The sequence below is a fragment of the Limosilactobacillus mucosae genome (assembly GCF_013423865.1).
Taxonomy (GTDB): domain Bacteria; phylum Bacillota; class Bacilli; order Lactobacillales; family Lactobacillaceae; genus Limosilactobacillus; species Limosilactobacillus mucosae.
In genome coordinates this window covers 115,343-576,715 of sequence record NZ_CP058954.1, presented here as the reverse complement: position 1 = coordinate 576,715, position 461,373 = coordinate 115,343, and the positions used below count along the sequence as shown (strand labels likewise).

At 47.2% G+C, this 461,373-nt stretch carries 407 protein-coding genes, 32 tRNA genes, 12 rRNA genes, 3 other RNA genes, 2 pseudogenes, 1 riboswitch and 5 other annotated features (2 of these 462 only partly in view); of the genes and pseudogenes, 62 read left to right on the top strand and 394 right to left on the bottom strand.

Annotation, left to right across the window (positions count from 1 at the left end):
* Positions 1–43 carry the 3' portion of a transposase gene (locus H0G69_RS02750; protein ID WP_080890516.1) on the top strand. 98 nt of this gene lie to the left of the window's left edge, so the window shows 43 of its 141 coding nt (coding positions 99–141); its start codon lies off the left edge, out of view; its stop codon occupies positions 41–43.
* Positions 44–181: 138 nt separating this feature from the next.
* On the opposite strand, the gene H0G69_RS02745 is transcribed toward H0G69_RS02750, so the two are convergent.
* The 25 genes from H0G69_RS02745 to H0G69_RS02625 all read right to left on the bottom strand — a co-directional run bounded on the left by H0G69_RS02745 (position 182) and on the right by H0G69_RS02625 (position 7,050).
* Positions 182–257, bottom strand: a tRNA-Asp gene (locus tag H0G69_RS02745).
* Between the two features lie 4 nt (positions 258–261).
* Positions 262–335: transfer RNA gene (locus tag H0G69_RS02740), tRNA-Met, on the bottom strand.
* Positions 336–348: 13 nt separating this feature from the next.
* Positions 349–420: transfer RNA gene (locus H0G69_RS02735), tRNA-Glu, on the bottom strand.
* 8 nt (positions 421–428) lie between these two features.
* Positions 429–500 (bottom strand) — tRNA-Glu (locus H0G69_RS02730).
* Between the two features lie 4 nt (positions 501–504).
* Positions 505–592, bottom strand: a tRNA-Ser gene (locus H0G69_RS02725).
* A 2-nt stretch (positions 593–594) separates the two neighbouring features.
* Positions 595–668: transfer RNA gene (locus tag H0G69_RS02720), tRNA-Ile, on the bottom strand.
* A 12-nt stretch (positions 669–680) separates the two neighbouring features.
* Positions 681–751 (bottom strand) — tRNA-Gly (locus H0G69_RS02715).
* A 26-nt stretch (positions 752–777) separates the two neighbouring features.
* Positions 778–850: transfer RNA gene (locus tag H0G69_RS02710), tRNA-Phe, on the bottom strand.
* 7 nt (positions 851–857) lie between these two features.
* Positions 858–933, bottom strand: a tRNA-Asp gene (locus tag H0G69_RS02705).
* A gap of 4 nt (positions 934–937) precedes the next feature.
* Positions 938–1,011 (bottom strand) — tRNA-Met (locus H0G69_RS02700).
* Between the two features lie 9 nt (positions 1,012–1,020).
* A tRNA-Ser gene (locus H0G69_RS02695) sits at positions 1,021–1,108 on the bottom strand.
* 35 nt (positions 1,109–1,143) lie between these two features.
* Positions 1,144–1,217: transfer RNA gene (locus H0G69_RS02690), tRNA-Ile, on the bottom strand.
* Between the two features lie 15 nt (positions 1,218–1,232).
* Positions 1,233–1,306 (bottom strand) — tRNA-Met (locus H0G69_RS02685).
* A 20-nt stretch (positions 1,307–1,326) separates the two neighbouring features.
* Positions 1,327–1,400: transfer RNA gene (locus tag H0G69_RS02680), tRNA-Pro, on the bottom strand.
* 5 nt (positions 1,401–1,405) lie between these two features.
* A tRNA-Arg gene (locus tag H0G69_RS02675) sits at positions 1,406–1,479 on the bottom strand.
* 6 nt (positions 1,480–1,485) lie between these two features.
* A tRNA-Leu gene (locus H0G69_RS02670) sits at positions 1,486–1,571 on the bottom strand.
* 16 nt (positions 1,572–1,587) lie between these two features.
* Positions 1,588–1,659 (bottom strand) — tRNA-Gly (locus H0G69_RS02665).
* Between the two features lie 13 nt (positions 1,660–1,672).
* A tRNA-Thr gene (locus tag H0G69_RS02660) sits at positions 1,673–1,745 on the bottom strand.
* Positions 1,746–1,789: 44 nt separating this feature from the next.
* Positions 1,790–1,862: transfer RNA gene (locus H0G69_RS02655), tRNA-Lys, on the bottom strand.
* A gap of 17 nt (positions 1,863–1,879) precedes the next feature.
* Positions 1,880–1,952, bottom strand: a tRNA-Val gene (locus tag H0G69_RS02650).
* Positions 1,953–1,957: 5 nt separating this feature from the next.
* A 5S ribosomal RNA gene (rrf, locus tag H0G69_RS02645) occupies positions 1,958–2,074 on the bottom strand.
* An 84-nt stretch (positions 2,075–2,158) separates the two neighbouring features.
* A 23S ribosomal RNA gene (locus H0G69_RS02640) occupies positions 2,159–5,080 on the bottom strand.
* 150 nt (positions 5,081–5,230) lie between these two features.
* Positions 5,231–5,303 (bottom strand) — tRNA-Ala (locus tag H0G69_RS02635).
* Between the two features lie 5 nt (positions 5,304–5,308).
* Positions 5,309–5,382 (bottom strand) — tRNA-Ile (locus H0G69_RS02630).
* A gap of 91 nt (positions 5,383–5,473) precedes the next feature.
* Positions 5,474–7,050 (bottom strand): 16S ribosomal RNA (locus tag H0G69_RS02625).
* Together the 16S, 23S and 5S rRNA genes with 22 tRNA genes alongside form the textbook arrangement of a ribosomal RNA operon.
* Before the next feature lie 638 nt (positions 7,051–7,688).
* On the opposite strand from H0G69_RS02625, the gene H0G69_RS02620 reads away from it, so the two are divergent.
* Complete coding sequence (locus H0G69_RS02620) at positions 7,689–8,387, top strand: VTT domain-containing protein (RefSeq protein ID WP_006500198.1); 699 nt, start codon at positions 7,689–7,691, stop codon at positions 8,385–8,387.
* Here H0G69_RS02620 and H0G69_RS02615 read toward each other — a convergent pair.
* The 4 genes and pseudogenes from H0G69_RS02615 to H0G69_RS02600 form a co-directional block, all read right to left on the bottom strand.
* Positions 8,319–8,966, bottom strand: a complete 648-nt coding sequence (locus tag H0G69_RS02615) for a TIGR01906 family membrane protein (protein WP_180305115.1) — start codon at positions 8,964–8,966, stop codon at positions 8,319–8,321. The two genes, H0G69_RS02620 and H0G69_RS02615, sit on opposite strands and share 69 nt — an antisense overlap.
* Positions 8,950–9,720, bottom strand: coding sequence for a 5' nucleotidase NucF (locus H0G69_RS02610; RefSeq protein ID WP_033934455.1), 771 nt, complete (start codon positions 9,718–9,720; stop codon positions 8,950–8,952). The genes H0G69_RS02615 and H0G69_RS02610 overlap by 17 nt, the downstream gene beginning before the upstream one ends.
* A complete protein-coding gene (locus tag H0G69_RS02605; RefSeq protein WP_034540108.1) occupies positions 9,717–10,307 on the bottom strand; it encodes a YutD family protein in 591 nt (196 codons plus the stop codon). Before H0G69_RS02605 ends, H0G69_RS02610 begins: the two co-directional genes overlap by 4 nt.
* Positions 10,308–10,366: 59 nt before the next feature.
* Positions 10,367–10,831 (bottom strand): annotated as a pseudogene (locus H0G69_RS02600) (metallophosphoesterase); the annotation flags it as partial.
* Between the two features lie 105 nt (positions 10,832–10,936).
* On the opposite strand from H0G69_RS02600, the gene H0G69_RS02595 reads away from it, so the two are divergent.
* Entirely contained in the window at positions 10,937–12,127 is a 1,191-nt protein-coding gene (locus tag H0G69_RS02595) for an IS256 family transposase (RefSeq protein ID WP_034539119.1), read from the top strand.
* Here H0G69_RS02595 and H0G69_RS02590 read toward each other — a convergent pair.
* From H0G69_RS02590 to ccpA, 12 genes are all read right to left on the bottom strand, one after another.
* Entirely contained in the window at positions 12,124–12,333 is a 210-nt protein-coding gene (locus H0G69_RS02590; protein ID WP_240164364.1) for a metallophosphoesterase family protein, read from the bottom strand. The genes H0G69_RS02595 and H0G69_RS02590 overlap by 4 nt on opposite strands.
* A gap of 64 nt (positions 12,334–12,397) precedes the next feature.
* On the bottom strand, positions 12,398–13,597 hold the full coding sequence (locus tag H0G69_RS02585; RefSeq protein WP_006500203.1) for an acetate/propionate family kinase: 1,200 nt from the start codon (positions 13,595–13,597) through the stop codon (positions 12,398–12,400).
* Positions 13,598–13,624: 27 nt separating this feature from the next.
* Entirely contained in the window at positions 13,625–14,632 is a 1,008-nt protein-coding gene (locus H0G69_RS02580; protein ID WP_333486990.1) for a class I SAM-dependent methyltransferase, read from the bottom strand.
* A gap of 219 nt (positions 14,633–14,851) precedes the next feature.
* A complete protein-coding gene (locus H0G69_RS02575; protein WP_034540095.1) occupies positions 14,852–15,388 on the bottom strand; it encodes a ComGF family competence protein in 537 nt (178 codons plus the stop codon).
* A 4-nt stretch (positions 15,389–15,392) separates the two neighbouring features.
* Positions 15,393–15,689 (bottom strand): hypothetical protein, encoded by a 297-nt coding sequence (locus tag H0G69_RS02570; protein WP_143113105.1) that lies wholly within the window; start codon positions 15,687–15,689, stop codon positions 15,393–15,395.
* Entirely contained in the window at positions 15,649–16,104 is a 456-nt protein-coding gene (locus H0G69_RS02565; protein WP_006500207.1) for a type II secretion system protein, read from the bottom strand. Before H0G69_RS02565 ends, H0G69_RS02570 begins: the two co-directional genes overlap by 41 nt.
* The gene (gene comGC, locus H0G69_RS02560) at positions 16,101–16,409 is read right to left on the bottom strand and encodes a competence type IV pilus major pilin ComGC (protein ID WP_006500208.1); all 309 of its coding nucleotides are present in this window, start codon (positions 16,407–16,409) and stop codon (positions 16,101–16,103) included. Before comGC ends, H0G69_RS02565 begins: the two co-directional genes overlap by 4 nt.
* A gap of 1 nt (position 16,410) precedes the next feature.
* Positions 16,411–17,442: a type II secretion system F family protein gene (locus H0G69_RS02555; protein ID WP_180305114.1), complete on the bottom strand. Its 1,032-nt coding sequence runs from the start codon at positions 17,440–17,442 to the stop codon at positions 16,411–16,413.
* Positions 17,402–18,376, bottom strand: a complete 975-nt coding sequence (comGA, locus tag H0G69_RS02550) for a competence type IV pilus ATPase ComGA (protein WP_052133567.1) — start codon at positions 18,374–18,376, stop codon at positions 17,402–17,404. Before comGA ends, H0G69_RS02555 begins: the two co-directional genes overlap by 41 nt.
* A 248-nt stretch (positions 18,377–18,624) precedes the next feature.
* Positions 18,625–19,368, bottom strand: coding sequence for a YebC/PmpR family DNA-binding transcriptional regulator (locus H0G69_RS02545; protein WP_006500211.1), 744 nt, complete (start codon positions 19,366–19,368; stop codon positions 18,625–18,627).
* Between the two features lie 82 nt (positions 19,369–19,450).
* Complete coding sequence (locus H0G69_RS02540; RefSeq protein WP_180305113.1) at positions 19,451–20,287, bottom strand: hypothetical protein; 837 nt, start codon at positions 20,285–20,287, stop codon at positions 19,451–19,453.
* Between the two features lie 14 nt (positions 20,288–20,301).
* Positions 20,302–21,318 carry a catabolite control protein A gene (gene ccpA, locus H0G69_RS02535; protein ID WP_180305112.1) on the bottom strand — a complete coding sequence of 339 codons (1,017 nt, stop codon included), beginning with the start codon at positions 21,316–21,318 and terminating at the stop codon, positions 20,302–20,304.
* 169 nt (positions 21,319–21,487) lie between these two features.
* Here ccpA and H0G69_RS02530 point away from each other — a divergent pair, with 169 nt between their 5' ends.
* Positions 21,488–22,588 (top strand): M24 family metallopeptidase, encoded by a 1,101-nt coding sequence (locus H0G69_RS02530; protein ID WP_180305111.1) that lies wholly within the window; start codon positions 21,488–21,490, stop codon positions 22,586–22,588.
* A gap of 61 nt (positions 22,589–22,649) precedes the next feature.
* On the opposite strand, the gene H0G69_RS02525 is transcribed toward H0G69_RS02530, so the two are convergent.
* The gene (locus tag H0G69_RS02525; protein WP_180305110.1) at positions 22,650–23,126 is read right to left on the bottom strand and encodes a hypothetical protein; all 477 of its coding nucleotides are present in this window, start codon (positions 23,124–23,126) and stop codon (positions 22,650–22,652) included.
* A 21-nt stretch (positions 23,127–23,147) separates the two neighbouring features.
* Positions 23,148–23,564 carry a DUF948 domain-containing protein gene (locus tag H0G69_RS02520; RefSeq protein ID WP_034540080.1) on the bottom strand — a complete coding sequence of 139 codons (417 nt, stop codon included), beginning with the start codon at positions 23,562–23,564 and terminating at the stop codon, positions 23,148–23,150.
* A gap of 119 nt (positions 23,565–23,683) precedes the next feature.
* On the opposite strand from H0G69_RS02520, the gene H0G69_RS02515 reads away from it, so the two are divergent.
* On the top strand, positions 23,684–24,526 hold the full coding sequence (locus H0G69_RS02515; RefSeq protein ID WP_033934447.1) for a mechanosensitive ion channel family protein: 843 nt from the start codon (positions 23,684–23,686) through the stop codon (positions 24,524–24,526).
* A 24-nt stretch (positions 24,527–24,550) separates the two neighbouring features.
* A complete protein-coding gene (locus tag H0G69_RS02510) occupies positions 24,551–25,387 on the top strand; it encodes an HAD-IIB family hydrolase (protein WP_048345508.1) in 837 nt (278 codons plus the stop codon).
* A gap of 33 nt (positions 25,388–25,420) precedes the next feature.
* Here the strand turns inward: H0G69_RS02510 and cbpB are convergent, their stop codons facing one another.
* The 4 genes from cbpB to murI form a co-directional block, all read right to left on the bottom strand.
* On the bottom strand, positions 25,421–25,903 hold the full coding sequence (cbpB, locus tag H0G69_RS02505; protein ID WP_006500219.1) for a cyclic-di-AMP-binding protein CbpB: 483 nt from the start codon (positions 25,901–25,903) through the stop codon (positions 25,421–25,423).
* 88 nt (positions 25,904–25,991) lie between these two features.
* On the bottom strand, positions 25,992–26,513 hold the full coding sequence (locus H0G69_RS02500; RefSeq protein ID WP_128513058.1) for a metallophosphoesterase: 522 nt from the start codon (positions 26,511–26,513) through the stop codon (positions 25,992–25,994).
* Between the two features lie 36 nt (positions 26,514–26,549).
* Positions 26,550–27,143, bottom strand: coding sequence for an XTP/dITP diphosphatase (locus tag H0G69_RS02495; protein WP_034540077.1), 594 nt, complete (start codon positions 27,141–27,143; stop codon positions 26,550–26,552).
* Positions 27,144–27,158: 15 nt separating this feature from the next.
* Positions 27,159–27,956 (bottom strand): glutamate racemase, encoded by a 798-nt coding sequence (gene murI, locus H0G69_RS02490; RefSeq protein WP_180305109.1) that lies wholly within the window; start codon positions 27,954–27,956, stop codon positions 27,159–27,161.
* Positions 27,957–28,208: 252 nt separating this feature from the next.
* Between murI and H0G69_RS02485 the strand changes: the two genes are divergently transcribed.
* Positions 28,209–28,766, top strand: a complete 558-nt coding sequence (locus H0G69_RS02485; protein ID WP_180305108.1) for a YslB family protein — start codon at positions 28,209–28,211, stop codon at positions 28,764–28,766.
* 43 nt (positions 28,767–28,809) lie between these two features.
* On the opposite strand, the gene trxA is transcribed toward H0G69_RS02485, so the two are convergent.
* The 35 genes from trxA to ezrA form a co-directional block, all read right to left on the bottom strand.
* A complete protein-coding gene (gene trxA / locus H0G69_RS02480; RefSeq protein WP_034540075.1) occupies positions 28,810–29,121 on the bottom strand; it encodes a thioredoxin in 312 nt (103 codons plus the stop codon).
* 104 nt (positions 29,122–29,225) lie between these two features.
* Positions 29,226–31,604, bottom strand: coding sequence for an endonuclease MutS2 (locus H0G69_RS02475; protein ID WP_180305107.1), 2,379 nt, complete (start codon positions 31,602–31,604; stop codon positions 29,226–29,228).
* Between the two features lie 58 nt (positions 31,605–31,662).
* Positions 31,663–32,196, bottom strand: a complete 534-nt coding sequence (locus H0G69_RS02470) for a CvpA family protein (RefSeq protein ID WP_180305106.1) — start codon at positions 32,194–32,196, stop codon at positions 31,663–31,665.
* 137 nt (positions 32,197–32,333) lie between these two features.
* Positions 32,334–32,651, bottom strand: coding sequence for a DUF1292 domain-containing protein (locus H0G69_RS02465; protein WP_006500227.1), 318 nt, complete (start codon positions 32,649–32,651; stop codon positions 32,334–32,336).
* 21 nt (positions 32,652–32,672) lie between these two features.
* Positions 32,673–33,110 carry a Holliday junction resolvase RuvX gene (gene ruvX / locus H0G69_RS02460; RefSeq protein ID WP_006500228.1) on the bottom strand — a complete coding sequence of 146 codons (438 nt, stop codon included), beginning with the start codon at positions 33,108–33,110 and terminating at the stop codon, positions 32,673–32,675.
* Positions 33,107–33,370 carry an IreB family regulatory phosphoprotein gene (locus H0G69_RS02455; RefSeq protein WP_180305105.1) on the bottom strand — a complete coding sequence of 88 codons (264 nt, stop codon included), beginning with the start codon at positions 33,368–33,370 and terminating at the stop codon, positions 33,107–33,109. Before H0G69_RS02455 ends, ruvX begins: the two co-directional genes overlap by 4 nt.
* 145 nt (positions 33,371–33,515) lie before the next feature.
* Positions 33,516–36,170, bottom strand: coding sequence for an alanine--tRNA ligase (gene alaS / locus H0G69_RS02450; RefSeq protein ID WP_180305104.1), 2,655 nt, complete (start codon positions 36,168–36,170; stop codon positions 33,516–33,518).
* Positions 36,171–36,432: 262 nt separating this feature from the next.
* On the bottom strand, positions 36,433–37,809 hold the full coding sequence (locus H0G69_RS02445) for a DEAD/DEAH box helicase (protein ID WP_180305103.1): 1,377 nt from the start codon (positions 37,807–37,809) through the stop codon (positions 36,433–36,435).
* A gap of 23 nt (positions 37,810–37,832) precedes the next feature.
* Positions 37,833–38,777 carry a DHH family phosphoesterase gene (locus H0G69_RS02440; RefSeq protein ID WP_006500232.1) on the bottom strand — a complete coding sequence of 315 codons (945 nt, stop codon included), beginning with the start codon at positions 38,775–38,777 and terminating at the stop codon, positions 37,833–37,835.
* 149 nt (positions 38,778–38,926) lie between these two features.
* A complete protein-coding gene (gene yajC / locus H0G69_RS02435; protein ID WP_180305376.1) occupies positions 38,927–39,349 on the bottom strand; it encodes a preprotein translocase subunit YajC in 423 nt (140 codons plus the stop codon).
* Between the two features lie 161 nt (positions 39,350–39,510).
* Positions 39,511–40,602: a tRNA-ribosyltransferase family protein gene (locus H0G69_RS02430; RefSeq protein ID WP_180305102.1), complete on the bottom strand. Its 1,092-nt coding sequence runs from the start codon at positions 40,600–40,602 to the stop codon at positions 39,511–39,513.
* A gap of 39 nt (positions 40,603–40,641) precedes the next feature.
* A complete protein-coding gene (gene ruvB, locus H0G69_RS02425) occupies positions 40,642–41,631 on the bottom strand; it encodes a Holliday junction branch migration DNA helicase RuvB (protein WP_412176174.1) in 990 nt (329 codons plus the stop codon).
* A 37-nt stretch (positions 41,632–41,668) separates the two neighbouring features.
* Positions 41,669–42,268: a Holliday junction branch migration protein RuvA gene (gene ruvA / locus H0G69_RS02420; RefSeq protein WP_180305101.1), complete on the bottom strand. Its 600-nt coding sequence runs from the start codon at positions 42,266–42,268 to the stop codon at positions 41,669–41,671.
* Between the two features lie 58 nt (positions 42,269–42,326).
* Positions 42,327–44,303, bottom strand: a complete 1,977-nt coding sequence (gene mutL, locus H0G69_RS02415) for a DNA mismatch repair endonuclease MutL (protein ID WP_180305100.1) — start codon at positions 44,301–44,303, stop codon at positions 42,327–42,329.
* 11 nt (positions 44,304–44,314) lie between these two features.
* Positions 44,315–46,963 carry a DNA mismatch repair protein MutS gene (gene mutS, locus H0G69_RS02410; RefSeq protein WP_006500239.1) on the bottom strand — a complete coding sequence of 883 codons (2,649 nt, stop codon included), beginning with the start codon at positions 46,961–46,963 and terminating at the stop codon, positions 44,315–44,317.
* Between the two features lie 105 nt (positions 46,964–47,068).
* On the bottom strand, positions 47,069–48,628 hold the full coding sequence (gene rny, locus H0G69_RS02405; RefSeq protein WP_039945921.1) for a ribonuclease Y: 1,560 nt from the start codon (positions 48,626–48,628) through the stop codon (positions 47,069–47,071).
* A 214-nt stretch (positions 48,629–48,842) separates the two neighbouring features.
* On the bottom strand, positions 48,843–49,937 hold the full coding sequence (recA, locus tag H0G69_RS02400; RefSeq protein WP_039945923.1) for a recombinase RecA: 1,095 nt from the start codon (positions 49,935–49,937) through the stop codon (positions 48,843–48,845).
* A gap of 81 nt (positions 49,938–50,018) precedes the next feature.
* On the bottom strand, positions 50,019–51,284 hold the full coding sequence (locus H0G69_RS02395; RefSeq protein ID WP_128513064.1) for a competence/damage-inducible protein A: 1,266 nt from the start codon (positions 51,282–51,284) through the stop codon (positions 50,019–50,021).
* Positions 51,285–51,398: 114 nt separating this feature from the next.
* Positions 51,399–51,983 carry a CDP-diacylglycerol--glycerol-3-phosphate 3-phosphatidyltransferase gene (gene pgsA, locus H0G69_RS02390; RefSeq protein ID WP_033934431.1) on the bottom strand — a complete coding sequence of 195 codons (585 nt, stop codon included), beginning with the start codon at positions 51,981–51,983 and terminating at the stop codon, positions 51,399–51,401.
* Between the two features lie 25 nt (positions 51,984–52,008).
* Positions 52,009–53,028, bottom strand: a complete 1,020-nt coding sequence (locus tag H0G69_RS02385; RefSeq protein ID WP_006500244.1) for a helix-turn-helix domain-containing protein — start codon at positions 53,026–53,028, stop codon at positions 52,009–52,011.
* Between the two features lie 88 nt (positions 53,029–53,116).
* Positions 53,117–54,415, bottom strand: coding sequence for an EF-P 5-aminopentanol modification-associated protein YfmH (yfmH, locus tag H0G69_RS02380; protein ID WP_006500245.1), 1,299 nt, complete (start codon positions 54,413–54,415; stop codon positions 53,117–53,119).
* Entirely contained in the window at positions 54,415–55,671 is a 1,257-nt protein-coding gene (gene yfmF, locus H0G69_RS02375; RefSeq protein ID WP_180305099.1) for an EF-P 5-aminopentanol modification-associated protein YfmF, read from the bottom strand. The genes yfmH and yfmF overlap by 1 nt, the downstream gene beginning before the upstream one ends.
* A 140-nt stretch (positions 55,672–55,811) precedes the next feature.
* The gene (locus H0G69_RS02370; RefSeq protein WP_033934429.1) at positions 55,812–56,654 is read right to left on the bottom strand and encodes an amino acid ABC transporter substrate-binding protein; all 843 of its coding nucleotides are present in this window, start codon (positions 56,652–56,654) and stop codon (positions 55,812–55,814) included.
* 17 nt (positions 56,655–56,671) lie between these two features.
* Positions 56,672–57,313: an amino acid ABC transporter ATP-binding protein gene (locus tag H0G69_RS02365; RefSeq protein WP_033934428.1), complete on the bottom strand. Its 642-nt coding sequence runs from the start codon at positions 57,311–57,313 to the stop codon at positions 56,672–56,674.
* Between the two features lie 15 nt (positions 57,314–57,328).
* Positions 57,329–57,970, bottom strand: a complete 642-nt coding sequence (locus H0G69_RS02360) for an amino acid ABC transporter permease (protein WP_147648968.1) — start codon at positions 57,968–57,970, stop codon at positions 57,329–57,331.
* Positions 57,971–58,145: 175 nt separating this feature from the next.
* Positions 58,146–58,376 (bottom strand) — a binding site (T-box leader).
* A gap of 68 nt (positions 58,377–58,444) precedes the next feature.
* Positions 58,445–58,981, bottom strand: a complete 537-nt coding sequence (mreD, locus tag H0G69_RS02355; protein ID WP_033934427.1) for a rod shape-determining protein MreD — start codon at positions 58,979–58,981, stop codon at positions 58,445–58,447.
* A 12-nt stretch (positions 58,982–58,993) separates the two neighbouring features.
* The gene (mreC, locus tag H0G69_RS02350) at positions 58,994–59,845 is read right to left on the bottom strand and encodes a rod shape-determining protein MreC (RefSeq protein ID WP_039945926.1); all 852 of its coding nucleotides are present in this window, start codon (positions 59,843–59,845) and stop codon (positions 58,994–58,996) included.
* A gap of 116 nt (positions 59,846–59,961) precedes the next feature.
* Positions 59,962–60,969 (bottom strand): rod shape-determining protein, encoded by a 1,008-nt coding sequence (locus H0G69_RS02345; RefSeq protein ID WP_006500252.1) that lies wholly within the window; start codon positions 60,967–60,969, stop codon positions 59,962–59,964.
* 170 nt (positions 60,970–61,139) lie between these two features.
* Positions 61,140–61,778 carry a JAB domain-containing protein gene (locus H0G69_RS02340; RefSeq protein ID WP_180305098.1) on the bottom strand — a complete coding sequence of 213 codons (639 nt, stop codon included), beginning with the start codon at positions 61,776–61,778 and terminating at the stop codon, positions 61,140–61,142.
* 51 nt (positions 61,779–61,829) lie between these two features.
* The gene (locus tag H0G69_RS02335) at positions 61,830–63,149 is read right to left on the bottom strand and encodes a bifunctional folylpolyglutamate synthase/dihydrofolate synthase (RefSeq protein WP_240164363.1); all 1,320 of its coding nucleotides are present in this window, start codon (positions 63,147–63,149) and stop codon (positions 61,830–61,832) included.
* Positions 63,150–63,267: 118 nt separating this feature from the next.
* Positions 63,268–65,925 (bottom strand): valine--tRNA ligase, encoded by a 2,658-nt coding sequence (locus tag H0G69_RS02330; protein WP_048345495.1) that lies wholly within the window; start codon positions 65,923–65,925, stop codon positions 63,268–63,270.
* A 75-nt stretch (positions 65,926–66,000) separates the two neighbouring features.
* Positions 66,001–66,220 (bottom strand) — a binding site (T-box leader).
* 57 nt (positions 66,221–66,277) lie between these two features.
* Positions 66,278–66,784, bottom strand: coding sequence for a thiol peroxidase (tpx, locus tag H0G69_RS02325; RefSeq protein WP_039945929.1), 507 nt, complete (start codon positions 66,782–66,784; stop codon positions 66,278–66,280).
* A 142-nt stretch (positions 66,785–66,926) separates the two neighbouring features.
* Positions 66,927–68,147 (bottom strand): tRNA uracil 4-sulfurtransferase ThiI, encoded by a 1,221-nt coding sequence (gene thiI, locus H0G69_RS02320; protein ID WP_074504723.1) that lies wholly within the window; start codon positions 68,145–68,147, stop codon positions 66,927–66,929.
* A gap of 27 nt (positions 68,148–68,174) precedes the next feature.
* Entirely contained in the window at positions 68,175–69,323 is a 1,149-nt protein-coding gene (locus tag H0G69_RS02315; protein ID WP_180305096.1) for a cysteine desulfurase family protein, read from the bottom strand.
* A gap of 189 nt (positions 69,324–69,512) precedes the next feature.
* On the bottom strand, positions 69,513–71,219 hold the full coding sequence (gene ezrA, locus H0G69_RS02310) for a septation ring formation regulator EzrA (RefSeq protein WP_033934419.1): 1,707 nt from the start codon (positions 71,217–71,219) through the stop codon (positions 69,513–69,515).
* Between the two features lie 129 nt (positions 71,220–71,348).
* Between ezrA and H0G69_RS02305 the strand changes: the two genes are divergently transcribed.
* Together H0G69_RS02305 and rpsD are read left to right on the top strand one after the other, a co-directional pair.
* Positions 71,349–71,804: a free L-methionine (R)-S-oxide reductase MsrC gene (locus tag H0G69_RS02305; protein WP_180305095.1), complete on the top strand. Its 456-nt coding sequence runs from the start codon at positions 71,349–71,351 to the stop codon at positions 71,802–71,804.
* 194 nt (positions 71,805–71,998) lie between these two features.
* Entirely contained in the window at positions 71,999–72,607 is a 609-nt protein-coding gene (rpsD, locus tag H0G69_RS02300; protein ID WP_033934417.1) for a 30S ribosomal protein S4, read from the top strand.
* Positions 72,608–72,801: 194 nt separating this feature from the next.
* Here rpsD and tkt read toward each other — a convergent pair whose 3' ends face one another.
* Complete coding sequence (gene tkt / locus H0G69_RS02295) at positions 72,802–74,817, bottom strand: transketolase (protein ID WP_180305094.1); 2,016 nt, start codon at positions 74,815–74,817, stop codon at positions 72,802–72,804.
* Positions 74,810–75,565, bottom strand: a complete 756-nt coding sequence (locus H0G69_RS02290; RefSeq protein ID WP_006500263.1) for a transaldolase family protein — start codon at positions 75,563–75,565, stop codon at positions 74,810–74,812. Before H0G69_RS02290 ends, tkt begins: the two co-directional genes overlap by 8 nt.
* Before the next feature lie 650 nt (positions 75,566–76,215).
* Here H0G69_RS02290 and H0G69_RS02285 point away from each other — a divergent pair.
* The 7 genes from H0G69_RS02285 to H0G69_RS02260 all read left to right on the top strand — a co-directional run bounded on the left by H0G69_RS02285 (position 76,216) and on the right by H0G69_RS02260 (position 80,394).
* Complete coding sequence (locus H0G69_RS02285) at positions 76,216–76,896, top strand: DUF6198 family protein (RefSeq protein ID WP_006500265.1); 681 nt, start codon at positions 76,216–76,218, stop codon at positions 76,894–76,896.
* A 46-nt stretch (positions 76,897–76,942) separates the two neighbouring features.
* Positions 76,943–77,353, top strand: a complete 411-nt coding sequence (locus H0G69_RS02280; protein ID WP_033934414.1) for a VOC family protein — start codon at positions 76,943–76,945, stop codon at positions 77,351–77,353.
* Between the two features lie 95 nt (positions 77,354–77,448).
* On the top strand, positions 77,449–77,919 hold the full coding sequence (locus tag H0G69_RS02275; RefSeq protein ID WP_180305093.1) for a YueI family protein: 471 nt from the start codon (positions 77,449–77,451) through the stop codon (positions 77,917–77,919).
* 41 nt (positions 77,920–77,960) lie between these two features.
* The gene (locus H0G69_RS02270; RefSeq protein ID WP_180305375.1) at positions 77,961–79,220 is read left to right on the top strand and encodes a replication-associated recombination protein A; all 1,260 of its coding nucleotides are present in this window, start codon (positions 77,961–77,963) and stop codon (positions 79,218–79,220) included.
* Between the two features lie 42 nt (positions 79,221–79,262).
* Positions 79,263–79,451, top strand: a non-coding RNA gene (ssrS, locus tag H0G69_RS11195) — 6S RNA.
* Positions 79,452–79,539: 88 nt separating this feature from the next.
* Positions 79,540–79,824: a hypothetical protein gene (locus tag H0G69_RS02265; protein WP_034540039.1), complete on the top strand. Its 285-nt coding sequence runs from the start codon at positions 79,540–79,542 to the stop codon at positions 79,822–79,824.
* 87 nt (positions 79,825–79,911) lie between these two features.
* Positions 79,912–80,394, top strand: coding sequence for a universal stress protein (locus H0G69_RS02260; protein ID WP_006500270.1), 483 nt, complete (start codon positions 79,912–79,914; stop codon positions 80,392–80,394).
* A 57-nt stretch (positions 80,395–80,451) separates the two neighbouring features.
* On the opposite strand, the gene H0G69_RS02255 is transcribed toward H0G69_RS02260, so the two are convergent.
* The 30 genes from H0G69_RS02255 to H0G69_RS02110 all read right to left on the bottom strand — a co-directional run bounded on the left by H0G69_RS02255 (position 80,452) and on the right by H0G69_RS02110 (position 107,394).
* Positions 80,452–81,291 carry a helix-turn-helix domain-containing protein gene (locus tag H0G69_RS02255; RefSeq protein ID WP_180305092.1) on the bottom strand — a complete coding sequence of 280 codons (840 nt, stop codon included), beginning with the start codon at positions 81,289–81,291 and terminating at the stop codon, positions 80,452–80,454.
* Between the two features lie 179 nt (positions 81,292–81,470).
* The gene (locus tag H0G69_RS02250; protein ID WP_033934410.1) at positions 81,471–82,604 is read right to left on the bottom strand and encodes a D-alanine--D-alanine ligase family protein; all 1,134 of its coding nucleotides are present in this window, start codon (positions 82,602–82,604) and stop codon (positions 81,471–81,473) included.
* Between the two features lie 86 nt (positions 82,605–82,690).
* Positions 82,691–83,650, bottom strand: coding sequence for a DUF2785 domain-containing protein (locus H0G69_RS02245; protein WP_180305091.1), 960 nt, complete (start codon positions 83,648–83,650; stop codon positions 82,691–82,693).
* 86 nt (positions 83,651–83,736) lie between these two features.
* Positions 83,737–84,879, bottom strand: coding sequence for an ArgE/DapE family deacylase (locus H0G69_RS02240; RefSeq protein WP_180305090.1), 1,143 nt, complete (start codon positions 84,877–84,879; stop codon positions 83,737–83,739).
* Positions 84,880–84,939: 60 nt separating this feature from the next.
* Positions 84,940–85,659 carry a methionine ABC transporter permease gene (locus H0G69_RS02235; protein WP_080744364.1) on the bottom strand — a complete coding sequence of 240 codons (720 nt, stop codon included), beginning with the start codon at positions 85,657–85,659 and terminating at the stop codon, positions 84,940–84,942.
* Positions 85,634–86,701, bottom strand: a complete 1,068-nt coding sequence (locus H0G69_RS02230; protein ID WP_180305089.1) for a methionine ABC transporter ATP-binding protein — start codon at positions 86,699–86,701, stop codon at positions 85,634–85,636. The genes H0G69_RS02235 and H0G69_RS02230 overlap by 26 nt, the downstream gene beginning before the upstream one ends.
* 28 nt (positions 86,702–86,729) lie before the next feature.
* Positions 86,730–87,578 (bottom strand): MetQ/NlpA family ABC transporter substrate-binding protein, encoded by an 849-nt coding sequence (locus tag H0G69_RS02225; RefSeq protein WP_033934406.1) that lies wholly within the window; start codon positions 87,576–87,578, stop codon positions 86,730–86,732.
* Between the two features lie 125 nt (positions 87,579–87,703).
* Positions 87,704–87,936: a binding site (T-box leader), on the bottom strand.
* Positions 87,937–88,072: 136 nt separating this feature from the next.
* Entirely contained in the window at positions 88,073–88,363 is a 291-nt protein-coding gene (locus H0G69_RS02220) for a glycine cleavage system H family protein (protein ID WP_034541223.1), read from the bottom strand.
* 12 nt (positions 88,364–88,375) lie between these two features.
* Entirely contained in the window at positions 88,376–89,569 is a 1,194-nt protein-coding gene (locus H0G69_RS02215) for an FtsW/RodA/SpoVE family cell cycle protein (protein ID WP_006500280.1), read from the bottom strand.
* A gap of 65 nt (positions 89,570–89,634) precedes the next feature.
* Positions 89,635–89,859, bottom strand: coding sequence for a DUF2969 domain-containing protein (locus H0G69_RS02210; protein WP_006500281.1), 225 nt, complete (start codon positions 89,857–89,859; stop codon positions 89,635–89,637).
* 4 nt (positions 89,860–89,863) lie between these two features.
* Positions 89,864–90,115, bottom strand: a complete 252-nt coding sequence (gene yidD, locus H0G69_RS02205; RefSeq protein WP_074504706.1) for a membrane protein insertion efficiency factor YidD — start codon at positions 90,113–90,115, stop codon at positions 89,864–89,866.
* Between the two features lie 10 nt (positions 90,116–90,125).
* Entirely contained in the window at positions 90,126–91,124 is a 999-nt protein-coding gene (mreB, locus tag H0G69_RS02200) for a rod shape-determining protein (protein WP_180305088.1), read from the bottom strand.
* Positions 91,125–91,208: 84 nt separating this feature from the next.
* Positions 91,209–92,456: a UDP-N-acetylglucosamine 1-carboxyvinyltransferase gene (locus tag H0G69_RS02195; protein ID WP_180305087.1), complete on the bottom strand. Its 1,248-nt coding sequence runs from the start codon at positions 92,454–92,456 to the stop codon at positions 91,209–91,211.
* A 22-nt stretch (positions 92,457–92,478) separates the two neighbouring features.
* Positions 92,479–92,709 carry a DUF1146 family protein gene (locus tag H0G69_RS02190; RefSeq protein ID WP_006500284.1) on the bottom strand — a complete coding sequence of 77 codons (231 nt, stop codon included), beginning with the start codon at positions 92,707–92,709 and terminating at the stop codon, positions 92,479–92,481.
* A gap of 133 nt (positions 92,710–92,842) precedes the next feature.
* Positions 92,843–93,265 carry a F0F1 ATP synthase subunit epsilon gene (locus H0G69_RS02185; protein ID WP_033934403.1) on the bottom strand — a complete coding sequence of 141 codons (423 nt, stop codon included), beginning with the start codon at positions 93,263–93,265 and terminating at the stop codon, positions 92,843–92,845.
* Positions 93,266–93,276: 11 nt separating this feature from the next.
* Positions 93,277–94,701 (bottom strand): F0F1 ATP synthase subunit beta, encoded by a 1,425-nt coding sequence (gene atpD, locus H0G69_RS02180; RefSeq protein ID WP_006500286.1) that lies wholly within the window; start codon positions 94,699–94,701, stop codon positions 93,277–93,279.
* A 27-nt stretch (positions 94,702–94,728) separates the two neighbouring features.
* The gene (locus tag H0G69_RS02175; protein ID WP_143113080.1) at positions 94,729–95,652 is read right to left on the bottom strand and encodes a F0F1 ATP synthase subunit gamma; all 924 of its coding nucleotides are present in this window, start codon (positions 95,650–95,652) and stop codon (positions 94,729–94,731) included.
* A 31-nt stretch (positions 95,653–95,683) separates the two neighbouring features.
* On the bottom strand, positions 95,684–97,216 hold the full coding sequence (atpA, locus tag H0G69_RS02170) for a F0F1 ATP synthase subunit alpha (protein WP_006500288.1): 1,533 nt from the start codon (positions 97,214–97,216) through the stop codon (positions 95,684–95,686).
* Positions 97,217–97,242: 26 nt separating this feature from the next.
* Positions 97,243–97,785, bottom strand: coding sequence for an ATP synthase F1 subunit delta (atpH, locus tag H0G69_RS02165; RefSeq protein WP_006500289.1), 543 nt, complete (start codon positions 97,783–97,785; stop codon positions 97,243–97,245).
* Entirely contained in the window at positions 97,775–98,290 is a 516-nt protein-coding gene (atpF, locus tag H0G69_RS02160) for a F0F1 ATP synthase subunit B (RefSeq protein WP_180305086.1), read from the bottom strand. Before atpF ends, atpH begins: the two co-directional genes overlap by 11 nt.
* 44 nt (positions 98,291–98,334) lie before the next feature.
* Entirely contained in the window at positions 98,335–98,547 is a 213-nt protein-coding gene (gene atpE, locus H0G69_RS02155) for a F0F1 ATP synthase subunit C (protein WP_006500291.1), read from the bottom strand.
* A 24-nt stretch (positions 98,548–98,571) separates the two neighbouring features.
* Positions 98,572–99,285: a F0F1 ATP synthase subunit A gene (gene atpB / locus H0G69_RS02150; RefSeq protein WP_033934401.1), complete on the bottom strand. Its 714-nt coding sequence runs from the start codon at positions 99,283–99,285 to the stop codon at positions 98,572–98,574.
* A gap of 312 nt (positions 99,286–99,597) precedes the next feature.
* Positions 99,598–100,875, bottom strand: coding sequence for a solute carrier family 23 protein (locus H0G69_RS02145; RefSeq protein ID WP_180305085.1), 1,278 nt, complete (start codon positions 100,873–100,875; stop codon positions 99,598–99,600).
* 158 nt (positions 100,876–101,033) lie between these two features.
* Entirely contained in the window at positions 101,034–101,807 is a 774-nt protein-coding gene (locus H0G69_RS02140; protein WP_006500294.1) for a YibE/F family protein, read from the bottom strand.
* Complete coding sequence (locus H0G69_RS02135) at positions 101,804–102,919, bottom strand: YibE/F family protein (RefSeq protein WP_180305084.1); 1,116 nt, start codon at positions 102,917–102,919, stop codon at positions 101,804–101,806. The genes H0G69_RS02140 and H0G69_RS02135 overlap by 4 nt, the downstream gene beginning before the upstream one ends.
* Positions 102,920–103,095: 176 nt before the next feature.
* Positions 103,096–103,731, bottom strand: coding sequence for a uracil phosphoribosyltransferase (gene upp, locus H0G69_RS02130; RefSeq protein WP_006500297.1), 636 nt, complete (start codon positions 103,729–103,731; stop codon positions 103,096–103,098).
* An 84-nt stretch (positions 103,732–103,815) separates the two neighbouring features.
* Positions 103,816–104,841 carry an L-threonylcarbamoyladenylate synthase gene (locus H0G69_RS02125; protein WP_180305083.1) on the bottom strand — a complete coding sequence of 342 codons (1,026 nt, stop codon included), beginning with the start codon at positions 104,839–104,841 and terminating at the stop codon, positions 103,816–103,818.
* Positions 104,842–104,862: 21 nt separating this feature from the next.
* On the bottom strand, positions 104,863–105,723 hold the full coding sequence (gene prmC / locus H0G69_RS02120) for a peptide chain release factor N(5)-glutamine methyltransferase (protein WP_180305082.1): 861 nt from the start codon (positions 105,721–105,723) through the stop codon (positions 104,863–104,865).
* Entirely contained in the window at positions 105,716–106,798 is a 1,083-nt protein-coding gene (prfA, locus tag H0G69_RS02115; protein ID WP_174435177.1) for a peptide chain release factor 1, read from the bottom strand. The genes prmC and prfA overlap by 8 nt, the downstream gene beginning before the upstream one ends.
* Positions 106,799–106,806: 8 nt before the next feature.
* Positions 106,807–107,394: a thymidine kinase gene (locus H0G69_RS02110; protein ID WP_034541238.1), complete on the bottom strand. Its 588-nt coding sequence runs from the start codon at positions 107,392–107,394 to the stop codon at positions 106,807–106,809.
* A 238-nt stretch (positions 107,395–107,632) separates the two neighbouring features.
* Here H0G69_RS02110 and H0G69_RS02105 point away from each other — a divergent pair, with 238 nt between their 5' ends.
* From H0G69_RS02105 to H0G69_RS02095, 3 genes are read left to right on the top strand one after another with little or no spacing between them, the layout of a single operon-like run.
* Positions 107,633–108,970 carry a Mur ligase family protein gene (locus tag H0G69_RS02105; protein WP_180305081.1) on the top strand — a complete coding sequence of 446 codons (1,338 nt, stop codon included), beginning with the start codon at positions 107,633–107,635 and terminating at the stop codon, positions 108,968–108,970.
* Entirely contained in the window at positions 108,970–109,677 is a 708-nt protein-coding gene (locus H0G69_RS02100; RefSeq protein ID WP_143113075.1) for a type 1 glutamine amidotransferase, read from the top strand. The genes H0G69_RS02105 and H0G69_RS02100 overlap by 1 nt, the downstream gene beginning before the upstream one ends.
* A 19-nt stretch (positions 109,678–109,696) precedes the next feature.
* Positions 109,697–110,005: a hypothetical protein gene (locus tag H0G69_RS02095; protein WP_006500304.1), complete on the top strand. Its 309-nt coding sequence runs from the start codon at positions 109,697–109,699 to the stop codon at positions 110,003–110,005.
* 31 nt (positions 110,006–110,036) lie between these two features.
* On the opposite strand, the gene H0G69_RS02090 is transcribed toward H0G69_RS02095, so the two are convergent.
* The 6 genes from H0G69_RS02090 to H0G69_RS02065 form a co-directional block, all read right to left on the bottom strand.
* On the bottom strand, positions 110,037–111,056 hold the full coding sequence (locus H0G69_RS02090; RefSeq protein ID WP_180305080.1) for a serine hydrolase domain-containing protein: 1,020 nt from the start codon (positions 111,054–111,056) through the stop codon (positions 110,037–110,039).
* 68 nt (positions 111,057–111,124) lie between these two features.
* Entirely contained in the window at positions 111,125–111,964 is an 840-nt protein-coding gene (locus H0G69_RS02085; protein WP_180305079.1) for a homoserine O-acetyltransferase/O-succinyltransferase family protein, read from the bottom strand.
* Between the two features lie 368 nt (positions 111,965–112,332).
* Positions 112,333–114,183, bottom strand: coding sequence for an ABC transporter ATP-binding protein (locus H0G69_RS02080; protein WP_180305078.1), 1,851 nt, complete (start codon positions 114,181–114,183; stop codon positions 112,333–112,335).
* Positions 114,167–115,909, bottom strand: a complete 1,743-nt coding sequence (locus H0G69_RS02075) for an ABC transporter ATP-binding protein (RefSeq protein ID WP_180305077.1) — start codon at positions 115,907–115,909, stop codon at positions 114,167–114,169. The genes H0G69_RS02080 and H0G69_RS02075 overlap by 17 nt, the downstream gene beginning before the upstream one ends.
* A complete protein-coding gene (locus H0G69_RS02070; protein WP_006500309.1) occupies positions 115,902–116,357 on the bottom strand; it encodes a MarR family winged helix-turn-helix transcriptional regulator in 456 nt (151 codons plus the stop codon). Before H0G69_RS02070 ends, H0G69_RS02075 begins: the two co-directional genes overlap by 8 nt.
* 192 nt (positions 116,358–116,549) lie before the next feature.
* Complete coding sequence (locus tag H0G69_RS02065; protein WP_180305076.1) at positions 116,550–117,149, bottom strand: hypothetical protein; 600 nt, start codon at positions 117,147–117,149, stop codon at positions 116,550–116,552.
* Positions 117,150–117,385: 236 nt separating this feature from the next.
* On the opposite strand from H0G69_RS02065, the gene H0G69_RS02060 reads away from it, so the two are divergent.
* Together H0G69_RS02060 and H0G69_RS02055 are read left to right on the top strand one after the other, a co-directional pair.
* Positions 117,386–118,516 carry a Y-family DNA polymerase gene (locus H0G69_RS02060; protein ID WP_180305075.1) on the top strand — a complete coding sequence of 377 codons (1,131 nt, stop codon included), beginning with the start codon at positions 117,386–117,388 and terminating at the stop codon, positions 118,514–118,516.
* 69 nt (positions 118,517–118,585) lie between these two features.
* Complete coding sequence (locus H0G69_RS02055; protein ID WP_180305074.1) at positions 118,586–119,401, top strand: hypothetical protein; 816 nt, start codon at positions 118,586–118,588, stop codon at positions 119,399–119,401.
* 423 nt (positions 119,402–119,824) lie between these two features.
* Here the strand turns inward: H0G69_RS02055 and H0G69_RS02050 are convergent.
* From H0G69_RS02050 to H0G69_RS02030, 5 genes are all read right to left on the bottom strand, one after another.
* Positions 119,825–119,896 (bottom strand) — tRNA-Gln (locus H0G69_RS02050).
* 1,101 nt (positions 119,897–120,997) lie between these two features.
* Positions 120,998–121,070 (bottom strand) — tRNA-Glu (locus tag H0G69_RS02045).
* A 62-nt stretch (positions 121,071–121,132) separates the two neighbouring features.
* Positions 121,133–121,462, bottom strand: coding sequence for a hypothetical protein (locus H0G69_RS02040; protein WP_006500314.1), 330 nt, complete (start codon positions 121,460–121,462; stop codon positions 121,133–121,135).
* 104 nt (positions 121,463–121,566) lie between these two features.
* Positions 121,567–121,935, bottom strand: a complete 369-nt coding sequence (locus H0G69_RS02035) for a hypothetical protein (protein WP_180305073.1) — start codon at positions 121,933–121,935, stop codon at positions 121,567–121,569.
* An 80-nt stretch (positions 121,936–122,015) separates the two neighbouring features.
* Positions 122,016–122,570, bottom strand: coding sequence for a folate family ECF transporter S component (locus H0G69_RS02030; protein WP_180305072.1), 555 nt, complete (start codon positions 122,568–122,570; stop codon positions 122,016–122,018).
* Between the two features lie 53 nt (positions 122,571–122,623).
* Positions 122,624–122,717: riboswitch (THF riboswitch) on the bottom strand.
* 173 nt (positions 122,718–122,890) lie between these two features.
* Between H0G69_RS02030 and H0G69_RS02025 the strand changes: the two genes are divergently transcribed.
* Together H0G69_RS02025 and H0G69_RS02020 are read left to right on the top strand one after the other, a co-directional pair.
* Positions 122,891–123,745 carry an aldo/keto reductase gene (locus H0G69_RS02025; RefSeq protein ID WP_180305071.1) on the top strand — a complete coding sequence of 285 codons (855 nt, stop codon included), beginning with the start codon at positions 122,891–122,893 and terminating at the stop codon, positions 123,743–123,745.
* Between the two features lie 154 nt (positions 123,746–123,899).
* A complete protein-coding gene (locus tag H0G69_RS02020; RefSeq protein ID WP_240164362.1) occupies positions 123,900–124,625 on the top strand; it encodes a M57 family metalloprotease in 726 nt (241 codons plus the stop codon).
* A 41-nt stretch (positions 124,626–124,666) separates the two neighbouring features.
* On the opposite strand, the gene H0G69_RS02015 is transcribed toward H0G69_RS02020, so the two are convergent.
* The 6 genes from H0G69_RS02015 to H0G69_RS01990 form a co-directional block, all read right to left on the bottom strand.
* The gene (locus tag H0G69_RS02015; protein WP_180305070.1) at positions 124,667–125,032 is read right to left on the bottom strand and encodes a DUF1304 domain-containing protein; all 366 of its coding nucleotides are present in this window, start codon (positions 125,030–125,032) and stop codon (positions 124,667–124,669) included.
* 112 nt (positions 125,033–125,144) lie between these two features.
* On the bottom strand, positions 125,145–125,351 hold the full coding sequence (locus H0G69_RS02010; protein WP_006500319.1) for a hypothetical protein: 207 nt from the start codon (positions 125,349–125,351) through the stop codon (positions 125,145–125,147).
* 3 nt (positions 125,352–125,354) lie between these two features.
* On the bottom strand, positions 125,355–126,053 hold the full coding sequence (locus H0G69_RS02005) for an MIP/aquaporin family protein (RefSeq protein ID WP_180305069.1): 699 nt from the start codon (positions 126,051–126,053) through the stop codon (positions 125,355–125,357).
* Positions 126,054–126,164: 111 nt separating this feature from the next.
* On the bottom strand, positions 126,165–127,526 hold the full coding sequence (locus tag H0G69_RS02000; protein WP_180305068.1) for a glucose-6-phosphate isomerase: 1,362 nt from the start codon (positions 127,524–127,526) through the stop codon (positions 126,165–126,167).
* A 246-nt stretch (positions 127,527–127,772) separates the two neighbouring features.
* Positions 127,773–129,056 carry an oligosaccharide MFS transporter gene (locus tag H0G69_RS01995; protein ID WP_180305067.1) on the bottom strand — a complete coding sequence of 428 codons (1,284 nt, stop codon included), beginning with the start codon at positions 129,054–129,056 and terminating at the stop codon, positions 127,773–127,775.
* A 17-nt stretch (positions 129,057–129,073) separates the two neighbouring features.
* Positions 129,074–130,051, bottom strand: a complete 978-nt coding sequence (locus H0G69_RS01990; RefSeq protein ID WP_180305066.1) for a glycoside hydrolase family 43 protein — start codon at positions 130,049–130,051, stop codon at positions 129,074–129,076.
* Positions 130,052–130,264: 213 nt separating this feature from the next.
* Here H0G69_RS01990 and H0G69_RS01985 point away from each other — a divergent pair, with 213 nt between their 5' ends.
* Positions 130,265–131,158, top strand: coding sequence for an ArsR/SmtB family transcription factor (locus H0G69_RS01985; protein WP_180305065.1), 894 nt, complete (start codon positions 130,265–130,267; stop codon positions 131,156–131,158).
* Positions 131,159–131,291: 133 nt separating this feature from the next.
* Here the strand turns inward: H0G69_RS01985 and araA are convergent, their stop codons facing one another.
* The 7 genes from araA to H0G69_RS01950 form a co-directional block, all read right to left on the bottom strand.
* A complete protein-coding gene (gene araA, locus H0G69_RS01980) occupies positions 131,292–132,716 on the bottom strand; it encodes an L-arabinose isomerase (protein ID WP_180305064.1) in 1,425 nt (474 codons plus the stop codon).
* A 143-nt stretch (positions 132,717–132,859) separates the two neighbouring features.
* Positions 132,860–134,227 carry a sugar porter family MFS transporter gene (locus tag H0G69_RS01975; protein WP_180305063.1) on the bottom strand — a complete coding sequence of 456 codons (1,368 nt, stop codon included), beginning with the start codon at positions 134,225–134,227 and terminating at the stop codon, positions 132,860–132,862.
* A gap of 222 nt (positions 134,228–134,449) precedes the next feature.
* On the bottom strand, positions 134,450–135,532 hold the full coding sequence (locus H0G69_RS01970; RefSeq protein WP_180305062.1) for a GntR family transcriptional regulator: 1,083 nt from the start codon (positions 135,530–135,532) through the stop codon (positions 134,450–134,452).
* Positions 135,533–135,692: 160 nt separating this feature from the next.
* Complete coding sequence (locus tag H0G69_RS01965) at positions 135,693–136,424, bottom strand: L-ribulose-5-phosphate 4-epimerase (protein WP_006500325.1); 732 nt, start codon at positions 136,422–136,424, stop codon at positions 135,693–135,695.
* A 16-nt stretch (positions 136,425–136,440) separates the two neighbouring features.
* Positions 136,441–138,045 (bottom strand): xylulokinase, encoded by a 1,605-nt coding sequence (locus tag H0G69_RS01960; RefSeq protein WP_180305061.1) that lies wholly within the window; start codon positions 138,043–138,045, stop codon positions 136,441–136,443.
* Positions 138,046–138,221: 176 nt separating this feature from the next.
* Positions 138,222–139,472: an MFS transporter gene (locus tag H0G69_RS01955; RefSeq protein WP_180305060.1), complete on the bottom strand. Its 1,251-nt coding sequence runs from the start codon at positions 139,470–139,472 to the stop codon at positions 138,222–138,224.
* Between the two features lie 5 nt (positions 139,473–139,477).
* Positions 139,478–141,484, bottom strand: coding sequence for a beta-galactosidase (locus H0G69_RS01950; RefSeq protein WP_180305059.1), 2,007 nt, complete (start codon positions 141,482–141,484; stop codon positions 139,478–139,480).
* Between the two features lie 166 nt (positions 141,485–141,650).
* Between H0G69_RS01950 and H0G69_RS01945 the strand changes: the two genes are divergently transcribed.
* Complete coding sequence (locus H0G69_RS01945; RefSeq protein WP_033934379.1) at positions 141,651–142,568, top strand: helix-turn-helix transcriptional regulator; 918 nt, start codon at positions 141,651–141,653, stop codon at positions 142,566–142,568.
* 47 nt (positions 142,569–142,615) lie between these two features.
* On the opposite strand, the gene H0G69_RS01940 is transcribed toward H0G69_RS01945, so the two are convergent.
* Positions 142,616–144,823, bottom strand: a complete 2,208-nt coding sequence (locus tag H0G69_RS01940) for a beta-glucosidase (RefSeq protein WP_180305058.1) — start codon at positions 144,821–144,823, stop codon at positions 142,616–142,618.
* 123 nt (positions 144,824–144,946) lie between these two features.
* On the opposite strand from H0G69_RS01940, the gene H0G69_RS01935 reads away from it, so the two are divergent.
* Positions 144,947–146,014: a helix-turn-helix domain-containing protein gene (locus tag H0G69_RS01935; protein WP_180305057.1), complete on the top strand. Its 1,068-nt coding sequence runs from the start codon at positions 144,947–144,949 to the stop codon at positions 146,012–146,014.
* A 41-nt stretch (positions 146,015–146,055) separates the two neighbouring features.
* On the opposite strand, the gene H0G69_RS01930 is transcribed toward H0G69_RS01935, so the two are convergent.
* Together H0G69_RS01930 and ahpC are read right to left on the bottom strand one after the other, a co-directional pair.
* Positions 146,056–147,717 (bottom strand): FAD-dependent oxidoreductase, encoded by a 1,662-nt coding sequence (locus H0G69_RS01930; protein WP_128513136.1) that lies wholly within the window; start codon positions 147,715–147,717, stop codon positions 146,056–146,058.
* Between the two features lie 18 nt (positions 147,718–147,735).
* Positions 147,736–148,299, bottom strand: a complete 564-nt coding sequence (gene ahpC / locus H0G69_RS01925; RefSeq protein WP_006500333.1) for an alkyl hydroperoxide reductase subunit C — start codon at positions 148,297–148,299, stop codon at positions 147,736–147,738.
* 243 nt (positions 148,300–148,542) lie between these two features.
* On the opposite strand from ahpC, the gene H0G69_RS01920 reads away from it, so the two are divergent.
* Positions 148,543–148,926, top strand: a complete 384-nt coding sequence (locus tag H0G69_RS01920) for a cupin domain-containing protein (RefSeq protein ID WP_180305056.1) — start codon at positions 148,543–148,545, stop codon at positions 148,924–148,926.
* Between the two features lie 298 nt (positions 148,927–149,224).
* Here H0G69_RS01920 and H0G69_RS01915 read toward each other — a convergent pair whose 3' ends face one another.
* From H0G69_RS01915 to xylA, 5 genes are all read right to left on the bottom strand, one after another.
* On the bottom strand, positions 149,225–151,264 hold the full coding sequence (locus tag H0G69_RS01915) for a right-handed parallel beta-helix repeat-containing protein (RefSeq protein WP_180305055.1): 2,040 nt from the start codon (positions 151,262–151,264) through the stop codon (positions 149,225–149,227).
* 38 nt (positions 151,265–151,302) lie between these two features.
* On the bottom strand, positions 151,303–152,766 hold the full coding sequence (locus H0G69_RS01910; RefSeq protein ID WP_180305054.1) for an MFS transporter: 1,464 nt from the start codon (positions 152,764–152,766) through the stop codon (positions 151,303–151,305).
* Positions 152,767–153,041: 275 nt separating this feature from the next.
* Positions 153,042–154,223: a helix-turn-helix domain-containing protein gene (locus H0G69_RS01905; protein WP_180305053.1), complete on the bottom strand. Its 1,182-nt coding sequence runs from the start codon at positions 154,221–154,223 to the stop codon at positions 153,042–153,044.
* A gap of 642 nt (positions 154,224–154,865) precedes the next feature.
* Positions 154,866–156,371 carry a xylulokinase gene (xylB, locus tag H0G69_RS01900; protein WP_180305052.1) on the bottom strand — a complete coding sequence of 502 codons (1,506 nt, stop codon included), beginning with the start codon at positions 156,369–156,371 and terminating at the stop codon, positions 154,866–154,868.
* Between the two features lie 83 nt (positions 156,372–156,454).
* Positions 156,455–157,804: a xylose isomerase gene (gene xylA / locus H0G69_RS01895; RefSeq protein ID WP_180305051.1), complete on the bottom strand. Its 1,350-nt coding sequence runs from the start codon at positions 157,802–157,804 to the stop codon at positions 156,455–156,457.
* A gap of 345 nt (positions 157,805–158,149) precedes the next feature.
* On the opposite strand from xylA, the gene H0G69_RS01890 reads away from it, so the two are divergent.
* The 3 genes from H0G69_RS01890 to aroB all read left to right on the top strand — a co-directional run bounded on the left by H0G69_RS01890 (position 158,150) and on the right by aroB (position 162,186).
* Entirely contained in the window at positions 158,150–159,502 is a 1,353-nt protein-coding gene (locus tag H0G69_RS01890; RefSeq protein ID WP_180305050.1) for a sugar porter family MFS transporter, read from the top strand.
* 600 nt (positions 159,503–160,102) lie between these two features.
* Positions 160,103–161,098: a 3-deoxy-7-phosphoheptulonate synthase gene (gene aroF / locus H0G69_RS01885; protein WP_180305049.1), complete on the top strand. Its 996-nt coding sequence runs from the start codon at positions 160,103–160,105 to the stop codon at positions 161,096–161,098.
* Positions 161,099–161,115: 17 nt separating this feature from the next.
* Complete coding sequence (gene aroB, locus H0G69_RS01880; RefSeq protein WP_180305048.1) at positions 161,116–162,186, top strand: 3-dehydroquinate synthase; 1,071 nt, start codon at positions 161,116–161,118, stop codon at positions 162,184–162,186.
* Between the two features lie 44 nt (positions 162,187–162,230).
* Here the strand turns inward: aroB and H0G69_RS01875 are convergent, their stop codons facing one another.
* The 4 genes from H0G69_RS01875 to H0G69_RS01860 all read right to left on the bottom strand — a co-directional run bounded on the left by H0G69_RS01875 (position 162,231) and on the right by H0G69_RS01860 (position 166,852).
* A complete protein-coding gene (locus tag H0G69_RS01875) occupies positions 162,231–163,403 on the bottom strand; it encodes an ROK family transcriptional regulator (protein ID WP_180305047.1) in 1,173 nt (390 codons plus the stop codon).
* Positions 163,404–163,537: 134 nt separating this feature from the next.
* Complete coding sequence (locus H0G69_RS01870; protein WP_034541340.1) at positions 163,538–164,398, bottom strand: GRP family sugar transporter; 861 nt, start codon at positions 164,396–164,398, stop codon at positions 163,538–163,540.
* Positions 164,399–164,627: 229 nt separating this feature from the next.
* The gene (locus tag H0G69_RS01865; protein ID WP_056967543.1) at positions 164,628–166,133 is read right to left on the bottom strand and encodes an ATP-binding protein; all 1,506 of its coding nucleotides are present in this window, start codon (positions 166,131–166,133) and stop codon (positions 164,628–164,630) included.
* Complete coding sequence (locus H0G69_RS01860; RefSeq protein ID WP_033934368.1) at positions 166,130–166,852, bottom strand: response regulator transcription factor; 723 nt, start codon at positions 166,850–166,852, stop codon at positions 166,130–166,132. Before H0G69_RS01860 ends, H0G69_RS01865 begins: the two co-directional genes overlap by 4 nt.
* Positions 166,853–167,045: 193 nt before the next feature.
* Here H0G69_RS01860 and ssrA point away from each other — a divergent pair.
* Positions 167,046–167,421: a transfer-messenger RNA gene (ssrA, locus tag H0G69_RS01855) on the top strand.
* A gap of 257 nt (positions 167,422–167,678) precedes the next feature.
* Here ssrA and H0G69_RS01850 read toward each other — a convergent pair.
* The 3 genes from H0G69_RS01850 to H0G69_RS01840 all read right to left on the bottom strand — a co-directional run bounded on the left by H0G69_RS01850 (position 167,679) and on the right by H0G69_RS01840 (position 169,582).
* Positions 167,679–168,125 (bottom strand): Rrf2 family transcriptional regulator, encoded by a 447-nt coding sequence (locus tag H0G69_RS01850; RefSeq protein ID WP_034541270.1) that lies wholly within the window; start codon positions 168,123–168,125, stop codon positions 167,679–167,681.
* A gap of 70 nt (positions 168,126–168,195) precedes the next feature.
* Positions 168,196–168,831 carry an NAD(P)-dependent oxidoreductase gene (locus H0G69_RS01845; protein WP_180305046.1) on the bottom strand — a complete coding sequence of 212 codons (636 nt, stop codon included), beginning with the start codon at positions 168,829–168,831 and terminating at the stop codon, positions 168,196–168,198.
* 166 nt (positions 168,832–168,997) lie between these two features.
* A complete protein-coding gene (locus H0G69_RS01840; protein ID WP_006500353.1) occupies positions 168,998–169,582 on the bottom strand; it encodes a L,D-transpeptidase in 585 nt (194 codons plus the stop codon).
* A gap of 230 nt (positions 169,583–169,812) precedes the next feature.
* Here H0G69_RS01840 and H0G69_RS01835 point away from each other — a divergent pair, with 230 nt between their 5' ends.
* From H0G69_RS01835 to yjeM, 3 genes are all read left to right on the top strand, one after another.
* Complete coding sequence (locus tag H0G69_RS01835) at positions 169,813–170,052, top strand: hypothetical protein (protein WP_074505127.1); 240 nt, start codon at positions 169,813–169,815, stop codon at positions 170,050–170,052.
* A 179-nt stretch (positions 170,053–170,231) separates the two neighbouring features.
* The gene (locus H0G69_RS01830) at positions 170,232–171,446 is read left to right on the top strand and encodes a D-alanyl-D-alanine carboxypeptidase family protein (protein ID WP_180305045.1); all 1,215 of its coding nucleotides are present in this window, start codon (positions 170,232–170,234) and stop codon (positions 171,444–171,446) included.
* Positions 171,447–171,617: 171 nt separating this feature from the next.
* The gene (gene yjeM, locus H0G69_RS01825) at positions 171,618–173,144 is read left to right on the top strand and encodes a glutamate/gamma-aminobutyrate family transporter YjeM (RefSeq protein WP_180305044.1); all 1,527 of its coding nucleotides are present in this window, start codon (positions 171,618–171,620) and stop codon (positions 173,142–173,144) included.
* A 64-nt stretch (positions 173,145–173,208) separates the two neighbouring features.
* On the opposite strand, the gene H0G69_RS01820 is transcribed toward yjeM, so the two are convergent.
* The 5 genes from H0G69_RS01820 to H0G69_RS01800 form a co-directional block, all read right to left on the bottom strand.
* Complete coding sequence (locus H0G69_RS01820) at positions 173,209–174,174, bottom strand: hypothetical protein (protein ID WP_240164361.1); 966 nt, start codon at positions 174,172–174,174, stop codon at positions 173,209–173,211.
* Positions 174,175–174,354: 180 nt separating this feature from the next.
* Complete coding sequence (locus H0G69_RS01815; protein WP_006500359.1) at positions 174,355–174,588, bottom strand: hypothetical protein; 234 nt, start codon at positions 174,586–174,588, stop codon at positions 174,355–174,357.
* A gap of 388 nt (positions 174,589–174,976) precedes the next feature.
* Positions 174,977–176,107, bottom strand: coding sequence for a PTS sugar transporter subunit IIC (locus tag H0G69_RS01810; RefSeq protein WP_412176171.1), 1,131 nt, complete (start codon positions 176,105–176,107; stop codon positions 174,977–174,979).
* Between the two features lie 459 nt (positions 176,108–176,566).
* The gene (locus tag H0G69_RS01805; protein ID WP_034541275.1) at positions 176,567–177,754 is read right to left on the bottom strand and encodes a cysteine desulfurase family protein; all 1,188 of its coding nucleotides are present in this window, start codon (positions 177,752–177,754) and stop codon (positions 176,567–176,569) included.
* A 326-nt stretch (positions 177,755–178,080) separates the two neighbouring features.
* A complete protein-coding gene (locus tag H0G69_RS01800; protein WP_180305043.1) occupies positions 178,081–178,956 on the bottom strand; it encodes a LysR family transcriptional regulator in 876 nt (291 codons plus the stop codon).
* 125 nt (positions 178,957–179,081) lie between these two features.
* Here H0G69_RS01800 and H0G69_RS01795 point away from each other — a divergent pair, with 125 nt between their 5' ends.
* On the top strand, positions 179,082–180,122 hold the full coding sequence (locus tag H0G69_RS01795) for a YeiH family protein (RefSeq protein WP_180305042.1): 1,041 nt from the start codon (positions 179,082–179,084) through the stop codon (positions 180,120–180,122).
* A 37-nt stretch (positions 180,123–180,159) separates the two neighbouring features.
* Here the strand turns inward: H0G69_RS01795 and H0G69_RS01790 are convergent, their stop codons facing one another.
* The 9 genes from H0G69_RS01790 to cdaA all read right to left on the bottom strand — a co-directional run bounded on the left by H0G69_RS01790 (position 180,160) and on the right by cdaA (position 190,943).
* On the bottom strand, positions 180,160–181,224 hold the full coding sequence (locus tag H0G69_RS01790; protein ID WP_006500364.1) for an LCP family protein: 1,065 nt from the start codon (positions 181,222–181,224) through the stop codon (positions 180,160–180,162).
* Positions 181,225–181,499: 275 nt separating this feature from the next.
* The gene (gene apf / locus H0G69_RS01785) at positions 181,500–182,075 is read right to left on the bottom strand and encodes an aggregation-promoting factor (RefSeq protein WP_370760761.1); all 576 of its coding nucleotides are present in this window, start codon (positions 182,073–182,075) and stop codon (positions 181,500–181,502) included.
* A 338-nt stretch (positions 182,076–182,413) separates the two neighbouring features.
* Complete coding sequence (locus H0G69_RS01780; protein WP_033934354.1) at positions 182,414–183,229, bottom strand: Cof-type HAD-IIB family hydrolase; 816 nt, start codon at positions 183,227–183,229, stop codon at positions 182,414–182,416.
* A 15-nt stretch (positions 183,230–183,244) separates the two neighbouring features.
* A complete protein-coding gene (locus H0G69_RS01775) occupies positions 183,245–185,077 on the bottom strand; it encodes an acyltransferase family protein (RefSeq protein ID WP_180305041.1) in 1,833 nt (610 codons plus the stop codon).
* 146 nt (positions 185,078–185,223) lie between these two features.
* A complete protein-coding gene (locus tag H0G69_RS01770; protein ID WP_006500368.1) occupies positions 185,224–185,535 on the bottom strand; it encodes a hypothetical protein in 312 nt (103 codons plus the stop codon).
* Between the two features lie 228 nt (positions 185,536–185,763).
* Entirely contained in the window at positions 185,764–187,584 is a 1,821-nt protein-coding gene (glmS, locus tag H0G69_RS01765; protein ID WP_048345442.1) for a glutamine--fructose-6-phosphate transaminase (isomerizing), read from the bottom strand.
* Positions 187,585–187,789: 205 nt separating this feature from the next.
* The gene (glmM, locus tag H0G69_RS01760; RefSeq protein ID WP_180305040.1) at positions 187,790–189,145 is read right to left on the bottom strand and encodes a phosphoglucosamine mutase; all 1,356 of its coding nucleotides are present in this window, start codon (positions 189,143–189,145) and stop codon (positions 187,790–187,792) included.
* Between the two features lie 57 nt (positions 189,146–189,202).
* Positions 189,203–190,099 carry a CdaR family protein gene (locus H0G69_RS01755; RefSeq protein WP_180305039.1) on the bottom strand — a complete coding sequence of 299 codons (897 nt, stop codon included), beginning with the start codon at positions 190,097–190,099 and terminating at the stop codon, positions 189,203–189,205.
* Positions 190,089–190,943 carry a diadenylate cyclase CdaA gene (gene cdaA / locus H0G69_RS01750; RefSeq protein WP_033934349.1) on the bottom strand — a complete coding sequence of 285 codons (855 nt, stop codon included), beginning with the start codon at positions 190,941–190,943 and terminating at the stop codon, positions 190,089–190,091. The genes H0G69_RS01755 and cdaA overlap by 11 nt, the downstream gene beginning before the upstream one ends.
* Positions 190,944–191,073: 130 nt before the next feature.
* Between cdaA and H0G69_RS01745 the strand changes: the two genes are divergently transcribed.
* Positions 191,074–191,730, top strand: coding sequence for a DUF1361 domain-containing protein (locus H0G69_RS01745; RefSeq protein ID WP_240164360.1), 657 nt, complete (start codon positions 191,074–191,076; stop codon positions 191,728–191,730).
* 95 nt (positions 191,731–191,825) lie between these two features.
* On the opposite strand, the gene murB is transcribed toward H0G69_RS01745, so the two are convergent.
* Positions 191,826–192,728, bottom strand: a complete 903-nt coding sequence (murB, locus tag H0G69_RS01740) for a UDP-N-acetylmuramate dehydrogenase (protein ID WP_006500376.1) — start codon at positions 192,726–192,728, stop codon at positions 191,826–191,828.
* A gap of 125 nt (positions 192,729–192,853) precedes the next feature.
* Here murB and H0G69_RS01735 point away from each other — a divergent pair, with 125 nt between their 5' ends.
* Positions 192,854–193,612 carry an exodeoxyribonuclease III gene (locus tag H0G69_RS01735; RefSeq protein WP_180305038.1) on the top strand — a complete coding sequence of 253 codons (759 nt, stop codon included), beginning with the start codon at positions 192,854–192,856 and terminating at the stop codon, positions 193,610–193,612.
* Positions 193,613–193,624: 12 nt separating this feature from the next.
* Positions 193,625–194,158, top strand: coding sequence for a 3'-5' exonuclease (locus tag H0G69_RS01730; protein ID WP_006500378.1), 534 nt, complete (start codon positions 193,625–193,627; stop codon positions 194,156–194,158).
* Positions 194,159–194,252: 94 nt separating this feature from the next.
* Here the strand turns inward: H0G69_RS01730 and H0G69_RS01725 are convergent, their stop codons facing one another.
* From H0G69_RS01725 to H0G69_RS01695, 7 genes are all read right to left on the bottom strand, one after another.
* Positions 194,253–196,286 (bottom strand): beta-galactosidase, encoded by a 2,034-nt coding sequence (locus H0G69_RS01725; RefSeq protein ID WP_180305037.1) that lies wholly within the window; start codon positions 196,284–196,286, stop codon positions 194,253–194,255.
* A gap of 18 nt (positions 196,287–196,304) precedes the next feature.
* A complete protein-coding gene (locus tag H0G69_RS01720; RefSeq protein ID WP_416338238.1) occupies positions 196,305–198,194 on the bottom strand; it encodes a sugar MFS transporter in 1,890 nt (629 codons plus the stop codon).
* A 264-nt stretch (positions 198,195–198,458) separates the two neighbouring features.
* Positions 198,459–199,508: a LacI family DNA-binding transcriptional regulator gene (locus H0G69_RS01715; RefSeq protein ID WP_270361801.1), complete on the bottom strand. Its 1,050-nt coding sequence runs from the start codon at positions 199,506–199,508 to the stop codon at positions 198,459–198,461.
* Positions 199,509–199,577: 69 nt separating this feature from the next.
* A complete protein-coding gene (locus tag H0G69_RS01710; RefSeq protein WP_180305035.1) occupies positions 199,578–200,096 on the bottom strand; it encodes a GNAT family N-acetyltransferase in 519 nt (172 codons plus the stop codon).
* Positions 200,089–200,556 (bottom strand): tRNA (adenosine(37)-N6)-threonylcarbamoyltransferase complex ATPase subunit type 1 TsaE, encoded by a 468-nt coding sequence (gene tsaE, locus H0G69_RS01705; protein WP_033934345.1) that lies wholly within the window; start codon positions 200,554–200,556, stop codon positions 200,089–200,091. The genes H0G69_RS01710 and tsaE overlap by 8 nt, the downstream gene beginning before the upstream one ends.
* A gap of 131 nt (positions 200,557–200,687) precedes the next feature.
* Entirely contained in the window at positions 200,688–201,662 is a 975-nt protein-coding gene (pta, locus tag H0G69_RS01700; RefSeq protein WP_180305034.1) for a phosphate acetyltransferase, read from the bottom strand.
* Positions 201,663–201,673: 11 nt separating this feature from the next.
* Positions 201,674–202,375: a uracil-DNA glycosylase gene (locus H0G69_RS01695; RefSeq protein WP_033934344.1), complete on the bottom strand. Its 702-nt coding sequence runs from the start codon at positions 202,373–202,375 to the stop codon at positions 201,674–201,676.
* Positions 202,376–202,511: 136 nt separating this feature from the next.
* Here H0G69_RS01695 and H0G69_RS01690 point away from each other — a divergent pair, with 136 nt between their 5' ends.
* A complete protein-coding gene (locus H0G69_RS01690) occupies positions 202,512–203,120 on the top strand; it encodes an LURP-one-related/scramblase family protein (protein WP_006500386.1) in 609 nt (202 codons plus the stop codon).
* 58 nt (positions 203,121–203,178) lie between these two features.
* Here H0G69_RS01690 and smpB read toward each other — a convergent pair whose 3' ends face one another.
* The 8 genes from smpB to gap all read right to left on the bottom strand — a co-directional run bounded on the left by smpB (position 203,179) and on the right by gap (position 212,667).
* Positions 203,179–203,652 carry an SsrA-binding protein SmpB gene (gene smpB, locus H0G69_RS01685; RefSeq protein WP_180305033.1) on the bottom strand — a complete coding sequence of 158 codons (474 nt, stop codon included), beginning with the start codon at positions 203,650–203,652 and terminating at the stop codon, positions 203,179–203,181.
* Positions 203,653–203,673: 21 nt separating this feature from the next.
* Positions 203,674–206,082 carry a ribonuclease R gene (gene rnr / locus H0G69_RS01680; protein WP_180305032.1) on the bottom strand — a complete coding sequence of 803 codons (2,409 nt, stop codon included), beginning with the start codon at positions 206,080–206,082 and terminating at the stop codon, positions 203,674–203,676.
* Positions 206,083–206,140: 58 nt separating this feature from the next.
* Complete coding sequence (gene secG / locus H0G69_RS01675) at positions 206,141–206,380, bottom strand: preprotein translocase subunit SecG (RefSeq protein WP_033934341.1); 240 nt, start codon at positions 206,378–206,380, stop codon at positions 206,141–206,143.
* Between the two features lie 63 nt (positions 206,381–206,443).
* The gene (locus tag H0G69_RS01670) at positions 206,444–207,994 is read right to left on the bottom strand and encodes a ClC family H(+)/Cl(-) exchange transporter (RefSeq protein WP_006500390.1); all 1,551 of its coding nucleotides are present in this window, start codon (positions 207,992–207,994) and stop codon (positions 206,444–206,446) included.
* Between the two features lie 112 nt (positions 207,995–208,106).
* Positions 208,107–209,429, bottom strand: a complete 1,323-nt coding sequence (gene eno, locus H0G69_RS01665) for a phosphopyruvate hydratase (protein WP_033934339.1) — start codon at positions 209,427–209,429, stop codon at positions 208,107–208,109.
* Between the two features lie 88 nt (positions 209,430–209,517).
* Positions 209,518–210,267 (bottom strand): triose-phosphate isomerase, encoded by a 750-nt coding sequence (gene tpiA, locus H0G69_RS01660; RefSeq protein WP_039945959.1) that lies wholly within the window; start codon positions 210,265–210,267, stop codon positions 209,518–209,520.
* A gap of 93 nt (positions 210,268–210,360) precedes the next feature.
* Positions 210,361–211,569 carry a phosphoglycerate kinase gene (locus H0G69_RS01655; protein ID WP_006500393.1) on the bottom strand — a complete coding sequence of 403 codons (1,209 nt, stop codon included), beginning with the start codon at positions 211,567–211,569 and terminating at the stop codon, positions 210,361–210,363.
* Positions 211,570–211,653: 84 nt separating this feature from the next.
* Positions 211,654–212,667, bottom strand: a complete 1,014-nt coding sequence (gene gap / locus H0G69_RS01650; RefSeq protein WP_006500394.1) for a type I glyceraldehyde-3-phosphate dehydrogenase — start codon at positions 212,665–212,667, stop codon at positions 211,654–211,656.
* 307 nt (positions 212,668–212,974) lie between these two features.
* Here gap and H0G69_RS01645 point away from each other — a divergent pair.
* Positions 212,975–213,046 (top strand) — tRNA-Arg (locus H0G69_RS01645).
* Between the two features lie 131 nt (positions 213,047–213,177).
* On the opposite strand, the gene H0G69_RS11040 is transcribed toward H0G69_RS01645, so the two are convergent.
* Positions 213,178–213,309 (bottom strand): hypothetical protein, encoded by a 132-nt coding sequence (locus tag H0G69_RS11040; protein WP_006500395.1) that lies wholly within the window; start codon positions 213,307–213,309, stop codon positions 213,178–213,180.
* A gap of 401 nt (positions 213,310–213,710) precedes the next feature.
* On the opposite strand from H0G69_RS11040, the gene H0G69_RS11035 reads away from it, so the two are divergent.
* Positions 213,711–213,836, top strand: coding sequence for a hypothetical protein (locus H0G69_RS11035; protein WP_006500397.1), 126 nt, complete (start codon positions 213,711–213,713; stop codon positions 213,834–213,836).
* A 173-nt stretch (positions 213,837–214,009) separates the two neighbouring features.
* Positions 214,010–214,603 (top strand): ATP-dependent Clp endopeptidase proteolytic subunit ClpP, encoded by a 594-nt coding sequence (gene clpP / locus H0G69_RS01640; protein ID WP_006500398.1) that lies wholly within the window; start codon positions 214,010–214,012, stop codon positions 214,601–214,603.
* A 53-nt stretch (positions 214,604–214,656) separates the two neighbouring features.
* Here clpP and whiA read toward each other — a convergent pair whose 3' ends face one another.
* The 9 genes from whiA to H0G69_RS01595 form a co-directional block, all read right to left on the bottom strand.
* Complete coding sequence (whiA, locus tag H0G69_RS01635; protein WP_143112572.1) at positions 214,657–215,595, bottom strand: DNA-binding protein WhiA; 939 nt, start codon at positions 215,593–215,595, stop codon at positions 214,657–214,659.
* 18 nt (positions 215,596–215,613) lie between these two features.
* Positions 215,614–216,603 (bottom strand): gluconeogenesis morphogenetic factor MgfK, encoded by a 990-nt coding sequence (locus tag H0G69_RS01630; RefSeq protein ID WP_006500400.1) that lies wholly within the window; start codon positions 216,601–216,603, stop codon positions 215,614–215,616.
* Between the two features lie 12 nt (positions 216,604–216,615).
* A complete protein-coding gene (rapZ, locus tag H0G69_RS01625) occupies positions 216,616–217,485 on the bottom strand; it encodes an RNase adapter RapZ (protein WP_034541291.1) in 870 nt (289 codons plus the stop codon).
* Between the two features lie 133 nt (positions 217,486–217,618).
* Positions 217,619–218,371, bottom strand: coding sequence for a type I 3-dehydroquinate dehydratase (aroD, locus tag H0G69_RS01620; RefSeq protein WP_180305031.1), 753 nt, complete (start codon positions 218,369–218,371; stop codon positions 217,619–217,621).
* A complete protein-coding gene (locus H0G69_RS01615) occupies positions 218,372–219,277 on the bottom strand; it encodes a shikimate dehydrogenase (protein WP_180305030.1) in 906 nt (301 codons plus the stop codon).
* Between the two features lie 149 nt (positions 219,278–219,426).
* The gene (uvrA, locus tag H0G69_RS01610) at positions 219,427–222,279 is read right to left on the bottom strand and encodes an excinuclease ABC subunit UvrA (protein ID WP_180305029.1); all 2,853 of its coding nucleotides are present in this window, start codon (positions 222,277–222,279) and stop codon (positions 219,427–219,429) included.
* An 18-nt stretch (positions 222,280–222,297) separates the two neighbouring features.
* Positions 222,298–224,337, bottom strand: a complete 2,040-nt coding sequence (uvrB, locus tag H0G69_RS01605) for an excinuclease ABC subunit UvrB (RefSeq protein WP_180305028.1) — start codon at positions 224,335–224,337, stop codon at positions 222,298–222,300.
* Between the two features lie 153 nt (positions 224,338–224,490).
* A complete protein-coding gene (locus H0G69_RS01600) occupies positions 224,491–225,186 on the bottom strand; it encodes an HAD family hydrolase (protein ID WP_006500406.1) in 696 nt (231 codons plus the stop codon).
* 50 nt (positions 225,187–225,236) lie between these two features.
* The gene (locus tag H0G69_RS01595) at positions 225,237–225,440 is read right to left on the bottom strand and encodes a hypothetical protein (RefSeq protein ID WP_006500407.1); all 204 of its coding nucleotides are present in this window, start codon (positions 225,438–225,440) and stop codon (positions 225,237–225,239) included.
* Between the two features lie 131 nt (positions 225,441–225,571).
* Between H0G69_RS01595 and H0G69_RS01590 the strand changes: the two genes are divergently transcribed.
* Both H0G69_RS01590 and H0G69_RS01585 read left to right on the top strand, forming a co-directional pair.
* On the top strand, positions 225,572–226,363 hold the full coding sequence (locus tag H0G69_RS01590; RefSeq protein ID WP_039945961.1) for a hypothetical protein: 792 nt from the start codon (positions 225,572–225,574) through the stop codon (positions 226,361–226,363).
* A gap of 14 nt (positions 226,364–226,377) precedes the next feature.
* Positions 226,378–227,151 carry a hypothetical protein gene (locus tag H0G69_RS01585; RefSeq protein ID WP_180305027.1) on the top strand — a complete coding sequence of 258 codons (774 nt, stop codon included), beginning with the start codon at positions 226,378–226,380 and terminating at the stop codon, positions 227,149–227,151.
* Positions 227,152–227,186: 35 nt separating this feature from the next.
* On the opposite strand, the gene H0G69_RS01580 is transcribed toward H0G69_RS01585, so the two are convergent.
* From H0G69_RS01580 to H0G69_RS01570, 3 genes are all read right to left on the bottom strand, one after another.
* The gene (locus H0G69_RS01580; protein ID WP_033934330.1) at positions 227,187–227,825 is read right to left on the bottom strand and encodes an HD domain-containing protein; all 639 of its coding nucleotides are present in this window, start codon (positions 227,823–227,825) and stop codon (positions 227,187–227,189) included.
* Positions 227,826–227,893: 68 nt separating this feature from the next.
* Positions 227,894–229,618 (bottom strand): phospho-sugar mutase, encoded by a 1,725-nt coding sequence (locus H0G69_RS01575; RefSeq protein ID WP_180305026.1) that lies wholly within the window; start codon positions 229,616–229,618, stop codon positions 227,894–227,896.
* Between the two features lie 57 nt (positions 229,619–229,675).
* Positions 229,676–230,503: an HAD family hydrolase gene (locus H0G69_RS01570; RefSeq protein ID WP_180305025.1), complete on the bottom strand. Its 828-nt coding sequence runs from the start codon at positions 230,501–230,503 to the stop codon at positions 229,676–229,678.
* A 150-nt stretch (positions 230,504–230,653) separates the two neighbouring features.
* On the opposite strand from H0G69_RS01570, the gene H0G69_RS01565 reads away from it, so the two are divergent.
* Entirely contained in the window at positions 230,654–231,595 is a 942-nt protein-coding gene (locus tag H0G69_RS01565) for an L-lactate dehydrogenase (protein WP_180305024.1), read from the top strand.
* Between the two features lie 34 nt (positions 231,596–231,629).
* Here the strand turns inward: H0G69_RS01565 and trxB are convergent, their stop codons facing one another.
* From trxB to H0G69_RS01505, 12 genes are all read right to left on the bottom strand, one after another.
* Positions 231,630–232,565, bottom strand: a complete 936-nt coding sequence (gene trxB, locus H0G69_RS01560) for a thioredoxin-disulfide reductase (RefSeq protein WP_006500414.1) — start codon at positions 232,563–232,565, stop codon at positions 231,630–231,632.
* 128 nt (positions 232,566–232,693) lie between these two features.
* Positions 232,694–233,599, bottom strand: a complete 906-nt coding sequence (gene galU, locus H0G69_RS01555) for a UTP--glucose-1-phosphate uridylyltransferase GalU (RefSeq protein WP_006500415.1) — start codon at positions 233,597–233,599, stop codon at positions 232,694–232,696.
* A gap of 73 nt (positions 233,600–233,672) precedes the next feature.
* On the bottom strand, positions 233,673–234,689 hold the full coding sequence (locus H0G69_RS01550) for an NAD(P)H-dependent glycerol-3-phosphate dehydrogenase (RefSeq protein WP_180305023.1): 1,017 nt from the start codon (positions 234,687–234,689) through the stop codon (positions 233,673–233,675).
* Complete coding sequence (gene lgt, locus H0G69_RS01545) at positions 234,690–235,517, bottom strand: prolipoprotein diacylglyceryl transferase (RefSeq protein WP_180305022.1); 828 nt, start codon at positions 235,515–235,517, stop codon at positions 234,690–234,692.
* Complete coding sequence (gene hprK, locus H0G69_RS01540) at positions 235,510–236,484, bottom strand: HPr(Ser) kinase/phosphatase (protein WP_033934325.1); 975 nt, start codon at positions 236,482–236,484, stop codon at positions 235,510–235,512. Before hprK ends, lgt begins: the two co-directional genes overlap by 8 nt.
* 20 nt (positions 236,485–236,504) lie before the next feature.
* Positions 236,505–236,861, bottom strand: a complete 357-nt coding sequence (locus H0G69_RS01535; RefSeq protein WP_006500419.1) for a phage holin family protein — start codon at positions 236,859–236,861, stop codon at positions 236,505–236,507.
* On the bottom strand, positions 236,861–237,193 hold the full coding sequence (locus H0G69_RS01530; protein WP_180305021.1) for a PspC domain-containing protein: 333 nt from the start codon (positions 237,191–237,193) through the stop codon (positions 236,861–236,863). Before H0G69_RS01530 ends, H0G69_RS01535 begins: the two co-directional genes overlap by 1 nt.
* 59 nt (positions 237,194–237,252) lie before the next feature.
* Positions 237,253–238,369 (bottom strand): peptide chain release factor 2 gene (prfB, locus tag H0G69_RS01525; RefSeq protein ID WP_143112583.1). Its coding sequence is split into 2 segments (ribosomal slippage): positions 237,253–238,308 and positions 238,310–238,369, totalling 1,116 coding nucleotides; the frame shifts between segments, so codons are not numbered across the junction.
* Positions 238,370–238,446: 77 nt separating this feature from the next.
* Positions 238,447–240,813, bottom strand: coding sequence for a preprotein translocase subunit SecA (secA, locus tag H0G69_RS01520; RefSeq protein ID WP_109588321.1), 2,367 nt, complete (start codon positions 240,811–240,813; stop codon positions 238,447–238,449).
* A gap of 211 nt (positions 240,814–241,024) precedes the next feature.
* Positions 241,025–241,567, bottom strand: coding sequence for a ribosome hibernation-promoting factor, HPF/YfiA family (gene hpf / locus H0G69_RS01515; RefSeq protein ID WP_006500424.1), 543 nt, complete (start codon positions 241,565–241,567; stop codon positions 241,025–241,027).
* Between the two features lie 359 nt (positions 241,568–241,926).
* Positions 241,927–242,607 carry a ComF family protein gene (locus tag H0G69_RS10900; RefSeq protein ID WP_240164359.1) on the bottom strand — a complete coding sequence of 227 codons (681 nt, stop codon included), beginning with the start codon at positions 242,605–242,607 and terminating at the stop codon, positions 241,927–241,929.
* Positions 242,573–243,922, bottom strand: coding sequence for an ATP-dependent helicase ComFA (locus tag H0G69_RS01505; RefSeq protein WP_180305020.1), 1,350 nt, complete (start codon positions 243,920–243,922; stop codon positions 242,573–242,575). The genes H0G69_RS10900 and H0G69_RS01505 overlap by 35 nt, the downstream gene beginning before the upstream one ends.
* Before the next feature lie 71 nt (positions 243,923–243,993).
* Between H0G69_RS01505 and H0G69_RS01500 the strand changes: the two genes are divergently transcribed.
* Positions 243,994–244,635: a YigZ family protein gene (locus H0G69_RS01500; RefSeq protein WP_180305019.1), complete on the top strand. Its 642-nt coding sequence runs from the start codon at positions 243,994–243,996 to the stop codon at positions 244,633–244,635.
* A 66-nt stretch (positions 244,636–244,701) separates the two neighbouring features.
* Here H0G69_RS01500 and H0G69_RS01495 read toward each other — a convergent pair whose 3' ends face one another.
* From H0G69_RS01495 to H0G69_RS01460, 8 genes are all read right to left on the bottom strand, one after another.
* Positions 244,702–246,096: an MFS transporter gene (locus H0G69_RS01495; protein ID WP_180305018.1), complete on the bottom strand. Its 1,395-nt coding sequence runs from the start codon at positions 246,094–246,096 to the stop codon at positions 244,702–244,704.
* Positions 246,065–246,508: a MarR family winged helix-turn-helix transcriptional regulator gene (locus H0G69_RS01490; RefSeq protein ID WP_048345417.1), complete on the bottom strand. Its 444-nt coding sequence runs from the start codon at positions 246,506–246,508 to the stop codon at positions 246,065–246,067. Before H0G69_RS01490 ends, H0G69_RS01495 begins: the two co-directional genes overlap by 32 nt.
* A gap of 132 nt (positions 246,509–246,640) precedes the next feature.
* Positions 246,641–246,913: a hypothetical protein gene (locus tag H0G69_RS01485; RefSeq protein ID WP_180305017.1), complete on the bottom strand. Its 273-nt coding sequence runs from the start codon at positions 246,911–246,913 to the stop codon at positions 246,641–246,643.
* A gap of 23 nt (positions 246,914–246,936) precedes the next feature.
* Positions 246,937–248,775 (bottom strand): potassium transporter KimA, encoded by a 1,839-nt coding sequence (locus H0G69_RS01480; RefSeq protein ID WP_180305016.1) that lies wholly within the window; start codon positions 248,773–248,775, stop codon positions 246,937–246,939.
* Positions 248,776–248,897: 122 nt separating this feature from the next.
* The gene (locus H0G69_RS01475; protein ID WP_240164358.1) at positions 248,898–250,499 is read right to left on the bottom strand and encodes an APC family permease; all 1,602 of its coding nucleotides are present in this window, start codon (positions 250,497–250,499) and stop codon (positions 248,898–248,900) included.
* A gap of 135 nt (positions 250,500–250,634) precedes the next feature.
* Positions 250,635–252,257, bottom strand: coding sequence for a chaperonin GroEL (groL, locus tag H0G69_RS01470; RefSeq protein WP_074504524.1), 1,623 nt, complete (start codon positions 252,255–252,257; stop codon positions 250,635–250,637).
* Positions 252,258–252,306: 49 nt separating this feature from the next.
* On the bottom strand, positions 252,307–252,591 hold the full coding sequence (gene groES, locus H0G69_RS01465) for a co-chaperone GroES (protein ID WP_034541305.1): 285 nt from the start codon (positions 252,589–252,591) through the stop codon (positions 252,307–252,309).
* A 232-nt stretch (positions 252,592–252,823) separates the two neighbouring features.
* Positions 252,824–253,471, bottom strand: a complete 648-nt coding sequence (locus H0G69_RS01460; RefSeq protein WP_033934316.1) for a redox-sensing transcriptional repressor Rex — start codon at positions 253,469–253,471, stop codon at positions 252,824–252,826.
* A gap of 335 nt (positions 253,472–253,806) precedes the next feature.
* Between H0G69_RS01460 and H0G69_RS01455 the strand changes: the two genes are divergently transcribed.
* Positions 253,807–255,735: an ABC-F family ATP-binding cassette domain-containing protein gene (locus H0G69_RS01455; protein ID WP_180305015.1), complete on the top strand. Its 1,929-nt coding sequence runs from the start codon at positions 253,807–253,809 to the stop codon at positions 255,733–255,735.
* Positions 255,736–255,797: 62 nt separating this feature from the next.
* Here H0G69_RS01455 and H0G69_RS01450 read toward each other — a convergent pair whose 3' ends face one another.
* The 38 genes from H0G69_RS01450 to tadA form a co-directional block, all read right to left on the bottom strand.
* Positions 255,798–256,760, bottom strand: a complete 963-nt coding sequence (locus tag H0G69_RS01450) for a ketopantoate reductase family protein (protein WP_180305014.1) — start codon at positions 256,758–256,760, stop codon at positions 255,798–255,800.
* A gap of 124 nt (positions 256,761–256,884) precedes the next feature.
* Positions 256,885–257,181: a CHY zinc finger protein gene (locus H0G69_RS01445; protein ID WP_180305013.1), complete on the bottom strand. Its 297-nt coding sequence runs from the start codon at positions 257,179–257,181 to the stop codon at positions 256,885–256,887.
* A complete protein-coding gene (locus H0G69_RS01440; protein ID WP_180305012.1) occupies positions 257,181–258,167 on the bottom strand; it encodes a biotin--[acetyl-CoA-carboxylase] ligase in 987 nt (328 codons plus the stop codon). The genes H0G69_RS01445 and H0G69_RS01440 overlap by 1 nt, the downstream gene beginning before the upstream one ends.
* A 15-nt stretch (positions 258,168–258,182) precedes the next feature.
* Positions 258,183–258,734, bottom strand: a complete 552-nt coding sequence (locus H0G69_RS01435) for a biotin transporter BioY (protein ID WP_034541308.1) — start codon at positions 258,732–258,734, stop codon at positions 258,183–258,185.
* Positions 258,735–258,842: 108 nt separating this feature from the next.
* Complete coding sequence (locus tag H0G69_RS01430) at positions 258,843–260,030, bottom strand: pyridoxal phosphate-dependent aminotransferase (RefSeq protein WP_180305011.1); 1,188 nt, start codon at positions 260,028–260,030, stop codon at positions 258,843–258,845.
* Between the two features lie 41 nt (positions 260,031–260,071).
* A complete protein-coding gene (locus tag H0G69_RS01425) occupies positions 260,072–263,515 on the bottom strand; it encodes a pyruvate carboxylase (RefSeq protein ID WP_180305010.1) in 3,444 nt (1,147 codons plus the stop codon).
* Between the two features lie 212 nt (positions 263,516–263,727).
* Positions 263,728–264,492, bottom strand: coding sequence for an enoyl-ACP reductase FabI (gene fabI, locus H0G69_RS01420; protein ID WP_180305009.1), 765 nt, complete (start codon positions 264,490–264,492; stop codon positions 263,728–263,730).
* Positions 264,493–264,504: 12 nt separating this feature from the next.
* Positions 264,505–265,278 (bottom strand): acetyl-CoA carboxylase carboxyltransferase subunit alpha, encoded by a 774-nt coding sequence (accA, locus tag H0G69_RS01415; protein WP_180305008.1) that lies wholly within the window; start codon positions 265,276–265,278, stop codon positions 264,505–264,507.
* Positions 265,271–266,122 (bottom strand): acetyl-CoA carboxylase carboxyltransferase subunit beta, encoded by an 852-nt coding sequence (locus tag H0G69_RS01410; RefSeq protein WP_180305007.1) that lies wholly within the window; start codon positions 266,120–266,122, stop codon positions 265,271–265,273. Before H0G69_RS01410 ends, accA begins: the two co-directional genes overlap by 8 nt.
* Entirely contained in the window at positions 266,119–267,489 is a 1,371-nt protein-coding gene (gene accC / locus H0G69_RS01405) for an acetyl-CoA carboxylase biotin carboxylase subunit (RefSeq protein ID WP_180305006.1), read from the bottom strand. The genes H0G69_RS01410 and accC overlap by 4 nt, the downstream gene beginning before the upstream one ends.
* Before the next feature lie 9 nt (positions 267,490–267,498).
* Positions 267,499–267,933 carry a 3-hydroxyacyl-ACP dehydratase FabZ gene (gene fabZ / locus H0G69_RS01400; RefSeq protein ID WP_180305005.1) on the bottom strand — a complete coding sequence of 145 codons (435 nt, stop codon included), beginning with the start codon at positions 267,931–267,933 and terminating at the stop codon, positions 267,499–267,501.
* Between the two features lie 3 nt (positions 267,934–267,936).
* Positions 267,937–268,359 (bottom strand): acetyl-CoA carboxylase biotin carboxyl carrier protein, encoded by a 423-nt coding sequence (locus tag H0G69_RS01395; RefSeq protein WP_034541310.1) that lies wholly within the window; start codon positions 268,357–268,359, stop codon positions 267,937–267,939.
* Between the two features lie 7 nt (positions 268,360–268,366).
* Positions 268,367–269,599 carry a beta-ketoacyl-ACP synthase II gene (gene fabF, locus H0G69_RS01390; RefSeq protein ID WP_033934307.1) on the bottom strand — a complete coding sequence of 411 codons (1,233 nt, stop codon included), beginning with the start codon at positions 269,597–269,599 and terminating at the stop codon, positions 268,367–268,369.
* Positions 269,600–269,608: 9 nt separating this feature from the next.
* Positions 269,609–270,340, bottom strand: coding sequence for a 3-oxoacyl-[acyl-carrier-protein] reductase (gene fabG, locus H0G69_RS01385; RefSeq protein ID WP_180305004.1), 732 nt, complete (start codon positions 270,338–270,340; stop codon positions 269,609–269,611).
* Positions 270,331–271,263 (bottom strand): ACP S-malonyltransferase, encoded by a 933-nt coding sequence (locus H0G69_RS01380; protein ID WP_180305003.1) that lies wholly within the window; start codon positions 271,261–271,263, stop codon positions 270,331–270,333. Before H0G69_RS01380 ends, fabG begins: the two co-directional genes overlap by 10 nt.
* A 1-nt stretch (position 271,264) precedes the next feature.
* Entirely contained in the window at positions 271,265–271,513 is a 249-nt protein-coding gene (locus H0G69_RS01375; RefSeq protein WP_006500453.1) for an acyl carrier protein, read from the bottom strand.
* A 34-nt stretch (positions 271,514–271,547) separates the two neighbouring features.
* Entirely contained in the window at positions 271,548–272,522 is a 975-nt protein-coding gene (locus H0G69_RS01370; RefSeq protein ID WP_180305002.1) for a beta-ketoacyl-ACP synthase III, read from the bottom strand.
* 16 nt (positions 272,523–272,538) lie between these two features.
* Positions 272,539–272,979: a MarR family winged helix-turn-helix transcriptional regulator gene (locus H0G69_RS01365; protein WP_180305001.1), complete on the bottom strand. Its 441-nt coding sequence runs from the start codon at positions 272,977–272,979 to the stop codon at positions 272,539–272,541.
* 71 nt (positions 272,980–273,050) lie between these two features.
* Positions 273,051–273,497: a 3-hydroxyacyl-ACP dehydratase FabZ gene (fabZ, locus tag H0G69_RS01360; RefSeq protein ID WP_033934303.1), complete on the bottom strand. Its 447-nt coding sequence runs from the start codon at positions 273,495–273,497 to the stop codon at positions 273,051–273,053.
* 305 nt (positions 273,498–273,802) lie between these two features.
* A complete protein-coding gene (tsaD, locus tag H0G69_RS01355; protein WP_128513103.1) occupies positions 273,803–274,852 on the bottom strand; it encodes a tRNA (adenosine(37)-N6)-threonylcarbamoyltransferase complex transferase subunit TsaD in 1,050 nt (349 codons plus the stop codon).
* 6 nt (positions 274,853–274,858) lie between these two features.
* Positions 274,859–275,419 carry a ribosomal protein S18-alanine N-acetyltransferase gene (gene rimI / locus H0G69_RS01350; protein ID WP_033934302.1) on the bottom strand — a complete coding sequence of 187 codons (561 nt, stop codon included), beginning with the start codon at positions 275,417–275,419 and terminating at the stop codon, positions 274,859–274,861.
* Complete coding sequence (gene tsaB, locus H0G69_RS01345) at positions 275,403–276,128, bottom strand: tRNA (adenosine(37)-N6)-threonylcarbamoyltransferase complex dimerization subunit type 1 TsaB (protein WP_180305000.1); 726 nt, start codon at positions 276,126–276,128, stop codon at positions 275,403–275,405. Before tsaB ends, rimI begins: the two co-directional genes overlap by 17 nt.
* A 115-nt stretch (positions 276,129–276,243) precedes the next feature.
* A complete protein-coding gene (galE, locus tag H0G69_RS01340) occupies positions 276,244–277,242 on the bottom strand; it encodes a UDP-glucose 4-epimerase GalE (protein ID WP_033934300.1) in 999 nt (332 codons plus the stop codon).
* Positions 277,243–277,349: 107 nt separating this feature from the next.
* Positions 277,350–278,309, bottom strand: coding sequence for a Ppx/GppA family phosphatase (locus tag H0G69_RS01335; protein WP_180304999.1), 960 nt, complete (start codon positions 278,307–278,309; stop codon positions 277,350–277,352).
* Positions 278,302–280,548 carry an RNA degradosome polyphosphate kinase gene (locus tag H0G69_RS01330; RefSeq protein WP_180305367.1) on the bottom strand — a complete coding sequence of 749 codons (2,247 nt, stop codon included), beginning with the start codon at positions 280,546–280,548 and terminating at the stop codon, positions 278,302–278,304. Before H0G69_RS01330 ends, H0G69_RS01335 begins: the two co-directional genes overlap by 8 nt.
* 4 nt (positions 280,549–280,552) lie before the next feature.
* A complete protein-coding gene (locus H0G69_RS01325; protein ID WP_180304998.1) occupies positions 280,553–282,052 on the bottom strand; it encodes an exopolyphosphatase in 1,500 nt (499 codons plus the stop codon).
* A gap of 204 nt (positions 282,053–282,256) precedes the next feature.
* On the bottom strand, positions 282,257–283,018 hold the full coding sequence (locus H0G69_RS01320; RefSeq protein ID WP_180304997.1) for an acyl-[acyl-carrier-protein] thioesterase: 762 nt from the start codon (positions 283,016–283,018) through the stop codon (positions 282,257–282,259).
* 14 nt (positions 283,019–283,032) lie between these two features.
* Complete coding sequence (gene rsmI, locus H0G69_RS01315) at positions 283,033–283,899, bottom strand: 16S rRNA (cytidine(1402)-2'-O)-methyltransferase (protein ID WP_180304996.1); 867 nt, start codon at positions 283,897–283,899, stop codon at positions 283,033–283,035.
* Positions 283,900–283,910: 11 nt separating this feature from the next.
* Positions 283,911–284,261: a DNA replication initiation control protein YabA gene (locus H0G69_RS01310; protein WP_006500467.1), complete on the bottom strand. Its 351-nt coding sequence runs from the start codon at positions 284,259–284,261 to the stop codon at positions 283,911–283,913.
* Between the two features lie 18 nt (positions 284,262–284,279).
* A complete protein-coding gene (gene holB, locus H0G69_RS01305; RefSeq protein ID WP_180304995.1) occupies positions 284,280–285,296 on the bottom strand; it encodes a DNA polymerase III subunit delta' in 1,017 nt (338 codons plus the stop codon).
* Between the two features lie 32 nt (positions 285,297–285,328).
* Positions 285,329–285,649 (bottom strand): cyclic di-AMP receptor DarA, encoded by a 321-nt coding sequence (locus H0G69_RS01300; RefSeq protein WP_006500469.1) that lies wholly within the window; start codon positions 285,647–285,649, stop codon positions 285,329–285,331.
* A 29-nt stretch (positions 285,650–285,678) separates the two neighbouring features.
* Positions 285,679–286,320, bottom strand: a complete 642-nt coding sequence (gene tmk / locus H0G69_RS01295; protein ID WP_033934295.1) for a dTMP kinase — start codon at positions 286,318–286,320, stop codon at positions 285,679–285,681.
* 13 nt (positions 286,321–286,333) lie between these two features.
* Positions 286,334–286,585: a YaaL family protein gene (locus tag H0G69_RS01290; protein ID WP_039946025.1), complete on the bottom strand. Its 252-nt coding sequence runs from the start codon at positions 286,583–286,585 to the stop codon at positions 286,334–286,336.
* A 9-nt stretch (positions 286,586–286,594) separates the two neighbouring features.
* Positions 286,595–287,194, bottom strand: coding sequence for a recombination mediator RecR (recR, locus tag H0G69_RS01285; protein WP_006500472.1), 600 nt, complete (start codon positions 287,192–287,194; stop codon positions 286,595–286,597).
* A 12-nt stretch (positions 287,195–287,206) separates the two neighbouring features.
* A complete protein-coding gene (locus H0G69_RS01280; protein WP_006500473.1) occupies positions 287,207–287,515 on the bottom strand; it encodes a YbaB/EbfC family nucleoid-associated protein in 309 nt (102 codons plus the stop codon).
* A 32-nt stretch (positions 287,516–287,547) separates the two neighbouring features.
* On the bottom strand, positions 287,548–289,284 hold the full coding sequence (gene dnaX, locus H0G69_RS01275; protein WP_180304994.1) for a DNA polymerase III subunit gamma/tau: 1,737 nt from the start codon (positions 289,282–289,284) through the stop codon (positions 287,548–287,550).
* Between the two features lie 131 nt (positions 289,285–289,415).
* An RNA gene (ffs, locus tag H0G69_RS01270) (signal recognition particle sRNA small type) lies at positions 289,416–289,512 on the bottom strand.
* Positions 289,513–289,559: 47 nt separating this feature from the next.
* Positions 289,560–290,048 (bottom strand): tRNA adenosine(34) deaminase TadA, encoded by a 489-nt coding sequence (gene tadA / locus H0G69_RS01265; RefSeq protein WP_225364256.1) that lies wholly within the window; start codon positions 290,046–290,048, stop codon positions 289,560–289,562.
* A 267-nt stretch (positions 290,049–290,315) separates the two neighbouring features.
* Between tadA and nrdH the strand changes: the two genes are divergently transcribed.
* The 3 genes from nrdH (at position 290,316) to nrdF (ending at position 293,858) form a co-directional block, all read left to right on the top strand.
* Complete coding sequence (nrdH, locus tag H0G69_RS01260) at positions 290,316–290,537, top strand: glutaredoxin-like protein NrdH (RefSeq protein ID WP_006500476.1); 222 nt, start codon at positions 290,316–290,318, stop codon at positions 290,535–290,537.
* 88 nt (positions 290,538–290,625) lie between these two features.
* Complete coding sequence (gene nrdE, locus H0G69_RS01255; RefSeq protein WP_033934292.1) at positions 290,626–292,797, top strand: class 1b ribonucleoside-diphosphate reductase subunit alpha; 2,172 nt, start codon at positions 290,626–290,628, stop codon at positions 292,795–292,797.
* A gap of 41 nt (positions 292,798–292,838) precedes the next feature.
* Positions 292,839–293,858, top strand: coding sequence for a class 1b ribonucleoside-diphosphate reductase subunit beta (gene nrdF / locus H0G69_RS01250; protein WP_074504492.1), 1,020 nt, complete (start codon positions 292,839–292,841; stop codon positions 293,856–293,858).
* 66 nt (positions 293,859–293,924) lie between these two features.
* On the opposite strand, the gene brnQ is transcribed toward nrdF, so the two are convergent.
* The 6 genes from brnQ to rplJ all read right to left on the bottom strand — a co-directional run bounded on the left by brnQ (position 293,925) and on the right by rplJ (position 301,964).
* Positions 293,925–295,295 (bottom strand): branched-chain amino acid transport system II carrier protein, encoded by a 1,371-nt coding sequence (gene brnQ / locus H0G69_RS01245; RefSeq protein WP_180304993.1) that lies wholly within the window; start codon positions 295,293–295,295, stop codon positions 293,925–293,927.
* 453 nt (positions 295,296–295,748) lie between these two features.
* Positions 295,749–296,672, bottom strand: coding sequence for an IS30 family transposase (locus H0G69_RS01240; RefSeq protein WP_180304602.1), 924 nt, complete (start codon positions 296,670–296,672; stop codon positions 295,749–295,751).
* Between the two features lie 196 nt (positions 296,673–296,868).
* Positions 296,869–299,508, bottom strand: a complete 2,640-nt coding sequence (gene adhE, locus H0G69_RS01235; protein WP_006500481.1) for a bifunctional acetaldehyde-CoA/alcohol dehydrogenase — start codon at positions 299,506–299,508, stop codon at positions 296,869–296,871.
* Between the two features lie 417 nt (positions 299,509–299,925).
* The gene (locus H0G69_RS01230; RefSeq protein ID WP_056967507.1) at positions 299,926–300,837 is read right to left on the bottom strand and encodes a phosphatase PAP2 family protein; all 912 of its coding nucleotides are present in this window, start codon (positions 300,835–300,837) and stop codon (positions 299,926–299,928) included.
* Between the two features lie 180 nt (positions 300,838–301,017).
* On the bottom strand, positions 301,018–301,383 hold the full coding sequence (gene rplL, locus H0G69_RS01225; protein WP_006500483.1) for a 50S ribosomal protein L7/L12: 366 nt from the start codon (positions 301,381–301,383) through the stop codon (positions 301,018–301,020).
* Between the two features lie 74 nt (positions 301,384–301,457).
* Positions 301,458–301,964, bottom strand: coding sequence for a 50S ribosomal protein L10 (gene rplJ, locus H0G69_RS01220; protein WP_006500484.1), 507 nt, complete (start codon positions 301,962–301,964; stop codon positions 301,458–301,460).
* A 28-nt stretch (positions 301,965–301,992) separates the two neighbouring features.
* Positions 301,993–302,112 (bottom strand) — a sequence feature (ribosomal protein L10 leader region).
* 320 nt (positions 302,113–302,432) lie between these two features.
* On the opposite strand from rplJ, the gene H0G69_RS01215 reads away from it, so the two are divergent.
* Complete coding sequence (locus H0G69_RS01215) at positions 302,433–303,764, top strand: APC family permease (protein ID WP_180304992.1); 1,332 nt, start codon at positions 302,433–302,435, stop codon at positions 303,762–303,764.
* Between the two features lie 781 nt (positions 303,765–304,545).
* On the opposite strand, the gene rplA is transcribed toward H0G69_RS01215, so the two are convergent.
* The 16 genes from rplA to H0G69_RS01135 all read right to left on the bottom strand — a co-directional run bounded on the left by rplA (position 304,546) and on the right by H0G69_RS01135 (position 318,788).
* Positions 304,546–305,238, bottom strand: coding sequence for a 50S ribosomal protein L1 (gene rplA / locus H0G69_RS01210; protein WP_006500486.1), 693 nt, complete (start codon positions 305,236–305,238; stop codon positions 304,546–304,548).
* A 94-nt stretch (positions 305,239–305,332) separates the two neighbouring features.
* A complete protein-coding gene (rplK, locus tag H0G69_RS01205) occupies positions 305,333–305,758 on the bottom strand; it encodes a 50S ribosomal protein L11 (RefSeq protein ID WP_033934284.1) in 426 nt (141 codons plus the stop codon).
* Between the two features lie 144 nt (positions 305,759–305,902).
* Positions 305,903–306,454 carry a transcription termination/antitermination protein NusG gene (gene nusG, locus H0G69_RS01200; protein ID WP_033934283.1) on the bottom strand — a complete coding sequence of 184 codons (552 nt, stop codon included), beginning with the start codon at positions 306,452–306,454 and terminating at the stop codon, positions 305,903–305,905.
* A 114-nt stretch (positions 306,455–306,568) separates the two neighbouring features.
* Positions 306,569–306,748, bottom strand: coding sequence for a preprotein translocase subunit SecE (gene secE / locus H0G69_RS01195; protein ID WP_006500489.1), 180 nt, complete (start codon positions 306,746–306,748; stop codon positions 306,569–306,571).
* A 12-nt stretch (positions 306,749–306,760) separates the two neighbouring features.
* Positions 306,761–306,910, bottom strand: a complete 150-nt coding sequence (gene rpmG / locus H0G69_RS01190) for a 50S ribosomal protein L33 (RefSeq protein WP_180304991.1) — start codon at positions 306,908–306,910, stop codon at positions 306,761–306,763.
* 60 nt (positions 306,911–306,970) lie between these two features.
* Positions 306,971–307,552, bottom strand: a complete 582-nt coding sequence (locus H0G69_RS01185; protein WP_180304990.1) for an RNA polymerase sigma factor — start codon at positions 307,550–307,552, stop codon at positions 306,971–306,973.
* Positions 307,553–307,779: 227 nt separating this feature from the next.
* Positions 307,780–309,018 carry an MFS transporter gene (locus tag H0G69_RS01180; RefSeq protein ID WP_180304989.1) on the bottom strand — a complete coding sequence of 413 codons (1,239 nt, stop codon included), beginning with the start codon at positions 309,016–309,018 and terminating at the stop codon, positions 307,780–307,782.
* The gene (locus H0G69_RS01175) at positions 309,008–310,318 is read right to left on the bottom strand and encodes an alkaline phosphatase family protein (protein WP_180304988.1); all 1,311 of its coding nucleotides are present in this window, start codon (positions 310,316–310,318) and stop codon (positions 309,008–309,010) included. The genes H0G69_RS01180 and H0G69_RS01175 overlap by 11 nt, the downstream gene beginning before the upstream one ends.
* A gap of 66 nt (positions 310,319–310,384) precedes the next feature.
* Positions 310,385–311,131 carry a 23S rRNA (guanosine(2251)-2'-O)-methyltransferase RlmB gene (rlmB, locus tag H0G69_RS01170; RefSeq protein WP_180304987.1) on the bottom strand — a complete coding sequence of 249 codons (747 nt, stop codon included), beginning with the start codon at positions 311,129–311,131 and terminating at the stop codon, positions 310,385–310,387.
* Positions 311,121–311,534: a Mini-ribonuclease 3 gene (locus H0G69_RS01165; RefSeq protein WP_033934278.1), complete on the bottom strand. Its 414-nt coding sequence runs from the start codon at positions 311,532–311,534 to the stop codon at positions 311,121–311,123. Before H0G69_RS01165 ends, rlmB begins: the two co-directional genes overlap by 11 nt.
* A gap of 1 nt (position 311,535) precedes the next feature.
* On the bottom strand, positions 311,536–312,948 hold the full coding sequence (cysS, locus tag H0G69_RS01160) for a cysteine--tRNA ligase (RefSeq protein WP_180304986.1): 1,413 nt from the start codon (positions 312,946–312,948) through the stop codon (positions 311,536–311,538).
* Positions 312,949–313,263: 315 nt separating this feature from the next.
* Positions 313,264–313,872 carry a phosphatase PAP2 family protein gene (locus H0G69_RS01155; RefSeq protein ID WP_180304985.1) on the bottom strand — a complete coding sequence of 203 codons (609 nt, stop codon included), beginning with the start codon at positions 313,870–313,872 and terminating at the stop codon, positions 313,264–313,266.
* 144 nt (positions 313,873–314,016) lie between these two features.
* Positions 314,017–315,516 carry a glutamate--tRNA ligase gene (gltX, locus tag H0G69_RS01150; protein WP_006500498.1) on the bottom strand — a complete coding sequence of 500 codons (1,500 nt, stop codon included), beginning with the start codon at positions 315,514–315,516 and terminating at the stop codon, positions 314,017–314,019.
* A 74-nt stretch (positions 315,517–315,590) separates the two neighbouring features.
* The gene (locus H0G69_RS01145) at positions 315,591–316,787 is read right to left on the bottom strand and encodes a PIN/TRAM domain-containing protein (protein WP_033934276.1); all 1,197 of its coding nucleotides are present in this window, start codon (positions 316,785–316,787) and stop codon (positions 315,591–315,593) included.
* Positions 316,788–316,833: 46 nt separating this feature from the next.
* Entirely contained in the window at positions 316,834–318,210 is a 1,377-nt protein-coding gene (gene radA, locus H0G69_RS01140) for a DNA repair protein RadA (protein ID WP_006500500.1), read from the bottom strand.
* A 38-nt stretch (positions 318,211–318,248) separates the two neighbouring features.
* On the bottom strand, positions 318,249–318,788 hold the full coding sequence (locus H0G69_RS01135; protein WP_180304984.1) for a dCTP deaminase/dUTPase family protein: 540 nt from the start codon (positions 318,786–318,788) through the stop codon (positions 318,249–318,251).
* A gap of 162 nt (positions 318,789–318,950) precedes the next feature.
* Here H0G69_RS01135 and H0G69_RS01130 point away from each other — a divergent pair, with 162 nt between their 5' ends.
* From H0G69_RS01130 to H0G69_RS01120, 3 genes are all read left to right on the top strand, one after another.
* Complete coding sequence (locus H0G69_RS01130; RefSeq protein WP_006500502.1) at positions 318,951–319,250, top strand: GNAT family N-acetyltransferase; 300 nt, start codon at positions 318,951–318,953, stop codon at positions 319,248–319,250.
* A 13-nt stretch (positions 319,251–319,263) separates the two neighbouring features.
* Positions 319,264–319,944 (top strand): ribose-5-phosphate isomerase RpiA, encoded by a 681-nt coding sequence (gene rpiA / locus H0G69_RS01125; protein ID WP_056967504.1) that lies wholly within the window; start codon positions 319,264–319,266, stop codon positions 319,942–319,944.
* Positions 319,945–320,055: 111 nt separating this feature from the next.
* The gene (locus H0G69_RS01120) at positions 320,056–321,393 is read left to right on the top strand and encodes a C1 family peptidase (protein ID WP_143112786.1); all 1,338 of its coding nucleotides are present in this window, start codon (positions 320,056–320,058) and stop codon (positions 321,391–321,393) included.
* Positions 321,394–321,453: 60 nt separating this feature from the next.
* Here H0G69_RS01120 and H0G69_RS01115 read toward each other — a convergent pair whose 3' ends face one another.
* The 38 genes from H0G69_RS01115 to pth form a co-directional block, all read right to left on the bottom strand.
* Entirely contained in the window at positions 321,454–322,317 is an 864-nt protein-coding gene (locus H0G69_RS01115; RefSeq protein WP_048345388.1) for an alpha/beta hydrolase, read from the bottom strand.
* Complete coding sequence (locus H0G69_RS01110) at positions 322,307–323,002, bottom strand: 2,3-bisphosphoglycerate-dependent phosphoglycerate mutase (protein WP_006500506.1); 696 nt, start codon at positions 323,000–323,002, stop codon at positions 322,307–322,309. Before H0G69_RS01110 ends, H0G69_RS01115 begins: the two co-directional genes overlap by 11 nt.
* Before the next feature lie 182 nt (positions 323,003–323,184).
* The gene (locus tag H0G69_RS01105; protein WP_180304983.1) at positions 323,185–324,138 is read right to left on the bottom strand and encodes an AEC family transporter; all 954 of its coding nucleotides are present in this window, start codon (positions 324,136–324,138) and stop codon (positions 323,185–323,187) included.
* A 107-nt stretch (positions 324,139–324,245) separates the two neighbouring features.
* Entirely contained in the window at positions 324,246–325,211 is a 966-nt protein-coding gene (locus tag H0G69_RS01100) for a beta-galactosidase small subunit (protein WP_180304982.1), read from the bottom strand.
* Positions 325,195–327,078 (bottom strand): glycoside hydrolase family 2 TIM barrel-domain containing protein, encoded by a 1,884-nt coding sequence (locus tag H0G69_RS01095; RefSeq protein ID WP_180304981.1) that lies wholly within the window; start codon positions 327,076–327,078, stop codon positions 325,195–325,197. Before H0G69_RS01095 ends, H0G69_RS01100 begins: the two co-directional genes overlap by 17 nt.
* Before the next feature lie 220 nt (positions 327,079–327,298).
* Positions 327,299–327,384: transfer RNA gene (locus H0G69_RS01090), tRNA-Leu, on the bottom strand.
* Positions 327,385–327,427: 43 nt separating this feature from the next.
* Entirely contained in the window at positions 327,428–327,877 is a 450-nt protein-coding gene (locus tag H0G69_RS01085) for a SprT family protein (RefSeq protein ID WP_180305366.1), read from the bottom strand.
* Positions 327,878–327,881: 4 nt separating this feature from the next.
* A complete protein-coding gene (locus tag H0G69_RS01080; RefSeq protein WP_180304980.1) occupies positions 327,882–330,044 on the bottom strand; it encodes a Tex family protein in 2,163 nt (720 codons plus the stop codon).
* A gap of 106 nt (positions 330,045–330,150) precedes the next feature.
* Positions 330,151–330,981, bottom strand: coding sequence for an NAD(+) synthase (gene nadE, locus H0G69_RS01075; protein ID WP_034541326.1), 831 nt, complete (start codon positions 330,979–330,981; stop codon positions 330,151–330,153).
* 25 nt (positions 330,982–331,006) lie between these two features.
* Positions 331,007–332,470: a nicotinate phosphoribosyltransferase gene (locus H0G69_RS01070; RefSeq protein WP_056967502.1), complete on the bottom strand. Its 1,464-nt coding sequence runs from the start codon at positions 332,468–332,470 to the stop codon at positions 331,007–331,009.
* 11 nt (positions 332,471–332,481) lie between these two features.
* The gene (locus H0G69_RS01065; RefSeq protein WP_033934264.1) at positions 332,482–333,183 is read right to left on the bottom strand and encodes a GntR family transcriptional regulator; all 702 of its coding nucleotides are present in this window, start codon (positions 333,181–333,183) and stop codon (positions 332,482–332,484) included.
* Positions 333,184–333,324: 141 nt separating this feature from the next.
* On the bottom strand, positions 333,325–334,041 hold the full coding sequence (locus H0G69_RS01060; RefSeq protein WP_006500515.1) for an aspartate/glutamate racemase family protein: 717 nt from the start codon (positions 334,039–334,041) through the stop codon (positions 333,325–333,327).
* 27 nt (positions 334,042–334,068) lie between these two features.
* The gene (locus H0G69_RS01055) at positions 334,069–335,721 is read right to left on the bottom strand and encodes an aspartate-alanine antiporter-like transporter (RefSeq protein WP_048345382.1); all 1,653 of its coding nucleotides are present in this window, start codon (positions 335,719–335,721) and stop codon (positions 334,069–334,071) included.
* A gap of 106 nt (positions 335,722–335,827) precedes the next feature.
* Positions 335,828–337,177: an MFS transporter gene (locus tag H0G69_RS01050; protein ID WP_180305365.1), complete on the bottom strand. Its 1,350-nt coding sequence runs from the start codon at positions 337,175–337,177 to the stop codon at positions 335,828–335,830.
* 180 nt (positions 337,178–337,357) lie between these two features.
* Complete coding sequence (locus H0G69_RS01045; protein WP_180304979.1) at positions 337,358–338,002, bottom strand: hypothetical protein; 645 nt, start codon at positions 338,000–338,002, stop codon at positions 337,358–337,360.
* Between the two features lie 69 nt (positions 338,003–338,071).
* Positions 338,072–338,143: transfer RNA gene (locus tag H0G69_RS01040), tRNA-Gln, on the bottom strand.
* Positions 338,144–338,150: 7 nt separating this feature from the next.
* Positions 338,151–338,231 (bottom strand) — tRNA-Tyr (locus H0G69_RS01035).
* An 87-nt stretch (positions 338,232–338,318) separates the two neighbouring features.
* Positions 338,319–339,167: a metallophosphoesterase gene (locus tag H0G69_RS01030; protein WP_180304978.1), complete on the bottom strand. Its 849-nt coding sequence runs from the start codon at positions 339,165–339,167 to the stop codon at positions 338,319–338,321.
* An 89-nt stretch (positions 339,168–339,256) separates the two neighbouring features.
* Positions 339,257–340,756 (bottom strand): peptide MFS transporter, encoded by a 1,500-nt coding sequence (locus H0G69_RS01025; protein WP_033934259.1) that lies wholly within the window; start codon positions 340,754–340,756, stop codon positions 339,257–339,259.
* 377 nt (positions 340,757–341,133) lie between these two features.
* Positions 341,134–341,706 (bottom strand): TIGR01440 family protein, encoded by a 573-nt coding sequence (locus H0G69_RS01020; protein WP_180304977.1) that lies wholly within the window; start codon positions 341,704–341,706, stop codon positions 341,134–341,136.
* A gap of 110 nt (positions 341,707–341,816) precedes the next feature.
* Positions 341,817–342,854 (bottom strand): alcohol dehydrogenase catalytic domain-containing protein, encoded by a 1,038-nt coding sequence (locus H0G69_RS01015; RefSeq protein ID WP_180304976.1) that lies wholly within the window; start codon positions 342,852–342,854, stop codon positions 341,817–341,819.
* A 314-nt stretch (positions 342,855–343,168) separates the two neighbouring features.
* Positions 343,169–343,241, bottom strand: a tRNA-Thr gene (locus H0G69_RS01010).
* A gap of 29 nt (positions 343,242–343,270) precedes the next feature.
* Positions 343,271–343,343 (bottom strand) — tRNA-Asn (locus H0G69_RS01005).
* A 5-nt stretch (positions 343,344–343,348) separates the two neighbouring features.
* A 5S ribosomal RNA gene (rrf, locus tag H0G69_RS01000) occupies positions 343,349–343,465 on the bottom strand.
* A gap of 84 nt (positions 343,466–343,549) precedes the next feature.
* Positions 343,550–346,471 (bottom strand): 23S ribosomal RNA (locus tag H0G69_RS00995).
* A 197-nt stretch (positions 346,472–346,668) separates the two neighbouring features.
* A 16S ribosomal RNA gene (locus H0G69_RS00990) occupies positions 346,669–348,245 on the bottom strand.
* 580 nt (positions 348,246–348,825) lie between these two features.
* The gene (gene lysS / locus H0G69_RS00985) at positions 348,826–350,328 is read right to left on the bottom strand and encodes a lysine--tRNA ligase (protein ID WP_180304975.1); all 1,503 of its coding nucleotides are present in this window, start codon (positions 350,326–350,328) and stop codon (positions 348,826–348,828) included.
* The gene (gene dusB, locus H0G69_RS00980; RefSeq protein ID WP_006499424.1) at positions 350,328–351,365 is read right to left on the bottom strand and encodes a tRNA dihydrouridine synthase DusB; all 1,038 of its coding nucleotides are present in this window, start codon (positions 351,363–351,365) and stop codon (positions 350,328–350,330) included. Before dusB ends, lysS begins: the two co-directional genes overlap by 1 nt.
* Positions 351,366–351,516: 151 nt before the next feature.
* A complete protein-coding gene (locus tag H0G69_RS00975) occupies positions 351,517–352,635 on the bottom strand; it encodes an MFS transporter (protein WP_180304974.1) in 1,119 nt (372 codons plus the stop codon).
* A gap of 144 nt (positions 352,636–352,779) precedes the next feature.
* Positions 352,780–353,685 (bottom strand): Hsp33 family molecular chaperone HslO, encoded by a 906-nt coding sequence (hslO, locus tag H0G69_RS00970; protein WP_128513194.1) that lies wholly within the window; start codon positions 353,683–353,685, stop codon positions 352,780–352,782.
* Between the two features lie 83 nt (positions 353,686–353,768).
* Positions 353,769–355,877, bottom strand: coding sequence for an ATP-dependent zinc metalloprotease FtsH (ftsH, locus tag H0G69_RS00965; protein ID WP_180304973.1), 2,109 nt, complete (start codon positions 355,875–355,877; stop codon positions 353,769–353,771).
* Between the two features lie 89 nt (positions 355,878–355,966).
* Complete coding sequence (hpt, locus tag H0G69_RS00960; protein ID WP_180304972.1) at positions 355,967–356,506, bottom strand: hypoxanthine phosphoribosyltransferase; 540 nt, start codon at positions 356,504–356,506, stop codon at positions 355,967–355,969.
* A 13-nt stretch (positions 356,507–356,519) separates the two neighbouring features.
* Positions 356,520–357,929 (bottom strand): tRNA lysidine(34) synthetase TilS, encoded by a 1,410-nt coding sequence (gene tilS / locus H0G69_RS00955; RefSeq protein ID WP_180304971.1) that lies wholly within the window; start codon positions 357,927–357,929, stop codon positions 356,520–356,522.
* Positions 357,892–358,422: a S1 domain-containing RNA-binding protein gene (locus H0G69_RS00950; protein WP_180304970.1), complete on the bottom strand. Its 531-nt coding sequence runs from the start codon at positions 358,420–358,422 to the stop codon at positions 357,892–357,894. The genes tilS and H0G69_RS00950 overlap by 38 nt, the downstream gene beginning before the upstream one ends.
* 174 nt (positions 358,423–358,596) lie before the next feature.
* Positions 358,597–358,959, bottom strand: a complete 363-nt coding sequence (locus H0G69_RS00945; RefSeq protein WP_006499416.1) for an FtsB family cell division protein — start codon at positions 358,957–358,959, stop codon at positions 358,597–358,599.
* Positions 358,960–359,096: 137 nt separating this feature from the next.
* Positions 359,097–359,378: an RNA-binding S4 domain-containing protein gene (locus H0G69_RS00940; RefSeq protein ID WP_006499415.1), complete on the bottom strand. Its 282-nt coding sequence runs from the start codon at positions 359,376–359,378 to the stop codon at positions 359,097–359,099.
* Between the two features lie 4 nt (positions 359,379–359,382).
* Positions 359,383–362,961 (bottom strand): transcription-repair coupling factor, encoded by a 3,579-nt coding sequence (mfd, locus tag H0G69_RS00935; RefSeq protein WP_180304969.1) that lies wholly within the window; start codon positions 362,959–362,961, stop codon positions 359,383–359,385.
* Between the two features lie 19 nt (positions 362,962–362,980).
* The gene (gene pth / locus H0G69_RS00930) at positions 362,981–363,541 is read right to left on the bottom strand and encodes an aminoacyl-tRNA hydrolase (protein ID WP_180304968.1); all 561 of its coding nucleotides are present in this window, start codon (positions 363,539–363,541) and stop codon (positions 362,981–362,983) included.
* Between the two features lie 196 nt (positions 363,542–363,737).
* Here pth and cbpA point away from each other — a divergent pair, with 196 nt between their 5' ends.
* Positions 363,738–364,382 carry a cyclic di-AMP binding protein CbpA gene (cbpA, locus tag H0G69_RS00925; protein WP_056968486.1) on the top strand — a complete coding sequence of 215 codons (645 nt, stop codon included), beginning with the start codon at positions 363,738–363,740 and terminating at the stop codon, positions 364,380–364,382.
* A 54-nt stretch (positions 364,383–364,436) separates the two neighbouring features.
* Here cbpA and H0G69_RS00920 read toward each other — a convergent pair whose 3' ends face one another.
* The 7 genes from H0G69_RS00920 to H0G69_RS00890 all read right to left on the bottom strand — a co-directional run bounded on the left by H0G69_RS00920 (position 364,437) and on the right by H0G69_RS00890 (position 370,912).
* Positions 364,437–364,790: a type II toxin-antitoxin system PemK/MazF family toxin gene (locus H0G69_RS00920; RefSeq protein ID WP_270360569.1), complete on the bottom strand. Its 354-nt coding sequence runs from the start codon at positions 364,788–364,790 to the stop codon at positions 364,437–364,439.
* A 14-nt stretch (positions 364,791–364,804) separates the two neighbouring features.
* Positions 364,805–365,923 (bottom strand): alanine racemase, encoded by a 1,119-nt coding sequence (gene alr / locus H0G69_RS00915; RefSeq protein WP_180304967.1) that lies wholly within the window; start codon positions 365,921–365,923, stop codon positions 364,805–364,807.
* A complete protein-coding gene (gene acpS / locus H0G69_RS00910) occupies positions 365,916–366,290 on the bottom strand; it encodes a holo-ACP synthase (RefSeq protein ID WP_006499409.1) in 375 nt (124 codons plus the stop codon). The genes alr and acpS overlap by 8 nt, the downstream gene beginning before the upstream one ends.
* A 3-nt stretch (positions 366,291–366,293) precedes the next feature.
* A complete protein-coding gene (gene cshA / locus H0G69_RS00905; protein WP_240164357.1) occupies positions 366,294–367,802 on the bottom strand; it encodes a degradosome RNA helicase CshA in 1,509 nt (502 codons plus the stop codon).
* Between the two features lie 48 nt (positions 367,803–367,850).
* Positions 367,851–369,239 (bottom strand): UDP-N-acetylmuramoyl-tripeptide--D-alanyl-D-alanine ligase, encoded by a 1,389-nt coding sequence (locus H0G69_RS00900; protein WP_180304966.1) that lies wholly within the window; start codon positions 369,237–369,239, stop codon positions 367,851–367,853.
* Between the two features lie 196 nt (positions 369,240–369,435).
* Positions 369,436–370,335 carry a zinc metalloprotease HtpX gene (htpX, locus tag H0G69_RS00895; protein WP_180304965.1) on the bottom strand — a complete coding sequence of 300 codons (900 nt, stop codon included), beginning with the start codon at positions 370,333–370,335 and terminating at the stop codon, positions 369,436–369,438.
* 19 nt (positions 370,336–370,354) lie between these two features.
* Positions 370,355–370,912 carry a LemA family protein gene (locus H0G69_RS00890; protein ID WP_180305362.1) on the bottom strand — a complete coding sequence of 186 codons (558 nt, stop codon included), beginning with the start codon at positions 370,910–370,912 and terminating at the stop codon, positions 370,355–370,357.
* A 141-nt stretch (positions 370,913–371,053) separates the two neighbouring features.
* Between H0G69_RS00890 and H0G69_RS00885 the strand changes: the two genes are divergently transcribed.
* Entirely contained in the window at positions 371,054–371,527 is a 474-nt protein-coding gene (locus tag H0G69_RS00885) for a low molecular weight protein-tyrosine-phosphatase (protein WP_180304964.1), read from the top strand.
* Positions 371,528–371,595: 68 nt separating this feature from the next.
* Here the strand turns inward: H0G69_RS00885 and H0G69_RS00880 are convergent, their stop codons facing one another.
* The 6 genes from H0G69_RS00880 to H0G69_RS00855 all read right to left on the bottom strand — a co-directional run bounded on the left by H0G69_RS00880 (position 371,596) and on the right by H0G69_RS00855 (position 377,046).
* Complete coding sequence (locus tag H0G69_RS00880; RefSeq protein WP_180304963.1) at positions 371,596–372,297, bottom strand: class A sortase; 702 nt, start codon at positions 372,295–372,297, stop codon at positions 371,596–371,598.
* Between the two features lie 87 nt (positions 372,298–372,384).
* On the bottom strand, positions 372,385–372,630 hold the full coding sequence (locus tag H0G69_RS00875) for a type B 50S ribosomal protein L31 (RefSeq protein WP_033935267.1): 246 nt from the start codon (positions 372,628–372,630) through the stop codon (positions 372,385–372,387).
* Between the two features lie 103 nt (positions 372,631–372,733).
* A complete protein-coding gene (locus H0G69_RS00870; protein WP_006499401.1) occupies positions 372,734–373,993 on the bottom strand; it encodes a UDP-N-acetylglucosamine 1-carboxyvinyltransferase in 1,260 nt (419 codons plus the stop codon).
* A gap of 198 nt (positions 373,994–374,191) precedes the next feature.
* On the bottom strand, positions 374,192–375,799 hold the full coding sequence (locus H0G69_RS00865; RefSeq protein WP_180304962.1) for a CTP synthase: 1,608 nt from the start codon (positions 375,797–375,799) through the stop codon (positions 374,192–374,194).
* A 163-nt stretch (positions 375,800–375,962) separates the two neighbouring features.
* A complete protein-coding gene (gene rpoE, locus H0G69_RS00860; RefSeq protein ID WP_180305361.1) occupies positions 375,963–376,544 on the bottom strand; it encodes a DNA-directed RNA polymerase subunit delta in 582 nt (193 codons plus the stop codon).
* 70 nt (positions 376,545–376,614) lie between these two features.
* Complete coding sequence (locus H0G69_RS00855) at positions 376,615–377,046, bottom strand: YwiB family protein (protein WP_180304961.1); 432 nt, start codon at positions 377,044–377,046, stop codon at positions 376,615–376,617.
* Positions 377,047–377,172: 126 nt separating this feature from the next.
* Between H0G69_RS00855 and H0G69_RS00850 the strand changes: the two genes are divergently transcribed.
* Entirely contained in the window at positions 377,173–378,525 is a 1,353-nt protein-coding gene (locus H0G69_RS00850; RefSeq protein ID WP_033935246.1) for an HD domain-containing protein, read from the top strand.
* A 19-nt stretch (positions 378,526–378,544) separates the two neighbouring features.
* Entirely contained in the window at positions 378,545–379,372 is an 828-nt protein-coding gene (gene yidA / locus H0G69_RS00845; RefSeq protein ID WP_180304960.1) for a sugar-phosphatase, read from the top strand.
* A gap of 100 nt (positions 379,373–379,472) precedes the next feature.
* Here yidA and H0G69_RS00840 read toward each other — a convergent pair whose 3' ends face one another.
* From H0G69_RS00840 to H0G69_RS00730, 23 genes are all read right to left on the bottom strand, one after another.
* Positions 379,473–380,918, bottom strand: coding sequence for a nicotinate phosphoribosyltransferase (locus tag H0G69_RS00840; RefSeq protein WP_180304959.1), 1,446 nt, complete (start codon positions 380,916–380,918; stop codon positions 379,473–379,475).
* Between the two features lie 22 nt (positions 380,919–380,940).
* Positions 380,941–381,495 carry a cysteine hydrolase family protein gene (locus tag H0G69_RS00835; protein WP_048344764.1) on the bottom strand — a complete coding sequence of 185 codons (555 nt, stop codon included), beginning with the start codon at positions 381,493–381,495 and terminating at the stop codon, positions 380,941–380,943.
* 66 nt (positions 381,496–381,561) lie between these two features.
* Positions 381,562–382,314 (bottom strand): NUDIX hydrolase, encoded by a 753-nt coding sequence (locus tag H0G69_RS00830; protein WP_033935242.1) that lies wholly within the window; start codon positions 382,312–382,314, stop codon positions 381,562–381,564.
* Between the two features lie 29 nt (positions 382,315–382,343).
* Positions 382,344–383,075 (bottom strand): hypothetical protein, encoded by a 732-nt coding sequence (locus tag H0G69_RS00825; RefSeq protein ID WP_033935241.1) that lies wholly within the window; start codon positions 383,073–383,075, stop codon positions 382,344–382,346.
* A 103-nt stretch (positions 383,076–383,178) separates the two neighbouring features.
* Positions 383,179–384,162, bottom strand: a complete 984-nt coding sequence (locus tag H0G69_RS00820; protein ID WP_180304958.1) for a ribose-phosphate diphosphokinase — start codon at positions 384,160–384,162, stop codon at positions 383,179–383,181.
* Positions 384,163–384,233: 71 nt separating this feature from the next.
* Positions 384,234–385,601 (bottom strand): bifunctional UDP-N-acetylglucosamine diphosphorylase/glucosamine-1-phosphate N-acetyltransferase GlmU, encoded by a 1,368-nt coding sequence (gene glmU / locus H0G69_RS00815; protein ID WP_180304957.1) that lies wholly within the window; start codon positions 385,599–385,601, stop codon positions 384,234–384,236.
* Between the two features lie 6 nt (positions 385,602–385,607).
* Positions 385,608–386,453: a pur operon repressor gene (purR, locus tag H0G69_RS00810; RefSeq protein WP_033935239.1), complete on the bottom strand. Its 846-nt coding sequence runs from the start codon at positions 386,451–386,453 to the stop codon at positions 385,608–385,610.
* A gap of 266 nt (positions 386,454–386,719) precedes the next feature.
* A complete protein-coding gene (locus H0G69_RS00805; RefSeq protein ID WP_006499388.1) occupies positions 386,720–387,514 on the bottom strand; it encodes a metal ABC transporter permease in 795 nt (264 codons plus the stop codon).
* Positions 387,507–388,172: a metal ABC transporter ATP-binding protein gene (locus tag H0G69_RS00800; RefSeq protein ID WP_034539073.1), complete on the bottom strand. Its 666-nt coding sequence runs from the start codon at positions 388,170–388,172 to the stop codon at positions 387,507–387,509. The genes H0G69_RS00805 and H0G69_RS00800 overlap by 8 nt, the downstream gene beginning before the upstream one ends.
* A 2-nt stretch (positions 388,173–388,174) precedes the next feature.
* Positions 388,175–389,083, bottom strand: a complete 909-nt coding sequence (locus tag H0G69_RS00795; protein WP_048344763.1) for a metal ABC transporter solute-binding protein, Zn/Mn family — start codon at positions 389,081–389,083, stop codon at positions 388,175–388,177.
* A 190-nt stretch (positions 389,084–389,273) separates the two neighbouring features.
* Positions 389,274–390,695: a basic amino acid/polyamine antiporter gene (locus tag H0G69_RS00790; protein WP_180304956.1), complete on the bottom strand. Its 1,422-nt coding sequence runs from the start codon at positions 390,693–390,695 to the stop codon at positions 389,274–389,276.
* 306 nt (positions 390,696–391,001) lie between these two features.
* Positions 391,002–392,225 carry an arginine deiminase gene (arcA, locus tag H0G69_RS00785; RefSeq protein ID WP_180304955.1) on the bottom strand — a complete coding sequence of 408 codons (1,224 nt, stop codon included), beginning with the start codon at positions 392,223–392,225 and terminating at the stop codon, positions 391,002–391,004.
* A 326-nt stretch (positions 392,226–392,551) separates the two neighbouring features.
* Positions 392,552–393,403 carry a 4-(cytidine 5'-diphospho)-2-C-methyl-D-erythritol kinase gene (gene ispE, locus H0G69_RS00780; protein WP_180304954.1) on the bottom strand — a complete coding sequence of 284 codons (852 nt, stop codon included), beginning with the start codon at positions 393,401–393,403 and terminating at the stop codon, positions 392,552–392,554.
* 153 nt (positions 393,404–393,556) lie between these two features.
* Positions 393,557–393,799: a Veg family protein gene (locus H0G69_RS00775; protein ID WP_006499382.1), complete on the bottom strand. Its 243-nt coding sequence runs from the start codon at positions 393,797–393,799 to the stop codon at positions 393,557–393,559.
* 90 nt (positions 393,800–393,889) lie between these two features.
* Positions 393,890–394,783 carry a 16S rRNA (adenine(1518)-N(6)/adenine(1519)-N(6))-dimethyltransferase RsmA gene (gene rsmA / locus H0G69_RS00770; RefSeq protein ID WP_180304953.1) on the bottom strand — a complete coding sequence of 298 codons (894 nt, stop codon included), beginning with the start codon at positions 394,781–394,783 and terminating at the stop codon, positions 393,890–393,892.
* Positions 394,773–395,345, bottom strand: a complete 573-nt coding sequence (gene rnmV, locus H0G69_RS00765; protein ID WP_180304952.1) for a ribonuclease M5 — start codon at positions 395,343–395,345, stop codon at positions 394,773–394,775. The genes rsmA and rnmV overlap by 11 nt, the downstream gene beginning before the upstream one ends.
* Positions 395,346–395,356: 11 nt before the next feature.
* Positions 395,357–396,151, bottom strand: a complete 795-nt coding sequence (locus H0G69_RS00760) for a TatD family hydrolase (protein ID WP_180304951.1) — start codon at positions 396,149–396,151, stop codon at positions 395,357–395,359.
* The gene (gene metG, locus H0G69_RS00755) at positions 396,151–398,175 is read right to left on the bottom strand and encodes a methionine--tRNA ligase (RefSeq protein WP_180304950.1); all 2,025 of its coding nucleotides are present in this window, start codon (positions 398,173–398,175) and stop codon (positions 396,151–396,153) included. Before metG ends, H0G69_RS00760 begins: the two co-directional genes overlap by 1 nt.
* Before the next feature lie 71 nt (positions 398,176–398,246).
* Positions 398,247–399,107 carry a DUF72 domain-containing protein gene (locus H0G69_RS00750; RefSeq protein ID WP_180304949.1) on the bottom strand — a complete coding sequence of 287 codons (861 nt, stop codon included), beginning with the start codon at positions 399,105–399,107 and terminating at the stop codon, positions 398,247–398,249.
* A gap of 84 nt (positions 399,108–399,191) precedes the next feature.
* Entirely contained in the window at positions 399,192–399,908 is a 717-nt protein-coding gene (locus H0G69_RS00745; protein WP_033935231.1) for an NAD-dependent protein deacylase, read from the bottom strand.
* Positions 399,909–399,924: 16 nt separating this feature from the next.
* The gene (locus tag H0G69_RS00740; protein ID WP_074504950.1) at positions 399,925–400,896 is read right to left on the bottom strand and encodes an IpaB/EvcA family protein; all 972 of its coding nucleotides are present in this window, start codon (positions 400,894–400,896) and stop codon (positions 399,925–399,927) included.
* Positions 400,893–402,167, bottom strand: coding sequence for a hydroxymethylglutaryl-CoA reductase, degradative (locus H0G69_RS00735; protein WP_180304948.1), 1,275 nt, complete (start codon positions 402,165–402,167; stop codon positions 400,893–400,895). Before H0G69_RS00735 ends, H0G69_RS00740 begins: the two co-directional genes overlap by 4 nt.
* Positions 402,154–403,101 carry a Ppx/GppA family phosphatase gene (locus H0G69_RS00730; RefSeq protein ID WP_006499373.1) on the bottom strand — a complete coding sequence of 316 codons (948 nt, stop codon included), beginning with the start codon at positions 403,099–403,101 and terminating at the stop codon, positions 402,154–402,156. Before H0G69_RS00730 ends, H0G69_RS00735 begins: the two co-directional genes overlap by 14 nt.
* 175 nt (positions 403,102–403,276) lie before the next feature.
* Here H0G69_RS00730 and helD point away from each other — a divergent pair, with 175 nt between their 5' ends.
* Positions 403,277–405,592 carry an RNA polymerase recycling motor HelD gene (helD, locus tag H0G69_RS00725; protein ID WP_180304947.1) on the top strand — a complete coding sequence of 772 codons (2,316 nt, stop codon included), beginning with the start codon at positions 403,277–403,279 and terminating at the stop codon, positions 405,590–405,592.
* Between the two features lie 43 nt (positions 405,593–405,635).
* Here helD and H0G69_RS00720 read toward each other — a convergent pair whose 3' ends face one another.
* From H0G69_RS00720 to H0G69_RS00690, 7 genes and pseudogenes are all read right to left on the bottom strand, one after another.
* On the bottom strand, positions 405,636–406,811 hold the full coding sequence (locus H0G69_RS00720) for a cation:proton antiporter (RefSeq protein WP_033935227.1): 1,176 nt from the start codon (positions 406,809–406,811) through the stop codon (positions 405,636–405,638).
* A 137-nt stretch (positions 406,812–406,948) separates the two neighbouring features.
* Positions 406,949–407,022 (bottom strand) — tRNA-Thr (locus H0G69_RS00715).
* 72 nt (positions 407,023–407,094) lie between these two features.
* Positions 407,095–408,353 (bottom strand): annotated as a pseudogene (locus H0G69_RS00710) (MFS transporter).
* Positions 408,354–408,519: 166 nt separating this feature from the next.
* Complete coding sequence (locus H0G69_RS00705) at positions 408,520–409,980, bottom strand: hypothetical protein (protein ID WP_180304946.1); 1,461 nt, start codon at positions 409,978–409,980, stop codon at positions 408,520–408,522.
* Positions 409,981–410,067: 87 nt separating this feature from the next.
* Entirely contained in the window at positions 410,068–410,853 is a 786-nt protein-coding gene (locus H0G69_RS00700) for a sulfite exporter TauE/SafE family protein (protein ID WP_180304945.1), read from the bottom strand.
* A 213-nt stretch (positions 410,854–411,066) separates the two neighbouring features.
* Positions 411,067–411,564, bottom strand: a complete 498-nt coding sequence (locus H0G69_RS00695; protein WP_033935224.1) for a phosphatidylglycerophosphatase A family protein — start codon at positions 411,562–411,564, stop codon at positions 411,067–411,069.
* A gap of 75 nt (positions 411,565–411,639) precedes the next feature.
* The gene (locus H0G69_RS00690; protein WP_006499365.1) at positions 411,640–411,813 is read right to left on the bottom strand and encodes a hypothetical protein; all 174 of its coding nucleotides are present in this window, start codon (positions 411,811–411,813) and stop codon (positions 411,640–411,642) included.
* A gap of 124 nt (positions 411,814–411,937) precedes the next feature.
* Between H0G69_RS00690 and H0G69_RS00685 the strand changes: the two genes are divergently transcribed.
* Positions 411,938–412,534 (top strand): alpha/beta fold hydrolase, encoded by a 597-nt coding sequence (locus H0G69_RS00685; protein ID WP_048344751.1) that lies wholly within the window; start codon positions 411,938–411,940, stop codon positions 412,532–412,534.
* A gap of 47 nt (positions 412,535–412,581) precedes the next feature.
* Here H0G69_RS00685 and bsh read toward each other — a convergent pair whose 3' ends face one another.
* Both bsh and H0G69_RS00675 read right to left on the bottom strand, forming a co-directional pair.
* A complete protein-coding gene (gene bsh / locus H0G69_RS00680) occupies positions 412,582–413,562 on the bottom strand; it encodes a choloylglycine hydrolase (RefSeq protein WP_006499363.1) in 981 nt (326 codons plus the stop codon).
* A gap of 248 nt (positions 413,563–413,810) precedes the next feature.
* Positions 413,811–414,617, bottom strand: coding sequence for a 2-keto-4-pentenoate hydratase (locus H0G69_RS00675; RefSeq protein ID WP_180304944.1), 807 nt, complete (start codon positions 414,615–414,617; stop codon positions 413,811–413,813).
* 219 nt (positions 414,618–414,836) lie between these two features.
* Positions 414,837–415,078 (bottom strand) — a binding site (T-box leader).
* A gap of 182 nt (positions 415,079–415,260) precedes the next feature.
* Between H0G69_RS00675 and H0G69_RS00670 the strand changes: the two genes are divergently transcribed.
* A complete protein-coding gene (locus tag H0G69_RS00670) occupies positions 415,261–415,710 on the top strand; it encodes a hypothetical protein (RefSeq protein ID WP_180304943.1) in 450 nt (149 codons plus the stop codon).
* A 191-nt stretch (positions 415,711–415,901) separates the two neighbouring features.
* Here the strand turns inward: H0G69_RS00670 and H0G69_RS00665 are convergent, their stop codons facing one another.
* The 32 genes from H0G69_RS00665 to H0G69_RS00510 form a co-directional block, all read right to left on the bottom strand.
* Positions 415,902–417,665 (bottom strand): glycoside hydrolase family 13 protein, encoded by a 1,764-nt coding sequence (locus H0G69_RS00665; RefSeq protein ID WP_180304942.1) that lies wholly within the window; start codon positions 417,663–417,665, stop codon positions 415,902–415,904.
* Between the two features lie 420 nt (positions 417,666–418,085).
* Positions 418,086–418,158: transfer RNA gene (locus H0G69_RS00660), tRNA-Thr, on the bottom strand.
* A 5-nt stretch (positions 418,159–418,163) separates the two neighbouring features.
* Positions 418,164–418,280 (bottom strand): 5S ribosomal RNA (rrf, locus tag H0G69_RS00655).
* 85 nt (positions 418,281–418,365) lie between these two features.
* Positions 418,366–421,287, bottom strand: a 23S ribosomal RNA gene (locus H0G69_RS00650).
* 197 nt (positions 421,288–421,484) lie between these two features.
* Positions 421,485–423,061, bottom strand: a 16S ribosomal RNA gene (locus H0G69_RS00645).
* Positions 423,062–423,772: 711 nt separating this feature from the next.
* Positions 423,773–425,185 carry an MATE family efflux transporter gene (locus H0G69_RS00640; protein ID WP_240164356.1) on the bottom strand — a complete coding sequence of 471 codons (1,413 nt, stop codon included), beginning with the start codon at positions 425,183–425,185 and terminating at the stop codon, positions 423,773–423,775.
* 943 nt (positions 425,186–426,128) lie between these two features.
* Positions 426,129–426,245 (bottom strand): 5S ribosomal RNA (gene rrf, locus H0G69_RS00635).
* Positions 426,246–426,329: 84 nt separating this feature from the next.
* A 23S ribosomal RNA gene (locus tag H0G69_RS00630) occupies positions 426,330–429,251 on the bottom strand.
* 197 nt (positions 429,252–429,448) lie between these two features.
* Positions 429,449–431,025, bottom strand: a 16S ribosomal RNA gene (locus H0G69_RS00625).
* A 550-nt stretch (positions 431,026–431,575) separates the two neighbouring features.
* Positions 431,576–432,565, bottom strand: coding sequence for a hypothetical protein (locus H0G69_RS00620; protein WP_180304941.1), 990 nt, complete (start codon positions 432,563–432,565; stop codon positions 431,576–431,578).
* 341 nt (positions 432,566–432,906) lie between these two features.
* On the bottom strand, positions 432,907–433,593 hold the full coding sequence (locus H0G69_RS00615; protein WP_006499355.1) for a 2,3-diphosphoglycerate-dependent phosphoglycerate mutase: 687 nt from the start codon (positions 433,591–433,593) through the stop codon (positions 432,907–432,909).
* 103 nt (positions 433,594–433,696) lie between these two features.
* Complete coding sequence (locus H0G69_RS00610; protein ID WP_034539047.1) at positions 433,697–434,122, bottom strand: phosphate-starvation-inducible PsiE family protein; 426 nt, start codon at positions 434,120–434,122, stop codon at positions 433,697–433,699.
* 291 nt (positions 434,123–434,413) lie between these two features.
* Positions 434,414–435,559, bottom strand: coding sequence for an ArgE/DapE family deacylase (locus H0G69_RS00605; protein WP_180305359.1), 1,146 nt, complete (start codon positions 435,557–435,559; stop codon positions 434,414–434,416).
* A gap of 373 nt (positions 435,560–435,932) precedes the next feature.
* Positions 435,933–437,189, bottom strand: a complete 1,257-nt coding sequence (purD, locus tag H0G69_RS00600) for a phosphoribosylamine--glycine ligase (protein WP_180304940.1) — start codon at positions 437,187–437,189, stop codon at positions 435,933–435,935.
* 62 nt (positions 437,190–437,251) lie between these two features.
* Positions 437,252–438,790: a bifunctional phosphoribosylaminoimidazolecarboxamide formyltransferase/IMP cyclohydrolase gene (purH, locus tag H0G69_RS00595; protein ID WP_180304939.1), complete on the bottom strand. Its 1,539-nt coding sequence runs from the start codon at positions 438,788–438,790 to the stop codon at positions 437,252–437,254.
* A complete protein-coding gene (gene purN, locus H0G69_RS00590) occupies positions 438,787–439,377 on the bottom strand; it encodes a phosphoribosylglycinamide formyltransferase (RefSeq protein ID WP_034539043.1) in 591 nt (196 codons plus the stop codon). Before purN ends, purH begins: the two co-directional genes overlap by 4 nt.
* Before the next feature lie 13 nt (positions 439,378–439,390).
* Positions 439,391–440,437: a phosphoribosylformylglycinamidine cyclo-ligase gene (gene purM / locus H0G69_RS00585; RefSeq protein WP_180304938.1), complete on the bottom strand. Its 1,047-nt coding sequence runs from the start codon at positions 440,435–440,437 to the stop codon at positions 439,391–439,393.
* Positions 440,434–441,903, bottom strand: coding sequence for an amidophosphoribosyltransferase (gene purF / locus H0G69_RS00580; RefSeq protein ID WP_180304937.1), 1,470 nt, complete (start codon positions 441,901–441,903; stop codon positions 440,434–440,436). Before purF ends, purM begins: the two co-directional genes overlap by 4 nt.
* Complete coding sequence (gene purL, locus H0G69_RS00575) at positions 441,879–444,107, bottom strand: phosphoribosylformylglycinamidine synthase subunit PurL (protein ID WP_180304936.1); 2,229 nt, start codon at positions 444,105–444,107, stop codon at positions 441,879–441,881. Before purL ends, purF begins: the two co-directional genes overlap by 25 nt.
* A gap of 5 nt (positions 444,108–444,112) precedes the next feature.
* Positions 444,113–444,793 carry a phosphoribosylformylglycinamidine synthase subunit PurQ gene (gene purQ, locus H0G69_RS00570; protein WP_048345595.1) on the bottom strand — a complete coding sequence of 227 codons (681 nt, stop codon included), beginning with the start codon at positions 444,791–444,793 and terminating at the stop codon, positions 444,113–444,115.
* Positions 444,794–445,042 carry a phosphoribosylformylglycinamidine synthase subunit PurS gene (gene purS, locus H0G69_RS00565; protein ID WP_006499343.1) on the bottom strand — a complete coding sequence of 83 codons (249 nt, stop codon included), beginning with the start codon at positions 445,040–445,042 and terminating at the stop codon, positions 444,794–444,796. It abuts the gene before it with no gap.
* A gap of 4 nt (positions 445,043–445,046) precedes the next feature.
* The gene (purC, locus tag H0G69_RS00560; protein ID WP_033934858.1) at positions 445,047–445,763 is read right to left on the bottom strand and encodes a phosphoribosylaminoimidazolesuccinocarboxamide synthase; all 717 of its coding nucleotides are present in this window, start codon (positions 445,761–445,763) and stop codon (positions 445,047–445,049) included.
* A gap of 272 nt (positions 445,764–446,035) precedes the next feature.
* A complete protein-coding gene (purB, locus tag H0G69_RS00555; protein WP_180304935.1) occupies positions 446,036–447,334 on the bottom strand; it encodes an adenylosuccinate lyase in 1,299 nt (432 codons plus the stop codon).
* Positions 447,335–447,346: 12 nt separating this feature from the next.
* Positions 447,347–448,501, bottom strand: coding sequence for a 5-(carboxyamino)imidazole ribonucleotide synthase (gene purK, locus H0G69_RS00550; RefSeq protein WP_034539038.1), 1,155 nt, complete (start codon positions 448,499–448,501; stop codon positions 447,347–447,349).
* Positions 448,485–448,949 carry a 5-(carboxyamino)imidazole ribonucleotide mutase gene (gene purE / locus H0G69_RS00545; RefSeq protein WP_033934896.1) on the bottom strand — a complete coding sequence of 155 codons (465 nt, stop codon included), beginning with the start codon at positions 448,947–448,949 and terminating at the stop codon, positions 448,485–448,487. Before purE ends, purK begins: the two co-directional genes overlap by 17 nt.
* 184 nt (positions 448,950–449,133) lie before the next feature.
* Positions 449,134–450,795, bottom strand: a complete 1,662-nt coding sequence (locus H0G69_RS00540; protein ID WP_180304934.1) for a formate--tetrahydrofolate ligase — start codon at positions 450,793–450,795, stop codon at positions 449,134–449,136.
* A 195-nt stretch (positions 450,796–450,990) separates the two neighbouring features.
* A complete protein-coding gene (locus tag H0G69_RS00535) occupies positions 450,991–451,701 on the bottom strand; it encodes an ABC transporter ATP-binding protein (protein WP_180304933.1) in 711 nt (236 codons plus the stop codon).
* A complete protein-coding gene (locus tag H0G69_RS00530; RefSeq protein WP_180304932.1) occupies positions 451,688–452,482 on the bottom strand; it encodes an ABC transporter ATP-binding protein in 795 nt (264 codons plus the stop codon). Before H0G69_RS00530 ends, H0G69_RS00535 begins: the two co-directional genes overlap by 14 nt.
* Before the next feature lie 12 nt (positions 452,483–452,494).
* Entirely contained in the window at positions 452,495–453,460 is a 966-nt protein-coding gene (locus H0G69_RS00525; protein WP_180304931.1) for a branched-chain amino acid ABC transporter permease, read from the bottom strand.
* 12 nt (positions 453,461–453,472) lie between these two features.
* Entirely contained in the window at positions 453,473–454,351 is an 879-nt protein-coding gene (locus H0G69_RS00520) for a branched-chain amino acid ABC transporter permease (protein WP_180304930.1), read from the bottom strand.
* A 22-nt stretch (positions 454,352–454,373) separates the two neighbouring features.
* Positions 454,374–455,564, bottom strand: coding sequence for an ABC transporter substrate-binding protein (locus tag H0G69_RS00515; RefSeq protein WP_180304929.1), 1,191 nt, complete (start codon positions 455,562–455,564; stop codon positions 454,374–454,376).
* 541 nt (positions 455,565–456,105) lie between these two features.
* Positions 456,106–457,134, bottom strand: coding sequence for an AI-2E family transporter (locus tag H0G69_RS00510; protein ID WP_056968637.1), 1,029 nt, complete (start codon positions 457,132–457,134; stop codon positions 456,106–456,108).
* Positions 457,135–457,255: 121 nt separating this feature from the next.
* Here H0G69_RS00510 and H0G69_RS00505 point away from each other — a divergent pair, with 121 nt between their 5' ends.
* The gene (locus H0G69_RS00505; protein WP_006499331.1) at positions 457,256–458,437 is read left to right on the top strand and encodes an SAM-dependent methyltransferase; all 1,182 of its coding nucleotides are present in this window, start codon (positions 457,256–457,258) and stop codon (positions 458,435–458,437) included.
* 217 nt (positions 458,438–458,654) lie between these two features.
* On the opposite strand, the gene H0G69_RS00500 is transcribed toward H0G69_RS00505, so the two are convergent.
* From H0G69_RS00500 to tnpA, 3 genes are all read right to left on the bottom strand, one after another.
* Positions 458,655–459,203, bottom strand: coding sequence for an RBBP9/YdeN family alpha/beta hydrolase (locus H0G69_RS00500; protein WP_180304928.1), 549 nt, complete (start codon positions 459,201–459,203; stop codon positions 458,655–458,657).
* 383 nt (positions 459,204–459,586) lie between these two features.
* Positions 459,587–461,041, bottom strand: a complete 1,455-nt coding sequence (locus tag H0G69_RS00495) for a zinc ribbon domain-containing protein (RefSeq protein WP_240164355.1) — start codon at positions 461,039–461,041, stop codon at positions 459,587–459,589.
* Positions 461,042–461,043: 2 nt separating this feature from the next.
* Positions 461,044–461,373 carry the 3' portion of an IS200/IS605 family transposase gene (gene tnpA, locus H0G69_RS00490; protein WP_180304927.1) on the bottom strand. 99 nt of this gene lie beyond the right edge of the window, so only the last 330 of its 429 coding nucleotides appear in the window; the start codon falls outside the window, past its right edge — the gene reads right to left on this strand; its stop codon occupies positions 461,044–461,046.

The following is a 461,373-nucleotide window of genomic DNA, read 5'->3' as shown; positions in this document are numbered from 1 at the left end:
TTTTGAAAATCTATTGCGACGCATTGACTGTATCCATGCCTAAAAAAATTCCCCACTTCATTTTTGAAGCAGGGAATTGATCTTCACCAATACGATTTGACAAAGACTTAAAGTACCAAGTTTTCTCACGAGCTTTGTCAACAAAAAACATGTTGCTGTTTCGGCAACATGTTCAATCATACGGTCCGTACGAGACTCGAACTCGTGATCTCATCCGTGACAGGGATGCGTCCTAACCAAAACTAGACCAACGGACCAAAATTGCGGGGGCTGGATTTGAACCAACGACCTCCGGGTTATGAGCCCGACGAGCTACCAGGCTGCTCTACCCCGCGATAATAAATTAAGTGACCCATGCGGGATTCGAACCCACGATACCAGCGTGAAAGGCTGGTGTCTTAACCGCTTGACTAATGGGTCATGACAAGTGACCCGTGCGGGATTCGAACCCACGATACCAGCGTGAAAGGCTGGTGTCTTAACCACTTGACTAACGGGTCATAACGGAGAATGAGAGATTCGAACTCTCGCGCCGCTTTCGCGACCTACACCCTTAGCAGGGGCGCCTCTTCAGCCACTTGAGTAATTCTCCAATGGGTCTAAGTGGACTCGAACCACCGACCTCACGCTTATCAGGCGTGCGCTCTAACCAGCTGAGCTATAGACCCATATATTATTAAAGCGGGTAACGAGAATCGAACTCGCGACAACAGCTTGGAAGGCTGTGGTTTTACCACTAAACTATACCCGCATTAAGCAGAAACTTAATTATCTTAATGGCGCGGGACGGAATCGAACCGCCGACACACGGAGCTTCAATCCGTTGCTCTACCAACTGAGCTACCGAGCCATATAAACGGTCCGTACGAGACTCGAACTCGTGATCTCATCCGTGACAGGGATGCGTCCTAACCAAAACTAGACCAACGGACCAAAATTGCGGGGGCTGGATTTGAACCAACGACCTCCGGGTTATGAGCCCGACGAGCTACCAGGCTGCTCTACCCCGCGATAATGAAAAGGAGGATAAGAGATTCGAACTCTTGCGCCGCTCTCACGACCTAGCGGTTTTCAAGACCGCCCCCTTCAGCCACTTGGGTAATCCTCCATAAATGAAAAGCTGTCGAGTGTTATGAGGCCCAATGGACCTTGTAGGACTCGAACCTACGACCGGGCGGTTATGAGCCGCTTGCTCTAACCAACTGAGCTAAAGGTCCCTAACAGCCAGTCAATCGCGGCGGGGGGGATCGAACCCTCGACCTCCCGGGTATGAACCGGACGCTCTAGCCAGCTGAGCTACACCGCGATAACAATTTTCATTGTTAATCGGGAAAACAGGATTCGAACCTGCGACCCCCTGGTCCCAAACCAGGTGCTCTACCAAGCTGAGCTATTTCCCGAAAAGTGCACCCAGAAGGAGTCGAACCTTCAACCTTCTGATTCGTAGTCAGACACTCTATCCAATTGCGCTATGGGTGCAAAAGATGCCGAGGACCGGGATCGAACCGGTACGGTTATCACTAACCGCAGGATTTTAAGTCCTGTGCGTCTGCCAATTCCGCCACCCCGGCATTATGGAATTGACAAAGCGGAAGACGGGATTCGAACCCGCGACCCCCACCATGGCAAGGTGATGTTCTACCACTGAACTACTTCCGCATAATATTCAAGATGCCGACTAGAGGGCTCGAACCTCCGACCCCCTGTTTACAAGACAGGTGCTCTGCCAACTGAGCTAAGTCGGCGTAAAAATTACGGTATTCCGCATCTCAAAGCCTCTCTATGGCAATGAGCCGTGACGGGTTCGAACCGTCGACCCTCTGATTAAAAGTCAGATGCTCTACCGACTGAGCTAACGGCTCATGAGCATAATGCTCAATGGAGGATACAGGGCTCGAACCTGTGACCCTCTGCTTGTAAGGCAGATGCTCTCCCAACTGAGCTAATCCTCCATAATGCATGGCAATGCCCTATCCTCGCAGGGAGCGATCCCCCAACTACTTTCGGCGCGTTGAAGCTTAACTTCTGTGTTCGGTATGGGAACAGGTGTATCCTTCAAGCCATCATCACCACACTAATCCTTTTCAGGATTGAGAGCTTGCACTCTCAAAACTAAACAATATCTATTCTTCTCACGTTCAATCGAAACACCCTAAACTTGGTTAAGTCCTCGACCGATTAGTAATGGTCCGCTCCATGCCTCGCGGCACTTCCACTTCCATCCTATCTACCTCATCATCTCTGAGGGGTCTTACTTCCATAAGGAATGGGAAATCTCATCTTGAGGCGAGTTTCACGCTTAGATGCTTTCAGCGTTTATCTCATCCATACATAGCTACCCAGCGATGCTCCTGGCGGAACAACTGGTACACCAGCGGTATGTCCATCCCGGTCCTCTCGTACTAAGGACAGGTCCTCTCAAATTTCCTACGCCCGCGACGGATAGGGACCGAACTGTCTCACGACGTTCTGAACCCAGCTCGCGTACCGCTTTAATGGGCGAACAGCCCAACCCTTGGGACCGACTACAGCCCCAGGATGCGATGAGCCGACATCGAGGTGCCAAACCTCCCCGTCGATGTGGACTCTTGGGGGAGATAAGCCTGTTATCCCCAGGGTAGCTTTTATCCGTTGAGCGATGGCCCTTCCATGCGGAACCACCGGATCACTAAGCCCGACTTTCGTCCCTGCTCGACCTGTCTGTCTCGCAGTCAAGCTCGCTTGTGCCTTTACACTCTGCGAATGATTTCCAACCATTCTGAGCGAACCTTTGGGCGCCTCCGTTATCTTTTGGGAGGCGACCGCCCCAGTCAAACTGCCCACCTGACACTGTCTCCCACCACGATCAGTGGTGCGGGTTAGAGTGATCATAATGCAAGGGTAGTATCCCACCAACGCCTCTGCCAAAACTAGCGTCCTGGCTTCTATGGCTCCTACCTATCCTGTACAAGCAGTACAAGCACTCAATATCAAGCTACAGTAAAGCTCCATGGGGTCTTTCCGTCCTGTCGCGGGTAGCCTGCATCTTCACAGGCAATTCAATTTCACCGAGTCTCTCGTTGAGACAGTGCCCAGATCGTTACGCCTTTCGTGCGGGTCGGAACTTACCCGACAAGGAATTTCGCTACCTTAGGACCGTTATAGTTACGGCCGCCGTTTACTGGGGCTTCAATTCAGGGCTTCGCCGAAGCTAACTCTTCCTTTTAACCTTCCAGCACCGGGCAGGCGTCAGCCCCTATACTTCATCTTACGATTTTGCAGAAACCTGTGTTTTTGATAAACAGTCGCCTGGGCCTTTTCACTGCGGCTGATCTTGCGATCAGCACCCCTTCTCCCGAAGTTACGGGGTCATTTTGCCGAGTTCCTTAACGAGAGTTCGCTCGCTCACCTTAGGATACTCTCCTCGACTACCTGTGTCGGTTTGCGGTACGGGCAGTTGATTATTCGCTAGAAGCTTTTCTCGGCAGCGTGACATCAACGACTTCGCTACTATAATTTCGCTCCCCATCACAGCTTGTCAACCCGCTGATAAGCATTTGACTCATCAACTGACTTGCTGCTTGGCCGGACACTTCCAATCGTCCGGATCGTTTAGCCTTCTGCGTCACTCCATCACTCAAGCACAATCAACTGGTACAGGAATATCAACCTGTTGTCCATCGTCTACGCCTCTCGGCCTCGACTTAGGTCCCGACTAACCCTGGGAGGACGAGCCTTCCCCAGGAAACCTTAGTCATTCGGTGGACAGGATTCTCACCTGTCTTTCGCTACTCATACCGGCATTCTCACTTCCAAGCGCTCCACCAGTCCTTACGGTCTGACTTCATCGCCCTTGGAACGCTCTCCTACCACGCATCCTGATGGATGCATCCATAGCTTCGGTAATATGCTTAGCCCCGGTACATTTTCGGCGCAGAGTCACTCGACTAGTGAGCTATTACGCACTCTTTAAATGATGGCTGCTTCTGAGCCAACATCCTAGTTGTCTGTGCAATTCCACATCCTTTTCCACTTAGCATATATTTAGGGACCTTAGCTGATGATCTGGGCTGTTCCCCTTTCCACGATGGATCTTATCACTCACCGTGTGACTCCCGAGTAAAAATCAATGGCATTCGGAGTTTATCTGAAGTCAGTAACCCATGACGGGCCCCTAGTCCAAACAGTGCTCTACCTCCATGATTCTAAACCTCGAGGCTCCCCCTAAAGAGATTTCGGAGAGAACCAGCTATCTCCAAGTTCGTTTGGAATTTCACCGCTACCCACACCTCATCCCAACCATTTTCAACTGATACGGGTTCGGTCCTCCAGTGCGTTTTACCGCACCTTCAACCTGGACATGGGTAGGTCACCTGGTTTCGGGTACATAACTGCGTACTTCGTACGCCCATTTCAGACTCGCTTTCGCTGCGGCTCCGGTTTTTCCACCTTAACCTTGCACGCAATCATGACTCGCCGGTTCATTCTGCAAGAGGCACGCCGTCACACGTAAATGTGCTCCGACAGCTTGTAGGCACATGGTTTCAGGAACTGTTTCACTCCCCTCCCGGGGTGCTTTTCACCTTTCCCTCACGGTACTGGTTCACTATCGGTCACTAGGGAGTATTTAGCCTTGCGAGATGGTCCTCGCGGATTCCGACGGGGTTTCACGTGTCCCGCCGTACTCAGGATCCTGAACTGAGAGTGTGACGTTTCATTTACTGGGCTATCACCATCTTTGGCGTCGCTTCCCAACGACTTCAACTACGTCGCACTTTGGTAACTCAAATGTTCAGTCCTACAACCCCAACAAGCAAGCTCGTTGGTTTGGGCTCTTCCCGTTTCGCTCGCCGCTACTCAGGGAATCGAATTTTCTTTCTCTTCCTGCAGCTACTTAGATGTTTCAGTTCACTGCGTCTACCGCCTGACAGCTATGTATTCACTGCTCAGGCAATCATCGACTAAGATGATTGGGTTTCCCCATTCGGAAATCTCCGGATCAAAGCGTACTTACCGCTCCCCGAAGCATATCGGTGTTAGTCCCGTCCTTCATCGGCTCCTAGTACCAAGGCATTCACCATGCGCCCTTCATAACTTAACCTTGATGATCTTACGATCACCTCAGTTATTGAGTATGCGATTAATTTCGTTAATAAAACTCAAATAACGCGGTGTTCTCGGTTTAATTGTGAATAAAGAAATAAATATTATTTAGTTTTCAAAGTACAAGCACCAGTCAAACGACTGGCAATGGAGAATAACGGGATCGAACCGATGACCTCCTGCTTGCAAAGCAGGTGCTCTCCCAGCTGAGCTAATTCCCCATATATGGGTCTAAGTGGACTCGAACCACCGACCTCACGCTTATCAGGCGTGCGCTCTAACCAACTGAGCTATAGACCCAACAAGCGAACGATTATTGAGATGAGGTGGTAAACCCCTCAAAACTGAACGCAGTTTCAACGAATGTGCAGGTTTCCGATTAATTCCTTAGAAAGGAGGTGATCCAGCCGCAGGTTCTCCTACGGCTACCTTGTTACGACTTCACCCTAATCATCTGCCCCACCTTAGGCGGCTAGCTCCCCGAAGGGTTACCCCACCGACTTTGGGTGTTGCAAACTCTCATGGTGTGACGGGCGGTGTGTACAAGGCCCGGGAACGTATTCACCGCGGCATGCTGATCCGCGATTACTAGCGATTCCGACTTCGTGCAGGCGAGTTGCAGCCTGCAGTCCGAACTGAGAACGGTTTTAAGAGATTAGCTTGCCCTCGCGAGTTCGCGACTCGTTGTACCGTCCATTGTAGCACGTGTGTAGCCCAGGTCATAAGGGGCATGATGATCTGACGTCGTCCCCACCTTCCTCCGGTTTGCCACCGGCAGTCTCACTAGAGTGCCCAACTGAATGCTGGCAACTAGTAACAAGGGTTGCGCTCGTTGCGGGACTTAACCCAACATCTCACGACACGAGCTGACGACGACCATGCACCACCTGTCATTGCGTTCCCGAAGGAAACGCCCTATCTCTAGGGTTAGCGCAAGATGTCAAGACCTGGTAAGGTTCTTCGCGTAGCTTCGAATTAAACCACATGCTCCACCGCTTGTGCGGGCCCCCGTCAATTCCTTTGAGTTTCAACCTTGCGGTCGTACTCCCCAGGCGGAGTGCTTAATGCGTTAGCTGCGGCACTGAAGGGCGGAAACCCTCCAACACCTAGCACTCATCGTTTACGGCATGGACTACCAGGGTATCTAATCCTGTTCGCTACCCATGCTTTCGAGCCTCAGCGTCAGTTGCAGACCAGACAGCCGCCTTCGCCACTGGTGTTCTTCCATATATCTACGCATTCCACCGCTACACATGGAGTTCCACTGTCCTCTTCTGCACTCAAGTCTGACAGTTTCCGATGCACTTCTTTGGTTAAGCCAAAGGCTTTCACATCAGACTTATCAAACCGCCTGCGCTCGCTTTACGCCCAATAAATCCGGATAACGCTTGCCACCTACGTATTACCGCGGCTGCTGGCACGTAGTTAGCCGTGACTTTCTGGTTAGATACCGTCACTGCGTGAACAGTTGCTCTCACGCACGTTCTTCTCTAACAACAGAGCTTTATGAGCCGAAACCCTTCTTCACTCACGCGGTGTTGCTCCATCAGGCTTGCGCCCATTGTGGAAGATTCCCTACTGCTGCCTCCCGTAGGAGTATGGACCGTGTCTCAGTTCCATTGTGGCCGATCAGTCTCTCAACTCGGCTACGCATCACAGCCTTGGTAGGCCGTTACCCTACCAACAAGCTAATGCGCCGCAGGTCCATCCCAAAGTGATAGCCGAAGCCATCTTTTAAATTTGAATCATGCGATTCAAATTGTTATGCGGTATTAGCATCTGTTTCCAAATGTTATCCCCCGCTTTGGGGCAGGTTACCTACGTGTTACTCACCCGTCCGCCACTCGCTGGTAAACCAACGTCAAGTCCGTGCAAGCACGTCCAATCAGTTGGGCCAACGCGTTCGACTTGCATGTATTAGGCACACCGCCGGCGTTCATCCTGAGCCAGGATCAAACTCTCATATAAAATATAAGAACTTGAAAAGCTCAAATTTAAATTAAGCGAATTGACTTCGCAAATGTTTTTGCATCAATCGTAATGATTGATGACCCTGCACATTTGTGTTCGTCGAAACTGTATTCAGTTTTCAAAGGTCTACCATGTAACCGATTTAATTGATCAGTTACAACATTTATTATTTTAACACTTGTTAGTTATTTGTCAAGAACTTTTTCAATTCTTTTTTCAAACGTTTTAAACAAGCGACTAGAATAATATATCATGAAGTCATGTAGCTGTCAACAACATTTTTAAAGTCGTTAATAACTGTTAGAAGCAAATCCGATTGTCATCAGCGTCTGCCTCATCGACAACAATAACTACTATACCGATATTCTGAGCTTTCGTCAACGCTATTTCCATATTTTTTAAACGTTTTTTCAAAACACAAACTTTAAAGCTCCAATACTATAAAATAATTCTCAAATTACGATCGATACGATCCAAAATAAGTACTATTGTCTATGTTATAAAAAGGGACTTTACTGAATGATTTAAAATTGTTTACGTTTTTGTTTAATTTGACGATTATTCTTCAAAAAGGCCCTAATTGCTGTTAAAATCTTAGCGATAATTGAATATAAGAAAAATAAAAGGAGTTTTATATGTCGACTTTAATCGATTTTATCCTTCACATTGACACCCATCTGATTCAGATTGTTAATCAATTTGGCGATGCCAGCTACCTAATCCTGTTTCTGATTATTTTTATTGAAACCGGTGCGGTAATTTTGCCATTTCTGCCTGGTGACTCGCTACTATTTGCCGCCAGTGCACTAGCTGCCAACGCAAGCTACCACTTAAATATCTGGATTTTTGCATTTGGCTTCTTAATTTCATGTCTTTTAGGCGATTCAATTAACTTCCTGATCGGTCAAAAAATCGGCAAGAGCCTATCAAATCACTCATGGTTCGGAAAATTGATCGATAAACAGAGTCTTGAAAAAGCAGAAGCATTCTTTGAAAAACATGGTGCTCCTGCGATCATCCTGGCTCGATATATGCCAATCATTCGTACTTTTGCTCCTTTTGCTGCAGCTGGATCCGGTTTCCCATATCGGCGTTTTATCCGCTACAGTATCGTTGGATGTGTAAGCTGGGTTGCCATCTGTTGCTCGTGCGGCTATTTCTTTGGTAATCTGCCTTTTGTCCAGGCCCATTTCTCGGCAATCATTCTGGCAATCATCGTGGTTACCCTGATGCCTGCCGTAATCAGCTTTATTAAATCAAAGCTCTCAAATAAGTCTGCTCAAGTAACGGTTGATTCGCCATTGAATCAAACTCAAGAGCAGGATGGTGAATAGCCACCAGATTCCAAACAGCATCGCGAAAAAATCATCGGGAAACAAATTAATAATTGGATTGCTGGTCGGTGAAAACACCCAATTCATATTAGAAAAAGTTAGATAATGGAATTTGATAAAAAAGTCATCAAAATCTACGATAATCATCATCCCGACGACTATCAACAATGCCAATAGATTCTTCAATGGACCTGACAGTTTCCAAAGCTGCCAGGTCTTTTTTTCATACTGTATGATTCCATATGCGCCAAACAATGCCAATCCAGTTATAGCAAGTGCCGTTATGATCAAGTGTCTGACATCGCTAAAATGCTCAACGGCACCTTCAGTCATTGGAATCCCGGCTAAGTGCAAAGGCGGCTGTGGCCAAGGCTGAACAAGATACATTAATAAATGACGATAATCTTTTAAAACCACTGCATTTGAAAGATTCAAAAAGTGCGATGGAATCCTTAAAATCAACGGCGAGATCATCAAGACTAAAAAAAGGGCAAGCCCAGCCGCCGCGACAGTTATCAACAGCAACGCAAGGATTGTCCCAATGGCTTCAACTATTTGTTTTCTAAACGTTCCATTCATCAAGCGTCTTCACCGTATAAGTTGGTTTAATTTCCACATGTTCAATATCGGCTGGCTTTGAAAGACCGGTATAGACAAGGAGCGTGTCAACTCCAGTATTAATACCGGCTTGGACATCGGTCTGATAGTTATCACCGACCATCAGCACCTCTGATTTTTTCAGTCCACTAGCCTTTAAAGCCATCTCAACAATGGTTTTTTGCGGCTTGCCGATCATGATTGGTTCTTGCTGTGTAGCATAGCGAACCAGTTCAACCAAAGCACCAGCACTCGGAATCATCCCTTCTTCGCTTGGCAGATTGGTATCGCCATTCGTACCGATAAAAACAGCACCAGCTCGAATACAAAGCGTTGCAATCTTAAACTGCTCATAAGTCACGTTACGATCCAAGCCAACAACGACATAGTCAGGATCTTGATCAGTCAATTGCATGCCCTTATTTAACAAAGCATCTTTTAGTCCTCGTTCCCCGATTACGTACACTCGGCGCTTTTGGCCAGCATGCTGTACCAAATAATCAGCGGTTGCCATTGCAGAGGTATATACATTAGCCGCCGTTACGTTAATATCATGATTTGTTCTTAGATTGGCAGCAACTTCTTTTGGACTGCGAGTACTATTGTTGGTAACAAACAGAATCTCTCGCTGATGCTCCTGCAAGCGCTTGATAAAACGTGCAGCAGCTGGGATTCTTTCCTTACCGCGATAGACCGTACCATCTAAATCGATAAAATAGCCTTGATATTGTTTCATGCTTTCTCTCGCTTATTATTCTTATTTTTTACTATCAGTTTTTGACGATGCTTACCGGTTTTTACGCGACGCACTTCCTGGTTCTTACGTTCTTTTAAAGGCGGCTGCTTGAGCGATTGTCGAACCTCTTTGACAGCTGCGCCCGACTGATGTTTTTTACTGTTCCCAGAAACTTTGCGCCGATTTGAAAACCGTCTGCCAGACCGCCGATTCTTTCTTGGCAGCTGCACCTCTTGATTATGGATGATGAAATAGGCACAGCCAAAGTTGCAGTCTTCATACAGATAGTCTTGAATCGTCTGCATCCCCTGCTCAGGATTATACTGTGGATTATCAGGGCCATAGAAGCCACGCAACCGCAGCTGTCCATATCCCCAATCACCAACTATATAGTCATACTTACCCAGAATGGAACTAAAACGATCAGCAAGTGCCTCAGAATTAAAAGCGTTTTTGTAGTCAGCAACCAGCGTGTAAGGATGATTATTGATCAAAAAATGCTGCTGATCTTGCTGCAGAACCCGAAAAACGCCTTGCCTCTGCATCTGGCGACGTTCAATGTATTCTTCAACTTTACTGCGATTGATATCAGCCACTCCTTTCTTGTTTTAATAAATATCCAAACCATTATACGCACTGCTATGATCTAATGTCGAGTCAGCTTTTCTGCCTTTATCCGGGCAATCGTCTCAACTTCTGCCAGTGTCAAGGGCTCGCCAAATGCCGGCCGTTTTTTTAGATATTCCAGTTCTGGGGAATCAATCCCGACATTAACGTTTTCTTTTACTGGAACGGCATAGTGATGAATATGACCATGCAGATTTATAATCCGAGGTGCAATCCCTAGCATCATTGGATAATGCGTCAGATAGTACTGACAATGATTATACTTAATCAAAGCCCCAACATCATGAAAACTGAATTTAGGCTGACCATTTAAGTCATAATTATGAGCAGCCAGATATTTAAACAGTTCTCTGCGATCATGGTTGCCTTTGATCAGCACCAGGTGACCATGCAGCGCATTTAAAATCTCAAAAATCGCTTCATCGGCTCGCTTGGCTGGCTTGGCAAAATATACGGCAATATCGCCTAAATGATATACAATGTCGGGAGTGTAAAATATTTTGTGTAAATTTTCAAATTAAATTGAAAAAGGGAAAGCCTTCCCCGTATGATTAAATCGCTAAACACAATCAAAACGGAGGCTTTCCCTATGAACCAGTTTAACAAAGAAATTCTTGACGCGCTATCTTCTGACTCTAAAACATCATTAAAAGATGTCTTTCGCAATCAGTTGGAACAAACCGTCAATACATTACTTCAAGAAGAATTGTCGGCAGTCTTAGGCTACCAACCCTATGAGCGTAACGACAGTTCCGCTCATGGGGACAACGCCAGAAACGGATCGTATCAGCGAACCATCGATACTGAATTTGGACCAATCAATATTACGGTTCCGCGCGATCGTAAGAATAAATTTCGTAACGCTTTATTCGAACCATATTCACGGCGGACAGATACTCTGGAATCGATGATTATTAAAATGTATTCCAAAGGCATCACAACTCGTGAAATCGCTGATTTAGTTGAGCGCATGTATGGCGACTACTATTCACCAACTACCGTTTCAAATATTACTAAGCAAGTTGGCAACTTGGTTGAAGAGTTTCATGACAGGACCTTTAAGCACTCACAGTATGTTTGCGTGTTCTTAGACGCCACTTATATTCCGCTCAAGCGCGGAACTGTTGAGCGCGAAGCGGTTAATATCGCGATTGGAATTCGTAGTGACGGCGGTAAAGAAGTCTTAGACTTCTCGGTAGCACCAAACGAAAATGGTGAAGCATGGCGTGAACTACTTGAAAGTTTACGCAATCGAGGAATTGAACAGGTTCAGTTATTCATCGCCGATGGTTTTATTGGGCTCGAAAATGTGATTGCAGAAATTTATCCAAATGCTAAGTTTCAGCGCTGCTTAGTCCATGTGCTTCGTAATCTCACATCACATGTGCGAAAAAGCGATATGCGAGATTTGATGAGCGAATTTAAAGAAATTCGCCAATCTGAATCAATTGAAGAAGCAAAACAAGCTTTAGATAACTTCATTTTGAAATGGAAAAGCAAATATAGCAACCAGATGCGAAAATTGGGTAAGTTAAGTAACTTATTCACCTTCTACGAATTTCCGCCAAGCATTCGGGCATCAATTTACTCAACAAATTTGATTGAAGCTTTCAACAAAAAGTTGAAGAAGAAAATTCGCCAGAAGGAGCAGTTTCCAAATGAGGATGCCCTTCAACGATTCGTGACAACTCAAATTCTAGAATACAATGACAAGTTCGAAGAACGAGCACATCGTGGATTTCGAGGAAGCAAGGATACCTTGGATTCCATGTTTATTTAAGTAAGCATTTCATACAGAGAAGGATTTTCAAAAGTACACAAAATTATTGACACTCTCACAATGTCATTTTCGGCAACCTTAGCATTCCAGTGTTCAATAATCTGCTCATCCATCTGTTCGGTATCAGCAAAAGGCCGTGGCGCAAAATCGTCAACTCCTAACAGATGCTGATCCAAAAAGTGAGTATCAGAAGTCACAAAACGCATCATTATCACTCCTAAACACAAAAATGGGACGCTCGCCAGCGTCCCATTTTGATTTTAACAGCAACTACTTGCTGGCTTTTTTAAGTCGTTCGATATCATGAACGATCATTAATTCTTCGTTAGTTGGAATCAGCAGCGTCTTAATCTTAGCATCATCAGTCGACAGATCACGCTCTACGCCACGAATGTTGTTCTTTTCTGGGTCAATTGCAATACCAAAGTAGCCCAGCTTGTCAGCTACGGCCTGACGAACGGTGATGCTGTTTTCACCAACGCCCGCAGTAAAGACAATGGCATCTGCTCCACCCAGTTCAGCAATGTAGGCGCCGATATAGCGAACGATCCGGTTGACATAGATGTCCCAAGCCAACTGTGCGCGCTCGTTGCCTTCGTTTTTGGCCTTTTCAACATCGCGCATGTCGCTGGAAACTCCAGAAATCCCCAGCAGACCGGATTTGTGGTTAAGCATGTCAACCATTTCATCGCTAGAAACGCCCAGCTTCTTTTGGACGAAAGCAACCAGCGATGGATCAACATCCCCAGAGCGAGTGGCCATCGTAACCCCGGCTAATGGCGAAAAGCCCATTGAAGTGTCAAAGGACTTGCCACCCTTAATAGCAGTAATCGAAGCCCCAGCACCAATGTGGCAGGTAATCAGCTTTAGTTCTTCCAATGGTCGACCAAGCATTTCAGCTGCCCGGGCCGCTACGTAACGGTGACTGGTACCATGAGCACCATACTTGCGGGCACCGTACTTCTCGTACCATTCATAAGGAACACTATAAAGGGCATTCATTTTTGGCATATTGGCATGAAAAGCAGTGTCAAAAACGGCAACTGCAAATGCATCCGGCAAGACTTCCTTAAAAGCCTTAATACCTTGTAATTCAGCTGGGTCATGCAATGGTGCATATTCAGCCAGCGCATCGATCTTATTCATAACGTCTTCATCGATGACAACCGAATCCTTAAAGTATTCACCACCAGCAACAATCCGGTGACCAACAGCCGTAATTTCATCATAGCTGGCAACGATCTTCAAATCCAGCAGCTGCTTGAGCAGATATTGAACTGCGGCTTCGTGGTCAGCAAATGGCTTATCTTCTTTCAGCTTTTGACCGTCACCATACTTGATTTCGGCATGGCCAACTTCCAGACCGATACGTTCAATCTGACCTTCTGCTACTACTTCTTCGCTTGGCATGTCAAACAGCTTGAACTTGACGGTCGAACTGCCGGCATTAACAGCAATCGTTTTTGACATTGGCGTAATCTCTCCTTTTACTAACTCTCAACTTTTAAGATTTGCAGCTACCCATGCATCAATCTGATTCATAAAGGCTACAAATTCAGCACGCTTCTTGACTGACGGAAAACTGCCCAACAAAACCTGTTTGGCTTGATGACTGCCACCACCTTGACGCTGCAAAAGAAGAATCGATTTTTGAGCAGCTTGATTCTTAAAAAGATCAGCTGGCAGATTGATTAATCCTTGGAAATGCGCTACCGAGTGGATCCACTTAACAAAGCCCATCGTCTCTTCAGTCTGGAAGAGATTCGACGGTACCAAAAATACGCCAAAGCCGCCTGGTTTAAGGTAATTCATTGATTGTTCGATCAACAGATGATGAACGTATGAATGTCCTTTTTCAGCACGGGTCTGATAATTTTTTGTATTTTCATCAAGCGGGTAGTATCCAACTGGCAGATCTGAAACCGCCAAATCACTTTGCGGAATCGTCAAAGGCTCAATGGCATCTTGGTGAAACAGCTCAACCGGCTCTCTTTGTAATGAGACGCTGACGCTGGCAACTGCCAGCAGCTCATCATCATTATCGATCCCGTATCCCTGTACTGGCTGATCAATGGCCTCTTGCAGGTGGTTCATGACCGTTGTTAGCAGATTAGCCGTGCCTACTGCCGGATCAAAAATCGTATATGGATGATTGCGATCAATGATTTTTTCAATCAAATAGGCCATCATGATTCCCAAAGTATCGGGCGTCATTTGATGATTGGCTTGAATCGCATCCTTACGAATCACTTTTAACAGATCCAGCTGTAGAAGACGTCGTACTGTCTCGCGGTCGGTATGCAAAAGATCCAGCTGCTGATATAGCTTGTTTAACTCAGCAACCGTCTCTGGCTTAGGCAAACCATCCTCGACACGAACCTTGCCATTATCAACCAGATTTTCAGCATTTTCGAGAAATGCATCAAGATAAGAGCTGTTCAAATCTGCCTGTAACAGTTCCGTTGCGCGATCAAATGGTACAAATAGTTGTTCTGGTGTTGCCAGTTTTGGTCACTCCCATCCTCATTCGTCGTACGAAATTAGTTTACCTATTTTTACCGATAAATTCAAGGAAGCGCCTCGTCTTCTTGAAACTTAAAAGATGATCCGTCATTGAGACAGACGATTGTCAGCCTGTCCTCGTGCTTGACGATTCCTTTATTAAAGTCCGCATTATCTTTGCCATCAGTCAAATTTAGCATTGTCTGTGCAATGAATTGGTCGCTAAGACGATGAATCAGTTTTGCTTGGCCAGCCTGATATCGATACTGAGCCAAAACGGCTGCTGTCGTAATACTCAGCATGATCATCGCCGCCAGCAGCGTACTGCTTTTGCGACGGTGCCAGACAGATAACCGCTGTTTGCCGATATCCATTGCTTCTTTTCACCTCAATTTCTAACCGCTGCCTGCCAAGCTGTTTAAATGTTGCCGCTTGAACCTGATAAAGCATTGGCAAATAACCACCACCATGCTGCAGCCGTAGGAATATTCGACCATTTTCAGCCGTCAGCTCATAATACTTCTTGGTGGCAGCTCCATACAGCACCGCATGCTGTTCATCCTGACATCGATAAAGACTGAAATGCCGATCCGATAATTCCAGCTCGGTTACGAATAAATACCAATCCGTCGGCATATCCAAAGCACGCTGATTGACTTGATCAACAATCTTGATAGTCTGCCCCAACGCCAAAACTGTCACCATACTGATCAGTAGCGCCATCATGCTTTCTGCCAGCGTAAATGCTGATCGTCTCAAGCCATTACCGCCTTTCCAGTTTTAGAATGCACTTTCCCGATCGTTCAACGACTACCCTACTATGATCAGCGGTTGCCACTAGCTGAGCTCGAATGATCCTGACGCGGCCTTGGTGGCTTTTGAGAGCATCACTGGCCTCTTTAGCCAGTCGACTTGCTGCCAGCTGTTCATCAGCCAGTTTTCTTTGATGATTCAATTCATTTAGGCCAGTCATTAAACAAACGATACTGAGCGCGGCAATCGCCAATGCCGTTACACTCTCACCCAGCATGACTGCCCGATGCCTTTTTTTGCGTTGCATGTACATGATAACTCCCCCATGCCAACTGAATTCTGATTTGATAATCCGTATTGTCCAAGGTTGAAACAAACTCCTCTGTCTGTGGACTGACATAGCCCGTTTTTTTCATCTCGATATCATTGAACCGTCTGACCGACAACGTACTTGGCACATTTATATGCTCGGTGCCGCTTGCCCAGGAAAAGACAACCTGACTGTGGCTTTTTAGGTAAAAAACATGGGTTGACTCGTTACTGGTCTTTGATCGTACCTGAGCTGCCTGCCATGCTTGACGAAAGGTCTGCCAAAACTGACGCTCTTCGTTTTTCTGAATGGTTCGCTGCATTGAGGGCCAGCCAATCAGCATCGTCAACGCAGCAATTCCCAAGACAATTATCATTTCCAACAGAGTAAAGGCTGGCCGGCGAATTTTCATTTTCGCTCAGCCTTTCCATTGACGACTTTAATGTGCTCACTAGCTGCTTTTTGTGCCTGAGCTGAGGTTAGATATTGATTTTCAACCAGCTGATCTATGCTTTGGGCTTTTTGTCCGGTATCATTTTCATACAGATCAAGCTGGGTCTGGACGACATTGGTCATGGCATTTTCATGAATCTTGGTTGCATGTTCACGCTGTGTGCTAAGATTTGGCAAAATAATCAGCACCAACAGACTGATAATAAATAAGACGATGGCCATCTCCAATAGCGTAAACGCGTGCCGTTTCTGCTTCTTTAACATCTTAGTAAACCTCCTGCAGTGAGTGATAGATTGGCAAAAGAATACTGAGATACATTAAAAAAATCCCAGCAGCAATCAAAATAAAAAGCGCTGGCTGCACCAATACCAGAATATGCATCGTTGACTGCCGAAATTTTTTAAACTTGAGCTTGGAAAATAAAGTCAGTTCCTGGCCTAATTGTTCATTGGTCAAGCCACGATTGATAAAAATAGCCAGTTCATCCGGTAAGAAAGGTGCTTTCAAGATTAGGTCGGTCAACTGTCTTCCCTGCGAGCTGAGCTCAAATGCTGCCTGACCAACCTGATGCAATAACGAATCATCATCAAATTTATTCGTCAGTTGGCATATTTCATGCAAAGAGAAACCATGCTGCAGCAAAATAGCTAAATTGGACGTCAGATAATAACCATAGTATTCACGAAAGATTTTGCCAAACAGCGGCCAGCGACACTGATGTCTTACTTTTTTTAGCGTTGACATATGCCGCCAGTGAATTGCCACCAATCCTCCATAGCTAAAAAAAACACCGCCTGTAATTATCAGTGTTTCACCAATTGGCCATTGCTCGCCGATTGGCAGCTGATTCTGCTGCTGCCAGCTTTGCAGCTCGGGAAAAACAAAAATCAGCAAAGCCGCCAAAATCGTCCCCAGCATCACCAATAAAATCAGCGGATATTCCAAAAGCGTCTTTAGCTGACGATGCTGCTGCTTTTGGACCTGTAAATACTGACCAATCTCTTTTAGCGTTATCGAAAGACTGCCATGCTGCTCAGCCAGCAAAAGCTGATAGTAAAGCTCAATTCTTAAATATGGCTTTAACGCATCTGCCAGCAGACGACCGGCCCTAAGCTGCTGATCAATTTTTGAAAAAAAAGCAGCCTGCTGCGGATAGGCTCGCTGTGAGAATTGAACTGCATGCTGCAGCGAGAAGCCAACCGCTAACAAATCATGCATCAGTAAAAACCAATCAGCCTGTTGACCGGCTTTAAAATTAACCGGCTTGGTATGACTGGGCCACGCTCTTTTCCACACAGCCCTTGGCCACGCAATTTTTAAGCTGCTGCTGCCAAGCATCGGTCATCCCCACCTTTCGCTTTGTAAAACTTTCCTGCAATGCATCATCAGCCAATAGATCAAAGAGTACCGCCAATTGTTTTTTTACAGTCGGCAAGAGTCGTTGATAGCAGACACAGCTGACCGCCTGCTGCAGATAAAAGTCATCGACGTTCAGCTGTTCTAGACGAGTCAACGCTCCGTAGACATTTCTGGCATGCACGGTTGCCATGACCAGATGACCGCTTAAGGCTGCTTGAACTGCCATCTGTGCCGTTTGTGGATCACGAATCTCGCCAATGATAAAGATCTGTGGTCGATGCCGCAAGCCAACCTTAAGCAGCTGCTGATAGCCCATCTCAGCCAATTCGTTGACCTGCAGCTGAATAAACATTGGCTCGGTAATCTCAACCGGATCCTCTATCGTCATAACAACACACTGGTCAACGAACTGACGCGCCAGATGATACATCGTCGTTGTCTTTCCTGATCCCATTGGTCCGGCAAACAGCATCAACCCCCGTTTTTTAGCAGTCTGCTGCAGTTTTTGCCATTGCGGCGGTACCAGCATCCGATAATCATTGCATAAACGATAGATAAAACGTACCACCAGTGACTCCTGTCCACGACAGTCACCAACCGACGATAATCTTAAGTCTACCTTTCCCCTAGGCGCGTGCCAGCAAAGCGATCCTGACTGTGGGCGACGATGCTCACTGACTGACATATCAGCACGATACTTTAAATATGCAATCAAACGCTTGCCAAGTGGTAATGGCCATTGCTGATAAAGCTGCAGCTGGCCCTCATGCATGATTAAAAGTCGATAGTAGCTGCGATATGGCAGAACATAGAGATCCGACACCCGGTAGCGAATTAAAACCGCAATGTCTCTTGAGAACTCGCTTTTCAAAATTATCCCTCCTCTAACAATGCTATATGCCAAAAGAAGCAGGATGATATTTTTTTAATGCCGATTATTCGCTTGCAAAAGTTTTCTAATAAAAAAATCACGCCACTCTCGACTGTAAGCGTCGCTGTTGGCGTGATCTTCTAAAGATTAGCATTAAAATACCGAAATGCATTACCTGACATTGTTAAATATTGAATGCTTTGGAGAAAAAAAGACGCAGGCATTATTGCCCGCGCCTAAAAACGAAACTATTCAGCATCGTCATCGTCTTCGATAACCCCAGCTTCATAAATGTCGGCAACATCGTCGTTGTCAGTCAGTTCGTCAATCAAGTGCTTGTATTGACTGACCTTGTCGCTAGGAACAACCGTCGTGTTTTGAGGGATCATCGTTACTTCAGCCGTGTCCAGTTCGTAGCCTTGTTCTTGCAAAGCATCACGAACGCTGGTCATGTCGCTTGGTGCCGTGAAGATCTGGAACTTGTCGTCAGTAGCCTTCATGTCTTCAGCACCGGCATCCAGAGCATCCATCAGCATGTCGTCTTCGCTCTTGTCGAGACCGTCACGCAGAATTTCAATCAAGCCCTTGCGATCAAACATGTAGGAAACAGAGCCACTGGCACCCAGCGAACCGCCGGAATGAGTAAATGCAGAACGTACTGCAGCGGCCGTCCGGTTCTTGTTGTCAGTCAAGGCAAAGACCATCACTGCAACCCCACCTGGGCCATAGCCTTCGTAAGTAACTTCTTCAAACTTGGCACCACCAGCACCAGTAGCCTTTTCAATTGCCCGTTGAATGTTCTTCTTAGGCATGTTGGCTGCATGAGCCTTGTCGATTACCAGACGCAGTTGAGGGTTGTTTGCTGGATCAGGATCACCTGTTTTAGCGGCTTGGTACAAGTCACGAGAAATCTTTTGGAAAATCTTGCCACGCTTGGCATCCTGAGCGTTTTTACGCCCTTGAATGTTATGCCATTTTGAATGTCCTGACATTACTAACTCCTCTTTTCTTATATAGATTTAGATAACAAACATTGAAATTTTACCAAATTAAGCTGGCAAATTCAAGACTTTATCAATGACGACGAACAATTCGCAGCCCACCGCGCAAAAGCCAGCCAACCAAAGCCAGCACCAACAGCAGCCAGGCAATTCTCCATCCCCTGGTTAAAACGTCATTGCCAATGGTTGCAATCGTTGAAGCATAGTCTGGTTGTTCTTGAGCAGCCTGATTGATTCCCAGCTTGATCAGCCAGACAAAGCCAAAGTACAGTCCTGCTGACCAGGCAGTCGACCAGCTGAAAACGGCCAGAAAACAGTGTTTAAATAAGCTCCAGACAATTAAGACTGCCAGCGCCAATCCACTGATTGCCAACAGAACGTTAACGACTGTTTTAACGGTCGTAATCGTTTTGGCAGCCGTCTGTACCTCATCGGTGTTCAGTTTTTGGTTGACCTGGTTCGTCAGCTGCTGATTGAACTCACTGGTTGCCGAAGAAGGGAGCAGTGATGTTGAAAGACCATATGATCCCAGCTCATCATCAACCTTTGACTGCAGTCTTTTTTCAACATTGGTAAGATCAAGCTTAATACTCTTGCCAGCATAGACTTGTTTAACTGCCTGCCTTACCAAGCGGTGCGTTTCCTTGGTTGTTAGCAGTGAGCCAGAAACGCCATATTCGCTTAAACTGCCATTGACTTCTTCTTGAAGCTGCGTGCTGATTGGCGAATCGGCCAGCTCATCAGCCGCAAAATCGGCATCCAAGACCGTTGCATTTAGCAAAACCGCGATTGCTATCACCATCGTCAGCAAGATCCCCAAAAAGGTCGCCCCAAAATGATGATGACGCGGCTGTTTAACGGAAGCATCGGCCTGTTGTTTTTGACGATGCATCTCTTCTCGAGACATCAAAGATCAATCACCTTCTAGCGCGTTGACTGACGCTTTTCAAAACCATGTTCCAAAATAACGTCTTTGGATTCATCATCTTCTTTGTCTTCATCCTTGCTGTTCATCAACTTGGTCAATAGACGCATTGATACGGCCCCTAAATCATAAAGCGGCTGCGTAATCGTAGTCAGCTTAGGGCGTGTAATCTCAGTGGTCTTAGTGTTGTTTGAGGCAACAATCTGGAACTCATCAGGAACCTTGACGCCGTGATCAGTCAAACCGTTCAGCAAGCCCGCTGCTACGCCATCATCGCTGACAAAAGCTGCCTTGGCGCCACTGTCAGCAATAGCTTGAGATTGCTTGTAGCCTTCAGCATAAGAATCATGCGTCTCAAAGATCAGCTTTTCGTCAAAATCCTTGCCAGCTTCCTGCAAAGCCTGCTTGTAGCCTTCAATGCGGTAACGCTTGTTGATGGTACTATCCTTTGAGCCTACTACCAGTGCCACCGGACCATCAACACGTTCAATCAGGTACTTAATGGCTTGTTTGGCAGCTTCTTGATAATCAATCCGGACCGTTGGCAGCTCGTCATCATTAGTAACGGAACCAGCCACAACGACCGGTACATTAGATGAGCTGAATTCCTGCCGCAGCTCTTCTGAAATGTCATGCCCCATAAAGATAATACCATCAACCTGCTTGGCCATCAGCCCACGAACGACTTGCAGCGCCTTTCGATCATCAGCATCTGAGTTGGTCAGAATCATGTTGTATTTGTACATTGAAGCAATATCGTCAATCCCCAATGCCAATTCTGCAAAATATGCATTCGTAACATCTGGGATCACAACACCAACCGTCGTCGTTTTTTTGCTGGCCAGTCCACGAGCAACGGCATTCGGGCGGTAGTTTAACTGCTTGATAACGTCGAGCACTTTTTTGCGCGTTTCTGGTTTAACGTTGGGATTACCGTTAACCACACGCGAAACGGTCGCCATGGAAACACGCGCTTCACGTGCCACGGTGTAAATGGTAACTGATTGTTTTTCCATAATTTATAAGCCCTTTCTTTGTTGATTTTAGTTGCTTTCATCGGTTTTTCATAACCGCAATCAATATAACAAAATTAACGGTTTTGCGCAAACGTAATGATAAACAAATATGCTATAATATTAACAATTGCTTAAAAAAATCTCATCTTATGCATAAGGAGCAAGACAAATGAACAAATTATCACAATTGCGTCAAGCTGTCAATGAAGCACAGCTCGATGTTGCCTATCTCAGTGATCCAATGACCATTAAATATCTGACTGGTTTTGGCAGCGATCCGATTGAACGGGTTTTGGCGCTGCTGGTCTTTGCTGATCACGATCCTTTCCTGTTTGCACCAGCACTTGAAGTAGAAGCCATCAAGGATACTGGCTGGCCTTATGACGTTTACGGCTACCTCGATCATGAGCAGCCTTATGCGATGATTGCCGAACAAGTCAAGAAACGCGTTGCCGCTCCAAGCAGATTCGGGATTGAACAAGGCTTTTTGACCGTTGCTCGACTGCGGGCCTTACAAGAGCAGTTTCCTAAAGCCAGCTTTGACTATGATATGACGCCAACGATTCAGCATATGCGTTTGATCAAGTCGCCAGACGAGATTGCTATTCTGGAAGAAAATGGCAAGTGGGCTGATTTCGCCTTTAAGGTCGGTTTTGATGCCGTCAAGATCGGCGCAACCGAAAACCAGATTGCCGCTGAAATCCACTATGCTCTGCAAAAACACGGCGTTATGCATATGAGTTTTGATACCTTGATTCAAGCCGGTGCCCATGCAGCTGAACCACATGGCGCTACCAATGACACCAAGATTCAAGACAACGAGCTGGTATTGTTTGATTTGGGAACCAACGTTGACGGCTACACCAGCGATGCCTCTCGAACAGTGGCAGTCGGAACGCTTAATGATAAACAAAAAGACATCTATCAAGTCTGCCTTGAGGCTCAGCTGGCTGCCCAAGAAGCTGCCAAGCCTGGCATGACCGCCGCGGAACTGGATAAGATTGCCCGCGACATTATCGACCAGGCCGGCTATGGCGAATACTTCATTCATCGTCTGGGCCACGGAATGGGAATGACCGACCATGAGTTTCCTTCAATCATGGAAGGAAACGACATGCTGCTTGAGCCTGGCATGTGCTTCTCAATTGAACCAGGAATCTACATCCCAGGTTTTGCCGGTGTCCGAATCGAAGACTGCATCCATATTACAAAAGATGGCAATGAGCCATTTACTCATACGACAAAGGAACTGCAATACGTTGGCAGATAAATTGCAAATCAAAAGCACTTCACCAGCAAAAGTGAAGTGCTTTTTTGTCGATTCATAATTTTTAATCTTGGTTGCTTGATGATGAATGATCATCCTGACTAGCAGCGTCATTATCTTCATCAGATGCATCCGCAGTTTTGTCGATTACGATGTCATCTTGGCTTGAGGTGTCGGATTGGGCTTTGGCAAGTTCTTCTCTAATCTGAGCGGTCTGTTCGTCAAAGTCATCGTTGGTAAAATGATTGACCGCTTGATCAGCACTTTTTTTAACCGTATCAGCGCCTTTTTTTACTGAGCCGGCCAAGTCGCTAAATTTATCGCCAAACTTATCAACAGCCTGTTCCTTAACATCCTGCACCATTCCATCGGCAAGATCCAAGGCATTGATTGCATAGTCGGTTGCATAATCAACGGCATCATGCGTCTTATCAGCCACAGCCTGCTTAATCTGCTTTTTCTTATCGGCACTCAGCGATTGCCAGGCTCCAAATGCGGCCGCGCCACCAACCAAAAAACCAGCTAAAACTTTTTTCGTCATGTGCTTATCCTCCAATCAAAACTAGTTTTCCTTGGAACGATGCAGCTTGCTAAACAGGTTTAGTGCTGCTTTTTTACCGGCATTTGCCAACAGCTGGCGTCCCTGCTTGGCACTTTCATGCTGCGCGTTCAGCTTGTCAGTAAACTGGCGTGCCGCTGCGTTAACGTCGCTGGCACTCTGCCCAAGATCGGCAATGGCTTTTACCGCCGGATCCAGTTCTGACGACTTTTTGTTCAAGTCTTCCAATAATTCGTTGGTATTTCCTAAAACGTTTTCTAATTCATGAGTAAGTGCATCAACGTCTTTGCTTAATCCATCAATACTTTTAGTCGTTTCTTCCAGTGTCTTGCCCAAACGAGACAAAAACATTCCAATAAAACAAACCAGCACTACAAACGCGATCGCCGCGATCAGGCCGGCAATTTGTCCAGCAGTCATTTAAAAGCTCCTCCTTTGTAGTTACACCAAGTTTAACATATCGCATAATTTTTTGTTAATTATTATTAGCGGTTGACTTATGATATAGTTGTCTGGAATCTATATAAGGAGCGATTTCAATGAACAAGCAGATCCAACAGCTGACTAAATCTTTTGCCAACGTCGATCTGGACCAGATTGCCCAAAATATCGTCAATCGTCTATTTTCGATTTTACTGACGATCGTTATTTTTTTCGTGATTCTTTGGGCGGGCAAACTCATCATCAACTACGCCTTTAGTCATACCAAACGTTTTAACATGCTTGGCGCTCATCGCATGGCAACCTTTCACACCCTGACGCTCAATATTTATCGGTATACCTGCTTTTTCTTTCTGCTGTATGCCCTGCTTTCTTTGATTGGCGTACCGGTGGGAACCCTCGTCGCCAGTGCCGGAATCTTTAGTATTGCTTTGGGACTTGGCGCACAGGGATTCGTCAGCGACATGGTCAACGGTTTTTTTATTTTGCTGGAAAAACAGCTTGACGTTGGCGATGTCGTGGTGATCGGTACGGTTAAGGGCACAGTTTCTGGCATTGGACTGCGAACTACCCGCGTCACCAGCGCGGATGGCACGCTTAACTACATTCCCAATCGCAATATTACTACCGTCAGCAATCTTTCCCGCTCAACCTGGCATGCCAGCGTCGACATTCCTATTGGTCCCAATGCGCCATTGGATGAGATCAAAAAAGTCATTGCAGCGGTCAACCAAAAACTAATCACACAGGGCAAGTTCGGCAAGCATCCCGCTCCTAAAATCGTTGGTCCCGTTACGATTCCAGCAACTGCTTCTGCCAAGGCCTCATTGGTTTACCGCGTGGCTTTGACGACAACTTATGATGCCGAATATCAATTGACCAGTGACTGTCTGGCAGCTTATCTGACGGCTTTAAACAATGCCCATGTTTCGCTTGACTAACTTCACCAAGAAAGGTTTATGACTATGTCTATTCGTTTAATTGCTACCGATATGGATGGCACTTTTTTAAATAATGAGCACGACTACGACCATCACCGCTTTAAAAAAGTCTTTGACAAACTGACTAAAAATGGCGTTCAGCTGGTGGCAGCCAGTGGTTCCTCATACCCTCGTCTGCGTCGAGAATTTGCCGCAGTTGCCGACCAGATGATTTTTATCTCGCAAAATGGTTCGGTAATTCATTATGGCGATGAGCTGATTGATTGCTTTCCGCTGCATCATGATGACTTAAGGGCCGTTTTGGTCGCGTTGACCAGACTGTATGGTGATGACGACATCAATCAGCTGGTTATTTCAGGACCAACGACCTCATTTGTTGATCAATCCATGGATGAGAAAAATTTTGCCATCGTCAAGCTTTTTTATGAAAACGTTAAACGCGTCCCCAACCTGCAAGACATTTTTAAATATCCGCTTGACGAGCCGCTTACTAAGATTTCGGTAAATTTTGCCGATCATATTGATATTACCGATGTTACCAGTGAATTGGACAATCTGCTGCCAGCCAATCTGATCATGGAAAACTCAGGCTTCAATACTGAATTAATTGGTGATGCTCATGCTACTAAACGCAATGCTTTAATGGCAATCGCCAGTCAATTCAATCTGCGTCAAAACGAAATCATGACCTTTGGCGATAATGAAAACGATCTGGGCATGCTTACGCTGACTTCTCACAGTTATGCTATGAAAAATGCTGCTTTGCCGATTCGCTTGGCCGCATCCAACGTAACGCGTCTGACTAATCAAGAGAGCGGCGTTTTGGATACGATCGAACATTATTTTGATTTTTCCCACTAAAAAAAGAGCAGCCTAAGTCAGGCTGCTCTTTTTTTAGACATTTTCAGTTTCTGGCAGATCAAGCACCTCAAAATGCCGATCAAACGTGTGAGCCGCATAGTTAACGGCCTTCAACAATTCGCGACGCGTAACGATGCCGGTAAATTCACCGTGTTCAGACACGACCGTCAAAAATGACTGATCAATCAGCAGATGCAGATTTTCTTCCACGTCATAAGGATCAGTAATCACTGGGGCATCAGTCTGCATAACGTCTCTGACCTTCATCGTCTGCAGCTTATCCAGATTGATTCGGTCAGTTTCTAACAGTTCATCGGTAATCATTGAAAGCGACAGTAATCCGCGATAGTGACTTTCATTATCGACGACAACGATCTTGGCATAATGATCCTTAGTCAGTACCAAGAATGCATGATACAGTGAATTGTCTTCATTGACCGTAGCAACCAGGCTGGCTGGAATCATGAATTTTTCACGGCGATCCATCATTAATTGGCGAATCTGTTGGTTAATCATTCTTAAAAATCATCCCTTCATCAACCTGCTTTTATTGTAATGCTTATGGACGTCAAATGCGACTGTTATTCCAAATCAAGATGATCGTCTATTGACGTAAAAAGACAAAGTGCAGATCATTAATCGGCTGCATCCTGCGATCATAGTACTGAACATCAAGCTTATTTGAGTCAGCCGTCACAATCGCCAAGGTTCCGCCAATATTTTGATACTGTCCACGCGGCTGACTGATGCTGCCCGGATTTAAATAAAGCGTTCCTTGATTAAACTCAACGGCTAATTGATGAGTATGACCATAGGCTGCAATCGTCGCTCTTTGCTCTTTAGCCAGCAGCATTAGTGGCGTCAAGGTAAAATTGACTTGATAAAGATGACCATGCACGACCAAAATTCGTTCTTGATCCGCGACTGCCAACTGAGACTGCGGATAGTCCAATCCCCAGTCGGTATTGCCAATCACGGTCTTAAATGGCTGCATGACCGGATCGCTTGGCTCAAGGTTTGAATCACCGCAATGCAGCATTATGTCGACTTCATTGCTAAATCGAGCAGCTATTTTTTGTAAAATCGCGCGATCGCCGTGATTGTCACTGACAAATAATGCTTTCATTAAATCAACTCCCCTAAACTGTCATCGTCGATCAGGCTATGCCTGCCACCACTCATTAAAATGCTTCATAAAATCCGCTAAGGCGCGACCCCGGTGACTGATGGCGTTTTTTTGCTCGCTGTTCAGCTCTGCCATGGCACAATGCAGCTCATCGACATAAAAAAGCGGATCGTAGCCAAAGCCATTGCTGCCGGTTAATTCATGCAGAATATGTCCATCAACGCGCCCATCAGCCGTCAGTTGGGCCCCATTTGGCTTTAAACCTACAATGGTCGTGTGGAAGTGCGCCGTTCTTTTTTCGTCAGCTACCCCAGCCATCTTTTCCAATAGCTTGGCATTATTGGCAGCATCATCATGGTCTTTGGCATAACGCGCCGAATGAACTCCCGGCTCGCCGTTTAAAGCGTCAACCACCAATCCTGAATCGTCCGCCAAAACTGGTAAGTTTAGTTTTTCAACAGCTGTCTGGGCTTTGATCAGCGCATTTTCTTCAAATGTCTGACCGTCCTCATCAATTGCAAAAGCGGGAAAATCTGCCAGCGTCTTGACCTCAATTCCTTTTGGCGCCAACATTTCAGCATATTCACGCGCCTTACCCGGGTTTTTGGTAGCAACTACAATGGTTTCCATAACTGCTTTCCTTTCTTAAAGTTCCAAATGTGCACACGTATAGTTCGAATTGCTCAGCCACTGATTGGCCCCTGATTCTAAGACCTTGACGTCGCCAGTTGAGTAAAGCTGGCTCTGTGGAAGCAGCGCAGCATCATTGCAGGCATCGTGACTAATCAGCCACTTTTCGGCACTGTTGACTGCTTCTTTAGCGGGATCAACCAATGTTACCTTCTTACCGAGCTTTTGTTGAATCTCAGCTGCCAAGAACGGAAAATGCGTACAGCCTAAAATCAAGGTCTCAACCGGCTGTTGATCAAAAACTGCCAGCTGTTCATCAACCGTCTGTTTGGCAAGACTGGTTCCGGTCTGACCATGTTCAACGATTGAAACCAATGGCTGCGCGGCTTTTTCAACTACTAAGACATCAGGATCTAGTTGATGCAGTGCTTTTTCATAGGCATGATTTTTAATTGTCGACGCCGTTCCGATCACGCCTACTGAACCATGGTGCTCCTGCTGCAGTGCTCCCTTGGCTCCAGGAGCGATCATACCGATTACCGGAAACGGCATCTTCTGCTGCAGAGTTGACAAGGCGGCTGCTGTTGCCGTGTTGCAGGCAATGATCATCATCTTGACGTTTTGACGCTTGAAAAACTCACCAATGTTTAAGGCTAGTTGACAAACGTCCTGTTGCGTGCGCGTACCATATGGAAAATGTCCCTGATCGCCCACAAAAATCAATTTTTCGTGGGGCAGCTGCTGGTTCATGATCCGGATGACTGATAAGCCGCCAAGGCCGGAATCCATAATCCCAATCGGCCGTTTATCCATAATTGCAACACCTTTCTTCCAAATACTTGAAACTCCATTATCTATTTATTTGTCGTTATTTTCAAGTTTTGCGGCAAACCCGATCTTAAAATCATCAATTGATGAATTACTAATCAGCAGTCAAACTCGTTTTAATCGTAAAAAAGCATCAGTATCAAATTAAAATAAGTTTTTAACGATATTTAAGGAACTAATGTCTGACTTTCTATTATAATGAATTATGATTTGCGAAAAGGAAGGATCGTATTTCTGATGAGTCAAAAAACCTACGACCGTTTGATACACAGTCATCGCGGCTTAATTGCCGGCACCATGCGCGATGTGATTTTGCCAGCAATTCTCGGCAAAGAAACTGACGGCATTCTTTATTGGATTGGCAAGGACCTGGCCCGTGAGTATCCGGTAGCATCGCTTGAGGACTTGATCGTTTTAACCGAGCAGCTGGGGATGGGAAAACTCGAACTGCGTCAAAAAAACTCAATTCAGCATGTTTGGCGTTTGAGTGGTCCCATCGTTGAGGAGCGACTGGCAGTTGATAAAGAGGAAACCTCTTTTTCTCTAGAGGCCGGTTTTCTCGCCCAAGAACTGGAATTTCAGCTTAGTGCCGTTACTGAAGCCGAGGTAATCGAGCACAAACGCAGCTACGTCGAAATTCTTGCTCAAAATGATCCTCAGTCCGATGCTGAATCGGAAAGGACGGAACTGGCTGAATTTATTGAAATCGAAAAGCCCGTCTCTGAACAAGCTTCTGAAGCTGATTCTCAAAAGGGCCGCCGCTTTCGTCATAAAAAGCAGGCTCCCCAAAAATAAAAGCATCACTCATCATCAAATTGATTGAGCGATGCTTTTTATTTTAAAGGTATTGATTCAAAACCTGCTTGAGCTGGTCGGCAGAATGATAGCCAATCAGCTGATCGACCACCTGACCATCCTTTTTGATCATCAAGGTTGGAATACTCATAATCCGAAACTGCTGAGGCGTTGCCGGATTTTCATCAACGTCCATCTTGTAAAAGGCAACGTCAGGCATCTGTTCTGATAAGGCATCTACGACTGGCGACTGCATGCGGCAGGGACCACACCACGTTGCCCAAAAGTCGATCAAGACAACGCCTTGCTGGGTGTCCTGTTCAAAAGTCTGATCGGTTGTAGTTTTAACTGCCATGATAAAGGCTCCCTTCATTGATTGATGATCTTATCATACCAAAACTGCTGATTTTCGTCACTTATTTTGCTTACTTTTTATAAGTCGCGCTTAATAAACTTATTCTACTGTAAATAGACGATCGTTGCCCCATCGCCACCAGCATTAGGTGCCGCGTAGGCAAACGACTTAACGCGCGGATTGCTGCGCAGGTATTCCCATGTTCCTTTTCGCAGCGCACCAGTTCCCTTACCATGAATTACGGTAACCGGTGAAAGATTATTAAGCAGTGCATGATCGATAAACTGAGCCAATTCGCTCATCGCCTGTTCATAGCGGTGACCGCGCAGATCCAGGCGGGCTGACGTATGCCGCGTTTGAACCGTACGCACTGGACGACGCTTGGGTTCGCGCTCTTTTTCGGCGTTGGCGAGCTGCTGTTTGGATATTTTCTCCAGGTCGTTTTCGTCAATTTCCATCCGCAAGATTCCCAGTTGTACTTCCCATTTGTGGTTGCCGCGTTTCTCCAAAAGCTCGCCTCTTTGACCGTAAGATTTGACCAAGACGGCATCCCCCTTATGCAGGTCGCGCTTTTGCTTGGCTTTTTTCAAGACTGAGTTGTGCTTTAGGCGTGGATTTTGGTGTAACGCATTTAAAGCTCCCTGTGCATCGATCAATTCATTTTCCTTAACGCTGCCGCCTTGGGTAATCTCCAGTTGGCGCAAATGATGGATAATCTGATCAGCTTTTTTCTTAGCCTGCGAGACTTGATGGTTAGCCTTGGAACGAGCATCTTCATATAGCTTCTCGCGCTGTTCCTCAAACCGCGTCAGCTTGTCGTTAAGCTCTTGTTCCGTTGCCTTATTTTTGGTCAAAAGCACCTCAAGCTTCTCGCTGCGTTCCCGGGCCTGTTTGCGCTGCTCAACCAGTTCGCCGATCATCTTGTTTAGATCCTGGCTGTCATCACTGACCAACGATTTGGCCTCGGCAATTACATCTTGACCGATTCCCAGCCGTTTGGCAATGGCAATCCCATTTGACTGTCCAGGAATCCCCAGCAGCAGTCGATATGTCGGCCGCAGCGTTTTTTGGTCAAACTCCATGCTGGCATTAATGGTTTCTGGTCGATCATAGGCAAAGGCTTTTAGCTCGGGATAATGAGTCGTAACTACAACGTCACTGCCTAACGCACCAATCTTGTCTAAAATCGCCATTGCCAGAGCCGCCCCTTCTTTAGGATCAGTTCCGGCTCCCAGCTCATCAAGCAGCACTAGGCTGTGAGCCGTAGTCTGATCTAGAATTGCCTTCACATTTTCCATATGACCAGAAAACGTACTCAGATTCTGCTCCAGTGACTGCTCATCGCCAATATCGGCAAAAATCTCGTCATAAACTGCAATCGTGCTGCCCTCAGCTGCCGGAATAAACATGCCAGACTGTCCCATCAGCTGAATCAGCCCCAGCGTCTTTAAGGTGATGGTTTTCCCACCCGTGTTTGGACCAGTGATCACGATGGCATGGTAGTCCTGTCCCAGCTTGATATCGTTGGCAACGGCTTTTTTAGGATCAATCAATGGATGCCGTGCTTTTTTCAGCACTACCTGACCGGCTTGGCTGAGCAAAGGCAGTGTTGCCTTGGTGTCATGGGCCATTTTAGCCTTGGCATTGACAAAATCCAGATGTCCCAGAATCTTGGCATTATTCTGAATATCCAGCCGATAAGGAGCCAGCATCGTTGAAAGAGCTGCCAAGACTCTTCTGACCTCTTGCCGTTCCTCGATTTGCGATTGACGCAGACGATTATTCAGATCAACTGTACTGGCTGGCTCAATATACAGCGTTTGACCACTGGCACTTTGATCATGAACTACCCCGCCAAAACGGCTTCGCTCACGACTCAGCACTGGCAGCACATAACGTTCATTGCGGACCGTAATAATCGGCTCGCTTAGATACTTGGCCATTTTGCCATGCGTATATTTTTCCATCTGTTGGCGAATCTCAGCCTCAGTTTTAGCAATCAGTTGCCGAATCCCATGCAGCTTGCTGGAAGCCTCATCCAAAACAGCACCGGTATCCTGATCGATTGACTGTAAAAGCCGCTTGGTAATGGAAGGAATCGTCACCAATTCATCAACTTCTTTAGGCAGTACCTGCAGCATGATTTTTTCGGCATGCAGTCTTTCAAAAAAATGCTGGACGCTCATGCTGGCCCGCAAGACCTTGGCAATCTGCGCTAGTTCGGCACCATTTAAGCTGGCCTTGATCTTTAATCGCTTCATCTGCGGCCGAACATCTGCCAGTTTGGGAATCGGCATACCGCCTTTTAAGCGCAGAATGTCTGCTCCATCCATCGTTTCTTTCTGCCAGGAAAGTACCGTTTCATAATCAGACTGCGGCATCAGCTCAGCAAGTTCCTGCTTGCCGGTTGCCGATGCCAGATACTTTGCCAGCTGATCTTTAATTCGCTGAAATTCTAATGTTTCTAAAATTTTTTCGTTCATTTAAAACTCCTTTCAGTCCGTATCAAGCACCTATTAAGCTTTAAAGACTGATGCCGATCTATCCCAATAGCTGAAGAGCTGCCTTGGCCATCCCCGGCGTATCCCTGATCATCAGCTGAGCAATTCCCGATTGAGCAAGCTGCTCTTGCCACCATTCGCTAGGAAACAGCTGAAAAACCATCAAAAACATAAAAATAATCAAATAGCCGACCAAGACGTCCAGTGCCCCGCCAGCCCAACGATTAGCCGAGCCAAGTACAGGAAGACGATTCAGCCAGTTGGTTCTTTTCAGCAGCCAATGTCCAAAAAAAGAAATCGTGCTGAAGATGATCATAAAGGCCAAGCCATTATAGAAAAAAGAAGTTGGATCAATACTGCTCAAGAGACTGCCACTAACCGAGCCGGTAGTATTGCTGCCAATCTGGGGCAGAAATTCAGCCAATGCACCGCCCAAAAAGCGCGCCCCTACTTTAGCGGCCAGCCAGCTGATCAAATAGGTACAAGTCGAGATCAGCATGCCTAATAGGCCACGGTTGGTGCCATTAACCCAGCAGCCAATCAAGAGAACTAAAATTACTGTCGTTAAAATCATTTTCTGGCCTCATTAATCTACAGTATCAATTCAATCAATAATAAATAAGACCCAGCATCCGGATAAACCGCACGCCAGGTCCCGATATCTTAACCTGAGCTGGCTAAAAAAGTCTCTTTTAGCCTCTCTGGTCGGACTTAGGCATTGAAATTGCCTTCATCATCAATAAACGTATTAAGCACTTCTTGAACCATTGCCCATTCTTCATCACTTTCAATTGGCATCAGCTGAATGTCGCCACTGTCAACGCCATCCATGTCGCTGGCTGGTTCAAATGAAAAGGCCTCAATATCAACTTCATCGGCATTTTCTTCATCCAATGGGTAAAGACAGATATACCATTTGCCGTTTTGATCGGACTTAAAGCGCATTGCTTCTTTGTAGAGCTCTTCATTGCCCTTTTCGTCGACCAGCGTAAAAATCTCTTCATTGTCGCGTGGTTGATTTTCGCTCATAAGTAACTCCTTTATCGCTCTTTATAGCTTTTGAACCAACTTGCCATGCCGATCGAGATAGTTTTGCAGGATCAGCGTTGCAGCCAGCTCGTCAATTACTTTCTTTTGCTTGCGTCTTGAAATATCAGCCTGTTCGACCAACATTCGATGAGCCTCAACCGTAGTCAGACGCTCATCTTGAAAATCAATTGGCAGGCCAAATTTTTCTACCAGCAGCTCGCCATAATGATGTGATGCCTCAACACGTGGTCCCTCGGTATTATTCATGTTCTTCGGCAGGCCGATCACAAAACCAGCAATCTGCCGGCTTTTAACCAGTTCTGCCACCCGATCAAGACCAAACTCGCCGGCTTCCTCATCAATCGGAATGATCTCTACTGCCTGTGCCGTCCAGCCTAGTGGATCGCTTTCAGCAACGCCAACTGTCTTAGAGCCGACATCCAGTCCTAAGAGTCTCATTTGGCGTCTCCATTATGCTGCAGATAGAAGCGCACGAGTTCTTCAATGATTTCATCACGCTCATGTTCACGAATCAAGTTACGGGCATCATTCAAGCGTGGAATATAGGCTGGATCGCCAGAAAGCAGATAACCAACGATTTGGTTGATTGGATTGTAGCCTTTTTCTTCTAAGGCTCGGTATACAGTATTTAAGGTTTCTTTGACGTCTTTTGGCTTTTCTTTGCCAAAGTCAAAAAACATGGTCTTGTCACTTGCCATCTTTTCACCCCCGACCTTTCTTTATCAGTATTTAATTCTACTATACCACTTAATAAATCACAATCAGCAAGCTTTTCCTTAACCAACCTTTAATGAAAAAAGACGCAGTGCCGTTTTGACACTCCGTCTTCTAAATTGCATGCAGCTATTTATTCAGATATTCGGCGGCCTGCTTTAGTGCAGTTGGAATTCCCGCCGGATTTTTGCCACCGGCTTGTGCCAGGTTAGGACGGCCGCCACCGCCACCGTTGATCGCTGGGGCAATCGCCTTAATAACATCGCCAGCCTTGATATCTTTAGTCTTGTCATCGCTAACGGCTACCAGCATGTTGGCCTTGCCTTCACTGCCGGTTGCCAAAACCAAGACATCAGACAGCTGCTTGGCCCGCCAGCTATCAGCCAACTGCCGCAATTGTCCCATACCGGCAACGTTGACTTGCGCTGCAATCAGCGTTCCCTGCTTAGTATCTTGAACGTTGTCAAAGACCGCGTTAGCTTGTTGAGCAGCTAGTTTGGCCTCCAAAGCCTCATTTTGCTTTTGAGCTTCTTTCAGCTGACTTTGCAGTTCTTCAACTCGATGCGGTACTTCTTTCAGCTGAGCAACCTTCAATTCACCAGCGGTTTGTGTCAGCAGATCGTCATGTTCCTGCATGAACTTGAAGGCATCGCTTGAGGTAACGGCTTCGATCCGCCGTACGCCGGCACCAACCCCACCTTCAGAAACAATCTTAAACAATCCGATCTCATTAGTGTTCTTAACGTGATCGCCGCCACAGAATTCAGTGTTGTAATCACCGATCTTAACGACCCGTACCTTGTCACCGTACTTGTCAGAGAACAGGGCAATGGCATCCATCTTCTTGGCAGCTTCCAGATCGGTTTCAACCGTCGTTACCGGGATTTCTTTCCAGATCTGTTCGTTGACCATATCTTCAACAGCTTTCAGATCTTGGTCCGTTACCTGGCCAAAATGGTTGAAATCAAAGCGTAAGTAGTGCTGTTCAACCAGAGAACCGGCCTGCTGCGTGTGTCCGCCTAAAACGTTGCGCAGAGCCTGATCAAGCAGGTGCGTAGCGGTATGGTTCTTTTCAATCTTCAAATGACGCAGCCGATCAACCTTCAGTGCATAGCGGGCACCTTTTTTCAATGGCGACTGCAGCTCCACCCGATGCAGGTTTTGCTGGTTTGGCGCGTGCTGAACGTCAACAACGCGGCCAACCAGATTACCGAAGTTGTCGATAATGTCCCCCGTGTCGGCAACTTGGCCACCCATCTCGGCATAAAATGGCGTGACGTCAAAAATAACCTCGACATCCTTGTCGCCTGGCAATGCCTCTTCAACGTGCTGACCAGCTTGAGCCAAACCGATTACCTTGGCATTTTGAACTTCCAGATCGGTATAGCCAACATACTTGCTTGGCTCCTTGAATTCAGTCCAAACATCCGTCTGAACGCCCATCCCGTTGTCAATATCACGAGCTTTGCGGGCCCGATTCTGCTGCTCGGTCATGGCAGCTTCAAAACCAGCTTCATCAACGCTAAGACCTTCATCAGCCGCATATTCCTTGGTCAGTTCAATTGGGAAGCCATAGGTATCATACAGCTTAAAGGCCGTCTTGCCATCGATCTTATTGCTGCCATCTGCCTTGGCTTTTTCAATCACGTCGTTTAACAGACTCAAGCCGCCGTTTAACGTCGTGTTGAAGCGTTCTTCTTCAGACTTGATAACTGAGGCAATGTAGTCGGCATTTTTTAAGACGTCTGGATAGTATGATTCCATAATCTTGCCAACCGTTGGCACCAGCTTGTACAAGAATGGCTTGTCAATCCCCAGCTTCTTGCCGGCAACGACCGCGCGCCGCAGCAGACGACGAATTACATAGCCACGCCCAACATTGGATGGCAAGGCACCATCACTGATTGCAAACGTGATCGTCCGGATATGATCAGCAATGATCTTAAAGAAGACGTCATCATCCTTGTCAACACCATACTTCTTAACACCGCTGAATTCTTCAGTCTGTTTGATCAGCGGCATAAAGAGGTCGGTTTCAAAGTTGGTTGGCGCATTTTCAAAAATGGAGACAACCCGTTCCAGCCCCATCCCAGTATCGATATTCTTATGTGGCAGCGGCTCATAGGTATCCTCTGGCGTGTGATTGAATTGGGAGAAGACGATGTTCCAGATTTCCAGATAACGTTCGTTTTCACCACCAGGGTAGTTTTCTGGATCATCTTCAGGTACATTGTTCATTTCCTGGCCACGGTCATAAAAGATTTCCGTATCAGGACCAGATGGACCTTGACCAATATCCCAGAAGTTGTCTTGGTTGGCCAGCAGGTGATCTTCGGCAACCCCGGCTTCCAGCCAGCAGCGGTGAGCATCGTTGTCTTTTGGGTAATAAGTAACGTACAGCTTTTCAGGATCAAAGCCGAACCATTCGTCACTGGTCAGCAGCTCCCAAGCCCAAGGAATGACTTCTTTTTTAAAGTAGTCGCCAACCGAAAAATTACCCAGCATTTCAAACATCGTATGATGACGCGCCGTTTTACCAACGTTTTCAATATCATTGGTCCGAATACTCTTTTGCGAGCTGGTCATCCGCGGGTTTTTAGGTACGACCTCCCCATCAAAGTACTTTTTCATCGTAGCAACCCCAGAGTTGATCCAGAGCAGCGTTGGGTCATCAACCGGCACCAAAGAGGCACTTGGCATTTCGGTATGACCGTGTTGAATAAAGAAATCCAGGTACATGCGGCGTACTTGGGCACTATTGAGGTGCTTTAATTCCTTGCTCATGTTATCTTCCTTTCCTGGTAAAAACAAAAACCCATCCTTGCGAATCAGAGACGCCTTTTGACGCGGTACCACTCTGCTTGCAACGATGGATTTCGTTTACCTCTTTAAATTTCCGAATTTCGGAAGCTGATTGTTGAATTGTGAATCTGGGGAGCACCTAATGATGATCGTCGTTTTTCACAGCAGCCAAAACGTTTCTGAAAGCTCACATCAAAAAGCATATCCCAAACAGTCCATATTATAAGCGAGCTGACCTTAAAAATCAACGACCATTATTTTCCCGCTCGCGGCGATGCTGACGCTGACGCTGGCGTTTTGCCTTACGCATTTCATGACGCTTGGCGAGCTTGCGTTTTTCCTGCTCATCTTCTTTGATCGCACGCTGGATCCGTTTCTTGTAGCCAGGCTTAACCTTCTTTTTGGTTTTCTTGACGAAGCCACGCAGCGTCGTATCAAGACTTTCTTTGCGACGATGATAGTTTTTCCGCCGATTGCGGTCATAGGTCGTCACAATCTGCCCATTCTTAAACGTCTTTGGAGTAAATTTAATGCCGCGCTCTTCCAATTTGGCAATCATCTCATCTTCTGCCGGGGCATACAGCGTAATCGCCGTCCCCTTCATATTGGCACGCCCCGTCCGACCAACGCGGTGAACAAAATATTCCAGATCACTTGGGATATCGTCATTGATTACCAGCGATACGCCATCAATATCAATTCCCCGTGCAGCCAGATCAGTCGCAACGACATATTGATAGTCAAGGTTGTGAATCTGGCGCATGATTCGTTTCCGTGCTCTTGGCTCAAGGCCGCCATGAATCAAGGCAACCTTTAAGCCTTGCTGCTGCAGGTAGTTGGTGATTTCCTCAGCTCGTTGGCGCGTATTAGCAAAAACTAGTGCCAAGTATGGATCCCCCAGCGTCAAAAGCTGATAGAGCATCTCATTTTTATCGCGACCTTTAGTCGACATCAGCCAGTTATCGACATTGGGATTGATTACCGTTTCAGTAGGAATCTCTTCAACAACGGGATTTTCCATATATTTCTTCAAAAATGGCCGCAGCCCTTGAGGAATCGTTGCTGAAAAGACCATCATCTGCAAGTCTTCTGGAAAATGGCTGGCAATGCCGTCAACCTGTTCCAAAAAGCCCATGTCAAGCGTCATATCAGCTTCATCAACGACAAAGCGGTGAGCAGTATGAATATCCAAAGCCTGCGAATTGATCAGATCCAGAATGCGCCCCGGCGTACCGATTACCAGCTGAGGCTGTTTGCGCTGCAGTTGCTCAATCTGATGCTGCTTGTCGGTACCCCCAACGTAATTGTGAATCGTAAATTTTTGCGGTGCAAACCGATTCAGCTGCTTGGCTGCGTTATAGATCTGGTAAGCCAGTTCACGACTGGGCGTGGTAATTACAACCTGCACGTTTTGATTTTCAGCGTCCAGCTGTTCAAAAATCGGCAGCAAAAAAGCATGCGTCTTACCGCTCCCGGTCTGGGACTGACCAACCACGCTCTTATTGGCAAGCACGATTGGAATTACTTTTTCTTGAACCGGTGTCGGCTTAACGAAATGAAGATCTTTTAAGGCCTCCATTAAAAAAGGTTGAAAATGAAAATCAGCAAATGTTTCAGTCATTGAGGTTGGATTTCCTTTCTTGGTTAGGCATTGGCAGCCAACTCATCCAGCTGACTGACCACTTCTTTGATTTCTTGTTCATCACGAGCCTTGGCACCACTGGCTAATGGATGACCGCCGCCTTGATGCTTTTTGGCCAGCTCATTGATAAAAGGACCTTTAGAGCGCAGACGAATCCGATAATGGCCATCCTCTTGTTCAACAAAGATTGCCCATGCCTTGACTCCTTGAATCTTGCCCAGCAAAGGCACGACAGCCGAAGTCCCAGCTTCAGTCAAGCCATAGCGCTTCAAGATTGCATCGGTCAAGACTACATAGGCTGCTCCGCTTTCCAATAGAGTCATGTTTTCATAGACGTATGCCGATAAGCGAGCCATGGGCAGCGTAATCGTATCCTCACGCTGACAGATTGTTGCCGCATCCGCACCGGCAGCCATCAGCTCACCCGCAATCCGCATCGTGTTGGGCGTCGTTGCCGGATACAAAAAACGACCCGTATCGCCAACGATTCCAGCATACAGAGCATGAGCAGCCTTTTGCGGCAGCTTCAGTTCGTTTGTGAAACGTTCATAAAACTCATAAATCATTTCCGAGCAGCTGGAAGCATCGTCTCTAACCCACATCAAATCACCATAAGGCTCGTCATTAGGATGATGGTCGATCTTGATCAGCTCATCGCCATTGTTGAACCGCCGATCATCAATGCGGGGAGCGTTGGCCGTATCAGTCACGATCACCAAAGCATCGTCATAGACGTCGCTTTCAATTTCATCCATCGTACCGATCCAATCAAATCCTGGGATGTGTTTGCCAACGACGTAGACCTGCTTGTAGGGAAACGAAGCCTTTAAAATCTCAGCCAAGCCAACTTGCGAGCCGATTGCATCGGGATCAGGACGCTGGTGGCGATGAATGATGATTTTGTTGTACTTTTTTATCTGTTCAAGAATTGACGTTAACTCGTCCATTTAACAAAATCCTCCTTGCATATTAAATAAATTGCTATTTTAAAACCATTCACCAGTATATCAGCAATTAGCGTTTTTTGCTTGTTCCTTAAACGTAAAAATCCCGATGAGCTGTTTGCCCATCAGGATTTTTAGCGTTGAGTTACGGATTACTTGTCCGCGTCAGCACTGTCGCTTTCAGCCGGCTTTTGATCATCAGCAGCTTCAGCCGATTCACTGGCTGGTGCGGCTTCGCTGGCCGGAGCCTCACTAGCTTCACTGGCTGGTTCTTCGCTGGCCGCAGCCTGACTGGCAGGTTGGGCTTCAGCAGCTTGGGTCTTGCTTGGAATTACCCGTGCAATTGCGGAAAGGTCAAAAGTCAAGTAGACGCCTTCACAATCAATCGTTACCGTTTGATCGGTAGTATTGATTTCATCAATCACCCCATGCAGACGGCTGATCATTACGACCTGATCACCCTTCTTCAAGTGATTTACCATTGATTGATGCTCTTTACGTTGCTTTTGTTGTGGCCGAATCATAAAGAAATACATGAAGGCAATCATCAAAACGATAATGATGATGCTAGACATTCCAGATCCGGTACTGCTTGCAGCTAAAATTTCCACTGCCGTTCATCCTCTCTTAGTAAATTATAATTATATGCTCAATAAACAACTTTACCAAAAAAACGACACAAATACCACTGGTTCAATCAAAAAGACCGTCAGCTGACTGAATGAAACGTTTTTTTCTAAATCAGGTTCTCAAAAATCGCCGTGATGGGTTGATCATGCATGATCGCTAAACGAGCCTGACTTACCAGCTGCCGCAGATACCAAAGATTATGCTGACTAATCAAGCGCGGACCAACGGAATTATCCATATGCAGCAGATGTCTCAGATAGGCTCTTGAATATTGCTCACAGACTGGACAATGGCAGTCTTCAGCGAGTGGTTGTGGGTCAGCAGCAAAACGCGCCTTTTTAATCGGCAGCAGTCCTTGAGCGGTTAAAGCCTTGCCATAGCGTCCCCAATGAGTCGGTAAAGAGGTTTCAATCAGATCGATGCCGTTTTTAAGCGCGCTGACCAGCTGTGCTGACGATTGAATGTCAACCACCATCCGTGCCTTATCGGCAGGCAGCAGATCGACGCTTAGCTTCAAGACGCGATCAAATTCCTTGTCATTGTCAATATCGCTTAAGCCACCGATTACATAGCCGGAAAAATCCATTTTAGCTAAAGCCTCAATACTCTGTTTTCTTAACTGGGCAAACCCAGCGCCTTGCATCACGCCAAACAACGCCGGCGAATCAGCAGTCAGTTTCTGAATGGCTGCAGCTGCCCAGGCAGAATTGATTGCCACGGCTTTTTCAACATAGTCATACGGTGCATAATAAGATGGCGTCTGGCTCAGCATCAGCATGATATCCGGCTGCAGTTCGGTTTGTGATTCAATTACCGTTTGCGGCGTCATCAAGCGAACTGCACCCGTCTTGACGTCATGAAAACGCACGCCGTCTTTAGTCAGATGATTCTTCTTGACCAATGGCAAATGCCGAAAATCACCTGGCTTGGCAATCACCAGACCATCCCAAGCCATGAAACGATGCAGGCCGCCCAAATCACGGACTGTTTCGGTTCCAGGATTTTGCGAGACGATGCTTTCATCGACGCTAAGTCCCTTGATCTGGGATCGTTTGACTTCCGCTAACGCTAGATCATGAACCGTTAAGGCCGGTGCAGGCATGATCAGACTTGGCGTCTCAAGCGTCTGGCGACCGATTGCCAGCTGGGCTGCTCGGGCTGTTTCAGCATGATGCTGCAGTTTAAAATCAAACTTCAAAACGGTTATCCTTTCCTTTTTACCTAGTGTACCTAAGTTCTAATCACTGGGCAAAGCGACCCCTAAATGACGGTAGGCGGCTGGCGTTGCAACCCGTCCTCTTGGCGTGCGGGCAATGAAGCCGATCTGCAGCAGATATGGCTCATACATCTCCTCAATCGTCCCCATCTCTTCGCCAACGTTGGCCGCAATCGTTTTTAAGCCTACTGGGCCGCCATGATAGTAGTCAATCATCGTATGCAGAATGCGGCGGTCAATCTCGTCTAAGCCACGCTCATCAACCTGTAGCAGCTTGAGTGCCTTGTTAACGGTGACTGCATCAATGGCATCGCAGCCTGCAACCTGGGCAAAGTCACGCACCCGTTTCAAAAGTCGGTTGGCAATCCGTGGCGTACCTCTTGAACGCATTGCCAACTCACGGGCACCAGTTGGTTCAATCGGCATGGCAAAAATCTTGGCCGATCGAAAAATAATCTTTTCCAATTCTGCCTGACTGTAATATGCCATATGCTCAATAATGCCGAAACGATCTCGCAAAGGCGCCGATAAGACTCCTGCTCGTGTCGTTGCGCCAATCAGAGTAAACGGCGGCAGCGGAAAATGAATCGGATGCGCGGTTGGTCCTTCACCAACGACAATATCGATAAAATAGTCTTCCATTGCTGAGTAGAGCATTTCCTCAACCGTTTTCGGCAGCCGATGGATCTCATCGATAAACAAGACATCGCCTGGATGAAGCTCATTTAGCATTGCAACCAGATCACCCGGCTTTTCAATAGCTGGTCCGCTGGTCGTCTTGATGCCAACGTTCATCTCATGAGCAATCACCATTGCCAGCGTGGTTTTCCCTAATCCCGGCGGTCCATATAACAGCACGTGGTCCAGCGCTTCTTCACGACTGCGGGCAGCTTGAATATAAACAGAAAGCTTTCTTTTGATCTGTTCCTGGCCAATATAGTCAGCCAGCCATTGCGGCCGCAGACTGGTTTCACCGGCACTTTCAGCTTCGTTTTCAACCTGTGCCGACATCAAGTGCTGATCATCGTCCAAAAAGGTTCCTCCTCTCTTAGCTCAGCAAGCGCAGTCCCTGCCGCAGATAATCATCAGTCGACATTGCCGATTCTTTGCTAAGCGCTTTTTGTACTTTTTTCACCGACCGTTCCGGATAGCCCAGTGCCGTTAAAGCAGCCAAGGCATCCCTTAATTCAGTCGTCATCTCGATATCGCTGGCTGGCACGTTGAAATCCAGCGGCTCATTGGCACGCAGCTGATCAATCTTGTCATGCAGATCCAAGACGATTTGGCCAGCCGTTTTCTTGCCAATCCCAGGAAACTTGGTCAAGTAGCCGACGTTGTCATTGGCAATCGCGTCAATCAAGCCCTGGTGATCCGGATTGGCCAGAATTGCCAAGGCGCTTTTGGGACCGATTCCCGATACGTTGATCAGCTGCATAAAAAGCTGCTTTTCTTCTGCACTGACAAAGCCATACAGAGTAATCGCATCCTCTCTAACGGCTTGATATACATAAACCTTGACCTTATCGCTGGGATTGACCTGCCAACGAAACGGATTGGCACAGGCCAGCCGATAGCCTACGCCATTGACGTCGATTACGATGTAGGTTGGCGCTGTATCAACAATTGCCCCAGTAAGATATTCAAACAATTTTTATTCCTCACTTTTTAACTGTTGTTTTTCATTATACCACACAAACGTTCGCCATCTAGAATGAATGGGCATCAAAATCGCGCGAATAGGCTTGGTGATGATCCTGAATCCGTTTAAAAAGCTTCTCTAGATCAGTATCAGTAAAGCGAATCGTAACTGGGCGGCCATGTGGACAATTAAACGGATTTTGACACTGGGCCAGCCTTTCCAACAGCGCCTTAGCCTGCTGATTATCCAAATGATGATTAGCCTTGATCGCACGCTTGCAGCTCATCATCATTGCCGTTTTCAAACGAAAATGCGCCACGCTCAGTTCTGTGTCGCTCAATACCCAATCAATCATTTCTTTGGCCGTTGCCTCTTCTTGTCCTTCAACAAACCAAGTGGGATGCTCAGAAAGGACAAAACTGTTCTGTCCAAACGGCTCCAGATGCAAGCCCACCCCTTTAAGAATATCGAGATGCTCACTGATCTTTAATGCCTCGGCTGTCGAAAAGCTTAAGACCAAGGGCGTCAAAAAAGCCTGCTGATCATGACCAACCTCGCCGATTTCATGCCGAAAGCGCTCAAAGTTGATTCGTTCTTGGGCAGCATGCTGATCAACCAGATAAAGACCATCTGAAGCCTGAGCCAGCAAAAAGGTGCCATGATACTGCGCTAGATACTGCAGATCAGGGAAGCGCTGGTTTTCCTGATCGCCTGCATCGTCAATATCCAGCGCCATTTCTTCAGTCTTTACGTCTGCTTTTGTTGGCTGACTGATCGAAATCGGCTGCTCAAATGGTGGTACCTGCGACTCATTTTGATAGCGCTGGTCAAAAGCAGCCATTGCAGGCCGGGTCAGATCCTCACGCTCTTTGATGACAACCGGTGCAGCAGCCTGATGCTCATCATCTTCAGCTGCGGTAACCGTCGGCGGCGTAGCTTGAGTTGGTGCTTTTTCATCAGCCGTCTGGTAGGCAGGTACGGCTTCAGCAAAATGCGCTGCTTGAGCTTTTTGCTTATCTTTTAGCTGCCGTGCCTGTGAGCCAGCGTCCGGAATCAGATTCTGATTAGCCAGACTATGATAGACAGCCTGTTCCAAAAGACTGGCCAACTGATCTTCCTTGCTTAGGCGAACCTCACGCTTGGCTGGATGCACATTGACATCAACCAAGACCGGATCCAGATCGATATTAATAACGGCAAGCGGAAACCGTCCGACCATCAGCTTTGACTGATAGCCGGCAATAATCGCCTTAGTCAATGCATAGCTGCGCACATAGCGATGATTGATCGTCAGCGTGATATGGCTTCTTTGGGCACGCGTCAGTTCTGGTCGCGAGATATAGCCAGAAATTCTAAAATCTGGATTTTCCCCTTGGACTGGAATCATCCCGCGCCCAACGTTAACGCCATCGATAGCGGCAATGACCTGCTGCAATCTGCCATTGCCTGCTGAGCGAAACATTTCTCGCCCGTCATGAGTAAACGAGATTGCAACATCAGGATTAGCCAAAGCCAAACGATTGACGATATCAACCAGATGACTCAGCTCGGTTTTAGGTGACTTCAAATACTTTAGCCGCGCCGGGGTATTATAAAACAGCTCCGTCACTAAAATATCCGTTCCTTGCCGCGCAATTGCCGGTTTAAGCGACTTCTCCACGCCACCGCGAATATGATAGGCCGTCCCTTCTTGTCCTTTTGTTGCCGTTGTCATGATTACATCAGCAACTGAGGCAATACTAGGCAGCGCTTCCCCACGAAACCCCATCGTCTGGACGCGAAACAGATCGCGCGCTGATTCGATCTTGCTGGTTGCGTGCCGCTTAAAGGCCATTGGAACGTCGCTTCTGGCAATTCCGTCACCGTCATCGATCACGCGAATACTGCCTAACCCAGCTTCAGTTACCACGACGTCAATTCGATGACTGTGCGCGTCCAAAGCGTTTTCTACCAGTTCCTTTACGATTGATGAGGGACGTTCAATTACCTCACCAGCCGCAATCTGATTGGCCAAAACGCTGCTTAGTTGATGAATTTTTCCCATGAATGCTCAGCTCACTTTTGTTTTGCCAGTTTTGTCTGCCATTCGTAGACCTGGTTCATGATTTCCATTGGCGTCATTCCCATTAAATTTAGATTCTTAAGCTGACTGATCACTTTTGCTTCTGGACCTGATGCAGACTTGACAGTTTTTGGTACTGGAGCAAACAGTTCCAGCTGCCCATCTGGTTCGGCGGCAAGTGGCGTTGGCTCATCAGCATCTGGTACCGCAACTGATGATGAAGCAGCCGGCGCAGCGATTTTTTCAGCTGGTGCGGTCAATTTGATCTCATCTTGACTTTCCAACTGATTGAGAATTTGAGCAGCCCGTTTCAACAGATCTGCCGGCATTCCCGCCAGTTTGGCAACATGAATCCCATAAGACTTATCAGCCGGACCATCCTCAATTTTATGCAAAAAGACAAGCTCGCCGTTTTCTTCAGTTGCGCCGACATGAACGTTATGCAGGTGCTTAAGCGTCTGCTCCAGATCGGTCAGTTCATGATAGTGCGTGGAAAACAGTGTCTTAGCGCCGACATGATCATGAACGTACTCAATAATTGCCTGTGCCAGTGCCATGCCGTCATAGGTTGCCGTGCCTCGTCCGATCTCGTCAAACAAAATCAGACTGTTAGCCGTAGCATGCTGCAGTGCATTGTTAGCTTCCATCATTTCGACCATAAACGTACTTTCACCAGCAATCAAGTCATCAGCAGCGCCAATTCGCGTAAAAATCTGATCAAAAATCGGCAGGTTCGCCTGATCAGCTGGTACAAAGCAGCCCATCTGCGCCATAACTGCTGTTAGAGCCAGTTGCCGCATATAGGTACTTTTACCTGACATGTTGGGACCTGTGATCAAAAGAATCGATGTCTGCGGATCCATCAAAACGTCATTTGGCACGTACTTCTGGTAGCCCATTACCTTTTCAACCACTGGATGCCGGCCGTTTTTGATTTCCAGACGGTGCGCTTGGTTCATCTGTGGCCGTACAAAATGATAGTCTTCGCTGACCACTGCAAAACTCTGCAAGACATCCAGCTCTGACAAGGCCTTCGCCAGTGACTGCAACCGATTGATTGCCTGCTTGACGGTTTCGCGCACGCCTACAAACAGATCGTACTCCAAAGCAGTTGATTTCTCCTGCGCGCCTAAAATCAAGGCTTCCTTGGCTTTTAGTTCTGGCGTGCTGAAGCGCTCGGCATTCGTCAGTGTCTGCTTGCGTTCGTAACGTTCAGTCGGCAGCTTGCTTAAATTGGCCTTAGTAACTTCAATATAGTAGCCAAAAACATGATTATAGCCAATCTTAAGGTTGCTGATGCCGGTTGCTTCGCGTTCTTTGGCCTGCAGCTGTGCAATCCACTGCTTGCCATTATTCATCGCGTCACGGTACTGATCAAGCTGGTCGTTGTACCCTGTCTTGATCACGCCGCCGTCAGTAACCGAGATTGGCGGTTCTTCAGCAATCGAGCGTTCAATCAAGTCGGCAATATCAGACAAGGGATCCAGTTTGGCTGCCAGATCATCAAAAACCGGCGCGTCAAGCGTTTCTAAAATATACTTGATTTTTGGCACCTGCAGAAGCGATGTCTTTAACTGAATCAAGTCGCGGCCATTTACGCTGCCATATGCAACCCGGCCAGCCAGGCGCTCCAGATCGTATACTTGGGTCAGTTCCTGCTGCAGATTGCTTCTTTCAAAATAGTTGTCCAACAGTACCTGAACCTTATCCTGCCGCTGCTCAATCTGTTCAGCATCAATCAAAGGGCGATCCAGCCAGCGTTTTAGCAGCCGACTGCCCATTGCCGTTTTCGTTTCATCCAAGAGCCATACCAACGTTCCCTGGCGCTTGCCGCTGCGCATATTGGTCGTTAATTCCAGATTGGTCTTGGAATAATGATCGATTTTCATATAGGAGCTCGGCTGATAAGAGATCGCCTTTTGCAGATGGTCAAGCGAGCGTTTCTGCGTTGTCAGCAGATATGAGACAAGCTGCGCAACCACCTGTTTTTCGCCAGGTCGTTCGAGGTCTTGCGTCAGGTAGCTGACTTCGGCATTTTTTAAAATTTCAGACTGTTTGGATAGTAAAATGTTGCGTTTGGTCAGCTGCTGTTCTATTTCAGAAGACAGCGAGTCATCAGCGACGATTTCTTTGGTCTGCAGGTTGATCAGCTCGTTTAAAGCCGCGTTTTTTCCTTTCAGCGTGGTAGTCTTTAATTCACCGGTTGCCAGATCTGCATAGGCCAGCTCAAACGTTGAGCCCTGCTGATTCAAAGCAGCTAAATAGTTGTTATTGCGGGCCGCATCACCGCTTTGATCCATCTGCGTTCCTGGGGTAATCAAGCGCGTAACGGCACGCTTAACCATTCCCTTGGCTTTTTTAGGATCTTCCATCTGTTCGCAGATAGCAACCTTGTATCCCTTATCGATCAGAATGTCAACATAGCCATCAACAGCCTTATGCGGAACGCCGCACATTGGAATTGGGTTGGCAGCACTGTGATTGCGTGTCGTCAGCGTCAATTCGAGGATCTGGGCACCCTTGACGGCATCATCATTAAACAGCTCATAAAAATCACCCAATCGATAGAACAAAAAAGCATCTGGATATTGATCTTTAACTTGTTGATATTGTGCCATCATTGGCGTAAGCTTTTTAGCCAAAAATTTTCACCTGCTCCATTTATATTAATTTCTTTATTTTACATGAATTTGAATCAAAAACGCAAAACAGGGACTGAAGAACCGCTTCTCCAATCCCTATTTTTACTATTTAGCATAATCGACGGCGCGTACTTCACGAATAACCGTAACCTTGATATGGCCAGGATATTCCAGCTGTCCTTCGATCTCCCGCTTAATATCATGTGCCAAAGCCGTGGCCTGCAAGTCCGTAATCTTGTCTGGCTTGACAATAACGCGAACCTCCCGCCCGGCTTGAATAGCATAGCTGTGATCAACGCCCGGATTGCGGTTGGCAATCTCTTCTAATTTTTTGAGTCGTTGAATGTATTGCTCAAGCGACTCGCTTCTAGCACCTGGACGCGCACCTGAAACTGCATCAGCCGCCTGAACCAATACGGCAATGACTGATTCGGCCGGTACGTCGCCGTGGTGAGAGGCAATCGTATTAATCACAACTGGATTTTCTTTGTACTTGCGAGTCAGCTCGACCCCCAATTCGACATGTGAGCCATCAACCTCATGATCGACGGCCTTGCCGATATCATGTAATAAACCAGCGCGTTTCGCTAGGGTAACGTCTTCACCAAGCTCGGCAGCCATAATACCTGCCAGCTTGGCAACCTCAATTGAATGGTCCAAAACATTTTGGCCATAGCTGGTCCGATATTTCATCCGACCAATCGTTTTGATCAGATCAGGATGCATCGCATGCAGTCCCAGATCAAATACGGTCTGTTCGCCAGTCTCACGCAGCTGAGCATCCATATCTCGGCGAGCTTTTTCAACTGCTTCTTCGATCTTGGCAGGATGAATTCGACCATCTTGGATTAAGCGTTCCAAAGCCATTTTAGCAATTTCACGCCGCACCGGATCAAAACCACTCAAAACGACCGCTTGTGGCGTGTCGTCGATAATCAGATCAATCCCGGTTAAAGTTTCCAAAGTTCGAATGTTACGTCCTTCACGCCCAATAATTCGACCTTTCATATCGTCATTAGGCAGGGCGACAACGGAAACGGTCGCTTCTGAAACCGTGTCAGCAGCACTGCGTTGAATTGCTTCAACAATCAGCTGCTTAGCCTTTCTGTCAGCTGCCAGTTCAGCAGTCTGCTCACTTTCGCGGATCATAACCTCGCGTTCCGTCTTCAACTCATTCTGGAGCTGTTTTAACAACAGTTCTTTGGCATCTTCATGCGACATCTGAGCTACTTTTTCCAGTTCAGCCTGACGCTGTTCAATCAATTGCGTTACTTGTTGTTGACTTTTTTGAATCTGCTCGTTCCTTTGATCCAGTTTATGTTCGCGGGAACTGACTGCATTTTCTCTTTTTTCAAGGGCATTATCCTTGCGATCAAGGGTGGTTTCGCGCTGCAGCATCCGGTCTTCTTGACGCTGAACCTCATCGCGACGCTTTTTAAGCTCTTGCTCCACACTTTCCCGATATCTGTGACTTTCTTCTTTGGCCTCTAAAATAGCCTCTTTTTTGGCCGTCGCAGCATCTTTTTTCGCAGCAGCGATAATTCCCTCGGCGCTATTGTGCGCCTGTGCAATTTGTTTCTCATAAGAGACTTTTCGAATTACATAGCCGACAATAATACCGACAACCATAGCGAGCGCGGCGATAAACAAGCCGAAAGCACTCATCGTTTCACCTCCGCATCAACTATTTTATGTTGTTGGTTGAATTAACAATTAATTAATAGTGAACAAATGAAAATCTGCACACAAAGTAATTTTAATCGTGCTTATGAATAGTGTCAATAATTCAAGTTAAACAAATCTCAATGTAGCTTCTGTGACATTAAGATAACTAAATAAAAACTCAAATCCAGCTGCGGCCGAATTTGAGTTTTATTGCTTACTTATCGTCAGTTTCCGTTGCCACGTCAAGACTTTCCTGCTGTGGTTTTTTGTTTTTGGCAGTCTCATTTTCGCCATCAGCTGCTGTTGTCAATGAAGCATCCGGCTCCATACCATAGGCAACTCGAACTTTGTTAGTCAGCTCGGCCATTGCTTCAGGATGTTCATCCAGCCACTTCTTGGCATTTTCACGTCCCTGACCAATTCGTTCGTTGCCATATGAATACCAGGCACCACTCTTTTTAACCAAGTCTTTTTCAACAGCCATATCCAGGACTTCACCAGTCTTAGAAATCCCTTGACCATACATGATATCGACTTCTGCTTTTCTGAATGGCGGTGCAACCTTGTTCTTAACGACTTTGATTTTGGCACGGTTACCAATAACCTCAGTCCCGTCTTTCAACTGTTCACCACGACGGATTTCCATTCGAATCGTGGAATAGAATTTCAGTGCTCGGCCACCTGGCGTCGTTTCCGGATTACCAAACATAACCCCGACCTTTTCCCGAATCTGGTTGATAAAAATGGCAATCGTCTTAGTTTTATTGATTTCACCAGAAAGCTTGCGCAGTGCCTGCGACATCAGACGTGCCTGCAGACCAACGTGAGTATCACCCATCTCACCCTCAATTTCAGCACGCGGAACCAATGCCGCTACTGAGTCAACGATCACGATATCAACCGCGCCGCTAGCAATCAAGGCATCAGCAATTTCCAAGCCTTCTTCACCGGTATCTGGCTGAGAGAGCAACAGGTCCTTGACATTAACCCCTAATGCCTGTGCGTATTGTGGGTCTAATGCATTTTCAGCATCAATATAGGCTGCCGTCCCGCCACGCTTCTGAACTTCAGCAACAGCATGCAGGGCCACCGTTGTTTTACCGGAACTTTCTGGTCCATACATTTCAATAATTCGGCCACGCGGATAACCGCCTACCCCCAGTGCTTCATCAATTGCCAGCGAGCCACTGGAAACCGTCGCAATCTTGGTATCAGCTGCGTCACCCATTCGCATGATGGAGCCTTTGCCGAAGTTTTTTTCGATTTTACGCAGTGCATTTTCCAGCGCTGCCTGTCGTTGATCAGCCAAAATGTTTTCCTCCTTATTTCCGAAGTTGTCTGTAACTATCTTATCAGTAATCATGGGTAAAAGACAAGCAAAAAGTGAACGTTAGTTCGTTTTATTTTGCAAAGCCCAATAGGTAAACAACAGTCCCATCTGAACGCTGCGTTGGCGAATCCATTGGCGCGTTGCCATTTTTTGCGAGAGATGCAGCTGGCTGGTCTGAGTTGGCTGCCCCTTGATTGCAATCCCGATCCAAACCGTTCCAGCAGGCTGACCTTCTAAATCATCTGGGCCGGCGACCCCAGTAAATGAGACGCCAACATCGGCATTCAGTTTCTTTTGACATCCCTCGGCCATTGCTTTGGCAGTTTGAGCACTGACGACGCCATATTGGTCGATTACGGCTTTAGGAACGCCCAACAGCTGTTCTTTTGTCTGCGCGGCATACGTTACAAACCCACCATTAAAGACTTTCGATGCGCCTGGAACGCTGCAGATCGTACTTTGAAACATACCGCCCGTCAGACTTTCCGCACCAGTAATCGTCCATTGATGCTCTCGCAGCAGCTTAACGACTTGTTCAGCCAAGGTGACGTGTTCGCCAATTCCAAAACAATATCGGCCAACACGCTTGAAAATGGCTTGTTCAGCAGCAGCCAGCTTTTTTTCTGCTTGAGCCTGCATTGCGTCATGAATGGTTAGACGAACTTGAATCTCACCAGGCTGAACGTATGAGGTTGCCAAGACGTCATCAAGTTTGGCTTCATCTAATACCTGCTCAATCTCATCCATCAGCTGCGATTCTGGGAGTCCTAAAAAATGCAGATTATGACTGAAAATGGCTTTATCATTGCCAAACTGCTGTTTTAAAAGCGGCAAGAGGCTCTGGGTTACCATCGGCTTGAATTCACGCGGTGGCCCGGGCAAAACGACATAGGTGTGCCCTTGATGGTTCAAGTAGGCACCATCAGCCATTCCGGTAGGATTAGCCAAGATCTGACCGCCTTTTAGATAATAGGCCATTTTAATGTTTTCTGGCGTCATTTTGGTTTTTCTGATCACAAAATCGGCTTGAATCTTTTGCCACTGCTCATCATCCAAAGCCAATTCAACGCCAATTGCCGCAGCCGTGCTTGCCATGGTCTGATCATCCAGCGTTGGTCCCAAGCCGCCACAGACAAAGATCAGCTGAGCACGTGTCTGTGCCTGACTGATGGCTGCCTGAATCCGCGTTGGATCATCATCAGTCGTTGTCTGCCAGTGAGCATCAATATCCAGCCGCCGCAGCTGATCAGCTAAGAAACGGGCATTGGTATTGACAATCTGTCCTAAAACGATTTCAGTTCCAATTGAGATAATTTCTGCTTCCATAAGCATCCCCCTCAACTTAATATATGCCGATTATCGGCTTATGCATTAAAAAAAGCAAAAAAAGCAAGTTCTAAAGCGCAGTGGCTCTAAGAACTTACTTTAATTTAGCCAATTTTATTTAAATCCATCCGCAAAAACGCCACGACCCTTAACAAAGTAGTCGATTCCTGAGTAGACCGTAAAGAACAGGCAAATGTACAGCATAATCTGACCAAATGGAATATTCCAGATTGCAAAAATCACATTGTGCAAAAGCAAGAAAATAATGGCGATAAATTGAGTCGTCGTCTTAATCTTGCCCGGCATCTTGGCAGCCAGCACCGTTCCATTTTGTTCTACCAGCAATAGACGCAGGCCCGTTACCGAAAGCTCACGCCAAATAATAATAGCAGTCACCCAGGAAGGTACGACCCCTTGACCCGTCAAGACGATAAAAGCCGTCATTACCAACAGCTTATCAGCCAATGGATCGGCAAACTTACCGAAATTGGTTACTAAATGGTCACGACGCGCAATTCGACCATCCAGATTATCAGTAATCGTGGCCGCAATAAACAGGATCGCCGCAATCAGTTCGGCAACTGGAATCGTAGCACCCCAAAACGTAACGCTGCCCCAATCAAATGGCACTACCATTAAGATCAGGAAAAATGGAATAATGATCAGCCTAACGATGGTTAATTTATTTGGTAAATTCAACGAAACTTCCCCCTATTTCACTAAATTAACGCGTACTGGATACGCTCGTCTGCGTTGATGAGGTTGACGCAACCCCAGACGTCGTACCTGACCCAGCAGTTGAAGACGTGCTTTGCGAAGTACTGGTCGTCACGGCAGATGAAGAAGTTGAAGAAGCTGAAGACGATTGCGTAGTATTGCCAAGCTTAATCGTAACCGTCCGCGTGTTTGGATAAGTGTTGTTCTGCGTCAGATCAACCGTGGTGTTGCCAAGCTTGACTGTAGTAGCGCTGGCATTGCCAAGCGTCAAGACGATCGTTTGGGCGTTCTTGGCAATATTGATTTTTTCCGTTTGGTTGGCGCTCATCGTCTTGCTTAAACGCTGTGAGTTATCAACCGTTACTGCATTCCAGGCTTGTCCAGAAGTCTTGATCGTCAAGGTCGTGTCCTTGGTTAAGGCATCACCGGTAAACGTAACCGCACTGCTGGTCCGCGTTGAAGCCGTCAGTTTGATGCTGTCAGACGTCTTCTTTGAGCTGGACGATGACTTCTTTTTGCTTGAGCTGGAAGACTTCTTGCTTGATTCACCTGAAACCTTGACTGAGCTGTTGTCAATCTTGGTCGAAGAATCACGATGACCTCTAACGATTGCCGTCAGCCAAATTGCCGCCAGAACAATAACGACGATGACAATCGCAATCACCGTTGGCAGATACTTTCTGGCATCGTTAACCTTGGTAAGCTTGCGTTTGGAAGTTGCCCGCGTCTCAACGGCTTGAGCAATATGTTCCGAATATTCATCAGTCTTGGCTTTAGGCAGATCGTCATCGTATTCCTTTAACAGATCCTCGCCGTCCAGACCAACCGTATCAGCATACTGTTTGACAAATGCCCGAACATAAAAATCGCCAGGCAGCTCATCAAACTTTTCGTCTTCGATGGCAATCAAATAGCGTTTTTGAATCTTGGTCGCCTGCTGCAGGTCATCTAAGGTATATCCCTTGGCTACCCGAGCATCATGAAGCTTTTTACCAACTTCTGGTCGTTTTTCTTCGTTTTCACTCATACCTAATCCTCGTTCTTTTAAATTTTAAATTAGTCCATAACCTAAAATAGTATAGCATACTATCGCGACGGCAAATTTTAAGAAACGCTTATTTCGTTGGCGGTACGATTTGATAGACCGAGAGCCGCTCTGGTTTGACGAATTGATCAATGGCAATTGCCAGCTCATCATAATCAATACTGCGCAAAATCTCAATTTCATCCAGCAGCGTTGCATGATCAAAATAGCTGCCACCGTACAGCATTGCAATGTTTTCCGGTGAGTCCAGCTGATTGATCAAGCGGCCCAGCATCGCGTGCTTTACGTCTTCAAACTGATTTTTCACTGTTGCCAGCTGTTCAGGCGCCTCTTTTAGAATCTGAATCATGGCATCGGCAAACTGCTCCATTTGATCAGTATCCGTGCTGAAGGTTGCCAAATGAAAGCCGCGCTGAATCTCAAAATTATAATTAAAAGAATCGTCTATAACACCAGTATCATACAAACGTAAAAAGTTGGCTGACGTCTCATCAAACAGCATTGCCAGCAAAAGATTGATCCGCCATTTATAAAGCAGCCGTTCCTTACCGTTTTCAAAACTTTGAATGCCGCGCAGTCCGACCATTACCTTAGGCCGCTCAACTGCCATCGTCAATGTACGAAACGGAATGACGTCGTTGGCGGTCGGATCGCTGATTACCGCGGTTCGCTTAGGCAGCTTAGGCGCATCAAAATGCTTGACTGCCTGATTTTGCTCAACCCACGCTAGAACCTGCTCAACATCAAGTCGTCCAGCAACAAACAGATTCATATTGGCTGGTTGATAAAAGGTACGATAGGCATCGTAAAGAATTGGTGCCGTAATCTTTTGAATCGATTCCTGGGTGCCGGCAATGTCAATATGCATCGGGTCATTAGGATACAGGTTGCCCAGCATCCCAAGATATAAACGCCAACTGGGATCATCATTATACATGGTGATTTCTTGACCAATGATTCCCTTTTCCTTAGCGACGGTTTGTTCAGTAAAGTATGGATCCTGAACAAAATCCAGCAGTACATCTAGGTTTTCGTGGAGGTGAGAAGTCGTTGAAAACAGATAGCGCGTCTGCGTAAAGCTGGTAAAAGCATTGGCATCGGCTCCCAGCTTGCCAAATAGGTCAAACGCGTCATGATCGGCCTTTTCAAACATTTTATGCTCTAAAAAGTGCGCCACGCCATCCGGAACCGTCAACAGCTCATTTTTTTGATCAGGCACGAATGTATTATCAATTGAGCCAAATTCAGTTGACAAAACAGCATAGGTCTTATGAAAGCCTTCCATTGGCAGCATCGTTACCAAAAGACCATTATCCAGCTGCTTTTGGTACACGTTTTGATTGAATTCCGAATATTTGAATTGCTGCATTATTTCTCACCATCCAAAAAATAGACTGCCTGCAGCTGAAGCTTTTTAGCCAAATTGGCAACCTGCTCTTTAGTCACCTGCTGCAGTGATTCAATAACGTTTTCTGCTGGCAGCCGATTACTCATACAGTCAACCAGCCAATGCTCAACAATGCCGCCAGGAGCATCCAGACCAGTCTGATACTGGTTGATCAAGGCATCTTTGACTTCCTGCATGACCGTTTCGCTAAAATCACCCTGCTGAACTGCCTTGACCTGAGCCTCTATTAATTGTCGCGCCTGGTGATAGTTTTTGGCATCGATCCCCGTCTGAATTGCCAGATGACTGCTGAACAAACGCAGCTGACTGGATGCATAGTAAGCTAGGCTGGCTTTTTCCCGCACGTTGGCAAATAACTTGGAATATGGCGTGCCGCCTAAGATTCCATTCATGACCAAAGCAGCATAGTAGTTTTCATCACGATAGAAAACCGGAAAGTGATAAGCCAGGTTCAGTTTGGCCTGATTAACGTCTTGGCGCTCACTCAGCTCACGAACGCGATGATGAAACGGCTGACGATAATAGATGTCGTTAGGCAGTGGCGACTGACGCGGTGATAACGGCCACTGTCTGAAAAGATCAAGTACCGCCTGCGGATCCACATTGCCATAGACAAAAATGTCAATCTGGTCATGAGCCAGCATATCATAATAGGTCTCAACCAAAGATGCCGGCGTTAGCTTGTCCAGATCCTCCAGCCGACCATAGCTGGGAATCCGCATCAAAGAGCTTTGGTCATAATAAAGACGGTCCAATTGCCAGGCAGCGTAGTACTGTTTGTTTTCTTTAATGGAAGCCAGCTCATTGGCAACGTTTTGCCGCTGGGTCTTAAAGGTTGCTGCATCAAAAGCGCCATCCGTTATTAAAGGACGAAAGATCATCTGATACAAGATATCCACCAGACTGGCAAAAATACCTGGCTGAGCAAAGCGATCGTCAACTGCCTCAGCCCGTACCCGCAGCGTATGTGCATAGCCAATGCGACTGACGCTGGCACTGGCATCGGCGCCGTATAGATGATTCAAGGCCTTGGCAAATGCTGTCTGCGTTGGATATGCTGCCGTACTGGTTTCCAAAAGATTGGCCAACAGATTGCGTGCTGCCGAATTATCTGCCGTCTGTGGCGTTGCAAAGTTGATCAGAATTCGATTAACGTGAAACCGCGACGTTGGCTCAACATGCAGTCTAACGCCCTGCTGCAGATTAAAATCCACCATATTACCCTCATTTCCAAAATCGATTAATGTTTTTGATTGTCATAGTTCATTCTTACTGATAGATACAATATTCCATATTACTTGATTCGCCCATAAATTACAAACGAGGGCCCGTTAAGTCGCGCCCTCGTTGGTTAATTTTATTTTTTTACTGGTCCCAGATAATTGCTGCTGACGCCAAACCACTTCTTATTGATTTGCCGCAGCTCGCCGTTTTTCTGGAGTCTAGCCAAACCTTCGTTAACCTTCTTTTGCAAGGTCTTGTCACCCTTGCGCATCCCAACGGCAAAATAGTCTTGCGGCATCTGCGGATCTGAGTAGACTCGATAGGCCGAGCTGTCTTTTTGGTGCTTAATGTAGTAGTCCGCATAGACCTCATCCATTAAAATGCCTTGAATCCGCCCCGCATTCAAATCGATAAATGCATCAGGGAAGGTATCATAAAGCACGGCCTTGTGATTCTTGATCTTATCTTTTAACAGTTTAGGATACTCGTCTAAAGCCATTGCTCCCGTTGAGCCATTTTGGACGCCTAAACTCTTCCCCGCCATATCGTTGAAATTATTGATGTGATCTTTTTTCTTGGTAACCAGCACTTGTTTGTTAAGCAGGTAAACACGACTGAAAGCAACTTTTTTAGCTCGTTGCGAAGTTACTGAATATCCGTTCCATAACAAATCAATAGTACCATTTTTTAATTCGGTTTCTTTCATTGACCAATCGATCGTTTGAAAATCAACCTTAATGCCATATTGTTTAAAGACTGCTTTAGCCAGATCAATATCATAGCCAACCAGCTTGCCATTTTTTTCCCGAAAGCCCATTGGCACGAAACTGTCATCCAGACCAATCACAACCTTGCCCCGCCGCTGAATCTGTTTCCAGGTGTCTTGCGTATCAGCACGCTGGGTAACGTTTTGACAGCCACTCAACAGCATAACCGGCAAAATCAACAGCAGCAACCAATATTTGAACTTCTTCAATTTTCCGGCCCCCATTACTATTGCTGATCCAAAGCTTTAACCTGCAGAATATCGTCAGCGACTTTTTGAGCAAACTCCATATCATGCGTAACCACCAGCTGCGTCATACCGTCTTTTTTTAAGCCCAAAATCAGCTTGGCAACCTCATCACGCAGATTAGGATCAAGAGCAGAGGTTGGCTCATCGTAGCAAAGGATCTTAGGCTTCATCGCCAGTGCCCGCGCAATTGCCACACGCTGTTTTTGACCACCAGAAAGCTGATATGGATACAAATCGCCTTTACCATCCAAACCCAGTTCCTTTAAGAGATTTTCGGCATCCTGCTGGGCGGCGGCTTTTGCTTTTTTCAAGACCAGCGTTGGTGCCAGCGTAACGTTTTCAAGAACCGTCAGATTAGGGAAAAGGTTAAAGTCTTGGAAAACAACTCCGATCACACTGTCAGAGCGATCCGTTCCCTGTGGATCAAAAGGACGACCATCAATCAAAAACTTACCGCTGTCGGCTGCCTCTAAACCAGTAATGCAGCGCAAAAGCGTTGTTTTACCTGCACCGGATGGACCAACGATGCACAAAATCTCACCATCTTTAACCGTTAAGTCAACGCCGTCTAAAATCTGACGCCCACCAAAGCTCTTTTTAAGTTCTTGCACTTCCAGCATCTTCATGGCCTCCTTTTACTTAAAGTACGAATAGCGCTTTTCAACCTTGTTCAGGATAAACGTACAGATCCCGATTAAGATTAGGTAGATCAAGCCAACCAAAAGCAATGGTACCAAAGTTACGTCCCGTGCCGTAGCAACATTGCCAGCCCGCAACAGATCGCCCAGACCAATTACGTATACCAAAGATGAGTCCTTGACCAGATTGATGACCTCGTTGCCGATCGAAGGAATTACGATCTTAACGACCTGTGGAATCACGATCTTGCGCAGCGTCTGACCATAGCTTAAGCGCAGAACCCGCGCTGCCTCATATTGGCCTTGATCAATTGACTGAAAGCCGCCCCGAAAGATTTCGGCAAAATAGGCACCATAGTTGAGAATAAATGCAAACAGCGCGGCATCGTAACGCTGAAAAACAATCCCAATAATTGGCAAGCCATAAAAAACAAAAATTAATTGCAGCAGCAGCGGCGTACCCCGCATCAGCCAGACATAAAGCTCAAGCAGCCATTGCAGCGGCCGAAACTTGGAAGTCAATCCTAAACTAACTAAGATCCCCAAAGGCAGTGAACCAAGCAGCGTCCAGAAAAACAGCTTTAATGTCATGCCAGCGCCTTGAAACAGCGATGGCAGAATTTCCATAACATAGTGCATTGACATGATAAAACCTCCCTCAAATGCTTCGATAACAAAAAACGTCCTCAACAGTCATAACAACTGTCGAGGACGCCGCAGCGTGATCCCACCTCGGATTTGCAACGGCTTCACAGCCATTGCCTCATTAAGTTCAAATTTTCCAGAAAAGCAAAAACGCCCCCGAGCACATGGCTCAGAGGGCGTTGCCGCGGTTCCACCTCATCATTGCAGTCAGCTCACGCTAAACTGCCTCAGCGAGTTCAAATTTAAACTCTGTGCTGTAACGGGCTTCCCCGGAGCGACTTACTAAATTCGATCGCCCAACTCGCAGATGTGATTCACTGTTGCCTTCTGGTCGCTTCCCATCAACCGCGACTCGCTAAGCAGACGGCTAAACAGCTACTAGTCTGTTCTTTGTTTTTGTTATCGTTTTTTAATAATTGTCAGTATCTTACTATCATCCAACAGCCTTGTCAAGACCTCACCGTAAATTTAGCGGCGTTCGATATCAGCAGCCCAAGTAATCAGCTTTTGCAATGGAAAATACAAAAACAGCAGATATACCAGATTCAAAAGCAACGTTGGCAACAGCGTATCCAACAAAAAACCGCCCAGGCCAACCTTGGCAATTCCCACTGCAGCATAGGCCCAATAGTTAAAAAGCTCAAATACCGTCAGATCGATCAAAAAGACCAGGACAATCATCGGAAACGATGACGTGATATATTTAGCCAGCAATTTCGTCAGACCAACAACCATTGGATAAAGGAACATGAACAGTCCCAGGATCCCTGAATAATAGAGATCACAAAAAATCCCCGCGACGACCGAAAATCCAATCAACGGAATCTGAATGTCGCCTTCAAAAAAATACGAGCAGACCAGCCAGACAATGACCAATTGACTGACCATTGCATAGGGATAATGAAAGAAAAAGCCTGCAAATATCTTGCTTAAAGAACCATCTAAAAAGAGGGCAGCGAACAGACCCAAAGGAAACACATATCTCAACCGGGATAATCTATACATGTCACACCGCCTCTAATCGTTTAATTCCGCTACCGTAACGATATTGATCTCGTTAAAGTTCGTAGCCGGTTTGATGTAGACTTTCTTAGCCAGTCCATAATCATCCTTGCCGATACGTGAGACTTTGCCGACATAGAGTCCTTTTGGCGTAATACCGCCCATTCCGTTGGTTACGACCTTAGCGCCTTTTTTAATCTTAGCCGTTGAGGTTACCTGCCCCATAATCAGCTCATTGGTTCTGGCATTATAGCCCGTAATGATCCCGTTGACGCTCTTACCATCAGTGCCATTAATCACAATTGAAAAACGATTGGATGACTCGCTGGTATCACTGAGCAGTTCAACTTTACTGTTGGTCTTGTTAACTTCCGCCACTCGGCCAATCAAGCCGCCGCCAGAAAGTACCGGCATGTTCTTTTTAATACCGCTGGTCTGCCCCTTGTTGATCACTAATTGCTGCTGCCATGAAGAAGGCGTCCTGGACATTACAGCTGCACTAACGGTTGAATAGTCGGTCAGCGAGTTCTTGAGCTTCAATTCTGCTTTTAGCTGCTTGTTTTCCTTAGCCAGCGTTTGGTCACGAACCTTAACCTGGGCCAGCTCAGATACTTTCTGCTTCAGCTCGCGATTTTCCGTGTAGGCATTCATCAATCCGGAAACTGAATCAGCGACGCCCTGTACGGCATTGACCGGATATGCCACAATGCCATCGGCAAAGCCGGCGATGTCATTGCCAAACTGCTGAATCAGTGGTGGGGTCGAACGACGGTTGCGCATCGCAATCGAGCCGCCCATTAAGCCAAAGCAGACTACTAGAATTACCACTGTAATTACCAAGCGGCGATTCGAAAAAAACTTCTGCATTTTTATCCTCCAATGCACCCAGATACATTTAACGGGACTGGGCAAAACAAATCGTTTTGCGACCAGCCCCGCCCTGTTAACTGTGTATCAGTTATTCTCTTTACTCGATTGCGTGACTACTTGCTTTTTTTCATCACATCAATGCTCTTCAGTGACTCACCAGTCCCGATAGCAACACAGTCCAATGGATCATTGGCGATAAATACAGGCACCTTGGTAGCATCGGCAATAACTTCTGGCAAGTGCTTAAGCAAGGCACCGCCACCAGTCAGCACGATCCCATGGTCAATTACGTCAGCCGCAATTTCCGGTGAGGTTTCTTCCAACGTTCCCTTGATGGCTTCGATAATCGCTTCGACAACATCTTGCAACGCGTTGGAAACATCAACTGCCGAAACTTCTTTAGTCTGTGGCAGACCAGTTACCAAATCACGACCACGGACTTCGGTAGTTCCCATTTCCTTAGCTGCCTCAACAGAAGCTGAGCCGATATCCCACTTGAGCTTTTCAGCCGTACGTTCACCAATCAGCAGATTCTTGTTTTGACGAACGAACTGTGCGATCGCATCATTCATCTTGTCACCAGCCATGCGAATCGAACGACTTGAAACGATGCCACCAAGTGAAATCGTAGCAACATCCGTCGTACCGCCACCAATGTCAACAACCATACTTCCAGTTGGATCCATAACCGGCAGACCAGCACCAATTGCAGCTGCAAAAGGTTCTTCGATCACATAGGCATCACGTGCGCCAGCCACCCGCGTTGCATCAATTACGGCACGTTTTTCAACTTCCGTAACGCCACTAGGTACGCAGACCATTACGTATGGTTTGCCGCCATTTTTGCCGAGTGCCTTTTCCATATAGTGCTTCATCATAGCAACCGTCGTATCATAATCGGCAATCACGCCGTCTTTCATTGGGCGAATCGCCACAATGCTTGCAGGCGTGCGTCCAATCATATCACGTGCTTCTTCACCAACCGCGATGACCTCGCCGCTCTTTTTGTTGCGGGCAACTACGGATGGTTCACGCAAAACGATGCCTTTGCCTTCAATGTAAACAATAGTATTGGCAGTACCAAGATCAATGCCAATATTTTTTGCTCCAATTCCTAGCAATCTGTTTCTTCCCTTCGTATACAAAAGTAGTCGTTCATTTTCATAATACAATAGCGTTGATATTATACCATAGCCGAACGTTAAATTAACAGACATTACTATACACCAAACGCCAGAGAAAAACAGCATTGCTATTCAGCATTCAGGTTTCCTTAACCGAATTTTAAAATTCAATTCGCAATTTGATCATTAAATGCCGCATGAGCCTCTTGACTTTCACGCCAGCTGTAATAGTCCTGGCTGCCAATCACAAGACAGTCCAACAGATGCAGTCCCAGCAGCTGACAGCCCCGTTCCAGCCGTCGCATAAAGCTCAGATCCTGTCTGGATGGCTCGGGATCGCCTGAAGGATGATTGTGAACCATGATCAGGCCAAATGAATTCCAGTGCAGCACGTAGCGAAAAATTTGATCCGGATAAAGCATACATTCCGCTTGACCGCCTTTAAACAGACAGCGTCGTGCTATGATCTCGTTATGCACATCCGTACAAAGCACTTCGACTGACTCTTGCATCTGTCCAGCCATCTCATCCATTAAAAACTGGCCAACCTCATTACTGGAATAGGCGTGACCTAAGATATCATGCGGACAGGTTAAAATCAGATTTCCCAGCTCAATTGCTGCCAAAATCGGTTTAAGACGTTTGCGATCATATCCCAAAAAAGCATCCTGTTCTTCCATCGTCATATTGCGAAAAACAGCTGGCGTGGGAAAAAGTTCTAAAAAATGATTGGCAAGGTCTCCTTCTTGATCAAAAACCATGTTAACTAATGCCACATAGCGCTGCTGGCAAGTTTTTTCAGTCATTTGATTACCTCCTCTGCCATTACTATATGCAAGACAGAGCAGATTTTATTTTTAATCAGCAAAAAAACGCCGAACCTCTGAGATAAAGTATAACGAGCCGGTAATCAAGATTGCATCATCGGCTGAAACTTCCCTTGATAATCTCAGCAATCCCTCTTGCCAGCTGGGTGCCGTCTCAATTGGCCAATGTGTTTTGATGTCTTTAGCTGCCTTTTCTAAATCAGCGCTCGGCCGCTTGGGACCCGGACCGGCAAAATTGGTCAGCATCAAATGAACATTGGGCAGACTGGCAATCTCTCCCAACATTAACTGATATTGTTTATCAGCCAAAATTGCTACCAAAACATAGATTTCCATTTCTTTAAAGTCATTTTGCAGCGTTGTCGTCAAAGCTTGCATTCCGGGCAGATTATGAGCACCGTCTAAAACAACCAACGGCGAGTCATTGACGATTTCTAACCGCCCCGGCCAGCGTGTATTGGCCAAGCCGTTTTGAAAAGCCTGGACGTCAATCGGCACGCCCAGTCGTTTCAAATAAAGCTGCGCCATGGTGAGTGCAACGGCTGCATTATCAACTTGATACTCGCCAAGCAGGCTTAACTGAAATTTTTGCCGATGAAGCATTAGTCCATCATATTCGATTTCATTTCTTAACTGATGATTGTTCAGTTTTTTAGCCGTAAACTGTCGCCCGTTTTCATATAATGGTGCCTGTTTTTCTTGTGCATCTGCTATGATTGTCTGCCGCGCAGTCTGAGGCAACCGGCCAATCACTACCGGTACATTTGGTTTGATGATACCCGCTTTTTGGCATGCAATCTCAGCCAGCGTATCACCCAAAACATGCATATGATCGTAGCCAACCGTAACAATCCCACTGACAGCTGGCACAATCACATTAGTTGAGTCATAAAGGCCACCAATTCCCACCTCGAGAATTACAACATCTGGCTTTTTTTGTGCAAACCAGGTAAACATGATTGCTGTATCAATCTCAAATTCAGTGGGACCACCCTCAGGCAATACTTGATCTAGATAATCAACAACGGGGGCCACCTTTTGGGCAGCCTTTACCAGCTCGCCATCCGAAATCGGTTGGCCATTCAGTGAGATTCGCTCATTAAAGCGGACAATAAACGGCGAGGTAAAAGTCCCTACCGTCAAGCCACTTGCCATTAAGAGCGATCGCAGCATTGCTACGGTTGATCCCTTGCCATTGGTGCCGGTAACGTGCAGATAGCTGAGCTTTTCTTGTGGATTGCCAAGTTCTTTTAAAAATCGCCGCATCCGTTTCAGAGTTGGAATCTTTTTAAACTTGGTCCGGCCATGAATAAATGCCAGGGCATCATCATAGTTCTGAATATTTGTCATGATAAATCCTTTCATTTTTACGCCTAATTATAGAACGATTGTTCGCAAAAATCGACTTAATTTGCAAAAAAACATCCCCAAAGCTCTGATGAACTCTGGGGATGTCCTGCTTACCTAATTAAGCATTCTGCAGCGAAGCAAGACGTGCTTGGGCTGCTTCCAGCTTTTGCTTCCATTCGACTGCCTTAGCGCGTTCTTCGGCTACGACGGCTTCAGGAGCATTATTGACAAATTTTTCGTTGCCAAGCTTCTTTTCGGAACGTTGAACTTCCTTTTCCAGCTTAGCAATCTCTTTTTCCATCCGTGCCTGTTCCTCTTTTAGGTCAACCAGTTCAGCCATTGGAATGTAGACTTCAGCACCGGTAACGATACCGCTCATGGCCAATTTTGGCGCCTGCGTATCGGTAGCAATCTGCAAATCAGCAGGATGGCAGAATCGCTTGATGTAGTCTGCATTGGCCAAAAGCATGTCAGCAGCAGCCTGATCATCTGTCTTGATCAGCAGATCGACTGGCTTGGACATTGGCGCATTGGCTTCATTGCGAATGTTGCGCACGGCCGTAATCAGTTCGATCAGACGCTTCATCTGTTCTTCTGATTTTTCATCTGCAAATTCATCATGAACCACTGGATAGTCAGCAATCATGATTGACTTGCCTTCATGCGGCATATCTTGCCACAGCGCCTCAGTAACGAATGGCATGATCGGATGCATCAGTTTAAGCGTTTGGTCGAGCACGTAGCCTAAAATGTTCTTGGTGTCGGCTTTTTCTGCTTCTGTACCATTGTTGAGCTTTTCTTTGGTCATTTCAATGTACCAGTCACAGAAATCGTTCCAGATAAAGTTGTACAGACAGCGACAAGCTTCACCAAAGTCAAATGACTCAAATTGATCGGTAACCTGCTTGATCGTTGCGTTCAAACGACTCAAAATCCAACGGTCTGCCAGATCCCACTTGTCTTTAGCCGGCAGTTTTGGTGCATTCTGCATGTCACCAAGATTCATGATTACATAACGGCTGGCATTCCAGATCTTGTTGATAAAGTTCCAGGCTGCATCCATCTTCTTGTAGGAGAAACGAATGTCTTGACCTGGCGTAGAACCCGTAACCAGGAACCAGCGCAAAGCATCCGTACCATACTTTTCGATGACGTCCATTGGATCAATCCCGTTACCCAAAGACTTACTCATCTTACGGCCCTGCTCATCACGAATCAAGCCGTGCAGCAAGACATTGCGGAATGGTGCCTTGCCGGTAAATTCCAGTGATTGGAAGATCATCCGGGCAACCCAGAAGAAGATGATGTCGTAACCGCTGACCAGCGTGTTGGTTGGGAAATAACGCTTAAAGTCAGCAGAATCAGTGTCTGGCCAGCCCATCGTTGAAAATGGCCACAATGCCGAGCTAAACCAGGTATCAAGCACATCTTTGTCCTGCTCCCAGTTTTCGGCGTCTTTTGGTGCCTCCATGCCAACGTACATTTCACCGGTTTGTTTGTTGTACCAAGCCGGAATTCGGTGACCCCACCATAATTGACGTGAGATAACCCAGTCATGCACGTTTTCCATCCACTGATTAAAGGTGTGCTCAAAACGTTCTGGGACAAAGTTGACCCGATCAGCTGTCTTTTGGTTGGCCAATGCTTTTTCTGCCAATGGCTTCATCTTAACGAACCACTGCGTTGAAAGCCGAGATTCAACCTGTACGCCGGTCCGTTCAGAGTGACCAACAGAGTGTACGATTGGATCAATCTTCAGCATATAGCCGCCATCTTCCAGATCCTTGACGATTGCCTTGCGCGCCTCGAAACGATCCATCCCGCAGTACTTGCCGGCATTTTCATTCAGCGAGGCGTCCTCGTTCATCGTGTTGAGTTCAGGCAGGTTGTGACGCTTGCCAACCAAGAAGTCGTTTGGATCATGAGCCGGCGTAATCTTAACCATCCCAGTACCAAATTCAGGCGTTACGTAGTCATCAGCAATGATTTCGATCTCACGGTTGACCAGCGGCACCATAACATGCTTGCCGACCAGTTCCTTGTAGCGTTCATCATTTGGGTTTACGGCAACGGCCTCATCGCCAAACATGGTTTCAGGACGCGTCGTAGCAACTTCAATGTAGTCTTTGCCATTAAACGTCGTGCCGTCGGTAAATGGATATTTAACGTGGTAGAAGGCACCCTTGTCATCTTTGTGGATAACCTCCATGTCGGAAAGCGCCGTCCGTGCCTGTGGGTCCCAGTTGATAATGTAGGTTGCCCGGTAGATCAGTCCCTTATTGTACAAATCAACGAAAACCTTGCGAACCGCTTTGTTTAGGCCCTCGTCAAGGGTAAAGCGTTCACGATCGTAGTCAACTGAGATTCCCATCTTAGCCCACTGTTTGTGGATGATGTCGGCATATTCGTCTTTCCAGTCCCATACTTGTTGAATAAACTTTTCGCGACCCAGGTCATAGCGTGAAATGCCTTGTTCGCGCAGCCGTGCTTCAACCTTAGCCTGCGTTGCAATGCCGGCGTGGTCCATCCCTGGCAGCCACAAAACGTCATAGCCCTGCATCCGCTTTTGCCGAATAATCATATCCTGCAGCGTGGTATCCCAGGCATGACCCAAGTGCAGCTTGCCAGTAACGTTAGGAGGTGGAATAACGATTGAATATGGCTTGGCTTTCTTATCACCACTTGGCTTAAAGAACCCTTCATCGATCCACCACTGGTAGCGCCCTTCTTCAATCGAAGCCGGGTTGAACTTGGTGGACATGTTCTTTTCTGACATGGCAAGTTCCCCTTTCAGATTTACAGTTATTGGTTAATTTAATTGGCATCAAACAAAAAAAGACTCGCCCTAATAAATTAGGACGAGTCTGCTCGCGGTACCACCTAAATTGAAACCCATCCAAAGACAGGCTTCCACTCAAACATGGGATATCGGCCATGAACCGGAACTGCCTACTTGCTTTCAGCAATTCTGCTCGCGAGCTACCTTCAATCTGGCAAACCGAACCTTTTTTCAGCAACAAGGTCTCTCTAAACGGCTTTACCAGATCTACTCTCTCGTTCAATGCTTGAATAGCGTAATAATAAAAGAAATTTTTGACAACGTCAAGTCGATTCAAATAATTTCTTAATTATTCAGCAGCCGTGCCCAACTTTTCTACTGCATTCAAGGCAGCCAGATAGTCAGGCTCATGCGTCATTTCAGGAACGATCTGTCGATAGACGATCTGGCCATCAGCATCAATGAGGAAGATTGACCGTGCCAAGACGCCTTCATCAGGGATCAAAAGCTTCATTGCATAGCCAAATGACTGTTCATAATCAGATAAAAGCTCAGCATTTGGGATATCATTGGCCGCGCACCAGCCCTTCTGTTCGTTAATTGGATTGGTGGAGACCGTAATCAAGCGGACGTCAGGATATTCAGCCATTGCCTTGTTGAATTTGCGTGACTGCAGCGAGCAGACCGACGTATTGATGTCTGGTACGACTGAGAATAAAGTTGGCTTGCCCAGCAGCTCACGAGTCTTAACCCGTTGATTCTGAGCATCAAACAGCTTAAAGTGAGGAATTTCCGTACCTACTTCTGGCGGATTGCCGACCAGCTGCATCTTCTCACCATTGACAGTAACTTCCACGATGAACGCTCCTTTCAGTTTCACAGCGTTTTTTAATTTTGTGTGGGAACAGTATACCAAATTTAGCACCATTCGAATAGCCAAATCCGGTGTTTGAAATAAAAAAGCTGATGCATTAAAAAGTCTTGCATCAGCTTAAATTTTACAGCAATTCGGCGAATACGTCTTGATTCTGATTCAAGAATTCGTCACCAGCATGAATCTCAGTAATCTTAATGTTTTCCAAAGCCCGCTGCATCAATCCTTCAACATCCAGCCGTGCTTCATAGGCCCGTGCCCGTTTCAGGTTTGGCTTGGTTTTTGGCGATGGCGGCGTAAAGACCGTACAGCAGTCTTCATATGGCAGAATCGACAATTCATAGGTATCGATTTCTTCAGCGATCTTGATGATTTCAGTCTTATCAAACGACAGAACCGGACGCAGCACCGGCCAGGTAGTCACATCATTAATAGCGACCATGCTTTCCATCGTCTGTGAGGCTACCTGTCCAAGGCTTTCACCGTTAAAGATGGCCAGGCCATGGCGTTTCATGGCCAAAGCCGCGGCCAGTCTAAGCATTAAGCGGCGCTGGACGGTCATCAGATAGCCCTCGGGAATCTTTTCCTTAACCGTTTCTTGAATTTCGGTAAACGGTACTTGAATGAACTTGATGCTACCACAATATTTTGCCAGTTTGCTGGTCAGTTCCTTTGATTTAGCTAATGCCTGTTCACTGGTATATGGCGGACTGTAGAAGTGCACCATCTCCAAAGAAACCCCACGCTTCATGGCCAGGTAGGCAGCAACCGGTGAATCGATTCCGCCTGAAAGCATCATCATACCTTTACCAGCCGTTCCAACTGGTAGACCACCTGCGCCCTTGATCTTTTCACTGGTCAGATAAATTCCGCTTTTCCGAATCTCAACCATCAGATCAATATCTGGATGGTGAACGTCAACTGTTAAAAGATCAGGAAATTCCTTTAGCAGATAGGCTCCCAGCTCACGATTCATCTCAAACGTCCCCATTGGAAAGCCATGGTCGGCATGCCGAGTACTGATCTTAAAGGTGGCCGGTTCTTTTACCTGTTCTCTGATCATCTTAGCCGCTGCCTGCTTAACTGCTTCAAAGTCGCTTTCAACTCGTAAAGAAGGAGAGAAGGTCTGGATGCCAAACACCTGCTTTAAGCGATCCATGACCTGACTACTGTCGGCACCGTTTAAGTCAATATGCATCCGGTCTCTTTGCGGATGAATCTTAACCTGATCAAAGCCATGCAACGCTTTGGTAACATTGGCTCCCAAACGGTCAATAAAGTTCTTTTGGTTGCGCCCTTTAGTCGAAAGCTCGCCATAGCGCACCATAATTTCATCATATTGCATTTTGGAACTAGATTTTCCTTTCAAAAACTAATCGATAATCTTCTTAAAGCCGGCATACAGCTCATCAAAGACGCGATTGAACTCATCAGCCTCAGCCAAGGTGTTTTGATCGCCCAGGCTGATCCGTACGGCACTGGTTGCAATTTCATCGGGAACCTTCATAGCCGCCAAAGTCCCGGCTTCAACGTGCTTCTTTGAGGAGCAGGCACTGGTCGTTGAAATATAGATATCGTGATCTTCAAAAGCGTGCACGATCGTTTCACCACGGACGCCAACAATTGCAAACGTCAGAATATGAGGAGCAAACGAATCATCATTTTGCGAGATAACCTCAACGTGTTCAAAATTCTTGATATGATCGTAAATTCGCGTCTTGACTGCTTTTTCGCGTTCAACGGCCTGCTTTTCGTTTTGTTTTACCAACCGTAATGCCTTGGCCATCGCAACAAAACCAGCCGTATTTTCGGTCCCATTGCGGCGGCCGCGCTCCTGACCGCCACCATCAATCAGTGGAGCCAGCTTGCGGCCGGCTTTGGCACATACAAAGCCGGTTCCGCGCGGTGCATGGAACTTATGACCAGAAAAGACCGCAAAATCGACCCGATCTGAAAAGACAAGGTCATCGATTCCCTTACCGATTGCCTGCACCGCATCAACCATAAAGTGAACTTTAGGATAGTCCTTTAAGATTTCACCAATTTCCTTGATTGGCTGAATCGTACCAATCTCATTGTTGACAACCATTGATTCAACCAGAATCGTATCTGGGCGCAGTGCTTTTCTAACGTCTTCTGGATCAATGCGTCCCTGATCATCGACCGGCAGATAGGTAATCTCAAAACCAAGGTCAGCTAAGCGCTCCATCGAATTACGCACCGCAGCATGCTCAACGCTGGTCGTAATAATATGTTTGCCATATTGACGCTTTTCAATTGCCGTTCCTTTGATGACCCAGTTGTCGCCCTCTGAACCACCACTGGTAAAAACAATCTCACTTGGCAAAACGTCAAACAGGTCCGCAATCTGTTTACGTGCCTGCTCTTGAAGATTCCAAGCCGTCTCACCAACCTTATGCAGACTGGAGGGATTCCCCCAAATCTTTTGGCAGACTTGATTATACGTATCCAAAACTTCCGGCCAGATCTGCGTCGTGGCACTATTGTCAAAATAAATCATACTGTGCTTACTCCTTTAATGCACGCGGGAAAACAGATTTTCCTCGCAAGATATTGCCGCCGATGGATCACATCCGCGACGAAGGTTCGGCTCCTAAAACAACGCTACATTATAACAGATCCCGTTTCTTTTAACCATGATTGACACTTGAAAATAAAAAAACGCGTCATTGGCGACACGTTTTTGGTTTTAAGAATTGCGCTTAAGCTCGGTATAGTAACGCTGCTCCATTCGCTTATAGGAACCCGGCTCGACTTTTTCAACGGCCTTTTCCAAGATTTCCAGACTACCTGGATAATTATAGCGATTGAATTCATTTTGTGCTTTGGCAATCGCATCATTAATCTCTTCATGGTCAATACTGAGCCGGTTGGCATATTGAATCAGCCGTTCGGTCAGTTCGGCACTGTCTCTTAAGTCATCAGTTTTTTCCTGCAGCGTTTCCAGATCGTCTTGCACGATTAAAAGCTGCTTGGTGATGTCTTCCATATCAATCTTAACCTGGCTGATTGCATCGGCTAGTTTACCAATTTCATCGCTGACCAGGAAGAAATAATCCATGTAGTCTTGGGGAATTCCTGGCAGATTCAGTGACTCCACACGCCGTTTGATTGTACGAATCTCAACTGAGAATCGCTGCAGCGTTTTTTTTGCTCGCGCCTCATCAGACTGAAGATCAGCAACACTATCATTGATCTGTTTTTGCTGTTCTTCGATTGCCGTCAATGACTTTTCATTATCGGTCTGACGAGCAACAACCTGGCTGTCAATAGCTTCTTCGACTGCCAGTGCTTCTTGATCTTGGTCATATGATGCCTGCAGCTGCCGCAGCTGTTCGTCAAGGCCGCGTGCGTTGGCCAGTTCGTCATTGTTAAGCGTGTAGTTAAGACTTAAACGTTCCAGTTCATCAATCAGCTCACGATTCTGCTGTTTGGCATGACTCAAATGCCGACCTACATCGCGCATCAATGGTGCAACTTTTGGCCGAGCATCAAGTTCGCGCTGCATAACATCGTAAAGCTGCTCAATATGCTGCGTCAGCTGATCATTTGCCGTTGCCGCCTCATCCAGTCGCAAGGCATTCAAATCAGCATCTGCTTGTTCGCAAAGCTGACCAAGCCGCTTAATTTCTTGATCGATCTGGCCATCAGCAAAGTTATAGTGGTGTCGTTTCAGCTGCTCATAGCCATTTTTTAGTTCCTGCAGTTGGGTGGGAAATTCAGTCAGCAGCGGCTTATAGATATCTGGAATCTTTTGCATCAGTCGGGCCAGTTCCTCGGTATCCTGCTGCAGCTCGTTAAGGACGTCTTGAGCCGCTTCATAGTCGCCTTTGGCCGTAAGCGTGGTGAACTTGGCAAAACGAGCTTCCAGATCCGTCAGGCGCTGGCGCAGAGCCGTACTGCTTTTGCCATAGCGATAGCTGTTTTCTTCCAGTTCATTATGAAACTGCTGGTATTGCTTTTTTAGCTCGCCAATTGCTTTTTGATGTTCTGCCTTGGCATCGTCAATTTTTTTCAAACCTTCTTCAAGATTTGTCTGTTCACTCAGCAGCTTAGCAGTCGCATCCTGCAGCTTACGCAGATCCGGCTTGACTTTCAATAGATTAAATCCATGCAGATCTTGCGCTATTTGATCGGCCAAGTCATCGACCCGACTGGCAGCCGTTAGGAATTCATCTTGATATTCATCCTTGAGCTGATTAAAATCCTTTAGCGAGTCGCCGCTCAGCTCTGGATTTGCGTTTTTGGCAAACCGTTCGTCCAAATGAGTTGTCAGTGCGGCAGCTTTTTGATTCAGCAGGGCGTCTACCGCATTGAGGGTGCGCTTTTGATAGACGTATACGCCAATAATTACCAATGCAGCAATAACTAAAATTCCGATCAACACTTGAAACATCTATATCCCACCTATATTTTGCACGGTTTATGCTTTGCGTTTTTCACCGTTTAATCTTAAAATTCCACTAATTAAAATTATATCATATCTGCTCTTGACAACTTATTATTTATCGGAGGGATTTTTATTTTGCCAAACTTTAAGCTTATCAACACCCAGCTGGCTGCCTTATTGGAAAATGAAACCAACTTAATTGCTAATCTGGCTAATGCCTCAGCACTGTTAAACGACAGCGTTGATCAATTGAACTGGACCGGCTTTTATCTTTATGACCCTAAAGAAAACGAACTGGTGCTGGGACCATTTCAAGGGCATCCAGCCTGTATGCACATTGCAATGAACAAAGGCGTCTGTGGTCAGTCAGCTACTCAGCGGCAGGCATTGGCAGTTGATGACGTCACTAAGTTTCCTGGTTATATCTCATGTGATGCTGCCGCCCGTTCTGAGCTTGTAATTCCCTTGATTAAAGATCAGCAATTGCTTGGTGTCTTGGATTTGGATGCCCCAGTTGAAAAAAGATTTGATGCAAAACTGCAGGCCGGCATTCAATCTTTTGTCGATGAACTGATCAAACATCTTGACTAGGCATGTTTTTCGCGTTAAAGTACTCTTTGTGTAAAATAATGCAGCAGTGAGGGGCAAGCTCGTCAACAGACCAATGCCGCATGGTGTTTCCAGTAACCCAGCTGCAAGGGTGAACGATCCAATTGGCCTGCACGAATGTCAAGCTCACAATCGGATTATTTTACTCCAAATAATTTTATTGGAGGAATTCTAATATGTCTCGTTACACTGGCCCTAGCTGGCGTGTATCTCGCCGTCTCGGCATGTCTCTGTCCGGTACCGGTAAGGAACTGGCTCGTCGCAACTACGCACCTGGTGATCACGGTAATGACCGTCGTGGCCGCCTGTCTGAATACGGTATGCAACTGCGCGAAAAGCAAAAGCTGCGTTACATGTACGGTATGACTGAACGTCAATTCCGTAACCTGTTCAAGCGTGCCGGTAAGATCAAGGAAGGTACTCACGGTACCAACTTCATGATCCTGTTGGAACGTCGTCTGGACAACATGGTTTACCGTCTGGGTCTGGCTACTACTCGTCGTCAAGCTCGTCAACTGGTTAACCACGGTCACATCACCGTAGATGGCAAGCGCGTTGACATTCCTTCCTTCGAAGTTAAGGTTGGTCAAGTCATCTCCGTTCGCGACAAGTCCAAGAACCTGGACGTTATCAAGAACGCTGTTGAAGCCGTTGTTGCACGTCCTTCATACGTTGAATTCGATGCTGACAAGCTCGAAGGTAAGCTGGTTCGTCTGCCAGAACGTGAAGACATGAACGCCGACATCGACGAAGCGCTGATTGTCGAATTCTACAACAAGCTGTAATATCTAATTACGGTTTATTTCTTAAAAAGCTCTGTGATTTAAAATCACGGAGCTTTTTTATATACCAATTCAAATCAAAAAGGCCATGAGCGACTGGGATAGTGGATCGCTCATGGCCTTTGGGGATTTTTGGAGTATTTTGAGATTTAGAGATTAAGATTTATGTGTGATACGTAGTTTTTAGAAAACAGCAGCTAGCCATTAGCAGCCATTTGAGTTGATTTTTCATTTTCAAGCCCGGCTGTCTGCTTAAAGGCTGCAGCAACGCGTTCTGGCGTGAAGCCAAACTTTTCAATAACCTGTTCACCTGGAGCGCTGGTACCGAATTCATCAACGCCCATTACCATGCCATTCAAGCCGACAAAACGGTGCCAGCACATTGAACTGCCCATTTCGAGTGCCAAGCGCTTATCCAGGCGTGGCGGCAGCACCATTTCTTGATACTGCTTTGACTGCCGCAAGAAACGTTCCTGACATGGCATCGAAACAACCTGCACGTCAATGTCTTCTTTGGCCAATCGTTCTCTAGCCTGCAATGCCAAAGAGACCTCAGAGCCGCTGGCAATCAGGATTCCAGATGGATGATTGGTTTGAGCCGGTGCTAGGATATAAGCTCCTCGTTCTACTGGTGCATGTTTAGCTGCTGCCAAAACCGGCAGTCCCTGACGCGAAGTAACGATTACGCTCGGACGATCAGTAGTTTTGCCAATGACTTGCCAGGAAGCAATCGTTTCATTGGCATCAGCTGGACGATAGACATCGACACCCGGCATTGAGCGCAGCGCTGCCAATTGCTCAACTGGTTCATGCGTTGGACCATCTTCACCAACAGCCAAAGAATCATGAGAAAAGACAAAGGCAGTCGGGATCTTCATTAAAGCAGCCAGACGAACGGCACCCTTAAGATAGTCGCTAAAGACCAAGAACGTGCTGCCAAAGGCTCGGGTACCACCATGCAGCGTAATTCCATTCAAGGCTGCTGCCATGCCAAATTCACGTACGCCAAACCGCAGATTGCGGCCTAATGGATTATCCGCAGCAAAATTGTCATCTTTTTTCAGCAGCGTTTTGTTAGAGCTGGCCAGGTCCGCAGCCCCGCCCCAAAACATCGGATTCTGCCGGGCGATTTCCTGCAGTGCGTCATCACATACCAGCCGCGTGGCAATTTTTTCACCTGGTTGATAGTTTAAGGCATCATCACTCAACTTAAACTCATCATTCATCAATTGAGCAGCCAGTTGCGGATACTGCTGCTGATAGGAAGCCCATATTTCCAACCAGCGCTGGTATTGCTTTTCTTTGGCAGCCACCAGCTCTTGGAAGTGATCATAAACAGCCTGCGGTACGGTGAAAGATGGCTCATGCCAGTCAAATTTTTCTTTGAGGACAGCCAGGCCATCCTGACCAACCGGCGTACCATGAACTTTGTTGGTTCCCTGTTTAGGCGCACCGTAGCCAATTACCGTCTTAACCTCAATCAAGGTTGGCTTATCGGAACGTTTAGCCCGCCACAAAGCTGCATCGATCTGAGCCAGATCATTGCCATCCTCAACGCGTTCATAATTCCATGAAGCCGCCTTGACTCGCTGTTCAACATTGTCATGCGTACTCATTGACAATGGCCCATCCAGTGAAACATCATTTGAGTCATAAAGCACGATCAGTTTATTAAGCTGCAGATTGCCTGCAATATCCAAGGCTTCTTGACTGATGCCCTCCATCAAATCACCATCACCCGCCAAGGCGTAAGTGTAATGATCAATTACTGGCATCCCCGGTCGGTTGCACTGTGCAGCTAGATGCTTTTCTGCAATCGCCATACCAACTGCCATACCAAGTCCTTGACCCAAGGGACCAGTCGAGGCATCAACACCAGGCGTCCAGCCATATTCAGGATGGCCTGGTGTTTTGGAACCCATTTGGCGAAACGCCTTCAAGTCATCAACAGTGAGATCAAAACCGTTTAGATGCAGCAGACTGTAGAGCAGCGCTGAGCCATGGCCTGCTGACAAGACAAAGCGATCGCGGTTGATCCACTTAGGCTGCTTAGGGTTAAAACGCATATGATATTCAAACAGCGTGTAAGCCATTGGCGCGGCATCCAAAACGATCCCAGGATGGCCGCTGTGCGAGGCTTCAATCATTTCTACGCCCAGCATTCGAGCAGCCGTAACTGATTTTTGATCTAGAGTTGCTTGCTGATTACTCATTGACCGCCGCCTCCTCTGCAACTTCATCTAAAATGCTGAATCCCAGCGTACTAATATCTTGGTCAAAGCCACGAACCGTATCCAGAGCAACATCTTCTGGCGTAAACTCGCGCCGTGCCAGCCATTTTTGCAGAATTGCCGGTGGTACTGTAATAATATCGATACCAGCCTGCTGAGCTTGACGAATGTTGTCGACTTCACGCGTCGAGGCCCACAGCAAGTCAACGTTTGGATGCAAATGCGACATCGCTACGCTGGCATTGACAAAGGAAGTTGGATCCGCACCCGTATCAGCAACTCGTCCCACAAATAGTGAAATAATCGCCGGCGTCTGTTCGTCCAAAGCTTCCAATGCCAAGCGCACCTGTTCGCTGGTCGTTACTGCGGTAATGTTCAGCTTGATGCCGGCATGTGCCAGTTGATGAATCAGCTCCGTATTAGGCTGTCCATTCAAGTTTAAAATCGGAATCTTAACATAGACATGTTTGCCTAATGAACTTAAGATTTCTGCTTCCTGCTGCATTTTCTGAGGATCTTGTGAAAAAACCTCAAAAGACAGGGAAGCTTCCGGAAACTCACCGACTACTTGCTTGGCAAACGTCAAGTAATTAGTAACTCCTGCTCGCTTCATCAGTGAGGGGTTGGTCGTAAAGCCCGTTACTTCAGGCAGCTTAGCCATTTGACGCATGTCATCAATGACAGCCCCGTCAGCATAGATGGCAATCGTTTTTTGCTCAGTTGATTGCATTTCTCTTGCTCCTTTGTTAAATATACCAATTTTTAGTTAACAATTAATTCATGACTCGTATCATGACCGAATTTACCAACGCCGTCAATTGGATTTTGAAATTATTTTTGCTAATCGATTAGCAATACCAATTCAAGCTTGTGCACTGATTATCAGTCAATTTTTGAATTAATTGCCGTCATATCAACGATAATTCACATCTGGACCACTAGACGACAGTAACTTTATATTGTTAAGCAATCGATTGCGCAAAACTTTATCTTTTTTAGTTATATATGATTTTATTTTCATTTATATCCCTGAGATAAGCATATACCAATTTTAAAGTGAGCAAGTCAGGACTGTCAAAAGCCTGTGAATCAAACAACAAATTCACGAAAAAAATTAAAAAAACAGCTGCCAAACCGATTAATTCCCACTATCTGATTACAGCAACAAAGAAATCGCTTTCGTAAACTGATTTTGAGACAGTTTTTATCATTCTAAATTCTGTCAACCGGTTGACATCGATAGTTACTGGGGGTATCTTTATCGTGGCAAGTGAAGTCTATCACCAATTTTTAAGACGTGATCTTGTCAGGAAGAAGGGAATTAATTTGGAACAAGCAAGCTCAAAAAATGTCACCGCGGTACCAAAGCGCACTATTTCAATGCCAGTCAGCATCGCCTACTTCGCCCTGTCGATCGTTATCAACTCGATGGGAAACGTTTTGACGCTGGTTACCAGTTCACATATTCATCCACAGTTTTTAGGATCCGCTTATTGGACGGCGGCTGAAAACAACCTTGGCATTGCCGTCCTGGGGAATAATTCAATGACACTGTTTTGGGCATTCATGGTTCTGGGAATGCTAACCGCAGCCTTAAACGCAATTCTGATGCATAAATGGGAATGGAAACGAATTTTTGGCAATTTCATGTTTATGCTGCCGTTTTCAATCTTTATTCAATGGTTTTCCGATATTTTCAACCGGATTATGCCCGATGCTCATTCTTTGCCAATGGTAGTTCTGTATGTTCTGATCAATTTCTTGGGCGTTACTTTAATTGGAGTGGCCATTTCAATCTATCAGCGAGTAAATCTGGTCCTGCACCCGGCCGATGATTTATTCCAGATTCTGCGTTTTCGTTATTTCAAAGGCAATGCAACCTTATCAATGTGGGCATCCTATATTCCGCCAACGATTATGGCTCTGCTGGCTCTACCTAGGATGGGGCTAGCAAACTTTGGTCTTGGAACGATTTTTGCGCTGCTCTTCCAAGGCGGCATTACTGGACTTGCCGATCGAATTATCTTCCCTAAGCTCAAGCATCAAGCCTTAGATGTTTAGACTCTTCACTTTTATTAACAGCAGTCTTAGTTAAAGGAGAAAAATTATGGCATTCAACAAAAGTTTAGCTGGCTACTTCGATGATCTGCAGCACATTGGCATTCCAACCGACGATCTGCAAAAAACGGTTGCCTTTTGGGAAAAGCTCGGGTTTAAGATGCTGGGCAATTTTGATACTGACGACCAAGGCAATGAGGTTGTCTTTATGCAATACGCTCACCTGACTCTGGAAATCTGGACTGGTGATGGTGCCGTTCGCCAAACCGGTGCGATCAACCATATCTCTTTAAATACTTCTGATGCCGATGCCGCCTTTAAAGCAGCCAAGGCAGCCGGCTTTAAGATGAAAGAAGATGAAGTTCAGCACCTCGACTTTTGGCAGCATGGCATCAAGTTCTTCAATATTGAAGGACCAAATGCTGAGACTATTGAATTCTGTGAAATCGTCAAGGACTAGGATGATCTTCGCCATTGCTTAATGCAGTGGCGTTTTTTTATTATTCAGGATTAATCAATGATACAATAGGAGAAACTACTTACGGAGGGTTATGCATGGCTAACGAAGAAAAAAGTGCAGTTGATCAGCGGCTGCAAAATGCAGTCTATGGTACGCCTAAAATCAATCCCGATGAGCAAAGACGCTATCTGGGAACTTTTCGTGAGCGAGTCTGCCTGACGATCAGCGTGGCTCAGCTTGGCGAGCGTGACTGGTCTGATGCCCTACGATTGGAGTTAAAAAAAGGGATCGGCAATCTGGTCTTTTTAAATGGCAATCTAGATGATGAGCAGCTGCGTCCGTATATGCGAGCAGCCGTTCAAGAACATGCCAGCTTCACTTTAAAAACGGATCCGGAATTTTCAACGGCTCCTGAAAAGCTGGCGGTCGTAGTAGCGGCTAAAACTGCAGTCTATCAGTCGCCAGTTGATGTTGCGAAACGCTATCCAAATCTGTCAAATCCAGTTTCTCAAGTCAAGTCGCCAGCTAAACAAGGCTTTTGGCAGCGGCTGTTTCATTCTAGATAAAACAAAGGAGGCCTTGTTTTTTGCAGCCATTAGCCTATCGTATGCGGCCGCGCAATCTAAACGAAGTCGTTGGTCAGCAGCATCTGGTTGGTCCTGGCAAGATCATCAATCGCATGGTTAAGGCCAAAATGCTCAGCTCAATGATTCTGTACGGTCCACCTGGCACTGGCAAAACGAGTATCGCCAGTGCTATCGCCGGATCAACCAAGTATGCCTTTCGCATGTTAAATGCCGCCACCGATTCTAAAAAAGACCTGCAGATTGTCGCCGAAGAAGCCAAAATGAGCGGAACCGTGATTCTGCTGCTTGATGAAATTCACCGCCTTGATAAAACCAAACAGGATTTTTTGCTGCCTCATTTAGAAAACGGTCACATTATCTTAATCGGTGCCACGACTGAGAATCCATATCTGTCGATTAATCCAGCTATTCGCAGTCGTACTCAGATTTTTCCAGTCTACCCCTTAACCGAAAAAGACATCAGCCTGGCTATTGACCGCGCCCTTGCCGACCAGGAGCGGGGCCTGGGGAAAATACCGCTGGAGCTTGCCGACAATGCTCGTCAGCAGCTGATTCGCGCAGTCAACGGCGATCTGCGCAGTGCGCTAAACGGATTGGAGCTGGCCGCCAAGTCAACCGATCCAGCTCAAGACGGTAAGATTCATCTAACCCTGCCGATTATTGAGGAATGCGTCCAGAAAAAAGCACTGGCTGCCGATAAGGATGGCGATGCCCACTATGACGTCATCTCTGCTTTTCAAAAATCGATTCGCGGCAGCGATGTTGACGCCGCACTTCATTATTTGGCACGGCTGATTGCCGCTGGTGATCTGCCAAGCATTGCCCGTCGCTTGACCGTAATTGCCTATGAGGATATTGGTCTGGCAAACCCGCCAGCCGTTCAGCGAGCCATCACGGCAATTCAGGCAGCTGAAAAAATTGGTCTGCCTGAAGCTCGCATTCCCTTGGCCGATACCGTAATTGAACTGGCGCTGTCGCCCAAGTCAAATTCTGGTATTCAAGCCATTGATGCTGCTTTAGAGCGTATTGATCAAGGCAGCTTCGGCGAGATCCCTAATTGGCTAAAAGACGCCCACTACCAAGGTGCAAAAAAACTTGGCCATGGCGTCGACTACCAATATCCGCATGATTTTCCACAAGACTGGGTTCGCCAGCAGTATCTGCCAGATAAAATCAAAAATGATGAGTATTATCATCCAAAGCCAAACGGTGAATTTGAAAAAGCCCTGGGAATTCAGTATCGGCGGCTATTGAAGGCCCAACGCCATCCAAGAAGTTGAAAACGATTGCACCTATTTAAAAAAAATGCTAACATACTAATAGAGGTTCTGTAGTGTGCGTGTTGTCTAATTCGCAGTCTTGCCTTACAGTTTCGTTACTTTGGGACTAGTGCCACGACACTGTAACGACATGCCTTCTCACTTGGTAGTCGAAGCTTTGTCGGCCATGGCCCACCTGTCTTATCCACAGGTCAACACTGAAAGACAATTAACGGCATGAACGGAGCCGATACATATCATAATAAAGCGGGATTGAAAGCATTACTGGTTTCAGTCCCGCTTTTATGGTACCTTGGCAGAGAAAGGAGTTTTGATTTTTTTGATTACTGTTTTGATGATTGTTTTTGCCGCGATCATGCTGATTGAAAGCTGGTATCTATTAAGTCACCGCAAGACCGGTATCTTTGGCCAGGCCGCTACTGAGCGCAGTTTTCGCCACTGCAGCATCTGGGGCTGGCTGCTGCTGATCTGGGGTATCGTAAGTTTGATTGCTGCATTCTTCTCTGATCATATTGGTTTGGTAGCAACCGTATTGGTAATTGGCTGCCTGGCTGACATGGCAATGGCACTGGCAACCAGCTCGTTAGTGTTCAGAAAACACTAATTTCATAAACATTTTTTTGCGAAAGCCTTTACAATGTTGTAAAATATAAATAAACAAAGAAGCTTAAGCATTAAGGGGGTACTTGATATGACTCAACAATACCAACACATTTTGGTTCCTGTAGATGGATCAAAGGAAGCTGAACTGGCTTTTAAGAAAGCTGTTGCTGTTGCTAAACGGAATGGTGCTGATACGGAATTGCGCCTGTTGCACGTTGTTGATACTCGTGCTTTCCAAAACATCTCCAGTTTCGACAGCTCAATGGTTGAACAAGTAACCACGACTGCCAAGAAGACGCTGGATCAATACGTTGACTACGCTAAAAAACAAGGCGTTGCCAATGTCAGCTACACGATTGAATACGGCGCACCTAAGACGATCATTGCCCGCGAAGTGCCAAAGGAAATGCACGCTGACCTGATCATGATCGGTGCCACTGGTTTAAATGCCGTTGAACGGATCTTGATTGGCTCGGTTACTGAATTTGTTACTCGGACTGCAATCTGTGATGTCTTAGTCGTTCGTACCGATTTAGACAACCAACCAATTCCAGTTCCAAAAAAGCGCTAAAGCATAATTAAAAGCGTTGACTGAAATTTCAGTCAACGCTTTTTTGTATGTATATTTTTAAGCCATTGCTAAGGCCTTCATTGATTCCTTAACCAGTTCAGGATGCTGACCAACCAGCGCCAAACTGTGAGCAATCTCTAAATCCTGTTTGCCCACCGCCTGATTGGCCAGTGCCAGCTGCGCCTTGCCGGCATGCAGATAATAGCGATCAAGCAGAAACATCGAGCGCATCCGCCGACAGATTTCAATACCGCGCTGCGCCGCATTGAGTGACAACTGCGGCTGACCCAGTGCCAGATACAAGCCAGATATGTATTCATAGACTACGATCCACTGCAGCTGGTCGCCAGTCAGCTTTTTTTCATCAATCAAGAGCATTGCCCTTTCAACCAACCGCAGCGCTCGACTTTGACTGCCGATCTTTTCATAGGCCATCGCCATGCCAATCGTGGTCATCGCCAGATAAATATTGGCACTAGCGGTCGAAAATTGAGTCAGAACCAATTCAAAGTTAAAGATTGCCTCATCAAATTGATGATTTTGTACCTGCAGCATCCCTAGCAAATAATAGTAGCGCTGCTTATCAAATTCATTTTGCAGATTTTTAACCTTGATCATCTGCAAGGCAGTCTGGGCATCTTCAAACTGCCTTTCTGCCAACAGACGGCCAATCTGATCAAAAGTTGCCGTCATTGAAACGTCATCATTTTCAATAATCTCATTTGCCGAAATATCCAACCGCGAACAAAGTGCGGTCAAAATATTCATTTTAGGAATTCGATTTTGTTTTTCCATCAGGCTGATCGTTGCCTGCGTACAGATTCCTTCCGCTAATGCCGTCTGTGATAGTCCCCGTTTGCGCCGAATCTGCTTAAAGATATCCCCACGAAGCTTCATCTAATGTTCCTTCTTAATATATGTATAGTAAAACCAATTAACCAATATAAATATGTGTATGATTATTTTATCATAAATTTATCAATAATTAGATAATTATAAACAGTTTGCCAAATATAAAACCTCCAAAACTGGCTGGCAGCTCTGGAGGTTGTTATTAATCATCTTAATTGCTTATTTTAGTGGTATTCTTTTTTACCGACTTTTTCTTCACCAAGCGACTGGAAATCGTACTTGATCTGTTCTTGCCGTTCAAATTCTTCCAGGCCCAGCTTAATCAGGCGATCGATCAAATCTGAGTACTTAATGCCAGAAACTTCCCACATCTGCGGATAAAGACTGATGTTGGTGAAACCTGGCAGCGTATTCGGCTCACTCAAGTATGGAACGTTGTTTTGGTCAACCAGGAAGTCAATCCGGCAAAGTCCCTTCATGCCAAGTGCCTTGTAAGCTTTCAGTGCCATATCGGTAATTTCCTGCGTCAGGTCGTCTGGCAGGATTACCGGCAGATCAAAGACCACGCCACTGGCATCGACAAATTTATTTTCATAGTCGTAGAATGGGTCATCGCTTGGTACGCGGATACCGCCAAGCTTAGAAGCGATTGGATGCTCATTACCAAGAATTGAGATTTCAATTTCACGAGGGTGATCAATCCCCTGCTCAACCAAGACCTTAAAGTCATACTTAAAGGCATCATCAAGAGCAGCCTTTAATTCAGCCTCGTTTTCGACTTTATGAATTCCGACTGAAGAACCTTGCTTGGCTGGCTTAACGAATACCAGATCGCCAAGTTCTTCTTGGATGGCATGCCAGTCGTACTGATCGCGATTTTCTGGCGTCAACAGAATGTATGGCGTATTGCGGATTCCCGCTTGCGTAATGATCTTCTTGGTAAGATCCTTGTCAAACGACATGGCACTGGCAGCAATTCCTGAACCAATATATGGCTTCTTCAACAGACGGAACAGCCCCTGGACCGTACCATCCTCACCTAAGTTACCGTGAATAACCGGAATGAAGAAATCAATCTGCTTAACCGTGCTCAATGCTTGAATTGGTGCGAGTGGCGCATCAAGATCCATATTGGCATAAGCTTCCTTGACTACGGCGTCTTCTGGTTCGCCGTCAAAGATCCGCTGTGAGTATTCATTGTTCAGCAGAATTCCATCTTTGGTGAACATAAACAGGCTGACGTCATATTTGTTCTTGTCCATCGCGTCAAATACATTGTGAGCGCTCCGTTTAGAGACATCGTGTTCCGAAGAATTGCCCCCGAACAGCAATGCTACGTGCAGCTTTTTGTTCGTCATGTAAAATACCACCTATCTAATTTTAAATGTACTTAAACCGTTTTTATTAGAAACTACAGTATAACACTATCTGTAAACGTTGACAACTAAATCTCCTGTTCAATGATCTCAGCCATAACCTTAGGCGGCAGATCTTTGTCAACCAGCAGGGCCGTCATCAAGCGCTGATAGTTGAAAAACAGATGCCAATCTCCTTCGTTATCAACGTCTGACTGCTGCTTCAGCCAAGCGCGCCAATCTTTTAATTCCATCAAAAAATAGTCCTGGTACAGACGATGACGCTTGATCAGACAGACTAAATACTCCGCAATCTCATTTTGCTCGCCCATTTCCAGCGGCGTGCGCAACCGACGATAGCGTTCCACTAAAACGGTCATCATAAAAATATGATCCCCTCTTAAAAGATCCGTACGCTCTGTCATTTCCTTAAAAATATTGGTCAGTTCAAAAAACATATGTGCCCAACCGCGTCTGCCGATAAAGCCTCTGGTATCTTTTTCCAACAAGACTAAGAGTGCAATCTTATCAATTACCTCCTGCAGCTTTTCTTCAGTCAGAAAAAAATAGCCGAATCGATCAGCCATTAAAAAAGAATGCAGCATGTTGACGGCTGAAGCGCGCATAAAAACTGCCTGATTTTTAGGCTCCAAGACATGTGCGTATAAGATGTTGTCTTGCAATACATAGTCTGTCCAACGCACAATCTCATCAGCACTGACCATCTCATGTCCCAATAAATCATTGATTGCCTGCCTTGAGCCTTCTCTGGTCACTCGATCAACCGAAGCCAGATGATAAAATAAACTGTTTTTCTGTGCCTGGTCAAGCGGCTCTTTTTCAAGTATCTGCAGCTCAATTGCAGACATTTCGTTTTTTAGATAGCGTCGGTCGTCAGCAGGCGGTTCATAGCTGGTTCGCTTTTGGCTGGGAACCTTTTCGATCAGTTCGCCAACTCGCTGATACAGTGATTGAAAGATCTCGGCATTATCAACGCGCTGATGCAGCTCAATCAGTTGTTCTTTTAGACTGGCAATTGATTCAGTCATAGGCATCCCCCTTTTTGGTAATCATTTAATTTTATCACAATAAAAAGACCTTCATGATCCAACATGAAGGTCTTCCAGTCTTTTAGCTAGCCAAAGAAATCATGCATGATGGTACGGTAGGCATTAATCGTGGCAAAATAGCTCGACCAGGTCGTATACTCATCAACCTGATGCGCCCGCGACCATTCATCAGCACCCAACACGACAACCGGCAGATCAGCACGATGCTTGACAAACACGCTGGCATCGGTAGCTCCATTGATGATCGTCAGCTCTGGTTGATTGGCATAGCTGTCGCTAGCTGCCTTTAAGGCCAGTTTTACCAAATCGCTTTGTGGATCAGTTGCAATCGGCCACCAATCATTTAAGATATTGAGCGTCAATTCATAATCCGTAGTCTGATTTAGATAGTCAATCGCCTGCCCAAGCCGGTGCGTAACCCTTTCATTATCAAACGCACGCGTTGGTCGAAGATTGCCGCGCAGTTCGGCACGATCAGGAATCGTATTGACCTGATCGCCTGCTTTTAAAATCGTAATTGAATGCTTAACGCTGCCTAGGTACTGATCCAGCGGCACGTTGTCAAATAAGCTAGCCTCCAGTTCGATAAAACGAGCCAGACCGCTGACGGCATTGATCCCGCGTTCAGGCATGGAGCTGTGTGCTGAGCGGCCCTTACAGATTACTTGATAGTTATAGCTTCCCGACGTGGCATAAACGATATTGCCACCCGTTGGCTCACCTACGATCAAGGCACTCAGATCTTTAGCAACGCCTTTCTCCTCCAAACGATTGGCGCCTGGGGTTCCATATTCCTCGCCAGCCGTTGCAATCAAACGGATCTTGCCATCAGGCTGCCAGCCGCTTTCCTTAAGCTCAATCAAAGCAATTGCCTGCGCAGCCAATCCGCTTTTCATGTCCGCGGCGCCACGGCCAAAGAGTCGATCTCCCTGGGTTTCAGCACCAAATGGATCATGATGCCAGTTAGCACGATTACCCACGGCGACCGTATCCATATGACCAGTAATTCCCAAGACTTGATCAGTATTGCCCGGCCCAAACTCGACGATCAGATTGGCCCGCCGCTCGCCAAACGCATCCACCTTAGCATCCATGCCATACTGAGCAAACAGTCGTGCTAAGTAGTCGGCAACGTCAAGCTCATTGCCGTTTACCGAATTGATATGAATCAGATCTTTTAAAATTTTTGTTTGCTTTTCCTTATCCATTATTCAACACCTCGAAAAAAAGAAACGGCCCCCAAAAGCCGTTTCCATAATCTAATCAAATTAACGATTTTGGTGGTTAACGGCCTTTGCCAAAACGTCACCAACCAGTTGAATGATAATCACCAGCAGCAATACCAGCAAGGTCGCCACGATTGTAATGTCGTTGCAGAAACGATCATATCCATAGGCAATGGCCGTATTACCAAGACCACCAGCACCAACCGCACCAGCCATGGCCGTGAGACCAACCAGACTGATCAGTGAAACCGTAGTCACCCGCACCAATTCAGAACGTGCTTCACGCAAGTAGACTTCGAAGATGATATCAGTATTAGTAGCACCGATCGCCTGCGCAGCCTCGATTTTACCATAGTTTACGCTTTCTAACGCAACCTGCACTTGACGCGCATAAAATGGGAAGAATCCCAAGGACAATGGTACCAAAGCTGCCGTCGTCCCAATCTGCGTACCAACGATCAATTGCGTAAACGGAGCAATGAAGGCCAATAAAATGATAAATGGAATGGCCCGGAACAATGAAACGATCTTGTCAGAAATACTGAACAGCGTCTTATTCTCCATAATGCCGCCAGGTTTTGCAACTACTAGAATCACGCCGAACAACACACCGAGGATCCCACCAAAGACAGCTGGCCAAAACGTCATATAGAGCGTTTGACCAATTGAGGTACCCCAGCCACTGTCGCCGCTCCAGCCGAGTTGGACGACATTAGGAAAATATTTTGCAAAAAACTCAGTCATGCCAAATCCCCCGATCATCAATCTTGGTTACTTCAACGTCTTGATCCTTAAAGAACTTTACAGCTGCCTCTCTTTGATCAGGCGTTCCCTTTACGATCACAAACAGCATCCCGATCGGTACGTTGCCTAATACCTCAACGTTGCCATAGATCATGCTGGCTTCGACGCCGGTTGCCCGGTAAAGCCCGATAATCAGCGGCTCAGCAACTGAATCGCCGCTGTAGACCAGCTGATATAACTCTTCATCATCACTAAGCGTTCCCAGGTTCATTGAGCGCAGCGTATCCATGGCTGCCAGTGAACCGCCGACAAACTGACGCGTCAGTTCCTGCTGTGGCCGCAAGAAGACTTGCCGCAGCTCGCCTTTTTCAATGATCACCCCATGCTGCATTACCGCAATCTTGTTGGCAACACGCTTAACGGCATCCATTTCGTGAGTAATCAAGATGATCGTAAGACCAAGCTTTTCATTTAGATCCTTGAGCAGGTCTAAAATCTGGTTGGTATTGCGAGGGTCCAGCGCCGAGGTTGCCTCGTCAGAAATCAAAATTTCTGGATCATTGGCCAATGCCCGGGCAATGGCAACCCGCTGCTGCTCGCCACCGGAAAGCTGAACTGGATAGGCATCGGCCTTATCCTTTAAGCCGACCAGATCCAAGAGTTTCAATGACTTTTGTTCGACCTCGTCATCACTGAGCTTGCTGTGCTTGAGGGCAAACATGACATTGTCGAGCACCGTCGTTTCGTTCAGCAGATTGAAATGCTGAAAGATCATTCCGATGTTGCGTCGCTTTTCCTGCAGTTTTGCGTTGCTGATCTGCTGCTTGTGATCAGCAAACAGCACTTCGCCTTCAACCGTGATCTTGCCTGCAGTTGGCTTTTGCAGCAGGTTGATCGTGCGAACCAGCGTTGACTTGCCGGCACCCGAGTAGCCAACTACCCCATAGATGTCGCCTTTTTCGACTTGCAGGGTGACATCCTTAACGGCTTGAACAGTTTCGTTTTTGCCAGTCTGGAACGTAACGTCGATGTGTTCCAAATCAATAATGTTTGTCCCCATATATCTCTTCTCCTTCTATCTGGTGGAATTACTTCAGCTTAATATCCCAAGCTGGCTTTTCCAAACCTTTGTATTGTTCGTTGATGATCTTCTTAACCTTTTCCGTTTGGTATGCCTTTACAACATCCTTGTAGGCTTCCTTGTTGCGGTCCTTCTTACGAGCAGCAATCAGATTGATCCATTGTGCAGAATCCTTGTTGACTGGTTCAGTAAAGATGGACTTCTTCGTTGAAAGCTTAGCAGCCACAGCGTAGTTGGTGTTAACGACTGCGGCATCAACACTGTCCAGCGTCCGCGCTGCTTGGTCGGCAGCAACTTCTTTAATCTTCAGGTTCTTTGGATTCTTAGCAATTGAATTGATCGTTGCCAAAGAGTTCGTGTTCTTCTTTAAGGTAATCAGTCCTGCACTCTGCAAAACGTACAGTGCCCGGCTTTCGTTTGATGCATCGTTTGGAACGGCAATCGTAGCGCCATCTGGCAGACTCTTAACACTCTTATAGTTGTTGGAGTAGAGGTGAATTGGCGTGATGAAAGTCTTGCCAATTGAAACCAAGGAGCCTTTGTTAGCCTTGTTCCATGCATCCAGGAAAGCTTTGTGCTGGAAAGCGTTCAGATCGATGCTGCCGCTTTGCAGAGCCTTGTTTGGCTGGTTGTAGTCAGTAAACGTCTTAAGCTTAATATCAACATTGTATTTGCTCTTGGCCGTCTTTTTAACCTGATTCCAAACGGCCTCATCCTGCTTAGATGGTGAAACGACCCCGACCGTTACGGTTTGTTCCTTTTGCTTGCCAAAATTGCCAAAGCTGAAGATCCCAGCAATAACGACTACCAATGCAACAACGACCCAGATTAATGTCTTTTTCTTACGCTTGTTCATAATGATGTCTCCTCTCAATCCTCAATTAAATAATCCCTTTTAATAATAGCTTTTTAAAACAACAGCCTGCCGGCAGCCAATTGTCTGATTATTAATCAAAACAAACAAAAAACACTCATCCTTATAAAAAGGACGAGTGTTTCGCGGTACCACCTTTTTTTGCCTAATTCTCGCAAATTAAGCCTCAGTAGGTGACTTAAAAATCACCTTGCATTGATAACGGCTGCAACCCCGTTACCGGCTAAATATCGCCAGTACCATTCCAAGCCCATCTTCGACTGCTTAACGAATTTCCTCGCACCAACCGGAAACTCTCTGAGCACGCGCCACAATCTACTCTGCTTTTCGATATGTTTGAATTTGTTCGTTCGATTAATTGATTATGTAGTTATTATAATGCAATTTTAATTTACGTCAACACTTTTTTCATAAATTTCATAAAAAAAAGCTGAGACCGGCTTTCAATGCCGGTCTCAGCAATCAGAGAAATTTACTCAGCTAAATGGCTGAACCTTAATCAGCCACTGACCATCGTCACTGTCAGCAGCCACCCAGCCTTCCAACGCTGGATTAACGGCAACGATCACACCGTCAAGCGGACTTTTTAAATCGACGATCATTTTCTGTCCTTCGATCGTAGCCAGACTGTCATTGGTTTTAAGCTGGGTTCCCACCAATGCTACATCAATAAAATTCAGTTGGCCTAATTCCTGCAGTGCTGATTTGTTTAAGCCAACTGCAACCAGATCACGGGCTTGATGATCAATCCACCATGGCTGTTCCATCTTACATCACCCCTAATGAAATTCTTGATTGTTGCTGAACATGTAGGAATGATGATGATACCTCATCGACATGACCATCCCAATCCCAATCAGATTTCCGATCAAAGAAGAGCCACCAGCACTGATAAACGGCAAAGGAATCCCCGTCAATGGCAAAAGGCCGATGTTCATCCCAATATTTTCAAAGACGTGGAAAAGGATCATCATAATGACCCCGGTTGAAATATAGGCATAGAACTCATTTTTGGTATCAAACGTTACCCGAATCATCAGATAGATCAGCAGCAGATAAAGCAAAATCAGCAGGACGCCGCCAATAAAGCCAAAGTTTTCACCGATGACCGAAAAAATCATATCAGATTCACGCACCGGTACATAAACATGCGTGTGGTTAAAGCCCGTCCCGGTAATTCCACCGCTGCCGACCGCCTTAATGCTTTGCCAGAGCTGGTAGCCTTGGTTGGTCGTATCAGCTTGAGGATTCAGCCAGGTATCAACCCGTTCAAACTGGTATGCCTGAAAGCCGATATGCTCTAAAATTCGTCGACCAGTCGTACTGGTAACCATTGCCAGCGCTGAACCGCCAACAACAATCAAAACCGTAGCAACTGGGGCAATAATCCGCCAAGTTACGCCACCTACCAAGACCATACCACAGAAAATAGCAAAGAAGACCAGCGAAGTCCCAAAGTCGTTTTGAAAGTGCAGCGAGATCATAATCGGCATCAGCCACAGCAGCATCTTGCCAATCAAGCGCCAATCCGATTCAACGGTATGGGTACTGTATTGACTGTTATGAGTCGTGATCACGCGGCCCATCATTAATATATAGGCCGGTTTCATGACTTCTGAAGGCTGAAAAGTGAACGGACCAATGGCAAACCAGCTCTTGGCACCTGTACTGGCGTAGTACGATCGACTATAAAAGACCAGGATGGCAAACATCAAGAAGATTCCGAGCCAATAGACGATTGGCGCGATTTTCCAGAGCTGTTCGGCGTCAAACTGCATGATAACGATAATCATGATCGTCCCAATGATATACCAAATCAATTGCGATACTACTTGACGCGTGATGCTGGTCGGGGTCTTATCATTGCTGGCCGCAACATAGATTGAAGCCAGTCCAATCAACGCCAACAAAAGCACACAGAAGATAATGCCCCAGTCAATCCGCGATTCATTATCATTTTGCGATCGTTGCATTAAAATTTCTCCTTATTAAAACTAAAAAGGGCTCGGGCTTTTCCCCAACCCCTTTTATCCACCAATCAACCTTGGTGAAGATGATACTGCTGAAGAATCGTTTCCAGCCCTTCTTCTTGTGAGCGAACGTAAAATGCCTGTTCGCCTTTGAGGAGAATTGCCTTGAAGCGTTCCTTATCAGCCACGACCTCACCGATCAGTCGCTTTCCAACAAAAATCTGTTCTACCGGCTGGCCATTGCGTTCAATATCTTTGACGCTAACGGCAACCGTCTTTTCTTTTTTTGACACGTTTTCACCCTTGTCTATGATGTGTTCGTCGGATTGTAAAGTGATCCGGCACTGGATCGAAACCACCGTGGGCCCAAGGATGGCAGCGTAAAATCCTGGCACTGCCCATTAAAACTCCTTTAAGTCCAAACCGCTGAACGGCCTCCAGCATATACTGCGAGCAGGTTGGCTCATAGCGACACACACGATAGGGACGACGTGAAGAAATGCCGCGCTGATAACCTTTAATCAGCATGATCACTATTTTCCTAAACATTGCTTAATATCTATTTACGATTTTTACCGCTATCAGACTGCATGCGTTCCAGCAGCTCACCAGCACCCTTGGCAACATTGTCCAGTGGGTCTTGTGAAACGACTACTGGTACCTTTAAGCGATCACTAAACAGCTTGTCAATACCGTGAAGCATCGCCGTTCCCCCCGTCAGCATGATGCCGCGATCGATAATATCGCTGGCAAGCTCTGGTGGTACGGTTTCAAGTACGGCAACTGATGCTCGAACGATCTGCTCTAAAGTGTCATGCAATGCATCCGCGATTTCATTTTCATTGGTTTCAATCTGCTTTGGCATCCCGCTGGCAACATCACGACCACGTACTTCCATTGTCTGTGGATCGTCGACCTTTTGTGCTGTTCCCAGTTCGATCTTGATGCGTTCGGCAGTATGCTCACCAATAATTAAGCCATGATGCTCTTTGATGTATTCAGCAATGTCACTGTTTAACTGGTCACCAGCCAAGCGAACCGACTCGCTGGCTACGATATCACCCAAAGAAAGCACGGCAATATCACTGGTACCGCCACCCATATCGATTACCATATTGCCACAGGGCTTGAAGATATCAAGTCCAGCACCAATTGCAGCTACCTTTGGCTCATATTCCAGGTAAACCTTGCCGCCACCCGACTGTTCAGCAGCTTGAATGATGGCCTTGCGCTCAATTTCCGTAATATTGGTTGGCGCACAGATCATAATATCAGGTTTTGACATAAAGCCCTTGACGCTAAGCTTGCTGATAAAGTAAGAAAGCATTTCCTGGGTCATATCAAAGTCGGAAATTACCCCGTTTTTCAGTGGACGAATCGCGCGAATGTTGCTTGGCGTCCGTCCTACCATGCGATAGGCTTCCGAACCGACTGCCAGAACCTTATTAGTGCGTGTATCAATCGCCACTACGGATGGTTCGTTTAATACGATACCCTTTCCTTGTACGTAAATCAGAACATTGGCTGTTCCAAGGTCAATTCCGATATCCTTAGCCATGTTTTTCTCCTTCCGATTTTTACTCAATTCGAACGATATTATACCACAACCAGTCTTCAACCGCTGAATTGATAATAATCTGCTTTACTTAAATTTTGTTAATGATTTTGAAGCCGATTCAAAGTCCTTTAACTGCAGACTGGCCCCCAGACTTTGCAGCTTGGCAGGTAAGTCCTCAAACTCATCACCAAGATAAGCGCCGTTTTCTACGATCGTTAGTCCTTTAGCCGCCAAGCCAGCCAGGGTCAGCGTCAGTGCACTGCTGGCATCAAAAGCCTTAACCTTGATGCCGCTGAGCTTGGCCGGACCATTTAAAATCAATTCACCGGCAGTTTCTTGAACACCAGCCTGCATTTTCTGCAATTGATCAAGCAGTCTTCGATCCATGACTGCATTGCTGCTTTTACCATTAGCCAACAGCTGTAGAATTGCAAGCTCAGGGTACATGGTGCTGGGAAAAAGACTTTGTAGATCAGCTGGCAGCAAGACTGCCGTTCCTAAAACTCGAACGCCATTTTGCTGGACGACTACGGTACATCCCATCCGTTCAAGCTGATTAATCACGCCTTGAACGCTTTGCAGATGAACATTTTCTACAATCACATCGCCATTAGTTATTGCGGCAACCAGCATCAGTGCCGTTGCTTCCAGATAGTCGCCGGCAATCTCATAGTCACAGCCATGCAGAAACGTCACGCCTTGTACCCTTACGATTTTCGTTCCTGCGCCATGCACCCGCGCCCCCATCTTGTTTAAAAGATTGGCCAGGGCAATGACCTCAAAATCACAGGCTGCATTTTCAATTACCGTAATTCCATCAGCAAGGACCGCAGCCATGATCAGACTCTGAGTACTCAGGCAGTTGCTATCTGCCAGCTTTAAATGACTTCCCTTTAAGCGGCCTGCTTTGATCGCTAAAGCTTCATCATTTAACGAGACATCAGCTCCCAAGCATCTTAGATCGGCAATAATCTCATCTGGCACCTGATCTTTGTTTAATCTGACACTGCCAGTGCGGGCCAGCAGCGGACCAATCATCAATGAGGCAACCTTTGCGGAAGTAATTGCCGTTAGGTCGTCAGCCGTAAGTTTTGCTTGAGATTGGATAATGAGCTGATGAGTCGGCTTATTGACAGTGACAGCCAAGTCCAGCTTTCGTAAGCGTTCATTCATCGTATCGACAGTCATCGTATCAGCAACGTTAGCCAGCTTAAGCTCACCAGTTGATGCCAAAAGCGCCGCAATCTGTGCCGTCAGTGCCAGGGCAGTTGACCCCGCAACAGCAACGCTCCCACGTAGACGCTGCCCTCCTTGAATCAGGATTTTTTTCATTTGGTTTTCCTCCAACATTGATTTATTGTGCCAAATAAATCAGATTACGAATTGCTTTTAGAACCGTCAATAAAAAGCTGGCATTCAAGTAGCCAAGCGCGGTTGCCAAAAGCACCATCAGCAATGGCAGCGTTTTAGGCGGACGCCGAAACCAACGTTCCATATGAAGTCCCTGTAGTGCATAAAAGGCAATCCAAATAAAGCCCAATTGTATTACGATCGTAATCAAAGCCTGCAGACCTGTCAGTTCCATTAAACTCCCCCCAATAAGCAATCATTAATCATATTAACATATTCTATGCTAAGCCTTCTAACTGCTGGTCAATGTTTACAAGAAATTAAAAAACGCCATGCCTGTAATCGGCATGACGTTTTGGCCAACCAAATCAACGCATCTGTGAAACGTTGAGTCGGTTGATTGCTCGGCGCAGGTGAACTTCAGCACGCGCAAGCTCATTTTTACTGTGCTTTTGCTTAGCTTCTTCAACCCACTTTTCAGAGCGTTCTTTGGCTTTTTCAGCCCGGGCTACGTCAATCGTCGTTGGCAGTTCAGCACTGTCAGCAACCACTGTCGCAGCATTTTCATTGAATTCCATGAAACCACCGTTAACGGCGATCACATCGTCTTTAGCGGAGTTGTGCTTGACGCGCAAGGCACTGATCTGCAGCGCTGCAACCAGGGGCACGTGGTTCGCCATGATCCCCATTTGACCGCCACGCGTATCCATAACCAGCATCGTAGCGTCTTTGTTCTCATAGACGGTGCCATCAGGAGTGATAATGGTGACCTTAAAAGTACTATCAGCCATGATCATCCCTCCTAGTTTTCAGCTTTTTCGGCATCAGCTTTCATCTGCTTAGCTTTTTCAACAACATCCTCGATTGGACCGACCAGACGGAAAGCATCTTCCGGCAGATCATCGTACTTACCATCAAGGATTTCCTTGAAGCCTTTGATCGTGTCTTTCAATGGAACATAACGACCTGGCATCCCCGTAAATTGTGAAGCAACGTTGAAGCTTTGTGACAGGAAGAATTGAATCCGCCGTGCCCGAGCAACAATCGTCTTTTCTTCATCTGAAAGTTCATCCATCCCCAAGATGGCGATGATGTCTTGTAATTCACGGTAACGCTGCAGGACATGCTGTACCCGCGTAGCTACTTCATAGTGTTCCTTACCAACGACTTCAGGCGTCAATGCGGTTGACGTTGAAGCCAATGGATCAACGGCTGGGTAGATACCCATTTGCGTCAGCCGACGTTCCAGGTTGGTCGTGGCATCCAAGTGGGCAAAAGTCGTTGCTGGAGCAGGGTCGGTGTAGTCATCGGCAGGAACATAAACGGCTTGAATCGACGTAATGGAACCCTTCTTAGTCGAAGTAATCCGTTCCTGCAGCTGACCCATTTCAGTAGCCAGCGTTGGCTGATAACCAACGGCAGATGGAATCCGTCCCAGCAGGGCTGAAACTTCTGAACCGGCTTGAGTAAACCGGAAGATGTTGTCGATAAACAGCAGCACGTCTTGGCCCTTTACGTCACGGAAGTATTCCGCGATCGTCAAACCAGTCAAGGCAACCCGCATCCGGGCACCAGGTGGTTCGTTCATTTGACCATAGACCATGGCCGTCTTGCTCAGAACCCCAGAAGCCTTCATTTCGAAGTACATGTCATTACCTTCACGGGTCCGTTCACCAACACCGGTAAATACGGAAATCCCATTGTGGCCTTGAGCAATGTTGTGGATCAGTTCTTGAATCAAGACGGTCTTGCCGACACCGGCACCACCGAAAAGACCAATCTTACCACCACGAACGTATGGAGCAAGCAGATCGATAACCTTGATCCCCGTTTCCAAAATTTCCGTAGTGTTGTTCAAATCTTCGTACTTAGGTGCTTCACGGTGAATTGGCATCCGCTTGGCATCTGGGCCGAATTCTGGACCATTGTCGATTGGTTCACCAAGGACATTGAAAACTCGACCCAGAGTATCGTCACCAACTGGAACGCTGATTGAAGCGCCCGTGTTTTCGACCTTCATGCCACGTTGCAGACCATCGGTACCGTCCATGGCAACCGTCCGTACCACACCGTCACCCAGTTCAAGGGAAACTTCAGTAGTCAGCGTCGTGCCATCGCCTTTATCGATCTTCAGCGCGTCATTGATTTCTGGCAGCTTGTCGTCCAAGGGGAATTCAACATCGACAACTGGACCGATAACCTGTACAACTTTACCAGTAGCACTCATGCTGTTTCCTCCTACTTACTAGAATGATTATTCTTGGGCCGTCATACCACCGGTAATTTCAGTAATTTCCGTGGTAATGGCAGCTTGCCGTGCCCGGTTGTATTGAAGCTCCAAATCCGAAATGATCTCATCAGCATTGTCGGAAGCAGAGCTCATTGCATTGGCACTTGAGGAGTGTTCAGACGTCTTGGCATCCAAAATCGCTCCATAAACCAAACTTTCCGCGTATTGCGAAACGATTACCGAAACGATATCGTTGGCGGAAGGTTCGAATTCGAATTCAGGCGAAATCCGCGTCTTGTCAGTAGATTCCTCACTTACGGCCGGCTGATCGTCGGTCATTGAATCTTCTGACACTGGCATCATCTTTTGAACCCGAACATGTGACGTAATCCGGTTGACGTAGTGATTATATGACAGGAAAAGTTCGTCAAATACTCCGTCATTGTACATTTGTACCGTGGTCTTAACGATCCCGCGGACTTCTTTGTACGTTGGCACGTCACTAACACCAGTGTACTCATAAACAACGTTCATACCGCGTTTCTTAAAGAACTCGGTCCCGGTTCGTCCAATCGTCAGGAAAACCGTGTTGTCTTTATTCAAATGGTGTTTTTTCATCGTTTCCAGGGTTTCTTTGATAACGTTGCTGTTGTAGCTTCCTACCAATCCCCGGTCAGATGTGATAACTAAGATGCCAGTCTGCTGTACTGGTCGTTTGTCAAACAGCGACGTGAACTGATCTTTACTATCAGCATCCGTCGTACTGTGAGATTTGACCATGCTGGACAGGACTTCACGAACCGTAGCAGCATAGGCCTCATAAGCCTTAGTATGGTGCTGAATCTGGTTAAGCTTAGCCGTAGAAACCATTTGCATGGCAGAGGTAATCTGACGCGTGCTCTTGGTTGACTGAATCTTGCGTTTAACAGTAGCAAGTGAAGCTGGCACTAAATCTCACCGTCCTTTCGACTAGTCATGCTTAGTTTTTGGCAGCTTTGTCGCTGTCGCTGGTTTGAAATGACGTTTCCTTAAAGTCCTTGATTGCCTGGTCGATAACATCGCCTTCTGGCAGCTTGCCAGTTTCTGCAATCTGGTCATAAACGTCTTGATGGTTTGCACGCATGTAGGCAGCCAGTTCCTGTTCAAAGCGACGAACGTCTTGAACAGGAATGTTGTCAACATATCCATGTGACAGAGCAAAAAGCGTTACAACCTGTTGAGCGACTGGTTGTGGCTCGTGCAGGCCCTGCTTTAAGATTTCCATCGTCCGTTCACCACGGCCCAGACGACGCTGCGTGTTTTCATCCAGATCAGAACCGAATTGCGCAAAGGCAGCCAGTTCGTTGTAGGCAGAAATATCCAGACGCAGCGTACCAGCAACCTTCTTCATGGCTTTGATCTGAGCGTCACCACCGACACGAGAAACCGAAGTCCCGGCGTTGATGGCTGGACGTTGACCAGCATAGAAGGAGTCAGAATCCAAGAAGATCTGACCGTCAGTAATGGAGATAACGTTGGTTGGAATGTAGGCTGAAACGTCACCAGCTTGGGTCTGAATAACTGGCAGAGCAGTCATTGAACCGCCGCCCATGTCGTCTGAAAGCCGTGCAGCACGTTCAAGCAGACGTGAGTGCGTGTAGAAAATGTCACCTGGGTAGGCTTCACGACCTGGTGGCCGCCGCAGAATCAGTGACAGTTCACGGTAGGCATCGGCTTGTTTCGTCAAGTCATCGTAAACGATCAAGACATCTTGGCCATTGTACATAAACTCTTCACCCATTGCAGCTCCGGCATATGGTGCCAGGTAAAGCATTGGTGCAGGGTTGGAGGCACTGGCTGAAACGACGATCGTGTAGTCCAAGGCGCCATATTGACGCAGCGTTTCAACTTGAGCCCGTACCGTTGATTCCTTTTGACCAATTGCAACATAGATACAAATCATGTCTTGGTCTTTTTGGTTGATGATCGTGTCAATGGCAAGTGAAGTCTTACCAGTCTTACGGTCACCAATGATCAATTCACGTTGGCCACGACCAATTGGTACCAAGGCATCAATAACCTTGATCCCAGTCTGCAGTGGCACGCTAACGCTCTTCCGCTGCATAACGCCAGGGGCCTTCTTTTCCACGGGACGCGTCTTGTTGGTCTTGATTTCGCCAAGACCGTCAATTGGCCGTCCCAGTGGGTCAACGACCCGACCTAACAGTTCTTTGCCGACGGGAACTTCCATAATCCGGCCCGTCCGCTTAACAGTATCGCCTTCACGGATTCCCGTGTAGTCCCCTAAAATAACGATACCAACATCGTTACTTTCGAGGTTTTGGGCCATCCCGTAGACACCGTTGCTAAATTCGAGCAACTCACCAGCCATGGCATTTTCCAAGCCATCGGCACGAGCAACCCCGTCACCAACATAGGTAACCGTCCCAGTTTCTTCAACGGAAATTTGGTCCTGATAGTTGGCGAGCTGCTTCTTGATGAGTGAACTGATTTCCTCAGTTTTAATGCTCATAAAGGTCTCACCTCTTTGACAATTGATTATTTAACAAGTAAACGACGAATTTGTTCAATCTTTGAACTGAGACTACCATCCAGAGTTTCATTGTTTGCTCGGATGATGACTCCGCCTAAAATTGACGGATCAACCGTTTCGTGCAATACGATTTCGTTGGCTGACAGACGCTTAGCCAGACCAGCCTTCAGTTGATCGCGTTGCTTCGTATCGAGTTGCACCGCTGTGATTACTTCGGCGTGGATGCGTTTGTTAAATGCATCGTAACGCCGTTCAAACTCATCAATAATTGCGACCAAATCATCCATGCGGCCGTAATCAAAAACCATTTGAATCAGATTGGAAACGAATGGCGAAGCATCCTTTTTCAATGCATCAATCAAAGATTTTTTCTCAGCGAGTGACAGATCGACACCGCTCAACAGCGCTGCCAAACTGTCATTTTCTTCGAAGACTTGACGCAAAGCAGATAATTCTTGATAAGTCTGATCGAGTTGACCGTTTTCTTCAGCCAGCTCAAAAATTGCTTTCGCATAGCGGTTAGCAACCGTCTTCTTATCAAGACTCATGTTTTACCAACCCTTCGATGTACGAATCGATCAGTGCTTTTTGATCGTCCGCGTTTAATTCCTTGTGGATGAGCTTGGAAGCAATCTCAATAGATAAGTTGGCAACATCGTTTTGCGCCCCTTTCAGAGCATCACGACGTGCCTGCTCAGCATCCTTTTGGGCTTGCTCTTTTACGACCTGCGCATCTTTTTGCGCATCCGTAACGATCTGGTCCCGTTGAGCTTCACCAGTCTTTTTGGCCGTGCTGATAATCTTGGCGGCTTCTTGGTGAGAGTTCTGCAATTCAGTTTGACGCTGTGCAGCCAGCTTTTCTGCTTCGGCACGCGACTTTTCTGCATTGTCGATGTCATCGGAAATCTTGGTTGCCCGCTTGTTCATCATATCCGTAACTGGTTTCCAAGCATAATGCTTAACCAACAGCATCAGGATAATAAATGAAACAATGTAAAACAGCATGTCTCCGATGTATAAGCTATTGGATTGAGCCAGAACACCTTGCAACATCTATTGACACCTCCTTGTAAATTGATAGCTTTAGTTATTTTGAACTACTTGTTCATTACAAGGAAGCCAATAACGATGGCCAGGATAGGCATGGCTTCGATCAAACCAACACCAATGAACATCGTACCACGCAGTGCACCAGACATTTCTGGTTGACGAGCCATCCCATCGATCGTGTGGCTAATGACAAAACCGTTACCAATACCGGCACCCAGTGCCGCACCAAAAGCAGCGATACCTGCAGCAATTGCACCCATTTTTATATCCTCCTTAAGATATACTTATTCCTCAGCAGAAACCTTCTGAGAAATATAAACCGTAGTTAATGTTACAAAGACATAAGCCTGAATAGCCCCAATGAAGACTGAGAAGCCTTGCCAAACAATTTCAAGTGGCAGACTGACCAGGATCGTTGGAACACCGTGTGAAAAGGCCATCTGTCCAAGCAACTTCAGCAGCAGTTCCCCGGCAAAAATGTTACCAAAGAGCCGCAGACCAAGCGTCAAGAAGTTGGCAAATTCCTCAACCAAGTTAATTGGCAGCATAACAGCATATGGCTTGAGGTAAGAGCCAAAGTAGTGCTTCAAACCGTTTTTGCTGATCCCGGCAAAGTGTGCCAGCATGATCATGCTCAACGAGAAAGTCAGCGTTACGACTGGATCGGCAGTGGGACTTCTCACAATCTCGTTTCCGTTCCATCCGATTTGGAAAATCAGACCCAGCTGGTTTGAGAAGAAGATAAAGGCAAACAGTACGAAGGCCAAGAAGCTGTAGTTGCCAACTTCTGATGCAGGCATTTGTTCCCGCACGATACCGTTTGTAAATTCAATCAACCACTCAATTACGTTTTGGCCGCCTTTAGGCTTCATTTGCAAATGCCGTGAAAGACCAAATAAAACAAAGAAGACCAAGACAAAAATAATGGTGCCTGAAATCACGTTAGTCGCATTGAACGTAAGGCCGAATAGCTTAAAAGTATAAGCTTCACCGCCCATTTATATTCCACCTCTTTTCTTTATAACAATAATTTGGTTTGTAAATTGGATTCCATCTCGTTGAAACAACCACGAACTGTCCCAAGTTACGATCATTAATATAGCATTATTTCATTAAAATTTCAAAAAAATATCAGAGCCAAAGAAAACGCCAACATCAGCTCGATCCGTTACACAGCAGGCACTTCGAGTTAACATAACATATAAACCAACCTAATAAATTGTTTATAATTTATATCTATTCATTGACATAAATAAAAAAATGATGACATTTGAGATAAAACGTCATCATTTGTTTCTTTTTTAATTGGTCTAGTTGTTTTTCTTACGTTCGCTGGCAGCCTCATCAGGCAGGATCAGATTTAAAACAATCCCCAAGACCGCTGCTACCGCCAATCCCGAAAACTGATATTGGCCTAACTTTAAGTAGGCATTACCGATCCCGATCACCAGAATTACCGAGCTGATCATCAAATTACGCTTCTTGTTAAAGTCGATTTGGTCTTCGATCATAACCCGCAGACCGCTAGAGGCAATCACACCAAATAATAGGAAGGAAATCCCACCAATAACGGGGCCTGGGATTGATTCAATCAATGCGCTCAGCTTGCCGACAAAACTGAAGAAGACGGCAAACAAGGCAGCCCCTGCCAGAACGTAGACGCTATGAACGCGGGTAATTGCCAGGACGCCAATGTTTTCGCCATAAGACGTCACTGGCGGCCCGCCAACAAAGCCGGCAATAATCGAAGCCGTCCCATCCCCAGCCAAAGTGTGATTCAACCCGGGATCCTTAAAGTAGTTGCGTTCGGTCAGCTCGTTAAGAACCATGATATGCCCCATGTGCTCAGTCATGGTAACAAACGCAATCGGTGCCATGCTTAAAATCGCGCCCCAATAAAAATGCGGCTGATAGTTCACGAACGGAACCTGAAAATCGGGCAGACTGAACCAATGTGCCGCAGCTACTGGCGCCAGGTCAACAATACCAAACAGGCAAGCAATCACATAGCCGCAAACGATCCCCAGCAGAATCGGAATCAAACCCAAAAAGCCTTTGCAAAACATGTTAAAAGCAATCGTAACCAACAATGTCAGCATGGCAACGGCAAAATAGCGCAGGTCATAATGCGTACCGTTCATCGTAGCATCTTTAGCCGCCGTGCTGGCCAAAGAAAGTCCGATCACCATCACGATTGGGCCGACCACGATTGGCGGCAGCACGTGATCAATCCAGTCCGAGCCAATCATCGTAACGATCAGCGATACCAATAAGTACACACAGCCAACCGCGATCGTACCTTGAGCAATCCCTGGGTAGCCCGTTGATTTCATCAATGCCATCATTGGGACGATAAAACTAAAGCTCGAACCCATATAAGCCGGAATCTTGTGACGCGTGATCAGCAGATACATCAAGGTTCCAACCCCTGAACTGAACAAAGCGATTCCTGGATTCAATCCAACCAGAATCGGCACCAGCACGGTTGAACCAAACATTGAGAACATATGCTGCAATGACAATCCAACCCACTGACCAAACTCTGGCCTTTCATCAACGTCTAAAACGACACCATCACGATGTGCCATTCAAAAACACCCCTATGCAGATAAAAATAATAGCCCTTGAGCTCCGGCCCAAAGACTACCTTAAAACAACCCGCAAGATGGATGATTATTTTAACGCGTCCTTGGAAACCTCTCTGGATTTCATTAAAGGACCGATATTCAAGTTACTAGACTATAGCTTACTTGTTTTCAGAAAAACTGTCAACTATCGTCTTTTTGCGCAGCCCCATTATCCAAGCCGTAATCGGAACCGTTAACAGAACTCCAATAAAAGAAGTCAATACCATTATCATCTCGGCAACAAAAATCTTATTATTCATAATCGTTCCAAATGAGTAATGTAATCCAGCAAACCAGATAAAAAGCGTTAAAAAACCGCCAAAAAAGCCAAAGAACAACGTATTAAAAGTCGTTCCAATAATCTGTCCGCCAATTGCCATGCCGCTTTTCATAATCTGAGCAGTCGAGATATCAGGATGCGCATTTAAAACCTCAGTCAGTCCCGCAGCTACCGCCATCGCTGCTTCAGCAATCGCCCCCAGCGTACTTAGAATCGTCGTTGTAACGGCCACTTTCAGATAGCTGATACCAATTAAAATCGACATGCCCTCCAGATCCTCACTGTCTTCGGGACCAAAGCCCTGTACCATTGCCCAGTGCTCAACGCCAATAATCAGCAGCAGGAGAATTCCCATTACGATCAGCGATGCGTAAAAAGCCGTCACGGTCGTTTTTAGATCATCCTCACCCATAAAAATCGTTACTGCCAAAATAATAGTTCCAGTCGTCAGCGTTACAAACAACGGCGGAACGTGGAAGGCAATCAGTACGATCGCAAAATATAAAAAGCCAAAGTTTAGCAACAGGCTTAAAAATGATGTCCATCCCTGCTTACCGCCAACTAAAATCATCAGAATCATCAAGACCAGTCCCAATGCCGTAATCGTACTCATGCTTTTGCCTTCTTTCCTAATAAAAGCGCTGCTAATGCACTGGCAATCGGAATCGCCAAAACGATGCCGATTCCGCTGATCAAGCTTTGAACGGTGCCCAGACACATATTCATTGAAAACGTGTAGCCCCAGGAATTGCCATTTTTCAAATACAGCAAAGATGAGGTAAAGGTATCGGCCATAAAAATCAGAAACAAGACGTTAACCAACGGTCCCATAATGGATTGACCGACGCTGCGTCCGGCTAAGAACAGCTGACGCTTGGTTGCAGCTGGATCAAGCTGTTTGAGCTCAAAGATCGTCGCCACGATGTCACTTGACTCATCCATTACGGCACCCAGCGAGCCCAGCAGCGTCTCGGCCAAAAAGAGCGGTCGCGGAACCTGAGTGACATACTGCATCGATTCATAATAAATTCCGCGTTCCTGTGTCAGATTAAAAACCAGCAGACTGATCAGCATTGCGGCAATCGTGCCAAAAACCGTTGCCCCCAAGGTAGCCAGCATTCGCCTGGTAAAACCTAGAATCATGACCAGACTGATGACCGTAAAAATCAATGCCAGCACGCCAAAAATCAGCAGCACGTGCGCGGCCTGCATTTTCAGATCCAGCTCAATAGCCAGCATAAACAGAATCGTATTGACGATCACACTAAGCAGAGCTAAGCTGCCTTGTCTTCTCATCATCAACAGCAGCATCAAAATTACCAGCCAGACTAAAAAGACAATGACGGTATCGCGCTTATAGCCGGCAATGGTAGCATGCAGCTCGCCATTTTTTTCATGAACGCGCGTCAAAAAAATCTCGTTGCCGGCTCGATACCTCTGATCCATTGCCCCGGAATAAGAATAGGTATTGGTAACCGTAAGTACATGACCGCGATATTTACCATTCAGCATTTTAATTCTAAGGTGCTGCTTAGTCTGCCAATCAACGTTTTTAAACTCATCAGTCTGCTTAACGGCTTTTTCGTTATGTACCTGTTCAACTTTTGCCAATGGTCGCTGATAAAAAGCCTCATTATGAAAGGTAAACAGCAGCGCACCCAGCCCAATAACCAGCAAGATCAAAAACTGCCTTGCAAAACCGGCCGAACCTTTTAATTTCTGCATTTTCTCAGATCCTTTATTGGATTTAATTTTAACAATCAGCTACCATTTTACTATTTTTGGCGAGTTTGGCTTCGTTTACCGACAGTTGTTAAAAAATGTTAAGACTTTTATCTGGCAAAATAAAAAAGCCCAGCTCGTGAACAGGTCACAGACTGAACCTTTAATGTTAGATCAGACTACTTGGTGCCAAAAAGACGATCACCGGCATCGCCTAGTCCTGGGACGATGTAGCCTTGTTCGTTTAAGCGTTCATCCAAGGCTGCCGTGTAGATGTCAACATCCGGATAAGCGGCTTGGATTGCCTTAACGCCTTCTGGAGCAGCAACCAGGCAGGCAAACTTGATGTTCTTTTCTTCACAGCCCCGCTTCTTTAAGGCGCCAATTGCATCAACTGCCGAACCACCCGTTGCCAGCATTGGGTCGACAACGAATAATTGACGTTCCGAAACATCGCTTGGCAGCTTGACGAAATATTCATGTGGCTTAAGCGTTTCTTCATCACGGTACATGCCGATAAAGCCGATCTTGGCTGCCGGAATCAAATCGGTGAATCCTTCAACCATTCCCAGACCAGCCCGCAAGATTGGCACAATAGCAACCTTCTTGCCGGCCAGTTCCTTTTGCGTCGTCTTGCAGATTGGCGTTTCGATTTCAACTTCTTTGAGCGGCATGTTCTTGGAAACCTCGTAAGCAATCAGCGTTGAAATTTCCTTGACCGTTTCGCGGAAAAACTTAGTCCCAACGTTTTTATCGCGAATCATCGTTAATTTGTGTTGAACCAGTGGATGTTCAATAACTTCAAACTTGCCCATGAATATATAACTCTCCTTAAATGTTTCTCAACTATTGTACCAAAAACGGACCTGGTTGCTTAGGCAAAAAGCAAATTTTATCAATTATTTGACCGGTACCTCAAAATGCCTGCCGCCAGCCGATTTATTCAGACGGTTCATGTAGGCTGCGCCCAGACCGGTTGCATCCAACCCCTGTACCAGAATGGAGGCAACGTCTTTTTGATCGTCAAAGAATCGCAGGCCGGCAAACAAATGTGAGCTGGCATCACTGACGTCTTCGCCAAGCGAGTAGATGACAGCATTATCCGACCAGCTGAATGCATCCAGGATCTGTTTTTCAGCCATTACCCCAACCTTAGACGGCTGCTCTTCAATCCAGGAGTTAACGCTTTGCCAATTCGTCTGCGGATCAACGATGGCTACTGGAACGCCCGGTGCATAATGGCGATACTTCATTCCTGGAGCTTTAGGCGTTTCATTGGTCCCAACATGGTGCTGATCCAAGTCGATTGAACCGATCACAGATTCAATCTGAGCTTTGGTAACGGCACCTGGACGCAGAATTGCCGGCTGCGGCGTCGACAGATCCAGTACCGTTGACTCAACTCCTACCCGGGTCGGACCATTATCAAGAATCCCGAAAATCTTGCCATTCAAATCATGAAAGACGTGCTGAGCCGTTGTCGGACTAGGCTTTCCTGACGTATTAGCGGATGGACCAACAATTGGAACGCCGGCTTTTAAGATCAGGTCCAGCGTTGGCTGACAGTCAGGGTAGCGAAAGGCCACTGTTGCCAGTCCCCCCGTAACCGTTTTTGAAAGTGAGCCTGGCTTGATCTTTAAAATAATCGTCAATGAACCGGGCCAAAATGCCTTCATCAGCTGACGCGCGCTGTTCGGAATCTCAGCCGCGTACCGTTCAACCATTTCAATCGATGCGACATGGACGATCAAGGGGTTGTCGCTGGGCCGTCCTTTGGCAAGATAGACATTTTTGACCGCAGCCTCATTAGTAGCATCGGCACCCAAACCGTAGACCGTCTCAGTTGGGAAAGCCACTAACTGTCCATCTTTAATGGCTTGAGCTGCTTGATCAATTTCATTCAGCTTAAAAATTCTTGTTTCCAAAATCGTGCTTCCTTCCCAAACTTAAAAGTTCCATGCATGAATCATCCGCATGCGATCGGCCATATCATGACGAGTTTCGATCTGAGCATATGGCGCAACTTGATGACAAAGGTCTTGAATGCTTTGCTCCTGGTCAAATCCGGTTTCACCAAACAGCTGACCATGCGGCGCTAAGTGATCACCAATGCTTTCAAACAGCCGATGATAAAAGCCAAGCCCATGCTCATCGGCAAACAGAGCAACCGGTGGCTCATAGTCTAAAACGGCCTTATCCATTAAAGAGATTTCTGACGTTGCAATATATGGTGGATTAGTAACGATCAAATCAAACTTTTGATCTGCCAGTCTGGCAAACATATCGCTTTCGATTTCTGGCAGATTAGTTCCATGCAGACGCTGATTGGCAGTCGCTACCCGCAAGGCGCCAGCTGAGATATCACTAAGCGTCACCTGCCAAAGCGGTCTTTCAAGCTTTAGCGTAATCCCAATCACGCCACTGCCAGTTCCCAAATCCAGCATACGCAGCGGCTTATCTTTTGGCATCGTGTCCAGTACCCACTCAACCAGTTCCTCAGTCTCGCTTTCTGGGATCAAGACGTCGCGACTGACGATAAACATTCGCCCGTAAAACGGCGCCTTGCCAACGACATACTGCGGCGGTTCATGATCGGCCACCCGCTCGATTGCCCGCCGAAACCGCACTGCTTCTTCGGATGGCATGCGATCACGATTATGCATTAAAAGCGTTGTCGTGTTCCAGTCATGAATCATTTTCAAAATAAATTCAGGTGTCTGTGGATCCAATCCGCGTTCTTTCAAATATTCGGCTGCCCAGCGCTGAGCTTGAAAATAGTTCCAAGACTCACTGGTTGGTCTATTCATTGCGCAGCTGCTCCAATTTCTTGGTTTGATCGGCAATAATCAAGGCCTCGATAATCTCATCCAAGTCACCAGCCATGATCTTATCCAGCTTGTTAAGCGTCAAGCCAATCCGGTGGTCGGTAACCCGGTTTTGCGGATAGTTGTAGGTCCGGATTCGTTCGGAACGATCCCCAGTCCCAATCGCATCCTTACGCTTTTGATCATAGGCATTCTGTTCTTTTTGCTGGTAGTAATCGTAAACCCGCGCTTTTAAGATCCGCATGGCTTTAGCCCGGTTCTGCTGTTGGGAACGCTCGTCTTGCATCGCTACTACGATACCAGTTGGCAGGTGCGTCATCCGAACGGCAGAGGAAGTCTTGTTAATGTGCTGACCACCGGCACCAGATGAGCGATAAACATCGGTACGAATATCTTTAGGATCGATGTCAATTTCCACGTCCTCAGCTTCAGGCATTACACCGACCGTCGCCGTTGACGTGTGCACACGACCAGCCGATTCCGTTACCGGTACCCGCTGAACTCGGTGCGCGCCGTTTTCAAACTTCAGCTTGGAGTAGACCTTATCGCCAGTGATCAGCAAAGAGATTTCCTTAAAGCCGCCGACTTCAGTTTCATTTTTGTCAACGACTTCAACTTTCCAGCCTTGTTTTTCGGCATAGCGCAGATACATGTCGTACAGATCGGCTGCAAACAAGCTGGCTTCATCCCCGCCAGCAGCCCCACGAATTTCCATGATGATGTTTTTGTCATCATTCGGGTCTTTAGGAATCAAAAGCACTTCCAATTCCTTTTCCAGCGTGGCCTGCCGTTCCTTAGACGAGGCAATCTCATCTTTGGTCATTGCCGTTAGATCAGGATCATCAATTTCACGAAGCATTTCTTCGTCATCTTTAATGGTTTGCGTTACCTGTTTATATTCGTTGTACTTTTCAACGGTTTCACGCAGGCTTCCCTCTTCCTTGGACAATTTCATAAACCGTGCCGTGTCGGCAATCACTTCTGGATCACTGATCAGTTCATTGAGCTCATCATAGCGATCGGCAACCGCTTGAAGCTTGTCAAAGATTTCTTCCATTTCCATGATTATTTCTCCTGTTTCTTATTCAGCAGCGGGTGAAAGTAGTGCTTGCGGCAAACCGGGTAGTACGACTCGTTGCCGCCGATTTGAACCTGTTCTCCTTCATAAACGGGATGACCATCAAGCATGCGCAGATTCATAGTTGCCTTATGAGGGCAGAACCAGCAGATAGTCTTCATTTCTTCGATCTTGTCCGCATAGATCAAAAGATATTTGGAGCCCTCAAACAGTTCATTGCGAAAATCATTCTTCAAGCCAAACGTCATGACGGGAATGTTCAATTCATCAACGATCTGCGTCAGCTGTAAGACATGCTCTTTGGACAGAAACTGAGCCTCATCGATCAAGACGCAGTAGATGCGCTGATCAATGTTTTTGACGTATTCATAGACATTGGTGTCTTTCATGATTGGATGAACTTTTCTTTCCAGACCAATTCGACTGGCAATCGTCCCCCGCCCTGACCGCGTATCCACGCCACTGGTCAGTAAAACAACTGGTTTGCCTTGTTCTTCGTAGTTATGAGCTACTTTTAAGACATCGATCGACTTGCCGGAATTCATCGCGCCATACTTGAAGAATAACTGTGCCACGCTCTTTCACCTTTTCTTTGCAATAGTAACTAAATTATACCGAAAATCAGACTTATTTTAAACCGTCTGACTCAAGGCTGCAATTCAGTCGACACAAGTATAAAATTTTATCACAAATTATCGCTGCTGTGGACCTTTTAGACGATTTGAGCATGATGACTTTCTTTTTTTGGATGCAAAGTTTAAAATTGATCGGTACTATAATAAGTTAAAAATTATTTTGCGGAAGGATTTTTTTATGTCACTGAAAAGCTCATTTGCCGAATTTGCTGGTCGCTCCAGCTATTGGTTTTTGCATACCTTCATGCACGGCGGCAGCTCATTGCCAGGCAAGATCACTTTAAAGCTGGATCCCGACATTCTCCAGTCGTTTGCTAAAAAATATGACCTGGTTATTGTCACTGGGACTAATGGTAAAACCTTAACAACTGCACTAAGCGTCCGCGTCCTGCGCGAAAAATACAGCGATGTCTTGACCAATCCCACCGGCTCAAACATGAAGCAAGGAATCGTTACGACGTTTATCACCGCACCCAAGCCAAAGCAAAAAGGGCTGGCCGTTTTGGAAGTTGACGAGGCCAACGTAGCCATCGTCACCTCCTATATCACGCCAGTTGCCTTTGTCTTTACCAACATTTTCCGTGATCAAATGGACCGCTATGGCGAAATCTACACAACCTATGAAAAGATTCTCAAAGGCGTGCGGATGGCACCAAAAGCCACGATCATTGCCAACGGTGACGAGCAGCTCTTCAACACGCAGAACCTGCCAAACCCCGTTATCTATTACGGCTTTAACCACGAGCATCACGATGACTTGAGAGCTCCAGCCAATACTGACGGTCTGCTTTGTCCTAAGTGTCAGCACATTCTGCACTACCACCTGATCACCTATGCCGGCTTAGGCGACTACTTCTGCCCACATTGCGGCTTTAAGCGTCCTAAGCTTGACTACGCCGTTACCAAACTGGGAAAACTGACGCCAACCAGCTCAACGTTTGAACTTGACGGCCAGGAATATCGGATTGAAATCGGTGGTCTCTACAACATCTACAATGCGCTGGCGGCCTATGCGCTGGGTCGTTTCCTAGGCGTCAGTCAATCGCAGATCAAGCATGCCTTTGAATCCGACGAACGAGTCTTTGGACGCCAAGAAGAGATCAATATCGATGGTAAAAAAACAACGCTGATTTTGGTCAAGAACCCCGTTGGCCTCAATCAGGTTCTTGATATGATCGAGACTGATCCCGAACCATTCAGCTTTGTCTTTTTGTTAAACGCCAACTACGCCGATGGGATCGACACCAGCTGGATCTGGGACGGCGACTTTGAAAAGCTGACTCAGCATGATATCAAGCAGTATATGACTGGCGGCGAGCGCTACAAAGATATCACCACGCGACTGACGATGGCCGGAGTCGACAATATATGGAAAGAACCGGAACTTGCCAGCGTACTGACCAAAATCAAGGATCTGCCAACTGATCACGTTTATGTCTTAGCCAGCTATACGGCCGTTTTACAGCTCCGCAAGCTGCTGGCCGAAAAAGGATACATTAAAGGAGGGATGGACTAATGACCAAGTACCATCTGAATCTGGCCCATCTTTATGGTGATCTGCTAAATACCTACAGCGACGTTGGCAACATCATCGCCTTGCGCTATTATGCCAAACAGATGGACGCCGACATTGCCGTTAAGGTTATCAGCATTGATGAGGAATTTAATCCTGACGAGTTTGACATGGCACTGTTTGGCGGTGGCCAGGACTATGAGCAGCTGGTTGTCTCAAAAGACCTGCCCAACAAAAAAGCCGGAATCGAAAAATTTATCAACGATGGCAAGCCGCTATTGGCGATCTGCGGCGGCTACCAGCTCCTGGGGCACTACTATGTTGGCGCAAACGGTGAAAAGATTCCTGGTCTGGGCGTTTTGGATCACTACACGCTGAGTCAGGACCATAACCGTTTCATTGGTGACATTACCATTAAAAATGAAGAAACCGGGCAGGAATACCATGGCTTTGAAAATCACAATGGCAAGACTTATCTAGGCAAGGGTGAGCGTCCATTGGGCAAGGTCGTTTCCGGTCATGGCAATAATGGCGAGGATGGCAGTGAAGGCGCAATCTACAAAAACGTCTACTGTTCTTACTTCCACGGACCAATTTTGACGCGCAACGGTGAGATCGCCAAAAAGATCCTGTTGGCTGCCCTGCACCACAAATATCCCGCTGCCGATCTCAGTCAGGCAGAGGCCCTGGAAATCAAGCCGACCTTCTAGTCAAAGGAATGGTGAATGAATGATTAATACTGATCTCTATGCTACTTTGATCACGATTATCTTTATTGTTGAAAGCTTTTGGGAATTTCGCTTATATGCCTGGCTACGCGGCAACCAGGATCTGGCCCGTGACCCTCAGCTAAAGCAGCGGCTGGCCAGCACCATGCGCGTTGAAAGCAAATGGAACTGGGGCTCTTGGCTTTTGATCATTCTCTTGCTGATTGCTCCCGACAACTGGGTACTGCCTTTTGGATGCCTGCTGGTTTTATTTGAAACACTGGTCATCAAACGAATGGACAATCTTAAAAGCTCAATGCAAAACCAATAAAAAAACGTCATGCAGCGCTGCGTGACGTTTTTTACTGATCCTTTTCATTTAGATACGTCGCAAACAAGTGATCCCTGGCATCCAAGAAGGCTTGATTATCGGCACTTGGATGAACGCGATTGGACAAGACGATCATCCCTTGATCAGTCTGTTTGTCCAAAACCATCCACGTTCCCGTATAGCCAGTATGCGAAATAACAAAATGATGATCACAGCTGCGCGAATGGAACAGTTTCCAGCCAAAGCTGCGCAAATGTTCACCATTCATCGGCGTCTGATCATAAAACAGACTATTGATCGTTGTCGGTTCGACCAGTCCGTCCAGATTCGTTTCAAGCAAGGCATGACTGAATTTTAACAGATCATCCAACGTGGAAAACATCCCCGCGCTGCCGCAGTGCTCACCTAAGACATAGCCTTTGGGATCATGCGTCTGACCGCGAATCAATCCCCGTTCTTTTTTAATCTCGGTTGGCACGCACTTGGCCGGATCCGGGAAAAACGTCGTATCATTCATCTGCAGCGGTTTTAAGATCCGTTCCGTAATTGCTTTTTGAATCGGCTCACCCAGGATTTTTTCAGCAATCCAGCCAACATAGATCAGACCAACGTCAGCATAGCGGATCTGCTTATTTAAATTAGGACCAACGCGCAGAGTATTGAGCATTTCTTTAGTCAGCTCAGCGGCCGGCAGCTCATCGCGATGCGGAATATAGCCTTCGATGCTGGAAGTGTGCGTAAGCAGATTGCGAATCGTAGCTCGATCATCATTCAGTTCTGGCAGCCAGTTGACGACCGGATCATCCCAGTCCAAAAGTCCCGCATCCTTTAGCTGCATGATCACGGGAATGGTGCCCACGACTTTGGTCAGTGATGCCACATCATAGAGCATGCCATCGATCAGTGGTTCTTTGTTTGGCTGCAGCTGAGCCAGACCGGCCACGTTTTTTAAGGTTGTCTTGCCTTCAAAGATTGCCCAGCTGATTCCAGGAACGATGCCATCATCGACCATGGCATTCAAGGATTGGATCGTATTTTGATATTCGCGCATGTTTTGACCTCTTTATTTAGACTCGGTCTTTATTCTAACACATCCGCTGTCAGATCGATGTCTGATCGCTAACCAGCTAAGCTATTGAGCCAGTTGCGATAAAGCTGAATTCCAGGTTGCCGCCATGAATAGTCGATATCCAGATGATTTTGATCAACATAATAGTTTTTCGGCGGCAGAATAGCCAGGCCCTTTTGCTGATCACGCTGATATTCATTGTCGAGCGTATCGGCGCTGTATTCAGGATGTCCGGTAATATAGATCGAATGCCCTTCATCAGCTTGATAGATTAAAGGATCAATCGTCTGGTTGGCGACCAGTATCTTTAGCCCTGCTGGCAATTGCTTGGGCAGCTTAACTTTGGTATGCCGAGACTGCGGAATCTTGATCGTATTGAGATCTTTTAACAGCGCTGAATCACAGCTTGCGGTTCCTTGATAAACGCCAAATAGCTTATGGCTCATTTTCTGCTTGGGCAAGCCGAAATCGTTCCAAAGTCCTGCTTGAGCTGCCCAGCATTCATAAATGATCGATTTAACGTGATCGTGAGCCCATTCAACGATCTGCTTAAACTCATCCCAGTAGTCAACGGCTTCAAACGGCAGACATTCGACTGGCGCTCCCGTAATGATCAAGCCGTCAAAACATCGCTGACGAATCTGGTCCAGACAGACATAGTGCTGCTTGATTCTTTCACCACCGGAATGACGAAAACGATGGGTAGCCGGATACAGGAACGTCACCGTGCAGTCGATGCCAGTCTCGTGCAGACGCTGCAGAAACTGCCATTCCGTCGCTTCCTTGGTTGGCATCAGATTTAAAATTAAAATCTCTTTTGGATTGAGAACTGCCTCGTTGTTCCAGCGTGACGTTAACTTCAATAAACCGTTGCGTGCATTGACTGCCATGATGATTCCTCCATAAAAACAAAAAACGTCTTCATCCTGATTTCCCGATCAGTTTAGGAAATCATGGGACGAAGGCGTTTCGTGGTACCACCCATTTTCACTGCCATCTCACAATGACAGCCTCATTCAGTACGGACATACTGGGCGAGATATCGGTCGCTTGCCGGCTCAGGTAGCCTATTGACCCCTGAACGAACTCCGAGCTCATCTTCAATCATTATTGGTCGGTCCGCTTTCACCTGATCGGACTCTCTTTAACGACCCGTTGTGATCTACTCTTCTCATCACTGTTCTCATTTTTATGCTTTATTTTTAACTGATTATTAATCTAACATCTTTTTTTTAAATGTCAAGCACTGAATGATCAGCTAAATCTGATTACCCAAGAACTGACTGTTGTAAAGATCAGCATAAAAGCCCTGCTTAGCCATCAAGGTTTGGTGATTGCCCGTTTCAATAATGCGCCCATGATTCATGACAATGATCTGCTCAGCATTGCGAATCGTCGACAAACGATGGGCCACGACAAAACTGGTCCGATTCTGCTGAATATCGTTCATGGCATTTTGAATCAAAGACTCGGTTCGGGTATCGACTGAGCTGGTCGCCTCGTCTAGAATCAGAATTTCTGGATTAGCCAAAAATGCTCGGGCAATCGTCAGCAGTTGCCGCTGACCCTGGGAAATATTGGACGCGGATTCATCCAGCACCGTCTGATAGCCAGCTGGCAGCTCGCGAATAAAACTGTCGGCATAGGCTAATCTGGCTGCTTGATAGACCTCTTCTTCAGTTGCATCCTCACGACCATACTTGATGTTGTCAAAGATCGTGCCTTTAAACAGCCAGGTATCCTGCAGCACCATTGCAATATGCGTTCTTAATTGGCTGCGGGTCATCGTCCGCGTATCGTGACCATCAAGATAGATATGACCGCCCTTGACGTCGTAGAAACGCTCCAAAAGATTGATGATCGTTGACTTGCCGGCCCCAGTCGGCCCAACGATTGCGACCATATGATTGGTTGGCGCTTTGAGATTAAAGTCTTGAATCAGCGGCTCGTCATTATAGCTGAACTGAACGTCTTTAAATTCAATCTTAGGCTGATCATGACCGGGCAATGGCTGGTCTTTTAAAATTCGCTCATCCATTTCCGGCGCGTCCAGCACTTCAAAGATTCGCTCAGCTGAGGCAATCGTCTGCTGAATCGTACTGCTCAGATTGGCAACCTGAGTCAAAGGCTGCGAGAATTGATTGGTATACTGCAAGAACGCCTGGACGTTCCCCAGCGTAATCTGACCATGAATGATCTGCACCGCCCCAATCACGGCAACCAGCAGATAGCCAACGTTTTTGATGCAGTTCATAAACGGGAAGATCAGAATCGAAAAGAACTGTGCCAGCCAGGCAGAATGATAGTACTTCTCGTTTTTCTGCGCGAACTTGGCTTCTTCATCTTCTTCATGATTAAACGTCCGCACGATCGTCTGCCCAGCAAAGGTTTCCTCGACTTGTGCGTTGATCTTGCCGAGCTCCTCTTGCTGCGTACTGAACAGTTTCTGCGCGCGGGGAGCAATCATGCCAACGACACCAAGACTCAAAGGCACGATGATCAGCGCAACCAGCGTCAGTTTCCAGCTGATGGACAGCATCAACGCCAGCACTCCGACAAACGTAATCACACTGGTAATCATTTGAATCAGGCTCTGCTGCAGCGTGGTGGCAATGTTATCCATATCGTTGACCATTCGACTCATCAGATCCCCGTTGCTGTGCGTATCATAGAACTTAACCGGAACGACCTTCATCTTCGCTTTAACGTCACGTCGCAGGTTATAGACCACCTTTTGCGAAATATTGGTCATAATAACCTGCTGTGCCAGACTGAAAAGGCCTGAGAACAAATAAAGCAAAACGACGATGATGGCGATGTGCTTGATCTTGTCAAAATCAATCGGCAATGCGGTCAGATGCTGCCCAGCCTTCATCTGAGCATAGCCCTTCATTATTCCTTGATAAATCGTCGTCGTGGCCTGTCCTAAGATCTTAGGCGAGACGATCGATAGAATTACGGAAATGATGGCCAGCACGATCGAGAAAATCATTCCCCAAGCCCATGGCCGCAGATAGGAAAACAAGCGACCAGTCGTGCTCCAGAAATCCTGTGCCTTGGCTCCCTTGCCGCGTGGTCCGCCATGTGGTCCTCTACGCATGTGCTTCATCTCCTTCCTGAATCTGTGAATGCAGAATCTGCTGATAGGTTGGATTGTCAGCCTTCAACTGAGCATGCGTTCCTTGTCCAACCACGCGTCCTTCATCCAGTACCAAAATCAAATCGGCATCGGCAACCGTTGAGATCCGCTGCGCCACGATCACCGTCACGGCCTGCTTGATCTGCGGGTCGGCTTTTAAGGCCATTCGTAGCTGGGCATCGGTTTTAAAGTCTAACGCTGAAAACGAATCGTCAAAAACATAAACGGATGCTTTTTTAATGATCGTCCGCGCAATTGCCAACCGCTGCCGCTGTCCACCCGAGAAGTTGCTCCCGTTTTGCTCAACGACCGCATCCAGGCCACCAGCTTCCTTGACGAAATCAGCTGCCCGGGCTACTTCTAAGGCATGCCACATCTGTTCATCATCAGCCTGATCATTGCCAAACTGCAGATTGCTGCGAACCGTCCCCGTAAACAGCACGGCTTTTTGCTGCGTTATCGAGATCAAGCTGTGCAGATCATGCTGGCTCAGGCGATTGATTGGCTGATCGTTGACTCGAATCTCGCCTTTTTCAATCTCTAAAAGCCGTGGAATCAGATTCACCAAAGTTGACTTGCCTGATCCCGTTCCGCCAATGATTGCCAGCGTCTGACCAGCCTTAACCTTAAAATTCAGATCGGCTAGCGCCAGTCGTTCAGCGCCATGATAGCGAAAATCGACATGATCAAAGCTTAATGAGGCTGGTTTGCTCAAATCGAGCTTTAGCTGCTGATCCTTTGGCGCATCGTGAATGCTGATCGGCTTTTCCAAGACCTCATTGACTCGAACTGCCGATGCCTGCGCCCGTGGAACAAAGACAAAGATCATCGAAAGCATCATGAAGCTGATCAAGATCATTACGGCATAACTTAAAAACGCGATCAGATCACCAACTTCCATCGTCATGTTCGCAATTAGATGACTGCCCATCCAGATGATGCTGACGTTGGTTAGACTCAAAATCAGGGTCATTACCGGAAACATCAACGAGACCAGCGTAAAGGCCTTGATTCCAGTATCCGTATAGTCGCGATTAGCCTTTTTAAAGCGTTCCTGCTCAAAGTCGTCTTGATTAAAGGCCCGAATTACCCGCACGCCAGTCAAGCCTTCTCTAAAAATCAGATTGATGCGGTCAGTCTTTTTCTGGATACTCTTAAACAAAGGCGTGGCCATCGACATGATAATAATAATGACTACTGCCAAGATCGGCAGACTGATCAGAAAAATCTTGGTCAGTCTTGGTTCACGCTGATAAGCCAAAAAACAGGCCGCCACCAACATGATTGGAGATTGAATCATCATCCGCAGCATCTGGACGATCACGTTTTGAATCTGCACCACATCATTGGTTGAGCGCGTAATCAGAGATGAGGTTCCCAACTCTGACATCTCACGCTCCGAAAACCGAAAAACACGGTGATAGATCTGAGCCCGCAGATTTTTGCCGACCTTCATCGCCTGTGTGGCTGCAAAATAAATATTGCCAATTGCCATTAACAGTCCAATCAGCGCGACTCCCATCATGATCCATCCTTCATGAGTAATAAACGACAGATCCTGCTTGACTACCCCACGATTGATAATTTCCGAGGTCAGCGTTGGAATCGTCAAGTCACAAATGACCTGACCAACCATAAATAAAACCGCCAAGACAACGGCCCACCATTGCAGATTACGTTTGGCAATCTTAAGCATGACTATTCTCACCTTCTTTATTTTTTAAACATTCATTTTTGATGTTTTGATCAATTTTTAAAATCAATCGATTAAGTTCTGCTTTTTCCTCATCACTCAGCGTTCCGAATAGAGTTTTGCAGAACCATTGATGACGCTGATGATTTTCTTTTGCCAGTTCAGTACCTGCTTTGGTCAGCCGCACATGAATGACGCGCTTGTCGCTGACATCGCGCTGCCTTGTAATCAGACCGTCTCTTTCCATTCTGGTCAGAATCTCAGTCATTGAACCCGGCTTGATCTGTGCCAGACTGGCCAATTCACGCTGCGAGATATTCTCATGTTTCGACAATAGGAACAAGACGCGTCCCTGACCATGAAAGCCACGCTGTTTAGGCTTGGATACCATTCGAATGTCCATGCCCAACAAAAACAGATGACCAAACAGCATTTCATCGCTAATCGACATTTTATTTCCTCCAATTAAAATCGTTAGGTACATAACAGTTATGTACCTAACGATTTTTTAGTTTACTCTCTTTCCCATAATCGTCAAGCTTTTTTTGAGAATAGAAAAAGCACCCGTTTTAACGGATGCTTTCACTGAGCAAAAAACCATTGCCAACCGTCCAGCGTTCATGACCATTGGCAATGTTGATATTTAGTTGAACTCACCAGTCATTGGATCCATCTGTTGGTATTGACCGGTTGCTGGATTGTATTTGTAGATTCCTTTTAAATGCGAGACATTCGGATCCTGCCCTGCACCGTTGCTGGTCCGTACGTCAACCTGCCAGCTGCCATCACTGGTTGGTGAGGTCATGTATTGGTCGCCATTTTCCGGCTGTAGACCAGCGGCTTGGTTAAGTCCATCAACCACCTGATCGTTAACCGTTGCAGCCGCCTGCGCTGACTCATTTGAAGCAGCTGCCTGACTGACTGCCGTTTGAGCTGCTGATGTCGCTGGCTCGGCTTTCTGAACCGCTGCGTCTGATGATTGAATAGCCGCACTATCAAGACTGCTGGAAGTTGCGGCTGCAACTGATGAACTGATACTTTGCGACGTTTGGCTGGCCTTACTGGTTTTGGCAGCCGCATGCTTCTTTTGAGCCCGCTGATGCGAAACTGCTGTCGCTGAGCTACTGGAATCGGCTGACTGATTGTTGCCGGTTGGAGCGCTGACTGATGCACAGCCAGTTAAGCTCAGCACCATTGCTGCCATCAACAATCCCGTTAGCCAATGCTTCGACTGCTTAATCATGTCAACCGCCCCTTTCCGGATTCAATTTTTCATTACCATTGTAACTCATTTGCAACAATAATGTAACATTTTTTCGAACCGGTATTTATGATATCCGCTGCTGATTTGGCAAGCCATCAGCCAACCTGCTGCTTTCGTGTTTCGGATCAGACCAGCTGCTTAATGGTTTAATTTGCATTTTGAAACACACGTTCGTATAATTGATTAAAAGTTACCTGAAAGGATGCCATTTTGAGATGCTTGACTACCATAATGAACCACATGGCGTTTATTTGATGATTGACAATAAGTCTTTTTTCGCCAGTATTGAAAGCGTTCAGCGCGGAATTGACCCATTGGATTCCGTTCTGCTGGTCATGGCTGAACATGAAAATAATGGCAGCGGTCTGGTCGTCGCCACCTCGCCACTGGCCAAAAAGCACTTTGGCATTCGCAACGTTGACCGCGGCTACAAGGTTCCCAGTGATGCCAGACTTTTAACCGTTCCGCCGCGACTGGCGCTTTATCGGCAAAAAAACCGGCAGATCAATCAGATTTTCCGTCGCTATGCCGATGCTGATCACTGGTGGCCATACTCAATCGATGAAAGCATCCTTGATCTAAGCGACACCTGGCCATTTTTTGGCGCAACTCCTGAAAAAGCAGCGGCGGTAATTCAGCGGGCTGTTTTTGAAGAACTTGGCTTGCGGACTACGGTTGGGATTGGTGAAAATCCATTGCAGGCAAAACTGGCCTTAGATCTGTTCGCCAAGCACGCGCCTAATTTTCAGGGACGGCTTTCATATCATGATTTTGCCGCTCGTATCTGGCCGCGACATGATTTGACCAATATTTGGAGCATTGGTAAAAAAACAGCTGCGAAACTAAATCTTTTAGGCATTAATTCCGTTGGCGATCTAGCTCATACCGATCCTCATTGGCTTAAGCATGAATTTGGCGTTGCCGGTACTCATCTTTACGCGTTGGCTTGGGGTATTGACCGCACTGATCTTTCCGTACGGCTGACCCCTAAAAATCCCAGCTGGAGCAGTTCACAAGTCATGCCTAAAGATCTCAGCCGTCAAAAAGACATTGAGCAGGGTATCATCAAGGTTGCCAACGACGTAATCGATCGACTCAGCAGGCATCATCAAAAAGCCGGTCGCATTCGCCTGGGAATTGGCTATGCCAATGGCGTTACCGATAAGAATGGCCGCACCAGCTATAGTCATGAGATTACCATTGAGCCAACTGCTGAACGAAAACTGTTGACCGATCATCTGCTTGGCATTTTTCATCAGGCTTGGTCGGGGGCTGCCGTCCGCAATATTTCCATTGCATTGAGCCGGCTCAGCGATGCCAATACACAGCAGATCTCGCTGTTTTGATTGATTGTTGATATTCAGCATGACCTCGCTGCCAACTGCGGGGCGATTAAAAATTTAATGAGGTAAACCATGGATGATTCACTTGCCAGCGCTGCTCATCAAATTGCTGAACAGGTCTGGCCATTATTTAAAAGACTGCCTAAAACCATCTATCATATTCTGGTAGTCAATGATCATTATGACGATCAGTTTAACTTTTTTTTTGAGATCTACCGGCCACATTTTAGAACGCATTCCTATCCTCTTTATTCAATGTCCAACCAGCAGCTGGATCAGTTAGAAACACTGCTACGTCTGCTGCGCGAACAAGAGGGTCTGCAGATCAACATTGATTTTCGTGGTTTTGGTAATCAACGCTGGCCAGAAAGTCAGCGCCGCATTGTCTCCCACCCTTATCAAGCACCGACATTTAAACAGGAACCGATTATCAAGAATTCAGCAGTTTCGCCCACCATGTCAGCCCCGGTTCGCCTACCTAAGTATCATGACGAAGAAGCGGTCAAGATTGCCAGTGCCTTTTTTAAAAATGAATACATTGACTACGGCATGGGTAAGTGGCATGGCTTTCGGATTGCTGAGCTTAATGAGGTTGAAAACGAATTTGCCACCCTGCCAATTGAAGTTCCCCAAAATCATCAGAGCCAATTTGCGATTCGATCATTATTGAAACTCAGCATCGATCAAGACCAGCCCGTACATCTGCAGCTGCAGTTTGGCGGCCGCTGCCATGGCATCAGCGGCATGATTTTAGGCACCACCGAGCAGACCGCTTTTATCAAGCCAGCGCATCAGCACCAATTGGCCTTGCCATTAAAATTAATTTGCCATGGCGAGTTGCTGGTCAACAATGACAATGATCGTGATCAGCAATCCGAGTCGCTATAATATCTTTTTCAATTAAATCTTTTGCAGAGTTTTCCACGCCCTGCATCATCCCCAAAAGCCCCCGCCTTATTTTGACGGGGGTTAGATTTTTTTATGTTCTTGAACGCGCATCGACCTTTTCAAACGGTAAATTCCAAAAATTTTGCGTTTGAGCGCCACCGAAGAATCGTTTTGCCTACTGCTGATCAGTTGACGAGGGCTAAAAAGCGAAATGTTAACCCAAAATAAGAAAAAGCGGCCTAATCAAAAGACCGCTTAAATATTGTTATATCAGTAATTCACTTGCTATTGTTCGCCTCATTAAGTCAACCCAAATATCAACCCAATTTCTCTGTTTTTGAGAGTATCTGTTTGTGAAATGAAATAAAAAAGTGCATCATATCAACGATTGAAGACGTTGACAGATGCACAATGTTGTTAGGATTGGGTATACAGGGATCGAACCTGTAAATTATGGATTCAGAGTCCACTGCCTTACCATTTGGCTAATACCCAATAAGTTGAGTTGATTGCTTTTAACAACGATTATTAGTATACATAATAACCTATATTGAGTCAACACTTTTTCCAAAATTATTTTTAAAACTATTTATCGTCCAGTTTGTCACTTGAATTTGACTCACGAATTATGGTTGAGATTAGGTTTCGAATGCATAATCCATCCAGACAATCCACGCAAGCGGCAAAATGCTAAAATCAGTGCTGCTATCCGTAAAATCATTTAATAGCCAGTACCAGTTCACCTTCATCATAATACTCAGTATAATCTAAGCAGACAGTATCCAGTTCAAAATTATAAAAGGACCTTTGATTAATATTTTTCATTTCAATAGGAAAATAGCTGCCTTTGTGAATAAAATCAAGTCCTAAACAATCAGGATCCTTAAATTACCTACTATATCTTAATTTTTAACCGATTGTAGGTAACTGTATACTCAACTCACCTAGCTTTACCTACTTTAGGCCTTTTTTCCTTAGATAGTAGGTAAAAATGTATATTTTGGGTTTGTTTGAGCTAGACCGACTTTGTGAACTACCTACTATTGGGGGATTTTTCCCAAATAGTAGGTAATGTTAGGAGGGGCCTAACTCAATATACAATAATTTTTACCTACTTATACATCGCTTTTTTCGAAAATTAGGTAATGATATTTCCGTCATATGTTATGATGCAAAATTTTTGAATAACCTTTGCCATCAAATCAATAGTCACTTTATAATCCCTGCTGAATCAAACCCAGCCAAAGCCTAATTAATCACACTGCCATAAAAGACCGCGCTGCTCGTCATTAACATTACTGCTCGCTGTCGCAGCTGCTTTAAGATATCTATCATCCCATCGAAACCATTCAAAGTTTATGACTGCATCATTTAACCACGGTGCTGTCAATTTTACCGATCAGCACCGAGCAATCGCGTAATAGCGGGTATTTATCGAAATCGCCATCAACTTGGACTGTTCTGGAACGACTATCAGCCACTTATTTGCCATCGTTCTTTAGTTGCATCAATCATGCCTAGTTTAGTAAGTAAAAAAAGGTCAACGTACGAAAATCGCACATTGACCTTTTAAAATTATTAAGTTTTAATTTTGTATCACCCACACGGGGATCGAACCCGTAACTCCGCCTTGAGAGGGCGACGTCTTAACCAATTTGACCAGTGGGCAATAGTAACGTACATGTATTAGTTTACGTTACTATGATGGATTTTGTCAATCAATATTTTGAATTATTCATAAGAAAGTTCAATTAAATATACCGATTCGCGTGGAATATGCGACGTCGTAACCCAGACATCATGATATCCCGGAATATCACCACGCGTCTGCTGGTAGAAATAATCTAACAGCTCGCCATTTTTGGCAACGAATTCCGGCGCCAACCGATTAACCATTAATTTACTGTCTGGAAAATAAAAATCAGAATCAGCGATCTTCAAATTATCGGGAATCGTAATCGAAATCGCATTTGAATAGAGTGGCATCCGCGTTTTGATCAACTCGGGATGATGATTGATCTTGGACAAAACGTAGTACAAAGTATCAGAATTACTGGCCATCTTATCGCTTCCTTATTCTCTCTTCTCTTAATTTCACCACTGCATTTCATTTTAGCAGAAAGGGCTAAAAAAAGTTAAGTCATTCCTCCAACCGTCTGTCATAATTATTTAACGAAATGTCGAATCAGCCAATTAACCAGCCATAAAAATAGGCCATAAGCTGCAGTCCCCAGTATGATCAGTCCCAGCCAGATCACAGTCTCTTTTTTCAGCTGACCTGAAGCAGCAATCATTGCCGCTGCGCTCATACCACCAAGCAATGCGTATGTTCCCACCGTCATCAAAAGGCTTTTTTTAGAGTTGATCCTCTCTAGCAGCCAGTCAAGATAATACCATTGAATCAAGGCAACCAAGCTAATAACAGCTATTATTTTCCAAAAACCAAGCGGCGGTGGAAAATCTGCTCCCAGCATCGCTATTCCGAGACTGCCAATAATAAAGACAGCCGTTTCACTGATTTTAATTTTTTTCATAACCAAATTCTCCAATATAATCAAAGGCAATCAAAAAGCATGATTCTGACCATCATCAAAATCATGCTCCTACTGCTATTTTAATCAAAAGTCGTCTTGAGACCAGCCCGTTCAACCGCCTTTAAAAGCGTTAAGACGATCAATGCCTCAATTGGCCAGGAGATAACCTCTTTGGGTAGTCGTACCATCAATAGTGCCATAAAAGACATCGCACTGCTGCTCTGCCCTATTCCCATCAAATAGAGCCAAAGTGTCGTAAAAAAGACATTAGTAATCAGAATCTGGCAAAATTCATAAATCAGGATTCGCCGCCAGTTGATCTGCTGCTGATATAAGAACATCCCGGCAATTATTCCTGAAATCGCGGCTGATAGAGTGAAACCAGGAAAAAACATGGCCCCAGAGCTCAACAGCGTATTACTGATCAGGTCGTTGATAATCATTGACAGCGCGCCAATCCATGGTCCCAGTAAAAAGCCAATCAGTGCCGTGGCAATAAAGCCTAAACCAATCTTTAAGACTGCCGGATCACCAATCGACAGCTTCTCCAAAATAATCTGCAGCGCGATCAGCATTGCTGCCAGCGCCATTCTCTTAGTATCAAACTTGGGACCGTGCAGTGACAATATTTTCATAATCAACATCTCCCTAAATTTTTTGTTAGGGATCAACATTGACCATGGTCTCCGGTGGTGAATGCGGAAAATACAAGCAGCCGCAGCTTCCTTCCGGTTTCCACATTCCGCTCCACCGGACAATAACTCATATTTTCCTACCCCAACGCTTGATATTGTACGACTTAAAGCTTTATTTTTCAACATTTGATCTAATATCATTCGTATTTTAATCCAGATGATAATTTAGACATTCGAGATTGGATTTACTCATAAATTACCTGACAACTTAGCGTATAATTTAGTTAGCTTATTTTTACAGCAAAGAAAGGATTTTAAAAATGGCCACTCAAATCAGCAATCAATTTTTAACCCTGGCAGATGGCAACCGAATGCCACAAGAAGGTTTTGGATTATACAAAATCACGGATGAAAAGGAAGCCGTCAACGCCATTAAGTGGGCATACGAAACCGGTTACCGTTTATTTGATACGGCGCAGATGTATGAAAATGAAGAATTCGTCGGTGAGGGTCTGCGGCAGCTGTCCGCACCACGTGAAAGCTATTTTGTTACGACCAAGGTTTCAGAAGCCAACCAAGGCTACGACCAAACCAAACAGTCGGTTGTCAGCTCATTAAAAAAGCTTGGCCTAGATTACGTTGACCTACTTTTGATCCACTGGCCGGTTCACCAACACTTCTTTGAAACCTGGCGAGCCTTTGAAGACTTGAAGGCAGAAGGATTGGTACGTTCGATTGGCGTTTCCAACTACGGCATGGTGCATTTGGAATATCTGGCAACCAAAGCGCGCGAAATGCCGGTTTTAGATCAATTGGAGGTTCATCCCTGGCTAACGGAAAAACCAATGCTTAAGTTCAATGCCGAACACAACATCATTACGCAGGCCTGGAGCCCACTTGGCCGCGGTAAGCGTCTGGATGATCCAGTGCTGCTTAAATTAGCTGCGGCACACGGAAAAACGCCTGCTCAGATTATCCTGCGCTGGCATCTGCAAAACGGCATTGCCATCATTCCAAAATCCGTTCATCAAGACCGCATCGAAGCCAATGCCGATATTTTTGACTTTAAGCTATCACCAGCCGAAATGCAGCAGATTGACGCTTTGAACACCAATCACCGCATCAGTAAGGAACCAGAAATGGTCTACGAATTTGGCTACCAATATCCATATTAATCTTTAATCGTCATTAGACAGCGTGGTGCAGAGTTTTTCTGCACCATGCTGTTTTAAGATCTCTTAAATTTCGTGTTAGGCTGTCTTCAAATTAGACGTCACTGAGGCAAAAAGGTAAAATAACCTTACAACTGCCGTAAAGGAGGGAATCGCCATGCGACGCTTTTTTAGCACCATCATGCTTTATGCCGTTATCCTGATTGGCTTTAGCTGGGTCTATCATAATAACGACAATGCACGGGCTGCAGTAAATCGAATCGCCTATGTCGCGCAGGCCAACTTTCAGCAGCTAAAGAGTCGCGTGACTGGTCAAAAAGCAACCACTACCGCTTCAGCCAAGACGCAGCAGACCAGCAGCGATTCAGATTCGGTCAGTGGTCGCTGGAAGAAAACAACGGCCACCGTCTATGTCAGCTATGAAAACCAGACGCTGCAGCAGGCCGCCTTGGATGCAATCGCCAAATGGAACGCTACCGGAAGCTTTAAGTTCACGCAGACCAGCAGCAGAAAAAATGCCGATATCGTAATGACAACCATGAGCAAAGACAACGATGCCGCTGGAATGACTCAGATGAGCGTTGATTCATTAACCGGCTATTTCGTTCATGGCACGGTCTACCTAAATACCGCCTACCTGCTTGATCCTTCCTATGGCTATACCATGGAACGAATCGTCAACACGGCTGAGCACGAATTGGGACATGCTATTGGGCTGCAGCATACCAATGACATCTCAGTCATGCAGCCAGCCGGATCGCTCTATACCATCCAGCAGCGTGACATTGATGCCGTCAACGAGCTTTACAGCAGCCAGGCCAGCTCCAGCAGCGCAACCAGTTCTAGCATCAAAACCTCAACTCAAAACGTCGCTGCCAATTAAAAAATCGCTAAGATTGATCAACCAATCTTAGCGATTTTATTTTATGCCAGCACACAGCAGACCGCAGCCAGAACTGCCGGCAGCATCTGCATTGCCCAAACCTTTTTGCCAACCGTCAGACCGCCATAAAAAGCAACGACAATAACAAAGCTCAACAGCAACAGCCACACTTTAATCAAAACGGTGCCGCTAAAAAGCCAATAGCTGATGATTAAAGACAGACCCAGCATACCGTTATAGATGCCTTGATTGGCAAATGACACCCGTGCTTCTTTTTGACTAACGTATTCTTCTGACAGTCCAAATGCCTTGGCCTGTTTAGCGGGACTGGCAAACATTTCCAATCCCATAATCCCCAGATGCTCAATTCCAACCAGCATCGTTAGCACCATTGCTAAAATTTCCATGAATATCCCCCATTGATTAAATGTCTAGCTAATTATTGCAAGAAACCTGGATAAGCGCAAGCAATTAAGAATGCAAAACGCGCCTGCTGCCAGTGGCAAACGAGCGCGTTTTTTATTTAAGATGTCGATAGATGTGAAACAGCCAAAGCCAGGTGCCAAGCAAAAAAACACAGTAGCCGGCACTAAGCCAGGCCAGCCAATGAATGAACGGCAAGACTCGCAAAGCCGCGATGACATAAAAGCAGATTGTCAATACGCACCAGATCGCCAGCCTGTTTTGCACCCGTTCCAGTTCAGCCTGCAGCTTTTCTTTTTTCATGATTTATTTCACCGTCATTTGCAAAAGCGTTGCCAATAAAGCCCCGGCTAACGGTCCCAGCATCGGTACCCAGGCATAGTCCCACATTGCCCTTGATTTGTTCGGTACTGGAATGATCGTATAGGCCAAACGCGGTCCCCAGTCACGAGCCGGATTCAGCGCAAAGCCAGTCGTCGTCCCCAAGCCGGCCCCAATTACAAAGATCACCAGCCCAACAACGACCGGTTTTAACCCAGTCGTAAAATCCCCTAGATTATAAAGCACCAGCATAAAGACAAACGTCGCAATCAACTCGCTCAAAAAGTTGAACAGATTGCTGCGAATCCCAGGAACGGTTGAAAAAATACCGATATTGTTGTGCTTAGGATCCTTGGTCGCCTTAAAATGCGGCCAAAATTGGATCATGACTAAAACAGCACCCAAAAACGCTCCTAAGAACTGCCCAACCAGATAAGGCGCCACCTGCGACCAGGGAAAGGTTCCAGCTACGGCAAAAGCAATAGTGACCGCGGGATTTAGATGTCCCTGCGCACCAAACGAAGCCGCCACGTAGACTCCCATAGTTACGGCAATCCCCCAGGCAAACGTTACATAGAACCAGTCGCTTTGACCATGCGCCATCGTCTTATTTAGATTCAGGCCTGCACCAACACCGCATCCCAAAACGATCAGTGTCAGCGTACCCAAAAATTCTCCCAGCATTTAAAATTCTCCTTAATTAAATGGTTTTAATAATTTAATATTTAGTTTTCAAAACTATATCTATTAAATTAAAAAACGCCATTCGCCAGTCCCAGCGAATGACGCGAAAAATTATTTTTCGTTTTCCTTCATTTGTGCGCGCAATTGATCGCCAACTGCCTCAAAACCAGGCTTGCCCAACAGACCAAACATGTTCGTCTTGTAGGCCTCAACGCCCGGCTGGTTGAATGGGTTGATCCCGTTTAAGTAGCCGGAAATGCCCATGGCAACCTCAAAGAAGTAGATCAAACTGCCCAGCGTGTATTCATCTTCACGTGGAATGTGTACCGTCATAACTGGTACGCCACCGGCATTGTGCGCAGCAACCACGGCTTGGTAGGCCTTGGTGTTGACCCAGTCCATGTTCTTGCCTTGCAGGTAGGCCAAACCATCCAGATCGTTTTCAGCTGCTGGAATCGTAACGTCATGGTTTGGCGTATCCAGCTTAACAACCGTTTCCATCAGGTTGCGCATACCTTCTTGAATGTATTGACCAAGCGAGTGCAGATCAGTCGTGAAGTTGGCACTGGATGGGTAAATACCTTTTTGGTCCTTACCTTCAGATTCACCAGCCAATTGCTTCCACCATTCGGCAAACATCGTCATGTTTGGCTCGTAGTTTTCCAGCAGTTCGGTCGTGTAGCCCTTGCGATACAAAATGTTACGGTAGGCTGCGTATTGGTAGGCCTCGTTTTGCGTCAGGTCTGGGTTGGTGTATGACTTTTCAGCATCAGCAGCCCCAGCCATCAGTTGGTCGATGTCGGCACCAGAAACGGCAATCGGCAGCAAGCCAACAGCACTCAAAACTGAGTAGCGGCCACCAACGCCATCTGGAATTACAAAGGTTTCCCAACCGGCATCGTCAGCTTCAGTCTTTAAAGCGCCGCGCTTGGCATCGGTCGTAGCATAGATGCGCTTGTTGGCACCGGCTTCACCATACTTCTTGACCAGCAGCTCACGGAAAATCCGGAAGGCAATGGCTGGCTCCGTGGTCGTACCAGACTTGGAGACCACGTTAACCGAAAAGTCGCGGTCGCCGATCAGCTTAACCAGATCATGCAAATAAGATGAACTCAGTGAGTTACCGGCAAACAGAACCAGTGGGAACTTGCGATCAGCTGGCTTTTGTGAGTAGTAGAACGAGTCGTGCAGAAAATCAATGGCCATCCGCGTACCCAGGTATGAGCCGCCGATCCCGATTACGACCAGGACTTCTGAATCTGATTGAATCTTTTGCGCCGCCTTTTTGATGCGATCAAATTCTTCATGATCATATTCCGTTGGCAGATGCAGCCAGTCGCGGAAGTCGGCACCGGCCCCCGTCCCGTTGCGCAGCTCGCTGTCGGCCGCGTTGACCATCGCCTGCATTTCGCCCAGTTCGTTTTCGTGCACGAACTTCTTCAGTGCACTGGCGTCAAATGAAATTTGCGTCATTAAAAAAACACTTCTTTCCTTAAATCTATCCAACATATGATTTCACAATAAAATAATAGCCGATTGTGGAGCCGGTTTCAATGCTGATCTGGGACTTGTCACTATTAATGAAATCGTTAATAAGCATTATGCTTGTAAAACACACGGTTGCGCAAATAAATATAAAAAAACTAATCTCAAAAAGCGCCACCCTTCAAATGGCGACGCTTTAAGCAATCAGAGTGTTGATTCAGTTAAGCGGATTGATTATTTTGACGTGCCTGCATTAGCTGGAGCACTGATTTCACCGGCTTGAACTTTATCTTCTTTCTTTAAGCCAAATGCACAGATGATCGTAACGACTAAAACGATTGCCCCCAAAATATAGTAGGTGTGCTGGAAGCCAAATGCATCGTACCACTTACCTGCTAAAGTCGAAAAGACAAAGACCGAAATTTGCTTGGCAAAATTAGACGCTAGCGCATAAACTGTCGCATACAGTCGCAAATCAAATGAACCGGAGATGTACTTCATGATTGAAACCAAAACCAGTGGCATTTCAAAACCAGCCAACAGCCGTAAAACAATGACCCAGACAACCGATGGCGACATTGCAGAACCAATAATCCGCACACCTAGGATCAAGCCATAGATAATCAGGCCGTTTTTTGAACCAATCTTATTGATAATGTAAGGCATTGGAATCATCAACAGAAATTCAAGTGCCGTCTGCGTACTGGTCATGTAGCTGTATGCCAGTGTCCCTTGAGCCGCAGTATGGAAAAAGCTCTTGAAAAAGATAATAAATTGCTGATCAAAAACATCATAGATTGCTGAAGTTCCAATATAAAACAGCGAAAGGTACCAGAAATTCTTTAACTTAAAAATCGAACCCAGCTGCTTCATATTTAATTGTGAGGAAGTCTTGTCAACACCAACGGCAGCCAGATTATCAAGGTGAATCTTATCACTAAAGACCAAGCAACATGTCAGGATCACTGCTGAAACCGTGCAGGCCCAAAAGATTGAGTTGGGGCTCCACAAAAACAGCCGACCACCAATCAGAGAAGCAATTGCACCGGCCAGCGAGCCACCCATTCTGGAGTGACCATATTCAAATTTATTAGTCAGACTGGCCCGCTGAACGTATTGCTCAATTACCGAAACCCCACCATTTAAGATAAAGCTAAGATAGATCCCGGTTACAAAACCAACCAGTGCCGTATTCACCTTTAATAATGGATGAAAGACCCATTGGAAATATGGACCGACTAAAATCATCCCGATTGCAATCGTGATTACCAGGTTCTTTTTCATTACCAAACGGTCGGAGATAACCCCAAAGATTGGTTGGAAGATTAAAGAAACCCCTGACATCATCGAAAAGACGAACCCAGCTTGAACACCATTGAAATGGGCTTCTTGTTCAAGCCAAAGCGTCAAATAGCCAAAAACGATTGCCCAAGTAAAGAAGTAGGTAAAGTGCGTAATTGGAAAGCCCCAAAAATCCTTGGTTGCATGCTTTTTAGGCGTTGTTTGTTCATTATTCATGATAATTCCACCTCAATCTAATCGTAGTTATATGGAACTGGTTTGCCAAAGTTTGGCGTACCATCGTCATTCCAATCAAAAGGCTTGACCAACGTATGGCGATTTGGATCATACAGAGGGTCGCCCTTGATTTCGGTATAGTCGCGGCAGTGATATACCATCAGATCAGTTTTACCGTCTTCGGCAACCGTAAATGAATTGTGTCCCGGTCCATACTGGTGTGTCGTCAGGTCACTTTGAAAGACTGGTTCTTTAGACTTGCTCCAGTTGTCTGCATTTAAAAGATCAGCCTCATCAGAGCAGGTCAGCATCCCCATTGCATAGTTTTCATCGGTTGCACTGGCAGAATAGGTCATAAAGAAGCGGCCGTTGCGGTGAATAACGGCTGGTCCCTCGTTAACCCAAAAGCCACGGATCTCCCAATCATATTCTGGTTTTGAAATCATGACCGGTTTAGTAGCCAGCGTCCAGGGATTTTTCATTTTAGCGATATAGAGATTAGAATTGCCGCGAATGGCTGGATCTTTTTGTGCCCAGACATAGTAGTGGTCACCTTGCCAATCAAATTCGGTAGCATCTAAAGAGAAGGTGTCCTTATCCGTCTTGATCTGCCCTTTTTCAATCCATTTTTCTTCGGCACAGACAGGATCTTCCTGATCGCATTCGATGCAAAACATACGATGTTGGAACATGCCATTATTATCAAATTCTTTGGTATGTGAAGCCGCGAAGTAGATGTACCATTTGCCATCAATAAAATGAATCTCTGGTGCCCAAATCAACTGGCTCATTGGACCACTGCCGTCAGGGTGCTTGCGCCAAACCGTTCTTGGTGCAGCATGCGCAAGTCCTTCCAAAGTTCTTGCTCGTCGAATCTCAATCCGATCATATGATGGTACGGAAGCCGTAAAGTAGTAATAGCCATCAGTGTGCTTATAGATATATGGATCCGCACGCTGAATGATTAGTGGTGCCGTATAGGCCAATTTACTCATTGATAATTCCTCCTAAAACATTTGTCCGGTTAACCTTCTATAATGTAACCGATTTCCATAAAACTTCATATAATATTTTTAATATTTATCCGCATAAATTATTGATAAACAATATTTTAATTGGCTATAATCAATATCGCAGGCAATATGCAGCGTTTGCACAACCTTTTCATTGATTGTTTTTAAGGATTAATCATCTAAGGAGTTTTTTGTATGGAAACATCCATTTCAAACGACTGGCTACCAGTCTATAAAGCATTGGCAAACCCTATTAGACTTCAGATTATTCAACTGCTGGCGAGAAAGGCCCAAAGCATTTCCGCGCTAGCTGCTCAGCTGGGCGTCAGTGAAACGATTACTGCTAAACACCTTAATCAGCTAGCTGCAACCGGAATCGTCTCATTCTCGCATCAAGGACACTTTAAGATCGCCAAGCTGCAGGTTGACCAGATCAATATTAAGTTTCCCAATATCATCTACCCTTCTTATAATGCCTATACGGTTAAGATTCCCGTTGGTCACTATACCAATTTCTCAGTTGCTCCCTCATGCGGTTTGGCAGGAAGAGACGGCTATATTGGCCGCGTTGATCATCCATCATATTTCATGGATCCGCAGCGCATCTTTGCCGGCATGATCTGGTGGAACAATGGTTTTGTTGAATACCAGTTTCCTAACCATCTGAACAGTCATGATCAGCTGCGAATGATTGACATTACAGCCGAACTGGGCTCAGAATTTCCGTTTTCCAACAATAACTGGCCTTCTGACATCACTGTTTCGCTTAATAGCGTTCCATTAGGCTACTGGACCAGCCCAGGCGACTTTTCAGACGTCCATGGCAAATACACGCCAGCCTGGGTTCCAAGCAATGTCAATCAGTATGGCTTGCAAAAAGTCTTTCGTATTACCGATCATGGCTCCTATCTTGACGGTGAGCCATGGTCCAAGGTTTCGCTAAGTGATCTCCCTTATCAAAATGATCGTTTCACTCTGCGCTTTGAGATTCAGAATTTTGCAACGCATAAAGGCGGCTGTACGATTTTTGGCAAGGGTTTTGGAAACTATAATCAAGACATTGAGGTGAAGGTCTATTCAGCCGACTGATCAAACAACGTCTAAAAAGCCGCCCAGCAGATAAGCTGAGCGGCTCTTTAGTTTTAGATACACAGTAATTAAGATTTTGATTTTGAGTGGCTAGGATTGTTCAGAGCAGAGGATAAGCAAAGAGTTATAAGAATTATTCGGCATATTCAACATTGCATTCAAGCATCTTGAACAAGTCCTTGATCTGCTGTGGCTTAATGGTAAAGCTCAAGATCGTGTGGTGACCGCCACCGGCATGCATCCAGAATTCGGCCCCATCACGCAGACCAGTCGTTGGCGTCCATAATTGCTTGGCAACTGGCAGATGTGGCGTTTCCTTTTCTGGCTTGTGGCAGTCAACGCTGTAACCGATGATCTTGTAACCATCACGGAAGTCAGAGAGCGTAACGTCAATGGCCTTGCCTTCTGAACCGGTAAATACCAGCCGTGCCGGATCATCCTTGCCGCCAATGTCGAGTGGGTGTACCTCAACGCGTGGCTTATCAGAGGCAATGGTTGGATCAACTTCCAGCATGTGCGAGCCAAGGATAGCTTCGTGACCATGACGCAGATCCAGCGTGTAGTCTTCCATAAAGGCCGTCTTTTCATTGTTGGACAGAATCTTCAGCAGCCGATCCATTCCGGCCGTCTTCCAGTCACCTTCTGCCCCAAAGCCATAGCCATCCCGCATCAGCATTTGCGAAGCCAGACCTGGCAATTGCTTTAAGCCGTGCAGATCTTCAAAGTTGGTGGTAAAGGCCGTGTAACCCTTGTCATCCATGAACTTCTTGATGGCAAGATATTCACGCAGCTGGTAGCGAACCGATTCAACGTACTTTTCATGATCGTTGTCGCCTTCTACCATTTCGTATTGTTCTTCAAGTTTCTTGTATTCAGCATCGATGTCTTTTTCATCAACGGCATCAACATATTCAACCAAGTCGCCAACTGGCCAGTAGTCAACGGTCCAGCCCAGACGGATCTCGGCTTCAACCTTGTCGCCTTCCGTAACGGCAACATTACGCATCGTATCGCCAAAACGAACGATCTTGAGCTTAAAGCTTTCATTGTAGGCAACGGCAACCATTTGCCAATCAGCGATCTCTTGTTGAACGTCTTCATCGCCCCAGTAGCCGTAAACGATCTTGTTGCCCTTGTTAAGGCGCGCGTTGATGTAGGCATATTCACGATCACCATGAGCCGATTGATTCAGGTTCATGTAGTCAAAGTCGATCGTATCATATGGAATATTGTTCAGATATTGCGTAGCCAGGTGCAGCAGCGGCTTTTGCAGCAGGCGCGTACCGCGAATCCAGTTTTTGGCTGGCGAGAAAGTGTGCATCCAGGTAACTACCCCGGCAACCTTGTCGTTGTAGTTGGCATCCTTCATAAATTGCGTAATGCCTTCTGCCGTGGTCATAACGCCCTTAAAGACGATTGGGTAGGGGAGCTTGCCCGAAGCATTTAATTTATCGACAATGTCTTGAGCATCTTTGGCAACTGACTTTAATTGTTCTTCACCGTACAGGAATTGTGAGCCGGCAACGAACCAAAATTCATAGTCTGAAATCTTTAACATAAGTTTGATCTCCTTTTACAAGAAGTTTTAGTCTGCTAAGCTGCTGAAAACGGTTTAAGCAGCTTGTGTGATAAGAATAGCTTATTTGTCCGTACAATTCAATTACTTTTATCAAAAATCATCTGATGAATTACCGAATGCCGCTAGTGAGCTTTCTTAGCTTCCGATTTAGCCAGATGTTCCCGCAAGCCTGCTTCGATTTCTTCCAGCGACTTACCACGCGTTTCAATAAAGTACTTGTGCGTGAACCAGACACAGATGAAACAGATGATCCCATAAGTAATAAAGGTATTTGACAAGCCCATGGCACTAAGCATGGATGGGAAGGTCAGCGAGACCAGCATGTCGGCAATCCAGTTGGTAGCCGATGCCAAAGAAGTCCCCAACCCACGAATATTCAATGGGAAGACTTCACCGATCAGAACCCAGGTGATTGGAGCCCAAGTACATGCGTAAAAGGCAACGTAAACGGTCAAGCAGATGGCACTGACATAAGCAGCCGCCTTGCCGCCAGCATTGAAGTGCAGGATCCCTGCCATGATAAACAGTGACAGTCCCATACCGGTAGCACCGACACACAGCATCTTCTTACGGTCAACGTGGTCCATCATCAGCATAGCGACAACCGTTACGATAACGTTGATCGTCCCGATACCAATGTGGGCAAGCAGAGCAGCTGCAACACCCCAGCCAACCTTGGTAAAGATAGTTGGTGCATAAAAGACGACTGAGTTAGAACCAATGATCTGTTGAAAGATTGCCGCGCCCAGACCAGTAATCAGAGCGGGACGAACCAGTGGACTGAACAGTTCCTTCCAGCCACCAGCTTTTTGCTTGGCCTGTTCATGAATTTCTTTTAATGAGTTGTCAACGGCAGCCTTGTCGCCTTTGTTGGTGTTCATCAAGACGGCCCGTGCTTCATCTTCCTTACCGATCTTAACTAAGAAACGAGGCGATTCTGGCAGGAAGAATGAACCAATAAACAGAATAAATGCAGGTAAGGCAGCAAAGCCAAGCATCCAGCGCCAGCCAGTGTACATGCCTTCAAACGTGTAGTTCAAAATGTAGGCCAGCAGAATCCCAATCATGACCATCAGCTGGAACATCGTCGCTACGGCACCATGAATCTTTTTAGGTGCCAATTCGTGCAGATAAGCTGGAATCAAGGCTGAGGTGATCCCAACCCCGATCCCTAAGATGATCCGCGTCACTAGTAAAGTCCAATACTCTGGTGCAAAGCCAGATCCTAAAGCCCCAATCGCAAAGATAATCGAAGCCCAGATCAGCAGTTTGCGCCGGCCATACTTGTCCAAAAACTTAGACGTACCTAAAGCACCCAGCGTCGCACCGATCAAAACTGAACTGACGACCCAGCCCTGCTGCCAAGAGTTAAGATGCAGCTGCTTTTGAATGAATAGGATCGCCCCAGAAACCGAGGCAATGTCATACCCAAACAACAGTCCACCCAACGCCCCAAACGTATAGATGAAGCCGTTTGATACTTTCTTCATAATAAATCCATCTCCCAATAATGGTTGTTGTCCCATTACGACTATCAGCTTTTTGAAACCGTTTCCCGGAAAACGCTTACGATTACTATTATATGTTTTTGTCCGTATAAGTCAATACAGATTTCATTTTTTATACGCAATATTTTTATAGATAAATAATAAATGCCGAACAAAAAGCTGTCTGCAGTATTTTGCAGACAGCCGCAATCAATTCAGCCATTATTAGTTTAATTTACGTACTGAATCATTAAAAATCAGTTTGGCATCATATTCAATCGGCTTAACCTCTTCACCATCGATCAGACTCATGATCATCCGGCCGGCATCCAGTCCCATTTTTTCTTTAGGGTGTTCGATCGTAGTTAAACGTGGTGAGAAGTAGCGTCCTAAAACATAGTCGTCAAAGCCAACGATGCTGACGTCTTCTGGAATCTTCAAACCAGCCGAGCGTACCACGTCCATGACTTGAATTGCCAAGGCATCATTGTAGCAGACGATTGCCGTTGGATGATCAGGCCGTTCCATAATTTGCGTCACGCGCTGAAAAATCCGATTCATATCCTGCCCTGATTGATACATAACCGTTTCACTCAAATACGAGATGTCAGGATATTCCATATAGGCATTGATAAAACCCTCCATCCGCCGCGTTCCCTGCAGATCATCAACCTGAAAAATACCCAAAATTCGCTTGTGGCCTTGTTTGATCAAATACTTAGTCATCTCGTATTCAGCTTTTTTATCCTTGATTTCCAAATAAGGCGCCTGCAGCTGCGGGTAGTGGGCGTTGATAAAGACCATTGGCAAATGACTCTGGGCGATTTTTTGATAAAGATCCATATTGGTATTGGCCAGTGCACTTTGCGTCGGTTCCACGATCAGTCCAGCAATCTGCGTATCAAGCAGCCGCTCCAGACTGCGCCGTTCATTTTCTCTTTGGTTGTGCGTATTGCCGACAATCAAAGAATACCCATGCGCGGAAATGATTCGGTCAATCCCGCTGATGATGTTGGGAAAGATATAGTCAACCATATGCGTCGTCACCAACCCGATCATTTTATTGTTGGCTTTAGGCGGCTGTTGGCTGTCCTGCCAATCATCAACATACATGCCGCCACCTTGGATTCGGTAGACGTAATGCGCGTTCTGCAGCTCGCTGATTGCCCGTCTGACCGTATAGCGGCTGACGCCAAACGTTTCCATCAGGTTTGATTCCGTGGGCAGCTTGTCGCCGACTTGATACTTGCCGGACTCGATCTCTTTTTGAATTGCTTTTCTGATAATTTCATATTTAATCTCTGCCATTGAACCAGCCTCTTATGTCTTTCATTGTAATGATGATTAATTCTTATTTTACGATAGTTTTAGTAATTTTATATTATTTTTAAGCAATAAAAATCCCGCCAATTCGCATTCACGGCGTAATCTTGGCGGGAATTCGTTCAATGTCTAGCGTCAGGCGTAATTAGTTTTCACGCTTGGCATGATCCTTAGAGTGCGCGTTGTTTTGACCGTAGTAGGCATTGGCGCCGTGCTTGCGGTAATAATGCTTGTCCAATAGATACTGCGGCAATTCCAGATTTTGACGCGTCAATTGCATGGCGTGATAGTCTTCTTCAGCTACGACTTCCAGCACCTTGGCATTGTAGACGGCCTTGTCTGGCGTTGGTCCCCAGGCAAATGGCCCGTGCTGGGAAACCAATGCGGCCGGTGTTGCTTCATAGTCCAAGCCGCGTTCTTTAAACGTCCGCACGATCGTCTTGCCCGTGTTGCCTTCGTAGTCTTCTTCGATTTCTTCTTTGGTCAGAGCATCGGCGGCTGGCACGTCGGTATAGAAGGTGTCCGCGTGTGTCGTGTTTAAGGCTGGAACATCCATATTAGCTGCCGCAAACGAAACAGCCCATGGTGAATGGGTGTGGACGATTCCACCAATCTTTGGAAAATGATTGTACAGATAAGTGTGCGTCGGCGTGTCAGAAGATGGGTTCATGTCCCCTTCTACGACTTCGCCTTTCAAGTTGACGACAACCATGTCTTCTGGCTTCAGTTCGTCGTATGGCACTCCAGATGGCTTGATGACGTACAGACCCTTTTCACGATCGATTCCTGAAACGTTGCCCCACGTAAACGAAACCAGTCCCAGCTTAGGCAGCTGCATGTTGGCTTCATAGACTTCTTGTTTTAATTCTTCAAGCATATTGTATTCCTCCCGATTAATCCAGCTTCATTGACTCACCAGCTGCTTTTTCAGCCGGCATTGCCTGCTTATAGTTGTCGATAAACTTTTCGTAGCCCTTAACGCTTTCCGGCTCTGGCGACAGCGTAGCGATTTCCTGATCGGCAAAGACCTCGTCATCAAGAAAATCAGCCAGGTCTTTACCATGATTGTCAGCAGCATATAAGGCCAACACTGCCATGCCCCATGGTCCGCCTTCACCAGCATTGCTCATGACGCTGATTGGCGTGTTTAAGGCATCAGCTAAGACTTGCTGAGCTACGACTGGTGTCTTGAACAAACCACCTTGTGCAATCAAAACATCGGTGCGAATATGTTCTTCACGCAGCAGAATGTCCATGCCGATTTTTAATGGCGCAAAAGCAGAATAGAGTTGTACCTTAAACAAGTTGGCCAGGTTAAACCGACTGTCTGGCTTGCGAACCAGCATCGGCCGACCTTCATCGACCCGCGTAATATTTTCACCAGACAGATAGCTGAAGTTGACCAGGCCACCACCATCCTGTTCACCGCGCAGCGAGGCATCAAACAGTTTTTCGTACAGCTCGTTTGGTGACAGCGTAACGCCAAGCAGCCGCGCAAATTGATTGAAAACTGCTGCCCAGGCGTTGATATCAGACGAGCAGTTATTGGTGTGAACCATGGCAACCGGAGCCCCATCCGGCGTGGTAACCAGATCGATATCACGGTGAACCTGGCTGAGTTTTTGATCCAGGACAACCATCGAAAAGGCGGAAGTCCCAGCCGAAATATTACCAGTACGCTTGCGAACGGCATTCGTAGCAACCATGCCAGTCCCAGCATCACCTTCGCTTGGCGCCAAAAGCGAGCCTGGCTGCAACAAGCCGCTTGGGTCCAGTTTTTTAGCCCCAGCTGCCGTCAAATGACCAGCCGTTTCGCCTGCTACCAAGACCTTAGGCAGGATGTCCTTGATGTCCCAGCCATATTGCTTAACTTCCGGCAGATTGGCAAACTTATCCAGCATCACGGCATCGTAGTCATGCGTGGCTTCGTCAATTGGGAACATTCCCGAGGCGTCGCCAATTCCCGTCGTTTTTTCTCCCGTCAGCTGCCAGGTTACATAGCCATCCAAAGTCGTGATAAAATCAATGTCTTTAACATGTTCTTCATGATTTAAAATGGCTTGATAAAGATGTGCGATGCTCCAGCGTTCTGGAATATTGAAATCAAACAGTTCAGTCAGCTTGGCGGCTGCTTGACCGGTGATGTTGTTGCGCCAGGTTCTAAACGGGACCAGCAGTTGATTTTCCTTATTAAATGGCATATAACCGTGCATCATGGCACTGATGCCGATCGCGCCGATTCTGGTCAGCTTTAGATCATATTTTTCGCTGATTTCAGCAGCCATCTTGGCATAGCTGGTCTGAATACCTTCCCAGACCTTTTCTATTGGATAGGTCCAGATATGATGATCCAATTCGTTTTCCCATACGTAATCGCCACTGGCAATCGTCTGAAAATCATTCGTAACCAAGACCGCTTTGATACGAGTCGATCCTAATTCAATTCCTAGTGCCGTTTGGGCATTTTCGATCTTTGATTTAATTTGTTCTTGATCCATAAGGCAGGCTCCTCCTGACTGAATAATTTGTTATGGATTGATCTTAGATAACGATTACATTTTAATATTTTTGTCCGTATAAATCAACCGGACAATTCATAAATAAAAGAGCCGTCATTGGGAGATGAATCATGACGGCCCTTTTGAGAGAGTGTGTAAACGTCTGGAGAAAGCGATTATTTAACAGAACGGATCATTTGAATGAAGATGCAGGCCAAAACAGCAAAGGCAATCGCCACTGGGAAGACCAGGTTGTAGCCGGCCATGCCGACCAAAGCACTGGTAACGATCGGGCCAGCCGTCTGACCAAGCGTCGTAGCGATGTTCAAGATCCCGAGGTCCTTGCCGGCTTCTTCCTTATTTGGCAAGACGTCAACGTTTAAGGCCTGGTCAACGGCACCATAAACGGCATAGCCCAGCCCGGCAAAACCGGCAAACAGAATCATAGAAAATGAAGTCTTCATGACCCATGGCAGCAGATAGCCGATTGCCAACAGCAGCGAGGCAATGTTGACCGGAATCTTGCGCCGGCCCAATTTGTCTGAGATCGCGCCTGAAGTCAAAGAGCCAATCAAGGCAACGACCATCGTGACTACCGACATGATGGAGATCGTCGCCGCCGCGGCCGTCTTGCTTTGGCCAATGTAGCTTTCCAGAATGTAGAGCTGGTAGTTTAAGATCATGTAGTAGCTGAAGATCAGCAGCGTCCGTCCGGTGAAGGCCAGCCAAAAGTCACGCGCGTTGTGCATTGGAGGACGGAATGAGGCCAAGAATTCCTTAAAGCCGCCCTCGACTGGTGGCAGGTCTTTGGAAGACTGTTCCCGCGGCCAGACAACGATTGTGGCAATTCCGGCCAGGCCCATCAGAATGCCGGCCGTCGCAAAACCGGGAATCTGAATCGTAATGAACTTGGCCCCAATCAGCGTCCCTAATGAAGAGCCGACCGTCGTCCCGGCCGAGTTGAACGCCGACATCGTAGCCCGCATGTCGTCTGGCACCCGGTCAGACAGGGTGGCGATGACTGGTGCCAGCATCATGTTCAAGCCGAACATGCAAACACAGTAGATGATCCCAATCAGCCAGGCGTTGTCGACGACCCCGATCAAAAATAGGGTTACGCCGGCTAGGATGGCACCCCAAAAGATCCAGGGCGTCCGACGGCCAAAGCGAGAACGCGTCCGGTCAGACAGATTCCCAAACAATAAGTTGGCGACCAATGAGGCAATGGCCGTGGCGGCGTTGACATAGCCAAAGATGGTCGTTGAGGCAGCCTCGCCGGCAATGTCGCGCAGGTGTTGGGGCAGTAAAACGGCCGAAACGATCGCCAGCCCAGTCATCCAAAGAATGGCACAGACAAAGAAGCCGGCCGTAAAGCGGATGCGCCCGCTTTTGCTTAATTTGATTTCAGGCTTTTTAGCAGTATCCATAGTTGTCATCCTCTTTTCATGATCTTAACTTCCCATGGTGCCATTTCGACTTTTTGATCAGCTTGAACCGAAGCATCAGACAACAGTTCAGTGGCCGCAAATGGCATGATGAATGCTTGATTTTCATCTGAATAATTAAAAATAAAATCAATCTTTTCTGCCTGTTCATTGATGCCGCTCTTAATGATCAATGGGAATTGAGTCTGATAGCTGCCAGCCAAGCCTAATACGGCAACGATATGCTCAACTAAGCGCGCAACGACCTCTTCATTTGGCCAGCAGCCCAGATACCAGGTCATCCCTTTGCCAAAATTGTTTTCAGTAATTGCCGCATATGACTTCCAATGGTGATCATAAGTAGCTAAAACCTTCGCGCCATCAGTTTCCAAAAGTTCAGCCCAATTGCTGATCTGACCATCGACATCCTTAAAGACGCCAGAACTGTCAGCTAAGCCTTCGCCATTCGGGTCGACAAACATTTCATAATGCGCGCCCACAGCTTGGCTGATGATGCCCGGCTGCCGAGTCGTTCTAACCTTGACGTGTTCGTTGGCAACACCATCTTTAAACGTGTAGAGGACATGGCCACCATTTTCAACGTAGTCATTCAGTTTCTGTAAGAACTCATCAGTTGCCGTGTAGAGCATCGGCACGACCAGTAGATCATACTTAGCCGGATCAATCAGCTTGGGATCCAAGACGTCAGTAGCGATGTTTTGACGATAGAATGCATCATACAAGCGACGGAAAACATCATTATATTTAGTGTCCTCGCCAATGCCAAATTCCATCCATGGTCCAGAAGTTGCCGTCAGACTGGCATTATCAACGACAAAAGCAACCTTAGCCGTGTGTTTGAGGTTGATCAGATCAGCCGACAGCTTTTTAAAGGCTGCTCCAACTTTTTTGGCTTCGTTATAAACCGGGTTCGGCTGGAAATCATGACTCAAAAGGCCTTTCCAATAAGTCTCAAACGAATTATGAATTGAATGCCAGTGCCAGTATTCAACCATATTGGCACCACTGGCAACATGTGAAAAGGCCAATTGGAAAAGCTGTCCCGGATATGGCGTCCAGGTCTTAAATGCCTGAGCCTGCGTTTCTAAGACCAGATAGTTCTGCTGCTTGATTGAACGAGCAATGTCGCCAGCAAACGAGATTTCGGCGCCTGTCAATTGGCGTTGGGAAGGATGGTAGACGTCAATCCCTACTACGTCTAAAGGCTTGGCAGTCGCGAAATGATCAACATCAGGCTGGACACCGTATGAATAGCCACGCCATTCAAAATCAAAGTTATGAGTAATGAATTGGTCATCATGCGTGTATTCACGGACAATTGCCGTCTGCCATGCCAGATAATCGGTCACCAGCTGGCGTTGATACTTGGCAAATTCGCCAGCCAGACTGCCATTGATTGTTCCATTAACGTTTGGAAAGTCTTCCCAGGCATTGATGCGATTTGACCAGTAATCCAAGCCAAATTCAACGTTCAAGGCATCCAGGTCACCATTAAATTCTTGCTTTAGATAATCGACAAAGCCGGCCTGCACGTTACGGCTGGAAGTCCCATAATGCTTGGTCTCATTATCGACTTGATAACCGATCACGTTGTCGTATTCACGCGTCACCAGCATCATTTGACGAATGATTCGCTCAGCATAAAAACGGAAAGTCGGATTGGTAATGTCCATAATCTGACGAGCACCATATGGCAGACGATTTCCCTGCCGTTCAACCAATACATCCGGATATTCTTTGGCCAGCCAGGTTGGAAAAGCATAAGTTGGTGTCCCAACTATTACTTTCATACCATTTTTATCCATTTTATCCAGAGTATAAATCAATTTACTAAAATCAAATTCACCATCATGCGGCTCATAGGTGCTCCAAGTACTTTCACCAATCCGAACCACATTGATCCCAGCTGCCTTCATCATTTCAATGTCTTGATCAATGCGATCGTACGGGAGATATTCGAAATAGTAGGCAACTCCGTATAACAACTGTTTCATTTTTGCATCCCTTTCTGCTACAATTTAGTAAGCGATTTCTTAAAGCTGATGCCTATATTATGAAAGCGCTAACTGAAATAACGAAGGGCTTTTACCATGAAAAAATGTCCCTTTTCCACGAAAGATCATTTATACGGATAAACTGTTCATTTTCGAGGTATAACCAATGCAAAAATATCAATCAAAAATTCTGCAAAATGCAATCCGCCTGCCGGCCATCAATTGGAATCTTTCTTTTTTCGGCGGCCACTTTCAACACGTCAATACTGGCTGGCATGTTGGCATTGAACAGCATCTGGCTTTTGAGGTGATTCAGATTCTCTCAGGCCAAGAACGCGTCAACCTGCATCGCAAGTCCTATCTGCTGACAGCTGGCGATATTCTGATTATTCCGCCCAACTTGGCCCACGATATTACCTGTGTCGAAGAGATGGACTATTTCAACTTTCACTTTGACCTGGATGACGCCGGCTTCATTCGACTGTTGATTGAAAACGGTTTGATCTATTATCCCAACGCTACTCAGCAAAACATGGCCCTGCAGCCAAGTCTGCACGCACTAAATCAGTTGGTTGACCCAGCTATGGACTATTCGTTTGAAAGCAAGCTCTTGATCCAGCGCTACCTCACCGACTTTTTGCTGGCCTTGATTCATCAGACCAACACGCATTCATCAGCCTATAACCTAAATCAGCTGTCCTATGCCTCATCAATTGCCAGTGAGGTTAAAGAACAGCTCGAACTGCAGATCCACGTTTACCTGACTGAGGGGATTGATCCGCGCGAGGTTGGCAGATTGACGATTGAGCAAATCATCAGCACGCTGCAGATCAGTCCTAGCTATGGCTTTGAATTATTTAAAAGCGTCTATGGCGAGTCGCCACGAGCCTATCTTTCTAAGCTCAAACTGCAAAAAGCCCAACAGCTGCTGTTGATGCCCAAGCTCTCAATCGGCGAGATCAGTACCGCGCTGGGTTACCAGGAAGCCTCCCATTTTTCCCGTCAGTTCAAGCGCTGGTGTGGTCAAACGCCAATGCAGTATCGCCAGACTGCCAAGAAGCATTCCCAAGAACAAGCCAAATAAAAAAGGATCGCGAATTTTGCGATCCTTTTTTATTGATGTTTGATTAACTAATCCAGCTCATTTAGTTTCTGCAGCAGCTCATGAACCGTTTCGGCATCAATATCCGCCATCGTCAATGAACGCAGGGGGATATTGGCAAAAACTGGTGCCAGTTCAGGTGACATCAACTTGTCAAAAGTAGCTGTCAGACCCATTTCAGCAATAATCTGCTTGATTCGTTCATCAGCATTTTCCAGTAATTCGCCAACGTAGGTCTCATCGGTAATCTTACCAAGCGGATTCGTCCCAATCGTCAGCTCAAATTTTTGCCGCAGCCGAATGTCACGTGACGAGCTGCCGACCAAGATCTCATATTGACCGTTATCGGCTTCCCAAGTTTCATTTTCTGGGTTGTACCAGGCAAACGCGCGCCGCGACAGCTTAACGGTCAGATGCTTGGTCTCGCCGGGCTGCAGCTCAACTTTAACGAAGTCGCGCAGTTCATCAACCGGCACAATCGTCTGACTGGCGTGGTTGGCCACATAGATCTGAACGACTTCCTTACCTGCCTGACTGCCCGTATTTTCCAGATCAAAGCTGACTGCCACGTCATCGCGATTTTCATTGATCGTCAGGTTTTGATAGGCAAACGTCGTATAGCTTAGGCCATGACCAAATGGGAAGCGCACAGCCAGCTGCTTGGCATCATAGTAGCGATATCCCATTAAGATGCCTTCTCGATAGACCTCATGCCGCCGATCCTTGCCAAAGGTTGGATAGGTTGGATTGTCGGCTAGTTGCTTAGGGAAGGTTTCCGAAAGCTTGCCAGAAGGATTGACCTTGCCAGATAAAATATCCCAGGTAGCCTCACCGACTGCCTCACCGGCCAGATAAGTCTCAACAATCGCTGGCGTCTTTGGTTCCCAAGGCATCTCAACTGCCGAACCGTTTTGAAGAACCACGATCACGTGCGGGTTGACCGTCAGCAGCTGTTCAATCAATTCATTCTGGTTGGCTGGCAAACTGATGGACTGTTTGTCAAAGCCTTCTGATTCCATCGCTTCAGGGAAACCAGCAAAAAAGACCACTTGATCGCTGTTTTTGGCCAGCTCCATTGCCGCTTTAGTCAGCTGTTCATCCGCTTGATCGCTGTCTAAACGATAGCCCTGTGCATAAACGGCATGAGCAGGCATTGCTTCTTTTGGCGTTACAACGCGATGAGCATTGACATGCGAGCTGCCGCCACCTTCAAAACGCGGCTTTTGGGCCAGCTCGCCGATTACTGCCAGTTTGGCGGAATCACTCAATGGCAGCTCCTGATTTTCATTTTTCAGCAAGACGATACTGTCATCAGCCAGCTGGCGGGCAAACTCATGCTGAGCTTCCATATCATATGCTGGCGCTGGCGTCTTTGGATGACCATAACGCTCAGCCATTTCTAAAACGCGCAGTGCAGAACGGTTCAGCGTTGACTCTTGAAGACGGCCCTCTTTAACGGCTTGAATGATTTCTTCTTTTGAGGCATCCCCCTTGCCCGGCATTTCCAGATCTAAGCCAGCCTTGATCGCGGCCGTATGATCAACCACGGCACCCCAGTCTGACATGACCAGACCTTGATAACCCCATTCGTCACGCAGAATGTTAGTCAAAAGGCGCTGGTTTTGCGATACCTGAACGCCATTAAGCTTATTATAAGAGCACATGATCGTGGCTGGGTGCGCTTGCTTCACGATGCGCTCAAACTGTGCCAGATAGATCTCACGCAGCGTTCGTTCATCAACATCTGATGAATTGGTAAAGCGCTGATCTTCACGGTTGTTGGTGGCAAAATGCTTAACGCTGACGCCAACCCCAGTGCTCTGAACCCCCTTGACGTAGGCAGTTCCCATCCGGCCGGCCAGCAGCGGATCTTCAGAGAAATATTCGAAATTACGGCCGGCTAATGGACTGCGCTTGATGTTGACCCCAGGCCCCAGCAGCACGCCGATTTTTTCAGCACGGGCAGCCGTTCCCAACTGTTCGCCCAGTTTTTCCAGCATCTGATCATCAAATGAGCTGGCGGTCAATGCCGAACAAGGAAAACATACGGCTTCGATACTTTGATCCATAGCACTGTGCACGTTGACCTGTTTGCGCAAGCCAGAAGGACCATCCGTCATCAGCATAGGATCCATTCCTGAAACCTTGGCCGTAAACCAAAAATCCGTTCCTGAAACCAGGTCGGCGCGTTCTTCCAGCGTCAGGCCCTCAACAAAATTCAAGTCTACTTTTGTCATACTGCTACCTCATTTTCAAAAATATTTGCAACCGCTTTCTGATGCCATTATAATGTTTTTCAAAATCTTCGCCTATCTAATCTTGCTAATCATTATCCTAAATTGCGTTTATTGAGGTGGATCATGACCGAATCATTAAAATTTCTCCAAAACATGCAGGAAATCACTCAACTGGAAATCGATCAGCTGGATGCAGCCGGTCAGCTTACCGATGTCTGGAACCGGCCGGCAATTGTCAAGCTTCCTGAGTCATATCTAAAAAAACTAGCTGCTGCTTCATTTACACCTGGAATTTTTTTGCTGGCGCCCAATTCCGTGATTAGAGGCGCCTTACTGGTTGATTCAAAACATCGGCTTTTGATCTGGCAAAACCTGCGCAGCTGCACTCAGCATCATTTGGAGCAGGCCGGCAGCGCCATCTGGTTCGGGCTCAACCAGCATTGGCCAAAAATTCATAAAACATTTGAAAACGAGCTGCCATTACCAGAACATATTTTAGAAAACCATAACAGCTATGAACTGGAAAAACGAATGCTGAGCGCGGTTCGTAACGGCGATGACTCAAGCTATCAGCATTATTTCCGTCTTTTAACCAGTTCAGGGGCTTTTGGTCAGGTTGCCAAGGATCGGCTGCGCAATCAAAAAAATCTTTTGATCTGCCACATCACTTTGCTGACCAGACAGGCAATTGAAGGCGGTCTTGCCCCCAACGAAGCGTTTGCTCTTTCTGATCAGCTCTGCCAGCAGGTTGAGAGCCTGCAGACGATTGAGCAGCTAAACGCGCGGCTGCAGGCAATTGGTCAGATCTTCATTCAGCGCATTCAAACAACTCGGCAGGCTCAGAATAACAAAAAGGGCCTGCTGACGCAAAAAATTGAGGCTGCCCTTCGTGATCACTGCGGCCAAAACTATTCTTTGGATGACCTGGCTCATGATCTGCAGCGCGACAAATATTATCTGGCCCATCTTTACAAGCAGGAAACCGGCCAAACGATCAATCAATACGAGAACTCATATCGAATCAGCCGTTTTAAATCCATGCTGCTCTGGACCGATCAGCCAATTACCGAAATTGCTGCCGTCCTTGGCTTTGCAACCCTCAACTATGCCTCGCGCTGCTTTAAAAAAATCGTCGGTATTGCACCGCAGCAGTATCGCCAGCGCCACCAGCTGAAGCTTTTACAGCAATAAAAAATACCTTGGGCTAATATTTTGGCTCAAGGCATTTTGATTTATTCAGTTGCTTTTTCCGCTGCCGCAACCAGTTCTTCAAGCGATTGACTGCCGAAGATCACTGGCCCGTCATTGATAATCGTAGCCGGTACGCTCATAATCTGCCGTTCTTTTCTTAAAGCTGGGAAATGCTGCAGATCAATCATCGTAGCCGTGATCCGCGGATTAAGCGAAGCCATCCGCTGACAGGCTGCCACGACATCCGGGCAGAAGTGACACGTTAAGGAGACCCCAATCTTAATGTCAGTCGACGGCAGCTTTTTGATTCGTTCAGCCAGTGCCGGCTCAACGCTTTGACCCGGACCGCCCACATTGTAGATCCCTAAAATCAGTGACGTCAATTCATGACCAGTTGGTACGCCGGCATAGTGCAGACCTGTATCGGTATCATCAACGACCAGACGCAGCTGCGGCGTGTAGACCAGGCTGTCTGGTGCGGTGGTCTTTTGAATCTTGAGGTGATCATTAAGCTTTACCAGTTCACCAATAAAGCTGTCCATTTCTTGGCTCAATGCCGTATCGTCTTCCAAAAGCTGCAGCGTAACGTCTTTGGTCAGCCGACTAAAGACACCCTGCATCTGAGCAACCAGGTCTGGTGTAAACCAGTCGCCAGTATGATGGGCAACCGGCTGTTCGCTTTCAACCTGTGAAGTCTGACCAACCGTAGCCGCTTTAGGAACTTCCTTTTTAACATGGATTGGGATCCCTAAACGCTGCTTTTGTTCCGTCACGTATTTTTCTGCACTGGTAGCTGCTACTGCTCCATCAGCCGCGGCAGTGATAATCTGACGCAGCTGCTTGACGATGACGTCGCCCGCTGCATAGACGCCAGGCAGATCGGTTGCTCCGTTTTGATCAACGTGAATATAACCGTGCTCATCCAGGTCAACGATGCCCTTTAGCTGTTCAGTAGCTGGCTGGGTACCAACATAGATAAAGACGCCAAAGGTTTGATCGCCATCATCGACATGGTAGACCGTTTCCTCGCCAGTTTGGTTGTTGACCATCGTCAGCGATTTCAAGTACTGATCACCATCAACGCGCTTGACCTCAGTATGGTACAAAACGCTGACTTTTGGATTGTCGAGGGCCCGCGAAGCCGTTAGCGGCGCGCACTTAAAATGATCACCCCGTACGAGGACCGTCACGTGCTTGGCAAACCGCGTCAGATAATCGGCTTCTTCAGCGGCTGAGTAGCCACCGCCAACGACAAATACCTGCAGCCCGCTAAACAGCTCGCCATCGCAGGTTGAGCAGTAGGCCACGCCGCGTCCGCGAAACTCTTCTTCGCCTGGGAAGCCAACCTTGCGTGGACTGGCGCCCATTGCCAAAATGACGCTGCGGGTCTGATAGATGCTGCCACTTTTGCTCGTCAGCTTTTTAACGTCGCCATCAAGCTCAAACTTAACGATATCGTCTTTTTGAATCTTGACGCCAAAATCAGCGGTCTGCTGCTGCATCTGATTCATCAGCTTGGTGCCGTCAATGGCCGCATTGCCGGGATAGTTGTAGACCGTTGAAGTCGTGGTCACCTGACCGCCGACCGTGTCCGCCTCTAAAATCAAGGTATCCAGCGTTGCCCGACCAGCATAGATGCCAGCAGTCAACCCCGCAGGCCCAGCGCCCACGATAATCAGATCATAAATATGTTCTGCTGCCATTTCAATCACCTGCAATCATTAAAGCTTGCCGACCAGATCCAGACTTGGCTTAATGGTATCTTGACCTGGCTTCCAGTTGGCTGGGCAGACCTGATCGCCATGCTCGCGAACGAACTGAGCAGCCTGCAGCGTCCGCAGAATCTCTTCGGCGGAACGACCAATCCCCATGTTATTAATCGTGTATGATTGAATCTTGCCATCGGGATCAACGATGAACACGCCACGGTAAGCCTGTCCTTCGTCTTCATTCAAAACGTCAAACATCCGCGCCAGTTTACCGGCTGGGTCGGCCAGCATATGATACTTGATCTTGCCGATTTTTTCAGATGCTTCCGCCCATGCCTTGTGAACGAATTCAGTGTCTTCTGAAACAGAGTAGATTTCCGCGTTGGCCTGCTTAAAGGCTTCATAGTTGTCCTGCAGTGCTTCCAGTTCAGTTGGGCAGACAAATGAGAAGTCAGCTGGGTAGAAGAAGAAAATGCTCCACTTGCCAAGAACGTCCTGCTTGGTTACATCCATCGTTTCGCCATCTTGATAGGCACGCACCTTAAAGTCTGCGATTTCTTGACCGATAAAGTTCATTATAATCCTCTCCTTTAGTTTAGAATGATTATCAACTACAACTATAATTTAACACTTTTACCGCCCAATGTAAATCAAATCACTTTTAATTTTGCAATTGCTTTACTTTTTTTAGATTTGTTTTTGAAATCGATAACCAAAACGTGCTCTGCCCATTAAAATGCTATCAAGTTTATTTTAACAAGTTTTATTTTCTTTGGAAAGCGGATACAATATCATAAGCTAAAAGCAGGAGGAATAAGCATGCAGTTTTTTGAGGACGGCTATCTGCCAACGATCAACACCACTTTTTCATTTTTTGGCGGCCATGCCGAAACCGTCGAGCCCGGCTGGCGCTGGCCAACTGAACACCACCCAGCCTTTGAAATCATGTATATCATGGATGGCGCGCAAAGAACCGTTACCGAATCAGCAGAAAAAATCATTAAAGCCGGCGAAATGATGATCATTCCCATTGGCATGGAACATACCAACTACTGCTGGGGCAATGAACCAATGACCTTTTTTACCATGCATTTCAACCTTGACGACCCGGCAATCAAATATCTGCTGGTGAAAAACTTTACCAACCAAATTATTAATCAGACCGCGCCTTACTATGACGAACTGCGCAAATCGCTTGACTAGGCTTTTTGTTGTTTCTGGTGCTTTACGGCCGGCTTCTTTATCTGTGCCAGTCTTTGGATGACCGGGATGGCGATCGTTTTGACCTGCCTCTTCATTCAGATGATTCACTCCGTTAAATAATTTTTACGCTTGATCGTTGGTTTATCATCTCAACTCTTTTAAACAAAACTCCTACTGTAAAATCGCTAAAATTCATTAAAATCAACGACCAAGCAACCAATAAAAGCGTTTCGCCATTTCAAAATGACGAAGCGCTTTTTAATTAATCCGTAAGATTAGCTAATTTTGAATTAAGCTTTTAGAACACACGCTGCTCGGCTTTGAACTTAACCAAAGGACCAGCCGTTACTTTAGCACCGTCACGATGGTTGCCAAAGAAATCAGCATCAAAGACGATTGGCGTGCCATCAGGGTTTTCATAGCGTTCTTCTGGTTCAAATGCCATCCCCAGCGTAGCGGTTGCAATCTTGGCATCGTTGTTTTGAGGGAGGAAGTCAGCCAGATTGGTCTTAAGATACAGGCCATCAGCTCGTTCTTCCAATTCCAGGACGACTTGATCCTTTTCATCAACGAATCGGTTCTGATCTTTGCTGCATGACTGGGCACCGTTAAAGTAGGCATTGCCCGCGCTCCATACTGGCAGGTGGTTGTAGTAGTGATCGCTGTTTGGCGCGTAGATTCCGCAATAGCCATCAAACTGGCGATTCCATTCCTCAAACGTTGGATATTCTTCAAATGGCCGAGTACCGACTTTAAAGTTATAGGTATCCCAGGCATCTGGCTTGTCATGCATCAGTTCAGCCAGTTTTTGCATTTCCGGCCGCAGCTCTTGCTGAACGAAGATGTTGTTGTAGAAACGATTGTCACCATGCTGGAATGTCATAAAGCCCATTACCTTGGTACCGTGATGTTCATGATATGGCGTAAAGCGATTGGATGGCAGGTTGACAGAATTATTGTCCGTACCAACACCAACCGCGGTAAAGCTGCCAGCAATCAAGTTATGCACCATGGCAATTCCCTGCGCAGCAAAACGAATTGAACGCTCAGAAAGGAACAGGTTGTTATCAATCAGCGTTGGACCATGGGAAACCTCTACCCACATGTCTTCACCAAGGCCCTGCAGCACATCGCCTACATTTTCTTCGCCGACTTCAAAATGCTCAGGTAAGGAGTTGTGATCAAAGATGTTTTGTGTGACCCGTGTTCCTTGTGCCTGCCAGTCAAGCCATAAGCCGCGCGTACAGTGGTGAATGTGGTTGTGACGGTAGATCACGTCAATGGCAGCATGCATCTTGATTCCGCCAATTTCGGCCCCCACCAGATTTTGACGAATATTGATGTTGTAGATGTCGTTTTCTTCAATTAAGGAGAAGACGCCGCCTAAATGACCAACAATCCCGGTTTGACCACAATCATGAATACGATTGCGACGAACAATATGCGAGCCGATATGTTCTTTATCCCAGCCTTCATAAGATGCCTGACAGATCACGTCACGCTCAGTCTGAGTACCATCTTTATATTTCCACTTGGACCATTTGTTGTCATTGTTTGGCTGCAGATACTTGCCAAGCGAGATACCAGAACATTTGGAATGCGAAATCTCACATTCTTCAATGATCCATCCTTTTGACCAGTGTGGACCAACCATCCCTTCTTGGTAAGCCGTTGGTGGCGCCCATTGCGTCGCCGCTTTGGTAACGCCAAATCCTTTTAAGGTAATGTAGCCGATTCCTTCAGCCTGTGGGTAAAAACAGCTTTGACGCACGTTGATCTCCACGTTTTCCTGGTTGGGATCGAAATCATGGAAGTTGGCATAGATAATCGTTTCATCCGTATCAGCATCTTGTTCCGTATACCAGGTATAGATCGTAAAATCTGGGTCCCATGATTTTTCATTGCGAACGGGCTGCTTTACCTCAGCCAACGTGTTGACTTCATACAAGGCCTTATCGTTTAGATAGACCTCACCGGTATGAGCCAGGATTCGTGCATCGAACCAGTCACCAAAAATCTTGGTTGTGTATGGATTGCGCTCACTAAACATACTGTTGGGGATTTTTACCTGCCAAATGCCATCTGCAGTTTTTTCCCAGCCTTTAACGACTTCCGCCCCAGTAATAATGGCCTTTAACGGCTCAACCGCCTCGTAGGCGATGCGCTGATCTGCCGTGCCCGCATGCTTAGGATTAACGTTTTCACGATAAATGCCTGGAAAAACGCGCACCTTATCGCCTGGCATTGCGATATCTGCGGCTGCTTGAATCGTTTTAAATGGACGATGCTTGCTTCCATCACCATCAAATGGCGCCTGCGCATCAACATAGATTTTCATAAATTTTCATCCTTTCCGTCATTTCTGCCTTAAGACAGCTACTTTTCTTCAGTTTGGCGACGATCTTCAATTTCGTGATTAATCTTGTCGACTTCAGCATCAGACAATGAATACTTGCTGATAACCCACATGCCAACAACTGCCAAAACAATTGGCAGCCAGATCATTGAAATCGTAATCCCATTCAAGGCTGTTGCTGATTGGGTAGCCTTTGTGCCGTCAAAATGACAGGCCGCGTTGATGTAGCCCGGAATGATCCCGCCAAGTGCCAGACCAATCTTGAAGAACAGTCCCATCAAGGCATTGATAATCCCAGCAACCCGCTTCTTTGAGTTCCATTCACCATAGGAAACGACTTCTGGAACCAGTGACCACATGTAGCCAGTAGCGGCCGTAATTCCCCACTGCATGATAAAGCGACCAATGTAGCCCAGGGCAATGCTGTTCTTAAACTGTGGCCATGACCATACCCAAAGAAGCAGCGTCCCAACGATAAACATTCCCAAGAACAGTTGGAAGAATCCCTTTTTGCCGATCTTGCGCCGAACGATTGGCCATAAGAAAACTAAGAAGATCCCTGGAATCGAACCAATCAGATTGATTGAAGCCATCCATTCCGAGTGGCCAATGTTGTATTGAACAAAGAATGGCCAAACCGTATTGCCAAAGAACATGAAGGTAAAGCCAACCAGGAAAAAGCAGCCTAGTACCCGCAGCGGCTTGTTGCGGCGCAGCTCATTCCAAAGGTCAGAAAACTTAACGGAAGCCGTTTCTTCTTCAGTCGGCAGCACTCGTTCATGAACGCCAAAGTAGGTGCAGAGCAGCAGAATAAAACCAATCAGCATATAGATTGACATAACGTGGAAGTAGGCACCAGCAGCGTGTGGCGAGGCATAGTTACCTAAATTAAGCTTGATGCCAAACATCCCGATGTCTTTTAAATGCTTGGCAGGGGATGCCATTTGAACGAACAATGGCAGGAACGTGTAGACCAAAAGATTACCGATATTGGCTTCCGTCATCCGAACCGTCGTTAAAGTAGAGATCTCATCGTTGTCCCGCGTCAGCGAAGCATTCAGCGAGCCGTAAGGAATATTAACGAATGAGTAGATCAGCGCCGTTGCCAGGTACATCAAGAATGCATAGGCAACATTGCCGCGGACGGCTGGAATTGGCAAGAACAGCATGGCACAGCAGATCGTGAGCGGAATTCCAAAATAAATCAAAAATGGCTTGTATTTGCCGCCGTGCTTAAAGTGACTTTTATCGACAACCGTTCCAACCCAAGGATCCCAAAAAACATTGACCCAGCGAACAATCAGAAAAATCGTGGCCCCAACAGCTGCTGAGATTCCAAAAACCGTTGTCAGATAAAACAGCAACATTGAGCCAATCGTCCCAAAAATCAGATTTTGTGCCAAGTCACCGGCACCATATGCAATTCGCTCGCCCCAGGACAGTTTGGCGAACTCATCGACTTGCTTGTTTTGTGGCTTGTCCATAGTTTTTACACCTCTTGTAGATTTGATTCAAACAGGTGCAGCGCTGCACGTTAGTTTGTGTTTTCAACCAACGACCAAAATCTAACATAGCCTTTTTGAAAACGCTACCCTAAAAATCAATTTTTTTTATCATTCCTGAGTTAGAATTTTTAATTTCGCTAAAATAATCGAGCTCTTTTCTTCATATAGCGTCAACAAAAAATGACCGCTGACAAAAACGCGGTCACTTAGTAATAAAATTTAAAAATACATATGATTTATTTTTCATACTATTTTTAAAATAGATAGTCGTAAAGATTCCAATCGGCAATTTTAGCGGCATCAGTACGGGCTTCTTTAGGCGTTATCCCGGTTAAGGCATGAAAAACGCGTGAGAAATGGGCCTGATCAGAAAAATCATAGCGTTCAGCGAGTTCAGCCATTGACAGATTGGTACCGATCAGATCCTCAATTGCATGATTGATCTGAACCAGGCGTTTAAATTGGCTGATGCTGACCCCGACCTGTTTTTTAAACTGGCTGCCAAGATAGCGACTGGACAATCCTACCGCTATTGCCAACTCATCGATACTTTGGTCCGTAATCGGATCACTCATCAGCTGCCAAAAGACTTTGCTGACGGCTGCAGTCATCTTGGCATCAACCATCTCACGGCAGCGTGTGGCCATATCCACATCTGCTGCCTCAATTGCCGCCAGCACTTCATTGTAGGACGTCAACGATTCGATATGTCGTACGTATTGATCATTCAGCGAATATACCAGTTCATAATCCAGCCCAACTTGAAACAGCGCGCGCAGATTTACGGAAACCGAGATAATACCCCAGTTTTTAACGTTGCGCAGTGCGTCTTGATTGTCTGCTAAAATGCCGATCCGCCCCGAATTGATGTTTTTAGAGAATATAATCGGCAAGGCAGCCAGATTTCCCTGCGCAATTGCTTTTTTGACTTCTCGCTCATACAGATAGCTAACGTGACCTCCCTCACTGCTCATCCGCAGCTTCAGTAATTGGGCATCAAGGTCTCTTGAAATACGTGCTTGATGAAATTCGTCACTAATGGTTTCAAAATCGATCGGCAGTTCTAATAACCGTCCCAACACCAAAATCTGCTGCAAAAACTGTTTTTCTTCCAGATAAACCGTCTTCAGCAGCTTTGGCATATACATAACGGCATGACTGCTGATCGCATTGTTATTTTGATAGCGCTGACTGACGTTGACAATCACTGGGCCAAAAAAGACAACTGTTTGATCATGCCACATTAGGCAGCTGTAAAGATTTTGACTGTGCCGCAAAAACTGCAGCGTTTTATGTGGGCAGCGGCGCAGGATTTTTAGATAGTCCATCAATAATAGCTTACCTTGGCGAAACTGCAAGCTATACTGGCCACGATCGTACTCCCAGATTGTAGCCGGTACCCCTAGTGACTCTAGATACTCAGTTACCATTTCCATTCTAATCCGTCCTTTATTCAAAAAATGATTCTAATCTTCAAGTTACTGTGTTAGCGATTACATAAAATAATAGCATGAGCTAGGGAAAATCAATATACTGCTGATTTTAATTCATATCGAATCAGTCTGTCTTTAGGCTGTCAGGCTGACTATTTCCTTAGCTCTCTTTATTAAAATCAGCCATTGACTATAAAACACCCCAATTCTGTTTTTCCCTGCTCATACTCATTGATAAATAGAATATTGGTTATTATCGTTTTGCCGATTGTTTTTAACAATGGGCAAAACTCATTTCACAAATTTTGCTGTTAACTCGGCTTAGACAAGTCCGTTAACCTGTCTACGAATTCGGTTTAATTATGATCATCTTATAAGGATAAATAGCTTGATCGATTGGTCGCTGTTTGTCTGCTTTTTCATCCACTATATTAATTATGATCATCTTATAAAGACAAATGGCTTGATTCGCTGATCGCTGTTTGTCTGCTTTTTTGATCCTATATAATAGTAGAAAAAATCAAATACCATAAAAGCGTCATACAGAATTGCCCTAATGGCAGTCTGCATGGCGCTTTTTAATGATGCAAATGAGTTTTTAAGCTGTTAATTGATGAAATAAGTTTTAAGGATTGGACCAACCAGCTAGTCTTCACGACGGAAGTTCAATAAAGCATGGCACAGGTCTTTGGTCTGATCATAGACTTGGTGGTAGATTGCATACAGTTCATCGTACTTGGCGACATTGGCCGGCTTTGGCAGGTACTCCTTGCCAAAGTGAACGAACTCCTTGGCACATTCCTGCAAAGACTCAAACCAACCCAGGCCAACTGCTGCAATCATGGCGGCCCCCAAACCAGGCCCTTGTTCATTGGTTAAGGCAACGACCTTCTTATTGAAGATATCGGCCTGCATCTGAAGCCAAAAGTCGCTCTTGGCCCCACCGCCGATTGCTACAACCGTGTCAAACTCTTGACCGTTTTGATCATAGATGTTCAAGATATCCCGGAAACTAAAGGTAATTCCTTCCATAACGGCTCGGCAGAAGTCATAGCGATCCTGCATGCTGTCAACGCCAATGAAGCTGCCGCGAATATCAGCATCAGCATATGGCGTCCGCTCACCAACTACGTAAGGCGTAAAGATCAGACCATTAGCACCCAGTGGCCGCTTGGAGGCTTTTTCAACCATCGTCGAGAAGTCCTCGTCTGGATCAAACTTATGCTTAAACCAGTTTAGCGAGTGACCGGCTGCCAACGTAACACCCATTGAGTAGTAGGTGTCTGGAATTGCATGGCATTCATATTGAATCTGGCCATGGTAATTAACGTTGGCATTTTCTTCATATTTAAGCACAACGCCCGAAGTCCCAATTGAAGACATAACCATGTTTGGATGCAAGATGCCGGCACCAACCGCACCACAGGCATTATCACCGCCACCACCATAGATCTTGGTAGCAGTCGAAAGGCCCGAAAACATTGCATAGCTGGCGGAAACATTGCCAGCATAGTCAACTGATTTCATTAATGGTGGACACATGCTCATTGGAATATCAAAGGCCTCACAGATTTCCTGGCTCCATTGACCTTCCTTGATGTCTAACAGCACCGTCCCCGTGGCATCCGAATAATCCATCCCCAGGTTACCCGTCATGCAGAAGCGAACATAGTCTTTTGGCAGCAAAAACGTCTTCGCCTTCGCCCAGATTTCCGGCTCATTTTCTTTAACCCACAGCAGCTTAGGCAGCGTGAAACCTTCCAGTGGCTTATTGCCGGTGATGTCAACAAAACGATCACCCAGCTTATCCATGATTTCTTGGCACTGCTTGGTCGTGCGCGTGTCGTTCCATAAAATAGCCGGCCGCAGAACTTGATTGTCCGCATCCAAAAGTACCAGCCCATGCATTTGACCAGAGAATGATATGCCCTTGATCTCTTCTTTTTTAATGCCATCTTTTAAGATCATCCGGTCAATGCCAATTGTTGTCCCATACAGCCAGTCTTGTGGGTTCTGCTCACTGTAGCCTGGCTTAGGCTGACTCAGTGGATAGTCGTAGCTTTGCTGAGCGGCGATCTTGCCTGAGCGATCCATTGCCGAAACCTTAACGGCACTGGTCCCCAAGTCGACCCCAATTACGTATTCATTCATAGTCTTTCCTCCAAGAAAAAAGGATCCGCAGCCATCTGCGGCGATGCGAATCCTTTCTATTATATTGTTAGAGTTTCAAGTGATTACTTAGCCAGCGTTTCGATCATGAAGTGGTTGATCGTGTCCTTAACCTGTTCAAGGTGGTCAGATTGCGTAGCAGCCCGCAGTTCGCTTTGTGGCGTGTCCAGAACGGTTGGTTCGATCGACTTGAAGTCTTCCTTGCCTTCTTCGATGGACTTGCCCAGACCTTCGTCCCATGATGCGTAACGATCCTTGAGTACCTTGTCCAGGTAGCCGTCTTCCTTTAGGGCAGCGGCAACGCGCAGACCGGCAGCAAACGTGTCCATACCAACAATGTGGCTGTAGAACAGATCTTCTGGCTTCCAGGAAGTACGACGTGGCTTGGAGTCGAAGTTCAGACCACCGTGAGGGCCAATTTGACCTTCTTCAACGACTTCGTACATTGCAGCCGTTGCTTCGTACAGATTGGATGGGAATTCGTCGATGTCCCAACCGATCAGCTTGTCACCTTGGTTGGCGTCCAGTGAACCCAGCATGCCGGCTTCACGTGCAACGCGAATTTCGTGTTGGTAAGTGTGACCAGCCAGGTTAGCGTGGTTGCCTTCCAGGTTCAGCTTGAAGTCCTTGTCCAGGCCGTATTCCTTCATAAAGTTCAGCGTCGTAGCAGCGTCGAAGTCGTATTGGTGCGTCGTTGGTTCCTTTGGCTTAGGTTCCAGCAGCATTTGAGCATCAAAGCCGATTTCGTTTGCGTAGTCCTTAGCCATGTGGAAGAACTTGGCAATGTGCGATTGTTCACGCTTCATTTCAGTGTTCCAGAGTGATTCGTAACCTTCACGGCCACCCCAGAAGACGTAGTTCTCAGCGCCAACCCGCTTGCCGACTTCCAGACTGTGCTTCAGTTGAGCACAAGCATAAGCGTAGATCTTAGCAGATGGAGCAGTACCGGCACCAGCCAAGAAACGAGGATTGGTAAACAGGTTGGACGTGTTCCACAATACCTTCATGCCAGTCGTCTTTTGGTATTCAACGATCTTGTCGATGACCTTGTCCAGATTCTGATTGGTTTCACGCAACGTGTCGCCTTCTGGAGCCAAGTCGCGGTCGTGGAAACAGAAGTAGTCAACACCCAGCTTGTCATAGAATTCAAAAGCATAGTCAACTTTTGCCAAAGCATTGTCCATTGGGTCAGTGTACTTGTCATATGGACGAACCGCCGTGCCATCACCAAATGGGTCAACCAGCCGCTGGTCAAACGTGTGCCAGTAGGCAACTGAGAACCGCAGCCAATCCTTCATCTTCTTGCCCAGAATTTCTTCTTCTGGGTTGTAGTATTGGAATGCCAGACGTGAGTTCAGGCCTTTGTGTGGACCTTCATACTTAACTTTATCAATACCTTGCCATAAATCACTCATAATATGGGCCTCCTGAAATTTATTAGTTTGAATAAACAACTAACTTACGACTTTTAATATAGACCATGCCTGCTGTTTTGTAAACCCTTTCTAGCAAAAAAGTTCAGAATCAGCTGATCCTAAACAACGACTTTTAAAATATATAATGAAGAAAAAAGGTCCCATCGTCAGCAGTAATTTTCTAAAAAGCTGTTTCCAGGTTTTTCACTAAAAATTCACGTGACTATTTTGCAAATTTTGCTTGCTTTTATTTTTGAAAGCGGTTATATTATATTCGCAGGTTGGTTTTAGTTTTAAACCAACCAAAGCAATAGGAGTGTTTTATAGTTAAGGAGTTGTGTAATCATGCGCAAAGTATCTGCGGGCTTTATTTACTTTTTCGGGGCCCTCGGCGGCTTGCTCTTCGGTTACGATACTGGTGTTATTTCTGGGGCCATTCTGTTTATTCAAAAACAGATGCACCTGGGAACTTGGGAACAAGGCTGGATCGTTTCCGCGGTACTGCTGGGTGCCATCTTAGGTTCATTATTTATCGGGCCATCGTCTGATAAGTACGGTCGTCGCAAGCTGCTATTATTGTCATCAGTTATCTTTTTTATTGGCGCACTGGGCTCTGGATTCTCACAAGGATTCTGGTCGCTGCTCTGCTTTCGGATCGTGTTAGGTCTGGCCGTTGGGGCATCATCTTCAATGGTTCCTACCTACTTAGCCGAGCTTTCGCCAGCCGACAAGCGGGGCATGGTTTCTAGTATGTTCCAATTAATGGTTATGACTGGTATTCTGGTTGCCTACATCACCAACTGGTCGTTTGAAAACATGTACACTGGTTGGCGCTGGATGCTTGGCTTTGCCGCTATCCCTGCTGCCATCATGTTCTTTGGTGCCCTTTACTTGCCAGAATCCCCTCGTTATCTGGTTAAGATTGGTCGTGAAGACGACGCACGGGCTGTTTTGATGAACATGAACCAAAATAACAGAGGCATTGTCGACAAAGATATGACGCAGATCGAACAGCAGGTCCACATGAAAAATGGTGGCTTAAAAGAACTGTTTGGTCCAATGGTTCGGCCAGCCTTAATCGCTGCAATCGGCCTAGCCGTTTTCCAACAAGTCATGGGCTGCAACACCGTGCTCTACTACGCACCAACGATCTTCACTGATGTTGGTTTCGGTGTTAACGCTGCGCTGCTGGCTCACATTGGGATTGGGACCTTTAACGTACTGGTCACCGCTTTTGCTCTTTCCATCATGGATAAGGTTGATCGGAAGAAGATGCTGATCTATGGTGGTCTTGGCATGGGGATCTCATTGTTTGTCATGAGTGCCGGGATGAAATTCTCTGGCGGTTCAAAGGCTGCGGCGGTCATCTGTGTCGTTGCCATGACGATTTACATTGCCTTCTTCTCTGGTACTTGGGGTCCTGTTATGTGGGTCATGTTTGGTGAAATGTTCCCACTTAATATTCGTGGCCTGGGCAACTCATTTGGTTCCGTGGTCAACTGGACTGCCAACCTGATTGTTTCATTAACCTTCCCAACCTTGCTGGACTTCTTCGGTACGGGTAGTCTGTTTATCGGCTATGGCGTCCTTTGCTTCTTCGGTATTTGGTTCGTCCATGCCAAAGTCTTTGAAACCCGTGGCAAGTCTTTGGAAGATATTGAACAGACGCTGCGTGACCACGCTGGTTCCAAGAACTAATCTCAGTCATTATTCAAAATCCCACTCAAATCTTAAATCTAAATTTAATCTTACTTGCTGAATCCTAAACCCTCTCAATATATCGATAGTAAGTATTTTGCCTGGCAGTTTTATTGTCGGGCTTTTTTATTGCGCTTAACAGCATGGTGCTGATTCTGGCATCATCCAGTTTCTTAAAAAAATAAAGTGAGTTTTCTTATTACCATTCTATTTTCAAGGCACTTATTTATTTCATTGATTAAACAACGATGATTATAGATTAAAATAAAATTAGAGTTGACTTTGCTTTTCTCATAATATATACTCGATTCAACCTTTAGGAAATACTTAAATTAAGGAGCAGCATTATGAAAATTACAAACGCACGATTTAGCTATTATTATCAATCATATTAACGCTGACACGACATAGGTTGTTGGCGTTGGTCTAACAGTCTATGTGATTGATAATAGTTTGTAATTACCGATTACATGGCAGATGTTTTGTTAAAGCACTATGTAATCGGCTCCGCTCCAACCAGCATATAAATGCAAGCGCGAACCCTCATGGTGTTTTAACATCATGAGGGTTTTTGAATTGATTAACAAGGGAGCGTTTATTATGATTATCGTATTAAAAAATGATCAAGCAAAAGCAGCAATTGAAGAATTAAAGCAGCATTTCGGCAGTCAGCATGAAATTTTTGTCCATAACAATCGTGTTGCCATTCAAAATGCCGATCCAAGCGACCTTACCCCAGCCGAACAAACCGCTGCTCAAGAAATTATTACCGATGTTCCAGCCGCCGTTCAAGCATCCCGCTTGTTCCATCCCGAAGATACGATCATTAAAACGCCACACTCAACTATTGGCGGAAAGAACTTTACCTTAATGGCTGGACCTTGCTCAGTAGAATCTGCCGAACATATTTTAAAAATGGCGCAAGTCGTTAAAAATGCTGGTGCAACCGTTCTGCGCGGTGGCGCCTTCAAGCCTCGCACCTCACCATACTCATTCCAGGGATTAGGCAAAGAAGGTCTGATTGCCTTGAGAAATGCAGCCGATCGACTAGAATTGGATGTGGTAACAGAAGTCATGGATGTTGAGCAGGTGCCGCTGGTTGAAGCCTACACTGATATTTTTCAGATTGGTGCCCGCAACATGCAAAACTTTTCTCTTCTAAAGGCGGTTGGAAAAACCCGTAAACCGGTAATGTTAAAGCGTGGAATGTCAGCAACGGTTGATGACGTCTTGAACGCAACCGAATACATTGCTGCTGGTGGAAATCACCAAATTATGATCGTTGAACGTGGGATTCGAACGTTTGACAACAAATACACGCGCAATACTTTTGATGTTGGTGTCATCCCGGTTTTACAAAAGTTGACCCACTACCCCGTAATTGCTGACCCAAGCCATGCTGCTGGTCATACTGAATTTGTAACGCCGCTTGCCTTGGCAGGTGTTGCTGCTGGTACCAACGGATTGATTGTTGAAATTCATGATGACCCAGCCCATGCATTTTCTGATGGCGCGCAAGCCTTAAAACCAAATGAATTTAACGAAATGGTAGTCAAAACGAGTGCGGTCCGCCAAGCTTTGCAGTCGATTGAATAATCAAAGAAGGAATTATCATGGAAAAAATCACGGTATCTTTAGCCAATCAACAATATCAAGTCTTAATTGAACCGGGTTTGTTAAAAACGGCCGGGGAGCGAATCGCCAAAATCTGGTCTGCGCGAAAAGTAGCGCTGATCAGCGATGACAACGTTGCGCCACTCTATCAGGCTGACTTGGCTGCCCAACTGACCGCACACGGCTTTGAGGTCCACTGCTATGATTTTCCAGCCGGTGAAGCTTCAAAATCGCTGTCACAGCTCCAAAGACTAAGCGAAAAATTGGTGGCGGCTAATTTTAATCGTGATGATGCGGTAATTGCGCTTGGCGGTGGCGTAACAGGTGATTTAGCAGGCTTTTTGGCAGCTACTTACATGCGGGGGATTTCCCTGATTCAAATTCCAACATCGCTGCTGGCTCAGGTTGACAGTTCAGTTGGTGGCAAGACTGCCGTTGATTTAGGAACGACCAAAAATATTGTTGGTGCCTTTTACGAACCTGATCTGGTGCTGATTGATCCGGAAACCTTAAAAACACTGCCGCCCCGCGATCTAGTGGAAGGCTATGGCGAGATCGTCAAAGCCGCCGCAATGGTTGGTGGTGATTTTTGGCAATTAATTGAACAAATTGACACTCCTGAAGCAATCTTGGAACATGCATTAGGACTAATCAAATATTCCATCCAATTTAAAGCTGAAGTCGTCATGAGCGATGAAAAAGAAAGTGGTCAGCGACAGTTGCTCAATTTTGGCCATACAATCGGTCACGCGGTTGAAGCTTTATCTGCCGGTGAGTTACGCCATGGTGAAGCGGTCAGCATTGGCACGGTTGCGATTTGTCAAGCCTTTGAAAACGAAGGCAAAACAGCACCTGGCGTAACCAAAAAAATTAAAGACCGATTGGCAGCAGTTGGTCTGCCAACAACTTCACCATGGCTGGCCTCTGATAAGGTCTTGGATCTAATCAAACACGATAAGAAAAATCATAATGGCTACTTAAACTTAGTCTACGTCAAAACAATCGGCGCGCCTGCCATCCTAAAGGCACCTGCTGATCAGATTGCGGCAGTCCTACAGCTTCCTCGCTGATAAAAAACACGTCTCACTGAGCTGTCATGCTCGGAGACGTGTTTTTACTTAATATTGGAAACTGATTTAGGCCATTTCAGCGTCAACGAATAGCGATCCATATCTAAAAAACGATGGATGGCCATTGAGCTGGCGCCTAAAAGCGATGCCATTTCAGAACCTTTGATCATCTGCAGCGGAACATCGATCTGATGAGCCTGCAGCCAGTCGCGCAAATGCTGGTATAATTCAGGCATCTCATCAAACAGTGGTGAATCAAAGTAGACCGCCTGCGGGCCAAAACTGACGATCGCATCGTAAACCAACTTTTGCAGATTTCCCATTGCCTGGGCAATCACGCGAATGACAGTTTCATCATGCTGCCGATACAGCTCGTATAGCTGTGCTGGCCGCAGATTATCTAATCCTTTTGCCTGGGCAATCTGAGTCAGAATCGCATCTTCAGAGCAGAGCGCCTCAACTTTGACCAGCTGTCCATCCTGACCAACGACCAGACTGCGGCCGATTTCGCCAGCTCGACCATGAAAGCCGCGATACAGCTGCTGATTGGCAATGATTCCGGCACCGACGCCACGATGAATGCTGATCGCCAACAAGTCGCGGTATGATTCCCGATCGCCAAAATCACGCTCAAAAATCGCGGCCAGGTTGGCTTCATTCTCTAAAATCGTCGGGACGTGAAATTCATTTTCAAAATAGGCGGCCAGGTCAATGCCATTCGTACTGATAAATGGCGCGTCAACGATCTGATTATGGTCAACGATACCATGAACGGAAAAGCCGATTGCCAACAAGCCATGGATCGTATCATCGTTTTGTTCCATCTTCTGCAGCACTTCTTTGATTGTCTGCATGATTAAAAGCATATCGCGTTTTTCCAATGCAATCTGCTCATAGCTGATGATCTCGCCATTAATATAGCTGAACATAACCCGCAGATGACCAGTACCGATTTCAAAGCTGGCCACAAAGCCATATCGCTTGTTCAAACAGACCAGATTCGGCTTGCGTCCACCACGATTGGTCGACTCACCCTGTCCCAGTTCCTCAATGAAGCCTTCATCATTTAGTTCATTATAAATTGCTGAAACGGTTGATTTATTGATTTTTAATTCACGAGCGATGTCAACCCGAGTCGTGGCAGGATGATTGAACAGCTGCTGTAGTACCAGCTGCCGATTCGCTACTCGGACCAGGCTGCGACTATCGTTTTTCATGTCAGAGTCCCCTTTCTAGGTTAGTATGTATTTTAAACTATCTCTAGTTTACCCGTTTTTAAATGAATTATAAACTAATTATTGTATAAAAAAAGAGAAAAGCAAGCCTGCTTCTCTCTTATCTTTATTTTTGTTTAGGCAAATGCGGTTGCAATGCTGCCGATTACGATCAAAACGATTCCCCAGAAGGTAAATTTTGATTCACGTGGACTCTTGTGCTCATGCAGGATCAAGATTCCGCCAAACGTTGCGATAATCACGTTCAACTGGGTGAAGACAAAGGCAACCGTAACCCCAATCATCCGAGCCGCGAAGATGTAGGCAAATGCCGCAATCCCCCATGAGATACCAGCCAGAATATTGGTGTACTGTTCTTTTTGCGTAAAGGCCTTTGCATTGCCTGAAGCCAGATCATAGATGATGGCTCCTAATAAGATCCCCAGTACTTCTGGCAAGAAGATGCCGACTGAGTCTTCATGCGCCAGGATCGGCATCTTAGGGAACGATGAGTAGATCCAGTAACCAATCGTCGTTGCCAGCAGGAACAAAACATCCTTGGTCGTAACGTTTTGACCATTGGAACGATCGGTAAACGAGGTCATCATTGCCCCAATAATCACGATTGCCAATGCGATAAAGCCAATCGTCAGTGCCCGTGCCGAGTGCCATTCGCCGAAAATCAGCACCCCGATGATTGAGTTACCAACCAATTGGAAGACAGTTGACAGCGGCACCGTATTGGATACCCCGATTCGCTTAAATGAAACGAACTGACCAACCTGAGCCGTTGACCACAGTGCCCCGCAAAGCAATGAGAACAAAAATGCCTTCATGCTTACTTGCGGATGCATGATCAAAAAGGCAACCAAACCAACCAATGAAGCGCCAGCGCCAATCCCAAAAATCTGGTTGGCTTCTGATCCACCAACCTTACCAGTAATCAGTGGCATAAAACCCCAGCCCAACGCTGGAATTAAAGCAATAAGATAAGCCATAATCAAAATCTCTCTCTCTTAAAAATTTCGATAAAAGTAGTTAAAAACTTTACGAAAAATAACTATACCTTAATGCAATCGTTTTCACAAGTATTTACATTCAAAAAGTTAGTAAAACTATTGGTGGTATCGATATCCTAAAAGCGTTTACCATCGGCCTTGCAAGCGATTACTCAAAAAGTTGGTCTAAAATTGAAAAGGTTTGCAATTATATTTTCCAAAACGCAATTTAATCATCTTCACTGTGCGGTGTAATGGCATGCGGGGCATATTCGCGATCAGGGAAAAAGAGCGTAAAAGTCGTTCCCTTGCCTAATTCGCTGGCAACCTTGATTGTTCCCCCATGCAGCTCAACTAAATGATGGACGATCGCCAAACCAAGTCCTGATTCACCATACTGCGTGTTCATTCGTGAGCGATCAGCTTTATAGAAGCGTTCCCAGATCTGTTCCGTCTGCTCTTTAGTCATCCCAATCCCGTTGTCCTTAATCGCAAACTCAGCTCCTTTTGGCAGTCGCCGACCGGAAATCTCAATTTTGCCATTTTTCGTAAACTGAATGGCATTTTGGATGATGTTAAACATAATCTGGACAAACCGGTCATAATCGGCATAGACCCGCAGAACCTTAGGCAGATCCACAGCCAGCTCATCATTTTGCACCTTGGCCTTTTTTCGCAGCTGAGCCTGGAGATTGTTGATCACTGCCGTTGCATCAAAGACTTTGCGATCCATTGAAATCTGATTAGTCCGGATCTTTTCATAGTCCAGCGTGTCGTTGACCAGACGAATCAAGCGCCGCGTGTCATTTTGCATCAATTGAATACTATGCTTTTTATCCTCTTCTGGAATCGCATCGTAGGCTAGGCCTTCCAGTAAGCCATTGATCGTGGTCAAAGGCGTCCGCATTTCATGAGCTGCATCAGCCATAAAGCGCCGCCGCCGTTCTTCTTGTTGACGAATCTCTTCTTGTGATGCCTGCAGTGCATCTGCCATCTGATTGAAGTCGCGGCCCAGGTCATCAAGTTCATCATTAGATTGAGTATCAATATGCACTTTATAGTTGCCGCGTGCGATCTGGTGCGTTGCTCGGCGCATTTTACTGATCCGCTGCGTGGTTGAGCGGGCCAAGAGATAACTGACCACCAGTGCCACCAGCATTGCAATTACAAACGTTGCCAGCAGATTGTTAAGGATCTGGTGCCGGCTTTGCTCAACCGTTGATACAAAAGTCCCAATTGATACTACCGCGACCAGCTTTCCCTGATAAAAATACGGTCTTAAAATATCGGTCATGCTTGGATGCGGACCTGGCTTTGACTTTTCTTTTGTTCTGTTTTTATCGGAAACGTCCAAACGGGGATGGTCGATTTTCTTTTGAATCGTCTTCCCCTGCTTTAGGGCCTGCCATTCTTTTTTGGTCAGTGTCGCCGTATAGCCGTTGCTGGCAAAAATTTTCTGCTGGTCGGCATCATAAATCGCAAAGTGCACGTTTTGCCGTGCTAAAAGATTCGCATTGCTTTTCAGCGATGACGTCTTTAATCCCTTAAACTGGCGCGTTGTCTGATCATATTTAATGGAGTCTTGAATCAGACTATCGGCGTCCTGCTGCAATTCTCGCCAGGTATTAGTATACAAGGTTCGATTAGTAACGTTGATAAATGAGATGGTTACAATGATCAGCAGTGTGCAGATGACGGCAAAAAAGCTCAGCATCTGCCGGTAGATCAGCTTCATTGATCTTCAACCTCGCTGTCATCAAATTTATAGCCAACGCCCCATACCGTTTGAATAACTTGGGGACCAGCCTTTTCAATCTTTTGACGCAGCTTTTTGATGTGTGCGTCAACCGTTCGTTCATCACCATAGTATTCATAGTTCCAGACCAGCTGCAGCAGCTGTTCTCTGGTAAATACCTGTTTCGGTTTGGAAGCCAGCGTCTTTAGCAGGTCAAATTCTTTAGGCGTCAGGTTTTCGATCTGCTGGTCATCCAAAAATGCCTCGCGCGTCTTGGAATTCAGCTTGAAATGCGGCGTCTGCACGTCAAAGTCACTGGCAATCTGCTGCGTGCTGCTGCTGAGTTGATTAAGCTGGGTGCGGCGATACAGAGCTTTAATCCGGGCAATCAGCGCGATCGTACTAAATGGCTTGGTAACGTATTCGTCAGCACCCATTTCAAGCCCCAGCACCTGATCACTTTCCGAGTCACGTGCCGTCAGCATGATGATCGGTACGGTTGGCGAAATTTTGCGCATTTCAGCTGCCACCTGCATCCCATCCATCTTGGGCAGATTGAGGTCCAGCAAGACAATATCCCAGCCCGTTGGATCCTTTTTAAACATTTCCACGGCTTTAACGCCATCTTGCGCGTAGCCAGCCTCCCATTTTTCTTTTTTGAAGAACATTGCCATCATTTCGCATAAGGTTTGATTGTCCTCCACCATTAAGATTTTCATTTTCTTCACCCCGTCAGTAATTCTTGATTGATTCTAAAAGTCATTATACGGCATTGATCTACTACAATAGGAATATTTTGTGACCAAAGTGCGAAACTTTAATAAATTCAGCACCGTTGTCAAATTAATCAGGACCTTGAAATTCTTGTCGCGTGCATTCAGAAATCAAATATGTTAAGATTTATTCTGTAACGGGGATGTTTATGGATTCGACGGGTATAGTTCGAATTCCGGCTGCGTTTCGAAGGTTGCGGCTTCGTAAAAACGCTCAGTTTCAAATTATAACTGCAAACAATAATTCAAACTCTTACGCATACGCTGCCTAACAAGTAAGCATGCGTAAATCCGGCTGGGCTCGTCCATGGTGCAGTACCGGGTTTTATCTAACAGTGGACTTACGCTTGCTGCTCCGGCTTGAAGCAACAAGAAGAGACCAATCAAGCTAGTTGTGTGGGTTAGCCCTGATCAGCGGCGTTCCAGACAATGAACCTTAAATAGCTGAGATATGAACGTAGACGCCGAAATGGCGATGTATTCGGACGCGGGTTCAAATCCCGCCATCTCCATTTATAACTTGGTCAAGAGTGTTGATAGGTGTTTAAAGTACCAATATATCAACACTTTTTTATTTCTGCCAGCCGCTGTCAGACGGTATCAAAAAAGAAACTGCGGACAATCTATCCAGCAAGCATTCTCAATCGGGGATGCTTGTTTTATTTATATCAAAAAACTCTAAGCAGCTGGCTGTTTTCCAGCTGCTTAGAGTTTTGCTAAGCTTGCGATAACGCTATTCAATTCGCATAATCAGCTAATCTTAATCAACGTTTTATTGACCAGCAGATTCGCTGGCAATGGCTTTGATGACATCAGCCTCAACGTCACCGACATTTTGCCGCTTTAGATCATCCTCAAAATCCCGTTGAATCTTAAACAGTTTATCGCTTAAAGCGTGATGAATGTTGCGGCCAACCGGACAATCCAGATTGACGTGTTCGTGGAAGTTAAACAGCTCATCTTTGTTTTTCTCCACTGCTACATAGACGTCATAAAACGTAATCTGATCCAGCGGCTTTAAGAGCTTGATGCTGCCAGGTCCTCGTTTGGTATCAATTAGTCCCGCCCGTTTGAGATCTGACATTAAAGTCCGGATGATTACCGGATTGCTGCCAATACTGTCGGCCAACATGCTGCTGTTGACCGTTTCTTTATCGCTAAAGTAGTCAATTGCCACCAACATGTGAATTGCAATCGTAAATTTAGTTGAAATCTGCATTTAAACACTTCTTTATTATAAATCTGCTTAAAAGTATTTTATTACAGAGATTCAAGAATTGCTAATCAGCTTAAGCCTCAACGACTGAGATCCGCTGTTGAACGTGGTTGCCCTTTTCAATCTCGTCAATCATGGCAACAGCATAATCAGCATATGAGATCACGCTTTGCTGGCGATCGTTAAGCATGAATTCTTCGCCGCCCAGCAGATACTTGCTGGTCTTTTGACCATCAGCCTGAAAATCAGCAGCTGGTGAAACATAGGTCCATTTAACGTCTTTAGCAGCGCGCAGAATTGCCAAAGCCGAGCCATGCGTTGCACTGACTGGCTTGTATGCATCTGGAAAATCAGGCTGCAGTTCCAAAGTTGAGGTATGTTCAGGATTTACGTACAGTGAGCCCGCACCGCCCACCACCAGCAGCCGCGTATCGGTTCCCTTCAGCAGATCAGCCAGGTAGGCAGCTGCCTTGGGAATTACGTAAAGATTCGTCAATTCCCAGGCCCCGACTGCATCTACGACCGCGTCAAAGCCCTGCAGATCAGTCTTCGTCAGGTCAAAAACGTCTTTTTGAACATAGCTGGCAGCCTGCGTATTGTTTTCATGACGGCCAAATGCAGTCACGTCTAAGCCACGTTCAACGGCTTCACTGATAATTTTTTGCGCAGCCCGACCATTAGCAGCAACAACGGCAATCTTCTTACTCATTTTAAATCACTCCATTTTGTAATATAATAAGTTACAATTAATCGTTGTTTATAATATATTATGTTACAAACTGTTTGTCAATAATTTAATTACAAAAAATCAGTCTCCACACCGGGAAACTGATTTTAATTTCTTATTCTTATAATTCTATGGCATCCGCTGAAAGCTAGTTATCGGCAATCACGACTTTGGTACCCTCAGGCAGGTTTTGCTCCATCCACTTAGCGTCTGGAACCGACAGCCGAATACAGCCATGTGAACCTGTTGACTTGCCCAGCTTGGCAGCTTCCTTTAGATTATATGAGCCGTCTGCTTTGGTAGGAACCGAGTGGAAAAGATATTCGCCATGATTGAGCCAGGAAACATAGTAATTGGCGCCTTCGCCCAGCTCCTGATTATAAAAGCTGTCGCCGCGCTCAGCTTGGACGTAAAAAGTACCAGTTGGCGTAGTGCTCTTCATCTTGCCGGTCTTAGCATCTTTTTGATAGACTCCGCCTGAACTGTACATGGTGTAGATCAGCTTAGAGCCATCATAAAGATAGGTCCGGTTGCCTTTTAAGCTGACCTTGACCCAAAGATTTTTAACCTTGCTCAAGTCTGGGTACGGAACGGTTTCAGATGATTTCTGCCAGTCAATCGGTGTCCGCATATTGCTTTGAGACTTGGAACTAGAACTGGTTGCCTTGGATTTGGCAGTCGTAGCGACCGTCTTGTTGGTGGCAGCCGGCTGCTTAAGATGATTATTATACATATAGAAGCCGCCTAAAATAATTACAACCAAACAAAGCAGCCAGTAAATCGTATGTCTTGATTTCAATTTTCTTTCTTCCTATTTCTGTAGTAAAATTGTAGCAAATTCGAGCGATGGGAGAGTCTGAATTGCGCACCAATTTAAAAATTGCCTATCTTTCGGCAATCGGATTTGCTACTGCAGCTATTATTTTATCAAATTGGCACTAATAATGCTCGGGGGAAGTAATATTGACCGATTTTTTAAAGAAATTATGGCGATTGATCAACACCCACAAATGGCTCAAAGATCTGCTGCGGGCCGATTGTCTGTACTGTTTGATAGTCGGCAGCTATAATCTTTTTTGCCTGTTTGTTCCTCAATTGCTGCATTCAGTTTCACTTTACGTTTTCGGGGGATACTTTCTGCTGCTTAATCTTTGCCTGCTGGGGCGGACCATCTTTTTGAAGGCCGCAGCTCATCATTATTAATTCACAGCTTTCTAAACCGCATCGTCTTGCTTATCAGCAGGCGATTTTTTATTGCTGTCAATACTAAACCAAACGCTAAATTTTAGTTTTGATCAACGAATCTTCAATCTTGTTGCTTAATGTTATGATAAAATGACGCTGATGTAATTGTTTATTATCTATTAGGAGCTTTTCGTTCAATGAAAAAATTTATCGCTATTTTTCTAACCTGCTGGCTGGCCTTACTGAGCTGGCTGCCAAGCGTTCATGCCGAAACGTTTATAAACGCCAATCAGCTGGATGCAGCAGCAGCTTTGGCAATCGATGCTAAGACTGGTCAGATTCTGTATTCGCAAAACATCAATCAAAAGCTGCCAATTGCTTCAATCAGCAAACTATTAACGGTAATGGTCATTGAAGATGAGATCAGCCAGCATCAATTAAGCTGGAACACTAAAGTCAAGATCAACCAAAAAGTGGCCGCCATTGCCGATGACCCTGAATACTCAAATGTCAGTCTGACGCAAGGCCAGTCTTACACCGTCTCCGATCTGGTCAAAGCCGCACTGATCAAGTCAGCTGACGGTGCAACGGTTGCTCTGGCCGGCGCTTTAGGCGACAGTACCGCGCAGTTCAACCAAAAGCTGCAGAAAAAGGCGCGGCAGATCGGGATTAAAGATGCTATCATCGTTAACAGCGTCGGTCTGACCAACAGCCAGCTAAAGGATCTGGCCGTTAAAAACATTGATGACAACGCCGAAAACAAGATGTCAGCCAAAGACGTCGGTAAAATGGCTGCCTATCTGGTCAATCATTATCCCGATCTGTTAAAGATTGCCGGTCAGACCTCATTTCAACTGGATGGATCGACCGTCAACAATATCAACAAAATGCTGACGGATTCCCAGTATCAGACCAGCGGCGTAACGATTGACGGCTTAAAGACCGGGACTTCAGATGCTGCCGGTGCCTGTCTGGTCAGCACGGCAACTTTCCAAAATCGGCGCATTGTAACGGTGGTGCTGCATGCCAATGGCGATAGCACGGATGCCCGTTTTACGGCAACGCAAAAGCTGTATCAGCTGATTGCCAATAGCAGTCTGACTCCGCAAAAAACAGCTCTGCCCAAATCGTTTTATCAAAGAAGCGTTGTCAAGTTTCTGTTTTTCAAGCATCAGATCAAGCTGCGCCCCCGTTCAATCACGATCTGGGAAAACGCCAGTGATGCCAACCAGTCATCCCGCTTGACCATCTATGACCATTTAACGGCTAAAACCAACCGAAGCGGACAGTTAAAAGCACCGATCAAAAAGGGCCAGTCGCTAGGATATTCCTACGTAAAGGTAAAAGGCGTTCAATTTATCAATAATCACGGCTTAAGGCTGCCATTGATCAGTCAGACGACCGTGCAATAGATTATAAGTCAGTGACTGCCACTGGCTTTTTTATTTTCTGCCATTCAGATTCGATTAAAATCAGCTTTGATAAATTAAGTTTTTAATGAACTTTTTTATCCTTCATCAACAAAAAACAGGCGTATAATTTATCCCAATGTATAAATATTTATTGAGAGAAGGAATTCAGCTATGGATTCACAGTCATCCAACACCAAGATTAAGCTTGGTGCATTGGTCTTGATGATTTTTTCATCAATTTTTGGCTTTAGCAACTCTTTGACTGCCTTTTATCAAATGGGCTATGCCAGCATCATCTGGTATATCGTGACCGCAGTGCTGTTCTTTTTACCTTCTGCATTGATGTTTGCCGAATATGGCGCTTCATTTAAGGCTGCTCGTGGCGGCATCTTCTCATGGCTGCGCGGCTCGATCGGTGAAAAGCCAGCCTTTATCGGAACTTTTATCTGGCTGGCAGCTTGGGTCATCTGGCTGGTATCGTCAACCCAGTTCTTCTTGGTTTCGGTATCAACCATGATCTCGGGGCATGATCAAACGCAGACTTGGCATTTGTTCGGCCTCAGCGCCAATCAGACATTAGGTATTTTGGAAATCGTCTTTTTATGCATCGTTACTTTAATTGCCTCTCAAGGAATCGATAAAATTGCCAAGATTTCCTCGTTTTGCGGCATTTTTACGCTGGGCATCTCAATCATCTTTATCCTGGCCAGTCTGCTGGTATGGATATTGGGACATGGTCAGCTGGCTGAGCCAATGACGGCCACCAGTCTGATTCACTCGCCAAATACCGCGTTCGTCTCACCAATTGCCGTCATCTCATTTATCGTCTACGCGTTGTTTGCCTATGGCGGTCTGGAGACGATGGCCGGCGTGATTGACTCGGTTGATCAGCCAGAGCGGACTTTCCCCCGCGCCATGATCATTGCCATGTTTTTGATGACTTTCATCTACATTGCCGTAATTTTTCTTTGCGGAGTCTGCACCAACTGGCAGGCCGTTTTAAGTGGCAAAAAAGTCGATCTGGCCAACGTTGAATACGTTTTGATCAACAATATGGGACTGGTAACGGCACAAAAGCTGGGGCTCTCTCATGCAGTCGGCGTCATGCTGGGCAAGGCCTTTGCTCGCTTTACGGCACTGACTGACGTCTTGGGCGGATTGGGAGCAGCTTTTGTCATGACCTACTCGCCAATCAAGTCGTTTATTGAAGGATGCGATCCGCGCCTTTTGCCAAAAAAGCTGACCGCTATGAATAAGTACCAGATGCCTTCATTTGCCATGTGGATTCAAGTCATCATCGTTTCGGTCATTATTTTGTTTGTTTCGTTTGGCGGCAATGCTGCGGGACGCTTCTATACCATTCTCACCGATATGATGAACGTTTCATCATCGGCGCCATATCTGTTTTTGGTAGGGGCCTTTCCATTCTTTAAGATGAAAAAGAATCTGGAGCGCCCATTCGTGTTCTACAAGAATATGACGGTTACCTGGATCGTCTCGATGATCGTCTGGCTGGTACTGGCCGTGGGAATCATCTTCACCTGCATTGAACCGATTCTTGAACACGACTACGCCACCGCTTTTTGGACGGCAATCGGACCATTGGCATTCGGTGTTGTAGCCTGGATCTATTATTCATGGGCTGAGCATAAGCATGTTCTAGATGATAAGCCCGCTGCAGAATCAAATAATGATTAGCCAAAACCGATTAAATAAAAATCGCACTGCCACTGGACAGTGCGATTTTTATTATCTAGAGACACTACTTAAGACTGGCCGCCATTTGAACCAAGGTGTCGATGCTGTGGGCTTCCATTGTATAAACCACGTTGCCACGCATCCAGGTCAAAACCTGAGGCCGCTGACCATCGCCTACGCTGACCTCAAAAGTCCCCGTCCCACGATCGTCTGGTGCTGGCAGATAAAATTGTTCCAATAATTCAACAATATGGCGTGCAGTCGGCACTGGATCTTCACCATTCACTGCTGCGGCATGAACCGTCAGCTGCCAATGTCCTTCTTTCCACGTCAGATAGCGCTGACCAGCCCCCGCGTCAATCGTCCCCGTTAAGCCATGACCAAGATCAACGGTTGGCAGGCCAGCAGTGCTGCTGTCATCATAGTGTCTGATTGCCTGGGCAGCCGCAGCCTTGCTGGCATAAGTCTTTTTACTTAAGATCAGGTAAGGCGTCTGTGAGCTTAAAGTTGGATCATTCAAGCGCTTGGCCGTGTAGCCGACACTGTAATAGATCGTGTAGCTATTGGCATTTCCAGAATAGCGAACGTTTAGATGACCATTAGTCGTAGCAAGTCCTGGCGTGGTAGGCAAAAGAACGTTCCCCAGCTGCGCGCGGATCGATTGATTAAAAGCTGCCAGACGCTGTGCATCGCTGCCGGCTGGATTGACTGCACTGGTCTTGGTTTGACCGGCAGCTGAATTATCTGTCGTTGATTTTGCCGCAGCTGATGAAGAGCTGGCAACTGACGATGTTGAGCCATTACTGGTACTTGATTGACTGGCTGATGATTGCGCGGCTTGTGATGATTGGCCAGCTGCTGTCGACTGGGCTTTTTTGCTTGTCTTTTTGGCCGACGAATGCTGCTTGGCCGTCTTAGTACTGCTGGAACTGGATGAAGCCTTTTGACTCGATGTCGTTGTAGAACCGCATCCAGTTAGCAGCATGGCTAAAACCACTGCACTGGCCATTAGATTGAATTTCCGTTTCATATTCTTTCCTCCCATTAACAGACTTAAGAAAGCGTTTTCGGTTAACTACATTATCCATCAAGTCCGCATCAAAAACAAATTCAATTCGACAAGCACAATCAGCCGCTGTTTCAAGAACCTGCGCGGCCAATAAAAAAGCCACTGGGATTCTTCATCCCAGCGGCAATTAATCAGGTTTGGCTAAAATACCAAGCGAGCACCTAATACCAAAACGGAAATGGCAATTACGATGCCCACGCATTCAACGAAAAGGCAGCTGATGTTGATTGTCGTTGCTACCCAGGGGGCCGTTTGCGGCAGGTTATCCTGCACATCCTTTAATACGACAAACAAACTGCCTAGACCCATGACGGCAAAAACAATTAATGCGCCGAAAAGAGCGGCCTGGTTGAGAGCAGCAACAGCAACAAACATAGTAAAACTTCCCTTCTTCAACTTATTTGCAAGGCTTATTCTAACACAAGCAACTTTTAAATCCACCCCACTACCCTTGACAACCGATCACGTTTATGATCAAAAATGTTTGAAAAATGAATAAATTCGTTTTTAACCCATAAATGTCGTTTAAACCTTGATTAAATCGGAATTTATGCATATTTAATTTTTAAAATATTTTTTTAAAAATTTTTTGTCATTTTTCGAAGATACCGCTTTCACAATTGATTTAGTTAATTTCAAGCGTTTTATCATTGATTTTGTCAATCTTTGTTCACAATCTCATATGTTATTTTTATCATATTTAAACAAAAAATAACTCCTCGCCCTGCTTTCCAGACGAGGAGTTATTACAATTAATTAAAGCTTAAAGAACCGTCAAATGCATCTCGCCATCTCGTACCAGCTTCATCTTTTTCATGATCTGGAAGCCAACGACTGAGATCAATGCTGGCAGTGCCATTCCGCAGACAACGTAGGTTACAAATGAGCCAGTACTCTGCCCCCAGAAGTAGATCGGCGCGATAAACGAGTTAAGGCCCAAGCCGCCAACCGTGTAAGTGGCACGGAAATTAAACAGAACCGTTGCCAATGGAGCACAGACCGCGGCGGCAACAACCGGTGGAATCAGCTGCAGTGGATTAACAATCAAATTAGGAAACTGCAGCTTAGGCGTAACTACAAATTGAGCAATATTGGCACCAACCGTGTTCTGCTTCCAAGACATTGCCGTAAAGCCAACGAATTGAGCCGTCGTGCCAATAGCAGCCGCTGCTGAAGAGACCGGATCCAGCATCAGTGCTACCGCCAATGCCGCTGAAGAAGCCGGCGTCATTAAGAACAAGGCCCAGACTACCGAGATGCAGACCGAACCAAGCACTGGGTTGACTGCCATCGACTTGGCAATAAATCCACTGACGGCAATCAAAGCTGGCGTTACAACCGCAGCCAGGCCCAGACCAGCCAGCGTCCCGACCATGGTTGCCGCAAATGGAACCAATACCATATCCAAAGGCGTCTTACCAGAAAGGTACTTGCCCAGCAGTGCCGCAATCAATGCTGCACAGACGGCCGAAACCGGCTGTCCCGTGCTAAAAACACCAGTCCCCGCAGCTTGAACGGCGGTCTGACCCGTTGCCGTTACAGCTGCAACCCCTTTGGTCGCCGTAACAAAGTGCACCGCGTTGGAACCAACCGTCGCTGCAATCATTGAGCTGAACATTACCAGCGTCGTCGTTCTTAATTCGACGGCCACGGCAATTCCCAGGGCTGGGGCTAAAAGATCCTGTGCCAGCGTTCCGGCCATATACAGCGGCTGGAAGTGAACAAAACCGGCAATCGTCTGCATCAACAGTCCCATCCCCAGTGTGACCAGAATGGCGTTGGCAACCGCGGCAGAAATATTGTAGGCGTATTCCTTAACGGTTGTTTTGTGTACGGCCCTTTCACGAGCACTCATGCTAAAGTTCGCTTGTTTGGTATTGGCTGCTTGCTCCATATGCATTACCTCTTTCTTCTCATCTATTTTTAATAAAAACATCCACTGCCGATTCAACAAGCAGTGGATGTCAAGCGAGGATCTAAATTCATGCTTGTCCACTACCGCGTTTTCGGTTTTAGGCGCGCGTCGTGGACAGAAATCTCAATGCTAAAAAGCTGGGATTCTTGATCGCACGGCCCGCACGATAATAATGACCAGGACTAGGATAATAATGGTTAGGACAATTGCTGATGGTGCCATTGCTATCAAGCTCCTTTCTTAAAATAAAATGAGATTTCTTAATGCATTTATAATATCAAATCAAAGCGATTATGCAAGACGTTTTTTATAGTTTGTCTATTATTAAGTTGGTTTATGTTAAAGCTACAAAAAAAGAGCCGTTGCAAGCGACTCCATTCACAACTCATATTATTTTCTTAATGAACATAACGTTAATTATCTTAACATAGTGTCAGCTTAACGCTGTCCCCGATCGCCATTGTCTTTAAGCCGTGGCACGTATTTAATCAACGCAGCCAACAGGCAATCAACATCTTCAATCGTATTGTAGATACCAAAACTAAATCTTAACGTCTCCCAGACACGAGGACTGTCTTGACCATACATGGCTACCAAGACATGCGAAGGGTCCAACGAGCCAGACGTGCAGGCCGATCCCGCCGCGCCGACAATGCCATCCAGATCCAGATTCGTCAAAAGAGCATCGTTGGGGACACCTTTAAACCAGATACTGATGACTTGCGGCGCCATTCCCTCGTTTAAGCGACCATTGACCGCAAAGTCGATTCCATTGGCTTCTAGTCCATCAACCAGATGCTTTTTCAAATCCAGATAGCGCGCGGCCTGCTTTTCTAAATCAGCCAGGTGCAGCTCAATTGCTTTGGCAAAACCAGCCGCTGCCGGTACGTTTTCAGTCCCTGCCCGCCGTTTAAGCTCTTGGTCGCCACCACGGACGAACGATGGGAAATTAATGCCCCGCCGTCGATATAAAAAGCCAATCATCTTAGGACCGTTCAGCTTATGACCAGAAACCGAGAGCAGATCAATCTTGTCTTTTTGGACGTCGATTGGCACGGTTCCATAAGCCTGAACCGCATCTGTGTGGAACCAGGCATTGGTTGGTGCCACGATCTCACCGATTTCATGAATTGGCAGATGACTGCCGACTTCATTATTGACCGTCATGATCGAGACCAGAATCGTATCAGGACGAAGCGCCCGTTTCAGCTCTGCCAGATCAATCTGACCGTTCTCATCAACATCAAGGTAGGTAACCTCATACCCTTGCCGTTCCAGATCTTCTAAAGGCCGTAGAATCGCCTCGTGCTCAAACCGCGTCGTAATGATATGGCGTCCTTCACTGGCGCGGGCCAATGCCGTCTGCTTGATGGCGGTATTGTCACTTTCCGTTCCACCACTGGTAATCACGATCTCATCATCATAAGCAGCGTTGATTGACTTGGCCATCACATGACGGCTGTCTTCCAATACCTGTTTGGCAATCCGGCCATAATAGTTGGTCGTTGAGGCATTGCCAAAGACATTGCTCATCTTATCGGTCATTTCAGCAACGACCTCTGGAGCCATTGGCGTGGTGCCGGCATTATCAATATATACTCGCTTGTCCAAAATATTCGCTCCCATTTTTTGATTTGGTCAAGGTTCTTGTTCTAGCGCATTTCCTAGTATAAACCTTTGCCGTCCAGACGCAAAATAAAGCCGCTCAGCTTGGGGGAACTGAGCGGCTTTGTTAGTGCTTTATTCAATAATTGGGAGTATTTTTGAGAAAAAGTAGGGGATCATCAAATCAATCACCGTTGCTTGATTAATTTGATTGTCATTATCTTACCGATTAAATGCAATTAAGCTGTGGCAGATTTGTGAAGTAATTGCGAATATTGCTTAAGAAAGCTTAATCATAACAGCATCTCAGTCAAAATCACCTGCTGATTTTTGCCCGTCATCCAGATTCAATCCGTCCACCAACAGATCCGTGCCAGCTGGTGGCGCCGATTTTTAAAGAAGCTGTTTTGCGCCGTTACCAGATAAAGCGCGTGCTCAATTGCCAGTCCGTTCAACTTCCATTCAAAAAGCTGTCCGGCTGCCAGTTCGTCTTCAACCAGCGCCTGGTACATAAAGCTGATGCCCACGCCGTCTTTAAGTAGCTCAATAATGGCATTGGGACTGCCAATCTCGATTACCTGTTTAAAATCTGTCAAGGAACTGCCATGCCCCTGCAGCCATTTTTCCAGAATCTGTCGTGTCCCGGATCCCGGTTCGCGAACTAAAAGCGGATAGTCAAACAAATTTTCTAGATTGACCGCTGCCTTAAGCTGGCGGCTGCCAAACAGGGCAAATTTTTCCTGGCCAATGGTTTCCCAGACAAAATGCCGATGATCAAAATCTCCCTCAACTAGTGCCGCATCCAGTTCTCCTCTTTGAATCTGGCTGAGCAGTGTCTGCGTATTGCCAATCTGTGTCGTAACTGGCCAGTCCTGCTCGATCATTTTAGCCAGCACCTGGGGCAGTAGAAAACTGCCAATTGAAAGTGTTGACCCCAGTCTTAACGGTGCGGTTTCCTTTTTCAGCTTCGCCAGCATTTTTTGGTTCTCATTCCTTAGAAACGTCAAATAATCAACCAAGCGCTTGGCACCAGGAGTCAAGGCTACTTTCTTTCCCTGATGATCAAGCAGCTTGAATCCCAGCTCTTTTTCCCAGGCGTTCAGCTGCTGTGAAACGGCCGGCTGCGTAACAAACAGCAATTTGGCGGCTGCCGTCAGCGATCCCGTTTTTGAAACGGCCAGCAACGTTTCGCTGCGATGATCGAGCAGCGGATCTGGTTGCATAAGCGTCACCTCAATTTTTAATAAGTAAAACTTTGAATATCTAAAAAATACTAATTTTTATTTATTAATATAACATGATAGGCTTAAATCATCATCAATCCGAGTTAAGAGAAAGGGGTTTGGATATGATTAAAACATTATTCTCACGGCAGTTTGTCGTAGCATTTTTGCTTACGCTGCTGTGCTCTCTGGCAGGCTCTTTTTTAGGCGGTCTGCCTTACCTGTCCGTAATTGGTGCTTTGGTAATTGCCTTGATTCTAGGGATGCTGATGCAGTTTGCTCAGCCCGCCGTTGCTTACAGTCAGCCTGGAATCGGTTTGATCTCCAATAAATTTTTACGGCTGGGCATTATTCTTTTAGGATTTAAGCTGAATCTGATTGCCTTGGCACAAGCCGGCATCAAAACGATCCTGCTGGCAGTCGTGATCGTTTCGGGGACGATTCTGCTGGTTTATTCCTTGGCGCGGCGCTTCGGTGTTGATCGTCACCTGGCAATTCTGGTCGCCAGCGGAACTGGGATCTGCGGTGCGGCAGCCGTAATGGGAATCTCATCACAATTTGACAATGCCGCCAGCGAAACCGAAGCTGAGCGTCAGCGTGAAAACAAGGTCGTTGCCGTTGCTATCGTTGCGATTCTGGGAACTTTATTCACGCTTTTGGAAATTGGCATCAAGCCGCTTTTACACATGTCTGCCGTTCAGTTTGGCGTTATGACGGGCGGCTCGCTGCATGAGATCGCCCATGCCGTAGCTGCCGGCAGTGCTGGTGGTCCGGTCAGTTTGGACACTGCGATCATTACCAAGCTTTCACGAGTCCTGATGCTGGCACCGGCTGCGATGATTATTGGCTGGTGGTACCAAAAACAAGGGATTAAAGATGGCTCAATCGTTTTAACGAACGACCAAAAACGCGTCCCGATTCCTTGGTTTATGGTCGGCTTTATTCTGGCCAGCGTGATTGGAACCTTTATGCCATTAGGCGTTGCAGTTATTGCTGGTCTGGTTAAGCTGGCCTACCTGGTCTTGGGAATGGCAATGGCTGCCCTTGGTATGAGCGTTAACTTTAAGGTCTTGCTGACGCGCGGCCGCAACGCGCTGCTGGCTGCCATTTTAGGCTCGGTGGTATTATTGACCTTCGTGGCTGTTATGAGCAAATTATTCTTCTAAATGCCAAAAAAGAGCTGAGGAATTCCTCAGCTCTTTTTTAATTGCTCACAACCGTATTATATTCGGCACCGTTTGGCAGCGTGAACTCAAGATTGTTGATTCCATCATAGCCATTTTGAACGGCATAGTTGTAAAGCCTGGTTTCCGTGTTGGTAACATGTTTTGGCTTTTCGCCGATCGATTTGCGAATTGCCTTGGAGACCCGGTTGATCTCAGTTGGCGTGACTGCCTGGAAGGATACGCCATCAATCGTGGCACTGATTCCCTGCAGATGATCGATCTTGACGTTGCTCAGTGCCGGACTGTATTTGGTATAAAGCGTCGTAACGGCTTTAACCGGCAAATCAGTCCGCACGCCATCGCCAGCCGCCTGCAAAAGCTTGTTGGCAACCGTGATCGAGCCATTTTCCTTAAACTTGTTGATAACGGCCTCTAAAATCTGCTGTTGACGGTATTGACGGCCATAATCGCCTCTTGGATCATCATAGCGCATCCGGGAATATTTAAGCGCTTGACTGCCGTTTAAATGCTGCTTGCCCTTTTTAAAGTGGTGTCCTTCATAGGTAAAGGCAAACGAGTTGTTGACCGTTACTCCGCCAACTGCATCCACGACTTTTTCCAAGACGCCCATATTGACGGACGCGTAGTAGTCGATCTTAATACCAAGCAGATCCTCAACCTGTTTCTTCGTTTCCTTGACGCCGCCCAGCGAGTAGGCCGCGTTCAGCTTAACGTAGGTATAGCCGCCCTTGACTTTGACCTTGATTGGAATGTCACGGGAAATAGCAGTCATCCGTACTGTTTTCTTTTTAGGATTGACGGTAATGACTTCAATCGAGTCTGTGTTGCCGGCTCCCCAATTCTTGCGCCCTAAAGCACCAGAATCGAGCCCCAGCGTTAGAATCGTGATCGGCTTGCCCTGCCGCAGTTTCTTATCGACTTTTTCGCTGTTGCTGAATACTTTTGAGGCTGCCTGATGAACTTGATAGTACTCATAGCCGCCACCTGCTGCCAAAGCGATTACGATCAGCGCCAGCAGCCATTTAAGCCAACGCCATTTCTTCTTTTTGGGCGTTTTGGCTGGTTGTGTTTTTTCTTCCATTCTTCCGTTCGCATCAATAATTAAGAACCCTGCAAAATCAACTTTTGGCGATTCTCAATCAATAACGCGATCCTTCCCGTCATTGATTTGGCAGTCACATAAATAATTGCCACGTTTAGCCTGACTAATTCAATTTAGCAGAAAAAAACAGTGATAATCTGATTTCACCGAAAAATTTAACAATCAATAACTTTTTTAAAAAAAATTTATAAATTATTTTAAAATAAAAAGCACCGTTTCGGTAAAACGATGCTTCGAATTATTAAAGTCTGATTTTAGTACCAGCCATTGCTCAGCCAGTGCTGCTTAGCATTCGTCCAAGAACCGTAACGACCAGCAACATACTGATCAGCAACGCGTTCTTGGTTGGCAGGTGAGTAGTCGCCATTCAGGTAGGCCGCGCTCAATTGGTACTTACCGATGTATTGACCATTGCGGGCGCCATAGTTGTTGCCAGATTCATGAGCGGCGATCCAAGCCTTGGCATCTGCTTCAGAGCCGTAAGCCGTGGAAGTGTAGTTGGAAGTGGTTTGTGAAGTTTGAGCAGCAGCTGATTGCGTAGTTGCTTGAGCGGCTGGCTGAGCAGTCGTTTGAACATCAGTTGCCTGGCCATCAGTCTTAACAACCAATTGTTGACCAACGTAGATCTTGTTGATGTCTTGAATGTTGTTTTGCTGAGCCAGCGTTTGAACCAAGCTGTTGTCATTAGCGAACTTTTGAGAAATGCTGGACAGCGTGTCGCCGGATTGAACCGTGTACAGCGTGTCAGCGTTGGCAACCGTAGCCGTAGCAGCAACGCCAAAGGCAACGGCACCCAAAGCAGCGGTAATCTTCTTAAAGTTCTTCTTCATAAAAATCAAAACCATCCTTTATCAATTATCAATTCGTTTTATCATTTCCTTATCAACGTCCCTTATCATACACGCTTAATATTACTAATTGATAACAAGGCAATTGCGTTTTAAGAGTTTTTTATGGCTATTTTGTAATATTCTGTAATAAAATCATAATCACCCAAACGGCCTTTTGATTATAAATGTTGTTAGATCAATATTTTTCGGTTTGGCTAACTTTTTTATATTGACGTTTGAAATGTTGCAAAAAAAATCGTAAAAAGTCACACAAAAACCATTTTTATGATTTCAGCGGCTTTTTACGACCAGATTTTAAGACTGAATTACGCCTTATATTACATTAATGTTGCAAAAAAATTCTCCAGGTAAACGGCAACGCCATCCTCATTATTAGATTTGGTCAGATGATCGGCAGCTTTTTTGACGCTATCCAAACCATTTGCCATTACTACGCCATCGCCAGCATCGCGAATCATCTCATAATCATTATCGGCATCGCCAAACGTCATCAGGTTGGCAAAATCCCAGCCATAGTGCTCCAACAGTGCCTGCAGACCCACGCTCTTGTTGACCCCGTTTGGTAAAAATTCCAATACCATTGGCTGCGATTGGACAACATTGACCCGCTGCCGTAATTCATCAGGAACGGCTGGCAGAACCTCTTGACTCATCTTTGCAGCCGGAATCGCCATAATCGCCTTGGCATAGACATGGTCGCCACCCGGTAAGTCATTGAAGTGTGCGTCTTTAAATTCAATGTTTTTTAAAATCGTTTTATAGATGGAACGCGGCATGTCCATGATTTCATAGACGCGATCGAAGTCTAAGACATCTAGCGAAAAATCGTGCTGCTTGGCAAAATCAAAGACTGCCTGCAGCTTGTCTTTTGAGATCCCATGTTCTGACAAAGCAGCCCGCGTTTGATTATTGACGACCAGCCCGCCATTAAAAGTAATCGTGTAGTCGTCAGCCGTAGTCAGACCTAATTGTTCAATATAAGGCCAGATTGCGTTGATTGGCCGACCCGTACAGAGCACGATTTTGATGCCTTGTTCATGCAGCCGTTTCAAGACCGCCTCGTTTCGGGGACTGATCTCTTTTTGGCTGTTGAGCAGCGTGTTATCCATATCTAATGCAATCATTTTAATCATAAGCGTTTCTCTTTTCTATTTGTTTTTCAAGATCGTTTTAACAATCAGCCGCGTAAAGTACGCATTCCCCTGCTCATTCATATGAACCTTGTCCTGCGCAAACCACTCGGCATGACCATTGGCAGCCTGATTCCAGTCAATCACGTGTACATTGGCATTTTGCTTGGCGGCCTGCTTGATCTGATCGCAAACCGTCTGTTCCCAGTCACGCGTTGGCACGTGCGGCGTGATCCAATAAACCTGATGATCCTTGCCGATTGCCGTTAAGATATCATTAATCGTCTGCGAATCCATCGCGCCGTTGGTTCCAAGATTTAAAATCACGTTTTTTTGCAGCTGCCCCTTGGCTTTAAGATCTTTAATAACGGCTGGCGTAGCGCTCCCCTGACGCCCGACTTCAGCATCAACATAAGCATGCGGCATGATTTCTTGAATATCCTGAGATGCATCGGCCATTACCGAATCACCGATTGCCGTGACTTTTAGCTCTGAGGCTGCCTTAAGCTGGTTCGAGGTCAGACCATATTTTTTCTGCAGCGACTTGCTGTTGACGTTAACTTTAGCCGTCTTTCCCTTTGCAATCTGCTTGTTTTTAGCAGCCGTGGCCTGGCGACTCTTTTCAATGCGGGTCTGAACCGCACTTTTTTTAGCCGGCTTGCTTGGCAGCATCAGACCGCACAGCGCGATAAAGCAGATGATGACGACTGGGCCAACTTTCAGCCATTGGTGCCAATCATGCATTTTAAAGTCGATCCAATGACGAATGCTGGCCGGCAGATACCGCCACTGATAATGAGCAAGCGGCTGTTCAACCAATCGATAGGAGAACTCGCTGATCGCTAAAATCAACAGACATTCAACCAAAGCATTGATTACTGGGTGCCGGCCAATCTCAACGACTCGTTCATAAAAGACCATAACCGGCAGCTGGTAGACGTAAATGCCGTATGAGCGCTGACCGATCCAGGTAAAGAAAGGGTTGGTCAGCCAGCGATTCATATGACTGCCTGGATGAACTACCGTCGCAATCAAAATCATTCCGATCAGGCTGTAAAAAAACATGCCGCCGCGATAGGTCCAGCTGCTTTGGCCTGGCAGCGTAAAAAAGCCCAGCAGCGTGATCAGCAGTGCCCCAATCCCGACTCCATCCAAGATTCTGGCAGCATGTGCCGTCAAGCTGGCGTTAAGGCGATCAATCGGCCAGCATAAGGCCAGCCAGGAACCCAAAAGCAGCGAAAAGGCTCGGGTATCGGTTCCATAGTAGACTCGGTTGATATTTTGCGGATCAAACAGCAGCGCCATTTCAACTGCTGAAGCAACCGCCAGGATAAAGACGGTCCACTTGATTTTGGAACGTTTGCGCAAAATCAAAAACAGCATGAACAAAATCAGTGGCCACAAGAAGTAAAACTGGGCTTCAACGCCTAACGTCCACAAATGCGTAAACGGCGACTCGCCATTGAAACGATCAAAATAAGACTGGCCATGGCCGATTTCCCACCAGTTGTAGACCCATAGCAGATTAGTAGCGATGGTACTTTTGATATTATGCAGCAGATCGCGAGCAAACAATGTAATATAGGCCGTCGTGATCGTCAGCATAACGATCAGCACCGGATACAGCCGCCGCAGACGCTTAAGGTAAAACTTCGTCAGCTGAATACCGCCCGTCTGATCCATTTGCCGCACCAGCTGTAAGGTAACGAAATACCCAGAGATCAATAAGAACAGCGGCACGCCCAAATAACCGCCTGGCAACGTTGTCGGCAACAGGTGATAGATGATCACGCCAAGCACGGCCAACGTTCGGACGCCATCAATTCCTGTCACGTATTGCTTGGACCGCATAGATTTCCCCCCAAATAAAAAAATAACAACTTTTATTATAATCACAGTTGACCAACAAGTCCCATTAAAATGATTTTTTTATAAAACAACGGTCGTGACAGCCTTTTTCTGCCCCGACCGTTATTAGAAATATCAGAATTACTTAATCAGCCGACTCGGTTTTCACGCAGAATCGCCTTGACCAGCTGATCGGCTTCTGGGGTTCGTTTCCATTCCTCCCAGTGATCCATCGACTCATCTTGCATCTGATAGTGCGTGTTGATGAAATGCTCATAATTGATCACGTTTTGTGAATGTGGGATATTCAGCTTTAAAATACGAACTTCCTTAATATAGCCACGCTCAGCAGCCAGCTCGGCACGGCCGTTATGCACCATATTGCCGATTTCATAATATTTGGTGCCATCATTACGCGTAATTTCTTCTATTAGGGTAAAGACTTCATGCTGTTCTTCCATTAAATAAATCCCCTTTCGCATCTATTGTATCAGAAAACAAAAATCATCGCCGTGGACCGACGATGATTGGCATAAGAGAGAAAGAGAATTGATTAGAAGGTAAATACTTAATACCTTGTGACTATATATTACAAAACTTTGTAAGCGCTGTCAATAGTTATTCAGATTTTTTCAGCTGTTAACATAAAATAAAAAGAAGAAACGGCCAACCGCTTCTTCTTTTTATAATTACTGTACCGTAACCGACTTAGCCAGGTTACGCGGCTTGTCAACGTCCAAGCCCTTGCCCAGACTCGTGTAGTAGGCAAGCAGCTGTGCAGGAACGACACTCAAAAGCGGCGTCAGCAGTTCGTCAACGTCTGGAATGATGATATTGTCGTCTTCATGTGCCAGATGACGTGAAACAATCGTTAAGACAGCAGCACCCCGTGACTGCGTTTCTTCCAGATTGCTGCGCGTAAGGCCCGCTGTCCGATCCTGAGTAATAATAGCAATTACCGGCGTTTGGTTTTCAATCAGCGCGATCGTACCATGCTTAAGCTCACCGGATGCAAAACCTTCCGCTTGAACATAGGAGATTTCCTTAAGCTTCAAGGCTGCCTCCAAAGAAACCGACCAGTCAATGCCCCGGCCAATGTAAAAGGCGTTGCGTGGCTTAGAGAGGTAGCGAGAGGCCAGTGCTTCAATGTCTTCTTTTGAGTCGGTAATTGACTGCATCCCGTTGGCAATCGTTCCCAGCTGGTGCTTTAAGTCGAAGTTTTGAGCAGCATCGCGACTCAGGTATTCACCCAATGCCTTGGCTAAAATAGCTTCAACCGCGATCTGAGCCGTGTAGGCCTTAGTGGAGGCAACGGCAATCTCTGGGCCAGCGTACAGCAGCAGGGTAAAGGTAGCCTCACGAGAAAGCGTTGACTTATCAACATTAGTAATCGTCAGGCTTGGCCAGTTGTGCTCATTGACGTGTACCAGTACTTCGCGACTGTCTGCCGTTTCACCACTCTGCGACAGGAACAGGAAGAACGGCTTTTGACTAAGCAGCGGCTGCTCATAGGCAAATTCTGATGAGATATGAACCGTAGTTGGCACGCCACAAAGCTTCTCAAACATCCGGGCCCCAATCAGACCGGCATGATAGCTGGTCCCGGCACCAATGATGTAGATGTGATCGGATTCAGCCATTGCCTGCAAAAGCTTTTCGCTGATCTGCGGCTGATCGTCACTGTCAAAGTATTCCTGAACGAGCTTGCGCATTACGGCAGGCTGCTCATCAATTTCCTTTAGCATATAGAATGGGTAGGTACCCTTGTCGGCAGCGCTTGGATCCATGTCAACCTTAAAGGAATCGCGCTTCTTTTCCGTGCCATCGAATTCTTCAATCGTTACATTGTCTGGCTTGACGATTACCAACTCATGGTCGTTGATTTCCATAAATTCGTTGGTTTCATCAATCATCGACATGGCATCAGAACCTACCATGTTATAGCCTTGGCACAAACCAACCAGCAATGGGCTCTTATTCTTAGCCACAAACAGCGTATCTGGCTGCTCGCGATCCATCAAGGCAAAGGCATATGAAGAATCAGGACTGATCAAGCGCAGAACCTTAAGCAGCGCGTCCTTGGTATCCATCTTGTAGTCAACTACGAACTTGTCAACCAACTGAACGATAACTTCCGTGTCGGTTTGACTCTTGAATTCAACACCCTTAAGATATTCTTCTTTCAGCTGCTGATAGTTTTCAATGACCCCGTTGTGAACCAGGTAGAATCGTTCATCATTGGAGTAGTGCGGGTGCGCGTTGGTTTCATTTGGAACACCGTGCGTCGCCCAGCGCGTGTGGCCAATCCCAGCCAACCCTTTAACTTCTGGCGTTAAGGCAGCTTCCAGGTTGCTGATGCGGCCGGAACGCTTAACCAGGTAGTCATGTCCTTTTTCGTCGTTGACGTAGATGCCGGCGGAGTCGTAACCGCGGTATTCCAGACGCTTCAACCCGTCGATCAAAATGGAAACGCTGCGATCGTTTCCTGTAACACCAACAATTCCACACATAATATTTCCCATCCTTCAATAAAATTGGTATAGATAACTTTAAAATCAAGCTATTATTTAATAACACTATTGTATATTAATAATTGCCGGCCCCAATGTCAATCGATTAACCTCGATTGGTATAGAGTCGGCAATTTTTTAATAGTTTTAAAGGCGTCACGGCAACGATTCAGCCACTCGCTGCCAGCCTAAATATTATCTAAGATTATTTAACTTCAAGCTCGCGGCGGGCAACTTCCGCGATTTTTTCAACATAGGCATGGACCAGTTCTTTGGTTGGCGCTTCAGCCATGATTCGCAAAAGCGGTTCAGTACCAGAAGGACGAACCAAGACGCGCCCATCACCGTTCATTTCTTTTTCAACATCGGCAATGACGGCCTTCAAAGCTGGATTGTCCATTGCAGCTTGCTTGTCAGCCACGGTGATATTGACCAGCTCTTGTGGATAGGTCTTGACATCAGATGCCAGTTCCTTAAGGCTCTTGCCACTGGATTTAACGACCTGCAGCAGCTGCAGTGCCGTCAGCATCCCATCACCAGTCGTATTGTGGTCAAGGAAGATAATGTGGCCTGACTGCTCGCCGCCCAGATTGTAGCCTGACTTCAGCATTTCTTCAACGACATAACGATCGCCAACCTTGGTCTGCACGCTCTTCATGCCATGAGTCTCCATTGCCTTGTACATTCCCAGGTTGCTCATCACCGTGGTAACGATCGTATCTTTTTTCAAGCGGCCGTTTTCATTCAGGTACTTGCCGCAGATGTACATGATCTTGTCGCCGTCAACCAGATTACCCTCGTTGTCAACGGCAATGCAGCGATCGCCATCACCATCAAATGCCAGACCTAGATCGGCATGGTTGGCAACTACGGCTTCCTGCAGACTTTCCGGATGCGTTGACCCACAGTCAAGGTTGGTGTTGAGACCATTAGGATTGGCATGAATTGGCGTAAAATCAACATTTAAGTCTGCCAACAGATTGGAGACAAAGCCGCTGGTAGCACCATTGGCAGCATCAACAACTACCTTTAGGCCAGACAGATCCGTTGAAATCGTCTGTTCCAAAAATGACGTGTATTTGAGCGCGCCTTCGTGGTAGTCCTCAACCGTTCCCAAACCAGCATCAGATGGCCGTGGCAAAGTATCCGTTTCGGCATCCAACAGCTGTTCGATCTCATATTCCAGCTCATCGGAAAGCTTGAAGCCATCGCTGCCAAAATACTTGATTCCATTATATTGGATTGGATTATGACTGGCCGTGATCATTACACCAGCATCGGCTCCCTGCGCCCTAACCAGGTAGGCAACGCCAGGCGTAGTGACGACGCCTAAGCGCAGTACCTCGATGCCGACCGAAAGCAGACCAGCAACTAAGGCATTTTCCAGCATTTGACCGGAAATTCGCGTATCACGGGAAACCAAGACTTGGGGCTGCTTGCGTTCTGAGTGCCGAGTCAAGACATAGCCCCCGGCACGGCCAACCTTAAAAGCCAGTTCTGGACTCAGGTCGCGATTGGCCACGCCACGAACGCCATCAGTTCCAAAATATTTTAACTTCATGTTTCTCCTCGTTTCTGGGCTAAAAAGCTCCGTTAAAATTCACTATGTTTGATTATACTACTTTGTATCATTTTCGCTTGCCGAAACCGACGAATTATTTGACTGACCGCCAGATGCCGAGCTGGCTGAACTGTGCTTGGCTGAAGAAGCGCTCGCAGACTCCGCTGAACTGTCAGAATTGGACTGCGTTATCGCCGAGCTGGTCGTCGAAGATGAACTGGAATTCTTGTCGCCGCTGTCAGTCTGACTGATTGGTACGGTTACGGAGACCGTATTTGGCATGATCACCACGTTCATTGTCTGACCGCTTTCATTGATTGCCTGCAGCGTTACCGTCCGATGCAGCGTACTTTGCGCGTTTTTAGGCACGTTGACATAAGCAATTACTTTGGCAACCTGTTGAACCTCACTTTTGGCCCCGGTAATCTGGACCTTTTCCAATGCGGCTTTGGGTGTTCCAATCTGATAGCTGCCATTTAAGGTTTTAGAGCTTAAGCGCACTTCTACCGGCACCGTCGCGGTATTGCGCGATTGAATGTTGACCTTGATCTTGGCCGGCGTGATCGTATAACTCAATTCCTTATTCAATCCCGATGCCTTCAGACGCACCTCATGCTTGCCGGTTCCCAGCTTGGTCAGATCCGCATAGACCTTAAAATTTTGCGTATTAGCCGTGGTCGTTACCAAGGCAGAGGGTCCGGTAATCTTAATTTTGACGTATTGCGGAAAGCCGGTGACAACGTATTTTTCCGAATTCGACTCAACCTCTAGCGGTATTTTGAGCGTCTGTGTCTTATTGGCCATCAGCGCAGTATTTTGACCGTTTTGTGATGACTGACGCGTATCGCTGCTTTTGCTGCCAGTAACGTATATAAACAATAGGATTGCCAATACCAAGGAAACGATTCGCAACACCCAGACATGGTCGAACAGGCCCATCTTGTCATTTTTCATGCTGATCGCCTCCCTGCTTACGAAAACGCCGCATTAAATTGGTAAGAAAATTCTCGGGACTTGGATGCTGAGGAGTTTCAGTATAAAGCTGCGCTCGCAAAAACTTCAGATAGTCTTTGCGTGACATGCCACGCATTAGCTCGTTGTTTTTGGTGATCGAGACTTCACCCGTTTCTTCTGAGACTACAATCGTCAGCGCATCGGTAACCTCGCTGATCCCGACTGCCGCGCGGTGCCGCGTGCCAAGATCTTTAGGAATCAGCTTCGAGTCAGAAAGCGGCAGATAAGCAGCAGCGACAGCGATGCGATTATTTTTGATGATCACGGCTCCATCATGTAGCGGCGTATTTGGAATAAACGTATTGATCAAAAGGGCACCAGTAACTTCGGCATCCAATGGTATCCCCGTTTCAATATATTCTTCCAGGCCGGTTTCCATCTCAATACAGATCAAGGCCCCAATCCGTCGTTTAGAAAGATATTGAATCGCCTGGTCCAATTGCCGAATCAAGTCCTCTTCTTCTTCGTTGGCTTTAGGCGTCCGGGCAAACAGCGCGCCACGGCCTAAATGCTCCAGCCCCCGCCGAATCTCTGGCTGAAAAATCACAACAATGGCGATGACCCCCCAGTTGATGACCTGATCCATCACCCAAGAAACCGTGCTGAGTCCGATATACCAACTGATCAGCTTAACCAGGATGATAATCAGAATCCCTTTGAACAGCTGCACGGCCTTAGTCCCGCGAACCAGCATCAACAACTCATAGATCAAAAACCAGATGACTAAAATGTCAATTAGATTGACCAGATTATGCCAGTTGAGGAGTGATGCAAGAAACTGCAATATATATCTCTCCCTTCTGCCTTAAAATAAAATTCTTAAATATGATTATATCATTAAAAATGTTCGTTATTTAACCAGTCAAGCCGATTGTCTGTTATGCTAGGCATAAGTTTTTTAAAGAGGTGGTTTTTTGCCTAAACTGTCTTATCAATGGAAATTAAGACTTTATTTTTTGATTCTGCTGGCGACGCTGCAGCTGCTGTTAAAGTCGCCGTTTAATTTTATGGTTCTGAATGTTTTTCTAGCCTATCTGCCAATCGAGTTTAGTTTTTGGGTCCAGCATTTTGCCGATCGACGCTCATTGGCTTTTTGGTCGCTGCTGTTTTTATGGCTGATTTTTTATCCCAATGCTCCCTACGTCATGACTGATCTCTTCCATCTTTCATGGCTGCATCCCCATACCAGTACTACTGGCATCCTGCGTACTGATCCTAAGATGTGGCTGATTTTTGCGCTGATGGTTCTGTCGGCATTCAGCTGTGCAATTTTTGGCACGATTGAGATGGCCCGCCTCAGTCGACTGTTAGAAAAGATGCTGACGCCTAAATTTTCCCATAGTCATTTAATCTGGGTTGGCTGCTTCTCTTTTCTAGCCGGTATTGGCATCTATATTGGCCGTTTTTTGCGTCTGCATTCAATCTATCTTTTTATAACGCCATCATGGTTTTTTAATCAGCTTTTAAGCATCTGGAGCTGGCCAATGCTTGAATTCATCTTGATCATGACCATATTGCAGCTGCTGCTTTACTGGTGTTTACGCTTGATCAAACAGGCCGATTTGATGTAATTGAGGATTCTCGTCGCTAACTGAGACGAGGATTTTTTATACCAAAATAAAAACCAGGATCGTCAGTGACAATCCCAGTTAAATTCATGAAACTTTTATTCAGTTTCCCGGCCGATAATACGGACCTCAGTTTCCAAGCTGACGCCGAATTTTTCTTTAACGGTTGCTTGAACATGATGAATTACGTTTAGATAATCCGTTGCCGTACCATGGTCAACATTAACGATAAAACCGGCATGCTTGGTTGAAACCTGCGCGCCGCCTGAGGTATATCCCTGCAGACCGGCATCATGGATCAGCTTGCCGGCAAAGTAGCCTTCTGGACGCTTAAAGACTGAACCGCAAGATGGCAGTTCCAACGGCTGCTTAGCGGCTCGCCGGGCGTTAAGATCATCCATCAATGCGGTAATCTCAGCTTGATCACCTGGCTTCAGATCAAACACGGCTTCCAGAACGATGCCGTGATTATCCTGAACCGCGCTGTGCCGATAGCCAAAATCAAGCTCTTCATTGTCATAATGCTTGATCGTTCCATCTGGCAGCATTGCAGTGACTTCACTGGCAACGTTTTTAGTTTCACCGCCATAGGCACCGGCATTCATAAAAATTGCGCCGCCAACGCTGCCGGGAATGCCAGCAGCAAACTCAAGGCCAGTAAGCGAATGATCGCGAGCTGCCTTGGTTGTTTCAATGTATGAGGCCCCAGCCTGAGCAATGACGCGGTTGCCTTCAACTTGAATCCCATTCATCTGAGTCAGGATCATGGTCAGACCTTCAATACCGCCATCACGCACGATCAGATTGCTGGCGTTGCCGATTACCGTCAGTGGCATGGCATTGGCATCAGCAAACTGAACCAGCTTTTGAACTTCCGCAACGTCTTTAGGGAATGCCAACCAGTCTGCCGGACCGCCAGTTTTAGTATTGGTATACTTTGAAAGTGGCTCGTCCTTTAAGATTTGAATATCAGGAAATTCTTGCATCAGATTATTTGCCATAAATTCGTTCTCTCGCTTTCTCAACAAAAATTCGTCAATCTTTTCTTATTGTAGCATTCTTTTGGAAATTGACGATCCGAACCTCTACAATAGTACCAGATAATTTATTTGCGAGGTTGACTGCAATGACCAAATTTATTTCTTGGAACGTCAATGGATTAAGGGCCGCAATCAAGCATGGCTTTTTACAGATTTTCAATGAAATGGACGCGGATTTTTTCTGCATCCAAGAAACCAAACTAGCGCCCGGCCAATTGGATCTTGATTTGCCCGACTATCATCAATACTGGAACTATGCCGAAAAGAAAGGCTATTCGGGTACGGCCATCTTTGCCAAACAGCCACCGCTTAGCGTTCAATATGGCATCAATGTACCGGAGTTTGATCATGAAGGCCGTGTCATCACTTTAGAGTATCCTGATTTCTATCTGATCAATACCTATGTGCCCAACTCCGGTGCTGAACTGAAGCGCTTGGATTTTCGACATGGCTTTAATGAGGCTTTTTATGAATACGTTAATCAGCTTAGTCAGCAAAAAAGCATCGTTTGGTGTGGCGATCTCAACGTGGCTCACCAAGAAATCGACTTGAAAAATCCGCAGAGCAATCATCATCATCCGGGATTTACCGATGAAGAGCGCTTTGACTTCTCTAAGCTGCTAAAAAGCGGGTTTACTGATACGTTCCGTTATTTTTATCCTGACCAAGAGCACAGCTATTCTTGGTGGAGCTATCGTTTCCACGCTCGGCAGCGCAATGCTGGCTGGCGGATTGATTATTTCGTTGCCTCAGCCGATCTTGACTCACAGCTGGTTGATGCCAAGATTCATGATCAGATTCTTGGCAGTGATCACTGTCCCGTCGAATTAGACATTCAGTTATAGGAGGAAATTAACATGAACTTTGTTGCGATGGACTTTGAAACTGCCAGTGGCAAACGCTGGTCGGCCTGCTCGCTTTCTTTGGTCGTCGTTCGGCAAAATCAAATCGTTGATGAGTTCTACACCTTGATCAATCCACAGACGCCTTTTTTCTGGCGCAACGTTCAGATCCATGGCATTCATGAAAAAGACGTTGCCAATGCCCCAGTCTTTCCTGAAGTCTGGGAGCATATTCAGCCATTTTTTGATGCCAACAAGCTGGTGATTGCCCATAACGCCTCCTTTGACAACAGCGTTCTCAAAAATACGCTGACTCATTATGAATTATCGGTTCCCAATTTCTTATCATTGGACACGTTAAAGACCAGTCGCCAGTTCTGGCCGCAGCTGCCTAATCACAAGCTCAATACGATCTGCGATGCATTGAATATTCAGCTGCATCATCATCATAACGCGCTTGATGATGCTCAAGCCTGCGCCAATATCCTGCTGACGCAAAATCGCCAGTTCGGTCCGGAAATGATCAAGCCGTTTATCGTTAATGTCTAGTTATCGATTCAGCAAAAAAGCACCGTCAAAACTGACGGTGCTTTTTTGGACCGGCTGACTGCCGATCAAGAGAGTTTTAATATTTTGAGAAAGTCTATTGAGTCAGGCCACGTTTTAAAATCTCAACGTCCCATGGCTCCAGTTTGGCTTTCGGAGCGGCTCCGGTCAAGATATCCACGAAGCCGGCCTGCTGTAGATCGGTTGGCAGCAGGCGCGACTCATTGCGCAGATTAAGCACAAAGTAGAGTTCCTGCCCATCCTTAACACGCCGCGTGATTTCCAGATCGGTTGTTTGGCTGGTTAGGCCGGCAAGCCCAGTCTGATCAATGACGCGCTCAATTACTTTGCCAAGTCCCTGATCATCTAAACGCGTGCCAACGTACCACGCCAGCCCCTTGCCAAATATGTTTTCAACTACGGCTGGCGTGCCGGCATAAAATTCACTGGCATAATGAGCCAATGCCCGAGTTTTTGATCCCGTCAGATGAATCTGATCACACAACAGCCGCCCTTCATATTGCTGCGCTGACTGATCAAAAGCTACTTTGACGGTTTGTCCTGGTACCGTCGCATCAGTTTCTTCAACCCAGATGCCCAATACCCTGCTTAAAGGACCTGGATAGCCGCCCAGGTAGACGTTGTCGGATTCATCAACCATCCCCGATGCATAGGTGGTCAGCAGATGCCCGCCATTTTGCACGTAAGCACTGATTTTTTCGCCCAGTCCCTTTTTAACCATGTACAATACTGGCGCGACGATCAGATCATATTGTGAAAAGTCATCGTCAACGCCAATCACGTCAACTGGGATCTGGTGCTGATAAAACTGGCGGTAGTAGTCCAAGATCAGTGGCACATACTGCAGATCCTGCGTAATCCCGGCCACGTACTCAAAGGCCCAGAAGTTGCTCCAGTCAAAAACAATGGCTGCCTTAGCTGGAGTCGCGGCATCTTTAAAATCTGCGCCCGTTTTTTTCAGATCGTGTCCCAGACGTGCTACTTCTTGAAATGCGCGCGTATCAGTCTGCTGCGAATGACTGATTACGGCACCATGAAATTTTTCGGATCCTCCTACGGCCTGCTTCAACTGAAAATACTGAACGGTGTTCGCGCCATGAGCCACCGCCTGCAGTTCCGTGGCCCGCATTTGATTAGGGCGCTTCAACGGACTGTATGGCTGCCAGTTGACCTGCGAAGGCGTTGATTCCATCAGCATGAACGGCTGGTGTTTCAGTCCCCGCATTAAGTCATAGCGAAACGCGGCTACATAGGCTGGATCGTCATAGGCTGGGTAGCTGTCATAGGCAATGATATCTTGATCCTTGGCCCAGGCATGATAGTCAATCCACTTATTAGGCGTGCCATGGAAATTGGTCAGAATCGGTGTCTGCTTGTCATATTTTTCAATCGTCTGTTTTTCAAGATTGTATAACGAAAGCATTGCATCCGACTGAAAACGCAGATAGTCAACCGACAGCCCAGCCACGATCGTATGCGTGCCTTCTGCTCCCCAGGCATCACCCAGCTCGTTGGGAACTTGAATCTCATCCCAGTCATAGATCGTATGACTCCAGACATTGTTGTCCCAAGCCTGATTTAGATTATCCAGCGTTTGATAGCGCTGCTTGAGCCATTCTTGAAAAGCCCGGCGACAGTTTTCACAATAGCAGTTGCCGCCATACTCATTATTAACATGCCAAGCAACGATATGCGAATTGCCAGCATAGCGCCGGGCCAATTGATCAACCAATCGACCTGCTAATCGGCGATAGTTGGGTGAACTCGGGCAGAAATTATGTCGTTGACCAAAGACGTGCCGCCGCCCTTGATAATCAACTCTGGCGACATCCGGATATTTTTTAAACATCCAGGCAGGCATCGCGGCCGTGGAAGTTGCCATAACAATCTTAAAGTCAGCTTGACTCAGCTTTGCAACGATATGATCCAGTTTTTCAAAATCATATTCGCCTTCACGCGGTTCTAAAAGGGCCCATGAAAAGACGTTGATCGTTGCCGAATTGATATCGGCCTGCTTAAAGACCTTGATATCGTCATCCCAATCTGTTTCTGGCCATTGATCTGGATTATAGTCGCCGCCATATAGAACGGTCGGCAGTCCTTGCTTCATATTTCTCCCTCCAAGCCTTTATTTTTTATATTCTGCTTTGGCAATTGGCTGACCATGCTCAACCTTGTCCCCAAGCCGAAGCTCTTGCAACTGAACTTTTTGCGGCTGTGTTAAAAAGTCTACAACGATATCATCATAACCGCTTTGTAAAATCAGATCACGGTTGAATTCCATCAACAGGTCACCGGCATGCACGGTCTGTCCTTCTTGGAAATGAATATTAAAGCCGGCGCCACGCATATTGACCGTACCGATACCAACATGAACTACCAGGCCAATCCCGGCAGCTGATTCAATCTCAAAGGCATGCTGCGTTGAGAAGGCAAATTTGATCGTGCCGTCAAATGGTGCATAGATGCGACCATCAGCTGGCTTAATCGCAAAGCCCTTGCCTGGGAATCCTTTTGTGCCGTCTTCATTGGTTACGGAAGCAAGATCAACGACTTTTCCATCGACTGGAGCCAAAAGCGTTAATGTCGTTTGAGCGGCAGAGACATCCTCAACCGTTTCCGCACCATTGCCGGCAGCCAATTCATTCTTTAATTCTTCAACGACTTGAGCATGCTTCTTTTCGCTCAGCGTAACCTTGCTTAAGAAAATGACGATTGACAGCAGCGCCAAAACCATTGGAATGTAAAAGGCCATGCCATCAAACGTACGAATGCTCTTGGCAGTCATGTCAGTTGCCGTAGCACTGCCGGTCATGCCACAGGCTAAGGCAATCCAGCCAACCAAACCATTTGAGATTGCACCCGTCAGCTTATCGATCATCGGCCGCACTGCTAAAACAACGGCTTCGTTTCTCTGACCAGACTTAAGCTGCCCATATTCAATCGCATCCGTCAGCGTCAAAACCGTTACCAGCTGAGCACAGTTGACGTTGAACAAAACCAACCCCAGATCCATTACATAGATGTTGCTGCGGCCAAAGATAAAAATCAAGTAGGCCGCTACCATACAGCATTGACCAATCGTAAACAGCCATTTCCGTGGTACGTATTTGTTGAAAATCGGGAACAATGGGCTGACAAAGAAACCAACGATCGTCGCAATTACCCCAACGACCCAGAAATGACCGGGATCGCCGATAACAAACTTGTACAGGTAGAACAAAACCCCATTGGTAACAACATAGGCACAAGAATACATCAGGTATGCCAGTGCCGGCCACATGATCTGGTCGTTATGGAAAATTGCTGAAAAGACGTCCTTGATCGATGTCTTTTGCTTGGCTGACTGCCGAATGATGTTGTCGTTTTCCTTAGTTCCCAAACAAACCGCCAAGGCACTCAGCAACGCCAGCAGCGTAACGATTGCCGCAAAAGCAAACCAACCGGCTGGACCCTCAGTACGATGGCCGGTTGCCAGATAGGTAAACGTTGTAACGATTGGAACCACGATAATCGTCAAACCGTTCCAGCCAATCGTACCGGCAAAGGCCCCTAGTGAGGTATAGATGCTGCGTTCATGCGAGTCTTCACTCAACGCTGGTACCATGCCCCAATAGGAAACATCAGAAAAAGAATAGAAAATATCAAACGTAATGAAGATCACGACAAACAAAATCGCAAACAGGACCCAGTTGACCTTTGCCAAGCCAAAAATTCCAGTAAACAGGACTAAAAGCAGGGCACCGCTGACGATATTGCCCCATAAGATCCAAGGCTTAAACTTCCCCCAACGCGTGTGCGTATTGTCGACGATATTGCCCAGCAGCGGATCGATAACCAGCTCAATAATCCGTACCCCAACAATCAAGCCAGTAATCAGTCCGATTAAACGGTTGGCAACTGATTTGCTTAATCCAGCAAACATGCCGCTGGTAACAAAAATAATAAAATAATTGCTCATAACGCCATAAAAAGCGGAGTGGCCAACATTCCCAAAACAGAATGCCGAACGAGAAATCCACTGCTGCTTGCTTAAATGCTGCCGTGGCGCTGCAGTTTTGGTGGTAGTATCCACGATAATGCCTCCCTTAATTTACCCTCACTCAAATCCATCTCGTAATCGATCGTTTCGTTCTAAATGCATTTATCTGAAATCGCTTACAGCTAATATTGTACGCATTTAACGAGTAAAGTAAATAATTTATCATAAAAAATAAATCATTTACCATATTTAGTAAATGATTTATTCAATCCAGCCATTATCACAGATATATCTTTCATTTTATTTCAGTTTAAAACTTTCACGCATAATTAAATTGGTATCAACCAATGCATGAACGTGCGGCCGCTCCGGATTAGCGATTGCATCCCGCAGAATATTCAGCGCCATGCGGGAAATCACCTTTTGATTGATGTTATACGTTGAAAGCGGCGGCGATACGTATTCGGCAATATCGCTGTTGTTAATGCTGATGATGCTGGTATCACGCGGCACGATCACCCCAGCATCGTTAAACGCCTGGAGTACCCCAACGCTTAAGGTATCCGAGGCAATCAAAAAGCCTTCCGGCAGCTGATCGCCGTATTGCTTGATGGCTGCTTCTCCCAGCTGACGACCGTTTAAAACACTGAACGAGCCGCTGGAAAAAACATCCGCCTGCTTGAATTCCAGTTCCTCAGCCACGACTCTAAAGGCCGTTTCCCGTGAGTCTCTTTGTCTTGGCCGCTTCCCGATCTGCGGACCAATACCGCCAATAAAGGCAATCCGCTGGTAGCCAGCATCAGCAAACTGTTCCAGGGCATCTCGCACCGTCATCGACAGATTGGGCTGCACTGAATCAAACAGATGCGGCAATGGATCAGTGTCAACAAACACCCCCGCTGGCAACAGCCGATGCAACCGCTTAAAAACGTTCAGCTCAACGTTATCGTCACCAACGCATAAAAAGCCTTGAAATTCCTCTGCCTGATCAATCAGCTCCTCGGCATATTGAAAGACCTTGACTTGCATGCCGGCATCTTCAATCGTTTTCAGCAGAGCATCCTTAAGACTGGCAAAATACGAGTCCTGCAGCTGTTCTTGGTTGTTCATCCGAAACAGCAGCGCGATCGTGGGTGCAACTGCTGGTTTCTTGCGGTCTTTCCAATACCCCAGCTGGTTGGCAACCTTTAAAATCTTGTTGCGCGTCGTTTGGGTAACCGAAAGCGTCTGATCGTTATTGAGCAGGCGCGAAACCGTGGCTGGCGAATAGCCAGAGCGCTGGGCAATCTCTTTGATGGTAACCATTTGCTCACCTCTTCTGCTTAGTTGCGTGGTTTTATTATACCTTATTTAGTAAATCTAAATAAATAATAAGTAAAAAAAGCGCGAAACAGCAGGCTGCCATTCCGCGTTACTTGATTAGTCATGATCAGCTGCAGCGGGCTGAAACTCCATTAGAACTGCTGCGCGCTGCTGGCCTTGTTGATCAGTCACCTTAGCCTCACCGGTCTTGACAAAGCCATATTTTTGATAAAGCTTGATGGCTGGCACGTTATCATCAAAAACGTCTAATACCAGCTTTTGCAGGGTACTGTAGTTTGCAAACCAGTACGTAGCCTCATCAACTAAAAGACTGCCAATCCCGTTTCGCCAAAAGTCCTTTAAGACAGCCACGCCCAACTCGCCTATCTGTGGCCGATCAGCCAGTTCCATGATCGTAACGATACCAATGGGATGATTTCGATACTGAGCCAGTAAGATCAATGAATCAGTACTGTCGTTAATATCATAGAGACTGTACGCTTCTTGTTCGACCGTCAGCGTGTCCAGATGCGGCACCAAGATGGCCGAGCTCTCTTGAGAAAGCTGTTTGAGCAGATTCAGGATTGCCTGTGCATCATCTGGCGTGGCCAGCTTGATTCCAACCGTTTCAGTCATGATCTGCCACCAATCGTTTTACCAATGACTCAAAGTGCCGTCCATGCGGTTCAAAACTCAGCTCACGGGTCTGTTCATCATCAGTCCGCTTAAAATTGATTGCCAAAAATTCGGTCGGCAATTCATCTTCAATAAATTCTGCCCATTCAACCACGCTGATGCCATCGCCATCAAAATATTCTTCCAGTCCTAAGTCTTCGGCCCCGCCATTCTCAAGTCGATAGATATCCATATGGTAAAGCGGCAGGCGTCCTGATTGATATTCACGAATAATCGTAAAAGTTGGGCTCTTGATCACGTCTGAAATACCCAGACCAGCTGCCAGTCCTTTGGTAAAAGTGGTCTTGCCAGCTCCCAGATCGCCATTTAATACGATTACGTCGCCAGCCTGCAAAAACGGGGCCATTTTCTTTCCTACCGCCATCGTTGCTTCTCGATTGTGTAAAGTTAGTTGAGTCATTATCATTATCCTTTGCTGGAATTGACCATTTTGATCAAATTAACGATCATGGTCTTCGATAGTTCCTATTTTATCGTATCCTGACCGTAAATCAAAAAGGTCGCTTGACTTTTGCCAAACGACCTTTGAGTTTACAGTGCCTGAGCCGCCGTAATCAGCGCAACCTTATAAACGTCTTCTTCATTGCATCCCCGTGACAGATCGGCAATTGGTGCATTCAATCCCTGCAGAACCGGACCGATAGCTTCAAATCCACCTAAGCGCTGAGCAATCTTGTAGCCAATGTTGCCGGCTTCCAGACTTGGGAAGACAAAGACATTGGCATGACCGGCAACCTTGGATCCAGGAGCCTTCAATTCTGCAACGGCTGGAACGATTGCCGCGTCAAACTGCAGCTCGCCATCGACAGCCAGTTCTGGATCAGCTGCCTGGGCCAGTTTAGTCGCTTCGGCAACCTTGGTAACCATTTCGCCTTTTGCTGATCCCTTGGTTGAAAAGCTCAGCATGGCAACGCGGGGATCAATCCCAAACAGTTTGGCCGTCTTGGCGCTTTCAACGGCAACCTCAGCCATTGTTGGCGCATCCAGTTCAATGTTGATCGCACAGTCAGCAAAGATATAGCGCTGATCGCCTTTTTGCATCAAGAATGCCCCACTGATCCGCTTGATGCCAGGCTTGGTCTTAACGATCTGCAACGCTGGCCGGACCGTATCGCCGGTTGAGTGAATCGCGCCAGAAACCATTCCGTCAACCTTGCCCATGTAAACCAGCATCGTAGCAAAATAGCTGACGTCTTTTAACATCGCGTCGACCTGTTCTGGTGTATTCTTACCGTGACGCCGTTCTAAAAGTGCGGCATGCATTGCTTGATAGTCGGCTGCCGGATAGGCCTGCGGGTCCATGATTTCAACCCCTGTCAGATCAATGCCATCCTGCTTGGCAGCTGCTTTGATCTTGGCTTCATTTCCCAGCAGAATCGGCGTCAGCAGACCATCATGCGCTAACCGAGCTGCTGCGCCAAAGATCCGTTCATCCTCACCCTCTGGAAAAACGATCCGCTTGTCTTGTGATGAAAGCTGTGACTTTAAGTGTTCAAATACATCCATTATTCATAACCTCATTTCCATTGTGCGTCAATATCAACATGTTCGGGCAGACGCCAGTCAATCGGTGTCTCACCCATTGCCACCAGAGCCTCATTGGTTTTAGAAAAAGGCTTTGAGCCAAAGAAGCCACGGTTGGCAGAAAAAGGACTGGGGTGCGGTGATTGCAGAACAATGTTGGTCTGCGTGTTGATCAAAGGAATTTTTGATTGGGCTGCCTTGCCCCAAAGAATAAACACCACTGGTCGCGGCCGTTCAGACAACGCATGAATCGCTGCATCCGTAAGCTGCTCCCAACCATGACCGCGGTGCGAGAACGCCTGACCAGCCCGGACGGTGAGCACGGAATTTAACAACAGCACGCCTTGATCGGCCCACTTCTTTAAATAGCCATGCTCAACGGGCGGATAGCCAAGATCGTCTTGCAGCTCTTTATAGATGTTTTGCAAAGAAGGCGGAATCTTGACGCCTGGCAAAACTGAAAAACTGCAGCCGTGTGCCTGGTGCGGTCCATGATAAGGATCCTGTCCTAAGATTACCACTTTTACCTTTGAAAAGGGAGTCCATTCAAAGGCTTCAAAAATATGATGCATCTCTGGATAGATCGTCTGATGGGCATACTCATCAGCTAAAAAAGCGTGCAGCTGAGCATAATAGGCAGATTCAAACTGGGGTTCAAGCACGCCCCACCAATCGTTATGGATAAGTTGTTTCAAAGTCAGCACCTCGTGAATATTTTAACATGATTATTATAAATACGATACCTATTTTGATCGCGTTAATTGACTGTTTTTATTGCCGACAGCTGTTAAAATGGTAGTTAGATATTTAGGAAAAGTGGTGATTTCTGTCATGCGGCAATTGTACATCCGCGACCGTTCGACCGACTTGAACAGCGCTACCGTCATTCACGACGCAAGCGGCCATTCATGCTACCTGTTAGCCGGTAAATGGGGGATTCGCTATGATGCACTTTCATTATATACGATGAGCGGTGAATTGTTAGCTGAAGCCAAGCAATTAACGCTCGGTCTTACGCCAAAATTCGCTCTTTATTTAAATCGGCGTCAAGTTGGCACGATCGGCAAATCACTGGGACTTTTTCATGAACTGATCTATATCCACGGTCTCAACTGGATTGTCGTCGGCTCATTGGTAAGTGGACGCTTCAAGGTCTTTTGCGGCAGCCGCTTGATCTTTGCAGTTGAGCCGGTACCGAATACTGGTGGCTTTTGCAGCTGTTTAAGCGTCACCAATCAAGCCGATGAGCCATTGGCAATCTTAACGGCCACCATCATCAACCGCTGGGCCAGACATCATGATCGCCAGCCGCTGCGAGAACGATTGCGTCAGCTGAATCCGATGTCATCAACTGACCAGGGCGATCTAAGCATGGGATTCGTACCTAAAACAGTGCTTAATGATCAAAGCCTCAGCAGACACGTTCATCAGCCAGAATAAAAACGGGGTGCATTTTTTTAGAATGCACGCCCGTTTTATTTTGCACGAAATCTGATTTTTAGTAATGTTTCAAAACACGTTCGATCTGGCGCTCCTGCTCACGCTTCTTGATCGACTCGCGCTTATCGTATTCATGCTTTCCCTTAGCCAGGCCCAGCAGTACTTTGGCATAGCCATGCTTGATATACATTTTCAGCGGAATCAGCGTAATCCCCTTGGTCGACAGATCACCGGCAATCTTTTTAATCTCTTTTTTATGCAGCAGCAGCTTACGATTGCGCAGGGGATCATGATTAAAGAAGGTGCCGTTGTCATATTGACTGATATGCACGTTCATCAGCCATAATTCACCGTTATGAAGCTGAGCAAAGCCATCTTTAAGATTGACGCGCCGAGCTCGGACGGATTTGATCTCAGTCCCAGTCAAAGCAATCCCAGCTTCATAAGTCTCTAAAACTGAATAATCGTGACGCGCTTTTTTGTTCTGCGCGATTAGATTATCATCTTTTTCGTGATGGGATTTTTTTGCCATCTTTTTCCCTCCCGTCATAGCTTAACGCGAGCGGCGATCACCATTGTTGCGGCCGCGCTGGGAACGCTTGCCGCCATCATGCCGACGTGAAGGCCCGCGATCAAACAGATGATTGCTGCGCCGACCATTACCGTTGCCATTGCTGCGGTAGGAACGCTTACCATCTTTTTTGTCCCGCTCGCCATGGCCGAATCTGCTGTGCTTGTCGTCACGACTGCCACGTCCTCGACCATTAAAGCGACCATCGTTTTTACGCGGCACCCGCAGCTTGGTTGTTGGGGCTTCCTCAGGGTTAACCAGTTCAAAGTCAACCTCGCGCTGATCCTTGTCTACTCGAATCAGTTTAACCTTGACTGGCTGACCGATTTGGAAGATATGATGATGGCGGCGGCCAACCAATGCCATGTTGGATTCCAGATACTCGTAGAAGTCATCGTTCATGACACTGATATGGATCAGGCCTTCAACGGTATTTTCCAAGGCTACGAACAAGCCAAACTTCATGACGGAACTAACAACGGCATCAAAGGTCTCGCCAACATGATCTTCCATGTATTCTGCCTTCTTCATGCTGTCAACGTCACGTTCCGTATCAATACCCCGCCGTTCGGTAACCGAGGTGTGCTCAGCTACTTCTGGCAGCCAGTCGCGATATTTAGCCTTGGCTTTTTCTGTCGTGCCGTTTTCAGCATACCAGCTAATCAAGCGGTGCACCATTTCATCAGGATAACGACGAATTGGCGAGGTAAAGTGCGTATAGTATTGGGCACCCAAACCAAAGTGACCGACTTCTTCATCAGCATACTTAGCCTGCTGCATACTGCGCAGCATCATCACCTGGACCATCTGTTCTTCTGGCTTGCCAGCCACGCTCTTTAAGACGTCTTGGAGCATCTTGGGCTTAACGTTTTTCAAGTCACCCTTCATTTCAATGCCAAAGACGCTGAGCAGCTCAGCAAAGCTCTTGATTCGATCGGCATCCGGCGTTTCATGAATCCGGTATAAAAACGGTACGTGCAGCTTATAGTAGTGTTCCGCCACGGTTTCATTGGCTGCCAGCATAAAGGATTCAATCATTCGTTCAGAAGTCCCCCGCTCGCGCAGCTGAATGTCGGTTGGGTGACCCTCCTCATCAACAATGATCTTGGCTTCTGGCGCATCAAAGTCAATGGCGCCGCGATCATGCCGATGCTTTAAAAGAATCTGGTGCAGCTCGCCCATCGTCTCAAACATTGGCACCAGTTCTTCGTATTCTTTGATAACCTGTGGATCATGATCTTCTAAAATTGCGTTGACGGCTTTATAGGTCATCCGAGCATGAGAACGCATTACACTAGGAAAGATCTCGTGCTTGACAATGTTGCCCTGGGGATCAATCTCCATCTCACAGCTCATTGCCAACCGTTCTTCATTCGGATTCAAGGAACAGATGCCGTTTGAAAGTCGCTTTGGCAGCATTGGAATCACACGATCCGTTAAGTAGACTGAAGTTCCTCGTTTAAAGGCCTCTTTGTCCAGTGCCGAGCCCGGCTTAACATAGTGCGTAACGTCAGCAATATGAACCCCCAGATGATAGTTGCCGTTGTCAAGCTTCCAAGCCACGACGGCATCATCAAGGTCTTTGGACTCAATACTGTCGATCGTAACCAGTGGCTGAGCGGTAATGTCTTTACGACCCTTCTTTTCTTCTGGCAGCACGTGATCAGGAATGGCGTTGGCCTCATCCATGACCGCTTGTGGGAAAACATGCGGAACGTCATGGGCATAGACAACGGAGAGAATATCAATCCCCGGCTGATCCTTGTCGCCAATAACCTCAGTGACCATCCCTGTCATGATCTGCGGTGAATCATCGCTTGGATATGATGCAATCGTGGCGTTGACGATTTCGTTGTCTTCTGGGTGCAAACCATCATCAGTGACAAAAAAGCGGAAATTGCTGAGCTTTTTGTCTTTTAAAATGATCTCACCAATAAAGCTGCCCATCGTAATGTTTTTAAACTCGCCAACCACATGCTCATAATGACGCGTGAGAATTTCCGTTACCTGTCCTTCTGGTCCCTGGTCGCTGCCGGGTTCAGGAGCACGCAGGATCTTGACTTCAACCTCGTCACCGCTCATTGCATGCATGGTGTGATCAGGGTTGACATAAACGTCTGGCTGCTCCGGATCATAAGCTACAAAGCCAAAGCCCTTTGCATTGCCACGAAAGATCCCGCTGATCGTTTTAGGCTTGATAACCGCCTTAAATTCACCCTGATCGGTTACCATGACTTTTTTATCCCGTTCCAATTGTGCCAGTGCCTGAACGATCGGCGTAAATTGATCTGCTCTGTTCATTCCCAGCTGCTGGGCGATTTTTTCAGCCGAAAAGCTGAGTTCTTGATGATCGAGTAAACGCTTGAGTATTTCAAGTTGTAATTGTGTCATCCATATACCTCTTTAAAATAAATAAAAAGCCCCCTGATATTGGCAGGAGGCACTTAAACTAGTGTGAAGAAACATAGACCAGCGCCAGTGCCAGGATAAAAAACAGGGCACCAAAGATGGTCGTAGCGATCTGCATAACCGCTTCAAAACCGCGAGCCTTGCGCCGACTGAACAGGTCGCCAGCTCCCCCGGTCAAAGCGGACATGGCATCGTTGTCATTCTTGGCTGGCTGCATCATTACGCAAGCAATCAAAATGACGCAGACAATCAAGAAGAGGGTCATAATCGTATTATACAAAAAAATTTCCTCCTATTTCACCCGCTATATCCGTTAAATAATACCATATTTCCAGTCATTTGGCTAATCATGCGCTGATTGTCGGGCTGCCAGATTGATCCGCGCCTGGTTGGCAATGTGATTTTTGCCGCGCAGCTGGATGACCAGCGTATCGCCCGCTTTCAGTCGCGTATCACCATGCGGAATCAGCTGATTTTCGCCACGATAGATACAGGTGATCAGAGCACCGACTGGCCAAGCAAAATCCTTGATCAGACAGCCATCCAGCCTGGAGCCGACAAAAATTGGCGTAGTCATCTGTGTCAGCCCCAGCAGTTCTTTTTGCGGCTGTTTATGCATCATATTGGCAAACATAGCCGCGTATACCGGTGTCCCGCCCATCAGATCAACGACCAGCCAAGCTACGATTGAAACGATTGCCAGCGGCATAAGATGCGTCATCGTGCCGACCATTTCGGTAATCAAAAGAATAGCAGTAAACGGCGCCTTGCTGATGCAGGCAAAGTAGCCGGCCATGGCATAGATCACGTAATTAGGCAGATATCTGGCTGGAATTAATCCCCAATGCATCATGATTACGCAATATAGAGCACCAATAATGCCACCCAGCGTCAGAATCGGTAAAAAGATCCCCCCTGGCAGCTCAGTCGCGTAGCTGATCATCGAAAAGACAAAGCGCAAAACCAATAAGCCCAGCATTACCTTAAGCTCAGCCGGCATCTTAGGCAGCGCAACGACCAGATTGTTTCCTCCACCCAGCGTTACCGGCCACCACCAGGCGATTGGAATGACCAGCAGAAATGGGATGATTGGATAACAGACTGGTTTGAGAAATTTTATCTGGCGCATCCATTTAGGCAGCCGTAAGATAACGACCTGATATAGCCTGCCCAGCAAGCCCAGTAAAATCCCCAACAAGATCAGATGCCAATACTGTGAAGCTGGAAACAGCACCTCATGCGGCACGTTCAGATCAGGTTCCAGGCCAAAGAACGCCATCGAAACCAGATTAGCCGACAGTGAGCTGATAAATACCGATAGCCAGACCAGTGGCGAGAAATTATGATAAACCTCTTCCAAAATAAACATCGTGCTGGCAATTGGCGCGTTAAAGGCTGCCGAAAGCCCGGCTGCCGCGCCGCTGGCAATGCCAACTCGTCTTTCAATTTCAGTTCTGGCATTTTTTTCGGCAATTCCCTGACCAACAGCAGCTCCTAGCTGGATCGAGGGTCCTTCACGGCCTAAAAACAGCCCCGAACCAATGCTGATAATGCCACCAAAGAATTTACGCCAAAGAACCGGCCACCATTCTTCATCAAACTGTCCCGTCAGCTGACCTTCAACTTGTGGAATCCCTGAGCCTTTAATATCCGGATTTTTTTGAACCAGATTGCCTAAAAGCAGTGCAATGAAAATACTCATGCCAATCCAAGGCAGCAGCCAGACCGGATGCCCATGAAAATAGGCAAATGCTTTGATAACCACACCCAATAGATTTTGAATTGCCCAGCGAAAGAGACTGACAACCAAGCCTGCCGCCAAGCCAATTAAAACGGCGCGGCCTGCCTGGCGCAGATTTGAATAACTGAGTCCTGCAATTCTAGTTGTTTTCACTTTCTTCTCACACCTAAAAAATTTTGTTACCTAATCAGTCTAGCACAAATCAAAGCAATCAAAAAAAGCGTTTGGAAAAATCCAAACGCTTTTAAAATCATTAATTTAGATATTAACGGTTTTCGATGTCTTGACGAGCTTGTTCGCTCAAGTTGTAGAAGGAGTGAATCCCCTTGTATTGAGCAACGTCGCCCAGGTTGTCTTCGATCCGCATCAGCTGGTTGTACTTAGCAAGACGGTCAGTCCGGCTCATGGAACCAGTCTTGATTTGGCCGGCGTTGGTAGCAACAACCAGGTCAGCAATCGTCGTGTCTTCAGTTTCACCAGAACGGTGAGAAACGATTGCCGTGTAGCCAGCTTCCTTAGCCATTTCGATCGCTTCAACCGTTTCCGTCAAGGTACCGATTTGGTTCAGCTTGATCAGGATCGAGTTGGCAGCACCCATCTTGATACCCTTGCGCAGGTAGTCAGTGTTCGTAACGAAGAAGTCGTCACCAACAAGTTGAACCTTCTTGCCCAGCTTGTTGGTAATCGTTACCCAGTCATCCCAGTTGTTTTCGTCGATTGGGTCTTCTACGGATACGATTGGGTACTTTTCAATGATGCCCGTCAGGTATTCGATCCATTCTTCAGTAGTGTATTCTTCACCAGTGGACCAACGCAGCTTGTACTTCTTGTCTTCGTCGTTCCAAAGTTCAGAAGCAGCAACGTCGCAGGCAATAGCAATGTCCTTACCTGGCTTGTAGCCGGCATCCTCAATTGCCTTGATCAGGTATTGGAATGGTTCTTCATTGTTGGCAAAGTCAGGAGCAAAACCACCTTCGTCACCAACTGAGGTAACCTTACCAGCAGCTTCCAGTTCCTTCTTCAGGGCGTGGAAAGTTTCGGCACCCCAACGAATTGCTTCACGAACAGTTGGTGCACCAACTGGCATGATCATGAATTCTTGGAAGTCAACCTTGTTGTCGGAGTGGGCACCACCATTGATGACGTTCATCATTGGCGTTGGCAGCAGATGAGCATTGAAACCGCCAAGGTAGTTGTACAGTGGCACTTGCAGCTCATCAGCAGCAGCCCGTGCAGCAGCCAAGGAAACGGCCAGGATAGCGTTGGCACCCAGCTTGCCCTTGTTAGGCGTACCGTCAAGCTTGATCATAGCCTTGTCGATGGCAACTTGGTCAGTAACTTCCATGCCAACGATTTCCTTAGCGATTACGTTGTTAACGTTGGCAACGGCCTTCAAAACACCCTTGCCGCCGAAACGGTTCTTGTCGCCATCGCGAAGTTCAACTGCTTCGTGTTCACCAGTAGAAGCACCAGATGGCACGATACCGCGGCCAACGCCACCGGCTTCAGTGTAGACTTCTGCTTCAACAGTTGGGTTACCACGTGAGTCCAAGACTTCACGAGCATAAATATCAGTAATGAGTGACATTGATGAATCTCTCCTCTGTCATTTTAAAATTGGAAAGTTCTTCCGCTTTCCATTGTATTATTCAGAACAATTTAAAACAAGCTTTATCTTAAGAGTTTACAAGCTTTAAGAAACGATCAGGATCCAGGCTGGCACCGCCAACCAAAACACCATCGATATCATCATAGGCCATCAAAGCTTTGATATTGGTTTCATTGACGCTGCCGCCGTAAAGAATTCGGACGGCGTTGCCAATGTCTTCACCATACATATCACGAATCGTCTGGCGAATCAGATAGCAGCCTTCAGCAGCCTGTTCAGGATCAGCACTTTGGCCAGTACCGATTGCCCAGCTTGGCTCAAAGGCCATCGTAACCTTGGTAACATCAGCTGGTGACAGTCCCTTAAGATCTGCCAGAATGCGGCTGACTACCCAACGAACCTTTTTACCGGCAATTCGTCGTCCCATCGTATCATCACAGCAGACGATCGGACACAAGCCATTGCGCAAGGCAACCTGGACTTTTTGATTGATCAGCTCATCAGTTTCATTAAATAAACGACGCCGTTCAGAATGTCCCAGAATGACATGATGAATGCCAGCCAAAGACAATGAGCGTGGACTGGTTTCGCCGGTGTACGCACCTGCAATCCGGCAATAGCAGTTTTCAGCAGCGATTTTTAACGGCGTATCTTTCGCGGCTTGTACCATCGACGTCAATGAAAGCGTCGGTGCAGCCAGGACGATTTCTCGTTCACTGGGGTCTGGCAATTCATTTTTAATATAGTTGACAAACTCAACTGCTTCAGAAACCGTTTTGTTCATCTTCCAATTGCCGGCGATGATTGGTACTCGCATGCAAAAGCCCCCCTTTTTAATTTTTCCGCTGCTTTAATTTTAGCAAAAAAAGCGACTGAATCGCTACTATGCTAATCAATCGCTTATCTAGCTTTACTTTTCAGAAATTGCTGCGATCCCTGGCAGTTCTTTACCTTCCAAGTAAGTCAATGAGGCACCGCCACCAGTTGAGATGTGGCTCAAACGGTCAGCAATTCCCAATTGCTTGGCTGCAGCCGTGGAGTCCCCGCCACCAACAATCGTCGTAGCACCAGTCAACGTGCCCAGGAACTTGCCGATTTCCAGCGTACCCTTGGCAAAGTTGCTCATTTCAAAGACACCCATTGGGCCGTTCCATACAACCGTCTTGGCATCAGCCAAAACGCTCTTGTACAGTTCAATCGTCTTAGGACCAATGTCCAAAGCCATCCAGCCATCATCAATGTCGCCTTCAACTACTTTAGTGTTGGCGTCATTCTTAAAGGCATCAGCAACTACATTGTCAATTGGCAGAACCAGCTTGTCGCCGGCTTTGTCCATAATTTGCTTGGCAACATCGATCTTGTCTTTTTCAACCAGTGAGTTACCAGTCTTAATGCCCTTGGCGGCGTAGAACGTGTAGGCCATCCCACCACCGATGATGATCTTGTCGGCCTTGTCCAGCAGGTGGTCGATAACGCCAATCTTGTCAGATACCTTGGCACCACCCAAGATGGCAACAAAAGGACGAACTGGATTGTCAACAGCGTCACCCAAGAACTTGATTTCTTTTTCCATCAAGAAGCCAACGCCTGACTTGCCAGCGCCGATTGCTTGGGCAATACCAACGTTGGAAGCATGGGCACGGTGTGCAGTACCAAAGGCGTCGTTTACAAAAACATCGCCCAATGATGCCCAGTACTTGCCCAATTCAGGGTCATTGCCTGATTCACGCTTAACGTATTCACCGTCTTTAACGTCTTCGTAACGCGTGTTTTGAACCAGCAGCACGTCACCATTGTTCATTTGGCTGATGGCGTCTTCCAACTGCTTGCCTTCAGTTACCGGAACAAAAGTAACTGGCTTGTTCAGCAGGTTGGAGAGACGTTCAGCAACTGGACGCAGCGACAGACCTGGCTTGTCTTCTTCTTTCTTGATCCGACCCAGGTGAGAGAACAGGATTGCCCGACCACCATGATCGATAACGTAGTTGATCGTTGGCAGAGCAGCCACGATTCGGTTGTCGTCGCCAACGACGCCATCCTTGATTGGCACGTTAAAGTCAACGCGCATCAAAACTTTTTTGCCTTCCAATGGAAGATCTTCAACAGTCATTTTAGCCATAATTGACCAATTCCTCCTTAATCTGCAAAGAAGGCGGGCGGAGTTTCCTCCTCCCGCCTTTCAATTGATACTATTCAGTTCGCCTTACAGGGTAGCGAAGTGAAGCAGCGTACGGATCATGTTGCAAGTGAAGCCGTATTCGTTGTCGTACCAAGCAACCGTCTTAACCAGTTGTGCGCCATCTTCGCCTTCCATGATTTCAGTTTGGGATGGGTCAAAGACGGAACCAAAAGTAGAGCCGATAATGTCGGAAGATACGATTGGGTCTTCAGTGTAACCAAAGGCTTCGTTGCCTTCAGTTGCCTTCTTCATAGCATTGTTTACGTCGTCAACCGTAACCTTCTTGTCCAGAATGGAAACAAGTTCAGTCAGGGAGCCATCAACAACACCAACACGTTGTGCGTGACCGGACAGCTTACCGTTCAGTTCTGGAATAACCAGGCCGATAGCCTTGGCAGCACCAGAAGAGTGAGGAATCGTGTTCGTGCTTGCAGTACGGTTGTTACGCATCTTCTTGCCACGAGGGCCATCCAGGATGGCTTGCGTAGAAGTAAATGCGTGGATCGTAGTCATGGTACCAACCTTAACGCCGAATTCCTTGTTCAGGAAGTAAGCCATTGGAGCCAGGCAGCTGGTCGTGCAGGAACCAGCAGAAACGATCTTGTCGTCAGCCTTCAGCGTGTCCAGGTTAACGCCTGGAACAACAGTTGGGATGTTACCAGCAGGTGCAGAAATCAGCACACGCTTTGCGCCAGCGTCCAGGTGTGCTTGTGACTTTTCTGCAGAAGTGTAGAAACCAGTACATTCCAGAACGAAGTCAACACCATCGTTCTTAACCCAAGGAATGTCCCGTGCATCGCGTTCAGCGTATACAGGGTATTCCTTACCGTCTACAACGATGCCCTTGTCAGTAGAAGAAACTTCGCCAGGGAACTTGCCGTGAGTAGAGTCGTACTTCAGCAGGTAAGCCAGCATTGAAGGAGTAGTCAAGTCGTTGATTGCTACCACTTCGATGTCCTTGGAGCCCAGTTCGTGGATCCGACGGAATGCCAAACGACCAATACGGCCAAAGCCATTAATACCAATTTTTACAGTCATACTGCAATTTCCTCCTTTAGGAAAATAATTCAATGTTCTTGTTTAGTTTAACATACATTTTTATCCAAAATTGACATTTTTAAGGAAAAAATTCGGAATTTTGGCTGTTAGCTAAACAATCGCACTAACCTACGTTTTTTATAATACTCAAAACCGACTAACTTGTCCATGGAAATGTGTTCAGTTTTAGATAAACCAGCTTCATCCAATTTTTTTGTAAAAATATTCATTTTTTGCTTGCATTTTATCGTCACTGGGGATATTATAATAAACGTTCGTGTTAATTCAGCGAGCTTAAAATTATTTCGCGCCCTTAGTGTAATGGATCGCACGTGAGATTCCGGTTCTCGAGATCCGGGTTCGACTCCCGGGGGGCGCACTTAAATATAAAAAAGCACTGATCAATCTGATCAGTGCTTTTTTATTACCACGAAGTCAAAACTACATCACAACATATTAAAAGACCTCATCCATAATCCTGGATGAGGTCTTCTTAAACGGAAAAGCAAATTACTTTTCTTCAGCTGGCTTTTGCTTAGCCCACTTGCGAATTGCTTCGATTTTCTTTTCCTTCTTAGCCCGCGTGTAACGGTCTGCGACTGGGCGACGGCCTTGTACGCCGTATGGATGTGCTTTACGCATTGCAATATGCCTCCTTTATATCTAACGTAAATAATCAACATTCCAATTATAAAGGTCAGGTTATTAAAAATCAACAACTATTATTGCAACCAACTGATCAGCAATAAATTTAAAAAAATTTTTGGACGGTCGAATTGAATTTTGGACATCTTGCTCACTTTTTATCTTTTTCAACACAAAGGCTATTCAGCATCAAATTTGGAAACGGTAGCACTATTTTCACAAATGAAAATTGATAAACGTTTTCCGTCAATTTGAACTATACCAATTTGATTATTAAAACACTAAATCGCCTTAAACTGGCACTTGTCAATAATACCAATTTGGTGTATAGTCTTAGACATCACAGAGGTTAACAATTAATTCATTCACAATTTCAACTAAACGGGGAGATGAGACTTATGTTTAAAAAGAACATGCACGAACTAAACGAACTTAAAAAAATGATCGAAAACGATGATCGCGCAATGCTGGATGCCGAAATCGCCAACCAAGAACTGAGCATGATCTCAGCTGACTTAAAATAATTCTACCTATTTTATCAACCAGTATTAAGGCACTGCTGCTAACGATATCAGCATCGTTAGCAGCAGTGTTTTTTTCTGACAAAACATTTGACCTTTTCTGACCTATCGAGTATAGTATTCACATAAGTTAGCAATCGATGCTGACTACTGCTAATTAAGAGGGAGGCCAAAGCATGAACCTAGTTCCAACGGTCATTGAACAGTCATCGCGTGGCGAACGCGCTTATGACATCTACTCACGTCTGTTGAAGGACCGCATCATTATGCTGTCCGGTCCAATTGAAGACGACATGGCAAACTCAATCGTTGCGCAACTGTTATTCTTAGATGCGCAAGATTCTACCAAAGATATTTACCTTTACATTAACTCACCTGGTGGCGTCGTAACCTCAGGGATGGCCATCTACGATACGATGAACTTCATCAAGGCTGATGTCCAGACGATCGTAATCGGCATGGCCGCATCAATGGCCAGCGTGCTGGTATCATCCGGTGCCAAGGGCAAGCGTTTCGGTTTGCCACACTCAACGGTTATGATTCACCAGCCTTCTGGCGGCGCACAAGGTCAGCAAACTGAAATTCAGATTGCGGCCGAAGAAATCTTGAAGACGCGCAAGATGATCAATGGTATTCTGGCTGAAAATTCTGGCCAGCCAATTGAGCAAATCGAACGTGATACGGAACGCGATCACTACTTAACGGCCCAAGAAGCCGTTGATTATGGTCTGCTTGACGGAATCATGGAAAACAGCGCCAAACTAAAGTAATTGTTTGACCTAAATAGCTAAAAAAACCACGACTGCCATCCAGTCGTGGTTTTTTAGTTGCTCTTAGCCTGTCGCAGTTCTTCGGCATAAGCATTTAGCTTGCGCAGCCGATGATTAACCCCTGATTTTGAGATCGGGCCGCCTGGTACCAAAACGCCAAGCTCCTTTAAGCTGACCTCTTGATGTGCGAGCCTGGTTTCAGCAATTGCCCGCAGTTTTTCTGGCAAGCTGTCCAAACCGACCATTGAATCGATCAAACGAATATTTTCAATCTGACGATTAGAGGCATTGGCTACCTTATCCATATTGGCATTTTCACAGTTAACCAAGCGATTGACGGAATTACGCATATCTCGAACGATTCGGATATTTTCAAACTTGAGCATGCCGTTAGTGGCACCGATCAGCTGAAGAAACTCCGCAATTTTTTCCGCTTCCTTTAAGTAGACGATATAGCCGCTGCGACGAGCCGTAGTTCTGGCATTCAAGCGGTAGCGATTGATCATCTGAGCAATCATCTCATTATGTTCTTCATATAATGAATAGATTTCCAGGTGATAGCGCGAGGTTTCTGGATTATTGACCGAGCCCCCCGCCAAGAAAGCCCCGCGCAGGTATGAACGAATCATTAAATCATCTTTAAGCAGCGCCATCGGGACCTTTTCTTTGATCTGAAACCCCTCTAAAATCCCCAGATCGCTGAGAATCTCTTGCGCATGGTAGCGAAGCCTTACAACGTATTGATTGTTCTTTTTCAGCTTCATTTTTCGCCGGACGACGATCTCACTTTCGACTTGATAAAACTGCTTTAAAAGCGAATAGATTCTTCTGGCAATGGCGGGACTTTCTGTTTGGACGTTAAGAATCATGTTGCGATTAGCAATTCCTAAAGATCCATTCATCCGAATCAGCGCCATCAGTTCGGCCTTGGCATTATCCAAGTGCACCTGCAGCCCCGTCAGCTCTTTTTTTACTTCGCTGGCATATGACATGCGCGATCCTCCTCTTATTTAATAATGTACGCCATGCAGACGATTCAGCAGTTCGGCTACCACCTTGTCGCGATCATGAAAGGCACCGTTATCTCTTAAGCGCAGGAAATTACTGGAGATTACCCGACACCCCATATCCCGCAATCCTTGAAAATCATGCTTGACTGGCTGGGAAATCTCATTCCATTCCTTAAAATCAATGTAGTCTTTAGGTACCGGCTGGATATTTACCAAAACGGTATCAATAAAGTTCTGTTTCAAATGCGAATTAAGCACGCGTACATGATCGGCATCAGAGAAATTGTCGGTTTCACCCTTTTGAGTCATGATGTTGCAGATATAGACGACTTCTGCTTTGGTTTCACAAACGGCCTTGCCGACGTTTTCAATCATCAGGTTGGGCAAGATACTGGTAAACAGACTCCCAGGTCCCAAGACAATCTGATCGGCATCCATAATGGCATCAATAACCTGCTTAACGGCCGCCGCTTGATGATGGTCATTGTTATTGGACGGCGTAATCCAGACACGCTGAATTCGTTTATGAGCGGCCGTAATCTCTGACTCGCCGCTTAGAGTCGAGCCATCTGTAAATTCAGCGTTTAAGGTTAATGGCTCGTCGGTAACGGGGTAGATATGTCCTCTGATTTTCATCAGCGATGACAGTTCCTGGACCGCCGCAAAAATATCACCGCCTTTCATCTCAGCCAGCGCCGAAATGATCAGGTTGCCAATTGCATGGCCAGCTAAAAACTGGTCGGTACTGTTAAAACGATACTGAAAAATCTCTAGTTCCAGTTCAGAAAGCTCTGATAAAGCAACCAATGCATTACGGATATCACCAGGTGGCACCACGTTGACATAGTTGCGCAAAATTCCCGAGGAGCCGCCATCATCAGCTACCGTCACGATTGCCGTTACATCAACGTCTTTATCCCTAAGGCCATGCAGAATCTCAGGAAGTCCCGTCCCGCCGCCAATCATTACGATTTTAGGTTTATGGATCATTCAAATACCTCCTTATTTTGCCTTATCAACATCGCGATGATGCAGATTGACCGTATAACCGTCTTTGCGCAGATCTTGATTTAATCGGTTGGCAATCGTCACCGAACGATGCTGCCCACCCGTACAGCCAATCGCGATCGTCAAGCTGCTCTTGCCCTCTTGGATATAGCCTGGCAAAGCAACCTTCAGCAAAGCCTTTAAGTGTGAGTAGAAATCTTTAGCCAGCTGACTCTGCATGACATAATCCTGTACTGGTTGATCATTGCCGGTTAGATGCTTAAGCTCGGGCAAGTAGAACGGGTTGGGCAGAAAGCGGGCATCCATAACGATATCAGCATCCAATGGTAAGCCATATTTAAAGCCAAATGACATCACCTCAACAAAAAAACTGCTGGTCTGGCCATCGCCAAAGTAATCATCAATTCTTACACGCAGATTGCGCGGCGTCAGTTCGGTTGTATCAATCACGACATCGGCCTGACTCTTTAAATCACTCAATAGCGCTCGTTCTTTTTGGATTCCTTCTAAAACGCCGCCTTGCCGCGATAATGGATGTAAGCGGCGCGTCTCTTTGTAGCGCGAAACCAGCTCAACATCGCTGGCATCCAAAAATAAAATCTCAACCTGCAGATCAGTACGACTCTTTAAGCGCTGAATGCAGGGCAGAATCTGATCATAAAATTCCTGTGAGCGCGAATCCATTACCATTGCCATTTTGTCAAATTCAGCAGCGTTTTGGATCACGTCGGCAAATTTTTCCGCCAGATTCGGCAGCATGTTATCAATTACAAAGTAGCCAAGATCCTCAAAGCTTTGAACGGCAACCGTCTTACCGGCACCGCTCATCCCAGTAATGATCACGACTTGCAGTGGTTTTGCCACGGAGCTGTCACCTCTATTCAAAATACGCTTTCCATTGTATCATACCCGGGCGTGTCTTTTAATTTTGAAGTCTTTTTCATCTAAATAAAAGGCACTCTTGAAGCGACCAATGGCTTCCAGAATGCCTAATGAATTAAATTCTTAGATTGGCTAAGGCCTGCCTTAAATCAGCAATGCTCAGCTGACCAGGCGCTGAAGCCGTACCAACCGTGCCAAATGTCAACGCCGATCCAAAAACCGCACCGGCAATCCGCGTTACCTTGCCCAAATCTCCCATTGCCATGGTAATTAAAGGCAGGCCCAGTTTTTCATTGGCCTGGTGAGTGGCCGACAGCAGCGTCAAAACATCAGCAGGATTTTGAGGCATCACAGCAATCTTGGCGACATCAGCTCCCAGATCAGCCATTTTATGAAGTCGATAGTAGATTTCACAGTCAGTTGGCGTCCGCTTAAAGTCATGACTGCTCATGATTACCTTGATGCCATGATCATGAGCCAACTTAATGATTCGCATAACGCCTTCTTTTGGATGAAATAACTCAACATCAATGGCCGTCGTCAGTTCATTTTCAACTACCAGGCGTACAATTTGAAAATACGTCTCATCATCAACGGCTAGATTGCCGCCTTCCTTAGCCGTGCGAAACGTAGTCAAAAGCGGCGTCTCACCCAACGTTTGTCTTAGGTCGAGAGCAGCCGTCTTTAGTTTTTCTGGATCTAAAACACTAGCCAAAAAATCAATCCGCCATTCGATGACATCCGGCTGAGCGGCTAAAACCGTTTTTGCCTGCTCAATGATTGCCGCTTGTTCCGTGGCCACAATCGGAACGGCAATCTTGGGACTTCCATCGCCCAAAACAACGTTATTCAGCTTTACTTTTTTCATCTAGTCTTCCTCTTTAAAAAGCAGATTGCGAATGTATTCAACCGGCATATCTTGGCCAGTCCAAAGCTTAAAGGCTGCTGCCCCCTGTTCCAGCATCATTCCCAGCCCATTAAAGACGTGATCGACGCCGGCCTGCTTGGCAACCTGCATTAATTTGGTCTCACGCGGCGCATAGACCGTATCATAAACGATCATATCTTGGTGGAACCACGTTGGATCCTCAACCAAAGTCATGTCTTCCAGCGGCTTCATCCCTACGCCGGTTGCATCGACATAGATATCACAGCTGGCCAGTTCTTTTTTAAAGTCGGCCTGGTCTTCGAGATGATGCAGCGTGGCATGCGCACCCGTTTTTTCGTTGATGATCTTAACATTGCGAACGGCATTTTCCCATTTGTCGTCATCAATGTTGAATAAGGCGATTTCTTTAACTCCCTCAATAGCTGCCTGCATGGCAATCGGCGTTCCGGCCCCGCCAGCACCCGTCAGCACCATCTTTTGACCGGTAATGTCCAATCCTTCATCCTTTAATGACTGCATAAAGCCGATCCCATCCGTCGTGTACCCGGTTAAAATGCCGTGATCATTGACAATGGTATTAACGGCTTGGCAGAGTTCAGCTGACTCATCCAAGCGATCAAGGTAAGGGATTACTTTTTGTTTATTGGGCATTGAGATGTTTGAGCCGCGCATATCCAGCGTTCTGATAGCATCAATGGCTTTAGGCAGCTTTTGATTGTCGATTTCAAAACAGAGGTAGGCATAATTAAGCCCCAGCTTGGCAAAAGCATTATTGTGCATGGTTGGCGACATTGAATGACGAATCGGGTCCGCCATTAAGCCAATCAAAATCGTATGACCATTCAGTGAGATATTTTTTCCTGTATGAATGTTGTTCAGATCCATCTGCAAGACCTCCGCTTTAACTTCCCTTTAATGAAATTATAATGTTTTAATCTTAATATAATGGCATTGCAATTTCAATCATAAACATAGAAAAAGCTTAGCGCACCTTTATGCAGCTAAGCTTAATCCCTTTATATTTTAAAGTTCATTTATTTTTCCTGCTGAGCCTTTCTTTGTCGATCCCGCTCGAGCATTGGCTTCAAGTACTGTCCTGTGTAGCTTTCAGGTACTGCAGCAATCGTTTCTGGCGTTCCGGCTGCTACGACAAAACCGCCAGCCTCGCCACCCTCTGGACCCAGATCAATCAGCCAATCCGCTGATTTCACTACGTCTAGATCATGCTCAATCACCAAAACCGTATTCCCGGCATCAACCAAGCGCTGCAAGACGCCCAACAGCCGCTTGATATCTGCCATATGCAGACCAGTTGTCGGCTCATCAAGGATATAGAAACTCTTGCCATTCGATTGGCGATGCAGCTCACTGGCCAGTTTCATCCGCTGGGCTTCCCCACCAGAAAGCGTTGTTGCCGGCTGCCCCAGCTGTACGTAGCCCAGACCAACGTCCTCAATCGTCTGCAGCTTGCGCCGAATCTTAGGAATTGCACTGAAAAATTCCAAAGCTTCTGAAACCGTCATTTTCAAAACTTCAGCAATGTTTTTGCCCTTATACTCAACTTCCAGCGTTTCAGAATTATAGCGCGTACCGTGACAGACCTCGCATGGTACATAAACATCCGGCAAGAAGTTCATTTCAATCTTTAAAATCCCGTCGCCTCGGCAGGCCTCACAGCGACCGCCCTTAACGTTAAAGCTAAAGCGTCCCTTGGTGTAGCCGCGCAGTTTAGCCTCATTGGTCTGAGCAAACAGGTCACGAATATCATCAAAAACACCGGTATAGGTTGCCGGATTGCTGCGTGGCGTTCTACCAATTGGCGATTGATCAATATCGATTACCTTTTCAACGTTTTCCAGACCGCTGATTGACTGATAGCTTCCCGGCTTTGCCGATGCACCATTGAGTTTTTGTGCCAGGATTCGTTTTAAGATCAGGTTGACCAGTGTCGACTTGCCGGAGCCAGAAACCCCGGTAACGCATATAAATTCGCCCAATGGAAACTTAACGTCGATGTTTTTGAGATTATTGGCGCGCGCACCCTTAAGCTCAATAAAATTGCCATTACCCGTTCGCCGCTTTTCTGGTACCGGAATCTGCTGTTTGCCAGAAAGATACTGTCCAGTCAGTGATTTACGTGAGCGCATAATCTGCTTAGGCGTTCCCGCTGCCATGACCTGACCGCCGTTTTCACCCGCGCCAGGACCAATATCAATAATATAGTCGGCAGCCCGCATCGTGTCCTCATCATGCTCAACGACAATCAGCGTATTGCCAAGATCTCGCATTTTTTTGAGCGAGGCAATCAATCGATCGTTATCGCGCTGATGAAGCCCGATTGACGGCTCGTCCAAGACATACATTACCCCAGAAAGATTCGAACCGATCTGGGTAGCCAGCCGAATCCGCTGCGCCTCGCCACCGGAAAGCGTCCGTGCGGCTCGACTCAGGGTCAGATATTCAACGCCAACATTGGCCATAAAAGTCAGCCGATCCAGAATTTCTTTTAAGATCGGCTGAGCAATCTTGGCCTTGGCTGGTGAAAGCTCAACCGATTCAAAAAACGGAATTGCCTTGCTGATTGGCAGCTCTGAGACCTCACCAATGTTTTGGCCCATGATCTTAACCGCCAGTGCCTTTTGATTTAAGCGATAGCCATGGCAGGCCGGACAAGGAAGCTCAGTCATGTATTTGCGCATCTGTTCGCGCGTAAAGTCAGAATTGGTTTCCTGATAGCGACGCTTAACGTTATTAATCACGCCTTCAAATGGAACGTCAACATCCCGCACGCCGCCAAAGTCGTTTTCATAATGGAAATGGAAAGTGGTTTCGCCATTGCCATAAAGCACTTGTTTTTGCTGTTTGGCAGACAGTTTCTCAAATGGAACATCCATGTCAATCCCTGCTGAGTCACAAAACTGTTCCAGCATTTTGGGATAATACTGTGAAGAAATGGGATTCCAAGGCAGCATCGCCCCTTCACGCAGCGTTTTTTTCCGATCCGGCACGACCAGCTCCTCATCGACCTCCAATTTGCTGCCCAGCCCCTCGCATTCCGGACAGGCCCCCAGTGGCGCGTTAAATGAAAACAACCGCGGTTCCAGCTCGCCAACCGTAAAGCCACAGATTGGACAGGCATACTGTTCAGAAAACATCAACGGTTCGCCGCCAATCACATCGGCCGTGGCATAGCCGTCACTCAAGCGCAGGGCGGCTTCAAATGAATCAAATAGGCGTGAACGGATGCCTTGTTTGATAATGATCCGGTCAATCACGACGTTAACGGTGTGCTTCTTATTTTTGTCCAGTGCTGGAACCTCTTCTAGATCATAGGTTTGACCATCAACCTGCACCCGTACGAACCCAGCTTTTTTGATTTTTTCAAAAACGCTTTTTTGAGTTCCTTTCTTATCACGGACAATCGGCGCCAACACTTGCAGTCGCGTCCGCTCTGGCAGTTCCATGACCCGATCAACCATCTGATCAACGGACTGGCTGGCAATCACGCTGCCATCATTAGGACAGATTGGCGTTCCTACACGAGCCCATAACAGCCGTAAAAAGTCATTGATTTCGGTCACCGTCCCAACCGTTGAGCGCGGATTATGAGAAGTCGTTTTTTGATCGATCGAGATCGCCGGTGACAGTCCATCAATTGAATCAACATCCGGCTTATCCATCTGTCCTAAGAACTGCCGCGCATAGGCCGACAAGCTCTCCACATAGCGCCGCTGCCCCTCTGCATACAGGGTATCAAAGGCCAGCGAGCTTTTTCCAGATCCGGAAAGCCCGGTAATTACGACCAGCTTATTTTTAGGAATCGTCACGTCAATGTTTTTTAGGTTGTGGGCACGTGCGCCATGCACCACAATTTTATCGTTGGCCATTGCCAAATCCCCCTAGCTTCATTGTTTAGCTTGTTTGGTTTTTTTATTCTTGACTGCCGCATTAAGCTCCATAATTGTGTCGCGCAGCGTGGCGGCCTGTTCAAAGTCAAGTCGTTTAGCGGCTGAACGCATCTGCTCAGTCAGCTCAGCCAGCAGATTCTGCTGCTCGTCTTTTGCCAAAGCCTTGAAATCTTTAACCGTAAACTCAGTATCATGCTCGATCTCACCAGCATCCTCAGCCGGCTTAACTGCAGTAATTGCTTCTTGAATCGGCTTGATTATAGTCTTAGGTACGATATGGTGGGCTTGATTATAGGCTTCTTGAATCTCACGCCGCCGTTTCGTCTCATCAATAGCGGCCTGCATCGAGGCAGTAATCGTATCGGCATACATGATGACCTGACCGTTGGCATTACGGGCAGCCCGCCCAATGGTTTGAATCAAGGAGCGTTCATTACGCAAGAAGCCTTCCTTATCCGCATCCAAAATTGCGACCAGCGAAACTTCCGGAATGTCCAGACCTTCCCGCAGCAGGTTGATTCCGACCAACACATCGAATTTGCCCAACCGAAGTTCACGAATGATCTGCGTTCTTTCCAAGGTCTTGATGTCACTATGCAGATACTTGACTTTTAAGCCGAGATCTTTTAGATAATCCGTTAAGTCTTCTGACATTTTCTTGGTCAGAGTAGTAATCAAGACCCGCTCATTTTTTTCGATCCGCTGATTGATTTCGCCAACCAAATCATCAATCTGTCCCATAACCGGGCGAACCTCAACTTTAGGATCCAAAAGTCCAGTTGGCCGAATGATCTGCTGAACAACGTGATCAGTCTGTTCCTGCTCATATGGTCCAGGCGTGGCTGACATGTAGATAACCTGATTGACCCGTTCCTCAAACTCGCTCAGCTTAAGCGGCCGGTTGTCCAATGCACTCGGCAGTCGGAACCCATAGTCGATCAGCTGCTGCTTGCGGGCCCGATCGCCATTATACATCCCCCGCACCTGTGGCATGGTCTGGTGTGATTCGTCAACGACCAGCAGAAAATCCTTAGGGAAGAAATCCAAAAGCGTAAACGGCGGCTCGCCTGGCTTGCGGCCGTCCATGTAACGCGAGTAGTTTTCAATGCCGTTGGTGTAGCCCATTTCACGCATCATTTCAATGTCATAGGTCGTTCGCTGCTGAATTCGCTCGGCTTCCAGCGGTTTTCCTTCCTGGGTAAACTTTGCGACCTGTTCTTTCATTTCAGCCTCGATTTGCGGCAAAGCGGTATCCATAATGTCATCACTGGTTAAAAAGTGTGTAGCTGGGAAGATTGAGACCTGTTCACGATCGCCGATAATCTCGCCAGTCAAGGCATCAACCTCACGAATCCGGTCAATCTCATCGCCAAAAAACTCGACGCGCAGTGCCCGCTCATCGCGTGAAGCCGGGAAAATCTCAACGACATCGCCATGCACGCGAAAACGGCCCCGCTGAAAATCAATATCATTGCGATCAAACTGAATCTCGACCAGATCTCTTAACAGCTGATTACGCTCAATTTCTTGGCCGACATGCAGCGACAGAACGTGATCGCGATATTCGCGCGGATCACCCAAGCCAAAGATACTAGAAACCGAGGCAACGACAATTACGTCATTGCGTTCCAAAAGCGCACTGGTTGCCGCGTGTCGCAGCTTGTCGATCTCATCGTTGATTGAGGCATCCTTTTCAATATAAGTATCACTGGATGGTACATAGGCTTCGGGCTGATAGTAGTCGTAATATGAAACGAAATACTCAACTGCATTATTAGGGAAAAATTTTTTCATTTCACCATACAACTGACCAGCCAGCGTTTTGTTATGCGACAAAATCAGCGTCGGCTTATTGGCTTTGGCAATAACGTTTGAAATCGTAAACGTCTTGCCTGTTCCCGTGGCTCCCAGCAAAATCTGAGCGTGCTCGCCTTTTTTTAGCCCTTGCGTCAGTTGCGCGATGGCTTCGGGCTGATCGCCGGTTGGCTGGTAGTCAGAAATCAATTCAAATGGTCGATCTGGCTGACGATAAATCAAAATTTTTCCCCCTTGCAGACGGTTGATGGCTGTTACCTTAATAAAATCGGTACAAGTCTATCACACGAACGTTTATTCGTCTAATGATTTGCACTATCATTTTCAGATCATTTCAAAATAAAAAGCTGCCTTTGTTCTGGCAGCTTATCTTGCTTAGTTTGACTGGCGTCCAGCACGTTCTTCCATATCTGGCGCCACGCGTGCGATATAGTCTGGTAATTTCTCCAGAGTTGGCAAAGCCTTGTTATGCTTGTACATCCGCGAGTTGGCCATCGCCTGACGATTGATCCAGACATTATGCCAAGAACGATCCGCAGCTGGCTTAATGTCTTGCCAATAGTCGCTGCCAATGTGAGCATGCGCTTGATGGTCAAAATCAAGTTTTTCAGCAACTCGCTCAAACAAGGCAGCTTGCGGCTGGTAGGACTGTGCCTGTTCAGCCGTTAAAATACCATCCAGCCATTCATCAAGCGCCTGCAGCTGAGCCTGCGCAATATCATTGTCAGTGTTGGCAACTGCATATAGCTTATTGTGGCGCTTGAGCAGCGGCAGCGCTTTTAACGCATCATCAAATGGCGATAGTTCTTTTTGGGCAGCCAGCAGTTCTTCATAGTGACGAGCAAACCAACCCCGATCATTAAACTGAACATCCATCAGCATCAAAGTCTGTTTTAAAATCGTCTTGGCATCTTGATAGGCCTGGCCATACTGCAGACGGGCCTGATAAAAACGATAGGCAAAAGCCACCTGTTCTGCATCCAGTTTTGGTTCTTCAGCAAGTGCTTTTAATTTTTCAAAAAATGGCGTTTCATCCAATAGCGTGCCATTGACGGCAAAAGTCAAAATCATTGGCAAAGGGCTCCTTTTTAAATTATTCTTTCATCCAGTATAGCGCACTTTCAATCATCGTGACGCTGTTCAACGGCTAATTTACCCATTAGATAAAACTGCAGTCCGGTAGCTGCTAAATAGATCAGCAGCATAACCGCCATCCAGCCCATATGCTTGCCGGCCAGACAAAAACCGCCGACAAACATGGCAAAATTAGCCAGCCCTGATAATAAGATCTGGCCATCAATCCGACGACGCGTTGGCTTATCCATTCCAATTCCTCCTTGAGGTAGCGTTTTCTTAAATTATAGGTGATTGACGCGCAAATTGCATTTATTTGTCAAACCGCGAAAAACGTGAAAGAATTAGTTATCTTATCAGTCTATCGGAAAGGATGTTTGGCATGTTTGTTACGCCAGCTATGTGTAAAGGACTAGAACGTGAATATCTTACCTATCGCTTCAATCAGCATACCAATTATCTGACGGGATTTTTTCGCTCACCGCTTTTAGAACCGGGGCGGACCGAATTTATTTTTCGCCCCACTAAAGCAACGATTACTGCCTATGATCGTGCGCGGCTGGAATTGAATGAGCGTTCCCGATTGGCACAGCAAAAAGCCGGCATTCCCGAAAATCTTCAGCAGCTGGCATTTTCCCAAAGCTTTAGCCAGGATTTCAATGAAAACGACTATCGCTACTCAACGGTTCAGGCCACGCGCTGGATGGAGGAGCTGACTGGTCAGCCGATTCATATCTGGCGAGTCAGTGCCCAGCTGCTGGATCATGTAGGCACGACTTCATTGGATCATGCCCTGCTGTGCTTTTTTGGCACCGATCCAATGCATCATGACTACCAGATGTTTACTGCTGGTTTTGCACCACTGTACCACTTAGCACATTCAATGGAGACGGCTTTCAACTTTTCTGCCAACGATCTTTTTTCAACCAACTACCATCAGTTTGATCAATGGGTCTTTACTCTGTTCCATGCCTTGGCGCTGGAAATGACCGAACAGCCCGATCAAGGCGAGGCAGCTGCCAGTGATACCTTGTTTTTACAGCCAGATCGCCATTTTGAACGGTGGACGCTTCAAGACGACTTTCCGACCCGTGCCGACTATTGGAATCTGCACGGCCGAGTTATCATGGCAATGTCGCTGGATGCTGATCTAGCCGGCGAAGATCCAGATTAGAAAGGATGGCGCGTATGATTCCAGATGAATTGTTTGAACAGCTGTTGCAGGAATTCTCCAGCGATCCAGTTCATGACTACATTTTAAAAACTTTTTCATCTTCACAGCTCAAACCAGGCGAGACCGAATTTTTTTACTCACCCCTGGGACTTGATACCTTCACTGCTTTTGACGAACAGCGCAGTCGCATTGCGGCTCAAAGGATTCATCATTCGATCCCTTCATTTACCGAAGAATTCATGACTGATCCTAAAAGATTCGCTGGCTCAACCAGATTTGCCAATCAATTGCTGACCAGCTATGCCAATTCGACGCGTGATCGGTCTGATCAAACCGCAGTTCAGACAAAAGCAGTCGTGGCCGCGCTGCTTGACGTTATTGGCACTCAGCAGCCCTGGCAGACGCTGCAGCTTTATTATGGTCAATCACATGACGAGCAGGACTATTTTCTGCTGCAGACGGGAATCGTTCCATTGATTGCCCTGGCTCGCGATCTGGCGCATAATCATGAAATTCTGAACCAAGACGCTGATCTGGCTCATATCAATGACGTCCAGAACTTCGCCGCTGCCCTAAACGATATCGCATTTGCCCTGGCTCATCGCTGGTTTAGCGAGATCGTTTCATCATCGCCAGTTATAACAAGTTTGCAGGCAGCCTGGCCTTATCTGCTGATCCCAGCTCAAAAAAGTCTTTTTAATGCGTTGTTATCCGTAGATTCATTCAGCTCTTTAACGACCAGTCAGCGACACGTCCAATTGCTGGTACCATTCAGATTAATCCACTAAAAAAGATTCTGCCTGCTCAGCAGAATCTTTTTTGATCAGCGCTGAATTATCTGCGTAGTAATCACAGCCAATTGGGTTTGGCTTTGTGTCCCGGCATTGTCTTTTAAAAGCTCTGGCAGAATCTTTTTTAAGAAGTACTTTACGCTGGCCATCTCATGGAACTCCATGATCGACTCCAGACTAGAGCGATAGATATCCATGTAGACCGGCTCAGGATTGCCCTTTTGAATCTCGCCAAACGATTCATACATCAGATCAATCTTGTCGGCTACCGACAGAATCCGCCCTTCCAAGCTGTCATCCTTGCCTTCACTGAACCGACGACGATAAGCCTGGCGAAACTCTGGCGGAATCTCGGTTTCGATAAAGTTGTCCGTCAAAGAGTCGTCAACCTTGGCCAGCATTTCGCGCAGCTCAGGCGTGGCATACTTCACTGGCGTCTTGATGTCGCCGATAAAACGTTCCGTATAATCATGGTTCAAGGCCTTTTCATAAAGCGAGCGCCAATCAACCTCATTGCCGGATTGTTCTTCAATATCGCCCAGCATCTGTGCTGCCTGCGTAACCTTAAATGAATGCGCTGCTACGTTATGCTGCTCAAACTTAAAGTATCCCGGCGCACGATTGATCATCTCAAGATCGCTTAAACTTTTTAAATACTCGTGCATTCCCATCTGATCACCTGCTTTCATATTAATAGAAAAAACGGCTTGTGGTTTCCCGCAAGTCGTTTTCAGCTTAGCTAGGCTTCAGCAAATTCTTGCAGTGCCTTTTCAAAGTCAGCCAGTTTCTGCTTGGCGCCCGCCAGCGTATCAGCACTCGTACCAATGTAGTACTTGAGTTTTGGTTCCGTACCAGAAGGACGAATGGCAATCCAGGTACCATCAGCCAAAACGTAGCGCAATACGTTCGATTCAGGAATTCCCAGCTCTTCAACCGTACCGTCAGCCAGCGTCTTGGTATTGTTGGAAAAGTCTTCCGTTACTACAACCTGTTGACCAGCAAAATGCGTTGGCGCTTCTTCACGGAACTTCTTCATCAGATTCTTGATCTTGGCTGGACCTTCAACACCGGCATAGGTATTGGCAATCGTCTTTTCTTGGAAGTAGCCGTACTTTTGGAACAATTCCTGCAGACCGTCGTACAGCGTCATGTTGCGGCTCCGGTAGTAGGCAGCCACTTCTGCCAGCAGCGTCAGAGTTTGGATGGCATCCTTGTCGCGAACGAATGGCTTGATCAGGTAGCCGAAACTTTCTTCAAAACCGAACATAAACGTGTGGTTGTGCTTGGTTTCATATTGGTGAATCTGATCGGCAATCCACTTAAAGCCAGTTAGAACGTTAATCATCTCAACGCCATAGTCAGCAGCAATCTTAGTGGCAAATTCAGTCGAAACGATTGACTTAACCGCAGCGGCATTGGCTGGCAGCGTACCCGCTTGTTTGTGTGCTTCCAAGATATAGTGCAGCATGATCGAAGCAATCTGATTACCAGTCAAGAGCAGGTATTCGCCATCTGGCTGCCGAATTGCGCATCCCAACCGGTCGGCATCCGGATCAGTGGCAATCAAAATGTCGGCATTGACCTGCTTGCCCAGTTTTTCTGAACGAACGAATGCTTCAGGGAATTCTGGGTTAGGATGTTCCAAACCAGGAAAGTCTCCGTTTGGCTGACCTTCAAACGGCTCAACCTCATAGTTGGTAAAGCCGGCTTGACGCAGGGCCCGTTCGCCAAGCATCCGTCCCGTACCGCACAATGGCGTAAAGACAAACTTCATTTCCTTGCCATACTTTTTAGCCAGCTCATGGTTGATCGTGACCGTTTTGGCATTTTCCAGATAGGCAGCGTCAACATCTTCGCCCATGATGGTTTCCAGACCACTGTTGAGCATTGCTTGTTCATCTGCCAACTTGATGTCGAAAATATCATCAATCTTGCGGATGTAGCTGGTCATTAAATCAGATTCCTTAGGTGGCATCTGACCGCCATCTTCGCCATAGATCTTGTAACCATTGTATTCCTTAGGGTTGTGGCTGGCCGTAATCATAATGCCGGCATAAGTATGCTGGTAGCGAACGGCAAATGACAGCTCAGGGGTCGGCCGCAGATTGTCATAGATGTAGACCTTGATATTGTGGGCTCCCAAGACACGAGCAGCATCATGGGCAAACAAGCGTGAATTATGACGGGAATCGTAGCTGATGGCGACCCCGCGCTGCTTGATTTCATCGCCCAGCGTATCCATGAATTGAGCCAGGCCTTCCGTAGCTTGACGAACCGTGTAGACGTTCATCCGATTGATACCAGGGCCCATCAATCCCCGCATGCCGGCTGTACCGAACGAAAGCGGACCATAAAAGGCATCCTCGATTTCTTTTTCGTCCTTCATTGCTGCCAATTGACGCTTCAAGCTTGGTTCCAGGTCTTTGCGATCAAGCCAAGTCTGGTAGGTATCTTTCCAACTCACAATGACATCTCCTTAAATTATAATCACCTGTATCACAGTAACTTAAGTATACCGCACTTAGAACTTGTTTGGTGCAATTCGTTCAATAATTTGGGCTATACCATCCTCTTCATTGCTTAAAGCAATTATTTCAGCGCTTTCTTTGACACTTTGACTGGCATTTGCCATGGCAACTGGATGGGCAACGCTTTTGAGCATGGGCAGGTCGTTTTCATCATCACCAAATGCGACCAACTGATCATAGTCCGCCAATTCATGCTCAATCAGATAGCGAGCAGCGCACCCTTTATTGACAGCTGCGGCGTTGATCGTTAAATAACCATCGCCCGCCTCATGAATTGCAATTTCATTTGAATAGTTCGCAATAAGCCGTTTTTTGACCTCTTTGAGCCGTTTTGAATCTTCAATAATCAACAAAATCTGCAGCACGTTTTTTAGCGGCCGCTGATTGGCATCAAAAACTGGCTGAATGCCCGTATAAAAAATCTCAGTTTCAATCTGTTGGTCAAGCTTTGAAACATGCCAGCTTTCGGCATCCATCCAGGTAAAATTCAGCTCAGGAAATTCGGTTTTAACCAAGTTCTGCAGCTTTTGTGCCGTCTGATCCGGAATTGCATGCTGCTCTAAAACCCTAAATTCATGAACAGCCGGCTGAAAAATAACCGCGCCATTCAAAGCCGTCTGTGGTCCAGTCAGCTGCAGCTGGTTGATCAGGTCAAGCATTTGAATCGGCATCCGCGCTGAAGCCATCATTAGCGGCAGCTGGCTTTTAACAACCGTAAGAATCGTTCTTGAGCTCAGCCTTCCCTGTTCATCAAGCAGGGTATGATCTAAGTCGCTGATTAGATAGTATCCCAAGGCAAACCATCCTTTCGTATCAATCATTTCATCTGTTTTTCTAATCTTAGCATGGTCAAATCAAGAAATCTTTGCTATTTTCAGCAAAATTTTCATAGACATTTATAAAAAACAGCGTTAATATTAGAAAAACATTAAAAAATAAGTTTTGATTCTAATTTAAAGGGAGATGTCCGTATGAGTCGAAAAGTTGCTGTTATCGGAATGGGAAACGTTGGTGCCGCAGTTGCTCATTATATTGTTGCCTGTGGCTTTGTTGACGACCTGGTACTGATTGACAAAAACGAAGCTAAAGTCAAAGCCGACGCATTGGACTTCTACGACGCAATGCCAAACCTGAAGAACCACACCAACATCTTCGTTAACGACTATTCGCAATTGAAAGATGCCGATGTTGTGGTTTCAGCACTTGGTAATATCAAGCTGCAGGACAACAAAGACGATGACCGCTTTGCCGAACTGCCATTTACGCGCGTTCAAGTCCGTGAAGTCGCTCAAAAGATTAAAGAATCTGGCTTCCATGGCAAGATGGTCGTAATTACCAATCCAGTTGACGTGATTACTTCAATTTATCAAGAAGTTACCGGCCTGCCAAAGAATCATGTCATCGGTACGGGAACGCTGCTTGACTCGGCACGAATGAAGCGGGCCGTTGCTCAGCGTCTGCATCTGGATCCTCGTTCCGTGACCGGCTACAACCTGGGTGAACACGGGAACTCTCAATTTACTGCCTGGTCAACGGTTCGCGTATTGGATCAGCCAATCAGTGAACTGGCTAAGGATCGCGGCTTGGACCTGGATAGTCTGGATCATGAGGCCCGAGTTGGCGGCTTTACCGTTTTCCGTGGCAAGAAGTACACCAACTACGGGGTTGCAACGGCTGCCGTTCGTCTGGTCAACACGATTCTTTCCGATGCCCACACTGAACTGCCAGTATCCAACTATCGTGAGGAATACGGCACTTATCTTTCCTACCCTGCCGTAGTTGGCCGCGATGGTATTTTAGAACAGGTTCAACTGGATCTGACTGACGAAGAGCTGGAAAAACTGCAGACTTCAGCCAACTACATCAAGCAAAAGTACGCTGAAAGTCAAGAAGCTGCCAAGGAAGGCAAGTAACATAAAAAGGATGGGTTAAACCCCATCCTTTTTTTTAATGATTCATCAAGTATTGATAGATCTGCTGACCGGCAATCGCGCCATCGCCAACTGCAGTCGCAATTTGCCGCAGCGGCGTTTCACGAACGTCACCAATGGCAAAAACACCTGGCAGACTGGTTGCCATCAGATCATTGGTCTTAACATAGCCCTGCTCGTTTAAGATACCCAAATCCTTAAATGGAGCAGTCATCGGCACGCTGCCAACATAGATAAAGACCCCATCGGCTTGTATTTCCGCATCCTTGCCAGTCTTGGAGTCATGCGTCTTAACGCCCACAACCTTATTATCATCGCCAAGTACTTCGGTAACCTGAGTATTGAAGATAAATTCCATCTTGTCGTTTTGCTTAGCCTGTTCTTGAATCAGCGGCTGAGCTCGCAGCTGGTCACGCCGAACTACTACCGTTACCTTTTTTGCCAGCTGAGTCAGATACATCCCCTCTTCAACTGCTGAGTCGCCCCCGCCAACGACGACTACGTGCTTGTTCTTAAAAAAGGCGCCGTCGCATACCGCGCAGTAGGATACGCCGCGGCCGCCATATTCTTCTTCACCAGGAACTCCCATATGCCGCTGCTGAGTTCCCGTTGCAATTACCAATACTTTAGCAGTAAAGACGTCGCCCATGTCGGTCGTCAGCTGCTTCAAATCGCCTGCAAGCTCAACTTTTTCAACCGTACCATAAGCATATTGGGCACCAAACTGCGTCGCCCCTTGATACATATCCTGTGCCAGTTCAGGTCCCTGAACCGTCTTAAAGCCGGGGTAGTTTTCAATTGCTGCCGTGTTATTCAGATTACCGCCATAAATCCCGCGATCCAGCATCAAAACGGATAAGTTGGCTCTTGAGGCATACAGAGCCGCGGTCATCCCAGCAGGACCGGCGCCAACCACGATTACGTCATAATTGGTTTGTTTTTCTTCTGCCATGTTGTTCCTCCGTATAAATAATGATTAATGATATCTTACTTGGTTTAAGATTATTTGTCTATTGTTTTGCTTACTTTTTGTTAGTTAATAAAAAATGGGATGCTTTTTATCAGCATCCCATTTTTTAATTACTTCTTGGCCTTGTCTTCAGCAGACATCTTGGCCCCAAGCTCTTTAATGTATTCACGCAGCTCGTCTTTAACTTCTGGGTGGTTCAGACCATATTCGATGTTGGTCTCGATCCAGCCAAACTTGTTGCCGACATCATAGCGATCACCCTTGTATTCATGGGCGAATACCCGCTGCGTCTTGTTCAGCGTGTTGATGGCATCCGTCAATTGAATCTCGTTACCCTTGCCTGGCTTGGTCTTAGCCAAAACGTCAAAAATTTCTGGCGTAAAGACGTAACGGCCAATGATTGCCAGATCACTTGGCGCGTCTTTTGGATCTGGCTTTTCCACAAAGCTCGTGACGTTGAAAAGCCCCGGCTTGACTTCCTTGCTAGGGTTGATCACACCATACTTAGAGGTATCTTCATGAGGCACGCGCATTACGGCCAGAGTTGAAGCACCAGTTTCGTGATAGCTGTCGATCAGCTCTTTAGTCAATGGCGTACCGTTGTTGTTGATGTTGTTCAAATCATCGCCAAGCATTACGACGAATGGTTCGTCACCGATAAAGTCGCGTGCTGTCAAAACAGCATCCCCCAAGCCACGTGGGTGAGATTGACGAATAAAGTAAATGTTAATATCAGTGGTTTCTTGAACCAGCTTCAGCATCTCATCCTTGTGCTTGTCGCGCAGATTGTCTTCCAGCTCTGGGTTGGAGTCAAAATGATCTTCAATCGAGCGCTTGTTCTTGCCATCAACGACAACAATATCTTGAATGCCTGACTTGCGGGCTTCTTCAACAATAAATTGAATCGTTGGCTTATCAACGATTGGCAGCATTTCCTTGGCTAAGGCCTTGGTAGCTGGTAAAAACCGCGTTCCCAGACCAGCTGCAGGAATAATTGCTTTACGAACTTGTTTCATTATCAAAAAATCCTTTCAGCTTCATAGCAGAATAGTTACACGCTTACATTTTACCATACTTATGGCAAATTATTTATTCCATTTCTGAAGTAGCCTTCCGACTCATCAGATTGGTAATGGCCGTTTCAATGTCTTCGCCTTCATAAAGCACCCGGTAAAGTGCCTCAGTAATCGGCATCTTGACATTGCGTTTTTGAGCCAGCTCATAGGCAGCCTTGGCCGTGTAGATTCCCTCAATCACCATTCCCATGTTGCTGATGACATCTTCCAGCTGGCGGCCCTGCCCCAGTTGATAGCCAGCGCGCCAGTTGCGTGAGTTCTTGCTGGTTGCCGTAACCACTAAGTCGCCGACCCCAGAAAGGCCGATAAACGTGAACGGATTAGCGCCAAATGCCACGCCCAGCCGCCGAATCTCAGCCAGGCCACGCGTAATTAAGGCAGCCCGTGCGTTGTCCTTGTAGCCCAGCCCTTGCAGCGCACCGGCACCGATTGCGATAATATTCTTTAAAGCTCCGCCAAATTCGGCACCAATTACGTCATCGTTGGTGTAGACCCGGAAAAAGTTGTTGGAGAACAGTTTTTGGACACGCTCGGCAGCCGCCAGATTGGCACAGGCAGCCGTAACTGCTGTCATATCCTGAATGGCAACGTCTTCTGCATGGCTTGGACCTGAAAGGACGACAATGTCTTGCCGATGATCCTCATCAATCTCTTCAGCCAGCATTTGAGAAGGCCGCTTGTAGGTTTCTTGTTCCAGACCTTTAGTGGCATGAATCAAAAGTGGCTTTTGATCCAGCTTAACCAGAATCTTATTAAGATTGCCGGCAACCTCACGCAGTCCCTTGGTTGGAATTACCATCAGGATGTACTCAGCATCCCGAACGGCTTCTTCCATATCGTCGGTTGCCTTTAGATCAGGTGAGTACTTAAAGTCTTTCATGTATTGAGGGTTAATGTGCCAACGGTTCATCGTGACTACCTGTTCTGAGTCGCGTGACCAAAGCATGACCTCTTCATTATTGCCGACTAAAAGATTGGCCAGCACACTGCCCCAAGATCCAGCACCTAAAACAGCAATTTTGTTACTCATTTATTTTTCTCCTTTCAACGATGCGGCATACCATGGTAATTGTTTTGAATGGCGCCGCGCTATCCAAACCGTTAATGCGCCGATAAAAAGGACTGCCGATAAGACCTGCGAGATTCGCAAAGGTCCCAGCATCAAGCTGTCCGTACGCATTCCTTCAATAAAGAATCTGCCAAATGCATACCACATAACGTAGGTCAAAAAGATTTCGCCCTGCTTGAACAGATGCGGACGATGACGCAGACTTACCAATAGCAAAAAGCCTGCCAGATCCCATAGCGATTCATATAAAAACGTTGGCACGCGATAATGCCCGCCAATATACATCTGATTAATGATAAAGGCTGGCAGATGCTGAGCTTTTAATGCCGCCAGAGTCGTAACCTTCCCAAATGCCTCTTGATTGAAAAAGTTTCCCCAGCGTCCCATTGCCTGGGCCATGATAACGGTTGGTGCAATGATATCCAGCATCGTCCAAGCGGATATTTTCTTGGCACGACAAAAGAAATACAGCGTCAAAAAGCCACCTAGGATTGCACCATAGATGGCAATCCCTCCATCCCAGATGGCAATAATCTCGCCTGGAAACTTAGAATAATACGGCCATTGAAATGCAACATAGTAGATGCGGGCACAGATCACAGCAATTGGCAGCGCCCATAAAAGATAGTCGTAAAAATATTCTTCATCGATTCCCTTGCAATTGCCTTCCCGAATTGAAAGCCACAGCGCAAGAACGACACCGGTTGCAATAATGATACCATACCAGTGAACCTTAATTGCCCCCAACTGAAAGGCAATTGGATCTAAGCTTAAGAGCGTATTAATCATGCTCATTTTCCTGCTTTTGTTCCTTTACCTGCGTATCGTGGGCCGAATTTTGCTGAATCAAGCGATTTAAATTGTCATCAAAGGTCTTGGTAGCGTCGTATCCCATCGTTTCAGCCCGGTAGTTCATTGCTGCCGATTCGATAATGATGGCCAGATTCCGCCCTGTCTTAACCGGAATTGAGACTTTAGGAATGATGACGCCTTGAATCGTCTGCGTATCACCGCGATCGCCCAATCGATCAAACTGAGCATCCGGCGTCCAGGTCTCCAGGTGAACGATAAAATTGATGATGTCGCTTTCCATAATGGCTCCGGCACCATACAGATTCATCACGTCAATGATCCCGATCCCGCGAATTTCCATTAAGTGATCAAGAATGGCCGGTGCTGAGCCAACCAGCGTCTGTTCGTCTCTGGCATAGACTTCAACCCGATCATCGGCAACCAGACGATGACCACGCCGAACCAGTTCCAAGGCCGTTTCTGATTTGCCGACCCCAGAATCACCGGTAATCAAGACCCCGATCCCATTGATATCAACCAAGACCCCATGCAGCGACTGACGCTTGGCTAAACAGCCCACCAGATAGGAGGTCATATTGCTTAGAATCCGTGATGACGTCAAATGCGTACCTAAAATCGGAATATGGGCCGCTTCGGCAGCTTTTGACAGTTCAATTGGAATCGGCAGGTCCGTTGAGATTACGAAACATGGCGTCTGCGGCATACACATTTTTGTCATGTATTCAGTCCGATGCGCCTGCGTCATATCTTTGGCAAATGAGGTTTCCGTAATTCCCAGCAGCTGAATGCGCTCAGCTGGATAGTGGGTAAAATAGCCGGCAAACTCCAATGCAGGCCGGCAGATGTCGCTGGTGACGATTGGGCGCTGCAGATAGTCTTCCCCTTGCAGCACTTTAAGTCGGACGTTTTTGACCAACTCTTCAACAGTTACGCTTTCTGGCATTTTTATTCACTTCCCGATAATTAACTTTCTACAAAGTGGTTGGCAATAATCGTATTGCATACTGACATAATCAAGGCAATCAGCATGGCCGACCCCAGCGATGAAAAGTAAAAGACGCTCTTGCCAACAACGCTTGAGGTCAAAATCAGCATAAAGCCATTGATCACAATACTAAAAAGGCCCAGCGTCAAAACGTTGATTGGTAAAGAAATCAGCAGCAAAAATGGCTTTACCAGTGCATTCAAGACTGCTAAAACCAAGCTGGCCAACAATGCCACGCCAACGCTGGAAACGTAAAACATACCGGTCTGAGCAAAGAGTCCGGCCAAGGCAATAAACAAAACGGCATCAATCAAAACGCTCTTGAAAAAGCCCATTAATCTTTCCTTCCCGATTTAACGTCATGTTCTTCAACATCATGCAGTACTCGCCGCGGCTCCTGCTTGTGTTCAGGAGTCTTGGCCCGATTCAGCCAATCAAAGAAATTGAAAGGTCGTGGATCTGCTGGCATGATGACTGCCATCAGCAGATAGATCAAAACTCCGGGAACAATTGAGGTCAGAACCGTCAAAACCGCATAGCCGATTCGCAGCCATTTTGGATTGATCTTAAAATACTGGCCCAAGCCGCCAAAGACGCCGGCAAGATAGCGATCGCTTGCCGAACGAGTCAGCCGCCGCTTTTGTTTGTAACGCTGTTCTCTGGTCAAGATTTTTCCTTCCTTTCTTTATCTATCTTACTTTGTTTTCGCTTTCATCACAATCTGCTTTAATGCGGATTCTTTTTGCTCAATCTCCATTGCAGGTAGGCATTGATAAATGGATCCAGATTGCCATCCATTACCCCCTGCACGTCATGAGTCTCATAGCCGCTGCGGTTGTCTTTGACCATCGTGTAAGGCTGAAAGACATAGGAGCGAATCTGAGAGCCCCAGCCAATATCCAGCTGAACGCCCTCAATCTCAGCACGCTGCTTAGCCTGCTTTTCTTCTTCCAATTCATAAAGCTTGGACTTCAGCATGCTCATGGCCGTCTGCCGGTTTTGCAGCTGCGAGCGCTCAGCCTGCGAGGCCACCACGATCCCAGTGGGCAAGTGAGTAATCCGGACGGCTGACTCGGTCTTGTTGATATGCTGACCACCGGCACCCGATGAACGGAAAGTGTCGACCCGCAGATCGGATGGATCAATATCGATCTGCACGCTGTCGTCCAGTTCCGGCATAACGTCAACACTGGCAAATGAGGTGTGGCGGCGCTTGGCTGCATCAAACGGCGAGATTCTTACCAGTCGATGCACGCCTTTTTCACTGCGCAGCATTCCATAGGCATTGCGCCCTTTGATCAGCAGACTGACGCTTTTAATCCCGGCTTCTTCGCCAGCTTCATAGTTGGCCGTCTCTACGACAAAGCCATGCCGCTCCGCCCAGCGGACATACATTCTAAGCAGCATTGCACCCCAGTCTTGGGCCTCGGTACCACCAGCACCGGGATGAATTTCCAGGATTGCGTTCTTGTCATCATATGGTCCATCCAGCAGCTGCGTCAGCCGATACTCCTGCAGCTCTTTTTGCGTTGCCGCATAATCAAGCTCAAACTCTGACTGTAGCTCATCATCAGTATCTTCGCTCAGCAGCTCAATCGTCGTCTGCAGATTTTCCAGCTGTTCTTTTAAATGGACGTAGGTGTCGCGTTTGGCCTTTAAATCGTTGTTCTCGTTGATAACTTTTTGAGCGGTTTCGTTGTCGTTCCAAAAATTCGGATCCGTCATCCGGTGCTCGTTTTCGGCGATGCGCTCGTTTAAGGCATCCAGGTCAAAGAGACCTCCCGAAGCGTGCAACCTCAGCCTGCATTGCTTCTAAATTTTTCTTGGCTTCACTTAGTTCCAAAGTGATTCATCCTTTCAATAAGCAAAAATACGACAGCGGTACCGTGCCTGGCGCCCTGCTGCCGTACCTGTTTGGTTTTATCGTTCAACGTTGTGTCTGATTTCCGACTTCATGAAAAGACGCGTCGTTTCATATTCAATATCGGCAATCATCTGTTCAAACATGTGGTAGCCAGCCGTCTGGTATTCGACCAGCGGATTAAGCTGACCATAGCCCCGCAGCCCGACCGACTGACGGAACTGATCCATCACGTCAATATGATCGGTCCAATGAGAGTCCACGACCCGCAAAATAACGACCTTTTCAAATTCAAGCATCTGCGCTGGATCATAAAGCTGACGCTGCTTGTCTTTGTAAACGCCATTGGCCAGACTCATCAAGTACTTGACGATCTCTGATTGCGACTTGCCCTGCAGATCCTTGATGCTGATCTGATCCGGCTTTACCAGCGTTTCAACGGCAAAGTCGACGATTTCCTGCAGTTTCCAGTCTTTTTGATCGCCAAGCGTATGCTGATCAACCTCTCGCTGAATCGTCCGCTCAACCATCGGCATCAAGACCCACTTCAAGGATTTTTCCTCAGTAATGACCTGCTGACGCTCCTTATAGATGATCTCACGCTGCTCTCTCATGACGTCATCATATTGCAGAACGTTCTTTCGTGAGTCGTAGTTGTTACCTTCAACCCGCTTTTGAGCTGATTCAACCTGCCGCGTCAAGAAACGACTCTTGATCACGGCATCTTCGTCTTCAACCTTCATCCGTTCCAAGAAGGCCTTGATGCGATCGCCACCAAAGCGACGCATCAAGTCGTCTTCCAGTGACAGATAGAACTGAGAGATTCCCGGATCACCCTGACGTCCCGAGCGTCCCCGCAGCTGGTTGTCGATTCGGCGACTTTCATGACGCTCAGTCCCGATAACCGCCAAACCGCCCAGTTCACGTACGCCTGGCCCCAGCTTGATGTCGGTTCCTCGACCGGCCATGTTGGTAGCGATGGTAACCGCTCCAACCTGACCGGCATTTTTAATAATGTCAGCTTCCTTGGCGTGATTTTTAGCGTTTAAGACCACGTGCGGGATATTTTCTTTGTCCAGCATTGCTGACAGATATTCCGAAGTTTCCACCGCAACCGTCCCGACCAAGACTGGCTGGCCTTTTTCATGCAGCGCCTTGATTCGCTTGACGACCGCCCTAAACTTGCTTTCCAACGTTGGATAGAGCAGATCTGGCTCATCAATCCGCGCAACGGGACGGTTGGTTGGGATCGAGATGGTTTCCATGTTGTAGATCTCACGGAACTCTTCTTGCTCGGTCTTGGCCGTCCCCGTCATCCCGGCAAGCTTTTTGTACATCCGGAACAGGTTTTGGTAAGTGATATTAGCCATCGTCTTGTTTTCTTCTTGAATCGGCACGTGCTCTTTGGCTTCAATGGCCTGGTGCAGACCGTCTGAAAAGCGCCGACCCTGCATGATCCGTCCAGTAAACGAGTCAACGATCAGGACTTCTTTATCCTTAGAGACCACGTAATCCTTGTCGCGCAGCATGATGTAGTTGGCCCGCAAAGCTTGATCCAGGTGGTGCGTCAAAGCCGTGTTCTCTGGGTTGTAGAGGTTATCCAGATTAAAGTACTTATCAGCTTTCTTGATCCCTTCATCAGTCAGCGAAACCGTCTTTGATTCCAAATCAATCTTGTAGTCAACGTCTTTTTTCAGCTTTTTGACGAAACGGTCGGTCTGCTGATAAAGCTTCGACGTCCCCGTACCTGGCCCGGAAATAATCAATGGCGTCCGTGCCTCGTCGATCAAAATTGAATCAACCTCATCGACAATGGCAAAGTTCAAGCCACGCTGCACTTGATCTTCTTTATAGACAGCCATGTTGTCACGCAGGTAGTCGAAACCAATCTCACTGTTGGTTGAGTACATGATGTCGCATTGGTAGGCTTTGCGCTTTTCATCAGGGTCCATCTCAGAGTTGTTGACGCCAACTGAGCAGCCCAGCCAGTTATACAGCTGTCCCATTTCCGTCGCGTCACGCTTGGAAAGATATTCATTAACGGTGATAACGTGTACCCCTTCGCCAGAGATTGCGTTGAGGTAGACCGGCATCGTAGCGGTCAGGGTTTTACCTTCACCAGTCTTCATTTCTGCAATATTGCCTTCGTGAAGAACGATTCCCCCCATAATCTGGACGTGAAAAGGGTACAGTCCCAAAACTCGTTTGGCAGCCTCACGAGCAACCGCAAAGGCTTCGGGCAGCATGTCGTCGAGTGATTCGCCTTTTTGATAGCGTTCCCGGAATTCCGGCGTCTTGGCCTGCAGCTGTTCATCCGTCAGCTTGCTCATTTGATCGGCGTAGCTTTCCACCCGATTGGCAATCTTATCAATCCGGCGCAGTTCTCGTCGATCGCTTTCAATCCACTTTTTCAGTACGTTCGCCATTAAGCGTCATTTCCTCCATTACAATGATTCTAAAAGGTTAAATCATTAAGTGCGATCTAACCCATTATCATTTTATTTTCGTATTTCCCATTTTAACATGGAACAAGCGACATGAACATGAAACTGTTCAACCAAGCCCTATCTAATGAAGATCTCAAAGCAATCAAAAAAGGAATGGCTAAAAATGCCATTCCTTTCCGCTGTTTACGGACTAGTTGATTTCAATCAGACCGTAGCGACCATCCTTACGACGGTATACAACGCTGGTACCATTAGTTTCAGCGTCTTCAAAGACAAAGAAGTCATGTCCCAGCATGTCCATTTGTAAGACAGCTTCTTCTGGGTCCATTGGCTTCAAGGAGATTTGCTTGGTCCGCACGATCTTTAAATCGTCACTGACTGGTTCGTCTTCAACATCAGGTACAAAGTCCATGTTCTTGTAGCCCTTTTCACGGGACTTGCGGTTAACCTTGGTCTTGTACTTACGGATTTGACGTTCCAGTTTGTCGGTAACCAAGTCAATGCTGCCGTACATGTCACTGGAGGTTTCTTCCGCCCGCAACGTTAAGTATGGGAGCGGAATCGTTACTTCAACTTTGAAGGTCTTGTTAGGGTAGACCTTTAGATTAACGTGCGCATTTGCCTCAACGTTATCTTCGAAGAACTTTTCCAGTTTGCTGATCCGCTTGATGACATAGTCGCGAATCGATTCGGTAACTTCGACGTTTTCACCACGAATATTGAATTTTAGCATTGCACTTCTCTGTTATCCAAATACTGACGCTTAACGCGATTCACTCACGTTCACTGCGTTTACCACTGACGGGTGATTCTGCCTGTCAATGGCTCCTAAGACGACTGCTCTTGCCTCAAGCAGCTGTCTACGGCGATAGCCTCTGCCGCAGCTATTTCAAAATGGCTTGGTTGCTTGCGCCATTTATCTGCTATTACGCAATGTTCGCCAGATTTGCCAACAGATATTCATCTCCTTCCAGTCCAAGCAAAAAGCTTGTTCTGATTGATATCAGAAGGACCACTCTTCTCATATCCTATTTCTATTATAGATGAATTTGCTCTAATAGACAAATTCAATTTGTAATCGTTTACAGAATCTTAACTGGCTAGCGTCACGCTGCTAACGGTCTGACAGCCAGCCTGTCGACACAGTACGGCCGCATGATACAGCGTGCGACCAGTGGTATACACGTCATCAACCAGTAAAACCCGCTGATGAGCAATTTTCTGCGGATTCATTAATTCAAAAATCTGTGGTGTTTTTAGACGTTCTTCCCGTGTTTTGGCTGATTGTGTTTGCTTATTATCCGCAATCGTTTTTAAGGCCTCGGTATAAGGCAGCGTCAGCAGTGCCGTCGTCTGATTAAAACCGCGCGTTTTCCAGGTATGCGGCGAGATTGGAATCGGCACTAAGACATCATATGCAAATTCCTGCAGAAAAAGATTGAACGTCTCTTGAAAAACAAAACGCAGGCCATAGTCGCCTTGAAACTTAAATTTTTTCATAAATTCCCGCATCAGACCGTTATAGACATACAGACTGTGATTATTCAGCAGCCAGCCATATTGACGCTGCCATTGCCGGCATTCCCAACAGATCGATTCTTTCGGCGCCAGCATTCGTCCACAACCAGGACAGGGATGCGCGTTTGATCGCAACAAGAGATGACTGCGGCACTGTGGACAGATACGCGGCTCAGGCAGCTTTCCCGGCAGCAGCAGCTGTTTTAAAGTCGGCCGGCTTTCAATCGTCGCTCCGCAAAGCAGGCATTTTAGCAAGCAGCCGCGCCCCCTTTTGATTCATATAGGCAATCTGACGCAATGCTTCACGGACGCGTCGACTCATTGCACCCACGAAAAAGCAGATGGTGCCAGTGGGGCGTTCTTTGGCGCGGCCAGCTCGGCCAGCCATCTGAACCAGTGCCGATGCGGAAAACACTTCATCATCAGCCCCTAGAATCATCACATCGATTCCTGGAAACGTAACGCCCCGCTCCAAAATCGAGGTAGTCACCAAAAAAAGATATTTTTGCTCACGCATCGCCTGAACCTTTTCTTGACGCAGCGGATCACTGGCATGAACGGTCACAAACTCACTCGTTGCCAAGTCGTTTTGCAGAGCCGTTTTAACTATCGGCAGATCCTTGACATGCGGTACAAAGAGCAAAAAACGCTGATGAGCTTTAACCTCATGCAAAAGCATCTGTTTGACTCTGATCGGCAGATGCCCCGCCTGCAGCTGACGGCGCCAGTTTATAACCAGACTGACCTTAGGCATTGGCAGCAGATGTCCATGATAGCGTAAAGGCAGATAGCTGACCGCCAATCGCCCCCTGCTGACCGCATTTAGCAATTCTCGTCCAGGCGTGGCCGTTAAAAAGATCATGCCGCCATTTGGCTTGACGGCATTATGCGCTGCTAAAAACAGCCGTGGATTGGCAGCAAACGGAAATGCATCGACCTCATCAATGATCAGGTTGTCAAATGCATGATAAAAGCGCAGCAGCTGGTGGGTGGTACAAACAGTCAGCTGCCGATAGCAATAGGCTTCTTTGGCGTGGCCGTATAACAGTGCAATCTTACAGTTTTGAAAAGCCTTGTTCAAACGGGGATAAATCTCCAGACAAACGTCAACTCGCGGCGAGGCCCAAGCAATTCGCTCACCTGCCTGCAAACGATCAGCCAGACCTTTAAACATCATTTCCGTCTTACCGGCTCCCGTTACCGCCCATATCAAACGCTTTTCGTGCTGCCGCATGCTCGCCGTTACCGTTTCAGCAACTTCAGACTGCAGCGGCGACAGTTTTCCCTGCCAAATCAGCTGCGGATATGGCGCACTAAATTGATTTGGCTCGGCAACATGGTAAAATTTACTCAATGTATCAACTCGTCCCAGATTCAAACAAACTGGACAATAATACTCATGCTTTGGCAATGCGGCATCTGTCAACCTGCTTTTGGCGCCACATCGCTGACAGACAGCCACGTTTTTTACAATCTTGATCGTTGGTAAGATCTCAATTTTAGCTGATGACTTACTTGGCATGTCAACGATTGGCACCAGGACCCGCCGGCCAAAATAGTCTTCAATCATTTTAAAGCCCCCTTAAGATACCATATGCCAAATTGCATGGATTCAAATCAAATTAACAAAGAGGAATTTTTATGACCACGCCATTTTTAACCATTGCCCAAGATACTACCAATGAGATTATCATCAAAAAATCTCGCTTTATCTGCAGCCTGTTTCGCGTTGAATCAGAAGAACAGGCCCAAGCAGCAATTACCAAGATCAATAAGCTGCATCGTAAGGCGACCCACAACTGCTTTGCCTACCTGATCGGCGACCATGATCAGATTCAGCGAGAAAGCGATAATGGCGAGCCAAGCGGAACTGCCGGTGTGCCAATGTTGGAGGCGCTCAAGGCCAATCAGCTGCATAACGTCTTAGCAGTAGTAACACGCTACTTTGGCGGCATTAAGCTGGGAGCTGGCGGCTTGATCCGGGCTTATAGCAATTCAGTCTCCCAGGCAATCGAACAGGCTGGTTTGGTTGAGCGCGTTGAGCAGGCAATTTTAAAGATTGATGTCGCCTATTCACTGCATGACTCGCTGCTTTATTATTTGAAACAGGCAAACCTGGAAATTGCCGAAGAAGAATACGGCGCCAGCGTAATCGTCAGTGTCTATGTTGACGAATCCCAGATTGAGGAACGACTGAATCAGCTTACTGAGCGTTTTAACGACCAATTGACGATCAAAAAGGGGCCAACTCGGATTCATGAACTGCCCTATCAAAAACAATAATTGCAAAACAGCCCTGCCAGCATGGAATTTCCCACTGACAAGGCTGTTTTGGTTTGGATGGCTGGCTTAGTTTGCTTTAGGAACTGATTCAAAGTAGCTCAGCCATACAATCAGTCCAAAAATTAACAGCATAACAAACGCATGCTGGGTTCCAATTGCCGTAGCGTTGGCAGTTCCAATCCGCAGGTGATTCTGACTTTGAGCCACCACCGTCGCCGAAAGCGAAGTCCCCATTGCACCAGCAAACTGCTGCAGCGTGTTCATAATGGCATTGCCCTGTGTTCGTTCATCAAATGGCAGTGTGTTCAACGCACTGGTCATGACGCAGCCCATGCAGAGCCCCATACCGCCCATATAAAAAATATAGATCAGCATAATGAATGAATTATCCAAATGACGACTAAAGACTGTAAACAGCGTCAATGAGAGTACACAGCTGGCAAAACCGGCCAGAATCGGCTTGCGCGGTCCATACTTATCCAGCATGCGACCGCCAAATGGACCAAAAAACGCGCCGACGAATCCAGCTGGCAAGACCAGCATTCCAGCCAGCAGCGCTGAATTGTCATTGACCAATTGAATATAGTTAGGCAATAAAAAGGCAAAGCCCAGCGAAATGATCTGCGTTAAGAAAAAGCCCAGCACATGACCAGAAAAAGCATGGTTCTTAAACAGGTTCAGATTCAAGATTGGCGTCTCAATTCTAAGCGAACGGACAATCAAGATCATCATGCCAAGCAGGCCAAACAATAGCGAACCGCCAACCTGCCAACTGAACAGCTTACCACTGCTAAGGTTGCTGAAGCCAAAAACCAAGCCGGTAAACATCATGGCAATGCCAGCAAAACTGATGCCATCAATTTTTTGACGCTGAATCGCTGATTTTTGCTGAATGCCCCAGATTCCCAGCCCCAATGAGACCAGCAGCAACGGCAGCAAAAAGTAAAAGACCCAGCGCCAGCCCAGACTGCTGACGACAATCCCGCCAAAAGTTGGCCCGATTGCTGGTGCGATTCCGGTAATCATATTGGCCAGTCCCATCATAAAGCCAATCCTGCTTTGCGGTACCTGCTCCAATATGATATTAAACATCAACGGCAAGGCAATCCCGGTCCCAATCCCTTGAATTGCCCGCCCCATCAGCAGAAAAGCAAAATTTCCTACTAAGGCATCAATCAAGGCCCCAATGATAAACAAAAGGTTGGCGCATAAAAACAGGCTTTTGGTTGTAAAAGACTGCTTCAAGACTGCCGATAGCGGTACGATGATTGCCACGATTAAAAGATAGATCGAGGTCATCCATTGAACCGTATTCGTCGCAATATCAAATTCGCGCATTAAAGTAGGAAAGGTTATGTTCATAGCCGTTTCCACGATCACGCCGCTAAACGACATCAATCCTGTTGCCAGGATCGCCGCATAGACCTGTTTATTGATTTTTTCCGTTTGTTTCACCAACATCACTCTTTTCCTGCAGATATGCCAAAATTTGTTCAAAGATTGCCAGCTCCTGAGGCGAGAACCGTTTTTCCAAGCGCTGCTGGCGCATTATTAAATATTGGCGCGCTGTCTTAGCCAATTGCTTGGCATGCGGCGTCAAGGCAACGATTTTACTGCGGTGATCCTGATTGGCCGTCTTTCTGACAATCAGTCCCGCTTTTTCCATCCGCTGCAGCATTTTAGTCGTCGTTGAACGCTTAATATTGAATTCTACTTCGATGGCATGCTGCGTACTTTGCCACTGCGGCTGATTAGCCAAAAAGTCAATCGTTGAAAGCTGCTGTCCCGTTAAATCATACTCAGCAGCAAATTGATCAAACTTCCAACCCAAATGATTGGCAGTCTGATGCAATTGTTTTTCTAAATAGTGCATTTGCCTCTTGTCTCCTTTTGTTAGCCAGCTAACATTTTTATACTAGAATCTGATTGATCAAATGTCAAAATAAAATCATAAACTCAACGTAAAAAGAACTGGCATTGACGCTTCAATGCCAGTTCTTTCAAATTAACCCAGCAGCTGCTGCACTGCTTCTAACACAATTAAAATTGCGACCAGGACTAAGATCAGTTTCATGGAAGCAATGGTTTTCACATCGTGCTGCTTGATCTTTGGCCAGTTGAACCCCAGATAGGCACCAACCAGTAACAGACAGCCTAAAAAGCCGCCCAGATCAGAGACAAAATGCTGATGGCGAATCGAAAAACTCGAAATCAGAAAGATGCCGATTGCTCCCATCGCTGCCCATAGCCATTGCCGATTTTTAAAAAATTTTTCCATTGGCTTAAAACCATCCCGCTCATCTATTCATGCAGGTGATAGTTGTAGCTTGAAACCACGATATTTTCGCGTGAATTCAAAGCGGCCCGCAATCTGACGCTGGTCTGGTTATGCAGTGCCATCTGCCAAGGCTTGTTTGGAATAAACTGCGGTACCAGAACCGTTGTTGAATAGTTCTTGGCAGCGGCCCTTTTAGCAACGACATCGACGAAACGCAGCGTCGGTTTGGCAATTGAACGGTATGAGGAATGAATGTCGACAAAACGCACGTCAGGATATTCGGCCTTAAACTCATTGGCCGTCTTGTGTTCTTTACCAGGGTTCTCATCAAACGAGACGTGCATGGCAATCACGTAATCACCAATCGACCGGGCGTAGTTGATGGCGCCTTTGGTAACCCGCGTAACGTTACCAATCAGAACAATCACCGTCGAGCCATCATAATCGTGCAGCTGAACTTTGGTTTTTTCCGCAATTCGCAGCTGCATGCCAACTTTAATATAGTGATTATGGATCTTGTAGAACATAAACAGCAAAGCCGGCATGATGATCAGGTATGGCCAAACATTGCCGAAATGCTGCCAGAACAAGAAGACCACCAAACATGCCGAGATCAGCGCCCCAACCAGGTTGATCGTCGACTTGCCCAGCCAGTGTCCCTGCCGGTGTCGGAACCAGTGAATGATCATCCCAGACTGCGAAAGCGTAAACGGAACGAAAACGCCAACTGCATACAGCGGAATCAGCATATTGGTCTTACCATGGAAGATCAAAATCATTACAATCGCACCAATGGCCAAGGCAATGATTCCATTAGAGTAACCTAAACGATCCCCACGGTCCATAAAGGCATGTGGCAGATACTTGTCTTTGGCCATATTAAAAGCCAGGATCGGAAAGGCCGAAAAACCGGTATTGGCAGCTACGGCCAGAATCATCGCCGTAGAAAGCTGCAGCAGATAAAATCCGATCCCATGACCATTAAAGATTACGGAACCAATCTGCGAAAGCACGGTAGCATGGGAATTTGGCACGATACCGAAGTAGTAGCTAAAGAACGTAATCCCACCAAAGAATGCCGCCAGAATCAGACTCATAATTGCTAAAGTATTAGCAGCATTCTTCTTTTTGGGTTCATTAAAGTTAGGTACGGCATTACTAATAGCTTCAACCCCGGTCAATGAGGAAGAACCGGCTGAAAAAGCCCGAATAAACAGGACAGCCGACATTCCGGCAACCGGCGTTCCAAACGAGGCCGTTGCATGATAGGTCAGATGACCAGTGGCAATATTGAAAAAGCCCCAGATGATCATCGCGGTAATCATAATAATAAAGAAGTATACCGGAACCGTTAAGAAATTGGCACTGTCGCTCAATCCCCGCAGATTCAGAATCATAATCGCGAGGACGATAATCACCGAGATCGGCACTGAATACTTATAAAGCTGCGGAACCGCAGAAACAATCGCTTCCGTACCAGAAGTCGTCGAAACCGCAACCGTCAGCATATAGTCAACCAGCAGCGACCCGCCGGCAACCAAGCCACCTGTGCGGCCCCAGTTTTCGGTGGCTACGACATAGGCACCACCACCACTGGGATAGGCATTGATAATCTGCCGATAGGAAAGGGTAATTGCCACCAACAGAATCAAAACCAGTGCTGCAATTGGCAATGAGTACCAGATTGCCGCCGCCGACAGTGTTACCAAAACGGTCGTAATCTGTTCAGTACCATAAGCAACGGATGATAAAGCATCCGACGATAACAAGGCCAAAGCTTTAAACTTTGTCAAATGGGCCTGGCCTTCATCCAACGTCTTCAAGGGCTTACCGATGAGGACGCGTTTTAAATACCGCCACATATTCTTTTTCTCCTTCACTCTATTCTATTATAAAATATAAAGTCAACAGTTATTCTACACCACGTAAATGGTTAATACCACCCAGGGCAGATTGATCACGCAATAGTTTTAGAAAATTATTTTTACTGATCAACATGAGCATTGACGCGTCGTCCCAATTCAAGATCTTCACCTTCAACGCTGCTGTTGACTCCCCACCAGTAAAATACCAGCGAGCACAAAATGATCACGACAAAATCAAATGGATACCGAATCCAATTCTGACCGCCAAAACCATCGCTGCCCAGATAAGACATCACCGAGATAAACAACAGGTAGCCCAGCAGCCAACCGCAGCCTTTCATTTGAGTCTTCCATGAAGCATGATGATAGCGAATCTCATAATAGGCGTAGATTGGCAGACCCAAACAGATCACAAAAATCACCTCAATCGTCGTTGGCCACATTGCCCAATAGATCGCCAGACTGGTCAAAACAAATGACAAAGGCGCCATCCACTTTAAAGATCGAGGCTCAAACGGCCGCTTAAGATCGGGTGCAATCCTTCTAAGCGCGACCGCAGCTACCGGTCCAGTCAGATAGGCAATCAGAGTCGAGGCCGAGATGACGCTGGCAAGCGCGCTCCAATTACGAAAAATGCAGACCAAAACCGCTGCCAGAATCAGATTAACGATCATGGCAAAACGAGGTACCATATAGCGTCGCTCAAGCCGCCCCAGCCAGGCTGGCAAATGATCGCCGCGCGCCATTGCCGCCAGCGTTCTGGAAGCATTGGTAACAAAAGCAACCCCGGTTCCAAACGGCGAGACGAACGCATCAATATACAACAGAATCGTCAGCCAATTGATTCCCATTAAGATTGCCAGATCTGCAAATGGCGAGGCAAAATCAATGCCATGCCAGCCGTGCGCCGTTAGCAGTGATGGCTTAACCGCCCCTACAAAGGTAATCTGCAGCAGAATATACAATACTGCCGTAATCGTCAATGAGATTACAACGCCACGATAGATGTTTTTTTGTGGATCTTTCATCTCACCACCTAGATTGACAACCGTCTGAAAGGCATCATAGGAAAAAATAATTCCGGCTACCGTAGTTGCTTCAAAAATCGAGCGGCTGCCATAAGGCATAAACTCATGGATGCCTTGCCCGAAATTACTGGTGTGAAAGCCGCTCAGCATCAACACAATGATCGTCAAGGTTGGCATCAGCAGCTTAAAAATCGAGATCAAACCAGTAAAATGCGTCAAGATCTTAACTGACCAGAAATTAATCAGCGTAAAAACGATCATAAACGCAAAGACCACCAGCAGCCCTTGATTAGTAATGCTGCCATGACTGACGAAGCTGCGCGTCCAATTAGCCCAGCTCCATGGCCATGAGCTCATATACTGTACTGAAGCCACCGCTTCGATGGGAATCAGTGTAATCAAGGAGACCCAGTTGGCCCAAGCCGCTACGAAACCTAAAAGCGGGCCATGACTGTACTGAGCGTAGCGACTCATTCCGCCGCTTTCAGGAAACATCGCCCCCAGTTCAACGTAATTAAAAGCAATCACCATAATGATGATCGCCCCTAAAATCCAAGAGATGACCGCTGCTGGTCCGGCAATCTTCGCCGCCTCGCCAGCACCAAACAGCCATCCGGATCCGATCAATGAATTCAGAGCCAGTAAAATGACAGATGTTAAAGACATTTTCTGGTTAGGCATTTTTGATGACATAAAAATACTCCACTAAATAAGATAGCGTCCATTGGTTTGAATGGACATACCTAACAGAATACCACTAAGCAAGCATTAAACGCAAAAAAGCACCGCGACTTTTGTCGCGGTGCTTTGATTCATTATTATTAATGATTACATCATGCCGGCACCAGGTTGAGGAGCGGCTGGTTGATCATTCTTTGGTTCTGGCTTATCAGCAACAACGGCTTCAGTAGTCAAAAGCATTGCTGATACCGAAGCAGCGTTTTGCAGTGCCGAACGCGTAACCTTGGTAGGGTCAACGATTCCGGCTGCAACCATGTCTTCAAATTTGTCAACGGCAGCGTTGTAACCGATGCCTGGCTTTTCGCTCTTCAAACGGTTAACGATGATTGAGCCTTCAACGCCAGCATTTTCAGCGATTTGACGAACTGGGGCTTCCAACGCCTTCTTAACGATGTTGACACCAGTTGCTTCGTCGTCGCTTTCAGTTTCAACGTTTTCCAAAGCAGGGATTACATTGATCAAAGCAGTACCACCACCAGGTACGAATCCTTCTTGAACGGCAGCCCGCGTAGCGTTCAGAGCGTCTTCAACACGGTACTTCTTTTCCTTGAGTTCCGTTTCCGTAGCAGCGCCGACCTTGATTACGGCAACCCCACCAGACAGCTTGGCCAGACGTTCTTGCAGCTTTTCTTTGTCGAATTCAGAAGTCGTGTTGGCAATTGCCTGCTTGATCTGTTCAACTCGTTCAGCAATCGCATCCTTTGCACCATTGCCGTCAACGATCGTCGTGTTGTCCTTAGTTACGGTAACCTTGTTGGCAGAGCCAAGTTGAGCAATCGTAGCATCCTTTAAGCTCATGCCCAGATCATCAGAGATTACGGTACCACCAGTCAAAATGGCGATATCCTGCAATTGAGCCTTACGACGATCGCCAAAGCCTGGCGCCTTAACCGCGCAAACGTTGAACGTCCCGCGAATCTTGTTCAATACCAAGGTTGGCAGAGCTTCACCGGTAATGTCGTCAGCAATGATCAAAAGCGAACGGCCTTCTTGAACCACGGCCTGCAGCAAAGGCAAAATGTCTTGAATGTTGCCAATCTTCTTGTCAGTGATCAGAATGTATGGATTGTCCAGATCAGATTCCATCTTGTCCGTGTCGGTTACCATGTATTGAGACATATAGCCGCGGTCAAAGCTCATCCCTTCAACCACGTCAACCGTCGTGTCAACGCCACGGCTGTCTTCAATCGTGATTACGCCATCATTGCCGACCTTTTCCATGGCATCGGCAATCAGTTCACCAACTTCAGGGTTAGCAGCAGAGATGGAGGCAATTTGTGCAATGTCGTCCTTGCTTTGCACTTCATGACTCATCTTGTGCAGTTCTTCAACGGCAGCCTTGGTAGCCTTGTCGATACCGCGACGAATGCCAACTGGGTTAGCACCGGCAGCAACGTTCTTCATCCCGGCGTTAACGATGGCTTGCGTCAAAACGGTTGCCGTCGTCGTACCGTCACCGGCGTTGTCATTGGTCTTGGAAGCAACTTCAGAAACAAGCTTGGCACCCATGTTCTCAAAGTGATCTTCCAATTCAATGTTCTTGGCGATCGTAACCCCATCGTTAGTAATCGTAGGTGCGCCATAGCTTTGTTCCAAAACAACGTTGCGACCCTTAGGACCGATCGTCGTCTTAACCGTATTGGCCAGCTTGTCTACCCCACGCAGCATTGCCTTGCGTGCATCTTCAGAAAACTTAATTTCTTTTGCCATTTTAGATTTTCACCTCATTAATATTGATCGAATGCGAAAACAAGTCTACTTAGTCAACGATGGCAACCAGGTCTTTTTCACGAACGACCAGGTACTTTTCACCATTGTATTCGACTTCATTGCCTGCGTACTTGTCAAACAGGACGCGGTCGCCTTCCTTAACGGCTGGAGCAACTTTTTGACCATTGTCCAGGTAACGGCCTTCGCCAACTGCTACAACCGTACCCGTCGTTGGCTTATCCTTGGCATTGTTAGCCAGGACAATTCCGCCAACCGTCTTTTCTTCAGCTTGTTCCGCTTTAAGAACAACGCGATCTCCTAATGGTTTTAACACGTTAATCCCTCCATCAATCATCATTAATAATTCAGATATTTTTTAGCACTCTTATCACCCAAGTGCTAATTACATGATCTACTATATCATGATCTTGCTAAAATGCAACAATTATTTTGACCAATTTTGACTATTATTTTATAGAAAACGCTTTAGTTACCATTCTAACGGCATTTTAACTTTTTTGACTTTTTATCAAAAAACGCATGACGATTGCTCGCCATGCGTTGAGTTATTTTTGACTGTCTTTAGTATTGTTATTTTCAATAAAGTAGATCAGCGTCTGCAGTTCATTGGTCAGGTCAATATTTTGTACCTGAACGTCTTTTGGCACTGACAGACGAACCGGTGTAAAGTTCAAGATACCATGAACCCCTGCTTCGACCAACTCATCAGTAACGGCCTGCGATTTTTCGCCAGGTACCGTTAAAATAACGACATCAATCTGCTGTTCTTGCAGCTGCTTTTTCATCTCGCCAACCGGGTAGACAGGAATCCCACTCTTAACGGTATTGGCTAAGGCTGGTTTAGGATCAAAAGCTGCACTGATCCGCAGATTCGTGCTTTGGTGGAAATTATAGTTCATCAAGGCGCTGCCCAGACTGCCGACCCCGACCAAAGCCACACTGGTCAGCTTATCTTGATTCAAGATCCCCTTGAAAAAGTTCAAAAGCTTTTCCACATCATAGCCATAGCCGCGCTTGCCCAATTCGCCAAAATAGGAAAAGTCGCGTCGAATCGTTGCCGAATCAACTTTAACCGCCTCTGATAATTCAGTCGATGAGACGCGTCGTTTATTGGCGTTAAGCAAAACGTTCAGATACCGATAGTAGACCGGCAACCGCTTAGCCGTGGCACGGGGAATTTTACGCGTTGCCATTAATAGATTCCTCCAATTCAGATTCTAGTTTGTGAAAATTATTCCTTAATCATTTTAACAACTCCGCTAAAGTTTGTGAACTATTTTCCAAGAAAAGAATCGTTTTTATTTAAACATGTTTTCTATTATGCTACAGGCTTCACTGCATGTCCATTAATGATTTGTGAAATTTAGGCCATCCGCTGATCATGAATGTGCTGGTAATGACGATCATTTTTTAAACGTTAATTCAAAATTTAACATTATTGATCGGTCCTATCCTCAAGCTCGCGACCTAGTCTGATCTTGTGCTACAATCTTAACTGACTATCTACTTTAAAAAATGAGGTTAAATTATGCTGCTACTGCAAACCAATAATGTTGAACGTCGCTTTGGCAGCGATGTTTTGTTTCATAATATGAATATGCAGATTCAAGAACATGGCCGAACTGCATTGGTCGGACGCAACGGTGCCGGCAAAACGACCTTCTTGAAAATCATTGCCGGTTTAACCGAACCTGATGAAGGCACGGTTACTCACGCCCGCGACCTGACGATTGGCTACCTGGCTCAGAATCAAGGACTCGACAGCCAAAATTCAATCTGGGCCGAATTAGACAGCGTCTTTGCTCCTTTACACGAACTGGAAAAACAGCTGCATGAGCTAGAGAATCAATTGGGAACACTGACGCCCAAAGCAGCGGACTACCAAGACGTTTTAGCAAGCTATGACCGTTTATCCGAGCAGTTCAAAAAACAGGGCGGCTATGAATACGCGTCCCGGATGCGTGGCGTACTGCATGGTTTCGGCTTTGATGAAGGTATGTATGATACTTCAGTCAATGCGCTTTCTGGCGGTCAAAAAACCAAGCTGGCCCTAGCTAAGATTCTGCTGCAGTCGCCCAACCTTTTGATTCTAGACGAACCGACCAATCACTTGGACATGGGCGTCTTAAGCTGGCTGGAAGACTACCTTAAAAGCTATCAAGGTGCGCTTTTGATCGTTTCTCACGACCGCTACTTCTTAGATCGCGTGGTTACTGACGTTTACGATCTTGACAATAAAACGCTGATTCACTATACCGGCAACTATACGCAATTCGTAGCCCACAAGCGCGAACGACTGCAGGCTGAATGGAAGCATTACGAGCAGCAGCAAAAAGAAATCGCCAAGCTGGAGGATTTTGTCAATCGCAACATTGTCCGAGCCTCAACCACCAAACGCGCCCAGGCTCGCCGCAAACAGCTTGAGAAAATGGATCGCTTGGAGCGGCCGACTACCGATGATTCCTCGATTCATTTTCAATTCCACAGTGACCATGCTTCGGGTAACGAGGTCTTAGACGTCGATGAACTCAATATCGGCTATCAAGATCAAAAGCTGGCTGGGCCATTATCATTTAAGGTTCGCAAAGGTCAGCGCGTCGGTATTATCGGTCCAAATGGGATTGGCAAATCAACGCTTTTAAAGACGCTTTTGAAAAAGATTCCCAAGCTCAGCGGGACGATCAAATTCGGCGCTAATCTAGAAATCGGCTACTACGACCAGGAACAGCAGCAACTGCATCCTGAAAAGACCGTTTTAGAAGAAGTCTGGGACGATCATCCTGAAGTTTCCGAAAAAGACATTCGCTCGCTTCTGGGCAGTTTTCTGTTTGTTGGCGATGACGTCTATAAACCAGTCAGCGCGCTTTCGGGTGGCGAAAAGGCACGTCTGGAGCTGACTAAGCTTTCATTTATGCCAATCAACTTTTTGATCCTGGATGAACCAACCAACCACTTGGACATCGACAGCCGCGAAGTCTTGGAAACAGCCATTAACGAATTTGATGGGACGGTTCTGTTTATCTCGCACGACCGTTATTTCTTAAACCAGGTTGCTACTGATATCCTATATATGACGGCTCATGGCATGACGCATTATGAAGGAAACTACGATGACTACCTGACCCAACAGGCAAAACTGGAGCATCAAACACAGCCAGAAACCAAAGTCAAACAGTCAACCGGTCAGCTTTCCTATCAGCAAAGCAAAGAAACTCAGCGTGCCCGACGCAAGCTGCAGCGGCAGGTCGATCAATTAGAAAATCAGATGGGTGAACTGGAGGGCAAGCAGGCCGCGATCGAAGCTGAGATGGCCAAGCCCGAAATTGCCGTCGACATCGCCCAGCTGACCGATCTGCAAAAAAAGCTGGATGCCTTAAAAGCCCAAAGCGAAGACGTTGAGCTGCAATGGACTGAAGCCGCCGAAGCCCTGGAGACATTTGATCAAGAAAATCAATAGCATATACGCTGCAGATCAACATAAATAAAGACCGCTGGACCAGATTTGATCCAGCGGTCTTTTTATTGACGGAACTTACGCGTATTTTCCGCCAAATGAACCAAGCCGCGCAGAAAGTCATGCGTCGTAGCTTCATAGTCGTACTTTTTGCCTAATTCGTAAATATAGCCATTGATGTAGTCGACTTCGGTATTTCGACCATTATGCATATCTTGATACATTGAAGGATAGTGCAGTGGGTTGCCGACGCGGCTGACGTATTCAACCGTCTTCCATTCGGTCTCGCGATCATTGAGCAGCTTGATGCCAGCTCGTTCAGTCACATCATAGGCCTCATTGATCAATTGTTTGCTCAGCCGTTCAGCCCCTGGATAGTCAATAAACTGACCCATTTGAATCTCAAACAGCGTGCAGATCGTGTTGACAACTGAGTTAAAGACAACCTTGGTCATCAAAGTTCCCAAGAAGTTGGTCGTCAAAGTTGGATTCAGGTTGGCAGCCTTAAAGTCGGCAATAATTTCATGCGTGCGCTCATCTGGCTTTTCCGTTTCATTGGCAACATTGATTGATCCAGCACCAGGCTTGCCAATAAAGTCAACGTCGCCAGCCTTGTTTAGCACGGTCCCGATCAGGCAGGTCCCAGCTAAAACATGCTCTTTGGGAAAATACTTGTTCAGTTTTTCAACGTGACCCATCCCATTCATGCCTGAAAAAACGTATTGCTTTTCTGGCTTAAAGAAATGAGCCGAGCGTTCCAAAAGATCCTGCAGCGTCATCTGCTTGGCAAAAACGATAAAAACGTCTGGCTCGCCCTGATACTCTTCTGGCGAATAGATATTGACCGGAACCAGATGCCGATTTTCATGGTCACGAGAAACATAGACCCCACCTTGTTTTTTGATGGTTTCAACTTCGGGTGCCCAGTTGTCGACAAAATCAACCTGCGCCCCCGCATTTTCCTGCAGCAGCACCCCAAAGCGCAATCCCATCGCACCTGAACCTAAAACCGTATATCGCAGCGTCATCTTAATCACTGATCCTTTCCTAAAACTTAATTAAAACATGTCATTGGGCCTGATTTATTTTTCTTCTTAATCAACGCCTTATATTCTAATCTCGTTTTAATTAAAAATCAATGAGAAAAGAAAGTTATTTAAAATAAATCCGACAGTGACGACGACAGCCGGGATTAAAGTCGTGCCCACAGCGCGGACAGCTTCCCTGCTGGTATTGTGCAAACTGCATCAAACAGCCGCAGACACCGCATAGGACTGGCCAGTTTTCCCGCTCACAAGCCATAAAATGATGGTTTTCCAAAGCATCATGACATCGATAGCAGGCATAGTATTTTGGGCAACGACTGCATTTCAAGGCCGCAACATCAACTGCCAAGTGATAGTGCCGACAGCGGCCAGCCTGATCTAAATCTAAACCGTGAATTTCCATTATGACGTCATCCCTGGCAGATCAACCTTGGTCACCTCGCCGCTGATAAACGACTTTTTCGTGCCATCCGCAAATTCCAATACCAAGCCGCCTTGATCGTCAATGTCGACAGCCTTGCCAACTGCTTTATCATTGCCGATTTTCAAGACGACTGGCCGCTTCAAGACCAATGAATGAGCTCGGTACTCTGGCAGGAATTTTCCCGAATCGTACTCACTATAAACGTTCATGATTGCAACCAAAAGCCTGGCAGCCAGCTGATTTCGATCAATGGTCTGCTCAGGGGCAATACTGCCGGCTTTTTGAGCTACGGCTGCTGGAAAATCAACGGTCGACAGATTAATGCCGATTCCTACAATCAATGCTGCCGATGATGCTGATTCCAGTTCCAGCGTTGCCTCAGTCAAAATACCGCAGACTTTGTGACCATTCATATAGATATCATTGACCCATTTATATGAAAAATCATGATCAGGAAAGGTTTGCTTCAGTACTCGGCCAACTGCAACGGCGACTCCGGTTGTTAAAAGGCCAATTTTAGGCAGCGCGCTCATCGGATTATGCGGCAAAACCAAGCTAAAATACAAACCTGTCTTTTGCGGCGAATAGAACTGGCGGCCGCGTCTGCCATAGCCGGCCGTCTGCTGATCAGCTAAAAACGCGACTGGCTGGCTGGGCTGATGACTGCTGAGATACTGCTTAGCCCAGTTTTGCGTTGAATCAATACTTGATGCCGTATGAATCTCGCCATTAAACTCATCGCGAGTCTGCATCTTGATTACCGCTGCATCCAAATGATCCGTTCCTAAATATCGATAGCCAAGCGCTCGCTGACTCTCAATCTGATGTCCTTGTCTGCGCAGGGCAGCGACGCCTTTCCAGATGCTTTCGCGACTGACCTTTAAGCGCTCCGCCAGCTGACTGCCTGAAATCCATTGCTGCTCATTAAGCAAGAAAATTTTAAGCAGCTCATCTTTAGTACCCATTGCGATTCCTCTTTTCTAGCCAAGATTCAATGCTGGTACGCGCCGCAGCTGACGAGCAACGGCTACTGCCACGCCGGCTTTGATCAGGTCGCCAGGAATAAATGCCAGATTGGACATCAATGCCGCCGTCAGCTTGATGTGCGACTGCCAGCTGAGCCAAAGCGATCCCGTAATATCAATAAACAGCACGCCCGCCAGCACAATCATCAAAAATTCCTGCCACCAGCTCCAGCGACTGCCAAAATGCTGCCGCAGACTGCCGATCAAAAGCGGCGCAAACAGCCAGGCTAAAAGGTAGCCTCCAGTTGGGCCGGCAAAAACGGCAATTCCCCCACTGCCGCCAGTCAAGAAAGGAAAGCCAACCGCAACTAACAGCAGGAGCAAGGCCACTGAGGTCGTTCCTTCTTTAGGCCCCAGAATCTCACCGGCCATCATGACCCCCATATTCTGCAGTACGATTGGGACCGGAATAAACCCTAGCGGAATGCCTGGGATCATGCCTAAGACGATTAAGATTGCCGTCATCAAGGCGGTCTGCGTTAAATGAACTATATTTTGACGTTTCATTTTATTCCTTCTTTCAACTTGTAACCCTTATCTGAAATTTAGGGTTACAAGGATTTTAAAATAAGAGCCCAGCTCAAACCAGAACTGAGCTCATTGATTATTGATCGATTATTTTTGGTGGTCTGCCATAAAGGCTTGAATTCGTCGAACTGCTTCTTTTAAGACATCCATGCTGGTTGCATAGCTGATCCGTACATGGTCGTCCATTCCAAAGGCCGCGCCTGGAACAACCGCCACGTGAGCCTCATCGAGCAGCGCGCTGACAAACTCATCAGTCGAGGCAAAACCAGCCAGCTTAACGGCTTCGCTGACGTCAGGGAAGGCATAGAAAGCTCCGGCCGGCTTTACATCCAGCTTAAAGCCCGGAATCTCGTTTAATAACGGATACAGCGTATTGATGCGTTCCTCATAGGTAGCGCGCATTTCTTCAACACAGGTCTGATCACCGGTAATGGCTGCCAAAGCGGCATATTGACTGACGGCTGCCATGTTGCCGGCTGCATGACTCAAGAACGTCTTCAGGCCCTTGACTACCTGCTCGTCAGCAATGGCATAGCCAACGCGCCAGCCAGTCATTGAGTAGGTCTTAGACATCCCATTAACCAAAATCGTCTGTTTGCGGATTTCTGGTGACAAATCAAGTAATGAGACAAATTCGGTTCCATTGTATACCAACTCACCATAGATATCGTCGGCAATCACGATAACGTCATGCTCAACGGCCCAGTCGCCAATCGCCTGCAATTGTTCGCGCGTGTAGACGGCACCAGATGGATTGTTGGGCGTGTTTAAGATCATGGCCTTCGTCTTAGGCGTTCGCGCGGCTTCCAATTCTTCAGGAACAACGGTCAGGCGACCAGCTGCTGGCTTGACGAAGACTGGCTTGGCACCGGCCAGCTTAACCTGTTCGCCATAGGTTACCCAGTATGGCAAAGGAATCAAAACCTCGTCGCCTTCATCAAACAGTGCTTGTCCCAGAGCGTACAGCGTCATTTTAGCACCATTCATTACTACCACGTTATCCGCCGTGAAATCTGTGCCATGATCGGCGTTTTCTTTATCGGCGATTGCTTTTCTTAACGGCTCAATGCCAACTGCCGCGGTGTAAAAATCAACCTTGCCAGACTCAATTGCCTTAATAGCAGCCTGTCCAATGTGCTTAGGCGTATTGAAGTCTGGCTGACCGATTGAAAGGTTCAAGACGTCAATGCCTTGCGCCTTCATTGCCTTGGCCTTGCCAGACAAAGCCAGCGTTGCTGAGGGTTGAATGTTGCTTACGCGTTCTGAAATTTCCACTGTTTTAACCTCGCTTTATAAATTAATACTGTCAAGCTGTATTAGCTTAAAGGACTCATTTGAATCAGCAGGTCTTGGCTTTCCATCGTCGAGCCGGCCTTGGCATAGACTTTATCAATCTTACCGTCAAACGAGGCCTTGATCGTCGTTTCCATCTTCATGGCCTCGGTTACGACCAGTGTCTGGCCCTTCTTGACTTCTTGACCGTTTTCGACCATCACGTCAACGACCGTCCCATTAAGCGGCATCCCGATCTGACCTGGATCGTGCGGATCGGCTTTTGGCACGCTGACCTTGGCCGTGGCTGCGTGTGTCTGATCCTTGACCGTCAAGACCAACTGCTGACCGTTTTCGGAGAACAGCAGGTGGCGGTTGCCGTCAACGTCCATGTCAGAAACCGTATTGAGCTCAAGAATCTCCGTGCGACCCGGCCGCAGATTGACGTAGATCTTTTCGCCTGGGCGCATTCCTTGATAGAACGTATTCGTGTCCAGGACGCCGATCTTGCCATATTGACGATTGCGCTTGACATAATCAAGATAAACGTCTGGATACAGGACATAGCTGATGACTTCTTCAGCAGTTGGCTGGCGTTTCAGCTGTGCAGCCAGTTCCTTGGTCATCTGATCAAAGTCAACTGGCTGGGCCAGACTGCCGGGACGAACCGTAATCGCTGGGTGATCCTTTAAGACGACTTTTTGCAGTTGCTTTGGAAAGCCGCCATATGGCTGACCAAGATCACCTGCAAAGAAGTTGACTACGGATTCTGGGAAGTCGAGCGTTTCGCCGCGTTCGATAATGTTTTCGGCATTCAAGCCGTTTTGAATCATAAAGATGGCCAGATCGCCGACTACCTTAGAACTTGGCGTAACCTTAACGATATCGCCAAGCAGGGCGTTAACCTCACGATACTTGGCCTTGACCTCGTCAAAGTCATCCAGTCCCAGCGACTTAGCCTGCTGCTGCAGGTTGGAGTATTGGCCACCAGGCATCTCAGTTTGATAGATGTCAGTCTGTGGTGACGTAATGCCGTTCATGAAGTCTTGGTATAATGGCTTGACCTGTGCCCAGTAGTCATTGATCTTTTCAACCGTTTCAATATCCAGTTCTGGCTGCCGCTCATTACCTGCCAAAGCATAGTAGAAACTGCTCATGCTTGGCTGACTCGTCGTTCCCGAAAGCGCACTGGAAGCCACATCAACCACGTCAACGCCGGCTTTGGTAGCCTGAACGTAGGTTGCAACCCCATTGCCAGTCGTGTCATGCGTATGCAGGTGAACCGGTACGTCATACTTGCTCTTCAGTTCGCCAATCAGTTCATAGGCGGCCTGTGGCTTGAGCAGTCCAGCCATATCCTTGATACCGATGATCTGAGCCCCAGCATCAACCAGCTGACCAGCCAGCGTCTTGTAGTAGTCCAGCGTGTATTTATGCTCGTCTGGGCTGAGCAGGTCACCCGTATAACACATCGTCCCTTCAGCAATCTTGCCAGTCTGCCGAACGTATTCAATGCTCTTTTGCATTTGTTCGATCCAGTTCAGACTGTCAAAGATCCGAAAGACGTCAACGCCATCTTCAGCACTCTTATCGATGAATTTCTTTAAGACGTTGTCAGGATAGTTCTTGTAGCCAACGGCGTTCGATCCTCGCAATAACATCTGCAGCATGGTATGCGGCATCTTTTCACGCAGAATCTTCAGCCGCTGCCATGGATCCTCACCTAAGAAACGATAGGCCACGTCAAAGGTTGCCCCGCCCCATACTTCAGCTGAGAAGACGTTTGGCATGGCGTGATCGTAAAGGTCCGCAATCGGCAGCATGTCTTTGGTTCGCATCCGCGTGGCAAACAGACTCTGGTGAGCGTCCCGCATCGTCGTATCAGTGATCAGAACCCTCTTTTGGGCGCTGACCCACTTCATTGCCGCCTCAGCTCCGTCACGATCCAGGATATCCTTGGCATTGACGATTGGCAGTCCATTATGACGCTCAAGATTGATCTTTGGCGCCTTTAACTCAGCAGCATGAACCTGTTCGCGTGCCTTGACGCCATTAAAGCCGTTAACGGTAACGTCACCAACATAGGTCAGCAGCTGCTTGGCGGCATCCGGCTTTTCATGCTTGAAGTCGAACAGCTCTGGCGTCTGATCAATAAACGTCGTATGCGCCTGACCAGCCGCAAAGACTGGATGATGCAAGACGTTGAGCATGAACGGAATGTTGGTCTTAATGCCGCGAATCTGGAACTCATGCAGCACCCGAATCATACGCCGGACCGCTGATTTGAAAGTTCGACCATGAACGCAGGCCTTAACCAGCAAGGAATCAAAGTATGGCGTGATTACAGCCCCAGCATAGGCATTGCCCCCATCAAGCCGTACGCCCATCCCACCAGGTGAACGATAGGTTTCGATGCGGCCAGTATCCGGCATAAAGTTGTTTTCTGGATCTTCAGTCGTAACTCGGCATTGAATCCCATAGCCGTTGTACTTCAGCTGATCCTGGGCCGGCAGCTCAAGATCCTGATACAGATCGGCACCATCGGCAATCAGAATCTGCGACTGTACGATGTCGACGTCGGTAATCAATTCTGTAACGGTATGCTCAACTTGAATCCGCGGGTTGACCTCAATAAAGTAAAAGTCCTCATCCGTGACCAGGAATTCAACCGTACCGGCATTTTGATAGTGCACGCTTTCCATCAGCTTAACGGCTGCCTGGCAGATTGCCTGACGTCGTTCTTCGCTTAAGGCCAGACTAGGCGCAAACTCGATCACTTTTTGATTCCGTCGCTGAACCGAGCAGTCACGCTCAAACAAATGCATGACGTGCCCACGCTGATCAGCTAGAATCTGCACTTCAATATGCTTAGGGTTCTTCAGATACTTTTCAACGTAAAGCTCATCATCGCCAAATGACTGCTTGGCTTCGCTGCGGGCTCGATCGTAGGCGCCATCAAGCTCATCATCATCGTGAACGATTCGCATCCCGCGACCGCCGCCACCCATGGCTGCCTTGATCATGATCGGATAGCCATGCGTATGCGCGAATTCACGAACTTCATCAATTGACTGAACCGGCTCATCCGTACCTGGAATCGTCTTTAAGCCAGCCTTGACCGCAACTTCCTTGGCCGCAACCTTGTCGCCAAACAGCTGCAGCTGACGGACGGTTGGCCCGATAAAGATAATGCCGTTGTCTGCACATTTTTGCGCAAACTCTTCATTTTCCGCTAAAAAACCGTAGCCAGGATGGACTGCATCGGCACCAGTCTGCTTAGCGACTCGAATAATATCATCCATATCCAGATAGGCCTCAATTGGCTTTTTGCCTGCACCAATCTGATAGGCTTCATCTGCTCGGAAACGATGGACGCCGTATTCATCTTCTTTAGCGTAAACAGCAACCGTCTTCAAGCCCAGCTCATGACAGGCACGAATGATCCGAACTGCTATTTCGCCACGATTGGCAATTAAAACTTTCTTCACGAAATACACCACCTTGATCAATCGTCAACAGTAACGAACTTTCTCCCTACCTCAAGGCAAAATTATATCATAAATTTTTAGGTTGATTGACTAAAAAATGAGAAATCGCTAAGATCAATCAATAAAAGCCGAACTATTTTTTAATTTTTTAAATAACTTTCCTGTTTTTAGCAAAAATTAAAAGGATTCAGAGTTCTGAATCCTTTTACAAGTTAGATTAAATGAACGCCTTTATCGACATAAATAACGTCGCCAGCAATTCCTTTTGACAGGTCACTCATCAAAAAGGCGCAGGTCCCACCGATTTCTTCTAAGGTAACGGACTGCCCATCAGTCGTCCGCTCCTGTGACATCTTCAAAAGATCGCTGTGGTTGTCAATTCCGGTAACCGCCAGAGTCTTCATCGCCCCAGCCGAGATGGCATTTACCCGCACGCCCAGCGAGCCCATGTCACGCGCCAGATAGCGAACGCTGGCTTCTAAGGCTGCCTTGGCAATTCCCATGACGTTGTAGTTAGGAATTGCCCGCTCTGAGCCAAAATAGGTCAAAGTAGCAATGCTGGCAGGATCGTTGAGCAGGTCAAGCTCATGAGCTGCCTTGGCAACAGCAATCAAAGAATACGCCGAAATGTTTTGAGCCAGCGCATAGCCCTCACGACTGACGTTTAGAATCGAGCCGCTCAATTCTTCTTTTTTGGCATAGGCAATGGCATGAACCAGTCCATCTACTTTGCCGAATCGCTGCTTAATTGCCGTAAAAGCCGTCTGGATGCTGTCGTCGTTGGCAACGTCGCATTCGACCAAACGTTTTTCATCCCCAACCAACCGACTGACGCTTTTTTTCATACGTTCGTTTTGGTAGGTGTAGATCACGGTTGCTCCCTGTTTTTCCATCGCCTGAGCACATCCCCACGCAATCGAGTGCTTGTTGGCCACGCCCATGACGACGATTTGCTTATTGCTTAAAATTCCTTCCATTGTTTTCCCTCACTAAAACTTTCTAAAACGTTGCTGACGATGCTGAAGCAGTTCAGCTGGCGTTAGTTTCTGCAGCGCAGCCAGCTCGCGGGTCAAAACCGCATCCAGATTGGCAATGACGGCTTGATGATCGGCTGGCTCGGCAATGATCCCCTCAATGACGCCCTGCTTTTTCAAGGCTTGCGGCGTCAACTGCATGATCTCAGCTGCCTCAGCCGCGCGTGAGCTGTCTTTCCACAAGATCGAGGCGAATCCTTCTGGCGAAAGAATTGAATAAGTACTGTTTTCAAGCATCCAGACCTCATCGCCACAAGCCAGCGCCAATGCACCGCCACTGCCGCCTTCGCCAAAGACCACCGTGATGATTGGAATCGCCAGCTTGCTGATTTCCAGTAGATTCTGAGCAATTGCCGATCCTTGACCATTTTCTTCTGCCGATTGGCCAGGATAGGCACCCGGTGTATTGACAAAGCAAAAGACCGGGCGACCAAACTTTTGCGCCTGTTTGATCAAGCGCAGCGATTTGCGATAGCCACCCGGTTCCGGACAGCCAAAATGACAGGCCATGCGTTCTTCAATACTTTGACCGCGATCAGTCGTGATCACTGTCACTGCTTGCCCGTGAAAGTCTGCAATGCCGCCTTTAATAGCCGGATCATCAGTTCCACTGCGATCACCGTGCAATTCAATAAAATCAGAAAATAATTGCGTTAAAATTTCAGCACTGGTGATCTTTTCTTCACTGCGCGCGGCCTTAACGATTTCAACAGCCGTTTTTTCAGACACGCATGGCACCTCCCAGCTTAAGCAAGCGTTCCAGCATTGCCTTTTCATCTGTTCGTTTAACGATTGCATCTATAAAACCGTGTCTCAGCAGATTTTCAGCAGCCTGCAGATCATTAGGAATCTTTTGGTGCATTGTCTGCTCAATTACACGTCGGCCGGCAAAGCCTACCAATGCGTGCGGCTCAGCCAGGGTAATATCGCCCTGCATGGCAAAACTAGCCGTAACTCCACCCGTCGTTGGTCCGGTTAAGACGACTGCATAAAGCAGCCCAGCCTGATCATGTGCGGCAACCGCATTGCTGATCTTAGCCATCTGCATCAAAGAATGAATTCCTTCCTGCATTCGGGCCCCGCCAGATGCCGTAACCATGATGACCGGCAGCCGGTACTGCGTTGCATGTTCAAACAGCCGCGTAATCTTTTCACCAGCAACCGTTCCTAAAGACCCCATGATAAAGCCTGGATCCATGATGCCTAAAGCCGCCTGCTGGTCGCCAATCCTAGCCACGCCAGTCAAAACGGCATCGTTGAGCTGAGTCTTGTTCTGAGCAGTCTTCAACTTATCTTGATAACCGGGAAAAGCCAATGGATCCTTAGTCTGCAGATCCATGTCCAGCTCGTCAAACTCATCTGTCAGCCAGGCCAAGCGCTGCCGAGCTCCAATACGAAAGCCGTAATGACACTGTGGACACTCAGCGTAGCAGTCCAACTGGCGGCTCATAATCGTCAGTCCACACTGCGGACATTTGCGCAGCAGATCATCTGGAACCTTGGCGTCTGCTTTTTGATCTGCCTTAACATGGCGTTCGCTTAGCGTGTTTTTCTTCTGCACATAAAGCTTCACTGCTGAGTCTCTCCTTTCCAACGAGGCATAAAGTCCTGCTCAAGATAATTGGTCGTCATCGTTCCGCGCAAAAATTCAGGATCGTTGAGAATCGCCAGATGAAAATTCTGGTTGGTCGTAATTCCCGTAATCACCATCTCGCCTAACAGCCGTTTTAATTTCTCAATAGCTTCATTGCGGTCATGGCCGAGCGCAATCACCTTGGCGATCATTGAGTCATAATAAGGCGTTACCTTGGCCTGTGGATAAAGCGCGGTATCGATCCGCATGCCCAGATTGCCAACCGGTAGATATAGGTAGTTGATCGTCCCCGTTGAAGGCATGAAGTCTTTTTGCGGATCCTCGGCATTGATGCGACATTCAATCGCTGTACCATGCAGCTTGATATCGGACTGTTTAAAAGGCAGTTTTGCACCGGCTGCAACCATTACCTGAGCCTTGACCAAATCAATGCCGGTTACCATTTCCGTAACGGTGTGCTCAACTTGAATCCGCGTGTTCATCTCCATAAAGTAAAAATGATGCGCTTGATCCATCAAAAACTCCAGCGTCCCGGTATTGCGATAGTCAATCGCCTGAACGGCCTTAAGCGCCAGTTTTCCTAAATATTGCCGCTCATCTTCACTGATCAACGAGCATGGACTTTCTTCGATTACCTTCTGTTTATTGCGCTGCAAAGAGCAGTCACGTTCCGGAAACCAGACGGCATGGCCAAAATCGTCACAAAAGACTTGAACCTCAATATGCTTGACGTTTTTCAGAATCTTTTCCAGATACATGCGATCGTCATTAAACGACAGCCGTGCTTCGCTTTGAGCCTCATCAAACGCCTGCTGCATCTGATCCTGATTCTCAATGCGCCGAATTCCCTTACCACCACCGCCTGCCGCTGCTTTTAGCAAAACCGGATAGCCGATTGCTGCGGCAGCCTGCTTGGCGCTTTCAACATTGCTAAGATAGCCATCACTGCCAGGAATTACCGGGATGCCGCTTTTTTTCATCTGCTCTCTGGCATGTTCCTTATTGCCCATCAGATCGATCGTCAATGCTTTCGGTCCGATAAAGACAATCCCACAGGCTTCACACATCTCAGCAAAAGCTGCATTTTCCGAAAGAAAGCCAAAGCCAGGATGAATGGCCTGAGCGCCCGTACCGATTGCAGCTGCCAAGATATTCTGCATATTCAGGTATGAGTCTTGCGGTCGCGATCCGCCAACGCAAACGGCCTCATCGGCTAACTGAACATGCAGGCTGTCGCGATCCGCGGTTGAATAGATGGCCACCGATTTGATGCCCAGTTCCCGCAGCGAGCGGATGATTCGTACTGCGATCTCGCCACGATTGGCTACTAATACTTTCGAAAACATGCTTTTCACCTAGCCAATCAAAAAGGTAAGCTCTGCGGTACAGGCCTTTTTTCCATCAACCGTTGCTACGCCCTTGCCCAGCCCGACTTGACCGCGAACCTTTTCCAGCTCGACTTCAAGTCTTAACGTATCGCCAGGACGAACGACCTTGCGAAACTCAGCTGACTTGATGCCGCCAAAATAAGCCGTCTTGCCTGCGAACTCAGGCTCTGACAAAAGTGCTACGGCTCCTGTCTGCGCCAATGATTCAACGATCAGTGCACCTGGTAGAACCGGATTTTGCGGAAAATGACCGTTGAAGACTTCTTCATTGATGGTAACATTGCGAATTGCCGTGGCTTTTTGGCCTGGTTCCAACTCAATTACGCGATCGATCAAGAGCATCGGATAGCGATGGGGAATGACCTTTTGAATCGCGTTTGAATCCAAAATCGTTTCAGTCATTGACTAACCCTCCGTAACTTCAAACAAAGGCTGATCAACCTCTACCAGCTCGCCATTTTTAACCTTGACTGCACTGATAATGCCGTCTTGATCGCTTTTAACCTCTGTCATCATCTTCATTGCCTCGATAATGCAGACGACATCGCCTTTGTGGACTTGGCTGCCAACCTTGACGTAGGCTGGCTGTTCTGGCTTGGCCTGCAGATAGACCGTCCCAACCAAAGGCGCCTTGATCTGCTGAGTGCTTGCAGCAGCCACGGGACGTACCGACTCGGCATGGGATGGCTGCGGACTTAGATCAGTTTTGGCATTTGCCTGCTGATTCTTGCTCAGATAGAGATGGAACGAACCATCATCAATCTTAAGCTCTCTGGTATCTGAGGCCTCAAACGTCTTCATTAAATGCTGAACGTCTTTTAATTCCAATTAAAAATCACTTCCATTTTCGAAAAGCCAATACGGCATTATGTCCACCAAAACCAAATGAGTTGCTCAGGGCATATTCGGCATCAGGCTGGTTTTGATTGGTTTGATCAACCAGATTGACCTGACAGGCCGGATCTTGATTCTCACAGCCAACGTTTGGCGGCAGCACGCCTTTTTGCAACGCGGCAACGGTAACGACCGCCTCAATTGCTCCGGCTGCCCCAAGCAGATGCCCGGTCATGCCCTTGATTGAGCTGACCAGTACTTTGCTGTCTTTACCAAAGACCTGATTGACGGCCAGTGACTCGCCAGCATCATTGGCATGAGTTGCCGTACCATGAGCATTGATGTAGTCGACTTTTTCTGGAGCAATCCCAGCTTCGTCAATTGCCTGCTGCATGGCTCTTGCCGCACCACGACCTGCTGGATCCGGAGAAGTAATGTGATAGGCATCGCCAGTCGCGCCATAGCCAACGATCTCGCCTAAGATTTGAGCGTCTCGCTTTTGCGCATGCTCAAGGCTCTCCAAAACCAGTGCCGCGCCACCTTCGCCCAAGACAAAGCCATTGCGATCCTTGTCAAATGGCCGTGAAGCTTTCAAAGGATCCGTCGTCGTGCTAAGTGCAGTCAAAGCGGCAAACCCGGCAATTCCGATTTCATTGACTGAAGCTTCTGAGCCACCGGCAATCATGACCTGCGCGCGGCCTTCCTTGATCTGACGATAGGCTTCACCGATCGAGTTGGTTCCCGTTGCACAGGCCGTTACGATTGACGTACAGATATTTTGCGCATTGAAGCGAATCGCAATATTGCCCGCGGCCATGTTGGCGATCGCCATTGGCACAAACATTGGCGAAACTCGCTTGGGACCTTTGTCATGCATTTTGATTACCTGCTCTTGAATCGTGGTCAAGCCGCCGATTCCCGAGCCATAGATAACGCCCAGATCTTCAGGTGCCGTATTTTCTTCATTGATACCGGCCATCGCAACTGCTTCAGCTGCCGTCTGAATGGCATATTGTGAATAAAGATCCATCCGGCGAGCCGCTTTTTTGCCAACTACCTCGCTGGGATCAAAATCATCAATCTGACCAGCTACCGTAATCCCGGTTGGCGCGGCATCAAACTTGGTGATTGGCTTGATGCCGATCTTTCCAGCTAAAGTGTGCTCAACAAACTCATCAAAGCCATTGCCGTTTGGGGAAACAGCCCCCATCCCTGTAATTACAACTCTTGTCATAAGCTTCTCCTAAATCGTCATCCCGCCATCAACTACAATCGTCTGACCGGTTACGTAATCATTCTGGGCTAAAAACAAAGCCGTCTGCGCAATTTCTGCCGGTTCGCCAAAGCGTTTTAAAGGCAGGCTTTCTAAAATCTGGTCCTGCGCTTTTTGCGGCATAGCAGCCGTCATGTCGCTGGCAATCATCCCTGGTGCGATAGCGTTGCAGCGAATTCCCCGCAGCGCGCCTTCTCTGGCTACCGTTTTAGTCAGGCCAATGATTCCCGCTTTGCTGGCAGCATAGTTGGCCTGGCCGGCATTACCATGCAGACCAACGACGCTGGCCAGATTGATGATGACCCCTGCCCGCTGCTTATACATCTTTTTAAGCAGCGCCTGAATCATTAAAAACGGTCCTTTCAAGTTGACCTGCAGGACTTCATCAAAATCTGCCGTCTTCATGCCAATCAACAGGCGATCCCGCGTAATGCCGGCATTATTGATCAATACGTCAATTCCGCCAAACTTTTCCCACGCGGTCTTGGTCAGTTCCTTGACGACATGTTCATCACTTACGTCACCTGGCAAAAAGCAATATTCAGTACCAAGCTCATCCAGCTGCTGCTTTAGTGAGGCTGGCAATTCATGACGGGCGTTCAAGATCACGCGGCTGCCCGCCTTGGCAAATGCCAGTGCCGTTGCCGCGCCGATTCCTCTTGAGCTGCCGGTAATCAATACCGTTTTATTGGTTAGCTCCATTGGGCATGCTCCTTTACAAAGTTCTCATAATCCAGCCGCGTTTCGATATGTTCCCGGATCAAGCCAGCGTCGACCTGCTTGGCAAATTTGCTGAGCGTCTTGCCGGGACCTATTTCCAGCGTTCCTTCAATTTTTTGATGATCAATCAGATACTGCAGATCCTGGCCAAAATGAGTTGGTACCGCCAGTTGACGTTCCAAAATAGCTGCTGTTTCTTTAGCTTGAAACGGAGCCACGATCGTATTGCTGATCACCGGAACCTTTGGCTGGCTAAATTCAACGTCGTGCAGGCGGGCTTTCATCTGTTGGCGAGCGCCGTCAAACAGCGGCGTATGAAAAGCACCACTGACATTCAGCTTAATCACCCGTTTGGCTGCCTGACTTGTGTTTAACCGTTCTACTGCCTCTTTGATCCCTGCTTGAGTACCGCCGATCACCAGTTGTCGTGGTGAATTGTAATTGGCAACCCAGACATCTGGCAGCTGCGCACAGATTTTTTCAACCTGTGCGATATCCGGATCAATGACTGCCGCCAGCGTACTGGCAACCTCATCTGCCGCTTTCTGCATATATTGGCCACGATCCTTAAGCAGAGCAAAGCCAGCATCGATCGCCAAGGATTCAGCCGCCATCAAAGCCGGATATTCCCCCAGCGACAAGCCGACCATGCCAGCTGCCGGCAAGTTGGGCAGGTCACGCTGCAGCATATGCCAGATTCCCAGGCTAAAAGCTGCCAGTGCCGGCTGAACGTATCTGGTTTGATTCAGCTCGCCATTTTCGCTCTTCAAAAGCTTGACGATATCAAGTTCAGCTGCCTCACTGGCCTGCTCCAGCGTCTTTGAAAACGTCTCATCAGCCAACAGGTCACCGCCCATTCCTGGTTTTTGTGCTCCTTGACCGCTAAACAGAATCCCTAGCTGCATCTTAGTCTTCCTTGGCTGCCAGCTGCTTGGCTACCAGTTCAACGACATCGTTAATCGTTTCGGCACCATCTTCAACATCCAGTTCAATGTCAAACTTGTCTTCCAGTTCGTTCATGATTTCAAAAACGTCCAGACTATCTGCTTCCAGATCTTCTTTGATTTTGGCATCTAGCACGATCTTGGCTTCATCGATATCCAGTTCTTCAGCTGCGATTTCTTTTACCGTTGCAAAAATTTCTTCTTTAGTCATTTGTTTATCCTCATTTCTTTTTATTTGTTCAAAATCAGTATCTTAAAATAATCGTTCCCGTCGTCAGACCGCCGCCAAAACCGCTCAAGGCTAAAATATCGCCTCGTTTGATCATTCCTTTTTCAACGCATTCGTCTAAAAGAATCGGTTCGCTGGCAGCAGAAGTATTGCCATATTCAGCAATGTTGATGGGAAACTTTTCTAAAGGCTGCTTGAGGCGCTTGGCTACCTGCTTGATAATGCGGGCATTGGCCTGATGCAGCAAAAAAACATCAATCTGATCCAGCGTCAGCTTATTTTGAGCACTGGCCTGCAAAATTGATTCAGGTACCTCATGCGTGGCAAAACGGTAGACCGCGCGTCCATTCATCTTAAATGGTGTCAGTTCAGTCAGGGATTTAGGGAAGGTATTTCCCGAACTCGTCATGCCGGCACTCAGCTCATTGCTCAGCTCGCCAAAGGTCTTCAGCTGCAGTCCTAATAGGGTTGGTGCTTTAACCGGCACTTTTTCTAATAAGACGCCCCCAGCACCATCACCGAATAAAACGGCAGTCGTTCGATCATGCCAGTCAATCAGCTTGCTTAAGACCTCACTGCCAATTACCATGGCCTTTTTTACCATTCCCGTACTCATCATCTGACTGGCAACTGCCAAGCCATAGACAAATCCCGAGCAGGCCGCCGAAACGTCAAAGGCAACTGCATTTTTGGCCTGCAGTCGGCCTTGAACGATCGCGGCCGTTGAAGGCGCATAGGCATCCGGCGACATGGTAGCTACTAAAATCAGATCAAGCTCCTCAGCCTGCCAGCCGCTTTTTTCTAAGAGCAGCTGACCGGTTTTAGATGCCAGATCAGCCGTATTCTCATGCTTGCTGATATGCCGCCGCTTGATTCCGGTTCTTGATTGAATCCAATCGTCAGAGGTATCCATAATCCGACTCAAGTCATCATTATCAATGACCTGATCAGGAACCCAGCTGGCTGTCTGTACGATTTTTAAGTCTTCCAAAGGCTTTCTCATCCTCTCAGGCATGTTCATCCAGAAAATCTTCCAAGTTGCGCAACGCCTTGCGAACGACTTTCAGCTCTTCATCGTTCATATCTTTTAAAAAGCCCTTAACCATCATGTTGTGAAAGGCACGGTGCGCACGAAACAGTACGCGGCCCTTATGAGTCAAGCCAAGCCGAATCACGCGCCGATCCTCTTCATCACGATAGCGTTCTACATAGCCCTTTTTCACCAGCCGATCAGCCGTTGCCGTCATCGTACCTGGTGAGACATGCAGCTTTTGCGCAACCTGCGAAACGGTCTGGTGATTGTACATGGTGATTGCATCGATTGCGTGCATCTCTTTGATCGTCAAATCACGAAACATGCTTTTACGCAGCTTGTGTTCTTCAACCCATAAGATCCCGTTATAGACCCGCACCAATGCCTGGTTAATTTCTTGGTAGTCGTCATTCATAATGTATTTTCTCCTTTGCTTAACAGCTCAAATAGTTTGATTATCAAAATACATTATAGACTAAACCGCGGCTAAATCTTAGCTTGGCGATCCGCCACTACAAAGACCAATTCAGCGCTGCAGACCTTTTTGTCCAAGACCTTGGCTACTGCCTTGACAATCCCCATTTGCCGCCGCTTTTTAATCATTTCGATCTCAAGCTTTACGACATCGCCCGGCCGCACCATCTGGCGAAACTTAGCATTGTGAATCGCTCCCAGATATGCCGTTTTCTTGAAAAACTCTGGTGATTTCAGAATCAGAATCGATGCTGCCTGGGCCAGTGTTTCAATTATCAAGACTCCCGGCATAACCGGGTTGCCAGGAAAGTGACCTTGGAAAAATGATTCATTGATCGTAACGTTTTTAGTCGCGGTAATGCTCTTTCCAGGTTCCATGGCATCGACATAATCGATATAGCAGATCGGATAGCGATTGGGAATCAGATCCATGATTTCTTGTGCCGTCATCAGTGCCAATTTTGTCACCTGCCTTCAAAAAAGTATTTCGAGTATCAAAGTATTCGATAATCGAATTATATGTCATTCAAATTTTTAGTCAACCTTCATTCACTCGATGAAAGCGGTTATCGAAGGCACTAAAATATCTTTTGATGTCTCAAAATAACATTATTGAACACAAGTATGATGCCCGTTAATAAATATGAATTATCAGTCATATCTTGTGGAAAAGTTTTATAAAAATATTTTGATTATCAAAATTTATTGCAAAAAAGAGCTTATGTTTCGTAACGAAAACACAAGCTCTTTTAATACTGTCTAGTTTATTTTATTGCCAGATCCGGGTTGGCATTGCTTCTTGCAAACGAGAGCCCAGGAACTGCATTGAGATCCCAACCGGCGCGATCGCCATGCAGATAGTTTACCCAACCGGCTGCCCCAATCATGGCCGCGTTGTCGCCACATAGTTTCAATGGCGCCATCAAAAGCTCTACTTCTGGATGCTGCTCTTTTAAGTCGCGCTCTAAACGCTTACGCAGGCCGTGGTTAGCTGCTACGCCCCCAGCCAGGATCAGCTGCTTGACAGGGTAGTCGCTCAAGGCCCGCATCGTCTTTTCTGCTAATACGTCGACTACGCTCTGCTGAAAGCTGGCCGCCAGATCATATTTATCCAGCTTTTGACCACGCTGATTGGCATTGTGTACGGTGTTGATAAAGGCGCTTTTAAGACCACTGAAGCTGAAGTCATAGTTGTCCTCTTTTTCCATCGCCCGCGGGAAATGGAATGTATCGGATCCTTTGGCTGCCCACTCATCAATCGTCTTACCGGCTGGATAGTTGACGCCTAACACTCGGCCAATCTTGTCATAAGCTTCTCCGGCCGCATCATCACGCGTTTCGCCAATGATCTCGTATTCGTGTTCACTGGCCATGTAAACCAGTTCTGTGTGTCCGCCCGAAACCAAAAGTGCCAGCTGCGGATAGGCAAACTGGTTTTCAAAACGAGCCGCGTATAGATGGCCAGCCATATGATTAACCGGCACCAATGGCAGTTGATGAGCCCAGGCAACCATCTTGGCAGCCGTCACGCCTACCAACAGCGAACCAACCAGACCAGGACCATACGTAACCGCGACCGCACTTAAGTCGTCATAGTCAACGACTGCCTCATTCAGTGCCTTATCAATGCATTTGGTAATCTGCTCAATATGGTGACGGCTGGCCACCTCAGGCACGACCCCGCCAAAACGCTGATGACTCAAAATCTGGGTTGCTACGATATTGCTCAGAATCTTTTGCCCATCCTCAATGACCGCCACACTGGTCTCATCACAACTGCTTTCAAACGCCAAAATCAAATTTTTCTTTGCCACTTTATTCTATCCTTTCACTTCTTCAAGCTGGGCAACCATGTCCAACGCGTCTTCATGATTGTCCAGGTAATAATGCCGCTTGAGCTCGCCATCCATAAATCCCATCCGTCGATAGAGCCGCTGTGCCTGATAGTTGGAGACTCTGACTTCCAGACTCATCGTGCGCATTGCTTGTGCCAGAGCAATCTGCCTGGTCGTCTGCAGCAGGTAGGTTCCCAGTCCCTGTCTTTGAAAAGCGGGATGCACGCCAAAGTTGGTAATATGAGCATCAGCACGATTCCAGTCAAATGAACAGCCGATAAAGCCCAGGACGTCCCCATTGGCATTTTTCAGCACTAGATACAGCCGATCACTTTTCTTCAGATCCGCTGCAAATGCTGCTCGATTCCACGGTGCCACGCCATAGATCAGTTCCTCAATATGCACCATGGCAGCAATATCAGCTTCTTTAGCCTGACTGATCGTACCAGATTGATGATTAAGTCTGATCGAACGGCTGGCAAACGTCATTGGCATCCGGTCAGTGCTGCCAACCTGTTCCAGCCAATTCTTAAACTTCTCGAACATAATCCTGCTGTGGAGCGTCGGGGTGCTGGTAGTGCCAAACTGCCTCGGCCTCGGTAATTCTTAAGTATTGCGGCACAAATGCATCAATGTTTTTAACCGGTGCTGCCTTTTCCCCCAGCAAGGCCAGCTGATAGGTTGACGGAATGCTAAATGCAGACGGTAAAAACTTCAGCTGCTCAGGCACGGTTTTGAGCTGCTTTTGCAAACGGTCAGTCAGTTCGCCTGCCATTAAGACCGGTTTTTCAAGTTTTGCCAATTGATCCAGCAAGGCCTGCATTGACAGGTGCTGATCAGGCAATACGCTGACCAGCTGATCATCTTGCCACCGATAGACCCCCGCAAAAACATTGCCGCGTCGTGCATCAAAAAATGGCACGATCAAGGCGTCAGTTGCTGAAGGCAGGTTAGCCGCCACCGTCTTTAAGCTGGAGACGCCTGTCAATTCGATGTCCAAAGTATCGGCAAGCACCTTGGCAGTAGTTACTGCAATGCGGATGCCGGTATATGATCCCGGACCCTGGGCAACTACGACCCGATCCAAGTCTTGGGGCTGCCATTGAACTTTTTGAAACAGATCATCAATTACCGGTAAAAGAAAAATGCTGTGGTTGCGGACCATATTAAGCGTCGTTGTGGCTAGAAGCTGATCGTCTTCTACCAATGCCACGCTCATTGGGTGATTAGAGGTATCAATTGCAAGTATTTTCATTAGTTTCTCGTTCCTTTCGTACTTAGCAATTTTATCACACAACTAAAAAATGAGTACGGCAAGCTTTTTAGCTCTTAGCGTACTCATCTTTAATTAAGCAATTAATATTTGATTTTTAATTGTTGCGGTCGTCATAACCCTTTGGATGCGTGGAGTGCCACTTCCAAGCCGTTGCAATGATATCGTGCACGTCATCAAATTTCGGCTTCCAACCCAAGACTTCACGTGCCTTTTCACTGGCCGCAACCAACGAGTCTGGATCCCCAGGACGACGAGGCGCCATTTTAGCTGGAATCTCCTTACCCGTAACCTCACGAGCCGCTTCCAGCATCTGCTTGTTGGAAAAGCCGGTTGAAGAGCCCAGGTTGAATTGGTTGGATTGATTGTTCTTCTTCAGATACTGCAAAGCCAGAATATGAGCATCAGCCAGATCCATAACATGAACGTAGTCACGCACGTTGGTACCATCTGGGGTATCGTAGTCATCGCCAAAGATGCTGAGTTCTTTGCGCTTGCCTTGAGCAACCTGCATGATGATTGGAACCAGGTGCGTTTCGGGACCATGATCCTCGCCAATCGTACCGTCTGGAGCAGCCCCAGCCACGTTGAAGTAGCGCAGCGCCACGAATTTAATGCCATAAGCCTTGTCAGCCCATGCCATCATTTGTTCCATCATCAGCTTGGACAGACCATATGGATTGATTGGCTTTTGCGGATCGGTTTCTTTAATTGGCATGTGTTCCGGCGTACCATAAGTAGCCGCCGTTGAGCTGAAGACAATGTACTTAACGCCAAAGTCGCGCATGGCTTCCAAAAGCGTAACCATGCCACTCGTGTTGTTGTCAAAGTACTTCAAAGGCTCACTCATTGATTCGGGAACGATTGAGAAGGCCGCAAAGTGAACTACGGCTTCAATCTCTTCATTAACGAAAATCCGATCCAGAAAGGCACGATCGCGAATGTCACCATAGTAGAACTTAGCCTTTGGATTGATGGCCTTTTTGTGTCCCGTTGAAAGGTTGTCTGCAACGACCACGTCATACCCATGTTCAATTAAATCTTTAACCATGTGTGAGCCAATGTATCCGGCCCCACCTGCAACTAAAATAGCCAAAGTGTTTTCCTCCCTTATCTTGACGGGTTTACCTCTTCATTTCTCTCTTGGTAAAATTATAACATAAAATTTTAGTAAAAAACTATTTGATATCAATCTTTAAAAATTTAATCCGTCAGCGGCTGAACGATACTGCTCATAATTTCATGGTCCAAGAACTTAAACATTAATCCTTCCCGCAGCCCATTATTGCTAAATGTCAGCTGCTTGACGTCCAACTGCCGCAGAATCGCCATTAATGGCAGCAGGCCGCCAATAATTACGTCAGCCCGCTCAGAAGCAATGCCATGAACGCTGGCCCGCTGCTTTTTATCCATTGCAAGCAGCGAGTGCATGATGCGATTGGCATCAGCCGTCGACATTTTTAGACCATGAACGGGTTGACGACCTTTGCCCTGAGCCTCCAGCTGCCAGCGATAGATCTTAGCCAGAGCTCGATTGCTGCCACCCAGGGCCACGACTTCTTGGTGTCGGGCCCGCTGCAGCCAGTGCTGAGGTCCCAGCGCGTGATCAACTCTAACGATGGCATCAAACAAATCAGCAGAGTTAATCTGATCATCCAGATGATATTTTTGAGAAAGCAGCACCGCACCGATCGGCAGACTGATGATTTCTTCAGCCTGTCCGTCATCGACATAGATCAATTCCATGCTGGCGCCACCAGTATCAATAATCAATCCGTTTTTAATCGGCAGAGTTCTGGTAACGCCAACATAGTCCAGATAAGCCTCCCGCTCACCAGAGATTACCTTAAAGCTAAAACCGGTCTCTGCCTTGACCCGCTTTAAGAATTCCGTCTGGTTGGCAGCCTGGCGAACGGCAGCCGTGGCAACCGCAATCACCCGAACGTTTTCCAACGCCATGCAGAGCTGCTTAAAATGCTGCAGTGCTTTTATCGTTCGATCCATTGGCGCCGGCTTGAGCATTTTTTCTGGCCCCATGTTTTCTGAAAGACGAACATATTCTTTTTCATAGCTTACCAAATTATAATTACCAGACTCGTCAATTTCGGTAATTCGCAGCCGAACCGAATTCGAGCCCAGATCAATAACCGCTAGATTAATCATGCGCATTGTCCTCTTCATCGTTCAAATGCAGCTTGGATACATGACGCGTCATTGGTTGAAAGGCACTGGCTGCTTGATGCTGTTCCGTTTCCTTTTTATCAGCCCGGTTAGCTGCCTGAGCTTGCGCAATAAAGTATTCTTGACAGCTAAACGGCTGCGTCTTGCCGCGGTCAATTCGTTCATACTTGTTGCCGTGCAGAATTCGTGTCTTGACATTATCTTGCCACATCTTGTCAAAAATATCGATTGCCCGTGCCTTAGTATCACTTTCCAAAACTGGGAACAGCTCCTCAACCCGCCGATTCAGATTGCGCGTCATCATATCAGCACTGGCCAGATAGATTTCTTCATGACCGTTGCCCTTGAAGTAATAGATCCGTGAGTGTTCCAAAAAACGCCCCACGATTGAATGAACCTCAATATTTTCATGCAGCTGAGGCAGATCATTGCGCAGACAGGTAATTCCGCGAATCAGCAGCTGAATCTTAACGCCTGCCGCAGCCGCTTCATAAAGCCGCGCGATAATCTGCTTGTCAGACAGCGAGTTCATCTTCATGCGAATCAAAGCTGGACTGCCGGCCTTAGCAATCTTGATCTGCTCATCAATCTTGCCATCAATAAACTCCCGAATGCCATCTGGTGAGACTCGCAGCTTATGGAAGTAGCGTGGCCGAGCAAATCCTGAAAGCATATTGAACAGGTTAGTTATGTCTTCGCCCAGTTCGTAGTCGCACGTAAACAGTCCCATATCGGTGTAGAAATGAGCCGTAACATCATTATAGTTACCAGTCCCCAGATGCATGTAGCGCCGGATGCCATCCTCGTCACGCCGAATAACCAATGCCAGCTTACAGTGCGTCTTTAAGCCAACCAGACCATAGATAACGTGACAGCCCATTCGTTCCAGACGCCGCGCCCAGCGAACGTTGTTTTGTTCATCAAACCGTGCCTTGACTTCAACCAAAACCGTAACCTGCTTGCCTTGCTGAGCAGCCATCCCCAGATACTTAATGATCGGCGAATTGCCCGAAACACGATACAAGGTCATCTTAATTGCCAAAACCTGGTCATCAGTGGCCGCTTGATGAATGAAATTGACGACCGATTGAAAATCATCATAAGGATGCTGAACCAGATGATCTTTGGTGCGAATTGCCTCAAAGATATTATGATCCATATCAAAGCGCGGATCGAGGTGCGCTTTGAACGGCTGATAACGCAGCTCATCGTGTCCTTTGACCATGCCGGAAAGCTTCTTTAAAAACGTCAGATCGACTGGTCCATTGACGCGGTAGACCGCCGTTTCATTTACATGCAGGTTCTTAATCAGATGATTTTCCAACCATGGATCAATATCACGCTCAACCTCCAAGCGCATGACATGACCATGTTCACGCTCCCGCAGTTGATGCTGAACGGCCCGCAATAGATCAGACGTATCTTCTTCGGCAACGTCCAGATCCATATCCCGCATGACCCGATAGGTACCAGAAGAAATGATGCGATAGCCGGGAAAGAGCACCGACAAAAATTCCTTAATCAATTCATCCAATAAGACAAACTGGTTTTCGCCTGGCAGCTTGACCAGACGCTTATAGATCTCAGGAACACGCACCGTCGCAAATTTCTCTTCATTTTCAGTATTCTCGTCATGAGGTTCTTGAGAGCGGCCTTGAATCTCCTGATCGCCTTCCAGGATTTCGTGCTCTTTAACGTGCAGGCTTTCCGGATCGCGCTCCAATTTAACTGCAATGTTGAGCGAATTGTTGGAGATAAAAGGAAATGGCCGCGATGTATCATCAGCCATTGGCGTCAGTACCGGCATTAATTCCTCGTTAAAGTAACGACGAACGTATTCATATTGTTCAGCATTCAAATTTCTGACATGTAGAATTTGAATATTTTGTGATGCCAGTTCTGGCAGCAGCTGATCATTATAAATCTGATAGCGCTGCTCAACCATGCCGTGTTCTTTTTCATTAACCGCGTCCAGCTGCTCTTTGGGCGTCATACCTGAAGCATCGGTTGTCGTAACGTTGGCGGCCGAAAGCTTATGCAGCGAGGCAACTCGTACCATAAAGAACTCGTCCACGTTGCTTTGCGTAATCCCCAGGAAATTAGCCCGCTCCAGCAGCGGATTTTCTGGGGCCAGCGCTTCTTCTAAGACCCGACCATTAAAGTCAATCCAAGAAAGCTCACGGTTGACGTAGTTTTGCGGCTGATAAAAATCTTTATACATCATTTCATTCCCCTTCCTTGGCAATTAATTCTGGCTTTAGGCCATAGACATCGGTAAACAGCTGGTTCTTTCGTTGAAAGGCCCACTTTTCCAAGACCAGATCGTCATTGGCATGTGCCGTGATCAGCAAGCGTTCATCCTGCAGGCGCAGCTCAATTCGTGAAATCTTCTGCAGACGCGAGTCATCAAGCGAGTCCGCTACCCTAAGAATTGCCGCCAATTTGGCAACTGGCATTTGAATGTCATCATCCATATGCCGATAGTGGGCCTGCGCAACGTCAGGACTCTCAGAACTGTGATAGCGCGCTACTTCAGCAATCGTACGGTTATCATCAGCCGAAAGCCCAATCAACGGATTAGATTCTAAGATGTATTGCGAATGCCGATAGTGCCCTTGTGGATTGATAAAATTGCCGATATCTTCAATCTTGCAGGCAATCTCTAAAAGCAGGCGATCATGCCGATCAAGCCGGTGAATCGGCTGCAGAGCATCAAACAGCTGCAGCGCAACTCTGGTAACAAACGTTGAATGCGCTGTGTCGGCCCCATAGCGCTGCGCCATGTTGGCTGCTGAGGTTCGGATCATGTTGTCAACCAGTGAGCGATCACCCAGCTGCATAATCGTCAGGCCATCTAAAATGTGCAGACTGGTGGCATAGATCCGCTGTGCATCCAACAGATGAATGGTGCGCGAAATTACCAGGTAGTTGGGCAATACCCAGTTGACGCTTTGCTCATCGACATTGTAATGATTGATAATGAACTGATTAGACGAGCTGACGATTCGTTGGTAGCGTTTTTCAAAGTCTTCACGCGGCACCTTGCCCAGCATCTCATCTGGCTTAACGTAGCTTTGAGCCATCGTTCCCACGTTATGAATCAGCAGATTGGAATTTTTGACATGCCGCAGTTCTGGCACTAGATATTCCAGCTTGCTTGAAATATAGTCCAGAATAATCTCGCTTGGCGTCGTCGTCGTCTGGCGCAGCGTTTGGGCCAGGTGGTTGACGCGCGCCTCGCCCAGGTCAATATCCCATGACGTCTGAAACTTGCCATGGCGGAAATAGGAAAGTCGCGTCGTATTCAGGCCAATCGTCAAAATATACAACGCCTTTTTACTAAGCTCGTTGAACCGCGGCATCTGGGCCATTACGGCTGCCAAGGCACTGGCCATCAGCTGATTGTTGCTGAGCCATTCAATATTCAAATCAGTCCTGACTTTTAATTGCTCGGCAATATAGCGAGCCTCGACCATGTTTAAATCTTCTAAAGAGCCATAAAAGGCAAATTTTTCAACTTGATATTCATGCAGAATTCGTTGAAAACCTTGAAGATTATCAACAATAGCCTGCATGTTTTGTGCATAGTTGGCAACATTATGACTGCCAACGATCAAGGCCCCTGATTGGACCTCGGTGATGATTTTAAGGGTTGGGAGCTCTACAATCCGAAGCGTCAAGCGATCCGGCTCTAGGAAAATAATCCCAAATAACGAATTTTTCAAATTAACACTCCTCACATGATTTTATTCATTGAATGCCCTTTTTATCTGTTATATATAAAGAATACCACCAATTTCAGCCTGTTTGGGCCTTAAAACTTTTTTGCAGTGTAAATAATGTGAAAAGCCAAAATTGCATCGTGTCAAAGCCGTTCATCATACTAAAAAATCGCCTCTGCCGGCTTGACAGACGCGATTTTACATATTTTATTCATTCCAAGTCATCGTTGAGGCCGCCGCCAGCTGACCATCAACAACAATTCGATGATCAGTGGTCAACTCACCATTTTCATTGCGATAGGGACTGCTGATCTCACTGGTGATGGTCTGGCCATAGCGCACTTCTTTTTCATAGCGCATCGTCATATGCTTCAGCTGATGGCGCGTTAAAAATTCTGCCCCCAGCGGATCCTGCATCCAGTCAAAGTAGCGAGCATTATTGACGTGACGATTTGAGTCAATATCAAAGAATCGAACATGGTAGTCGTTTTTACATCTAACGTCTTGAAGTTCGCGAGCCTTAGCCAATCTAGGCAGCCGCTTCTTTTCCGGACCATGATAAGGTTCAATGACCGCTTGTGGGATCGACATTAAATGACGCGTCTGCAGGTTCATATAAACGAACAGCCCGGTTAAGCGAACATACTCAACTTGACGATCAGCTGATTGAATCCAAAATTCGCGCAGGGCAAAGAAACGATTATTGGCAATCGCCCGCGTGCCCAGAATCAACTCTTCGCCATTAATCGGCTGTCGTGCGGCAAAGGATCCTTCATAGCTGGTAATCACCCAGCCGCCGCCATAGCTTTGAATGGCTGCTGTATCCAGGCCCAGCGAATTGCCGTGTTCTTCTGATACCTGCACGGCCATACTGATCAGCATGCTTAAGCTGGGATGGCCGGTTGCATCGCATTCATAGTAACTTAAATGATGCTTGGTTTCATATGCCAAAGGGGCTTTCAATGCCATCGTCTCACCTCATCTTAAAGCTCATGGTACTGCCGATACAAATCCTGGCGCTTGATCTGATTGCGCTTGGCAACCAGCTTGATAGCCGCATTGGTTGAAAGACCATGCTGAATCTCTTGGTCGATCTGCTCTTTTAGACTGAGACTGACCGAATCATCAGCTGGCTGGTCGGGATGATCATTGCCGGCCACCAGAATCACAAACTCACCGCGAATCTGATGCTCATCTGCCCACTGAATCAATTCCTCCAGTGACCCGCGACAAAACTCCTCATAACGCTTGGTTAGCTCTCTTGCCAAGACTGCCTTGCGATCCCGACCAAAAACCTCGGCCATCGAACTCAGCGTTTTGGCCAGTCGATGAGGTGCCTCATAAAAGATCATCGTTTCCTGGTGTTGATTTAACGGCGTCAATTCTGCAATCTGCTGCTGATGCTTGCGGCTTAAGAAACCACAAAAATAAAATGGCTGCGGGTTAAGACCAGAGGCAATCAAGGCCGTAATCCCCGCATTAGCGCCAGGCAGTGCAACGACCTGCAGACCGGCTTCAACCGCTGCTGCAACCAGTTCCCGACCTGGATCAGAGATTGATGGCATGCCGGCATCACTGCACTGTGCAATCGACTTGCCTTGCTTTAAAAGCTCAATCAGCTGTGGAATTCGCTGTTCGGTATTATGCTCATGAAAGCTGATCTGTTTGGTATCAATCTCAAAATGATTCAAAAGCATCTGCGTATGCCGCGTATCCTCGGAAGCAATCAAATCAACTGCTGCCAGCGTCTTGACGGCTCGAAACGTCATATCGTCAAGATTGCCGATTGGCGTTGGCACCAAATAGAGTCGTCCCGTTTCATTATCAGTAAAACTGCGAATCTGTTGCATAAATATCACCCTTACTTTTGCGGCTGATCGTGGCGCCCATAGATTGCATCCAGACAAAACGCGCATGAATCGTCTTCATCCAATCGCTTGCCATAGTATTCATTGCAGACATGAAAGCCTTCTTGATACAACTTTTGCAGGTTGCGTCTTGAATCGGTCAAGCCGTCTTTGGTTGCCTGCTGATGCTTTTGTTTGAGCATTTGATGCAGATGCTCGTTTTCAATCGACAGCTCAGCATTTTCTTCCAGAACCGCCGTCATCATTGACTGCAATTCTTCCATGCTGTCGACTAGATCCTTGGTTTGCTTGGTAACTCTGGTGAATCGTTCATAAATCTTGCTTTTGTCTACTCGCTCACTCATTTGTGTCTTTCCCCATTTCTATCGCTGCAAGACATTGATAATGCGCAGTGAAAGTTGCTCGGCCGTATTTTGAAATGAAATGTTCTGATCCATTAAATGCCTGGTTTCAAGCGTCAGTTCGCTGACCTTCAGTAATTGATCCAGTCGATAGTGCTGCGCGATTTCTTTGATCATCGTCAATTGGTCATTGAAATGCAGATCATCGACTTCATCAGCGCCATTGGCTACCATCAGCGTATCGCGCCAGATCAAAGCCATCAAATCCAGGATCAATCCTTGTTTTTCACGATCGCCAGCCACTTTCAAAAGCGTTGTCTGAACCGTGACAAAGGCTACCAGATCAGCCCGACCACATTCTTTGTACCACTGCACGACAGCTTGAACCGCTTGATTGAGCCAGTCGTCTTCCATCCATTCTTTAATCCGCGCCGTTGAATCGGTTAACCCTAACGCAATCGACTGCAGGCCAACGGGAATCTCAGCTTGATCCAACATCTCCCGCAGAATCTTTTTAGGCAGCGGCTGCAGCTCAATAATCTGGGTGCGCGAACGAATCGTTGGCAAAACGGCACTTTTATTGGTCGTCAAAAGCAGAATATAAATGCCAGGCAGCGGCTCTTCAATAAATTTTAACAGACTATTGGCAGCACTTGTCGTCATTTTTTCGGCATCTTCAATGATGAACAGTTTTTGACTGCCTTCTACGCCACTCTTGGTAAATTCTGCCTTTAAGCGCCGAATCGTATCGACCTTGATCTGCCGACCATCTGGAGCTGCAGTCACCACATCAGGATGATTGCCAGAAAGAATTCGCTGACACTCGCTGCAGGTTCCATCCGGCTCACCATCTTGCGGCTGTTCACAAAAAAGGCGCAGGGCCATCCACTGCGCCAATGCTTTTTTCCCTGATCCAGACGGGCCTGCAAACAAATAGGCATGTGCCAGTTCACCTTGAACCATGGTTTTTTTTAGACGCTGACTGATTGCTGGCTGCAGCCGTTCAGCTTGCCATTTTGATTGCGTGGCATTTGCCATTTTGAATCACCTCGTCTTGACCGGTTTGCAACTTAAAACTGTAAAAATTTTTCGACTGGCAGGATAAAGACCGTGGCTCCCCCAATCTGAACGTTAATCGGAATGGCCGATGAACCGTTGTCGATCTGGGCTGCCGGGGTCATGTACTGTTCACGCGACTTGGCATTATGCTTGATGATTTCCAATACTTCATCAACCCGATCATCTTCTACGACTACCATATAAGTGGTGTTGCCTTCTCTTAAGAAGCCACCCGTCGATGACAGCTTGGTCGCACCGATATTGTTGTCGATAAAAGCATCCCGCAGCTTGCCGGCATCTTTTGGTTGAACGATTGCCATAATCATTTTCATAATAAGCCCTCCTTAAAAAGTCGCGTTAGTTAAAACAGTTGCTCAAAGCGCTGATGAATTGCCAAACGAGTTGCTGAAATCACCTGTGTCAGCGGCTGACTGGCATCAATCGTAACGATGCGATCAGGGTTTTGTCGCGCCAGCTTCTGATAGGCACTTCTGACCTTGCGATGAAAAGACAGCGCCTCTTCATCCAGGCGGTTGACCTGATCAGCACGATTCTGCGCGATGCGCTTAAGGCCCAGTTCGGAATCAATATCCAGATAAATCGTCAGTTCCGGCATCAAGCCATCAATTGCAAACTGATTGATCTGCCAGATGTTATCCTCGCCCAGGCCACGACCAGCGCCTTGGTAGGCAATTGAGCTGTCAACGTAGCGATCACAGAGAATTACCTTGCCGCTTTTGAGCGCTGGCATGATATCCGCAACCAGGTGCTGGCGCCGTGCTGCGGCAAACAGCAGTGCTTCCGTGCGCGGATCCATGTCGATATTGCGAGCATCAAACAAGACATCCCGAATCTGCTCAGCGATATGGTTGCCGCCTGGCTCTCTGGTATACAAAACGCCATCCAATCCCAGCTGTTTTTGCAGGTCAGCCGTAATCTGGCGCATAACGCTGGTTTTACCCGCTCCATCTGGTCCTTCAAATGAAATAAATTTACCGTCCATTGTCGTTCCTCAACTACTGCTTGATTACGCTGTCGTTTAAATAGCCATGCAGATGATTGCGACGCGCTTTAGTATAAAGGTACAGATATTTTTGCTCCTGCAGCTTGGTTCGACTGTAGAGCTCATTATCAACCTGCCCTTCATAGACAGCATGCTCGGTTTCTTTGGCATGATCCCAACTATCCTTGACATTGTAGATCAGTTCCAACAGCTTTTGATTACCCAGCTCTTCAACGGCATGGGGATTGCGATGCTTAAAAAACATGATCTTCACCTACATTTCCGTTCTGCCTTGAACTGCTCTGAACAAGGTTACCTCATCAGTATAGTCGATATTGGCGCCAGCTGACAGTCCATGGGCCAAACGGGTGACTCTGATGCCCGCCGGCTTGATCAGCTTGGCCAGATATTGTGCCGTGGTCTCACCATCCAGCGAGGCATTGGTTGCCACAATGATTTCTTTGACCTCGGTATTTTTCTGCAGGCGCTTAAGCAAAGCCGGGATGTTGATATCCATTGGCCCTGTTCCTTCGCTTGGTGAGATGGAACCGTGCAAAACATGATAGAGGCCATGGTATTCGTGCATCCGCTCCATTGCCATAATATCTTGCGAATGCTCAACCACCAGAATCGTTGAACGGTCACGCGACTTATCTCGGCAGATTGGACAAGGATCGTCTTCGGTAATAAAGCCACAGATGCTGCAGTAGTGCAGATCTTTTTTCACGCTTAAGAGCGACTTGGCAAAATCCTCAACGTCTTTTTGGTCCATTCCCAGTGTATAAAAAGCAAGGCGAGTCGCGGTTTTTTCGCCAATTCCCGGCAGCTTCATATAGCTGTCGATCAGTTTGGCAATTGGCTCAGGATACTGCATCGCCAAGCCTCCTTAAATGTTCAAGCCCTTAGTGTACTTGCCGAATTTTTGCTGCGTGGCGGCATCGACTTTTTCCAGGCCATCATTAACGGCTGCCAAAACCAGATCAGCCAGCATGTCAACATCATCAGGGTCAACGGCCTGCGGATCAATCTGCAGGTCAGTCAGCTTTTTGTCGCCGGTAAAAGTTGCCTTGACCATTTCATCAGGCGAGACGCCAATAAATTCTTCCTTAGCCAGATTCTGCTGCTCTTCCATCATCTTTTGCTGCATCTTCTTAGCCTGTTTCATCATTTGTTGCATGTTCATTCCGCGCATCATAGTTATTATCCATCCTTTACTTATGTTATTGCTTAATTATCTTCTATCTTTACCAAATCGCCAAACATTTGCTTGGCCTTATCAATCAGCGGATCAGTTTTAACTGGCGTGGCTGGTGCTGACTGAGCTGATGAATCTTTTTTATCAGTACCGGTTTTACCTTGATTCAAATAGCCATGCTCTACCAAATAGTTATGGCGGATCTTTGGCCACTGATCCATTGGCACGAATGCAACGCGCATCTCATTGCCTGACAGACGCTGCAGGCCAGCTTCCATATCTGCTGCTAAGCTGCCGCTGTTGGCACGCTGCAGCAAAAAACTGCTGTCAAATGAAACCACGACGCCTTGCGGACTGGCCGCTACCGGCTGGGAGGTATTGATCAAAGCTCGCTGCGGCGTATCCAGCATGTTAAGCAGATCACCCCAGATCTCCTGCAGCTCACGCAGATTCTGCTTAGTGGCATGTTCCAGAATTGGATAGACGCGATCCAGCTTAACCGTCATCTTAGGCTGAATTTTACTGCCAGCATTGCCACCTGCTCGTCGGACAATCCGGGATGCCGAGCCGCTGCCGGTTTGTCTTAAGCCGGCAATTGCTGACTGCAACTGCTGAATCTCTTGCTGCAGCTGACCAATTGTCTGATTGAGTCGGGGATCTGTCGCATTCGTTTTATTATCTTGCGGCTTGATTTGACTAAGCTTGACCGTCAAGACTTCCAAATAGACGTCAGGATGCGTCGTAAAGCGCATTTCTTCTTGAATCTCATTTAACTCGTCGATCATTTGGTACAGCTCATCGGCACTGGCAGCCTGACTCAACTGCTGAAAATCGGTTTCCTTAAGTCCAGATCCCGCGACGTTGACCAACTGTGGCGATTCTTGATAAAGCAGTACGTCGCGAATAAATGAGATCAAGTCTTCGATAAAGCGCTGGCCGTCCTTACCCTGATCCAGAATTTCTTTCATTGTATGCAGGGCTGCGGCACTTTGATGGCTGGTCGTCTCATCAAAGTATTTTTTCAGCAGCTGCTTGGTGACGCTGCCGGTAACCAAAAGCGCATCATCCAGCTTGACTTGATTATCGCTAAACGACAAGACCTGATCCAAAATACTCAGTGCGTCACGCATGCCACCCTCAGCAGCATTGGCAATTACCCAAAGCGCGTCATTTTCATATTCAACGTGCTTTTGATCCAGGATATACTGCATGCGCTCAAAAGCATCCTGAGCTGAGATCCGCCGAAAGTCAAACCGCTGTACCCGACTGATGATAGTCAGCGGAATTTTATGCGGTTCGGTGGTTGCCAGGATAAAAATCACATTAGCGGGCGGTTCTTCCAAGGTTTTCAAAAGAGCATTGAACGCCCCAGTTGAAAGCATGTGCACTTCATCAATGATATAAACCTTGTAGTCGGCTTGAGTTGGCGCATACTTGGCCTTGTCGCGAATATCGCGTATTTCTTCAACCCCGTTGTTGGAAGCAGCATCAATTTCAATCACATCGCTGAGCTGTCCATTAGTAATTGCCCGACAGATCTCGCATTCATTGCAGGGTTCGCCGTCTTGCCGATGATGACAGTTGATGGCTTTAGCAAAGATTTTTGCCGCTGAGGTCTTGCCAGTTCCCCTTGGTCCGGCAAATAAATAAGCATGACTGATCTGCTTGGTTATGATCGCGTTTTTTAAAGTCTGCGTAACCACCTGCTGACCAACGATCTCGTCAAATCGCTGGGGCCGCCAAACTCGGTAAAGCGCTTGATAGCTCATCTTGACTGCTTCCTTTCTGGTAAAAATCCGTATTATCGTTATTATACTAGTAAAATCGTTGCAATTCGATTGAAAAAATATTTTGTACATAAAAAAAGCCGTGCGAAACGATCCACACAGCGGTTAATCTTCATAAAAAAACATGGGGCACAAGCTGTAGCGAACTTAGTGCTGCTTCCTTCCGGACCTGACACGATTCGTAGGCACAACCTTGCCCCATGACCTTACGGCAAATAATATCTTACACTATTTTAAAGCTAAATGCCAGTCTTCTGTTAATTCTTTTGCTGAGCTGATTTTCTGGCGGCTTTACGTGCTTTGCGAACCCGTTTAAAAAATTGTTTGAGCAGCTGCTGACACTCGTTTTCTTTGACCCCTGATCTAATCTCAACTTGATGATTGAATCTTGAATCGCTCAGCAGGTGATACAGACTCTCGACCGTGCCGGCTTTGGGATTTTTGGCTCCATAATATAAAGTACGAATTCGTGAGTTCATAATGGCACCGCTGCACATCATACACGGCTCCAGCGTTACGTACAGATCACATTCCTCCAGTCGCCAGCTCCCCAGATACTCGCAGGCTTCCATAATGGCCAGCAGTTCGGCATGATAGGCTGCATTTTGAAATCTCTCCCGCATATTATGACCGGCACCGATCACCTTGCCATGATAGACAACGATGGCCCCAATCGGTACCTCATCCATCAATTCAGCCTGTCTTGCTTCTGCCAGCGCCATTTCCATATAATCTTCCGGTTGCAAAATTTTTCTCCCTTATCAATTATTATTAATCAGTGTATAATGGTTTTTGTGATTTTTCTACCGCGTGAGTTATGAAGCAATCTTCATTAGAAAATAAAAAATTTGCCGCAGCTGTCAGCACCTCAATTCCTTATCGCTTAGCCACCACATGTTGTATTGACGTTTTGTAAGCGTACATTATATAGTATGTCAATGCTTGTAATTTCTTCATAACCCGCTATACTATAAAACATTAACTCAACGAAAAGTTAAAGGGGATTGAGATTTATGATTACTGTTTTCTCTAAAAACAACTGTATTCAATGCAAGATGACCAAAATGTTTCTAACGCAGCACCACGTTGACTTTGTTGAACACAATATTGATGAGCATCCAGAATATGTTGATCAACTGAAAGCTGACGGTTTTAAGGCAACGCCAGTAATCAAGCTGCCTGACGGTCAATCCTTTACTGGCTTCCGTCCTGACATGCTGAAGCAATTGGCTTAGTTGTCAATTATACCGCGTTATTCCCGGGGATCGTTCAATCATTTTGCACGATGCCCGCTTTTTATTGCACTGGAAAAAGGAGTTATCCATGGCACTATCAGATATCGACCTCACCAAAGTAAAATACTACGACCTCAATAATGAACTCAACATTCCTAAAGATGGTCAAATCCAACTTGATAAGGATCATGAAGCCTTAACTGATTTTATCAAAGAAAACGTTTTGCCCAACACCAAACGCTTTGCTTCATTAAAGGAACGCTATGACTGGCTGGAGGCAAACGATTATATCGAAACCGGCTTTATGCACAAGTACCGCTTTGAATTCATCGAAGAGCTCTACGACTTTTTAAAGGCCCAGGATTTTCATTTTCATTCATTTATGGCAGCCTACAAGTTTTACGCCCAGTATGCCCTACGAACCAACGACAAGGAATACTACCTGGAAAACTACATTGATCGCGTTGCCATGAACGCCTTGTTTTTGGCTGACGGCAATGAGGAGCTGGCCATGCAGCTGGCCGATGAATTGATTCACCAGCGCTATCAGCCAGCTACGCCAACCTTTTTAAATGCTGGTCGCAAACGGCGCGGCGAATTCGTATCCTGTTTTGAGATTCAGGCAACCGATGATATGAACTCAATCGGACGGACGATCAATTCTGCCCTGCAGCTTTCCAAGATCGGCGGTGGCGTTGGCATCAATCTTTCCAACCTCCGTGAAGCAGGCGCACCAATCAAAAAGATCAAAGGTGCTGCCAGTGGGGTCGTCCCAGTCATGAAGCTTTTGGAGGACTCTTTTTCCTACTCAAATCAGCTGGGTCAGCGACAGGGGGCCGGCGTAGTCTACCTAAGCGTCTTTCATCCCGATATCGTGGCCTTCTTGTCTGCTAAGAAAGAAAATGCTGATGAAAAGATCCGAATCAAAACGCTTTCGCTTGGGATTACCGTTCCCGATAAATTTTACGAGCTGGTAGAAGCCAATCAAGAGATGTATCTATTCAGTCCTTATGACGTTGAGCGCATCTATGGCGTGCCATTCTCGTACGTCGACATCACCAATGAATATGAGAACATGGTCGCTAATGACGCCATTACCAAATACAAAGTCAACGCTCGCGACTTAGAAGATGAGATCTCCAAGCTGCAGCAGGAATCCGGCTACCCATACATCGTCAATCTGGATACCGTCAACCGTGCCAATCCAATCGACGGTAAGATCGTAATGAGCAATCTTTGTTCAGAAATTGCTCAGGTTCAGCGGCCGTCAATCGTTAACGATGATCAGACGTTTGCCAAGCTGGGGACCGACGTTTCTTGCAACCTTGGCTCCACCAACATCGCCAACATGATGGAAACGCCAGACTTTGGCCGCTCAGTTAGTGCCATGGTACGGGGACTGACCCATATCAGCGACATTGAGCACCTTGACGTCGTTCCATCAATCGAGCACGGCAACGACATGGCTCACGCAATCGGTCTTGGTGCCATGGGACTGCATGGCTACCTGGCCAAGCATCACATTCAATATGGCTCGCCAGTCGCCCTGGAATTTACCAGTGTCTACTTTATGCTGCTCAACTATTGGACGATCAAAGCCTCCAACGACATTGCCCGTGAACGTCATGAAACGTTTGCCGAATTTGAAAAGAGCACGTATGCAGATGGCTCCTACTTCGACAAATACGTCAGTCAAGACTGGGGGCCTAAGTCGGCAACGGTCAAGCAGCTGTTTGAAGGCATCTTTATTCCTGGTATCAAGGACTGGCAGGAGCTCAAAGCAGCCGTGCAAAAGGATGGTCTCTACAACGCCTATCGCTTAGCCGTTGCCCCGAATGGATCGACGTCGTATATTGGCGACTCGACTTCCAGCCTGCACCCAATCATCAATCGGATTGAAGAGCGTCAGGAAAAAATGATTGGCAAGATCTACTACCCGGCACCATACCTCAGCAACGATACCATGCCATACTACAAGTCGGCTTATGATACCGACATGCGCAGCGTAATCGATACCTACGCGGCTGCTCAGGAACATATTGATCAATCACTGGCGATGACGCTGTTTATGCGTTCCACGATTCCAGCCGGGATGTACGAATGGAAAAATAATCGAACTGATAAGATGACAACGCGTGACTTAAACATTCTGCGCCATTATGCTTATCAAAAAGGCATTAAATCCATCTACTATATTCGGACGTTTACCGATGATCAAGATGAGATCGGTGCCAACCAATGCGAAAGCTGCGTTATCTAACTTATTGGAATCATTAAAGACTAAAGGAGCCCCACTTAATAATGAAGATTGAGAATTTTGTACCGCTTAAAAACTACCAGGCGATCAATTGGAATGAAGTCTCTGATATGATCGACAAAGCCACCTGGGAAAAACTAACCGAACAGTTCTGGCTGGATACCCGGATTCCGGTTTCCAACGATATGGATGATTGGCGAGAGCTTGATACTGATCACCAGTGGGTCGTCGGTCACGTATTTGGGGGCCTGACGCTTTTGGATACGCTGCAGTCGGAAGCTGGTTTGACGGCCCTGAAAGAAAACGTTAAGACTCAGCATGAAACGGCCGTGCTTAACAATATTCAATTTATGGAATCGGTCCACGCCAAGTCTTACTCCACGATTTTTTCTACGCTGAATACCCCTGAAGAAATCAGTGAAATCTTTGACTGGTCCGATACTGAAGAATATCTGCAAAACAAGGCAACGCGGATCGGCAATCTTTACCTGGATCCAAGCGTCAGTCCTTTGAAGAAAAAAGTTGCCAACGTCTTTTTGGAAACATTCCTGTTCTATTCTGGTTTCTACACGCCGCTGTACTACCTGGGCCACAACAAGCTTAACAACGTGGCAGAAATCATCAAGCTGATCTTGCGTGATGAATCAGTTCACGGAACTTACATCGGCTATAAGTTCCAAGTCGGCATGAAGGATCTGACCGAAAAGCAGCAACAGGACATGAAAGACTGGATGTACAATTTCTTATACGAACTCTACGACAATGAAGAAAAGTACACCCACCTGCTGTACGATCAAGTTGGCTGGACCGATGAAGTCTTGACGTTCATTCGCTACAATGCCAACAAAGCTTTGATGAATCTGGGACAGGATCCGCTGTTCCCTGATACGGCCAGTGATGTCAATCCTGTCGTAATGAACGGTATTTCAACGACAACCTCCAACCACGACTTCTTCAGTCAGGTCGGCAATGGCTACCGACTCGGTGAGGTTGAGGCCATGCATGACAGTGACTACCATGTTGCTGATCCTAATGCCGGCAAAGACATCAACGAAAAAGACTAATATATAAAAAACGTGCGTAATGCAACTGCATTCGCACGTTTTTATTTGCTTGCTATTTCAGTAATCCTAGTCCTCACTGATTGCCGGTGAAGCCATCCGTTCCTTAGCAAAGTGAATGATCAAGCCCAGTGCCAGGCCAGCAATGCCAAATGAAAGCCAGCCGAAGCCAAGACCGAAGAATGGGAAGAATTTAGCCGCAAAGCTGATCATTGCCTGAACGGCAGCCGTATTATGCAAAATAGCCGGCGTAGCGTTCATCATGTCAAAGAAAGCCGGAATCAGCGTAAAGCCAGTCGTGATGCGGTAAACCAATGGATCATTTTTAAAGAGCGGCGACATGATCCCCATGATGATCAGCGTAATTGCCAATGGGTACAAGAACATCAAGATCGGCGTTGACCAGGCAATAATCTGATCCAAGCCCAGGTTGGCAACCAAGAATGAAAGACCGCAGTTGAAGCGCAGGAAGGCTTTGTAGGAAATCTTAGGAAAACACCGGTGGAAATCTTGTGAAAAGGCAACTACCAGCCCCATTGCACTGGTCATGCAGGTCGTCGTTGCCAAGACTGCCAAGATTGCATCGCCTGCCGTGCCCAAGTAGTAGTTGGCAATCTGTTCCAAAGTCGTACCACCGTTATCAGCCATCTTAAAGTGCGCCAGGCTAGTAGCACCGATCCAAATCAAAGCAATGTAGATCAGAGCAATACCAATGATACCCAAAGCTCCTCCCTTAGCCGTTGCCCAGGAGATATCGCGCTGACGCTTGATACCCAATCCCTTGATCGCCGTAATAACCGTAATCCCAAAGGCCAAAGAAGCCAAGCAGTCCATTGTGTTGTAGCCTTGCAAAAAGCCGTTGGTAAATGAAGCGTGACGATAAGCAGCCGTGATGGCAGCTGAACCAGCATGTCCCATGGGGCTGATAAATGCCATAAAGAAAATGATGAACATCAAGCCTAAAAACAGCGGATTAAGCATTTTACCGATCGTGTCAGTGATTCGTCCTTCCCGAGTTGAGAAGTAATACGTCAGGCCAAAGAAGGCTGCTGAATAGATCAAGGTTCCCCAGGTGTTGGCACTGGCCGAAAGATGCGGCGCAATACCAATCGCATATGAAACGGTTGCCGTCCGTGGCGTGGCGAACAAAGGCCCTAGCGTTGCATGAACCAAAATCAGAAAAATAAGTGCATACCAGGCACCATTAGGACGCGCCAGATCATAGATTCCATTGGAGCGCGTAATGCTGATTGCCAGCAGCGCCATCAGCGGCAACAGCACCCCCGACATCAAAAAGCCGCCAGCCGCGCTTAGCCAATGCGCCCCTGCCATCTGACCCAAATGAACCGGAAAGATCAGATTGCCGGCACCAAAAAGCATCCCAAAAATTAGTGATCCAATCAATAAAGCATTACGGAAAGTCAGTTTATTCGTATTCATAAAAATCAATCCCCTTTCAATCAACAAATGAATTTTAAAAAGAGATCTTAGCTAAGATTTCGTGATCAACGGAAAATAAAAGCGTCCTTTTCAAATCAGACCATGATTTGAAAAGGACGCTTTCGCGTGTTACCACCTTTTTTTGCTTAATCGTCGCCAATTAAGCCTTAACGCGTACGTGTTCATACGCTGGCGCGATCACGGGCGCACCCGTCCGACACTTCTTACGTCGCATCGGCCACTCACCGGCTACTTTCCAGTTATGGCTCCTGTCCCCGCTCACACTTCATCGGGGTCGCTGATCAGCCAACCATAACCTTACTCTCCGGATCATCGTGTTTTGTTCCGTTGATTAACTTGTCTAATACTCTAAATCCTTCTTAATAAATTGTCAACCTTTTTCTCATATTTTTTTAATTGAAAGGCAGATTGCAAGAAATAACTTGAACGAATTTAGTGACGTAGATTAAGCAAGAAGATCTCGATTGGTGTGTGCCAGTTAAGACATTTAAGTGGTCGGGAATTCAGATACCAATTGATTTGAACCAGCTGGCGATCGCTCAGCTCTTCAATGGCTTGTCCCTTGGGAATAAACCGTCGCAAAACTCGATTACGGTTCTCATTACTACCGCGTTCGTGCGGTGAATAGGCATGGGCAAAGTAAACCTGAGTACCCGTTAGCTGTTCAATTGCCTGATAGTTAGCGAACTCTTTCCCATGATCCACGGTAAGCGTCTTGAGCTTGTCTTGAAGTTGACTAGCTAGTTCAAGTACGGCTTGAGTCATGGACTGACTGTCGCGACCATGGAGCCGTTTAACAATTGTAAGGCGACTCTTACGCTCCACAAAAGTAGCCACAGCTTGACCTTTACGTTTGCCAGAAAGTACGGTATCAGCTTCAAAGTGGCCGAATTCTTGGCGAGTTTCGACTTTATGAGGCCGCTCCTCAATGGAGCGGCCGTGACTGAACGTACCACGCTTTTCTTTAGCACGATGACGACGAATTCCATGATCAGGCAAATCGGGTAACTGTACATCAAGCCATCCTTGATCAATCCAGTTATAGACCGTCTTGTAGGCAATCCCAACTACATGGGCAACTTGTTCAGGGGACCACTTCTGGACTTGAATCTTTTCCTCAATCAAGTGCTTAAGGCTTTTAGTGAGCGAAGACTTCCGCCCCCGTTGACTAACCTTGCGTTCAAAGTCAGTTTGCGCTAGTTCAGCTTGATACTCACCGTTGAGCCGGTGAAGTTCGTTAAAGACTGTGGTTTTACTAAAGCCTAAGTAGTTAGCGATGTATCGTAAGGAACGTCCTTCATTATGAAGCGTTTCAATGACAACGCGGTTCTGGAATGATAAAATAGTGGTGCCCATTAAGGTCCTTCTTTCTAATGGAATGTTGTGGTAACACCATTAAAGACCTTGATGGGTTTTTCTGTCCACTTAAATGTTCAACTTAAATTTTACAATCTGCCGAAATCAAAAAAGACGGTCATGGATCCGCGACCGTCTTTTAAAGTTGAGATTTTAAGTTGAGAAGATTAATTGAGAGTGCTTGGAAATCAACAGCCTATTCTTCAGTTTCGACGCCAGTGCCTTCGTAGCAGCGTTCCAACAGTTCCTTAAGCTGGCTGACCAGTGGTTCAACCGGGTTAGCAGTCGTACATTGGTCTTCATAAGCCAGAACGGCCAGTTGATCAACGACCTTGTCAAAGTCTTCGCGCTTAACGCCATTAGCTTTCAAGCTCAGCGTTACGCCACACTTATGAGCCAATTCGATAATCTTTTGTACGTATGCTTCAACCAGCTCTTCAGTCGTATCGCCCTTCAAGCCTAAGAAACGGGCAATCGCTGCATAGTCCTTGTCAGCACGGTAGTCTTCGTAATGTGGCCACATTGCCAGCTTGGTTGGCCGCTTAGCGTTGAAACGAATTACTTGTGGCAGTGCAATCGCAATTACCAGACCGTGTGGCAGATCAAAGGCCCCACCCATCTTGTGAGCCAAAGAGTGCGTGATCCCCAAGAAGGCATTGGCAAAGGCCAGACCAGCAATCGTGGAGCTGTCATGCATCTTCTTGCGGGCCAGCTTGTCGCCCTTGACGGATGCCTCAAGATTTTCCATAACGCCCTTGATGGCTTCCAGCGACCAGCCACGCGTGTAGTCAGTTGCCATTACGGAAACGTATGATTCCGTAGCGTGCGTCAAGACGTCCAGACCAGTCCAGGCCGTCGTGTTGGCTGGCACGGATTCAACGAATTGCGAGTCGACAATTGCGATGTCCGGCGTCAAAGCGTAGTCAGCCAGTGGGTACTTGACATGCGTCTTGGAGTTGGTGATAACCGCAAATGGCGTAACTTCAGAACCGGTACCAGAAGTCGTAGGGATCCCGATAAATTGTGCCTTCTTTGGCCGGCCGATCTTGTAGGCCCGCTTACGGATATCAAGGTACTTTTGCCGAACCCCATTCCAAGTCGTGTCTGGGTGCTCATAGAACATCCACATTGCCTTAGCAGCGTCCATTGGCGAACCACCACCCAGTGCGATGATCGTGTCTGGCTGGAAGTCGTTCATCCAGGCAACACCCTTGTCAACCGTATCCGTTGATGGGTCAGGTTCGATATCGGAGAAGATCTCGTATTGAACCCGGTTGTTGCGCAGCCGCAGCTGGTCAATAACCCGCTGAATATAACCGCGCTTAACCATTCCTGGACCGGTAACGATAAATGCCTTGTTGATGTTTGGAATTTCTTTCAGGTACTTCAGTGAGTTCCGCTGGAAGTAGACCTTTGGCGGAATCTGTACCCATTGTGGATTATCACGACGCATAGCAACCTTCTTAATGTTCAGCAGATCCCAGTCAGAAACGTTGTGCGAGATCGAGTTGCTGCCGTATGAACCCGTCCCCAGCGTAAATGATGGCGTCATGTTGTTGTAGACATTACCAATACCACCAAGACCTGATGGCGAGTTGACGATGATTCGGGAAGCCTTCATCTTCAGTGAGTATTCCTTGATCAATTCATCATCGTTGGTATGGATGGCTGCCGTGTGACCTTCACCACCGTAGGCCAGCAGTTCGCTACAGATCCGGAATGCATCTTCACGACTCTTGGCACGGTACATTGTCAGTACTGGCGAAAGCTTTTCGGCTGACAATGGATACTTAGGGCCAACCCCATCCAGCTCGGCAATCAGTACTTTGGTATTAGCTGGAACGTTCTTCAGCCCACACATTTCAGCAATATCATTTGCAGAACGACCAGCAATCGGGCCACGGACCTGGTGCCGATCAGGATCAATAAAGCCATTGGTAAACGTTGGAATCTCGCTTGGCTTCAAGAAGTAGCAGTTCCACTTCTTAAAGGCTTCTTTAACCTGGTCGTAGATTTCGTCGTCAATGACAACCGAGTTTTCAGTGGCACAGATCATCCCATTGTCAAAGGTCTTTGATAATACGATGTCGTAGATGGAACGATCAATGTTGGCACTCTTTTCAATGTAGGCAGGACCGTTACCAGGACCAACACCCAAGGCAGGATTACCAGAACTGTAGGCTGCCTTAACCAGTCCAGGGCCACCAGTAGCCAAAATCGTGGCGATACGAGGATTCTGCAGCAGTGCCGTCGTATTTTCACGACTGCATTGTGGAATCCATTGAATTACGTCTTTTGGCGCCCCAGCGGCTTCAGCAGCGGCTTCCAAGATCTGACCAGTCTTCAGACATGACTTAAAGGCCTGTGGGTGGAATGAGAAGATAATCGTGTTCCGCGTCTTTAAGGCAATGATCGACTTAAAGATAACCGTTGACGTGGGGTTGGTAACTGGTACGACCCCAGCAATTACCCCCAGTGGATCAGCAATCGTAATCATTTGGTTTTCATCATCTTCATCGATAATGCCAACCGTCTTGTCATTGCGGATGTTGTTCCAGATATATTCACTGGCGTAGATGTTCTTGATAGCCTTGTCTTCAGCTACCCCACGACCAGTTTCTTCAGCGGCTGAAATAGCCAGATCCATATGATGTTCTTCAGCGGCCAATGCAAGGTTTTGGCAAATTTTGTCAACCTGTTCTTGGCTAAATGTGCGCAATTGATCAAGAGCTTTTTCACTCTTATCAATCAAGCCGTTAATCAGTTCTTCAGCGGTTTGTTCCTTGTCTTTAGGCTTTTCAGTGGCCTTAACAGTGGCTTTAGCTTTAACTGTCATTGCACTAGCTCCTTCTCGATTAATTACTTTTCAACAACTTTGTTATCCTTTGAACAATTATTACTATACTCTTTTTTCTAGATTTGTAAATACTTTTTGTGAAATAAATAACAATTCTGACATTATAGAAAGCGATTACAATACTATAATGTCAACCCTTGCCGCAGTAGGAATAAAGTCTAAAAATATTTTTATTCGGGGCCATTATAATGGTTTTAAGCGATTTTTCCTCACGCTTTTTGTATGCTGATTCACAACTTTTTTCAGCTATTTTTTATTTTTAATAGTCAAAACAGGGATTATTTGTATGATAATCTCTAAAATCCGTCTCGATTCCTCACAAATTAGCTCACCATTGAGCTATTTAACACATAAATAAAAGCTGTGGTCACCTTTCGATAATCACAGCCCTTATTTTTAAAAATCTTCAATTAGCTTTTTACCAAGACCATTCATGATAAAGATGATCAGTGCGGTCAGGAAAAACGAGAACGTAACGTCCGAAAAGAAATGTGCGCCCACGATTACTCGACTTATAGCAATCACGACACCATAAACGATGCCACCAATGAAAAAGCTCTTACGCTTATTGTTGGAAACGAACCATGAAAAAACGATGCATAGCGTTGCCGCCATCGTATGCCCGGATGGAAATGACTTATGCCCATTAACGCCATTGATTGTCAGCCAATTGGTAAATTCATGATTGCCGCTCGTGAGTTCATATGGGCGATAGCGTCCCCACAGGTCTTTTAAGGTCAGATTAACTTCCAATGCAAACCAAACCGTCAATGACGCCAAAATCGCAATTTTCATATAGCGGGTCAGCTGTTTAGTCGTTTTGTTTTTCAGCCACCATTGTACCAACAGCGTAAATATAACGAAAAACAGCAGCCAGACCATTATAATCGTTGAGCCTGCATAACCGCCCGTTGCTGAGTCGCTGTTGGCCATTGCTATCGCCGTACCGTTTTTAAGGTTAGTTTGTGCCGAATACAGATAGCCCAAGAATTCATTGACATACTGCTTGCTCTGCCAAAGCGACAGTGCAAGCCCGCCAACAAACAACGGTCCTGCCAGCAGCTTTTCACAGTCGCCTCGCCAGGCATAAGTCATCGCAATCTGTCCACATAAGGCAAAAATAAGATAAACCGGAAACTCGCCAAAAGTCTGGCAAAACGTCCCTACCCAGCTGTGATAATTAATTAAAGTATTGCTGATGGCTAAATCACCAAAATAGGCAATCGTTAATAAAATAATGCAAATAATTGCTGAGATGCCAAACAGCTTCTTTTGATTCTCTTCACTCAAATCAATCCCTCCTGTCAAGTTTTAGGATAGACTGTCAAAGTAAAGAAACGCCCCACTAATCAAGTTAATATTAGGTAAATTTATTTACAAAGGTATTTTTTATATAAATAAAATTGTAATTTACTAGTAGACATTAGATTATGATAATAAAAAAAGACGACCGCATTGCGATCGTCTTTTTTTATTATTAAGCTGAGACTACTTAAGGGTAACAGTAGCACCTGCGGCTTCAAGCTTTTCCTTGATGTCGTTGGCTTCGTCTTCCTTAACGTCTTCCTTGACAGCGGATGGTGCGTTGTCAACCAGGTCCTTAGCGTCCTTCAGGCCCAGACCAGTAATGTCCTTAACAGCCTTGATGACCTTAACCTTTGCAGAACCTGCAGAAGTCAGTTCAACAGTGAAGCTGTCCTTAGCAGCAGCTTCGCCACCGGCAGCACCGGCAACAGCAACTGGAGCAGCAGCAGAAACGTCGAATTCTTCTTCGATAGCCTTAACCAGGTCGTTAAGGTCAGAGATTGATGCTTCCTTCAGAGAAGCAATGATAGCATCCTTATCAAAAGCCATGTTTATTTTCCTCCAATATTTCGGTTTATGCGCTTAGGCGCAGATCTTTAAATTTAGCGGGTACGCTGAGAAGCTTAGGCAGCTTCTTCTTCGCTCTTCTTGTCGGCAACAGCCTTGACTGCACGGGCAATCTTCCGCATTGGATCTTGCAGAGCACTTGCCAGCATGGACAGCAGGTCTTCGCGACTTGGCAGCGTAGCGTATTCGTTGATCTTGTCGAGGGTTTGAACCTTCTTTTCGATGAAGCCACCCTTGATTTCCAGAGCTTCGTGGTCGTCAGCAAACTTCTTCAGAATCTTTGCTGGGGCAATAGCATCTTCGTCAGAGAAGGCTACGGCCGTTGGGCCAACGAACGTGCTCTTCAGATCTTCGTAGTCCGTACCTTCAACGGCACGTTCCAGAATCTTGTTCTTGATAACCATCATCTTGATGCCAGCATCACGCAGCTGCTTACGCAGATCCGTAACTTCGGCAACCGTCAGACCACGGTAGTCAACAACAATGGCCGTTTCAGCGTTCGTCAGCATTTCGTTGACGTTCTTAACTGCTTCAGCCTTCTTAGCAATCGTTGCTTCGCTCATGAATTTCACCTCCTGCAATGTATTTTGATCGGATTTAAAAAAATCCCTATGACCGGCAGACATAGAGAAGGAACATTTCATTTCTTCCTCGGCAGGCATTAATTAAGGCTGGTGCCACCTGAGTCTTAGGCAGAGTCATATTTAATCAACTTTGTTAGTATAACAGGATTAGATCGAGATTGCAATAACATTTCTCCAAATTATTTTCAATCATAATTAGTTGCGTTTAATTTTTTCTCATGTTATTGTAAGCTTTGTAAATTTTTCCAGCGTCAAGAGGTGCGTTTAATGATTCAACACTATTCTAAAATCAATCAATCCTCATCCTCAGCTCCAATTTAAAAGCAGTTGAGGAATTTTGACGTACTCAAATCACCAGCAGCACCGAGTATGCTTAACTGCTTTAGAATTTTCTCTGCAGTTGAGCAGCTCGGTTTTTTGTTGGCAAAATGAATGGAGGATTTCTATATGGAAAAACAGCCACAAACAGAGCTGAAACGCTCGTTAGGGTTCGGCTCAGCACTTTCGATCGTAATCGGCACCATCATCGGTTCCGGCATCTTCTTTAAACAAGGTTCGGTCCTGGATAGTGCCGGATCTTCAACCATGGCCATCCTCGCCTGGGTTTTAGGAGGGATTATCACTTTAACGGCTGGTCTAACGATTGCTGAAATCGGTTCGCAGATGCCATATACTGGCGGCCTGTATGTCTATATCGAGAATCTTTACGGTCGCATCTGGGGCTTTTTAGCCGGCTGGATGCAGATTATCGTTTATGGTCCTGCAATCATTGCTTCTGTAGCAGGATTTATGAGTATTTTGATGGCTAATCTTTTCGGTCTCAGCTCCGCTTGGCGAATTCCCCTCGCTGTGATAACGATTCTTGCCATCGGTGCTATGAACATGCTGGAAAACCGCGTTGGGGCAGCATTTTCTGTAATTACTACGATTGCCAAAATGATTCCAATTGCTGCAATTATTATTTTTGGCTTATTTTGGGGACATCAGCACGCTTTTGGCCAGACGCTCAGTCAAGTACATCAATCGGCGGGCAATTTCGGTGTTGCTATCCTAGCAACTTTATTTGGCTATGATGGCTGGATTCTAATCGCCAATTTGGGTGGTGAAATGAAAAATCCACAAAAGCTGCTGCCTAAAGCGATCATTTTAGGAATCTGTGCCGTTTTATTGATCTATACCTTAATTACAATTGGTGTTCTCCGCTTTTTGCCAGTCCAAACGATCCACCGACTCGGGGAGAACACGACTGCCTATCTAGCGGTTAAAGCTTTTGGAACGATTGGCGGCAAACTTTTGTCCATTGGTATTATCATTTCAATGATGGGAACGATCAATGGTAAGATGCTGACTTTTCCAAGAATCGTCTATGCCATGGCTAAACGGCGCGACATTCCATTTTCTCGGGCCTTGTCTTACCTGACCCCTAAAGGAAAATCACCGGTTGTCGCAACGCTTTTCATTATTCTGTTGGCTACCATCATGATGCTGTTCTTTGATCCTGATCATCTGTCGGATCTATGCGTATTTACCGTCTACTGTTTTTACATTTTGGCTTTCTTCGGCATCTTCATTCTCCGCAAGACCAATGAAGCACCCCGTCCATTCTCCACACCGCTTTATCCTTGGATTCCAATTATTGCAATTGCTGGCGGCATCTTTGTCTTGATCAGCGAAATCATCAATGATCCAGCCGGTGTCATGCTTTTTGCCGGCGTGGTCGTAATCGGGCTGCCCGTGTTCTGGATTGTTAAAAAACTTGATCAATCAGCTAATGATTAATCGTGAATAACTAAAGAAGCGATCGTGTTTTACTCTCACGATCGCTTTTTGATTTCAGTTTCTTTTATCATATTATATTGCTTTCTAATTAATTCATCGATTTGTCAATTTTTTATCTTAACTTTTATGGTGGTTTAAACATAAGATCGCCCCGTTTTAAATGGACACCAATCCTACCTGATCAGCTAAGTGATGACTAACTATTTTCACAGCCCATTGGTATCAGCTCCATTCCTTTATCCCATGGTGAAGCTATTTTGTTACTGCTCGAATCATCTTAACCATCAGATACCACCTCGGTCGCTCACCTAAAATGACTAACTATTTTCACAGCCCATCGGTATCAGCTCCATTCCTTTATCCCATGGTGAAGCTATTTTGTTACTGCTCGAATCATCTTAACCATCAGATACCACCTCGGTCGCTCACCTAAAATGACTAACTATTTTCACAGCCCATCGGTATCAGCTCCATTCCTTTATCCCATGGTGAAGCTATTTTGTTACTGCTCGAATCATCTTAACCATCAGATACCACCTCGGTTGCTCACCTAAAATGACTAACTATTTTCACAGCCCATCGGTATCAGCTCCATTTCTTTATCCCGTGGTGAAGCTATTTTGTTACTGCTCGAATCATCTTAACCATTAGGCATCACCTCATTTGGTTGCTACCTTTGCTACATCTATATTATAACATATAATGTTAGCGCTTACATGATTTTAGACAAAAAAAGGTCATCAAAATTATTTGATGACCTTTTCAATTTTGAACCATTGGCTTAGAAACTAGCCAGGTCAATCGTTACGCTAGGACCAAAAGTCGAAGCTACCGAAACGTGCTTGATGTAAGCACCACGAACGGCTGCTGGACGAACCTTAACGATCGTTTCTTCAATCGTCTTCAGGTTTTCAACCAGCTTGTCCGTGTCAAAGGATGCCTTACCGAATGGAACGGCAACGTTGCCGTCACGGTCAGTCCGGTAGGTAACCTTGCCGGCCTTGGATTCAGAAACAGCCTTGGCTACGTCCATCGTAACCGTACCCGTCTTAGGGTTTGGCATCAAGCCCTTAGGACCCAATACCCGACCCAGACGACCAACCAGTGGCATCATGTCTGGCGTTGCGATGGCAACGTCAAAGTCCAGCCAACCGTCTTGAATCTTGTCAACCAGGTCTTGGTCGCCAACGAAGTCTGCACCAGCAGCTTCAGCTTCCTTAGCCTTTTCACCCTTTGCAAACACAACAACGGTTTGGTCTTTACCAGTACCGTTTGGCAGCACTACGGCACCACGCAATTGTTGGTCCGCTTGCTTCGTGTCTACGTTTAAGTTAAATGCAACTTCGAGGGTTGAGTCGAAGTTTGCAAAGTCAATGTCTTTTACTAATTGTACTGCGTCGCTGACAGCGTATTCCTTCTTGGAATCAACCTTCTTCAGGGCGTCTTGGTACTTCTTACCGCGATGTTTAGCCATGTTGATGTTTTCCTCCTTGCAAATGTGGTCTAACGGAGTGTATACCTCCCACTAAGACTGTTCACTTTCATGAATCAGTCCGGTACGAGAAAGCTTAGCCTTCAACGACGAAGCCCATGCTCCGTGCCGTACCTTCGATCATGCGCATCGCTGCTTCAACGTCAGCGGCGTTAAGATCTTGCATCTTAGTTTCGGCGATTTGCTTAACTTGATCCTTGGTTACAGTAGCAACCTTCTTCGTGTTAGGTTCACCGGAACCGTGTTCAACACCAGCAGCCTTCTTCAGCAGTACAGCAGCAGGTGGCGTCTTCGTAATGAATTCGAACGAACGGTCTTCGTATACCGTAATTACAACAGGGATAATCATACCCTTTTGATCAGCAGTCCGTGCGTTGAACTCCTTAGTGAAGCCCATGATGTTAATACCTGCTTGACCAAGTGCAGGACCCACTGGAGGAGCCGGCGTAGCGGCACCTGCAGGGATTTGCAACTTGACAATGTTAGCTACTTTTTTTGCCACGAGACAAAACCTCCTTAGTCCGTGTTGTGGTAATGATGGGGTAGTAAGATTTGCCCCTCCCACTGTATGCGTTAAATAGCATACTCGAGAAGTATACCACTAAATCACTGTTTTTTCAATAGTCAGCTATTAAAAATATCTTGATTATTCGACTGAATCGATTTGATCAAAGCCAACCTCAGCTGAAGTCAGCCGGCCAAACATTTCAATCTCAGCTCGCAGTTTCAGCTTATCATGATCGACTTCGGTTACCTTGCCAACCATGTCAGCAAATGGTCCAGCAATAATCTTAACCGTATCGCCGACTTTAACGTCAATATCAGTACGTGGTGCTTCTTCTGAGTCGTCCATCCGCTTTAAAATGCGATCGACTTCTTCAGGCAGCAGTGGAGTTGGCTTGGAGCCACCACCGTGAGAACCCAAAAAGCCGGTTACGCCTGGAGTATTCCGAGCGATGTACCATGCTTGATCAGTCATAACCATTTCGACTAAGACATAGCCAGGGAAAGTTTTTTCTTCAATTTCCTTAGCTTCACCATCTTTAACCTGACGAACCTTTTCTTCAGGTACGACAACCCGAAAAATATAGTCCTGCATTCCCATTGACTGAGCCCGGGATTCCAAATTGCTCTTAACTCGGTTTTCGTAGCCAGAATACGTGTGCAGCACGTACCAGCGCTTTTCAGTTGATTCCACGTTGTTCCTCCATTTTTGTAAAACCAAAAAAGTTCAAAATAAAAAACCCCGCCTAAAGCGAAGTCTCCTTAACCAAACAGCAGTATACCAGATTCTGTGCAATTTGACCAATAATTAGCCAACAATCAGCAGCATGAACTGGTGCAGCAGCCAGTCAATAATCGCAAAAAAGATAATAAAGAAAATCGTCAGCGAAACTACCGTAGTCGTGTCCCGCCGCGTTTCTTTAGCAGTTGGCCAGACTACCTTATGCATTTCAGCATTGACGTTCTTTACGAATTTTGTAAGTTTCATTGAAATCGTCCCTTATTTTGTTTGTCGATGCAAAGTATATTCACCACAGCGCTTGCAGAACTTGCTTAGTTCCAGACGCGATTCGCGATCAGGCTTGACCGTTATCGTATAGTTGCGCGCACCGCATTTGGTACATTCCAGTGCCGCTTTTTTCTGAGTCATCTGATGCCTCCAATTTTACCTGTCTAGCCTATCATGGACCCAGGTATAAAAGCAACTCACTTAAGCCTGCAAAGCCAAAATCAATTTCTTTCGACACCGTGATAAAGCGGATTGAATCGTACGCTGATGGCAGCCGAATTTTTTGCACAACGCCGGCATGTCCATAAACAGACTGGCTACTAAAACCTCACGTTCAAAATTTGAAAGATCGTAATCTAAAAAGTTTTCAAAAATCAAACGACAATAGATTCGTTCTTCCATTGACTCTTGACTGGCGATTGGCAGCTGATCACTCAGGCTCACCAGACAATCTGCCGGTATTCTCTTTTGGGCACGACACTTACGATACTGACCCTTGGCGAAGTTTTCCAGAGAACGATAGAGATAGTGGCCAAACGATGCATTCTGTTGATCATCATAATGTAAAACGACCTGATAAAGCAGCTGATACATATTTGCAAGCCAATCATGTAAAGACAGATCAGCTGGATGATATTTTTGCCATGCATAGCAAAAAAGTCTTTGATAACTAACGAACAGTTTTTGAATTGCCAGTGGATTGCCACTTTTTGCTTCGCGTAAAATTGCTTTTTCAGCGGCTGACGCTAGAAAATCAGCGTCACCGATTCTCGCTTTCGTCATTTTCTTCCTCTCGTTAGCAAATGGATTCGGGTTGCCTTGACTGATCAGTAAACTGATAAAAAAGCAGTGCACCTTTACCTGATGCATTGCCCCGGCGATTTCCGTCTAAGGTCTGCACCCCTGCTTGTTATTTTTAATATACATGATAAGTAAAACGGTTACAAGGCATAAATGTGCTTTCATATATTTACATTTATGCCGTTTTTACTTATAAATGGAAAGTGAAACTAATCTGAAGGTGCAGGCAGTCTCAAAAAGATCAAAAGCCCCACTGCAAATAAGACGGCCAATGAGGCAGCTCCCTTGGTTGACTCGCCCGTCAACTGCGTAACGATTCCAACCAAAACCGGACCAATAATTGCTGAAAACTTCCCCAAAATATTGTAAAAGCCAAAAAACTCGCTGCTGTTTTCTTTAGGAATCAGCTTGCCAAAATAAGAACGACTCAACGCTTGAACCCCGCCCTGACTAGTACCGACCAAAACGGCCAGCAGCCAAAAATCACGCAGCGTCTTTAAATGCAGGGCCTGCAGACAGATAAACAAGTAGACGCAGATCCCCAGCAATAGAGCCCGTCGTGTTGAAGTGCGATTGGCCAGCCAGCCATACCAGATTGAGAACGGAAAGGCAATCAGCTGCACGACTAATAAAACGACCATCAGCATGGTAGTATCAATCCCCATATCGGATCCAATCGAAGTAGCCATCGTAAAAATCGTGTCGACGCCGTCAATATAAAAGAAATACGCAACCAAAAACCAAAATGCGGCTCGATATTGCCGAATATGCCGCATGGTTTTTATCACGCGGGCAAAACTGGCGACAATCGGTTTTTGTTCTTTTGGCACGCTATAGCGCTGATGAGCATTTTTTAGAAACGGCAAGCCAAAAATGATCCACCAAAGGCCAGCCAAGATAAAGCTGAAGCGCGCAATTCCATAATCGTTCAGCCAGCCAAAACCATGACCCAGCTCAACTGTCAAAAAGATCAAAAAAGCCATAACCCCGCCTAGATACCCCATACCGTACCCAGTTGCTGACAGAGCATCGATTTGGCGATAGTCGGCCACATCGGTTAAAAAGCTGTCATAAAAAAGGTTGCCGCCTGAATAGCCGATTGCTGACAAAACATAGATGATCAGCAGCCATTGCCAGGCATTTGGCGATAAAACACCCAGAATCATCGTCATAATGATACCCAAGCCAGCAAACCAGTTCAGCCAGCGTCGTTTGGCATAAGGATAATCCGCCATTGCTCCTAAAAAAGGCGCTAAAAGCGAAACGACCAAAGTCCCCGCACTGTTGGCATATCCCCATAATGCCGTTGAGAGCGCGGCTGAGATCCCATTCTGGTGAGCAACGGCCTTAAAATATACCGGCAGGACTGCGGTTACGACCAAAATGCCATAGCCCGAATTTGCCCAGTCATAAAAGATCCATTGCCACTGCTGTTTGTTAAATTTCATGTTTCACTTCCTTAAAGATTCCTTTGATCGGCTTGCCGGCAGTTGGTCTGGGATAGCTTAAGCCAAGCAGCTCAGCAAAAGTTGGCCCTTCATCTACCAACTCAGCATGCTCAACCTGGGCTCTTTTTTTGATATCCGGTCCATAAAAAACGGCGGTCGTAAAATAGTCTGGCTTATCGGCCCCATAGCCATGCACGCCACGGTAGCGATCGCTTGTGCCCATCATTGACGGCAAGACCGATTCAACGACGGCCGGACGCTGGGCCTCATCAGTAAAGTACCAACCGGCTTTGGCCTCAACCAAAAACGTACAGCGCGGATCAGCCCCCAGTCTAACCGCCTGAGCACCGTCATAGATCTTCTCAATTCCCTTAACCCCAGCAATTTCTCGTCTGACCTCATCACGATCGATTCCTGGCCGCACATAGACGTAGGTTTCGCCATCGCAGGTTTTGGCCATTACCCGCCAATTGTTTTTAAAGGTTTGCTGGTTCTTAATCGGAGTCAGCCATCCTTTTTTAGCAAACAGCGTATTAAAGTGAATCATCTGGTTGACGTCAATCTGATAATGATCGCCAAGACAGACAAAATTGGTTTGCTCAAACGTTCCAGCATCCTTAGTTGCCTGAATCAGCTGACCGACTCTTTGATCCAAGCGCTGCAGTGCCTGTTTGGCTTGATCTGATCTTACGCCATAGCGATGCCGCATACTGTCCATGTCGACCAGATGAATCAAGGTTAGATCCGGCTTTTTGTGTTTTAACGTCCAGGATGCCATTGCTGTCACAAAATCATCCAGCCAGGGCTGCTTGATTCCTTTGCGCAAATGACTGAATTTATGATTCATCTGATACAAAAACCATGGTGAACTGGCTTTTAATGAAACCAGTACCTGATTGGTCCAGATTCGATTGGGAAAAATCTCAGCTACGTTCCAGTCGATGCGGCTGCCAGCAGTTACCGGCCATAAAAAGGCTGCTGTCTTCAGTCCCGCAAAATGGGCAACGTCATAAAGCGTTGCAGCCTTGATTTCTTTTCGCTGATACCAGTACCAATCTGGCGACTGCCTGGTCGGCTGCAGCTTGGTATTGTTGACGATTCCATGAACTGCCGGATATTGGCCAGTAATGATCGATGTGTGCGATGGATAGGTCAAAGTCGGAAAGATTCCACGAACTTTTTTGACCCAGGTCCCCTGTTCAATCAAGCGTGCCAGATTCGGTGTCAGCTCGCGCAGCTCGTTTAGATCGCGAAACCCCATTGAATCGAGAGAAATTACTACCAGTCTGCGTCGTTTCATAAATTAATCACCTCAATTTTTCAATAAAAATAAAACCGCAGTGTCAGCCAACACTGCGGCATGATTTTAAAGCGGATGACGCGAATTAAAGCCTTGGTAGATCAAAAGACTGGCCGCAACACTGGCATTCAGACTCTGAACATGGCCAATCATTGGAATCGTCAGCATCTCATCACATGTTTTTTTCAGCAGCGGCGAAATTCCTTTTCCTTCATTGCCAATTACCAAAGCAACTGGACCCTTAGCATCCCAGCGACGGTAATCAGTTCCCTGCATATCCGTGCCAAACAGCCACAGCCCGCGTTTTTTTAACTCATTGGCCGTCTGTACCAGATTGGTTACCCGCGCCACGGGAACATGCTCAATTGCTCCGGTTGACGTTTTGGCAACGACTGAGGTCAGACCAACAGAACGCCGCTTAGGAATGATCAGACCATGAACTCCTGCTGCATCAGCCGTTCTAAGAATTGAACCCAGATTATGCGGATCTGCCAGTTCATCTAAAATCAAGAAAAACGGTGCCTCGTCATGTTTTTCAGCGTTGGCAAACAGATCGTCAATCGTTGCATACCGGTAAGCCGCTATTGCCAACGCAACCCCCTGGTGATTTTGGTGATTGGTCATTTGATCCAACTTGTTCTTGGGGACGTTTGAAATCACCAAGTGCCGCTCCTTGGCCAATTTGACGATCTGACCAATAATATCGGCTTTCAAATCTTTTTGAATAAAGACCTTGTTGATTTCTTGATCAGATTTCAGGGCCATTACTGCTGGGTGACGGCCAATAATAAATTCTGGTTCATCAGTTTTCATGTTTTGTTCTTCCTGTTTCTACTTGCTTAATGCACCATTGCGCCAATTCATTGATTCGCTCAAACTGTCCTGACAGCTGCAGATAGCCAAACAAGGCTTCAAATCCAGTTGACATGCGATACGTCAGAACCGAGGTGTGTTTGGCATGAGTATAGCTGTTGGCATTGCGGCCACGCTTAAAATAGCTCCATTCATCCTCAGTCAAGAGATCATCGGCTTTCATCAGCTCAATCAAAGCAGCCTGCGCCTTGGCCGAGACATAGTGAGTGGCTTGATGCTGCAGACGATTGGGCTTGCTCATTCCCAGTGCCAATAGATGTTGACGAATAAATACCTCATAGACGGCATCACCCAGATAAGCCAGGGCAATGCCATTTAGTTGCTGATAGTCGGCTTTTTCCATTTTATTCCTTTCTGTAGCGCGTTCCTTGCGGGGTATCTTCCAGAATAATCCCCTGCGCCTTTAACTCATCGCGAATCTGATCGCTTAAGGCAAAGTTCTTAGCAGCCCGTGCCTGATTACGCTTGCTGATCAGATCTTTGATGGCTTGATCATCAATTTCACAATTAGATGTTTCCAAACGTACGCCAAAAATCCCCAGCAGCGTTTCCAGCTCCTGTTTAAGCGTCTTGAGTGCCTCAGCCTTAACGACCGGCTTTTGAGCATAGACGTTGGCATATTTGACCAGCTCATAGACCGTGGCAATTCCATTTTGGACGTTAATGTCATCATCCATTGCCGTAATGAACTGCTGCGTAAATGCCGCTACTCGCTGAGCAACTTCATCGTCATTGCCATTCTGAGCATCACGCTGGCGATATGTCAGGTTGTCATAAGTGTTGCGGATATGTTCCAGATTGTTTTGTGCATCCTGCAGATTGGCCTCGCTATATTGAATCGGCCGCCGATACTGAGTGGTTGCCATAAAGAAGCGCAACACCTGCGGATCAACATGCTTGATGATGTCATGCACCGTAATGAAGTTATGCAGTGACTTGCTCATTTTTTCATTGTCCTTGCCAATCGTGACAAAGCCATTGTGCATCCAATAGCGGACGAACTGCTGACCAGTCTCTGCCTCGCTTTGCGCAATCTCATTTTCATGGTGTGGAAACTGCAGATCCTGACCACCCGCATGAATATCAATCGTTTTGCCTAGGTAGCGCGTTGACATAACCGAGCATTCAATGTGCCAGCCAGGCCGTCCTTGCCCCCATGGCGAATCCCAGTTGATCTCACCTGGTTTGGCAGCTTTCCAAAGCGCAAAATCTAAAGGATCCTCTTTTTGCTGAATCTCTTCAGCTGTAATATGCTCACTGGCGCCGGTTTCCAAATCATCGATCGACTGTCCGGAAAGCTCGCCATAATGCTTAAACTTGCGCGTCCGATAATAAACGTTGCCATCTTTGACATAAGCATAGTCTTTTTCAATCAAGACCTTGATAAAGTCAATGATTTCAGGAATACTTTCTGTCGCGCGTGGTCGCTTGGTAGCTGGTTCTATATTTAAGGCGGCCGTATCTTCCATAAAGGCCTTGATAAACTTGTCGGCCAGCTGAGGAACCGTAATCCCCTGTTCAGCAGCTGCCTTGATCATTTTGTCGTCAACATCGGTAAAGTTGGAGACGTAATTGACCTGATAGCCTTTGAACTCCAAGTAGCGGCGTACGGTATCAAAAGCAATAGCACTGCGCGCGTTGCCGATATGGATGTAGTTGTAGACCGTGGGACCACAGACGTACATGTTAACAACTCCAGGGTGCAAAGGCTTAAATTCTTCTTTTTTACGGGTAAACGTATTATAAATAGTCAACATAACGCCGTAATCCTCCTTTAAAAGTAATTGCAATAACAGTATTTTACCACAATTCATTCCGATTCCTGGTTGGCGCATTAAAAATAAATTGTTAAGTCTTTATTCATACTTTTTTCATAAAAGGGTGCTAATATTACGGATGTAGTCAAACGAGATAGCTTGGCTGCAATCAATTTAACCGAAACCTATTATTTTTCAATTACTCCTCCCAATAGTAACCGAAAAATACACATTTTTACGAAATCTCCCCCAAGATCTTCGTAATACTCCTCAAGCAGTGGCTCCCCCGGCCGCTGCTTTTTCTTTTGCCTAATGCTAAAACAGCTTGGTCACCAGCTCAGCCAATGGTGCATACAATCTTCTTAACAGCGCCACCCAGCCGGCAGCCATCACCATCGTACTGAAGACATCGCTTGGGTAGTGAGCTCTTAAGACCAATCTGGATGCCGCAACCAACATTAGCCAGCCCAGGCCTAAGCTTCCTGTCCATGGCGTCGGCCAAAGTGCCCAGATCATCAGCACCAAAACCGTGGTTCCCAAAACATGTCCGCTGGGAAAGCTATAGCCATCGTCACCTGGCAGATGCTGGTCAGGCCGCTTGCGCTTAAAATACAATTTAACGCCAATCCCCAGCGCGTCCAGGCTGCCCAGCGTTGCCAAAACCCAAAACGCCGTGATTGAATCAGCAGTCAGCCATAAAACACCGGCTAAGACAAACGCATAGCCGACCGTGAGCTTAGGCTGGCCAATCCAAGCCACGCCGCGCCAAAAAGAACTGTTTTGCCGATTAGGTACCTGATCATGCAGTCTTTGATCCAAATGATAAAAAGCCGGCCAGTATTTTAAAGACCAGCTCATAAAGATCAAGGTCGCCAAGGCTGCCAGCATCTGCAGTGCATCGTTTTGTGCGGGAATGATTCGCATGTCTTCCTCCTTTTGGCCTCGCATCATCTTGAATTATCCAAACATTCAAGTCAAATAAAATGGGATCCTGATTCGGTCAAGCCGAATATCGGATCCCATTTTTAGTTTGAGCTAACGCCAAGTTGGTCGTCAGTCATCAAAATCTTAAAGCTTGCCGTTTTCTACCCGGTCAATCATGTCGTCCAGTCGAGCCAGCGTAGCTTTTTGACCAATCAGCTCAATGCTTTCCGGCAGTTGTGGGCCGTGGGTTTCATGCGTAATTGCAATCCGCAGCGGCATCCACAGCTTGCGGCCCTTAACCTTGGTATCGTTCTGCACGCCTTTGATGCAGCGCAGAATGGACGTCGCATCCATAAAGTCCAAGGCAGCAATCTTGTCACGGAAATCGCGCAGCACTACAGCAACCGTTTCCGCACTCATTTCTTCTTTAGCTTCGTCAGTCAGGATCTGTGGTTCTTCGACAAATGGCTTAGCATATTGAAGAATCTCTTCACCATACGAGATTTCCCGCTTGAAGATTTCAACGATCCGCCGCATCCATTCGATCTTGTATGGATCAGCATGTTTTTCAATCAAACCGGCATTGATCAAAAGCGGCATGGCAACATTGAAGACTTCATCTACATCAGAATTCTTCATGTATTGGTTATTGATCCAGCGCAGCTTCTTGCGGTCAAAGGCAGCCGGCGACTTGGACAGACGCGTTTCATCATACATCTTGACGAATTCTTTGAGCGAGAAGATCTCGTCTTCGCCAACTGGTGACCAGCCCAGCAGAATAATAAAGTTATCCATAGCTTCTGGCAGATACCCCAGGTCGCGGTACTGTTCGATAAACTGCAGCACGGATTCATCACGCTTGGAGAGCTTCTTACCCGTTTCGTTGTTGATAATCAGCGCCATGTGACCAAACTTTGGCGCTTCCCAGCCTAAAGCCTCGTAGATCATCATCTGCTTTGGCGTGTTAGAAACGTGATCATCCCCACGGAAAACGTGGCTGATCTTCATCAGATGATCATCAACGACGACGGCAAAGTTGTAGGTTGGCATGCCATCACGTTTCATGATGACAAAGTCGCCGCCAACTGAAGCTGAGTCAAATGACAATGGCCCTTTAACGATATCATCCCAAGCGTACGTGTGATCCTTTGGCACGCGGAAACGAATAACCGGTTTTAAACCTTTTGCTTCAGCATCTGCTTGTGCCTGCTTGATCTCTTCATCAGTCATGCCAGCATATTCATATTCATAATGAGGCATCTGGTGAGCTGCTTTTTGCCGTTCCCGTTGCTCAGCCAGCTCATCTTCGGTCATGTAGGACTTGTAGGCCAGGTCTTTGTCCATCAATTCCTGAACATACTTTTCATAAATGTCCTTGCGTTCTGATTGACGATATGGACCGTAGTCGCCGCCGATGTCAGGACCTTCATCCCAGTCCAGTCCCATCCACTTCAGATTGTCCAGCTGACTGCGTTCGCCATCCGCGATGTTACGCTTTGTATCAGTATCCTCAATCCGAATGATGAATTTACCATGGTAGTGACGTGCGAACAGGTAGTTGAACAGTGCCGTCCGTGCGTTACCAATGTGCAGGTGTCCAGTCGGGCTAGGCGCATAGCGAACCCGAATTTCGTTTTTTGACAAGTTGTTCCGCCTCTTTCATAAAAATTGAAAATATTTCTATTCTAGTGTACCGTGCAATGCTTAAATTGCAAATACTAGTTTTTGCGATTATTACGATCGTTATTCTTATGATCAGTCTTTTTGGTTGATTCTGCCAATCGTTTCTGATCCTGACGCTCGCTGCCGTCAATGCCATGCGATGACGCTGAATGTACTGGACGCGCGAAGATCATCCGGCCGGCATCAGTCTGCAGCGCACTGGTTACCTCAACGTCCAGCTGCTCATTCATGTAGTAGCGGCCATCTTCAACCACGACCATCGTGCCATCATCCAGATAGGCAACCCCCTGTTGGCGCTCGGTCCCTTTCTTAACGACTACGACCGTCAGCTGTTCACCTGGAATCACGCGTGGCCGCAATGATTTGGCCAGGTTATTGATGTTAAGCACCTGTACGTTTTGGAATTGAATGACCTTGTTTAGATTGTAGTCGTTGGTAACGATCACGCCGTCGACCTTCTTGGCCAGAGCAATCAGCTTTTCATCGACTTCTTTGATATCTTCAAAATCACCTTTATACATCTCAACTGGAACGATCTTTTCGCTGCGCAGCTTGTTTAAGATATCCAAGCCGCGCCGTCCCCGTACGCGCTTGATGCTTTCGCCGGCATCCGCGATATACTGCAGCTCATAAAGTACGAAATTCGGTACCAAAAGCGTTCCTTCCAAAAAGCCAGTCTTGACCAGATCATAAATGCGGCCGTCAATCAGGATGTTGGTATCCAAAATCTTATAGTGATGATAGTTTTCATCTTGACGCTTGATTACCTGAGCTTCTTGATCATCTCGTCCACGCCGCGTTAAAAGCCTGCGCCATTCATCCTGACGCGTGGTTCCCAGATGAAAACCCAGATAGCTGAACAGGATCATCAAAAGCACCGGCAAGACATTGTTGACAACGGGAATACTCAATCGCCACAGCGGAATTGAGATCAAAATCGCCAAGATCAAGCCAAAGATCGTTGAAATCGCCCCAAAGAGCAGATAGGTCAGACTCTTTTTAGTCAGTGCATTTTCTGCCTGTTTCAGCATCTTAATCGTCCAGTCAGTCAGCAGCAGTGAAATCAGCCAAAAAACAAGTGCTCCAATCAAAAAATCAATTGCTGACTCAATTGGCCGTGCCAGCTGAACGCCAAGCTGATTGCGCATGGCAATCCAAATCGGTGGTAGATAGTAAAAACCAACTGCTGCCCCCACGATTACGAACAGCAGTCTAATAATTCTCTTTCTCACCTGCAGCCCTCCTTTGATAAATCGTTATGGTGTCGTAATTTCTATTTTACGCTAATGCGAGTCGTAATGCCTCATTTATAGTCGTAACGCCGACCACTTCAATATCAGCTGGCGGATTCCAGCCCTGCAGATTGTTTTTAGGAACCAAAATTCGTTTAAAACCCAGCTTAGCTGCCTCAGCAACGCGCTGCTCAATACGGCTGACACGACGAATCTCACCGGTCAGCCCAACTTCACCGACAAAGGCATCATCAGGACGCGTTCCCTTGTCGCGGTAGCTGGAGGCAATCGCGATGGCAATCGCCAGATCAATCGCCGGCTCATCCAATTTTACGCCCCCGGCTGCCTTAAGATAGGCATCCTGATTCTGCAGCATAAGGTTGGCACGCTTTTCTAAAACTGCCATGATCAAAGAGACCCGATTCCGATTCAAGCCCGTCGCCGTGCGTTGAGCATTGCCAAAGACAGTCGGCGTAACCAGGGCCTGAATCTCAACCAGGATTGGCCGCGTCCCTTCCAAGGAAACCACAACGGCTGAGCCAGTAGCATCCTGGAGTCGCTCTTCCAAAAAGATCTCAGATGGATTTTTGACCTCTGCCAGCCCCGCCGTGCGCATTTCAAAGATGCCCAGTTCATTGGTCGAGCCAAAACGATTCTTAACTGCCCGCAAGATTCGATAGGTATGATGCAGATCGCCTTCAAAGTACAAAACGGTATCAACCATGTGTTCCAAGATTTTAGGTCCTGCCAGCGCGCCGCCTTTAGTAACGTGACCAACAACAAAAATCGTAATGTTCTTGCTTTTGGCAATCTGCATCAGCTGCGCGGTAACCTCTCTGATCTGCGACACGCTCCCAATCGCACTGTTGACATCGGTTGCCTGCATGGTCTGGACCGAATCGATCACCACGTATTCAGGATTCAGATCGTCAATCGTTGCCCGAATGCTGTCCATACTGGTCTCAGGGTAGATGTAGAAATCATCGCCGGCTACTGCCAACCGTTCGGCACGCATTTTGATCTGCGCACCGCTTTCTTCGCCCGAAACATACAGGACGGAATGCCCTTCATCGCTGAGCTGGCCCGAAACCTGCAGTAAAAGCGTTGACTTACCGATTCCCGGATCCCCGCCAATCAAAATCAGCGATCCTGGTACAATGCCGCCGCCTAAAACACGATTGAGCTCATTTAGCTTAGTCTTGACGCGCGGCAGCTTTTGCGCATCGATGTCCTTAACGCGCTGCGGTTTGGCAACGATTCCCGTCAAAGTCGACGAATGCCGCGTCGTGCTTTGCGCATTTACCGTCTCGACACGCTCTTCAACCAGAGTATTCCACTGACCGCAGTTGGGGCAGCGACCAAGGTAACGCGGCGAATTATAGCCGCAGTTTTGACAAATATACTGGGTCTTGACTTTCGCCATAGGCATTTCCTTTCTTGATAAAAGCTGGTTAGCTGGAATTATTTTTTAGTTGAGCCAAAGCCGCCTGCCCGATCGTTTTTAGGCATTGACTCATCATCAGCCGTTAAGTATGGCATAAAGATGCCCTGCGCGATTCGCTCGCCTTTTTTTACATGGTAGTCAAAGAGCCCATAGTTCAGCAGCTGTACGAAAATCTCGCCTTCATTGGCTGGATTGTTATAGTAGTCAGCATCAATGATTCCAACGCCATTGGGCAGAATCAGTCGCCGCTTTAAGGGACCACTGGAACGATTGAAGAGCATCAGCACCTCATCTGGCTGCATGTAGGCCTTGATTCCAGTAGGCACCAGCACCGGCTTGAGCGCCTGATCGCCAGCCGTCAGCTCTTCTTCTCCCGGCTTGGCAGCATGTTTGATGGCATGCAGCGCTTTAAAAAGGCCCTGTTTCCAGATTGAAGGCACCACAAAATCAGCAGCGGCCTCAAAGTCATAGCCAGCTGCCTGCTTGGTTTGCCGCTGCGGCAGGTTTAGGCCGGCATCAGCATACTTGGCAACAATCTCAAATCCTCTTTTTTTCATTTCTTCACCTCTAAAATTCATGCGTTCAGTTTTTATTTTTTAATCGTAACTTATCTTTAAACTTGTCCAGCATTTAATTGTAGCATGTTAATCCTTGACAATCATTTCAGAACCATGGAAAATCAAGTTGGATTAAATTTATTAATGATGGAGGGGACAAAAATGCAATTTGTAACGGAACCGCATCGCATCAGTGCTATCGATGATAATGGCAAATGGGTCGGCGACATCAGCTTTCCGCCAGTTGCCGGCTATCCTGACCGCGTCGTCGCAGAGCGTGTTTTTGTCGCTCCTGAAGGTCGTGGCCATGGACTGGCGGCCGAGCTTACCAAGCGCTTCGTCGATTATGCCCATGAACGCCATCTGACGGTTAAACTGATGTGTCCATATGTTAAAGCGGCATTCCGTGATCATCCGGAATACCAGGATCTGCTATTGCCGGAGGATCGCTTTAATCAATAAAGGAGCGTTCTATATGGACCAAAATGAATTAAAATCGCTTGTTGGCCGGGCTGCCGTTGAATATATCAAAGACGGCATGATCGTTGGCTTGGGGACTGGCTCGACTGTTCGCTACATGGTTGACGCGTTGGGCGAACGCGTTAAAAATGAAGGCTTGAACATCATCGGCGTCACGACCTCCAATCGCACGACCAAACAGGCACAAAGTCTTGGCATCACCATCAAAGACATTGATGAAGTCGACCACATCGACCTTACGATTGATGGCGCAGACGAGATCAGCGATGACTTCCAGGGCATTAAAGGTGGCGGTGGCGCCCTGCTTTGGGAAAAAATCGTTGCCGACATCTCAAAGCATTACATGTGGATCGTTGATGAAAGCAAGATGGTTCACCAGCTGGGGGCCTTCCCACTGCCAGTTGAAGTAATCCCGTTCGGTGCTCAGCATGTCTTTAACAAGCTGGCTGCTAAGGGCTACCAGCCAACTTGGCGGATGGATGGCGATCAGCGCTACCGTACCGATGAAAATGACTACATCATCGATCTGCACCTGGGCAAAATCGATGACCCGCAAGCCATGGCCGAAGAACTGATTCACATGGTTGGCGTTGTTGAGCACGGCTTATTCTTAAACCGAGTCAATGACGTTATCGTTGGTCGGCAAAATGGGCCAGAAATCCTGCATGCCCGCTAATTAAAAAGGCTCAGCCGCGCAGAATGCCCGGCGAGCCTTTTTTGATTACTTTTTTGGCGTGAATCAAACATTCGACTATAATTAAGTCATTATCTTAAAGGAGTGATTTTTTTGAGTTTTGTCATTAATGCCGACCAACTGAAAGATTTCAAGCAAGACTATGCCAACCGTCAAGAGACTCGGATTCTTGAACGAACCGTCGCCAAAAATGGGGTCAAGGCCGCCAGCTTTGACTGGCATGCGATTGCCGACAATGATCAGCACTTCTCAATTGATCTGGCAACCGGTGACGTCGCCGATCAAAAACAGTCGGGACGCTGCTGGCTGTTTGCTGCTTTAAACACGATGCGTCACAACATGCAGAACCGTTTCAATCTGCCGGATGATTTCGAGTTGTCACAATCCTATGCCTTCTTCTGGGACAAGTTCGAAAAGGCCAACTGGTTTTATGAAAACATCATTCAGACTGCCGATCTGGATATTGACGATCGCAAGGTAGCCTGGCTTTTGGATGCACCCCAATCTGATGGCGGTCAATGGGACATGCTGTGTGCATTGATTGAAAAGTATGGGGTCGTACCTAAGTCGGCTCAGCCCGAAACCTACAATTCCAGCCGCTCAAACGAAATCAATGCTGTTTTGAACAATCAATTGCGTCATGATGCCGTAATTCTGCGTCAATTGGTTCATGAACAGGCCAGCGAATCCCAGATCAACGCCACGCGCAAAGAAATGCTCAACACCGTCTACCGCATGCTGGCATATGCTTTTGGTGAACCGGTACAGACCTTTGATTTTGAATATCGGACTAAAAAAGACAAGCAGTTCCATCGCGACAGCAATCTGACACCGGTAGCATTCTTTGATAAGTACGTTGGCTGGGATCTGAGCGAATACGTCTCCATCATTCAGGCACCAACCAAAGACAAGGCCTACCACAAGACCTACACGATCGAGATGTTGGGAAACGTGGTTGGCGGTCGTCAAGTCAAGCACTTAAACCTTTCAATGACGGAATTAAAGGAACTGGCCATCAAGCAGCTGCAAAACGGCGAGAGTGTCTGGTTTGGCTCTGACGTTGTCAAATATTCCGAAACCAAGCTGGGGATTCTGGCGCTCAACACGTATGGCTATGAAGATCTGTTTGACACAAAGCTGACCATGAATAAGGCTGACATGCTGGACTATCACCAGTCAATGATGGATCACGCCATGGTCTTGACCGGGGTTGATCTGGTTGATGGCAAGCCAGCCAAATGGAAGGTTGAGAATTCATGGGGACCAAAAGTCGGCGAAAAAGGCTACTTTGTCATGAGTGATGAATGGATGGATCAATACGTCTATCAAATCGTCGTCAATAAAAAATATCTCAGTGATGAACTCAAGGCTGACCAGGCTCAAGAACCAATCGTCCTCAAACCATGGGATCCAATGGGAACTTTGGCCTAACAACGACTTGATAGCTGCAATCAAAAAACTCATTGTCTAATCAGGCAATGAGTTTTTTGTCTATTTAACGTTGCGATCCAGGAACTCGCGGGCAATGTCATAAATCTGCTGACTCCAGAAGTCGCGCTCATGAACGGCCCCTCGTACCCGGTAGGCCTCAACGGCAACATGATGCTTTTCCAGCTCATGATACATGTCTTCCATTTCATGATATGGCACGGTCTTGTCGGCATCCCCGTGCATCAGCAGAAATGGCGGATATTGCTGATTATCCTTGACTTGATATAATGGGCTCATTTCCCGCTTGATGGCCGGCCATTTTGTTGGATCGGTACCAAACAGACAAAACTGCATGGCATCCGAGCCAGGCACATTTTTAGAAAAAGCAAACGTATCAGCGACGTCCGTTGGGGCAAAACAGCTGATTACGGCATCAACGGCATCTGACTGATCAGCATAGTCAGCCGTCTCATAACGCGGATCATTCGGCGTCAGCGCGGTTAAAAGCGCAGCATTGGCCCCGGATGAGGTTCCCCAGATACCAACCCGATCAGGATCAATTTGATATTCAGCGGCATGGGCTCGCAGATAGCGAATCGCAGTCTTGACATCCTGTAAAAACGCAGGAAAGGCATGCCCATCCAAGGCACTGCGATGCTGAACGGTTGCCACGATATAGCCAGCATGGACGAACTGGACTAATTGCGGAATCTTTTCACCTAAAGTCGGGGTCGTCCAAGAGCTGCCTTGAACAAAAACCAGCAGTGGTCGCTTGGTTTGCGGCAGATCCTTGTAGCGCTGCGTCCATGGTGCCAGAATCGACATTTTCTGTGCCTCGCCATCAGCTGCTGAATAGACGATATCTTCAATCAGTCTGACTTGACCGGCCAGTGTAGGATTGTTGGAGATTTCTTTAATTGACATGCTGTTCACCATCCGTAATAAATTTTTTCTCGATAATGTTTAAGTGATCGTCAAACCGGTATAAAATCGGCTCACCATTCGGCACCTCAACTTGATCAATCTGATCGTCAGCAATCGAATCCAGATATTTGATCAAGGCTCGCAGCGAACTGCCATGCGCAACGATCAGCTGATTTCTGCCATCCAGAAGTCGTGGGGCGATCTGATCCTGCCAATATGGCAACAACCGCTCCTGGGTCATCTTGAGGCTTTCGCTAAGCGGCACCTTTACTCCTAAACGGTCATAGCGTCGCTCGTGGGTACGTTTCTTAAGCATTGGCGGTCGTTTTAAAAAGCCGCGCCGCCACTGATGCAAAGTTGCCGCGCCGACCTCTTTTTTGACCGCGTCCTTGTTTAAGCCGCTTAAAGCTCCATAATGACGTTCATTCAGTCGCCAGGTCTTATGGATCGGCAGCCAGAGTTGATCGATTTTTTCCAGAATCAAGTTGGCCGTAATAATTGCCCGCTGCATGTAGGAAACATGGACGTCATCAAACTGCAGGCCTAATTTTGCCAATTGATCACCAACCTGTTTGCCTTGCTGAATTCCCAATTTGGTGAGCGGTGCATCGCTCCATCCCGTAAAAACGTTATCCTTATTGGCCTGACTCTGACCATGCCTAACGATTACCAGTGTTGCCGTCATCAATAAACTTCCCCCTTATGCTGCTGCTTTAACTATAACGCAAATCACCGATCGAAACGACTAATCAGATCAATAAAACTTTTTCTTAAAGATAAACGTCAAACGGCCAGCTTGTCTGGATTCGACGACAGGCTGACCGCTCATTTCTTATTTATTGGAGATTCGGCAACTTTAACCATTAATTAGTGGACCAAGGTTTTAATTGCCACCATTAAAATTGGAATTACAATAATTGAAAGCGTGGTGGTCTCAGTTACCATAATTGCAGCATAGTTGTAGTCAGCATGATACATTCGCGAAACGACCGGCGCATTGGTCATGACCGGCATTGCTGCCTGCAGAATAAAGACCTGCTTCATCATCAGCGGCATGTTGCTCGGCAGCACCAAAATCGTCATCAGCAGTGGTGCCAATAAGAACCGGCCCAGCAAAATCCCCCAGGCATCGCGCGTAAAACGAATTCTTGACAGCCCGGCATTGGACAGCACGATGCCGATAAACAGCATTGACATCGGAATCGTTAAATTACCCAGATAAGCACAGGTACTGATGATGAATTTAGGCAGCCGGATATGCAAAGCTACCAGAACCACCGCCAGCATAAAGCCAAGCAGCGGTGGCGAGAACAGCTTGCCCAGCGCCTGCTTGAAATCAATCTTGGCTTCTTTCATACCGTCATGCTGAATCAGCCAAACACCCAGCGTCCAAAAGAAAGTCGTATTGGCCATGTAATAGACCAGCACGTATGGAACCGAACGCGCGCCAAACAAAGCCAGGTTGATCGGCAGCCCAATAAAAACCGTATTGGAATTAAAAAACATCGAACTGAACAGACCAATGTGGCTCTTTTTGATGGCCAATGCTCTAGCGACGGCAAACGACAATGCAAACAGGATCAGCATCGATAAAACCGGGTAGCGCAGATCCGGCAAAAGCGTCTTTAGCTCAGCCGCCGTAAATTTGGTTGTAATCGTACTGATCATATACGTTGGTAAAGCAACCTGGGTAACGATCTTTGAAATAACCTTAGGTGAACCGGGCGTAAACCAATGGCGCTCATTCATAACAAACCCAGCTGCAATCATGATTAAAATGATCAAGACTCCCGACAGACTTGACCAGAATATGCTTAACATATCTTCAGCCTCTCTCTAATGCAAATTAACATAATTAATTTTACACCCGCTGGCTGCTTTAAAAAATTAAAAATGGGAATTTTTTAATCAAATTCCCATTTTTCAAACTATTCAATTGTTGGTTCAATTGCAAAACTGAATTGATAGTCTTGATCTGCTGGCAGGTGATACTGGTCCTCAACGTCGGCACCCCAGCTGTCAATCCCGCCAACACCGCGTACGGCTCCCGCTACTACCAAAACGGTGCGACGTTTGAGCGGCAGTTCTTCAATGTGTGTTGCGTTTTCCAACTCTGAAGCGGTATATGGCAGCAGACTAAAGTTGAATGGCTGATCAGTTTGCTTGACAGTCAGCGCAAACGGCCGCTCGTCATGGTCGGCGTTATTTTGGGTTTGATTGCGGACAATTTTCAGCCGTGAGCTTTGCATGTGCATCCCCATTTCCTGCGGCGTTAAGTAAGGCGTTACCGGAACTCTATCAACATGCCAGGTTCCTTTGACTCCCCCCGCCATTCGATCGGGATAGGTTTCACCAGACAAGCCATCGTATTCAAATTCAGTTGCCAAAGTCGGCATAATCAGCCGCACACCAAAGACGGGTAGTTCTGGCAGCCCAGCCTGACCAAAGTAATGGGCTGCAATACGACATTTACCGCTGGCATCAATCGCATAGGCTACCTTGACCTGCGCTGCTGGATTGGTTGCTGTCTCGTAAGTAAACTCAATCTTAACCTGATCAGCAAATTCATGATTGCTGAACTGATTGGTCAACGGCGCAATCGGCAGCTGATCAAAGTGACGGTCATCAACGGTCAGATCAATATTGATGCACTTAGGCGCCAAGTCTGCTCCCAGCCATTGGGCACTCTTAAAATTAAAGCCGTTACCGCGGTCATTATCGGTCGTTGCTCGCCAATAGGTTGGATAAAGCGGCCGGTACAGCCATTCCTTACCGTTAAAACGCATTGACTCCAAACCACCCTTTTCGTAGCTGAACAGATATTGGTAGTTCTGACCGTTCAGTCCCAACAGGCCATCATCATAAACGACGTGAATCTTATTTGTGCAGTCCATAGTAGTATCTTACCTCCTGCATTGCTGGCTTTGGCGTCCGGTCGGCAAACATCAGTCCATCACCGGAAAACTCATTGTCACTGTGGCGGTCATCAAAATCGCCACCATAGCGCATTACATCTTGACCACTGATCTCATCGTGAACCAGCAGCGCCTGATCGATAAAGTCCCAGATAAATCCACCAACGTATTGCGGATACTTGTCGATCAATTCAATGTATGACCCCATGCCGCCATCTGAATTTCCCATGTCGTGCATGTATTCGCATTCAATAAACGGCTTGTCGGGATTATTCTGCAGATATTCCTCAACCTTCTTTGGCGGCAGATACATCCAGCTTTCAAAATCAGAAATCCGATCGCGATAGGCTGGCGTGTGCACGACGCCTTCATAGTGAACCAGGCGGCTGTCGTCATGATCTTTGTAGAATTCCTGCATTGCTACCAGATTATCGCCGGCATATGATTCGTTGCCCAACGACCAGAATAAAATCGCAGTATGGTTCTTAAACGTTTCATAGTTGGTCCGGGCCCGATCAACTACAACTTCTCTCCATTGCGGGATGGAGCCTGGTACGTTAAATGACGGCTCATCTTGGCCCATTTTCTGCCAGGTTGCGTGGGTTTCCAGATTATTTTCGGCCATCATGTAGATCCCTTCTTGATCACACATGTAGTACCAAGGAATCTGGTCTGAATAATGGCAGGTTCGCACGGCATTGATGTTGTTTTCTTTAAACGTGGCCATGTCCTGTTCCATGTCGGCCATCGTTACGCAGCGTCCCGTCCGGCAGTTCCATTCATGACGGTTGACGCCGTTGATGATCAAGCGCTGACCGTTGAGCAGAACCACGTGATCAGCATTGATTTCTACGCGTCGGAAGCCGAATCGATAAGGAACGACCTCTAAAAGCTGACCGCCTTGATCGCGCAGCTCGACAAACAATTGGTAGAGATAAGGATGATGATTATCCCAGAGATGAGCATCCTTAACTTTAATGTCATGTACACCAACCCGTTCAGCAGCCGCTTTGCTTTCATCAACGATCAGATTGCCCTGTGTATCAAAGACTTTAATCAAAACCTGACCATCTTGTCCCTGCAGCTTTAGATCCACGTTAAAGATTCCGGTTTTAAAGTCATCAGTTACGCGCGGCTTAAGATCCAAGTCTTCCAAATGCAGCTTAGGCTGACCCAACAGCTTGACACTTCTAAAGATCCCTGAAAAGCGGAACATATCTTGGTCTTCCAGATAAGAAGCCGTGCTGTGCTTATATACGCGAACTGCCAAAATATTGTCCGTGTCCTTTAAATAAGGCGTCAGGTCAAACTCGCTAGGCGTAAAGCTATCTTCAGCATAGCCAATGAAATGACCGTTCAGCCAGACATACATCGCGCGCTCAACCCCCTCAAACCGAACACGAACTTTTTTTCCGCGCAGTGATTCGTTTAGATCAAAGTGCTTGACGTATGAGCCATTGGTGTTATCAGTTCCCTGACTGAATGAGCCGGCCTGCAGATCATCAGGGCTCAAGGCATAGGCTGGGCGCCGATAGATCTTACCGGCCCATGGATACCAGATGTTGGTGTATTGGTTTTGAGCATAGCCGTTTAATTCGATCATGCTGGGAACCTTGATCAGATCCCATTGACTGACATCATAGTCCGGTGCATAAAATTCCTTAATGCGGTTTTGCGGATCCTTGGCAAAGGCAAAGCGCCACTGACCATCCAAACTCTGAGTAAAGCTGCTGCTTTGCTGACCAGCCTCGGCATAATCAAGATACCATTGATGATCACTGTGGGCTGGCAGCTGATTGACCCGGAACGTCTGCGGATCATCCAGCCATTTTAAATCTGCTTGCATTAAAAAGCGCCTCCTCAAATCAAATTATTCTCTGTCTATTTAGTATAGCGCTTTCATGAACGATAAAACAGTATTATTTCACTAAAAAATTTACTAAATTAATTGAAAAGCCACTGCAGACATAATTAAAAATCTGCTCAAAAAAAGTCCGCTCCTGTTTTTCAAGAGCGAACTTAAAAGCAATAAAAAAGCACCTGACTAACGCCAAGTGCAATAAGAGTGCGGCAAAGAGGACTCGAACCTCCACGGTCTAAAACGACCACAAGATCCTTAATCTTGCGCGTCTGCCAATTCCGCCACTGCCGCATCAACAAATAACATTTTACCAGAAATGCTACTTGTTGGCAAACTATTTTTTGGTTAAAAGTTCAAAATAACTGTCGCAGCGCCGACAGACAAACCGCTGCACGTCAAAGCGCCGCATGCGACCAATCCGAATGCCGCAGCCACTGCATTGATAGATCCATTTAAATTGCTTCTCGGCTTGCCTAACTGCTGGAGCATAGCGCAGACCGCCGACTCGTTTTAAAAGCGTCTTGAATTCAGAAGTATGATGACAGTCATGACCAGCCAGATGCAGATGATAGTGACAGAGCTCATGCAATACGACGCCGCGCAGATTGGCCAGGTCAAACTCTTCATACATCAAGGGATTGATATCGATATGATGGTCTTTTAAATGATAGCGGCCGCCAGTCGTCTTTAAGCGGCGGTTAAACCAGACCCGGTGCTTAAACGGTCGCTGAAATGCCTGCAGCGACCAGATCTGGGTCAGTCTCTGCAGCTCTTCGTCAGTCATCTGGTCACTCATTTGGCTGAACCATCGTCAGCTGTACGCGCTGGCGCTTTAAGTCTACGCTCAGCACCCAGACGTCAACGATATCGCCAACTGCTACGACTTGACGCGGATCCTGAATGAACTTCTTGGTCAGATGCGAGACGTGAACCAGCCCATCATGCTTGATGCCAACATCAACAAAGGCACCGAAATCCACAACGTTGCGAACCGTCCCCTGCAGCTGCATTCCCGGCTTTAGATCCTCAATCGTCAAAACGTCTTGTCGCAAAAGCGGTGCCGGCAATGAGTCACGCAGGTCTCGTCCTGGTTCGCAAAGCGAGGCAATGATATCTTTAAGCGTTGCCAAGCCGACTTTTTCACTGACGAACTGTTTAATATCCAACTGCCGCAGCTGCTGGGCAGCCGTTGGTGAGCCAAGTTCATTGGTTATGCCGGCTGCCTGCAGCAACTGACGAGCAATTGCATAGCTTTCTGGATGAATATCAGTGTTATCCAATGGTTCATCGCCATCCACGATTCGTAAAAAGCCCACTGCCTGCTGGAAGGCTTTAGGTCCTAGGCGGGGAACCGATTTTAGCTGCATCCGGCTGGTAAAACGGCCATTTTCATTGCGATACCGCACGATATTTTTTGCCAGCGTGGCGTTTAACCCAGCAATGTGGGCCAGCAGCTGATAGCTGGCCGTATTAAGATTAACGCCGACCCGATTGACGGCTCGCTCAACGACGGCATCCAGTTCAACTTTCAGTGCCGTTTTAGGCAGATCATGCTGATACTGACCAACGCCAATGGCTTCCGGACTGATCTTTACCAGCTCGGCCAATGGATCTTGGAGACGCCGGCCAATACTGATGGCACTGCGCTTTTCTACCGTCAGCTCTGGAAACTCGTCACGCGCGTCCTGACTGGCTGAATAGACTGATGCGCCAGATTCATTAACGATTACATAATAAACGGGACGCTTGATTTTTTTGATTGTCTGAGCCACAAAACGTTCTGACTCACGACTGGCCGTCCCATTACCGATTGCAATCATCTCAACCTGGTAGTCCTCAATCAGCTGCAGCAGCTGTCCTTCCGCCTGTTGACGCTGATTCTCTGGTGCCGGCTTGTGTGGGTAGATAACGGCCACTTTGAGCAGCTTGCCATTTGGATCCAGGACTGCCAGCTTGCAGCCCGTCCGATATGCCGGGTCAAATCCCAAAACCACCTTACCCTTGATTGGCGCCTGCATCAGCAAATGATAGAGGTTTTCACCAAAAACCTTGATTGCCTGCTCATTGGCCTGGTCAGTCAGTTCGCGCCGCAATTCCCGCTCGATTGCTGGTCCCAAGAAACGCTTGTAGGCTTCGGCAGCCGCGTTTTTGACAAACTCAGCAGCGTTTTGAGCACTGCTTTTTTTAACCAGCCGGAAATTTAGATAATTTTGGACGATCTGCTCATCGGCAAGAATCTTGACGCTTAAGATCTTAGCTTTTTCCCCACGATTAATGGCTAAGACACGATAGGAATTCATTGCGGATAAAGGGGCGGAAAAGTCATAATATTGCTGATAGACGCCCTCTGAATCAAGTTCCTGACCGCCTTTTTTAACCGTCGCGATCAGTTCGCCATGCTGCTTAGTATAGTTGCGCAGCCAAGCGCGAATCGTACTGCTTTCACTGATCGTTTCGGCCAGAATCTCATTGGCCCCCTCCAAGGCTGTCTGAACGTCAGGAACGTCTTGACTGATAAATTCAGCAGCCTTGCCGTCCAGATCATTTCCTTTAGCCATAAAGATCCAGTTAGCAAGCGGCTGCAGGCCCTGTTCACGGGCAATCTGTGCCTTGGTGCGGCGTTTTTTCTTATAAGGCAGGTACAGGTCTTCAACAACGTTCAGTTCGGTAGCCGTTTCAATCTGCATTCTTAAAGCCGGCGTCAGCTTGCCTTGTTCCTCGATTGCTTTGATCACGGTCTGTTGACGATCGCGCAGATTCTTTACCCGATGCCACTGTTCTTGAATTCCCTGCAGCTGAACTTCATCCAGGCTGCCGGTTGCCTCTTTTCGATAACGAGCAATGAATGGAATCATATTGCCCTCTTCCAAAAGGCTCAAGGCGGCTTCAATCTGCCGATCTCTTAATTCTGGCAGCTGCTGGCTCATTAATTTAAGATCATTTTTTTCCATAGCGATCCGTAACTCATTTCTTTTTTAATCTTTTTGCTGCATTAGTCGATTAACCATTATAGGGCCCAGCGTTCGGCAATGGCCGAGCCTGGGCCCTATATTAATGCTAGTCTTTCCACCAGGTATCCAATGGACTAACTGGCAGGTGACGCTTGTGCTTGGTTTTAAGATACCAGCCCTCAATTTTGGCGGCTGCTTGATCGGAAACTGGCTTGCCTTCTAGATAGTCATCAATTGCTTGATAAGTAACGCCTAATGCCTTTTCATCAGGCAGGGCTGGCCGATCTTCTTCCAGGTCAGCAGTCGGCGTCTTTTCATAAAGTACTCTTGGCGCCTTTAGATATTCCAAAAGCTGGCGTCCCTGGCGCTTATCCAGCTGTGACAGTGGCGTGATGTCAGCCCCGCCATCGCCAAATTTTGTGTAAAAGCCAGTAACTGCTTCAGCGGCATGATCGGTACCAACGACTGCCCCGCGGAACTCACCGGCAATTGCATACTGGGCAATCATTCGCTCTCGAGCCTTGACGTTGCCTTTGTTAAAGTCGCTGATCTGCAGCCCATTTTGTTCAACCGCGGCAACCATTGCATCAACGGCTGGCTTGATGTTGACTCGCATGGTCTGATCAGGCTTGATAAATTCATTGATCGAAAGCATTGCATCAGCTTCATCGGCCTGTTCGCCATAAGGCAGCCGGACGGCAATAAAACGATAGGCATCGTCTGCAGTTTCTGCTCGCAGGCTTTCAACTGCCAACTGTGAAAGCCGTCCCGCCAAGCTTGAGTCCTGACCACCGGAGATGCCCAGCACCAGTGTTTTTAATCCGGTCTTCTTCAGATAGTCCTTTAAAAATTCAACGCGGCGCTTGACCTCGATTGCCGGATCAATTGATGGCGTTACGGCCAAGGTATTAATGATTTCTTCTTGCAGCTTGCGCATATTCTTTCCCTCTTTAGTCTAGATCCTAGTTCAAATGCTTAATGTATTCCTTAACGTCTTTGATGATTTTCATCTTATTGTCATAGCACTTTTGCGATAAGTCAACCGGATATACTTCTGGATTGAGGTTTCGCTTATATTCTTCCCACAGACGATCCAGATGCCGCTGGCGAGCCTGACGAATCTCGTTCATACTTGGCTCTTGGTAGACTTGCTGACCATCGACGAAAATATCCTTTAAAAGCGGCCGAGCAATGAAGTCCTCAACCGTTTTATTCAGGAACGGATAGTTGGGGTCGAACATATAAAGCGAGTCCAGCTGACGCGGATCTTCATCAGCCAGCGTTACATAATCGCCCTCGCTTTTTTCGCTGCCTCGATCGGTGATTCGCCAAACCTGATGCTTGCCAGGGGTCGACATCTTGGCGGCATTATTGGAAAGTTTGATCGTATCAACCATCTGGCCATGATCATCTTCTAAGGAAACCATCTTATAGACTGCTCCCAGCGTCGGCTGATCATAACTGGTAATCAGCTTGGTGCCAATTCCCCAAACGTCGATCTTGGCACCCTGCCGCTGCAGATCCATAATCGTTCGTTCATCCAGATTATTGGAAGCAAAGATCTTGGCGTTGGGATAGCCGGCTTCATCCAGCATCTGACGTACTTTTTTGGAGAGGTAGGCCATATCACCAGAATCAATTCGGACACCCTGGAAATTGATGGCATCCCCAAACTCATCAGCGACTTTGATTGCATTGGGAACTCCGCTTTTAAGCGTATCAAAGGTATCAACCAAAAAAACACAGTCATGATGGGTCTGAGCGTAGGCCTTAAAAGCATCATAATCATTGCGGTATGCCTGCACGAGCGCGTGAGCATGCGTACCAGATACCGGGATGCCGAACAGTTTGCCAGCCCTTAGATTGCTGGTAGCATCGAACCCGCCAATATAAGCAGCCCGCGTGCCCCAGATTGCCGCGTCAAATTCCTGCGCCCGCCGCGAGCCAAATTCCATCACTGGCTGATCGCCAACGATTGACTTGATTCGAGAAGCCTTGGTGGCAATCATGATTTGATAATTAATAATATTGAGCAGTGCCGTTTCTACCAGCTGGCATTCCAAAAGCGTGCCCTCAACTTGAATGATCGGTTCATGACTATATACCAGATCACCTTCAACCGCACTGCGCAGCGTTCCCTTAAATCTAAAGCCACGCAGATATTCAATAAATTCGGGATCAAACTGCTGCGTCGACTTGAGGTATTCAATATCAGAATCTGAAAAATGCAGAGCGTTCAGATAGCGAATAATATGGCTCAAACCAGCAAAAACTGCATAGCCATTTCCAAACGGCATCTTACGGAAAAAGGCCTCAAAAACCACGTGACGATTGGCAATGCCTTTTTGCCAATAGGTCTGCATCATCGTCAGCTGGTAGGCATCGGTATGCAGAGCGATACTGTCATCTGGATAATCAAACTTCATATAAACTCCTTTTATTTTTCCAACACGAATTCAAAGCGACTGCCGACATATTGAGTATGGACATATTCAAAAGGCCGGCCATCCTGCAGATAGGAAAGCTGAATCAAATGCAGCAGCGCGTCACCACGCCGAATCCGCAGATACTCAGCAATCTTTTCAGTAGCGCTGATTGCCGAAACCCATTGCACGGCATGACCAGGATAAAGGTTGGCCTTTTTTTCCAAGGTGCGGTAAAACGATGAGGTGATCTCGGTTTTGCTGAAGTTTTCCACCAGTTTTGCCGGAACGGTCGCAACCTCATAACAGATTGGAATCTCATTGCCATAACGAATGCGCTCCATTCGCAAAACGCGCTCATCTGGTTCTAATTTAAGCCGTTCGATTTCACTTTGCGAAGGCGTTGTTAAATGATAGGAAATCGTCTTACTGGAAGGTTTTTTCCCAGCAGCAATCATCAATTCAGTAAAGCTGGTTACCCCGGCCATCTTATCTTGGACCTTCCGGCTGGCGACAAAGGTCCCTGAACCAACTCGCCGTTCCAAGACCCCTTCATCAACCAGCGTTTGAATAGCCTGGCGCAGCGTCATGCGGCTGACGCCAAATTCAGCTGCCAATTCACGTTCAGCTGGAATTTTTTGTCCAACCTTCCAATGACCATTTTCAATATTTTCACGTAATTGATTATGAATTTGAATATATACCGGTGATCCCATATCTTTTCCTCTTTTCAGACCATTCATTCACGGTTTATTTTTTTATTTTAACACGAATATAAGTTAGCCTAGACCAATTTAGCATTAAATCTTGGAACGAAAATAAAACGACAGCCACTTTGCATGGACTGTCGTTTTAGCTTATTGATTACCGTTGCGAATTGCCAAAGCTCGCGCCAACGAACGATTGACAATGATCGACTGTGAATCGGCAACGGGAAATTCCGTTTCTGGATTCATTTCGTTGGCATAGGAAAGCTCGGTACATCCTAAGATTACTACATCGCACTTTTGATCCTCAATCATCGTCCGGACCAATTCATGGAACTTCTTGCCATCTGAATGACCAGCTTCTTTAATATCATGGTAGATCAGATCTTCTGTAGCGTCCAAAATTGCTGGCGTGGGCTTGACCTCTTCATAGCCGGCATTTTGAATGTAAGAATCGTACAGACCAGACGCAATCGTGCCCCGCGTGGCCAATACCCCAACTCGCTTGGCATGTGGTGCGATGTTTTTGATCTCATTAACCGTTTCCTGCAGCATGTTTAGAATCGGAATTGAAGTTGCTGCCTGCAAGCGGTCGAAAGCATAGTGAGCCGTATTGCAGATCAAGACAAAAAATTCTGGTTTTAGAGGCGTAATCTGTTGGATATCTTCAATTAAGAGCGGATTATAGTCAGGCTTTTGGTGATCCAAAATCCATTCCGTTCGATCGGGAACCGTTGCATGATTCAAAACGATGTAATCAAGATAATCCTGGTCGCGGTGCGTTGGCGTACGCTCATCCAGCAGTCGACAATAGCTTTCGGTTGCCAGCGTACCCATGCCGCCTAAAACGGTAAAGAACTGTTTCATAAAAATCAACCTTTCTGATAATGACCATCATGACAAAATTGCCACAAACAAAGGCCCCAATAACGTAATACCTATATTACCAACAACAAATGCCGGCGTAAATGCAGAAGCAAGGTAAGCCCCACCTTCCAGACCCGCTTGCTCAGCCAGATCATTCATTGCGGCTGCCACGGTTCCCGAACCACACAGCGCTCCTAATAAGGCCAAGGGCTCAACGCGCAGTACAAACCTGCCAAACAGCAAGGTCAACAGATGTGGGGCCACTGAGACCAAAGCACCAATCAGCAGAATCCCAAACCCCAGTGACTTAATCGCACCAGTAAAAGCCTGAGCCGACTCCAGACCAACGCTGCCGACAAAAACAGTCAAGCCAAAGCTCTGCCAAAAAGAAGTTACCGTTGCCGGAATCGAGCGACATTCATGATGCCGATCAATCCAGCTGCTGAGCAAAAGCCCCATGATCAAAGCTGCCGTGCCGTTGCCAAGCTGCAGCGGCATGCCATTGACCTTGATACCAACCAGACCCAAAAGCGAGGCCCCAGCAATTCCCAAAGAGAACACCGTATAGTTGATGGCCTGTTCACTGGTATGCCAACGTCCAATCTGTTTTAGCAATGGTGCTGATTTGCTGGTATTACCAGTCAATGAGATTACATCGCCCGGTTTTAGCTGATTGATCAGATGCTCTTGACCACTTAATGGATCATGAATGTTTACAAAGACCCCATTTTGCCGAATCCTTGCCAAAGTGCTGGGATCAAAGTTTTTGCCAAGGACAAATTTTCGTTCGCGCGGGGCATTGGTTGGCGTTAAAACCTCCGTCAACCCGGTAATTCCCGTCAAATCATCAAAATGCAGCGCATAGCCAATCAAAGTCAGGCGATCACCTGCCTGCAGAACATATTCCAGCTTGTCGGTCATGCGATCCTGATGAAAGGCCGCCAGCGCAATCAAGCGTAAATCAAAGAATTCATTAATCTCACGAATCTTTTTGCCAACCAGCGGCGACTCAGCAGCCAGCCGGTAGGTTCGACGCCAGGTCGGATCAGGAGCGGGCGCGTGAAAGTGGTATTTTCTGGCCATCCGATCTCCCTGCTTGGGAACATCAATTTTTAGCAGACGCGGCGCAACATCGCGCAGCAAGATAATTACGCCCAGCGTGCCAAAGACATAGGTCAGCGCATAGGCAACCGGCAGCTGAGCTTCATAGGACAGCCGCAGCGTCTTGGTGATCGGCAGATTTTCCAAGGCCTGCAGCGAACTGGCAACCGTAGCCGACTGCGTCAATGAACCGGCAATCGTTCCGGCAGCCACGCCTGGTCCCAGATGAAACAGGACAAAACAGCCCCACGAGGTTAGAAAAGCGGCCAACAACCAAAACAGACTCACGGCAATCATCCGTCCACCAAACAGCTTCATACTGACCAAAAAAGATGGACCGATCCGGTAACCGATGGAAAACATGAAAGCGCCAAAAAAGATCGTTCCCAGCATCTTATCACGCGGAAAGCTCCCAGCCTGACCGACCACCAATGCTACCGCCAGCGTGCCCACGGTTGAGCCAAGCGTAAAATTGGTCCCAAACAGTTTGATATTTCCCAGGACATAACCGAGCGCCAGACAGATAAACAACGTAAAAATCTGCTGGTCAACCAAAAAATGCTGTATCTGCGCAATCATGGCAATTTTTCTTCTTTCTGGCAAGCTTTTGCCGATTTAAGTATCGAATAAAATTATATCATTTTGATGATCATCAAGCGAACGGCTTGACTATTTTATTGACGCATCATTTAGTGGCCGCGTTCTTCAATTGCTGCTGGCGGGAAAAATTAAGCCAGACCGCGACCAAGACGCTGAATGCCAAGATCACCAGCAGCCAAAAATCGAGGCGGCTGCCTTTAAACGTTCTCAGCGCCATTGATCCTTGTCCTTGGTTTTGACTGAGCGCAATCAAGGCAGTCATGATGCCAACGCCTAATGAACCGGCAAACTGCTGCGTCATATTAAAGATTGAATTAACGTCGGTTGATTTTTCTTTTGCCACCAAGGTCGAGGCATTGGCAATCGTATTGGAAAAGGCCGCATTAAAGCCCAGCCGCATTACGATAAAAAGTACCATTACGGATAGTGGCGTCAGCTGAGACTGGAAGACCAGCAGTCCAGTCGTTCCTAAAACGATCAAAATGCTGCCCAGACGAGTCGGCAGGCCATAGCCATAACGATCTGCCAAAAAGCCGGACAACGGTGCCATCACCGCCCCTAAAAGCGATCCTGGCAATAGAACCATTCCAGCAGTCAGTGATGAGGCATGCAAAACATACTCACAATAGATCGGCAGTGCCAATGATGCACCGATGTTGATGAACTGCAGACTGAAATAGGTCCATTCCGAAAGCCGTACGGACGATTGCGCAAAGACGCCCAGATCAAACAACCGTGTTTTACCGTGCTGATTTAACCAGACAAAACCGCCAAATAGAATCAAGCCCAGCAATAAGAGCAGCCAGCATGAACTCGTCCAGCCTGATTTGCCAAACCTAGCAACACCGGTGACGAGGCTGAACAGACTGCCGGCCAGCAAAAACAGAGCCCCAAAGCTGAACGGCTGTGAATTGCCAAACGGCTGGTTGCGAATCGTCAATTGACCAGCAATCAGACTTAACAGTGCCAGCGGCAGAATCAGCCAGAAAATAACGCGCCAAGATCCAGCTGCCAGCACGGCGCCGCCATATGTCGGACCCAAAGCCGGCGCCAACGAAATCACCATTCCCGCTACGCCATTCATTACACCTAAGCGCTCACGCGGGATCTGAGTAAAAATCAAAAAGAACATCATGGGCGTTGAAAAGCCCGTCGCAATTGCCTGAATCAACCGCCCTGCTAAAAGCATTGGAAAATTGACGGCCAACGCGCAGATCAGATCACCAATCACAAATGCCGAAACTGCCGCCAGATGCAGCCAGCGCGCTACCCACTGCCTTAAGCAATAAGCCGTAGTTCCCATTACGATCGTCACCATCAGCAGATAGCCGCCGGTAATCCACTGAACGACATCAAGCGAGACGCCAAATTCCTTGGCTAAGACCGGATAGGCAACGTTCATCGAGGTCTCGTTTAAAACACCAATAAAAGTCATTAAGGCCGCTGAAAAAATGGCCCAGTATGGATGCCTGCCGTTCAAAAAAATCCCTCCTAAAACTTAAAAAGCACGCAAAAAGGGCTATGGCAATCAGCTCCGCCACAGCCCTTTATTAACTTACTTAAAATTAGTATTGCCATTATAAATCAAATTAAGCCAGAATGCACGTTTTTATTTTCACAATGCTGTCAAATCTCGCAGCCACTGTCTGGTTGTTTCATCGAGTTCTTCATCAATCGAAAAAGCAAACGGCGCCAGCAATTGGCGAACCTTTTGCCAGTTCAGATGCGTTTCCTGGTACAAATCGGCCATCAGCAGCCCACTCAGCTGATTAATCTTAGCTGCCTCAGCCTGGCCCTGTCCCAACAGCATTGCAGCCGCTGTTTTTTGAGTCAGCGCCTGTCCTAACATGCGTTCCAACTCAGTCTGACTCAGCACCTGCCTGATCAAGATACGCTGACTGAGCGGAACGGCTGGGACCTCTTTTTGCAGAAATTTCTGCAGCACTGGCCAAAAATCGCTGATTTGCCAGAAAAACTGCCATGGCGTCTTGGCATTAAGCTCGACGATCAATTCAGCCATCAAATCAGCCAACCGACCATCCTGATTCCGCAAACGCGGTGCAATCTCTTGCAGCAGTCGTTGTGCCGACTCGCGCTGAACGCTTGGCAGTTTCTTTTTAATCGTCAAGGCAAAACGGACCGTTAAAAAATCCGTCAGCTGCGTTTCATCAATCACGGCTCCTTGATCATGACGCTTAACCTTAAAATCATTCAGCTTTTTTTGGCGAACTGATTTGGCAAACTGTCCTTGTTTTGGCATCTTAATCCTCTTTTCAAAAAAACTAAAAAAGCGTACAAAAAAAGCACCGCCAGCGCGATGCTTCATCAGTTGGGCTAGCTGGGTTCGAACCAGCGCATGACGGTACCAAAAACCGTTGCCTTACCACTTGGCTATAGCCCAATAATAATGGAGGAGGGTGGATTCGAACCGCCGAACCCGAAGGAACGGTTTTACAGACCGTCGCGTTTAGCCACTTCGCTACTCCTCCATAAGAGCTTAACTGTTATTGAAAACAATCAGTAACAATTAACAATAAATATAATAACTAATTTAGCCAATAAAAGCAAGACCTTTTTTAATTATTTAACTCAATTATCTTCAAACGATGCTCCCATTGCTCCGCAAACTTATCATACTGCCACTCAGTCCGCTTGGCTTTCTTGACGCCAACAGCCTGATTAAGATAAACCAGATGGGCTGCTTTTAGTGGATCATGAATACTATGCAGATGACCATAAAAGACGTATTTTACGTGCGGAGCCTTTTCCAGCAGTCTGCCTAAACGCTCGCTGCCCATCATTGCATTGATCATCTGGTAGGTTTTCAACTGTCTTTGACTTTGGACAAATGACGGTTTGGGACTCAGCAAAGCCTTTCTTGGTGCGAAGTGAGTTAAAAAAATCACTTTTTTGCCAGCCGCCTGAGCCATTGTCAGCTGCTGTTCAACCTGATTCAGCACCAGTCCCATTCTTTGCGGGTCAGATATGGGCTGTTTGATAGCGGCATCAACCCAGTAGACCTTTTTCCATTGGGTTACTCGCTGCGGCTGCTGAGCGTAGTCAGAAAATGAATAGTCATACCAGCCGTTATTACCGATTAAGCGCCAGTCCGTCCCCGGCAGATCAACGTATTGATTGTGCAGGTACATTGGATCCGCCAGGTGCTCAACGTCTTGGTATGACGCGTGCGACAGCATATCATGATTTCCCAGGACATAATAGATCTGAACCCGTTCGCCAACCAAGCGCTGTAAAGCAGCAAAATAGCGCCGCGTTCGGCCAAAATTGTTGTAAAGATCACCGGCATATAGATAGTAGTCGATATCATGCCTTAACAGCCAGCTTGCTTGAATGTGCAAGGCTCGCGTTGACATGATTCGGTTGACATCCAGGTGATTATCGCTGCTGACTGCCAGCTTAATCATTCTCATCCCCCCTTGAAAGTAAGGATAACATAATCCCAGATGAATTAAAAAACGTCCGCGAAATAAATCGCGAACGTTAATTGATTTTATTAGTCAACGCCTTCCATCAAGCCGTGAATTCGCTTAACAAAGAAGCAAAGCACGATCCCGAAGACGATTGCTACACCACCAACAATCAGGAAGTATTGAATTTCCGTACCTGGCGTGTAGAACTTAACGATTTGTGCGTTGACGGCTTGGCCTGCAGAATCGGCCAGGAACCACATACTCATCATTTGTGAACGGAATGCAACTGGTGCCAGCTTAGTCGTGATTGACAGACCAATTGGCGAGATCAGCATTTCGGCGATTTCACAGATAAACCATGAGCCGACCAGCCAGAATGGACTGACCCGCCCAGAAGTCGTGCCGTGAATCAAGCCAGGCAGTGCCATCCAGACAAATGAAAGACCAACGATAACCAGACCGGCAGCAAACTTGCCAGGAGCACTTGGCTGGTTCTTCCAGTGACTCCACAGGTGAACGAAGAATGGCGTCAGAATCATGATAAACAGCGGGTTCAGCGTCTGGAAGTTGGCAGCAGCAAAGTGCCAGCCCCCAATGTGCAGAACCGTCCGTTGAGCAGCAAACAGTGCCAGCACAACCGAACCAGATTCTTCAATTGCCCAGAAGATTGCCGCAGCGATAAACAGCGGAATGTAGGCTACAACCCGTGATTTTTCGACCTTGGTAACCTTCTTGGAGTTGAGCATCATGATAAAGTAGATGATTGGCAAAGCAATCGCAATAACTGTAATCAAATTGATGATGCTGTTGATGTTCAGCTGACCCATGGCTCCCATCAGACCGAGGATGATTGCCAAGACAACTACGGCAACGATCGTCCAGTTGATGATTGGCTTAAGATCTTCTTTGTCGATTGGGTCATCTGGGTAGAGGCTGTCTTTTGACAGATACTTCTTACCATCAATGTAGTATTGCAGCAAGCCAAAGAACATCCCGATCGCAGCCAGTGAGAAACCAGCATGGAAGTTCATTTCGTTGCCAAACAGGTGCAGGCCAAAACCGTTGGCAGCCCAAGGAACCGCGATTGGTGAAATAGCCGCCCCAAAGTTGATCCCGAAGACGAACATTGAGAACCCGGCATCCCGGCGCCGGTCTTCTTCACTGTACAGGCCACCGACCATTTCAGAAACGTTTGGCTTCAAAAGCCCAGTCCCGATAACGATCAAAATAATTGAAGCATAAAGTGCCGTCGTCCCAGCAGGCAATGACAGAGCAATATGACCAAACATGATCAAAACCCCACCAATAAAGACGGTCTTTCTTGGCCCCCAAAGCCGGTCAGAAAGCCAGCCGCCAATCACCCCAGAAAGATATACCAGCGAACCATAGATTGACATGATCGAAGCAGCCGTTGCCTGGTCCATGCCCAAACCGCCTTTGCTGACGGCGTAGTACATGTAGAACAGCAGGATGGCACGCATCCCATAGTAACTGAACCGTTCCCACATTTCAGTGAAGAACAGCGTAGCCAGTCCTCTTGGCTGCCCGAAGAAGGACGTGTCTAATTGTTTTTGCTTATCCATTCCATTTCCTCCAAATTTTGATTGAATCTAATAAAAGCTCAGTCAAATTATTGAAAAAGTCAAAAGATTAAAGGAAAGTAACAATTTCCTTAAAATAACGTTTACTATTATATACTGTTTATCTTCATTCCGTCAAACCAAGTGCCGGTATTCCAAGAGGTAAATCGTGATATCAAGGCATTTTGGAATCGTTTGCGCATCATCTTAAAAAGTAATAAATGTTCACAAAATTTTAAAATTGAATGCTAATCTATACTGTTAGTTAATAAAATTATCATTAAAGACAATTGTAAGCGATAACAATTATCTGTTGAGATTTTAACTAAAAAAAGTGCTTAAAATCATGCACATGCACAATTTCAAGCACCTGTCCCGTTTTATTTTTCGTTGAATGGATCCCACTCATATTTTGCCCGTGGTCCGCCAATATATTTTGGCCGTGTGCGCAGATAAGTCACGTGGGCCTGACCAATCTCCTTAACTGAAGTACGAACTGGCACCTGGACAAACTTAACATGCATACCAATAAACGTATCACCGATATCCATGCCAGCATTGGCAACGACATGTTCGACCTCAACGGGATCAGTAAAGTTTTCAAAGGCGGCAATCTGACCGGCGCCACCGGCATTGATCTGGGGAAAGACACTGACGATCTCGAGTCCTTTAGCCTTGGCAACCGCTTTTTCAACCACCAGCGCTCGGTTTAAATGCTCGCATCCCTGTACGGCCAAATGAACGCCCAACGGTTTTAAAGTCTCAATAATCGTTTTGACAATCGTCCGGCCAATTTCAATGTTGGAATGCTTGCCGATCATCTTGCCTTGAACCTCACTGGTACTCAAGCCCAAGACGAACAGATCATCCGGTTCCAGATGGGCCTGTTCCAGCAGCTCATTGAGTCCTTTTTTCGTTAGCAAGCGAATCTCTTCAATATCCACGTCGCTCATGTTTTTCGCCTCTCTTATGTCTTTTAAGTGATTATATCATCAAATTTTAATTGTGCTTAAGAAAGACCACCAATAATGTTTAAGACATAATCAAGACGGCAAACCAACGACTAATCGATTACCAGCAGCGTTTTGATGGCCTGGCGCTGATCCATTGCTGCATAGGCATCAGCAGCGTGATCAAGGTCAAAGCTCTTGGTAAAGACCTTGCCTGGGTTAATCTCCCCATCCAAAACGGCCTTGAGCAGCAATTCCTTATCCGGCTTGGTAACCGAGGCAATTCCGCCACGCAGACCGATGTTTTTCCAGAACAGCTGGTTGGATTTTGGTTCAGCATGCGGTACGCCGACGCGACCAATCACTGCTCCCGGTCGTGCAATCTGGCCAGCCTGATCAATGGCCCCAGCCGTGCCAACACATTCCAAAACAGCGTCAACACCGGCATTTTCTTTAGTCAGGGCCAATACCTGCTGAACGGCAGCGGCACCTTTTTGGGCAACAATGTCAGTAGCACCAAATTCTCGGCCTAAAGCTGCTCGATCTTCGTGGTGGCTGAGCAGGATAATCTTTTCCGCGCCCAACAGCTTGGCACCGATTACGCCACACAGGCCAACCGCGCCATCACCAATCACTGCAACCGTATCGCCTGGCTTGACCTCAGCATTTTTGGCCGCATGAAAGCCGGTCGCCATAACGTCAGAAAGCGTCTGCAGCGAGGCCAGCTGCTCATCCGTGTAGTCGGCTGGCGCACCAGGAATCTTTACCAGTCCGGAGTCAGCTGATTCATATTTCATGAATTCTGCTTGATAGCCGCCGTTAGATCCTGGCTTTTGATTCAGACAGTTGCCTTCAAAGCCGTTCAAACAGGCCACGCAATGTCCACAGCCATGAGTAAACGGTACGATTACAAAGTTGCCCGCTTTAATCTGGCTGACGTCTGCACTCACCTGTTCAACAACCCCGATTGCCTCATGACCAACCAGCGTATTGGCTTCTCGTTTGGCAATACCGCGGTACCACCACAGATCAGAGCCACAGACACTTGCTCGAACGACACGAATGATAGCTTGGTTTTCACCATCGATTTCTGGCTTGGCAGTCTCTTGGACCTCAATCTGTCTTGGAGCGATAAATACTGCTGCTTTCACAAAAAATTCCTCCTTAAACTGGGTTAGTCGCGTAATGCTTTCAATTGCGGCTGGATCACGGTGATCAAAAAACTGACTCTCATTTTTGTCCAAACTGCTCATCAGCTGCATGTCGGCCTCACTCAGCTCAAAATAAAAAGCTCCGTATCTCGGACATCAGCCCAGTACGGAGCTTTTCAGTTACAACTAGCAGATTCGAGTTTTTCTTGTCAAAACGTGTGCAGCACTTTTCGCAATAAACAAAAACAAAGCTTGATATACCGACGAAAAACGTTGATAAATCAAACTTTGTAACATTTAACGAATGTTTATTATGCCAACTATAGGAGTCGAACCTACGACCTTCTCTTTACGAGGGAGATGCTCTACCAGCTGAGCTAAGTTGGCAAAAGAAATACCGATCAGTATTTCAACGACTCCGGCAGTCAGACTCGAACTGACGACAACCTGATTAACAGTCAGGTGCTCTACCAACTGAGCTATGCCGGAATAATGCATGGCAATGCCCTATCCTCGCAGGGAGCGATCCCCCAACTACTTTCGGCGCGTTGAAGCTTAACTTCTGTGTTCGGCATGGGAACAGGTGTATCCTTCAAGCCATCATCACCACACTAATCCTTTTCAGGATTGAGAGCTTGCACTCTCAAAACTAAACAATATCTATTCTTCTCACGTTCAATCGAAACACCCTAAACTTGGTTAAGTCCTCGACCGATTAGTAATGGTCCGCTCCATGCCTCGCGGCACTTCCACTTCCATCCTATCTACCTCATCATCTCTGAGGGGTCTTACTTCCATAAGGAATGGGAAATCTCATCTTGAGGCGAGTTTCACGCTTAGATGCTTTCAGCGTTTATCTCATCCATACATAGCTACCCAGCGATGCTCCTGGCGGAACAACTGGTACACCAGCGGTATGTCCATCCCGGTCCTCTCGTACTAAGGACAGGTCCTCTCAAATTTCCTACGCCCGCGACGGATAGGGACCGAACTGTCTCACGACGTTCTGAACCCAGCTCGCGTACCGCTTTAATGGGCGAACAGCCCAACCCTTGGGACCGACTACAGCCCCAGGATGCGATGAGCCGACATCGAGGTGCCAAACCTCCCCGTCGATGTGGACTCTTGGGGGAGATAAGCCTGTTATCCCCAGGGTAGCTTTTATCCGTTGAGCGATGGCCCTTCCATGCGGAACCACCGGATCACTAAGCCCGACTTTCGTCCCTGCTCGACCTGTCTGTCTCGCAGTCAAGCTCGCTTGTGCCTTTACACTCTGCGAATGATTTCCAACCATTCTGAGCGAACCTTTGGGCGCCTCCGTTATCTTTTGGGAGGCGACCGCCCCAGTCAAACTGCCCACCTGACACTGTCTCCCACCACGATCAGTGGTGCGGGTTAGAGTGATCATAATGCAAGGGTAGTATCCCACCAACGCCTCTGCCAAAACTAGCGTCCTGGCTTCTATGGCTCCTACCTATCCTGTACAAGCAGTACAAGCACTCAATATCAAGCTACAGTAAAGCTCCATGGGGTCTTTCCGTCCTGTCGCGGGTAGCCTGCATCTTCACAGGCAATTCAATTTCACCGAGTCTCTCGTTGAGACAGTGCCCAGATCGTTACGCCTTTCGTGCGGGTCGGAACTTACCCGACAAGGAATTTCGCTACCTTAGGACCGTTATAGTTACGGCCGCCGTTTACTGGGGCTTCAATTCAGGGCTTCGCCGAAGCTAACTCTTCCTTTTAACCTTCCAGCACCGGGCAGGCGTCAGCCCCTATACTTCATCTTACGATTTTGCAGAAACCTGTGTTTTTGATAAACAGTCGCCTGGGCCTTTTCACTGCGGCTGATCTTGCGATCAGCACCCCTTCTCCCGAAGTTACGGGGTCATTTTGCCGAGTTCCTTAACGAGAGTTCGCTCGCTCACCTTAGGATACTCTCCTCGACTACCTGTGTCGGTTTGCGGTACGGGCAGTTGATTATTCGCTAGAAGCTTTTCTCGGCAGCGTGACATCAACGACTTCGCTACTATAATTTCGCTCCCCGTCACAGCTTGTCAACCCGCTGATAAGCATTTGACTCATCAACTGACTTGCTGCTTGGCCGGACACTTCCAATCGTCCGGATCGCTTAGCCTTCTGCGTCACTCCATCACTCAAGCACAATCAACTGGTACAGGAATATCAACCTGTTGTCCATCGTCTACGCCTCTCGGCCTCGACTTAGGTCCCGACTAACCCTGGGAGGACGAGCCTTCCCCAGGAAACCTTAGTCATTCGGTGGACAGGATTCTCACCTGTCTTTCGCTACTCATACCGGCATTCTCACTTCCAAGCGCTCCACCAGTCCTTACGGTCTGACTTCATCGCCCTTGGAACGCTCTCCTACCACGCATCCTGATGGATGCATCCATAGCTTCGGTAATATGCTTAGCCCCGGTACATTTTCGGCGCAGAGTCACTCGACTAGTGAGCTATTACGCACTCTTTAAATGATGGCTGCTTCTGAGCCAACATCCTAGTTGTCTGTGCAATTCCACATCCTTTTCCACTTAGCATATATTTAGGGACCTTAGCTGATGATCTGGGCTGTTCCCCTTTCCACGATGGATCTTATCACTCACCGTGTGACTCCCGAGTAAAAATCAATGGCATTCGGAGTTTATCTGAAGTCAGTAACCCATGACGGGCCCCTAGTCCAAACAGTGCTCTACCTCCATGATTCTAAACCTCGAGGCTCCCCCTAAAGAGATTTCGGAGAGAACCAGCTATCTCCAAGTTCGTTTGGAATTTCACCGCTACCCACACCTCATCCCAACCATTTTCAACTGATACGGGTTCGGTCCTCCAGTGCGTTTTACCGCACCTTCAACCTGGACATGGGTAGGTCACCTGGTTTCGGGTACATAACTGCGTACTTCGTACGCCCATTTCAGACTCGCTTTCGCTGCGGCTCCGGTTTTTCCACCTTAACCTTGCACGCAATCATGACTCGCCGGTTCATTCTGCAAGAGGCACGCCGTCACACGTAAATGTGCTCCGACAGCTTGTAGGCACATGGTTTCAGGAACTGTTTCACTCCCCTCCCGGGGTGCTTTTCACCTTTCCCTCACGGTACTGGTTCACTATCGGTCACTAGGGAGTATTTAGCCTTGCGAGATGGTCCTCGCGGATTCCGACGGGGTTTCACGTGTCCCGCCGTACTCAGGATCCTGAACTGAGAGTGTGACGTTTCGTTTACTGGGCTATCACCATCTTTGGCGTCGCTTCCCAACGACTTCAACTACGTCGCACTTTGGTAACTCAAATGTTCAGTCCTACAACCCCAACAAGCAAGCTCGTTGGTTTGGGCTCTTCCCGTTTCGCTCGCCGCTACTCGGGGAATCGAATTTTCTTTCTCTTCCTGCAGCTACTTAGATGTTTCAGTTCACTGCGTCTACCGCCTGACAGCTATGTATTCACTGCTCAGGCAATCATCGACTAAGATGATTGGGTTTCCCCATTCGGAAATCTCCGGATCAAAGCGTACTTACCGCTCCCCGAAGCATATCGGTGTTAGTCCCGTCCTTCATCGGCTCCTAGTACCAAGGCATTCACCATGCGCCCTTCATAACTTAACCTTGATGATCTTACGATCACCTCAGTTATTGAGTATGCGATTAATTTCGTTAATAAAACTCAAATAACGCGGTGTTCTCGGTTTAATTGTGAATAAAGAAATAAATATTATTTAGTTTTCAAAGTACAAGCTGAGGGTAGACCCCTCAAAACTGAACGCAGTTTCAACGAATGTGCAGGTTTCCGATTAATTCCTTAGAAAGGAGGTGATCCAGCCGCAGGTTCTCCTACGGCTACCTTGTTACGACTTCACCCTAATCATCTGCCCCACCTTAGGCGGCTAGCTCCCCGAAGGGTTACCCCACCGACTTTGGGTGTTGCAAACTCTCATGGTGTGACGGGCGGTGTGTACAAGGCCCGGGAACGTATTCACCGCGGCATGCTGATCCGCGATTACTAGCGATTCCGACTTCGTGCAGGCGAGTTGCAGCCTGCAGTCCGAACTGAGAACGGTTTTAAGAGATTAGCTTGCCCTCGCGAGTTCGCGACTCGTTGTACCGTCCATTGTAGCACGTGTGTAGCCCAGGTCATAAGGGGCATGATGATCTGACGTCGTCCCCACCTTCCTCCGGTTTGTCACCGGCAGTCTCACTAGAGTGCCCAACTGAATGCTGGCAACTAGTAACAAGGGTTGCGCTCGTTGCGGGACTTAACCCAACATCTCACGACACGAGCTGACGACGACCATGCACCACCTGTCATTGCGTTCCCGAAGGAAACGCCCTATCTCTAGGGTTGGCGCAAGATGTCAAGACCTGGTAAGGTTCTTCGCGTAGCTTCGAATTAAACCACATGCTCCACCGCTTGTGCGGGCCCCCGTCAATTCCTTTGAGTTTCAACCTTGCGGTCGTACTCCCCAGGCGGAGTGCTTAATGCGTTAGCTGCGGCACTGAAGGGCGGAAACCCTCCAACACCTAGCACTCATCGTTTACGGCATGGACTACCAGGGTATCTAATCCTGTTCGCTACCCATGCTTTCGAGCCTCAGCGTCAGTTGCAGACCAGACAGCCGCCTTCGCCACTGGTGTTCTTCCATATATCTACGCATTCCACCGCTACACATGGAGTTCCACTGTCCTCTTCTGCACTCAAGTCTGACAGTTTCCGATGCACTTCTTTGGTTAAGCCAAAGGCTTTCACATCAGACTTATCAAACCGCCTGCGCTCGCTTTACGCCCAATAAATCCGGATAACGCTTGCCACCTACGTATTACCGCGGCTGCTGGCACGTAGTTAGCCGTGACTTTCTGGTTAGATACCGTCACTGCGTGAACAGTTGCTCTCACGCACGTTCTTCTCTAACAACAGAGCTTTATGAGCCGAAACCCTTCTTCACTCACGCGGTGTTGCTCCATCAGGCTTGCGCCCATTGTGGAAGATTCCCTACTGCTGCCTCCCGTAGGAGTATGGACCGTGTCTCAGTTCCATTGTGGCCGATCAGTCTCTCAACTCGGCTACGCATCACAGCCTTGGTAGGCCGTTACCCTACCAACAAGCTAATGCGCCGCAGGTCCATCCCAAAGTGATAGCCGAAGCCATCTTTTAAATTTGAATCATGCGATTCAAATTGTTATGCGGTATTAGCATCTGTTTCCAAATGTTATCCCCCGCTTTGGGGCAGGTTACCTACGTGTTACTCACCCGTCCGCCACTCGCTGGTAAACCAACGTCAAGTCCGTGCAAGCACGTTCAATCAGTTGGGCCAACGCGTTCGACTTGCATGTATTAGGCACACCGCCGGCGTTCATCCTGAGCCAGGATCAAACTCTCATATAAAATATAAGAACTTGAAAAGCTCAAATTTAAATTAAGCGAATTGACTTCGCAAATGTTTTTTGCATCAATCGTAATGATTGATGACCCTGCACATTTGTGTTCGTCGAAACTGTATTCAGTTTTCAAAGGTCTACCATGTTGCTTAATCACAACGTTTATTACTTTATCAAATCTCTAATTGCCTGTCAAGAAGAAATTTATTTAATTTCAAAACCAAGCAAATCAGCGACTTAATTAATATATCAAATTGTCAAAGTAATGTCAAGAAGTTTTTTCTGATCATTAACGACCAAACAGCTGACTGCCATCCAATCGCTTTGACAACAATAAATACTATACAGGTTTCCCAAGGGTTCGTCAACGCTATTTTCAAACTTTCTAAATCTATTTTAGGTTTACGAACTAATGCTCCATAAAGCTCAATATGATTCGTTATTTAACGAACAAAAAGTGATTAGAAACCAACTGTTATTCAGATTGCAATCTATGATTTATCAGCGGCTCATCTACTTATTAATTCCAACGATAAATAAAAAAACACGCTGCAGATCTGCAAGACGTGTTTTTAGTGTGCTAAATATTATTTTTCTTCTTCATCAGCAGTCTTTTCTGGACGCATCGTTGGGAAGAGAATAACGTCACGAATCGACTTGGCATCCGTCAAAAGCATTACCAAACGGTCGATACCGATCCCCAGACCACCCGTTGGCGGCATCCCGTATTCCAAAGCCTCAACATAGTCCAGATCAACTGGTTCGGCCTCATCGTTACCATTAGCCTTTTCCTTGGCCTGCATTTCAAAACGATACTTCTGGTCGATTGGATCGTTCAGTTCGCTAAAGGCATTGCCCATTTCACCGCCAGCAATGTAAAGCTCAAACCGATCTGCCATTTCAGGATTTTCTTGGTTCCGCTTAGCCAGTGGCGATACCTCAACAGGGAACTCATAGATAAACGTTGGCTGAATCAGGGTGTCTTCAACGAATTCGTCAAAGAAGGCACTCAGAATATGACCCTTTGACCACCATTTTTCATACTTAACGTGCTTTTCTGCCGCCAGCTGACGAGCTTCTTCATCGGTCTTGATTTTCTTAAAGTCAATACCGGTCTGTTCCTTAACGGCATCGTTCATCGTAATCCGCTTAAATTCGCCGCCAAGGTCAATCTCAGTGCCTTGATAGGTAATCTTGCCATCATCAGAGACTACCTTGGCTGCTGCCTTAATGATCCCTTCCGTTTCGTCCATGACATCCCACAGATCCCAGTAAGCGGCATAGGTTTCAATCGTTGTAAATTCTGGATTATGCTGCAGGTCCATCCCTTCATTACGAAAGACCCGTCCCAGTTCATAGACCCGTTCAAAGCCCCCGACGATCAGCCGCTTCAGATAAAGCTCCGTCGCAATCCGCAGATACATATCAATGTTTAAGGCATTATGGTGCGTAATAAATGGCCGTGCATTGGCACCACCAGCCTGAGTATTCAAAATTGGCGTTTCGACCTCGGTAAAGCCATGGTCATCCATGTACTTACGAATTGCCTTGATAATCGCCGTCCGTTGATGGAAACGTTTAAAGCTTTCTGGGTTGGCAATCAGATCCAGGTAACGCTGACGATAGATGGTTTCTGGATCCTTAACCCCTTCCCATTTGTTTGGCAGTGGCCGCAAAGCCTTGGACAGAAAGGTAATCTCACGCGCACGAATCGTTAGTTCACCGGTGTTGGTCTTGATGACGTCACCTTTGATCCCCATGAAGTCGCCAAGATCGGCCCGCTTAAAGATATGGTATTGTTCATCGCCAACCATATCCTTGCGCGCGTAGACCTGAATTTTGCCCGTCCGATCAACGAAATCCGCAAAGCCCGCCTTACCGCTGCTGCGTTTGCGCATCATTCGGCCGGCAATGCTGACCATGTTTTCTTGTTCAAGCAACTCGTCTTTATCTATCTGATCAAATTGTTCATGCAGATCCTGAGCTAAGTGGTCGCGATGGTAGCGACGGCCAAATGGCTCAATTCCTGCTGCTTTGAGTTCATCCATCTTTTCGCGACGAACGCGCATTTGATCCAGTTCTTGTGACACTAGTCTTCCTCCTCAATTTTTGCCTGGCGTTGAGCACGATGCATCTCTTGCTGTGCCGCCCGCTTTTGTGTTTCCTCCAAGAAACGATCGAAAATATCAATCATTTCCTGCTGCGTTTCCGCTTCAACCAACGCTGCCTTTGTTCTGGCCGCCCGAGGAATTCCCTTGATGTAGAAGGTTGATTGTCCCCGGAACTCACGAACGCCAACATGCTCGCCTTTTAATTCTACCAAACCAGCCAAATGCTCCTTGGCCATCGCAATTTTTTGCTCTGGCGTAGCTTCTGGAAGCAGTTCACCCGTTTCCAGATAATGAGCCGTCCGCTTAAGCATCCATGGATTACCCATTGCTGCCCGGCCGATCATGACTGCGGTTGCTCCCGTCTCATCCAGCATCCGTTTGGCATCTTCTGGCGTTTTAACGTCGCCATTACCCATAAACGGAATCGTCAATGCATTGGCCACTTCTTTTAGGATATTCCAATCCGCGTGACCTGTATACATCTGTTTGCGAGTCCGACCATGCATGGCGATTGCCTGGGCACCAGCACGTTCGGCTGCCAATGCGTTTTCGACGGCATAAATGTGCTTATCATCCCAGCCGATCCGCATTTTGACCGTAACTGGTTTTTTAACGGCATCGACGACATAAGAAACCATTTCATAAACTTTATTTGGATCCAACAGCCATTTTGCTCCGGCATCGGTGTTAACGACTTTGTTGACTGGACAGCCCATGTTGATGTCAATTACATCAGCTTCGGTATTTTCATCGATGAATTTGGCTGCTTGAACCAAAGTCTCCTTTGTACCGCCAAAAATCTGAATGCCCATCGGATGTTCGATCGGCTCAACCTTCAGCATCGACAGGGTCTTTTTGTTGTGGTACATAATGCCGCGATCAGAAATCATTTCGCAGACCACGTAGCCAGCGCCAAACTTTTTACAGATGACACGGAACGCAGAGTTGGTAACTCCAGCCATGGGAGCTACTACGACTTGATTTGGAATCGTAACATTGCCAATTTGCCATTCCACAAAAATATCCTCCTTAAAATTGCAATCAAAACGATTGTAGCCTAATCATTGCCAGATTAGCAAGCCAGACCCTCAGCAATTCCAATTTAATCATAGGTCTGCAGGCTGCGACGTAAAATCAGCAGCACTATTCCGATCATCATACCAACAATCAGATCAGCAACCGTACAGATTGTGCAAATAACTTGAGATAGCCCAGTCTTTCAATGACCAAACCGCCAAACAGCGGCCCAATCGCCTTGCCAATCGATGAAAATGCATTGACCATCCCTTGCCCGCGACCTTTTTGAACAACCGGCGACAAGCGATTGACATATGCGGGCACACCTGGAATCAAAAGCGACTCGCCCAGCGTCAGCACAACCATCGCCAAGACAAACTGCCCATAGCGAGCCGCGAAAAGCAGCAGCATAAACGAGCCAGCCATAAAAAAGGCTCCCAGAATCACTTGAAGATCAAGCGTCGCATGGTAGCGGCCAATCCAGTCAAGCAGCAGCTGAAAAATAATGATCAAAATGCCATTGATCGTCCAAAGCATGCCATAACGCCCCGTTGAAATGCCGAACCGTGCTAGATAGACTGCCAGATTGCTCATCCACTGTTCATACATGACCCAGACGACCACCAGCCCGAGCAGCAAAACGATGATTACGAAAAGATTGCGCTTGCCAGTCAAGTCAGCCGATGCGGTATCAGCTTGTTTGACTTGGCACTCACCATGCAGCTCAACTTTGGCGAACTTAATGCCAACGATAATCAGACTGACCAGATAGATCCCGGCAATCAGCACAAACAGCCAGCCAATTCCCTGTTCATAGATAAAGCCAGTGAGTCCCGTACCGACTACCAGACCGATGTTTTCAGCCAGATAAAGCTGATTGAAGACCTTAACGCTGGGATATTTTTTGACTCTGGTCCCCATTGAATTGATCAAGGTTAAAATCCAGCCATTGCCAAAACCAAAAATACATAACAAAATGGGATAGCTTGGCCAGCCATGCATAAAGATCAACAGCGTTACGGCCAGAAGCGTAATCAGCTGGCCAAAAAGGTTCAAGCCAAACGTATGCCCGCGATCAAATCGGCTGCCTGCTGCAATACTGCCGATTACGTTGGCACTGGAATAGCACAGTAGAACCACCCCGGCCAGAACCAACGACTGATGCAGCTGATTATGCATATAAATCGTCGTCACCGGCCATACGCAGCTATAGCCAACGTTATTCAGAAAAGCCAGTCCACCCAGCCATTTAAACAAATCGTCTTTCAAATCCCTCACCTATCTTTTGACAATTGCCTTAATTTTCAGTGGTCGGATTCAAAATGTCAATCAGAGGCCGGCAGCTGGCTGGTAAAAATATCCAAACCTGCAAAAAATCCCGGGCTCAGCTGATGAGCGCGGGATTTTGCTTGACTATGCCTGGTCGCTGCTGGTGGCTTGCTTTAAGATCACTTCCAAGTCCTGCTTGTCAAACTGATACTTCTTGCCGCAGAACTGACAGACGATTTCAGCACCTTCGTCTTGTTCAATCATTTCCTTTAGATCAGCCGGTTTGATCGTTGCCAGGGCATGTGCAAAGCGATTTTTGTTGCAGTGGCAGGCATATGATACCGGCATCGTCTGCAGCATCTTGAGTTCTTCATCAGGGAACAGCAGATGCAGGATGTCTTCTGGCGTCTTACCTTCCAAAAGCAGATCCGATACTCTCGGCATGCCTTGAATGGCCGTTTCCAATTTGGTAATGGCCTCATCGCTGGCACCGGGCATTACCTGGACCATAAATCCACCAGCTGCCTTAATCGAATCATCTTTTTCAACAAAGACCGACAAGCCGACTGCCGAGGGAATCTGTTCCGACTTGGCCAGATAATAGGTAAAGTCATCACCCAGCTCGCCTGAGATCAGATCAACCTCGCCAGTATAAGGCGTCTTGTCGCCTGGCGTCATCGTTGTTACCGAAAGCGTTCCTTGGCGGCCAATCGCACCGGCAACATCAATCTTGCCAGCATCGTTCAATGGCAGATTGACGTGCGGGTTTTTCATATAGCCCTTAACCTCGCCGTGAGCCGTACCATCAGCGACGATGTAGCCAACTGGCCCATTGCCTTGAATCTTAACCGTCATGCCGGCTTTTTCATCCAAGCTGGACGTTGATAATAGCAGCGTGCCGATAAGGGTGCGTCCTAAAGCTGCCGAGCTGGCACTCCAGGTATCGTGAATCTCATGGGCTTTTTCAACCAGGTTGGTAGCACGCACTGCATACGCACGAAACATTCCATCCTTGGTCATGCTTTTTACTAAATAGTCATTGTTTTCCATCATTGGTCACCTTTTCTAGTTTTGATTCCATAATAAAACAGGAGCGGCGACCAGTGGTCAAAAACGCTCCTGTTAATTGGCAATTATGCCTGATCATCATGATCGTCATGGTGGTCATTTTGATCGTTTGAAGCTGAGCTGTCTGGCGTTTGTGAAGCATGATCCGATTCAGCATCGTTGTCATGCTCGTCCTCTACTTTTTCAGTTTCGCGACGTTCCAAAGCACGCTTGGACTCTTCAAAAGTTGCGGCATGCTGTTCATCTTCAGCAGCTTCAACATCGGCTTCCGGCATCTTCCCAGTCTTGTACAGACTCAGAATCTGCTTTTCGTTCAGCGTTTCGTACTTGAGCAGCGCCTCGGCAATCAGCTTGTGCTGTTCACGGTGCGTCTCGATGATATGAAGCGCTTGTTCATGACCTTCATTCAAGATCCGCTTGATTTCTTCATCAACCAAGGCAGCCGTATGTTCTGAGTAGCCTGCCTGATCATAGCCTTGGCCAGCAAAAACCTGTCCAGAGCTCTGCAGCTCAACCGGACCGATCTTGTCGCTCATCCCATATTGGGTAACCATGGCCCGCGCAATCTGCGTTGCCTGTTCAAAGTCATTGGAAGCCCCGGACGACTGTGAATGGAAGATGATTTCTTCAGCTGCCCGGCCACCCATCAGACCAGCAATCTGCTCTTCAGCATTTTTCTTGCTCATCAACATCTGGTCTTCACGCGGCAGCATGATTGCATACCCACCGGCGCGGCCACGTGGTACGATCGTTACTTTATGAACGACCCGTGCATCGTTTAAGACCAGCCCAACGATCGTGTGGCCGGCTTCGTGGTAGGCAACGGTTTCGCGTTCTTTTGGCGAAACGACCCGATCACGCTTGGCTGGACCAGCAATCACGCGGTCTTCGGCTTCATCAACGTCAGCGGCTGAAATCTCGTTTTCATTGCGCCGTGCAGCCAGCAATGCCGCCTCATTCAGCAGGTTGGCCAAATCGGCACCCACGAATCCCGGCGTCTGCTTGGCAATTTCCTTTAAGTCGACATCTGATCCCAATGGCTTGTTGCGGGCATGAACGCGCAGAATTGCTTCACGACCCTTGACGTCAGGAGCACCGACCAGAATCTTCCGGTCAAATCGGCCTGGCCGCAGCAGTGCTGGGTCCAAAACGTCAGCCCGGTTGGTGGCAGCCATTACGATAACGCCTTCATCACCATTAAAACCGTCCATTTCAACCAGCAGCTGGTTCAGCGTCTGTTCACGTTCATCGTGACCGCCGCCCATGCCAGAGCCACGCCGCCGACCAACGGCATCGATTTCGTCGATAAAGATGATTGATGGCGCGGCCTTCTTGGCTTGGTCAAACAGGTCACGAACCCGGCTGGCACCAACCCCGACAAACATCTCAACGAAATCAGAACCTGAAATCGAGAAGAATGGTACGCCGGCTTCACCCGCAACGGCTTTGGCCAGCAGCGTCTTACCAGTACCTGGAGGCCCTTCAAGCAGCACACCAGATGGAATCTTGGCCCCCAGCCGCGTGAATTTCTTTGGATTCTTCAGAAATTCAACGACTTCAACCAGTTCCTGCTTTTCTTCTTCTTCACCAGCAACGTCAGAGAAACGGACCTTGTTTTCCTTGGCATTGGCGGGCTTGGCCTTAGACTTGCCAAAGTTCATCATCCCGCCGCCACGACCGCCTTGACTGGCTTGCCCCATCATCATGTAGAAGAAAAATACCATGATGATCAATGGCAAAATGGTAAACAGCAGGTTCATCCACAGACTGTTGGATTCTTCGGCCTTGGTGCTGATGGTAACGTTGTGCTTTTCAGCATACTTCTGCAGCTGACTGAGCGTTACGTCGCTGTCCAGCACTGAGCTTTGGAAGCTGGTCGTGGTACTGCTCTTTTGCCCGACGATCGAGAACCCGGCATCGCTGCCGCTGACCTTCTGTGGCTTGCGGTAGATACCAGTGATCTTGTAGACTCCGCCGTCTGGTTGAAGTTGGAAGCTCTTAACCTTATTGTCCTTCAATTCGGTAACAAAAGTGCTTTGGGAAACGTTTTTGCTTTGCGTATCCGTACTGCTTCCTCCAAAGAAGAAGTAGGCAATTCCCATAATGCACAAAAAGATTATCGCATAGAAGAGCACGTTATGAGCGAATCCATTATTTTTACGATTGTTGTTCATAACAACCTCCTATCCAACGGCAATATTTAATTTATTTTGATGGACTAAATGATAGCATAATTGACCATCATTGACCATTATTTGATCAACTATTTGCTATATACGGAAGGCTTCAGGATTCCTACGTATGGCAGGTTTCGATAGTAGCCCTGATAGTCAAGGCCATAGCCGACCAAGAACTCGTTTGGAACGACAAAACCAACATAGTCAGCCTCGATTTCGACTTTGCGGCCCTCTGGCTTATCCAGCAGCGTACATACCTTGACGCTGTTGGCACCACGCTCGCCTAACAGATCAACCAGATAGCGCAGCGTGCGGCCAGTGTCGACGATATCTTCCATGATCAAGACGTCTTGGCCCTCCAGATCAGCCTTCAAGTCGTGAATCAATTTGATCGTCCCAGTCGACTCAGTGCCGCCGTAATAGCTGGAAACGTCAATAAAGTCCAGCTGTACGTAACAGGTCATCTTTTTAAACATATCAACCGAAAAAGGCGCCGCGCCAGTCAGCACTGAAACCACCAGCGGCTTTTTGTCGGCATAGTCGGCATTGATCTGCTTAGCCAGGCGATCTTCAGCAGCATTGATCTCTTCAGTGCTGTACAAGACGCGTTCAATATCGTTGTTCATTTATCTGCTCCTTTTAGCATTTTCGTTGGGCAACTACAATGATTTGGCATTCTTGGTCTTCAGCAGCGCTGCTTGACTCATCCAGCCAGGCAAACTTATGGCCAACTACCCACAGCACCGTCTCAGCAGCCGTAGTCAAAACCAGTTGCTCCTGGCGCTGCGGCTGCGGTACCTTGTCGTTGATCAAAACGCGCCGAACCTTTTGATGGCCGCCACTTTTTAAGCGCAGCCGATCGTCTTTTTGCCAGCCCCTTAATCTCAGCGGCAAGGCATCAGGCGGCAGCTTGAATCTGGCCAGCACAATGGCGTCTTTAGGCAGCTGATCCTTACTAAAGACCCCAAACGTCAATTCATCGTTGATTTCATGCCATTGGCCCAATTCTACCACAGCTGCGGACTTTTTTTGCGAATTATCGACCTTTTTAGCCGCGTTTTTAAGCCAACAAACATCATATTCTTTCACCAGCCAGTGTTCATTTGGCAATTGCATGATCTGCTGCGGCTTTTTGTCATCGTTTAGCAGCTGGTCGATCTGCCTGATCTGTGATCGTGTCAAGTCATAGACAGCCTGATTCTTCAGCCATTGCAGCATTAGCAGCCGGCGACTGGACTGTGGCTGCTGTCGATACTTTGCCAGCTGCAGCTGATTTGCCGTCGTCATCTGTGCCAGAAGCTGCGCCAAGCTGTTTTGACTAAAAGTCAGCAGATCGCTCAACTGTTCATGCCACGCCGTCATATGCGCCAAAAAACGCGGATTCTCTTTGATCATGGCAGGAACGATCAGATTTCGAAAACGATTGCGCGTCAAAGCAAGGTCCTGATTGGTATTATCCTCAAACCAGGTTAACTGATGCATATTGGCATACTCATAAAGCCGATCCTTGGAAATGGTCAAAAGCGGTCTGAGTAGCGTTTTACCAGCAAATGGCCGCTCATCTTCAATCCCAGCCAGTGCCGTCAGCTGGCCGCCCCTGACCATCTTCATCAGCATTGTCTCTGCTTGATCATTGGCATGGTGCGCGGTCAAAAGAAAATCAGCCTGATGTGCATGCATCGTCTGGGCAAAAAAGTGATAGCGCATTGTCCGCGCGGCATCCTCAATCCCGGTTTGCGGATGTTCTTTGATCGGCCAGTGTCTGACTGCCAGCTTTAATTGATGCTTTTGACAGTAGCTTTTTAAAAAGGCCTCTTCTTGCTGGCTCTGTTTGCGCAATTCATGGTTGACGTGGGCAACGATCAATCGTCTACGATCAACCAGCTGCTGCATCACGTCCAGCAGCACCATTGAATCAACGCCTCCAGAAACGGCAACTACCAAGGGAGCAGCTGATTCAAAAAAGCGGTGCCCTGTTAGACGCCGCTTAATCTGTTGTTGAAGATTCATTTTAGCTGCGACGACCGCCACGGCCCCCACGCTTGCCATCCGTTTGCCGTTTCAGCGTTGACAGGCGTGATTCGCTTTCCTTCATAAAACCGGCCAGCATATTGTCGAAGCTGTCATTTTGCCGGTGATGACGAGCCCCAGAAAAGCCGCGCTGCGGTGCATGGTTGAATTCACGGTGTTCATGGCGCTCTTGAGTGTAAGCATGACCATGAGCCTCTTCATCATGACGTCGTTCGTGGAAGCCGTGTCCCTGTTCGCGATGGTTTTCGCGCTCCTCATGGTGGTGACGTTTTTCCTTAGGTTGAGCTTCCTTCATCGATAAGGCGATCTTGCCATCACTGCCAATCTTCATTACCTTGACAGTTACCGTATCGCCGACTGACAGAACGTCGTGAATGTCTTTGATGAAGCGATCAGAAATCTGACTGATATGAACCAATCCCGTCTGATTATCGTCTAGATCAACGAAAGCCCCGAAATTAGTAATACCTGAGATCTTCCCTGAAACCTTTGCTCCTTCTTCAATTGCCATGAACTAGCTGGCCCTCCTCATTAAAAATTAATCATTTATTTACAGTTTTGAGTATAACATAAATCAACATTGTTACAAGTGAACAATTATCGTAATAAAGCGAACAAAAAAAGCCAAAACCGCTTTCTTACATCGTCAGTTAAACGCTGTCACGATTTTTAAAGCGCTTTTAGCTTAATTAGCAAAGTTATAAATCGTTTCGCCTTTTTTAGCGTAGTTGTATTTGGAACGAATCAGCTGTTGAAGATATTCAGGATCATTCAGCTCTTTAATGTGACTGTTCAGCTGCTTTTGCTTGCTTTTCTGCTTGGTTAGCTGCGTTTGCGTCTGTTGAATCTGAGCATTGACCCGGCCAAGCTGCCGCTGGTTTTTCCAGATCTGAACGCCAAATACCAGAACAAAAACGCCAATTATGCCAATCATCGCTAAAAAGCGGCGCTTGTGGATTTTTCGAGCATAGGCCTTATCCGCCGCCTGCTGAGCTGTTTTCTGCTGAGCATATGGCGTATCAAGACTGTAGACATTGCGACCTTTCATTGAGAATTCCTCACCTTGTAATTATTGTCCAAAGTATAACAGGATTTTTTAGCAACTGTCCAACCTAATCCTAAATTACCTGCTGACTCATTTTTGGTTAATCGAGCCTAACCGGCACAATCGCTTCAGATCAAAGGCTAATCGTCAAATGGATTGCTGAAGTCCTCGGCAAATTTTTCATCAATGATGGTATACATCTGATCCGTCTCACTCTTTTTGGTAGTCTCAATAATCTGATCAATTCGGACGGTCTCGGTTTTGTTGCCAAACTGAATGGTCAGCTCATCACCGGCTTTAACGCTGCTGGACGATTTTGCCGGCTTGCCGTTGACCAGGATTCGTCCCTGATCGGCAATCTTTTTGGCAACCGTCCGCCGCTTGATGATTCGAGAAACCTTTAAAAATTTGTCTAACCGCATTTATCTATTTCCTTTCCTGATCATGACTTTTTTCTTGCTTGTCTTTTAAATCATGCTTGGCATCATTATCGGCATCGTTAAGCGCCTGATTGATGCCGCGTACGCAGACGATCAGCTGCTTGAGCCAGTCTTTTTGCGTCATCTTCGGCTGAATGATTAATCTGACGGTCAGCCGGCCATCATCGGTCTGACCCATCGTTGCCTTAAACCGCGTCGCCGCCAGAGCCTTGATGATTTCAGGAGGCTTGATGGCACAACTGCCGGTCTTGGTGAAGGTCAAAACAAGATTGTCGCGCTGACGCTTGATCGATTCCAGCATTGCCGCATCGGCATTCATCTTTAGCTCACCTACCAGCAGCAGATTCTCAACGGGCTCGCCATAATCACCAAACCGGTCAATCAGATCGCCTTGCAGATCAAGCAGCTCCTGATCTGATTTTGCCTGGCGCACCTGTTTGTATAGCGCAATCTTTTGGCGTGAGTCGCTGACGTATTCATCAGGCAGATAGGCTTCCACGTTGATGTCAATTTCGGTATTGGCAATCGGCTTTTTAACCTGGCCACGTTTTTTAGCCACGGCTTCGCTAAGCATCTCGGCATACAGATCATAGCCAACCGAATCGATAAAGCCGTGCTGCTGCTTGCCCAAAAGATTGCCCGCGCCGCGAATCGCCAAGTCACGCATGGCAATCTTAAAGCCGCTGCCCAGTTCAGTAAAGTCGCGAATGGCCGCCAGCCGCTTTTCACCAAGTTCCGTCAGCACCTTGTTTGGCTGATACATAAAATAGGCATAGGCAACGCGATTGCTGCGGCCAATCCGTCCCCGAATCTGGTAGAGCTGAGACAGGCCCATTCGATCGGCATTTTCAACAAACAGCGTGTTGACGTTGGCAATATCGACGCCGATTTCAATGATTGAAGTCGTTACCAAAACGTCATCCTCGCCTTGAACGAAGTCATATAAGACGCCTTCCAGCTGTGCTTCGGTCATCTTGCCATGAATATAGCCGATCCTGGCCTCAGGAACCAGCTCCTGCAATTCGGCAACGGTTCGTTCAATATCGTTGACACGGTTGTGCAGATAATAGACCTGCCCGCCCCGCTGCAGCTCGCGCAGCATTCCATCACGAATCGCGGCTTGGTTTTGCTCCATCACATAAGTTTGAATTGGATAGCGATCAGCAGGCGGCGTTTCAATTACCGACAGATCACGCACACCCATCATTGACATGTGCAGCGTCCGCGGAATTGGGGTGGCCGTCAGCGTTAACACGTCAATGTTGCTTTTTAGCTGTTTGAGCCGTTCTTTATGCTTGACGCCAAATCGCTGCTCCTCATCAATGACCAGCAGTCCCAGATCATTGAACTGAACGTCTTTGCTAAGCAGCCGGTGCGTGCCGACTACGACGTCAATCTTGCCATTCTTGAGGCTCGCTTCGGTTTCTTTAAGCTGTTTAGGCGTTCGAAAACGCGACATCATAGCAATCTCAATCGGAAAGCCTTCAAAGCGGTTCTTCATCGTATCATAATGCTGCTGGGCCAGAATCGTGGTTGGAACCAAAAAGGCCACCTGCTTGCCGCCTAAAACCGCCTTAAAGACTGCTCGCAGCGCTACTTCCGTCTTGCCATAGCCAACATCGCCGACCAAGAGCCGATCCATGGGGTGCTCGCTTTCCATGTCGGCTTTGATTTCTTTGATGCTGCGCAGCTGATCAGGCGTTTCTTGATAAGGAAACTCGGCTTCAAACTTTTCCTGCAGATAATCGTCTTTAGGAAAGGCGTAACCCTTTTCTGTTTCTCTGGCTGCATAAAGATCAACCAGCTCATCAGCAATGTCCTCGACCCTGGCGGCTACGCGTGCTTTGGTTTTGGCCCACTCGGTTCCGCCCAGTCGATTGACGTGAGGAACCTTGCCTTCACTGGCCACGTATTTTTGAACCAGATCCAGCTGCGTGACTGGGACAAAGATCTGCGCGTGATTGCGATAGTTGATCACCATATAGTCTTGATTGGCTCCATCAACCGTCATCGTCTTAATGCCGGAAAAGATCCCGATCCCATGGTTGACATGAACGACATAGTCACCGGGCTTTAAGTCGGCATAGCTTTTGAGCCGTTCCGCGTTAGCCAGTTTCTGCGGCCGCACCCGTCGCTGTTTGACCTGAGCAAACATCTCGTTTTCAGTAATAGCGACCAGATTGGCCTGTGGATATTCAAACCCGTTTGCCAGCGTCATGGCCGTCAGCTGCGTCTGATGCTCCAACAGCTGGTCGGGTTTTGTCTCAACGGCCTTGACGCCAAACTCAGCCATCGTCTTAGCCATCTGCTGGCGACGCTCTTGACTCTGTGCTAGTAAGACAATCGTTTCGCCCTGGGCCTGCCAGCGCTGCAGCTCACTTTTCAAAAGCGCCATCTGACCAAAGAAGCGCTGCATGGGACGCGTCTTTAAATCAGTCAGCGCGGCAAACCGTTTGGCACCCATTCCTTTTTTAAACAGCGCCAGGTAGGCCTGGGCATGGGCGTCATCAGCCACCAGCTGCTCTGGATCATGACCCAGAAAACCGGCCTGTCCCCGTTCATGATGCTGTATTTTTTCGTCCAGCCAGCTCAATTCGTCTTTTTTCAGACGCTGACCCGTTTCTTTAATACGTGGCCAATCGTCCAGATACAGACTGCCAGCTGGCGGCAGATAGTCTAAAAGCGAGGCCGCCTCAGGATAGACCAGATCCGCATATTCCAGCATTTCAACCGGCAGCTCATGTTTTTTTAGCGCCGTGATCAGTTCGGCAAAATGACTATTGAGCACTTGTCTTTGTTCCTGATCGACAACCACTGCCTGCAGGTCAGCCTGCTCTTTGGTCATTTCCTGCGCAACCCGTTCAAATTCCGTAATGGGCAGGATAAAGTCAGTTGCCGGCAGAATCGTAACTTCAGCAAGATTTTCTTGACTGCGCTGAGATTCCGGATCAAAAGTACGCAGCGAATCAACCTCAGTATCAAAAAGATCGATTCGAATCGGCAGCTCGGTATTTAAGGCATAGATATCAATAATCGAGCCCCGCATGGCAAAGTCACCAGGTCTTAGTACCATCTGCTGATATTGATAGCCCATTGCGCCCAGCTTAGCGCGCAGCTCAGTTGGATCCAGTTCCATGCCTGGTTTCAGCTGCAGCGAGGCCTGGGCAAACTGCGCTGGTGCAATCAAATTTCGGCGCAGTCCTGCCACCGAGGCAATCACAATGGCGGGTGTCTGCTGCTGCAGTGCATTGAGGGCCAATACCCGCTGTAGTCGGTAGTTAGGCGAACTGGTCGCTACTTCAGCTGCCAGTACCTCTTCAACTGGAAACTGATAGATTTCAGTATCAGGCAGCAGGTTCTCCAGATCAGTTGCCAGCTTCTGCATATGATAAAGGCTATCGACAATGATCAGCTGCGGCTGCGTCAGCTTTTCATGCAGCGCCGCCAGCAACAGTGTCTTAGCGGAGCCGGCAACCCCAGTAATCAATTGATTTTTTTGATCGCGAATCGTTGTCAGAATCGTTTTAAAATCCTTGGTCGATTCGATAAATTCCGTCAGCCGCACTATGCCAGCCCCTTTTTGATTAGTTGTATTGATTCATCAATTGGTCAAACGTCTCGCCATGAACCCAGTCGATCAAGGCTTTTTCCGCAACCGCCACGGCCTGATCAAAAGCAGGGCGCTCCTGTGGCGTAAAGCGGCCCAGCACATGACTGACCACCGTGCCGTTTTGGGGATGATCGATTCCCAGCTTGACCCGATTGAAATTCTTGGTTCCCAGGTATTGAATGATGCTCTTTAAACCATTGTGGCCGCCAGAAGCGCCATGCGTCTTCAAACGCACGCGGCCAACCGGCATGTCCAGATCATCGGCAACGATAACCAGATCAGCCAGATCAACTTGATAGTAGTCCATCAATGGCTTCACGGCACGACCAGAATCATTCATAAACGTGGTTGGCTTGACCAACATTACTTTTTCACCGTCAATCATCCCCGTGGCAGCCACGGCTTCGTATTTAGTATGACTAAAGGCCCCCAGCTGATAGTCACGCGCGATCTGTTCAACAACCATAAAGCCGCTGTTGTGCCGCGTTTCATCATAACGAGAGCCAATATTGCCCAATCCTACGATCATTTTCATTAGAATCACCTTTCTTTACACGCAAAAAGGCCGCACGGAGCCGTACCCCGTCCAGCATCAGTGCAATTATTATACCGCAAGTGACGATCAATCAAAAAGCAAATGCCCACGCTATTTTTGCTGATTAGACCATTACGACTTGTGCTATCATGTTGATAGATAATCCACAGACTGCAACTTAATTGGAGGCAATAGCATGATTTTTAACTCTCTGATCAAAACCAAGGATCAACTAACCACGCTGCCTGAAGATGCCACCTTGGCAGAGGCATTGACTGTTTTGGAAAATACCGGTTTTCGCTGCGTACCGGTTTTAGACAAGACGGGGACGATTTTTCGCGGCAACATCTACAAGATGCACATCTATCGGCATAAATCACGACATGGCGACATGGATCTGCCCGTTACCAGCCTGCTGAAAAACTCAACCAAGTTTATCTCAATCAAGGCCGCCTTTTTCAATGTCTTCTTTACCATTCGTGATCTGCCATACATTGCTGTTTTGGACGAGGACAACCACTTTTATGGCATCCTGACGCACAGCCGTGTCCTGCGCATGCTGGCTGAAGCCTGGAACATTAATGCTGGCAGCTATGTCTTAACGGTAACGGTCCCTGATGAGCGCGGCGCTTTAGTAACGGCAGCCAAAGAAATTACCCGTTTTACCGACATTGCCAACGTCATCTCGCTTAACCTTGACCCAACCCAGACGCATAACAAGCAGATTCTGTTTACGCTGCCGGCCAGTGCCGATCAGGCTTTGGTTGACAAAATCGTCAAACGGCTGAATCGCAAAGGCTTTGAAGTCCCAGAAATCGAAGATCTGCATCCCAACTATTAAAACCAGATTCAGCATGAAAAAAGATCCAGTCAACAGCGACTGGATCTTTTTGATTTACGATAGATTCAAACTAATGTGCAGTGCATGGTCGACGTTTTTCATGATCCGATCGTCAAAGCGCGTTAAATGCTTTTTCAAGCGCCGCTTATCAATCGTTTGCAGCTGCTCAAGCAAGATGATCGAATCACAGGCGATTCCTGATTCGGCTGCTTTGATCTTAACATGCGTCGGTAAGGTGCTTTTCGTCAGCTGGGACGTAATGGCAGCTACGATCGTCGTTGGACTGTAGCGGTTACCGACATCATTTTGAATAATCAGTACCGGCCGCGCGCCACCTTGTTCTGAGCCAATCACTGGCGACAGATCCGCAAGATAAACGTCACCGCGCTGAATCCGTATCTTCCCCATTCATCATCGCCTGCCTAGTTTTTATAGCGTCGCATTAATCGCGGTGTAATACTCGTCAGGATTTCATAATTGATCGTGTGGGCATGATCGGCCAGGTCGGTTGCTGAAAGCGTCTTGCCTTTTGAACTCCCCATCAAAACGACCTCAGTTCCGATTGGCATTGACTCAGGCAGCCGAATCATCATTTGATCCATGCAAATTCGCCCTAAGATATCGCATTTCTGACCAGCCACTAAGACCTTAAAGCCCTGCATCCGGCGCAAATAGCCATCCGCATAGCCAATTGGCAGCGTAGCAACCCATTCATCGCTTTGTGCAGTATAGGTCGCGCCATAGCTGATGGATTCGCCAGCCTGCAGATACTTAACAAAAGTCGTCTTTGCAACGATTGAAGCTACCGGCTGCAGATCCAGCGAATCAGGCAGCTCATGACCAGAAGGATTGCAGCCATACATCGAGATCCCCATCCGAACCGTGTTGGCTGCGATCGTTTTGCGATGCCACATACCGACTGCGGAATTGGCCATGTGAACATAAGGCGGTTTTTGATCAACAGCCGCCAAAAAGTCATGCCAACGTCCCAGCTGCCGCTTAAAGTAGGTATCATCAGCCGCGTCAGCCGTGGCAAAGTGCGTAAACATTCCTTCAAAAACAAAAGCTGGCTGGTTAACCAGTGCCAAAGCCTGCTTTAGTTCGGCAGCATCGCGAAAACCGATCCGTCCCATACCGGTATCCAGTGCCAAGTGGACCTTTAGGGGCGGTAACGACTCATTTTTAGCCAGTTCAGCATATTCCTTAAGCCAGTTGACGCTGCCCACCGTCAGCGAGATATCGTTTAAAGCCGCAACCGGCGCATAGTGAACCGGCGTCAGTCCCAATACCAGCATCAACTGATCGATACCGGCATTTCTAAGCTCGAGTCCCTCATCAAGCATGGCCACACAAAAGCCATCAACACCAGCTTCCTTAGCGGCATGAGCAACCGGTACGGCACCATGTCCATAGGCATCAGCCTTGACGACAGCCAGGATTCGACTGCCGGCTGGCAAGGCGGCCTGCTGCTGTTTGATATTATGCTTTAATGCCTTTAGATCGACTACCATAGCGGCATCCCGCAATTGTGCGCTAATCATTTTTCTGATCGCTTGTCCTTTCCAAAATGATCTCAGTCATGACCAGATCTTTCGTATGACTGACCGATGCCCACACTTGACCTTCAAATGGCGATTTAACCACGATTGGCCGACCGCTTTGATTATTGATGATCGCAATGTCTTGAAAGCCGACCTCACGACCGATTCCAGTTCCCCAAGCCTTAGCAAAGGCCTCTTTTAGCGACCAACGACCAGCAATGTATTCATAGCGGCGCTGACCGCCTAATTTTGCCAATTGTTCCAATTCAGGCGGCGTAAGGATTCGCTTGACGAAACTGGGCGTCTTTTCAACGGCACGCTTCACGCGGGCAATTTCCGTTAAATCAATTCCAAATCCTTGAATCATTATCTATTGTTCCTGACCACCACGACGGCGAATGTTAAAGCCGCGGCGTCCCTTGCCATGCGAGTCTTCGCGATAGCTGCGGCGACTCTTGCTCTGACCGGTACGCTTGCCGCCACGATAACTGCGATGCGATGAGTTGCCATGGCGATAGCTGCTGCCACGATAGCCACTGCTCTGACGACGCTTGCGCCGTGGCAATGGCCGTTCTGGCGTAATCTTAACCGGTACCTGGCTGGCAGCTTCTTTGGTCATATCATTAAGCAGGGCCGCTGCCAGATCAAGGGCATCATGCGTTTCCAGCAGTTTTTGCGCGGCGTCGGCATAGCGCTGCGTGGATGGCTGTGCGATCAGTTCATCGATCTCACTGACGGCACTGGCCAGCTGCCCCTTAAACGCTTCTTCTTCAGTTGGCGGCTTCAAAGGCAGCATGCGCACCTTGGTCAGCTTTTCAATCTCATGCAGATAGTCCATCTCATTTGGCGTGACAAACGTCAACGAAACGCCATGATGCCCGGCACGGCCAGTTCGACCAATCCGGTGAACGTAGCTGTCGGGATCGGATGGAATGTCATAGTTGTAGACATGCGTAACGCCTGAGATATCAAGTCCACGTGCCGCAACGTCGGTGGCAACCAGGATATCAAGCTTGCCTTCCTTAAAGCGTTTCATGATCTTGGTCCGCCGATCCTGTGTCAGATCGCCATGAATACCAGCCGCGTTATAGCCGCGTGCCGTTAAGCCCTTCGACAGCTCATCGACGCGACGCTTGGTTCGGCCAAATACGATCGTTAAGTCAGGATCTTGAACATCAATCAATCGCGTCATGATGTCGAACTTTTCATAATCGCGTGCCCGAACGTAGTATTGATCCACCAGATCGGTCGTCAGCTCTTGGGCCTGAATGCGTACGGTCTTGGGTTCTTTCATAAACTGCATACCGATCCGCTTAATTTCTGGCGGCATCGTTGCACTGAACAGTAGCGTCTGCCGTGTTGCCGGCGTTTCGTTGATGATGGCTTCAATGTCTTCTAAAAAGCCCATGTTCAGCATCTCATCAGCCTCATCCAAAACCAGCGTATTAATCTGACTCAAATCAACCGTATGCCGCCGAATATGATCCCGCAGCCGGCCCGGCGTCCCAACCAGAATCTCTGGCTGATGCTTCAGGCTCTTGATCTGACGGCGAATATCAGCTCCACCATAGACGACCTGAACCTTGGCCCGCTTGTCTTTTCCCAGCCGATACAGCTCTTCTTGCGTCTGGATCGCCAATTCACGCGTTGGCGAAATGATCAGGGCTTGAATTGCCGAATTCTGAGGATCAATGTGTTCAAGAATCGGCAGTCCAAACGCGGCCGTCTTACCAGTCCCGGTTTGTGCCTGACCAATTACGTCATCACCATTTAAAACCATCGGAATCGTTTGTTCTTGAATTGGCGTGGCTTCTTCATAGCCGCTGCGTTTGATGGCTTTAAGCAGGCTGTTTGACAACCCTAATTCTCCAAATTTCACTTAAATAAATTCTCCTTAAAATTCAATCATGACTAGACATGATTATGATTACTTCTCATTGGCACTGGCCAGTTCTGCCAGTACCTTTTCCAGATGAATACCGTGGCTGGCCTTCATCAGAATTGCATCGTCAGCCGTTAGGACCGACTTTAAATCACTCGTTAACTCTTCCAGCTGGTCAGCTGCATAGCTGTGAATGGCTTCTTGAGGATAACCGTCTTTGATCAGCTGATCTTTTAAGTTGTTCATTTCCTGACCAACCAGATAAACGGCATCGATCTGATCATGCGAGATGGCCTCAGCCAGACTGGCATGCAGTTTGGCCGAAGCATCGCCTAGCTCAAGCATATCACCCAATACGGCAATATGCCGGCCATTGGTCTTGACCGCGGCCAGCGTCTTGATAACCTGTTTAACGGCCGTTGGATTCGAATTATAGACATCACTTAAGATTGCCTCACCAGCATCACCTTGAATCCATTCAGCACGGTTGGCCGTTAATTCAACGCCAGCCAAAGCCTGCTGCATGTTTTTCGGTTTGACGTGCAGCAGCTTGCCGACCATGATGGCTGCCAAAGCGTTGTTGACGTTATATTCGCCCCCCATTGGCAGATCAAAGTTCAGTCCTGGCCACTCGTTAACCTGGAACGTAACATGATTAGGTGCAGCCGTAACACTGGTGGCATACAGATCGTTGCCCAGTTCTCGGCCAAATGTCTTGGTGTATTGCTTAAGCTTGGCGGCACGCTCTTTAAGCAGCGGCTCATCGCCATTGTATACCAGCGTACCGTCCTCTTTTAAGCCATGCGTGATTTCCATTTTGGCATCAGCAATCTTATCGCGCGTACCGAAAAATTCGATATGCGCCTCGCCGATCATCGTGATCACTGCAATGTCAGGCGTAGTCAACTTGCTCAAAAAGTCTAATTGTCCTGGACGATCCATCCCCATTTCAACCACTACGGCTTCCGTATTTGGGTTCATGTTGAGCAGCGTAATCGGCACGCCAATCTCATTATTAAAGTTGGCATGCGTTTTGGTTACGTTCATTTGGGTCGCCAAGATTGAAGACGTCATATCCTTGGTGGTCGTCTTGCCATTGCTGCCAGTTACGGCAACCACGAATGGATTGATCTTGTGCAGATAGTATTGACTTAATTCCTGCAGTGCCTGCAGCGGATCATCAACCACCAGCAATGGCTGATCAGTTGACGGCAGATCGTGATCACTGGCCCAAAGCGATGCCACTGCGCCATTTTCAAACGCATTGGCAACGTATTTGTGCCCATCCTGCTCACCCATTAATGGAATAAACAGTGCCCCAGCTTCCAGAGCACGGCTGTCAAAGGCCACATTGGTTACTTCTAGGTCCTGCCATTTTGCAATATCATTTTGCACCCGAATTGCCTTTGCAATCTCGGCTAAACTCATCTTCATGGAAATTTCCTCTTTTATTTGTTTTTTTGAACTTTCGTACCGACTAGTCTAACTGATTAATTATATCACCCTTACGATCACAAAACGAGGGTTATAAATTTATCAATAGCAAAGGCATTGAATTTTTATGGATCAAAAAAGGCTCAAGGTTGTCGTCAGGCAAACCTTGAGCCTTGATTCGACTATTGATCAAGCCCTACATTTCTTCCAAGCGGGCAATCCGATCCTCCAGTGGCGGGTGCGTATCGAAAAGATGATCCAGCCAGCGATGACGCTTGGCATTTTCTTCAGGATCAGTGATATATAAAGATGCGCTGCTGGGATCAGCCTGCTGCATCGGTTCGGCATGTTCCAGCTTGCGCAGTGCACTGATCATCCCTTGTGGATTACGCGTCAGTTCTACGGATCCAGCATCAGCCAGATATTCACGATTGCGTGACAGTGCCATCTGCGCAATCGCCGCCGCCAGTGGTGCTAAAATAATCAGCAGCAATGACGCCAGCATACCGAAGATATTGACACCACGGTCATCATCATCATCACTGCGGCCCCCGCCCAGCCACCAAAAATTGCTGACCAGGTTGACCAAAAATGAGATTGCAGCTGAAAGCGCCAGTGCGATCGTCTGCAGGCGAATATCATAATTACGAACGTGAGTGATCTCATGTCCCATTACGCCTTCCAGCTCCTCACGATTCATCATCTGCATCAAGCCAGTCGTAGCCGCCACTGCAGAATGTTTAGGATCGTTGCCGGTTGCAAAGGCATTGGGACTGGGATCGTCAATAATGAAGACCCGCGGCATCGGTACCTGTGCGACCATCGCCATGTCTTCAACAACATGCCAAAGCTCAGGCGATTCAGCAGCCGAATGAATCTCGTGAGCATGATTCATGTTCATCACGACATCCGTTGACTGCCCAATCATGACTGAGACATAGATCAAGGCAATCACTAATGCCATGGTGATGCCGACAACGGTTGATCCGGCCAGCCAGTAGCCAACTGCAGCTCCTACCAGCGCAACCAGCAGACAAAAGCCAAAGACCACATAGACCGTCCGCCGCTTATTCATGTTAATCTGTTGATAAAGCATGCGTTACCCCAAACCGTTTTTAAAATTCAACTTTTGGCGTTTCTCGAGCCTCAACTGGTACTTGCAGGTATTCAAACTGCGTAAAGTGATGAATCTTGCCGACCAGGTTGGAAGGAAATGCCTGCAGCTTTTCGTTAAAGCGCCGTACGCAGCTGTTGTAAAGCTGGCGTGAGTAGGCAATCTTGTTTTCCGTATTGGTCAGTTCTTCCATCAGCTTTTGATATTCAGCACTGGCTTTTAGATCTGGATAGGCTTCGCTTACGGCAAACAATGATTTCAAAGTACCGCTCAGCTGGTTGGAGACTTCCATTGTTTTTTGCGGATCGTCTTCCATATTCATTCCGGCTAACTGATTTCTCAAAGCCGTTACCTTTTCCAGCGTTCCGGCTTCATATTTGCTGTATCCCTTAACCGTGTTGACCAGGTTGGGAATCAAGTCGTTTCGCCGCTGCAGCTGCACGTCGATCTGGCTGGCTGATTCTTCAACCTGATTGCGCGTAGTGACAAAGCCGTTATAGATGCTGACGTACCAAACGATCAGCAGAATAACGACTACTACAGCGATAATTGCTGCCATCATAAAATACTCCTCCTTAGGAAATTGATTTTCTTAATCATAACAGTTAATGCCAGGCGAATAAAATAATTTTGCTGTTTTGCACTAAAACTTAATCTTTTATAAAATTAAGCTGTAAAACCATTTATAAGGAGCTTTTTTATGAAAGTCTTATTTGTCTGTCTGGGCAATATCTGTCGCTCCCCAATGGCAGAGGCAATGTTTAGACAAATGATCGCCCAAAATCACCTGGCCGATCAAGTCCAAGTCGACTCAGCCGCAACCAGCTATGAAGAAGAAGGCAACGGCCCGCATCCAGGCGCGCTTAAGATCATGCATAAGTATCATCTGCCGACTGAGGGGCTCATCTCGCGTCCCATCACTCAAGCAGATTTCGCCACTGCTGATCTGATCATCGGCATGGACGACATGAACATTCGGCATCTTAAAGCCATCGCGCCAAAAGAGGATCGCTTTAAGATTCATCAAGCCTTTGACGTGGTGCCAGGCAAAGCTGGTACGTCAATTCCCGACCCCTGGTATACGCATCGTTTCCAAGATACCTACGACAGCTTGGCCGAGGCGCTTCCTTATTGGTTGGATGTCGTAAAGCACCAGCTGCACGACCAGCATTAATTCAGCGACGTAAAATCAATGATAAGCAAAAAGAGATCAGGCGTAGATAACCACGTCTGATCCCTTTTTTATTCTTGATCGCGTCCTGTTGTATACTTGCTGCTGAGAGCTTTTTGCGCTTTTTGAGGTGCTTGAGAGAATTTCTCGCTGCGGACCAGCTTTCCTCTGATCAGCAAACGTCCTTTACCGGTATCATCACAGGTAATCAAAGTAACGATGGCATTTTTGGTATCATTGACCACTTGAACGTCGGTTGCCTTGATGAACTTACGCTGATAGATTCGATACTCATAGACCCGCTTCATATCGGTCAGATAGATCATCTGGCCCTTTTTGGCATGGTAATAAAGCGGTGAGAACAAGATTTTGCTGCCATTGGCCATATTGTGTCCAGCCAAGGCATAGTTGCCCTTCCCCATCTGCATGTCTTCGCGCATCGTGCCGGCAGCCAAAGCTAATGTGGTATTGTCGACTCCTTTGGCAATCGGCAGCACCATATCAATATCAGGAATGGCAATCTCGCCAATTACATTAATAGCCTGTTTTTTAGCTCGCGCTGCTGCGACGCTTTGCAGGCTAAGATCCTGGACGCTGTCAAAATCATAGCTGGCCTTTTTCTTTTGATTTTTAACCACAGCCTGCCGCGTAACGGTCGGTCGATAGCTGTCAACCAAAGCCGACTTGATCTGCTGATTAAAAATCAAAGCCAGTCCGACGACAAACAGGATTACGGCAACGGTCCAGCGCAGCCAGTTTAACTTGCGATGCATATTTAGTTTTCTCGACTTTTATAATGATAAAACAAAAGTCCCACCGCGGAAAAATCCAGCAGTGAGACTTTTTTGTCAAAATGCGGCTTACTTGAGGCCGTACTTCTTGTTGAACTTGTCCACGGCACCATCGGCTTGCGTGAACTTTTGCTTACCCGTGTAGAATGGGTGAGAATCTGAGGTAACTTCAACCCGGATCAGTGGGTATTCGTTGCCGTCTTCCCATTTAACGGTTTCGCGAGAAGTAGCCGTAGAACCGGAGATAAACTTGTAGCCGGTTGCTGAGTCTTCAAAAACTACCAAGTGGTAATCTGGATGAATTCCTTGTTTCATAAATTTTACGCTCCTTTTGCCATGAATCATTGCCTGAAACATAGATAATCAACCTTCACAGATTAACATATCTTTGTTCAACTTGCAACTACTCTGTCATTTTCTATTCTTCTTCAATTCTAACATTGGCATTCAGCCGGTTGAGTTTCCAAACAACCCGGTCATAGCCGCGCAGAATGTGGTCCGCGTCATGAATAACCGTTTCGCCATCAGCCATCAATCCGGCAATCATCAACGAGGCCCCGGCACGAATCTCGCCAGCCTTGACATCAGCGCCATGCAGCTTTTCAGTATGGCGAACCACGATCCGGCCATCCTGCGCCTCAATATCCATTCCCATCTTCTGCAGTTCTGGGATGTGTTTGACCCGCTTTGGATAGATCGTATCAACAATCGTGCTTTCACCAGCCGCTTTAGAAAGCAGTGGCGTCAATGGCTGCTGGAGATCAGTGGCAAAACCAGGATAAGGCATCGTTTTGACGCTGATTGGCTTTAGATGATCAGTTTTGGGAACATAGATCTTATCACTGTCGATCTGCAAGTCAACGCCCATGTCGATCAGCTTGCTGGTATAAGCCTCCAAGTGCTCGGGAATTACGTTGTTTAACATGACCCCATCCCCCATCGCAGCTGCTAATGACAGATAAGTCCCAGTTTCGATCCGGTCGGCAATGATCGTATGCGTGTTCATTGACTGCAGCGTATCGACACCGGTAATCCGAATCGTATCGGTCCCAACCCCACGAATCTTAGCCCCCATATTGTTTAAGAAGGTTGCCAGATCAACGATTTCTGGTTCGCGCGCGGCATTTTCGATGATCGTGGTTCCTTGGGCTCTCACCGCTGCTAAAACCGCGTTGATCGTAGCGCCGACCGAAACCATGTCCATAAAGATCCGCGTGCCATGCAGTCCGTTTGGCGCGTCCATCTTAACGGTACCGCCCGACTCGCTGACGTTGGCGCCTAAAGCCTTGAAAGCCTTCAAATGCTGGTCGATTGGCCGCGGACCAATGTTGTCGCCACCTGGAAAAGTTACCGTTGCTCGGTGAAAGCGGCCAAGCAGGGCTCCCATGAAGTAGTAGGAAGCCCGCAGACTCTTGATCGCCTTGCTGGGCAGTTCAGCTTCCATGATTTGAGTGGGATCAATGTTTAAAACGCCATGCTTGAATGATGACTTAACATTCATTGATTCCAAAATAATCATCAGATTGTGAACATCCAAGATATCCGGCACGGTATCAAACTGAACAGGCGTATCGGCCAGAATTGCCGCCGGAATCAACGCCACGGTACTGTTCTTGGCTCCGCCGATGGTAACTTCGCCCGAAAGTCGGTTTCCTCCTTGAATGATCATTTTTTTCATGATTGTGTTTTCCTCGCTTACAAATTGATAATTGTTTTTAGTTGAATCTTTCTTTATTTTTAAAACAGTCAGCTTTAATAATAATTAATAAACCGCTAAATTACAACCTTTTCAAACAATCTTCATAACTTACGTGCCGCTAGTCTAAAAAGCGACGTGACCATCTCTGATCGCGTCGTTTTTTATGATACAGACTAATTATTTTTGATTTTCGGCAGCTGCCTTAACGAATGCGGCAAACAAGCCTTCGGGACGGTTTGGTCGTGACAGGAACTCTGGGTGGTATTGAGCTGCTACGAAGAATTTGTTCTTAGGCAGTTCAACGACTTCAACCAGGTTCCGATCTGGATTAACCCCCGAGATCACCAGACCAGCTTTTTCCATGGCTTCACGGTATTCGTTGTTAAATTCATAACGGTGCCGGTGCCGTTCGTGAATCATCGTCTTGTTGTCATAGGCAGCTGCTGCTTTGGTTCCTGCCTTAAGCTTGCATGGGTAAGAACCGAGCCGCTGCGTACCGCCCATGTTCTCAACATCTTCTTGATCCGGCATCAGGTCAATGATGTTATGTTCAGTATTTGGATTAAATTCAGTTGAGTTGGCATCTTTGTAGCCCAGCACATCGCGGGCAAATTCAATGCAGGCCGTCTGCATCCCAAGGCAGATTCCCAGGTATGGCACATCGTTTTCACGAGCATACTTGATGGCAGCAATCATTCCTTCAACCCCACGTGAGCCAAATCCACCTGGTACCAAGATTCCATCGTACTTGCCCAGCTTTTCGGCAACGTTTTCGTCATTGATGTCCTCAGAGTTGAAGTGATCGATCTTAACCTTGGCATTGACTGGGTAACCGGCATGACGCAATGCTTCATTAACTGAAATGTAGGCATCCTGCAGATCAGTGTACTTACCAACCATGGCAATCGTTACCGTGTTGGTCAGACCATTTTCAATATGGTGAATTATATTGGTCCAGTCGCGCATATCGGCTTCTGGAACGTCAAGGCCAAAGTGATCGACTACCAGCTGGTCCATGCCCTGTTTTTGCAGCTTCAGCGGAATCTCGTACAATACCTTAACATCGCGGGATTCGATAACGGCATTTTCATCAACGTCACAGAACATGGCAATCTTTTTGCGCATGCTGTCAGTAATCGGTGCTTCCGTCCGTACGACCAAAATGTTTGGCTGAATCCCTAGACCACGCAGTTCGCGAACGCTGTGCTGAGTTGGTTTAGTCTTCATTTCGCCCGCGGCATGCAGGTATGGAATCAGCGTAGCATGAATGTAGAGTACGTTTTCGGCACCGGCATCCTTTTTCATTTCCCGAATGGCTTCCATGAATGGCTGTGATTCAATATCGCCAACCGTCCCACCGATTTCGGTAATCACGATTTCAGCATCCGTACTTTCGCCGGCCCGCTTGATCTTGTCTTTGATAGCATCCGTAATATGTGGAATTACTTGAACGGTTCGTCCCAGATAGTCGCCGCGCCGTTCCTTGTGCAATACTTCTGAGTAGATCTTACCGGTCGTAACGTTGGAATACTTGTTGAGGTTGTTGTCAATGAACCGTTCGTAGTGTCCCAAGTCCAAATCAGTTTCCGTACCGTCATCAGTAACGAAAACCTCACCGTGCTGGTAAGGGCTCATCGTCCCAGGGTCCACGTTCAAGTATGGGTCAAACTTTTGAATGGCCACTTTCAGACCCCGGTTTTTCAGCAATCGACCCAGAGATGCAGCGATAATCCCTTTGCCCAATGATGAAACAACCCCACCAGTTACGAAAATGTATTTAGTCATTATTTCTCTCCTTTTGGAACTGCGTCCGGTTCTCTAATACAAAAAAAGCTCCCCATTTCACTGAAACAGGGAGCTTTTTAAAACGAAAAGTCCCAAGATAAACTTGGGAGCCCAAGTAAAATAATACAAAGACCAAACAGGTTAGTCAAGAGCGATGTATTATTTATTCCTCGTCATCATCGTCTTCAACGTCATCTTCATCATCAAAGTTTTCTGATGAGAGCTGATCTTCCAGATTGGTGTCCTCATCGTCATCGGCGAGTGGATTGTCTTCATCGTAATCTGGGTTGTCGTAATCTTCTTCTTCGCCGTCGCCGTCATCTTCATCATCAACGTCGGCCAGATCGTCATCTTCTGGGTCATCATTGTCGTAGTCGATAACGTCATCGTCATCGTCAGCCCCTGCCAAGAAGGCATTGACCTTGCGACGCTTCTTCTTTGGACGATCTTCTTCTTCTTCGTTTTCGCCAACCGTGGCTTCGTCGATTGATTCGTATGGGTACCATGCACGCAGGCCCCAAGTATTGTCACCAAGGGAAATAAAACTGCCATCGACGTTCAGGTCCGTGTAGAACTGAGAAAGCCGTTCCCGAATTTCCTCATCTCTCTTACCAAGATATTGCTGAACCTCGTTGGTCAAATCAGCGAACGCCATTGCTTCACCATGGTAAGCCAAAATAGCGTGCGCTACTTCGATCATGGACAGTTCCGACTTGTCTTGGCCATCGAAAACCTTTAAATCCAAATGGGTTAAATCCAAACTGGTGCACATCCCTTCAAAAAGTCTCAAAAAGTCTACTCTACATAATACGATATTACACGCCAAATTGCAATTGAATCTGATAGTTACCGATTAATTGATCCTGCATCAGCAGCTGATAGCGGATCTCAACATGACCGGCGATGGCTGCCAGATTCAAATCGGCATCCAAGCGATTGGTAACGACACGCAGGGCGATCCGACCATATTCCGTTTGATAGTGCGTCAGATGCTCGCTGCCATTGGCAAAGCGAAAATGCGTCTTCTGCGCGCCGCTGCGAATCAGATGAATCTCATCCGGTGCTAACCGAAACTGAACCGGCGTGGCTTGGCTGCCTTGATGCTCGACATAGCGTAAATAATGCTGGCCATTTTCCAACGTAACGAATTGGCCGTCTTCTTCAAAATGATAATGATCGCTTTTGCCATCCTGAGTCATTTTTGTTTTTAAGCTGACCTTAACGGGTACAATGGATTTGATAGACATCGGCCCCCTTTGCTCGATTTTTTCAATTTGATTATACGCGGATTGTTTTTAATTTCTCAACCAATGCGGGCTAAATAATAATTTTGTATAATTAAACCAACTGCTTTTTCTAAGAAAGGATTCGTCATGACATTTAAAGATGAACAGCTGCCGCGCGAAAAAGTCTTTCGTGACCCGATCCACGGTACGATTATCGTTGACAATCAAATCATTCTTGATCTGATTGACACGCCGGAATTTCAGAGACTGCGCCGTATCAAACAGCTCGGCACCTCTTCAATGACCTTTCATGGCGCCGAGCATTCTCGTTTTGGCCATTGTCTGGGCGTTTATGAGATCACGCGCCGCATCTGCAACCTTTTTCAGCGCAACTATCCGCAGCAAGCGCCTCAAGATGGATTGTGGAACGATCAAGAGCGCCCCGTAGCCCTTTGCGCGGCACTGCTTCACGATCTGGGACATGGGCCTTACTCGCATACGTTTGAACATATCTTTCACACTGACCACGAGCAGATTACGCGGCGCATCATCACCAGTGAATCAACCAATATCAATCGCATTCTGCGCCGCGTCGGCAATGATTTTCCTCAAAAAGTCGCCAGCGTGATTGATCACACCTATCAAAATCCACAGGTGGTTCAGATGATATCAAGTCAAGTCGATGCTGATCGGATGGACTATCTGCAGCGCGATTCGTACTATACAGGTACCAATTACGGCAAGTTCGATCTCGATCGCGTTCTGCACATGATGCGGCCGGTCAAGGATGGCATTGCTTTTGAGATCAATGGTATGCACGCTGTTGAGGACTATATTCTCAGTCGGTTGCAGATGTATCTGCAGGTTTACTTTCATCCAGTTTCACGCTCGATGGAGGTCATCTTGGATCACCTGCTGATGCGGGCCAAGTGGCTTTATCAGCATCCAAGTCAATACCAGCCCGAGTTCATGCCGCGACTGCTGATGCCGTTTTTTAACGGTCATTATGACTTGAATGACTATTTAACGCTTGACGATGGCGTTTTGACTACTTATTTTATTCATTGGATGAATTCAAGCGATAAAATCTTAAGCGATCTGGCCCAGCGCTTTATCAACCGACGGCCATTCAAATCTGCCGTCTATGATCAGCAGACCCGTTTCATGCTGCCCAAGCTGCGTGAATTGATTACCACGGCCGGCTTTGACGTCGACTATTATACCGCTGTCGACTCCAGCTATAAGCTGCCTTACGATACCTACAACCCGCAAGACTCAAAGCCGCAAACGCAAATTGAGCTCATCTATCCAAATGGCGAACTGACTGAGCTGTCACAGGTCAGCACGCTGGTGGCAAGCGTCTCAGGCCGAGAAGCCGGCGATCAGCGCTTTTTCTTCCCGCGTGAGATGCTGACTCAGCAAAATGACATCGAGATTTTCGAGCCAATCTATGAAGCCTTTCAGCACTGCATTAAAAACAATCAAGTCGTTGCCAATTAAAGATCCAGGAGGTATTTTTATGTCTATTAAACTTGTCGCGATCGATATCGATGGTACGTTAATCAATGACCAGCGTCAGATCACCCCACCAACCGTTGCCGCAATCAATGAAGCCACTAAGCGCGACGTCCGGATCGTTTTATGTACCGGTCGTCCGATGACTGGTGTGAAAGCCTATGTCAACCAGCTGGGACTCGCCAATTCTGCAAACGAATACGTTATCTGCTATAACGGCGCTTTGGCCCAGGCGACTGACGGTACCGTTTTGGCTCACTACACGGTTGATTTTGACGACTACATTGATTTTGAATCATACTGCCGCAAGCAGGACGTTTCATCAATTATTGAGACCAGCGACTATATCTACACGCCTAACCAAGATATCAACCCATACACGGTTTATGAATCCAATCTGGTATCCATGCCATTACGCTACCGCAGCATGGATCAGCTGAACCACATGCGCGATTCAATTACGATTGGCAAGGCCATGATGACCGATGAAAAAGAAAAAATCGATGCCGCTTTAGCCAACATGCCTCAAGAACTCAGTGATCGTTTCCGAGTCGTTCGCAGTGAGGACTTCTACCTCGAGCTGATCAACAAACAGACCAGCAAGGGCGTGGCCTTATCTGCCTTGACCGACAAGCTGAATCTGACCGCTGACAACGTCATGGCAATCGGCAACGCGCAAAATGATGAGTCAATGATTGAGTTTGCCGGAACCGGCGTGGCGATGGCCAACTCGATTCCACATACGCTGCAGATGGCCGACGTTGTTACCGAAAATGACAATAATCATGATGGCGTTGCCGAAGCTATCGAAAAGTACGTTTTAAACGCCTGATCAATTTACCAATAAAAACAAACGACGCCATGTCAAAGCAATAAGACTGCTTTGCGCGGCGTCGTTTTTGTCGGTTTAAGATTTTTCAACTGGTTCGTTTTTAAGCCTGAGCCTTTTGATGATGCTCTTTAATCAGTCGCTGCTGAAGCTCAAACAGCTTTGGCGTCAAGTAGACTTGGTAGACATCAGGATTGATCAAGCGCTGCGTAGCCTTAGGCAGCTGTGCCAATTGATGCTTCATCGACGTCTGCAGTTTCATTACATCGGTCTCAATCGAGCTGGCATTAGCGCCGACTACTTCCAGCTGCAATGGCTTGGCAACAAAATCGGTCAGCTCAATCTCGTCATCAGTTGCCAGTGGATCGGCATTAATAGCCAAGAGCTTTTCAGGCAGTTTTTCATCAGCCAGGGCAATCACATCGGCAAAGGCTTGGTCCGGCGTATCTTTTCGATAAAGCCGGTAGACCATTTTGTCGCCTGGCAGCGTAACCTTCTCACGACTGTTGCTGAGCTTAATCTTTGGCTGCCATTGTCCATCAACCTTGAGCGCTGCCATTTTGTAGACCCCGCTCAAGACTGGCGAAGTCGAGCTGGTGATCAGCTTTTCGCCAATACCAAAGTTGTCCAGCGGTGCGCCTTCTTTTAGCAATGCTTGAATCACCGTTTCATCCAAAGCATTGGAAGCCGTAATCTTGGCATTTTCAAATCCAGCTTCATCCAGCATCTGCCGGGCCTTGGTTGCCAATTGAGTCAAGTCGCCAGAATCAATCCGAATGCCAATCGGCTCATGACCAGCAGCCCGTAATTCTCTAAAGACCTTGATTGCATTTGGCACCCCACTCTTCAAAACATCATAGGTGTCGACCAGCAGTGAGGCACTGTCTGGATAAACCTGTGCCCAGGCGCGAAAAGCCGTCAACTCATCAGGGTAGCTTTCAATCCAGCTGTGTGCCATCGTCCCAGCCGCCTGCAGGCCAAACTTCTTAGCTGCCAGGCAGTTAGAGGTACTGGTACACCCGCCGATTACCGCCGCTCTTGCACCAAAGACTGAGGCATCTGGTCCCTGTGCCCGCCGCGCGCCAAACTCCATAACTGCACGGCCTTCAGCAGCGGCACAGATCCGTCGCGACTTAGTGGCAATCAGTGACTGATGATTCAAGATGTTCAATACGAACGTCTCCAGCAGCTGACACTGCAGCAATGGTCCTTTGACCGTCAGCATTGGTTCGCGCGGAAAGACCGGCGTCCCCTCAGGAATTGCTCGGACCGTGCAGGAAAACTTTAAATTGGCCAGATAGTCCAAAAAGCCAGCCGAAAATAGATTCAATGAACGCAGATAGCTGATGTCATCATCCGTAAAATGAAAATTCTGCAGCGCTTCAACGACCTGAGCCAATCCAGCCGCAATGACAAAGCTGCCATTATCAGGAACATTACGGTAAAAAACGTCAAAAACCGCTTCTTGATCATGCGGCAGGGTCGCATAATAGCCATTCGCCATTGAAAATTCATACAGATCAGTCAATAATTCTTCAGACATTGCCATTTCTCTTCTCCCTAAACTTCTTTCAATCTTCTATCCGAGCATTCAAAACGTTCTTAAAATGCTTCATCGCCCAGACCTGGCCAGCCGGATCAAAGGTCGCAACGGCTTTTTCGTGAACCACGATTTGATAGTTCAGATCATATGCCGCAATCGCCGTGTGCAGAACGCAGATATCCGTGCAGACACCCGCCAGATGCACCGTGTCAACTTTTCTTTCTCTCAGCCGCAGATCAAGCGGTGTCCCGCAAAACGATGAGTAATGCGTCTTATCCAGCAAAACGACATGCTCATCATCTTGGTGTTTCTGATACCATTTGCCAAGCCGGCCGTACAGCTCGCGTCCCCAGGTTCCTTTGATGTTGTGTGGCGGATAAAGCCGGCTTTCAGGGTGGTACGGGTCATTTTGCTGATGAACGTCAGTCGGCAGATAGACCCACTTGCCAGCCTTTAGAAAATCATCTGCCAATTGTGTAATGTGCTCGTCTAAAGCCTGAGCAGCCTGGCCACAAGTCAGCGCGCCGTCATCAGCCACAAAATCATTGGTGTAGTCAATAATCAGCAATGCTTCATTTGCCATTTGTCTCACCTCTTTAAATAAAAGTACAAATTACTTTAATTTTCGTAAAAAAAAGTAAAGTTGACTTTAATTGTTGTCAACTTTACTCCTTTCCAACGGATTTGGCAAGCTCGCCAACGAATATATCTTGGGTGGTCGACCGCTGCGCTTGCGAATCGTTGCTGTCCCAACCTCTTTAAAAAGATGGTGGTGCGTCTTGCGGAAATTTGAATTATCAATCTGATCTGCCGTCAGCTGCCAAAATGGCGCATAGACCTCGCGTGCCTCTTTAAGCGTAAACGTAGGTCCCAATACCTGCAGAACCGTTGGCTGATAGTCCAATTTGTTGCGAATGCGCTGAATAGCCGTAGTAACGATTTGATCATGGTCAAACGCCAGTGCCTGTGAGGTATTTGAAAGATCAAACCGATGCCTGCCATCACTCAATAAGTAATGATGACCAAAATTCTCAAAAGCAAACCATTCGGCGGCAACGGCACCATATCCCGGCTTAAGCTTAGGCATTGCCGGCAAAAAAGTCATGTACGCCAACGCCAATGCCCGCTCACCGACTGATCGGTGCGGCGCGGTAAACGTTGCCAATTGTTCCGTTGCCGTTGACCGAACCTCAAGCCCGATTTTATCCTTGATCAAGCGCAATGCGGCATCATCGGCACTTTCCGTACTCCGCAGCAGCGTTTCCGGCAGCGCCCAGGCATCTTTAAATGGTGCTTCAGACCGCTTGATCAAAAGCAGCTGCATCTCATGCGTCTGCCGATTAAAGCTCCAGATGATATTGGTGATCGTAATCAACGGACGGGCAATGATTTCCTCACTCATGCCATTTCTCGCCTTCTTACTTAGACTGGTTAATTGATTTTGGTAACTGCGCCAGTAGCAGCGTTGTACTGATAGATACCAATCAAATGAGCAACGGTATTATCATCGTTGTTTTGGCGAACCTCAAAAGTATATACGTCGCCATCCTTGCCTTCTGGAATAATCCCGTAGCTCGACTGGTTAAAGTTCATCTTAGCCGCAAACGCATTGATTACGTCCATGCCGGTCTGACTGGCTGCTGCCGAATTGACCGCCGAACTGGAACTTGAGCTGGATGATGCCGTCGTACTTGAGCTGCTGGAGTTAGCCTGACTGCTTTGAGCAGAGGAACTGGCAGAAGCTGCCTGTTGAGCCTGCTTAGCCTTGTTCTTCATACTGATGAATGCCGAACGCATCGGTTTGGAATTTGATGATACCGAACTGAGATCGTTGACGGCTTCATCATATTCCTGATCATTATAGGCATCTTGAGCCGCTAAGTATTTCTGCAGATCTTTAATCATGCTGCGCGTCTGCGAATCTGGATTCTTGACCGCCAGCAGCGTTTTTAAGGCTTCCTTATACTGACCAGACATAATCTGATTATTGGCTTGATCGCGGGCCTTGGAAGCCGCCGTCGTCTTGGTCGTTGATTGTGACGACTCAGATGACGACTCGCTTGACTGCGTACTGGTCGAGCTGCCGCAGCCAACCAGGCTAATCCCGGCTGCAACCGTAACCGTGCCCAGCATCAGCCGTTTCAGCAAAGTTTTAAATTTCATTTTTTTGCTCCTTTTTCGTCTTGCCTCGACTATTATACCATGGACCGCCTTTTAGTCCCAAAATCAAAAAAAGCCGCTTAGATAGCGACTCTTTTGATTAAATCTAATCTTCGTTAGCCTGTTCAAAACGGTTGTTAAACAAAGGACTAACGGGACGATTTTCATTGATCCGCTTGATTGCCGCGCCAATCAGCGGAGCCACGGAAACCTGCACGATCTTGTCAATCTGCTTTTCGTCAGGCAGCTGAATCGAATCCGTAACCACGACCTGTTTTAACGGTGAATTGTCCAAGCGCTCAATTGCTGGGCCCGACAAAACGGCATGCGTAGCTGAAGCATAGACTTCTTCTGCACCGGCATCCATCAAGGCTTGCGCACCTTTGGAAATCGTACCGGCAGTATCAATCATGTCATCAATCATGATACATTTCTTGCCCTTGACGTCCCCAATGATATTCATAATCTTGGCAACGTTTGGCCGTGGCCGCCGCTTATCAATGATAGCAATCGGTGCCTTGAGAAACTCTGCCAGGGCCCGTGCTCGCGTAACCCCACCATGGTCTGGCGAAACGACAACGGCATTGGCAGCCACGCCCTCATTGATAAAGTAGTCAGCCAAAAGCGGTGCCCCCATCAAATGATCGACTGGAATGTCAAAGAAACCTTGAATCTGAGCAGCGTGCAGATCAAGGGCAACAATCCGCGTCACGCCGGAATTCTGCAGCATGTTGGCAACCAGCTTGGCCGTAATTGGTTCTCGGCTCCGTGCTTTCCGGTCTTGCCGAGCATAGCCGTAGTAAGGCAAGACCACGTTGATCGTATTGGCACTTGCCCGACGCAAGGCATCGATCATGATCATCAGTTCCATCAGGTTATCGTTTACGGGAGCTGAAGTTGATTGAATAACATAAACATTATCGCCACGGACGCTTTCTTCGATATTGATTTGAATTTCGCCATCACTAAAGCGGTCAACCGAAAGCTTACCCAATTCCACGCCTACCTCATCGGCAATTTTTTGGGCCAGTGGGCGGTTGGAATTTAAGGCAAAGATTTTTAATTTAGGGTCAGTATAACGTTCTTTCATGGGGTCCTCCGAAATCTGCATACTTTTTCTATCACTCTAATCATATTGATTTAAAGTCCAAAAAGCAACTGTTACCAGGGAAGCTTCTTAGCATAATCCGGTTTATTGACCTGCCGTGCTCGGGCAATTGCCATGTCAAAACGTTCCGTGCTGTCCGTAATCGTAGACCCAGCCGCAACAAACGAGTCTTCGGCAATATTGACAGGGGCCACGATATTAGAATTGCTGCCGATAAAGGCATGATCGCCAACGTTGGTGTGATGCTTCTTGGAGCCATCATAGTTGACAAAGACCACGCCACAGCCGATGTTGATGTTCTTACCCAGAGTAGCATCGCCAACATAGCTCAAATGACCAATCTTGGTATTTTCGCCAATATAGGCTTTCTTGATCTCACAGAAGTTGCCGATATGAACACCCTTGCCGATCTCAGCCTGAGGACGCAGATGACTGTTGGGGCCAACGTCTGATCCGGTGTGCATTTCAGCTTCTTCCAGCGTTGAGGCATAGACCTTGACGTCATCATGCAGAACTGAATCCTTGATGACTGAGTGAGCGCCGATAAAGCAGTCGCTGCCAATCGTGGTATTGCCTTTGATCACAACGTTGCCTTCAATTACCGTGTCGCGGCCCACCTTAACGTCGGCATCGATATAAGTGGTTTCTGGATCCACCATGGTGACACCGTCTTTCATCAAGCGGGTGTTGATCCGCTTACGCATGATCTTGTTGGCCCGCGCCAAGGCAACGCGATCATTGACCCCCATTGATTCGTCAAAGTCAGCCATTCGATAAGCAGTGACGATTTCGCCATGGTTCTTTAAAATGCCGATGACATCCGTCAAGTAGTACTCGCCTTGGGCATTGTCATCATTGATCAGCTTAAGGGCCTGGAACAGCTTTTGATTGTCAAAGCAGTAGACACCAGTATTGATTTCATGAATTTCCTGTTCTTCATGCGTGGCATCTTTTTGTTCAACGATCCGCTCAACGATACCCACGTCATTGCGAACGATGCGGCCATAGCCAGTCGGATCAGGTGCCACTGAAGTCAGAATGGTAACTGCCGCATGACGCTGCTCATGGTATTCAAACATCTTGTTGAAGGTTGCGGCAGTAAACAAAGGCGTATCCCCACTGACGATCAGCGTCTCGCCTTCTTGATCACCCAGCAGCGATTCAGTCTGCATAACCGCATGACCAGTCCCCAGCTGCTGTTTTTGCAAAGCATATTTGGTCCGATTGCCCAGCGTCTGCTCAACGGTTTCGGCACCATAGCCAACCACCGTCACGATGTTGTCGATCTTAGCTTCTTCCAGCTGACCTAAGACATGTTCAACCATCGTTTTGCCACACACTTGGTGCAACACTTTATAAAGCTTGGACTTCATCCGCGTACCTTTACCGGCCGCGAGAATAATTGCATTGCGTTGCGTCATTTTTATTTATTTCTCCTTTTTATTGCCAAATACGGCTTCCATATAGCTGCCTGGCTGAGCAGTGATTTTTTTATTGGTCGTATCGTCAACGGCCTGAACCTTGATCAATGAAGTGCAGCCGTCAACCAAGCGCTGACCACTGAATTGCCCCTCTGCAAAGACCGTCATGCCGACCAGATGAGCACCGAATTCTTCAATCAGCGACTTCATCCCGTTCAGCGTACCGCCACCCTTCATAAAGTCATCCACGACGATTACGTTGGCACCTTCTTTAAGCGTCCGCCGTGAAAGCTCCATTTTTTTGATCCGCTGTGACGAACCCGAGACGTAATTGACGCTGACCGTTGAGCCTTCCGTAATGTGAGAGCTGTTACGTACGATTACAAATGGCTTGTTCAGATACATCGCTACGCTTTGAGCAATCGGAATTCCTTTCGTCTCGACCGTCATTACCACGTCAACGTCATCGTCAACATATTGAGTCGCAATCAAACGGCCGACTTCGCGAAGCACGTCCGGCCGTCCCAAAAGATCCGATAGATAGACATAGCCACCTGGTAAGAGCCGGCTGTCATCGTCAACTGCCTTAACCAGATCATCAATGACCTGCGCAGCATTTTCTTCAGAGTAGAGCAGCGTCAAACGGGCCCCGCCACTGGCACCAGGCAGGGTTTCCAGACGACCGACGCCCCAAGTGTGCAGCGTCCGCCGAATGATGCTTAGATCCTCACTGATTGATGACTTGGCCGAGCCGTAACGTTCGCCAAAAAACTTCAATGAAACCAGCGTCCGTGGATGTTCCATCAAATAGCGCGTCATATCAACCAAGCGATTACTGCGTCTGACTTTCATGTGATTTCCCTCTTTTACTTGAGCTAATAATTATTGATACCTTCAAATCATAACATAATAGTTCGTCTTTTACCGCAATTTTATTCAGAATCTTAAGAGCTATTTCGGCAAACAATCACGATGACAGCGCCACCTAAAAGGATTAACCGATTTAATCAAGCAAAAAAGAGAAATTCCGGACTTAGATTGCCAGCGGATGGCTGATGCGACCGAAAATAAAAAACACCGCCCAAAGCTTGAGCCGTGTTTTATTTTAACACTTTCTGCTAATCATTGACCAAGTGCTGAAAAATCAAGGCAGTCACATAAATCACTACTTCAATCACCGCAATAAAGAAGCTCACCGGCCAGTTGGTCAAATACCCCAGATACAATCCCAGCCAGGTTCCCAGCATGGCAAATAGGATTGCTAAAACGATCATCTTGGCCACGCCATGCGTAAAATACTTGGCACTGGCAGCAGGCAGCGTCAGCAGAATAAAGATCAGCAGCGAACCAACGATCTGAGCTGCCACACTGACGCTTAATGCCAGCAAAAGCAAAAAGACGACCGAGATCAGTGTGCTGTTGATGCCGTTAACCCGCGCACCGACAGCATCAAACGAATCAAACTTCAGCTGGCGGTAGCCAATCATCACGACCACCATCACCAAAAGCGACAGGCCCACCAGCTGCCAGACCTCTTGCCTGCTGATCCCAACCACGCTGCCAAACAGAATGCTGGTGGCTGAGCTGGCCGTTTGACTGGAAAGTGACAAAAACAAGATCCCTAAGCCGATGAAAAGAGCTGAGACCGCGCTGATAACAGCTTCGCGGCGAGATTCCTTAATGCTCATCTGACCCACTAAGACCGAGCTAAGCATGGTGAACAAAAGCATCCCATTTAATGCCGGCCACCCTGCAAAAACCGCAAATGAAGCCCCAGCAAACCCGATTTCTGACAGTGTGTGCGTCAGAAAAGACATGCTGCGCGCCATCACAAAAACGCCAATCGTCCCGCTAACAATGGCGATAAACGTGCCGGCCATAAACGCATTGCGCATAAAGCTCAACTCAAACATTTTTAACCCCCTGTCGGAATTCTTCAATCGATCCGGTCTGATAGCTATCCGGCATCATCTTTAGATAGCGCGTGCCATAACTGCGAGCCAGATCCCAGTCATGCGTAATAAAGATGACGCTGAGTCCCTGCTTTTGCAGCTTGGCTACCAAGTCTAAAAGCTCATATTTCATTTCATTATCGAGACTGGCTGTTGACTCATCCAAGATCAAAAGCCGCGGATTGCCAAGCAGTGCCTGTGCCAGGTAGGCGCGCTGCTTTTCACCGCCCGAAGCCTGCCCCAACAAGCGATCCTGAATGCGTGTCAGATCCGTCAGCTCTAAAATATGGTGCAACTGCTGGCGTTCTTTTTGATTCAGCCATGGGCGCAGACTCTTGCCGGCATTTAAAGCGACAAAGTCTTTAATCGATAAGGGATATTCTTCATCCAGATTGCGAAACTGTGGAACATAGCCGATCTTCAGCTTGTCAGGCATCTCAATCACGCCTTTTTTGGGCTTGAGCTGTCCCAAAAGCGATCTTACCAGCGTGGTCTTGCCGACGCCGTTATCACCAATCACGACCAGAAAATCGCCAGGCGCCAAAGAAAAGCTTAAGTCGTCAACGATATTCTTATCACCATAGGCTAAAGTCAGGTTTTTAACTGTAATAAGAGAAATGATCATTCACCTCGCTGTAGGATTCGATAGAGCTGCCGATACTGCCCCAGCATCCATTGCCGATAGGTTTTGCCATTCGGCTGGGATTCGGTAACGTTAAGAACTGGAACGTGATTTTCTTTAGCCAGTGCGACCAGGTTGTCGATCGTCTTGCTCTGCGACTGTTTGTTATTAACAAAGAATGCGATCCGATGCTCTTGAATATCCTGCTGCAGCTGCTGAATATCCTTTGGCGATGGATCGTTGCCATCTTCAATTGCTTTTTCAAAATGACGGTCATTGATCTGATAGCCTAGATTCTCTAAGGCGTAATCAAAAACCGGCTCGCTGACGTCAACTTTTTGTTTTTGAGCCAGCTGACGGCATTTTTCAATCTGCTGATCAATCGCTGTCAATGAACTGACATATTTTTTGGCATTGCGATAATAGTATTGTTTATGCTTAGGATCAAGCTTGGCATATTTTTTTGCCAGATAGTACGCCAGTTTTTTCATCGTCTGTGGTCGGTACCAGACATGCTCGTTGGCACCATTCTTTTGGCCGGCGATCTGTCTGCCGACGTTAACGACCGTTTGTGATCCATTTTGATTAGCCTTAACCAGATCATTCATCCACTGATCATAGCCCAGACCATTTAAAATCACAACATTCGCTTTGGCAACCTGCTCGGCTTGAACGGTCGCCGGCTGATACTCATGCGGGTCAACCGCCGCATTATCGATTACGGAAACAGTTTGGCCATATTTTCCTGCGACGGCCTGGGCAGCTTCGCCATAAAAATTCAGGCTGGCAACGACTTTAATCGGCCGCTGTGATTTTTGCTGCGGATGCCAGTCAGTAGCTGCCAGACCAAAAATCACCGCCAATGCCAAGCTCAAGCCAGCCACGATTTTCCAAAAGCGTCGATCCATCTTTTCACCTCGCAAAAATAAATAGTAATAATTACGATTTAGTAACAGTGACTATCTTACCTAATTTTGTACGTCAGCGCAATCCTTTATATAAAAAATCGTGCTGGAGAAATTCCAACACGATTTAAATTCGTCTTTAAGCTTTTAAATAGTCTTGATTCAGTCAATGACGACCATCCGTTAAAAATTGCTAGCTAATGGTAATCGTGCCATTGAATACCAATACGATGGCAACAACACTCAATACCAGAATCAAGCCCATCGTCCACAGCTCAGCCTTAGAGAACTTGTGATTGTTTTCCTTGCAGCCAGCGTAGTAGACACAGAAGCCTGGAATAAAGCTGATCGTAACCAGCAGAACTTCTTGCCAACCAGCCAGGAACATGCAGGCAAACATGAACAGCGCAGAAAGCAGACCGACCGTGTATTGACCCCATTCCTTACGTTCGGAACTCAACTTCATCTGGTAGAGACCAACAAACAGGTAGGAGAACAAAATTGCGGCAGCACAGAGCGAGTAGGCAAATTCATAAGCCTTTTCCGTAAACAGCAGCGAGAACAGGAAGATCGTCTGTAAAACGCCCGTGATCATCAAAGAAGTCGTTGGCGCGTTCTTGGAGTTAACCTTGCCCCAAGCTTTTGGCATTGCCTTGTCATCGGCAACCAGCATCGTCGTTTCAGCTGGCAGCATCGTCCAAGACAGCCAGGAAACGATCGTTGAGATGATCAGACCAACGTTGATCAATACCGCGCCCCAGTGGCCAACCGTCATTTCCAGAACGTGGCCCAAAGCAGGCTGACCCATGCCGGCCAGTTGAGCCCGCGTCAGCGCACCGTATGGCAGGATTGAAATCAGAACGTAGATGATTACCAGCAGAATGAAACTGATAACCGAAGCTTGTTCGGTTTCAGAACGCGACTTAGCACGGTGAGCCATGACTGATGCCCCTTCGATCCCGATAAATACCCAGATCAGAGTCATCAGCGTACCCTTCATTTGAGTCCAGACCGAACCCGTCGTCGTGCCTTTAGTGGCGTTGCTTGCAACCTTGCCCCAGAAGTCAGCCGTAAACATGCCGCCCTTGAAGCAGACAAACATGATGATGATGAAGATGATCAGCGGTACAATCTTGCAGATCGTCCCAATCATGTTGACGAAGGTGGCACTTTCAACACCATTGTTAACCAGGATCGTTAACAGCCAACAGAAAATAATTGCAACAATAATTGATGGAACGTTTTGGCCGCCCTTAAAAGTTGGAATGAAAGTCCCAATTGAACTCATCAGCATCGTAGCAAAGGCAATGTTACCCAGCCAAGCTGACAGCCAGTAGGACCAGCCAGAAATAAATTCACCCAACGGACCGAAACCTTCCCCAGCATAGGCAAAGATCCCACCTTGCAGGTCAGGCCGCTTGTTGGACAGATTGTTTAAAGAAAGTACCAGCATCAGAAAACCAAAGGCAACGAACAGCCAAGCTAAAAGGGCTGGGCCTGGAGCAGCCGCAGCCGCAACGTCACTGGTAATCCCGAAAATACCGGTACCGATACATGAACTAACGATCAGGGCAATCAGTTCGCCCTTACCGATACCTTTCTTTTGAGTATCCATAAATATCCCCTCGTTTCTATTCGTAGATCGACTAGAACACTCATCATTAAACTAATCAAACCTAAAGCCGCTTAAATGACTTAAAAATACTTCGACTCCTACTCAATCGCCCACCTCTGAACCCTTACACACCTTAAAAAAATAAATGATTGAGAATTGTCTAATATTATTTTAATTCTTAATCGAAAAAAGCGAAAGTCGTACCGTTGCGAATTCATATCGCGATGGTCCAACTTTCGCTTTTAATCTGCACCAAATCTCATTGATCGGCGCCTGTTTTAATGCGGTCAAGCCGCATGCCTGCTTTTAGAGGTCTTCACGAACAATTGGGCAGGACATGCAACGTGGACCACCACGACCCCGAGACAATTCGCTTGAACGAACCTCATGAACCAAAATGCCGTGCTTGCGCAGCAGATCGTTGGATACGTAGTTACGGTTGTAGGTAACAACTTCACCAGGTGCGATGGCCAGCGTGTTAGAGCCGTCATTCCATTGTTCACGGGCAGCGATGATTGGGTCACCGTTACCAGTTGGGATCAAGTCAATGTCGTCCTTGTTCAGGGCCTTCTTAAGCACTTCCTTGATGTCCGTGTGGTGTTCCATCGTAATTTCGCCGTCTTTGCCTGGGTGCAGTACCCAGTTGTCAACATGACCGTTTTCGTCCAAGATTGCTGGGTGAACAGTAAACTTGTCGTAGTCGATCATCGTAAAGACAGTGTCAAGGTGCATCATTGCGTGGTTGTGCGGAATCTTGATGGCAATGACCGTGTCGTAGTTTGACTTCTTGAACAGGTTCTTAGCGATGTCTTCGATTGCATCGGCAGTCGTCCGTTGGGAAATACCGATAGCAAATACGTGGTCGCTTAATACCAGTTCGTCCCCACCTTCAATGTGCGTTTCGTGGTTGCGGTCGCGCCATACATTGACTTGACCTGCAAACCGTGGGTGGTGCTTGATGATGTATTCAGTGATTAAGGATTCACGCTGACGAGCTGGGAACGTCATCCGGTTGATGGAAAGGCCGTCACCGATTGAAGCTTGTGGGTCACGCGTAAAGTATGCGTTTGGCATTGGGTCCATTACGAATGGCCATTCAGTGTCTTCAGCAGCTTGTTGCAGCGTCATGTGTGGGAGATCGATTTCTTCGCGACGAACCCCTTCGAAGATCTTGTTAACCATGTCTTGCGTATTCATGGCCAACAGGTATTCCTTCAAAACGTCGTGGATCAAACCAGCTGCGTAGCCGGATTCAGCAACCATGTGGTCAACGAATTCTTCCTTAACGTCTTGGTCAGCCAGTGCCTCAGCAGCCAGCTTTTCGAAATAGAGAACTTCAATGCCTTGGTCGCGCAGCGTTTGAGCAAAGTAATCGTGTTCTTCCTGCGCGATTGGCAGATATGGAATGTCATCGAACAGCAGACGGTACATCGAATCTGGCGTAATGTTTTCAATTTCACGACCAGGCCGGTGCAGCATAACTGTCTTCAGCTTGCCAATTTCCGAAGTTACATGAATTGGACTTGGCATAATACAGTCACTCCTTTGTTTTCTTACTTGACTACGCTCTTAATATAACCCGTCGAGTAAGCGTTGTCAATCCTTTAAAATCAACGGTTTAACGGCTGTTTAATATAAAATGAATACGTTTTCTTAAATATGCTTATGCAATCAATTTATGAATATATTTTAGTAGAATAATGCATAGAATGAGAATATCATTTTTTAAAAAATTTTGAAAATGACTGTTTTTAAATGGACTAATAGTTGTAAAGACAGCTACTGTTCATTACTTATAATTGCAAAATGAATAAAAGAGCGTCAAACCGCATTGCAACGCGTCTGACGCTCTTAGGCTATAAAAGCATGGCTAAATATACTTCCCGACAGAAACCGCATAAGCTGTTATGCAGCCGGCGTGCTCTTGACTCATTATGACAAAGCGCAAAAACGGTTGGACCCGTGCCGCTCATCTGAACCACGTCTGCCCCCAGCTTTTCCATACGCTTCTTGAGCTGACGAATCTCGGGATATTCCCTCATCGTGACCGGCTCCAAAACGTTGCCCATATAAGCAAACGATTCCTGCCAGCGACCGTTTTGAATACAGTCGACCAACGAATCAACATCCAGATGCTGCAGCTTTTCATAATTGATCTGCCGCAGAATCGTTGGTGTCGAAACGCTGATCTTAGGCTTGGCCACGACTGCCCAGTAATGCGGAAACGGTCTTAATACCTCGACCTGTTCGCCATGTCCCGTTACATGGGCGGTCTGACTGTAGACGCAGTAGGGCACGTCAGAATCGATCGAAAGCGACAGCTGAGCAAGCTCTTTTAAAGAAAGTCCCAGATTCCAGCCTTGATTAAGTGCTCGTAAGACAGCTGCTGCGTCTGATGAGCCACCGCCCAAGCCAGCTGCCACTGGGATTCGTTTTTGAATCTTGATCGTCACGCCCTCATCAATGTGAAAACGATTTTTAAGAATATGGGCAGCCTGGTAGGCAAGATTGCGCTGGTCATTAGGCAAAAAGCTGCTGTCGGTATAAACCTTGATACGATGCTGATGCTGGTGCGTCTCAATTGTAACGTAATCCGCGAGATCAATGGAGTTCATCACCATATTCCAGCGCGGCAGACCATCAATATAGCGCATCGGGGTATCCAAAGCCAGATTGATTTTGGCGGGAGCTTTTTCAGTTATGATCAAGGTCATACCCCCCTTTTTTGACAAGTAATTTTAATTATTATACAAATGTGGCTGACCGAGTTGCAACTATTGCTCAAAGACTAAAGCCAGCCTTAAGGATTCCCTTGCTGCTAAACAAAAAAGCACCGCGTTAAACACGATGCTTTTACTGAGCTATTCAGCTTCTTCGAATGTCAAAGAAATATTATTGGTCAAGAGATCGGCATAACTGTAAGAAACCCGATCAAAAGAACCTTCACGCTTGTTAAGCTTAACGATAAAGATTGCTGGATACGTCTCGCTTAAAATGCCTTGACGCTGGGTAACCTTTTTACGACCAGCCTGCGCCGTGACCAGTACTTTTTGGCCTACCTGTGCATCAAGCTTTTCCTTGATGCCTGCAATTGTCGTTGGCATGTATTCTCACCTCACAAAGAAACATTATACGGCAAGAATCTTTAAAAAGTCAAATTTTATCACAAGACCTCCCAAAAATCAATTTATTTTTTAAAGTAGTTTTTGGGCGTGAAGTTGATTAGCTAAAGTAATAAACTGCTCCAAGGTTAACTTCTCTGGTCGAATCTGCGGTGAGATGCTTAACTCTGCCAACACATTCTGAATAACAACCTGTTTATCAGCATTCTTACCAGCTAATGGTTTGAGGTTGTTCCACAGGCTCTTGCGACGATGAGCAAAACAATTCTTTACGAAACCGAAGAATTTTCCTTCGTCATATGGCTTAGCAGCTAACGGTTGAGTACGCGGCGTTAAAACCACGATGGCCGAGTCTACGTTAGGCGCTGGTACAAAGGCGTGACGTGAAACCCCAAATGCAATCCGGGCCTGCATGCGATACTCAATCGCCAGCGTCAGCGAGCCGTATTCCTTGGTTCCTGGCTGAGCCGTTAAACGCTGAGCAACCTCTTTTTGCATCATAACGCAGATCGCCGACCAGGCAACCGGGCTTTCCAATAGGCCCATTAAAATTGGACTGGTAATGTAGTAAGGCAGATTGGCAACCACTTTAATCGGCCGGCTCGGATCAGCGAACTGTTCTTGAATCAGCGCTGGCAGATCTGCTTTCAGCACGTCTTGGTTGAGCACTTTAACATTGTCGTACGGAGAAAGCACCTCATCCAAAACCGGCAGCAGATCCGTATCGATTTCTAAAGCCACCACCTGACCAGCAGCCTGTGCCAGCTGCTCAGTCAAAGCACCCAGTCCAGGCCCGATTTCGATCACATTGTCTTCTTTGGTAATAGCAGCTGCTTTAACGATATTTTTTAAGACGTTGAGATCCGTTAAAAAATTCTGACCAAAGCCCTTTTTAGCGTGAATGCCATATTCTTTCATAATGGCTCGGGTCCGATTCAGACTGCCGATTTCCGGATTACTGCTCATCGCTTTTTTCCTCCTGATTGATTTTTTCAATGGCATTTTCAAACTGTTCTTGACTAATGCGGAACATATTAAGCCGTTTTTGCATCTGCTTGGCATTTCCATAGCCGATTCCCAGCAGCTGCCCAAGCCGCTCGCGCCGAGCACGGGCATTTCTGCCACCCGTCAAATCGGCCTGACGCATCATGGCAGTCGTAATCACCATTGCTGGCGCGGTTTCTTGGGTATAAACGTGTGCCAAAGCTTCCTTGATAACTGCCGGATCGGCATGCTCAACGCCTAGGCTGCCATGTGCTTCATCCGGCACGCCCTGATCACGTCTAATGAAGGCATGCTTGACGCCTGGAACGGCTTGACTGATAATCTTGCGCAGCCGTTCGCCATTAAAATCAGGATCCGTAAAAACGATCAAGCCACGTGCTGCTTGTAGTTTTGCTAACTGGCTAAGGTCTTTTGACGACAACGCCGACCCGTTTGTCTCAAACGTGTCGGCGTTGACGGCCTTAGCAATTTGTTTGGTATCATCCTTGCCCTCGACAACGATGACTTCTTTAATCTTTTCCATAAGGCCTTTCATTAATGTTTCAAAAATAAGCGACTGGCATTCTCATACGTTGCCCTGGCAACATCTTCTAGTGATTCTTCACGCAGCTCAGCAATTTTTTCAAGCGTAAAACGCGTAAAGCCCGGTTCATTTCGCTGACCACGATATGGCACTGGCGTCAGGTAGGGAGCATCGGTCTCGACCAACAGATGATCGAGCGGTGTTGCCAGCATGGCTGCTTGAACGTCCTTAGCGCTGTTGAACGTCACAACGCCACTGTAGGAGATCTCCATGCCCAGATCCAAAAAGCGCTGCATCCATTCCACATCGCCGTTAAAGCTATGCATAACCCCGCCAAATTCCTCCACGTGCGCGTTTTTGAGGATTTGATAGGTATCAGCCAAGGCGTCACGGCAATGGATCGAAACCGGCATCTTTAAGTCCCTAGCAATCGCTAACTGACGCTCAAAGACTTGTTTCTGCACGTCATGCGGCGAATGTTCATCGTTAAAGTAGTCCAAACCGATTTCACCAATTCCCACAACGACTGAATCCGTCAGCTGTTCTAAGAGCAGTTCTTCTGCTTTTGCATTAAAGCGGGCAACATCTTCTGGATGCCAGCCAATCACGGCATGCAGTCCTGTATAATGGTGCGCCAGCTCAATGGCCCGCTGATTAAGCAGTTCATTAGAGCCGATCATATTCATTTCAACAACGCCAAAATGATGGGCCCGTGCCAGATAAGCCGGTACATCATCATAAAAGACATCGTCATTCAGATGCGTATGCGAATCATAGATCTTTAATTCAGGTTTTAGTCCAGTCATTAGCAGACCGTCGTCCCTGGCTGCATGTTTTCTGGTACCGTTACGACTTGAACGTTGCCGGCAGCATCCTCATCAGAAAGGATCATGCCTTGACTCAACTCGCCGCGCATCTTACGAGGCTTCAAGTTGGCAACGATTAAGACCTTCTTGCCGACCAGGACGCTTGGATCTGGATACCATTGCGCGATTCCAGACAAGATCTGGCGACCCTCAGCCGTACCGTCATCCAGTTGGAACTTAAGCAGCTTGTCGGCACCTTCAACATGATCAGCAGCCTTGATCTGAGCAACCCGCAGATCCACCTTGTCAAAAACGTCAATTCGAATATCTTTTTTCATTTCTGGCAACTGGGCTTGCGCCTTGGCTTTTTCGGCAGCCTCAGCCATTGCCTTGCGACCCTTGGCCTTTTGGTTGGCACTCATCTGACTCTTGATAAAGGCCACTTCTTCTTCAACATCACGACGTGGGAAGATTGGCGTTCCCTTAGCTGCGACCTTAACCTCAGCTGGGAAGTCGTTAAATGACAGGTCAGTCAAGGCGATATCTTCTTTTGGCAGGCCAAGCTGATCCATAATTTCTTTTGGCGCGCGTGTCATAATCGGCTGCAGCATTGCAGCTACCATGCGCAGACTTTTAGCCAGGTGCGTCATAACGTCAGAAAGCTCATCTTTTTTGGTTTCATCTTTAGCCAGCAGCCATGGCGTAGTTTCATCAATGTACTTATTAGCACGCGAGATCAGCTTCCAGATTGCGCTCAATGCATCAGCAAAGTGCGTCTTGTCCATCAAGTCCTTGTATTCGTCAAAGGCTTGAGCTGCCGTGGCTTCCAGATCCTGATCGTAGTCAGTGGCCGCTGCATTTTCGCCCTTCAAGACGCCATCTTGGTATTTGTTGATCATAGCAACGGTCCGGTTAAGCAGGTTCCCAAGGTCATTTGCCAGATCAAAGTTAACCTTGTCGACAAAGTCTTCCGGACTGAACACGCCATCGTTGCCAAATGGCATCGCCTTCAGCAGGTAGTAGCGCGTAGCATCCAGGCCATAGCGGTCAACCAGCGTTTCAGGATAGATCACGTTGCCCTTAGACTTGCTCATCTTACCATCTTTCATCGTCAGCCAGCCGTGACCGATGACGTGCTTTGGCAGCGGCAGCCCCAGCGCATGCAGCATGATTGGCCAGTAGATGGTGTGGAACCGTACGATTTCTTTACCAACCATGTGCACGTCGGCTGGCCAGTATTTCTTAAACAGGCTGTCGTCATCGCTGCCATAGCCAAGTGCCGTAATATAGTTGGATAAGGCATCGATCCAGACATATACGACGTGCTTAGGATCGCCAGGTACCTTAACGCCCCAGTTAAATGAGGTCCGCGTAACGGCCAGATCTTCCAGACCAGGTTCCAGGAAGTTCTTGAGCATTTCGTTCATCCGCGTATGAGGCTCGATAAAGTCAGGGTGCTCCTTGTAGTAGTTCATCAGCCAGTCCGCGTATTTGCTCATCTTAAAGAAATAGGACTCTTCTTTGACCAGTTCCACCTCATGACCAGATGGCGCCTTGCCACCGATTACGTTGCCGTTTTCGTCACGGTAGACCTCAGCCAGCTGACTTTCCGTAAAGTACTCCTCATCATCGACGGAATACCAGCCAACGTATTCACCCTTGTAGATGTCGCCTTGATCAACGAACTTTTGAAAAATCTTTTGCACGGCTTTTTCATGATAGTCGTCCGTGGTCCGGATAAACTTATCATTGGAGATTTCCAATTTTTTCCACAGTTTTTTAATCCCGGCTGCCATCTCATCAACGTAGGCTTGTGGCTCCATTCCCAGCTTCTCAGCCTTTTCTTCAATCTTGAGACCGTGTTCGTCAGTCCCCGTCAAAAAGAAGACGTCATAGCCATCCAGACGCTTAAAGCGGGCTTCAGCGTCACAGGCAACTTCGGTGTAGGAATTCCCAATGTGCAATTTGCCAGATGGATAATAAATCGGTGTTGTGATGTAATAAGTTGGTTTTTGTTCAGCCATGTTGGCCCTTCTTTCTAATACGGATTTAATAATCTTTAGTTTAACATAAAATGAGCGGTTTTTTCTTGATTTTAAAACAGATTCAGCTGCTCGGGATCATGCGGTGCCAGTCCCTTAAACTCAAGATGCAAGATTCGCTGCAGTTCCAAGGCGTTTGGCGCGGCATCTTTGCCTGAGTTGTTGTTAAAGATGACACAGATTTCTTGAGGTTGAGGTGCCGGCGCAAGGTTTTGAATCAAAGTCGCCAATCCCTGCAGTTCACGGCTTGAATAACGATACAGCGTCCGTTTCTTTCGCCACTCTTTGTCCGGATGATCCCAGCCCTCGCGATTGCGGCCATGCAGTCTGATCATTACCAGCTTGGGATTGGTCGTGATCAGATAAAACGGCACGCTGGTCAAGGTATCGTGCGGCTCATCAGCAGCAACCAGCGTAAGCTGCAGGTCGCGGCAAAATTCGGTCAGTGGTTGGAGAATCGCTGGCTGGTACCAGCTGGCATTTCGAAACTCAACGGCGATTGGCAGATTTCCCATTAGTAGACGAATCCGCCGCAGATAGTCGATATGATCAAGCTGTGCATCAAAAAACGGCGGAAACTGAAACAGGACGCATTTCAGCTGACCAGCAGCAATCAATGGCATGATGGCATCACGATATTTTTGAAACACCTCCGCTAATGACGAGTCCTGCTCGGTCAGGTTCTCATGCTGAGTCATCAGCCGGTGCGCCTTAACGATAAACTGAAAGTCGCGCGGCACCTCAGTCAGCCATTTCTGAACGGTTGCCGATTTAGGCAAAGCATAGAAAAACGTATCGATTTCAACGGTCGGAAAATGCTGAGCATATTCATTAAGCGTTGTTGTCTGCCGTTGACCATCAATCAGCGCGGGATGCTCTGACCAGGTCGTCAGGCCAAGCGTAATCTGGGTCACAAAACCATTCCTTTCGCCTTGGAATCATGCATCAAGATTAAGAAAGGCTTAGCTTGCAGCAGCAGGCTGGGCCTTCAGTAGCTTTTAAGCGCGCAGTTCGGCAAAAAAGCTGGTGGCATCGGCTTGAATCATCTCAAATGGAAATGGGAAGTCAAGCTTTTCTTGATTGACTGCCATTACCTTAGCCTGCGGATTGCGGTACTCCAATAGCCCGGCAAATGGATAGACGCGCATGCTGGTACCGACGATTACGACCAGATCGGCCTTTTGCATCGCGTGAACGGAATCGAGAATGTCATCCTGCTTGATGCCTTCATCGTATAAGACAATGTCAGGACGGAGCGGCCCTTGATCGGTCTGGTGCAGCCGACTGTCTAAATACTCACTGACTGGTACCGTCTGCCCGCATTTTTCACAATACACATGGTAAAGGTTGCCGTGAAAATCAATTAAATGTCGCGGCTTGGCACCTTGTTTTTGAAATTCAACTTCATAAAGATTGTCGATATTTTGGGTAATAATCGTTGCTCGATCTTGAAGTGCCAAGGCGACCTGCTTTTGATGGATCGGATTGGGCAGTGCATCGGGAAAATACAGATTTTGCTTGCAGAATTCATAAAAGCCATCCGGATCGGTTTCAAAATAGCGGTGGCTTAAATAATATTCGGCATTGTGATTCTGTGTATATAAGCCATTGGCACTGCGAAAATCCGGAATTCCCGAAGCCGTTGAAACGCCGGCGCCGGTCAAAAAGACAATCTGCTTTGCCTGATCGAACAATTCTTGATCTTTAGCATCCATCAAACCACTTCCTTAGTTATTTTCTAACGATAAATGGCACGTTTAGATCCGTCAGCAGTTTTTCAACCGGCTCATCATACAGTTTTAAGAATTCAGCCGGTGCATCGTTTTCAGGAGCCGGAATCGTAAACGAGTTCTGTCCATCATTGCGCCGTACGCCGATGTAGGCCCGCTTGCCAGTCTTACGATCTTTCATGTCGGAATGGAAAATCTCAAACACCTGCCGAACGCTCAATCGCAATTGCCGTTCGCTTAAAACCGGCGACAGCGTAACGAATTCCTTATTGTGCAGCTTAGGCAGCTCCCAGGCCGTCATCTGCTCATCAAACAGCTCAAACAGCTTGACAACGTTGCGACGCAGGTCAAACGGCGAATTGATCGGCTTGGCGACCAGTTTTTCATACATTGCCACTGCTGCCTTGGCTGCCACAGGATAAAGCTTGGTCAGCCGTGCTTCATATTCTGCCAGATGATCGCCGGTACCATAAAAGACCAGGGCATCCAAAATCGTCAGCAGCCGCATCGTTCGCTCATCGTCAGCTTGATCGGATTCAGGCGTCAGGGTATGTTCGATGCCTTTAAAATACTCTGCTTCGATCTGATCGTCAATCAAGCCGTGCTTGCGCTGCTCAGCCGTAACTACCCGATGCATGACCGTATCGTAAAGATCGGTTGCCATGATCATCATTTGTTCGTCCAGCTCCTCACTGCCTAATGAAAGCTGAAAGAAAATCTGCGGAAAGCCGCGCAAAAGCATCAATAAATGCAGCAGCTCATGTGAAGCAGTATAGTCAGGGGCCGTCAGATCAGTCACCGTAATTACCAAACCGCCAGGCAGCGTTGTCTGACGGGCCTGATCGTGTCTGAGCCAGCCGGATTTCTCACCTTCAAACTGGACAAAGACGCTGCCCTGCGGATAGATGGCATTAACGGCATCCAACAGGCTTTGGGCCTCTTGATTCAATTTAATTGGTTGTTCTTCTGTCATAATGAGTCCTTTCTCAGTTCTTGAAGTGCTTGCTTGGCAACATTCTGATTAACCTGCGGCAGTTTTTTGAGACGCTTGACCAGAACTGGAACCTCAGCTGCCGTCGCGCCCACCGCAATGGCCAGCGAACGATACTGCATCTGCATATGACCAGCCTGAATGCCGCTGGTTGCTAAAGCCCGCAGTGCAGCCAGATTCTGTGCCAAACCGAGACTGGCAGCTACCCTGGCCAATTCGCCCGCGGAATGAATACCATTGATCTTAAAGTTGAGCCTGGTCAAAGGGTTAAGCCCAATTGAGCCGCCGACCGTTCCCACTGGCAATGGCAGTTTTATCCGGCCCAATAAGGCATCACCGTCAATTTCCCAGGTACTGAGTCCTTTAAGCTGACCGCTGCTTGCTGCATAGGCATACGCGCCGCTTTCGATTGCTCGCCAATCATTGCCGCTGGCGATCATCAGTGCGTCAATGCCGTTCATGATTCCTTTGTTGTGAGTAGCCGCCCGATATGGATCGACCTGCGCCAGCTGGCTTAATTCGGCAATCCGCTGTGCCACGACTTCGCCATTCATCGTTGCCGTTGCCAGGTTCTTAAAGCTGACCCGACAAGCAGCCGACTGCAGGCTCATAAAGGCCGCGTTGCTCAAGATTGCCGTTAAGACGTCATAGCCCTGCTCTTTTAAGTAATGGGCGACTGCCTCGGCCATCGTATTGACGGTATTGGCGCCCATTGCCTCACCTACGCCGATGATCAGATCAACGCTGACAAACGGTGCTGCCGGTCTGATTCTGATCCGTTTAGCGCCACCACCGCGTCTTTGCATTGAGGGATGCGCGGCATTGGCAACCGCCAGGATCTCGGTTTCATGTTCAAGCAGCCACTTGTTTAGTGCTGCAGGGTCTGCAACGTTTTTTAAAACCACCTGCCCCAGCATTGCCCGCTCAGCTGCCGGAGCCGTAAAGCCGCCGCTTAAAGCTGCTCGATTAGCACCGTTGCAGGCAGCCGCTACGACGGAAGGCTCTTCGGTAACCACCGGCACGGCATAGGTCTTGTGATTGACGACCAGGTTGGTTACCACCCCTTCTGGCAAGCGGTAGTCGGTCAGATAGTTTTCAATCAGCTGACTGCCAAGCTGACTGGCATTCTCCTTCATTAAGGCCTGCTGATCATCCGCTAATGAAAACTGATCACTGATAATCTGCTGCCGCTGGCTGGTTGGCAAGCGGTAGAGGCCATGCATCCAATCATGATTAAGATCATTGTTTTTCATCGTTTTGACTCCGTTTTTCGCGCTGCTGAATGTATTCGGTAATAATTCCTTCCCGCACGCCGCTTTCCGAAAAAATAACGCGGCCATCGCTGTTGCGCTCCAAAAGCGTCACTAATGGCAGCATGCCGCCAATAATGATGTCGGCTCGATCTGGTTCTAATCCGGGCATTTTCTTGCGCTGGGCCAGATTGCGGCTCAAAAGCTCGCGATAGGTCGCGTAGACCACTCGTGACGTTAAGCGATAACCATGAATCGAGCCGCGATTTTTATGCCGATACGAACGACTCATCCGGGCCAGCGTTCGATTGGCGCCCCCTAACAAGACGATCGGCATCCGTGTGGCATAGCGCAGCCAAGGAATCTTATTGAGTCGATCACAAACGGCTGCCTGGGCCTTAAAAAGATCGGCACTGCGCACGTAGCCGCCCAGATGATACTGCTCAGACAGGTTAACCGCGCCAATCGGCAACGAGATCAGGTCTCTGGCCTTGCGATGCTGGACCAGAACCAGTTCGCAGCTGGCCCCGCCAACATCCAGAATCAGGCAATGATTGAGCTTAAGGGTGCGCACCACGCCTAAATAGTCATAATATGCTTCTTTATAGCCGGAAAGAACGCGGACCGTCAGACCGGTTTCTTGTTTGACCCGTTGAAGAAATTCTTGTCGATTCTTGGCTTGCCGCACTGCTGCCGTTGCAATCGCCTGGACCTGCAGATTGGGCAGGCCTTGATACTGACGCTTAAAGTGCTTGATTGCCTGGATTGTGCGTTCCATTGCCTCGGGTTGGAGAATCTTTTCATGACCCATTCCTTCCGAAAGACGCGTATTTTCCTTAACGCGCTTGATTTCCCGAAACTTCCCATCCGGAGAGATTTCAGTTACCGCCATTCGAGCTGAATTTGATCCCAGGTCAACAATCGCGAGGTTTTCCACCACTTTCACCTCCGCTTTACTTGTTGATCATTAATTTTTTCAATATCCATTTAATGTTACCATTATCTTTCGCCATAAACACCGATTTTGCCATTAAAATTCGGTTTAGCCACAATTGATGTTCGGACGTGCTAAAATAGTTAAGCTAATTTTTTGGAAAAGTGAGGAATTCAGCTTGGCAGACGAATACTCAGAACGAAAGCTTGAACAGCAGCGCGTTGACTGGACGATTCAGCAGATTGACGCCCAGATCAAAAAAACGCAGGCTGCCTTAGACAGTGCCCACCAGGAAACGCGGGCCGTGGAAAAGAACTTTGGCGAAAACGCCTCGATCAACCGCTATGAAGTTGATGATATTGCCGAATCCCGCTCTGAGCTTGAGCAGCAGCGGCAATTGGTGGCGCGAACGGTCGAAAACGAGACCATCTTGCGTCATCAGCTGCAGACCCTGCAGCAGCTGCGGGAATCGCCTTATTTTGGTCGCATCGACATTCTGGATCCTGGTGAAAAAGAGCCAGAATCGCTTTACATCGGGACGGCTTCTTTAATGAACGATGACAAGACCGATTTTATCGTCTATGACTGGCGCGCGCCGATCTCAGGAATCTACTACAACGGTACGCTGGGCAAGGTCCAATACCAGACACCGGCTGGCACTCAGTCAACGACGCTGGTTAAAAAGCGGCAGTTTACCATTAAAGATGGTCAGATCATCAACATGTTTGATACTAATGAAACCGTCGGCGATCAAATGCTGCAGGAAGCTTTAGGCCATCAAAACGACCAGTACATGCAAAATATCGTGGCGACGATCCAAAAAGAACAAAATGATATTATTCGTGATACCAAAAGCGATCTGCTGCTGGTTCAAGGGGTGGCAGGATCCGGTAAGACTTCCGCCATTCTGCAGCGAATCGCCTATCTGCTTTATCATAGCCGAACCGCACTCAATGCCGATCAGATTGTCTTGTTCAGTCCCAACCTTTTGTTCAGCCATTATATCTCTGACGTGCTGCCCAGCCTGGGTGAGCGCAACATGCGTCAGGTAACGCTGGAAGGTTTTTTAAGGCGCCGATTTGAGGGACTGAACGTTGAATCCTTGTTTGAACGCTACGAGACACGATCGCAAAACCCCGCTATCAGCCTTGACATTGCCAATTATCTGGAAGGCGCCGACTGCATGTATCAAGTCAAGGCATATCTGGAATTTCTCCAGCAGCACCCAGATGCAATCTGCTTTACCGATTTGAACTTTAGACAGCAGCCGTTTTTCAGTGCTGAACATATCCAGTCGATCTATCAAGCACAGCCAGCAGCCATGACGATTGCCGACCGCCTGTTGAAAACCAAAAACACCTTGATCAAAGAGCTGAAGAGTCGCATTCAAGACGTTGCCAAAAGCGATTGGATCGCCAAGGAGCTTAACGATCAAGACGTCATTGGCCTGCATAATCTGTATGGTCAGAAAACCATTGACGATTTTGCCGACGAAGATGAACAGTATGCCTATCTTTCCTATCAACTGGCCAAAAAGCGGCTCCGGATCGTCTATGATGCCATCTATAACGATTACTTCATCGACTTTAACAGCCAATACGAAAAATTTCTGCAGCAGCTCAGCCGGCCCGCAGCAGTCAAAAACAGCGACTGGCAGTCCATGCTCTTTGGCTATCGGCAGCAGCTTGAGTATCATCGCATCGCTCTAATGCATACGGCACCGCTGATGTATCTGCGTGACTTGATGAGCGGCAGCGGGCAGAATCGTTCTTTCCAATACGTCTTTATTGATGAGATGCAGGACTACTCACTGGCCATGCTGATCTATCTAAAGCACGCCTTCCCCAAAGCCAGGTTTACGATTCTTGGCGACAGCGAGCAGGCCCTCTTTAAACCGCTTCAGCTGCCCGGTCAGCTTTTACAGCAGCTAAACGATGCCCTGGCCTTTAAGCATCCCAACCTGATCGAACTCAAGCGCAGCTATCGATCAACCATGGAGATTACCGATTTTGCCAAGAGCCTGCTGCCAGATGGCGATCAGATCATCTCGTTTACCAGACATGGTGCCAAACCGCGACTGATTGCCGCTGCTGATTCAGCCGACGCCGCCACCGCGCTTTTGCAGCAGACTGCAATTTTGCATGAGCGCTACGCAACGATTGCCGTTTTAACCAAGGACCGCGCGCAGGCCAAACAAGTCTATCAAACGCTGCACCGGCAGTTTAAGTCGATCGTACATCTGCTTGACAGCCAAGACAGCGTGCTGCCAGTTGGCATTGTCGTCTTGCCAATCTATCTGGCCAAAGGATTGGAGTTTGACGCTGCGATTGCCTGGAACGTCTCAGACCAAAACCTGCCAGCCGAGCGTGCCGTTGGATTGATCTATACCATGGCCTCCCGTGCAATGCATGAGCTGACTTTGATCAGTGCTGGTCCCGTCAGTTCGGTGATCGAGCAAAACGCAGCCCAGCTTTTAGAGACTGCAGAATCCTGACAATTCAAAAAGTCCCCGTGCCAATCTGCACGGGGACTTTTTATCATGCTTGACTTTTCGCTGTCTGCTTAACCTTCTGCAAGGCATTTTTCAAGATAAACGGTGCCAGAATCGTTGCCAAAACGATCACCGTAATCACATCTGAATAGTACTTTTCAGAAAGCAGGTGAGCTTCATAGCCAATCTGTGCCGTAATCAGGGCCATTTCGCCACGTGCGACCATGCCGCTGCCGATCACGTAGCTGCTGTTAAAGTCAAAACCCATCATTTTGGCACCGCCGCCACAGCCAAGCAGCTTGGTCAGACAAGCCAGAATCGTCATGACGATGATAAACAGCAATGAATCGACAAAATGATCCAGCCGCATGCTCAAGCCGACGTTTACGAAAAACACCGGAATAAACAGGGCATAGCCAAGCGGTACGAAGCTTTGGTTGACAACTTCGCTGGTCTTGGTATTGCCAATCGCGATTCCAGCAAAGAATGCTCCCACGGCACCGCTCAAGCCAACCTTATCAGCCAACGCGGCCATCGTCAGACAGATGATCATTGCCGCGACTGCAGGGGCAGCAATTGTGAGCATACGTTGACTGGCATGCATCAGATAAGGTGCTAAAAACTTAACCAGCAGATAGGTACCGACAAAAAACAGCAGCTGCAAAAAGATGGTCAGACCAAGACTCATGTTCTGTTCGCCATCAAAGCCCTGACCGCGCATCATGCTGATCAAGACGCTCAACGCAATCACGCCGCCAATATCATCGGCAACCGCTGCACCAAGAATCGTTGCGCCTTCTTTGCTGTCGAGCTGCTGATACTCACGCAAAACGGCCACCGAGATGCTGACTGAGGTCGCCGAAAAAATCACGCCGACAAACAATGACTCAAACCACTGCATGCCGAACAGATCAGCTGCCAGTCCCATGACCACAACCGGCAGAATCATCCCCATCAAGGCCACGACCACTGCCGGCTTAAGGTACTTCTTCAGCAGGTTCAAGTCGCTTTCCAAACCAGCGATAAACATCAGAATGATCACGCCGATCTCTTGGAACTCATTGATCATTTCTGTTTGGTGAACCCAATTCAGCATAGCCGGTCCAGCCACGACTCCGACTAAGATCTGCCCAATGACATCGGGAATGCCCCACCGCGCGAACAAATGCGAAACAAGCTGCGTGGCTAGAAGAATTCCCGCCAAAGTGGCAATAAAGCTCATGTCTTTCCCCTTTCTTCAATGTTCAAAAACGAGACTATATTTTTATCTTACCAAAAACGACCACCGGCTTCATCAAAAAAGAAAAGCTTTCTGCCTAAACTGCAGAAAGCCTTTGTAGATTATCGCTGGTTTGATAGAGCCGTCTAGCGGACTTGAACCGCCGACCTCATCCTTACCATGGATGTGCTCTACCTATCTGAGCTAAGACGGCACTGGTAGTATAGCGAAGAATCGTGCTTCACGCAAGTCAGCAGTCCAGCAGTTTGATTTTTAATTTTGCCTATTACGGTTTAACATCGTTCAGGCGCGGCAGAATCAAAAAGATGACCAGACCGATCACAAAAAGAATCACCAAAGAAAAGATTCCCCAGCGTGAGTTGCCGGTCCATTGCGTAGCCAGTCCAACCAAAACCGGTCCCAGAATTGCCGAAAACTTGCCCAGAATGTTGTAAAAGCCAAAGAACTCGCTGCTGTCGCTTTTGGGAATCAAACGGCCAAAATAAGAACGGCTCAGGGCCTGAATACCGCCTTGACTGGTTCCGACCAAAATCGCCAGCACCCAGAAATCAGCGGCAGACTTAAGCTTTAGGGCATAAAGACAGATCAGCATGTAGACAATGATACTCAACAATAATGCCCGCCGCGTTGAGGTCTTCTTGGCCAGCCAGGCATACAGCATTGAAAACGGCGCGGCAATCAATTGGACTACCAGCATGACGATCATCAGCGTCGTCGTCTTGATACCCAGATCCTCACCGATAACCGTAGCCATGGTAACGATCGTGTCAACACCGTCAATAAAGAAGAAATAGGCCACCAAAAACCAAAATGCCTGACGATAGTGATTAATATGCCGCAGCGTCTGCAAAACGCGCTGCCAGCTGTTGGCAATGCGATTTTTGGTATCTGGAACGCCATAGCGCTGCTGACCGTTTTTCATCAATGGCCAGGCAAACAGCAGCCACCAGCCGGCCGAGAGCCAAAAACTGAATCGGGCCACGCCATTGCCATCCAATATGCCAAAGCCATTCGTCAATTCAGCGACTAAAAAGACGGCAAATGAGAGCACGCCGCCCAGATAGCCAAAGCCAAACCCAGCCGAAGAAACTTCATCCATCTGCTCATCGTCAGCCACATCGGTTAAAAAACTATCATAAAAAAGATTGCTGCCAGAATACCCCATATTGGAAATCACATAGACAATGATCAGCCATAGCCAGGCCCCATCATGCCATTTGCGGGCAGACTGCCTAAAATCATGGCGGTCACGATCCCCAGCCAGGTAAAAATATTCAGCCAGCGTCGCTTAGCATGCGGATAATCGGCCAATGCTCCCAGCAAAGGCGCCAGCAGTGCAATGATCAAAGTACTGAAACTATTGGCATATCCCCAATAGGCCGTTGAATCCGCTGAAGAGATGCCGCCTTGCAAGGCAACGGCTTTAAAGTAAATGGGAAAAACCGCGGTCGTTATCAGCATGGCATAGCCGGAATTAGCCCAGTCATAAAAGATCCATTCCCATTGCTGCTTGTTGAATTTCAAATTAATCATCCTTTCAAGACGTAATTCCAAACATAATAGAGCGGTTTTTGACTGAAAAGATTCTCTCTAGAATAGAGTTTAGCGCTATTTGATCAATTTTGACGCAACTACTAAAAAATTAAAACCCACCAGCAGCTGCTGATGGGTTGACATCAAGCCGGCCGTCCTAGTCCTCATCAGCTTGATAAGGACCAATGATCAGCTTGGTTTTTGACAGCGGGTAAGGAACGTGCTGACCGTCAACGATCTGGATTCTTTCGATTCGGCCAATTGCCAGATGATTGTCCCGCCCCACGGGGACCCTGACCAGATCGCCTTCTGCCAAACGCTCGTCTTCCGTGCGATAGCAATACGTGCGTCCATCCTCTTCAAAGGAGACGTCACAATAGATATATTGGCCCGGCCGCCGCCATTGATGATTGTAGAGTACCGGATCAATAAGCTCATTGTTGCCGTAAAAGCTTAAGAAGTCTTCGATTATCATGGCCAGTTTGGGAAAATCAACCGGCAGCCCCTGCTTATCAAACGAGCCATTGATGATTCGGGTCTGACCAGCAGCAGTTTGAATCTCAATTGCATACCGGCGCTGGTCATCCGGATCAAACACCACGTCGTCATCATTGCCATTGACGTATGCCAGAAAATCCGGTGTCTGCAGTACATCCAGCAAGGCATCGATCGCATCCGCAATATGGTAACGGTGCTCCATTGCGCAATCGTCGCTCAGATGCTTGCGATAGATCAAATCCTGCTGGGCACGGTCGATTACGATGCTTTCCAGATAATCAAGCTGAACCGGCTCGCCATCTTCTTGGTAGGCATTGAGCTGCCGATGATAGCGAATCGTGAGCCGAGCGATCTTTTCGGCGTGGACCAGACCATCAAACAGCCATAGCTTGGCATCCCCATTCCAGATCTGCCGCAGCTCTTGAGCCAGCTCACCCAGCGCCGCGTCGGTCAGCCAATATCCGCGCGTCTGAAATTTTTGCCCATTCGTTGCCGTCAAAGTCAGCTGCCATTCGTTTTCAATATTGGTCGGCTTAAAATCATGCCGTTTTGCAAAATAAAGGGCCAGTTTCTCGAAAAAGACGTTGAGCTGTAGACCTTTTAGATTCTCGGTTTGCGTTGTCAGCAGCTTGTATCGATCATTCATGATGCGCAGCTCGGCCTTGCCATTACGACCGATCTTCAGCCATTGTACGCTTGCCGGTGAATCGGTGACAGCCTGAGAGATCAGCTCCAGATGCGCGATGACGCCATGAAATACAAATGGCAAGGATTCATTGGCCAGCGCCAGTTTCTTTAACTGCTGCAGGGCCGCAATCAGCCAGGCTTTTTGCGAGTCAGCTGGTTTGGCCTGCCAATTTTGCCATTGACGATAGATCGCATGCCCCAGCATCATCTTGTCATTGATTTTAGAAATGATCTTTTTCAAGCCGGTCAGCGACGTCATCGGCTGCTCGATTGGAAAGGCCGCATCCAAGTCAAGCGTTGGCTGATCAAAATGCAGTTTTTGACATTGCCAGACAAATTCTGAATCTAACAGCGTCTTAGTCGGCTGATCCTGTTTTAGCAGTACCGACAGCCACTGATCGACAAAATTCAAAATTGCTTGATCCTTTTTCATCTGCGCATCCCCCTTTGAACTGATTATTCTTAATTTACCATTCTTTACGATCTTGGGGTCAAAAAAAGCGCTGCAGCTGAGCAACGCCTATGAAAAATTGCGAAGCGTTAGTGAAACTGCCAAGATCAAGGCGCCGATCCCGACCAGAATCTGCATCAGTCGACCAGGCAGGTGTCGTACGATGATTGGGCCCAAGATGCCGCCAATAATATTGCCAATCATCAAGGGTAAAACATAGTGCCAGCGAATCGGCGTCTCCAAGGCAAACACGATCCAGGCCGTCGTATTGGTTGCCGTCATTGCCACGTTTTTTAAGGCATTGTTGATGGCAAAACTCTCTTGACGGTTGATGATTGAAAGCAGCGTCAGACACAAAACGCCCGCGCCCGCATTGAAGTATCCCGCGTAGACGCCAATCAAAAAGATCCACAGCATGTTGAACCCACGCTGTACCAATGACTTGCCAAACATACGACTGTTGGCCGACATCGTTGCTTGAGCCTGCTTAGGCTGGTGAGGAAACAGCAGGATTACCCCGCCAATGCCGATACAGATTGGCACCAGATATTTAAACCATGATCCAGGCAAGGCAAACAACAGCCAGGCACCCAGCACCGAGCCAACCAAAACCAATGGCAAAACGATCTTTACCTGCTTTTGATGGCCCTGAAGCTCTTTGGTCGAGGCAAATAGTGAGCTGTAGCCACTGGCAATCGTCGAAAAGGCACTGGTTACATTGGCCGTCACCGGTGGCAGCCCCATAGCCAGCAGCGAAGGATAGGTTACCAGCGATGCCAAGCCGGCTGCGGCACTGATGATCCCTGCCAAAATACCAATGCCGATCATCAAAAGGATAAATTCCACTCCCGTCATCTCTTTCCCTAAATAATTTCAGAATTGTTTTTAATTATAGAACATTCATCGATGATTTAGGTCTGACCTTCGTGAAAAAAGCTTAATTTTTTTACCAGCAATCGTCCTAAACGCCACTGCTGAGGAATTTTTAATTAGTGAAATATCCTGCCACCAGCTGCTAATATCGAATCCAGAATCGTTAAGCGGCCAATTACCGAACGATCCATCATGCTAGGCATATTTATGGGCAATCTTGCCGCAGACTGCGGCCACGATCGCGCCCAATAGATCGTCAATAAACGTATTGATATGGTTTTCATCGGTATCAAAGCTTTTGATGATGCCATATTTGACTCGGTCCAGATAGCCGAAGTTCGTTGCGCCAATCGTGCCATAGATATCAGAGATCTGCAGTGCCAAAGCCTCATCAACGCCAAAAACGCCGGCATCTTTTCTGATGATTGAAAGCAGCGGTTCTTTGATTTGATTTTCTTCCGCCAGGCGATCCAGTTCCAGTGCCACCATGGCATTGTTGAGCAGTTCGCGTTTATGCATGACGTTGAGCAGCTCCTCATAGCAGTCGGCTTCCGTTAATTCAGGAATAAACTGCTGCTGCAGGTCAAAAGCAATCTTGGCCAGCTGATGCAGATCAACGCCGCGTTCTTTTAAGCGCGTAATTACAAATTCATGGGCCTTGGTATCTGGATATTTAAAATCTTTTGTCAGCAAAATCTTCACCTCATTTTGAAATACTCACCGCGAAAAAGCACAGGCATCAACCTGACTATGGCTGAAAATCACCAATCAAACCGATGACTTTCCCGCCGTCTGCCACCACCAGAACAATAAGATCAGCAATCCTGCCAAACCAATCAGTTCAACGATCAGCCATCGCTTCTGGTGCGAACCGGCTGGCAGCGGAAAGACGAACACAAATGGCAAAATCAGCCAGCCATGCCTTAACAGCCAAAACAGCATTTGAATCCCTCTTTTAATCTAACATATTGCAATTATAACGCCTATGATCTTCACGCCGGTTTTTATTGCCGTTTTGTGGTAAAATATTTTTCTTAAAGAACACTATAGAAAGTTGGCACTAGTTATGGGAACGGTCATCGTTTTGCCTGATTTAAAACAATCATCTGCATTTTGGCAGCAGCTTAAAGTCGGTCGTCATCAGCTAAGACTGATTGATTATCGTCAATTCAGCGATGCGGCTTTAGACTACCAGACCTTGGCGCGGGCCGTTGAACAGCTGGTGCGCCAGGTTCCGCAGCCGGTTACGTTGATTGGGGATGGCATCGGTGCCGTCATCGCGCTTAAAGTCGCCGTTACCGCGTTTGGCCGCATTGATAATCTGCTGCTGGTCAAACCGCAGTATCAAATCCCAACGGCTCGCTTGAAACGGCAGGCAGCTCGGTGGCGACTGCTTCCCCAAGGCAGTTTTAAAGACCGGCCGCTCGATAAAAAATCATCTCTGGCTCTGCTGCAGTCGTTATATGACGCCGACCTGACCAACCAGCTGATGCACGTTCAATGTCCCACGACCGTTTTCTGCGGTGCCCGTGATCGGCAGAACCGCACAGCAGCGCAAGGCCTCAGCAATCGGCTTTTTGATGGTCATCTGGTCTGGATCGACAGAATGGAAGCAGCCATTAATGATGACGGTTTAAAAGCTTTGGGCAATCAATTACGCTGATCAGAAAAAAACCGCTTGGAAATATTTCCAGGCGGTTTTTTTAAGACTTAGTTTTGCCAGTTGATGTTTTGTTCGTTTGCCAGATCATAATCAATCAATTCCCGGCCATCCAAGTCAACCTTGTGCATGTCAACGGCATTGATCTGATTGTTGTCGTAGGTGGTGTAGTAGTAGATACCGCGGTCGGCGTTGACACATGATGAATAGATCGTAAATTCAAATTGATTATTCTCGACGCCATCCAGGTTCTTTTGCTGTTCAACCGAGTGCAGAATGTGGAAGAAGTTGCCGACGTTTTCATTTTCGGTTTCTCCCTTAGGCGCGTTAAGCTTGGTAAAGGCAACCTTGACAAAGCGCGACATTGAATCCATCCCGCCAGGCAGGCCCCGCGTTCCCAGACCACGGCTGTAGTTGTCGAGCTCAAGGTCTTGGCTGAACTTGTTTTCTGGCTGCTGAGGGCTCAAGAACTGGTAGTTGTTCAAGTTGAACAGCTGCTTGTCGAATTGCGGATTGTTGGTCAAGACGCCAACTGGATTGTCATAAACATGCAGACCATCACGATCGCATTCAATCGTTAAAGTCTTTTCAGAGGCCGTTTCAGCCATCAGCCAGTGCAGCGGTGAAAGTGGCAGCTGTTCGCTAAAGTCGATCTTAACCAGGTTGATCTTATCCAGCAAAACCTTAGCTTCAGCCAGCGTTGCGCATTGGCCCAGAATCCATGATACGAATTCAAATGGCGATACGTTGTCCTTACCTTCTGCGTATGGCTTGTAGTCGGCGTTGCCTGGGTAGTTCAAGCCAGCCATGCTCAAGCCTTTTTCATTAGTAGCGTCAAAATAAAGCGGATAGTTGTCGACCGTTGTTGCCATACCGATCAGGGCATAGTGATGTTCAAGCGTTGGCATCTTGCGGAAAGTCAGCGGAAAATTACGTGGCGTGATCGTAACCTTTTCACCATAAGACAGTTCCAAATCCAAATTCCGACCAAAATAGTGGTCACCAGCAGTATAGGTTGCTGCAGTACACATGAGCCTTCACTCCTTTACAGATATAAATTATCATTTTCGAACATCATTTTAGTGCAAACTATTTTTAAAACAAGTATTGCATAAATAAAAAAAACTGCTATTACGAGGGCCCAATCCCGTTATAACAGCTTTTCTTACGTTTTGTCGATTAATAGATTTAAATAATTCTTATTGTGTTTTTAAACAATTCTTAAACTGATTTTTTGTCAATTTCTATAAAAATCAAATCAGGTAGGGAAAACATAATCCTAATCGGTAACGTTCAGTTCAACCGTACCAAAACCATGATCAAACTTGGCTTCCCACTTGCCAGCAGCCAGTTTTGGCGGTAAAACGAACGTTCCGGAAGATACCAGCTGACCTTTCTTAAACTGCTTGCCTTGTGAAGCCAGCTTAGCCACCAGCCACTGTAGCGATTTCAGCGGATTACCCAGCACTTCTGATGAATCCCCTTCATCTTTCTTCTCGCCATTGAAATAGAGCTCGGCGTGAACCTTGGCTGCATCTTCAGGCGTAGCAAACACCTTATCCGTATCGCGTTCTTCGCCATAGACGACCAGACCACCCACGGCACAGTCAGACATAACGTTGTACTTGGATAGATTAGGGAACCAGTCCTTAAAGCGTGAGTCGGGAACTTCAAGCGTGCCGCACACCGTTGTCTTCTTCATCAGGTCTTCAAGCGAATCGTCTGGGGACAGATCCTCTTTGGCTCGGAAACCCAGCTCAACTTCGGCCAGCGCAGCCATGCGATCACTGAGCTTGACTTCTGCTGGCGACTTTAAGAAGTGGTCTGCTACCTGCTGGCCATACAGCGGTGAGTCAGAGTCAAACATCTTTTGCGTTTCTTCACTGGTTAATGAGACCTTGTAGCCGCCCAATTTTTGGTTCTTCAAAGCCGTAACGCGATCTTGGACGCGGTAGGCCGTATCGTCATCGGTAACGACACCTTCCCATTCTGATTCCAGTAATGGGCTGCCAGACTTGTAGGCATCATACAGTGCTTGAGCAAATTTTTCTTGTGCGTCGGTCAGGGTTGCTTGTTGTTCAGTCATATTAGATTCCTCCATTTTTAATTGCCTCACGCTGGCAGATTATAGCTGGCAGATTATAATGGTTCCGGCGTGAGTGTTCATGTCTTGTTCGTTTTGTACCGTGCATTTGAATATTAATGTCGCTAATGTCGCTGTCTTTCATGACACTCACCTCTCTTTATGCTTGGTTTTGAATACGAATTAAAAAACGCCCTTTAAATGCCTGCTTTCGCAAAGCATTTAAAGGACGTCACATGGGCGTGGTACCACCTTTTTTCGTTAAGCTGAAAACTTAACCTCAAACAAACCCAGCCAGACTGGATTCATCGGCACGGTAATGGGTGCTGCCAGGTGCGTCTTACTAAGCTTTTGACGCCCAACTCATAGGTGATTTTCGCTTGATTGCGCGGCTGACTCGCAACTACCGTCAGCTTTCTGCTTGGCTGGCTGATCAAGCTACTCTTCCTAATCAACGTTTTTAATCGATTTCTAATTCGCATTTAATTTATGTTTATATAATAAGCACCATAGCTGCCATTGTCAACAGAATTTCTGGATTTTTATCATCATTTTCTAATTTTCATTTATAAAGCGCGATGTTTGGCGTTATATCAGCAACCCAACCGGCGTAAAATAAGGACAGTCAATAACACGAGGCGAGAAAATGCGCTGGAACAATAATCATGCCAATACTATCAACTACCGCGCGCTGATCAGATTAGCATTTGCCATGGCAATTATTGCCGCAATGCTGATGGCAATCCTGGACCACCATCAGGAATCCAGCCCTGCCATCTCATCTGAAAGAATTACTCAATTGAACCAGGCGCTAAGAAAAAAACTCAGCCATGATCTTTACGCCAAAGTTAGCGTGACCAGCAGCCGCATCGTCTTAAAACGGTCGGTGGCGGCTTCAACCGATCAACAGCTTAAACAGCAGCTTGATCAATTAAGCACGCAAACCAATCAGCTCCAGCGGCAGTTCAAGACCCACCTGCCAGTCTACGTTCAAAACCCAAATGGCCAAACCATTGCTGAGATCAGATTCAATCATCAAGGCTGGTATCGCAGTCAAAAAGGGCTTAAAGTCAAAACCGCATTCGGTACCCAATAGTCATCGCCAAGCGCGGTGGCTTTTTGTTTACGACGTCACATATCCCCAAAACCACGGCAGGGCTTCATCTTCACTGTACATAGAAAAAGAAAAAGTGTTGAACGACTACTCCGTTAAGTAATCATCCAACACTAGACTAGGATGTTTTATTTATCCTTAAAACGACCAAAATTTCATTATCCGCAGCCGAATCATCCTTGAATGGCAATCACGAATCCTTTCGGCCGCAGCCACTCTTTTTGCAGGCCTTGCGATATTATCGGCACCAGCTGGCAGGCTAATGATTTACGACCAGTGTTAAAGACTGCCGTCAGCTGCTTGTGGTGCAGTTGACGCTTAATTACGATGCCTTGATCATTCGGCAAAGCTGCCAAACTAAGCGTCCCCTGTGCGATCAGCTGCCAGTTTTTTTGCCGCAGCTTAATTAGATTATGAACGAAATCATACATTGCCAAGGCTTTTGCATCTGGGTGCCAGTTCATCGGCTTGCGGCAGTCTGGATCGCTGCTGCCCGTCATTCCGTATTCGGTACCATAATAGATCGAAGGACACCCTGGCTGCAGGAAAGTAAACGCCAGCGTCTGTCTGACCAAAGCAGCATCGCCATGGGCTACCGTCATAATTCGCGCCGTGTCATGCGAATCAAGCACGTTAAACATCATGGCATTGGTCTGATCACGGTAAAGCATCAGCTGACGGCTTAATTGATTGACGAGGCCCTGGCTGCTTAGCTCATGGTTGATCAGACAGCTGATGATCGCTCCCGTATAGTCGTAGTTCATCACGCCCGTAAACTCATCGCCATTGAGCCATGGCTGCGCGGAATGCCAGATTTCCCCCAGAATATAAAAATCATCTTTTAACGCCAGCATCTCATTATGAAACCGACGCCAGAAATGATGATCGATCTCATTGGCAACGTCTAACCGCCAGGCATCAATATCAAACTCACGCACCCAATACTTGGCAATTTCTAAAAGATAGTTCTGAACTGCTGGATTGGCCGTATTAAGCTTTGGCATATGGGGCGTGTAGTCAAACGTATCGTAGGTGGCATCCTTGGCAAATTCAAAGTTGGCAGTCGGGGTATAGGTGGCTGGGAACTGATTGACGTGGAACCAGTCGGCGTATCTTGAACTCTGCCCATATTTCAAAACGTCATGCCACATCGGCGACTGATCGCCAATATGATTAAAGACGGCATCCAGCATTACCCGCATTCCCTTTTGATGAGCCAGCGCGATCATTTTTTTGAACAGCTGAGCATCGCCAAAGTGCGGATCAATCTGATAATAGTCCTGTGTATCATACTTATGGTTGGAAGGCGCCTTAAAAAGCGGATTAAAGTACAGTCCATTAACACCCAGTTTTTTTAAGTCGTCCAGATGATCGATCACGCCCTGCAGATCGCCGCCATAAAAGTCCTGGCGACCAGGATGAGTTTGGGGGTCCCAAGGCTTGGTGCCCGTCGGATCGTTAGTCGAATCACCATTGGCAAAGCGTTCCGGAAAAATCTGATACCAAACCGTCTTTTCCACCCATTTTGGTGCGTGAAAGGCATCAATATCATGAAAATAAGGCATTCGAAAATAAGTATTGGCATCATCCAGCAGCCTTTGATCAGTCGGCTGAATAAATCCCTTGTCAGCATAGATCAATTGACCGCCTTTTTGATCAGTCAACTCAAAAGCATACGCCAGACGCCTTTTTGGTTCAGTAATGGCTGCCTGCCAATAATCATACACACCATCAGAGTGAATTTTTTTCATTGGTGTTGGGTGCTTGTAAAATTTGGGAAGATCCGGCCGACTATGCAGACTATATGGATCACCATGCAAAAGCAAAACCTGAGTGATATCATCTTGAGCGGTCTTTAAGCGAATATGCATGACATCTTTAGTGTATAGATAGGCCATTTCACTTTCTGGACGATGATAGATTCCTGCCAGATTCATTGGTTGCAAGCTCCTTTATAATTGTCTTGATTTCATTGTAGTGCCAGTTGTCATTTCATTATAGGCTCAAAATTGCCACTAACTAAATATATTTGAAAGCTTAATTTTTGGACCTAATTATAAAAAAATCAAGCCATAATTAAAATTGGGCAGCAGATTTTTCATGTTGAAACCCAAAGCGGCGTAGTTGATCGCCAACACCCCGTTTTTGAATGAAAATAACCAAAAATTATGATGCCATTCCAGCTCTAATTGTATTTAATGTAATTGAACGAAAGCCTGCTTACCGAAATAAAACCGGTAGCAGGCTTTTTTGACTTTTAGCTTAACTAAGGCAGCTCAGTACTACCTTCGTTTAAAGTAGCAAAAACAAAAAGCCGTTAGCAACAAATAATTGCTGCTAACGGCTTTTTAAGTTAGTGCTGACTAAAGGATTCGAACCTTCGACCTACGCATTACTAGTGCGTTGCTCTGCCAACTGAGCTAAGTCAGCATAATGCATGGCGATGCCCTATCCTCGCAGGGAGCGATCCCCCAACTACTTTCGGCGCGTTGAAGCTTAACTTCTGTGTTCGGCATGGGAACAGGTGTATCCTTCAAGCCATCATCACCACACTAATCCTTTTCAGGATTGAGAGCTTGCACTCTCAAAACTAAACAATATCTATTCTTCTCACGTTCAATCGAAACACCCTTAAACTTGGTTAAGTCCTCGACCGATTAGTAATGGTCCGCTCCATGCCTCGCGGCACTTCCACTTCCATCCTATCTACCTCATCATCTCTGAGGGGTCTTACTTCCATAAGGAATGGGAAATCTCATCTTGAGGCGAGTTTCACGCTTAGATGCTTTCAGCGTTTATCTCATCCATACATAGCTACCCAGCGATGCTCCTGGCGGAACAACTGGTACACCAGCGGTATGTCCATCCCGGTCCTCTCGTACTAAGGACAGGTCCTCTCAAATTTCCTACGCCCGCGACGGATAGGGACCGAACTGTCTCACGACGTTCTGAACCCAGCTCGCGTACCGCTTTAATGGGCGAACAGCCCAACCCTTGGGACCGACTACAGCCCCAGGATGCGATGAGCCGACATCGAGGTGCCAAACCTCCCCGTCGATGTGGACTCTTGGGGGAGATAAGCCTGTTATCCCCAGGGTAGCTTTTATCCGTTGAGCGATGGCCCTTCCATGCGGAACCACCGGATCACTAAGCCCGACTTTCGTCCCTGCTCGACCTGTCTGTCTCGCAGTCAAGCTCGCTTGTGCCTTTACACTCTGCGAATGATTTCCAACCATTCTGAGCGAACCTTTGGGCGCCTCCGTTATCTTTTGGGAGGCGACCGCCCCAGTCAAACTGCCCACCTGACACTGTCTCCCACCACGATCAGTGGTGCGGGTTAGAGTGATCATAATGCAAGGGTAGTATCCCACCAACGCCTCTGCCAAAACTAGCGTCCTGGCTTCTATGGCTCCTACCTATCCTGTACAAGCAGTACAAGCACTCAATATCAAGCTACAGTAAAGCTCCATGGGGTCTTTCCGTCCTGTCGCGGGTAGCCTGCATCTTCACAGGCAATTCAATTTCACCGAGTCTCTCGTTGAGACAGTGCCCAGATCGTTACGCCTTTCGTGCGGGTCGGAACTTACCCGACAAGGAATTTCGCTACCTTAGGACCGTTATAGTTACGGCCGCCGTTTACTGGGGCTTCAATTCAGGGCTTCGCCGAAGCTAACTCTTCCTTTTAACCTTCCAGCACCGGGCAGGCGTCAGCCCCTATACTTCATCTTACGATTTTGCAGAAACCTGTGTTTTTGATAAACAGTCGCCTGGGCCTTTTCACTGCGGCTGATCTTGCGATCAGCACCCCTTCTCCCGAAGTTACGGGGTCATTTTGCCGAGTTCCTTAACGAGAGTTCGCTCGCTCACCTTAGGATACTCTCCTCGACTACCTGTGTCGGTTTGCGGTACGGGCAGTTGATTATTCGCTAGAAGCTTTTCTCGGCAGCGTGACATCAACGACTTCGCTACTATAATTTCGCTCCCCATCACAGCTTGTCAACCCGCTGATAAGCATTTGACTCATCAACTGACTTGCTGCTTGGCCGGACACTTCCAATCGTCCGGATCGCTTAGCCTTCTGCGTCACTCCATCACTCAAGCACAATCAACTGGTACAGGAATATCAACCTGTTGTCCATCGTCTACGCCTCTCGGCCTCGACTTAGGTCCCGACTAACCCTGGGAGGACGAGCCTTCCCCAGGAAACCTTAGTCATTCGGTGGACAGGATTCTCACCTGTCTTTCGCTACTCATACCGGCATTCTCACTTCCAAGCGCTCCACCAGTCCTTACGGTCTGACTTCATCGCCCTTGGAACGCTCTCCTACCACGCATCCTGATGGATGCATCCATAGCTTCGGTAATATGCTTAGCCCCGGTACATTTTCGGCGCAGAGTCACTCGACTAGTGAGCTATTACGCACTCTTTAAATGATGGCTGCTTCTGAGCCAACATCCTAGTTGTCTGTGCAATTACACATCCTTTTCCACTTAGCATATATTTAGGGACCTTAGCTGATGATCTGGGCTGTTCCCCTTTCCACGATGGATCTTATCACTCACCGTGTGACTCCCGAGTAAAAATCAATGGCATTCGGAGTTTATCTGAAGTCAGTAACCCATGACGGGCCCCTAGTCCAAACAGTGCTCTACCTCCATGATTCTAAACCTCGAGGCTCCCCCTAAAGAGATTTCGGAGAGAACCAGCTATCTCCAAGTTCGTTTGGAATTTCACCGCTACCCACACCTCATCCCAACCATTTTCAACTGATACGGGTTCGGTCCTCCAGTGCGTTTTACCGCACCTTCAACCTGGACATGGGTAGGTCACCTGGTTTCGGGTACATAACTGCGTACTTCGTACGCCCATTTCAGACTCGCTTTCGCTGCGGCTCCGGTTTTTCCACCTTAACCTTGCACGCAATCATGACTCGCCGGTTCATTCTGCAAGAGGCACGCCGTCACACGTAAATGTGCTTCGACAGCTTGTAGGCACATGGTTTCAGGAACTGTTTCACTCCCCTCCCGGGGTGCTTTTCACCTTTCCCTCACGGTACTGGTTCACTATCGGTCACTAGGGAGTATTTAGCCTTGCGAGATGGTCCTCGCGGATTCCGACGGGGTTTCACGTGTCCCGCCGTACTCAGGATCCTGAACTGAGAGTGTGACGTTTCGTTTACTGGGCTATCACCATCTTTGGCGTCGCTTCCCAACGACTTCAACTACGTCGCACTTTGGTAACTCAAATGTTCAGTCCTACAACCCCAACAAGCAAGCTCGTTGGTTTGGGCTCTTCCCGTTTCGCTCGCCGCTACTCAGGGAATCGAATTTTCTTTCTCTTCCTGCAGCTACTTAGATGTTTCAGTTCACTGCGTCTACCGCCTGACAGCTATGTATTCACTGCTCAGGCAATCATCGACTAAGATGATTGGGTTTCCCCATTCGGAAATCTCCGGATCAAAGCGTACTTACCGCTCCCCGAAGCATATCGGTGTTAGTCCCGTCCTTCATCGGCTCCTAGTACCAAGGCATTCACCATGCGCCCTTCATAACTTAACCTTGATGATCTCACGATCACCTCAGTTATTGAGTATGCGATTAATTTCGTTAATAAAACTCAAATAACGCGGTGTTCTCGGTTTAATTGTGAATAAAGAAATAAATATTATTTAGTTTTCAAAGTACAAGCTGAGGGTAGACCCCTCAAAACTGAACGCAGTTTCAACGAATGTGCAGGTTTCCGATTAATTCCTTAGAAAGGAGGTGATCCAGCCGCAGGTTCTCCTACGGCTACCTTGTTACGACTTCACCCTAATCATCTGCCCCACCTTAGGCGGCTAGCTCCCCGAAGGGTTACCCCACCGACTTTGGGTGTTGCAAACTCTCATGGTGTGACGGGCGGTGTGTACAAGGCCCGGGAACGTATTCACCGCGGCATGCTGATCCGCGATTACTAGCGATTCCGACTTCGTGCAGGCGAGTTGCAGCCTGCAGTCCGAACTGAGAACGGTTTTAAGAGATTAGCTTGCCCTCGCGAGTTCGCGACTCGTTGTACCGTCCATTGTAGCACGTGTGTAGCCCAGGTCATAAGGGGCATGATGATCTGACGTCGTCCCCACCTTCCTCCGGTTTGTCACCGGCAGTCTCACTAGAGTGCCCAACTGAATGCTGGCAACTAGTAACAAGGGTTGCGCTCGTTGCGGGACTTAACCCAACATCTCACGACACGAGCTGACGACGACCATGCACCACCTGTCATTGCGTTCCCGAAGGAAACGCCCTATCTCTAGGGTTGGCGCAAGATGTCAAGACCTGGTAAGGTTCTTCGCGTAGCTTCGAATTAAACCACATGCTCCACCGCTTGTGCGGGCCCCCGTCAATTCCTTTGAGTTTCAACCTTGCGGTCGTACTCCCCAGGCGGAGTGCTTAATGCGTTAGCTGCGGCACTGAAGGGCGGAAACCCTCCAACACCTAGCACTCATCGTTTACGGCATGGACTACCAGGGTATCTAATCCTGTTCGCTACCCATGCTTTCGAGCCTCAGCGTCAGTTGCAGACCAGACAGCCGCCTTCGCCACTGGTGTTCTTCCATATATCTACGCATTCCACCGCTACACATGGAGTTCCACTGTCCTCTTCTGCACTCAAGTCTGACAGTTTCCGATGCACTTCTTTGGTTAAGCCAAAGGCTTTCACATCAGACTTATCAAACCGCCTGCGCTCGCTTTACGCCCAATAAATCCGGATAACGCTTGCCACCTACGTATTACCGCGGCTGCTGGCACGTAGTTAGCCGTGACTTTCTGGTTAGATACCGTCACTGCGTGAACAGTTGCTCTCACGCACGTTCTTCTCTAACAACAGAGCTTTACGAGCCGAAACCCTTCTTCACTCACGCGGTGTTGCTCCATCAGGCTTGCGCCCATTGTGGAAGATTCCCTACTGCTGCCTCCCGTAGGAGTATGGACCGTGTCTCAGTTCCATTGTGGCCGATCAGTCTCTCAACTCGGCTACGCATCACAGCCTTGGTAGGCCGTTACCCTACCAACAAGCTAATGCGCCGCAGGTCCATCCCAAAGTGATAGCCGAAGCCATCTTTTAAATTTGAATCATGCGATTCAAATTGTTATGCGGTATTAGCATCTGTTTCCAAATGTTATCCCCCGCTTTGGGGCAGGTTACCTACGTGTTACTCACCCGTCCGCCACTCGTTGGTAAACCAACGTCAAGTCCGTGCAAGCACGTTCAATCAGTTGGGCCAACGCGTTCGACTTGCATGTATTAGGCACACCGCCGGCGTTCATCCTGAGCCAGGATCAAACTCTCATATAAAATATAAGAACTTGAAAAGCTCAAATTTAAATTAAGCGAATTGACTTCGCAAATGTTTTTGCATCAATCGTAATGATTGATGACCCTGCACATTTGTGTTCGTCGAAACTGTATTCAGTTTTCAAAGGTCTACCATGCATCGATTTGATTACTTCGATGACGTATTTAAGTTTAACATATCATTTGAAGCAAGTCAACAACTTTTTTCAAATTGCTTTATTAAACAAGTCATCACTCATCAATCGACAACTTTTATAGTTTAACAAAATCGAATCAATCTGTCAACCATTAATTTGATTTTGTTACTTATCGTCATCAGCCCTACGCCGTGACAACGGTATATAACTATACAGGTTTTAACAGTCATCGTCAATAGGTTTTCGACGATTTTTCAATTTCTTTTGTTTAGGCTGATCAGCAAGCACTTTAACTGCTAATTTATCATTTTAATTAAACACTAGACGGGAATTAGGTAATGTTTAAGCGGGAGTATTACATCATTGTTTTCCTCCACAAGCTAGTCAACCGGCAATCTTTTCTCAGCATTTTCCGACTCACGACTAAATCTTCCAGTCAATCATCATTGCAACAGTCACTAAATCCTGTCGGTGGATGCTGTATGTTCGCACTGATCATCAGCCAAGAATTAAGGATTCGCTTCAAAAAGAAAACCCAATTCTAATTGGAAAAGAATTGGGCATAACGAATTAATTAATGATGAGGCATCAATTGCATCTCAGAATTGGGAGTCACTGCTGGATTCTCTGTTACGTAAGCTTTGCGCGTTACTGCTTCATATAAAAGCATTACTGCCGTTCCAGTAATAATCCAGGTAACCGGATAGATCAGTGCCACTTGAGTAAAGCTCGTGAAATGTGGCAGCATGACAGCAATATAAACAACCCGCAAAATGCAGCAGCCTACCAGGGTAATAACGGCTGGTGCCATTGAGTGACCAATTCCGCGCAGACTGCCGCCAGCAATCTCATAAGTTGCCGTTAACGGTTCTAACAGCGCGATAAAGGTGATCCGAATAATTGCATAATGGACGACTGCCGGATTGGTTGAGAAGATATCATCAACCAATGGATAACGGAACAGATAAAAAGCACTTGAAACGATCGTCGTAAATAAAATAGCACTGACCATTGCGACTCGGGCAATTCTGCGACAACGCTGATATTGATGTGCTGCATAGTTTTGACTGATAAAAGTAACCGTTGCCTGGGCAAAACCATTAACAAAGAAATAGCTGATATATTCAAAATTCAAACCAGCCGAATTACCAGCCACACAGGCCGCGCCAAAATGGTTAATGGCTGCCTGAATAACGATATTGGATACTGAGAAAATCATTCCTTGCAAGCCAGCTGGTCCCCCAATTGCAATGATTCGTTTCAGATAGGTACGATTTAATGCCAGCTTTTTCCAATCAAAGTGCAGCATGCCGGTTTCCTTAACCAAGAGGCGGTAGATTAAAGCCGCGCTGACTGCATTGGCAATAGTCGTAGCAATTGCCGTTCCATCCGAACTCATCTGAAAGCCAATTACCAAAATCAGGTTCAAAACCACATTGACCATTCCCGAAAACATTAAACAAAACAAAGGTCGCTTGGTATCGCCAACTGCTCTTAAAACTGCATTGCCAAAATCATAAATCATTAAAAACGGCATACCAAGAAAGTACAGTTTTAAATAGCTGACCGCTAACGGCATAATACTGGCTGGTGTATCAAGCAGACCTAAAATCGGCTTAGCAATCAGGCAGCCGACCGTCAGCATAATCAGCCCACTGATCAATGCCACCGAAAAACCAGTATGCATCGCCGCGTTGACTCGTTCTTTCTTGCCTGCCCCAACCAAACCAGCAATCAATACGTTTGAACCAATTGAAAGTCCTGTAAACAGCATCACCACGATATTGATGACTGGCGCATTGGAACCTACCGCGGCCATGGCATTACTTGAGGCAAAACGCCCAGCTACCGCCATATCAGTCGCATTAAACAGCTGCTGCAAGGTACTCATCAAAGCAATTGGAATCGCTACTTTACACATTTTACCGAAGATGCCACCCTCAAGCATGTTGAGTTGGTGAGAAGGTCTCGTCGCTTCTTCGTCCATTAGATAAATTCACTCTCTTTTCTCTACAAAATTGCACAAAGGCTAGTGTAACGCTTATTTTGACGCAATAAAACCCAAAACTGACAATTGGCACGATTCCTTCAAATCTAAAGCAGCCGCCAATTGAAAATCAGTAAATATTTTTATCTGCCGCTACATTTTAAGCACACCCCGGCATAATCATTTTGAAGGCAATTCTAATTGGAAGTGAGTCTAATATGACTAAAAAGATAAAAGGTAAAACAGAGTATTGGTAGAAAAGAGTCTGTCCATTAACAACTGCCAAACATTCAACGGCAGTTATCTCATTTTGCAGGAACTGATTGACGGCATCTTCAACTTGGGCCCAAAACAGTTCTTTTAAAGCCGAATCGTCATCTGCCAGTAGCGCGGTAATGATAAATCTTCCATGGGGAAAGCCTCCGTATTCTGATTGGTTTTTGCGATTTCAATCATACGGGGAGGGCTTTCCCTTTTTCAATTCCTCCTTTAAATTTACACAAACAATTTTATTTACACTCCCTACAATTACCTACTTCTGGAATCAAATCAGCCAATCGTAGGTAATTTGGTCCTCTTTATGCTGTTCACTCAAGCTTTCCTTCACAAGCGCAGCACCAAATCCACTTAATTTTTCTTGTTCGACACCTGCAGATCAATTGAATCTTATTGTTATCAAGCTTCTCAGGTTTCATCAGTCATTGAATCATATCAACTTCGATCTTCTAATAGTTCCGGTTTGTCTGCTGTCAGTATGAGTTAGCAGCCATAGTTTGATAATAGATTTTCCTAGGTTTTAACTCCTTGATTGCATTCAAAAAATCCCCACTTCATTTTTGAGGCAGGAAATCAATCCGCATTATCAATACAGTTTAACAAAGGCCTTCAAAAGTCGATACGACAAAAAAACGTCACGATCATCTGACCGTGACGTTTTTAATCTGCATGGCAATGCCCTATCCTCGCAGGGAGCGATCCCCCAACTACTTTCGGCGCGTTGAAGCTTAACTTCTGTGTTCGGCATGGGAACAGGTGTATCCTTCAAGCCATCATCACCACACTAATCCTTTTCAGGATTGAGAGCTTGCACTCTCAAAACTAAACAATATCTATTCTTCTCACGTTCAATCGAAACACCCTAAACTTGGTTAAGTCCTCGACCGATTAGTAATGGTCCGCTCCATGCCTCGCGGCACTTCCACTTCCATCCTATCTACCTCATCATCTCTGAGGGGTCTTACTTCCATAAGGAATGGGAAATCTCATCTTGAGGCGAGTTTCACGCTTAGATGCTTTCAGCGTTTATCTCATCCATACATAGCTACCCAGCGATGCTCCTGGCGGAACAACTGGTACACCAGCGGTATGTCCATCCCGGTCCTCTCGTACTAAGGACAGGTCCTCTCAAATTTCCTACGCCCGCGACGGATAGGGACCGAACTGTCTCACGACGTTCTGAACCCAGCTCGCGTACCGCTTTAATGGGCGAACAGCCCAACCCTTGGGACCGACTACAGCCCCAGGATGCGATGAGCCGACATCGAGGTGCCAAACCTCCCCGTCGATGTGGACTCTTGGGGGAGATAAGCCTGTTATCCCCAGGGTAGCTTTTATCCGTTGAGCGATGGCCCTTCCATGCGGAACCACCGGATCACTAAGCCCGACTTTCGTCCCTGCTCGACCTGTCTGTCTCGCAGTCAAGCTCGCTTGTGCCTTTACACTCTGCGAATGATTTCCAACCATTCTGAGCGAACCTTTGGGCGCCTCCGTTATCTTTTGGGAGGCGACCGCCCCAGTCAAACTGCCCACCTGACACTGTCTCCCACCACGATCAGTGGTGCGGGTTAGAGTGATCATAATGCAAGGGTAGTATCCCACCAACGCCTCTGCCAAAACTAGCGTCCTGGCTTCTATGGCTCCTACCTATCCTGTACAAGCAGTACAAGCACTCAATATCAAGCTACAGTAAAGCTCCATGGGGTCTTTCCGTCCTGTCGCGGGTAGCCTGCATCTTCACAGGCAATTCAATTTCACCGAGTCTCTCGTTGAGACAGTGCCCAGATCGTTACGCCTTTCGTGCGGGTCGGAACTTACCCGACAAGGAATTTCGCTACCTTAGGACCGTTATAGTTACGGCCGCCGTTTACTGGGGCTTCAATTCAGGGCTTCGCCGAAGCTAACTCTTCCTTTTAACCTTCCAGCACCGGGCAGGCGTCAGCCCCTATACTTCATCTTACGATTTTGCAGAAACCTGTGTTTTTGATAAACAGTCGCCTGGGCCTTTTCACTGCGGCTGATCTTGCGATCAGCACCCCTTCTCCCGAAGTTACGGGGTCATTTTGCCGAGTTCCTTAACGAGAGTTCGCTCGCTCACCTTAGGATGCTCTCCTCGACTACCTGTGTCGGTTTGCGGTACGGGCAGTTGATTATTCGCTAGAAGCTTTTCTCGGCAGCGTGACATCAACGACTTCGCTACTATAATTTCGCTCCCCGTCACAGCTTGTCAACCCGCTGATAAGCATTTGACTCATCAACTGACTTGCTGCTTGGCCGGACACTTCCAATCGTCCGGATCGCTTAGCCTTCTGCGTCACTCCATCACTCAAGCACAATCAACTGGTACAGGAATATCAACCTGTTGTCCATCGTCTACGCCTCTCGGCCTCGACTTAGGTCCCGACTAACCCTGGGAGGACGAGCCTTCCCCAGGAAACCTTAGTCATTCGGTGGACAGGATTCTCACCTGTCTTTCGCTACTCATACCGGCATTCTCACTTCCAAGCGCTCCACCAGTCCTTACGGTCTGACTTCATCGCCCTTGGAACGCTCTCCTACCACGCATCCTGATGGATGCATCCATAGCTTCGGTAATATGCTTAGCCCCGGTACATTTTCGGCGCAGAGTCACTCGACTAGTGAGCTATTACGCACTCTTTAAATGATGGCTGCTTCTGAGCCAACATCCTAGTTGTCTGTGCAATTCCACATCCTTTTCCACTTAGCATATATTTAGGGACCTTAGCTGATGATCTGGGCTGTTCCCCTTTCCACGATGGATCTTATCACTCACCGTGTGACTCCCGAGTAAAAATCAATGGCATTCGGAGTTTATCTGAAGTCAGTAACCCATGACGGGCCCCTAGTCCAAACAGTGCTCTACCTCCATGATTCTAAACCTCGAGGCTCCCCCTAAAGAGATTTCGGAGAGAACCAGCTATCTCCAAGTTCGTTTGGAATTTCACCGCTACCCACACCTCATCCCAACCATTTTCAACTGATACGGGTTCGGTCCTCCAGTGCGTTTTACCGCACCTTCAACCTGGACATGGGTAGGTCACCTGGTTTCGGGTACATAACTGCGTACTTCGTACGCCCATTTCAGACTCGCTTTCGCTGCGGCTCCGGTTTTTCCACCTTAACCTTGCACGCAATCATGACTCGCCGGTTCATTCTGCAAGAGGCACGCCGTCACACGTAAATGTGCTCCGACAGCTTGTAGGCACATGGTTTCAGGAACTGTTTCACTCCCCTCCCGGGGTGCTTTTCACCTTTCCCTCACGGTACTGGTTCACTATCGGTCACTAGGGAGTATTTAGCCTTGCGAGATGGTCCTCGCGGATTCCGACGGGGTTTCACGTGTCCCGCCGTACTCAGGATCCTGAACTGAGAGTGTGACGTTTCGTTTACTGGGCTATCACCATCTTTGGCGTCGCTTCCCAACGACTTCAACTACGTCGCACTTTGGTAACTCAAATGTTCAGTCCTACAACCCCAACAAGCAAGCTCGTTGGTTTGGGCTCTTCCCGTTTCGCTCGCCGCTACTCGGGGAATCGAATTTTCTTTCTCTTCCTGCAGCTACTTAGATGTTTCAGTTCACTGCGTCTACCGCCTGACAGCTATGTATTCACTGCTCAGGCAATCATCGACTAAGATGATTGGGTTTCCCCATTCGGAAATCTCCGGATCAAAGCGTACTTACCGCTCCCCGAAGCATATCGGTGTTAGTCCCGTCCTTCATCGGCTCCTAGTACCAAGGCATTCACCATGCGCCCTTCATAACTTAACCTTGATGATCTTACGATCACCTCAGTTATTGAGTATGCGATTAATTTCGTTAATAAAACTCAAATAACGCGGTGTTCTCGGTTTAATTGTGAATAAAGAAATAAATATTATTTAGTTTTCAAAGTACAAGCTGAGGGTAGACCCCTCAAAACTGAACGCAGTTTCAACGAATGTGCAGGTTTCCGATTAATTCCTTAGAAAGGAGGTGATCCAGCCGCAGGTTCTCCTACGGCTACCTTGTTACGACTTCACCCTAATCATCTGCCCCACCTTAGGCGGCTAGCTCCCCGAAGGGTTACCCCACCGACTTTGGGTGTTGCAAACTCTCATGGTGTGACGGGCGGTGTGTACAAGGCCCGGGAACGTATTCACCGCGGCATGCTGATCCGCGATTACTAGCGATTCCGACTTCGTGCAGGCGAGTTGCAGCCTGCAGTCCGAACTGAGAACGGTTTTAAGAGATTAGCTTACCCTCGCGAGTTCGCGACTCGTTGTACCGTCCATTGTAGCACGTGTGTAGCCCAGGTCATAAGGGGCATGATGATCTGACGTCGTCCCCACCTTCCTCCGGTTTGTCACCGGCAGTCTCACTAGAGTGCCCAACTGAATGCTGGCAACTAGTAACAAGGGTTGCGCTCGTTGCGGGACTTAACCCAACATCTCACGACACGAGCTGACGACGACCATGCACCACCTGTCATTGCGTTCCCGAAGGAAACGCCCTATCTCTAGGGTTGGCGCAAGATGTCAAGACCTGGTAAGGTTCTTCGCGTAGCTTCGAATTAAACCACATGCTCCACCGCTTGTGCGGGCCCCCGTCAATTCCTTTGAGTTTCAACCTTGCGGTCGTACTCCCCAGGCGGAGTGCTTAATGCGTTAGCTGCGGCACTGAAGGGCGGAAACCCTCCAACACCTAGCACTCATCGTTTACGGCATGGACTACCAGGGTATCTAATCCTGTTCGCTACCCATGCTTTCGAGCCTCAGCGTCAGTTGCAGACCAGACAGCCGCCTTCGCCACTGGTGTTCTTCCATATATCTACGCATTCCACCGCTACACATGGAGTTCCACTGTCCTCTTCTGCACTCAAGTCTGACAGTTTCCGATGCACTTCTTTGGTTAAGCCAAAGGCTTTCACATCAGACTTATCAAACCGCCTGCGCTCGCTTTACGCCCAATAAATCCGGATAACGCTTGCCACCTACGTATTACCGCGGCTGCTGGCACGTAGTTAGCCGTGACTTTCTGGTTAGATACCGTCACTGCGTGAACAGTTGCTCTCACGCACGTTCTTCTCTAACAACAGAGCTTTACGAGCCGAAACCCTTCTTCACTCACGCGGTGTTGCTCCATCAGGCTTGCGCCCATTGTGGAAGATTCCCTACTGCTGCCTCCCGTAGGAGTATGGACCGTGTCTCAGTTCCATTGTGGCCGATCAGTCTCTCAACTCGGCTACGCATCACAGCCTTGGTAGGCCGTTACCCTACCAACAAGCTAATGCGCCGCAGGTCCATCCCAAAGTGATAGCCGAAGCCATCTTTTAAATTTGAATCATGCGATTCAAATTGTTATGCGGTATTAGCATCTGTTTCCAAATGTTATCCCCCGCTTTGGGGCAGGTTACCTACGTGTTACTCACCCGTCCGCCACTCGCTGGTAAACCAACGTCAAGTCCGTGCAAGCACGTTCAATCAGTTGGGCCAACGCGTTCGACTTGCATGTATTAGGCACACCGCCGGCGTTCATCCTGAGCCAGGATCAAACTCTCATATAAAATATAAGAACTTGAAAAGCTCAAATTTAAATTAAGCGAATTGACTTCGCAAATGTTTTTGCATCAATCGTAATGATTGATGACCCTGCACATTTGTGTTCGTCGAAACTGTATTCAGTTTTCAAAGGTCTACCGTTGCCCGCTTGCTTCAAGCAAGCAACTTAATCAGTTTAACAAATTGTCAACTACCTGTCAAGAAGTTTTTTGAATAACTTTTCTTGATGGTTAGACGAAAAGTCGTTAATCTCAAGTGATCAACAGCTCATCGCCGCGACAACGTTATCTAATATACCGAGGTTACAATCAAATGTCAACGACAAATTCAAACTTTTTCAAAAAAATCAATAAAGCAGAACGGCTTTGTTACCCTCCCGGCAAAACGTTGTATGATTACCGAAAATTGTAATCGTTATCCATTTTTAACCATCGTTAGATTTCATGATCACAAACTTGTGCTTTTAAATCAGCTGCTTCATTTCCTATCAAATCACCTAAATTAAATTCTTGGCAAATAAAAAACGCGCCATCATGATTGATGACACGCTTAAGATTATTTTTGATTTTCGACAATCGGCTCACGATCGTCAACTGCTACTGGCTCATCAGCAGCATCGTCATAAGCCTCGCCAGTCAATACCTCAACTGGCTTGAAGGTCTTAACGAAAGCATCCTCAACCGAAATTGGCGATTGCGGCTTGCTTTGTTCATAAAATTGAGCCGTTGCCAGGTAGACAACTGGAGCATAGGCGCAAAAGCCCAACAGCATGATGATCAAGCCGGCATACATAACAAAGTAGGTTGCCGTGTAATTGCCGTAGTAGGCCAATCCACCAAAGATCACACCCCATACCAGCATCGGCAGGAAGCTGACTACCAATTCAATCGTGAAGAATGAAAGCTTCTTGCCACCCATAAAGCGACGACTAGCTGTCAAAGCATGGCGCATTGACTGTCCCAAAAAGGCTGGCTGCTGGTCGCGGTACAGCAATGGTGCCTGCGAATATTCCAAAGTCTTCCAGAACGTAATCAAGAAGTTGGCGATCCGAACTGCGATCACCAGTGCCTGGTTCTTGGCTACCAAGGCTGCCACGATATCCAACGGCAGCGTCCATAAGAAGATGAACAGACTGCTGTAAAGCGTCAGCCGCAGCAGCTGGTTTTTGTTCAGATGCTTAAAGTGCTTCCAGATTGTCGTCGCACTGACTTTTAGATTAGGGTTCTTGATTTGATCCTGGTAGCTGTAAAGGATGCTCATGTTGACAAAGTACATGCCAAACGTTACCAAGAACCACAAAATCAAGATACCTAATGCCTCAACCACTGCAAGCAGCACTTGACTGATCATGCCGTACATAATCAGCATCGTGGCATACCCCAGCATCATGGCGCTGCGAGTGAACAGCAGTGCCAAAAGAGCCGTCAACGCCAGGTAAAGCAGCGTAATACCGGCAATCGGCCAAACCGCGGCGTTATATTTGCCCTTCAGCGTACTCTTTAATTGGTTGATGAATTCTTTGAGAGGCAAGTGATTGCGTTTCATTAATTCAATTCTCCTCTTTTTACTTAATTATGCTTAAAAATGTTCTTCGTGTATCTTAACACATCTTTGAGATTGTACCACCGTCAACGTCTATGCTTTACAAAGTCTTCACAAAATCACGAATCGGCTTCTTAAATAACAAGGCTTTTTTAACTGATCCAACGGCCAAGCACCGTTACTGGGCTAAAACGAGTAAATTCAGTACGATTGCCGTTATTAAGCGCAAAAGCCGGACTGCTTTTTTTGCTTGGTAAGTCAATCACTCAACGCTTTTTATTGACCGATAAAGAAAAAAGACCCGCGAGCGATTCGCGAGTCTTTAAAGAACGTTTAAGAAATTATTAGTACTTTTCCTTGCTCAAAACGTTCAGCTTTTCATCGAAGTCGTAAACAACTGGTTGGCCAGTAGCCATTTCCAGGTTCATGATGTCTTCGTCAGAAATGTTTTCGATGTACTTGGAAAGGGCACGCAGCGAGTTACCGTGGGCAGCAATGATAACGTTCTTGTTGTCCAACAGCTTTGGTGCGATTTCATCTTGCCACAATGGGATAACCCGTTCCAGCGTAACTTTCAGGTTTTCACCACCAGGAATGGCGCGTGGGTCCAGGTTGGCGTAGCGACGGTCCTTAGCTGCAGAGCCTTCGTCATCGGCGCTCAGCAGTGGAGGCAGCACGTCGTAGGAACGACGCCAAATGTGCACTTGTTCGTCACCGTACTTTTCAGCAGCCTTTTGCTTGTTCTTGCCTTGCAAAGCGCCGTAGTGACGTTCGTTCAGACGCCAAGTCTTGAATTCAGGAATCCAAAGCTGGTCGCATTCTTCCAGTGCGTAGTGCAGCGTCTTGATTGCACGCTTCAGAACAGAAGTGTAGGCGTAGTCAAATTCCAGACCGTGTTCCTTCAGTGCCTTACCGGCAGCCTTTGCTTGTTCAACACCTTCTGGAGCCAAGTCAACGTCTACCCAGCCAGTAAATTGGTTGGACTTGTTCCATTCACTCTTACCGTGACGAATCAGTACTAATTTAGCCATTGTTCGTTTGACCTCTTTCTTCTTTTAGTGAGCCGTATATAAAATACACAACAATTCAAGCTATATTTTAAATCAGATTTTTGCTCGTGCCAATAGAAAGCACTCATTTATTGTCATGATGTTCGCGATTGTTTTGCCAATGCATCAAGATCTCGCCAATAATCAAGGCCAGAATCGCCAAACTGGTCAGTATGTTTTGCGTTGGCGTGCCATGCTCGGCAATCAGCCCTCTCAACAACGCCGTGATTCCCAGACTGATCAAAAAATCGGCTGCCAGATGACCATGATTCTGCATCGCCGCGGCTGCCATCGCCAAAAACTCAAACAGCAGAAAGAAGGTAATGATCTTTTCCAATACTGGGTCAAATGAGGTTAGGTGCCCGGCAAAAAGCGGCGATAGCTTAACCAACTGCCACAGTTCGACAAAAACAAAGCCAATCAGACACAGCCCAAAGACAGCCATTGAAATTTCGGCAAAGCATTCTAAAAAATTGCCAACGCGCTTTGCCAGACGATCGAATTTTTCCATTGTCACCGCTCCATTGTCATTTTTTGACCTTATCGTATCAAAATTCCAACGGCTGTGGCAGTTTTTTTACGACTTTCACCGATCGACTCCGGGCGGCTGAAATTGAAGACGGTATTTCTGGTTAATGCATTGCTGATTCCGTAAGATGCCAATGCTCTGTAAAACACTGACAAACAGCTGCTCTTTGGGTATTCTTTTAATTCGTCATGATTTTAAAACCGGCTTAAGATCGCCGCAAACCCAGCCGGCCTGGCTAATGGCAGCCTGCAGTCTTGATCGCCCACCTGTTTTTTAGTCATCACCAAAAAAATCCTTAGCAATCTGCAGGTAGATCTGATCAGCCTGCAGATATTCCGCAACTGACAGGCTTTCGTCAACCTGATGCGACATTTCTTCTCGGCCCGGCCCCCATTCAATGATTGGAAAACGGTGCTCATCCAATATGTAGCGCGAGGCATCCGTGGCACCGTGCGAAATGGCAAGCGGCAGCGATTGCCCAGCAACGGTTTGATATGACTGCTGCACCAGGGAAACGAACGGATCAGCCGGATCAGTCGCCATTGGCATAAAACTGGCTACGACCTCTAATTCAAACTGACCATCCATCTCCGCGTTCAAACGATCCACCAGCGTCTGGAGCCGATTCTGCACCGCCGTATTGTCAAATTCCGGAATCGTCCGCACGTTGCCTTCCAGATAAGCGTAGTCGGGAATCGAGTTGAGCTGGCGACCGCCGTGAAAGACCGTGACGCTGTGAATCAGGCTGCCCAGACTAGGACTTGCCTTTACGTCATCAAACGCATACCGCTCATATTCAAAAAAGCGCGCCAGATTGGCCACGGCATTAATACCCAGACTGGGATCGGAACTGTGCGCCAGGCGGCCATATGATTTCACACGATAGTCAAACGAGCCGCTGTGTGCGTATTCCAAACGGTTGGTCGTCACCTCGCCCACAATCATGGCATCAACATCGCGGACCAGTCCTTGCCGCGTCAGTTCAAGCGAGCCCAGACCGCCAGTTTCCTCGTCAACCGTTGCCAGCAGGCGAACCTTGCCATGTTTGGGCAGACCGGCTTCCTTCAGCTCAATCAAGGTGTTGACCATTGCTGCCAGGCCGCCTTTCATATCGACGCTGCCACGGCCATAGATAGCATCATCAATTACCTGACCGCAGAACGGATTATGCTGCCATTTGTTTGAATCGCCAACGTCTACGGTATCAAGATGTCCCGCCAAAGCCAGCACCGGGCCTTCCTGTTCGCCAACCTCAGCAACCAGATTCGTACGGCCAGCTGCCAGGGCAATCAGATCAGATTCAATACCATGATCGCTCAATACCTGTTTAAGATATTCAGCAGCCGGCTGCTCATGACCATTGACCGTATTGATTTGGATCAGTTCCTGCAAAATGTTGAGCTTGACGCTGTCTTCCATTTTTTCCACGTCCTTTTACTCTCATTTTATTTTAATCTATTTTTAATTTTAACACAAAAAGCCAAAAACGCCAATGATCAGGCAGTCCCTCGGCCAATCACAAACTGGTCAACCAGCATCGATTAGAGTCACGGGATTTCCGGCTAGCAATAATTAAACAAGCATCCTGACTTGGCAACGATCTTGATAAAATGCGTCAAACGAAGACCATCCAGCAATCAGCTTCCGTTTCACCCTAAGCATGCGTTGACCTTTTCAAAGCAAACAATCGGGCAGCAGCAATCGAATCATCAGCGCCTCATCAACAGGCCAGCAGTCAAATCAAAACGGCCGGCAGCTCAGACTGAGTCGCCGACCGTTTTCGCTATTTTAATTAATCTTTCAAGGCTTTGTCGCCAATGTCATGACGGTAGAAGCATTCCGGCTCATCTAATTTAGCCAGATAGTCATAAACCTTGTCTTGGGCCTTTTGCAAATCGGCATCCTCGCCAATCACCATCAAAAGCCGGCCGCCGTCACCATGCAGCTCATCAAGATGTCCCTTAACGTTGGCATAGTCAATGGCAATGTCTTTAGCAGCTGGGAACGAACCAAGCGCCTGACCATGAACCGGCTTTTTAGGATAGCCCTTAGAAGCCAGAATCACGCCCAATACGGCAATGTCACGTTCTTCAATGGCAGGCATCGGCTGATCATTGACGTTGGCATCGATCAGCTCAACCAGGTCCGTTTTCAGCCGTGGCAAGACGACCTGCGTTTCTGGATCGCCCAGCCGCACGTTATATTCAATGACTTTCGGGCCATCCGCCGTCAGCATCAGACCAATGTAGATGATGCCATGGTAGTTGTAGCCTGCCTGGTGCAGCCCGCTGACGGTTGGTTCAACGACATCATCGATCATGCGCTGACGCTCGGCATCGCTAAGCTGCGGCAGCGGACTGTAGGCACCCATACCACCCGTGTTGGGACCCTTATCGCCATCGTAGGCCCGCTTGTGATCCTGCGCCATTGGCAAAATCCGGTATTGATCGTCTTGAACTACGACAAACATGGAGTATTCCGGTCCCACCAGACATTCTTCCAAGACCAGCTTTTCTTCGCCCAACTCAAACATTTCCGTAATCGTGTCCTCGGCTTCTGGCGTCGTCTGCGCAATCACGACTCCCTTGCCGCCCTGCAGACCATTGGCTTTGATGACTACGGGACGGGCAAAGTCGTTTAACCCCGTCAATGCCGACTTCAGGTCCGTAAACGTCTCATGCTTGGCAGTCGGCACGTGATACTTGTTCATAAAGTTCAGCGCGTAGTCCTTAGAGCCTTCCAGCTGAGCGGCTTCTTGATTGGGGCCAAAAATCTTCAAGCCGGCTTTTTGGAATGCATCAACGACCCCAGCACATAAAGCATCTTCAGGGCCAACAAACGTCCAGGCAATTGATTGATCCTTAGCAAATTGAATCAGTGCCTCAAAATCGTCTTCGGCAATGTTTAAAGGCACGATTCCCGCCGTCACCATGCCGATATTGCCCGGTGCACAATAAACCGTGTCGACACGAGGACTTTCGTTGAGCTTCTTGGCAATGGCAAATTCACGACCACCGGCGCCGATTACCAGCAATTTCATCTTTTCCATTTTTTAAACCTCTTTCACCCAAAAAAGCCCGCGAAAATCAATCTGCGGACCTGCAAACGCAATTAGTGGCGGAAGTGACGAACGCCCGTCATTACCATGGCAATTCCCATTTCGTTGGCCATGTCGATCGATTCTTGATCCCGAACCGAACCGCCTGGCTGTACGATGGCCTTAATGCCGTGCTCACCGGCAAACTTGACACAGTCGTTGAATGGGAAGAAGGCGTCAGATGCCATTACCGTCCGATCATCAATGGCATCACCGGCATGCTTGACCGCAATCTTCAAAGAATCGATCCGGTTAGGCTGACCAGAGCCCACGCCCAGCGTCCGTTCATCGTTGGCAACTACGATGGCATTGGACTTGGTGTGCTTAACGGCTTTCCAGGCAAACATCATCGTCTTGAGCTGTTCTTCAGTTGGCTTGACGTCCGTGACGCATTTCCAGTCATGCCAGTCTTCTTTAAGCGTATCCTGTTCCTGCATCAGCACCCCGCCCATGACGGAAACGACTTCATGCCGCGTTGGCTCGTCCTTGGCTGAGAAGTCAACCTTGAGCAGGCGAATGTTCTTCTTCTTGGCCAAAACGGCATAGGCATCTTCGTCAAAGCCAGGCGCAATGATGATTTCCAAGAAGATCTTACGCATTTTTTCGGCCGTTGCCAGATCAACCGGCCGATTCAAAGCAATAACGCCGCCAAAAATGGAGACTGGGTCAGCTGCATAGGCACGATCCCAGGCTTGTTCCAGCGTTTCGCCGCGGCCAATGCCACAAGGGTTCATGTGCTTCATAGCGACAACGGTTGGTTCATCAAACTCGCGTACGCTGCGCAGCGCTTCATCGGCGTCCTTGATGTTGTTGTAGGAAAGCTTCTTGCCGTGGAGCTGTTCGGCTTCCAGGATTGAGAACTTCTTAGGAATTGGATCTTCGTACAGCCAAGCCTTTTGATGACTGTTTTCGCCGTAGCGCATCGTATCCTTCAAGTCGTAGGTCAGCGTAAGCTTTTCGGGGTCTTCCAAATCCAGGCGCTTGGTCAGGTATTGCGAGATCAGCGCATCGTAGGCCGCCGTAGTCCGGAATGCCTTGGCCCCCAGCATCGTCCGCGTTTCCAGCGTCGTGTTGCCGTGCGCCTTGATTTCGTTAAGTACCGTTTCGTAATCGTTGATATCAGTTACGATCGTCACGTCGCGATAGTTCTTAGCTGCTGAACGAACCATGGAAGGACCGCCAATATCAATGTTTTCAATGGCATCGGCCAGCGTAACGTCTGGCTTTTCGATGGTTTCCTTGAATGGGTACAGGTTGACACAGACCAGATCGATTGGCGTGATATTTAATTTGTCCAGCGTGTCCATGTGTTCTGCAACGTCACGACGCGCCAGCAGGCCACCATGAACATATGGATTCAGCGTCTTAACCCGACCATCCAGAATCTCTGGGAAGTGGGTAACTTCTTCAATGCTGATGGTCTTGATGCCGGCTTCGTCCAATGTCTTCTTCGTTCCACCAGTCGAAACGATTTCAAAGCCATTTTCACTCAGGCCCTTGACGAAAGGCACCAGGTTGGTCTTATCAGATACGCTAACTAATGCACGTTTCATTGGTTGTTTTTCTCCTTTGCAATGCGTTCAGTCAAAATCTTCTTAACGGTTTCTGGATACAGTTCATGCTCGGTTTCGTGAACCCGTGTCTCCAGCGTGTCAACCGTATCATCAGGATAGATCGGCACGTGGCGCTGCGCAATAATCGTTCCGGCATCCAGATTTGAATCAATGTAGTGGACCGTGACGCCGGTTTCCTTACGGTGATCGGCAAAGGCCCGCTCAATCGAATGCAGGCCCGGATATTCAGGCAGCCAGGCTGGGTGCAGATTAACGATGCTGCCTTCATACTTATCAAGAATCGTTGGTCCGATAATGCGCAGATAACCAGCCAAAACGATAAAGTCAATGTCGTATTGCTTCAACACGGCCATGATTTTTTCTTCATAGGCCTGCTTGGATCCGCAAGACTTCACGGTAAAAGTTTCATATGGAACGCCCAGTCTTTGAGCGCGTTTGATTACGTAAGCATCGGGGTGATCGCAAAAAAGCAGGGCTTCCTTGCCGGGAATATCGCCATTTTGAAAATGCTTGGTCAACACCTCAAAATTGGTCCCGTTCCCCGAGGCAAAAATTGCCACGTTCATGTTCTTGCCTCTTTTATTTAATAATCAGTTTTTCTTCATCAGCTGGTCGATCCTGCAGCCGGCCGATCTGCCATGAGTCTTCGCCAGCCTGCTTTAAAGCATCCTGAACAGCAGCAACGTTTTCTGGCGCCACAGCTAAAATCATCCCCAGCCCCATGTTAAACGTGCCGTACAGATCATCAGCATCCAAGTCGCCCATCTTTTGCAGATAGCTGAAAATCGGCAGCTTGGGCCAGGTGCTGGCATCAACCACGGCCTGCAGCGAATCAGCAAACATCCGCGGCAGATTTTCCGGCAGCCCGCCACCAGTGATATGGCTGACCCCGTGAATCAGGCCCTTTTTGATCAACGGCAGCACCGGCTTGACATAGATACGCGTAGGCGTCAACAATGCCTCGCCAACCGTTTGGCCATTCAGTTCGGCCGGCTGATCACTGAGCTTAACGTCATTATCCTTAAACAGTACCTGACGCACCAGCGAGTAGCCGTTAGAGTGAATCCCGGATGAGGCCAGCCCGATCAAAACGTCGCCGGCTTTTGGCAAGGCCGTCGTCAGCATCTTGTCTTGATCAACGACACCGGTAGCATAGCCAGCCAGATCGTATTCATCTTGACTGTACATGTCAGGCATCTCGGCCGTTTCCCCGCCAACCAAGGCTGCCCCGGCTTGACGGCAGCCTTCTGCCACGCCAGATACGATCTGGGCCATCTTGTCAGGCGTGTTGTGGCCCGTTGCGATATAGTCCAGGAAAAACAGCGGTTCCGCGCCCTGGGCCAGGATATCGTTGATGCACATAGCCACGCAGTCGATCCCGATCGTGTCATGACGATTCAGCTTTTGGGCGATCAAAAGCTTGGTTCCCACGCCATCCGTACCTGAAACCAGAATCGGATGCGTCAAGCCGGCAACCGCGGTCAGATCAAACATCCCGCCAAAACTGCCGATCCCCCCGACAACGCCGGGACGATCAGTTGAAGCAACGGCATCCTTGATCTTTTTTACCATTTCATAGCCGGCATTAACGTTGACGCCGGCTTCTTCATAACGTTTCCGCTTCATTTGGACAGTCGTTCCTTTCGCGCGCGCTTTTCTTGTTCGTTCAATGACTTGAGATAGCCTTCTTCAAAATCATACAGTGGCGTTGGGTAGTCGCCATTAAAGTAGGCTACCGTCAGCCCGCCATATGGTGCATCACCGGCATCCGGAACGTTAATGGCCTTAACGACGCCATCAACGCTTAAGAATCCTAATGAGTCGGCTTCCATCAATTTACACATCTCAGGGACGGAGTAGTGAGCCGCCATCAGTTCAGCTCGGTTGGAAACGTCGATCCCATAAAAACATGGGAAACGGAATGGCGGCGAGGCGATCCGCATATGAACCGACTTGGCGCCAGCTTCTTTTAGCATCCGGACGATCTGTTTGGATGTCGTCCCCCGTACGATTGAATCGTCGACTACGACTACGTTCTTGCCGGCAACAACCCCGCGTACGGCCGAAAGCTTCATCTTAACGCCTTGTTCCCGCAATGCCTGCGTTGGCTGGATAAAGGTCCGGGCAACGTATTGGTTCTTGATCAGCCCCATTTCATAAGGCAGACCAGCTGCTTCCGCATAACCAGAAGCTGCAGAAAGCGAGGAGTTCGGCACCCCAATGACCATGTCGGCATCAGGTGCTGGCTGTTCCTTGGCTAACAGCCGCCCCATCTGCTTGCGGGCACTGTGCACCGTCACGCCATGAATAATGGAGTCGGGACGGGCAAAGTAGATGTATTCCATTGAACAGATGGCCAGCTTGGTATCATCAGTATAACGATCCTCATGCAGACCATCCTTGTCGATCACCAGCAGCTCGCCTGGCTGGACATCGCGAATCAGCTTGGCGCCTACGATATCCAAGGCACAGCTTTCACTGGTTACGACATAGGCGCCATTTGGCATCTGACCCAGGCAAAGCGGCCGAATACCATTAGGATCCAAAGCTGCAATCAACCGATCCTTTTGCAGGAACAAGAAGGCAAAGCCCCCCTTGACCATGTTCAGCGTCTTTTTTAAGGCCGGAATAAAGCCCATGTGAATGTTTTGCCGAATCAAGTGAATCAGAATCTCAGTGTCTGAATCTGATTGAAAAACGGCACCGTTGTCTTCTAGCTTGCGACGCAGCGTAACGGCATTGGTCAGCTGACCATTGTGTGCCATCGCAATGTCGCCATCATGAAAATGGAACAAAAATGGCTGCACGTTGTTGATAGAATTATGGCCACTGGTGCCGTAGCGAACGTGACCAATCGCGGCATCCCCGATCAGACGCTCCATATCGCTTGGATCGGCAAAGACTTCCGAAAGCAGGCCGCGATCCCGGTGCTGATAAAGGTGCTCGCCGTCAGTCGTGACGATCCCGGCCCCCTCTTGTCCACGGTGCTGCAGGTTGTGCAGACCAAAGTAGGTGACCCGGTTGGCTTCTGGCACGCCAAAGACGCCAAAAACCCCGCACTCTTCATTTAGTCCTTTGATTTCATTGCGCATGGCAAAGCTTCCTCCCAAAGTTTTTGCATTTGAGTCACTGGCAAGTTGAGCTCAGCATCAGCAAGATGGATTTCCAGCCATTGCGTTGCTGCGACCTCACCAGCTGGCATCGCGTCGTCTTGCATGATTTCTTCAAAGGCCGCTGCATTTTCTGGTGCCACGCTGACCAGCATCCGGCCTGGCGTTTCACTGAAGAACTGCTTCTTGTCCAATGCGCGGAAATCAGCATTTAAGCCCAGTTCCGTCTTAAAGACCGTTTCAGCGGCAGCTACGGCCAAACCACCTTCGCTTAAGTCGTGGGCACTGGCAACCAGACCGCTTTGTTCAGCCTTCAGCAGGCGGCTCAGGTAGTCATGGACGTGTTCCAGATCAAAGTCAGCCAGCGTACCGGCAATCTCGCCCGTCATCATCTTCTGCAGCTCGGAACCAGCGTAGTCATCGCCAGTCTTGCCGACCAGATACAGCTTGTCGCCCGCATGCTGAACACGGGATGGGATGACGTACTTAGCATCCTTGATCAGACCCACCATGCCGACCATTGGCGTTGGGTAGATGGCTGAGCCGTTGTTTTCATTGTAAAGCGAAACATTACCGGAAATAACTGGCGTATCAAAGACGCGGCAGGCCTCAGCCATTCCTTCGATTGAATGGTGCAGCTCCCAGAAGATTTCTGGATCGGTTGGATCACCGTAGTTCAAACAGTCCGTAATGGCCAATGGTAAAGCACCTGAGGCAATGATGTTAGAAGCGGCTTCAACCAATGCAATCTTACCGCCAACGTACGGGTTTAAGTAGACCAGCCGACCATTGCCATCCGTCGTCATCGAAAGTGCCTTTTTGGTTCCGCGTACCCGAATGACCCCAGCATCAGAGCCGGGACCAACCACCGTGGAAGTCCGCACCTGTGAGTCGTATTGACGCGTGATCCATGACTTGTCAGCAATCGTTGGCTGCGTGAGCAATTCTTGGTAGACTGCTGCGGCGTCATCGATTTCAGGAACCCAGTTGGCAACTTTTTCGGCATCAATCAGACGTTGTGGCTTCTTTTCTTCAGATTCAACTTCCAAAACGTCGTCCGTTAGCGTAGAAACCGGAATGTCACAGACAACCTGACCATCATGGTGCAAGACGTATTGGTGACCTTCCGTGATCCGGCCAATCGTTACGACTTCCAGATCATAGTAGTCAAAGATCTTTTTAACGTCTTCTTCATGACCCTTCTTAACACACAAAAGCATCCGTTCCTGAGACTCACTCAGCATGATCTCATAAGCTGACATCCCAGGTTCGCGCTGCGGTACCAAATCAAGATCCAGATCCATGCCTGAGTTACCTTCAGAAGCCATTTCGGCACTGGAAGAAACAATCCCAGCTGCACCCATGTCTTGGATGCCGACCAGCCATTCCGCATGGTCTTGAATCAGTTCCAGGCAGGCTTCCATCAGCAGTTTTTCCATAAATGGGTCACCGACTTGAACGGCTGAGTGCTGTGATTCGTTGCCGGAACCAAAGTCAGCGGAGGCAAACGTGGCCCCGTGAATCCCGTCACGACCAGTCTTGGCCCCAACGTACATCACGGCATTGCCAACCCCAGAGGCATTCCCTTCCTGCTGGTTCTTTTGGTCCATCAAGCCCACGCTCATGGCATTAACCAGCAGATTGCCCTTGTAGCAAGGATCAAAAGTCGTTTCACCAGCGACGGTTGGAATCCCCATGCAGTTGCCGTAGTCGCCAATCCCGCGCACAACGCCATCGACTTTCATCCGCGTCTCGGCATCGCTTAATTCGCCAAAGTGCAGCGAGTCTAAGGAAGCGATTGGCCGTGCACCCATACTGAAGATGTCGCGTAAAATCCCGCCGACCCCAGTAGCCGCACCTTGGTATGGCTCAACCGTTGATGGGTGGTTGTGACTTTCGGCCTTGAAAACGACTGCCTGACCGTCATCAATGTCAACGACACCGGCACCTTCACCAGGCCCTTGCAAAACCCGGTCATTCTTGTTGGGGAACAGCCGCAGCACTGGCTTGGACTTTTTGTAGGAACAGTGCTCGGACCACATTGCCGAGTAAAGGCCCGTTTCCGTGTAGTTTGGCAAACGGTGCAGCAGCTTTTCGCTGATGTAGTCATATTCTTTTTCAGACAGACTCCAGTCGAGATATGGTTTCTTTTCCTTAATTTCTTCAGGGGTCATTGCTTGCTTCATTCTAATTATGCCTCCGTCTTAACCGTGCCGTTTTCCAATAAAGACTTGAACAGCCGCAAACCGTCCGTCGAACCCAAGAGTGCTTCCACGGCGCGCTCTGGGTGGGGCATCATGCCCAATACGTTGCCGCGCTTGTTGACGATCCCTGCAATGTTGCGTAAAGAGCCGTTGGGATTTTCGCTTGCGTAGCGGAACACGACTTGATGATTGGCTTCCAGCTCGTCCAAGGTTTTTTCATCCGCGTAGTAGCTGCCTTCACCGTGTGCAATTGGCAGAGCAATGCGTTCGTGAGCCTGGTACTGCGTGGTAAAAAGCGTGTTGTTGTTAACGACTTCCAAAGGCACCGTTTCACAGACGAACTTTTGGCTGTCGTTTTTCTTCAGAGCACCTGGCAAAAGGCCCGCTTCCGTTAAAATCTGGAAGCCATTGCAGGTACCAAAAACCGGCTTGCCTTCATTAGCGAGCTTGATGACGGCGGGCATAACGTTGGCGAACCGAGCAATCGCGCCGGCCCGCAGATAGTCGCCATAGGAAAAGCCCCCTGGCAGCATAACCGCATCAAAGCCATCCAGACTCGTGGCCTTGTGTGAAACGTATTCGACATCAGCATTGCAGACATCGTGCAGCGCCGAGTACAGGTCGATGTCACAGTTCGAGCCTGGGAATTGAATGACCGCAATCTTCATTTATTTCGCCTCCAGCACTTCAAACTTGTACGTTTCGATGTTGAAGTTGACCAGCAGCGATTCAGCTACTTCCTTAACCGTGTTTTCAACGGCTGCTTGATCGCCTTCAACCTGCAGATCAAAGAACTTGCCAACCGTCAGATCCTTGACTTCTTCATGCCCCAACTGGTGGATGGCATTTAAAACGGATTCGGCTTGGGGGTCAAAAACAGATTGCTTGTAGGTAACGTAAATACGAACGGTAGTCATTTGATTAGTCCTCCTTAACGGCTTCTTGCAGGCGTGCGTAAACTTCATCATAGGTCGTGGTCAGATCGGCCAGGTTCTTGCGGAAGACGTCCTTGTCCATGTGAGCGTTGGTCTTGATGTCCCACAGACGGCAGTTGTCAGGCGAGAATTCGTCAGCCAGCACCAGTGAGCCATCCGAAAGCTTGCCGAATTCCAGCTTGAAGTCAACCAGCTTCATGCCAGCCTTCTTAAACAATGGCGTCAAAAGCTTGTTGCAACGACGGGCCAGTTCCCAGCATTGCTGATATTCTTCATGCGTGCAGGCCTTAATGGCAACCGCGTCGGATTCATTGGCGAATGGATCGTCCAAGGCATCGCTCTTGTAGAAGGTTTCTTCAACCGGTTCGTCCAGCTCCATGCCATCCTCTAAGCCGAAGCGGGAGGCAAAGTGGCCGGCGCAGACGTTGCGCGTAACGAATTCCAGCGGGAACATGTGGCACTTCTTAACCAATTCTTCCTTTTCAGAAAGGCGCTTGATGAAGTGAGTTGGAATGCCGTTATCAATCAGGTATTCAAAGACCAGCGTTGAGATGTCGTTGGCTGCTTCGCCCTTTCCGTCAAAGTGGTCCTTACGCTTACCGTTAAGCATCGTTGCCTGATCCAGGTAAACAACCCGTAAAACGTCAGGATCTTCGGTTTGCCACATTTGCTTTGCTTTGCCGGTATATAACAGCTTTTCCATTTTTGATTGCCCTCCTTATAGGCTAAAAACGAATTGATGAATTGGTTAACGGAAAATTGTTCGTTAAATCCTGCTATTATCGTACGCATATTTTTAAAAATCGTCAAGCATACAACCGAACCTTTTTTAGTTTTTAATCATAAAATAATGGTTTTTCTAAGTTTAACGTTTAACTAAAGCTGGTTTTTAATTTTATAGTTCGTGTTTTAATCGATTCCAAGTCAAACAAAAAAGCACCGATCATTTCAATCGATGCTTTGGTTTAATGATAATTAATCGTCCAAGCCAACCCGCTTGAAGATGTCGTCAACATGACGCAGGTGCCAGTGGTAGTCAAAGGCATCATCCAGATCTTCTTTGGTCAGCTGCTTTTGAATGGTTGGGTCAGCTTCCAGCAGTGGCCGGAATGGTACTTGTTCGGCCCAGCATTTAGCCGTGTATGGCTGAATCAGATCGTAGGCATTTTCCCGCGTCATACCGGACTTGACCAGCTTGAGCAGCACTCGGCCAGAGTAGATCAGGCCCAGCGTCTTGTCCATGTTCTTCTTCATGGTTTCAGGGAAAACGTCCAGGTTTGCCAGAATCCGGCCAAACCGGTGCAGCATGTAGTCCAGAAGTGCCGTCGTGTCTGGCAGAATCATCCGTTCAGCACTGGAATGAGAAATGTCGCGTTCATGCCACAGGGCCACGTTTTCATAGGCCGCAACGACATGGCCGCGCAATACCCGCGCACAGCCGCAGATGTTTTCGGAGCCGATTGGATTGCGCTTGTGCGGCATTGCTGAAGAACCCTTTTGACCCTTGGCAAAGTGTTCTTCAACTTCATGAATTTCCGTCCGCTGCAAGGAACGAATCTCAGTCGCCATTTCTTCCAGGCTGGTTCCGATCAAAGCCAAAGCGGCGATGTATTCAGCATGCAGATCCCGTGGCAATACCTGGCTGGAAACTTCTTGGGCCCGCAGACCGAGCTTTTCGCAGACGTATTGTTCAACCCGCGGATCAACTTCAGCAAACGTTCCCACGGCACCAGAGATCTTGCCAGCTTCAACGCCAGCCGCCGCATGTTCGAAGCGTTCGTAGTTGCGCTTCATTTCAGAGTACCAGCGGGCAACCTTGAGGCCAAAAGTCGTTGGCTCAGCGTGAATCCCGTGCGTCCGACCCATGCAGACCGTGTACTTGTATTCATTGGCCATCTTTTTCAGGATTTCCATGAAGTCCTTGATGTCTTGACGCAGAATCTCGTTAACCTGCTTAAGCTGGTAGCCTTGCGCCGTATCAACGACATCAGTACTGGTCAGGCCATAGTGCACCCATTTGCGTTCGGGACCCAGCGACTTGGAAACGTCACGCGTAAAGGCAATCACGTCATGGTGCGTAACGGCTTCGATTTCTTGGATGCCTTCAACGGTGAACTTGGCATTCTGCTTAATCTTTTCAACGTCTTCGGCCGGAATCTTGCCCAGCTTGCTCCAGGCTTCATCAGCCGCGATTTCTACGGCCAGCCAACATTGGTAGCGGGTTTCATCGCTCCACAGCTTCTTCATTTCTGGACGGGTATAACGATCAATCATTAATCTTTTCTCCTATTCATCGTCCCAAACATGGGAATCTTTAATTTGCTTTAACGTTGCTTCTATATCATCGGTCAAAATGGTAACATGCCCCATCTTGCGGTTGTGGCGGCTCTCAGCCTTGCCATAATCGTGAAAATGCCATTGCGGATATTCATGAATCAAGCGCCGCGTGCCGGCCACGTGCTGTCCCAAGACATTGACCATCACGACTGGACTCATCAATTTGATCTTAGGCAGCGGCCAGTTGCAGATTGCCCGATTGTGAACCGCGAACTGCGAGAAGTTGCAGGCCTCGATCGTGTAGTGGCCAGAGTTGTGCGGCCGGGGTGCCAGTTCGTTAACGTAGAGCTGACCATCAGCGCCGACAAACATCTCGACGCCCAAGATGCCTTTAAGATCAATCGCTTCGGCAATCTTTTCGGCCATCTGCTGAGCGCGCTGCTGCCATTCAACCGGCATCCGGGCGGGCACAATGCTCAAATGCAGAATTTCATGAGCATGAATGTTTTCACTGACTGGAAAGACGGTAATATCGCCATCGGTATTGCGCGCTACCATAACTGAGCATTCCATCTTAAATGGTACCCAGCCTTCCAGAATGTCGTCACCATACTGCAGTACTTCTTCAGTAATCGGATCATCCAAGTCTTGCGCACTCTTTAATACCATTTGGCCATGACCATCATAGCCGCCTTCGCAAGTCTTTAAGACACAGGGATAGCCCAGCTTTTCAACCGCGGCATTCAGATCAGCCCGATTTTTAACTGCCGCAAATGGCGCCGTCTGCAAGCCCGCGTCGCGCAAAAACGTTTTTTCGCGAATCCGATTCTTGGTCGTGTACAAAAGATTGGTCCCTTGAGGAATGGCGACCTGATCGGCAACGTCTTTTAAGGCCTGCAGATCAACGTTTTCAAACTCATAGGTCAAAACGTCAGCCCGCCGCGCCAGTTCCTTGATCGCCGCCACGTCGGCATAGGGCGCTACGATCTGATCATCGGCTGCCTGAGCGGCTGGACACTGTGGCGTGGGGTCCAAAATGATAACCTTCATTCCGGCTGCTTTGGCAGAAAAAGCCATCATCTGCCCCAGCTGACCACCGCCGATAATGCCAATGGTTTTGCCTTGTTCAATGTAGGCTTCTTGATGCTTAGTCAAGTTCGGCATTGCTGGCCACCGCCTTGTCATGCATTTCTTTACGGAAAGCCACGATCTTGTCCTGCAGCGTTTGGTCATTGATGCCTAAAATCTGAATGGCCAATAAAGCAGCGTTCTTGGCCCCGGCATTGCCGATCGCCGTCGTAGCGACCGGAATCCCCGCTGGCATCTGAACGATGGAAAGCAGCGAGTCCATGCCGCCCAACGCCTTGGTCTGCCCTGGAATCCCAATCACCGGCAATGGCGTGTTGGCCGCGATCATCCCTGGCAGATGAGCGGCCCCGCCGGCACAGGCAATAATGACCTTAACGCCATTTTCTGCCGCGTGCTGGGCAAAATCGAACATTTCATTTGGCATCCGGTGCGCTGAGATAACCTGCTTATCGTACTTGACGCCAAACTGATCCAAAATATCACATGCTTGCTTAACTGTTGGCCAATCGGACTTACTGCCCATGACCACGCTGATTTCACTGCTCACAATGGCACCTCCTAAAAACTGTCTCTAGCATAGCAAAAGTTTTCGGCAAAAACAAGATTTTTCACGAACTAGAAGAAATAAGAGAATTATAATGTTCGTCTTTATCGTAATGATTCCAACGCAAAAAAGAGCGCCCGCCGCGCCCTTTTCTTTAGTAATCTTAGAACAAACCGGTAATGTTGCCTTCACCGTCAATGTGCATGTTAACGGCAGCCGGCTTCTTACCCAGACCAGGCATCGTCATCACGCTGCCGGACAGTGCTACGACAAAGCCCGCGCCCAGCTTAGGAACGAATTCGCGAATGTGGAACGTGAAGTCGGTTGGGGCTCCCAGTTCCGTTTGATCGTCGGTAAATGAGTACTGCGTCTTGGCAATGCAGACCGGCATGTTTTCCCAGCCCATTTCATGGAACTTCTTGAGCTGTTTTTGAGCCTTCTTGGAGAATTCAACGTCCTTGGCCCCATAGATGGTCTTGGCAATCGTGTTGACCTTGTCTTCAATTGAGTCGCCCTCAACACTGTAGAGCTCATGGAATTCACTCGGCTGATCGGCCAGCTTAACGACTTCCTTAGCCAGATCAACCGTACCTTCGCCGCCTTTAGCCCAGGCATCAGCCAGAACCACGTTGACGCCTAATTCGTGGCAGTTGTCTTCAATGGTCTTGATCTCGGCTTCCGTGTCAAAGGTAAAGTGGTTGATGGCCACGACAACCGGCAGACCATAGCGCTGCATGTTCTTGATGTGGCGGTTCAGGTTGGCCAGCCCCTTCTTCAGTGCCGGCAGCTGTTCTTCCTTGAGATCGGCAAGTGCCGCGCCACCATTGTATTCCAGTGCCCGTACCGTAGCCACGATTACCAGCGCGTCTGGCGTCTTGCCCAATACCGGCCGCTTGATGTCCAAGAACTTCTCGGCCCCCAGATCAGCACCGAAGCCGGCTTCAGTTACCGTGTAGTCTGCCAGCTGCAAAGCCGTCTTGGTAGCCAGAACCGAGTTGCAGCCGTGAGCAATGTTGGCAAATGGGCCCCCATGAACGATGGCCGGCGTGTGAGCCAGCGTCTGAACCAGGTTTGGCTTTAAGGCATCCTTAAGCAGAATCGTAATGGCATCGCTAAAGCCAAGCTCGCCAACCGTAACTGGCTTTTGGTCGTAGGTGTAGCCAACCACAATCTTGGAAATCCGCTGCTTCAAGTCGGCCAGATCCTTAGAAAGACAAAGGATTGCCATCAATTCAGAAGCCGCCGTAATGTCAAAGCCGGTTTCACGCGGTACCCCCTGCATTACGCCGCCCAGACCGGTTACCACGTGGCGCAGCACCCGGTCGTTAACGTCAGCCACCCGCTTCCAGATAATGCGGCGTGGGTCCAGGTTCAGTTCGTTGTCCCGCATGATGTAGTTATCGATCAAAGCTGCCAGCGTGTTGTTGGCACTGGTCAAGGCATGCAGGTCACCCGTAAAGTGCAGGTTGATATCTTCCATTGGCACGACTTGGCTGTAGCCACCGCCAGTTGCGCCACCCTTGATCCCAAAGACTGGGCCCATGGATGGTTCCCGCATCGCAATCACGGTTTGGTGGCCCAGCAGGTTCAGGGCATCCCCCAAGCCGACCAACACCGTTGACTTACCCTCACCAGCCGGGGTGGGGTTGATTGAGGTCACCAGAATCAGCTTGTGCTTTTTGTCAGGGGCTTCTTTGACCGGCAGATCGATTTTGGCCTTGTACTTGCCATATGGTTCGATCTCATCGGCACTTAAGCCCAGTTTTTCAGCAATCTTGGTAATAGGTTCCATTTCGGCAGCGTTGGCAATTTCTAGATCAGTCATTGATGCGGTTCCTCCATTTCGTGAAAAGCGAACATTTTAGCGTATTATTAGCTAAACAAACTTCAAATTAAGTACATTCATAACAATAACGACTTTATTATGATTTGTAAACCGTAAATTGTCAAACTTAATAAAAAAGCTCCATCCTGAATGAATGGAACTTTTCTACTATTATATAACATAATTAAAGCGCTTTTAAGCCGATTCGCCAAGGTAAGCCCGCTTAACCTGTGGATCATTCAACAGTTCTTTGCCGGTGCCACTCAACTGAATCTCACCTGAAGCAATCACGTACCCCCGATCGGCAATCGCAAGCGCTTGGTGAGCATTTTGCTCAATTAACAGAATCGTAGTGCCCTGTGCATTGATTTTTTGAATGATTTCGAAAACTTTTTGGATATAGATTGGCGCCAGCCCCATCGATGGTTCATCCAGCAGCAATAGTTTTGGCCCAGCCATCATTGCCCGTGCCATTACCAACATCTGCTGCTCGCCACCGGAAAGCGTTGCCGCGTCTTGATGCTGGCGTTCCTTTAGAATAGGAAACATTTCATAGATATTCTGCAGGCGGGCTTCAATCTGAGCACGATCCTTTTGCAGATAAGCACCCAGCTGCAGGTTTTCCATCACCGTCATGGCCGGAAAAACATGACGCCCTTCAGGAACCTGTGAGATGCCAGCTGCCACAATCTGCGGCGCCTTTTGACCGGTCAGCGATTGGTTCTCATATTCAATCGTACCTGAATTTGGCTTGATGACACCGGAAAGTGCCTTAAGAATCGTTGACTTACCCGCGCCATTAGCACCGATCAGCGTTACGATTTCGCCTTCCTTGACCTCAAAATCAACGTGACGCACGGCTTGAATCGCGCCATAGCTGATGCTCAAATCCTTAACCTGCAGCATTGACATCACCTCCTAAATATGCCTTAACGACGGCTGGATTCTGGCTGACTTCTTTTGGCGTGCCACTGGCCAAAACCTCGCCTTGATCCAGAACGTAGATGCGCTCGGCCAAGTTCATCACCAGTGACATATCATGTTCGATTAAAAGAACGGCCAGATTGTTCTCATCACGCAGCTGCCGAATCATCGTTGTCAGCTCCGCCGTTTCTTCGGGGTTCATCCCCGCGGCCGGCTCATCCAAAAAGATAATCTTCGGCTTGGTTGCCAAGGCCCGCACGATTTCAACGCGTCGCTGCATCCCATATGGCAGCTTGTTGGCTGGACTGTCAGCAACCGCCGTCAAATGATAGCGGTCAATCAGCTTCTGGGCTGCGTCATTCATCTCGCGTTCAGTGCGGTAATAGTGTGGCGTTCGAATAATCGTACCCCAAAAGCTTTCCTTAAATTGATTGTTCAGCGCCGCCATGATGTTTTCCCGCACCGTCATGTCGCCAAACAGTCGAATGTTTTGAAACGTCCGTGAGATACCATGCTGCGCAACACTGGTAGCACCCTTGCCGCTGACCTTATAGAAGCGACCATCATGACGGATGGCAATCGTACCGCTGGTGGCTGGCAAAAGGCCGCTCAACATGTTGAACAAGGTTGTCTTACCAGCACCATTGGGACCGATTAAAGCGACCAACTCATTATCATAGATCGTCATCGAAACGTCATTGACCGCTGTCAGTCCACCAAACTGTCGCGTAACGTTGCGAACGGTTAATAATTTCTCTGCCATAGTTGCTCCTTTCTATGATTCAGCGGCCGCCTGCTTTTTGGCCGTACGTTTTGCCAGCCATTTGCCAATTGAAAACTCGCGCCGGCCCATCAAACCACTTGGCTTAGCAATCATAATGACAATCAGCATGACCGCGTAGATAACCATCCGCAGCGAGCCGAAGTTTTGCAGAATCGTGTCGATTGCGCCTAAGACGACGGCAGCAATTACGGATCCAGTAATGCTGCCAATGCCGCCTAAAACCACGATAATCAGAATCGAAACCGACTCCATGATGTTAAAGTTGCTTGGGGCAATACTCTGCAAGTAGGAAGCATAGAGCGAACCGCCTACAGCTGCCAGTGACGCGCCCATTACAAAGGCCATTAATTTGTACTTAGTTGCGTTGATGCCCATGGCCGTGGCCGCCAGCTCGTCATTGCGAACCGCGCGAATCGCCCGGCCCGTCTTACTGTGAACAAAATTGGCAACGATAATAATCGTCAGACACATCATAATGTAAACGAGCGGCCAAGCGGCAAGCTGGGGAATGTTGTAGAGCCCAGCCGGTCCATTGGTAATCTTTAAGTTATTGGCGGTCAGCCGGATAATTTCGGCCGCCCCCATCGTCGCAATCGCTAAATAGTCGCCTTTAAGCCGCAAGGTTGGAACCCCAACGATCAGAGCAATCACAATCGTAATCACAATGCCAGTAATCATGGAAAAGATCAGTCCTGCAAATGTTGATTCAGTTTGCGTCATAATTCCCGTTGCATAGGCGCCAATTGCCATAAAGCCGGCATGACCCAGCGAAAACTGACCAGAAAAGCCCACGATCAGGTTCAGACTGACGGCCAGGATGATGTTGATGCCCATCATGACCAGCATGTTCTCGATAAACGTATCAACCACGCCAGTCATTTCACCAGCATAGATAATGCCATATCCGGCTGCCATGCAGACGAACCAGATGGCAATGGTCTGCCAACGTGTTTTCATCTTCGCGCCTCCCTAAACCTTTTCTGGCTGCTTGTTGCCAAACAGACCTGCTGGCAAGAACAGCAATACGATAATTAAAACAACATAGACGGCTGCGTCCTTGAAAGCTGAGAAGCCAATCGCCTGCATCAGTGATTCCAGACAGCCAATAATCACGGCCCCGACTGCTGCCCCTGGAATGGAGCCGACACCGCCAACGACAGCGGCGACAAAGGCTTTGATCCCTGGCGTCAGCCCCATCGTTGGTTCAATCGAGTTGTAGTACAGACCAATCAAAACACCGGCCGCACCAGCCATAGCCGAGCCAATTGCAAAGACAAATGAAATCGTACCGTTGATATTGATCCCCATCAGTTCAGCGGCCACGGGATCAGCCGCGGCTGCCCGCATTGCCCGTCCCATCTTGGTTTTCTTAACGATCAGCTGCAAAATAATCATCAAAATAATCGTGGTTGCAAAGATCAACAACTGGATATTGGTTATCCGAATGCCGAACCATTCATAGTTAACCTGTTTGATCACCTGGGGAAAGTCACGGGTGTCGCCAGAGAACAGGACCGACATGCCGTTTTCCAAAAAGTAAGACACCCCAATCGCCGTAATCAAAACGGCAATCCGTGATGAATGACGCAGCGGCCGATATGCGACAAACTCGATCAGCATGCCCACCAGAGCGCAGAAGATCATTGAGCCGAACAGCGCCATGATAAAGTTGAAATGCCAAACGTTGATCGTATAGTAGCCGAAGAACGCCCCCAGCATATAGACGTCACCATGCGCGAAGTGAATAATCTTGATAATCCCATAGATCATCGTATATCCCAAAGCCAACAGCGCGTAGATGCTGCCGAGCGAGAGACCGTTGATCAGTTGCTGCATAAAGATTTGCACGGTTGGTGCCCCCTTTCTTTAATTACTTAACAGTGTAGCCGGCGACAACCTTACCATTGGTCATTTGTTCAACCGACATCTTCATTTGTGGATCATGGTGCTTGTTAACTGAAATCGTACCAGTAACTCCCTTCATGTTCTTGGTCTTAGCCAAGGCTTCCGTAATCTTGTTGGAATTGGTTGAGTCGGCCTTCTTGATGGCATTGGCAACCATCATCGTCGCGTCGTAGCCCAATGCAGAGTAGGTTGGTGCCGTCTGACCGTACTTAGCCTTGTATTCTTTCATAAACTTACGAGCTTCAGCATTGTTCTTAGCCGTAATCGTGGAGAATGGCGTCGTGTAGAAGACGTTGGTTGTGTTGGAAGCACCAGCAATCTTAGCAAGCTTTGGATCTGCCATACCACCAGAACCAACGATTGGGGCCGTGATTCCTGCTTCACGTGCTTGCTTGATAATTACGCCGACTTCAGAGTAGTAGCCCGGAACATAGATGGCATCAATCTTCTTGTTCTTGATAGCCGTGATCAAAGAGCTAAAGTCCTTGTCGCCTTCTTGGAAATACTGAGTAGAAACAATCGTACCCTTGAAGTTCTTCTTAAAGGCTTTGGCAAGTCCCGTCCCGTAATCACTGGAGTTGTCAGCCAGGATGGCAACGCGCTTAGCTTTCAAATGGTCATTGGCAAAGTTGGCTGCCACCTGACCTTGGTAGTTATTTTGAGCTTGAGCCCGGAAAACATACTTTTGGACGCCGCCATTCTTAGTCTTGGTAAAGTCTGGATCAGCCGCAGTTGGTGAAACCAGTGGTACCTGTGCCTTAGTTTGATTTGGAATAGCTGCCGTAGCCGCATTGGTCGTTGCGGGGCCGACCGTAGCAACAACCTTGTCCTTGGTGGTTAATTGTGAAGCAACCGAAGCCGCCGTTGAAGTTGAGGTCTTGTTGTCGCGCGTGATGATCTTGATCTTCATCTTCTTGCCGTTAACCTTAATACCGCCTTTTTTGTTGATGTCGTGAACGGCAAGCTTGATCCCGTTTTCTTCTTGTTGACCATAACCAGCGGCCGCGCCAGACAGTTCCATGTTGACCCCAACCTTAATCGTATTGCCTGAAGCTGAGTTGCCTTTTTGCGAACCAGTTGCGGAACATCCTGCTGCCATCATGGTCATGGCTGCCATCATTATGGCAATCCCCGTTTTCTTATTTTTAATCTTCATAAGCCTGACTCCCCTTGTTTAATTTTTCTCATCATTCAATCAATCAAATATTTTGCTGACTGCATTTGATCAAAGAAAAAAGCCCTCATCCGCAATGGAATGAGGGCTTTTCTCAACCGGTATCGATCGGCCCTCATGCCAACAGAAAGAAGGGCTCAATCGCTGATCAGCAAAAATGCTTAATCACGCAACCGGGTCCTTGACCTGCAGTAGCAGTAGGGCGTTCAATTGAAGAGCCATGTTGTTAAGTTGTTCGAATAATTGCTTTTTCATGATCCATGGCTCCTTTCTTTTGCCGTAGTAAATATTTGATGTGTCTTAGTCTACGAGTTGATCACTAGAAAGTCAACACGTTTTTTAATTCGTTTTTAATTTTGTATTAATCAACAATTTAAAACGATTGCTTTTGAATGAGAATGACAATCCACAACTATCTCGCATTGCCCAACGCCGCCCTTCTTAAATTTCAAATCGCCCACGCCGGATGCCCTGTTGATAAATAAAGACCAGCACCGATTTCCATCAATGCTGGTCGTTAAAACTATTCATTTTGTTTTTTATCGCCAATCGACTTTACTCCCATAATATCAAGCAGGAAAGTAAAAATCGGCACGCCGACGATTAAGCCCCAGGTACCAAACAGTTTTTCACTGACCATCAGCACTACGAACGTATAAAAGATTGGCAGTTCCGTACGGCTGGACATAAACTTGGGATTCAAGACGTACGATTCCAGTGCATGAATTGCAATAATCATAATGATGATGTAGATTACATCGCGAATGCCACCAACTGAATAGCCAACCATGCTCAACGGAATCAGTGAGATGATCACCCCAGCAACCGGCACCAGACTGAAAATAAAGACCATCAAAGCCAGCGCCAGAATCTGCGGCATATGCATAAACATCAAACAGATCGTCGTCAGCGCCGTGTTGCAAAGCGCAATGAAGAACTGTGCCTCTAAGACCACCCCAAACGTATTAACAAACTTCTTGCCAAAATAGTAGATATCCTCAAACAGCCAGCTGAACAATTCACTGGTTAAAAACAAACGGCTAAATGAATACATCTGCTTGAGCTCAATCGTATAAAAGAAACTCAGAATAAATGACATAAAGAACGTCACTGCCATCTTCGTCAGGCTGGTTAAAGTCGAAAAAGCCAGGTTGATGCCATGCTTGACCTGGGCTGTGACGGTTTTGGCACTAATGTAGTGATTGAGCTGTTTGATCAGCCAAGAACCATCCTGCGATTGATAGAATTTTAAGACCGAATTGACCATCTTTACAATCTGCGTGATCAGCAGCGGCAAGTATTTGGTTACCGCAAAGTAGACAGCCGCAATCAAAACGACATAAGTTGCCAGGACCACCAGCAGCGAGGGTAGTCTGGGAATCCAGCGCTGAACGAAGCGAACCCAATGCACTACGATGTATGTAAAGATAAACGTCAGCAGAATTGCGCTCAGCATTCCTCGTACCAAATAGAGCACCCAGATCAACAGCGCCAACACTGCAAATCGCCTTAATGGTACGTTATCGATGAATCGATGCCATGCATTGACCATCCAATCCCTCCTATTTTTAGACAATTTAGCCTAAGTATAGCATGCAATGATGCAAATTCCGCCTAATTTTACTGCCTGGTGTATAATAACCTGCATACGGATTGGAAAGAAGGAAAAGCACATGTTGGAAAAGACATTTTATAAAGTCTTGCTGAGTCGCTCATTTACCATCCCCGTCAAAATCGTATTCTGGGATGGTTCCTCAGTCGTTTACGGCAATGGCGAGCCGCAAGCAACGATCCGGTTCAACGAGAAGATCCCAGTGCGCGACCTGACCAAAAACGCTTCAATCGCTTTAGGCGAGGCCTTCATGGATAAGAAAATCGAAATTGACGGCAGCATTCAAAAAGTCATTGAATCGGCCTACGAAAGCAAAGACAGCTTTATGCGCAGCAGCAAGTTCCGCCATATGATGCCCAAACAGAGTCACGGTGAAAAGGAAAGCGCCAGTGACGTCCAAAGCCACTATGACGTCGGCAACGATTTTTATAAGCTGTGGCTGGATGACACGCTGACCTATTCATGTGCCTACTTTACCAATGGCAACCACGATGACCTGACAGCTGCTCAAATGGCCAAGGTGCACCACATCATCAACAAGCTCCATCCGCAACCAGGTAAGACGCTGCTTGATATTGGCTGCGGCTGGGGTACCTTGATGCTGACGGCTGCTCGCGAATACGGGCTGAAAGTTACCGGCGTCACGCTGAGCAAGGAACAGTATCGGCTAGTGCAGAACACGATTGAAAAAGAGCACCTGCAGGACGTGGCCGAGGTCTTGTTGATGGACTATCGTGAACTAGGCGATCGGCAATGGGACTACATCGTTTCTGTGGGGATGTTTGAACACGTCGGCAAGGAAAATCTAGGCCTGTACTTTAAAGACGTTGCCCGCTACCTGACCAATGACGGCGTGGCACTGATTCATGGCATCACGCGACAGCAAGGCGGGGCCTACAACGGCTGGATCAACAAGTACATCTTCCCTGGCGGCTATGTCCCTGGACTGCAGGAAATGGTTGGCCATATCGTTGAAAACAACCTGCAGATTGCTGATATCGAAATGCTGCGGCGTCACTATCAGCGTACCCTGGAGATCTGGGACATGAACTTCAACGCCCACCGCGCTCACATTCAAGACATGATGGGTGAGCGGTTCACGCGCATGTGGGATCTGTATCTGCAGGCATGCGCGGCCTCGTTTGAATCCGGCAACATTGACGTCATGCAGTTTCTGATTACTAAAGGCGCATCCGGCAAAAACCTGCCAATGACGCGCGACTACATGAGCAACAAGCACTAACTGAACTACCTGCGCTTATGGCAGCAGGGGATGAATCGCCAAAATTGGATAAAAAGATCCGTCACGTCAGCAGCGTGGCGGATTTTTGTTTTTGAAGATTAAGGCAGTCTGGGGCTTGCAATGAATCTTATAAGAATGCCAGTGCAGGAACCAGTCAGTCAGCACCGCCAGTTACGAAATAATACTGGTCGAATTGAATCTGGCAAGCGTCACCCAGTCAGTCAACGCTGGTAACGCGCTTCAGTTCCGTCAATGCCAACGGAAATTCCGTAAAGCCATCACTGGTTAGGAAATGCCCGCCATCAGGACGCACGATCAGCTTGGCCCCCAGACGATTAGCCATGGCAACCCCGAATTGGTAAGGCGCGATCGGATCATTTTGCGCTACGATCATGGTCGCGCGGCTGATCTTTGGCCGTACCTGGCGATAGTCAACACTGCCCTGCATAAATTCATCCAGTCCGGCATAGTTTGGCAGCGGCTGATCAAACGCCCCCACCAAAAGCAGGCCCACGTTCTTAACGTCATGACGAGCCAGCCATCGCACTGCCGTTATGCAGCCCAGACTATGCGCTACCAGCGTAATCCCATCTTCGGCCTTGATTTGATCATCAACTGCCTGATCCCATGCTGCCTGTTGCGGGGCAAATGGATCCGGCAGCCAGAGACGATCCAGCTCAATTGCCGGCCGGGCCGCTTTTTCCAGCCATGGGAACCAGTCATCATCACGAGTAGAGGTCCCATGAATCAAATATGCCTTTTTCATTAAATTGCTCCCCTCATTTTATCGGTTCTTGGTCCAATTATAAGCTGATTCGCCCCATCCAGCCTAACTCAAAGTGGTGAACTACCCGCCCATAAATGGCCGGGCTTCGGATCTACACGGCAGCAGAGTACCATGTGATGTGCAGTTGTGAGCCACACTCCGAAGACGTTTAGACCATGCCAGAGGCTTGCACCTCTGGGGTTCCGTTTAAAGAACTCCACAGTGATTTCGCTCAACGTTTTGCCCAAGGGCTCAGAGAGATACGCCAACCACTGCTCTTATATAGTCTTTAAGGACGGCAAGGTTCTGTCCCGCCCAGGAAATTAATTCCATTCTAAATATTATATTTACTAACTGGTTAGAGTTCGATTCTAGCCAGCTTTTTAGTGCTTGCGATTCTTTTTTGAGTTAACTTCGATTAACCAATTCGGCTTGATTCCTTTTGGCAGTTCGGCTTCTTCGACACCTGCTTTCTTAGCTTTGCGAATAGCAGCTTGCCGTTCGCGATACTTGATGTGTTTTTTAGGATTAATTGCCCACGCCAAAATATTTCGACTAGCGTTTAAATCACGATTGATTTTCTTGCCCGTGTACTTAGAAATCCATTCTCGATCCGATGGATCGTGTTTTTCTTGATAGTCGGTGCCATACTCAACCTGACTAGTCTTGTAACTGTCTACCTTAATCAAGGTCTTGCCTTCACGATCGGCAACCTGGGTTAACAGCTGTGAAAATTCATAAGGTTTAATTTTAGCCAATTTACGATTTTTAGCGTGATTACCAACTTTATTAAAGGCAGTTGACTCACGGCGCATTTCTTTAGCATCAAGCTGTTCAATAGCAATCAGATTGTGGCCTTCAAACAGTTTTTTTGCCATGTGTCGATAAGCTTCCGTTAAAATATTCGTGCGTCGAACATTACAGTAACGAATCAGTTCAGTAAGCTTAACTAGTCGTTGACAATTAGGGTTAAGAAATTTCTCTAAATGGCTTCGTTGGCTTTTAAGGTCATTGATAATGCATTCGTACTTATCAGCCTTAATTGAGATCTTAGAATCCAAATAGATTCGTTGGTTCTCGGAAGTATGGAAAATCTTGTTGTCCTTCATGTTCCAGTCGGCCCCAATTTTCTTGGTTGGTTTACGTCGCCGATGTTGATCTTTAAGCACCAACTGCAGTTCAAACGTGCCATCGCCTTTACGCTTAATTTTAGACGTAACAATGTTTTGGTGTTTAAGATGCTTAATGTTGTCGATTGTCTGTAAGTCACCATAATCTTGAATCTTAATATGATGAGCCGAAAGTACTTCAATTTGACCGTTGCTTGGTAGTGAAATGGTCGAATGGCTCTTGCCATTACGCAAGTATGCCAATGAACCTTTACGGTACCAAGAACGATGTTGTGGATTATTACCGTGAATATTGTTACGGTAATCCTCTTTTTCTTGATCCGTCATCTTGGCAGCCTTTTTCAGCACCTTCCGGTACTCACCAAAATTGGTCATTAATCCCATTAAGAATTGATGAGCTGCTTGCGAATGCAAGCCGATCTTTTCAAGATCCCAACGTTTAAGCTTTGGATAACGTTCAGCAAGATAACGTTTTTCGATTTCGTCCTTAATTACGTACATTTTATCTGTACGTGTACTAGGGTATAGACGTTCTAGATGCTTATAACCATAGGTTTTTTCTAAGTATTTAACAGCATATTGATGCAAGTCATTTTCCACTGCAATATTTTGCTCAAACTTCTGTGCTAATTTCTCCGTCGCTGCCAGTCGATAACGGCGAACCCGGATATATTCAGTTTTAACTGGTAGTTGGACGGCCACTGACATAACTATTGTTCCTTCTTTCTTTGATCGTCAATATACCTAGCTACCGCTTGCTCATTAACTGCACCAATACTTTCTACGTAGTAACTTGGCGACCATAGGTGTCGCCCTTTTTGTTTCCAGTAACTGGTTTGTAGTTCAGGACACTGCCGAAACAACTGATAGGCCGTGATTCCTTTAAGCCAACGAATAATGTTTGTAACGGAAAGTTTTGGAGGGGCACTAACCAGTAAGTGAACGTGATCATCTTTGTCAATTTCCATATGAGCAATTTCAAAGCCGTATTCCTTAGCAATATCGTAAACAAGCTGTTTAAAGACTGCCTCGACATGGCC

Bases quoted from the DNA above. Each gene is read 5' to 3' on its own strand.
- H0G69_RS02620 (WP_006500198.1), top strand. From the start codon at position 7,689: ATGTCGACTTTAATCGATTTTATCCTTCACATTGACACCCATCTGATT.
- H0G69_RS02615 (WP_180305115.1), bottom strand. From the start codon at position 8,966: ATGAATGGAACGTTTAGAAAACAAATAGTTGAAGCCATTGGGACAATC.
- H0G69_RS02610 (WP_033934455.1), bottom strand. From the start codon at position 9,720: ATGAAACAATATCAAGGCTATTTTATCGATTTAGATGGTACGGTCTAT.
- H0G69_RS02595 (WP_034539119.1), top strand. From the start codon at position 10,937: ATGAACCAGTTTAACAAAGAAATTCTTGACGCGCTATCTTCTGACTCT.
- H0G69_RS02590 (WP_240164364.1), bottom strand. From the start codon at position 12,333: ATGCGTTTTGTGACTTCTGATACTCACTTTTTGGATCAGCATCTGTTA.
- H0G69_RS02585 (WP_006500203.1), bottom strand. From the start codon at position 13,597: ATGTCAAAAACGATTGCTGTTAATGCCGGCAGTTCGACCGTCAAGTTC.
- H0G69_RS02570 (WP_143113105.1), bottom strand. From the start codon at position 15,689: ATGCAACGCAAAAAAAGGCATCGGGCAGTCATGCTGGGTGAGAGTGTA.
- H0G69_RS02565 (WP_006500207.1), bottom strand. From the start codon at position 16,104: ATGAAAATTCGCCGGCCAGCCTTTACTCTGTTGGAAATGATAATTGTC.
- comGC (WP_006500208.1), bottom strand. From the start codon at position 16,409: ATGTTAAAGAAGCAGAAACGGCACGCGTTTACGCTATTGGAGATGGCC.
- H0G69_RS02545 (WP_006500211.1), bottom strand. From the start codon at position 19,368: ATGTCAGGACATTCAAAATGGCATAACATTCAAGGGCGTAAAAACGCT.
- ccpA (WP_180305112.1), bottom strand. From the start codon at position 21,318: ATGGAAAAACAATCAGTTACCATTTACACCGTGGCACGTGAAGCGCGT.
- H0G69_RS02530 (WP_180305111.1), top strand. From the start codon at position 21,488: ATGAACAAATTATCACAATTGCGTCAAGCTGTCAATGAAGCACAGCTC.
- H0G69_RS02525 (WP_180305110.1), bottom strand. From the start codon at position 23,126: ATGACGAAAAAAGTTTTAGCTGGTTTTTTGGTTGGTGGCGCGGCCGCA.
- H0G69_RS02520 (WP_034540080.1), bottom strand. From the start codon at position 23,564: ATGACTGCTGGACAAATTGCCGGCCTGATCGCGGCGATCGCGTTTGTA.
- H0G69_RS02515 (WP_033934447.1), top strand. From the start codon at position 23,684: ATGAACAAGCAGATCCAACAGCTGACTAAATCTTTTGCCAACGTCGAT.
- H0G69_RS02510 (WP_048345508.1), top strand. From the start codon at position 24,551: ATGTCTATTCGTTTAATTGCTACCGATATGGATGGCACTTTTTTAAAT.
- cbpB (WP_006500219.1), bottom strand. From the start codon at position 25,903: ATGATTAACCAACAGATTCGCCAATTAATGATGGATCGCCGTGAAAAA.
- H0G69_RS02500 (WP_128513058.1), bottom strand. From the start codon at position 26,513: ATGAAAGCATTATTTGTCAGTGACAATCACGGCGATCGCGCGATTTTA.
- H0G69_RS02495 (WP_034540077.1), bottom strand. From the start codon at position 27,143: ATGGAAACCATTGTAGTTGCTACCAAAAACCCGGGTAAGGCGCGTGAA.
- murI (WP_180305109.1), bottom strand. From the start codon at position 27,956: ATGGATAAACGGCCGATTGGGATTATGGATTCCGGCCTTGGCGGCTTA.
- H0G69_RS02485 (WP_180305108.1), top strand. From the start codon at position 28,209: ATGAGTCAAAAAACCTACGACCGTTTGATACACAGTCATCGCGGCTTA.
- trxA (WP_034540075.1), bottom strand. From the start codon at position 29,121: ATGGCAGTTAAAACTACAACCGATCAGACTTTTGAACAGGACACCCAG.
- H0G69_RS02475 (WP_180305107.1), bottom strand. From the start codon at position 31,604: ATGAACGAAAAAATTTTAGAAACATTAGAATTTCAGCGAATTAAAGAT.
- H0G69_RS02470 (WP_180305106.1), bottom strand. From the start codon at position 32,196: ATGATTTTAACGACAGTAATTTTAGTTCTCTTGATTGGCTGCTGGGTT.
- H0G69_RS02465 (WP_006500227.1), bottom strand. From the start codon at position 32,651: ATGAGCGAAAATCAACCACGCGACAATGAAGAGATTTTTACGCTGGTC.
- ruvX (WP_006500228.1), bottom strand. From the start codon at position 33,110: ATGAGACTCTTAGGACTGGATGTCGGCTCTAAGACAGTTGGCGTTGCT.
- H0G69_RS02455 (WP_180305105.1), bottom strand. From the start codon at position 33,370: ATGGCAAGTGACAAGACCATGTTTTTTGACTTTGGCAAAGAAAAGCCA.
- alaS (WP_180305104.1), bottom strand. From the start codon at position 36,170: ATGAGCAAGGAATTAAAGCACCTCAATAGTGCCCAAGTACGCCGCATG.
- H0G69_RS02445 (WP_180305103.1), bottom strand. From the start codon at position 37,809: ATGACTGAAACATTTGCTGATTTTCATTTTCAACCTTTTTTAATGGAG.
- H0G69_RS02440 (WP_006500232.1), bottom strand. From the start codon at position 38,777: ATGGACGAGTTAACGTCAATTCTTGAACAGATAAAAAAGTACAACAAA.
- yajC (WP_180305376.1), bottom strand. From the start codon at position 39,349: ATGTCTAGCATCATCATTATCGTTTTGATGATTGCCTTCATGTATTTC.
- ruvB (WP_412176174.1), bottom strand. From the start codon at position 41,631: ATGTCGGCACAGGTTGAAAACGAAGCTGAAAGTGCCGGTGAAACCAGT.
- mutL (WP_180305100.1), bottom strand. From the start codon at position 44,303: ATGGGAAAAATTCATCAACTAAGCAGCGTTTTGGCCAATCAGATTGCG.
- rny (WP_039945921.1), bottom strand. From the start codon at position 48,628: ATGAGTGCTTTCGGCTTGTTTATCGCCGCGCTCGCTATGGTTGTCGGT.
- H0G69_RS02395 (WP_128513064.1), bottom strand. From the start codon at position 51,284: ATGGAAGCAGAAATTATCTCAATTGGAACTGAAATCGTTTTAGGACAG.
- H0G69_RS02385 (WP_006500244.1), bottom strand. From the start codon at position 53,028: ATGAGTGAAAACGAAGAAAAACGACCAGAAGTTGGTAAAAAGCTTCAT.
- yfmH (WP_006500245.1), bottom strand. From the start codon at position 54,415: ATGCAGCAATTCAAATATTCGGAATTCAATCAAAACGTGTACCAAAAG.
- yfmF (WP_180305099.1), bottom strand. From the start codon at position 55,671: ATGGTGGATTTTAATCTGCAGCAGGGCGTTAGACTGCATGTTGAGCCA.
- H0G69_RS02365 (WP_033934428.1), bottom strand. From the start codon at position 57,313: ATGCTGGAAGTGCAAGAACTTAAAAAGAGCTTTGGTGGGCGTCAGATT.
- H0G69_RS02360 (WP_147648968.1), bottom strand. From the start codon at position 57,970: ATGCACTATGTTATGGAAATTCTGCCATCGCTGTTTCAAGGCGCTGGC.
- mreD (WP_033934427.1), bottom strand. From the start codon at position 58,981: ATGTATAGATTATCCCGGTTGAGATATGTGTTTCCTTTGGGTCTGTTC.
- mreC (WP_039945926.1), bottom strand. From the start codon at position 59,845: ATGCAGAAGTTTTTTTCGAATCGCCGCTTGGTAATTACAGTGGTAATT.
- H0G69_RS02340 (WP_180305098.1), bottom strand. From the start codon at position 61,778: ATGACTGAAAAAACTTGCCAGCAGCGCTATGTGGCATTAGTTAACATG.
- H0G69_RS02335 (WP_240164363.1), bottom strand. From the start codon at position 63,149: ATGACAAATATTCAGAACTATGATGATGCCCTGGCATTTATTCATGGC.
- H0G69_RS02330 (WP_048345495.1), bottom strand. From the start codon at position 65,925: ATGTCAGAAAAGAACATGTCCACCAAGTTCAACCCGGCTTCGATTGAA.
- thiI (WP_074504723.1), bottom strand. From the start codon at position 68,147: ATGCAATATGATGAAATTATGGTGCGCTATGGCGAGCTTTCGACTAAA.
- H0G69_RS02315 (WP_180305096.1), bottom strand. From the start codon at position 69,323: ATGATTTATTTTGACAATAGTGCCACGACGCAGATCTGGCCGGAAGTT.
- ezrA (WP_033934419.1), bottom strand. From the start codon at position 71,219: ATGTTTCAAGTGTTGATCGGAATTTTAGTTATTGCTGCATTGGTAATT.
- rpsD (WP_033934417.1), top strand. From the start codon at position 71,999: ATGTCTCGTTACACTGGCCCTAGCTGGCGTGTATCTCGCCGTCTCGGC.
- tkt (WP_180305094.1), bottom strand. From the start codon at position 74,817: ATGAGTAATCAGCAAGCAACTCTAGATCAAAAATCAGTTACGGCTGCT.
- H0G69_RS02290 (WP_006500263.1), bottom strand. From the start codon at position 75,565: ATGCAATCAACTGAGCAAAAAACGATTGCCATCTATGCTGACGGGGCT.
- H0G69_RS02285 (WP_006500265.1), top strand. From the start codon at position 76,216: ATGCCAGTCAGCATCGCCTACTTCGCCCTGTCGATCGTTATCAACTCG.
- H0G69_RS02280 (WP_033934414.1), top strand. From the start codon at position 76,943: ATGGCATTCAACAAAAGTTTAGCTGGCTACTTCGATGATCTGCAGCAC.
- H0G69_RS02275 (WP_180305093.1), top strand. From the start codon at position 77,449: ATGGCTAACGAAGAAAAAAGTGCAGTTGATCAGCGGCTGCAAAATGCA.
- H0G69_RS02270 (WP_180305375.1), top strand. From the start codon at position 77,961: ATGCGGCCGCGCAATCTAAACGAAGTCGTTGGTCAGCAGCATCTGGTT.
- H0G69_RS02260 (WP_006500270.1), top strand. From the start codon at position 79,912: ATGACTCAACAATACCAACACATTTTGGTTCCTGTAGATGGATCAAAG.
- H0G69_RS02255 (WP_180305092.1), bottom strand. From the start codon at position 81,291: ATGAAGCTTCGTGGGGATATCTTTAAGCAGATTCGGCGCAAACGGGGA.
- H0G69_RS02250 (WP_033934410.1), bottom strand. From the start codon at position 82,604: ATGACGAACAAAAAGCTGCACGTAGCATTGCTGTTCGGGGGCAATTCT.
- H0G69_RS02245 (WP_180305091.1), bottom strand. From the start codon at position 83,650: ATGACTGAATCAATTGCCAGTCTAAAAGAACAACTGATTGAGCTGCAT.
- H0G69_RS02240 (WP_180305090.1), bottom strand. From the start codon at position 84,879: ATGGATAAGGAAAAGCAAACAAAAATTTTAAAAGATCTGATTCATATC.
- H0G69_RS02235 (WP_080744364.1), bottom strand. From the start codon at position 85,659: ATGATCGGGGGATTTGGCATGACTGAGTTTTTTGCAAAATATTTTCCT.
- H0G69_RS02230 (WP_180305089.1), bottom strand. From the start codon at position 86,701: ATGGGGACAAACATTATTGATTTGGAACACATCGACGTTACGTTCCAG.
- H0G69_RS02225 (WP_033934406.1), bottom strand. From the start codon at position 87,578: ATGAACAAGCGTAAGAAAAAGACATTAATCTGGGTCGTTGTTGCATTG.
- H0G69_RS02220 (WP_034541223.1), bottom strand. From the start codon at position 88,363: ATGGAACAGCCATGGTGGATTGATCATCAAGCCCGTGATCTGGTTGCA.
- H0G69_RS02215 (WP_006500280.1), bottom strand. From the start codon at position 89,569: ATGCAACGATCGCAAAATGATAATGAATCGCGGATTGACTGGGGCATT.
- yidD (WP_074504706.1), bottom strand. From the start codon at position 90,115: ATGTTTAGGAAAATAGTGATCATGCTGATTAAAGGTTATCAGCGCGGC.
- mreB (WP_180305088.1), bottom strand. From the start codon at position 91,124: ATGGCTAAGGATATCGGAATTGACCTTGGAACAGCCAATGTTCTGATT.
- H0G69_RS02195 (WP_180305087.1), bottom strand. From the start codon at position 92,456: ATGAAAAAAATCCTGATTCAAGGAGGGCAGCGTCTACGTGGGAGCGTT.
- H0G69_RS02190 (WP_006500284.1), bottom strand. From the start codon at position 92,709: ATGGAACTGACAGGTCTGCAGGCTTTGATTACGATCGTAATACAATTG.
- H0G69_RS02185 (WP_033934403.1), bottom strand. From the start codon at position 93,265: ATGGCTGATAGTACTTTTAAGGTCACCATTATCACTCCTGATGGCACC.
- atpD (WP_006500286.1), bottom strand. From the start codon at position 94,701: ATGAGTGCTACTGGTAAAGTTGTACAGGTTATCGGTCCAGTTGTCGAT.
- atpA (WP_006500288.1), bottom strand. From the start codon at position 97,216: ATGAGCATTAAAACTGAGGAAATCAGTTCACTCATCAAGAAGCAGCTC.
- atpH (WP_006500289.1), bottom strand. From the start codon at position 97,785: ATGAGTCTTGATAAGAAGACGGTTGCTAACCGCTATGCGAAAGCAATT.
- atpF (WP_180305086.1), bottom strand. From the start codon at position 98,290: ATGTTGCAAGGTGTTCTGGCTCAATCCAATAGCTTATACATCGGAGAC.
- atpE (WP_006500291.1), bottom strand. From the start codon at position 98,547: ATGGGTGCAATTGCTGCAGGTATCGCTGCTTTTGGTGCGGCACTGGGT.
- atpB (WP_033934401.1), bottom strand. From the start codon at position 99,285: ATGGGCGGTGAAGCTTATACTTTTAAGCTATTCGGCCTTACGTTCAAT.
- H0G69_RS02145 (WP_180305085.1), bottom strand. From the start codon at position 100,875: ATGGCACATCGTGATGGTGTCGTTTTAGACGTTGATGAAAGGCCAGAG.
- H0G69_RS02140 (WP_006500294.1), bottom strand. From the start codon at position 101,807: ATGAGTACGATTACGGCATTGGGACTGGTCTTGATGATTCTGATGATT.
- H0G69_RS02135 (WP_180305084.1), bottom strand. From the start codon at position 102,919: ATGCAGAAATTAAAAGGTTCGGCCGGTTTTGCAAGGCAGTTTTTGATC.
- upp (WP_006500297.1), bottom strand. From the start codon at position 103,731: ATGGGCAAGTTTGAAGTTATTGAACATCCACTGGTTCAACACAAATTA.
- prmC (WP_180305082.1), bottom strand. From the start codon at position 105,723: ATGAATAGACCAACCAGTGAGTCTTGGAACTATTTTCAAGCTCAGCGC.
- prfA (WP_174435177.1), bottom strand. From the start codon at position 106,798: ATGGAAGAAATCTTTGACAAGCTTCAAGCGGTTGCCGATCGCTATGAT.
- H0G69_RS02105 (WP_180305081.1), top strand. From the start codon at position 107,633: ATGTCACTGAAAAGCTCATTTGCCGAATTTGCTGGTCGCTCCAGCTAT.
- H0G69_RS02100 (WP_143113075.1), top strand. From the start codon at position 108,970: ATGACCAAGTACCATCTGAATCTGGCCCATCTTTATGGTGATCTGCTA.
- H0G69_RS02095 (WP_006500304.1), top strand. From the start codon at position 109,697: ATGATTAATACTGATCTCTATGCTACTTTGATCACGATTATCTTTATT.
- H0G69_RS02090 (WP_180305080.1), bottom strand. From the start codon at position 111,056: ATGCGCGAATATCAAAATACGATCCAATCCTTGAATGCCATGGTCGAT.
- H0G69_RS02085 (WP_180305079.1), bottom strand. From the start codon at position 111,964: ATGGCAGTCAATGCACGCAACGGTTTATTGAAGTTAACGTCACGCTGG.
- H0G69_RS02080 (WP_180305078.1), bottom strand. From the start codon at position 114,183: ATGAAGCACATGCGTAGAGGACCACATGGCGGACCACGCGGCAAGGGA.
- H0G69_RS02075 (WP_180305077.1), bottom strand. From the start codon at position 115,909: ATGCTTAAGATTGCCAAACGTAATCTGCAATGGTGGGCCGTTGTCTTG.
- H0G69_RS02070 (WP_006500309.1), bottom strand. From the start codon at position 116,357: ATGTCGATTAGCGATGAAATGCTGTTTGGTCATCTGTTTTTGTTGGGC.
- H0G69_RS02065 (WP_180305076.1), bottom strand. From the start codon at position 117,149: ATGATTAAGCAGTCGAAGCATTGGCTAACGGGATTGTTGATGGCAGCA.
- H0G69_RS02060 (WP_180305075.1), top strand. From the start codon at position 117,386: ATGCTTGACTACCATAATGAACCACATGGCGTTTATTTGATGATTGAC.
- H0G69_RS02055 (WP_180305074.1), top strand. From the start codon at position 118,586: ATGGATGATTCACTTGCCAGCGCTGCTCATCAAATTGCTGAACAGGTC.
- H0G69_RS02040 (WP_006500314.1), bottom strand. From the start codon at position 121,462: ATGGCCAGTAATTCTGATACTTTGTACTACGTTTTGTCCAAGATCAAT.
- H0G69_RS02035 (WP_180305073.1), bottom strand. From the start codon at position 121,935: ATGAAAAAAATTAAAATCAGTGAAACGGCTGTCTTTATTATTGGCAGT.
- H0G69_RS02030 (WP_180305072.1), bottom strand. From the start codon at position 122,570: ATGAAAATATTGTCACTGCACGGTCCCAAGTTTGATACTAAGAGAATG.
- H0G69_RS02025 (WP_180305071.1), top strand. From the start codon at position 122,891: ATGGCCACTCAAATCAGCAATCAATTTTTAACCCTGGCAGATGGCAAC.
- H0G69_RS02020 (WP_240164362.1), top strand. From the start codon at position 123,900: ATGCGACGCTTTTTTAGCACCATCATGCTTTATGCCGTTATCCTGATT.
- H0G69_RS02015 (WP_180305070.1), bottom strand. From the start codon at position 125,032: ATGGAAATTTTAGCAATGGTGCTAACGATGCTGGTTGGAATTGAGCAT.
- H0G69_RS02010 (WP_006500319.1), bottom strand. From the start codon at position 125,351: ATGAAAAAAGAAAAGCTGCAGGCTGAACTGGAACGGGTGCAAAACAGG.
- H0G69_RS02005 (WP_180305069.1), bottom strand. From the start codon at position 126,053: ATGCTGGGAGAATTTTTGGGTACGCTGACACTGATCGTTTTGGGATGC.
- H0G69_RS02000 (WP_180305068.1), bottom strand. From the start codon at position 127,526: ATGACGCAAATTTCATTTGACGCCAGTGCACTGAAGAAGTTCGTGCAC.
- H0G69_RS01995 (WP_180305067.1), bottom strand. From the start codon at position 129,056: ATGAATAATGAACAAACAACGCCTAAAAAGCATGCAACCAAGGATTTT.
- H0G69_RS01990 (WP_180305066.1), bottom strand. From the start codon at position 130,051: ATGAGTAAATTGGCCTATACGGCACCACTAATCATTCAGCGTGCGGAT.
- H0G69_RS01985 (WP_180305065.1), top strand. From the start codon at position 130,265: ATGGAAACATCCATTTCAAACGACTGGCTACCAGTCTATAAAGCATTG.
- araA (WP_180305064.1), bottom strand. From the start codon at position 132,716: ATGTTAAAGATTTCAGACTATGAATTTTGGTTCGTTGCCGGCTCACAA.
- H0G69_RS01975 (WP_180305063.1), bottom strand. From the start codon at position 134,227: ATGAAGAAAGTATCAAACGGCTTCATCTATACGTTTGGGGCGTTGGGT.
- H0G69_RS01970 (WP_180305062.1), bottom strand. From the start codon at position 135,532: ATGGCAGAGATTAAATATGAAATTATCAGAAAAGCAATTCAAAAAGAG.
- H0G69_RS01965 (WP_006500325.1), bottom strand. From the start codon at position 136,424: ATGCTTGAAGAATTAAAACAAGAAGTCTATGAAGCCAACATGCAGCTG.
- H0G69_RS01960 (WP_180305061.1), bottom strand. From the start codon at position 138,045: ATGGATCAAGAACAAATTAAATCAAAGATCGAAAATGCCCAAACGGCA.
- H0G69_RS01955 (WP_180305060.1), bottom strand. From the start codon at position 139,472: ATGGATACTGCTAAAAAGCCTGAAATCAAATTAAGCAAAAGCGGGCGC.
- H0G69_RS01950 (WP_180305059.1), bottom strand. From the start codon at position 141,484: ATGAAACAGTTGTTATACGGAGTTGCCTACTATTTCGAATATCTCCCG.
- H0G69_RS01945 (WP_033934379.1), top strand. From the start codon at position 141,651: ATGCAAAAATATCAATCAAAAATTCTGCAAAATGCAATCCGCCTGCCG.
- H0G69_RS01940 (WP_180305058.1), bottom strand. From the start codon at position 144,823: ATGACAAAAGTAGACTTGAATTTTGTTGAGGGCCTGACGCTGGAAGAA.
- H0G69_RS01935 (WP_180305057.1), top strand. From the start codon at position 144,947: ATGACCGAATCATTAAAATTTCTCCAAAACATGCAGGAAATCACTCAA.
- H0G69_RS01930 (WP_128513136.1), bottom strand. From the start codon at position 147,717: ATGGCAGCAGAACATATTTATGATCTGATTATCGTGGGCGCTGGGCCT.
- ahpC (WP_006500333.1), bottom strand. From the start codon at position 148,299: ATGAACTTTATCGGTCAAGAAATCGCAGACTTTAAGGTGCGTGCCTAT.
- H0G69_RS01920 (WP_180305056.1), top strand. From the start codon at position 148,543: ATGCAGTTTTTTGAGGACGGCTATCTGCCAACGATCAACACCACTTTT.
- H0G69_RS01915 (WP_180305055.1), bottom strand. From the start codon at position 151,264: ATGAAAATCTATGTTGATGCGCAGGCGCCATTTGATGGTGATGGAAGC.
- H0G69_RS01910 (WP_180305054.1), bottom strand. From the start codon at position 152,766: ATGGACAAGCCACAAAACAAGCAAGTCGATGAGTTCGCCAAACTGTCC.
- H0G69_RS01905 (WP_180305053.1), bottom strand. From the start codon at position 154,223: ATGGAAATGGTAACTGAGTATCTAGAGTCACTAGGGGTACCGGCTACA.
- xylB (WP_180305052.1), bottom strand. From the start codon at position 156,371: ATGAATGAATACGTAATTGGGGTCGACTTGGGGACCAGTGCCGTTAAG.
- xylA (WP_180305051.1), bottom strand. From the start codon at position 157,804: ATGAGTGATTTATGGCAAGGTATTGATAAAGTTAAGTATGAAGGTCCA.
- H0G69_RS01890 (WP_180305050.1), top strand. From the start codon at position 158,150: ATGCGCAAAGTATCTGCGGGCTTTATTTACTTTTTCGGGGCCCTCGGC.
- aroF (WP_180305049.1), top strand. From the start codon at position 160,103: ATGATTATCGTATTAAAAAATGATCAAGCAAAAGCAGCAATTGAAGAA.
- aroB (WP_180305048.1), top strand. From the start codon at position 161,116: ATGGAAAAAATCACGGTATCTTTAGCCAATCAACAATATCAAGTCTTA.
- H0G69_RS01875 (WP_180305047.1), bottom strand. From the start codon at position 163,403: ATGAAAAACGATAGTCGCAGCCTGGTCCGAGTAGCGAATCGGCAGCTG.
- H0G69_RS01870 (WP_034541340.1), bottom strand. From the start codon at position 164,398: ATGGCTTATCTTATTGCTTTAATTCCAGCGTTGGGCTGGGGTTTTATG.
- H0G69_RS01865 (WP_056967543.1), bottom strand. From the start codon at position 166,133: ATGAAGCTGATCTACCGGCAGATGCTGAGCTTTTTTGCCGTCATCTGC.
- H0G69_RS01860 (WP_033934368.1), bottom strand. From the start codon at position 166,852: ATGAAAATCTTAATGGTGGAGGACAATCAAACCTTATGCGAAATGATG.
- H0G69_RS01850 (WP_034541270.1), bottom strand. From the start codon at position 168,125: ATGCAGATTTCAACTAAATTTACGATTGCAATTCACATGTTGGTGGCA.
- H0G69_RS01845 (WP_180305046.1), bottom strand. From the start codon at position 168,831: ATGAGTAAGAAGATTGCCGTTGTTGCTGCTAATGGTCGGGCTGCGCAA.
- H0G69_RS01840 (WP_006500353.1), bottom strand. From the start codon at position 169,582: ATGTATAATAATCATCTTAAGCAGCCGGCTGCCACCAACAAGACGGTC.
- H0G69_RS01830 (WP_180305045.1), top strand. From the start codon at position 170,232: ATGAAAAAATTTATCGCTATTTTTCTAACCTGCTGGCTGGCCTTACTG.
- yjeM (WP_180305044.1), top strand. From the start codon at position 171,618: ATGGATTCACAGTCATCCAACACCAAGATTAAGCTTGGTGCATTGGTC.
- H0G69_RS01820 (WP_240164361.1), bottom strand. From the start codon at position 174,174: ATGAAACGGAAATTCAATCTAATGGCCAGTGCAGTGGTTTTAGCCATG.
- H0G69_RS01815 (WP_006500359.1), bottom strand. From the start codon at position 174,588: ATGTTTGTTGCTGTTGCTGCTCTCAACCAGGCCGCTCTTTTCGGCGCA.
- H0G69_RS01810 (WP_412176171.1), bottom strand. From the start codon at position 176,107: ATGGAGCAAGCAGCCAATACCAAACAAGCGAACTTTAGCATGAGTGCT.
- H0G69_RS01805 (WP_034541275.1), bottom strand. From the start codon at position 177,754: ATGGGAGCGAATATTTTGGACAAGCGAGTATATATTGATAATGCCGGC.
- H0G69_RS01800 (WP_180305043.1), bottom strand. From the start codon at position 178,956: ATGCAACCAGATCCGCTGCTCGATCATCGCAGCGAAACGTTGCTGGCC.
- H0G69_RS01795 (WP_180305042.1), top strand. From the start codon at position 179,082: ATGATTAAAACATTATTCTCACGGCAGTTTGTCGTAGCATTTTTGCTT.
- H0G69_RS01790 (WP_006500364.1), bottom strand. From the start codon at position 181,224: ATGGAAGAAAAAACACAACCAGCCAAAACGCCCAAAAAGAAGAAATGG.
- apf (WP_370760761.1), bottom strand. From the start codon at position 182,075: ATGAAGAAGAACTTTAAGAAGATTACCGCTGCTTTGGGTGCCGTTGCC.
- H0G69_RS01780 (WP_033934354.1), bottom strand. From the start codon at position 183,229: ATGATTAAAATGATTGCATTAGATATGGATAACACGCTGCTCAACAGC.
- H0G69_RS01775 (WP_180305041.1), bottom strand. From the start codon at position 185,077: ATGCGGTCCAAGCAATACGTGACAGGAATTGATGGCGTCCGAACGTTG.
- H0G69_RS01770 (WP_006500368.1), bottom strand. From the start codon at position 185,535: ATGGAAGAACAGCATGAAGTCTTTACCCTAATAGAAGAAATTACGCGT.
- glmS (WP_048345442.1), bottom strand. From the start codon at position 187,584: ATGTGTGGAATTGTTGGTGTTACAGGAAACGATCGCAGCGTTTCCATT.
- glmM (WP_180305040.1), bottom strand. From the start codon at position 189,145: ATGAAGTTAAAATATTTTGGAACTGATGGCGTTCGTGGCGTGGCCAAT.
- H0G69_RS01755 (WP_180305039.1), bottom strand. From the start codon at position 190,099: ATGAAAAATGACAAGATGGGCCTGTTCGACCATGTCTGGGTGTTGCGA.
- murB (WP_006500376.1), bottom strand. From the start codon at position 192,728: ATGGCAAATAATCTGATGCAAGAATTTCCTGATATTCAAATCTTAAAG.
- H0G69_RS01735 (WP_180305038.1), top strand. From the start codon at position 192,854: ATGACCAAATTTATTTCTTGGAACGTCAATGGATTAAGGGCCGCAATC.
- H0G69_RS01730 (WP_006500378.1), top strand. From the start codon at position 193,625: ATGAACTTTGTTGCGATGGACTTTGAAACTGCCAGTGGCAAACGCTGG.
- H0G69_RS01725 (WP_180305037.1), bottom strand. From the start codon at position 196,286: ATGAAGCAAGGACTGCCGACCGTTCTATATGGCGGCGACTATAATCCA.
- H0G69_RS01710 (WP_180305035.1), bottom strand. From the start codon at position 200,096: ATGACTGAAACGGTTGGAATCAAGCTGGCCACGCCAGATGATGCACAG.
- tsaE (WP_033934345.1), bottom strand. From the start codon at position 200,556: ATGACTCAACTAACTTTACACAATCGAGAAGCAACGATGGCGGTAGGA.
- pta (WP_180305034.1), bottom strand. From the start codon at position 201,662: ATGGATGTATTTGAACACTTAAAGTCACAGCTTTCATCACAAGACAAG.
- H0G69_RS01690 (WP_006500386.1), top strand. From the start codon at position 202,512: ATGCGGCAATTGTACATCCGCGACCGTTCGACCGACTTGAACAGCGCT.
- smpB (WP_180305033.1), bottom strand. From the start codon at position 203,652: ATGGCAAAAAAATCCCATCACGAAAAAGATGATAATCTAATCGCGCAG.
- rnr (WP_180305032.1), bottom strand. From the start codon at position 206,082: ATGACACAATTACAACTTGAAATACTCAAGCGTTTACTCGATCATCAA.
- eno (WP_033934339.1), bottom strand. From the start codon at position 209,429: ATGTCACTCATTACTGATATTTATGCTCGTGAAGTCTTGGACTCACGT.
- tpiA (WP_039945959.1), bottom strand. From the start codon at position 210,267: ATGCGAGTACCAATCATCGCCGGCAATTGGAAGATGAACAAAACGGTT.
- H0G69_RS01655 (WP_006500393.1), bottom strand. From the start codon at position 211,569: ATGGCTAAAATGACTGTTGAAGATCTTCCATTGGAAGGCAAAAAAGTT.
- gap (WP_006500394.1), bottom strand. From the start codon at position 212,667: ATGACTGTAAAAATTGGTATTAATGGCTTTGGCCGTATTGGTCGTTTG.
- H0G69_RS11040 (WP_006500395.1), bottom strand. From the start codon at position 213,309: ATGCGTAAAGCACATCCATACGGCGTACAAGGCCGTCGCCCAGTCGCA.
- H0G69_RS11035 (WP_006500397.1), top strand. From the start codon at position 213,711: ATGTTTAAAAAGAACATGCACGAACTAAACGAACTTAAAAAAATGATC.
- clpP (WP_006500398.1), top strand. From the start codon at position 214,010: ATGAACCTAGTTCCAACGGTCATTGAACAGTCATCGCGTGGCGAACGC.
- whiA (WP_143112572.1), bottom strand. From the start codon at position 215,595: ATGTCATATGCCAGCGAAGTAAAAAAAGAGCTGACGGGGCTGCAGGTG.
- H0G69_RS01630 (WP_006500400.1), bottom strand. From the start codon at position 216,603: ATGATCCATAAACCTAAAATCGTAATGATTGGCGGCGGGACGGGACTT.
- aroD (WP_180305031.1), bottom strand. From the start codon at position 218,371: ATGAAAAAAGTAAAGCTGAATAACGTTGTTTTGGGCGATGGAAGTCCC.
- H0G69_RS01615 (WP_180305030.1), bottom strand. From the start codon at position 219,277: ATGGATCTGAACAACATTCATACAGGAAAAAATATCTCACTGAATGGT.
- uvrA (WP_180305029.1), bottom strand. From the start codon at position 222,279: ATGGCCAACGATAAAATTGTGGTGCATGGCGCACGTGCCCACAACCTA.
- H0G69_RS01600 (WP_006500406.1), bottom strand. From the start codon at position 225,186: ATGATTTTGACTTTTGCCGTCAATGGCACGCTATTGGATGAAACGCCA.
- H0G69_RS01595 (WP_006500407.1), bottom strand. From the start codon at position 225,440: ATGGATAAGCCAACGCGTCGTCGGATTGATGGCCAGATCTTATTATCA.
- H0G69_RS01590 (WP_039945961.1), top strand. From the start codon at position 225,572: ATGTTTGTTACGCCAGCTATGTGTAAAGGACTAGAACGTGAATATCTT.
- H0G69_RS01585 (WP_180305027.1), top strand. From the start codon at position 226,378: ATGATTCCAGATGAATTGTTTGAACAGCTGTTGCAGGAATTCTCCAGC.
- H0G69_RS01580 (WP_033934330.1), bottom strand. From the start codon at position 227,825: ATGGGAATGCACGAGTATTTAAAAAGTTTAAGCGATCTTGAGATGATC.
- H0G69_RS01570 (WP_180305025.1), bottom strand. From the start codon at position 230,503: ATGATTGATACGAAAGGATGGTTTGCCTTGGGATACTATCTAATCAGC.
- H0G69_RS01565 (WP_180305024.1), top strand. From the start codon at position 230,654: ATGAGTCGAAAAGTTGCTGTTATCGGAATGGGAAACGTTGGTGCCGCA.
- trxB (WP_006500414.1), bottom strand. From the start codon at position 232,565: ATGGCAGAAGAAAAACAAACCAATTATGACGTAATCGTGGTTGGCGCC.
- galU (WP_006500415.1), bottom strand. From the start codon at position 233,599: ATGAAACAAGTTCGTAAAGCAATTATTCCTGCAGCTGGTCTGGGAACG.
- H0G69_RS01550 (WP_180305023.1), bottom strand. From the start codon at position 234,689: ATGAGTAACAAAATTGCTGTTTTAGGTGCTGGATCTTGGGGCAGTGTG.
- lgt (WP_180305022.1), bottom strand. From the start codon at position 235,517: ATGATTAATACGCTCTTAAGCTTAGATCCAATTGCCTTTCAGTTGGGG.
- hprK (WP_033934325.1), bottom strand. From the start codon at position 236,484: ATGCCAGAAAGCGTAACTGTTGAAGAGTTGGTCAAAAACGTCCGACTT.
- H0G69_RS01535 (WP_006500419.1), bottom strand. From the start codon at position 236,861: ATGGGCTTTTTCAAGAGCGTTTTGATTGATGCCGTTTTGTTTATTGCC.
- secA (WP_109588321.1), bottom strand. From the start codon at position 240,813: ATGGCGAACGTACTGAAAAAGTGGATTGAAAGCGATCGACGAGAACTG.
- hpf (WP_006500424.1), bottom strand. From the start codon at position 241,567: ATGCTAAAATTCAATATTCGTGGTGAAAACGTCGAAGTTACCGAATCG.
- H0G69_RS01505 (WP_180305020.1), bottom strand. From the start codon at position 243,922: ATGATTGAAGACTATTTTGGCCGGCGGGTCCTGGTGCCAATCGTTGAC.
- H0G69_RS01500 (WP_180305019.1), top strand. From the start codon at position 243,994: ATGACCACGCCATTTTTAACCATTGCCCAAGATACTACCAATGAGATT.
- H0G69_RS01495 (WP_180305018.1), bottom strand. From the start codon at position 246,096: ATGTTGGTGAAACAAACGGAAAAAATCAATAAACAGGTCTATGCGGCG.
- H0G69_RS01490 (WP_048345417.1), bottom strand. From the start codon at position 246,508: ATGCACTATTTAGAAAAACAATTGCATCAGACTGCCAATCATTTGGGT.
- H0G69_RS01485 (WP_180305017.1), bottom strand. From the start codon at position 246,913: ATGGAAAAATTTTTTAAAAATCGGCAATGGCTATGGGCAGCGATGGGA.
- H0G69_RS01480 (WP_180305016.1), bottom strand. From the start codon at position 248,775: ATGTGGCGGTATTTAAAACGCGTCCTCATCGGTAAGCCCTTGAAGACG.
- H0G69_RS01475 (WP_240164358.1), bottom strand. From the start codon at position 250,499: ATGTCATCAAAAATGCCTAACCAGAAAATGTCTTTAACATCTGTCATT.
- groL (WP_074504524.1), bottom strand. From the start codon at position 252,257: ATGGCAAAAGAAATTAAGTTTTCTGAAGATGCACGCAAGGCAATGCTG.
- H0G69_RS01460 (WP_033934316.1), bottom strand. From the start codon at position 253,471: ATGGCAACGCGTAAAATTCCCCGTGCCACGGCTAAGCGGTTGCCGGTC.
- H0G69_RS01455 (WP_180305015.1), top strand. From the start codon at position 253,807: ATGCTGCTACTGCAAACCAATAATGTTGAACGTCGCTTTGGCAGCGAT.
- H0G69_RS01450 (WP_180305014.1), bottom strand. From the start codon at position 256,760: ATGACGCTGCGATATACGGTTTTAGGTTCAGGTGCGATGGGATTGCGC.
- H0G69_RS01445 (WP_180305013.1), bottom strand. From the start codon at position 257,181: ATGGAAATTCACGGTTTAGATTTAGATCAGGCTGGCCGCTGTCGGCAC.
- H0G69_RS01440 (WP_180305012.1), bottom strand. From the start codon at position 258,167: ATGGGTACTAAAGATGAGCTGCTTAAAATTTTCTTGCTTAATGAGCAG.
- H0G69_RS01435 (WP_034541308.1), bottom strand. From the start codon at position 258,734: ATGAAACGTCAAAATATAGTTCATTTAACGCAGACCGCCTTGATGACG.
- fabI (WP_180305009.1), bottom strand. From the start codon at position 264,492: ATGGAAGGAATTTTAAGCAATAAGCAAATCGTCGTCATGGGCGTGGCC.
- accC (WP_180305006.1), bottom strand. From the start codon at position 267,489: ATGTTTTCGAAAGTATTAGTAGCCAATCGTGGCGAGATCGCAGTACGA.
- fabZ (WP_180305005.1), bottom strand. From the start codon at position 267,933: ATGACTGAAACGATTTTGGATTCAAACGCGATTCAAAAGGTCATTCCC.
- fabF (WP_033934307.1), bottom strand. From the start codon at position 269,599: ATGACAAGAGTTGTAATTACAGGGATGGGGGCTGTTTCCCCAAACGGC.
- fabG (WP_180305004.1), bottom strand. From the start codon at position 270,340: ATGGAGCTAACCAATAAAACGGTATTGATTACCGGCAGCTCAAGAGGA.
- H0G69_RS01380 (WP_180305003.1), bottom strand. From the start codon at position 271,263: ATGCAGCTAGGGATTCTGTTTAGCGGTCAAGGAGCACAAAAACCAGGA.
- H0G69_RS01375 (WP_006500453.1), bottom strand. From the start codon at position 271,513: ATGACTAAAGAAGAAATTTTTGCAACGGTAAAAGAAATCGCAGCTGAA.
- H0G69_RS01365 (WP_180305001.1), bottom strand. From the start codon at position 272,979: ATGAATGACGACTACCAAGAAATTAACCAGGCATTGGTGCGGGTCTAT.
- rimI (WP_033934302.1), bottom strand. From the start codon at position 275,419: ATGTTCGAGAAGTTTAAGAATTGGCTGGAACAGGTTGGCAGCACTGAC.
- tsaB (WP_180305000.1), bottom strand. From the start codon at position 276,128: ATGAAAATACTTGCAATTGATACCTCTAATCACCCAATGAGCGTGGCA.
- H0G69_RS01335 (WP_180304999.1), bottom strand. From the start codon at position 278,309: ATGATTAATCTAGCGGTTATTGATCTGGGCTCGAATTCGGTTCGGCTG.
- H0G69_RS01330 (WP_180305367.1), bottom strand. From the start codon at position 280,548: ATGTATAAAGATTTTTATCAGCCGCAAAACTACGTCAACCGTGAGCTT.
- H0G69_RS01320 (WP_180304997.1), bottom strand. From the start codon at position 283,018: ATGGCATTGAAAGCCCCTTTGGCATATGAAACCAAGCATCATTTAAGT.
- rsmI (WP_180304996.1), bottom strand. From the start codon at position 283,899: ATGCAACAGATTCGCAGTTTTACTGATAATGAAACGGGACGACTCTAT.
- H0G69_RS01310 (WP_006500467.1), bottom strand. From the start codon at position 284,261: ATGAGTGAGCGAGTAGACAAAAGCAAGATTTATGAACGATTCACCAGA.
- holB (WP_180304995.1), bottom strand. From the start codon at position 285,296: ATGGCAAATGCCACGCAATCAAAATGGCAAGCTGAACGGCTGCAGCCA.
- H0G69_RS01300 (WP_006500469.1), bottom strand. From the start codon at position 285,649: ATGAAAATGATTATGGCAATCGTTCAACCAAAAGATGCCGGCAAGCTG.
- tmk (WP_033934295.1), bottom strand. From the start codon at position 286,320: ATGGACGGTAAATTTATTTCATTTGAAGGACCAGATGGAGCGGGTAAA.
- H0G69_RS01290 (WP_039946025.1), bottom strand. From the start codon at position 286,585: ATGTTTTTTAAGCATCGCAATCCCCATGCCGTTGAAGAGCTGGGTAAT.
- recR (WP_006500472.1), bottom strand. From the start codon at position 287,194: ATGCAGTATCCTGAGCCAATTGCCAAACTGATCGACAGCTATATGAAG.
- H0G69_RS01280 (WP_006500473.1), bottom strand. From the start codon at position 287,515: ATGATGCGCGGAATGAACATGCAACAAATGATGAAACAGGCTAAGAAG.
- dnaX (WP_180304994.1), bottom strand. From the start codon at position 289,284: ATGAGCTATCAAGCGCTTTACCGAGTTTGGCGGCCCCAGCGATTTGAC.
- nrdH (WP_006500476.1), top strand. From the start codon at position 290,316: ATGATTACTGTTTTCTCTAAAAACAACTGTATTCAATGCAAGATGACC.
- nrdE (WP_033934292.1), top strand. From the start codon at position 290,626: ATGGCACTATCAGATATCGACCTCACCAAAGTAAAATACTACGACCTC.
- nrdF (WP_074504492.1), top strand. From the start codon at position 292,839: ATGAAGATTGAGAATTTTGTACCGCTTAAAAACTACCAGGCGATCAAT.
- brnQ (WP_180304993.1), bottom strand. From the start codon at position 295,295: ATGAATACGAATAAACTGACTTTCCGTAATGCTTTATTGATTGGATCA.
- H0G69_RS01240 (WP_180304602.1), bottom strand. From the start codon at position 296,672: ATGGGCACCACTATTTTATCATTCCAGAACCGCGTTGTCATTGAAACG.
- adhE (WP_006500481.1), bottom strand. From the start codon at position 299,508: ATGACAGTTAAAGCTAAAGCCACTGTTAAGGCCACTGAAAAGCCTAAA.
- rplL (WP_006500483.1), bottom strand. From the start codon at position 301,383: ATGGCTTTTGATAAGGATGCTATCATTGCTTCTCTGAAGGAAGCATCA.
- rplJ (WP_006500484.1), bottom strand. From the start codon at position 301,964: ATGAGCGAAGCAACGATTGCTAAGAAGGCTGAAGCAGTTAAGAACGTC.
- H0G69_RS01215 (WP_180304992.1), top strand. From the start codon at position 302,433: ATGGAAAAACAGCCACAAACAGAGCTGAAACGCTCGTTAGGGTTCGGC.
- rplA (WP_006500486.1), bottom strand. From the start codon at position 305,238: ATGGCTAAACATCGCGGTAAGAAGTACCAAGACGCCCTGAAGAAGGTT.
- secE (WP_006500489.1), bottom strand. From the start codon at position 306,748: ATGAAACTTACAAAATTCGTAAAGAACGTCAATGCTGAAATGCATAAG.
- rpmG (WP_180304991.1), bottom strand. From the start codon at position 306,910: ATGACTCAGAAAAAAGCGGCACTGGAATGTACCAAATGCGGTGCGCGC.
- H0G69_RS01185 (WP_180304990.1), bottom strand. From the start codon at position 307,552: ATGACGAAAGCGAGAATCGGTGACGCTGATTTTCTAGCGTCAGCCGCT.
- H0G69_RS01180 (WP_180304989.1), bottom strand. From the start codon at position 309,018: ATGAAATTTAACAAACAGCAGTGGCAATGGATCTTTTATGACTGGGCA.
- H0G69_RS01175 (WP_180304988.1), bottom strand. From the start codon at position 310,318: ATGAAACGACGCAGACTGGTAGTAATTTCTCTCGATTCAATGGGGTTT.
- rlmB (WP_180304987.1), bottom strand. From the start codon at position 311,131: ATGAAAACTGATGAACCAGAATTTATTATTGGCCGTCACCCAGCAGTA.
- H0G69_RS01165 (WP_033934278.1), bottom strand. From the start codon at position 311,534: ATGGAAAAAGCCGACTATCAGCAACTAAATGGCATTGCCCTGGCTTAT.
- cysS (WP_180304986.1), bottom strand. From the start codon at position 312,948: ATGTTGACTATTTATAATACGTTTACCCGTAAAAAAGAAGAATTTAAG.
- H0G69_RS01155 (WP_180304985.1), bottom strand. From the start codon at position 313,872: ATGCGAATCATTCCCGCACAAAACGATGCACTGCAGATGCTGGCAGCC.
- radA (WP_006500500.1), bottom strand. From the start codon at position 318,210: ATGGCGAAAGTCAAGACCCAGTATATTTGTCAAAACTGCGGCTATAAT.
- H0G69_RS01135 (WP_180304984.1), bottom strand. From the start codon at position 318,788: ATGAAAAAAAGAGGATTTGAGATTGTTGCCAAGTATGCTGATGCCGGC.
- H0G69_RS01130 (WP_006500502.1), top strand. From the start codon at position 318,951: ATGCAATTTGTAACGGAACCGCATCGCATCAGTGCTATCGATGATAAT.
- rpiA (WP_056967504.1), top strand. From the start codon at position 319,264: ATGGACCAAAATGAATTAAAATCGCTTGTTGGCCGGGCTGCCGTTGAA.
- H0G69_RS01115 (WP_048345388.1), bottom strand. From the start codon at position 322,317: ATGTCAATTAAAGAAATCTCCAACAATCCTACACTGGCCGGTCAAGTC.
- H0G69_RS01110 (WP_006500506.1), bottom strand. From the start codon at position 323,002: ATGACGGCAACACTGGTAATCGTTAGGCATGGTCAGAGTCAGGCCAAT.
- H0G69_RS01105 (WP_180304983.1), bottom strand. From the start codon at position 324,138: ATGTTAAGCATATTCTGGTCAAGTCTGTCGGGAGTCTTGATCATTTTA.
- H0G69_RS01100 (WP_180304982.1), bottom strand. From the start codon at position 325,211: ATGGACTGCACAAATAAGATTCACGTCGTTTATGATGATGGCCTGTTG.
- H0G69_RS01095 (WP_180304981.1), bottom strand. From the start codon at position 327,078: ATGCAAGCAGATTTAAAATGGCTGGATGATCCGCAGACGTTCCGGGTC.
- H0G69_RS01085 (WP_180305366.1), bottom strand. From the start codon at position 327,877: ATGACTGACGAAGAGCTGCAGAGACTGACCCAGATCTGGTCGCTGCAG.
- H0G69_RS01080 (WP_180304980.1), bottom strand. From the start codon at position 330,044: ATGGAAAAAAATGATCTTAAATTAATGAGCCAGCAGCTGCCAGAATTA.
- nadE (WP_034541326.1), bottom strand. From the start codon at position 330,981: ATGCGCAAGCTGCAAGAAGAAATCATTAATACCTTGGCCGTAACGCCA.
- H0G69_RS01070 (WP_056967502.1), bottom strand. From the start codon at position 332,470: ATGAAGTTTGATTATCCAGATGACAGTATCGCTCTGCATACCGATGCC.
- H0G69_RS01065 (WP_033934264.1), bottom strand. From the start codon at position 333,183: ATGGGATCACCGGTATATATTCAAATTCATAATCAATTACGTGAAAAT.
- H0G69_RS01060 (WP_006500515.1), bottom strand. From the start codon at position 334,041: ATGAAACAGTTCTTTACCGTTTTAGGCGGCATGGGTACGCTGGCAACC.
- H0G69_RS01055 (WP_048345382.1), bottom strand. From the start codon at position 335,721: ATGATTGCGCAGATACAGCATTTTTTGGTTGACCAGCAGATTTTTACG.
- H0G69_RS01050 (WP_180305365.1), bottom strand. From the start codon at position 337,177: ATGACTTTTATTGGTGTTTTAAACGAGACCTCGATGAACGTTGCCTAT.
- H0G69_RS01045 (WP_180304979.1), bottom strand. From the start codon at position 338,002: ATGCCAAAACAAGGACAGTTTGCCAAATCAGTTCGCCAAAAAAAGCTG.
- H0G69_RS01030 (WP_180304978.1), bottom strand. From the start codon at position 339,167: ATGATTAAGCTGGCAGTCAGCAGCGATAATCACCTGGATGTCAACCGA.
- H0G69_RS01025 (WP_033934259.1), bottom strand. From the start codon at position 340,756: ATGGATAAGCAAAAACAATTAGACACGTCCTTCTTCGGGCAGCCAAGA.
- H0G69_RS01020 (WP_180304977.1), bottom strand. From the start codon at position 341,706: ATGAGCGACGTGGATATTGAAGAGATTCGCTTGCTAACGAAAAAAGGA.
- hslO (WP_128513194.1), bottom strand. From the start codon at position 353,685: ATGGAAAACAATGACTATTTAGTAAAAAGCATGACCAAGGATGGAATG.
- ftsH (WP_180304973.1), bottom strand. From the start codon at position 355,877: ATGAACAACAATCGTAAAAATAATGGATTCGCTCATAACGTGCTCTTC.
- hpt (WP_180304972.1), bottom strand. From the start codon at position 356,506: ATGAACAACGATATTGAACGCGTCTTGTACAGCACTGAAGAGATCAAT.
- tilS (WP_180304971.1), bottom strand. From the start codon at position 357,929: ATGGCAAGCGTGGGGGCCGTGGCGGTCGTCGCAGCTAAAATGAATCTT.
- H0G69_RS00950 (WP_180304970.1), bottom strand. From the start codon at position 358,422: ATGGCAATTGAAGAAGGAGCAAAGGTTTCAGGGAAGATCTCAGGTATT.
- H0G69_RS00945 (WP_006499416.1), bottom strand. From the start codon at position 358,959: ATGAAAGGTCGCAATGTCTACAGTCTTGATACGCCATATGCTCAGCAG.
- H0G69_RS00940 (WP_006499415.1), bottom strand. From the start codon at position 359,378: ATGCGGTTAGACAAATTTTTAAAGGTTTCTCGAATCATCAAGCGGCGG.
- pth (WP_180304968.1), bottom strand. From the start codon at position 363,541: ATGAAAATGATCGTAGGATTGGGCAATATTGGCTCTCGTTATGATGAA.
- cbpA (WP_056968486.1), top strand. From the start codon at position 363,738: ATGATTTTTAACTCTCTGATCAAAACCAAGGATCAACTAACCACGCTG.
- H0G69_RS00920 (WP_270360569.1), bottom strand. From the start codon at position 364,790: ATGGGGAAGATACGGATTCAGCGCGGTGACGTTTATCTTGCGGATCTG.
- alr (WP_180304967.1), bottom strand. From the start codon at position 365,923: ATGATTAGCGCACAATTGCGGGATGCCGCTATGGTAGTCGATCTAAAG.
- acpS (WP_006499409.1), bottom strand. From the start codon at position 366,290: ATGATTCAAGGATTTGGAATTGATTTAACGGAAATTGCCCGCGTGAAG.
- H0G69_RS00900 (WP_180304966.1), bottom strand. From the start codon at position 369,239: ATGAAGATGAGTTTAGCCGAGATTGCAAAGGCAATTCGGGTGCAAAAT.
- htpX (WP_180304965.1), bottom strand. From the start codon at position 370,335: ATGCTTTATCAACAGATTAACATGAATAAGCGGCGGACGGTCTATGTG.
- H0G69_RS00890 (WP_180305362.1), bottom strand. From the start codon at position 370,912: ATGGCAGCAATTATCGCTGTAGTAGTCGTTATTCTGCTGATCGTTTGG.
- H0G69_RS00885 (WP_180304964.1), top strand. From the start codon at position 371,054: ATGAAAGTCTTATTTGTCTGTCTGGGCAATATCTGTCGCTCCCCAATG.
- H0G69_RS00880 (WP_180304963.1), bottom strand. From the start codon at position 372,297: ATGCATCGCAAGTTAAACTGGCTGCGCTGGACCGTTGCCGTAATCCTG.
- H0G69_RS00875 (WP_033935267.1), bottom strand. From the start codon at position 372,630: ATGAAACAAGGAATTCATCCAGATTACCACTTGGTAGTTTTTGAAGAC.
- H0G69_RS00870 (WP_006499401.1), bottom strand. From the start codon at position 373,993: ATGAAAAAAATGATCATTCAAGGAGGAAACCGACTTTCGGGCGAAGTT.
- H0G69_RS00865 (WP_180304962.1), bottom strand. From the start codon at position 375,799: ATGACTAAATACATTTTCGTAACTGGTGGGGTTGTTTCATCATTGGGC.
- H0G69_RS00855 (WP_180304961.1), bottom strand. From the start codon at position 377,046: ATGTCTATCAAATCCATTGTACCCGTTAAGGTCAGCTTAAAAACAAAA.
- H0G69_RS00850 (WP_033935246.1), top strand. From the start codon at position 377,173: ATGACATTTAAAGATGAACAGCTGCCGCGCGAAAAAGTCTTTCGTGAC.
- yidA (WP_180304960.1), top strand. From the start codon at position 378,545: ATGTCTATTAAACTTGTCGCGATCGATATCGATGGTACGTTAATCAAT.
- H0G69_RS00840 (WP_180304959.1), bottom strand. From the start codon at position 380,918: ATGGCAATGTCTGAAGAATTATTGACTGATCTGTATGAATTTTCAATG.
- H0G69_RS00835 (WP_048344764.1), bottom strand. From the start codon at position 381,495: ATGGCAAATGAAGCATTGCTGATTATTGACTACACCAATGATTTTGTG.
- H0G69_RS00830 (WP_033935242.1), bottom strand. From the start codon at position 382,314: ATGAGTGAGGAAATCATTGCCCGTCCGTTGATTACGATCACCAATATC.
- H0G69_RS00825 (WP_033935241.1), bottom strand. From the start codon at position 383,075: ATGAAATTTAAAACTTTGCTGAAACGGCTGATGCTGGGCACGGTTACG.
- H0G69_RS00820 (WP_180304958.1), bottom strand. From the start codon at position 384,162: ATGAAAGAACGTTATACTGACCCTAAATTAAAAATCTTTGCCTTAAAT.
- glmU (WP_180304957.1), bottom strand. From the start codon at position 385,601: ATGACGCAACGCAATGCAATTATTCTCGCGGCCGGTAAAGGTACGCGG.
- purR (WP_033935239.1), bottom strand. From the start codon at position 386,453: ATGAAAGTCAGACGCAGTAATCGCTTGGTTGATATGACGCGCTATTTG.
- H0G69_RS00805 (WP_006499388.1), bottom strand. From the start codon at position 387,514: ATGTTTGAGTTGAGCTTTATGCGCAATGCGTTTATGGCCGGCACGTTT.
- H0G69_RS00795 (WP_048344763.1), bottom strand. From the start codon at position 389,083: ATGGATCGACGCTTTTGGAAAATCGTGGCTGGCTTGAGCTTGGCATTG.
- H0G69_RS00790 (WP_180304956.1), bottom strand. From the start codon at position 390,695: ATGGATACTCAAAAGAAAGGTATCGGTAAGGGCGAACTGATTGCCCTG.
- arcA (WP_180304955.1), bottom strand. From the start codon at position 392,225: ATGCCAAGTCCAATTCATGTAACTTCGGAAATTGGCAAGCTGAAGACA.
- H0G69_RS00775 (WP_006499382.1), bottom strand. From the start codon at position 393,799: ATGCCAACGACAATTGCAGGCATCAAGGAAAAGCTTGATGCACAGGTA.
- rsmA (WP_180304953.1), bottom strand. From the start codon at position 394,783: ATGAGCAGTAATCCGGAAATCGGCAGTCTGAATCGGACCCGAGCCATT.
- rnmV (WP_180304952.1), bottom strand. From the start codon at position 395,345: ATGGAAAAGATTAAAGAAGTCATCGTTGTCGAGGGCAAGGATGATACC.
- H0G69_RS00760 (WP_180304951.1), bottom strand. From the start codon at position 396,151: ATGACTGGACTAAAACCTGAATTAAAGATCTATGATTCGCATACGCAT.
- metG (WP_180304950.1), bottom strand. From the start codon at position 398,175: ATGGCTGAACAAAAACCAACTTATTACATCACAACACCGATTTATTAT.
- H0G69_RS00745 (WP_033935231.1), bottom strand. From the start codon at position 399,908: ATGGATGCTAAAGATCAAGAATTGTTCGATCAGGCAAAGCAGATTGTC.
- H0G69_RS00740 (WP_074504950.1), bottom strand. From the start codon at position 400,896: ATGACAGAAGAACAACCAATTAAATTGAATCAAGAGGCCCAAAGCCTG.
- H0G69_RS00735 (WP_180304948.1), bottom strand. From the start codon at position 402,167: ATGAAAAACAATGATCTTAATCATGATTGGATGCATGGCCTCTACCGC.
- H0G69_RS00720 (WP_033935227.1), bottom strand. From the start codon at position 406,811: ATGAGCTTTATTGCCACTTTGGCGGGAATTCTTCTAGCCACGCAGCTT.
- H0G69_RS00705 (WP_180304946.1), bottom strand. From the start codon at position 409,980: ATGAAAAAGGATCAAGCAATTTTGAATTTTGTCGATCAGTGGCTGTCG.
- H0G69_RS00700 (WP_180304945.1), bottom strand. From the start codon at position 410,853: ATGACGGGAGTGGAATTTATCCTTTTGATGATCGGCATTGGTATTTTG.
- H0G69_RS00690 (WP_006499365.1), bottom strand. From the start codon at position 411,813: ATGCTGTTTTGGCTGTTAAGGCATGGCTGGCTGATTTTGCCATTTGTG.
- H0G69_RS00685 (WP_048344751.1), top strand. From the start codon at position 411,938: ATGGGAACGGTCATCGTTTTGCCTGATTTAAAACAATCATCTGCATTT.
- bsh (WP_006499363.1), bottom strand. From the start codon at position 413,562: ATGTGTACTGCAGCAACCTATACTGCTGGTGACCACTATTTTGGTCGG.
- H0G69_RS00675 (WP_180304944.1), bottom strand. From the start codon at position 414,617: ATGACTGAACAACAAGCAACCCTGACCGACGCACAAGAAAAATTTGCT.
- H0G69_RS00670 (WP_180304943.1), top strand. From the start codon at position 415,261: ATGCGCTGGAACAATAATCATGCCAATACTATCAACTACCGCGCGCTG.
- H0G69_RS00665 (WP_180304942.1), bottom strand. From the start codon at position 417,665: ATGAATCTGGCAGGAATCTATCATCGTCCAGAAAGTGAAATGGCCTAT.
- H0G69_RS00640 (WP_240164356.1), bottom strand. From the start codon at position 425,185: ATGGACGAAGAAGCGACGAGACCTTCTCACCAACTCAACATGCTTGAG.
- H0G69_RS00620 (WP_180304941.1), bottom strand. From the start codon at position 432,565: ATGAAACGCAATCACTTGCCTCTCAAAGAATTCATCAACCAATTAAAG.
- H0G69_RS00615 (WP_006499355.1), bottom strand. From the start codon at position 433,593: ATGGCTAAATTAGTACTGATTCGTCACGGTAAGAGTGAATGGAACAAG.
- H0G69_RS00610 (WP_034539047.1), bottom strand. From the start codon at position 434,122: ATGGAAAAATTCGATCGTCTGGCAAAGCGCGTTGGCAATTTTTTAGAA.
- H0G69_RS00605 (WP_180305359.1), bottom strand. From the start codon at position 435,559: ATGGAAGACAGCGTCAAGCTCAACATTTTGCAGGAACTGATCCAAATC.
- purD (WP_180304940.1), bottom strand. From the start codon at position 437,189: ATGGAAAAGATGAAATTGCTGGTAATCGGCGCCGGTGGTCGTGAATTT.
- purH (WP_180304939.1), bottom strand. From the start codon at position 438,790: ATGAAACGTGCATTAGTTAGCGTATCTGATAAGACCAACCTGGTGCCT.
- purN (WP_034539043.1), bottom strand. From the start codon at position 439,377: ATGAACGTGGCAATTTTTGCCTCGGGGAACGGGACCAATTTTGAGGTG.
- purM (WP_180304938.1), bottom strand. From the start codon at position 440,437: ATGAAGCGGAAACGTTATGAAGAAGCCGGCGTCAACGTTAATGCCGGC.
- purF (WP_180304937.1), bottom strand. From the start codon at position 441,903: ATGCGCAATGAAATCAAAGGACTAAATGAAGAGTGCGGGGTTTTTGGC.
- purL (WP_180304936.1), bottom strand. From the start codon at position 444,107: ATGAAGCAAGCAATGACCCCTGAAGAAATTAAGGAAAAGAAACCATAT.
- purQ (WP_048345595.1), bottom strand. From the start codon at position 444,793: ATGAAGATTGCGGTCATTCAATTCCCAGGCTCGAACTGTGACATCGAC.
- purS (WP_006499343.1), bottom strand. From the start codon at position 445,042: ATGACTACCGTTCGTATTTACGTTACCTACAAGCAATCTGTTTTTGAC.
- purC (WP_033934858.1), bottom strand. From the start codon at position 445,763: ATGGAAAAGCTGTTATATACCGGCAAAGCAAAGCAAATGTGGCAAACC.
- purB (WP_180304935.1), bottom strand. From the start codon at position 447,334: ATGATTGATCGTTATACCCGTCCAGAAATGAAGAAGCTGTGGAGCGAT.
- purK (WP_034539038.1), bottom strand. From the start codon at position 448,501: ATGCCGAACTTGACTAAGCATCAAGAAGCCTACATTGAACAAGGCAAA.
- purE (WP_033934896.1), bottom strand. From the start codon at position 448,949: ATGGGCAGTAAGTCCGATTGGCCAACAGTTAAGCAAGCATGTGATATT.
- H0G69_RS00540 (WP_180304934.1), bottom strand. From the start codon at position 450,795: ATGACTGATCTAGAAATTGCCAACGCTGCCGAAATGGAACCTATTACC.
- H0G69_RS00535 (WP_180304933.1), bottom strand. From the start codon at position 451,701: ATGCTGCAGGTTAAGGATTTGAGCATCAGCTATGGCGCGATTCAAGCC.
- H0G69_RS00530 (WP_180304932.1), bottom strand. From the start codon at position 452,482: ATGGCAGAGAAATTATTAACCGTTCGCAACGTTACGCGACAGTTTGGT.
- H0G69_RS00525 (WP_180304931.1), bottom strand. From the start codon at position 453,460: ATGAAAACACGTTGGCAGACCATTGCCATCTGGTTCGTCTGCATGGCA.
- H0G69_RS00515 (WP_180304929.1), bottom strand. From the start codon at position 455,564: ATGAAGATTAAAAATAAGAAAACGGGGATTGCCATAATGATGGCAGCC.
- H0G69_RS00510 (WP_056968637.1), bottom strand. From the start codon at position 457,134: ATGGTCAATGCATGGCATCGATTCATCGATAACGTACCATTAAGGCGA.
- H0G69_RS00505 (WP_006499331.1), top strand. From the start codon at position 457,256: ATGTTGGAAAAGACATTTTATAAAGTCTTGCTGAGTCGCTCATTTACC.
- H0G69_RS00500 (WP_180304928.1), bottom strand. From the start codon at position 459,203: ATGAAAAAGGCATATTTGATTCATGGGACCTCTACTCGTGATGATGAC.
- H0G69_RS00495 (WP_240164355.1), bottom strand. From the start codon at position 461,041: ATGTCAGTGGCCGTCCAACTACCAGTTAAAACTGAATATATCCGGGTT.